The sequence below is a fragment of the Lysinibacillus sp. FSL K6-1151 genome, assembly GCF_038630755.1.
Classification (GTDB): Bacteria; Bacillota; Bacilli; order Bacillales_A; family Planococcaceae; genus Lysinibacillus; species Lysinibacillus fusiformis_D.
Genome location: NZ_CP152040.1, coordinates 696,714 through 1,158,086 on the forward strand (window position 1 = coordinate 696,714; position 461,373 = coordinate 1,158,086).

440 protein-coding genes, 4 pseudogenes, 1 riboswitch and 2 other annotated features (2 of these 447 running past the window's edge) are annotated in these 461,373 nt (G+C 37.7%); of the genes and pseudogenes, 364 read left to right on the forward strand and 80 right to left on the reverse strand.

Annotation, left to right across the window (positions count from 1 at the left end; genetic code table 11):
• The 16 genes from MHI04_RS03215 to prfB all read left to right on the forward strand — a co-directional run.
• Positions 1-481, forward strand: partial view of an acyl-protein synthetase gene (locus MHI04_RS03215; RefSeq protein ID WP_089934807.1) — the 3' end only. The gene continues 581 nt to the left of window position 1, outside the view; 481 of the gene's 1,062 nt are visible here — the last part of the coding sequence; its start codon lies off the left edge, out of view; its stop codon occupies positions 479-481.
• Positions 478-1,650: an acyl-CoA reductase gene (locus MHI04_RS03220; protein WP_089934811.1), complete on the forward strand. Its 1,173-nt coding sequence runs from the start codon at positions 478-480 to the stop codon at positions 1,648-1,650. The genes MHI04_RS03215 and MHI04_RS03220 overlap by 4 nt, the downstream gene beginning before the upstream one ends.
• Positions 1,651-1,665: 15 nt before the next feature.
• Positions 1,666-2,388 (forward strand): glycosyltransferase family protein, encoded by a 723-nt coding sequence (locus tag MHI04_RS03225; RefSeq protein WP_101966440.1) that lies wholly within the window; start codon positions 1,666-1,668, stop codon positions 2,386-2,388.
• Positions 2,388-3,347, forward strand: a complete 960-nt coding sequence (pseG, locus tag MHI04_RS03230; RefSeq protein WP_089934813.1) for a UDP-2,4-diacetamido-2,4,6-trideoxy-beta-L-altropyranose hydrolase — start codon at positions 2,388-2,390, stop codon at positions 3,345-3,347. The genes MHI04_RS03225 and pseG overlap by 1 nt, the downstream gene beginning before the upstream one ends.
• Entirely contained in the window at positions 3,344-4,390 is a 1,047-nt protein-coding gene (pseI, locus tag MHI04_RS03235) for a pseudaminic acid synthase (RefSeq protein ID WP_271912403.1), read from the forward strand. The genes pseG and pseI overlap by 4 nt, the downstream gene beginning before the upstream one ends.
• Complete coding sequence (pseC, locus tag MHI04_RS03240; protein ID WP_271912405.1) at positions 4,387-5,517, forward strand: UDP-4-amino-4,6-dideoxy-N-acetyl-beta-L-altrosamine transaminase; 1,131 nt, start codon at positions 4,387-4,389, stop codon at positions 5,515-5,517. Before pseI ends, pseC begins: the two co-directional genes overlap by 4 nt.
• Positions 5,518-5,711: 194 nt before the next feature.
• Entirely contained in the window at positions 5,712-6,932 is a 1,221-nt protein-coding gene (fliB, locus tag MHI04_RS03245; protein WP_271912407.1) for a flagellin lysine-N-methylase, read from the forward strand.
• 200 nt (positions 6,933-7,132) lie between these two features.
• Positions 7,133-7,522, forward strand: a complete 390-nt coding sequence (gene flaG, locus MHI04_RS03250; protein ID WP_089934818.1) for a flagellar protein FlaG — start codon at positions 7,133-7,135, stop codon at positions 7,520-7,522.
• Positions 7,523-7,543: 21 nt separating this feature from the next.
• The gene (gene fliD, locus MHI04_RS03255; protein WP_271912410.1) at positions 7,544-10,036 is read left to right on the forward strand and encodes a flagellar filament capping protein FliD; all 2,493 of its coding nucleotides are present in this window, start codon (positions 7,544-7,546) and stop codon (positions 10,034-10,036) included.
• 27 nt (positions 10,037-10,063) lie between these two features.
• Positions 10,064-10,423, forward strand: coding sequence for a flagellar protein FliT (locus MHI04_RS03260; RefSeq protein ID WP_271912412.1), 360 nt, complete (start codon positions 10,064-10,066; stop codon positions 10,421-10,423).
• Between the two features lie 208 nt (positions 10,424-10,631).
• Complete coding sequence (gene fliS, locus MHI04_RS03265) at positions 10,632-11,042, forward strand: flagellar export chaperone FliS (RefSeq protein WP_141904756.1); 411 nt, start codon at positions 10,632-10,634, stop codon at positions 11,040-11,042.
• A gap of 195 nt (positions 11,043-11,237) precedes the next feature.
• Positions 11,238-11,618, forward strand: a complete 381-nt coding sequence (locus MHI04_RS03270; protein WP_036121003.1) for a PilZ domain-containing protein — start codon at positions 11,238-11,240, stop codon at positions 11,616-11,618.
• 99 nt (positions 11,619-11,717) lie between these two features.
• Positions 11,718-12,269: a ribosome-associated translation inhibitor RaiA gene (gene raiA, locus MHI04_RS03275; RefSeq protein WP_036121000.1), complete on the forward strand. Its 552-nt coding sequence runs from the start codon at positions 11,718-11,720 to the stop codon at positions 12,267-12,269.
• A 142-nt stretch (positions 12,270-12,411) separates the two neighbouring features.
• Complete coding sequence (gene secA, locus MHI04_RS03280) at positions 12,412-14,922, forward strand: preprotein translocase subunit SecA (RefSeq protein WP_036120997.1); 2,511 nt, start codon at positions 12,412-12,414, stop codon at positions 14,920-14,922.
• 343 nt (positions 14,923-15,265) lie between these two features.
• Complete coding sequence (locus tag MHI04_RS03285; RefSeq protein WP_271912415.1) at positions 15,266-15,808, forward strand: competence protein ComK; 543 nt, start codon at positions 15,266-15,268, stop codon at positions 15,806-15,808.
• A gap of 124 nt (positions 15,809-15,932) precedes the next feature.
• Positions 15,933-17,034 (forward strand): peptide chain release factor 2 gene (gene prfB / locus MHI04_RS03290; protein WP_101966489.1). Its coding sequence is split into 2 segments (ribosomal slippage): positions 15,933-16,004 and positions 16,006-17,034, totalling 1,101 coding nucleotides; the frame shifts between segments, so codons are not numbered across the junction.
• A 41-nt stretch (positions 17,035-17,075) separates the two neighbouring features.
• On the opposite strand, the gene MHI04_RS03295 is transcribed toward prfB, so the two are convergent.
• Complete coding sequence (locus MHI04_RS03295) at positions 17,076-17,585, reverse strand: competence protein ComK (protein ID WP_036120991.1); 510 nt, start codon at positions 17,583-17,585, stop codon at positions 17,076-17,078.
• A 226-nt stretch (positions 17,586-17,811) separates the two neighbouring features.
• On the opposite strand from MHI04_RS03295, the gene MHI04_RS03300 reads away from it, so the two are divergent.
• From MHI04_RS03300 to MHI04_RS03365, 14 genes are all read left to right on the forward strand, one after another.
• On the forward strand, positions 17,812-18,060 hold the full coding sequence (locus MHI04_RS03300) for an IDEAL domain-containing protein (protein ID WP_036120988.1): 249 nt from the start codon (positions 17,812-17,814) through the stop codon (positions 18,058-18,060).
• 171 nt (positions 18,061-18,231) lie between these two features.
• Entirely contained in the window at positions 18,232-18,705 is a 474-nt protein-coding gene (gene tnpA / locus MHI04_RS03305; RefSeq protein WP_036129052.1) for an IS200/IS605 family transposase, read from the forward strand.
• Positions 18,706-19,251: 546 nt separating this feature from the next.
• Positions 19,252-21,231 carry an excinuclease ABC subunit UvrB gene (gene uvrB / locus MHI04_RS03310; RefSeq protein WP_271912416.1) on the forward strand — a complete coding sequence of 660 codons (1,980 nt, stop codon included), beginning with the start codon at positions 19,252-19,254 and terminating at the stop codon, positions 21,229-21,231.
• Positions 21,232-21,238: 7 nt separating this feature from the next.
• Positions 21,239-24,106, forward strand: a complete 2,868-nt coding sequence (gene uvrA, locus MHI04_RS03315) for an excinuclease ABC subunit UvrA (protein WP_271912417.1) — start codon at positions 21,239-21,241, stop codon at positions 24,104-24,106.
• A gap of 88 nt (positions 24,107-24,194) precedes the next feature.
• Positions 24,195-25,385, forward strand: a complete 1,191-nt coding sequence (locus tag MHI04_RS03320; protein ID WP_271912418.1) for a DUF4097 family beta strand repeat-containing protein — start codon at positions 24,195-24,197, stop codon at positions 25,383-25,385.
• 242 nt (positions 25,386-25,627) lie between these two features.
• A complete protein-coding gene (ftsE, locus tag MHI04_RS03325; RefSeq protein ID WP_036120973.1) occupies positions 25,628-26,314 on the forward strand; it encodes a cell division ATP-binding protein FtsE in 687 nt (228 codons plus the stop codon).
• Positions 26,304-27,188, forward strand: coding sequence for a permease-like cell division protein FtsX (gene ftsX / locus MHI04_RS03330; RefSeq protein WP_036120971.1), 885 nt, complete (start codon positions 26,304-26,306; stop codon positions 27,186-27,188). Before ftsE ends, ftsX begins: the two co-directional genes overlap by 11 nt.
• A 54-nt stretch (positions 27,189-27,242) precedes the next feature.
• Positions 27,243-28,550 carry a M23 family metallopeptidase gene (locus MHI04_RS03335; RefSeq protein WP_249646027.1) on the forward strand — a complete coding sequence of 436 codons (1,308 nt, stop codon included), beginning with the start codon at positions 27,243-27,245 and terminating at the stop codon, positions 28,548-28,550.
• Positions 28,551-28,810: 260 nt separating this feature from the next.
• The gene (locus tag MHI04_RS03340) at positions 28,811-29,443 is read left to right on the forward strand and encodes a hypothetical protein (RefSeq protein ID WP_089934824.1); all 633 of its coding nucleotides are present in this window, start codon (positions 28,811-28,813) and stop codon (positions 29,441-29,443) included.
• Positions 29,440-30,027: a redoxin domain-containing protein gene (locus MHI04_RS03345; RefSeq protein ID WP_036128486.1), complete on the forward strand. Its 588-nt coding sequence runs from the start codon at positions 29,440-29,442 to the stop codon at positions 30,025-30,027. Before MHI04_RS03340 ends, MHI04_RS03345 begins: the two co-directional genes overlap by 4 nt.
• A gap of 79 nt (positions 30,028-30,106) precedes the next feature.
• Positions 30,107-30,400, forward strand: coding sequence for a hypothetical protein (locus tag MHI04_RS03350; protein WP_342535339.1), 294 nt, complete (start codon positions 30,107-30,109; stop codon positions 30,398-30,400).
• Positions 30,401-30,434: 34 nt separating this feature from the next.
• Complete coding sequence (locus MHI04_RS03355) at positions 30,435-31,877, forward strand: S41 family peptidase (protein ID WP_089934825.1); 1,443 nt, start codon at positions 30,435-30,437, stop codon at positions 31,875-31,877.
• A 122-nt stretch (positions 31,878-31,999) separates the two neighbouring features.
• The gene (locus MHI04_RS03360) at positions 32,000-33,181 is read left to right on the forward strand and encodes a PDZ domain-containing protein (RefSeq protein ID WP_036120958.1); all 1,182 of its coding nucleotides are present in this window, start codon (positions 32,000-32,002) and stop codon (positions 33,179-33,181) included.
• On the forward strand, positions 33,181-33,402 hold the full coding sequence (locus MHI04_RS03365) for a DUF2198 family protein (protein WP_036120955.1): 222 nt from the start codon (positions 33,181-33,183) through the stop codon (positions 33,400-33,402). The genes MHI04_RS03360 and MHI04_RS03365 overlap by 1 nt, the downstream gene beginning before the upstream one ends.
• A gap of 33 nt (positions 33,403-33,435) precedes the next feature.
• On the opposite strand, the gene MHI04_RS03370 is transcribed toward MHI04_RS03365, so the two are convergent.
• Both MHI04_RS03370 and MHI04_RS03375 read right to left on the reverse strand, forming a co-directional pair.
• The gene (locus MHI04_RS03370) at positions 33,436-33,762 is read right to left on the reverse strand and encodes an AzlD domain-containing protein (RefSeq protein ID WP_036120943.1); all 327 of its coding nucleotides are present in this window, start codon (positions 33,760-33,762) and stop codon (positions 33,436-33,438) included.
• Positions 33,759-34,493 (reverse strand): AzlC family ABC transporter permease, encoded by a 735-nt coding sequence (locus MHI04_RS03375; protein WP_051891627.1) that lies wholly within the window; start codon positions 34,491-34,493, stop codon positions 33,759-33,761. The genes MHI04_RS03370 and MHI04_RS03375 overlap by 4 nt, the downstream gene beginning before the upstream one ends.
• A gap of 123 nt (positions 34,494-34,616) precedes the next feature.
• On the opposite strand from MHI04_RS03375, the gene MHI04_RS03380 reads away from it, so the two are divergent.
• The 8 genes from MHI04_RS03380 (at position 34,617) to MHI04_RS03415 (ending at position 47,776) form a co-directional block, all read left to right on the forward strand.
• Complete coding sequence (locus MHI04_RS03380; protein WP_036120940.1) at positions 34,617-35,168, forward strand: XRE family transcriptional regulator; 552 nt, start codon at positions 34,617-34,619, stop codon at positions 35,166-35,168.
• Between the two features lie 11 nt (positions 35,169-35,179).
• Entirely contained in the window at positions 35,180-35,818 is a 639-nt protein-coding gene (locus tag MHI04_RS03385; RefSeq protein WP_170829911.1) for a TVP38/TMEM64 family protein, read from the forward strand.
• Positions 35,819-36,064: 246 nt separating this feature from the next.
• Positions 36,065-39,574, forward strand: a complete 3,510-nt coding sequence (gene addB, locus MHI04_RS03390; protein WP_342504111.1) for a helicase-exonuclease AddAB subunit AddB — start codon at positions 36,065-36,067, stop codon at positions 39,572-39,574.
• Between the two features lies 1 nt (position 39,575).
• Positions 39,576-43,295, forward strand: a complete 3,720-nt coding sequence (addA, locus tag MHI04_RS03395; protein WP_101966432.1) for a helicase-exonuclease AddAB subunit AddA — start codon at positions 39,576-39,578, stop codon at positions 43,293-43,295.
• Between the two features lie 79 nt (positions 43,296-43,374).
• On the forward strand, positions 43,375-44,541 hold the full coding sequence (locus tag MHI04_RS03400; RefSeq protein ID WP_101966431.1) for a DUF418 domain-containing protein: 1,167 nt from the start codon (positions 43,375-43,377) through the stop codon (positions 44,539-44,541).
• A 124-nt stretch (positions 44,542-44,665) separates the two neighbouring features.
• On the forward strand, positions 44,666-45,568 hold the full coding sequence (locus MHI04_RS03405) for a fumarylacetoacetate hydrolase family protein (protein ID WP_036120924.1): 903 nt from the start codon (positions 44,666-44,668) through the stop codon (positions 45,566-45,568).
• A 180-nt stretch (positions 45,569-45,748) separates the two neighbouring features.
• Entirely contained in the window at positions 45,749-46,114 is a 366-nt protein-coding gene (locus MHI04_RS03410; protein WP_036120921.1) for a YisL family protein, read from the forward strand.
• A gap of 132 nt (positions 46,115-46,246) precedes the next feature.
• Positions 46,247-47,776, forward strand: a complete 1,530-nt coding sequence (locus tag MHI04_RS03415; RefSeq protein ID WP_230593788.1) for an alpha-amylase family glycosyl hydrolase — start codon at positions 46,247-46,249, stop codon at positions 47,774-47,776.
• Positions 47,777-47,820: 44 nt separating this feature from the next.
• Here MHI04_RS03415 and MHI04_RS03420 read toward each other — a convergent pair whose 3' ends face one another.
• Together MHI04_RS03420 and MHI04_RS03425 are read right to left on the reverse strand one after the other, a co-directional pair.
• Positions 47,821-48,678: a DegV family protein gene (locus MHI04_RS03420; RefSeq protein ID WP_058843814.1), complete on the reverse strand. Its 858-nt coding sequence runs from the start codon at positions 48,676-48,678 to the stop codon at positions 47,821-47,823.
• A 143-nt stretch (positions 48,679-48,821) separates the two neighbouring features.
• The gene (locus MHI04_RS03425) at positions 48,822-49,631 is read right to left on the reverse strand and encodes a Cof-type HAD-IIB family hydrolase (RefSeq protein WP_036120914.1); all 810 of its coding nucleotides are present in this window, start codon (positions 49,629-49,631) and stop codon (positions 48,822-48,824) included.
• Positions 49,632-49,752: 121 nt separating this feature from the next.
• Between MHI04_RS03425 and MHI04_RS03430 the strand changes: the two genes are divergently transcribed.
• Both MHI04_RS03430 and MHI04_RS03435 read left to right on the forward strand, forming a co-directional pair.
• Positions 49,753-50,517 carry a prolyl oligopeptidase family serine peptidase gene (locus tag MHI04_RS03430; RefSeq protein ID WP_342504108.1) on the forward strand — a complete coding sequence of 255 codons (765 nt, stop codon included), beginning with the start codon at positions 49,753-49,755 and terminating at the stop codon, positions 50,515-50,517.
• A gap of 53 nt (positions 50,518-50,570) precedes the next feature.
• Positions 50,571-50,879 (forward strand): metal-sulfur cluster assembly factor, encoded by a 309-nt coding sequence (locus MHI04_RS03435; RefSeq protein ID WP_036120908.1) that lies wholly within the window; start codon positions 50,571-50,573, stop codon positions 50,877-50,879.
• Between the two features lie 625 nt (positions 50,880-51,504).
• On the opposite strand, the gene MHI04_RS03440 is transcribed toward MHI04_RS03435, so the two are convergent.
• Positions 51,505-52,191: a Crp/Fnr family transcriptional regulator gene (locus MHI04_RS03440; protein ID WP_342535340.1), complete on the reverse strand. Its 687-nt coding sequence runs from the start codon at positions 52,189-52,191 to the stop codon at positions 51,505-51,507.
• A 269-nt stretch (positions 52,192-52,460) separates the two neighbouring features.
• On the opposite strand from MHI04_RS03440, the gene MHI04_RS03445 reads away from it, so the two are divergent.
• A complete protein-coding gene (locus MHI04_RS03445; protein ID WP_271912423.1) occupies positions 52,461-54,587 on the forward strand; it encodes an AAA family ATPase in 2,127 nt (708 codons plus the stop codon).
• Between the two features lie 49 nt (positions 54,588-54,636).
• Here the strand turns inward: MHI04_RS03445 and MHI04_RS03450 are convergent, their stop codons facing one another.
• The gene (locus MHI04_RS03450; RefSeq protein ID WP_004227469.1) at positions 54,637-54,831 is read right to left on the reverse strand and encodes a YjzD family protein; all 195 of its coding nucleotides are present in this window, start codon (positions 54,829-54,831) and stop codon (positions 54,637-54,639) included.
• Positions 54,832-55,408: 577 nt separating this feature from the next.
• Here MHI04_RS03450 and MHI04_RS03455 point away from each other — a divergent pair.
• From MHI04_RS03455 to MHI04_RS03465, 3 genes are all read left to right on the forward strand, one after another.
• Entirely contained in the window at positions 55,409-56,347 is a 939-nt protein-coding gene (locus MHI04_RS03455) for a beta-ketoacyl-ACP synthase III (protein WP_089934871.1), read from the forward strand.
• 30 nt (positions 56,348-56,377) lie between these two features.
• Positions 56,378-57,619 carry a beta-ketoacyl-ACP synthase II gene (gene fabF / locus MHI04_RS03460; RefSeq protein WP_036126666.1) on the forward strand — a complete coding sequence of 414 codons (1,242 nt, stop codon included), beginning with the start codon at positions 56,378-56,380 and terminating at the stop codon, positions 57,617-57,619.
• A 105-nt stretch (positions 57,620-57,724) separates the two neighbouring features.
• Entirely contained in the window at positions 57,725-57,946 is a 222-nt protein-coding gene (locus tag MHI04_RS03465) for a hypothetical protein (protein ID WP_036126664.1), read from the forward strand.
• 1 nt (position 57,947) lies between these two features.
• Here the strand turns inward: MHI04_RS03465 and trpS are convergent, their stop codons facing one another.
• Positions 57,948-58,937: a tryptophan--tRNA ligase gene (gene trpS, locus MHI04_RS03470; RefSeq protein ID WP_342535341.1), complete on the reverse strand. Its 990-nt coding sequence runs from the start codon at positions 58,935-58,937 to the stop codon at positions 57,948-57,950.
• Positions 58,938-59,053: 116 nt separating this feature from the next.
• Positions 59,054-59,276: a binding site (T-box leader), on the reverse strand.
• A gap of 490 nt (positions 59,277-59,766) precedes the next feature.
• Here trpS and spxA point away from each other — a divergent pair.
• The 4 genes from spxA (at position 59,767) to pepF (ending at position 64,513) form a co-directional block, all read left to right on the forward strand.
• Positions 59,767-60,162 (forward strand): transcriptional regulator SpxA, encoded by a 396-nt coding sequence (gene spxA, locus MHI04_RS03475; RefSeq protein ID WP_025116803.1) that lies wholly within the window; start codon positions 59,767-59,769, stop codon positions 60,160-60,162.
• Positions 60,163-60,596: 434 nt separating this feature from the next.
• Entirely contained in the window at positions 60,597-61,265 is a 669-nt protein-coding gene (gene mecA / locus MHI04_RS03480; RefSeq protein ID WP_036126663.1) for an adaptor protein MecA, read from the forward strand.
• A gap of 257 nt (positions 61,266-61,522) precedes the next feature.
• Entirely contained in the window at positions 61,523-62,644 is a 1,122-nt protein-coding gene (locus MHI04_RS03485; protein WP_342535342.1) for a competence protein CoiA family protein, read from the forward strand.
• Positions 62,645-62,695: 51 nt separating this feature from the next.
• Complete coding sequence (pepF, locus tag MHI04_RS03490; protein WP_342535343.1) at positions 62,696-64,513, forward strand: oligoendopeptidase F; 1,818 nt, start codon at positions 62,696-62,698, stop codon at positions 64,511-64,513.
• Between the two features lie 856 nt (positions 64,514-65,369).
• On the opposite strand, the gene MHI04_RS03495 is transcribed toward pepF, so the two are convergent.
• The 4 genes from MHI04_RS03495 to MHI04_RS03510 all read right to left on the reverse strand — a co-directional run bounded on the left by MHI04_RS03495 (position 65,370) and on the right by MHI04_RS03510 (position 68,400).
• Positions 65,370-66,182: a DsbA family protein gene (locus MHI04_RS03495; RefSeq protein ID WP_036126658.1), complete on the reverse strand. Its 813-nt coding sequence runs from the start codon at positions 66,180-66,182 to the stop codon at positions 65,370-65,372.
• Complete coding sequence (locus tag MHI04_RS03500; RefSeq protein WP_004227447.1) at positions 66,175-66,582, reverse strand: hemoglobin; 408 nt, start codon at positions 66,580-66,582, stop codon at positions 66,175-66,177. Before MHI04_RS03500 ends, MHI04_RS03495 begins: the two co-directional genes overlap by 8 nt.
• A gap of 419 nt (positions 66,583-67,001) precedes the next feature.
• The gene (locus tag MHI04_RS03505) at positions 67,002-67,784 is read right to left on the reverse strand and encodes a lytic transglycosylase domain-containing protein (protein WP_036126656.1); all 783 of its coding nucleotides are present in this window, start codon (positions 67,782-67,784) and stop codon (positions 67,002-67,004) included.
• A 28-nt stretch (positions 67,785-67,812) separates the two neighbouring features.
• Positions 67,813-68,400, reverse strand: coding sequence for a CYTH domain-containing protein (locus tag MHI04_RS03510; RefSeq protein ID WP_036126653.1), 588 nt, complete (start codon positions 68,398-68,400; stop codon positions 67,813-67,815).
• Between the two features lie 126 nt (positions 68,401-68,526).
• On the opposite strand from MHI04_RS03510, the gene MHI04_RS03515 reads away from it, so the two are divergent.
• The 6 genes from MHI04_RS03515 (at position 68,527) to MHI04_RS03540 (ending at position 73,456) form a co-directional block, all read left to right on the forward strand.
• Positions 68,527-68,910, forward strand: coding sequence for a hypothetical protein (locus tag MHI04_RS03515; RefSeq protein WP_036126652.1), 384 nt, complete (start codon positions 68,527-68,529; stop codon positions 68,908-68,910).
• A 56-nt stretch (positions 68,911-68,966) separates the two neighbouring features.
• Positions 68,967-69,638: a GTP pyrophosphokinase family protein gene (locus MHI04_RS03520; protein WP_036126650.1), complete on the forward strand. Its 672-nt coding sequence runs from the start codon at positions 68,967-68,969 to the stop codon at positions 69,636-69,638.
• Positions 69,635-70,429 carry an NAD kinase gene (locus MHI04_RS03525; RefSeq protein ID WP_036126648.1) on the forward strand — a complete coding sequence of 265 codons (795 nt, stop codon included), beginning with the start codon at positions 69,635-69,637 and terminating at the stop codon, positions 70,427-70,429. Before MHI04_RS03520 ends, MHI04_RS03525 begins: the two co-directional genes overlap by 4 nt.
• Position 70,430: 1 nt before the next feature.
• A complete protein-coding gene (locus tag MHI04_RS03530; protein ID WP_058844601.1) occupies positions 70,431-71,327 on the forward strand; it encodes an RluA family pseudouridine synthase in 897 nt (298 codons plus the stop codon).
• A 297-nt stretch (positions 71,328-71,624) separates the two neighbouring features.
• Positions 71,625-73,001: a magnesium transporter gene (mgtE, locus tag MHI04_RS03535; RefSeq protein WP_036126643.1), complete on the forward strand. Its 1,377-nt coding sequence runs from the start codon at positions 71,625-71,627 to the stop codon at positions 72,999-73,001.
• Positions 73,002-73,054: 53 nt separating this feature from the next.
• Positions 73,055-73,456, forward strand: coding sequence for a hypothetical protein (locus MHI04_RS03540; protein WP_230593938.1), 402 nt, complete (start codon positions 73,055-73,057; stop codon positions 73,454-73,456).
• A 65-nt stretch (positions 73,457-73,521) separates the two neighbouring features.
• Here the strand turns inward: MHI04_RS03540 and MHI04_RS03545 are convergent, their stop codons facing one another.
• Positions 73,522-74,046: a CotY/CotZ family spore coat protein gene (locus MHI04_RS03545; protein WP_008174263.1), complete on the reverse strand. Its 525-nt coding sequence runs from the start codon at positions 74,044-74,046 to the stop codon at positions 73,522-73,524.
• A 135-nt stretch (positions 74,047-74,181) separates the two neighbouring features.
• Here MHI04_RS03545 and MHI04_RS03550 point away from each other — a divergent pair, with 135 nt between their 5' ends.
• The 6 genes from MHI04_RS03550 (at position 74,182) to MHI04_RS03575 (ending at position 77,022) form a co-directional block, all read left to right on the forward strand.
• Positions 74,182-74,586, forward strand: coding sequence for a YhcN/YlaJ family sporulation lipoprotein (locus MHI04_RS03550; RefSeq protein WP_230593937.1), 405 nt, complete (start codon positions 74,182-74,184; stop codon positions 74,584-74,586).
• Positions 74,587-75,042: a stage V sporulation protein AC gene (spoVAC, locus tag MHI04_RS03555; protein ID WP_036126638.1), complete on the forward strand. Its 456-nt coding sequence runs from the start codon at positions 74,587-74,589 to the stop codon at positions 75,040-75,042. It abuts the gene before it with no gap.
• A complete protein-coding gene (locus MHI04_RS03560) occupies positions 75,036-76,031 on the forward strand; it encodes a stage V sporulation protein AD (RefSeq protein ID WP_036126636.1) in 996 nt (331 codons plus the stop codon). Before spoVAC ends, MHI04_RS03560 begins: the two co-directional genes overlap by 7 nt.
• A gap of 16 nt (positions 76,032-76,047) precedes the next feature.
• Positions 76,048-76,407, forward strand: a complete 360-nt coding sequence (gene spoVAE / locus MHI04_RS03565; RefSeq protein WP_170829916.1) for a stage V sporulation protein AE — start codon at positions 76,048-76,050, stop codon at positions 76,405-76,407.
• A gap of 65 nt (positions 76,408-76,472) precedes the next feature.
• Entirely contained in the window at positions 76,473-76,646 is a 174-nt protein-coding gene (locus MHI04_RS03570) for a YjcZ family sporulation protein (protein WP_080717135.1), read from the forward strand.
• Positions 76,647-76,773: 127 nt separating this feature from the next.
• On the forward strand, positions 76,774-77,022 hold the full coding sequence (locus MHI04_RS03575) for a stage VI sporulation protein F (RefSeq protein ID WP_036126630.1): 249 nt from the start codon (positions 76,774-76,776) through the stop codon (positions 77,020-77,022).
• A gap of 126 nt (positions 77,023-77,148) precedes the next feature.
• Here the strand turns inward: MHI04_RS03575 and MHI04_RS03580 are convergent, their stop codons facing one another.
• From MHI04_RS03580 to MHI04_RS03590, 3 genes are all read right to left on the reverse strand, one after another.
• A complete protein-coding gene (locus MHI04_RS03580) occupies positions 77,149-77,577 on the reverse strand; it encodes a GNAT family N-acetyltransferase (protein WP_342535344.1) in 429 nt (142 codons plus the stop codon).
• 3 nt (positions 77,578-77,580) lie between these two features.
• Positions 77,581-78,096 (reverse strand): YjcG family protein, encoded by a 516-nt coding sequence (locus MHI04_RS03585; protein WP_036126625.1) that lies wholly within the window; start codon positions 78,094-78,096, stop codon positions 77,581-77,583.
• Positions 78,097-78,179: 83 nt separating this feature from the next.
• On the reverse strand, positions 78,180-78,899 hold the full coding sequence (locus MHI04_RS03590; RefSeq protein ID WP_101966425.1) for an alpha/beta hydrolase-fold protein: 720 nt from the start codon (positions 78,897-78,899) through the stop codon (positions 78,180-78,182).
• A 113-nt stretch (positions 78,900-79,012) separates the two neighbouring features.
• On the opposite strand from MHI04_RS03590, the gene MHI04_RS03595 reads away from it, so the two are divergent.
• Positions 79,013-79,594: a phosphatidylglycerophosphatase A gene (locus tag MHI04_RS03595; protein WP_036126573.1), complete on the forward strand. Its 582-nt coding sequence runs from the start codon at positions 79,013-79,015 to the stop codon at positions 79,592-79,594.
• A gap of 585 nt (positions 79,595-80,179) precedes the next feature.
• On the opposite strand, the gene MHI04_RS03600 is transcribed toward MHI04_RS03595, so the two are convergent.
• From MHI04_RS03600 to MHI04_RS03610, 3 genes are read right to left on the reverse strand one after another with little or no spacing between them, the layout of a single operon-like run.
• Positions 80,180-81,991, reverse strand: a complete 1,812-nt coding sequence (locus tag MHI04_RS03600; RefSeq protein ID WP_036126570.1) for an ABC transporter substrate-binding protein — start codon at positions 81,989-81,991, stop codon at positions 80,180-80,182.
• 12 nt (positions 81,992-82,003) lie between these two features.
• Positions 82,004-83,500, reverse strand: coding sequence for an ABC transporter permease (locus MHI04_RS03605; protein ID WP_058843229.1), 1,497 nt, complete (start codon positions 83,498-83,500; stop codon positions 82,004-82,006).
• 13 nt (positions 83,501-83,513) lie between these two features.
• Positions 83,514-84,944, reverse strand: a complete 1,431-nt coding sequence (locus tag MHI04_RS03610) for an ABC transporter permease (RefSeq protein ID WP_342535345.1) — start codon at positions 84,942-84,944, stop codon at positions 83,514-83,516.
• Positions 84,945-85,065: 121 nt separating this feature from the next.
• Between MHI04_RS03610 and MHI04_RS03615 the strand changes: the two genes are divergently transcribed.
• From MHI04_RS03615 to MHI04_RS03690, 16 genes and pseudogenes are all read left to right on the forward strand, one after another.
• Complete coding sequence (locus MHI04_RS03615) at positions 85,066-86,805, forward strand: ABC transporter ATP-binding protein (RefSeq protein WP_342504101.1); 1,740 nt, start codon at positions 85,066-85,068, stop codon at positions 86,803-86,805.
• A 133-nt stretch (positions 86,806-86,938) separates the two neighbouring features.
• On the forward strand, positions 86,939-87,559 hold the full coding sequence (locus MHI04_RS03620; RefSeq protein ID WP_340809962.1) for a thermonuclease family protein: 621 nt from the start codon (positions 86,939-86,941) through the stop codon (positions 87,557-87,559).
• Positions 87,560-87,842: 283 nt separating this feature from the next.
• On the forward strand, positions 87,843-88,349 hold the full coding sequence (locus MHI04_RS03625; protein ID WP_180957783.1) for a helix-turn-helix domain-containing protein: 507 nt from the start codon (positions 87,843-87,845) through the stop codon (positions 88,347-88,349).
• Positions 88,334-89,188, forward strand: a complete 855-nt coding sequence (locus MHI04_RS03630; RefSeq protein ID WP_145991300.1) for an IS3 family transposase — start codon at positions 88,334-88,336, stop codon at positions 89,186-89,188. Before MHI04_RS03625 ends, MHI04_RS03630 begins: the two co-directional genes overlap by 16 nt.
• A gap of 519 nt (positions 89,189-89,707) precedes the next feature.
• Positions 89,708-89,956, forward strand: a pseudogene (locus MHI04_RS03635) (ATP-binding cassette domain-containing protein); the annotation flags it as partial.
• Positions 89,957-91,006: 1,050 nt separating this feature from the next.
• Positions 91,007-92,158: a Gfo/Idh/MocA family oxidoreductase gene (locus tag MHI04_RS03640; protein ID WP_271912430.1), complete on the forward strand. Its 1,152-nt coding sequence runs from the start codon at positions 91,007-91,009 to the stop codon at positions 92,156-92,158.
• Positions 92,159-92,176: 18 nt separating this feature from the next.
• Positions 92,177-93,169 carry an ABC transporter permease subunit gene (locus MHI04_RS03645; protein WP_342535346.1) on the forward strand — a complete coding sequence of 331 codons (993 nt, stop codon included), beginning with the start codon at positions 92,177-92,179 and terminating at the stop codon, positions 93,167-93,169.
• Between the two features lie 13 nt (positions 93,170-93,182).
• Positions 93,183-94,061 carry a carbohydrate ABC transporter permease gene (locus MHI04_RS03650; protein ID WP_036126512.1) on the forward strand — a complete coding sequence of 293 codons (879 nt, stop codon included), beginning with the start codon at positions 93,183-93,185 and terminating at the stop codon, positions 94,059-94,061.
• A 19-nt stretch (positions 94,062-94,080) separates the two neighbouring features.
• Positions 94,081-95,697: an extracellular solute-binding protein gene (locus MHI04_RS03655; protein WP_082673726.1), complete on the forward strand. Its 1,617-nt coding sequence runs from the start codon at positions 94,081-94,083 to the stop codon at positions 95,695-95,697.
• Positions 95,698-95,894: 197 nt separating this feature from the next.
• On the forward strand, positions 95,895-96,566 hold the full coding sequence (locus tag MHI04_RS03660) for a DUF624 domain-containing protein (RefSeq protein WP_058844173.1): 672 nt from the start codon (positions 95,895-95,897) through the stop codon (positions 96,564-96,566).
• Positions 96,563-97,741: an N-acetylglucosamine-6-phosphate deacetylase gene (gene nagA / locus MHI04_RS03665; RefSeq protein WP_342535347.1), complete on the forward strand. Its 1,179-nt coding sequence runs from the start codon at positions 96,563-96,565 to the stop codon at positions 97,739-97,741. Before MHI04_RS03660 ends, nagA begins: the two co-directional genes overlap by 4 nt.
• A gap of 69 nt (positions 97,742-97,810) precedes the next feature.
• Positions 97,811-98,542: a GntR family transcriptional regulator gene (locus MHI04_RS03670; RefSeq protein WP_058844171.1), complete on the forward strand. Its 732-nt coding sequence runs from the start codon at positions 97,811-97,813 to the stop codon at positions 98,540-98,542.
• 69 nt (positions 98,543-98,611) lie between these two features.
• On the forward strand, positions 98,612-99,454 hold the full coding sequence (locus MHI04_RS03675) for a class II fructose-bisphosphate aldolase (protein WP_342535348.1): 843 nt from the start codon (positions 98,612-98,614) through the stop codon (positions 99,452-99,454).
• Complete coding sequence (pfkB, locus tag MHI04_RS03680; protein ID WP_342535349.1) at positions 99,451-100,389, forward strand: 1-phosphofructokinase; 939 nt, start codon at positions 99,451-99,453, stop codon at positions 100,387-100,389. Before MHI04_RS03675 ends, pfkB begins: the two co-directional genes overlap by 4 nt.
• A 10-nt stretch (positions 100,390-100,399) precedes the next feature.
• Positions 100,400-101,416, forward strand: coding sequence for an SIS domain-containing protein (locus MHI04_RS03685; RefSeq protein WP_230593934.1), 1,017 nt, complete (start codon positions 100,400-100,402; stop codon positions 101,414-101,416).
• A 99-nt stretch (positions 101,417-101,515) separates the two neighbouring features.
• Positions 101,516-102,391, forward strand: coding sequence for an ROK family protein (locus MHI04_RS03690; protein WP_089931850.1), 876 nt, complete (start codon positions 101,516-101,518; stop codon positions 102,389-102,391).
• A gap of 487 nt (positions 102,392-102,878) precedes the next feature.
• Here the strand turns inward: MHI04_RS03690 and ugpC are convergent, their stop codons facing one another.
• The 3 genes from ugpC to MHI04_RS03705 form a co-directional block, all read right to left on the reverse strand.
• On the reverse strand, positions 102,879-103,976 hold the full coding sequence (gene ugpC, locus MHI04_RS03695) for a sn-glycerol-3-phosphate ABC transporter ATP-binding protein UgpC (protein ID WP_089931852.1): 1,098 nt from the start codon (positions 103,974-103,976) through the stop codon (positions 102,879-102,881).
• 82 nt (positions 103,977-104,058) lie between these two features.
• A complete protein-coding gene (locus MHI04_RS03700; RefSeq protein WP_036126495.1) occupies positions 104,059-104,964 on the reverse strand; it encodes a helix-turn-helix domain-containing protein in 906 nt (301 codons plus the stop codon).
• 420 nt (positions 104,965-105,384) lie between these two features.
• The gene (locus MHI04_RS03705; RefSeq protein ID WP_342535350.1) at positions 105,385-106,260 is read right to left on the reverse strand and encodes a glycine betaine ABC transporter substrate-binding protein; all 876 of its coding nucleotides are present in this window, start codon (positions 106,258-106,260) and stop codon (positions 105,385-105,387) included.
• A 226-nt stretch (positions 106,261-106,486) separates the two neighbouring features.
• Here MHI04_RS03705 and MHI04_RS03710 point away from each other — a divergent pair, with 226 nt between their 5' ends.
• The 15 genes from MHI04_RS03710 to ssuE all read left to right on the forward strand — a co-directional run bounded on the left by MHI04_RS03710 (position 106,487) and on the right by ssuE (position 122,950).
• Positions 106,487-107,059, forward strand: coding sequence for a manganese efflux pump (locus tag MHI04_RS03710; protein ID WP_036126492.1), 573 nt, complete (start codon positions 106,487-106,489; stop codon positions 107,057-107,059).
• A 463-nt stretch (positions 107,060-107,522) separates the two neighbouring features.
• On the forward strand, positions 107,523-108,134 hold the full coding sequence (gene isdC / locus MHI04_RS03715) for a heme uptake protein IsdC (protein ID WP_342535351.1): 612 nt from the start codon (positions 107,523-107,525) through the stop codon (positions 108,132-108,134).
• Complete coding sequence (locus MHI04_RS03720) at positions 108,135-109,559, forward strand: NEAT domain-containing protein (RefSeq protein ID WP_271912440.1); 1,425 nt, start codon at positions 108,135-108,137, stop codon at positions 109,557-109,559.
• Positions 109,560-109,641: 82 nt separating this feature from the next.
• Positions 109,642-110,934 (forward strand): NEAT domain-containing protein, encoded by a 1,293-nt coding sequence (locus MHI04_RS03725; RefSeq protein ID WP_342535352.1) that lies wholly within the window; start codon positions 109,642-109,644, stop codon positions 110,932-110,934.
• A 15-nt stretch (positions 110,935-110,949) separates the two neighbouring features.
• Positions 110,950-111,858 (forward strand): heme ABC transporter substrate-binding protein IsdE, encoded by a 909-nt coding sequence (isdE, locus tag MHI04_RS03730; protein WP_058844163.1) that lies wholly within the window; start codon positions 110,950-110,952, stop codon positions 111,856-111,858.
• Between the two features lie 95 nt (positions 111,859-111,953).
• Entirely contained in the window at positions 111,954-112,919 is a 966-nt protein-coding gene (locus MHI04_RS03735; RefSeq protein ID WP_101966418.1) for an iron ABC transporter permease, read from the forward strand.
• 6 nt (positions 112,920-112,925) lie between these two features.
• On the forward strand, positions 112,926-113,696 hold the full coding sequence (locus MHI04_RS03740; RefSeq protein WP_058844162.1) for an ABC transporter ATP-binding protein: 771 nt from the start codon (positions 112,926-112,928) through the stop codon (positions 113,694-113,696).
• A gap of 12 nt (positions 113,697-113,708) precedes the next feature.
• The gene (srtB, locus tag MHI04_RS03745) at positions 113,709-114,491 is read left to right on the forward strand and encodes a class B sortase (protein ID WP_036126477.1); all 783 of its coding nucleotides are present in this window, start codon (positions 113,709-113,711) and stop codon (positions 114,489-114,491) included.
• A 411-nt stretch (positions 114,492-114,902) separates the two neighbouring features.
• A complete protein-coding gene (locus MHI04_RS03750) occupies positions 114,903-115,430 on the forward strand; it encodes a YceI family protein (RefSeq protein ID WP_036126475.1) in 528 nt (175 codons plus the stop codon).
• A gap of 185 nt (positions 115,431-115,615) precedes the next feature.
• Complete coding sequence (locus MHI04_RS03755; RefSeq protein WP_036126473.1) at positions 115,616-116,557, forward strand: NAD-dependent epimerase/dehydratase family protein; 942 nt, start codon at positions 115,616-115,618, stop codon at positions 116,555-116,557.
• Between the two features lie 105 nt (positions 116,558-116,662).
• Positions 116,663-117,940, forward strand: coding sequence for an ATP-binding protein (locus MHI04_RS03760; protein WP_058844161.1), 1,278 nt, complete (start codon positions 116,663-116,665; stop codon positions 117,938-117,940).
• Positions 117,937-118,512, forward strand: coding sequence for an RloB family protein (locus MHI04_RS03765; protein ID WP_089931869.1), 576 nt, complete (start codon positions 117,937-117,939; stop codon positions 118,510-118,512). Before MHI04_RS03760 ends, MHI04_RS03765 begins: the two co-directional genes overlap by 4 nt.
• Before the next feature lie 127 nt (positions 118,513-118,639).
• A complete protein-coding gene (locus MHI04_RS03770) occupies positions 118,640-120,721 on the forward strand; it encodes a catalase (protein ID WP_170829776.1) in 2,082 nt (693 codons plus the stop codon).
• A 189-nt stretch (positions 120,722-120,910) separates the two neighbouring features.
• Complete coding sequence (gene lpdA, locus MHI04_RS03775; protein ID WP_342535353.1) at positions 120,911-122,251, forward strand: dihydrolipoyl dehydrogenase; 1,341 nt, start codon at positions 120,911-120,913, stop codon at positions 122,249-122,251.
• A 165-nt stretch (positions 122,252-122,416) separates the two neighbouring features.
• On the forward strand, positions 122,417-122,950 hold the full coding sequence (ssuE, locus tag MHI04_RS03780; protein ID WP_342535354.1) for an NADPH-dependent FMN reductase: 534 nt from the start codon (positions 122,417-122,419) through the stop codon (positions 122,948-122,950).
• A gap of 43 nt (positions 122,951-122,993) precedes the next feature.
• Here the strand turns inward: ssuE and MHI04_RS03785 are convergent, their stop codons facing one another.
• Positions 122,994-123,149, reverse strand: coding sequence for a hypothetical protein (locus tag MHI04_RS03785; protein ID WP_170829777.1), 156 nt, complete (start codon positions 123,147-123,149; stop codon positions 122,994-122,996).
• Between the two features lie 209 nt (positions 123,150-123,358).
• On the opposite strand from MHI04_RS03785, the gene MHI04_RS03790 reads away from it, so the two are divergent.
• The 7 genes from MHI04_RS03790 (at position 123,359) to MHI04_RS03820 (ending at position 135,115) form a co-directional block, all read left to right on the forward strand.
• A complete protein-coding gene (locus MHI04_RS03790) occupies positions 123,359-124,747 on the forward strand; it encodes an aldehyde dehydrogenase (protein WP_089931875.1) in 1,389 nt (462 codons plus the stop codon).
• Positions 124,748-125,050: 303 nt separating this feature from the next.
• On the forward strand, positions 125,051-126,517 hold the full coding sequence (locus MHI04_RS03795; RefSeq protein ID WP_036125930.1) for a UDP-N-acetylmuramoyl-L-alanyl-D-glutamate--2,6-diaminopimelate ligase: 1,467 nt from the start codon (positions 125,051-125,053) through the stop codon (positions 126,515-126,517).
• A gap of 134 nt (positions 126,518-126,651) precedes the next feature.
• Positions 126,652-128,229 (forward strand): peptide chain release factor 3, encoded by a 1,578-nt coding sequence (locus MHI04_RS03800; RefSeq protein WP_058845183.1) that lies wholly within the window; start codon positions 126,652-126,654, stop codon positions 128,227-128,229.
• A 181-nt stretch (positions 128,230-128,410) separates the two neighbouring features.
• A complete protein-coding gene (locus MHI04_RS03805) occupies positions 128,411-131,464 on the forward strand; it encodes an efflux RND transporter permease subunit (protein ID WP_058845182.1) in 3,054 nt (1,017 codons plus the stop codon).
• A 20-nt stretch (positions 131,465-131,484) separates the two neighbouring features.
• On the forward strand, positions 131,485-132,570 hold the full coding sequence (locus MHI04_RS03810) for an SDR family oxidoreductase (RefSeq protein ID WP_330493430.1): 1,086 nt from the start codon (positions 131,485-131,487) through the stop codon (positions 132,568-132,570).
• Between the two features lie 319 nt (positions 132,571-132,889).
• The gene (locus MHI04_RS03815; protein WP_036125867.1) at positions 132,890-133,651 is read left to right on the forward strand and encodes a TerC family protein; all 762 of its coding nucleotides are present in this window, start codon (positions 132,890-132,892) and stop codon (positions 133,649-133,651) included.
• 108 nt (positions 133,652-133,759) lie between these two features.
• Entirely contained in the window at positions 133,760-135,115 is a 1,356-nt protein-coding gene (locus MHI04_RS03820; RefSeq protein WP_036125865.1) for a potassium transporter TrkG, read from the forward strand.
• Positions 135,116-136,095: 980 nt separating this feature from the next.
• On the opposite strand, the gene MHI04_RS03825 is transcribed toward MHI04_RS03820, so the two are convergent.
• Positions 136,096-137,835: a radical SAM protein gene (locus MHI04_RS03825; protein ID WP_036125863.1), complete on the reverse strand. Its 1,740-nt coding sequence runs from the start codon at positions 137,833-137,835 to the stop codon at positions 136,096-136,098.
• 310 nt (positions 137,836-138,145) lie between these two features.
• On the opposite strand from MHI04_RS03825, the gene MHI04_RS03830 reads away from it, so the two are divergent.
• Together MHI04_RS03830 and MHI04_RS03835 are read left to right on the forward strand one after the other, a co-directional pair.
• Positions 138,146-139,513: an ATP-binding protein gene (locus MHI04_RS03830; RefSeq protein ID WP_244504793.1), complete on the forward strand. Its 1,368-nt coding sequence runs from the start codon at positions 138,146-138,148 to the stop codon at positions 139,511-139,513.
• A gap of 120 nt (positions 139,514-139,633) precedes the next feature.
• On the forward strand, positions 139,634-140,080 hold the full coding sequence (locus MHI04_RS03835; RefSeq protein ID WP_036125858.1) for a MarR family transcriptional regulator: 447 nt from the start codon (positions 139,634-139,636) through the stop codon (positions 140,078-140,080).
• Between the two features lie 85 nt (positions 140,081-140,165).
• Here MHI04_RS03835 and MHI04_RS03840 read toward each other — a convergent pair whose 3' ends face one another.
• The 3 genes from MHI04_RS03840 to MHI04_RS03850 form a co-directional block, all read right to left on the reverse strand.
• A complete protein-coding gene (locus MHI04_RS03840; protein ID WP_058845178.1) occupies positions 140,166-140,855 on the reverse strand; it encodes a hypothetical protein in 690 nt (229 codons plus the stop codon).
• A 61-nt stretch (positions 140,856-140,916) separates the two neighbouring features.
• Entirely contained in the window at positions 140,917-141,534 is a 618-nt protein-coding gene (locus MHI04_RS03845; protein WP_342535355.1) for a CPBP family intramembrane glutamic endopeptidase, read from the reverse strand.
• 79 nt (positions 141,535-141,613) lie between these two features.
• Entirely contained in the window at positions 141,614-141,802 is a 189-nt protein-coding gene (locus MHI04_RS03850; protein WP_004224583.1) for a DUF2187 family protein, read from the reverse strand.
• Positions 141,803-141,925: 123 nt separating this feature from the next.
• On the opposite strand from MHI04_RS03850, the gene MHI04_RS03855 reads away from it, so the two are divergent.
• The 3 genes from MHI04_RS03855 (at position 141,926) to MHI04_RS03865 (ending at position 143,552) form a co-directional block, all read left to right on the forward strand.
• Complete coding sequence (locus MHI04_RS03855; protein WP_036125841.1) at positions 141,926-142,114, forward strand: hypothetical protein; 189 nt, start codon at positions 141,926-141,928, stop codon at positions 142,112-142,114.
• Between the two features lie 94 nt (positions 142,115-142,208).
• The gene (locus MHI04_RS03860) at positions 142,209-142,385 is read left to right on the forward strand and encodes an aspartyl-phosphate phosphatase Spo0E family protein (RefSeq protein ID WP_080717115.1); all 177 of its coding nucleotides are present in this window, start codon (positions 142,209-142,211) and stop codon (positions 142,383-142,385) included.
• Between the two features lie 300 nt (positions 142,386-142,685).
• Positions 142,686-143,552: an NAD(P)-dependent oxidoreductase gene (locus MHI04_RS03865; RefSeq protein WP_036125838.1), complete on the forward strand. Its 867-nt coding sequence runs from the start codon at positions 142,686-142,688 to the stop codon at positions 143,550-143,552.
• Positions 143,553-143,612: 60 nt separating this feature from the next.
• On the opposite strand, the gene MHI04_RS03870 is transcribed toward MHI04_RS03865, so the two are convergent.
• A complete protein-coding gene (locus MHI04_RS03870; RefSeq protein WP_036125836.1) occupies positions 143,613-144,005 on the reverse strand; it encodes a DoxX family protein in 393 nt (130 codons plus the stop codon).
• Between the two features lie 155 nt (positions 144,006-144,160).
• Here MHI04_RS03870 and MHI04_RS03875 point away from each other — a divergent pair, with 155 nt between their 5' ends.
• The 6 genes from MHI04_RS03875 (at position 144,161) to MHI04_RS03900 (ending at position 153,317) form a co-directional block, all read left to right on the forward strand.
• A complete protein-coding gene (locus MHI04_RS03875) occupies positions 144,161-144,481 on the forward strand; it encodes a helix-turn-helix domain-containing protein (protein ID WP_036125834.1) in 321 nt (106 codons plus the stop codon).
• A 655-nt stretch (positions 144,482-145,136) separates the two neighbouring features.
• Positions 145,137-146,459 carry an MFS transporter gene (locus tag MHI04_RS03880; protein ID WP_058843413.1) on the forward strand — a complete coding sequence of 441 codons (1,323 nt, stop codon included), beginning with the start codon at positions 145,137-145,139 and terminating at the stop codon, positions 146,457-146,459.
• A gap of 65 nt (positions 146,460-146,524) precedes the next feature.
• Entirely contained in the window at positions 146,525-147,427 is a 903-nt protein-coding gene (locus tag MHI04_RS03885; protein WP_036125743.1) for a chemotaxis protein, read from the forward strand.
• Positions 147,428-147,580: 153 nt separating this feature from the next.
• Positions 147,581-149,128: a Ppx/GppA family phosphatase gene (locus tag MHI04_RS03890; protein ID WP_036125740.1), complete on the forward strand. Its 1,548-nt coding sequence runs from the start codon at positions 147,581-147,583 to the stop codon at positions 149,126-149,128.
• Entirely contained in the window at positions 149,125-151,281 is a 2,157-nt protein-coding gene (locus MHI04_RS03895) for an RNA degradosome polyphosphate kinase (protein ID WP_036125738.1), read from the forward strand. The genes MHI04_RS03890 and MHI04_RS03895 overlap by 4 nt, the downstream gene beginning before the upstream one ends.
• A gap of 29 nt (positions 151,282-151,310) precedes the next feature.
• Positions 151,311-153,317, forward strand: coding sequence for a bifunctional diguanylate cyclase/phosphodiesterase (locus MHI04_RS03900; RefSeq protein ID WP_342535356.1), 2,007 nt, complete (start codon positions 151,311-151,313; stop codon positions 153,315-153,317).
• 48 nt (positions 153,318-153,365) lie between these two features.
• Here the strand turns inward: MHI04_RS03900 and MHI04_RS03905 are convergent, their stop codons facing one another.
• Positions 153,366-153,977: a TetR/AcrR family transcriptional regulator gene (locus MHI04_RS03905; protein WP_058843415.1), complete on the reverse strand. Its 612-nt coding sequence runs from the start codon at positions 153,975-153,977 to the stop codon at positions 153,366-153,368.
• A 236-nt stretch (positions 153,978-154,213) separates the two neighbouring features.
• Between MHI04_RS03905 and MHI04_RS03910 the strand changes: the two genes are divergently transcribed.
• The 16 genes from MHI04_RS03910 to MHI04_RS03985 all read left to right on the forward strand — a co-directional run bounded on the left by MHI04_RS03910 (position 154,214) and on the right by MHI04_RS03985 (position 173,450).
• On the forward strand, positions 154,214-155,107 hold the full coding sequence (locus MHI04_RS03910) for an NAD(P)-dependent oxidoreductase (protein ID WP_058843416.1): 894 nt from the start codon (positions 154,214-154,216) through the stop codon (positions 155,105-155,107).
• Between the two features lie 16 nt (positions 155,108-155,123).
• Positions 155,124-156,644, forward strand: coding sequence for a CoA-acylating methylmalonate-semialdehyde dehydrogenase (locus MHI04_RS03915; protein WP_058843417.1), 1,521 nt, complete (start codon positions 155,124-155,126; stop codon positions 156,642-156,644).
• A 62-nt stretch (positions 156,645-156,706) separates the two neighbouring features.
• Positions 156,707-157,468 carry a 3-hydroxybutyrate dehydrogenase gene (locus MHI04_RS03920; RefSeq protein WP_340809983.1) on the forward strand — a complete coding sequence of 254 codons (762 nt, stop codon included), beginning with the start codon at positions 156,707-156,709 and terminating at the stop codon, positions 157,466-157,468.
• 16 nt (positions 157,469-157,484) lie between these two features.
• On the forward strand, positions 157,485-158,669 hold the full coding sequence (locus MHI04_RS03925; RefSeq protein ID WP_342535357.1) for an iron-containing alcohol dehydrogenase: 1,185 nt from the start codon (positions 157,485-157,487) through the stop codon (positions 158,667-158,669).
• Between the two features lie 154 nt (positions 158,670-158,823).
• Positions 158,824-159,591, forward strand: coding sequence for a 2,4-dienoyl-CoA reductase (gene fadH, locus MHI04_RS03930; RefSeq protein WP_058843419.1), 768 nt, complete (start codon positions 158,824-158,826; stop codon positions 159,589-159,591).
• A gap of 63 nt (positions 159,592-159,654) precedes the next feature.
• Positions 159,655-159,894, forward strand: a complete 240-nt coding sequence (locus MHI04_RS03935; protein ID WP_036125717.1) for a hypothetical protein — start codon at positions 159,655-159,657, stop codon at positions 159,892-159,894.
• Positions 159,895-160,091: 197 nt separating this feature from the next.
• Positions 160,092-160,532, forward strand: a complete 441-nt coding sequence (gene cbpB / locus MHI04_RS03940; RefSeq protein WP_036125716.1) for a cyclic-di-AMP-binding protein CbpB — start codon at positions 160,092-160,094, stop codon at positions 160,530-160,532.
• 68 nt (positions 160,533-160,600) lie between these two features.
• Positions 160,601-161,488, forward strand: a complete 888-nt coding sequence (locus MHI04_RS03945) for a LysR family transcriptional regulator (RefSeq protein WP_036125714.1) — start codon at positions 160,601-160,603, stop codon at positions 161,486-161,488.
• A 173-nt stretch (positions 161,489-161,661) separates the two neighbouring features.
• Positions 161,662-164,052, forward strand: coding sequence for a hypothetical protein (locus MHI04_RS03950; protein ID WP_036125712.1), 2,391 nt, complete (start codon positions 161,662-161,664; stop codon positions 164,050-164,052).
• Positions 164,052-164,987, forward strand: coding sequence for an ABC transporter ATP-binding protein (locus MHI04_RS03955; protein ID WP_036125709.1), 936 nt, complete (start codon positions 164,052-164,054; stop codon positions 164,985-164,987). Before MHI04_RS03950 ends, MHI04_RS03955 begins: the two co-directional genes overlap by 1 nt.
• A complete protein-coding gene (locus tag MHI04_RS03960; protein WP_036125707.1) occupies positions 164,984-165,829 on the forward strand; it encodes an ABC transporter permease in 846 nt (281 codons plus the stop codon). Before MHI04_RS03955 ends, MHI04_RS03960 begins: the two co-directional genes overlap by 4 nt.
• A gap of 12 nt (positions 165,830-165,841) precedes the next feature.
• Positions 165,842-167,233 (forward strand): hypothetical protein, encoded by a 1,392-nt coding sequence (locus MHI04_RS03965; protein WP_342535358.1) that lies wholly within the window; start codon positions 165,842-165,844, stop codon positions 167,231-167,233.
• A gap of 11 nt (positions 167,234-167,244) precedes the next feature.
• Positions 167,245-168,240, forward strand: coding sequence for a MoxR family ATPase (locus tag MHI04_RS03970; RefSeq protein WP_036125553.1), 996 nt, complete (start codon positions 167,245-167,247; stop codon positions 168,238-168,240).
• On the forward strand, positions 168,237-169,112 hold the full coding sequence (locus MHI04_RS03975) for a DUF58 domain-containing protein (RefSeq protein WP_342535359.1): 876 nt from the start codon (positions 168,237-168,239) through the stop codon (positions 169,110-169,112). Before MHI04_RS03970 ends, MHI04_RS03975 begins: the two co-directional genes overlap by 4 nt.
• Before the next feature lie 11 nt (positions 169,113-169,123).
• On the forward strand, positions 169,124-170,869 hold the full coding sequence (locus tag MHI04_RS03980; protein ID WP_340809988.1) for a BatA and WFA domain-containing protein: 1,746 nt from the start codon (positions 169,124-169,126) through the stop codon (positions 170,867-170,869).
• Positions 170,853-173,450 carry a VWA domain-containing protein gene (locus MHI04_RS03985; RefSeq protein WP_342535360.1) on the forward strand — a complete coding sequence of 866 codons (2,598 nt, stop codon included), beginning with the start codon at positions 170,853-170,855 and terminating at the stop codon, positions 173,448-173,450. The genes MHI04_RS03980 and MHI04_RS03985 overlap by 17 nt, the downstream gene beginning before the upstream one ends.
• Before the next feature lie 244 nt (positions 173,451-173,694).
• On the opposite strand, the gene thiW is transcribed toward MHI04_RS03985, so the two are convergent.
• From thiW to MHI04_RS04020, 7 genes are all read right to left on the reverse strand, one after another.
• The gene (thiW, locus tag MHI04_RS03990) at positions 173,695-174,195 is read right to left on the reverse strand and encodes an energy coupling factor transporter S component ThiW (protein WP_036125547.1); all 501 of its coding nucleotides are present in this window, start codon (positions 174,193-174,195) and stop codon (positions 173,695-173,697) included.
• A 91-nt stretch (positions 174,196-174,286) separates the two neighbouring features.
• A riboswitch (TPP riboswitch) is annotated at positions 174,287-174,394 on the reverse strand.
• A 66-nt stretch (positions 174,395-174,460) separates the two neighbouring features.
• On the reverse strand, positions 174,461-175,657 hold the full coding sequence (locus tag MHI04_RS03995) for a tetracycline resistance MFS efflux pump (RefSeq protein ID WP_036125545.1): 1,197 nt from the start codon (positions 175,655-175,657) through the stop codon (positions 174,461-174,463).
• 228 nt (positions 175,658-175,885) lie between these two features.
• Positions 175,886-176,959: an ABC transporter substrate-binding protein gene (locus MHI04_RS04000; RefSeq protein ID WP_101966414.1), complete on the reverse strand. Its 1,074-nt coding sequence runs from the start codon at positions 176,957-176,959 to the stop codon at positions 175,886-175,888.
• A complete protein-coding gene (locus MHI04_RS04005; protein ID WP_036125540.1) occupies positions 176,956-177,753 on the reverse strand; it encodes an ABC transporter permease in 798 nt (265 codons plus the stop codon). Before MHI04_RS04005 ends, MHI04_RS04000 begins: the two co-directional genes overlap by 4 nt.
• A complete protein-coding gene (locus MHI04_RS04010; protein WP_058843427.1) occupies positions 177,750-178,559 on the reverse strand; it encodes an ABC transporter permease in 810 nt (269 codons plus the stop codon). Before MHI04_RS04010 ends, MHI04_RS04005 begins: the two co-directional genes overlap by 4 nt.
• A complete protein-coding gene (locus MHI04_RS04015; RefSeq protein ID WP_036125536.1) occupies positions 178,549-179,655 on the reverse strand; it encodes an ABC transporter ATP-binding protein in 1,107 nt (368 codons plus the stop codon). The genes MHI04_RS04010 and MHI04_RS04015 overlap by 11 nt, the downstream gene beginning before the upstream one ends.
• 17 nt (positions 179,656-179,672) lie before the next feature.
• A complete protein-coding gene (locus tag MHI04_RS04020; RefSeq protein ID WP_036125534.1) occupies positions 179,673-180,215 on the reverse strand; it encodes an XRE family transcriptional regulator in 543 nt (180 codons plus the stop codon).
• A 406-nt stretch (positions 180,216-180,621) separates the two neighbouring features.
• Here MHI04_RS04020 and MHI04_RS04025 point away from each other — a divergent pair, with 406 nt between their 5' ends.
• The 7 genes from MHI04_RS04025 to MHI04_RS04055 all read left to right on the forward strand — a co-directional run bounded on the left by MHI04_RS04025 (position 180,622) and on the right by MHI04_RS04055 (position 185,355).
• Complete coding sequence (locus tag MHI04_RS04025; protein ID WP_004224676.1) at positions 180,622-181,164, forward strand: peroxiredoxin; 543 nt, start codon at positions 180,622-180,624, stop codon at positions 181,162-181,164.
• A gap of 148 nt (positions 181,165-181,312) precedes the next feature.
• Positions 181,313-181,768, forward strand: coding sequence for a TlpA disulfide reductase family protein (locus MHI04_RS04030; protein ID WP_036125531.1), 456 nt, complete (start codon positions 181,313-181,315; stop codon positions 181,766-181,768).
• Between the two features lie 141 nt (positions 181,769-181,909).
• Positions 181,910-182,572: a TrkA family potassium uptake protein gene (locus tag MHI04_RS04035; protein WP_004224679.1), complete on the forward strand. Its 663-nt coding sequence runs from the start codon at positions 181,910-181,912 to the stop codon at positions 182,570-182,572.
• A gap of 6 nt (positions 182,573-182,578) precedes the next feature.
• Positions 182,579-183,058, forward strand: a complete 480-nt coding sequence (locus MHI04_RS04040; protein WP_340809997.1) for a hypothetical protein — start codon at positions 182,579-182,581, stop codon at positions 183,056-183,058.
• Between the two features lie 131 nt (positions 183,059-183,189).
• Positions 183,190-183,693, forward strand: a complete 504-nt coding sequence (locus MHI04_RS04045) for a GNAT family N-acetyltransferase (RefSeq protein WP_340809998.1) — start codon at positions 183,190-183,192, stop codon at positions 183,691-183,693.
• 162 nt (positions 183,694-183,855) lie between these two features.
• On the forward strand, positions 183,856-184,350 hold the full coding sequence (locus tag MHI04_RS04050) for a GNAT family N-acetyltransferase (protein WP_058843512.1): 495 nt from the start codon (positions 183,856-183,858) through the stop codon (positions 184,348-184,350).
• Between the two features lie 24 nt (positions 184,351-184,374).
• Positions 184,375-185,355 carry a S66 peptidase family protein gene (locus MHI04_RS04055; protein ID WP_058843429.1) on the forward strand — a complete coding sequence of 327 codons (981 nt, stop codon included), beginning with the start codon at positions 184,375-184,377 and terminating at the stop codon, positions 185,353-185,355.
• Positions 185,356-185,584: 229 nt separating this feature from the next.
• Here the strand turns inward: MHI04_RS04055 and MHI04_RS04060 are convergent, their stop codons facing one another.
• From MHI04_RS04060 to MHI04_RS04075, 4 genes are all read right to left on the reverse strand, one after another.
• On the reverse strand, positions 185,585-185,707 hold the full coding sequence (locus MHI04_RS04060; RefSeq protein ID WP_312019010.1) for a GNAT family N-acetyltransferase: 123 nt from the start codon (positions 185,705-185,707) through the stop codon (positions 185,585-185,587).
• Entirely contained in the window at positions 185,707-185,931 is a 225-nt protein-coding gene (locus tag MHI04_RS04065) for a GNAT family N-acetyltransferase (protein ID WP_330493435.1), read from the reverse strand. The genes MHI04_RS04060 and MHI04_RS04065 overlap by 1 nt, the downstream gene beginning before the upstream one ends.
• A gap of 119 nt (positions 185,932-186,050) precedes the next feature.
• Positions 186,051-186,254, reverse strand: a complete 204-nt coding sequence (locus tag MHI04_RS04070) for a hypothetical protein (RefSeq protein WP_036125515.1) — start codon at positions 186,252-186,254, stop codon at positions 186,051-186,053.
• A 75-nt stretch (positions 186,255-186,329) separates the two neighbouring features.
• The gene (locus MHI04_RS04075; RefSeq protein ID WP_036125512.1) at positions 186,330-187,553 is read right to left on the reverse strand and encodes an MFS transporter; all 1,224 of its coding nucleotides are present in this window, start codon (positions 187,551-187,553) and stop codon (positions 186,330-186,332) included.
• Between the two features lie 592 nt (positions 187,554-188,145).
• Here MHI04_RS04075 and MHI04_RS04080 point away from each other — a divergent pair.
• Positions 188,146-189,714, forward strand: coding sequence for a family 10 glycosylhydrolase (locus MHI04_RS04080; protein WP_036125511.1), 1,569 nt, complete (start codon positions 188,146-188,148; stop codon positions 189,712-189,714).
• Between the two features lie 61 nt (positions 189,715-189,775).
• On the opposite strand, the gene MHI04_RS04085 is transcribed toward MHI04_RS04080, so the two are convergent.
• Positions 189,776-192,865, reverse strand: coding sequence for an efflux RND transporter permease subunit (locus MHI04_RS04085; protein ID WP_058843430.1), 3,090 nt, complete (start codon positions 192,863-192,865; stop codon positions 189,776-189,778).
• Between the two features lie 99 nt (positions 192,866-192,964).
• Between MHI04_RS04085 and MHI04_RS04090 the strand changes: the two genes are divergently transcribed.
• Positions 192,965-193,798, forward strand: coding sequence for a TetR/AcrR family transcriptional regulator (locus MHI04_RS04090; RefSeq protein WP_036125506.1), 834 nt, complete (start codon positions 192,965-192,967; stop codon positions 193,796-193,798).
• A gap of 48 nt (positions 193,799-193,846) precedes the next feature.
• Here MHI04_RS04090 and MHI04_RS04095 read toward each other — a convergent pair whose 3' ends face one another.
• The 4 genes from MHI04_RS04095 to MHI04_RS04110 form a co-directional block, all read right to left on the reverse strand.
• Positions 193,847-194,623 carry a protein kinase gene (locus MHI04_RS04095; RefSeq protein ID WP_342535361.1) on the reverse strand — a complete coding sequence of 259 codons (777 nt, stop codon included), beginning with the start codon at positions 194,621-194,623 and terminating at the stop codon, positions 193,847-193,849.
• Positions 194,623-194,802, reverse strand: coding sequence for a hypothetical protein (locus MHI04_RS04100; protein ID WP_141904855.1), 180 nt, complete (start codon positions 194,800-194,802; stop codon positions 194,623-194,625). The genes MHI04_RS04095 and MHI04_RS04100 overlap by 1 nt, the downstream gene beginning before the upstream one ends.
• A 118-nt stretch (positions 194,803-194,920) precedes the next feature.
• The gene (locus MHI04_RS04105) at positions 194,921-196,588 is read right to left on the reverse strand and encodes a ribonuclease J (RefSeq protein WP_036125500.1); all 1,668 of its coding nucleotides are present in this window, start codon (positions 196,586-196,588) and stop codon (positions 194,921-194,923) included.
• Positions 196,589-196,593: 5 nt separating this feature from the next.
• On the reverse strand, positions 196,594-196,803 hold the full coding sequence (locus tag MHI04_RS04110) for a DNA-directed RNA polymerase subunit epsilon (protein ID WP_012293082.1): 210 nt from the start codon (positions 196,801-196,803) through the stop codon (positions 196,594-196,596).
• A 446-nt stretch (positions 196,804-197,249) separates the two neighbouring features.
• Between MHI04_RS04110 and MHI04_RS04115 the strand changes: the two genes are divergently transcribed.
• Entirely contained in the window at positions 197,250-198,020 is a 771-nt protein-coding gene (locus tag MHI04_RS04115) for a Cof-type HAD-IIB family hydrolase (RefSeq protein ID WP_089932152.1), read from the forward strand.
• 42 nt (positions 198,021-198,062) lie between these two features.
• Here the strand turns inward: MHI04_RS04115 and MHI04_RS04120 are convergent, their stop codons facing one another.
• Positions 198,063-198,836, reverse strand: a complete 774-nt coding sequence (locus MHI04_RS04120) for a DeoR/GlpR family DNA-binding transcription regulator (RefSeq protein WP_342535362.1) — start codon at positions 198,834-198,836, stop codon at positions 198,063-198,065.
• Between the two features lie 145 nt (positions 198,837-198,981).
• On the opposite strand from MHI04_RS04120, the gene MHI04_RS04125 reads away from it, so the two are divergent.
• The 5 genes from MHI04_RS04125 to phnX are packed head-to-tail and all read left to right on the forward strand — an operon-like array spanning position 198,982 to position 204,239.
• Complete coding sequence (locus MHI04_RS04125) at positions 198,982-199,734, forward strand: ABC transporter ATP-binding protein (protein WP_058843433.1); 753 nt, start codon at positions 198,982-198,984, stop codon at positions 199,732-199,734.
• Entirely contained in the window at positions 199,727-201,358 is a 1,632-nt protein-coding gene (locus MHI04_RS04130; protein WP_342535363.1) for an ABC transporter permease subunit, read from the forward strand. The genes MHI04_RS04125 and MHI04_RS04130 overlap by 8 nt, the downstream gene beginning before the upstream one ends.
• Positions 201,355-202,341, forward strand: coding sequence for an extracellular solute-binding protein (locus tag MHI04_RS04135; RefSeq protein ID WP_342535364.1), 987 nt, complete (start codon positions 201,355-201,357; stop codon positions 202,339-202,341). Before MHI04_RS04130 ends, MHI04_RS04135 begins: the two co-directional genes overlap by 4 nt.
• A gap of 13 nt (positions 202,342-202,354) precedes the next feature.
• Positions 202,355-203,455 (forward strand): 2-aminoethylphosphonate--pyruvate transaminase, encoded by a 1,101-nt coding sequence (locus MHI04_RS04140; protein ID WP_271912469.1) that lies wholly within the window; start codon positions 202,355-202,357, stop codon positions 203,453-203,455.
• The gene (gene phnX / locus MHI04_RS04145) at positions 203,445-204,239 is read left to right on the forward strand and encodes a phosphonoacetaldehyde hydrolase (RefSeq protein ID WP_036125486.1); all 795 of its coding nucleotides are present in this window, start codon (positions 203,445-203,447) and stop codon (positions 204,237-204,239) included. The genes MHI04_RS04140 and phnX overlap by 11 nt, the downstream gene beginning before the upstream one ends.
• A gap of 45 nt (positions 204,240-204,284) precedes the next feature.
• Here phnX and def (MHI04_RS04150) read toward each other — a convergent pair whose 3' ends face one another.
• Positions 204,285-204,842: a peptide deformylase gene (gene def / locus MHI04_RS04150; protein WP_036125484.1), complete on the reverse strand. Its 558-nt coding sequence runs from the start codon at positions 204,840-204,842 to the stop codon at positions 204,285-204,287.
• 394 nt (positions 204,843-205,236) lie between these two features.
• Here def (MHI04_RS04150) and pdhA point away from each other — a divergent pair, with 394 nt between their 5' ends.
• The 15 genes from pdhA to MHI04_RS04225 all read left to right on the forward strand — a co-directional run bounded on the left by pdhA (position 205,237) and on the right by MHI04_RS04225 (position 219,916).
• On the forward strand, positions 205,237-206,352 hold the full coding sequence (gene pdhA, locus MHI04_RS04155) for a pyruvate dehydrogenase (acetyl-transferring) E1 component subunit alpha (RefSeq protein ID WP_058843438.1): 1,116 nt from the start codon (positions 205,237-205,239) through the stop codon (positions 206,350-206,352).
• A gap of 3 nt (positions 206,353-206,355) precedes the next feature.
• The gene (locus tag MHI04_RS04160; protein WP_036125477.1) at positions 206,356-207,333 is read left to right on the forward strand and encodes an alpha-ketoacid dehydrogenase subunit beta; all 978 of its coding nucleotides are present in this window, start codon (positions 206,356-206,358) and stop codon (positions 207,331-207,333) included.
• A 47-nt stretch (positions 207,334-207,380) separates the two neighbouring features.
• Entirely contained in the window at positions 207,381-208,718 is a 1,338-nt protein-coding gene (locus tag MHI04_RS04165; RefSeq protein WP_089931913.1) for a dihydrolipoamide acetyltransferase family protein, read from the forward strand.
• A gap of 4 nt (positions 208,719-208,722) precedes the next feature.
• Positions 208,723-210,138 (forward strand): dihydrolipoyl dehydrogenase, encoded by a 1,416-nt coding sequence (gene lpdA, locus MHI04_RS04170; RefSeq protein WP_036125472.1) that lies wholly within the window; start codon positions 208,723-208,725, stop codon positions 210,136-210,138.
• Positions 210,139-210,359: 221 nt separating this feature from the next.
• Positions 210,360-211,247 (forward strand): LysR family transcriptional regulator, encoded by an 888-nt coding sequence (locus MHI04_RS04175; RefSeq protein ID WP_051891703.1) that lies wholly within the window; start codon positions 210,360-210,362, stop codon positions 211,245-211,247.
• Between the two features lie 405 nt (positions 211,248-211,652).
• On the forward strand, positions 211,653-212,279 hold the full coding sequence (locus MHI04_RS04180) for a hypothetical protein (protein WP_089931916.1): 627 nt from the start codon (positions 211,653-211,655) through the stop codon (positions 212,277-212,279).
• A complete protein-coding gene (locus tag MHI04_RS04185) occupies positions 212,279-212,887 on the forward strand; it encodes a hypothetical protein (protein ID WP_058843442.1) in 609 nt (202 codons plus the stop codon). Before MHI04_RS04180 ends, MHI04_RS04185 begins: the two co-directional genes overlap by 1 nt.
• Before the next feature lie 198 nt (positions 212,888-213,085).
• Positions 213,086-213,718, forward strand: a complete 633-nt coding sequence (locus MHI04_RS04190) for a hypothetical protein (protein ID WP_036125465.1) — start codon at positions 213,086-213,088, stop codon at positions 213,716-213,718.
• Entirely contained in the window at positions 213,715-214,317 is a 603-nt protein-coding gene (locus MHI04_RS04195; protein WP_036125464.1) for a hypothetical protein, read from the forward strand. Before MHI04_RS04190 ends, MHI04_RS04195 begins: the two co-directional genes overlap by 4 nt.
• Positions 214,314-215,462 (forward strand): ABC transporter substrate-binding protein, encoded by a 1,149-nt coding sequence (locus tag MHI04_RS04200; protein WP_058843443.1) that lies wholly within the window; start codon positions 214,314-214,316, stop codon positions 215,460-215,462. The genes MHI04_RS04195 and MHI04_RS04200 overlap by 4 nt, the downstream gene beginning before the upstream one ends.
• A gap of 14 nt (positions 215,463-215,476) precedes the next feature.
• Entirely contained in the window at positions 215,477-216,478 is a 1,002-nt protein-coding gene (locus MHI04_RS04205) for an iron ABC transporter permease (RefSeq protein ID WP_036125460.1), read from the forward strand.
• Positions 216,475-217,287, forward strand: a complete 813-nt coding sequence (locus MHI04_RS04210) for an ABC transporter ATP-binding protein (RefSeq protein WP_330493438.1) — start codon at positions 216,475-216,477, stop codon at positions 217,285-217,287. The genes MHI04_RS04205 and MHI04_RS04210 overlap by 4 nt, the downstream gene beginning before the upstream one ends.
• A 535-nt stretch (positions 217,288-217,822) precedes the next feature.
• Positions 217,823-218,605: an SDR family oxidoreductase gene (locus tag MHI04_RS04215; RefSeq protein ID WP_342535365.1), complete on the forward strand. Its 783-nt coding sequence runs from the start codon at positions 217,823-217,825 to the stop codon at positions 218,603-218,605.
• A gap of 194 nt (positions 218,606-218,799) precedes the next feature.
• Positions 218,800-219,246, forward strand: a complete 447-nt coding sequence (locus MHI04_RS04220) for a CidA/LrgA family protein (protein WP_051891702.1) — start codon at positions 218,800-218,802, stop codon at positions 219,244-219,246.
• Entirely contained in the window at positions 219,239-219,916 is a 678-nt protein-coding gene (locus MHI04_RS04225) for an LrgB family protein (protein WP_036125423.1), read from the forward strand. The genes MHI04_RS04220 and MHI04_RS04225 overlap by 8 nt, the downstream gene beginning before the upstream one ends.
• A 59-nt stretch (positions 219,917-219,975) precedes the next feature.
• On the opposite strand, the gene MHI04_RS04230 is transcribed toward MHI04_RS04225, so the two are convergent.
• Both MHI04_RS04230 and MHI04_RS04235 read right to left on the reverse strand, forming a co-directional pair.
• Entirely contained in the window at positions 219,976-220,572 is a 597-nt protein-coding gene (locus tag MHI04_RS04230) for a class I SAM-dependent methyltransferase (RefSeq protein ID WP_141903378.1), read from the reverse strand.
• Between the two features lie 286 nt (positions 220,573-220,858).
• The gene (locus MHI04_RS04235) at positions 220,859-222,328 is read right to left on the reverse strand and encodes an aminotransferase class I/II-fold pyridoxal phosphate-dependent enzyme (RefSeq protein WP_058843449.1); all 1,470 of its coding nucleotides are present in this window, start codon (positions 222,326-222,328) and stop codon (positions 220,859-220,861) included.
• Between the two features lie 143 nt (positions 222,329-222,471).
• Between MHI04_RS04235 and MHI04_RS04240 the strand changes: the two genes are divergently transcribed.
• Both MHI04_RS04240 and MHI04_RS04245 read left to right on the forward strand, forming a co-directional pair.
• Positions 222,472-223,431 (forward strand): nitronate monooxygenase family protein, encoded by a 960-nt coding sequence (locus MHI04_RS04240; RefSeq protein WP_342535366.1) that lies wholly within the window; start codon positions 222,472-222,474, stop codon positions 223,429-223,431.
• A gap of 20 nt (positions 223,432-223,451) precedes the next feature.
• Positions 223,452-223,739, forward strand: a complete 288-nt coding sequence (locus MHI04_RS04245) for a UPF0223 family protein (RefSeq protein ID WP_036125382.1) — start codon at positions 223,452-223,454, stop codon at positions 223,737-223,739.
• Between the two features lie 111 nt (positions 223,740-223,850).
• On the opposite strand, the gene MHI04_RS04250 is transcribed toward MHI04_RS04245, so the two are convergent.
• Positions 223,851-224,477, reverse strand: a complete 627-nt coding sequence (locus MHI04_RS04250; RefSeq protein WP_036125380.1) for a DUF1054 domain-containing protein — start codon at positions 224,475-224,477, stop codon at positions 223,851-223,853.
• A gap of 126 nt (positions 224,478-224,603) precedes the next feature.
• Between MHI04_RS04250 and MHI04_RS04255 the strand changes: the two genes are divergently transcribed.
• A complete protein-coding gene (locus tag MHI04_RS04255; protein WP_036125378.1) occupies positions 224,604-224,801 on the forward strand; it encodes a hypothetical protein in 198 nt (65 codons plus the stop codon).
• A gap of 209 nt (positions 224,802-225,010) precedes the next feature.
• Entirely contained in the window at positions 225,011-225,805 is a 795-nt protein-coding gene (locus tag MHI04_RS04260; RefSeq protein WP_036125376.1) for an inositol monophosphatase family protein, read from the forward strand.
• 107 nt (positions 225,806-225,912) lie between these two features.
• On the opposite strand, the gene MHI04_RS04265 is transcribed toward MHI04_RS04260, so the two are convergent.
• A complete protein-coding gene (locus MHI04_RS04265; RefSeq protein WP_036125374.1) occupies positions 225,913-226,098 on the reverse strand; it encodes a DUF5325 family protein in 186 nt (61 codons plus the stop codon).
• 138 nt (positions 226,099-226,236) lie between these two features.
• Between MHI04_RS04265 and typA the strand changes: the two genes are divergently transcribed.
• The 6 genes from typA to MHI04_RS04295 all read left to right on the forward strand — a co-directional run bounded on the left by typA (position 226,237) and on the right by MHI04_RS04295 (position 232,033).
• Positions 226,237-228,081, forward strand: a complete 1,845-nt coding sequence (gene typA / locus MHI04_RS04270; protein WP_036125372.1) for a translational GTPase TypA — start codon at positions 226,237-226,239, stop codon at positions 228,079-228,081.
• A 30-nt stretch (positions 228,082-228,111) separates the two neighbouring features.
• Positions 228,112-228,510, forward strand: coding sequence for a YlaH-like family protein (locus MHI04_RS04275; RefSeq protein ID WP_036125369.1), 399 nt, complete (start codon positions 228,112-228,114; stop codon positions 228,508-228,510).
• Between the two features lie 198 nt (positions 228,511-228,708).
• The gene (tnpA, locus tag MHI04_RS04280; protein WP_036129052.1) at positions 228,709-229,182 is read left to right on the forward strand and encodes an IS200/IS605 family transposase; all 474 of its coding nucleotides are present in this window, start codon (positions 228,709-228,711) and stop codon (positions 229,180-229,182) included.
• Positions 229,183-229,484: 302 nt separating this feature from the next.
• Complete coding sequence (locus MHI04_RS04285) at positions 229,485-230,477, forward strand: ABC transporter substrate-binding protein (RefSeq protein WP_058843452.1); 993 nt, start codon at positions 229,485-229,487, stop codon at positions 230,475-230,477.
• A gap of 1 nt (position 230,478) precedes the next feature.
• The gene (locus tag MHI04_RS04290; protein WP_141903382.1) at positions 230,479-231,246 is read left to right on the forward strand and encodes an ABC transporter ATP-binding protein; all 768 of its coding nucleotides are present in this window, start codon (positions 230,479-230,481) and stop codon (positions 231,244-231,246) included.
• Positions 231,239-232,033 (forward strand): ABC transporter permease, encoded by a 795-nt coding sequence (locus MHI04_RS04295; RefSeq protein WP_036125362.1) that lies wholly within the window; start codon positions 231,239-231,241, stop codon positions 232,031-232,033. The genes MHI04_RS04290 and MHI04_RS04295 overlap by 8 nt, the downstream gene beginning before the upstream one ends.
• 75 nt (positions 232,034-232,108) lie before the next feature.
• Here the strand turns inward: MHI04_RS04295 and MHI04_RS04300 are convergent.
• From MHI04_RS04300 to MHI04_RS04310, 3 genes and pseudogenes are all read right to left on the reverse strand, one after another.
• Positions 232,109-232,312, reverse strand: a pseudogene (locus MHI04_RS04300) (IS5/IS1182 family transposase); the annotation flags it as partial.
• A gap of 459 nt (positions 232,313-232,771) precedes the next feature.
• Positions 232,772-232,975 (reverse strand): YlaI family protein, encoded by a 204-nt coding sequence (locus MHI04_RS04305; protein WP_036125360.1) that lies wholly within the window; start codon positions 232,973-232,975, stop codon positions 232,772-232,774.
• An 11-nt stretch (positions 232,976-232,986) separates the two neighbouring features.
• Positions 232,987-233,487 carry a hypothetical protein gene (locus tag MHI04_RS04310; protein WP_036125357.1) on the reverse strand — a complete coding sequence of 167 codons (501 nt, stop codon included), beginning with the start codon at positions 233,485-233,487 and terminating at the stop codon, positions 232,987-232,989.
• A 182-nt stretch (positions 233,488-233,669) separates the two neighbouring features.
• Here MHI04_RS04310 and MHI04_RS04315 point away from each other — a divergent pair, with 182 nt between their 5' ends.
• The 5 genes from MHI04_RS04315 (at position 233,670) to MHI04_RS04335 (ending at position 239,573) form a co-directional block, all read left to right on the forward strand.
• On the forward strand, positions 233,670-233,951 hold the full coding sequence (locus MHI04_RS04315; protein WP_036125355.1) for a YlaN family protein: 282 nt from the start codon (positions 233,670-233,672) through the stop codon (positions 233,949-233,951).
• Between the two features lie 60 nt (positions 233,952-234,011).
• Complete coding sequence (locus MHI04_RS04320) at positions 234,012-235,193, forward strand: FtsW/RodA/SpoVE family cell cycle protein (protein WP_342535367.1); 1,182 nt, start codon at positions 234,012-234,014, stop codon at positions 235,191-235,193.
• A 12-nt stretch (positions 235,194-235,205) separates the two neighbouring features.
• On the forward strand, positions 235,206-238,640 hold the full coding sequence (gene pyc, locus MHI04_RS04325; RefSeq protein ID WP_342535368.1) for a pyruvate carboxylase: 3,435 nt from the start codon (positions 235,206-235,208) through the stop codon (positions 238,638-238,640).
• Between the two features lie 131 nt (positions 238,641-238,771).
• Entirely contained in the window at positions 238,772-239,392 is a 621-nt protein-coding gene (locus tag MHI04_RS04330; protein ID WP_342535369.1) for a TetR/AcrR family transcriptional regulator, read from the forward strand.
• Complete coding sequence (locus MHI04_RS04335) at positions 239,385-239,573, forward strand: hypothetical protein (RefSeq protein ID WP_036125343.1); 189 nt, start codon at positions 239,385-239,387, stop codon at positions 239,571-239,573. The genes MHI04_RS04330 and MHI04_RS04335 overlap by 8 nt, the downstream gene beginning before the upstream one ends.
• A gap of 54 nt (positions 239,574-239,627) precedes the next feature.
• Here the strand turns inward: MHI04_RS04335 and MHI04_RS04340 are convergent, their stop codons facing one another.
• Positions 239,628-240,551 (reverse strand): heme A synthase, encoded by a 924-nt coding sequence (locus MHI04_RS04340; RefSeq protein WP_058843455.1) that lies wholly within the window; start codon positions 240,549-240,551, stop codon positions 239,628-239,630.
• Positions 240,552-240,887: 336 nt separating this feature from the next.
• Here MHI04_RS04340 and cyoE point away from each other — a divergent pair, with 336 nt between their 5' ends.
• From cyoE to MHI04_RS04375, 7 genes are all read left to right on the forward strand, one after another.
• Positions 240,888-241,805, forward strand: coding sequence for a heme o synthase (gene cyoE / locus MHI04_RS04345; protein WP_036125331.1), 918 nt, complete (start codon positions 240,888-240,890; stop codon positions 241,803-241,805).
• A gap of 99 nt (positions 241,806-241,904) precedes the next feature.
• Positions 241,905-242,993, forward strand: coding sequence for a cytochrome c oxidase subunit II (coxB, locus tag MHI04_RS04350; RefSeq protein WP_036125330.1), 1,089 nt, complete (start codon positions 241,905-241,907; stop codon positions 242,991-242,993).
• A 40-nt stretch (positions 242,994-243,033) separates the two neighbouring features.
• A complete protein-coding gene (gene ctaD, locus MHI04_RS04355) occupies positions 243,034-244,917 on the forward strand; it encodes a cytochrome c oxidase subunit I (RefSeq protein ID WP_036125328.1) in 1,884 nt (627 codons plus the stop codon).
• Entirely contained in the window at positions 244,917-245,543 is a 627-nt protein-coding gene (locus MHI04_RS04360; protein ID WP_036125326.1) for a cytochrome c oxidase subunit 3, read from the forward strand. Before ctaD ends, MHI04_RS04360 begins: the two co-directional genes overlap by 1 nt.
• Entirely contained in the window at positions 245,543-245,887 is a 345-nt protein-coding gene (locus MHI04_RS04365; RefSeq protein WP_036125323.1) for a cytochrome C oxidase subunit IV family protein, read from the forward strand. Before MHI04_RS04360 ends, MHI04_RS04365 begins: the two co-directional genes overlap by 1 nt.
• A 181-nt stretch (positions 245,888-246,068) precedes the next feature.
• The gene (gene ctaG / locus MHI04_RS04370) at positions 246,069-246,992 is read left to right on the forward strand and encodes a cytochrome c oxidase assembly factor CtaG (RefSeq protein ID WP_036125321.1); all 924 of its coding nucleotides are present in this window, start codon (positions 246,069-246,071) and stop codon (positions 246,990-246,992) included.
• 40 nt (positions 246,993-247,032) lie between these two features.
• On the forward strand, positions 247,033-247,494 hold the full coding sequence (locus tag MHI04_RS04375; protein WP_036125319.1) for a DUF420 domain-containing protein: 462 nt from the start codon (positions 247,033-247,035) through the stop codon (positions 247,492-247,494).
• A gap of 18 nt (positions 247,495-247,512) precedes the next feature.
• Here the strand turns inward: MHI04_RS04375 and ytvI are convergent, their stop codons facing one another.
• Positions 247,513-248,571, reverse strand: a complete 1,059-nt coding sequence (ytvI, locus tag MHI04_RS04380) for a sporulation integral membrane protein YtvI (RefSeq protein ID WP_080717108.1) — start codon at positions 248,569-248,571, stop codon at positions 247,513-247,515.
• Between the two features lie 147 nt (positions 248,572-248,718).
• A complete protein-coding gene (locus MHI04_RS04385; RefSeq protein WP_051891699.1) occupies positions 248,719-249,120 on the reverse strand; it encodes a YugN family protein in 402 nt (133 codons plus the stop codon).
• A gap of 147 nt (positions 249,121-249,267) precedes the next feature.
• Between MHI04_RS04385 and MHI04_RS04390 the strand changes: the two genes are divergently transcribed.
• Together MHI04_RS04390 and MHI04_RS04395 are read left to right on the forward strand one after the other, a co-directional pair.
• A complete protein-coding gene (locus tag MHI04_RS04390; protein WP_036125317.1) occupies positions 249,268-250,455 on the forward strand; it encodes a CAP-associated domain-containing protein in 1,188 nt (395 codons plus the stop codon).
• A gap of 150 nt (positions 250,456-250,605) precedes the next feature.
• Positions 250,606-252,078, forward strand: a complete 1,473-nt coding sequence (locus tag MHI04_RS04395) for a UDP-N-acetylmuramoyl-L-alanyl-D-glutamate--2,6-diaminopimelate ligase (RefSeq protein WP_036125315.1) — start codon at positions 250,606-250,608, stop codon at positions 252,076-252,078.
• Here MHI04_RS04395 and MHI04_RS04400 read toward each other — a convergent pair.
• Positions 252,059-252,556 carry a PaaI family thioesterase gene (locus MHI04_RS04400; protein ID WP_036125313.1) on the reverse strand — a complete coding sequence of 166 codons (498 nt, stop codon included), beginning with the start codon at positions 252,554-252,556 and terminating at the stop codon, positions 252,059-252,061. The two genes, MHI04_RS04395 and MHI04_RS04400, sit on opposite strands and share 20 nt — an antisense overlap.
• Before the next feature lie 90 nt (positions 252,557-252,646).
• On the opposite strand from MHI04_RS04400, the gene MHI04_RS04405 reads away from it, so the two are divergent.
• A complete protein-coding gene (locus tag MHI04_RS04405) occupies positions 252,647-253,093 on the forward strand; it encodes a YlbF family regulator (RefSeq protein ID WP_036125306.1) in 447 nt (148 codons plus the stop codon).
• 521 nt (positions 253,094-253,614) lie between these two features.
• Here MHI04_RS04405 and MHI04_RS04410 read toward each other — a convergent pair.
• Complete coding sequence (locus MHI04_RS04410; RefSeq protein WP_036125304.1) at positions 253,615-254,529, reverse strand: glycerophosphodiester phosphodiesterase; 915 nt, start codon at positions 254,527-254,529, stop codon at positions 253,615-253,617.
• Positions 254,530-254,856: 327 nt separating this feature from the next.
• Here MHI04_RS04410 and MHI04_RS04415 point away from each other — a divergent pair, with 327 nt between their 5' ends.
• Positions 254,857-255,129, forward strand: coding sequence for a YlbG family protein (locus tag MHI04_RS04415; protein ID WP_036125303.1), 273 nt, complete (start codon positions 254,857-254,859; stop codon positions 255,127-255,129).
• A gap of 2 nt (positions 255,130-255,131) precedes the next feature.
• On the opposite strand, the gene MHI04_RS04420 is transcribed toward MHI04_RS04415, so the two are convergent.
• Positions 255,132-255,521, reverse strand: coding sequence for a hypothetical protein (locus MHI04_RS04420; protein ID WP_036125301.1), 390 nt, complete (start codon positions 255,519-255,521; stop codon positions 255,132-255,134).
• A 56-nt stretch (positions 255,522-255,577) separates the two neighbouring features.
• Here MHI04_RS04420 and MHI04_RS04425 point away from each other — a divergent pair, with 56 nt between their 5' ends.
• The 3 genes from MHI04_RS04425 (at position 255,578) to coaD (ending at position 258,131) form a co-directional block, all read left to right on the forward strand.
• Positions 255,578-256,999: a hypothetical protein gene (locus tag MHI04_RS04425; protein ID WP_036125299.1), complete on the forward strand. Its 1,422-nt coding sequence runs from the start codon at positions 255,578-255,580 to the stop codon at positions 256,997-256,999.
• Between the two features lie 72 nt (positions 257,000-257,071).
• Positions 257,072-257,638 carry a 16S rRNA (guanine(966)-N(2))-methyltransferase RsmD gene (rsmD, locus tag MHI04_RS04430; protein ID WP_036125297.1) on the forward strand — a complete coding sequence of 189 codons (567 nt, stop codon included), beginning with the start codon at positions 257,072-257,074 and terminating at the stop codon, positions 257,636-257,638.
• A gap of 1 nt (position 257,639) precedes the next feature.
• Complete coding sequence (gene coaD / locus MHI04_RS04435) at positions 257,640-258,131, forward strand: pantetheine-phosphate adenylyltransferase (protein ID WP_036125293.1); 492 nt, start codon at positions 257,640-257,642, stop codon at positions 258,129-258,131.
• Positions 258,132-258,188: 57 nt separating this feature from the next.
• On the opposite strand, the gene MHI04_RS04440 is transcribed toward coaD, so the two are convergent.
• Positions 258,189-259,088 carry a hypothetical protein gene (locus MHI04_RS04440; protein ID WP_230593889.1) on the reverse strand — a complete coding sequence of 300 codons (900 nt, stop codon included), beginning with the start codon at positions 259,086-259,088 and terminating at the stop codon, positions 258,189-258,191.
• 118 nt (positions 259,089-259,206) lie between these two features.
• Between MHI04_RS04440 and MHI04_RS04445 the strand changes: the two genes are divergently transcribed.
• Positions 259,207-260,253, forward strand: coding sequence for a SepM family pheromone-processing serine protease (locus tag MHI04_RS04445; protein WP_036125288.1), 1,047 nt, complete (start codon positions 259,207-259,209; stop codon positions 260,251-260,253).
• 52 nt (positions 260,254-260,305) lie between these two features.
• Here the strand turns inward: MHI04_RS04445 and MHI04_RS04450 are convergent, their stop codons facing one another.
• A complete protein-coding gene (locus MHI04_RS04450; RefSeq protein WP_036125284.1) occupies positions 260,306-261,517 on the reverse strand; it encodes a nucleotidyltransferase in 1,212 nt (403 codons plus the stop codon).
• Positions 261,518-261,684: 167 nt separating this feature from the next.
• Between MHI04_RS04450 and MHI04_RS04455 the strand changes: the two genes are divergently transcribed.
• From MHI04_RS04455 to ileS, 31 genes are all read left to right on the forward strand, one after another.
• Entirely contained in the window at positions 261,685-262,218 is a 534-nt protein-coding gene (locus MHI04_RS04455) for a YceD family protein (protein WP_036125282.1), read from the forward strand.
• Positions 262,219-262,242: 24 nt separating this feature from the next.
• Complete coding sequence (rpmF, locus tag MHI04_RS04460) at positions 262,243-262,416, forward strand: 50S ribosomal protein L32 (protein WP_010858320.1); 174 nt, start codon at positions 262,243-262,245, stop codon at positions 262,414-262,416.
• A gap of 163 nt (positions 262,417-262,579) precedes the next feature.
• Positions 262,580-263,347: an enoyl-CoA hydratase/isomerase family protein gene (locus MHI04_RS04465; protein ID WP_058843463.1), complete on the forward strand. Its 768-nt coding sequence runs from the start codon at positions 262,580-262,582 to the stop codon at positions 263,345-263,347.
• 110 nt (positions 263,348-263,457) lie between these two features.
• A complete protein-coding gene (locus MHI04_RS04470) occupies positions 263,458-263,835 on the forward strand; it encodes a transcriptional regulator (RefSeq protein ID WP_036125273.1) in 378 nt (125 codons plus the stop codon).
• 212 nt (positions 263,836-264,047) lie between these two features.
• Positions 264,048-264,950 (forward strand): 2-dehydropantoate 2-reductase, encoded by a 903-nt coding sequence (locus tag MHI04_RS04475; RefSeq protein ID WP_340812630.1) that lies wholly within the window; start codon positions 264,048-264,050, stop codon positions 264,948-264,950.
• Entirely contained in the window at positions 264,947-265,342 is a 396-nt protein-coding gene (locus MHI04_RS04480; RefSeq protein WP_036125267.1) for a DUF3397 domain-containing protein, read from the forward strand. The genes MHI04_RS04475 and MHI04_RS04480 overlap by 4 nt, the downstream gene beginning before the upstream one ends.
• A gap of 271 nt (positions 265,343-265,613) precedes the next feature.
• Complete coding sequence (gene bshC, locus MHI04_RS04485; RefSeq protein WP_342535370.1) at positions 265,614-267,230, forward strand: bacillithiol biosynthesis cysteine-adding enzyme BshC; 1,617 nt, start codon at positions 265,614-265,616, stop codon at positions 267,228-267,230.
• A gap of 253 nt (positions 267,231-267,483) precedes the next feature.
• Positions 267,484-267,915 carry a division/cell wall cluster transcriptional repressor MraZ gene (mraZ, locus tag MHI04_RS04490; RefSeq protein ID WP_036125263.1) on the forward strand — a complete coding sequence of 144 codons (432 nt, stop codon included), beginning with the start codon at positions 267,484-267,486 and terminating at the stop codon, positions 267,913-267,915.
• A gap of 61 nt (positions 267,916-267,976) precedes the next feature.
• On the forward strand, positions 267,977-268,927 hold the full coding sequence (gene rsmH / locus MHI04_RS04495; RefSeq protein ID WP_036125261.1) for a 16S rRNA (cytosine(1402)-N(4))-methyltransferase RsmH: 951 nt from the start codon (positions 267,977-267,979) through the stop codon (positions 268,925-268,927).
• Positions 268,928-269,299 (forward strand): cell division protein, encoded by a 372-nt coding sequence (locus MHI04_RS04500; RefSeq protein WP_036125259.1) that lies wholly within the window; start codon positions 268,928-268,930, stop codon positions 269,297-269,299.
• Complete coding sequence (locus MHI04_RS04505; RefSeq protein WP_342535371.1) at positions 269,296-271,518, forward strand: penicillin-binding protein; 2,223 nt, start codon at positions 269,296-269,298, stop codon at positions 271,516-271,518. The genes MHI04_RS04500 and MHI04_RS04505 overlap by 4 nt, the downstream gene beginning before the upstream one ends.
• A 57-nt stretch (positions 271,519-271,575) precedes the next feature.
• The gene (locus tag MHI04_RS04510; protein ID WP_036125256.1) at positions 271,576-273,492 is read left to right on the forward strand and encodes a stage V sporulation protein D; all 1,917 of its coding nucleotides are present in this window, start codon (positions 271,576-271,578) and stop codon (positions 273,490-273,492) included.
• A 125-nt stretch (positions 273,493-273,617) separates the two neighbouring features.
• Positions 273,618-274,589: a phospho-N-acetylmuramoyl-pentapeptide-transferase gene (mraY, locus tag MHI04_RS04515; RefSeq protein ID WP_340812633.1), complete on the forward strand. Its 972-nt coding sequence runs from the start codon at positions 273,618-273,620 to the stop codon at positions 274,587-274,589.
• On the forward strand, positions 274,589-275,938 hold the full coding sequence (murD, locus tag MHI04_RS04520; RefSeq protein WP_036125250.1) for a UDP-N-acetylmuramoyl-L-alanine--D-glutamate ligase: 1,350 nt from the start codon (positions 274,589-274,591) through the stop codon (positions 275,936-275,938). The genes mraY and murD overlap by 1 nt, the downstream gene beginning before the upstream one ends.
• Positions 275,939-275,978: 40 nt before the next feature.
• Positions 275,979-277,058, forward strand: coding sequence for a putative lipid II flippase FtsW (ftsW, locus tag MHI04_RS04525; protein WP_089931941.1), 1,080 nt, complete (start codon positions 275,979-275,981; stop codon positions 277,056-277,058).
• A gap of 20 nt (positions 277,059-277,078) precedes the next feature.
• Positions 277,079-277,909, forward strand: coding sequence for a cell division protein FtsQ/DivIB (locus tag MHI04_RS04530; RefSeq protein WP_036125245.1), 831 nt, complete (start codon positions 277,079-277,081; stop codon positions 277,907-277,909).
• The gene (locus tag MHI04_RS04535) at positions 277,890-278,615 is read left to right on the forward strand and encodes a DUF881 domain-containing protein (RefSeq protein ID WP_036125243.1); all 726 of its coding nucleotides are present in this window, start codon (positions 277,890-277,892) and stop codon (positions 278,613-278,615) included. The genes MHI04_RS04530 and MHI04_RS04535 overlap by 20 nt, the downstream gene beginning before the upstream one ends.
• A gap of 121 nt (positions 278,616-278,736) precedes the next feature.
• Positions 278,737-279,456 (forward strand): DUF881 domain-containing protein, encoded by a 720-nt coding sequence (locus MHI04_RS04540; RefSeq protein ID WP_058843468.1) that lies wholly within the window; start codon positions 278,737-278,739, stop codon positions 279,454-279,456.
• 3 nt (positions 279,457-279,459) lie between these two features.
• The gene (locus MHI04_RS04545; RefSeq protein ID WP_036125237.1) at positions 279,460-279,831 is read left to right on the forward strand and encodes a small basic family protein; all 372 of its coding nucleotides are present in this window, start codon (positions 279,460-279,462) and stop codon (positions 279,829-279,831) included.
• Between the two features lie 95 nt (positions 279,832-279,926).
• Entirely contained in the window at positions 279,927-281,210 is a 1,284-nt protein-coding gene (ftsA, locus tag MHI04_RS04550) for a cell division protein FtsA (protein WP_036125235.1), read from the forward strand.
• A gap of 53 nt (positions 281,211-281,263) precedes the next feature.
• Complete coding sequence (gene ftsZ, locus MHI04_RS04555) at positions 281,264-282,421, forward strand: cell division protein FtsZ (RefSeq protein WP_058843469.1); 1,158 nt, start codon at positions 281,264-281,266, stop codon at positions 282,419-282,421.
• A 191-nt stretch (positions 282,422-282,612) separates the two neighbouring features.
• The gene (locus MHI04_RS04560; RefSeq protein ID WP_036125177.1) at positions 282,613-283,446 is read left to right on the forward strand and encodes a sigma-E processing peptidase SpoIIGA; all 834 of its coding nucleotides are present in this window, start codon (positions 282,613-282,615) and stop codon (positions 283,444-283,446) included.
• Between the two features lie 13 nt (positions 283,447-283,459).
• Entirely contained in the window at positions 283,460-284,167 is a 708-nt protein-coding gene (sigE, locus tag MHI04_RS04565; protein WP_009373518.1) for an RNA polymerase sporulation sigma factor SigE, read from the forward strand.
• A 114-nt stretch (positions 284,168-284,281) separates the two neighbouring features.
• Positions 284,282-285,055 carry an RNA polymerase sporulation sigma factor SigG gene (gene sigG / locus MHI04_RS04570; protein WP_004227313.1) on the forward strand — a complete coding sequence of 258 codons (774 nt, stop codon included), beginning with the start codon at positions 284,282-284,284 and terminating at the stop codon, positions 285,053-285,055.
• Between the two features lie 128 nt (positions 285,056-285,183).
• Positions 285,184-285,426 carry a YlmC/YmxH family sporulation protein gene (locus tag MHI04_RS04575; RefSeq protein ID WP_230593885.1) on the forward strand — a complete coding sequence of 81 codons (243 nt, stop codon included), beginning with the start codon at positions 285,184-285,186 and terminating at the stop codon, positions 285,424-285,426.
• A 117-nt stretch (positions 285,427-285,543) separates the two neighbouring features.
• A complete protein-coding gene (locus MHI04_RS04580) occupies positions 285,544-286,248 on the forward strand; it encodes a YggS family pyridoxal phosphate-dependent enzyme (protein WP_305791377.1) in 705 nt (234 codons plus the stop codon).
• On the forward strand, positions 286,232-286,729 hold the full coding sequence (locus MHI04_RS04585; RefSeq protein ID WP_036125175.1) for a cell division protein SepF: 498 nt from the start codon (positions 286,232-286,234) through the stop codon (positions 286,727-286,729). Before MHI04_RS04580 ends, MHI04_RS04585 begins: the two co-directional genes overlap by 17 nt.
• 20 nt (positions 286,730-286,749) lie before the next feature.
• Positions 286,750-287,031 (forward strand): YggT family protein, encoded by a 282-nt coding sequence (locus tag MHI04_RS04590; protein WP_058843470.1) that lies wholly within the window; start codon positions 286,750-286,752, stop codon positions 287,029-287,031.
• 273 nt (positions 287,032-287,304) lie between these two features.
• Positions 287,305-288,093 carry an RNA-binding protein gene (locus MHI04_RS04595; RefSeq protein WP_036125174.1) on the forward strand — a complete coding sequence of 263 codons (789 nt, stop codon included), beginning with the start codon at positions 287,305-287,307 and terminating at the stop codon, positions 288,091-288,093.
• A gap of 95 nt (positions 288,094-288,188) precedes the next feature.
• Complete coding sequence (locus MHI04_RS04600; protein WP_036125171.1) at positions 288,189-288,713, forward strand: DivIVA domain-containing protein; 525 nt, start codon at positions 288,189-288,191, stop codon at positions 288,711-288,713.
• Positions 288,714-288,809: 96 nt separating this feature from the next.
• Positions 288,810-289,033, forward strand: a binding site (T-box leader).
• Between the two features lie 111 nt (positions 289,034-289,144).
• On the forward strand, positions 289,145-291,913 hold the full coding sequence (gene ileS, locus MHI04_RS04605; RefSeq protein WP_036125168.1) for an isoleucine--tRNA ligase: 2,769 nt from the start codon (positions 289,145-289,147) through the stop codon (positions 291,911-291,913).
• Positions 291,914-292,017: 104 nt separating this feature from the next.
• Here the strand turns inward: ileS and MHI04_RS04610 are convergent, their stop codons facing one another.
• Positions 292,018-293,214: an AraC family transcriptional regulator gene (locus MHI04_RS04610; RefSeq protein WP_036125166.1), complete on the reverse strand. Its 1,197-nt coding sequence runs from the start codon at positions 293,212-293,214 to the stop codon at positions 292,018-292,020.
• Between the two features lie 203 nt (positions 293,215-293,417).
• On the opposite strand from MHI04_RS04610, the gene MHI04_RS04615 reads away from it, so the two are divergent.
• The 17 genes from MHI04_RS04615 to MHI04_RS04695 all read left to right on the forward strand — a co-directional run bounded on the left by MHI04_RS04615 (position 293,418) and on the right by MHI04_RS04695 (position 313,510).
• Entirely contained in the window at positions 293,418-293,753 is a 336-nt protein-coding gene (locus MHI04_RS04615) for a hypothetical protein (protein ID WP_036125161.1), read from the forward strand.
• Positions 293,754-293,777: 24 nt separating this feature from the next.
• On the forward strand, positions 293,778-295,346 hold the full coding sequence (locus tag MHI04_RS04620; protein WP_036125158.1) for a cation acetate symporter: 1,569 nt from the start codon (positions 293,778-293,780) through the stop codon (positions 295,344-295,346).
• A gap of 167 nt (positions 295,347-295,513) precedes the next feature.
• Entirely contained in the window at positions 295,514-295,993 is a 480-nt protein-coding gene (gene lspA / locus MHI04_RS04625) for a signal peptidase II (RefSeq protein WP_036125155.1), read from the forward strand.
• Positions 295,990-296,901, forward strand: coding sequence for an RluA family pseudouridine synthase (locus MHI04_RS04630; protein WP_036125153.1), 912 nt, complete (start codon positions 295,990-295,992; stop codon positions 296,899-296,901). The genes lspA and MHI04_RS04630 overlap by 4 nt, the downstream gene beginning before the upstream one ends.
• A gap of 240 nt (positions 296,902-297,141) precedes the next feature.
• Positions 297,142-297,687, forward strand: coding sequence for a bifunctional pyr operon transcriptional regulator/uracil phosphoribosyltransferase PyrR (gene pyrR / locus MHI04_RS04635; protein WP_089931954.1), 546 nt, complete (start codon positions 297,142-297,144; stop codon positions 297,685-297,687).
• A 17-nt stretch (positions 297,688-297,704) separates the two neighbouring features.
• The gene (locus tag MHI04_RS04640) at positions 297,705-299,015 is read left to right on the forward strand and encodes a solute carrier family 23 protein (protein WP_058843474.1); all 1,311 of its coding nucleotides are present in this window, start codon (positions 297,705-297,707) and stop codon (positions 299,013-299,015) included.
• Positions 299,016-299,209: 194 nt separating this feature from the next.
• Positions 299,210-300,088, forward strand: coding sequence for an aspartate carbamoyltransferase catalytic subunit (locus tag MHI04_RS04645; RefSeq protein ID WP_058843475.1), 879 nt, complete (start codon positions 299,210-299,212; stop codon positions 300,086-300,088).
• 1 nt (position 300,089) lies between these two features.
• Positions 300,090-301,367, forward strand: a complete 1,278-nt coding sequence (locus MHI04_RS04650; RefSeq protein ID WP_089931957.1) for a dihydroorotase — start codon at positions 300,090-300,092, stop codon at positions 301,365-301,367.
• The gene (gene carA, locus MHI04_RS04655; RefSeq protein WP_036125049.1) at positions 301,367-302,467 is read left to right on the forward strand and encodes a glutamine-hydrolyzing carbamoyl-phosphate synthase small subunit; all 1,101 of its coding nucleotides are present in this window, start codon (positions 301,367-301,369) and stop codon (positions 302,465-302,467) included. The genes MHI04_RS04650 and carA overlap by 1 nt, the downstream gene beginning before the upstream one ends.
• A complete protein-coding gene (gene carB / locus MHI04_RS04660) occupies positions 302,460-305,657 on the forward strand; it encodes a carbamoyl-phosphate synthase large subunit (protein ID WP_089931960.1) in 3,198 nt (1,065 codons plus the stop codon). The genes carA and carB overlap by 8 nt, the downstream gene beginning before the upstream one ends.
• Before the next feature lies 1 nt (position 305,658).
• Positions 305,659-306,432, forward strand: coding sequence for a dihydroorotate dehydrogenase electron transfer subunit (locus tag MHI04_RS04665; RefSeq protein ID WP_089931963.1), 774 nt, complete (start codon positions 305,659-305,661; stop codon positions 306,430-306,432).
• The gene (locus MHI04_RS04670; protein WP_036125043.1) at positions 306,429-307,340 is read left to right on the forward strand and encodes a dihydroorotate dehydrogenase; all 912 of its coding nucleotides are present in this window, start codon (positions 306,429-306,431) and stop codon (positions 307,338-307,340) included. The genes MHI04_RS04665 and MHI04_RS04670 overlap by 4 nt, the downstream gene beginning before the upstream one ends.
• Positions 307,340-308,044, forward strand: a complete 705-nt coding sequence (gene pyrF, locus MHI04_RS04675) for an orotidine-5'-phosphate decarboxylase (RefSeq protein ID WP_089931965.1) — start codon at positions 307,340-307,342, stop codon at positions 308,042-308,044. The genes MHI04_RS04670 and pyrF overlap by 1 nt, the downstream gene beginning before the upstream one ends.
• Before the next feature lie 3 nt (positions 308,045-308,047).
• A complete protein-coding gene (gene pyrE, locus MHI04_RS04680) occupies positions 308,048-308,677 on the forward strand; it encodes an orotate phosphoribosyltransferase (RefSeq protein ID WP_340812637.1) in 630 nt (209 codons plus the stop codon).
• 1,114 nt (positions 308,678-309,791) lie between these two features.
• Positions 309,792-311,006 carry a radical SAM protein gene (locus MHI04_RS04685; protein ID WP_342535372.1) on the forward strand — a complete coding sequence of 405 codons (1,215 nt, stop codon included), beginning with the start codon at positions 309,792-309,794 and terminating at the stop codon, positions 311,004-311,006.
• Positions 310,999-311,943 carry a S41 family peptidase gene (locus tag MHI04_RS04690; RefSeq protein ID WP_342535373.1) on the forward strand — a complete coding sequence of 315 codons (945 nt, stop codon included), beginning with the start codon at positions 310,999-311,001 and terminating at the stop codon, positions 311,941-311,943. Before MHI04_RS04685 ends, MHI04_RS04690 begins: the two co-directional genes overlap by 8 nt.
• Positions 311,927-313,510: an ABC transporter ATP-binding protein gene (locus tag MHI04_RS04695; protein ID WP_342535374.1), complete on the forward strand. Its 1,584-nt coding sequence runs from the start codon at positions 311,927-311,929 to the stop codon at positions 313,508-313,510. The genes MHI04_RS04690 and MHI04_RS04695 overlap by 17 nt, the downstream gene beginning before the upstream one ends.
• Positions 313,511-313,713: 203 nt before the next feature.
• Here MHI04_RS04695 and istB read toward each other — a convergent pair.
• From istB to MHI04_RS04720, 5 genes and pseudogenes are all read right to left on the reverse strand, one after another.
• Positions 313,714-314,244: pseudogene (gene istB, locus MHI04_RS04700) on the reverse strand (IS21-like element helper ATPase IstB); the annotation flags it as partial.
• Positions 314,245-314,421 carry a hypothetical protein gene (locus MHI04_RS04705; RefSeq protein ID WP_342535375.1) on the reverse strand — a complete coding sequence of 59 codons (177 nt, stop codon included), beginning with the start codon at positions 314,419-314,421 and terminating at the stop codon, positions 314,245-314,247.
• Between the two features lie 96 nt (positions 314,422-314,517).
• Positions 314,518-314,796: an IS30 family transposase gene (locus MHI04_RS04710; protein ID WP_342535758.1), complete on the reverse strand. Its 279-nt coding sequence runs from the start codon at positions 314,794-314,796 to the stop codon at positions 314,518-314,520.
• A complete protein-coding gene (locus MHI04_RS04715; RefSeq protein WP_342535376.1) occupies positions 314,762-315,025 on the reverse strand; it encodes a helix-turn-helix domain-containing protein in 264 nt (87 codons plus the stop codon). The genes MHI04_RS04710 and MHI04_RS04715 overlap by 35 nt, the downstream gene beginning before the upstream one ends.
• A gap of 130 nt (positions 315,026-315,155) precedes the next feature.
• Positions 315,156-315,944 carry an MBL fold metallo-hydrolase gene (locus tag MHI04_RS04720; RefSeq protein WP_036125068.1) on the reverse strand — a complete coding sequence of 263 codons (789 nt, stop codon included), beginning with the start codon at positions 315,942-315,944 and terminating at the stop codon, positions 315,156-315,158.
• A 736-nt stretch (positions 315,945-316,680) separates the two neighbouring features.
• Here MHI04_RS04720 and MHI04_RS04725 point away from each other — a divergent pair.
• Genes MHI04_RS04725 through MHI04_RS04745 form a run of 5 tightly spaced genes read left to right on the forward strand, consistent with a single transcriptional unit; the run spans position 316,681 to position 322,366 of the window.
• Positions 316,681-317,694 carry an ABC transporter ATP-binding protein gene (locus MHI04_RS04725; RefSeq protein ID WP_036125038.1) on the forward strand — a complete coding sequence of 338 codons (1,014 nt, stop codon included), beginning with the start codon at positions 316,681-316,683 and terminating at the stop codon, positions 317,692-317,694.
• A complete protein-coding gene (locus MHI04_RS04730) occupies positions 317,691-318,626 on the forward strand; it encodes an ATP-binding cassette domain-containing protein (RefSeq protein WP_089931969.1) in 936 nt (311 codons plus the stop codon). The genes MHI04_RS04725 and MHI04_RS04730 overlap by 4 nt, the downstream gene beginning before the upstream one ends.
• Before the next feature lies 1 nt (position 318,627).
• Positions 318,628-319,590 carry an oligopeptide ABC transporter permease gene (opp4B, locus tag MHI04_RS04735; protein WP_089931972.1) on the forward strand — a complete coding sequence of 321 codons (963 nt, stop codon included), beginning with the start codon at positions 318,628-318,630 and terminating at the stop codon, positions 319,588-319,590.
• A 35-nt stretch (positions 319,591-319,625) separates the two neighbouring features.
• A complete protein-coding gene (locus MHI04_RS04740) occupies positions 319,626-320,525 on the forward strand; it encodes an ABC transporter permease (RefSeq protein ID WP_342535377.1) in 900 nt (299 codons plus the stop codon).
• 17 nt (positions 320,526-320,542) lie between these two features.
• Positions 320,543-322,366 carry an oligopeptide ABC transporter substrate-binding protein gene (locus MHI04_RS04745; protein WP_036125028.1) on the forward strand — a complete coding sequence of 608 codons (1,824 nt, stop codon included), beginning with the start codon at positions 320,543-320,545 and terminating at the stop codon, positions 322,364-322,366.
• A 269-nt stretch (positions 322,367-322,635) separates the two neighbouring features.
• On the opposite strand, the gene MHI04_RS04750 is transcribed toward MHI04_RS04745, so the two are convergent.
• The 7 genes from MHI04_RS04750 to MHI04_RS04780 form a co-directional block, all read right to left on the reverse strand.
• A complete protein-coding gene (locus MHI04_RS04750; RefSeq protein ID WP_342535378.1) occupies positions 322,636-323,562 on the reverse strand; it encodes an ATP-binding cassette domain-containing protein in 927 nt (308 codons plus the stop codon).
• Positions 323,555-324,610 carry an ABC transporter ATP-binding protein gene (locus tag MHI04_RS04755; protein ID WP_342535379.1) on the reverse strand — a complete coding sequence of 352 codons (1,056 nt, stop codon included), beginning with the start codon at positions 324,608-324,610 and terminating at the stop codon, positions 323,555-323,557. Before MHI04_RS04755 ends, MHI04_RS04750 begins: the two co-directional genes overlap by 8 nt.
• A gap of 13 nt (positions 324,611-324,623) precedes the next feature.
• The gene (locus tag MHI04_RS04760; protein WP_141903428.1) at positions 324,624-325,544 is read right to left on the reverse strand and encodes an ABC transporter permease; all 921 of its coding nucleotides are present in this window, start codon (positions 325,542-325,544) and stop codon (positions 324,624-324,626) included.
• A complete protein-coding gene (locus tag MHI04_RS04765; RefSeq protein ID WP_141903429.1) occupies positions 325,544-326,473 on the reverse strand; it encodes an ABC transporter permease in 930 nt (309 codons plus the stop codon). The genes MHI04_RS04760 and MHI04_RS04765 overlap by 1 nt, the downstream gene beginning before the upstream one ends.
• 132 nt (positions 326,474-326,605) lie before the next feature.
• On the reverse strand, positions 326,606-328,267 hold the full coding sequence (locus tag MHI04_RS04770) for a peptide ABC transporter substrate-binding protein (RefSeq protein WP_342535380.1): 1,662 nt from the start codon (positions 328,265-328,267) through the stop codon (positions 326,606-326,608).
• Positions 328,268-329,176: 909 nt separating this feature from the next.
• Complete coding sequence (locus MHI04_RS04775) at positions 329,177-330,862, reverse strand: methyl-accepting chemotaxis protein (RefSeq protein ID WP_036125015.1); 1,686 nt, start codon at positions 330,860-330,862, stop codon at positions 329,177-329,179.
• A gap of 247 nt (positions 330,863-331,109) precedes the next feature.
• On the reverse strand, positions 331,110-332,804 hold the full coding sequence (locus MHI04_RS04780; protein WP_036125010.1) for an NFACT RNA binding domain-containing protein: 1,695 nt from the start codon (positions 332,802-332,804) through the stop codon (positions 331,110-331,112).
• A gap of 261 nt (positions 332,805-333,065) precedes the next feature.
• On the opposite strand from MHI04_RS04780, the gene MHI04_RS04785 reads away from it, so the two are divergent.
• From MHI04_RS04785 to spoVM, 15 genes are all read left to right on the forward strand, one after another.
• Entirely contained in the window at positions 333,066-333,941 is an 876-nt protein-coding gene (locus tag MHI04_RS04785; RefSeq protein WP_036125007.1) for a YicC/YloC family endoribonuclease, read from the forward strand.
• Positions 333,942-333,984: 43 nt separating this feature from the next.
• Positions 333,985-334,602 (forward strand): guanylate kinase, encoded by a 618-nt coding sequence (gene gmk / locus MHI04_RS04790; protein WP_036125005.1) that lies wholly within the window; start codon positions 333,985-333,987, stop codon positions 334,600-334,602.
• A gap of 4 nt (positions 334,603-334,606) precedes the next feature.
• Entirely contained in the window at positions 334,607-334,834 is a 228-nt protein-coding gene (gene rpoZ, locus MHI04_RS04795) for a DNA-directed RNA polymerase subunit omega (RefSeq protein WP_036125003.1), read from the forward strand.
• A gap of 125 nt (positions 334,835-334,959) precedes the next feature.
• Positions 334,960-335,964 (forward strand): bifunctional phosphopantothenoylcysteine decarboxylase/phosphopantothenate--cysteine ligase CoaBC, encoded by a 1,005-nt coding sequence (gene coaBC, locus MHI04_RS04800; RefSeq protein WP_342535381.1) that lies wholly within the window; start codon positions 334,960-334,962, stop codon positions 335,962-335,964.
• Positions 335,961-338,372, forward strand: a complete 2,412-nt coding sequence (gene priA, locus MHI04_RS04805) for a primosomal protein N' (RefSeq protein ID WP_036124935.1) — start codon at positions 335,961-335,963, stop codon at positions 338,370-338,372. Before coaBC ends, priA begins: the two co-directional genes overlap by 4 nt.
• Positions 338,373-338,458: 86 nt before the next feature.
• The gene (gene def, locus MHI04_RS04810; protein ID WP_036124934.1) at positions 338,459-338,953 is read left to right on the forward strand and encodes a peptide deformylase; all 495 of its coding nucleotides are present in this window, start codon (positions 338,459-338,461) and stop codon (positions 338,951-338,953) included.
• Position 338,954: 1 nt separating this feature from the next.
• On the forward strand, positions 338,955-339,896 hold the full coding sequence (fmt, locus tag MHI04_RS04815) for a methionyl-tRNA formyltransferase (protein ID WP_036124932.1): 942 nt from the start codon (positions 338,955-338,957) through the stop codon (positions 339,894-339,896).
• Positions 339,893-341,254, forward strand: a complete 1,362-nt coding sequence (gene rsmB, locus MHI04_RS04820) for a 16S rRNA (cytosine(967)-C(5))-methyltransferase RsmB (RefSeq protein WP_036124929.1) — start codon at positions 339,893-339,895, stop codon at positions 341,252-341,254. The genes fmt and rsmB overlap by 4 nt, the downstream gene beginning before the upstream one ends.
• Positions 341,254-342,396, forward strand: coding sequence for a 23S rRNA (adenine(2503)-C(2))-methyltransferase RlmN (gene rlmN / locus MHI04_RS04825; protein ID WP_036124927.1), 1,143 nt, complete (start codon positions 341,254-341,256; stop codon positions 342,394-342,396). The genes rsmB and rlmN overlap by 1 nt, the downstream gene beginning before the upstream one ends.
• A gap of 6 nt (positions 342,397-342,402) precedes the next feature.
• On the forward strand, positions 342,403-343,152 hold the full coding sequence (locus MHI04_RS04830; RefSeq protein ID WP_058843486.1) for a Stp1/IreP family PP2C-type Ser/Thr phosphatase: 750 nt from the start codon (positions 342,403-342,405) through the stop codon (positions 343,150-343,152).
• Positions 343,153-343,154: 2 nt separating this feature from the next.
• The gene (pknB, locus tag MHI04_RS04835; RefSeq protein ID WP_036124923.1) at positions 343,155-345,140 is read left to right on the forward strand and encodes a Stk1 family PASTA domain-containing Ser/Thr kinase; all 1,986 of its coding nucleotides are present in this window, start codon (positions 343,155-343,157) and stop codon (positions 345,138-345,140) included.
• 11 nt (positions 345,141-345,151) lie between these two features.
• On the forward strand, positions 345,152-346,036 hold the full coding sequence (gene rsgA, locus MHI04_RS04840; RefSeq protein WP_036124921.1) for a ribosome small subunit-dependent GTPase A: 885 nt from the start codon (positions 345,152-345,154) through the stop codon (positions 346,034-346,036).
• A 2-nt stretch (positions 346,037-346,038) separates the two neighbouring features.
• Positions 346,039-346,707, forward strand: a complete 669-nt coding sequence (gene rpe, locus MHI04_RS04845; RefSeq protein ID WP_089931982.1) for a ribulose-phosphate 3-epimerase — start codon at positions 346,039-346,041, stop codon at positions 346,705-346,707.
• Entirely contained in the window at positions 346,704-347,354 is a 651-nt protein-coding gene (locus MHI04_RS04850) for a thiamine diphosphokinase (RefSeq protein WP_089931984.1), read from the forward strand. The genes rpe and MHI04_RS04850 overlap by 4 nt, the downstream gene beginning before the upstream one ends.
• Positions 347,355-347,372: 18 nt before the next feature.
• Entirely contained in the window at positions 347,373-347,474 is a 102-nt protein-coding gene (gene spoVM, locus MHI04_RS04855) for a stage V sporulation protein SpoVM (protein WP_099805045.1), read from the forward strand.
• A 96-nt stretch (positions 347,475-347,570) separates the two neighbouring features.
• Here the strand turns inward: spoVM and rpmB are convergent, their stop codons facing one another.
• On the reverse strand, positions 347,571-347,759 hold the full coding sequence (rpmB, locus tag MHI04_RS04860) for a 50S ribosomal protein L28 (protein ID WP_004227417.1): 189 nt from the start codon (positions 347,757-347,759) through the stop codon (positions 347,571-347,573).
• A 185-nt stretch (positions 347,760-347,944) separates the two neighbouring features.
• Positions 347,945-348,688: an IclR family transcriptional regulator gene (locus MHI04_RS04865; RefSeq protein ID WP_058843516.1), complete on the reverse strand. Its 744-nt coding sequence runs from the start codon at positions 348,686-348,688 to the stop codon at positions 347,945-347,947.
• Between the two features lie 267 nt (positions 348,689-348,955).
• Between MHI04_RS04865 and MHI04_RS04870 the strand changes: the two genes are divergently transcribed.
• From MHI04_RS04870 to MHI04_RS05380, 103 genes are all read left to right on the forward strand, one after another.
• On the forward strand, positions 348,956-349,828 hold the full coding sequence (locus tag MHI04_RS04870; protein WP_089931986.1) for an arginine deiminase family protein: 873 nt from the start codon (positions 348,956-348,958) through the stop codon (positions 349,826-349,828).
• A 14-nt stretch (positions 349,829-349,842) separates the two neighbouring features.
• Positions 349,843-350,604, forward strand: a complete 762-nt coding sequence (locus tag MHI04_RS04875; protein WP_036124824.1) for an arginine deiminase family protein — start codon at positions 349,843-349,845, stop codon at positions 350,602-350,604.
• A 101-nt stretch (positions 350,605-350,705) separates the two neighbouring features.
• Complete coding sequence (locus MHI04_RS04880) at positions 350,706-352,127, forward strand: amino acid permease (protein WP_036124822.1); 1,422 nt, start codon at positions 350,706-350,708, stop codon at positions 352,125-352,127.
• A 38-nt stretch (positions 352,128-352,165) separates the two neighbouring features.
• Complete coding sequence (locus MHI04_RS04885) at positions 352,166-353,770, forward strand: M20/M25/M40 family metallo-hydrolase (RefSeq protein ID WP_036124820.1); 1,605 nt, start codon at positions 352,166-352,168, stop codon at positions 353,768-353,770.
• A 660-nt stretch (positions 353,771-354,430) separates the two neighbouring features.
• The gene (locus MHI04_RS04890) at positions 354,431-355,636 is read left to right on the forward strand and encodes a diguanylate cyclase (RefSeq protein ID WP_058843491.1); all 1,206 of its coding nucleotides are present in this window, start codon (positions 354,431-354,433) and stop codon (positions 355,634-355,636) included.
• A gap of 108 nt (positions 355,637-355,744) precedes the next feature.
• On the forward strand, positions 355,745-356,104 hold the full coding sequence (locus tag MHI04_RS04895) for an Asp23/Gls24 family envelope stress response protein (protein ID WP_004269431.1): 360 nt from the start codon (positions 355,745-355,747) through the stop codon (positions 356,102-356,104).
• An 18-nt stretch (positions 356,105-356,122) separates the two neighbouring features.
• Positions 356,123-357,772: a DAK2 domain-containing protein gene (locus tag MHI04_RS04900; RefSeq protein ID WP_271912502.1), complete on the forward strand. Its 1,650-nt coding sequence runs from the start codon at positions 356,123-356,125 to the stop codon at positions 357,770-357,772.
• 351 nt (positions 357,773-358,123) lie between these two features.
• Entirely contained in the window at positions 358,124-358,786 is a 663-nt protein-coding gene (sdaAB, locus tag MHI04_RS04905) for an L-serine ammonia-lyase, iron-sulfur-dependent subunit beta (protein WP_036124814.1), read from the forward strand.
• A 14-nt stretch (positions 358,787-358,800) separates the two neighbouring features.
• The gene (sdaAA, locus tag MHI04_RS04910) at positions 358,801-359,709 is read left to right on the forward strand and encodes an L-serine ammonia-lyase, iron-sulfur-dependent, subunit alpha (protein ID WP_058843493.1); all 909 of its coding nucleotides are present in this window, start codon (positions 358,801-358,803) and stop codon (positions 359,707-359,709) included.
• Positions 359,710-359,874: 165 nt separating this feature from the next.
• Positions 359,875-361,026, forward strand: coding sequence for an amidohydrolase (locus tag MHI04_RS04915; RefSeq protein WP_058843494.1), 1,152 nt, complete (start codon positions 359,875-359,877; stop codon positions 361,024-361,026).
• Between the two features lie 143 nt (positions 361,027-361,169).
• On the forward strand, positions 361,170-363,215 hold the full coding sequence (recG, locus tag MHI04_RS04920) for an ATP-dependent DNA helicase RecG (RefSeq protein ID WP_036124807.1): 2,046 nt from the start codon (positions 361,170-361,172) through the stop codon (positions 363,213-363,215).
• A gap of 131 nt (positions 363,216-363,346) precedes the next feature.
• Positions 363,347-363,919, forward strand: a complete 573-nt coding sequence (fapR, locus tag MHI04_RS04925; protein WP_036124838.1) for a transcription factor FapR — start codon at positions 363,347-363,349, stop codon at positions 363,917-363,919.
• A 2-nt stretch (positions 363,920-363,921) separates the two neighbouring features.
• Complete coding sequence (gene plsX / locus MHI04_RS04930; RefSeq protein WP_058843495.1) at positions 363,922-364,914, forward strand: phosphate acyltransferase PlsX; 993 nt, start codon at positions 363,922-363,924, stop codon at positions 364,912-364,914.
• 18 nt (positions 364,915-364,932) lie between these two features.
• A complete protein-coding gene (gene fabD, locus MHI04_RS04935; RefSeq protein ID WP_036124803.1) occupies positions 364,933-365,886 on the forward strand; it encodes an ACP S-malonyltransferase in 954 nt (317 codons plus the stop codon).
• Positions 365,879-366,625 carry a 3-oxoacyl-[acyl-carrier-protein] reductase gene (fabG, locus tag MHI04_RS04940; protein ID WP_342535382.1) on the forward strand — a complete coding sequence of 249 codons (747 nt, stop codon included), beginning with the start codon at positions 365,879-365,881 and terminating at the stop codon, positions 366,623-366,625. Before fabD ends, fabG begins: the two co-directional genes overlap by 8 nt.
• A gap of 58 nt (positions 366,626-366,683) precedes the next feature.
• The gene (gene acpP / locus MHI04_RS04945) at positions 366,684-366,920 is read left to right on the forward strand and encodes an acyl carrier protein (RefSeq protein ID WP_036124798.1); all 237 of its coding nucleotides are present in this window, start codon (positions 366,684-366,686) and stop codon (positions 366,918-366,920) included.
• Positions 366,921-367,361: 441 nt separating this feature from the next.
• Positions 367,362-368,126 carry a ribonuclease III gene (gene rnc, locus MHI04_RS04950; RefSeq protein WP_036124796.1) on the forward strand — a complete coding sequence of 255 codons (765 nt, stop codon included), beginning with the start codon at positions 367,362-367,364 and terminating at the stop codon, positions 368,124-368,126.
• 3 nt (positions 368,127-368,129) lie between these two features.
• Positions 368,130-371,711 (forward strand): chromosome segregation protein SMC, encoded by a 3,582-nt coding sequence (gene smc / locus MHI04_RS04955; RefSeq protein ID WP_058843498.1) that lies wholly within the window; start codon positions 368,130-368,132, stop codon positions 371,709-371,711.
• The gene (gene ftsY, locus MHI04_RS04960) at positions 371,708-373,000 is read left to right on the forward strand and encodes a signal recognition particle-docking protein FtsY (protein ID WP_342535383.1); all 1,293 of its coding nucleotides are present in this window, start codon (positions 371,708-371,710) and stop codon (positions 372,998-373,000) included. Before smc ends, ftsY begins: the two co-directional genes overlap by 4 nt.
• Positions 373,001-373,201: 201 nt before the next feature.
• A complete protein-coding gene (locus MHI04_RS04965) occupies positions 373,202-373,537 on the forward strand; it encodes a putative DNA-binding protein (RefSeq protein WP_036124788.1) in 336 nt (111 codons plus the stop codon).
• A 12-nt stretch (positions 373,538-373,549) separates the two neighbouring features.
• Positions 373,550-374,908 carry a signal recognition particle protein gene (ffh, locus tag MHI04_RS04970; RefSeq protein WP_036124787.1) on the forward strand — a complete coding sequence of 453 codons (1,359 nt, stop codon included), beginning with the start codon at positions 373,550-373,552 and terminating at the stop codon, positions 374,906-374,908.
• A gap of 94 nt (positions 374,909-375,002) precedes the next feature.
• Positions 375,003-375,275: a 30S ribosomal protein S16 gene (gene rpsP / locus MHI04_RS04975; protein ID WP_004269411.1), complete on the forward strand. Its 273-nt coding sequence runs from the start codon at positions 375,003-375,005 to the stop codon at positions 375,273-375,275.
• A 15-nt stretch (positions 375,276-375,290) separates the two neighbouring features.
• A complete protein-coding gene (locus MHI04_RS04980) occupies positions 375,291-375,524 on the forward strand; it encodes a KH domain-containing protein (RefSeq protein ID WP_004269410.1) in 234 nt (77 codons plus the stop codon).
• A gap of 386 nt (positions 375,525-375,910) precedes the next feature.
• Positions 375,911-376,426: a ribosome maturation factor RimM gene (rimM, locus tag MHI04_RS04985; protein ID WP_036124784.1), complete on the forward strand. Its 516-nt coding sequence runs from the start codon at positions 375,911-375,913 to the stop codon at positions 376,424-376,426.
• Complete coding sequence (gene trmD, locus MHI04_RS04990) at positions 376,426-377,163, forward strand: tRNA (guanosine(37)-N1)-methyltransferase TrmD (RefSeq protein ID WP_036124836.1); 738 nt, start codon at positions 376,426-376,428, stop codon at positions 377,161-377,163. Before rimM ends, trmD begins: the two co-directional genes overlap by 1 nt.
• 116 nt (positions 377,164-377,279) lie before the next feature.
• A complete protein-coding gene (gene rplS, locus MHI04_RS04995) occupies positions 377,280-377,624 on the forward strand; it encodes a 50S ribosomal protein L19 (protein WP_036124783.1) in 345 nt (114 codons plus the stop codon).
• A 105-nt stretch (positions 377,625-377,729) separates the two neighbouring features.
• Complete coding sequence (gene lepB / locus MHI04_RS05000; protein WP_036124779.1) at positions 377,730-378,293, forward strand: signal peptidase I; 564 nt, start codon at positions 377,730-377,732, stop codon at positions 378,291-378,293.
• A 57-nt stretch (positions 378,294-378,350) separates the two neighbouring features.
• The gene (ylqF, locus tag MHI04_RS05005; RefSeq protein ID WP_036124777.1) at positions 378,351-379,226 is read left to right on the forward strand and encodes a ribosome biogenesis GTPase YlqF; all 876 of its coding nucleotides are present in this window, start codon (positions 378,351-378,353) and stop codon (positions 379,224-379,226) included.
• Positions 379,227-379,391: 165 nt separating this feature from the next.
• Positions 379,392-380,153 carry a ribonuclease HII gene (locus tag MHI04_RS05010; RefSeq protein ID WP_036124775.1) on the forward strand — a complete coding sequence of 254 codons (762 nt, stop codon included), beginning with the start codon at positions 379,392-379,394 and terminating at the stop codon, positions 380,151-380,153.
• Between the two features lie 54 nt (positions 380,154-380,207).
• The gene (locus MHI04_RS05015) at positions 380,208-382,097 is read left to right on the forward strand and encodes a hypothetical protein (protein WP_036124772.1); all 1,890 of its coding nucleotides are present in this window, start codon (positions 380,208-380,210) and stop codon (positions 382,095-382,097) included.
• Positions 382,094-382,396 (forward strand): EscU/YscU/HrcU family type III secretion system export apparatus switch protein, encoded by a 303-nt coding sequence (locus MHI04_RS05020; RefSeq protein WP_089931994.1) that lies wholly within the window; start codon positions 382,094-382,096, stop codon positions 382,394-382,396. Before MHI04_RS05015 ends, MHI04_RS05020 begins: the two co-directional genes overlap by 4 nt.
• A 161-nt stretch (positions 382,397-382,557) precedes the next feature.
• The gene (gene sucC / locus MHI04_RS05025) at positions 382,558-383,718 is read left to right on the forward strand and encodes an ADP-forming succinate--CoA ligase subunit beta (protein WP_036124767.1); all 1,161 of its coding nucleotides are present in this window, start codon (positions 382,558-382,560) and stop codon (positions 383,716-383,718) included.
• Between the two features lie 19 nt (positions 383,719-383,737).
• Entirely contained in the window at positions 383,738-384,640 is a 903-nt protein-coding gene (gene sucD, locus MHI04_RS05030) for a succinate--CoA ligase subunit alpha (RefSeq protein WP_054610302.1), read from the forward strand.
• 193 nt (positions 384,641-384,833) lie between these two features.
• Positions 384,834-385,730: a DNA-processing protein DprA gene (dprA, locus tag MHI04_RS05035; RefSeq protein WP_342535384.1), complete on the forward strand. Its 897-nt coding sequence runs from the start codon at positions 384,834-384,836 to the stop codon at positions 385,728-385,730.
• Between the two features lie 92 nt (positions 385,731-385,822).
• Positions 385,823-387,901, forward strand: coding sequence for a type I DNA topoisomerase (topA, locus tag MHI04_RS05040; protein WP_036124760.1), 2,079 nt, complete (start codon positions 385,823-385,825; stop codon positions 387,899-387,901).
• A 19-nt stretch (positions 387,902-387,920) separates the two neighbouring features.
• Complete coding sequence (trmFO, locus tag MHI04_RS05045) at positions 387,921-389,234, forward strand: FADH(2)-oxidizing methylenetetrahydrofolate--tRNA-(uracil(54)-C(5))-methyltransferase TrmFO (RefSeq protein WP_036124758.1); 1,314 nt, start codon at positions 387,921-387,923, stop codon at positions 389,232-389,234.
• A 287-nt stretch (positions 389,235-389,521) separates the two neighbouring features.
• On the forward strand, positions 389,522-390,421 hold the full coding sequence (xerC, locus tag MHI04_RS05050; RefSeq protein WP_036124756.1) for a tyrosine recombinase XerC: 900 nt from the start codon (positions 389,522-389,524) through the stop codon (positions 390,419-390,421).
• A gap of 21 nt (positions 390,422-390,442) precedes the next feature.
• A complete protein-coding gene (gene hslV, locus MHI04_RS05055) occupies positions 390,443-390,988 on the forward strand; it encodes an ATP-dependent protease subunit HslV (protein ID WP_036124754.1) in 546 nt (181 codons plus the stop codon).
• Complete coding sequence (hslU, locus tag MHI04_RS05060; RefSeq protein WP_036124752.1) at positions 390,988-392,388, forward strand: ATP-dependent protease ATPase subunit HslU; 1,401 nt, start codon at positions 390,988-390,990, stop codon at positions 392,386-392,388. The genes hslV and hslU overlap by 1 nt, the downstream gene beginning before the upstream one ends.
• Positions 392,389-392,475: 87 nt before the next feature.
• On the forward strand, positions 392,476-393,255 hold the full coding sequence (gene codY, locus MHI04_RS05065; protein WP_004229266.1) for a GTP-sensing pleiotropic transcriptional regulator CodY: 780 nt from the start codon (positions 392,476-392,478) through the stop codon (positions 393,253-393,255).
• Between the two features lie 592 nt (positions 393,256-393,847).
• Positions 393,848-394,240: a flagellar basal body rod protein FlgB gene (gene flgB / locus MHI04_RS05070; RefSeq protein ID WP_036124750.1), complete on the forward strand. Its 393-nt coding sequence runs from the start codon at positions 393,848-393,850 to the stop codon at positions 394,238-394,240.
• Positions 394,241-394,243: 3 nt separating this feature from the next.
• Positions 394,244-394,705, forward strand: coding sequence for a flagellar basal body rod protein FlgC (gene flgC / locus MHI04_RS05075; protein WP_036124747.1), 462 nt, complete (start codon positions 394,244-394,246; stop codon positions 394,703-394,705).
• A 23-nt stretch (positions 394,706-394,728) separates the two neighbouring features.
• Positions 394,729-395,034 carry a flagellar hook-basal body complex protein FliE gene (fliE, locus tag MHI04_RS05080; protein WP_036124744.1) on the forward strand — a complete coding sequence of 102 codons (306 nt, stop codon included), beginning with the start codon at positions 394,729-394,731 and terminating at the stop codon, positions 395,032-395,034.
• Between the two features lie 120 nt (positions 395,035-395,154).
• Positions 395,155-396,747, forward strand: coding sequence for a flagellar basal-body MS-ring/collar protein FliF (gene fliF / locus MHI04_RS05085; RefSeq protein ID WP_036124742.1), 1,593 nt, complete (start codon positions 395,155-395,157; stop codon positions 396,745-396,747).
• Between the two features lie 15 nt (positions 396,748-396,762).
• Positions 396,763-397,776 carry a flagellar motor switch protein FliG gene (gene fliG / locus MHI04_RS05090; RefSeq protein WP_036124740.1) on the forward strand — a complete coding sequence of 338 codons (1,014 nt, stop codon included), beginning with the start codon at positions 396,763-396,765 and terminating at the stop codon, positions 397,774-397,776.
• A complete protein-coding gene (gene fliH, locus MHI04_RS05095; RefSeq protein ID WP_058843503.1) occupies positions 397,769-398,557 on the forward strand; it encodes a flagellar assembly protein FliH in 789 nt (262 codons plus the stop codon). Before fliG ends, fliH begins: the two co-directional genes overlap by 8 nt.
• 5 nt (positions 398,558-398,562) lie before the next feature.
• Positions 398,563-399,888, forward strand: a complete 1,326-nt coding sequence (gene fliI / locus MHI04_RS05100) for a flagellar protein export ATPase FliI (RefSeq protein WP_036124834.1) — start codon at positions 398,563-398,565, stop codon at positions 399,886-399,888.
• A complete protein-coding gene (fliJ, locus tag MHI04_RS05105) occupies positions 399,889-400,338 on the forward strand; it encodes a flagellar export protein FliJ (RefSeq protein WP_036124736.1) in 450 nt (149 codons plus the stop codon). It begins immediately after the preceding gene.
• 4 nt (positions 400,339-400,342) lie between these two features.
• Positions 400,343-400,951, forward strand: a complete 609-nt coding sequence (locus MHI04_RS05110) for a hypothetical protein (RefSeq protein ID WP_036124734.1) — start codon at positions 400,343-400,345, stop codon at positions 400,949-400,951.
• Between the two features lie 26 nt (positions 400,952-400,977).
• A complete protein-coding gene (locus tag MHI04_RS05115; protein WP_058843504.1) occupies positions 400,978-402,243 on the forward strand; it encodes a flagellar hook-length control protein FliK in 1,266 nt (421 codons plus the stop codon).
• A 2-nt stretch (positions 402,244-402,245) separates the two neighbouring features.
• Positions 402,246-402,935, forward strand: a complete 690-nt coding sequence (flgD, locus tag MHI04_RS05120) for a flagellar hook assembly protein FlgD (protein ID WP_036124730.1) — start codon at positions 402,246-402,248, stop codon at positions 402,933-402,935.
• 15 nt (positions 402,936-402,950) lie between these two features.
• Positions 402,951-403,319 (forward strand): TIGR02530 family flagellar biosynthesis protein, encoded by a 369-nt coding sequence (locus MHI04_RS05125; RefSeq protein WP_058843517.1) that lies wholly within the window; start codon positions 402,951-402,953, stop codon positions 403,317-403,319.
• 86 nt (positions 403,320-403,405) lie between these two features.
• The gene (gene flgG / locus MHI04_RS05130; RefSeq protein WP_036124729.1) at positions 403,406-404,374 is read left to right on the forward strand and encodes a flagellar basal body rod protein FlgG; all 969 of its coding nucleotides are present in this window, start codon (positions 403,406-403,408) and stop codon (positions 404,372-404,374) included.
• 101 nt (positions 404,375-404,475) lie between these two features.
• A complete protein-coding gene (locus MHI04_RS05135) occupies positions 404,476-404,697 on the forward strand; it encodes a flagellar FlbD family protein (RefSeq protein WP_036124831.1) in 222 nt (73 codons plus the stop codon).
• Positions 404,687-405,115 carry a flagellar basal body-associated protein FliL gene (gene fliL / locus MHI04_RS05140; protein ID WP_036124726.1) on the forward strand — a complete coding sequence of 143 codons (429 nt, stop codon included), beginning with the start codon at positions 404,687-404,689 and terminating at the stop codon, positions 405,113-405,115. Before MHI04_RS05135 ends, fliL begins: the two co-directional genes overlap by 11 nt.
• 31 nt (positions 405,116-405,146) lie before the next feature.
• Positions 405,147-406,142, forward strand: coding sequence for a flagellar motor switch protein FliM (gene fliM / locus MHI04_RS05145; protein ID WP_036124724.1), 996 nt, complete (start codon positions 405,147-405,149; stop codon positions 406,140-406,142).
• The gene (fliY, locus tag MHI04_RS05150; RefSeq protein WP_058843505.1) at positions 406,135-407,358 is read left to right on the forward strand and encodes a flagellar motor switch phosphatase FliY; all 1,224 of its coding nucleotides are present in this window, start codon (positions 406,135-406,137) and stop codon (positions 407,356-407,358) included. Before fliM ends, fliY begins: the two co-directional genes overlap by 8 nt.
• A gap of 21 nt (positions 407,359-407,379) precedes the next feature.
• Positions 407,380-407,742, forward strand: a complete 363-nt coding sequence (locus MHI04_RS05155; protein ID WP_004269288.1) for a response regulator — start codon at positions 407,380-407,382, stop codon at positions 407,740-407,742.
• Between the two features lie 10 nt (positions 407,743-407,752).
• Complete coding sequence (locus MHI04_RS05160; protein WP_230593865.1) at positions 407,753-408,427, forward strand: flagellar biosynthetic protein FliO; 675 nt, start codon at positions 407,753-407,755, stop codon at positions 408,425-408,427.
• Positions 408,424-409,089 carry a flagellar type III secretion system pore protein FliP gene (fliP, locus tag MHI04_RS05165; protein WP_036124231.1) on the forward strand — a complete coding sequence of 222 codons (666 nt, stop codon included), beginning with the start codon at positions 408,424-408,426 and terminating at the stop codon, positions 409,087-409,089. The genes MHI04_RS05160 and fliP overlap by 4 nt, the downstream gene beginning before the upstream one ends.
• Before the next feature lie 13 nt (positions 409,090-409,102).
• Positions 409,103-409,372: a flagellar biosynthesis protein FliQ gene (gene fliQ, locus MHI04_RS05170; protein ID WP_036124229.1), complete on the forward strand. Its 270-nt coding sequence runs from the start codon at positions 409,103-409,105 to the stop codon at positions 409,370-409,372.
• A gap of 4 nt (positions 409,373-409,376) precedes the next feature.
• Positions 409,377-410,150, forward strand: coding sequence for a flagellar biosynthetic protein FliR (fliR, locus tag MHI04_RS05175; protein WP_141903467.1), 774 nt, complete (start codon positions 409,377-409,379; stop codon positions 410,148-410,150).
• Position 410,151: 1 nt separating this feature from the next.
• A complete protein-coding gene (gene flhB / locus MHI04_RS05180; protein ID WP_036124225.1) occupies positions 410,152-411,240 on the forward strand; it encodes a flagellar biosynthesis protein FlhB in 1,089 nt (362 codons plus the stop codon).
• Between the two features lie 24 nt (positions 411,241-411,264).
• Positions 411,265-413,298: a flagellar biosynthesis protein FlhA gene (flhA, locus tag MHI04_RS05185; RefSeq protein WP_036124222.1), complete on the forward strand. Its 2,034-nt coding sequence runs from the start codon at positions 411,265-411,267 to the stop codon at positions 413,296-413,298.
• Positions 413,295-414,485 carry a flagellar biosynthesis protein FlhF gene (gene flhF, locus MHI04_RS05190; protein WP_058843506.1) on the forward strand — a complete coding sequence of 397 codons (1,191 nt, stop codon included), beginning with the start codon at positions 413,295-413,297 and terminating at the stop codon, positions 414,483-414,485. The genes flhA and flhF overlap by 4 nt, the downstream gene beginning before the upstream one ends.
• Positions 414,482-415,357, forward strand: a complete 876-nt coding sequence (locus tag MHI04_RS05195; RefSeq protein WP_058843507.1) for a MinD/ParA family protein — start codon at positions 414,482-414,484, stop codon at positions 415,355-415,357. The genes flhF and MHI04_RS05195 overlap by 4 nt, the downstream gene beginning before the upstream one ends.
• Positions 415,358-416,512 carry a chemotaxis response regulator protein-glutamate methylesterase gene (locus MHI04_RS05200; protein ID WP_082673691.1) on the forward strand — a complete coding sequence of 385 codons (1,155 nt, stop codon included), beginning with the start codon at positions 415,358-415,360 and terminating at the stop codon, positions 416,510-416,512.
• Positions 416,513-416,527: 15 nt separating this feature from the next.
• Positions 416,528-418,591: a chemotaxis protein CheA gene (locus MHI04_RS05205; RefSeq protein WP_271912517.1), complete on the forward strand. Its 2,064-nt coding sequence runs from the start codon at positions 416,528-416,530 to the stop codon at positions 418,589-418,591.
• Between the two features lie 27 nt (positions 418,592-418,618).
• Entirely contained in the window at positions 418,619-419,065 is a 447-nt protein-coding gene (locus MHI04_RS05210) for a chemotaxis protein CheW (protein ID WP_036124209.1), read from the forward strand.
• 9 nt (positions 419,066-419,074) lie between these two features.
• The gene (locus MHI04_RS05215) at positions 419,075-419,707 is read left to right on the forward strand and encodes a chemotaxis protein CheC (protein WP_036124206.1); all 633 of its coding nucleotides are present in this window, start codon (positions 419,075-419,077) and stop codon (positions 419,705-419,707) included.
• Positions 419,708-419,709: 2 nt separating this feature from the next.
• Positions 419,710-420,213, forward strand: a complete 504-nt coding sequence (locus MHI04_RS05220; RefSeq protein ID WP_036124234.1) for a chemotaxis protein CheD — start codon at positions 419,710-419,712, stop codon at positions 420,211-420,213.
• Complete coding sequence (locus tag MHI04_RS05225) at positions 420,213-420,584, forward strand: hypothetical protein (RefSeq protein ID WP_036124203.1); 372 nt, start codon at positions 420,213-420,215, stop codon at positions 420,582-420,584. The genes MHI04_RS05220 and MHI04_RS05225 overlap by 1 nt, the downstream gene beginning before the upstream one ends.
• A 674-nt stretch (positions 420,585-421,258) precedes the next feature.
• The gene (locus tag MHI04_RS05230; protein WP_036124200.1) at positions 421,259-422,029 is read left to right on the forward strand and encodes a FliA/WhiG family RNA polymerase sigma factor; all 771 of its coding nucleotides are present in this window, start codon (positions 421,259-421,261) and stop codon (positions 422,027-422,029) included.
• Between the two features lie 23 nt (positions 422,030-422,052).
• Positions 422,053-422,361: a hypothetical protein gene (locus MHI04_RS05235; protein WP_036124197.1), complete on the forward strand. Its 309-nt coding sequence runs from the start codon at positions 422,053-422,055 to the stop codon at positions 422,359-422,361.
• 9 nt (positions 422,362-422,370) lie between these two features.
• A complete protein-coding gene (locus MHI04_RS05240) occupies positions 422,371-422,955 on the forward strand; it encodes a hypothetical protein (protein ID WP_342535385.1) in 585 nt (194 codons plus the stop codon).
• 156 nt (positions 422,956-423,111) lie between these two features.
• Positions 423,112-423,831 (forward strand): 30S ribosomal protein S2, encoded by a 720-nt coding sequence (rpsB, locus tag MHI04_RS05245; protein ID WP_004269262.1) that lies wholly within the window; start codon positions 423,112-423,114, stop codon positions 423,829-423,831.
• A gap of 99 nt (positions 423,832-423,930) precedes the next feature.
• Positions 423,931-424,818 (forward strand): translation elongation factor Ts, encoded by an 888-nt coding sequence (gene tsf, locus MHI04_RS05250; protein ID WP_036124190.1) that lies wholly within the window; start codon positions 423,931-423,933, stop codon positions 424,816-424,818.
• A gap of 213 nt (positions 424,819-425,031) precedes the next feature.
• Positions 425,032-425,757, forward strand: coding sequence for a UMP kinase (gene pyrH / locus MHI04_RS05255; protein ID WP_036124188.1), 726 nt, complete (start codon positions 425,032-425,034; stop codon positions 425,755-425,757).
• A complete protein-coding gene (gene frr / locus MHI04_RS05260) occupies positions 425,757-426,314 on the forward strand; it encodes a ribosome recycling factor (protein WP_036124184.1) in 558 nt (185 codons plus the stop codon). Before pyrH ends, frr begins: the two co-directional genes overlap by 1 nt.
• 311 nt (positions 426,315-426,625) lie before the next feature.
• Positions 426,626-427,420: an isoprenyl transferase gene (locus MHI04_RS05265; RefSeq protein ID WP_036124181.1), complete on the forward strand. Its 795-nt coding sequence runs from the start codon at positions 426,626-426,628 to the stop codon at positions 427,418-427,420.
• On the forward strand, positions 427,417-428,217 hold the full coding sequence (locus tag MHI04_RS05270) for a phosphatidate cytidylyltransferase (RefSeq protein WP_036124178.1): 801 nt from the start codon (positions 427,417-427,419) through the stop codon (positions 428,215-428,217). Before MHI04_RS05265 ends, MHI04_RS05270 begins: the two co-directional genes overlap by 4 nt.
• Before the next feature lie 63 nt (positions 428,218-428,280).
• Positions 428,281-429,426 carry a 1-deoxy-D-xylulose-5-phosphate reductoisomerase gene (dxr, locus tag MHI04_RS05275; protein WP_058843508.1) on the forward strand — a complete coding sequence of 382 codons (1,146 nt, stop codon included), beginning with the start codon at positions 428,281-428,283 and terminating at the stop codon, positions 429,424-429,426.
• Between the two features lie 46 nt (positions 429,427-429,472).
• Entirely contained in the window at positions 429,473-430,735 is a 1,263-nt protein-coding gene (gene rseP, locus MHI04_RS05280; RefSeq protein ID WP_141903475.1) for an RIP metalloprotease RseP, read from the forward strand.
• 131 nt (positions 430,736-430,866) lie between these two features.
• A complete protein-coding gene (locus MHI04_RS05285; RefSeq protein ID WP_342504058.1) occupies positions 430,867-432,573 on the forward strand; it encodes a proline--tRNA ligase in 1,707 nt (568 codons plus the stop codon).
• A gap of 269 nt (positions 432,574-432,842) precedes the next feature.
• Positions 432,843-437,174: a PolC-type DNA polymerase III gene (locus MHI04_RS05290; RefSeq protein WP_089932000.1), complete on the forward strand. Its 4,332-nt coding sequence runs from the start codon at positions 432,843-432,845 to the stop codon at positions 437,172-437,174.
• 334 nt (positions 437,175-437,508) lie between these two features.
• A complete protein-coding gene (gene rimP / locus MHI04_RS05295; RefSeq protein ID WP_036121405.1) occupies positions 437,509-437,985 on the forward strand; it encodes a ribosome maturation factor RimP in 477 nt (158 codons plus the stop codon).
• Positions 437,986-438,009: 24 nt separating this feature from the next.
• Entirely contained in the window at positions 438,010-439,149 is a 1,140-nt protein-coding gene (gene nusA / locus MHI04_RS05300) for a transcription termination factor NusA (RefSeq protein ID WP_058843511.1), read from the forward strand.
• A gap of 136 nt (positions 439,150-439,285) precedes the next feature.
• Positions 439,286-439,564 (forward strand): YlxR family protein, encoded by a 279-nt coding sequence (locus MHI04_RS05305; protein ID WP_036121399.1) that lies wholly within the window; start codon positions 439,286-439,288, stop codon positions 439,562-439,564.
• Positions 439,561-439,869 (forward strand): YlxQ family RNA-binding protein, encoded by a 309-nt coding sequence (locus tag MHI04_RS05310; protein ID WP_036121397.1) that lies wholly within the window; start codon positions 439,561-439,563, stop codon positions 439,867-439,869. Before MHI04_RS05305 ends, MHI04_RS05310 begins: the two co-directional genes overlap by 4 nt.
• A 14-nt stretch (positions 439,870-439,883) precedes the next feature.
• Positions 439,884-442,175 carry a translation initiation factor IF-2 gene (gene infB / locus MHI04_RS05315; RefSeq protein ID WP_342535386.1) on the forward strand — a complete coding sequence of 764 codons (2,292 nt, stop codon included), beginning with the start codon at positions 439,884-439,886 and terminating at the stop codon, positions 442,173-442,175.
• Positions 442,175-442,453, forward strand: coding sequence for a DUF503 domain-containing protein (locus MHI04_RS05320; RefSeq protein ID WP_036121391.1), 279 nt, complete (start codon positions 442,175-442,177; stop codon positions 442,451-442,453). The genes infB and MHI04_RS05320 overlap by 1 nt, the downstream gene beginning before the upstream one ends.
• Before the next feature lie 78 nt (positions 442,454-442,531).
• Positions 442,532-442,873 (forward strand): 30S ribosome-binding factor RbfA, encoded by a 342-nt coding sequence (gene rbfA, locus MHI04_RS05325; RefSeq protein WP_036121387.1) that lies wholly within the window; start codon positions 442,532-442,534, stop codon positions 442,871-442,873.
• 111 nt (positions 442,874-442,984) lie between these two features.
• The gene (gene truB / locus MHI04_RS05330; RefSeq protein ID WP_036121383.1) at positions 442,985-443,896 is read left to right on the forward strand and encodes a tRNA pseudouridine(55) synthase TruB; all 912 of its coding nucleotides are present in this window, start codon (positions 442,985-442,987) and stop codon (positions 443,894-443,896) included.
• Between the two features lie 12 nt (positions 443,897-443,908).
• Entirely contained in the window at positions 443,909-444,856 is a 948-nt protein-coding gene (ribF, locus tag MHI04_RS05335) for a riboflavin biosynthesis protein RibF (RefSeq protein ID WP_036121380.1), read from the forward strand.
• Between the two features lie 173 nt (positions 444,857-445,029).
• On the forward strand, positions 445,030-445,299 hold the full coding sequence (gene rpsO / locus MHI04_RS05340; protein ID WP_036121378.1) for a 30S ribosomal protein S15: 270 nt from the start codon (positions 445,030-445,032) through the stop codon (positions 445,297-445,299).
• A gap of 458 nt (positions 445,300-445,757) precedes the next feature.
• A complete protein-coding gene (locus tag MHI04_RS05345; protein ID WP_036121376.1) occupies positions 445,758-446,273 on the forward strand; it encodes a DoxX family protein in 516 nt (171 codons plus the stop codon).
• Positions 446,274-446,657: 384 nt separating this feature from the next.
• The gene (pnp, locus tag MHI04_RS05350; RefSeq protein ID WP_036121371.1) at positions 446,658-448,772 is read left to right on the forward strand and encodes a polyribonucleotide nucleotidyltransferase; all 2,115 of its coding nucleotides are present in this window, start codon (positions 446,658-446,660) and stop codon (positions 448,770-448,772) included.
• A gap of 91 nt (positions 448,773-448,863) precedes the next feature.
• Complete coding sequence (locus tag MHI04_RS05355) at positions 448,864-450,087, forward strand: pitrilysin family protein (protein ID WP_141903482.1); 1,224 nt, start codon at positions 448,864-448,866, stop codon at positions 450,085-450,087.
• Between the two features lie 517 nt (positions 450,088-450,604).
• A complete protein-coding gene (locus MHI04_RS05360; protein ID WP_197412998.1) occupies positions 450,605-450,790 on the forward strand; it encodes a hypothetical protein in 186 nt (61 codons plus the stop codon).
• A gap of 73 nt (positions 450,791-450,863) precedes the next feature.
• Positions 450,864-451,859, forward strand: coding sequence for an ABC transporter substrate-binding protein (locus MHI04_RS05365; protein WP_058843934.1), 996 nt, complete (start codon positions 450,864-450,866; stop codon positions 451,857-451,859).
• Positions 451,860-451,876: 17 nt separating this feature from the next.
• Entirely contained in the window at positions 451,877-452,869 is a 993-nt protein-coding gene (locus tag MHI04_RS05370) for an iron ABC transporter permease (protein ID WP_036121351.1), read from the forward strand.
• Positions 452,869-453,651 (forward strand): ABC transporter ATP-binding protein, encoded by a 783-nt coding sequence (locus MHI04_RS05375; RefSeq protein WP_089932007.1) that lies wholly within the window; start codon positions 452,869-452,871, stop codon positions 453,649-453,651. The genes MHI04_RS05370 and MHI04_RS05375 overlap by 1 nt, the downstream gene beginning before the upstream one ends.
• A gap of 11 nt (positions 453,652-453,662) precedes the next feature.
• Positions 453,663-454,157 (forward strand): pyridoxamine 5'-phosphate oxidase family protein, encoded by a 495-nt coding sequence (locus tag MHI04_RS05380; RefSeq protein ID WP_036121345.1) that lies wholly within the window; start codon positions 453,663-453,665, stop codon positions 454,155-454,157.
• A 215-nt stretch (positions 454,158-454,372) separates the two neighbouring features.
• On the opposite strand, the gene MHI04_RS05385 is transcribed toward MHI04_RS05380, so the two are convergent.
• The 3 genes and pseudogenes from MHI04_RS05385 to MHI04_RS05395 form a co-directional block, all read right to left on the reverse strand.
• Entirely contained in the window at positions 454,373-454,624 is a 252-nt protein-coding gene (locus MHI04_RS05385; protein ID WP_271912522.1) for a hypothetical protein, read from the reverse strand.
• A 2-nt stretch (positions 454,625-454,626) separates the two neighbouring features.
• Positions 454,627-454,884, reverse strand: coding sequence for a hypothetical protein (locus MHI04_RS05390; RefSeq protein ID WP_271912523.1), 258 nt, complete (start codon positions 454,882-454,884; stop codon positions 454,627-454,629).
• 141 nt (positions 454,885-455,025) lie between these two features.
• Positions 455,026-455,389, reverse strand: a pseudogene (locus MHI04_RS05395) (GntR family transcriptional regulator).
• A 141-nt stretch (positions 455,390-455,530) separates the two neighbouring features.
• Here MHI04_RS05395 and MHI04_RS05400 point away from each other — a divergent pair.
• The 7 genes from MHI04_RS05400 to MHI04_RS05430 all read left to right on the forward strand — a co-directional run.
• Positions 455,531-455,794, forward strand: coding sequence for a sporulation protein, YlmC/YmxH family (locus MHI04_RS05400; protein ID WP_036121342.1), 264 nt, complete (start codon positions 455,531-455,533; stop codon positions 455,792-455,794).
• A 9-nt stretch (positions 455,795-455,803) separates the two neighbouring features.
• Entirely contained in the window at positions 455,804-456,583 is a 780-nt protein-coding gene (locus MHI04_RS05405) for an NAD(P)-dependent oxidoreductase (protein WP_036121339.1), read from the forward strand.
• Positions 456,577-457,167, forward strand: a complete 591-nt coding sequence (locus MHI04_RS05410; protein WP_089932009.1) for a dipicolinate synthase subunit B — start codon at positions 456,577-456,579, stop codon at positions 457,165-457,167. Before MHI04_RS05405 ends, MHI04_RS05410 begins: the two co-directional genes overlap by 7 nt.
• 82 nt (positions 457,168-457,249) lie before the next feature.
• Entirely contained in the window at positions 457,250-458,287 is a 1,038-nt protein-coding gene (locus MHI04_RS05415; RefSeq protein WP_058843933.1) for an aspartate-semialdehyde dehydrogenase, read from the forward strand.
• A 13-nt stretch (positions 458,288-458,300) separates the two neighbouring features.
• Positions 458,301-459,200: a 4-hydroxy-tetrahydrodipicolinate synthase gene (gene dapA, locus MHI04_RS05420; protein ID WP_036121331.1), complete on the forward strand. Its 900-nt coding sequence runs from the start codon at positions 458,301-458,303 to the stop codon at positions 459,198-459,200.
• 266 nt (positions 459,201-459,466) lie between these two features.
• Positions 459,467-461,134, forward strand: coding sequence for a ribonuclease J (locus MHI04_RS05425; protein ID WP_058843931.1), 1,668 nt, complete (start codon positions 459,467-459,469; stop codon positions 461,132-461,134).
• A gap of 154 nt (positions 461,135-461,288) precedes the next feature.
• A protein-coding gene (locus MHI04_RS05430; protein WP_036121326.1) for a DNA translocase FtsK crosses the window boundary here: on the forward strand, positions 461,289-461,373 show its beginning. Its footprint extends 2,204 nt past the window's final position; the window shows 85 of its 2,289 coding nt (coding positions 1-85); it begins with the start codon at positions 461,289-461,291; its stop codon lies beyond the right edge, outside the window.

Genomic DNA, 461,373 nt, shown 5'->3' on the forward strand with positions numbered 1-461,373 from the left:
AGAAATAAGAGATAAAGGTTTAAATATTAATTTTGGTGATAGTGTACTTATTCACGGAGGTGGATGGAAAAAGCTTAAGGATGAGGCGGTTGATGCTTTGACTTTTAATCATCTTCTTAGTAAGCAATTAGGCATTCAAGAAGTACATAACTATTATGGCATGGTTGAACAGGTCGGTTCAATTTTTGTAGAGTGTAATGAAGGACATTTACATGCACCGAGCTATGCTGATGTGATTATTCGTAATCCGATTACGTTTAATGTTTTACCTGTAGGACAACAAGGTTTAATTCAGGTAGTGAGTGAATTACCAAAAAGTTATCCGGGTCATTCTTTATTGACAGAAGATTTAGGAACAATTCATGGTATTGATGATTGTCCATGTGGATGGAAAGGAAAGTATTTTAGTGTAGTTGGACGTATCCCGAAGGCAGAATTACGCGGTTGTAGTGATACTTTTCAAGGAGGTGTGCGTTTGTGAAAATATTTTGGCCAAAGAATGGGAATTTTGATAATGTACTATGCAACTTGAATAATCAAAAATTGAATCAACCTTTTGCTGAAGAAGTAATTGCTTTTACACAAAGTTTATCGAAGCGTTTTGTACGGATGCGATACATGCCTGAAGTTGTAGCACTTGGTTACTGGCTTCGAAAATCAAATATTAAGCAAATGCAAGCAGAGTTTGAAAAGGCTACTAAGGGAAAAGTAGTTCGTGGGCGAGGTACAGCTTTTCATATCGCTCCTTCAAATGTTGATACTATTTTCGTTTATTCATGGATGCTGTCACTTCTTGCAGGGAATCGCAATATCATTCGTATTTCAAGTAAAACGGAAATAAATGAGTTATTACAAGTGATTTTAGAAGAGTTACCTAATTATAAATCGTTAGCGGAACAAATAATAATTTGTACATATGGTCATGATGAGAGTGCAACAGAAATGCTCAGTCTAACATGTCATACACGTGTTATTTGGGGAGGGGATGAAACGGTAAAAGCCATTCGTAAAATTCCCCTTGCACCACTAGCAAATGAATTAGCATTTCCAGACAGATTCTCATTAGCCATATTAAACTCCGAAAAAGTTATGTTATTAGATGATGAGGCACTAGATGCATTACTTGAGCAATTTTATAACGATGTGTTTTGGTTTGACCAAATGGCATGTTCATCACCAAGACTTATCGTTTGGATAGGTGAGAAAATAGAATCTTTTTGGACGGCATTTGAACGTAAAATCCAGAAAAAGCAACATGAGTTATTAGCAGCAACGCAAGTATTGAAATATTCGACAAGTTTACAATTAGCCGCGGAAAATTATGTAGAAAAAGTAGTACCTATAACGAACTTTTCACGTATAAAGCTAAATGATGTGCCAAGAGATGTACGTGAAAAGCATTGCGGTGGTGGCTTGTTTTATGAGTATGAAGTTGAAAACTTAATAGACTTAGAACAAATTATAATCGATAAAGATCAAACAATTGCATACTTTGGTTTTGAGAAACCTGAGTTAAAGGAATTAGTAGAATCAATTTCTACACGAGGGATAGATCGAATTGTCCCAATCGGGCAAGCGCTAAATTTTGATGGTGTTTGGGATGGACAAAGTTTCTTAACATCGTTTACGAGGGAAGTAATAATTTTATAAATGGAGAGTTTAACTATGAAAACAATTGTAATTATCCAAGCAAGAATGGGCTCCTCTCGTTTGCCAGGGAAAATTTTAAAACCGCTTGGAGATGTAGATGTTTTAAGGTACGATATCACGCGCTGTCGTGCTATCAAAGGTGTTAATGAAGTTATTGTTGCGACAAGTACTTTAAAACAGGATGATGCAATTGCAAATTGGTGTGAACAGCAACAAGTTGCATATTTCAGAGGTTCTGAGGGAGATGTATTAGATCGCTATGTTCAATGTGCAAAGCAATACAAACCTGATTATGTGATGCGTGTAACATCGGATTGTCCATTTGTTGACTATGAAATGGCAAGTGATATTGTAGAATTAATTCTAAAAGAACGTAAAGATATCGTGTTAATTGACGGGCAATTACCTCGAGGATTAGCGGTAGAACTTATTTCATATGAAGCACTTTTATATATTCATAAAGTAGGGCTAGAATCTCGACATCGTGAGCATGTTACTTATTACGCCTATGAATTTGCTGAAGAATTTGAATCAGTTACATATAAAGCGCCAGCAAATCGTATTGCGCCAGAACTACGCATTACGCTAGATACAATCGAAGACTATAAACTGATTTATGAGGTGGCAAAGCATTTCAACAACCCATTAATTTCAAGTAAAGATGTGATTCAATTTTTAAAAGATAATCCTGAAGTTGCAAAACTAAATGCTCATATCGAGCAAAAGCCGGTGATTTAATGAAAGTCATTATTCGTACAGATGCATCTATTGAAATCGGTAGTGGTCATGTTATGCGTTGTTTGACAGTTGCAAAAAATTTGCGTGTGAATGGATGTGAAGTAATCTTTTGGATGCAAGATTTACCTGGAAATCTAATTGATTACGTAATCAGTGAAGGTTTTGGAAATATTTTTGAAGCAGAGCAAGCAGACATATATATCATTGATCATTATGGGATTGATAAAGAGTGGGAGTGCAAAATACGTGTATTTACAAAAAAAATTGTGGTAATTGATGATTTAGCGAACCGTAAGCATGATTGCGAGTTGCTTCTGGACCCTAATGTATTGCCAAATTTTGAATCACGATATGACGATTTAGTGTCTGATGCATGTATAAAGCTATTAGGTCCAAAATATTTAATTATGCGTGATGAGTTTATTGATGCAAGACGGCTATTGCGCAAGAGGAATGAACAAATTGAAAATTTACTCATTTTTATGGGCGGTTCGGATCCAACGAATGAGACGATGAAAATTTTGGAGGCACTTGAAGAATTTCAGTTTAAACATATTGATGTAGTTGTTGGAAATGGTAATGTTTTTAAGGAACAAATTCGGGAGATTTGTGAAGAGCGTGGGTATGACTATCACTGTCAAATTAATTATATGGCAAAGTTAATGCAACAGGCTGATTTTGCTATTGGTGCGGGGGGAAGTACAACATGGGAACGTTGTTATGTTGGACTACCTTCATCGAGTACTATTGTAGCTAATAATCAGAAAGAAGGGACAGAATTTGTTGCAGAACTTGGCATAGTTATTAATCTGGGATGGCATAAAGACGTGACATCGGAAACTTATAAACAGTTATTAAAAAATTTACAGATTAAAGATTTAAGTGAAAAAGGGCTTATTCTAACTCAAAATGAGCAACCAAATGAGTGGGTTTATAAAATATTGGAGTTGATAAAATGATTAAAATAGGAAATAGAGAAATTGGTCGTCATACGAAGCCATTTATTATTGCAGAAATGTCAGGTAACCATAATCAATCATTGGAAAGAGCATTACATTTAGTAGAGCTAGCCGCAGAAGCAGGTGTTGACGCTCTGAAATTACAAACCTATACACCTGATACAATTACATTAGACGTTCATACAGGTGAGTTTTTCATCCAAGAAGATGGAAATCTCTGGAGAGGTAATTCTTTATATAATTTATATAAAGAGGCTTATACACCTTGGGAATGGCATAAGGAGATTTTTGCAAAAGCACAAGAACTTGGTCTCCTTGCTTTTAGTTCTCCATTTGATGAGACAGCAGTGGATTTCTTGGAAACATTGAATGTACCAGCATATAAAATTGCCTCATTTGAAAATGTAGATATCCCATTAATTAAAAAAGTTGCGCGAACAGGAAAACCAATGATTATTTCCACAGGTATGGCGACTGCTGCTGAACTAGATGAAGCAGTTCGTGCTGCTCGCGAAGAAGGTAATAATCAAATCATATTACTGAAATGCACTAGTACATATCCTGCTACACCTGCTAATTCAAATTTAGTAACTATACCACATTTGAAAGAAATGTTTAGTACAGAAGTAGGTTTATCAGATCATACAATGGGGGTTGGTGTATCGGTTACTGCAGTGGCACTTGGAGCAACGGTAATTGAAAAGCATTTTACAACATCTCGGGCTGAAGGAGGGGTTGATTCTGCATTTTCAATGGAACCACATGAATTAAAAATGTTAGTGGAAGAAACGGAGCGTGCATGGCAAAGTTTAGGGAATGTGAGTTATGGACCAACAAATGCGGAGAAGGAATCAGCAAAATTCCGACGTTCTTTATATATAGGCTCAGATTTAAAAGCTGGTGATATTTTAACAGAACAAAATGTTCGCAACGTTCGACCAGGCCTTGGTTTGCCAACGAAGTACTATGATTTAGTGATTGGTAAATCGATTAAGCGTGATGTAAAAAAAGGAACTCCATTAAGTTGGGATTTATTACTATGATTGATTCACCTCGATTTATCTCATATGGCAGTCAAAGTATAGATGAAGATGATATTCAAGCAGTTATTGAAACATTGCGTTCACCAAACTTAACTCAAGGACCGAAAATTGCACAGTTTGAGCAAGCTGTGGCAGCTTATGTTGGTTCAAAATATGCAGTAGCATTCTGCAATGGAACAGCAGCTTTACATGGTGCTTGTTATGCTGCTGGAATTGATGAAGGGGATGAGGTCATTACGTCTCCTATTACCTTTGCTGCAAGTGCAAACTGTGTACGCTATGTTGGCGGAACAGTTGTTTTTGCGGACATCGATGAACGTACTTATAATATTAACCCTGAACAAATACGTTCTAAAATTACATCAAAAACAAAGGCAATTATTCCAGTGGATTTTACAGGACAACCTGTTGATATAGATGTCATTATGGATATCGCAAGGAAGCATGAACTCGTCGTAATTGAAGATGGTGCTCATTCATTTGGTGCTAGTTATAAAGGGCGAAAGGTTGGAACACAGGCGGATATGACAATGTTTAGTTTTCACCCTGTAAAGCCTGTGACAACAGCAGAAGGTGGCATAGTTGTTACAAATAACGAAAATTATTATAAAAAACTAGTAAAGTTCAGAAGTCATGGAATTGAGCCAACAGCTTATGCTGAAGAACAAGGTGACTGGTATTATGAAATGACAGAATTAGGTTATAATTTTCGTATGACAGATTTACAGGCAGCCCTTGGTGTTTCACAAATGAAGAAACTTGATTATTTTATTAAGCGGAGACAAGAAATTGCTGCAAAGTACAATGAAGCATTAGGAAATGTGACTGGAATTACAATACCGAAGCAACTAGAGGATACTGAATCTGGCTGGCATTTGTACATGATTCAATTAGATGAAGCAAATCGGAAACAAGTATTTAATGCTATGCGAGCTGCAAATATTGGTGTCCATGTTCATTACATACCTGTTTATTGGCATCCGTATTATCAAAAGCTTGGTTATGAGCAAGGACTATGCCCAGTAGCAGAGGAATGGTATAAAAAAGCGTTAACATTGCCTATACATCCTCGTTTAACTGATGAAGATATTAACTATATAGTGAGTATATTAAAAGAATACATTTGATGAGGAAGTATTCTTTTAATATGAAGTTTATCATTTATATTAACTGTAGTTGAATAGAGTGAGAACAATTAATAGAAGATACCACTATCTATTTTTAAAACTATCAATAAATTATTCAAAAAAGAAAAGTAAGCATATGTTCAGATTAAAAAAATAATGTATATTAATATTAAATTATAAAAAGGGTGTAGGAAATGAGACCTATTTTAGTTCCTGAATATATAGAAGATTTTAGTTGTATAGGTAGTGCTTGTGAAGATACTTGTTGTGCTGGTTGGAATATAACAGTTGAAAAGAAAACATATCAAGCGTATCGTAAAGTGCGTCAGCCGGAGATGGCAGAAAAACTATTAAAATATGTAAAACGAAATCGTAAAGGTCATGATGACTCTAATTATGCAAAGTTCATTTTAGATGATAATAAAAACTGTCATATGATGTTAGAGGACGGGTTATGTAGTATTCATAAAGAATTAGGAGAAGAGTTTTTATGTAATACTTGTGCTGTTTATCCTCGATTCCTTACAAGTGTAGGGAATGTAACAGAAAAAAGTTTAACATTGTCTTGCCCAGAGGCAGCACGAATTGTTCTATTACGTAAAGATGGAATCGGTTTTATAGAGACAGAAGAACCAAAAAATACGCGTGGACTAATAAATAAGGACCTAAAATTAGAAAAACACCCTCATTTTTGGGATTTGCGTATTTTTACAATTCAGCTTCTTCAAAGTCGCCAACAACCTATTGAGATTCGTTTAATTATTTTAGGGCTATTCATACAAAAAATTGAACAATTAAAACCGAATGAATTGGAACAAGAATTACAAATGATAATGCAAGATTATCTAAATCGTTTAGATAACGATGAATATATTAAATCGTTAGAAGATATTAAGGGTAATTTAAATTTTCAATTGAATTTAGCACGTGCATTAATTCGCCTTCGTATTACAAGTGGTATTGCTTCAGAAAAATATATCACTATTCTTCATCAATTAATAGAAGGCTTAGCTTTGGAAGAGGATGAAGAAAAAGAATTACGTGATATGGAAGCAACAGTATTGAAATACAAAGAATCCTATACTAATATATATGAACCATTTATTAAAGAAAATGAATATATGTTTGAAAATTACATGGTGAACTATGTATTTAAAAATCTATTTCCCTATGATTGTAAGACATTCTTTGAAAGTTATATGATGCTTGTTGTCAATTTTACGTTAATTAAGTTGCATCTAATTGGTATGGCCGCTAAACAACAACAATTAACACAAGAAATGTTTATTGAATGTGTACAACAGCTTGCGAAGGTGATTGAACATACCCCATCTTATTTGCTAGATGTTCGTGAGGGTATGATGAATTTAGGTTATACAACAATGGGGCATATGTTTGTCATGATTAGTAAGTAGAGCTACCGTAATTTTTTATAAATGCTTTTTATAATAGTTAAAGATTCAAAGAAGCCCCTTATTCAGGTAAATATCATCTGAATAAGGGGTTTTTTTGAGAAAGGTATCATCTAAAGTAGTTTGCTGTAAAAAGGTGAAACATTTCTAAAAACTTCCGATACTAGATATAAGAATACGAAATGTTTGGGAGGTTACATATTATGCGTATTGCAGCTCAAGGACAATCTACAGATGTGGGAACTGCAACGTCATCAACATCTTCTAAGAAAGCTATTATAGAAGAAACTACGATGACTACTATTAAATCTCAGTTAATAACGCAATCACAAGGAGAAAAAATACCAGTTGCTGAGGGTCAAGAGGTATCTAAAGAAAAGTTGCAAAATGTAGTAGATACTGTGAATGAATTTTTGCAAATCAATCATAATGCTTCTAAATTTGTGTTACATGACGGTTTAGATCGTTATTTTGTACAAGTTGTTGATACCCAAACAGAAGAAGTCGTAAAAGAGATCCCTCCAAAAAAACTTTTAGACGCATATTATGAGATGCAAAAGTTATTAGGGATGATTGTGGACGAAAAAATATAAGAATATTTAGGAGGAAATATAATGGTAAATAGAATCGGCGGTTTAGCTTCAGGAATGGATATAGATTCAATAGTAAAAAAATTAATGAATGCGGAAAGAGCACCTTTAAACAAGTTATATCAAAAGAAACAAACGTACGAGTGGCAACGTGACGCATATCGAAGTGTTAATACAAAGCTAAAAACATTTGATACTTATATATCAGATAATCTAGTACTAAAAAGTCTTATTTCTAAAACGGCAGCTAGTTCTAATTCTAACTTAGTATCTGCAACTGCAACAGGAAGTGCTTCAGGAACACTGTCAATCGAGGGTGTTTCCCAATTAGCTACAGCAGCTCGTAAAGTTGGTGATCAAGTTAATGCTGTAGGAACTACGAAAATGTCCGATTTAGGAGCAACAGGAACTATAGAATTTAAAGCCATTCAAACCAACGGTCAATTAGCGAGTGAGGCAACAAAGATTGAAATTACTTCTGATATGACAGTTGATCAATTTATTAGTAAAGTGAATTCTAGTAATGCAGGAATTAGTGCTGTATTTGAAAATGGTCGATTCTCCTTTACTGCCAAAAACACTGGTGATGTTAAAGGTGATGATGAAATCAAAGTTGTAGGTGGTTTAGATATTTTCAACAAGTTAGGGTTTGCTGATCCTAATAAAGTTCAAAATACAGAAGGAAAAAATGCTATTTTCACTGTGAATGGTATAGCAACAGAAAGAACAACAAATACGTTTACGATTTCGGGTTATAATGTAACGTTAAAAGATACATTCAACGGCCTCCAAACGATTGCAGATAAATATAAAGCTGCTGTGGAAGAATTAAAAAATGCTACTACTAATTTAGCAAATAAACAAGCAAATCTTACTACAAAACAAAATGCTTATGGTGCTAGTGATATTAATAGCTATACAGCTAACCATGAAACTGCTTATAAAAATGCTTTTGGTAATACTTTATCTTTGTCACAACAAGTGCAATATAACAAACTTGGAAATAATGCGTGGAGAAATTTATCAACTGATGAAATAAATTACATTAAAAACCAATCATCTGCACAAGGTATTAAAGATAATCTAGATGGAAGCTCTTTAAGTGATGAAAGCAAAGCGAAATTAAAGGATTTATCTAATGATGTGTTAGATGTTTTATTTTCAAACAAAGATCAGCTTACAGATTTTAAAGCTCAAGCAGAGTACGAAAAGTATGGTGCAAAATTAAAAGATTTTGATCAAAATGCCATCGATGCATTAAAACGTTTCTCATATGACAGTAATGATTCAATTGATAAAATTCATAAAGATATAGATGATAATCCTGAATTTACAAAAGAAGTAAAAGATGCGTTAAAATCTTTAAGTAAAGATGATTTAACTAATTTAATAGCAACAGATTCAGCAACTTTAAAAACTTATCAAGAAAAAGCTCAAGCTGAGGATTTAAAACAAAAGTATAATCAATTTGGAGATGCGTTAATTAAAGGTTTGCAAGATGGATCTAAAAAGGTTGAGGATTTAACAGAAAAACAAAAAGAGGTTTGGAATAGCTTATCCCCAGAAGAAAAAGGTCAATTCTATGATTTGGCGGATCAGAATATTAAACGTTCAGAGTATTTAACTGCCGATGCTGAAGAGAAAGCAGCTCAAACTCGTTTAACAGAAGCAACTAATACCGAAAAGGCAGCAACAGCAGATGCAAATGCGGCAGGTATTTTAAAGGATGATGGTAGTGGTGGTAAAATCGTTGACGAAGATAAAGTAAATGCTGCTCAAAAAGCACAAGCAGTCACAATGACTTCCACAACAGATGTTGATGACATCATGGCTAAAATTAAGGAGTTTATCACTACTTATAACGGTTTTATCAAAGATTTAAATGATCAAACAAAAGAAACTAAATATCGTGATTATACGCCATTGACTAGTGAGCAAAGAGAAGACATGTCAGAAAATGAGATTAAGCTTTGGGAAGAAAAAGCGAAGAGTGGGTTATTAAGAGGTGATACTCTTATTCGTGAAGGGCTTTCGGGTATGCGTTCTTTAGTATATCAATCAAATCCTGGTATTGATTCAAAATATAATACCCTTTTCAGTATTGGGATTACAACATCAAAAAACTATAATGATGGCGGTACATTAGAAATTGATGAAACAAAATTACGAAAAGTATTAGAAGAAGATCCTGATGCAGTTGAAAAACTCTTTAAAAATAGTGAAGGTAAAAAAGATGATGTAGTAGATGGAAAAACAGTCGATACACGAGGTTATTTAGAAAAACTACGTGAATCGATGAAAACTTTTGAAATTACTATTGAAAAAAAAGCTGGACGTTCTACGATGACAGACGCTCAATATGCAATCGGAAATAACCTAATGGATACAGAAAGTCGAATTAGTACTTGGAAGAGAAAACTAGAGGATATAGAATCTCGCTATTGGAAGCAATTCACAGCAATGGAGCAAGCAATAAATAAAGCAAATCAACAATCCAGCATGTTCATGCAAGGCTGAGGCTTCTAATTAAGGTAGGAGAATAATATGCATCAAACAGATCAACTATTGCAAGTGTCAGCCAATTTATTTAAGCATTTAGGTGACATTCCAAATGGTGAAGAGCGTGACGAATACATCAACACAATCAATAGCATGTTGGACAAGCGTGAAACGATTATTAAAGGCTTGAAACAAGAAGGTTTTCATTTCAATGAACAAAATCGTATTCATCGTACACTGTTGGAACTAGATAATGGTATTAAAAAAAGATTAGCAGCTGTTATGGATGCAGTTAAGCAAGATATGGCAAACCTACAAAAAACGAAAAAAAGTGAACAGCAATATTTCAACCCTTACTCCAATGTTCGTGTGATGGACGGGATGTATTACGATAAAAAGAATTGACATTTTATCTTCATTTAGTGTGGTGGAAGCCGCAAGCTGAATGAAGATAAAGCTCCGGCGGACGTCAAGAATTTTAAAAGGATGAATTATGATCACACAATTCAAAATCCCGACACAATTACGCTTGGGCGTTATTGATCAAATAGCTTTTCTTCGTAAAATGGTTTAAACTAGTAAATAAGTAACCTTTCAAAGGAGTTGTCCTTTATTGGCAGCAAATTTAACAGCACAAAATGCGTATAAACAAAATAGTGTGACTACAGCTTCTCCTGGCGAATTGACGTTAATGCTTTATAATGGATGTTTAAAATTCTTGCATAAGGCGAAACAAGCTATTCAAGAGAAAAATGTCCAAGAAAAAAATACAAATCTTATAAAGGCACAGGCGATCATTGCCGAGCTAATGTCTACACTCAATATGGATATTGAGATTTCGAAACAAATGCTACCTCTTTACGAATATATGAATCATCGTTTAGTAGAGGCAAACATTCAAAATGATGTAGCGATTATTGAAGAAGTAGAAGGATTGGTGACGGAATTCCGCGATACGTGGAAGGAAGTTATTCGCATTACTCGACAACAGCAATTTGGTCAGGGAAACAGCGGACAAATTTAGACAAAATTAGAGACCATCATCAAAAGATGGTCTCTTTTCTATATGACAGGAATAATAACTAGAAATTAACACTAAATAGTCATAAATTAGGCTATTTGACGGTAAAATATGTTACTTATTCCCTCTAGCTGTAAGAAGGGCATCGTGTCATAATCAAAGCAATATAAATGTTTAACATAGTACTGGGGTGGGAATATGATCTTTAAGCGTCAAGAAGGTTTCCGATTTAAATTTGAGGAGCCTGTTCAAATAACTTTTGCTATTTATGAGAACGGAAGGGTCAATCATGGACAAACGGCTATGGCGGACTTGCTGGACATTAGTCCACGTGGGTTAAAGATGTTTACTGAAGTGGATTTAGGCGTGAATCCTCCACCATTGGATATCCATTTTGTGCTTGATACACAAGAGGTGCGGGCTTATGGTGAAGTTATTTGGAGCCGTCCGTTTGGTAGCGGCAAGCAATATGGCATTTATTTCAATGATCAGGCACGAGTAGAAGATTTGATTGTAGAAGAATTAAAGCTGCGACGTAAAAAGGAAGCGGCAGAAGCAAAAAAGCAAAGCAACCATTAATTTTATAAAATTTTTTTGTAAAAAAAAGAATTATTTTAGAGGAATTTCACACACTTGTGTAGAAATAGATAGTATAGCAGTTATAAAGGAGGAGTTTACATGTTAAACTTTAACATTCGTGGTGAAAATATTGAGGTAACTCCAGCTATTCGTGAGTATGTTGAGAATAAAATCGAAAAAGTCGAACGTTATTTTAACGAAGATGTTAACGCCAATGCTAACGTAAATTTAAAGGTTTATAATGACAAGCAAACAAAAGTGGAAGTCACAGTTCCGATGAAGAACTTAACTCTTCGTGCTGAAGAGCGTCATAATGACATGTATGCTGCGGTTGATCTAATCGTTGATAAATTAGAGCGTCAAATTCGTAAGCATAAAACAAAAGTAAACCGTAAATTCCGTGAGCGAGAAGGTGCAGGCCTTTATTTTGCTACTACACAAGCAGCCGCTGATGCTACTACAGAGGAAGAGGAATACTCAATTGTACGTACAAAGCAATTTGATTTAAAACCGATGGATCAAGAAGAGGCTGTTTTACAAATGAATATGTTAGGGCATGATTTCTATGTCTTTACAGATGCTGAATCTAATGGCACAAATATTGTGTATAAACGTAAAGACGGTAAATATGGCTTAATCGAAACAACTTAAAACTTCATGATGACAAAGGCTCTCGCGATGGCGAGAGTCTTTTTTGTATGACTTTCTTCTGCAAGTAGGGTGACTGTTTGCATGAAACTGTTACACAATGGTAAAATGGAAGTTGAATCTATATAGGAAGTGAAAAACATTCATGGCAAACCTATTAAATAAATTATTTGATTTCAATAAACGTGAGTTAAAAAAATTAGAAAAAATCGCTGACCAAGTAGAGGGATTTGCTTCTCAAATGGAACAGCTTTCAGATGAACAATTACAAGCAAAAACAGAAGAGTTTAAAAAGCGTTATGCTGATGGAGAGCATTTAGAGTCGATTCGTGCAGAGGCTTTTGCTGTTTGTCGCGAAGCATCTAAACGTGTTTTAGAGATGTATCCTTTCCGTGTTCAAATCATGGGGGCTGCTTCACTGGATGAAGGTAATATTTCAGAGATGAAAACAGGTGAAGGTAAAACATTAACAGCTACTATGGCGGTTTATTTAAACGCGATTACTGGTAAAGGTGTACATGTTGTAACAGTCAATGAATATTTGGCTAGTCGTGATGCTGCTGAGATGGGACAGCTGTATAATTTCTTAGGTCTTACAGTAGGTTTAAATTTAAATAGCCTGTCAAAAGAAGAGAAGCGTGCGGCATATGAAGCGGATATTACTTATAGTACAAACAATGAATTAGGATTTGACTATTTACGTGACAATATGGTGCTTTATAAAGAAGAGCGTGTTCAACGACCGCTTCATTATGCTGTAATCGATGAGGTGGACTCTATTTTAATTGATGAGGCTCGTACGCCATTAATTATTTCGGGTCAAGCTGGGAAATCAGCACAGTTGTACAAACAGTCTAATGCTTTTGTACGCATGTTAAGTGCAGATACAGATTACACATACGAAGAGTCGACAAAAGGTGTTACATTAACAGATGCAGGTGTAGAAAAGGCAGAAAAAGCATTTGGGATCGACAATTTGTTTGATTTAACACATGTACGCTTAAATCATGCCATTAACCAATCGTTAAAGGCACATGTGAGTATGCATAATGATGTTGACTATGTTGTCCAAGAGGGCGAAATTGTAATTGTTGACGGCTTTACGGGCCGTTTAATGAAGGGCCGTCGATATTCTGATGGACTTCACCAAGCAATTGAAGCCAAAGAGGGCGTTGACATTCAAAATGAATCAATGACAATGGCTACCATTACGTTCCAAAACTATTTCCGTATGTACCAAAAGCTTGCGGGTATGACAGGTACAGCGAAAACAGAGGAAGAAGAGTTCCGAAATATTTACAACATGAGCGTTATTGCGATTCCAACGAATAAACCAATAGCTCGTGATGACCGTCCAGATTTAATTTTTGCTTCGATGGAAGGAAAATATAAAGCGGTGGCGGCCGATATTGCTGAGCGTCATAAGGCAGGACAACCTGTGCTTGTTGGTACAGTTGCGATTGAAACATCTGAAATTATTTCGCAGTTACTTGATAAACATAAAATTCCTCATAATGTCTTGAATGCGAAAAACCATGAACGCGAGGCAGAAATTATTGCAAATGCCGGTACTAAGGGCGCAGTAACGATTGCGACAAACATGGCGGGTCGTGGTACAGATATTAAACCAGGTGAAGGTGTACTAGAAATTGGTGGTTTAGCGGTCATCGGGACAGAGCGACATGAATCACGTCGTATCGATAACCAGCTTCGTGGACGTTCTGGTCGTCAAGGGAATCCAGGGGTTACGCAGTTCTATCTATCCCTAGAAGATGATTTAATGCGTCGTTTTGGCTCTGATAATATGAAGTCGATGATGATGCGCTTAGGCATGGATGATTCTCAGCCATTGCAATCAAAAGTTGTGTCGAGAGCTGTAGAATCAGCGCAGAAACGTGTCGAAGGTAATAACTTTGATGCACGTAAACGTTTATTACAATATGACGATGTGCTACGTCAGCAACGTGAGATTATTTATAAAGAGCGTTATGATGTATTGGAAACAGAGAATATGCGTGTACTCGTAGAGTCTATGATTCAAGAGACAATCGATAATGTTGTTGGTCTGTATACTCAGGGTGAGCAGAAAGATTGGAACTTAAAAGCAATTGAAGATTTTGTAGCGGCTAATCTGTTAGAAGAGGGTCAGCTTAAAGTAGCAGATTTCCAAGGCAAGTCTGCTGAAGACATTAATCAGTTGGTTTCGGATGCTGTTCATGCTCGTTATGATGAAAAAGAGGCAGAACTGACACCAGAGCGTATGCGTGAGTTTGAAAAGGTAATTTTATTACGTTCTATTGATACGAAATGGATTGATCATATCGATGCGATGGACCAACTTCGTCAAGGTATCCATCTACGTGCATATGGACAAAATGATCCACTTCGAGAATATCAACAAGAAGGCTTTGCTATGTTTGAGGATATGGTTGCGTCTATTCGTGAGGATGTTGCGAAATATGCAATGAAGGCAGAAATTCGCAGTAATCTTGAGCGTGAAGAGGTGGCGAAGGGCCAAGCGGTTAATCCGAAGGAAGAAGGCGGCTCAGCTCCGAAAAAACAACCTGTGCGTAAGTCTGAAAATATTGGTCGTAATGATTTATGCCCATGTGGAAGCGGCAAGAAATTTAAAAACTGTCATGGTGCAGGTCAATAATATATTAGTGAAAAAAATCATTTTAACTACATGTTGAAATGGTTTTTTTCTTTTGACATTATACTGTTTTAGGAAGAAATTTAGGAATAAAAGTCAGAATTTATAGACAATTGAAAAATATGGGTATACAATAGCTGTAATATTAGGATTTTAGTTCAGGGAAGCTCCCGTTATTATCCTAAATAAGAAGGTGCTATGAAGACTTAGACCTAGAAAGGGAAGGGGTGCTATGCATGATAATAAAGCAATTTTACGAGTCACAAACATCTGGAATGTACGAATATTGGTATATCCCTTTTTATTTTAATTGAAAAAACATAAAGTGTATAAAGGAGGACTATAGGTGCATAAAAAAGATATTATGAATAGTGAAACGATGATGTATATGCCTGTGTATGATTCCTTTGGAAATTTATGTACGCGGGTGATTGAGAAAAATAATGAATATCTATCGAAATTAGCACCAACGAAGTTAATGGACTATAACCTTCGTTATTTTGGTTCGAGTTTAAGAGGGGCATTTGATGGCTCGAAAATGATTTTAGGAAAGCTTAATAAAAATCCAATTGTAGTGGATGAACGATGTAATATTTTATGGTTTCCAAGTAAGTCTCCTCTACAACCTGAATGTATCTGGTTCGCCGTTCATCATATTGATGAATATATCGCTGTGGATAAAAAGAGAGCAAAAATAACTTTTACGAATGGCAAAGAACTGGTAGTGGATGTCAGTGTTAATGCGTTAGAATATCGTATTCAGAGAGCCTATTTATTAAAATATAGGTTAGAAAAACGAACAAAGCATTTGCTTGTTCAGTATGACCGTGTAAAGGTTTTTCAGCGTCTCGCTCTTAATATGCTAGAGGACGAGACACAGGATCATTGATTACTCCGAGAAAACAACTGCTAGATAGTATGTTTTCCTTTGTAAAAACGTTATAATGAAAAGATACGGAGCTTTGTGAGTGCAATGTTAGCTCCATTACTAACGTTCGGAGGATTTAACAATGATTGAATTAGCAGATGTACGCAATGTGTTAGACACTACAGCCAAAAAACTGGCGGACTTCAGGGGGTCTCTTTGACTTAGAAAACAAAGAGGCACGCATTCAGGAGCTAGATGAAATGATGCTAGAGCCTGGCTTTTGGGATGATCAGCAAGGGGCACAGGTGACCATCAATGAAGGCAATGGCTTAAAAGCAATCGTCAATGAATATAAAGATTTAGTGGAAACCCATGAAAATTTAGATATGACACTGGAGCTTTTACAGGAAGAGCCAGATGAAGAGTTACAGGAAGAACTAGGCAAAGAGCTAGCAGAATTCCAGCAAAAAATGGGGGATTTTGAGCTGCAATTGCTGTTAAGTGGTCCATATGATCAAAATAATGCTATTTTAGAGCTACACCCTGGTGCCGGTGGAACGGAATCTCAGGACTGGGGTTCTATGCTGTTACGTATGTATACAAGATGGGCGGAGAAGCGTGGATTTAAAGTGGAGACTGTGGACTATCTTCCTGGTGATGAAGCAGGGATTAAATCGGTAACATTGTCGATTAAAGGTCACAATGCTTTCGGTTATTTACAGGCTGAAAAAGGCGTGCATCGTCTAGTGCGTATCTCACCATTCGATTCGTCAGGTCGTCGTCATACATCATTTGTTTCTTGTGATGTTATGCCAGAGTTCGACGAAAATATTGAAATCGACATTCGCACAGAGGATTTAAAAATTGATACGTATCGTGCTACAGGTGCGGGTGGTCAGCATATTAATACGACAGATTCAGCAGTTCGTATTACACATATTCCGACTGGTACTGTTGTACAGTGTCAAGCAGAGCGTTCACAGATTAAAAACCGTGAAAAAGCGATGACGATGCTAAAAGGGAAATTATATCAATTAGAGTTAGATAAGCAGCAAGCGCAACTAGATGAAATACGTGGTGAGCAAAAGGAAATCGGCTGGGGCTCACAAATTCGTTCGTATGTATTCCACCCATACTCTATGGTGAAGGATCACCGTACGAATGAAGAAACAGGTAATGTTGGTGCAGTGATGGACGGCGATTTAGATCCGTTTATTAATGCCTATTTACGCTCGAAAATTGGCTAATACACAAATCCCCCAAGAGGTGTTCTTGGGGGATTTTCTAGTTAAAAGGGAGGGTGATATGGCGCATCTTGGCTAAGCTGCTTGCGCTCGTTCATGTAATATTTATAGAGCATCGATGCATTCAAAAACTGTTTACTAATCGAGGCATATTGAATAGGTAGTTCAATTGTTTTACCATTTTTTAATGTGACAACACACCCCGTCTGACTTGGTGTAATATTGATAATCGCGTGAAGTCCAATCCATATATTATGAATGGAGTTCGGGGAATAAGTTGGTAGAAAAATACAGGGATAGCCGTAGTCAAAGGCCACGACGATTGGTAGCTTATGTTGATTGCCAAAGAAACGTTTAGCCGATAGTTTTGCAGCTTCATAGGTTGAACCTAATGAGATACAAGATTTTCGAAGCACATGCATCGGTTTACGCGTGACGATCAGCTCATTGTGCTTATCGATAACATGAGTGAAAACCTTGGAGTTGTGCTGAATAGGTTGAAGCAAGTAAGTGTTGAATGAAATTAAGTAGCTATTGACAAAATTGCTAGTCATATAGAGAGAGCCTCCTTTTTCTGTTGATAACGGTAGTGTAGAACAAAATGAGAGTTTCAAAAAATAGACAAAGTAGCTGAAAACCCTTCAGAAAAGAATGAAATGCTTAGAGAATTCACTGCAAATGTCACGAGATTAATAGCTAATCCAAGTTATTTTCAATTCGTAAGCATTGCAATTTAATTTCAATTTTCATATAATTTAGAAAAGGATCGAGGTGAGATCGTTGGATAAATATTATTCGTACACAGATTTTCTAAAAGCCGTGGGTCAGTCGAAAAAAGTTGATGAGGCAGAGAAATTATTAAACGAGATTTATTTAGATTTATTTTTAAATCGTATCCAGCGTATGCATCGTCAAGAGCAACTCATGGTTCTGATAGACAGAGTACTCGATGAAAAAGATGAAAACGCATTTTACCAATACGCAGCCGAACTACATTCCTTGCAGCAAACAGAGGATGAATCATACTAACGAACCCGCTCTCCATGTCTATTGGAGAGCGGGATTTTTTTGTGTGCTTTGAAAACCCCCTGCTATGCAGGGGGTTCCGGAAAGCTTTTAGCTATGGACAATAAAAAAACTCCAAACGTACAATAAAGTCAGGTCTAGTCAACCGACTTCGTACGAAAGGAGCCACCATAAATGGATAATAAAAGTTTAGCACATACAACGTGGAATTGTAAGTATCATATCGTCTTTGCGCCAAAGTATAGAAGGCAGATTATTTATGGTCAAATTAAAGCAGATGTTGGAAGAATATTGCGCCAATTATGTGAAAGAAAAGATGTAGAAATCATAGAGGCAACAGCCTGTCCTGACCACATTCATATGTTGGTAAGTATTCCACCGAAATTGAGTGTATCTGCGTTCATGGGTTATTTAAAAGGGAAGAGTAGTCTAATGATTTTCGACCGACATGCGAATTTAAAGTATAAATACGGTAATCGTCAATTCTGGTGTCGAGGATACTATGTGGACACAGTCGGCCGAAATAAGAAAAAGATACAAGAGTATATAAAAAATCAATTACAAGAAGATATCCTGCAAGATCAAATGACGATGAAAGAATTCATTGACCCATTCACAGGAGAAGAAATCAAGAGAAAGAAAAAATAAGTAAGCCGCTTTAGCGGTTTGTGTGAAAACGGAGTGCGGTTGGCAGACCATTCAGAATGTCTTTAGACATGGGCCAGTACCCCAGCGTTTCACGCGCAGAGCAAACCACCAGTTATACTGGTGGTTCTGATTTGATTGAAGGAGGGCTGCTCGTTCAAAAAGTGAGAGTCTTCGCTTATAAAAGAGGGAGAGTTGCTCAGAAAGTAAGAACTCCTGCTCAGGAGTAAATCCGCTCTCAAAGCAAGAGCCCTGGCTCATAAAAGAATGCAACCCACGCCAAAAATCTGTTACCCCACTCACAAAAGCAGAAGCCCTCTACTGAAAATATTATGACTTCTACTCAAGAATCGAAATCTATTGAATAGATTAAGCTTGAAAATGTGTTGAAGCGGCTATTATGAGAGTAATAAGTATTCTTCGCTTCACGGTTATTCATTTTAGGGATAAAAAAATTTTTTACAAACATTCGTTCGTTAAATGTTCGAAATTTTAATATTGCTATGCTAAAATATATGTACAAATTGGAAGGAAAGGACGGGGACATGTGTGCAAACATTTGATTTACAAGCGCCATATCAGCCTAACGGGGATCAGCCACAGGCAATTGCGGAATTAGTGGAGGGTGTGAAAGCGGGCAAGCGTCATCAAACATTACTTGGTGCTACGGGAACAGGTAAAACGTTTACCATTTCTAATGTCATCCAGCAAATTAAAAAACCAACACTCATTATGGCACATAATAAAACACTAGCTGGCCAGTTATATAGTGAGTTTAAAGAGTTCTTCCCGAATAACGCTGTTGAATATTTTGTCAGCTACTATGATTACTACCAACCAGAAGCCTATGTACCGCAGACAGATACCTATATAGAAAAAGATTCCAGCATTAACGATGAAATTGATAAGCTGCGTCACTCTGCTACTTCTGCATTATTTGAGCGTGATGATGTCATCATTATTGCATCTGTGTCCTGTATTTATGGTTTAGGTTCTCCTGAAGAGTATCGAGAAATGGTTGTATCGATTCGCACAGGTATGGAAATTGAACGTAATCAGCTACTGCGCAAACTTGTAGATGTTCAATACGAGCGTAATGATGTCAGTTTTACTCGGGGGACATTTCGGGTACGTGGAGATGTAGTGGAAATTTTCCCAGCCTCACGTGACGAGCATTGTATTCGGGTGGAGTTTTTCGGTGATGAAATCGATCGTATTCGAGAGGTGGATGCCTTAACTGGAGAAATTTTATCGGATCGAGAGCATGTTGCTATATTCCCGGCATCCCACTTCGTTACACGAGAAGAGAAAATGCGAAAAGCGATTGAAAACATTGAAAAAGAATTAGAGGAACGTCTTGCGTTGCTACGTGCAGAGGATAAATTACTAGAGGCACAGCGCCTAGAGCAACGGACACGTTATGATTTAGAAATGATGCGTGAAATGGGCTTTTGCTCAGGGATTGAAAACTATTCACGCCATTTAACATTGCGTGGAGCAGGTGCCACTCCATATACATTGCTAGATTACTTCCCAGATGACTTTTTGCTTGTAGTAGATGAAAGTCACGTAACACTTCCTCAGGTTCGTGGTATGTATAATGGTGACCAAGCTCGTAAAGGTGTACTCGTAGAACATGGTTTCCGTTTGCCATCAGCACTTGATAACCGTCCACTACGTTTTGAAGAATACGAAAACCGAGTGCATCAGGCCATTTATGTATCAGCCACACCAGGCCCTTATGAGCTGGAGCATACGCCGGAAATGGTTGAGCAAATTATTCGACCTACTGGATTATTGGATCCGTTAATTGAAGTGCGACCTATTGAAGGGCAAATCGATAATTTAATAGATGAAATTCAAGATCGAATTGCCCAAAATGAACGGGTTTTAGTGACAACATTAACGAAGAAAATGTCAGAAGATTTAACGGCCTACTTGAAAGAAATGGGCTTAAAGGTCGAGTACCTACATTCCGAAATTAAAACGCTAGAACGTATTGAGATTATTCGTGAGCTACGTAAAGGAACGTACGATGTACTCATCGGTATTAATCTCTTGCGTGAAGGACTTGATATTCCTGAGGTGTCACTTGTAGCGATTCTTGATGCTGATAAAGAAGGATTTTTACGTTCGGAACGTTCATTAATTCAAACGATTGGTCGTGCTGCACGTAATGCAAATGGTCATGTCATTATGTATGCGGACCATGTAACAGATTCGATGAAAAAGGCAATTGATGAAACACAACGTCGTCGTGCATTGCAAATGGCTTACAACGAGGAGCATGGCATAACGCCTCAAACCATTATCAAGAAAATCCCAGATGTAATTCGTGCGACACAAGTGGCAGAAGAAGAAGAATCCTATGTGAAAAAGGCTACGAAAGGCAAAAAGCTGACAAAGGCGGAAAGAGAACAGCTTTTGGCTTCCTTAGAGGTCGAAATGAAGGAAGCAGCAAAAGCGCTTGATTTTGAACGTGCGGCTGAGTTGCGAGATACAATATTTGAATTGAAGGTAGAAGGGTGAATGACTTGTGAAAAATACTGAAATTGTCGTGCAAGGTGCACGTGCTCATAATTTAAAAAATATCAATGTCACAATTCCACGTGACCAATTAGTCGTATTAACAGGTTTATCAGGCTCAGGAAAATCTTCTCTAGCATTTGACACAATTTATGCGGAGGGCCAACGTCGTTATGTTGAGTCCCTTTCTGCCTATGCCCGTCAATTTTTAGGACAAATGGATAAGCCAGATGTCGATGCAATAGAAGGATTATCGCCTGCTATTTCCATTGACCAAAAAACAACGAGTCGTAATCCACGTTCTACGGTTGGTACGGTAACGGAAATCTATGATTACTTACGATTACTTTATGCACGCATTGGTAAACCGATCTGTCCAAATCATGGCATAGAAATCACTTCCCAAACGATTGAGCAGATGGTAGACCGTTTATTATCATATCCAGAAAGAACAAAAATGCAGCTTCTTGCGCCGATGGTTTCTGGACGCAAGGGAACCCATGTTAAACTGCTAGAGGATTTAAAAAAGCAAGGGTTTGTTCGTGTGCGAATTGATGGGGAATTACGGGATTTAGATGATGCGATTGATCTTGATAAAAATAAAAAGCACTCGATTGAAGTAGTAGTGGACCGTGTTGTTATGAAGGAAGGTATTGCCTCACGGTTGAGTGACTCCTTAGAAACAGCTTTACGTTTGGCTGATGGTCGTGTACTTGTTGATGTGATGGAGTATGAAGAATTATTATTTAGTGAACATCATGCTTGCCCGATATGTGGTTTTTCTATAGGCGAGCTAGAGCCTCGTATGTTTTCATTTAATAGCCCGTTTGGTGCTTGCACAAGCTGCGATGGCTTAGGCTCAACACAGGAAGTGGATTTAGATTTAGTCGTTCCAGATTGGGATCGTTCCTTGTTAGAGCATGCTATTGCTCCATGGGAACCGACTAGTTCACAGTACTATCCACAATTATTAAAAGCGGTGTGTGATCACTACGATATCCCAATGGACGTGCCTGTGAAGGATTTACCAAAGGAAAAGATGGATAAGGTTTTATATGGCTCAGGAAAAGACAAAATTCACTTCCATTATGAAAATGAGTTTGGCAATGTGCGAGACCAAATGATTGAATTTGAAGGTGTTGTGCGCAATGTGGAACGCCGTTTTAAAGAAACAACATCCGATTATGTTCGTGAGCAAATGGAAAAATATATGGCACAGCAGCCATGTCCGTCCTGTAAAGGTTATCGTTTAAAGCCTGAGACGTTAGCTGTGAAAGTAGCAGATAAGCATATTGGTGAAGTCACACAATATTCGATTCAGGAAGCGGACACATTTTTCAAAGAGTTGGATTTAACTGAAAAGGATATGCAAATTGCTCGACTGGTTTTACGAGAAATTGAAGAACGATTGGGCTTCCTTGTCAATGTAGGTTTAGATTATTTGACATTGAGTCGTGCAGCAGGGACATTATCAGGCGGAGAGGCGCAACGTATTCGGCTCGCTACACAAATCGGCTCACGTTTAACAGGAGTTCTCTATATTTTAGATGAGCCTTCGATTGGTTTGCATCAACGTGATAATGATCGTTTAATTAACACGCTGCAAAATATGCGTGATATCGGCAATACGTTAATTGTGGTAGAGCATGATGAAGATACGATGTTGGCAGCCGATTATCTTATTGATGTGGGACCTGGAGCAGGTGTTCATGGCGGTCAAATTGTGGCAGCAGGCACACCACAGGAAGTTATGAAGAATGAAAACTCTCTAACAGGGCAATATTTAAGTGGTAAAAAATTCATTCCATTACCAGTGGAAAGACGTCAACCAAATGGTCGTAAGCTGTCCATTAAAGGCGCTAAGGAAAATAATTTACGTAACGTCAAAGTGGATGTGCCACTGGGTTTATTTGTAGCGGTGACAGGTGTGTCAGGCTCTGGGAAATCGACACTGATAAATGAAATTTTATATAAATCATTGGCACAGAAGCTGAATCGTTCAAAGGTTAAGCCTGGAGAACATAAAGAAGTGACGGGCCTAGAGGAGCTTGAAAAAGTAATCGATATTGACCAATCACCAATTGGTCGTACGCCTCGTTCAAACCCAGCAACGTATACAGGTGTCTTTGATGATATTCGTGATGTTTTTGCGGCAACAAATGAAGCAAAGGTACGAGGCTATAAAAAAGGTCGCTTTAGCTTTAATGTTAAAGGTGGACGCTGTGAAGCATGTCGAGGAGATGGCATTATTAAAATCGAAATGCACTTCCTTCCAGATGTTTATGTTCCATGTGAGGTATGTCATGGCAAACGTTATAATCGTGAAACACTTGAAGTGAAGTATAAAGATAAGAGTATTGCAGATATTCTTGATATGACGATTGAAAATGCAGTAGTGTTTTTCGAAAATATTCCTAAAATCCAGCGTAAACTACAAACAATTGTCGATGTGGGCTTGGGCTATATGAAATTGGGACAACCAGCTACCACTTTATCGGGTGGTGAGGCACAGCGCGTAAAGCTAGCCTCTGAGTTACACCGACGATCTACAGGGAAATCCTTCTATATTTTGGATGAGCCAACGACAGGTTTACATGCCGATGATATTGCTCGATTGCTAGTCGTGTTGCAGCGGCTTGTTGAAAATGGGGACTCTGTATTAGTCATTGAGCATAATTTAGACGTTATTAAAACCGCTGATTATATCATCGACTTAGGGCCAGAAGGTGGAGATAAAGGTGGCACTATCGTTGCAACAGGTACACCAGAAGAGGTAGTAAAAGTCGCTGGCTCTTACACAGGGAAATACTTAAAACCTATCCTGGAACGTGATCGTCTGCGAATGGATGCATTGCTAGTAGAAGCGTCTCAATCTTAACAGACCCAATTTATTCAATTTTGCAGTGAAACTTTTCATATGATGAATCGTATAAATAGTATAACGAACTGAGGGAGGCTATTTATTTATGCAAAATGAACGTCAACGAATTTTAGAACTTGTAGAAAAAGGAACGATTTCGGCACAAGAGGCGATTACATTACTAGAAGCATTAGAGCAACCTGGCAAGTCTACTCAAAATGTTATGGATGATGTGTCAAAAGAGGCGCAATCCTTTTCAACTGAAAAAGAAGAGTCACTATTTGAAGAAAAATCAAAAGATGGTGACAAGAAAAAAGATGATTTTATGAAATATTTCCAAGATGAAATGCAAGATTTTCGTAAGGATTTAACGCAAATCGGTTCTCTTTTTATGGATATGATGAATACCGCTGTTAAAAAGGTAAAGGAATTTGATGTAGCATCTCCATTTGGAGATAAAATTGAATTTACACATACAGAAGAAGTGGCAGCTGCTAACGTAGACAATGTTATTGTTGAATTGCCAAATGGTAATTTCTCATTGGAAGCAAGTGGAGGAGATACGATTCAGGTAGTTTGTAAGGTGAAAGCACCGCTGATGAATGAGAGCGAGGAAGAAACACGCAATCACTTTTTAGAGCAATTTGTTGTAAAAGAGGATGAGCGTTCACTTCGCATTTTAAGCCAATTAAAGCTTGTTCAAGTCAATGTAAAGGTGCAAGTACCTAAGGATAAACTTGAAAAATTATCTGTTCGTCTCATGAATGGTAGTGCGTCACTACAGGATATAGAATTTGAAGAATTAAAAGTTAAAACATTGAACGGAGCTATTAAAGGCACTAAGTTTAATTTTGGAAAAGCGGAAGTGGACTCTTCTAATGGTTCCATTGAATTAACGAATGTTCGTGGTAAGGATTTAGAGGCTGAAACATTGAATGGACGTGTTTATTTAGATGGAGCTTTGGATGAGGTAGAGGCGAAGTCTGTCAATGGACATGTAGTGGTAACAACTTGTTCCACAAATTCATCTAAAATAAAAGCTCAAACAGTTGCTGGAGCGGTGGAAATATATGTCCCACGTACCATTTCATTAAGTGGTAAAGTTGTGACGAATTTCGGGAAAGTAGATGTAGGCATTCAGGATGTTTCTAAAATGGAGTCACAGGACCAATTCCTATCCAAAGTAGTACGCTTTGATAAAGAAGTTGAAAGTGCAAATCGCTTATTTATCGAAGGCGAATCGAAAACTGGCGCCGTTTTAGTGCGCTACACAACAACGGACGAACAACAAATGTAACATGGGAAGCATTCAGGCGAAAGCTTGAATGCTTCTTGCTATTTCAAACAGTATTCGACTTGGTTTATCGTCGATTGCTGTTTTTATTTTTGTCATTTTTTTAATGATAATGGCAATGAAAGAACGAAATAGAAGGAACTGGCACGTATTGAAATGAAACTGTAATAAAAAAACAGAAATAGAGTGCTATAATAGTAAAAGAAATACCTCTTACATAGATGAGAGTTTTAGGTGGTTTAATCATGATAGAAATGAAAAATGTGACAAAGAAGTACCCAAACGGTGTAGTTGCGACAAATGGTATTTCCGTTAATATAAAGCAAGGCGAATTTGTGTATGTAGTTGGTCCAAGTGGAGCAGGTAAATCTACATTTATTAAATTGATGTATCGTGAAGAAAAGGCAACATCAGGGCAAATTATAGTCAATGGTATTGATTTAGCAACATTAAAAAATAAGAAGGTCCCTTTTTTGCGCCGTCAACTTGGCGTAGTTTTCCAGGACTTCAAATTACTACCTCGTTTGAATGTTTATGAGAATGTAGCATTTGCACTTGAAGTAATTGAGGAAAATCCAGATGAAATCCGACGTCGTGTGATGGAAGTATTAGAACTGGTGGGATTAAAGCATAAAGCAAGAATGTTCCCGAATGAGCTTTCAGGTGGGGAACAGCAACGAGTGTCGATTGCACGCTCAATCGTCAATGTTCCTAAAGTGGTGATTGCAGATGAACCAACAGGGAACCTCGATCCTGAAACATCGTGGGAAATCATGAATTTATTTGAGGAAATTAATGCTCGAGGGACAACCATTGTGATGGCGACCCATAACCGTGAAATTGTCAATACGATTCGTCGTCGTGTTATCGCAATTGAAGGCGGTTTAATTGTCCGTGATGAACACGGAGGTGAATACGGCTATGAAATTTAATACAGTAAAGCGCCACTTCCGAGAAAGTGTGAAATCACTTGGCCGAAATAGCTGGATGACCATTGCGTCTGTCAGTGCCGTAACAGTTACGCTTATACTAGTAGGCGTTTTTGCGCTTATTATGATGAATTTAAATAAAGTAGCGACTGATTTAGAAAACGATGTTGAGATTAAAGTTTTAATTGATGAGACAGCAGATGAAGCTGCAGAAAAAGCACTCGTCGAAAAAGTCAAAAAATTGCCTGGTGTGTCAGAGATGACCTATTCCACTAAGGAAGATGAGTTAACTAAGTTAGTAAAAGATTTTGGTGATGATTTTAAGCTATTTGAACAAAGCAACCCTTTACGTAATGTAATCTATGTAAAAGCTGCTGATCCCCAGCAAACAGCTAAAATTGCAAAAGCGATAGATAAATATGAGTATACGTATGACGTTATGTATGGCGAAGGAAAAGTTGAAAAACTATTTAACTTCTTAAATATTAGTCGTAATGTAGGCATCGTACTTATTTTAGGGTTATTATTCACGGCGATTTTCTTAATTTCGAATACAATTCGTATTACTATTATTGCTCGTAGAGATGAAATTGAAATTATGAAACTTGTAGGGGCTACGAATTCATTCGTACGTATCCCATTCCTATTGGAAGGTATGTGGCTCGGAATTTTAGGTTCGATTATTCCGATTGCGGTTGTCACAACCCTTTACCACAATGTATATAAAATTATTGCACCACGTTTACAAGGTGAGCTAATTCAATTACTTGATTTTTCTCCACTTGTGTATCAGGTGAGCGGTCTCCTGTTACTCATTGGCGTGCTTATCGGTGTTTGGGGAAGCTTTATGTCAGTGCGTAAGTTTTTAAAAATTTAGTCACAACGGATATTTGTGAAGAAGAAAAAGAATAGTCGAAGGGGAGTTCAATCGGTGAAAAGTAAGGCGAAAAAAACATTGAAAACACTTGCAGCAGCATCTGCTCTATTTCTTTTTATCCAAACTCCATCAGCATATGCAACAAGTTTATCGGATTTAAAAGAAGAAAAGAAACAAATCGAAACAAAGAAATATGATTTAAATTCATCCATTAGTAATAAGTCAAATGCCATCACGGCTAATCAAGAAAAGCAACAAAAAATCTTAGATCAAATTCAAGCATTGAACGCTGAAATCGACAAAACCAATAGTAATATTAAAAATGTTCAAGCAGATATTCATACAACAAATGAAGAAATAAAAAAATTAGAAGCTTCCATTAAAGAACTTCTGCATAAAATTGAAGAGCGAGATTTATTATTACAAGAACGTGCACGTGCGATTCAAGCTGGTGGCTCGGTAAGCTATTTAGATGTTTTGCTTGGATCTAATAGCTTTGTAGACTTCATTGATCGCTTCTCTGCAGTTAATGCACTATTAGAAGCGGATCGTCAAATTATTCAAGATCAAAAAGATGATAAACAACAGTTAGAAGAGCAAAAGCAAAGTGTAGAAGAAAAACGTCAAAAATTGGAAGGCAAGAAAGCTGAGCTTGAACAATTAAAGGCATCTTTAGATAGCCAAAAAGCTGAGAAAAATAAACTAGTTGACCAATTAGAAAAAGAGCAAGAAAAGCTCAAATCTGAAAAAGTATTACTTGAAAAAGAGTACTCAGAAGCATTAGAAGTAAGCCAAGAATTACAAGATCAAATCATTGCTGAGCAAAAACGTTTAGCTGAAATTGCTCGTCAACAAGAAGCAAAACGTAAAGCAGCTGCTGCGGCGGCAGCGGCTGCAGCAGCCAACAATGGTGGTGGTTCATCAGGTGGTACTGTGAACGCGCCTCAATCAAATGGTACTTGGATTAAACCAACGAACGGCCGCCTAACATCACCTTATGGCTGGCGTAATATTGGAGCTGGCCCTGAATTCCATTACGGTGTGGACCTTGCAAATGCAACAGGAACACCGATTTGGGCAGCGGCGGATGGTGTAGTTTCTTATGCAGCACCACTTAGTTCTTATGGTAATGTTGTCATTTTAACGCACTCAGTTGATGGACAAATTTATACAACAGTTTATGCCCATTTAAGTGCATTTAATGTTAGTGTAGGACAAGAAGTAACACAAGGTCAGCAAATTGCAGCAATGGGTAGTACAGGTCGCTCTACTGGCCCTCACTTACACTTTGAAGTGCATATTGGTCCTTGGCGAGGACAAGCTGTGGGCAGTGTAAACCCACTAAAATATATTCCATTGTAAAATAGAACAGCTATACATTAGAGAATTCTAGTGTATAGCTTTTTTTATTTCATCTATATCTTTAGAAGATAAGAACTCCCTCCTCTATGAGTAACGGCTATTATAAGATTCTATTTAATGTTATGATGAATATATACATAGTGGGGTATTTTTAACAGATGTTAATTTCTGAAGATTTTCTGAACACAGTGTGAAATATTCTTATTTTAAAAGGGTTCTATGCTATGCTGTATCTAACTTTCGGAGGAGGATTTGTTGGAGTGATTAATACAGAGTGGTACTCGATTCGAGCACTAACTTTACCAGCTACTGCAGTGGCTTTACTCATTACATTTTTTATAGTGTGGCTCATATTACGCGTGCAATTTTCAAAAAAATGGTCTGAAGTATATGCTGATGCGATTTTTACATTTCTCATTGTTTGGAAACTAAGCCTACTTGTGACTGATTTCAAAGCTGTTGTGAATAATCCAATGTCATTACTTTATTTCAATGGCGGTACAATAGGTGTTTATCTCGGCGTCATCGTAGTGTCCTTACAAATATGGAGAAAGCGGCACAATCTTCAGCTTGAAAAACAAGATATTATCCCTTGTAGCTGGGCTATTATTTTAACGCAATCTATTTACCAAATGATTGTCGTGCTACTCAATGACAACACTACATCGAGTGAAATCATTACATTAGTTGTGCTAAGTGTATTAACCATCATCATATTATGGAAACTAGCAGCGATGAAACAAGCTTTATTATTGTATACAGTTGGCTATTTGATCGTAGCTCTCTTCCAAACCCTTGGTATATGGCAAACAACTGTGGGTGTGAGTGTAGTACTACTTTGTTTGGGATTAGCCATTCAATATGAACGAATCAATGTGGGAGGTAAAGAATGAAAAAAAATATTGGGCTACTGATCGTTGTGCTATTAGTGATTGCGATGATTGGTACATATGTGAGACAACAAATTAACGAAGAACGTGCTATTGAAAAGTCTGCTCTTGGTAAGGATATGGAGGAGCTAGAAACGGGTTTAAAAAAAGGGGATATACCGCCTGATTTCACCTTAACAAGCTTAGACGGAGAAGATATCACATTAAGTGATTTGCGTGGAAAAAAGGTTGTACTAAATTTCTGGGCGACATGGTGCCCACCTTGTAAGGCGGAAATGCCGCATATGCAAAGTTTCTACGATGAGTATGCTAAAGAGAAAAACGTTGAAATTATAGCTGTCAATTTAACAAGTGCAGAACGGGATGTGACTGCCGATGCCAAAGTAGACACAGTGATGACATTTAGAGATAGCTTTGAGCTAACATTCCCCATTTTATTGGACCCAGACAATGACGCTGGCTTAGATTATCAAATCATCACCATTCCAACCACTTATTTTATTGATTCCAACGGCTATATCCAACGCGCCATCAGAGGACCAATGGATGTAGATATGTTAAATGATTATGTAGATGCACTAGATTAATTCATAAAAAATCTGTTCGTTTTCTATAGTAGAAACGAGCAGATTTTTTATTTTTATAAGAATTAAGGAAATACTCGCGGTGTCAGAGGAAATACTCGCGGAGTCAGAGGAAATACTCGCGGAGTCAGAGGAAATACTCGCGGAGTCAGAGGAAATACTCGCGGAGTCAGAGGGAATACTCGCGAAGGCAGAGGAAATACTCGCGGAGCCAGAGGAAATACTCGCGGAGACAGAGGGAATGCTCGCGGAGGCAGAGGGAATACTCGCGGAGCAAAGGAAAATACTCTCGAAGCAACAACCAACACCCATGAGAAAAGTGAAATATTCTCTCTTCATAAATTTGAAAGGTAATCTTGTATGTTTGAAAAAATAGAGTCATACAGTAAAAGAGACGGAGGAGGGAAGAATTGCGCAAATTAACGGCCGGTGTCGGAGTCCTGCTTAGTAGTTTGGTGGTAGGTAGTGGTATTTACTTTGATTGGTTTTCTAGTGACGATAAAAAGGAGCTTGTTACGGAGGTTGATACAATTGGTGAAGCCATGACACTTATTGAAGAAAAATCAGTCTACAGCACAAAAAAGGATGCATTGGTGGAGGGGGCTCTTCGCGGTATGGCTGATGCCATTAAGGATCCTTATAGTACGTATTACTCCCAGGAAGAGGCCGAGCAACATCGGCAAATGCTGGCTGAGGAAAGGGTAGGTATTGGGATTGAACTAGCAGAAAATAAAGGGAAGTTTATTGTTGTGTCTCCAGTTCGTTCTTCACCTGCTGAGAAAGCTGGTATGCGTTCACTCGATGAAATTGTACAAGTTGATGGAGTGCGTGTAGATGGGAAAACGATGAGTGAATTAATGCATTTAATTCAAGGTGAAAAAGGGTCGAAGGTAACTATTGTTGTCTACCGTCCGAGTGAGGATAAACATATTAAGATGACAATGGAGCGTGCTGCAATCTCTAATAAAACGGTATCGAGTGAGGTTATAAAAGTAGAAGATACAACCATCGGCTATGTGGCTATCTCATTGTTTGGGGAAAAAACGGCCAATGAATGGGTTGCTGAAACGAGTAAATTGCTTCGTAAAGATGTTGAAGGTATTGTGATTGATGTACGTGATAATCCAGGTGGTTATTTACATAGCGTCGCAGCGCTACTGAGCACGGTATTGGACAATGGCAAGGTATTTGCATATATGCAAAATGCGGAAGGTGCTATGGAACCATTGAAAACGCAAACGAAAGGCTTTGATGAAAAATATGTAGCAACGATGAACAAAATCCCAATCGTTGTCTTACAAAATCAAGGTAGTGCTTCAGCGAGTGAAGTATTGAGTGGTGCTTTAAAAGGCTGGGGACGTGCTTCACTGATTGGTGTCAAGAGTTTTGGGAAAGGGACTGTGCAGGAATCTTGGGAGCTATCAAATGGTGGAGAGCTGAAATTATCAACTAATAAATGGCTGACACCAAAACGCGAATGGATTCATGGGCAAGGCATTGAAGCAAGTTTAGTAATTGAGCAAAATGAATTATTTGCTTTTCAACTACATCCACTAACAGGTAAATTTAAAGTCGGTGATATGAGTGAGGAGATCGCCTATTCACAAACTGCCTTACAGAAACTAGGCTATCAAATAGATCGTTTAGATGGCTATATGGATGAAACGACTGCAGAGGCCGTCAACCTTTATCGCAAACAGAAAAAATTAAAATTAGCAGAAGATGAATTTTATATGGATACAACTTTCTTCAATAGCTTAAATGAGACATTAAAAAATTATAAAGCGGATCGTCAAAATGACCAGCAATTCCAGATGGCCACTAGCTTTTTACTGCACACTATTGAACAATAAACCTATCTGACAGAACAAAAATAACATAATACAAAGCTTTCGATGAGTTTGTACTACGCAAGAGTGTAGTCGTTTGATACAATAAATTCATAGTATTCAAGATAGAAATGGCGGGTGTTCGTATGGTTAGTGAGATTTTAATAGAAATTGTAACAGCGATTGGCCGCTTTTTACTCAACCCATTACTGTATATAGTCATAATATTTGCTATTTTTTTAGGATATCGTCGTGTAAAACAGGAGCGTAAATATTTTAATAGACGTATTATTTGGGGCTGGACAGAGTTAATCGGACAATGGAAAGATGGATGGCTTTATGCACTGCTCATTTCTCTTATCAGTATTGTCGCAGGGCTTACTGTACCAAAAGAATTTTTAATCATTTTAATAGTAATTTCTATAGTAGCGCTAGTCCTGTACCTTATTAATGCACTATCGCCCATTGTGACAATGGGTATTGCAACACTTGTGATATGGGCCATGTCCTATTACAATTGGACATTTACTTGGTGGATATTTTCCTTGGAGGGGAGCAATTTAGAGGATGGCGCAATTGTTACGATTACCATTTTGGCAGGCCTTTGTGTTATCGCAGAGGGGCTATTAATCCGTCGTGCTGCCATGAAGGTATCAACGCCTTCCATAGAGAAAACAAAGCGGGGTATGCAGGCTATTGTCTATCGCACAAAAAATGTATGGGTATTACCTATTTTCTTTGTTATGCCTGGTGATGCTATATCGGCTGTATTGCCATATTGGCCACTGTTTACGATAGGTGATAGTAGCTTTGCACTTGTTTTATTCCCTCTTATCATTGGCTTTGCTAAGCTATCAAGAAAGGAATTACCAGTCATAAAATTACCTAAAATAGGGCGATCTGTCTTATTGCTTGGAGAGCTTATTTTAATAGGTGGCTTAGCTGCTTATTTTGAGCCGATGATCGGTTTCATCGTACTTGGTGTTGGGGCAATTATACGTATCATCATCTCTATCTACTTTGCACAGCAGGATAAAACAGATCATTATGCCGTTGCACCAAGTACAAAGGGTGCCATTATCGCAGCTGTTCTTCCTGATTCGCCAGCAGAAAAAATGGGCTTGCTTGCAGGGGAATGTATTCGTAAAGTAAATGGAAAATCTATTTTTACAGAGAATGAGCTATACGAGGCATTGCAATTAAATGCAGCACACTGTCGTCTAGAAGTGTTGGACCGCAACAATGAAATTCGTTTAACACAGCATGTGATTTACAGCAATGATCATTACCGTATTGGTTTATTACTAGCTGAGCCGAGGGAAATATAATGGATGTTTTTGGAAAAATGATATTAGCGCTATTTATACCAGCGATCCTTGTCTTATTGTTTACAAGAATTACCTATAATCGCTATGTTGCGCTGTTATTAGCGATTGCACTTATCGCAGCTTCTGTTTATGCAGGCTATACATCTTCGCCTATTATTTATGTGATGGATGCATTTTCATTAACCGTAGGCTTTTGGTTAGCTAGTAAAATGAAGAAATAAAAAGGTCAGTCCTCTCAAAGGGGATTGACCTTTTTACATGAAAAATCGAACAGCTGCCATAATGATTACGCCTGCAATGACAGTAATCGATAAACTTTTTGTGATAAGTGCAATAATAAGAGTTGGCACAAATGTAACAAAGACGGGCCAATCAAGAGTCACTACTTTCCCACTTTCAGTATCGAATAAGTTTTCAATTACAAGAGCACTTAAGATACAAACAGGTATAAAGCTGAGCCACTTGAGTGCAACATCTGGGAGTGTTACACTACGTACAAAAATAAATGGAATGACACGCGGCAGCCATGTAACAAGTGCACAGCCAATAATAAGCCAGACCATATAAGAAGTTGTTGTCATTTATCTGTCACCACCCCAATTGTTGCGACAATGACTGTTGCTAGAAGCACAGCTACATGTGAAGGCACTAGATAAGAAAGGCCATACATAATAACTGTCATATAGCCGATTAACTTGATATAATGCATGATTTTGCTTTTGCCAACACTGCTCAATTGCAGTACTAACAATGCAACAAACATGGCAATTAAAGCAAAATCTAGGCCCCATTTTTCGGGATTTGCTACCCATTGTCCTAAAAAGGCACCTGCAACACAGGAGAGAATCCAAAAAATGTAGGCTGTGATGTTAAGCCCATCCATCCATTTGCCGTATAATTTGCCTGTTTGCATTTGCTTTGTTACTGCGACACCAAAGGTTTCATCCGTTAATAATGTACCGAAACCAACATTTCTAAGCATAGAGTAGCGCGTAAAATGAGGTGCTAATGTTAAACTCATTAATAAATGGCGTAGATTAACTACAAAAATGGTTACAATGATAGCAGAGGCAGGGCTGCTTGTTAAAAGAAGTGCACAAAAAATAAATTGTGCAGATCCTGCATAAATAAGTATCGTTAACAGGGCAATTTCAAGGACAGATAATCCAGAAGCGGAACCTACAACACCGAATGCAAGTCCTATACTAATATAACCGAGTAAAGTAGGTACGCAATCTTTGACGCCCTGTAGAAAGCTGTCGTTGGAAGGGCTTATGGAATCATCATGATGAAGCTCTGTTGTACTTGTCATAAATAGGCCATCCTTTCTTAATCATTTCCATGTATACTATTGATGGAATTGTTTGATAGTTCTTGATGTTTATTAAAGTATACATATGTCTGATAAAATAAACAATAGAAATTGGTGATTAAAATGGAACAAATGAGTCGAAATTTAGCATTTCAATTAAAGAAAATTAGACAGCAGCGTCATCTAAGTCTAGATGACGTAGCTAAAGCGACAGGTGTTAGTAAAGCACAACTTGCACAAATTGAAAAGGGTGAGGCTAATCCAACTGTTTCAACAATTTGGAAAATCGCAGCTGGTATGCGCATATCATTCTCTTCATTATTACAGCCACCAACCGCTCATTACATGCGTTATAGCAGTAAGGATGTGCCGCATGTGGATGAAGATGAGGGACGCTATCGTGTCTACTCCATTATTCCGTATAATCCTGAGCGAGGCTGGGAATTTTATAAGGTTGAAATGGAGCCAGGGGCAATTAGTAAGAGTGAAGCTCATACAGAAGGGGTAGAGGAAACTGTAATGGTCATCAAAGGACAAGCAGTTATTTCTGCTGGGGATATGCATGAATTACTGGATGAAGGGGATACACTAGTATTCTCAGGGCATCAGCCCCATGAATATCGCAATACTTCGGAAGGGCTAACAATTTTTCATTTAATTTTACAGTATAAATAGAGGTGTCGATGTTGAGTGAATGGTTTACTGTAGAAAATATTGAACAGGTTGCGGCACAATATCGAACATTTGGCCCAATCATTGGTTTACTGCTACCATTTTTAGAAGCGTTTTTACCTTTTCTGCCATTAGTCGTATTTGTTGTAGCGAATGCAAGTGCATTTGGCTTATGGTTAGGGTTTTTATTATCATGGTTAGGTTCTGTAGCGGGCTCCTATGCTGTCTTCTTGCTTGTTCGCCATTTTGGCAAGCATCCAAGATTACGATTTTTAACAGGCAGTAAAAAAGTTCAGAAACTTATTAAATGGGTGGATATGAATGGCATCAGCCCACTTTTTGTCCTCCTCTGTTTCCCTTTTACACCATCTGTTATTGTCAATATTGTAGCAGGGTTGTCCCATATTCATAAAAAGTTTTACTTAGTCGTTTTATTGGCTGGAAAGTTCGTGATGATTTTAGGCATGAGTGTGTTGGGCTATGACTTAAAATCGTTATTGACAAGCCCCGTCAGATTGGTCATTGCTGCTGTAGCCATCGTAATTTTATGGTGGGTCGGCAAGCTGATAGAGAAGCGCTTGAACGCTCGTGTGGAAAGAGATTTGAAGCAAGCGCGAAAATTGACGAAAAATCAGGATCATCATGCTCGCTAACCAATTGTTTGTAGCCTCTTTAATTTTTAAAGAGGCTGTTTTTTTGTGTCATTATCTTCTCACATGAAGGTTGATAGATAGTATTTACTAGTTTTTTTCGATAGAATTTAAGATAGACGATTAAAGTTGCTGTAACATAGGTACGTTAACTAACTAGCAAAGGAAATGCTCAAAAAGAGTTTAAAATAATCAAATCATCAAAAGATTCACCCAAAATGGGCAAGTCAATGAGGAGGGGGAAAGAATATGTCATTGCGTATTGTTTCAGGACGTTCAGGAACAGGAAAATCCGCATTTATTCATCAGGAGATCATTGAACAGCTTAAAACGGAGCCATTGGGACATCCGATTTTCATAATTGTCCCCGACCAGATGTCTTATTCTACAGAATATGAGTTGACGAATAAGCATGGTTTACAAGGCTTGATCCGTGCACAAGTGATGACGTTTAAGCGTTTAGCGTGGCTGGTTTTACAGGAAACTGGCGGGATTGCTCGCAAAGAAGTGAATGGCTATGGCTATCGAATGCTCATTCGTAAACTTTTAGAGGAACAAAAAAATGAGTTTTCCTTATTTCGACAAGCAGCAGGAAAACGTGGCTTTACGGAGGAGATTGAAACACTTTTAAAAGAATTTAGCCGCTATAGCGTCAATAGCTCAGTCTTAGCAGAGGTAACGGAATCATTAAAGGCAATTGATGCTCCAAATACCCTACAGGCTAAAGCAAATGATTTACATGTAGTGTTACAGGCCTTAGAGGAACGACTAGGCACGACATATGTCGACAGTGAGGGCTATTATCCAATTTTAACAGAGCAATTGAAGTATGCTGATACGATGAAGCAAGCAACCATTTATATTGATGGATTTACCGCCTTCACTGTACGGGAGTTAGAATTAGTACGTGAGTTGTTAAAAGTAACTAAACAAGTAACAATTGTTCTTCCGTTTGATCATTCAGATGAAGCGTTTGATGAACAGGCACTATTCCATGAGGCGGCTTTAACAAATCAACGGTTGCATGACATCGCCAATGAAGAGGGCATCGATGTTGATGCACCATTACATTTTTACAATACTAAAAGGTTCCATTCTGAAGATTTGCAGCATGTGGAGGCTAAATTTACTGATTTGGTGCCTAAAACGAAAAAATCTTCTGGAGATGTGATGGTACTTGAAGCGTCTAATCGTCGAGCCGAAGTACATGCGATTGCCCGGGAAATAACAAAACTGACAAGAGAAGACGGTTATCGTTATCAGGATATAGTTCTTTTATATAGACAAGCAGAGTTATATGATCCACTTATTACAAGTATTTTCCAACAATATGAAATTCCTATTTTTACAAATACAAAAAAGACGATGTTACATCATCCACTAATCGAGCTAAGTCGTTCTGCACTAGAGGTCATGACGTCTACTTGGAAGTACGAACCTGTTTTTCGTAGTGTGAAAACAGATTTATTTTTCCCATTACATGCTGAGCTAACCATCTGGCGTGAGCGAGCAGATCGATTAGAAAACTATTGCTTGGCACAAGGCATCTATGGAGAACGGTGGTTTGAGGAGGCACGTTGGTTTTATAAAAAGTATCGTGGATTAGAATTCCATTCGCGTGTTCAAACAGATGAGGAACGTGCTATGCAGGCGGAAATCGAGGCTATTCGAGATGAAATTCGTCTACCGTTAAAGAATTTACAAGATAAGCTTGATAGTGCGAAAACGGGTAGAGATATTGCGACTGCATTATTTGAGCTAGTGGAGTCATTACAGGTTTATGATAAGCTTCAAGCAATGAAAGATCGTGAGATAGAGCGAGGTGACGCATTAGCAGCGAGTGAACATGAGCAAGCTTGGAACGAATGGATTGGTGTTCTTGACCAATTCGTCTATATGTTTGGGGAGCAAGAAATGACTTTGGAGGAAGCAGCTAAAATTCTTGATGAAGGGTTTGATACGCTAGAATTTTCTCGCATTCCGCCGACCTTAGATGAGGTCATGGTCGCTACTGTTGATTTAGCCAGATTGTCTAATATCAAAGTTACTTTTGTAGTGGGTATGAATGATGGTGTTTATCCAACTCGAATGGAATATGAGGGTTTATTGTCAGATACAGAGCGAGAATGGTTTAGCCAAATTGGCTACGAGCTTGCACCAACCTCCACCAATCGTTTATTACAGGAAAATTACTTATTCTACCGTGCTATTACAACACCATCTGACAAGCTGTATATGACATATCCTACGGCAGATGAAGAGGGAAAGGCACTGCTATCCTCTCTTTATATCAAGAAAATGATTGGCAATGATAAAACAGCTGGTCTATTAAGTGAAGTTGTCATTGAGCGAGTGGTGATGGATCCCATTGAATTACTTAACGGAGATGTTTTACCCTATTTACGCCACCCTCGTACGGCTTTAGCGCATCTGATGGTGCAGTTACGTCAAGCTGAGCATAGCCGTGAACTAGCACCAGAATGGCTAGCATTACAAAAATTTTATAAACAAGATCCGTATTGGGCACTCATTTTTGAGCGTGTCCTCTATCCGATTACCCATAAAAATGAAGCTGAGCCACTTGAAACATATATTACACAGGAATTATATGGTCAGAAGTTAACATCAAGTGTGTCACGAATCGAGAAATACTTTAGATGTCCATTTTCTCATTTCACTACGTATGGTCTACGTTTAGAAGAACGTGCTGAATACCGACTTGAAACCTTTGCGATGGGTGATTTATTCCACGAGGCATTGAAGTGGATTACAGAAGAAACACATCGCCAGCAGTTATCATGGATTCGTTTAACAACACAGCAAATTAAACAATTAGCACGACAAGCAGTAGAGCAAATTGTGCCTGTCTTTTCACATCAAATTTTATTGTCGAGTGCTCGTTATCGCTATATTCAGCGTAAGCTTATTCGCATTGTTGAGCGCACAATGACTGCACTGACACAGCATGCTAATGTATCCCACTTCAAGCCTATTGCTATTGAGGCGTCGTTTGGTCCAGGGCAGCATGAACAGCTACCACCGCTTGAAATTGATTTGACTAGCGGCAAGAAAATGTTTATGCGAGGACGTATTGATAGAGTGGATAGTGCAACAATCGATGATCGTTCTTATTTGCGGGTTGTCGACTATAAATCATCAGCTCGAGATCTGGACTTAAATGAGGTTTATTATGGATTGTCCTTACAAGTCCTTACGTATTTAGATGTAGCAATGGAAAATAGCTCTTATTGGCTACCTGGTCAAACTGAACCAGCTGGAGTACTGTATGTCCATGTCCATAATCCAATGTTAAAGCTAGATAAGGATTTAACAGATAGTGAAATAGAGGAAGATCGATTAAAGCAATATAAAATGAAGGGCCTACTGTCAGAAAATGCTGAGGCGATTTTATCGATGGACGAGCAATTAGAAGAAAGTAGTGGGTACTCAAAAATTATTCCTGTATATATGAAAAAGGATGGGACACCGTCTGAATCACAATCACGCATTGTTCCTGTCAATGATATGAAAAAGTTACAACATTTCGTTCGACGTAAACATCAGGAAGCAGGGAATGGCATTTTATCTGGTGATACAGCCATTAGCCCCTATAAATTAAAAGCCAAAACAGCATGTGATTACTGTCAATTCGCCGCAGTTTGTCAATTTGATCCTTCAGATGGTAAACAAAGCTATCGTCAGTTGGCGCAAGCGAAGCCGAATGACATTGTTGATAAAATTCGGAAGGAGATGGAGTAGCATGGCACAAACAATTCCTATTAAGCCAGCAGATGTCACATGGACAGATGATCAATGGAAGGCGATTTATGCTAGTGGTCAAGACACACTTGTTTCAGCCGCGGCAGGATCTGGGAAAACAGCAGTACTGATTAATCGGATGATTGAAAAAGTCATTGCTACCGAGAATCCTATCAATGTAGATGAACTATTGGTAGTGACCTTTACGAATGCTTCAGCCGCTGAAATGCGACATCGTATGTCAGAGGCATTAGAAAAAGCAATCGCAGAAAATCCAACATCTAATCACTTAAGACGCCAGCTTAGCCTTGTCAATAAAGCGCAAATTTCCACGTTGCACTCGTTCTGTTTAGCCATTGTGAAGCAATATGCATACTTGCTTGATATAGATCCAGGCTTTCGTATCGCCAATGAAGCAGAAATCGCTTTATTAAGAGATGATGTATTAACGGATGTTCTAGAAGATGCCTATGATGCTGAGGATGAGGCTCAAGTACAGGCTATTTATCGCCTTGTTGATAGCTTTACTTCGGATCGTGATGATCAAGCAATCGAAACGCTGATTAGTAAACTATATGATACGTCACGTGTACATGCAGAGCCTCAAAAATGGCTATGGAGTCTTCCTCAAGTATACGAGTTAGCAGAGGATGTAACGATTGATGATCTAGAGCTTTCTCAATATGTTAAATTGACCGTTCGCCATAGTTTGGAAGAAGCCTTCGTGTTAATTTCAGAAATGCGGGCGATTACATTACAGCCAGACGGACCGGCTCCTTATGCTGAAACGGCAGAAGTTGATTTTGCCATGATTCAAGAAGGGATTCGAATTAGCCAAAACGGTACATGGCAGGAGCTATTTGAATTTTTTGCGATGGTCAAATGGTCTACGTTAAAACGAGTATCCAAAGATGCATTAGTAGATGTAGAGTTACAGGAGCTTGCGAAGAAAAAAAGAGAAGCAGCTAAAAAAATAATGAATAAAATCAAAGAAACGTATTTTGTTCGTACACCTGCACGCCTACTTGAAGAAATACGATTAATGGCGCCAATAATTGCCACATTAGTAGACCTGACCGCTACTTTTAGTGAACAGTTCCGCCTAGCTAAGCTAGAACGGGGAATCATTGATTTTTCAGATTTAGAGCATTATGCGCTACAAATTTTGACAGTAGAAATAGATGGTGAACTTCAGCCTTCGCCAGTTGCATTAGATATGAAAAAACGTTTTAAAGAAGTACTTGTGGATGAATATCAGGATACGAATATGCTACAGGAAACCATTTTGCAGCTTGTCAAAACAGGGGAAGAGAGGGATGGCAACCTGTTTATGGTTGGAGACGTAAAGCAAAGTATTTATCGCTTCCGATTAGCTGAACCGAAGCTCTTTATGCGAAAATATAGTGATTTTTTGGAGATGCCTGATGTAACGGGAATGAGAATTGATTTAAATGCTAATTTCCGTAGTCGCAAAGAAGTGTTGAATGCTACAAACTATGTATTTGCACAAATTATGGGAGAGCGTGTTGGTGAGATTCTTTATGATGACAATGCATCATTAAAGCCAGCAGCACCTTATGATGAAAAAGAAATACCTGTTGAGCTTGTAGTGATGCATCCGCCACAGGATGAGGAAGCAACAGAAGAGCTTGAGGAAATGGGCAATGAAGCTACTACAGAGCTAGAAGAATTGAAAAAATCACAATATGAGGCGCGCTTTATCATTGATCGTATACGACTGATGATGGAAGATGGGACAACTGTTTATGATACGAAAACGAAGTCTGAGCGACCATTAAAGTATAGTGATATTGTGATTTTAATGCGCTCCATGACATGGTCGACAGATTTAGTGGAGGAATTTAAGCTGGCAGGGATTCCACTCTACGCTGAGTCATCTAAAGGCTATTTTGATGCGCTCGAAGTGATGATTATGTTAAATGTCTTGAAGGTAGTCGATAATCCCTATCAGGATATTCCACTAGCTTCTGTACTGCGTGCACCGTTTGTTGGTTTAACGGAAAATGAGTTGGCAAAAATTCGTTTAGCCGATCAGAAGGTACCGTTCTATGATGCTTTACGTCAATTTATTCGTAGCGAAGGGCATGGCGTGCAATCAACTACATTTGAAAAGCTTCAACGCTTTATGCTGGCCTTCGAAAACTGGCGAGATTTAGCTCGTCGTGGATCATTATCCGATTTAATTTGGAGGATTTATTTAGATACGCATTATTATGAAATGGTTGGTGCAATGCCAAATGGTAAGCAGCGTCAGGCGAATTTACGCATCTTACATGACCGTGCATTAATGTATGAAAAAACGGCCTTTCGTGGACTATTCCGCTTTCTCCGCTTTATTGATCGAATGCGTACGCGTGGGGATGATTTAGGTACTGCAAAATCAATTGGCGAAAAGGACGATGTTGTGCGTCTTGTGACGATTCACTCCTCAAAGGGATTAGAGTATCCAGTAGTCTTTGTTGCAGGAATGGGACGCCCGTTTAACAAAATGGATTTTCATCAACCTTATTTATTCGACCAAGATTTTGGACTCGCTGTCAAGGCTATTGACCCAGAAAATCGCATCACATATACATCTTTACCGTTTTTAGCGTTAAAAGAAAAAAAAGAGCTGGAAATGCGTGCAGAAGAAATGCGTGTTTTATATGTTGCCATGACTCGTGCGAAGGAACGTCTAATTTTAGTGGGCTCTGTGAAGAATTGGGAGAAAACACGTGACAACTGGCAGGATGCACAAAGTTTACCGATAGATGCGCCGCTACAGGAATATTTGCGAGCAAGAGCTAATAGCTATTTGGATTGGGTAGGACCAGCAGTGGCAAGGCATGCAGACTTTACTACAGTTGCTACCACTTCTTATAAGCCGTTAGAAGATCATTCACGCTGGTCGGTACAAGCGATCAACACAAGCCATTATTCATATGAAATACATGCGATGGATGAAGAAGTACAACAATGGCTCACGATGCCAGAGGACGAGGCATTACTAGATGAAATTACGTCACGCTTTCAAGCGCAGTACGCCTACCAAAGGTCTACAAAAAAACGTTCTAAAACGTCTGTTAGTGAGATTAAGCGCTTAGAAAACTTACAGCGCCAGGCGGAACCTGAATTTTACTTTGCCACACCTGCCAAGCAAAAAGCTACTTCCATTGCACCTCGACCAGCCTTTTTACAGGAACAACAGCTAACAGGTGCTGAAATTGGAACAGCTGTGCATACAGTGATGCAGCATGTCCCACAGTATGGCTTTGTTGAAATCCAAGATGTGAAGGATTTTGTAGAGGATTTAGTGGCGAGACAATTGTTAACTGAGGCAGAGGGAAAAATGGTTCCACTAGCGAAGATTTTTCATTTTTTTGAGACAGAAATAGGGCAGCGGTTCAAAAAGGCAAAGCAAATACGCAGGGAAATGCCCTTTACCATTAGTAGAGTTGATGAAGATGGCGATGCTCAAATTGTACAAGGGATCATTGACTGCTTATTTGAAGATGAATATGGCGATTGGGTCTTGCTAGATTATAAAACTGACCGTATCCTGCCACATTTTGCACAGGAGCCTGCCCTGACAAAGGAAATACGAAATCGTTATGCTGTACAGCTTCGTGTTTATAGTGAGGCCATTGAATCAATTTTACACATCAATGTGAGCGATAAAGTATTATATTTATTCGATAATGAACAGGCCGTACAGGCATAAAGAACTTGTTATGGCAAAGCAGGGCAAGCCTTTTTTGCCTTGCTTGCACCATAGCATTTAGTCAAGAGGAGGCTATTTCGTGGAGTCAAAACCGACCATGTTGCAGGAACGAATGGCAACATTAGATATTTTACGAGGCATTAGTTTGGTAGGTATTTTACTTGTAAATATGTATACCTTTTATTTGCCAATGCCGCATATTGATTTGGCATCGTGGTTTACAACACCATCTGATATCGTTTGGCAAAAAAATATAGACATATATGTGCAGGGAAGCTTTTACCCATTATTTGCAATGCTATTTGGTTATGGGCTTGCCATGCAGTGGCAAAAAGCACAGAGCCGTGAACAAAATTTTTACACACTAGGTCTTCGCAGACTGTCTGTATTGTTTGTTTTTGGTTTTCTACATGCTGTGCTGATTTGGTGGGGCGATATATTAATGATGTACGCGTTCTGTGGCGTTTTTTTAGTGCTATTCCTACGCTTTAGTCCTATTTGGTTAGTAGCTAGTGCATTTATTATTAACGGTTTAATGCAAGTTTTTATGTTATTCGTTGTAGGAATTATTCTTTTTAATACCAAGGTAGATGATTATTTAGATATCGTATCTGTAGAGAAGGCTATTACGGCTTATGGTACAGGCAATTGGGTAGATGCCTTTATGCAACGCTTAACAGATTTATCGACGCAGGCAGGCATAGGGATGTGGTTTGCAGCACTGTTCACTATTTTACCGTATATGTTAATAGGTGCTGCAGCGTCAAAATGGCGTCTAGTAGAACGAGCTAAAGAATTGAAATGGCTCTGGCTGACATTAGCGATCACGGGGTTGGTCATTGGTATCGGTGTTAAAAGTTTACCAATTATGTTTACAAGAACATATTTACTAGATTATTTAAAGGTATACATAGGTGGTCCAATTTTAGCAGTAGGGTATATCGGGGTCATTGTGTTACTTTGCTTAGTGCCAATTGTACCGAAGTTACTTAGTCCTTTTGCTAAAATTGGTCGTATGTCCTTAACGATGTATATTCTTCAATCTATTATAGGTACTTGTTTATTCTACCAATTTGGCTTTGGCTGGTACGGTAAAGTCACTGTGGAAACAGGGGTATTAATTGCTATCGGCATTATTGTTGTGCAAATGATCCTAGCTGAAGTTTGGTTATCTAAGTGGAAACAAGGACCATTAGAGGCGATATGGCGTAAATTAACGTATAAGCAAAACGTGGAATCACGTTAATATATGCCTCTTCACATGCATAATTTATGAAGATAGTACAACTTATAAAATTATTGTCGCAAAAGTAAGGCAATTTCTATCATATTGTTGTATTATGTAGAAAAAAGAAGGAGCTCTTAAAATCATGAAAATTTTATCATTCAAATTAGGTGGACATGTAAGCTTTGGACCAAAAGTAAAAAAAGAAGAAGCGGTATGGGATGTACTCGCTATTCAAAATGAACTTCAAGTTCTCCCTTCTTTTTCAAGTTCAATTGTGGATGGCATTGCTTTAGGCTTTGATTTCGTTGAACAGATTCGTAAATTAGTAGAAGCAGCAGAAAAATCAGATCGTGCCGATAGTTTTAAACGTGAATTTACAGATATCGAGTGGCTTTCACCAATTCCGCGTACACCCAAAAATATTATGTGTATCGGTAAAAACTATGATGAACATGCCAAAGAAATGGGTGCAGAAGCAGCACCAACAGATTTAATGGTATTTACAAAATCACCAACTGCTATTGCAGCGGATGGACAAACAATTTCCATTCATGCTGACCTTTCTTCCAAAATGGACTATGAAGGTGAGCTAGCGATTGTTATTGGAAAACGTGGTAAAAATATTCCTAAAAATTTAGCATTTGATTATGTATTTGGTTATACAATTGCTAATGATATATCAGCTCGTGATTTACAAGACAAACATAAACAATTTTTCTTAGGTAAAAGCTTGGAAGGTACTTGCCCTCTTGGACCATACCTTGTGACAAAGGATGAAATTCCAAATCCACAAGACTTAACAGTGGTGACAAAGGTCAATGATGAAGTACGCCAAAACGGTTCTACGAAGGATATGATGTTCTCTGTTGAAACCTTAGTATCTATTCTATCTCAACATGTAACATTAGAGCCAGGAGATGTTATTTTAACAGGTACGCCTGCAGGAGTTGGAAAAGGGATGAACCCGCCACAGTTCTTAAAGGCTGGGGATACAGTAAAAGTATCTATTCAAGGCATTGGTACATTAGTCAACCATTTTGAATAATGACGATAACCATCCGCGTGAGTCTTTACTCCGCGGATTTTTTCTTTCTACACTCGATAGGCTGTGAGATGTCGAGCTATAATTGATGTAAATTATGTGAACACTGTTGTAATGTTTGAAACCCTTTCCATCGCATGGTAGGATAGAGTTTGATAGAAAAATGAATGAGGTGGGACAAACATGAGTTTTTTAACTAGCCAAACGCATTTGCATATTACTACGTGGGTTATTGCTATTGTTATCTTTTTAATCGCTGCACTAATGGGCAAGCAATCAAAGGGCTTACATATGGCTTTACGTCTATTCTACGTATTAATTATCATCACAGGTGGGGCATTATTCTTTAAATATCAGGCTGGAGACCCGATGATGTACGGACTGAAATTTTTATTCGGTATTTTAGTAATTGGTATGATGGAAATGGTATTAGTGCGTCAAAAGAAAAACAAACCAACAGGGATGTTTTGGGCATTATTCGCAGTATTCCTATTTATCACGCTGTTCTTAGGCTTTAAGCTACCATTAAACATTAATTTCCTAGCATAATAATTTCTTAAAGGTCGTGAAGTATTTGCTTCACGGCTTTTATTTTGCTAAAAGGGTGAATACGAGAGAACTGACACCTTTTTGCCCTAATTCATTTCGCATTTTCGTAAAATCTTTTGAAAAGATAGCGACGTGACAGTGTTATTTGGTAAAATGACGATGGATTGGTTTGAAAGAGAGGGAATAACAGTGAAATTTAAGAAGTGGATAAGTGCGACGGCTGCATCACTTTTATTAGCAACTTCATTCGTAAGTACTACACCAGTAGCGCATGCGGATGAAAAAGCGACAACATCGATAGCAGAAGAAAGCATCTTTGATTTACTCGTTGACCGTTTCTTTAATGGTTCGGGCACAAACGATTTTGATACAAATACGAAAGACCCTTCGAAATTTGCAGGAGGCGATTTTACAGGTCTGCAAGATAAGCTAAAATTTATTGGTGAGATGGGTTTTACAATTGTTTCTATTGGTCCTATTTTTTCTACAGAGAAATATGATGGATCACTACTTACAAGCTACACGACAATCGAACGTCATTTTGGAACAACAGAAGAATTCCAAAGTGTTGTAGAAGCCTATAAAGCTAAAAATATGTCCATCATGGTGGATTTCCCGCTCAATAATGTGAGTCCAAATCATGAATGGGCAAAGGACTCATCAAAAGCTGACTGGATTGCTTCTACGAATAATGGACAAGTACAATGGGATTTATCGAACAAAGCTGTGCAAGAGGCGCTCATTCAATCAGCCACTGAATTTGTTTCTACATATGATGTTGGTGGTATTCGTTTAACGAATATTGCAGAGGCTGATATAGCGTTTGTCAATGCGATGATTGCAGCATTAAAAGAGACAAAAGCATCTCTTTACGTGATTGCTAATGAAGAAAGTGATGCTGATTTTGATGCAACCTTCTCACCAGCAACAGCGGATATTTATCGTAATATTTTTAAAAACGTGGATATGGATTCGTCTAAATTAATGGAGCCTTTTACAGGAGAGAAGCCGACACAGATTATGGTGGATTCACTTGAAACCCATCGTTTTACATTCGATTCTGCGACTGAAAATATGTTTCCGCCTACACGCTTAAAAATGGCGATGGGTGCTTTATTTATGCTTCCTGGGATTCCCGTTGTGCAATATGGTACAGAAATCGCCATGAATGGGGAAGCAAAACCAGATACACATCAGTTGTATAACTTTAAAACTGATGAAGAATTGATTGATTATATTAAAAATGTTCAATCCTTACGTAATCAATCTGCAACTTTACGTAAAGGTGATTTTGAAGTAATTACAAATGACAATGGCCTACTTGTCTTCACACGTACCTCTGACGAAGAAAAGTGGGTAATTATGGTGAATAATACAGGCAAAACGCAACGTGTGGACTTAACACCAGCGCAACTTGGTGAAGGGAAAATGCTGAACGGAATTTTACATGAGGAAAAAGTTCGTATAAATGAAAAAGAGGTTTATCCTGTTATTTTAGACCGAGAAATGGTTGAGATTTATCAGGTTCGCAATGATGAAGGCTTAAACATGCCCTACATGGTTGCCCTTGGTTTAGTGTGGGTCATCTTTATCGGCTTTGTTGTTATCATCATTAAACGAGGAAAAGTTCGCCGTCAAGAACAAGACGTCCAACAACCATAGCACAACGAAAAAGCATGTTAGGAGCAATCCTAACATGCTTTTTATTAGCCTTGATAGCTTTTGTTCGTAAAGAAGATTGCAATAGTGCCTGGTCCTACATGTGAACCGATTGCAGAGCCAATCATAGTAATTTGAACAGCTTGAGGAGAAAAACGTTCCTGAATAGAAGCCTTTACTTCATTGGCAAAGGCCACATCATCACTATGACTAATACCAACAATTTTATCCGTAAAGCTTCCGCCACGCTCCTGCATTAAATCTAACATACGATTAAGTGCTTTTTTACGACCACGTGACTTTTCAATAGGTATCAGCTTGCCATCCTCTACATTTAAAATAGGTTTAATGCTCAGAAGACCACCTAAAAAGGCACTGGCCTTGGATACACGACCACCTTTGGCAAGGTAATCTAAATCTTCTACTGTAAATAAATGCTCCATCTGAGGTGCATATGCACTCATTTTAGAGGCCATATCCTCTAAGGATACCCCTATATTTCGAAGGCGAACTGCTTCCTCTACAACTAGACCATGTCCTAGTGAAGCGCATTTAGAGTCGATAATGACTAATTTTAATGAAGGATATTGCTCTAATACTTGATTGCGAATCATTTGAGCAGTACTATATGTGCCGGATAATTCCGATGAAAAGGCAATATAGATGCCTTCTTCTTCATTTTTAGCTAGTTCCTCAAAGTGCTTTAAAAACAGCTCAGGTGACACTTGTGATGTTTTTGGTTGAGCACCTTGGCGGATGGCATCGTAAATCTCTTTGGAATCAATCGTAATGACATCTTCATATTCTTTGTTGTTCAATTGCACTCGTAAAGGGAGTAACACGACATCATTTTCTTCATAGTAAGACTTCGGTAGATCGCATCCACTATCCGTAAAAATCTTCATTCTCTTGTCCCCCTAATTTCAACTTACTCATCAAGTATTTTTAACTTTATTCAGTCGGTACTCACTTAAGATAAATGGAAGGGGTACCACTGAATAAAGTTAAACTGGTAAAAATGGAATGTTAACTTGAACTTACTACTTAACTATGATAATTTCAAGCGTTCAATGAGGATTTTTGCGATTCCATCATCATTATTTGTTGCTGTAATTTCATTGGCAATGTTTTTAAGACTTGGAATACCGTTCCCCATCGCTACACCAAGTCCAGCATATTCGATCATTTCTAAATCATTGTCTTCATCACCAAACGCGATGATACGCTCACGTGGAATACCTAAATCTTTTGCCACATGCGCAATACCCACAGCTTTATTTAAGCCGCGACGTACAATTTCAATAATATGAAGTGGCGCGCCCCATCGACGATGCTCAATAACTTCTGCGTGCACCGCCTGTAAATGGTCACGTATAATGACCGAATTCGCTTCATTTGCTTGAATTAATAAACTTGTGGGATTTTCCAAGAGATGTGTGTATAAATCCCCAAGTGTGATTTTGGGATTACCCATATTAAAAATATTTAAGATACGATCATCTTCTGTGTGTACATAAATATCATCTTTTACCTCAGCGATAATATTTTCATACTCGTAACTATTGATGGATCCAACAACATCATGTACAACACTTAAATCAATCGGTGTGTGCATATGTTGCCAAGATACATTTTTGGGATGATGTACATATGCGCCATTAAAATTGACAATGGGTGTAGTGAGCCCAAGTTCATGATAATAAAGATCACTTGCACGGTATGGACGCCCCGTTGCAATCATCACTTGATGCCCTAATTCCTTAGCCTGCAATAATGTTTTTTTCGTTTTTGCTGAGATTTGTTGTTGGTCTGTTAATAAAGTACCATCTAAGTCTAGTACGATTAAATGCGGTTTCATAGCTCGTTGCCCCTTTCCTATAGTTTGAATAGTATCTCTTTGTCTTTCATTCGTCAAAATTTTGTCACAGTGAAAAAAGTTTGCTAACATAAAGATGAGACAATAGTTGGGAGTGACAAAAATGTTTGTAGAAAAAGAAGTGTGGGGAAATATTCCTTTATTACATATACATACAGACAAGATGAATGAAGAAACCCCAGTAGTGATTTTTTTGCATGGTTTTATGAGCGCGAAAGAACATAACTTACACTATGCATACCAATTGGTGCATAAGGGGGTGCGTGTCCTATTACCAGATGCAAAATTTCATGGTGACCGTAGCGAAGGCCTTACAGAAATACAAATGAACTTGAAATTTTGGGATATTGTTTTAAATTCTATTCATGAAGTGCAACAATTATATGATGAATTAAGGAATAAAAATTTATTGGCCAGTCATAATATTGGCATAGCAGGTACTTCAATGGGCGGCATCGTGACCTCCGGCTGTTTAAAACTTTATGATTGGATAAAAACAGCGTCAATATGTATGGGTGCACCAGGTTTTATTAAATTAGGTGAATATCAATTGCAACAATTTGCAAAAAGCGGTATCGATTGGCCGATGTCAGAGGAAGATGTCCAAAAAGTGAATGAGCTCTTAGCTAAATATGATGTTAGTTTAACGCCAGAAAAATTCGCAGATCGTCCAGTTTTCTTTTGGCATGGAGAATTAGATAAAACAGTACCTTTCCAAGAAACGTATAAATTTTATGAGACATTACGGGAATACTATCAAGCAAGCCCTGAATATTTAAAGTTTATGGTGAACAAAAAGGCAGGACATGCAGTCCCACGTGACGGTATGCTAGCAGCAACAGACTGGCTTGCACAGCATTTGGCATAACAGGATGCATCTGCTATGATAAGGTTAACACTATGATGGAAGGAGAAATACGAATGGATCAAGATATGAAAGATAGCATGTTTGGTGCTTTAGAAAATGTAATTGACCCTGAGCTTGGGATTGATATCGTCAACTTAGGTTTAGTATATGATGTAGATTTAGATGATGAAGGTGTAGCAACTGTTACGATGACATTAACATCGATGGGATGCCCACTTGGGCCAGTTATTGTGGATCAGGTGAATACGGCATTAGGGGAACTTCCGGAAGTGAAAAGTACAAATGTTAACATTGTATGGAATCCACCTTGGTCAAAAGACAAAATGTCACGCTATGCAAAAATGGCATTAGGCGTACGTTAAAATTGCAACATTAAAAATCCCTGCTTATTTTATAGGCAGGGATTTCATGTTGTTGAAAAAAGATGATGTTCATAGTAGAAAAAGAACCTTTAGCAAGGCGAGAGGTTGATTTCCGTTCCACCAGCGTCCTTTCCAGGGGGCGTCCGATGAGCCGCTTCACTCACTGCGTTCGCTCCAGAGTCTCAACTGTGACGCTAAATCCCCTAGGAGTGACGCTGGCTCCACTCCAATCAACCATTCTGCAAAAATGTCTTTTTCTTATCTTTCATACGAGCCGTATTTGTATGATTAGAGAAAGGATAGCCTCTTATTGTCAATGTGGAGAAGTGATGAGTGACAACACCCTCCATAAAGAGTAATGAATACCTTCACTTTATTTGAAGATCTTTGCTAAAAAGAAATATTTTTATGGGTTGGAGTGGAAGGCTACTTGACTCCCGTGGGATAGCGAGACAGGCGAGCCCCTGCACGGAGGAAGCGGCTCGGCGCTCGCCCACAGGAAAGCAAGTAGCCTGCAACGGAAATCCATTTTCACCCTTCACAAAAATGCTATGGATGGTTTTGTTTTTCAACACGATAAAATCCCTGCTATATTTTATAGGCAGGGATTTCGTTTGTAACGAAATTAATCGATACGGCATATTTGTAATGGACAATTTTCACAAGCAATTTCATTTTTTAAAAATTGTAAATCATGAATTGTAATAAAGCCTTTATCAAAGGTGATAATATCGTGTTTTTTTAAATCATTCAACATACGATTAATCATTTCACGACTTGTTGCACACAAATTCGCAATTTCCGTATTTGTTAGCTGGAAATCAATAAAAATTGAGCTATTTTCTAAAGGTTTACCATACGTATTGGAAAGCCGAATGAGCGTTGAAAATAAAGCACCTTTTTTACCATTTAACACTAAATCACGCAAACGACTTTGATGCTTTAAGTTTTCTGTTTGCAACCACTTTATATATTCCACCATAACCGTAGGCTGATCTTCTAGTAAATGCTCCAATGATTTACGACTTAACACATACATCGTAGAAGGCTCTAATACCTTTGCAGTCATGGAATTATAGACTAGGTTACAAAATAATGACCCCTCTCCAATTATACTGTCAGGACCACAAATACGAATAGTTAATTCCTTGCCAGTTTCGGTTTCTTGGCTTATCGAAATCACACCAGATTGGATGTAATAAATTTCTTTTGCCCGTTCACCCTCTAGAAAAATTTTATTTCCTTTATTCACTTTGATAAAAACACCATGCTTTTGAAATAGATCCTTCATTTTTTCAAACATATTATCCATTAAAACCATATCTCCAACACATCGCTTTCTTTTTGTAATAAACGGCAATTATTACAAAAGGATAGTGGATTTTTCGATACTAAAACATAGAAACATACCATTATTATAACGTAAATTTCCATAATCCGTGAAAAAATTTTAGTGCGATTTCTTTGCGAAGCAATGTCGATTGATGTAAAATAAAGTTAGTCAAAAAAGGTCAAACTTTTTAAAAGAACAAGAATGGGTATAACAATGATAAGAAACATGATGGTAAAGGAGTGCTAGCTATGCAATTTCAACAAACAGATAACAAAAAACCACTAGAGCAATTTGGACGAAATTTGATTGAAGAAGTTAAAAACGGCAAAATGGACCCAGTTATCGGGCGTGATGAGGAAATTCGAAATGTCATTCGTATTTTAACACGCAAAACGAAAAATAATCCTGTATTAATTGGTGAACCAGGAGTTGGTAAAACAGCGATTGTTGAGGGTTTAGCACAGCGTATTGTGAAAGGCGATGTGCCAGAGGGCTTGAAAGAATGTGTGTTATATGAGCTAGATATGAGTGCTTTAATCGCAGGGGCAAGCTATCGTGGCCAATTTGAAGAGCGCTTAAAAGGTGTGTTAAAAGAGGTGAAAGATTCAGAAGGACAAATCATTTTATTTATTGATGAAATTCATACCATCGTCGGCGCAGGCAAAACAGACGGTGCTATGGATGCAGGGAATATGCTCAAGCCAATGCTTGCACGCGGTGAACTACATTGTATTGGTGCTACAACACTAGATGAGTATCGTATGTACATTGAAAAAGATCCTGCTTTAGAGCGACGATTCCAGCAAGTTCTTGTACGTGAGCCTTCGATTGAGGATACGGTTTCCATTTTACGGGGCTTAAAAGAACGCTTTGAATTACATCATGCAGTACGAATTCATGACAGAGCAATTGTTGCGGCAGCAGAACTGTCCAACCGATATATTACAGAGCGATTTTTACCTGATAAGGCAATTGATTTAATTGATGAGGCTTGTGCGATGATTCGTACAGAAATTGATTCGATGCCACAGGAATTAGATGCAGTGACACGTCGCATTATGCAGCTTGAGATTGAAGAACAGGCATTACGTAAGGAAAAGGACGAGGCAAGTAAAAAACGTCTAGAGCAATTGCGTGAGGAATTAACAAAATTAAAAGAATCCTCAGAGGGCATGCGCCAACAATGGGAAGCAGAAAAAGAAATGTTACACGACATTCAGAAAAAACGGGAAACATTAGATAAATACCGTCGTGATTTAGATGAAGCAGAAAGTAAATATGATTTAAATAAAGCTGCGGAATTACGCCATGGCAAAATCCCAACATTAGAAAAGGAAATTCAGGAACTCGAAAAACAGTTAGAAAATGGGGCAGAATCCCGCATTTTACGTGAAGAAGTAACGGCAGATGAAATTGCTGCGATCGTTTCCCGCTGGACAGGAATTCCTGTAACAAAATTAGTAGAAGGAGAGCGTGAAAAACTTCTACGATTAAAGGATACATTACATGAAAGGGTAGTCGGTCAAGATACAGCAGTTCAATTAGTAACAGAAGCTGTATGGCGTGCACGTGCAGGTATTAAAGATCCGCATCGTCCGATTGGTAGCTTTTTATTCTTAGGTCCAACAGGTGTTGGTAAAACTGAGCTTGCTAAGGCACTTGCTGCGCAGTTATTTGATGCAGAAGATCACTTTATTCGAATTGATATGAGTGAATACATGGAGAAACATAGTGTGTCTCGTCTCGTTGGTGCTCCTCCAGGCTATGTAGGTTATGAGGAGGGCGGACAATTAACAGAAGCTGTACGCCGAAATCCATATTCCGTGGTCCTCCTAGATGAAATTGAAAAAGCGCATCCAGACGTGGCGAATATTTTATTACAAATTTTAGATGATGGCCGCATTACAGATAGTCAGGGACGTATGGTGAATTTTACAAATACAGTGGTCATTCTAACATCCAATATTGGCTCTAGTTATTTAATGGAGGCAAAAGAAGGCGATAATGCTGTTGAAGACTTAGTGATGACGGCCTTACGCCAACATTTTAAACCAGAGTTATTAAACCGTATGGATGACATTATCTTTTTCCATGCTTTATCTACAAAGCATTTTACTGCGATTGCTTGGAAGTACGTGGAGCAACTGATTAAACGTGTGGCAGAACAGGAAATTACTTTATCTGTCGAGCAAGAGGTTATTGATTGGGTAGTACAGCAAGGAGCGGATGCTCAGTTTGGAGCGAGACCATTAAAACGCTTTGTACAACGACATATCGAAACAGCAGTAGCTAGAGAACTGCTTCGTGGTGAGGTTTTACCAGGAGAAACTTTGCATGTGAAAATGCGTGATGGTCAATGTGTTGTGGAAAAATAACAGAAAAAACCTGTTCGGCAATATGCTGAACAGGTTTTTTCTAGATAAATTAATGATGGTCTGCAGCTTCTGGTGTAGGATCGTTTGGAATGATTGCTCCAATAATAAAGATTAGAATGGAGAATACAACGGAAACGATTGCCCCTGTTTTAAAATCGAATGGTACACCAAGTACAGAGCTGACTACGTAGTTTAACATAGAAACTAGTAGGAATGACCATATGAACGTTACGATATATTGCATTAATTTCACCTCAACCGAACTTTTTTCATTATAAGGTTTTACTCATATTCATTATCATATCATAACATAAATCGAAAAAAAAAGAACCTTTTATGTGAAACATGGCGAATTTGTCACAACAAATACAAGGATCTGGATTTTATATTCAACGGCCTATCGTAGCATTTGATTTGCAGAAGGTATGCTGATGTTTAATGATAGGAAGTTAGTGTGTGCTTTGTAATGAAGAGGAGTCAGGGAATTAGTCTCGATTAGGGTTTTTGTTCGTAACGAGTGCAGAAGTGCTCTAATTATAGTAGGAACTTGGCTCAGAGCTAGTAGATAGTGCTCCTAAGTAAGACACTCCGTTCATAAAAAGGTGGACAGTACTATGACGTAGAAGTTCACCCGCTCAAAAACGACGATAATGCCAAAACTCTCACCTAACCTAATAAAGAGTCAGCCCTCACCAAAAATAAAATCTCCGCCACGTCCAAAACACATTAATTTTAAATCACCTTGCGTCCTTCCTTTCGTATGCGTTATAATTATGACCAGTTACTAATAATTGATAGTAAGAAAGCTGAGGGGTTGCTATATGAACGCTGGTATTATAGGAATTGGCAAATATGTTCCTGAGAAGGTCGTTACAAATTTTGATTTGGAAAAAATAATGGATACTTCAGATGAATGGATTCGAACTCGAACAGGCATTGAAGAACGTCATTTTGCGGCAGAGGATCAGGAAACTTCAGATTTAGCAGTAGCAGCTGCTAAAGAAGCTATTGCAAAAGCGGGTATTACGCCAGAGGAAATTGGTTTAATACTTGTAGCAACTGTCACACAGGATCAAACTTTTCCAAGTGTAGCATGTATGGTTCAAGAACAAATCGGAGCAGTGAATGCGGCGGCGATGGATCAAGCAGCGGCATGTGCAGGATTTATATATAGCTTAGTGACAGCGAAGCACTTTGTAGAGGCAAATACTTATAAATATGTCTTAGTAGTAGGTGTAGAAAAACTGTCGAAAGTCATCGATTGGAAGGATCGTAATACAGCTGTTTTATTCGGTGATGGTGCTAGTGCAGCTATTGTTGGGCCAGTATCTGAAGGCAGAGGTATTGTATCATTTGAACTTGGTGCTGATGGTACAGGCGGTAAAAACCTTTATTTAACACAGCAAGACACAATTACAATGAATGGTCGTGAAGTGTTTAAGTTTGCTGTACGTCAAATGGGTGAATCGGCTGTTAATGTGTTAGAGAAAGCAGGATTAACAAAAGAAGACGTAGATTTTTTAGTGCCGCATCAGGCAAATATACGAATTATGGAATCTGCTCGTGAGCGATTAGAGCTACCACCTGAAAAAATGTCAAAAACGATTCATAAATATGGAAATACTTCAGCAGCATCTATTGGTATTTCCTTGGTAGATGAGCTCGAAGCAGGTAAGATTAAAGAGGATGACTTATTAGTCCTCGTTGGTTTTGGTGGCGGCTTAACATGGGGTGCCGTAGCCATGAGATGGGGAAAATAAGAAGGAAAAATGCTTGAGGGGAGTAAGACAATGAGTAAACGACGAGTAGTAATTACAGGAATTGGCGCAGTTACACCACTAGGAAATAGCATCGAAGAAACATGGGCTAACATCAAGGCTGGTAAATCTGGCATTGGTGAGCTGACACGATTGAATAAAGAACTTTTTGCAGCAAAAATCGCAGCAGAAGTGAAGGATTTCGATATTGAAAAATATATTGATCGTAAAGAAGCACGTAAAATGGATCGTTTTACGCACTACGCGTTAGCCGCTTCCATTATGGCAATGGAAGATGCACAATTAACAATTGATGAAGAGTTAGCTCCACGTGCAGGTGTATGGATTGGCTCTGGTATCGGCGGTATGGAAACTTATGAACAACAATTTTTAACATTCCAAGAGCGTGGCGCAAGACGTGTCAGCCCATTCTTCATTCCAATGATGATTCCTGATATGGCTTCAGGGCAAGTATCTATTCACGTTGGTGCAAAAGGTATTAACTCATGTTCTGTAACGGCGTGTGCTTCGGGAACAAACTCCATTGGCGATGCCTTTAAAGTAATTGAACGTGGGGATGCAGATGTGATGATTTCAGGTGGTGCTGAATCACCAATCGTTACAATGGCTGTGGCAGGCTTCTGTGCAAATACAGCTTTATCATTAAATCCAGACCCACAAGCCGCATGCCGTCCATTTGATAAAAACCGCGATGGTTTTATTATCGGAGAAGGCGCTGGTATCGTTATTCTAGAAGAGTATGAACATGCAAAAGCTCGTGGCGCTAAAATCTATGCTGAAGTTTTAGGTTATGGTGCAACAGGTGATGCGCATCACATTACGGCTCCAGCTCCAGAGGGTGAGGGGGCAGCACGTGCAATGACGCAAGCATTGACAGATGGTGGAGTTGATCCATCACAAGTTGATTATATTAATGCACATGGTACTAGCACACCTTACAATGATTTATTTGAAACACAAGCTGTTAAAACTGCTTTTGGTGATCATGCGTATAAACTTGCTATGAGCTCCACAAAGTCTATGACGGGTCACTTATTAGGAGCAGCTGGTGGTGTGGAAGCGATTTTCACAGCATTAGCCTTAAAAGAAGGCATTTTACCTCCAACAATTAATTTAGTAGATCCAGATCCAGAATGTGATTTAGATTATGTTCCAAACGAAGCGAGAGAAGCAAACATTCAATATGCGATGAGTAATTCTCTTGGTTTTGGTGGTCACAATGCCAGTCTTCTATTCAAAAAATATGAAGCATAATATATAAACTTAAAAAACGTCAGCCAAATTTAAACGGCTGACGTCTTTTTTTATAGTTTTGTGAATAAATGATAAGTAAGAAGAAATAGAAAGGATGCCTCTACTGTGTTTCGTCTCTTTTTATTTTTAGTAAGCTATGGCTTAATGATCCTCTCTGTAGGGAATCTCATATTGTATTTAAATTATCGAACATTAGGTTATTCCTGGAAGGTTGTTTTCAAATTTATTTTTCAAACAACAGAATTTTATATGGCGGTAGGAGCCTGCATTATCATTTGTGCTGTTGTGCTTGATTTAGGCTTTGATCGCTCCACAGACAAGCCATAAATTAGCGACGTGTGCGGCCGAGACCCATTGCATCTTCCATGCGTTTTAATGTAGCACTGGCAATCGCATTCGCCTTTTCAGCACCTTCATCTAAGATGACATCTAATTCAGAGGATTCTACTAAATGATAGAATTTTTCTTGAATTGGTGTTAGATGTTCGATAACAGCTGTTGCAACACCTTGCTTGAATCCACCATAACCAATTCCCTCATATTTTTTGACTAAATCTTCAATGGCTATACCAGAAATAGCCGATTCGATTGTCAATAAATTCGAGACACCTGGTTTATTTTCTACATCAAATGCAACAATACCATCAGAATCCGTAACCGCTGATTTAATTTTTTTCTCAATGTCCTTTGCCGTATCTAGCAAACGGATTGTCGCTTTCGTATTAGGATCAGATTTACTCATTTTCTTTGTTGGCTCTTGTAAGGATTTAATACGAGCGCCTGCTTTTGGTAATTGAATTTCTGGAATTGTTAAAACGTCACCAAAGCGTTTATTAAAACGTTCTGCAAGGTCACGAGTTAGCTCGATATGCTGCTTCTGATCATCGCCGACAGGGACAATGTTTGTGTTGTAAAGTAGAATGTCTGCAGCCATTAACGGTGGATATGTTAAAAGAGCAGCAGAAACGCTTTCTTTACCATGTGATTTATCTTTAAATTGTGTCATACGTTCTAGCTCCCCGATAGACGCAACACATTGTAACATCCATCCTGCCTGAGCATGCGCTGGCACCTCTGATTGAATGAATAACGTAGATTTTTTAGGGTTGATGCCAGTAGCAATATAGGTAGCTGCCAGCTTACGAATGCTTTCACGTAATTCTTTAGGATCTTGGGCAACCGTGATCGCATGCTGATCAACGATACAATAAATAGCATTTCCTTCGTCTTGTAGTGCAGGGAATTGCTTGAATGCTCCTAAATAGTTCCCTAAAGTAACGATTCCTGTAGGCTGTACGCCTGAAAAAATAGTTGTCATTAAAAGTTCCTCCTCGAATTCAAATTCCGTGACGGTTGTCAGTGGCGTTTTGCTCACTTTTCCACCTCACGATAAAGACAAAAAAACATCATGCGTCCTCATTAGATTTTTTCTAATGAAGGGACGAATGATGTTTTGAATCCGCGGTACCACCCAGCTTGCCTAAAAGGCCACTCAGCTTCGTAACGTGAAGGGACGAGCTCTGCTAATAGCTTCTAATAGCGTTCACAAAGCTAACTCGGAAGTCCATTCTATATGCCTCCACGATCTGTTTGCAGCAACCACAGACTCTCTAAACGTGAAATGAACATATGTACTACTCTTCGTCAGCGTTTTTCTCAATTTAAATTATTCAAATTGATTTGATTGCAAAGAATTATATTATAAAGATTCCATTGTGTAAAGTCAGACTTTTGACGGTGGTTTTTTTCGAGAAAAAATTATATGCTTTTTTTGTTGTGTAATTTTGTTATAAATATAAAATTTTTTATTAAAATTGTGTTTAGGTGTACACGTCAAATTGACAATTTTCTCGTTTAATCTTTTTAAATGAGAACAACTAAGATACATGCTTGGATGTTTAAAATGCACTGAAAGTGGGAATGTTAGTAGTAGCACATAAGATAGAAGGAAATACGCTTTATTAAAAGCTGTATAAAGAGACAGAATAATTTGTGACGGGTTCAGTCTTTTTTTATTGGAACTATATTCAAATACAGCTGAGTGCTGTATAATGGTACTGTGTATTTTACTTTACATTAATTCTAATTTAACACTTTGGTTCTGGTTTATAGATAATGATTACAAAATGAAAGGATGTGTCAGAATGATCGTAACCCTATTTACATCACCAAGTTGTACCTCTTGTCGTAAAGCGAAAGCTTGGTTAGAGGAGCACGAAATTCCATATACAGAACGTAATATATTTTCTGAGCCACTAAGTATTAGTGAAATTAAAAAAATTTTACGTATGACAGAAGACGGGACAGATGAAATCATTTCTACTCGTTCAAAAATATTTCAAAAATTAAATGTGGATGTTGAAAGTTTACCACTACAACGTTTATATGAATTAATTCAGGAGTATCCTGGTTTATTACGCCGACCAATTATTTTGGACGAAAAACGTCTACAAGTCGGCTATAATGAAGATGAAATTCGTCGCTTCCTACCTCGAAAAGTTCGAGCATATCAGCTTCAAGAAGCGCAACGAATGGTGAATTAAACCTACTCATTTTGAATAATATATATTGTAGATGTTACAAATGTGGAATGCATGTTGTGACATCTATTTTTTTATGTTTTACTTATGTAAAACCTTCTATATGAAGTATAATAATTGATAGGGAAAAGTCATATATTTCCGTAAAAGTATGTTAAACTTGATTTAAGTTAAATAGTTTACTACAATTTCAATAATTCAAATATCTTCTGTGAAACGGTGTATATCCTTTTCATTTTATGACAGAACAGCATACAATAGAGTTAGAGACAACTGTGAACAAAAAAAATCATGTTTGCGGTTCCTCGATGGTTTTACTGAGTGTGGTCAAAGGTTGAAAAACAAATGCAGTATGAAGGTTAAAAACAAAGAATAAAAGCATACTAATGAAACAAAACTGTTTTTCAGCATATGACAGTGAAGGGAGATGAGGTCTAGTGGACATCGAACGTGTAAATGAAAATACACTCAAGCTCTTTATTACGTATAATGATATAGAGGATCGCGGCTATAGTCGTGAAGAAATTTGGTACAATCGAGCAAAGGGTGAGCAACTTTTTTGGGATATGATTGATGAAGTAAACACGGAGGATTACTTTGATGTAGAGGGTCCGATTTGGATTCACATCAATGCATCTGAAGTAGGCTTAGAAATCATTGTCACACGTGCACATATTTTAAAAGACGGTGAAACATTAGATGGTCATTCGAGTTTTGATGAACACAAAGAAATGTTTGCACCATTCGATGAAGTTGGAGAGGATCTTCTTAGCCAGCTAACTCAACTTGGTGACATGGATGAGTCAGAGTTATTTATGGATACAGACATTTATGTTTATAAATTTAAAGATATTGATGAGTTAATCCCTGTCGCAAAACGAATGACAGACGAATTAGTGGATTCCTCATTATTCAAATATGAAGATTGGTACTATTTAGTTGTTGATTTCGGGAACGCAGATGAGGATTTAAATCGTCATGATCGAAATGCGGTCATCAAGGAATTTTTAACACCATCCAATTTAACCATTCACCGTCTAGAGGAGTACGGTGAAAAGATTATGGAATTTAATTGCTTTGAAACAGTTCGAAAATACTTTGCATAAGCATTAAAATACCTCATTTTTTAGACTGTAGTAAAACTCGTAAATTTATTGAGTTTTGCTACAGTCCTTTTTTTGCATTCATATTTAAGCTATCATCGGTTAATTGACCAGCGTTGTACAGGCCTCTCTGCTCATGCTGTGAAATCTGCTGAATGAAGATATATGAGACGGCATTTTTTAAATTTCAAGAAATAATTGCTTAATTTTTGTGAGGGCAAACCAACTCCATTATAGTTGACTAAAAAGGAGTTGATTAAATGCTGGTAGCTTATAACAACAAACAGCAGCTATTTCTCCCATATCAATATACGAGGAAAGCTTTACAACGATATAGGCGACAAATGAAATTTTTTTGTCCTCAATGTCTAGAACCAGTTCAATTGAAAGTAGGTCAACATAATATTCCCCATTTTTCACACTTCGCCAAAAAGCATTGTCCACAATTGTTCGCTGAAGGTGAATCTAAACTTCATCTCCAAGGTAAAATGCAATTATTTGAATGGCTCACAAAGCATGGATATCAAGTGGAGCTAGAGCCATTTTTAAAGCAGCTTGCTCAACGCCCGGATTTGCTCATTACAATAAATGATCGTCACTATGCAATTGAATTTCAATGTAGCACAATCTCCCATGAAAAATGGCAACAACGTACAGCTGGCTACGAAAAAAACGATATACAAGTAATTTGGCTTTTTCAAACGCCTCAAAGTAAAGATGCAATCAACGGCATCAGCAAAATTACCATTTCCCCATTGTTGCAAAAAGCGTTTATGACAACTACATCAGGTGTACCTTATTTAATGACGTATAACGCTAGGACGGCCCATTTTACTTATTGGACGAATCTTCTTCATGTACATGGGCATACTTTCATAGGTAAAGTTCAGACAATACCAGTCAATCAACAACACTTTCCTTTTTATATACCGAAGCAAATTACTCAAGAAGAATTTCAACAGTATTGGCAACTTTATAAACAAGCATGTAGGCAATTTGTATCTGCGCGTCTTTTATATAGTAAAAAGGGGGCGCAAGATTTATTTTTACGAAATTGCTATGAATTAAACTTTGCGTTAACTGCTATGCCTTCCTACATTGGAATTCCAGTGAAGGGTGGAGCAGCCATCTCCTTGTTTACTAGTGAATGGCAAACGATGCTGTTGCATTTTAGTAAACAATTAGGTCGACAGCCCTTTATGTTAACGAAGCAGGAGATTCACCATTTTTTAAGTAAGCATCAACTAGAAGTGACAACGCAGGCGGTAAGTGCTGTCCTGTATTATGGACAGCTCTTGAAGCATATGACTCAAGAAGAGCAGTCGCTAGATATTTGTGAGCATGTATATGTACATTTATTTGCAATTGCCACAATATATTGAGAAAATATGAGAGTAAAAGGAAAAAAGCACATATAAAGGGGGCTGGCATACATGGCTAGTAACAGTAATCAGATTTTGGTTAGAAATGAAGTACCCGCAGAATTAACATGGCGCTTAGAGGATATCTTTGCAACAGATAAAGCTTGGGAAGAGGAATTGAAGGAAGTTGCAGAGCTTGCTAAACAAGCACCGAGCTATGCAGGTACTTTAAATAATGGGGCAGAGGCATTATTAACAGCTTTACAATATCATGATCATCTATATGAGCGTGCGATGAAGCTCTACACATATGCCCATATGCGCTATGATCAAGATACAACAAATAGCTTTTATCAAGATATGAACAGTCGCATTCAAACATTGGCAACTAGTATCTCAGCTGGTCTTTCATATTTAACACCAGAGATTTTAGCATTAAGTGAAGAAACAATTGAAGACTACTTAGCAGAAAATCAAGACCTACAATTATATAAGCAATCTTTAAAAGAAATTACAATGGCACGTCCACATGTATTACCAGCTGAGCAGGAGGCATTGCTAGCGCAAATGTCTGAGGTAACGGGTACAGCTTCTAATACATTCAGTATGTTAAACAATGCGGACATGGTTTTCCCTTATGTGAAAAATGAAGAGGGAGAGGAAGTACAACTTACACATGGTAACTATATTAAGTTTTTAGAGAGCAAAGATCGCTCAGTGCGTGAAGGTGCATTTAAAGCTATGTACGAAGCATATGGCAAGTTTAAAAATACGTTCTCGGCAACGCTAACGGGTAATGTGAAGAAGCATAATGTGAGTGCTCGTATTCGTCATTATGATTCTGCACGCCATGCAGCCATGTCTAATAATTTCATTCCGGAAAATGTGTATGATCAATTAGTTGAAACAATTCATAAGTATTTACCAGCTATGCAGCGTTATATTTCGTTACGTAAGCAATTATTAGGTGTAGACGAATTGCATATGTGGGATTTATTTGCACCACTTGTTAAAGAAGTGGAAATGAAAGTCACTTATGATGAAGCGAAAGATATTTTAGTGAAAGCACTAGCTCCATTAGGCGAAGAATATCAAAGCATCGTCCAAAGTGGATTGGATAACCGTTGGGTTGATGTATTAGAGAATAAAGGGAAACGTAGTGGAGCCTACTCATCAGGCGCGTATGGTACGAATCCGTATATTTTAATGAATTGGCAAGACAATGTGAATAATCTATTTACATTAGCGCATGAATTTGGCCATAGTGTTCACAGCTATTATTCACGTAACAATCAGCCTTTCGTTTATGGAGATTATTCTATTTTTGTCGCAGAGGTTGCTTCAACATGTAATGAAGAGTTATTAAATGACTATTTACTAAAAACAATTGATGACCCTCAACAAAAAATTTACTTATTAAATCATTGGTTAGATGGTTTCAGAAGTACGGTATTCAGACAAACAATGTTTGCAGAGTTTGAACATCTTATTCATCAAATGGATAAGAACGGTGAGTCATTAACAGCTGATCGTTTAACTGAGGTTTATTATGAACTAAACAAAAAATACTTCGGCGATGATATGATTGTAGATGAGGAAATTGGCTTAGAATGGGCTCGTATTCCACACTTCTACTATAATTACTATGTTTATCAATATGCGACTGGTAAATCAGCCGCTACAGCATTGAGTAAACAAATTTTAGAGGAGGGGGCACCAGCTGTAGAACGTTATATTAATAACTTCTTAAAAGCTGGATGCTCTGATTTCCCAATAGAAGTATTAAAGGCAGCAGGTGTTGATATGAACGTTGCTAAGCCGATTGAAGATGCATGTAAAGTATTTGAAGAGCGTTTAAATGAATTAGAAAAATTATTGTTGAATAACTAATTAAAAGGGCGGTGGGAATATTCCTACTGCTCTTTTTTATATATTGTCCATGTTATTTCAAATGAAAGAATAATGATTTTTTTTGATTTCTAAATAGTTTAAAAGTGTGCATCTTGGAAAAATACTGTTTGTAATCGCTTTCTATTTGACAAATTTGTGAATCTAGTATTGGTTGCATTGCTAAATATATTATTCCATGATAGAGTAATTCTTGTGAAATAAATCACAAAACAAACATACACCCCTTTGTTTGAACGTGAACATTTCTCCCATCCCCTTTGTGAAAAAGAAGCGTCTCTATCGGTCGAGGATAGAGGCGCTTCTTTGTATTTTGCTTTATCTAACAAAATATCCATAGAATTTATGTGAAAGGTGAAAATGGATTACCGTTGCAGGCTACTTGCTTTTCTGTGGGCGAGCGCAAAGCCGCTTCCGCCTAGCTATCCCAAGGTAGTCAAGCCTTCCACTTCAACCGATAAAAATATTTCTCTTTAGCAATGGTTTTCAAATAAAGGGAAGGTGTTCACTACTCATTTTATGGAGGAGCGGTACGCATCATTTCTCCACATTGAAAATAAGAGCCTATCCTTCCTCTAATTATGCTCGTATGAAAGATAAGGAAAAGACACTTTTGCCACATGGTGATTGGAGTGGAGCCAGCGTCACTCCTAGGGGATTAGCATCACAACTGATACCTTGGGACGAACGCAGTGGGTGAAGTGACTCGGACGCTGGCGGAACGGAAATCTATCCCAGGCTTTGTGAAAAGGTGTATTACTGCTATTGACATGACCTTTTTTCAACAACATGAAAAGGACTCCATCATGAAAGATTGGAGTCCCTGTCGTTTATTGTATTATTTAAGACGCCATAACGTAGCGTGAGTTGTCTGGATTCGTTCGATTTTTTGTTGTAGCATGCGTTTCTTTAATTCACGCTCTGCTGCTTGCTCTGTAAATGAATAGATAAAAGCTATTTCATTTGTAGAAAGTGTATGGAATTTAGAAAATAAGTCCTCTATTGATGGTAATGGCTGACGGACAAGCTGTTCGTTCAGCATTTCTTGTAAAATATGTTCATAAACTTCATAGGAATAGCTACCGCTGACTTTTAGTCCTTCATCTTCAATACATTCATTGAAAAACACGATACTAGGGACTTCGTCAACTTCCATTTCACGTTTAATATATAAATCGCATTGGAAAGCTCGTGCTGCTTCCTTTGAGCCAAAGTCGACAGTGAATTCATTCATGTCTAGTTGAACATCCTCTGCAATTTTTAAAAGCGTTGCATAGGAGTTTACATCTTGGTGGTTTAGTAATACATATTCTTGTAGTTTCGACAAATAGCGTGCACCTGCACGTTTTCCCTGTAGTTCAGCTGCTTTAATAGCAATTGAAGGTAATACAGGGTGGTTAATATCAAGTTCGACTCCCGAGATACAACCTTTGACACGTTTACTTAAGCAATTTAAAGAAGTAAGCTCTGTGCTTAAAACAAAGCGCCACGTGAAATAGTGGTTGTATTCAAGCTGTAATTTACGAAGAGTTGCTTGCATACTGAAAGCTTCAGGGCAAAGTGGATCTACGAAAATATACAATTCAATAGGCTTGTTGGCAGTAGAAATCGTCGGCGTTGGCTCTTGCAGCAACATTTGAATATTATTCACGTAACAATTCCCCCTCATCGTCATTTGGCGTATTAACCATGTGATGAGCTGTTAATACTAAACGTTGATAATAAGTTTCACGGAACTTCCCTTCCAAACCTACCTCATCCATTGCTTCTGACATACACTCTAGCCAAGCTTGAGCACGGTCAGGTGTAATCGGAAAATTCATGTGACGTGCACGCATCATTGGATGTCCATGTTCCTCAGTAAAGAGATTTGGTCCACCTAAATACTGTGTTTGAAATTGAATTTGCTTACGGGCTGTCTCTGTTAAATCCTTTGGAAAGATTGGAATAAGATCAGGATGCTGAGCCACTCTTTTATAGAACGCGTGAATGAGTTCTGACAGTTTTTCAGCTCCCAGCTCCTCATAAGGAACAGTGTATTTTCGACTCATAGGTTATATGCTCCTTTAATTCTTCTTTATATCTTAAAGTATCATTTTATCGCATTCAGCAAGTGTTCAAACGACTGCTGAATCTAGAACACCGTCAAAAAGCGCTACGCCTGTGGCAATGAAAGTATTGCCACAGAGCCCTCCGGCAGTTGTCATAGGACGTGACTTTCTTAGGCTAACTTCTACTTTTCTGCTCGGAAAAATCTAGACACATCGTTAGCGGCAATTAAGCCGAAGCGTTATTGATATACTTGTCATCCTCAAAATGTGAATTTCTTGTGACTACCTTCATTCTATCAACGTCTTTTCGTTAACACAAACAAAGAGCTCTTTCGAATTGTTGTTCGCTAAAATAGCACAAATTTCACCACAATGGGTGAAATTTGTTGGAAAAAGTATGGATAAAAGGAAAGATGCGATTACACTGTGTAGTAATTCATCACTTTTTTGACATAATTCTGTGTTTCTTTGAAAGGAGGAATCCCTCCATATTTCGTAACGCGAGACGCGCCAGCATTGTAGGCTGCTAAAGCTAGTGTAGGGTCATTATTAAATTTATCTAGCATTTGACGCAAATATTTTGCCCCAGCCATAATGTTTTGCTCTGGATCAAAAGCGTTTGTCACGCCTAAATATTGTGCTGTTGTGGGCATTAATTGCATTAAGCCCTGCGCTCCTGCATGACTCACTACAGTTGGATTAAAATTAGATTCTTGCTTGATGACAGCCGCAATAAGCTTTTCGGGTACCTGATAAGTAGCGGCAGCTTTTTCGATAATAGCGGCATATTGATTGGCTCCTGTTAGTGAATTGGCGTACGCTGTAGAGCCTATAACATCATCTGAAACATAAGAATCAAGCTTTGTGCCAGTATAGTTGTTTGCTAAAGCTTGTTTGACAGATTCAGGGATAAACACAGCATTAGAGCCTTGATAAAGCAATGATTCGAGTGAGCTGCCTTCTGAATTATTGGCTAACATTGTCAGCTGATTGACGAAATCTGAATGATTTGCTGTTCCAGAAGCAAACAAACTAGACAATTTGGCATTGCTTGCTGTCGATGCTTCTCCTAATAATTCATTAATCATGTCAGAAAAAATAGAATTATTGTCTGTCAGATTGTTTGTTGATGCATTTTCGGTAGCTCCAAGTGTTTGCAATGCTTGAATTTCTAGTAAAGATTTTAGTGATTGAATATCCAAGGAGTCAGTCACCTTCCTTTTTATACTATTATGAATTTTGTGCTTGTAGAGCTTTCATAAAGCGGGCTATTTTTTTATCTGTAGCCTGTTTTTTAATTCCGTATTGCTGTAAAAATTCGTCGAAAATTGTATTTCCTTTTATTGCATCTTTTGCTTCATATTCTACCTCATAATCGTCGCACTGCAAATAGTAAGAATGGTCAAAAACAAGAAGCCCCTCTTTATAAGGAATTTCGACACGATCTGTAGTGAGTGAGCCAAATACTTGTAATTGTTCTAAAGGAATACTGTGGCTGGCTAATTTTTTTGCTACTTCTTGAGCAAAAAAGCCTTTACCATCAAGCATTTGCTGTGCCTGTACTGCAGTTAATTCATCTGTTGTTTCAAGATGAGCATGCTCGGTATTTTTCTCTTTGAGTGTACATTCGTAATAATCACCAATTTGTCTAATTCGCAGCCCGCTTTGCAGTTGACGAATGGCCTGTGTAGGCGTGTCAAAATAATGATTTACTTGTCGATGAATAGCATTTTGGCTAATGTGGAAGTCTTGTAACAATTGCTCGTATTGTTGTTTTGTTAATAGATTTTTAAACTCAATTTCAATTTCTTGTGTCATTTATATTCACCTATTTAATTTTTTATTTTTCATTCGTTGTTTCGCTTGATTTAGTATTTACACACTGCAACTATTTACCCTGTGTGATAAAATAAGAGGAAGAGTACAACGAAAAGGGGAACCGCAGTGCGTAAAATTTATACAATAGAAACATCGAATTTTGAACAAGATCAACTTCATTTTAGTTTAAACGACAATGAAGTAAATTTACAGTTAAAACCTGCTGGACAACTCATTGCAGATTCAGATGAGTTTGCATTTATTTATTTACTTGATGCAGGCGAAGACTATCATTACTTGCGTTTTCCACCGAGTAGTTGGGAGAATCTTGTACATATTTTACAAAAAAAGAAAGATCCAATACTACGAATAGGTGAAGAAGAGATTGAGCTAACAAATTTCTACGATGAATTGGAAATGCTCGTGTATAATATTGAAGGAAATTACAATTACGGGGCAGAATTTGTCCAAACCGTGGAACAACACTTTCAGGCAATTCTTGCTGAATAGAAAGACAAAACGAACAGACGGTGGTGTTCGATACCGAATGTCGGGAGGTTTTTACAATGGGACAATGGGAAATATTTTTAAGTCCTTATAAACAAGCAGTAGACGAGTTAAAAGTAAAATTAAAAGGCATGCGTTCGCAATTTGGTATTGTTAATGCCAATTCACCAATTGAATTTGTAACAGGACGTGTTAAGCCTTTAGCAAGTATATATGATAAAACATTAGAAAAAGGATTAGCTTTTGAGCCCTCTAAACAACTTGGTGATGAACTTGGTGATATTGCCGGCCTTCGGATTATGTGTCAATTTGTTGATGATATCGCAACGGTAACAGAGCTTATTCGTCAGCGTAAAGATATGCGTGTAGTGGAAGAACGCGATTATATTACACATAATAAGCCAAGTGGTTACCGCTCCTACCATATGATCGTGGAATATCCTGTTGAAACGATTCAAGGAAAAAAAGTAGTGTTAGCCGAAATCCAAATTCGAACACTAGCCATGAATTTCTGGGCATCTATTGAGCACTCTTTAAATTATAAATATAAGGGCATGTTCCCAGAGGAAATTAAAAATCGTTTACAAAGTGCAGCAGAGGCAGCATTTCGATTGGATGAGGAAATGTCATTGATTCGTAGTGAAATTCAAGAGGCACAGGCCTACTTTAGCGAATACAAAGAAGCATCGAATCCTAATTTACTAACAGAGAAGGAGCGTGACGCCCAATGAAATTTTCGATTCAATCACGTAGAGATGCACAATCTAACGAGCTAATGGAGCTAGCTAAAACTTATTTACAGGATTTTGGCTTAACTTATGATGAGGAAACACCAGAAATCGTTGTTTCTATTGGAGGAGACGGCACGCTTTTGCATGCCTTTCATCGATATTCTCATTTGTTAGACCAAGTAGCATTCGTTGGTATTCATACGGGGCATTTAGGGTTTTATGCGGATTGGAAGCCATCTGAATTAGAAAAATTAGTTTTATCCATTGCTAAAAAAGACTTTAATGTTGTGGAGTATCCACTTTTAGAAGTAAAAGTAGAGCATCACAATGCCGATTCGAATACGTACCTAGCGTTAAATGAAGCAACAATCAAATCGCCAGATGTAACACTTGTTATGGATGTCGAGCTGAACGGCAATCAATTTGAGCGTTTCCGTGGAGATGGTCTATGTGTATCAACGCCTTCTGGTAGTACGGCTTATAATAAAGCACTTGGTGGGGCAATTATCCATCCTACATTAGCGGCACTACAAGTCACTGAAATTGCATCCATTAATAATCGTGTTTTCAGAACAGTAGGATCACCATTAATATTACCAGCACACCATCATTGTGTGTTACGTCCGGTAAATGAACAGAACTTTAATATGACCGTCGATCACTTGCAAATTACACAAGGTGATGTCAAAGCTATTGCATTTAATGTAGCAAATGAAAAAGTACGTTTTGCCCGTTTCCGACCATTCCCATTTTGGGAGCGCGTGCATGAATCTTTCGTCGCTAATGAATAATATGGATACAAGGTTTACATTGCACTTTGTGGCTGATAAAGAGGGGCAATTATTACGAGAAGCCCTTCAGGAATGGCGTATATCCAAGAAAGCCTTAACCGCCATTAAGTTTGATGGTGGCTTGTTAACAGTCAATGGTGTCGAACGTAATGTGAGACATGTCCTTCAAGAGGGTGACTGTGTGGGAGTGACATTTCCTCCTGAGGAAAGAAGTGACGGTCTTGCTATTGAGCATGGTGATTTAACCATCGTATTTGAGGATGATGCAATCTTAGTGCTTGATAAACCAGCTCACCAGAGTACAATTCCCTCAAGAGAGCATCCAACCAAAAGCATTGCAAATTTAGTTTGTGGCTATTTTGAGCAACAAGGATTAGCTTCCACAGCCCACATAGTCACAAGGTTAGATCGAGATACATCAGGCTTACTCTGTATTGCCAAGCATGCACACATTCATCATTTAACAGGGCTTGCTCAGCGTAGTAGAAACATTTCAAGGCAATATGAGGCGATTGTGCATGGCCATGTCGAACAAAATTTTCAATCCATTGTGGCTCCTATAGGGCGTAAAGTGACGAGTATTATTGAAAGAGAAGTACGAGAAGATGGGCAATATGCACATACAGATGTAACCGTGCTAAAGCGGTTTTTACTTGATGCTGAACCAGTGACATATGTACGATTGCAATTGCATACAGGACGTACACATCAAATTCGCGTACACATGGCGTACCTTGGGCATCCACTTGTTGGGGATGACCTTTATGGTGGAAGCCGTCATTTGATTGATCGACAAGCACTACACTGTGTCTCCTTAAGTATGGAGCATCCACTGACTGGTAGGCCATTACACTTTACAAGTATGTTAAATGAAGACATGCAGAGATTATTGAAGTAGTCTTTGACTGATAGAAAGGAGATGTTCGCACAAACGGGCATCTCCTTATCATTTTTGATGTAATAACAGTGTATAGGAAGTATCTTTACACCGACTTTATAAAATTAATGTATAGTAAAATAGAAATCGTCATGATTTTACGCTTAAAATCGAATTTTATAAAAATCTGTACACCGACTCTGATGGATAACTTAAAAAAGGGTTTGCAGAAAAGGTATAATACACTCTATTATATAGAAGGTAGATTTACGGCATTGCCCGTAAAGATGATTGAAAGCTCGGAAGGAGGGGACAAGCATGATAGAGGAAAGAAATGAAAAGGATGATGTGCAATTTGATGAGGCACATCTACGAGGAATGCTCGAAGCACATAATATTGATGCATTCCGTGATGAGTTTTTAGAACTTCATCCATATGATCAGGCAACGTTTTACGAAAAGGTGGAACCTGATATAAGGAAGATCATCTATTCGTTCTTGTCTCCGACAGAAATGGCTGATATTTTTCAGGCAATCGATATCGAAGATGATGAATATAAAGCGTACCTAGCTGAAATGGATCCTTCATATGGGGCAGAAATGCTTTCGCATATGTATGCTGATGATGCGGCAGATGTCTTAAATGAGCTGGATTTGGCACAGCGTGAAAGCTATTTGGAAATGATGGATGAGGAAACGGCTGAAGAAATTAATGAGCTATTAAGCTACGATGAATATACAGCCGGTTCTATTATGACAACTGAATACGTTGCTATACCAGAAAATTCAACAGTGCGTTCAGCAATGGCCATTTTGCGTAAAGAAGCACCAGATGCAGAGACTGTTTATTATATTTTCGTGGTGGATGAAGAACACCGTTTGACAGGTGTTATATCACTACGAGATTTAATCATTGCTGACGAGGATACACGTATTCGATCCATTATGAATGAACGTGTTGTGATGGTACATGCAAATGATGACCAAGAGGAAGTCGCACAAATTATGAAGGACTATAATTTTTTAGCGACACCTGTTATTGATGATAAAGGGGAACTGCTCGGTATTATCACGGTCGATGATATTATTGATGTTATTGATGAAGAGGCTTCTGAGGATTACTCAAAATTAGCCGGTATTTCGGATATGGATAAGTTTGATGTAACACCTTTCCAAGCAGCTAAAAAACGTTTACCTTGGTTAGTGGTACTACTGTTTTTAGGTATGCTGACAGCCAATTTAATGGGGCAATTTGAAGATACTTTAGATAAGGTAGCCTTACTAGCTGTCTTTATTCCACTTATTTCAGGAACATCAGGGAATAGTGGAACACAAGCATTAGCCGTGGCGATCAGAGGTATTGCAACAGGAGACGTGGAAGAACATAGTAAATTCAAGTTACTACTACGTGAAGCAGGTACAGGCTTAATGTCAGGCGTTGTTTGTGGATTAATCGTTATTGGCATTGTTTATTTCTGGAAACATGAACTTGTTTTAGGAATGTTAGTAGGAGCAGCACTTTGTGGTTCTATTTTAGTCGCGACATTAGCGGGTTCCTTTATTCCGTTGTTAATGCATCGACTAAAAATAGACCCTGCTGTGGCATCAGGACCTTTTATTACAACTTTAAATGATATAACAAGTATTTTAATTTACTTAGGATTAGCGACAGTTTTTTTAAGTCAAATAGGCTAAGAACCAATTTACTTACTTTCGCATATTGTATGGAAAAAAGGGAAGTGAGTAAAGTGGATCGAGAGCCACGCTTGTTTATAAAATCACCATCATATTTTTTAAATATTTCTAAGGCGTTACATGAACTTGATTTGGATGAAAGTACATCCGTATATGTAAGGGACAACATTTTCGATGAGCAAACAGTTGATGGGAAAGAAGATATCGTAGAAGATGTACAAATAGATCCGTACTTACTAAAACAACTTCAATTTTTAGAAAAGCCATTTCGTCAGAGGGCCTATCAGCCATTATTAGTTTGCTTAAAAGATGGTAGAAAATTAACTGGAACTGCCTCAGAAGTACAGAGTGATTCTTTAATGCTAACGTCATTAGAATTAAAAACACAGGAAATCATTCATTTTGAAGAGATACAACAAATACTGTGGCGTGGAAGAAAATTGCCAACATTATAAAAAAAGTGTACAGCAGAGGATGCTGTACACTTTTTTTTATGTGTGTGTGTCAAAGGTGAAAGAAATTAATCACAAATCCCTAAGTCAACATCAGCGATACATTGTACAGCGCAGAAACAAGATAAATCTACAGTAATACAGCTATCTGTTGAGTTCCAGTCATCTACTTTACAGATTTTCTTCATGTTTACGCAACAGCCGTCACGACTTAATAAGTCTACTGTACTTTCACTAGAGTCAAATGTACATAATGGCTCTAAAACACGTAAAGTTGCACAGCACTCATCAAACATATCTTCTACACGGAAGAATACGGATGTACAAATACAAGGATCTGCTGTTGGAGAGTTAAAGAATGCTTTGAAAGGAGTACCATCTTTTGTAATTAACATGAATACACGTGTATCTGCTTGAGAGCGTGCAGGACTAACAATTCCGCCTAGTGGTTCTAAGAAACAGTTCGCTGTACATGGAGAACACTCATCTCGCACCGCTTGATTTTGAATATCTAAAATAGCGCGAACTACGTCACAAACGCAGCCTGCTGAATGGATTGGTCCAATAGGATTTGTTGGCTTACCACAACCCATATTGTCACCTCCTTTCCTTGTTACTACTTCTACAATATGTACTTTTGAAAAATGGACTCGGGCTTTCGTATATATCTTCGAATGAATAGTTTTTTTATGTGTGGAGAAACTGTAAAGAAAAGGAGGGGAAAACATTTGAGGCTACTAGGAATGACATTACCTCTCTTAGTCGTTTTATCGCTGTTAAATGGTTGTGCTGAAAAAGAAAAATTTATTGTCTATGGGTCGCCACAAAATGAAAGTGAAGTCGAAGCCCTTATAAAAGAAGAAGACTATGTTGAACGATCAACGGTTATCCAATATGACGATAGTATGCTTGTTGCAGTACAAATCAAACCATGGGAAAAGTGGAAAAAGACTAAGCTAGAGAAAAAATTGCAAAAGAAATTTGATGAGAAATATCCAAACAAAGATGTATTTGTCTCAGCTGATTATAAAATTTTTTATGAAGCCAATAAAATAAAAAAGGATCAGATTGAAGATAATAAATTGAGCGATAAAATTACAAAACTAAAAGAGCTTGCAAAGGAGCAGACATAAATGGAAAAAGAACAATACCAACAGTTAGAGCAATATGTTACACCAAAGCCCCCTTATTTAAAGAATATAGCTAAGGCATTCTTTGTTGGTGGACTGATTTGTGCAATTGGTCAAGCTGTGTCCCTTTTTTATATTATTTTCTTCAATTTTACGGAAGCAACAGCAGGAAATCCAACTGTTGCCACAATGGTATTCTTTGCCATGATTTTAACGGGCTTGGGCCTTTATAAAAAAATTGGTCAATTTGCTGGAGCAGGCTCAGCAGTTCCAGTAACAGGCTTTGGTAATGCCGTTATTTCTGCGGCTATCGAACATCGGTCAGAAGGGTTGGTACTGGGCGTCGGTGGCAATTTATTTAAATTGGCAGGGTCAGTTGTATTATTTGGAGTAGTATCTGCATTTTTCGTTGCTCTCATTAAATATATCCTTGTGACGATAGGAGTGGTTTCATGGTAATCGTTTTTCAATCGAAACCATCTCTTTTAGCTGGTGGAGTAGTAGCTGGCCCATTGGAGAATCGCAGTATTTTTAGTCAGTATTTTGACTCGGTCTATGATGATGAACGATGGCAGATGAAAACAAATGAACAGGGGCATCGCAAAATGATCGAAGAGGCCTGTGAATTTGCTATGAAAAAATTGGGCATACAAAACGGAGATATTGATTATTTAATGGGTGGGGATTTGGTTAATCAAATGACACCGACCAATTTTGCAGCTAGAGATTTAGAAATCCCCTTTATTGGATTATTTTCGGCTTGTGCAACATCTGTATCCTCTGCCATTATTGCATGCCTATTAACAGAGTTAGGTGTGGCTAATTTTTCATTAGCTGGTGCCTCAAGTCAGCATAATTCCATTGAACGTCAATTTCGTTATCCCATCAATTATGGTGCTCAAAAACCTCAAACTGCACAATGGACTGTGACAGCTGCAGGCTATGCCCTTATTGGAAAGCATCGTGAGGAGTATCCTTCTATAGAAGCAGCAACGATAGGCAAGTCAGTTGACTATGGCATGGATGATCCTTTCCATATGGGTGCAGCGATGGCACCAGCCGCCTTTCAAACGATTCAATCTCACCTACAGCAAAGAAACCAAAAAATTTATCATTATGATTTAATTTTAACGGGTGATTTAGGTCAGCTTGGATTAAAGCTGTTGAAAGGAATGCTTGTGGAAAATGGTGTGAAGAATGAAGAGCTAACGTTATTACGTGATGCAGGTGCCGAATTTTATGGACAGGATGAAGCATTCCAATCTGGTGCAAGTGGAGCAGGCTGTTCGGCGGCTGTTTTTTTTAGTTATGTTATTCAACAAATGCGCGCAGGGAGTTATAAACGAGTATTACTTGTGGCAACAGGGGCATTATTATCGCCGCTATCCTATCAACAAGGCGAGACGATTCCATGTACGGCACATGCGATAGAAATTACAATGAAATGAGGCAAAAACCATGGTTATGACATTTGTATTTGCATTTATTATTGGAGGCATTATTTGCGTCATAGGCCAATTATTAATGGATGTTGGCAATTTAACACCGGGACACACACTAAGTACGTTGGTTGTCCTCGGTGCCGTATTGGATGGTATGGGTTTATATGAGCCACTAATCAATTTTGCTGGAGCAGGAGCTACAGTACCCATTACATCCTTCGGGAATTCATTAACTCATGGGGCATTGGCGGAAGCAGAAAAGCATGGACTTGTTGGCGTATTAACAGGCATGTTCGAAGTAACAAGCTCAGGGATCAGTGCTGCTATCGTATTTGGCTTTATCGGTGCATTAATTTTTAAACCAAAAGGAAATATTGACTAGACGAATACCCCTCCCATTTTTACAACCGAAACATATTATAGGTTGTAGAAGGGAGGGGTGCTTTTATGGGATATCAAGGCTGGTCCTCACAACCTTATGGAAATAATGTTGGTGGGTGGAACAATAGCTATTGCGGAGGTTACTCTGGAGGCGGCAACAACTATGGCTATGGTTCTACGTTTGTTCTAATTGTTGTCCTATTCATTCTATTAATTATTGTTGGCGCTACTTACATCTAATTTGATGAACATAAAGGCTTTAGCTTCTATTTAGGACTATCTAAATAAGGTTAAGGCCTCCACCATTTGCGAAATGTTTCGTGCAAGACGCAAGGTCAATTTGAGTTTTAATGATAGGAGGGAAAACATGCATCGCTCGTTTTTTAATTCGATTGAGCAAAAAACAGGTGTATCGATGGATGAAATCTTCGCATTAGCCAATGCCATTCAACATGCGGATTTTACCAGTGAAAAACAAGTAAGAAAAATTGTAAGACGTGTAGCTAAAATTTCTAACAGATCGATTACGCAAGAGTTGGAAGATAAACTTGTACAATCTATTATTCAAGATGGCGCATCACTAGATTTAGATAAAATCACTAGAATGATGAAGTAGCGTATGGCATATCTACTTGGCAATGTAGCTTGTTACGATGGAGTAGATAAATGGTGGCAAGCGAATTCGTGTCTATTTAAAAAGGGTGTTACGACAATGCGCAATGCATATCGTAACACCCTTTGATTACATTTTTTTCTCCATAGCACGATGTGGAATACCTGCATCCATAAACTCAGGAGAGGTAACTGTAAATCCAAGCTTTTCGTAGAAGGGAATGGCATAGCTTTGTGCATGCAATTTTAATATTTCCTTGTTGATAGAAATGGCATGCTTCTCCATTTCCTTCATCATTAAAGCTCCTAATTTTTTACCACGCTGAGATTGTAAAATACAAACACGTTCAATTTTAGCTGTTGTGCCGTCAATACTACGTAAACGTGCTGCTCCTACTGGTTCAACGCTATCATACATAATGAAATGTGTTGCAGTGGCATCCTCAGCATCACATTCTAGATGAAGCGGAACACCCTGCTCTTCAACAAATACCTTTTGCCGAATAGCAAAGGCATCATCGTGTTCTTGCTTTGTTTCAACAATTTTCACCTGATACAAGAATCACTCAGCTCCAGACAAACGGAATGTTTCATATGTTGTCCATGAGCCATCTTCTAATTGATATAAAAGATGGATGCGATCAATTGTATCCTTTTCATCAACGCCAGTCATGCGTAATTGTCCAAAGATATCGTCATGCTCAGAAGCTGACATTTTTTGAGCGATTGTAATATGAGGAACAAATACATGTTTCATTTCCCCATGAGGGATGTTGTCTTGAAGTTCATGTTGGAATGCTACTAATTGTTCAGTTGGTTCAATGCGGAAGTAAATCGCATTTGTTGTAGGGAAAAACGAACTTATGCGAGATGCATGAATGTTTAAAGGTGCATATTTAGCAGCAAGTTCATCCAATTGCTTGACGATGGTTTGAATTTCTTCTTCAGATGCATCGAAGCTGTCCTTTAACGTCATATGCGGTGTAATCTTTGCATAATGAGGATCATAACGTTTGCGATAAGTGTTTGCTAAATCTTGCAATTTTTTTGATGGAAATGCCACAATACCGTACTTCATAGTCCATTACCTCCCGAAAATAAACAATTTTTCTATTTAAGTATAACAGAAATTTCAATTTTCGTAATTTGAATCACCCAATATTAATTGAAATTTTCAATTAAAGCACGTCGAAGGTCTGGTTTCCAATATTTCCATGTATGATTGCCTTCGAACTCGTCATAAAATGTAGTGAACCCTTTACTAATCATGAGCTCATGTAATTGACGGTTAGGTGTTAAAAAGTCTTTGATGGTTTTATCCATTGTCACTACCTGATCTTCGTCCTTACCTACTATATGGTAGATAGAAATCGCGCCAGGATCTTTAAATTTTTCAACAGCCTGTAAGACATCCTCATCAACATATGGTGATTGTAAAATGACTTTGCCAAAGATGCTTGGGTACTTTAGGGCAGCCATTAAGGAAGCAGTGGCAGCCATAGAGTCTCCAATGACGCCACGACTCATACCCATTTGGTAAGTGGCATATTCATTGTCTAAATAGGGTACTAGCTCATGAGCTAAAAAGCGTAGATAGGCTTCGTGTTGCTCACCGCTTGGAATATATTTATGACGTCGATCTTTAATATCTTTGTAAGGAACAAATGCTATAATTAAATTTTCGATTTCATAGTCATCAATCAGTTCATCAGCTAGCTTTGTAATGCCGCCGAGTTGGAAATAATCTTTACCGTCTGATGCGATTAAAATATTGTATTTATAAAGTGGAGAATAATTTGCAGGAACATAAATATAGAGCTGTAATTCTTCCTGTAATGCTTCACTATAAAATGTTAAATCCTGTACTGTTCCCTTATCCAATGATGACACTCCTTCTTGTGTTTGTAACAAAATTGTACCATATTACGAAAGTAAAGGTATAATAGGTTGGGCTAGCTTTATACTAGCAATAAAAATCGAAATGAGGGTTAATTATGCATAATAAAAGTATTCGTGTGCACTCTGACGAAGTAGCAAAGGCAGCTCAAGCCGCGTTAATTCGTAGAGGTGTAGCGATAGAGGATATCGCAAAAATTGTTTACGAAATGCAAAAAACCTATAATGAAGGTTTAACACTGGAGCATTGTGTTCATTCTGTTGAACGTGTTTTACGTAAGCGAGAAGTACAGCATGCTTTATTAGTAGGAATTGAATTAGATGAACTAGCAGAGAAAAAATTATTATCTTCACCACTGCAACAAATTATCGAATCGGATGAGGGGTTATTTGGTGTAGACGAAACAATCGCACTAGGATCTGTTTTTACATATGGCAGTATCGCCGTTACCACTTTTGGTCATTTAGACAAGCAAAAAATAGGGATTATTAAAAAACTCGATACAGAACCTGGACATCATGTCAACACATTCTTAGATGATTTAGTTGGCAGTATAGCAGCTTCAGCGGCTTCACGTATTGCACACCGCATGCGTGATCTAGAAGAGGAAGGCGAAACATTTGCTGATATCGAGCCTGAAGAGCTAGGACCAAAACCAAAATCACATAATGAAATATAAAATGAGTTTCTACTATTAAAAATGAGCCTTCTCAATTTTGAGAAGGCTTTCATGTTGTTGAAAAAAGATCATGTCAAAGGCAGAAAAAGCAAATTTGCAAGGTAAGAGGTTGATTTCCGTTCCGCCAGCGCCCTTTCCAAGGGGCGTCCGATGAGCCGCTTCACTCACTTACGCTCGCTCCACTCCAATCAACCATTCTGCAAAGTGTCTTTACTTTTTTTCATAGTAATATAGCGATTAAATAGCCCATTATTTTTAGAGGGAATAAGCTCTTATTTTCAATGTGGGGAAGTGATGTGTGACAACACCTCTCCATAAAGAGTAGTGAAGACCTTCGCCTTATTTGAAAACCTTTGCTAAAAAGGTAATACTTTTGTAGGTTGGAGTGGAGGCTACTTGACTCCCGTGGGATAACGAGACAGGCGAGCCTCTAAACGGAGCGATAGCGGAGGAAGCGGCTCGGGGCGCTCGCCCACAGGAAAGCAAGTAGCCTGCAACGGAAATCCATTTCTACCTTCCAATTGACTGTTTTGTTTTTCAACACTAAGTGAGCCTTCTCAAATTTTGAGAAGGCTCAAATTAGTATTACTTATTATCGTTATATGCTTTTACAAATTCTTTTACTTTCTCGCTATCTGCCTCCAGTTTTAAACCAGTATCGATTAATGGAGATACTGTGGATACAGCTGGTTTTTTATTGCCTTGGTAATAGCTAATGAATTCGTCTTGGTTAATGGAGTATAGGATTGCTTTACGTAAATCTGCTGAATCAGAAACTGCACGTCCAGACGTATTCATTTGTAAGTAAGACACAGCATTACTATCTGCCGTATTTAATGTTAATTTAGCGTCTGATTTCACAATATCCAACTTCGTTTCTGGAACTGTTTGAAGAACATGTATTTCACCATTACGTAATGCAGATAGTGCACTATCAACATCAGAGATAAATCGAACATTAATTTTGGCGATTTTTGGTTCATATTCGCTACCTGCACGGTAAGCAGGGTTTTTCACGAATTGTGCTTCATAATCATTTTTCTTCACTAAAATGTAAGGACCACTTGCATATAGCTGATTGTTAAATGTTGCTGAACCTTCCGTTATAGTAGCTTGATCACCATAGGCAATGTCTTTATCAGGATCATAGCTAGCCACGTCATACGTATTAATGCTTGTTACTTGTTTTTCAGAAACGATACCACCAGATTGGTGTGCTAAATAATTTAATACTTGTGGGAATGGAGTTGGCGTTGTAATTTTAACAACTTGGTATGCACCTGCTGCATTATGAACAGCACCTTTTTCCTTTGTTAATTGTGCTATTGAAGCAGGTAGGTTTTGTGATAATGCATCTAACACTGATTGCTCAGAGCCTGCTACTTTTTTGCTTTGTAATTCAGCTAAATCAGAAACGATTTCCACTGTTTCTATATTTTCATGAATGCTATAAGTACGATGATCTGGTACTGAATTAGCATCTTTTGCACGATTTAATGAGAAGACAACATCTTCAGCTGACACTAATTCACCTGTATCAACTGCTGCACCATCTTTCACAGCTGCAAAGTGGATATCATCACGTAAAATGAAGTAATATTCTTGATTACCTTCAGCCATTACATGGTTATAAGATAATGAACCATCTGAAACAACTTCATCTGTATCTGTTAAGTTAACAAGACGAACGTACATATTCGTGTTTAATGTATTGATGGAACCATCATTCCCTTTGATTGGGTCAAGTGAAGTAAGGGAGTTGATTGTTTGGTGTAAGATTAAAGGTTCTGTTGCATTTTTAGCCGCATCATTAAATTCAATTTTTTCCCAAACCTGTGCACGAGATTTTGGTAAAAGGACCGTTTTAGGATTTACTAATTCAGAGTAGATCCCTTGATATTTATTGGAAATATATAAAGGCGCAATATAAGCTTGATCGAATACTAGTAATTGCTCTAAATCTTTATATTTAGCTGCTGCTTCTTCACCAGTCAATGTGCTTGCTTCATCGATTAGTGCATCTAATTTTGAATCTGCAACAACACTGTAGTCACCGCCTGTTTTAAATAGACCACGTACAGCATAGTCAGGGTTCCCAGTTACTGTCGTCCAGCTTGAAAGAGCAAGATCATAGTTACCCGCTTCTTTTTGAGCAGAGAATGAACCGTAATCTGGTTGAATATTTAGTTTTACATCAAAACCATTTTTCACCAATTGGTCGCGTACAATATTCATATCTTCTTCAGCAGACGCCATTCCTAATACTTCAATGGCCACTTTGCCATTGCTCTTGTTATTATCTTTTGAATCTTTACTGCCTTCTACGTCAGTTTTTGTTTGTACACAGCCAGCTAAAGCTAGTACTGCAACGAATAAAAATACAAGTAATTTCTTCATAGTTACCTCCAATTAATTTGTTTTTGGATCTAAAGCATCTCGTAAACCATCTCCTAAGAAGTTAAAGGAGAGGACAAGAAGCATAATACAAAGACCTGGGAAAATCGCGACATATGAATGTGTCTCCAGGTACGTACTACCAACTTTTAAAATATTGCCCCATTCGGGAATATGTGGCTCAATACCAAGCCCTAAAAAACTTAAACTACTTGTTGAAATAACAGCTCCCCCAATCGTTAAGGTTGCTTTCACAATCATTGGTGCTAATGAATTGGGAACAATATGCTTGAAAATAATAGCAGCATCAGATGCACCTAAAGCTCTAGCTGATTCCACAAATTCAAAATTAGCAAGCTGCATAACATTAGCCCGCATTGTACGAGCATAGGTTGGAATTGCCCCAACACTCAGCGCAATAATGAGGTTCACTGTATTAGCACCAAAGGCAGCGATAATAGCAATAGCTAACAAAATGCCAGGGATAGCATATAAAACATCAAGGCTTCGCATGATGATATTATCAGTGGATTTTCCATAATAGCCTGACAAAGCGCCTAATGTTCCTCCCACAACTGCTGGAATAATCGTTGAGAAAAATCCGACGATTAACGATATTTGTGCACCAAATACAATGCGAGAAAATAAATCTCGTCCGTAATTATCTGTGCCTAGCGGATAGTCCAATGATGGTGTTTGCAGTAACGCACCATAGTTATTTTCTGTAGCAAAATCATAGTCAAAAGTCCAAGAGCTTGTGACGGACAATGAGAACATGAAAATAATGAAGAATAAGCCGAATACAGCCATCGTATTACGTAAAATCTTTTCCCATATTTTTTGCCACTTTTCTATAGAAGACGGATTTGCCTTTCGAGCCTTTTGAATCAGGCTATAGCCTAGTAATGTCGCAAATAGATTACCAGTGAAAGTTGCAAATAGTAATAAAACGCCGGGAATAATCATCCATTTAGGTGCCTCAGTAGCTGTCACATATTTCGTACATAAAATGGCCATCACGATATAAAATAGCGCTAGTACTAAGAAAACACCCATCGCCAGTAAAAAGGTATCCGTTACATATGGTTTAAATATATTCAATGCTGCAATACCAATGATGAATAATTGTGTAATAAAGGCATAGGCTGCAAAAGTATATTCTGCAGATTTTCTTTTCGACACAAGCATAAATGCAAAGGATGTTGAAAAAATATTGCCTGACAATATAGTGATTAACAATGGATAGCCCAGCACTCGAGTGTTTTTTTGAATGTCACCGTGTTTTGCTAAGTCCTTTTTAATTCGTAAATTGATGAAAGCAACATATGCCGTGGTAATAGCATAAATAACAAAAAAGAGTATAATAACTGGTCGCCAGCTATTGGTAGAAAAATTATAGCTATAGGCTAGAAACAAGAAAGAAAACAATAAGGAAAAGACAAAAGTGAAATGAGAATTGACATATTCCTGTGTAATCTTCAAGAGTAGTTTGACATGTAAGATGTTTTTCACAGGTGATCCTCCTTTAAGACTTCTTCATTTTCGAGCGAATGCGTGGATCAAAAAAGGCATACATGATATCAATCAATAAATTGACAATTGAAATAGTAATGGCAATATAAACAACGCCTCCAAGAATGGCCGGAATATCAGGGATAAATTGTTTATCGACGATATAGCTACCAATCCCACTAATGTTGAATACCTTTTCTGTTACAGATGCGCCTCCCAACATACCCCCAAAAAGAAGTCCAATCACCGTAATAATTGGAATCATGGCATTACGAATGGCATGTTTTGAAATGACTTTAAATTCATTTAAGCCTTTTGCTTTTGCTGTAATAATGTAATCCTCATGAATCACCTCAAGCATACTCGACCTTGTCATCCTAGCGATGGATGCTGTAATGGATGTTCCCAAGACGATAATGGGCATGATGAGCGATAACCAATTGTGAGGATTATAGGTCGCTGGAAACCATTGAAGCTTTAAAGCAAACGTTAAAATAAAAATTAAACCTTGCCAAAAGCTTGGGATGGATAAACCGATTAAAGCAATGAACATAAATGTATAATCCAAATATGAATTTGGACGAACAGCTGAAATAATACCGACTGGAATAGCAATGGCGATAGCCATTAACAATGACAATACGGCTATTTCAAGTGTGACAGGAAATTTTGTCGCAATGCTGTGGGTAATATCTTCTTTACCTGCAAAGGATGTTCCTAAATCAAATGTAAATAGGCCAGATAGTGCGTTCCAAAGCTGCGATAAATAAGGCTGATCTAAACCGTGAATACGATTAAAATTCGCAATCTGCTCGGGTGTTGCTTCAACTCCGAGTAGGTTTCTTGCTGGGTCAAATGGTGATAAATACAAAATAGTAAACACCAATGTAGCTACACCAACAATGACAATGAAGCTTTGTAAAAGACGTTCAATAATAAATTGTAGGAACGGATTCGCAAATAAGATAAGTACTACATAAAATAAAACAGCTGGTAGAAAGGTAAGAGCGACAAAGCGTTTGTTTGTTAGTAGCTGATTAAAAAACTGGTTATACGTTAGTTGTTGTATGCCCTCTTTTTGTAAATCTTGATCCACTTGCTGTTGTAGTTTATTTTGAGCTAATTGCTTGGCTGTTGTTTGAATTTGTGACTGTAATACAGTCTCTTTAAAAAAGGTAGCTTTTGCTATTTCTTGTTGTTCAAAGTCCTTTTGCCAGTGAGCAACCAAAGCCTTCTCTAGGTAGTACTGACTACGTAATGCAAAAGCCTGATCATAATTGTTTGAATGTTTTCTTTTCCGATAGATAAAGTATGTAAAGGGATGAACTAAAATACTTAAGAAAAAAAGAATCAAATGGTAAGGCTTTTGATGCATTAGTTTTTGATAAACCGTAGAAAAGAAAATAAATTCCTTAGGTTTTAAATGATTTTTTGAAGTAACCATGCATTTCCTCCAAACGTAAATAAAATATTCAGCATCATATTGTATAATTCCTATCAGTATTGTAAAGTATGGATTATACTTGTAAGTAAGTCAATCACAAATTTTAAAAAGGATGGGTCGAATGAATGAAAAGCTTTTAGAAATCAATAATCTTCGCGTGTCCTTTATCACAGGGGAGACAGAATTCGAAGCTGTTAAGGACGTTAGCTTCCATCTAAATAAAGGTGAAACACTCGGAATTGTAGGAGAGTCTGGAAGTGGAAAAAGTGTAACGGCTCGTTCCATTATGCGTTTATTACCATCGCCGCCTTCATTTCTGAAATCTGGCACTATTGTGTTTAAAGGCCAAGAACTCACGGAATTAAGTGAAAAACAAATGGAAGGGATTCGTGGACAAGATATTAGTATGATCTTTCAGGATCCGATGACATCAACAAACCCTACCATTCGAATAGGAGATCAAGTGGCTGAAAGTTTAATCAAGCATCAGGCCATGTCAAAAACAGAGGCCTACCAACAAACAATTGAATTATTAAAACTGGTTGGTATTCAAGATGCTGAAGAAAGATATCGACAATACCCTCACGAATTCTCAGGTGGTATGCGCCAACGTGTGATGATTGCCATGGCACTTGCTTGTAACCCGTCCCTGCTTATTGCGGATGAGCCAACAACAGCACTTGATGTAACGATTCAAGCGCAAATACTGAAATTGATGCGTGATATGCAGAAGAAAATGGGGACGTCTATTGTTTTAATTACACATGACTTAGGCGTAGTTGCAGGTATGTGTGATCGTATCATCGTCATGAAAGAAGGAGAAATTGTTGAACAGGGCACAACGGAAGAGATTTTTGCGAATGCTCAGCATCCGTATACCCAAAAATTATTGAATGCGCTACCAAAGTTGCATGAGAAAAAGCAGCCAAAAGAAATAGCCAATATTCAGTCAGGTATCGATCGTCATAAGCCATTGATTGAGGTGACACATCTGTCGAAGGAATTTTCACTAGGTCGTGGTCAAACGCTAAAAGCAGTCAATGATTTATCCTTCCATATATATCCTGGTGAAACATTGGGGTTGGTTGGTGAATCAGGCTCAGGAAAATCTACTACAGGTCGAACGATTCTTCAGCTTCATCAGCCTACAAATGGAGAGGTTTTATATCAAGGCATACCCGTAACAAGACTAACGAAAAAGCAGTTAAAGGCAATGCGTCGTCATATGCAAATAATTTTCCAAGATCCTTATTCATCGTTAAATCCTCGAAAAAAAATCTTAGATATTATTGGAGAAGCTCTTGATATTCATGGTCTAGTGAAGACACATGAAGAGAGACGACTACGAGTAGAGGAATTGCTTGAGCTTGTTGGTTTAAGGAAAGAACATGCTATGCGTTATCCTCATGAATTTTCAGGGGGGCAACGTCAGCGAATTGGGATTGCTAGAGCATTAGCAGTCGAGCCAAACTTTATTGTTTGTGATGAACCTTTATCAGCACTGGATGTTTCTATTCAAAAGCAGATTGTAGATTTATTAAAGGAATTACAGCAAAAACTTGGTTTAACATATTTATTTATTGCCCATGATCTGTCAATGGTGAAACATATTAGTGATCGTGTTGCGGTCATGTATGGTGGGAAAATTGTTGAATTGGCAGAAAGTGAAGAACTATATACTAATCCACAGCATCCTTATACCCGTGCATTATTACGCTCAATACCTATTCCAGATCCTGCAATAGAGAAGAAGAAATATAATGATGCCGAATATATCGAAGATAAAAAAGTACGCTATGAAGTAGAAAATAGTCAGCTAGTAGAGGTTTCTCCTAACCATTGGGTAGCTGTGACAATGTGATAGCTTGAATGTAGTAGCTTGATATTTTACAATAGAAACATCGTGCAACTTTTTGTTTTCCTAATGATGAGTTGCACAACTTATACCAAGCGTAGGTATAAGCAAAGATGATTAGTTGTGAGGGGCCTACTACATGAAAATGCAAGATATAAAAACATTAATAACAAGTGGTACGATTATTCTGGCTGTAGCATTGTACATGATATTTGGCAGATCACCTGCCGAAGATCAAGATACTAAAACGGTGACAGATCAGCAAGGTACTATTTCAATTGAACAAGTGGAAGAAAAAACAGGAAATAAACGCTTTGAGCTAGACTATATTAAAGCATATGATGGAGATACGATTCAGGCGACAATTAATGGTGAGAAACGAAAAATTCGTCTGTTAATGGTGGATACACCTGAAATGAATTACAACAAAGGCGATGCCCAGCCATATGCTGAACAAGCAAAAGATTACACGATTAATTTATTGGAAAAGGCTAAAAAAATTGAAGCAATCTATGATGTTGGACCAGAAACAGACAATTATGATCGCCTTCTAGCCTATGTTTTTGTAGATGATGTATTATTGCAGGAATCTTTATTAAAGGAAGGTCTTGCAGTTGTACGTTATATTCATAAGCCAAACAACACATTTGAAGATGCATTTAGAGCTATTCAACAAAAAACACAGGATGCAAAATTAAATATTTGGTCACATGATGACTACTTCCAAAATGATGGTTTCCACCCTGAAGTAGTTCAATAAACTAAAAATCCCTTTACTATACGCCTTTTAAAGGGCAATTTCAAAAAAGCTACTGTCTGTATTCTACAGGCAGTAGCTTATGTTGTTGAAAAAAGGTAATGTCAACGGCATAATAAGCAATTTTTTAAGGCGAGGGGTTGATTTCCGCTCCGCCAGCGTCCTTTCCAGGGGGCGTCCGATGAGCCGCTTCACTCACTGCGTTTCGCTCCAGGGTCTCATCTGTGACGCTATGAGCTGCACCCAAAATATTGGACTTAAAAATCTACTATAGGGGGTGCAGGTAGTGATTTCTGATGAACAAAAATTAGCCGCAGTTCTAGCTTACTTTGAAGAAAAAGAAAGTACGTATCAGATTGCCAATCGATTACAGAGGGATCGACAGTACATTCGATTATGGATTGAATTATATCGCTATCATGGCATCGAAGGAATTATTCGTCCTCAAGGGTTCACGAATTACGAAGATTCTTTTAAAATAAAAGTAATTCAACACCTGATAGAGACGGGCGATTCGCTCCTTCAGACTGCTGCGAAGTTTAATATTCCTTCCCGTGAAACCGTTCGGAGATGGAAAAAACAATGGATGTCAACGGCTGGTGAGGTGCTCTATCAAGTAGAAAAGGAGCGCCAATCAATGCCAAAAAAACAACCACCTTCGTCCGATTTAAATGGAAAAACAACGGATGAGTTAAAAGCCGAAATTGAGTATTTACGGATGGAAAATGCCTATTTAAAAAAGTTGAAAGCCTTAGTTCAAGAAAAGGATGCCTTCAAATCCAAGAAAAAGTAAGAGCTGTCTATGAGCTAAGGTTGGATTTTCCTCTTCAAGCTCTATTAAAAGTCGCGAAACTTAAGAAAAGTACGTATTATTATCATCTCCAAAAATGGGTAAAACCAGATAAATATCAGGCGATCAAAGAACGAATTCAGACGCTTTTTCATTACCATAAGGGGCGTTATGGCTATCGTCGTATTTGTTTAGCCCTCCGAAATGAAGGGTTTTTCATCAACCATAAAACGGTCCAACGATTGATGCAAGAATTGGGCTTAAAAGGGACGGTACGCCCTAAAAAATACCGTTCGTATAAAGGGACAGTCGGCTATGTCGCAGAGAATGTCATCCAACGTGATTTTGAAGCCACTGCACCCAATCAGAAATGGGTAACCGATGTAACGGAGTTTAAAATAAACGGTCAAAAAATCTATATATCCGCTGTATTAGATTTATTCAATCGAGAAATCGTTGGGTATGAGGTATCAAAATCACCTAATTTTGAGTTAGTTCAACAGTCTTTTAAGAAGGCGTTTACGTATACAAAGTTATCGAAAAAGAGTGGCTTAATCGTCCATTCTGATCAAGGATGGTTATATCAAATACCACGTTTTAAAGCGTTATTGGCAACACATGAAATCAAGCAAAGCATGTCACGGAAAGGAAATTGTTTAGATAATGCCGTGATAGAAAGCTTTTTTGGCATTATGAAATCAGAATTTCTATACGCAACAACGTTTAAGAACTACGAAGCATTCAAAAAAGCGTTAGTAGACTATATCCACTACTACAATCATGAACGGATAAAAATAAAACTCAACGGAAAAAGTCCAGTTGAGTTTCGAAGAGTTTCTTAAAAGTTCAAATTTTTGGGGTCAGTTCACTAAATCCCCTAGGAGTGACGCTGGCTCCACTCCAATCAACCATTCTGCAAAAGTGTCTTTTCCTGAACAAAATAGCCCATTATTTATATTATAAGAGAGGATAGCCTCTTACTTTCAATGTGGAGAAGTGATGTGTGACAACACCCCACCATAAAAGAGTAGTGAATACCTTCACTTTTTTGCTAAAAAGGGAACATTTTTATTTTATGGATTGGAGTGGAAGGCTACTTGACTCCCGTGGGAATAGCGAGATAGGCGAGCCCCTGCACGGAGGAAGCGGCTCGCCGCTCGCCCACAGGAAAGCAAGTAGCCTGCAACGGAAATCCTTTTTCACCTTTCACATAAATTCTATGGATGGTTTTGTTTTTCAACACTATGAGCTACTGTCTGTATTCTACAGGCAGTAGCTTTTTTAATCTAATTCTCTTAAAATCACCAAACCTAATTTTAGCATAATAAGATGTTGGGGTTTTCGTTAGTAGATGTATCCCAAAACAACTAGTTGGATTTGGTCGCTTTCCTTACTCAAAGGGAAGATTAACTAAAGAAGATGAGATGATTATTTCTAAATATATCGATTTCTTAGACTTAACTGATTTAGAGAATAGATATTTAGATGAACTTTCTGGTGGTCAAAGACAAAGGACATATGTAGCGATGGTTTTGTGTCAAGAAACTGAATATGTACTATTGGACGAGCCATTGAACAACCTTGATGTTGCTCGTTCTGTTCAAATCGTTTGCAGTAGCAACTGTCTGTTTTCCGTTCTAGCTTTTAAAATAATTTGTGTTAGTCTGCACACACTATACTACAATAAAGGGATACAGTTTCAGCAACAATTGTTGATGGTCTTCCAATAATATCGAGCAATAGAAACAATGATGAGCCTAGTAACCTTATTTATATTCATTGGAGCAACAATAGTTTATAAAAGTAATTGAGGGTAGATCGTTACTGATTGAACTTTGCTAATAAATATAGTATTTGTTAGCATGAAAAAAGAAGTTAAACAAATTATAAGATTATTGTTGACAAGTTAAATGAAAATGATTATCATTATCATATAAAGAATATTCCTTGACTACAATACAGTGTAGAAAGGATGAACTTTAGCTACTTTTCTCCAGAAGTTTGCTAGTTCATGATTACGCTCCTGAAACCCCCCTCATTTTTTGGGAACGTGAAAATCTCAGACGACTCACCTATTATAGGTGAGTCGTTTTTTTATGTTTTGAGCATAAAAAACAGTCTGTGATAGTAACTCAACAAGCTGTCTCTCATTATTTTTATATAAAAGATACTGCAAAATTAATACTTCAAGCACTAATAAAATATATGAACTAGGTGGTCTACTGAGCCCATATAGTTTTAATTTTCAGGTACTATTTGATATTAGTCAAAATTGGATTATTAAAAACCAAAATATAGAGAGCATCGTTTACATATAGATGATTCATTTCGAAATTTGTTTATTTTTAGAAAAATATTTTAAGAAAATAGAGTAGTAGATTGAGCTATTGAAGAAGTGATATATTTTCTGAATTTTCGGATAGTTCAACTCATATACGTTTTATTTAATTTATACTAGCGAACAAAACCTAGGGTATTGACATATTAAGTGTTAGAATTATATATTTATTCCAGTTGAATTTTTGGAATATTCATTACATTTTTTACTTTAACTTGTACCTACAACGTGTTGACGTGTAGTGGTGTTGTTATGAATAGTTTAATTTGATTTGTAAACGTTTACGAAATACAGGGGAGCAAGGATAAGAGGGGGAATTACAATGAAAAAAATACGAATTGGTGTAATTGGAGCCGGTTTAAGAGGGGGCTTAGCACAATACTGGCATAAACCTACTGGAGAATCAGAAATAGTAGCATTAGCTGATATCTCTCAAGAACGTTTAGAAAAATTTCAGGAAAAATTCGATACACCATTATTTTTAACAAAGGATTATAAGGAATTATTAACAAGAGATGATATCGACGCAATTGCGGTTTTATCACCAGATTATCTGCATGAAGAACATATTATTACTTGCTTAAGTGCAGGCAAGCATGTATATGCTGAAAAACCATTAGCCATTACTGTGGAAGGGTGCGATCGAATATTAGATGCATGGAAAAAGTCAGGAAAGCATCTAATGGTTGGCTTTAATATGCGTTATATGAGTATGTATCAAACGATGAAAGGCTTAATTGACTCAGGAGCTATTGGAGAATTAAAGGCTATATGGGTACGTCATTTTGTTGGATTCGGCGGTTACTTCTACTACCACGATTGGCATGGTAATTCAAAAAATACAACATCTCTGCTACTTCAAAAAGGCTCACATGATTTAGATGTCATTCATTGGATTTCTGGGAAATATGCAACGAAAGTCTCTGCATTTGGTAGCTTAGATTATTATGGTGGAAATCAGCCAAATACGTTAACGTGTCCGACATGTGACCAGAAAAAAACTTGTCCAGAATATGTTGAACATACATTTACGGAATGTGCATTCCGTGAAGAAATTGATGTAGAGGATAATAATATGGTCATTATGGAATTGGAAGGTGGCATAAAAGCTTCTTACTTACAATGTCACTTCACACCAGACTATTCACGAAATTATACATTCATAGGTACGAAAGGGCGTATCGAAAATGATGATATCAATAATAAAATTTATTTAAAAACACGAAAATCAAATTCTTGGGAAGAACTTAGTGATGTTGTTTACGAAATGAAGCCTGAGGAAGGAAGCCATGGTGGGGCTGATCCAAAAATTGCCCAAGATTTTGTAGAACTCATTCTCTACAATAAAGAACCTTTAACAACGCCATTTGCAGGACGAATGAGTGTTGCGGTGGGCTGCGCAGCAACAGAGTCTATTCGTAACGGAGGCAAGGTTATGGAGATCATACAGGAATCTACCATTCTGCAACATTGATAAATTGGGGGTGTAATTATGACGCTTTTAGATAAAACAACTGTTGAGGACAAAACATCTAAAACACAACGTTTTTTCAAAAAGCAATCAAAAGTAAAGAAAAATCACTTGGTAGAGTGGAAAAAATCTATCAAAAAAAATTGGGAGCTTTATTTATTACTAGCTCCTGTCATACTTTACTTTTTGGTTTTTCATTACTATCCACTATATGGGGTGCAAATTGCCTTTAAGGATTTCATTGCTACAAAGGGAATTATGGGAAGTCCGTGGGTAGGGTTTAAGCATTTCGAACGTTTTTTTGATAGTTATTATTTTTGGCGCTTAATAAAAAATACGATAGGGATTGGTGTATTCACTTTACTTATATCTTTCCCAATACCAATCATTATTGCATTGCTATTAAATGAAGTGAAAAGTCTTCGTTTAAAAAAATTTGTACAGACAGTTATTTATGCCCCACATTTTCTATCAACAGTAGTCGTTGTGGGTATGCTGTTACTATTCTTAAAGTCTGATGGGATGATTAATCAAATAATTTTGTTATTTGGGGGTACACCAATTGATTTTATTTCAGAACCAGCATGGTTTAAATCAATATACGTACTATCTGATGTTTGGCAAACGATGGGATGGAGCTCCATCATATATATTGCCGCTTTAGCAGCCGTAGATCCAGCACAGCATGAGGCGGCAATGATAGATGGGGCATCAAAATTCCAAAGAATTATTCATATTAATATTCCTGCGATTATGCCGACTATTGTCATTTTATTTATCTTAAATGTAGGATCTGTCATGGCAATTGGATTTGAGAAGGTATTTTTAATGCAAAATGATTTAAATATGTCGGCATCGGATGTTATATCAACTTTCGTTTATCGTAGCGGGATTTTAGAAGCGCAATATAGCTTTTCAGCAGCTGTTGGCTTATTCAACTCTATCATTAATTTTATCCTCCTTATTATGGTTAATAAAATAGCTAAAAAAGTGAGTGATACAAGTTTATGGTAAAGGAGAGATTGACATGAAAGAATCAAAGGGCGATCGTGCGTTTACACTCTTTAATTATATTTTTTTAACAATTGTAGCAGTTGTTGTTTTGTATCCACTTATTTTTGTTTTAAGTGCTTCCCTTAGTAATCCGGAGTACGTAATCTCGGGGGATATATGGCTATGGCCAAAGGAATTTACGGTGGAGGCCTACCAAAAGGTATTCCAAAATCCAGATATTATGAATGGATTTATCAACACTTTGAAATACACATTCTTTGGAACATTACTAAATATCGTGATGACAATTTGTGCAGCCTACCCTCTTTCTCGTAGACATTTAAAAGGAAAAGGCTTTATTATGGCATTTATGGTTTTCACCATGTTTTTCAGTGGAGGACTAATTCCTACATATTTATTAATTCGTGATTTGGGCATGATTAATACTTTTTGGGTCATGATTATTCCGAACGCGGTAGCTGTATGGAATATCATTATTATGCGGACATTTTTCCAGTCCATTCCATATGAGCTAGAGGAATCTGCCATGATTGATGGCGCAGGGAACTTCCGTATTTTGTGGAGTATTGTTCTACCACTATCATTACCAGTTATGGCAGTCATGGTTTTATTTTACGCTGTAGGACATTGGAACTCTTATTTCCAAGCATTGATTTACTTGCAAGACCAAGATAAGTTTCCACTACAACTTATTCTGAGGCAAATATTAATTCAAGGACAAGCTGACGATATGATTAAAGCGACGTCAGAAAGCTTTTTAGCTCAAAAACTTAGCGTTGAAGGGTTAAAGTACGCAGTTTTAATCGTTGCTAACCTACCAATGTTAATGCTTTATCCATTCTTACAAAGATATTTTGTAAAAGGTGTCATGATTGGTTCATTAAAAGGTTAAAGAATAGGGGCGATTTTAAATGAAAGTGAAAAAAAAGCGTGTTTACGGTTTAGTAACAAGCCTGATGTTAGCTGCAAGTTTGCTAGGAGCATGTTCAGATAATAAAGATAATGGTGGAGAAAAAAGCGGTAATCTAGATCATTTGAATGCAACGGATATGCCTATTACAAAAGAGAAAATTGAAGTAGACGGTTTTGCAGCAAAGTTTTTTGCATCACAAGATTGGAACAATCTAATGTTATGGGAAGAATACGAGAAAATGTCTAACATCCATATTAATTGGACAACTGTTCAGACTGAAGTATTAGCGGACAAAAAGAACTTACTTTTAGCTGCTGGAAATTATCCAGAAATATTTTTTGCATCAGCATTTTCAAAAACTGATTTAATCAAGTATGGACAACAAGGTGTATTCTTACCGTTGAATGATTATATTGATCAATATGCTCCAAATTTTAAAAAACTATTAGAAGAATATCCATCTGTAAAACAAGGTGTGACGATGGCAGATGGCAATATTTATGGCTTCCCAACAATTTACGATCCGAAGTTTTCATCACTTCGCGTCGGAGCTCCATGGATTAACCAGAAATGGCTTGATAATCTAGGTTTACAATCACCTGAAACAACAGAAGACTTGTATAACGTGCTGAAAGCATTTAAAGAGAATGATCCTAATGGCAATGGTTTACAAGATGAACAAGGCTGGGGAACTGGCTATGGTATTGAACAAATTATTTCTTATTTAAGAGGTTCATTTGGCTTGAACAAACAAGGAACGATGAATCTGAATTTAGACTTTAAAAAAGGAACTGAAGAATTCCGTTTCGTGCCAACGACAGACGAATATAAACAATTACTTGAGTTTTTAAATAAACTTTACAAAGAAGGTTTAATCAATAAAGATGTATTTACGACAGAGCCTCAGAAATTTGCGGCAGAAGCAGCTAAAGGGACGTTTGGTATGCTTAGTGAAGTAGACCCGAAAGAGTTATATAAAATAGATGGTTATACTGGTGCACAAGTTTTAGAAGGACCGAATGGGGATAGACAATTTACTGCGATGACTAATGGTCTTGGTAATTTAGGCATGTTTGTTTTAACAGATAAAGCGAAAAATCCTGAAGCGATGGTTCGTTGGATTGATCATTTATATGGTGATGAAGGAGCTAAAATGTTCTTTATGGGCTTTGAAGGTGTCACTTATGAAGAAAATGCGGATGGTACTATTCAATATGTAGAAAATATTACGAATAACCCAGATGGCAAAAACTTAGATCAAGCGATAAGTGATTATTTAACATGGCCAGGCGGCTATTACCCTGGGATTGTAACGAAAAAGTACTTCCAAGGTGCAGAGGCTAAGGAAAATTCTATTAACAATGCTAACCAAGTAATGCCATATGCATTGAAAGATGATGAAATTATTCCAGGATTGAATTACACAGTAGAAGAAAATGATCGAGTGTCAGCCGTTTTAACAGACATTCAAACGTATGTAAATGAAATGACGGCAAGTTTTATTACAGGTAAAGAAAGCTTCGATAAATGGAATGATTATAAGAAAACAATTGAGAAGATGGGCTTACAAGAATATTTGGAAGTAGCACAAGGGGCATATGACCGATCAAAATAATTAGATTTAGATTTCCTTCAAGCTTAATAAGAAGGAGAAGGTCACATAAGCTAAATAGTCACTTTTGATTCCAAGCTTATGTGACCCTCATTCTATAAACCTTCTTTCTAATGACGTGTCTAGTTAGAGAAACCAACTCTTCACACTTAAAATGAAGCATGCACGATATATAGTTGTATGTGAATCGTAGGGAGGTAATGTACTTGGAATTTGAAGGGTGGAAAAGTAAATTATACTGGATTGTAGAGTGGATCACATTGTTAGCAGTGCTACAGATATTATGGACAGGCTTAACTTTGCTTGGACTTGTTTTATTTGGACTATCCCCAGCAACTGTTGCAATGTTTACTACTTTACGTAAAAGATTACTAGGAGAAGATGACTTAAAAAGATTAGTAAAAATATATTGGAATACATATAAAGTCGAATTTATTCCATCTAATAAAATAGGTATTATCTTACTGGGTTTAGGCTACTTTTTAATCATTAATTTTCAGATTATTATAACATTTAATGGCATACTTGGTTTACTTTTGCTAACAATGTTCATCACAATTAGTATGCTATTCGGTATTATTCTAGTGAATATATTTCAACTATATGCCCATTATAATTTACCATCATTACGTTACTTTGCTGCTTCCATCATATTTAGTATTGCGTATCCATTACAGATGATTAGCAGCATTATAGGGCTTGCCATACTATATAAAATTTATAGTTGGATTCCTGGCTTATTACCATTCTTCGGTGTTAGCTTAACTGCATTATTTTTAACTTGGATGTCATCTCATATATTTAAGAAAGAAATTGAAGCAGAGGAACAAACGAATCTACCACAGTATTCTGGTGGAGGGATAACCTCATGAATAAAATATGGATTATTAATGCTAATATCGTTTTGGAAAATCAAATTTTAAATAACGGATTTCTAGAAATGTCGGGAGGGAAAATTACAGTAATTGATCAAATGGATAATTGTCCTTCACTAGCTTCGATAGAGAATGTAATAGACTGTCAGCTAAAAGGTTATATAATCCCTGGAATGATCGATATCCATGTACATGGTGCTTTAGGACATGATTTTATGGATGCTGATCAAATTTGTTATTCGAAAATGGCGAAGTATTTAGCTAGTGAAGGCATAACAGCTTTTTTAGCAACAACGATGACAGCTCCTATGTCAGAGATTGAAGCTACTATTGAGGAACTTTCTTCTTATTATAAAAACCAACCTACAGCAGTAGCTGAAATGTTAGGAATTCATTTAGAAGGTCCATTTATTAATGGGGCAAAAAAAGGAGCCCAACCAGAAGAGTATATCTTAAAGCCAAACGTTCAACAATTTAATGATTTATACGATAAGTCTCAACAATCCATTCGTCTTGTCACATTTGCACCTGAGGAAGATAGCAATTTCGAATTACTAAAAGAATTGACTAGTAAGGGAATTATTGCATCTATTGGTCATTCTGACGCTGACTATCATACGGCAATCCATGCATTAAAAGCTGGTATCACTCATGCAACACATCTATTTAATGGTATGAGTGGACTTCATCATCGTGATCCAGGTGTTGTTGGAGCAGTGCTTTTAGCTGAAGATGTGTATGTTGAGGTAATTCCAGATAATATTCATTTCCATAAAGATTTACTACCAATGGTTTACAAAATGACGGGCTTACATCGTTTATTAGTCATTACAGATGGTATACGTGCAAAGGGGATGCCAGATGGTATGTATAGTTTAGGTGGAAATGAAGTAGAAGTAATCAATAATCAATGTATTCAACGTAAAACAGGATCCTTAGCTGGAAGTGTGTTGAATATGAATACAGCAAGGAAAAACATAGAAGAGTGGCTTACACTTTCAATCGTTGAACAAATGCGTCTTGTTTCTTTGAATCAAGCAGTACATTTAGGGTTCGATAAGCGAAAAGGGTCTATTGCACTAGGAAAAGATGCAGATGTTGTTTGGTTGAATGAAGAAGGAGAAGTGGAGAAAACTTTTTGCTTAGGGAATCTTGCCTTTGAGAAGGGTTGATATATCAATAGGCATCTTTTTATATAGATGGTATATTGATTACAAAACCTAGAGAAGGAAGGAAAAAAGATGCATTTGTTAGATCAATCCAGTGTAATCCCATTGTATCACCAATTGAAACAAATATTATTTGCAAAAATACAATCAGGTGAATGGAAGCCAGGAGATAAAATTGACTCAGAAAACCAATTAATGGAAATGTTTCGAGTTAGTCGAAATACAGTAAAAAAGGCAATTGAGGAATTAGTAAAGGAAGAGAAATTATATCGTATACAAGGGAAAGGGACCTTCGTTTCGAAACCTAGACTTGAACAATCGCTTGGAGGATTTTATAGTTTTAGTCGCATGATTCAAGAAAAAGGTTTAAATCCAAGAGATGAAGTGCTAGAAATACAGAAGGTTTATCCCTCAACAAAGGTTAGGTCCAATTTAGCATTAGAGGAAAATGAGCAAGTAGTAGAAATGAAGCGTTTACGATTTGCAGATAATGAGCCTATTATTTTGGAATCATCATTTTTACCTTTAAGTATTATTAAGGATAGTGAAATATTAAAAGAAGTAACTACTTCCTCTTTATACAGCTTATTAGAACAACGGTTTAACATTATTGTTGTAAGGGCGCGAGAAGCTTTTGAACCAGTCCTTATTAATAAAGATGAAGCGCCTTTATTGAAAACAGATGCTGGAAAACCAGCTTTATTACTAGAACGAACTGCGTTTGATACTTCAGGAAAACCAGTTGAATTCTGTATTTCGATTGTAAGAGGGGATCGTTGCCGATTTTATACAGAATTAAACTAATTGAGTAATTCCCTCTATTTTTTTACGTTATAGATTATACCAACAACCCATTGAGGGAGGAATTCTATTATGCCATTAGTGACAACTAAAGTTATGTTAGAAGATGCTTATAAAAATAATTATGCAATCGGTGCTTTTGGAGCACATAATTTGGAAATTATAAAAGCAGTAATTGCTGGTGCAGAAAAAGTAGGTGCACCTGTCATTTTGCAGACAACTTCAAGCACTTATAAATATGTTGAGATGCCTTATATGATTGCACTTGCAAAAACAGCAGCTGAACAGGCAAAAGTACCGGTGGCATTACATCTGGATCATGGTGAATCTTATAAGATTGTTATGGAATGTTTACGGGCAGGCTATACCTCTGTGATGATTGATGGTTCCTCCTTACCTTTTGAGGAAAATATCTTATTAGTAAAAAAAGTAGTAGAAGCTGCAAATGCGTTAAATGTGCCTGTTGAAGCAGAGCTTGGGACAATTGGTGGTGTCGAAGATCGTTTAAGTGTCCATGAGGATAATGCATTCTTTACTGAACCCAAGCAGGCTGAACATTTTGTAAAGGTTACAGGAATCCAGTCATTTGCTCCAGCTTTTGGTACAGCGCATGGTAAGTATAAACAAAAGCCAAAATTACAATTTGATCTTTTACAAGAAATTCATTGTTCTACAAATGTGCCCTTAGTCATGCACGGAGCATCTGGAGTGCCAGAAGAGGATGTGCGTAAATCTTTGAATTATGGCATTGCAAAAGTGAATTTTTCTACTGAGCTGAAGGATTTATTTGCTGAGCAATTAAGAGCTTATTTTAAGGATAATCCAACTGAAAATGATCCAAGAAAGTATTTCCTTCCAGCACGTGAATCTTTAATTAAGTTAGTAGAGCAAAAGATTGGGATGTTACAAAAATGATTACTACATTAACCTTAAACGCAGCCATTGACCAAGTATATGAGGTAGGTTCTTTAATGGTTGGTCAAACCAATCGTGTATCGCAGAAGTCACAACAAGGTGGAGGGAAAGGTGTTAATGTAGCTCGTGTTATCGTGGCACTTGGTGGCGATGTAATTATTGGCGGTTTCGTTGGTGGATTAAATGGTAGTAGAATAACGGAACTTTTACGTGAAGAAAATTTACAAACAGAGTTCATACAAATACAGGAAGAAAACCGAATTTGTTTAACCGTTATTAATCAGCAAAAGAAGGAAATGACAGAGCTTTTAGAGACAGGACCAACCATTTATGAATATGAATGGAATAAAATGTTAAATTGGATTGAGGCACAAGCCGAATATGCTAGCTATTTTGTGTTGTCAGGAAGCCTACCTAAAGGTATCCCAAAAACGGCCTATGCGGAGATTATTCATAGATTAAAGCAAAAAGGGATTCGAGTTGCACTTGATACAAGTGGTGATGCGTTGAAACATGGTATTAAGGCAATACCCTCTATCATTAAACCTAATGAGGATGAAATGACTCAATTGATTGGTAAGCCAGTTCTAGCTCAGAAAGACTTAGTTCAAGCTGGTGTAAAATTACAAGAATTAGGGATTGAACATGTGTGTTTTTCATTGGGCGAGCAAGGGGCTTTATTCGTTAATTCGTTAGGGGTTTACAAAGTGAATGCACCACGGATAAATGTTGTCAATACAGTTGGCAGTGGTGATGCCTTTTTAGGTGGACTTATTTATAAGCTCTCACAGGGTGCAGACCCTACAGAGGCATATAAATGGGCTGTTGCATGTGGCTCAGCGAATGCAGAAAATAAAGAGATTGCAAAAGTACAAAAAGCGACTGTTGAAAGTCTCTTAGCCGAGATACAAATAACTAAAATTAAAGAGAAGTAGGGATTTGTTTATGTACACTTACAATGAGATTATGGCACAAGGACAAAAGTTAGAAAAAACAAAAGACATTGTTCAATCAATTGCATTCAATAAAAGTGCTGTAGATGTCGTTCTTTTCACGGGGTGTGGAACATCATTTTATTTAGCGATTGCTGCAGCACGTTATTATCAAGCTGTAACTGGAGAGTTTGCTATTGCTGTACCAGCATCTGAGTTGTTTTTACACACAGAAACGTATATTTTAAAAAATAAAAAGTATCTTATCATTGGCATTTCACGTTCGGGGACAACTTCGGAAATCATTATGTCTTTAGAACATTTGAATGATGCGGAAAATATACGTACTATGGCAGTGACATGTAATGGGGACACACCTATGGCTAAATTAACTGATGAATTGATTGCTTTAAATGATATATCAGAAAAAAGTGTGGTAATGACTCAATCATTTTCTAATATGCTATATGCTCTCCAATTATATGCAGCGAAAATTAGTGGACGAACGGATATGATGAAACAGTTAGAGAAAATTCCTAGACTTGTTCATTCGGCATTAGGCAATGGAAAGCAATTAACACAGGTGACAGAAGATGTCTCAAAAAAGCGTTTTATCTTTTTAGGGTCTGGTGCTTATAATGGGTTGGCTAAAGAAGCGACATTAAAGCTAAAGGAAATGACGCAAACGGAATGTGAAAGTTACTCCAATTTAGAATTCCGTCACGGCCCTATCTCTATTGTCGATAAGGAAACGGTTGTTATTTTATTTACACAAAATGAAACGAAGGAATATGATCACGCATTAGTGAAAGATATTCAAAAGCTGGGAGGTTTCGTTGTTGTCATCGGTATAGCTTCAGAAGAATTAGAAGCAGATTTAATTCTCAAGTTATCAGAAGAAGTAGATGATTTAAATCGACTTGTTGAAGCTATTCCTTATTTCCAACTATTGGCTTATCAAAATGCAATATTTAAAGGTTGTGATCCTGATAAGCCACGTAATTTAACGCAAGTCGTAAATCTTTCATAACATAAGCAGATGCAATGAAGAATAGACATATATATAACCTTTACTTTCTGAGAATTGCGAATTCGAGTAGATCATGTGGCGAAAACTGGTGGTGGAAAGATGCGTTATATTTTAGTAGCAGATGTTGGCGGAACAAAATTAGCAACGGCTTTATTCAATCAACAGCAACAGTTGTTAATCAAAAAAGAGGTACCAAGTGATGTTACAAATAGAGAAACTTTATTCCATTGTTTAATTAATAGTTTTGAAAAGCTATGTATAGAGCAAGAAGTCTCTATTAATGAGATCTCTAAGGTATGTATTGGTGTACCTGGTATTGTGGATGTTCAAAAAGGTCTAGCAGTTTATCAAAATAATATACCGTGGAGTAACTTTCCGATTTCTGAGCGTTTAATTGAATTTTTTCCATATGCACAAATATTGATGGATAACGATGTTAACATGGCAACCTGGGGAGAATACAATGCTAGAGGGTTCTGCAAAGAAGTGATGGTATATGTAACATTAAGCACCGGATTATCTTGTTGTACAGTTGTAAATGGCGAATTTATAAGAGGAACAGGATTAGCTGGTGAAATAGGTTTTAATATCGTTGGTAATGATGGAGAAACATTGGAAGAAAGTGTGTCAGGACCTGCTATAGAAAAGTTAGGAAGAGCGTTACTGGGGAATTCGGAAATTCGATTAAAAGATATGATGGAGCTCTATTACAAGGGAGACCTCATCATGGATAAGCTTTTGCAGCAATTAATCTACTGCATGGAAAAACAATTGCATCAAATGATTTTGATGCTTGACCCACATTGCATAGTGTTAGGTGGCGGCTTTTTTAATCACCATCCGAAAATCATAGAGCAGATTAAAGAGGTGATTCAGCAACGTTTGTTAAACACACCTTTTGAAGGGAAAGAGCAAATTATAGGCAGTAGTATTCGTAAAGGTGAGGCGGGACTGTACGGTGCAGCAATGAAATAAAAAGAGCAATCGTTTTTATACTTAATATTATAAATCTCTACTCCAAAATAGCGGTACCGTTAGGAAAATAGGGATTTACATCGATAAAAAAAATCCAACTTCCTTATAGATTCTATTGAGAAATTTTTGACATGAAATGTTTCATTTCTACAAGACGAAGGTAATAGTTGAAAACCTCATATAAAATAGTTGAGATAGCTTAGTGGCGAAATGACAGTGTATTTTTCCATCTAGCTATCTTTTTTGGTTATTTTGCTTTGTTTTATATAAAGTAATAGCAAAATAACATCCACCAAGTAAAATACGATTGTTGGATGCAGAAACACTGATGATCTTCTAAAATCTAATCAGATCAGTGAAGTTGGTTGAATCTAAAGTCAATCAATAATCGAGTATGGACTATGAGTGGGAGGTAAAAAAAGCGGGAAACAGACTCTTTGCCTGAATCCCTTTCTATGAGGATTAATATTTGCAGTACTTTTTGCTTCTAACGAATGCGTTTCTCTGTTTCTAAGTCAAAGAAATGTGCCCGAGACATATCAAATTGTAGGTGTGCAACTTGGCCTTGTGTAATTTTTGTATCAGAGTTAACACGTGCAATATAAGGCTGTCCATTTAACTGGGCATGTAACATCAGCTCAGCACCTGTTAATTCTGATACTTCAATATTTGCCTCGATGGACGAGAAGAAAGGCTCAGAAATGACAGAAGAATTTTCATAAATATGCTCAGGACGAATGCCAAGAATCAGCTCTTTTTGTAAGTAGCCTTGGTCTAATAATAATTTTGATTTTTCTGCTGGAATAGTTAATGAAATAGGACCGATCTGAATTCCTTCTTCATGGAAAACCCCTTTAAAAAAGTTCATGGATGGAGAGCCTATAAAACCGCCAACAAATTTATTTTCAGGTAAGCCATATACTTCTTCAGGTGTACCAATTTGTTGAACAATACCGTCCTTCATGACAACAAGACGCGTTGCCATTGTCATTGCTTCAGTTTGGTCATGTGTTACATAAATTGTCGTTGTTTTTAAGCGCTGATGAAGCTTGGTAATTTCTGCACGCATTTGTACGCGTAGTTTTGCATCTAAATTGGACAAAGGCTCGTCCATTAAGAAAATATGTGCATCTCGGACGATTGCTCGACCAAGGGCAACCCGTTGTCTCTGACCACCCGATAAAGCTTTAGGCTTGCGATCCAAATATTTTTCTAAATCAAGAATGGCGGCTGCATTGTGGACACGTTCTTTAATTTGTTGTTTTGAAAATTTTCGAAGCTTTAAGCCAAATGCCATGTTGTCGTATACCGTCATATGAGGGTATAGTGCATAGTTTTGAAAAACCATCGCAATATCACGTTCCTTTGAAGGCACATCGTTCATTCTCTTGTTATCAATAAAAAAATCGCCTTCCGAGATTTCCTCTAAGCCAGCTATCATACGTAAGGTGGTTGATTTCCCACAACCTGATGGACCAACAAGTACAACAAACTCTCTATCCTGAACAGTTAGATTAAAATCAGATACAGCCGTTACACCGCCATCGTATATTTTATAAATATTATTAAGTATGATTTTCTCCATATTTAATCCCCTTTGTTCTTTTTTACAGTTTAAATAAAGTGAGGAAGAAAACCAATGTCTAAAATGCATAATGTTCAGTTAACTATTTTTGTGCATTTTGTAAAAATGACCAAAGATAACTAGCAAAGTAAACAAGTATTGCACCATCTAAATTTTTTATGTTAATATTTGTTATTTCCTGGAATTTTGATAAACGATAGGTTAATGTATTACGATGCATGTGCAACTTCTTAGATGTCAACGAAATATTTAAACCACATTCATAAAAAGTTTTAACAGTTTCAAGTAATTCTCTATCAGACTTTAAAGGTATAATAATTTGCTCTTCTAAAAATTTTAGAATAGAAGTAGGCAATTGTTGTGTTAGTAAAATAGGGAATATCGTTTGAAATGAATAATAAGGTTCAGCAAATCTTAAATGTAAACATTCCTTGAACCATTGTGCTTCTCTTTGGAATTTATATGGAAATTTCTTATCTATTTCATAAAATTCTCCAAGATATAATTGGATTCTGACATAAAAATCTGCTTCAATTGTACGAATAAGTGCAATAAAATCTTCTTTCTCATTCATAGAAAGACTCTTAGGTTCAATGAGTAAAAATTGATTTGTAGTAACTTGAATTAATATCGTATCTTCCTGAAAAAAATTATAAAGAGCTTCTTTTAAAGCCTCTAAAGGAGGGTTTTCATTTATAAAAGTAATTTGAATAACTCGAGCTTTATTAAAGGATAAATTGGATGGTATATCACCATTTGAATAGATAAATTCATACCAAGTATCCGATGCCTGAAATAGTGAAGAGGTAGCTTCAGTATAAAAAACAGTAAGCCATTGGTAGTCTCGCTGTGAAACCTCATGCTTTGAGATGGAAAACCATTCTTTTGTTTGGTGATGGTAGAAAATATAAGAGTCATATGATAGCTGAGTTGGCTTTGTTCGATAATAACGATATGAAGGAAACAATGCTTTGAGATTTAAGTTCATTAAATATTCCTCTTCTTTCGATATATAGTAAAAAATATAAAAAGCGCTAAATGAAAGTCATACAATTTTGTAAAAGACATAGGTTGGAAAAAAACAACGTTTATATAAGCATTTCAAAAGGGTTATAAAACTCCAAATATGTACAATCAAAAAATATGTGATATAAATTTTTCTCCTATTACTAGTAATAATAAATGCTAGGAAAAAAGTTAATAAGTAAAGCTTTGATTCATGGAGCATCACCTCAAAGGATTTATTTTTCATTTATCTATGTAGATAGAGTGCTTTATGTGAAATTAGTGGCTTTACTTCATTTAATTGTAAAAGAAAAAAGACTGTAGGCAAACTCTCAAATTTTTTGAGTTTGTCTACAGTCTGAATCCAATGACTAATGATGAGTAATTGGATCTTTTGTAGTTGTTATGCTTTTACATCTTTTGTCCAATCCGCGACTTTGTCTTGGTTGTTTTCAATCCATTTTTTTGCTGCTTCTGTGGCACTCATACCTTCCATAATATCGAACATCACACTTTCTATATCTTCGGAAGTCCAATGGAAATGATCAAGGACACGATAGGCATCGGGATCATCTTCTTTCAAGCCATTACGAGCAAATGTGCCAATATATTCTTCTGTCCCATATAAACCTTTTGGGTCATCTAAATATTTTAAATCGTATGCATTAAATATCCAGTGCGGTGACCACCCTGTAATGATAATTTCTTCATTATTAGTAATGGCTTGACTAAGGGCGGCTGTCATTGCACCTGCAGAAGAAGTAAGTACATTCCAGCCTTCTAGATTGTTATATTTCTTATAGGCATTTTCTGTCGTAGCCATCATATTAGCCCCAGGTTCAATGCCTGTAATTGTTTTATTGGCTTCAGTGGTTAAGTCTTCGATTGAATCGACATCCATATAGCTTGGAACAACTAAGCCAATTTTAGCCCCAGTTAGATTTTCACCTAAATTCTCTATTTTATCTTTGTATTTCTCTACTTGCGGAGCATGTGTTTGCGGTAACCAAGCACATACCATACCGTCAACCTCTCCGTTTGCAAGTGCCTCCCACATAATGCCATTGTCGAGTGGCGTTAATGTTACCTCATATCCTAAATCCTCTAAAACTTGTCCTACTACGTGAGTAGAAGCTACTTCAGTATCCCATTCAACATAGGCTAGGTTGATTGTCTTTCGATCTTCTTTTTTAGATCCTGCATCTGCTGAACTACATGCAGTTAAAACGAGTAGACATAGTAAAGAAAAACCTATTTTCCATAATTTTAGATGTCTCATAAATTTCCCCTCTCTAGCAATTCTTATATTCTTGCGAAAATTAAAAAATCAATAAGTAACAACTTAATTTTAATGACAAGTTGTTACTTTTGTCAAATGGATGTTGTACAAATCATGAGGGGAATCATGGGATTAGCCGTGCAGTCTATATTGGGCTGCCCAAAAATCTTTCTATTGATCACATATGATAGGTGAAAATGGAAACGGTGATTTGAGGAGGCTTAGTATGCATTGGATTACCATTATTTTAATAGGAATTGCAGCGAATTTAGATAATTTGGGAATCGGCCTAGCTTATGGCGTCAAACAAGTTAAAATTCCGATTTTATCCAATGCTGTGATTGCTGTCATGTCAATGATTGTCACATACATCGCAGTAACAGCAGGCAGCACAGTTGTTGCGTATATTTCACCGCATACTGCCAATTTATTAGGCAGCTTGCTGTTGTGTATTATTGGGCTCTGGACTTTAATGTCCAATAATTTTTCTAAACAACAGATAGCTGGCAACCCTGAGTTATTTGATGAAGATAAAAACTTAGTGATTTCAACGCGAGAGGCAATGGCACTCGGCTTCGTTTTATCAGCGAACTGTTTAGCAGGGGGCATTGCTATTGGGGCAAATGGCATTTCGGCCCTTTGGACGGTCATATCGATTGGTGTGTTTTCGTTTATTACAGTGGGAGTGGGGAGTCAATGTGGCTCTTTACTATCAAAAACGTATATTGGTAAGCATTCAACTGCGATCTCAGGATGGCTGCTAATTATGATTGGCATTTTCGAGATTTTTGCTAAATAACATATGAAAACAATGGGTAACCCCCACACCATATGTAGATGGAGTATTTAATGTAGAAGTTGATTGGAACGAAGAGCAGCGACTCCAGCGGGAAAAGCGGGATGGACTGAACGGATGTTTTTTCTACGAAAGCGAAGCGACAGTAACGACGCAAGGGAAGCAGCTCGGCCCCGCCCGCGGAAAGCGTCCGCTCGTAGTGGAAATCAACGGCATTACTTTATTTCATCGAGTTTGTCTACAGCTTGAGAATATAACCATATTTTGGTTATATTCTTTTTATTAGGAGGAAAATTTGACATATTGAGGACGAATTTGGTTTAACGGTTGACATACACTGGTATCAACGATTATTCTTGGGAGTAGAATCGTAATTGAGAATAATTTTCGTTTAGGTGAAAGTGCTTTCATGAGGATATTTTTTCAATTATGATGTTTTACTATGACCAAGGGAGGCGTGCAATACATGAAGAAAATGCTCATGTTGATCATGCTTGTTAGTATTATTGTCGTTAACTTAGGGTTGACACAAGCATCTGCTCAACTGGCTGATGGCACACATTCGATAAAATATCAGGTCAATAAACCTGACAGTAACTCTGCATCCATTGCCAACGATTATTTTGTAAAACCAGCAAATGTAACAGTGAAAAATGGTACTGCTACAGTACAAATTACTTTAAAAAGCAGTGCGTGGATTACGAAATTTCAACCACCTGGTGGAGCAACTGTTGTGAGTGAAGATAAAGCAACAGATACTCGCACTGTACAATTCACAGTTAATGATTTATCAAAACCAGTAGTAACAGCTATGAAAATTGATATTGATGATATTAATTATCACCATGAATACAGTGTATCGCTTGTATTTGATGCCGTATCGACTGCTAGCCCAGCTGCTACAACGCAACAAGCAACACAAAATGAATCAAAGTCACCCCAAGCATCTACTACAGAAAGTCAAGTGCCGAACCCACAGACAGGTGACGCAACACCTTATCTATTAATTGTTGCTTTAGTGGGATCAGCATTTTTACTTTATAAAAAAAAATACCAAACAAAAACGGAGGGTCAATAAATGACTAAAAAACGTCAATCTCGCGCAACTAAAATAGTACTAGCTTCATTGCTAGCGGCATCTCTTTCAGTCCCATCTTTTGCATCGGCAGCAGAGGTAGTAACTACAAATACTGAAGTGAAGGCAGAAGCAACAAAAGCTGACAAAACGGCAGCAGTTATCAATTTCCAAATCTTCAAACCTGGTACAACAGAAGCACAACCTGCTATTAGCTCTCATCTAGTACCACAGGGTTCAATCGTTGAAAAAGATGGAAAATTTGAAGCGAATTTAACGATTACAGCTAAATCAGCACCAATGATTGCAGGTCTACAAACAAAGCAAGGTGATAAATTTGTAGATGCTACAGAAGTGAAAAATAGTGATGGCACAATTACATACAGTTTCCCTGTTGTTGTTGATGAAGTAAAATCAGCAAAAATCCATGTGGTTGTTCCTTCTGCAAATATGGACAAATGGTATGATTTTGATTTAAAAGCAGTGAAAGAAGTAAAAGAAGAAGTAAAAGTGGATGAAGTAGCTGTTACTGTTTACAAAAATGGTACAACAGAAGAATCTATGATGAAACAATATATTGCACCGAAAGTAGGCGTTTCTGCTAAAGACGGTAAAAATATTGTGACAATGACATTCCCTCAAGGCCAATATGTACATGGTTTTACTGTAGAGGGGAAAGAAGCAACACTAGTGAAACAAGATGATGCTACAAATGCACGCACATACTCATTTGAAGTAGCAGATTTAAAGAAACTTGTGAATGCTCAATTACACATCGTTGTTAATGAACCAGCACAAGGTGTGAAGTATGACTCGAATCATACAGTACAATTTAGTTTTGCTGTCGAAGGTGCAGTAAAGCCAGTTATAAATCCATTTAAAGATATTAGTAAAGATGCGAATAAAGAAGCCATCCTATCACTTTACAGCTTAGGAATTGTTAAAGGACAAGACAACTTTAATCCAAACAATAACATTACACGTTCTCAATTTGCCTTAATGGTGGCACGTGCATTGAACGTCTCTTCTACAAAAGATGCAGGATTTAAAGATACAGGTAAGCTTAGTGCAGAAGCTGTTCAAGCTATAAATGCATTAGCGGAAGCTGGGATTGTTAAAAAAGCAACAAACTTTAATCCAAATGACACATTAACTCGTCAACAAGCAGCTGTGATGATTTACCGCACAGTAACACATGTAGCAGGTAAAGAAATGAACTTTGGCGACCCAAGTCTTTCTTACTATGCTGATGGGGCAAAAGTGAAAGATGAAGAAGCGAAAAAGGCCTTTGCACTTCTATATGCAGGTAAAGTGATGACTGGTTCACCTACTGCAGATGGTAAAACAGTTATTGATGCAAATAGCCCATTAAAACGTTCACATATGGCAAAAATTTTAAATGGTTCATTGCAATACATCAACAAATAATGATCTTCACAGCAACTTCCTTTCTCATATTGATGGGGAAGGAAGTTCCTGTGCTTTTAAAGAAATGGGAGGCTATGATGCAATGATTCTAAAAAAAAATAACCTTTGCATAGTGGCTGTTTGTACAATTTTATTAATCTTTTTTTCTCCATTCATTTTTCTAGAAGCAGAAGCAGAGGAATCTGTTATTGCAGATGGTAGTTATCAAGTTGAACTAAGTTTTTCTCCAATCGAAGGCTTTGAAGGAAGTATTTTCAAACAAGTAGCAACACTCGCAGTTAAGGATGGGCAATATCAATTAACGATGAAACTTGAAGAACTCAATCCTATAAGAGATATACATATCGAGCAGCAAGGCAATGAGCTTTCTTTTACACTAGATAAAATAGAAAATTTAGTTCAGTTTGATGTTTTAGCCTTACAACAACCAATTGTCCTAAAGGGCAATATAGAGCTTGCAACAGAAGAACAATATGCTTCGTTTTCCCAAGAGCTTCGCCTCAAAGTGCAGACACTGTCACCAAATATTCCACAAGGTGAAGGTAGTGAAGAAGTGGCTGAGGGAATAAATTCAGAAGGAACAATGGGCCAGGAATGGTCATTGGATTATGAGTTAATGGTAGATGGTAAACAAGAGCCCTCTATTATGAATAGCTATGTGAATCCAGTGGCAAAGGTGATCGAAAAAGATGGTAGATACTACGCACAAATGACGATTTTACAATCAGCTTGGATCACAGGATTAACGGTAGATTATAAAGGACAGCAAGTTGAACCTAAACTACTTTCACTTTTAGATAATGTACGAATCGTGGAATTTGAGGTTGAAGATTTAACACAACCATTACGATTGTGGGTGAAGATCGATATTCCTGATATTTCTTATCATCATCAATATTTTGTTCAATTAGTATTTGATCCAGCACAGGTTGCAAAGATTTTAGATAAACCTTCAGAAGAAGTATCCTCCGAACCCAAAGACAGTGATAAAACAGCAGAAATAGTAGGAAAAGAGCAAGTGCAAAAGCAAGTGCAAACGCCGTTGGAACAAAACAATGTGAAGAAGGAAGCGAACTCGGCTACATCGACAGTACCCACTACCCAATCGATGCTTGTTGTACCACAGGAAGAAAAACTAGCATTTGATCGGACACTGGATGAATCAGTGGACGAAGCAGAGGAAGAGGCAGCAGAGGAAAACAAAAAAGAAGAGGTTGCCACTGATAAGGTAGTGAACCATTCTACGGCAAAGCAGCAGATCGAGCCGCTAAACATTGTAAAAATTATGTTGCTAATCGCTATTTGCCTTGTATCAGGTTGGTTACTCATTCGCCGTATTAAAAAAGCCAAAAAAGATCGTACTGAGCAGAAATAAGTAGGAGATGACATAATGAAAAAGGATTGGAAAATTGGGATACTGTTAATGACATTACTATCACTGCTTCTTGCTGCTTGTAGTGGCAGTGACAAACCAGCAACAAAGGATAAAACAGTTGCAGTAAGTGAACAAGTAGCTGAAGAGAGTGAGCAACGAATCATTGCTGGAACAGTTGTAGTGGCAGATATTCTAGATAAGTTGGAGCTTGACGCAATCGCAGTACCGGAAACGGAAAAGCAATTAGCCAAACGTTTTGAGGATTTGCCGACCATTGGTAATGCAATGGAGCCTGATATGGAAATTGTGAAATCATTGAATCCGACAGAAGTATTATCGGTATCGACTTTAGAGTACGATTTACAGGATAAGTTTAAACAGTTGAATATTCCTGTAGACTTTTTAAATTTACAAAGTGTTGATGCGATGTTAACGGAAATCACAACACTTGGTGAACGCTATGATCGTGTAGCACAAGCTGAGGAATTAGTGCAGGATTTACAGAAAAATATGGAAGCTGTTCAAGGTGTTGCTGCGAATAAAGAGGGGCCTCGTGTCTTAATTTTACTTGGTATTCCAGGAAGCTATTTAGTCGCAACTGAAAACTCTTATGCAGGGGATCTTGTTAAACGAGCAGGAGGAATCAATGTCATGGAAGGGCAAGATGCCGAATATTTATCTTCAAATACGGAGCATTTACATAGCAGTAATCCTGATATTATTTTACGCTTATCACATGGTATGCCTGATGAGGTTGTGAAAATGTTTGATGAGGAATTTAAAACAAATGATATTTGGAAACATTTCGATGCAGTGAAAAACGGTAAAGTGTATGATTTAGAGGAAGAATTATTCGGGACGACAGCCTCCTTACAGGTACCTCAAGCTTTAGGACAACTGATGGAAATCTTCTATCGTAAATAGTAACTAGAATTGTCGCTCGTATGATGTATTACTACTCGTCATAGAGCGTTTTTCTTATCCTGAGAGAATATAAACATAAAAAAAGGAAATCCAATATGACAAAAAGAATCGTCAGTTTTTTTATTGTAACTGTTTTATTACTAGTGACAATCGTTTATTCAGCTACAACAGGTAGTATAAAAATGGGCTTTTTCGAGTTTATAGGGGCATTATTTGAGGAAGGGAATAGCCAAATGGAGGCTATACGAGATTTAAGGTTTCCACGTATCATTGTGGCATTATTTGCAGGTGCAGCACTTTCAGTCTCTGGGGTGCTTTTACAATCCGTGATGCGTAATCCTTTGGCTGATGCTGGTGTCATTGGGATATCTTCTGGTGCAGCATTTGTACAGCTCTCTATCATTGCCTTTTTCCCCGCATTATTTTTTATGACACCTGTCTTAGCATTTATGGGTGGTGCATTGGCTTGTTCACTCGTATTTGCACTTTCGTGGAAATCCGGCTTGAGTCCACTTAAATTGATCTTAGTCGGGATTGCCATTAACGCCATGTTTACAGGATTAACAGAGGCACTTATTAGCTTAGGTGGTTCCTTGAATACGTCAGCTTCCAGTGTGATCGGTTCTAATTTAACGATGCGTACATGGAAAGATGTCTCTACGATTGTGACCTATGGGACAATCGGATTAATTGGCGCATTTGCATTATATAGTTGGTGTAATTTGCTTGTATTACAAGATAAAACAGTCAAAAGTTTAGGGTTTCAAGTAGCACGGGCACGCTTACTGATTGCCGCTGTCGCTGTTCTATTAGCGGCTGTTTCAGTTGTTGTGGCTGGAGTTATTTCGTTTGTGGGGCTATTAGTACCTCATATTGCACGCAGATTGGTTGGGCATGACCATCTTGTGCTTATTCCTTTTACAGCACTTGCTGGTGCCTTATTAATTTTAGTAGCAGACACGATTGGCCGGACAATTATTGCACCTATTGAAATTCCAGCCTCTACCATTATGGCAATCATAGGTGGTCCATTCTTAATATTCTTATTACGAAAAGAGTGACGAAACATGGATATACAAGACATCATTGTATCGCATGATAATACACGTAACCATTTAAATGGTGTTTCAACAACGATTGTCCAAGGGAAAATTACGACAATCATTGGCCCAAATGGCTGTGGGAAATCTACATTATTAAGTGTTATCTCTCGCCTTCATTCACCTAAATCAGGGACTGTCTCGTTAGAAAATAAAGATTTACTGCACTATAAGCCGAAAGAATTTGCTAAAAAACTGGCCATTGTGTATCAACAAAATGACATACCGAGAGATTTAACGATTGAAAAACTAGTTGGGTTTGGTCGTTTGCCACACCAAACAATGCTAAAAAAGAATCACGATGAGGACTCAAAAGCCATTGAATGGGCACTTGCCTGTACAAATTTACAGCATAAAGCTACAACAAGTTTAGAGGCGTTATCAGGTGGAGAGCGGCAGCGAGTGTGGATTGCTATGGCATTAGCACAACAGTCAGAAATATTATGTTTAGATGAGCCTACAACCTATTTGGATATATACTATCAAATAGAATTGCTAGAGCTGGTGAAAACATTAAACGAGCAGCATGGTTTAACGATTATCATGGTACTACATGATATTAATCAAGCCATTCGCTATAGCGACCATATTATTTTGATGAAGGAAGGTCAAATTTTTGCAGAGGGTGCGCCACGTGATGTGATTACGAAAGATATGATTAAAGAAGTGTATGGAGTGGATGCAATCTTTAATGAAGATAAACAGCTTGGCTACTATATGATGCCAATGGGAATATAAGAAGGTAATCCGATGAAGAAGAAAGTATCCAAGTTGCTAACACTGCTATATTTAGGCATATTTTTATTTTCTGTTTTTTCACTTGCAAAGTATCTATATACGTACTACGAAACGTCAAAATCATTAAAAGAAGTACAGGATATTTATCAGGCCACATTAGCAGCTAATGAAGAACAGCCAGCAGAACAAATCGAGGAGACAGAAACAACAAATGATGTATCAGCATTCACTATACGACCACAGTTCCTTGATTTATTGGCGATTAATCCTCAAATTATTGGGTGGATTTCAGTAGACGGAACAAAGCTGAATAATCCAATTTTACAAGCTGACAATAATGACTATTATTTAAATCATAACTTTAAAAATAAGGAGAGTCGTGCAGGCAGTGTTTTTATGGATTATCGAAATCAAATACTAGACATGAACAAAAATACGATTTTATATGGTCATGCCATGAAGAACGAGACGATGTTCGGTAGTTTAAAAAATTACTTAAAGCAAGACTATGCAGATGAGCATCCCATCCTATATCTTGATACCTTATATGAGGGCTATGATATTGAGGTTTTTGCTGCATATGAGACGACGATTGATTTCTATTATATTGAGACCGACTTTGCCAACAATGAAGCTTACCAAAACTTTATAGAGGAGATACAACAGCGATCTTCTATTCAGATGAATGTCGATCTAAGTCCAGACGATAAAATTTTGACGTTATCTACTTGTAAGGATGCGGTTTTAAGTGACGACCATCGCTTTGTCGTGCAAGGCAAGTTAGTCAAGCGTTGAGGGGAAGAAATGTAAAGGGTGAACCTTTAAGCTTGTTGGCAAGAATAGCTCCAACCTTGATTTTTCACAGCGAGTTGGAGCTTGCCTTCATCTCATTGTCACCTCTTCATATTTAAACCTTCATAAAAGCTTATATCAGTAGACAGAATGATCTCTACTGTCTGAAAGGATGTACCGATAATTTGGATATCCTTTTTTATTTTTAAAATTACTTGACGTAACTTTATTATTAATATATAGTAAGTTACATAAAGTAATTGATTGCTTTTCGTAATCATAATGTTTAACCAATCGAGTAACTACAAATGTTTATCCAATTCTGTTTTGGGTAACATAAATACTGTAGTTGCTTCATATTTTAAAATATATCTCGAAATCGAGATATAATCAACTTATTTGGAGGAATTTATAATGGCAAAATGGAACATTGATTTAGGACACTCAGCAGTAAACTTTCAAGTAAAACACATGATGGTATCAAAAGTTAAAGGCGTATTTGATAGCTATTCAGCTGATATTGAAGCGACAGACCTTGCAGACTTAACAACTGCTAACATTAACTTTACAATTGATCCAGCGAGTATTAATACACGTAGTGAAGATCGTGATAATCATTTAAAAGCAGAAGATTTCTTTGATGCTGAAAAATATCCAACAATTACATTTAAATCGACAAACATTGCTAAAAAAGCAGGAGATGAATATGCAGTAACTGGTGATTTAACAATTAAAGGCGTGACAAAGTCCGTAACGTTTGATACAGAATTCAATGGAAAAGGTACAAATCCATGGGGACAAGAAGTATATGGTTTTGAAGCTGAAACAACAATCAATCGTGAAGACTTTGGCCTAACTTGGAACGCAGCGTTAGAAACGGGTGGGGTTCTTGTTGGAAAAGATATTAAAGTAACTGTTGAATTAGAAATAAACCCAGCTTAAAAATAGATGATAGAGCATGCTTGAAGTAATTTTCAAGCATGCTTTTTATATAGAAAAATATAGACGTTTTTTAGTTAATCATTCTAGTAATGCTATTCTGTTAGAAATTACCATCAAATAAGTTTCTTGCATATTTTTAGTAATTACTGCATATAAATCATCATATTGTTTTTGGGGGCGATAGGATGAATGTATTAGTGACAGGTGGCTATGGTTTTATTGGCAGTGCCGTAGGTAGGCGTTTTTTCGAAGAAGGTGCAACAATTTATATTATTGATAATTTAAGTACGGGTCATTTACGAAATGTTGACTTTGAGCATAAATCCTATCTTTTAAATGTAGAGGATGAGGTTTGTGAGCATCTTTTTAAAGAAATACATTTTGATGTAGTCATCCATTGTGCGGCACAAACGAGCGTACAACAATCCATCCAAGAGCCAGTAAAGGATATTTTGACAAATATCGTTGGGCTAAGCCAAATGCTTTTTTTAGCTTCTAAGTATAATGTACAGCATTTTGTTTTTGCTTCGTCAGCATCGGTGTATGGAGATAGTCATTATCCGCCATTAGAAGAAACAGATGTCTGTGAACCGATATCTATGTATGGACTCAATAAGAGCATTGGGGAAACCTACTGTGAGAAATGGCATAAAGATTATCGTTTACCTATTCTCATCTACAGATTTGCTAATGTTTTTGGTCCAAGGCAACAAATGCAGGGCGAAGCAGCAGTGATCCCAAGTATGCTAAAAAGCAGTATGGCAGGCAAACCTTTTACGATTTATGGTGACGGTGAACAAACACGAGATTTCATTTATGTCGATGATATTGCAGATGCTATTTACGCTGGTGTATCTGCCCGTTTGCAAGGCACGTATAATGTATCCACAAATGAAGCTTGGTCTATTCACCAAGTCATCTTACTGCTGCAACATTTAAATCACCCACTTGAAATTCAATATGCCCCTGCACGTGAAGGAGATATCGAACATTCATTTTTAAATAACGACAAATTAGCCAAGGCCATTGGCTGGAGGCCAAAAACTTCTTTTGCAGAAGGAATCGAACGTACATTGCATGCATTACAAAATGAAAAACTAGCAGAAATTCAACAAAATAGTGGCTAAAGGGCATTTAAATTATGTAGGCATATTACATCGTGTAATATGTCTTTTTCTATGTCTATAGTATAATAATTCATTAAAGAAATGGTTGTGGACGGAGGCTTATTGATGCTTGTAGATTTTAGAGTGAAAAATTGTTTAAGTTATAAAGATGATACGTTATTTTCAATGGTAGCGGGCAGCCGTCTGCGAAAATGGAAGGATACTCATACCATTCAATTTGATTCACTTCGACTTGTGAAAAGTGCATTTATTTTTGGACCAAATGGTAGTGGGAAATCCAATCTTTTTACGGCTATTAAAGTATTACGTACTTTGCTTTTTAATTTTGAAAATTTAAATAATGTTAAGCAGTTACGTTTACCCTATCAACCGTTTAAGTTAGGAAGACAGCAGGGCACACCAACAGAGTTTATGATATCGCTTTTTTTAGATGGTGCTCTTTATGATTATGAAATACAGTACAATGCTTCTCAAGTTCTCTATGAGCGTCTTGTGAAGACGAACAAGTTGCAAAAAGAAGAGCTGTTTGTCAGACAATGGGATGGTACACAATATTCATATGAAACAGCTCAAACGAGTGCACAGGAGCTGACAAAATATACACGTAACAATACGGCCTTTTTGTCTGTCTTGCATGTTTTTAATGATTCAGATGCTTTAAAGATATTCGATTGGTTTTTACATAAAATTCTATTTCTTGATGAAGCAAATCGGTTATCAAGTCATCCTCTAATTCGTAAACTTGAAGAGAAGCCCTTTAAAAAAGAAGTGATCAAACTCCTTAAAATTGCAGACCTATCCATTCAAGATGTCACGGCCAGACGTGTGGAACGTCGAGAGAAAAATACAATTGGTTATGAGTATGAATCGTCTGAGGTGATTCAAGAAGTAGATATTGACCTACATTACTTATCATTTGATGAAGCTGGTGCACCGATAGGAACGGAAACGATTAATTGGACAATGGATTCGAAAGGCACAGTACGAATGCTACATTTAGCATGCGTGATGGTGGATGCTTATAATAAAGGAAAAACGATTTTTATAGACGAATTCGATACGGCATTCCATGTGTCGATTTGTGAGTTTTTAATGGCCATTATGAACAGCAAACGCAATCGAAATAATCAATTTATCGTGACAAGTCATGAAATAGAATTGCTAGATCAGCCATTGCGTTCAGATCAAATTTGGTTTGTTAATAAAAGCTTTAAAAATGAATCAGAGCTTTACTCTTTATTTGATTTTGCAGATTTACAAAAGAAGCGTGGAGATCTTTCTTATGCGAAACGCTATATAAAAGGTGAGTTTGGTGCAATGCCTGTTATCAATGAGTATTTATCTGAACAATATTTAGAAGAAGCGGAGGTATCTGAGCCTTGAGAGTACGTCAACAAGGGAACCGAACACTGCGTAAAACGATTTTAATTTATTGTGAAGGTGAGACAGAACGTATTTATTTTGAACAAATGCGTATATTAAAGCGCTCTAAAATGGTAAGTGTCAAAATAAAAAACGTTAAACGTTCAGCTATTAAGCTTGCTCAACATGCTTATCGAGATTCCAGCTATCAATATTTTGATGAGGTTTGGATTGTTTTTGATAAGGATGACTTAACCGAAAAGCAATTAGAGGAAGTCAATCAATTTTGCGAGGAAAAAAATATTCGCATTGCCTATACAAATGAAGCATTTGAATTGTGGCTACTCCTGCATTTTGAGGAAGTCGACAGTTCAGAAAAGTATCCTCGTGCTGTCTTGAATGACAAGATGGAACAGCATCTTGGCGTAAGTCGTTATTTCCGTCACAAGGCAGATGAATCCATTATTGCCCCCATCGCATTACGACATGAGGTAGCGATTAAAAATTGTACAGACATGATGGCTCTTCGAAAGACGGAGAGCCGCGACAACCCTTACTGTAACATACATGAAATGATACGATACATATTTTAAGCGTGAGTAGGTTTTCTATTTCCAAATAGAGACCTGCTTTTTTATTTTTACACAATACATTGTCGAAATGAAAGCATGTTTATTTTTCCAAAACATATAGTGTATATGGAGCGAAAGTAGTAAATAGATGAAAGGGGATTGTGTGGATAACTCAAAGTCGAATCAACGCAAAAATCTAGAGGAGAATGCCAAGGATCAGCAACTAGAGCCATTCCGTGTCGAGAATGAAGGCACGAGAATGACAACCAATCAGGGGCTAAGGGTGTCCAATGATGAGGATTCGCTTAAGGCAGGCGTTCGTGGGCCAACAATTATGGAGGATTTTCATCTTAGAGAAAAAATTACCCATTTTGATCATGAACGTATTCCAGAGCGCGTCGTACATGCCAGAGGTTTTGCAGCACATGGCGAGTTTGAATTGTATGAATCCATGGCAGAGTATACGAAGGCGAAATTTTTGCAGGATCCGAAAAAGAAAACACCTGTGTTTGTCAGGTTTTCAACAGTGGTAGGGAGCTTAGGATCGATGGACACAGCTCGTGATGTACGCGGATTTGCAACGAAATTTTATACGGATGAAGGAAATTATGATTTAGTCGGTAATAATATTCCTGTCTTTTTTATTCAGGATGCCATTAAGTTTCCCGATTTAATTCATGCCGTAAAGCCTGAGCCACACAATGATATGCCACAAGCAGCCTCTGCACACGATACCTTTTGGGATTTTGTAGCCAATAATCAGGAAATTGCGCATATGGTGATGTGGGTGATGTCTGACCGTGCCATTCCGCGAAGCTTTCGTATGATGGAAGGTTTCGGCGTGCATACATTCCGCTTCGTCAATGACAAGGGAAGATCGAGATTTGTCAAATTCCATTGGAAGCCTGTACTCGGTGTACATTCTCTCGTTTGGGATGAAGCCCAGATAATTGCTGGGAAGGACCCCGATTTTCAGCGACGGGATTTATGGGAAGCCATCGAAATTGGCGATTATCCAGAGTTTGAGTTAGCTGTCCAAATTCTTGAACCTGAAGATGAATTTAAATTTGATTTTGATATTTTAGATGCGACAAAGCTTTGGCCAGAGGAAATAGTGCCAGTGAAGAAGATCGGCAAAATGACCTTAAATCGTAATGTGGATAATGTCTTTGCTGAAACAGAGCAAGTTGCCTTCCACCCAGGTAGCGTTGTACCAGGCATAGACTTTACGAATGATCCCCTGTTACAGGGACGATTATTTTCATACTTAGACACACAGTTAATCCGTCTAGGTGGACCAAACTTTGCAGAAATCCCCATTAATCGACCGATTTGCCCAGTGCATAACAATCAGCGGAATGGCTTTAGTCGACAGACCATTAATTTAGGAAGAGTGAGTTATCATAAAAATTCGCTGGCTAATAATACACCCGCCACTTCTACTGCAAGGGAAGGGGGATATGTTCATTATGAGGAAAAGGTTGAGGGACGCATCACAAGAGCGCGCAGTAAATCCTTTGATGATCATTTTTCACAAGCACGACTCTTTTGGAACAGTATGTCCCCGCCTGAAAAACAACATATTATAGAGGCATTTAGCTTCGAGGTAGGAAAAGTGAAGAGTAAATCAGTTCGTCAGCAAGTTGTGGATATGTTTGTCCATGTAGATAAAGCAATGGCTACAACAGTGGCAGACAATGTTGGCGTTAATCGCCCTACAGGAGAACAGTCCAAGGTCACAGCCTCCTCACCAGCACTTAGTCAAGCCAATACCATTAAATTGCCTTATACACTTAAGGTCGGAGTCTTAATTGGCGATGGCTTTGATGCAAATGAGGTCGGTGAAGTATTGAAATATTTAACAAGGCAAGGTGTACGCTACAGCATTATCTCCGATCGACTAGGTGTTGTGACAGGGAATAATGGGGTTCAATTAACGGCTACTGACACATTTATCACAACCGATGCTGTATTATTCGACTCGTTATATGTTGTTGGGGTAAAGGCAAGCAATCAAGCGAAATTCAATACTTATATCGTCAATTATATCAATGAAGCATATCGTCACTTTAAGCCAATAGGATTTGCTGCTACTGGCACAACTTTCTTCAATATGTCCAATGCAAACGTAGGCCCTGGCATTGTGTTAGCAACAGGTAACAAGGATTTCGCTAAAAAGTTCGTAGCAGCCATTGCCCAGCAACGATTTTGGCAACGAAATATCTATTAAATAGATCGGTGAGTAGTGAATACTTTCAGAACGAAGAGAAATACTCGCGGAACGAGAAGTGAAATACTCACAAAAGGTAAGTAAATATTGTGCATGTCAAAAGGCCTTTCATTGAATGAGAGGCTTTTCCTCTGTCTGTCATTGCATTCAAATTTTGCGAATGATATGGTGGTACATGAGGTGAAAATTATGGAAAAATTTGATATTGCTATCATTGGAGCGGGGCCAGGTGGCTATGTGGCTGCCATACATGCAGCGAAACATGGCAAAAAGGTTGCTCTCATCGAACGGGATAAGCTAGGGGGAGCCTGTTATAATGTTGGCTGCATTCCTTCAAAAATTTTATTGGAGCATAGTAAGCTTGTACAGGAAATTAAACGAGGGACGAGCTGGGGAATTGAAGTGCCTCAAGTGGAAATTCATTTTCCTCGATTGATGCAGCGAAAAGATACAATTATTCAAGAGCTGTTAAACAATATTGAGCACTATATTGTCAGCAATCAGATTACTTTATATCGTGGTGAGGCCTCTGTCGCAAAGGATTTAACGATTACAATTGGGAATGAGACGATAATGGCTACAGATATTATTTTAGCGACAGGCAGTAAACCATTTGTCCCCCCATTTGAGGGTTTAGCAACTTCGACCTATTTTACAACGGATACATTTTTTGATATAGACGAGTTACCAGCTCAATTAACCATTATTGGGGGTGGGGTAATTGCAGTTGAAATGGCCTTTAGTTTAGCGCCACTTGGTACAAAGGTAACGTTACTGAATCATAGTGAGGACATATTACAAACGGAAGAGGCTGAAGCAAGACCGCTGATTCGAGAAAAAATGAAACAACTTAATATCGAGCTTGTGACAGATTTCAAGTTTGAAAAGTTTGAAGGCAATAGCATCCATACATCTAAAGGTGCTTATACATATGAAAATCTCTTATTTGCAACTGGTCGTCGTCTCAATACAGAAATCGCTCAGCAATTAGGCTTAACTTTAGATGGTCGATTAATTGCAGTGGATGAACATTTACAGACAAGTCAGCCACATGTTTATGCCATAGGTGACTTAGTAGATGGTTATCAGCTAGCGCATTCTGCCAGTGCTGAAGGCATTTACGTTGTCGATTATATTGTGGGCAAACAGCCAACACCAATTGACCAAAATTCAATTCCTCGTTGCGTTTATACACATCCGGAAATTGCTACATTTGGTTTATTAGAGGAGCAGGTCACAATACCTTACACTGTGACCAAAATGCCACTACAGACAAATCCTAAGGCATTAATGGAGGGGAATACAGAAGGCTTTGTGAAGTTAATTGCAGCAGAGGAAAGTGGTCAAATTTTAGGTGCATGTGTTGTAGCCGATGGTGCCACAGAAATGCTTAATGCTATATTGGCAACAAAAAACGCAGGTGGTACAGCCCAATCACTTGCGCAGATGATCTTCCCACATCCAACGGTGTCGGAGCATATTGGAGATGCCGCAAAGGCTGTTTTTGGGAAAGCAATTCACCAATCATAAAAAAGCTATTGACATTCAGAGAATTTATGTTAGATTAATTTTATAAGAATACTTGGTATTAGAGTTGACTAGGCAACTAGAGGCTTCTATTTTACAAAACGGTAATCCGCCTGATTGTAAAATAGAAGCCTTTTTTAATGACAATGATTAAAAGGAGTGGGAAAAATGACAAAAGCAGTTATTTTGAATGGGAGCAATTCGAAAAATTCTAGAGTTACCGCCATTCATGAAAAGGTGGAAAATCATTTTATTGCGCTAGGAATAGAGGTACATTCCAATTATGTACATGAACTACCAGCTACCGATTTACTCACTGCCAACTTTGCCAGTAAGGAAATCCAAGCAGAAAATGCGCATGTTGAGGAAGCTGATTTTATTGTCATACTAACCCCTATTTATAAAGCTTCCTATACAGGTATTTTGAAGACGTACTTGGATTTACTGCCTCAAAAAGCCTTGCTTGGGAAGATCGTACTTCCTATTGCTGTAGGAGGTTCAATCGGTCATTTATTGGCATTAGAATATGCATTAAAGCCAGTTTTAGCTGTGCTTGGAGCAACATCAATTACCCATTCTGTTTATATTGTGGATAAACAAATTATTCGCCTTGAGGAAGGTGGCTTTGCGATTGAAGAAGAGGCTAGCAGCAGATTGGAAGCGGTGTTAGAACAATTACAGAAAGTGTTAATCGTTAATTAACGTGGTAAAAGCGCATTATAGGGCATCCTATAATGCGCTTTCTTTAATTGATTTCAATATTTTCTTCATTCTCCATAGGTATTGTAGAGAGATATAAAAAAGCTTCATCTTGCAATAGCAATAATTTTTCTTCACAAATTCCGTGTGATAATGGTCCAGAAAATATGGACTCCCACCATGTCCCAGTTGTTGTTGTCATTCATCTACGCCCCCATTTCAGTTTTAATATGTAGTTGTATATTTCCCGAGATGAAAAAACTAAAACATTTCATTTTCACATAAAGCCATTTCACCCCCGATGCAGAAAGAGGATTTTTGCCCTTCGATGTTGTATCGTATAGACAATGATAGTTTGTTTCAAAATGAAAAAACTATGTATGGCATTTTAAAAAAAGGGGTGCTTTATTGATGAATTTTACGTCACAAGATGTGGAAAATATGATTACAGAGCAGCGTCAATTTTATTTTTCTCGTGCAACAAAAAGTGTAAAGTTTCGAAAAGAACATTTAAAAAAATTAAAAGCTTCCATTTTAAAATACGAAAAAGACATCTTGAATGCGCTGTATTTAGATCTTCGTAAAAGCGAATTTGAAGCATATGCAACTGAAATTGGCATTGTTTTAGATAGTATTTCATATATGGTAAAGCATGTAGAAGAATGGATGGAGCCAGAAGCAGTTAAAACACCGATACAATATCAAATGGGCAAAAGCTTCATTGTTCGTGAACCCTATGGTGTCACATTAATTATTGGACCGTTTAATTATCCATTTCAACTAGTTATGGAACCATTAATTGGTGCCATTGTTGGAGGGAACACAGCAATTGTCAAGCCGTCAGAAGCGTCTGTCCATACAGCAGCTATTGTGAAAAAAATAATTGAAGAAACGTTCCATTCCTCCTATGTACGTGTGGTAGAAGGTGAAAAAGAAGAAGTAACAGCTCTTATTCATGCGTCCTTTGATTACATTTTCTTTACAGGCAGTGTAGCTGTTGGAAAAGTGATAGCAAAGGCAGCAGCAGAACGTTTGACACCAATTGCTTTAGAGCTTGGTGGAAAAAGTCCAGCGATTGTCGATCAAACTGCAAACTTAGAAGTAGCAGCAAAGCGGATTGTATGGGGTAAATTTACAAATACTGGGCAAACATGTGTGGCCCCCGATTATTTACTTGTTCATAAAGATGTTTATGACCGTTTTATGAAAATCTTAAAAGAAACGATCCGATCGTTTTATGGCAAAAATCCTTTAAAAAGCCCTGATTACGGACGTATTGTGAATTTGAGACAATTCGATCGTTTACAACAAATTATCAAGGAAGAACGAGATGCCATTACATTTGGCGGCCGAATTGATCGTGATGATTTATATGTTGAGCCAACAATCATCGAGTATGTAAAATGGACAAGCCCATCTATGCAGGAAGAACTCTTTGGTCCTATTTTACCTGTTATGATGTATAATGAGTTACCACTGGCGATTCATCAAATTCGTCAATTACCAAAGCCTTTGGCGGCATATTTCTTCTCAGAACATGAAAAGGCCATACAATACTTTTTGGAGGAATTACCCTTCGGTGGTGGATGTATAAACGATACCATCACCCATGTTGGAAATTTACATTTACCATTTGGTGGTGTTGGACCATCTGGTGTGAAAGCGTACCATGGCAAAGCAAGCTTTGAAAACTTTACACATCCTAAATCCATTTTAAAGAAGTCCTCTAAGCTTGAGACAAATGTATTGTTCCCACCATATAAACAAAAAGTGAAAATTGTGCGGTCCATTATGAAATAGAAATTAGAAGGGAGATATCTTAGGATGTCTCCCTTGAAAAATAACCTCTTTGTCCTCAAAAAATCTTCCTAATTATGTCGAAAATCATCGATTTGTGATTATAAATGAAAATTTCGAAGAAAACATAATTATTTCTTTAAATGAAAGCGTTTTCGTTGAAAAAACACATCTGAGGCATTTTATTTATCATGAAATAAGTAGTAAAATAAGTTCAATAGAACGTGGGGGTATTCATCTTGTCGTTTTTTGTCGAGTAATCAAAAATGATGATATGAGTGTAGAGATTGATTGGAGGACTATGAAATGTATGCAGAGGAATTGTTAAGCGCATTACCTTTGAAAAAAATAATTGGCGTGTTGCCAGATCAAGTTAGTGATATTGTAATTGACTCAAGAAGTGTGCAACCGAATAGCATGTTTGTTTGTATCAAAGGTTACACAGTGGATGGGCATGATTATGCGCAAAAGGCAGTGGATGGTGGCGCAACAATCGTTGTAACAGAACGTCAATTACCGTTAGGAGAGACAATTGCACAAGTGATTGTCAGAGATACAGATCGTGCGGTAGGCTTATTAGCCGCAAAGTTTTTTGATTATCCTTCTAAGGATATAACGATGATTGGAGTAACTGGAACGAATGGTAAAACATCCGTAACAGGAATTATTCAAAATATCATGCATGGTATGGGCGAAAAATCCGCTTTATCCGGCACAATCGGTTTTAATTTAAATGGTATTTTATATGAATCTGCCAATACAACGAGTGATGCTTTATCGACACAACAAATGATTTTCCGAGCAAAAATGGAAGGTTGTCGTTTAATGACGATGGAAGTTTCATCACATGGCTTAGCACTTGGACGTTTAGCAGGTGTTGATTATGATATCGCTATTTTCACAAATCTAACACATGATCATCTTGATTTCCATGGTACGATGGAGGAATATGGCCATGCAAAAGGCTTATTATTTTCCCAACTTGGACAAGATTTAGAAAAGAGCAAATTTGTTGTCTTAAATGCTGATGATGCATGGTCAGAGCGCTATGCCGCAATGACACCATTTCCAGTGTGGACATATGGTTTAAAAAATGAAAAGGCCGATTTCCGTGCCATTAACTGTGAATATCACGACTATATGACTTTGTTTGATGTGGAAATGCCAGAAGGGATTTATCGTGTAAAAATGAATTTGCTTGGTGAATTTAATATTTACAATGTGTTGGCAGCTATGATTGCATTTTACGGTCGTGGGTATTCTATGGAGTCCATTATTGAGCAAATAGAGCAACTACCGCCAGTTAAAGGTCGTATGGAGAAAGTTTGTTCAGATTTACCTGTACAAATTTTTATTGATTATGCCCATACACCAGATGCAATTGAAAAAGCGATTGAAGCGGCACAGCCTTATAAAAAGGGTAAGCTGATTTTCTTAGTTGGAACAGGTGGCAATCGTGATAAATCGAAACGTCCTGCGATGGCTGAAAAAGCGTCTGCTGCAGAATATGTCATTTTGACGACAGATGATCCACGCTATGAGGACTATGATAGCATTACGGGCGATCTTGCCAAAGGGATGCTTCATGACCATTATGCTTGTATCGGGGATCGGGCAGAGGCAGTACGTCATGCCATTGAGGTTGCCGAACCAGGTGATATGATTATTTTTGCTGGTAAAGGTCATGAGGATTATCAAATTATTGAAGATACAAAATTTCCACATAGTGATGCAGAAATTGCAATAGAAGCTGGCCGATTAAAATTTGTTTAATGAAAGATTAAATGTTAGGAAACCCTTTTAGTTGAACTAAAGGGTTTTCTTTTTTGAGATTTCATGTAAAAAGGTTGTACGAAAGGCAAGTCTTCTTTTATTATTATTAAGTATGAAAAAAGGAGAATGACGAGATGAATTCAAATTTAGAAAAAGATATACTATCACGTCGTACTTTTGCCATTATCAGTCACCCTGATGCTGGGAAAACGACGATTACAGAAAAGCTTTTACTATTTGGTGGTGCCATTCGTGACGCAGGGACAGTAAAAGGGAAAAAAACAGGTAAGTATGCAACGTCTGACTGGATGGAAATTGAAAAGCAACGTGGGATTTCGGTTACTTCATCCGTAATGCAATTTGATTATAATGGTTCTCGTGTGAATATTTTGGATACCCCTGGTCACCAAGATTTCTCTGAGGACACATATCGTACATTAATGGCTGTGGATAGTGCTGTCATGGTAGTGGATGCTGCCAAAGGGATCGAGGCCCAAACATTAAAGCTATTTAAAGTTTGTAAAATGCGTGGTATCCCTATTTTTACATTTATCAACAAATTGGATCGTCAAGGGAAAGAGCCACTTGAGTTAATAGAAGAGCTTGAAGAAGTACTTGGCATAAACGCTTATCCTATGAACTGGCCAATCGGTATGGGGAAAGAGTTCCTTGGTATTTACGATCGTTATAATAAACGTATTGAGCAATTCCGCACAGATGAAGCTGAACGATTCTTACCAATTGACGACAATGGAGAGCTTGCTGTGGAGCATCCAATGAAAGTTACTTCTTATTATTCACAAGCAATGGATGATGTTTTACTGCTAGATGAAGCTGGAAATGCCTATTCTGAGGAAAAAATTCGTCGTGGAGAATTAACACCTGTATTTTTTGGTTCAGCATTAACAAACTTTGGTGTGCAAACGTTCCTTGAAACCTATTTACAATTTGCACCGACACCTCAGCCTAGAATTACCGAAGATGAGCAATTTATTGATCCTGTTGAACATGATGAGTTTTCAGGTTTCATTTTCAAAATTCAAGCCAATATGAATCCTGCCCACCGTGACCGCATTGCCTTTGTACGCATTGTTTCTGGTAAATTTGAGCGCGGAATGAATATGACATTAGCTCGTACAGGTAAGTCATTTAAAGTGACTCAATCTACACAATTCCTTGCAGATGATCGTGAGACCGTAGATGAAGCGGTTGCGGGAGATATTATTGGGTTATATGATACAGGAACTTACCAAATTGGGGACACTGTTGTAGGTGGCAAGAAAACATTCCAATTTGAAAAATTACCGCAGTTTACACCAGAGCTATTCGTACGTGTAACAGCGAAAAACGTAATGAAATCAAAGCAATTCCATAAAGGGATTTTACAATTGGTACAAGAGGGTGCTATTCAATATTATAAAACGCTGCATACAGAGGAAGTCATTCTTGGTGCAGTTGGTCAATTACAATTTGAAGTGTTTGAGCATCGTATGAAAAATGAATACAATGTGGAAGTAAGAATGGAGCCAATCGGTTCTAAAATTGCACGATGGATTGAAAACGAAGAGGATGTTAAAGAGTCCATGTCTTCTGGTCGATCTATGTTAGTGAAAGACCGCTTTGATAATCTTGTTTTCCTATTTGAAAATGAGTTTGCCATGCGCTGGTTTGCTGATAAAAACGAAAACATTAAACTTTATAGCCTTCTATAATTACCAAACACGAATCGACAATTTTGCGATTCGTGTTTTTTTGCAAGGAAAATTGACACTGTTTGTAGAATATAGACAGTATTAGGAAATATATTGCACGACGAACTAATTGAAGGGGGCTTAGCTCATTTATAAATCGGCTATCCTAGAAAGGAAGAGGTAGAAAAAGGAGTTTGTTTATATGAATATTAGTCATTTTTCCATTAAAAGACCCGTCTTTACAATTGTTACGATGCTTTTTGTCATCCTGTTAGGCGGTGTTTCCTTATTAAAAATACCGATTACGTTAATTCCAGAGTTAAATCCCCCCATAGGTGTTGTTGTCACTTCTTATCCTGGGGCAAGTCCAACAGAGGTGAATGAGAAGATAACGAAACCATTAGAGGCTACACTTGCCACCTTACCTGGCATAAAAAAACTACAGTCAACCTCACAAGAAGGCTCTAATTTAATTATGCTTGAGTTTAATTGGTCCACGAATATGGAAGATATCCAACTCGATATTTTACAGCGAATTGATATGACACCACTGCCAAATGATGCGGGCAAGCCTAGTTTTTTAAAGTTTGATCCGTCTCAATTTCCCATTATTCAACTATCATTACGTGCAGAAAATAATGATGTAGATGTACGTTTATTAGCAGAGGACTTAGAAAAAGAACTGCGACGGACAGAGGGTGTTGCAAGTGTAAATGTTTCTGGCAAGTTGATCGAGGAAGTTCAAATAATATTAGACGAAGCAAAGCTAGTGGAAAAAGGCTTAACACAAGCAGACATTATACAAATTATCCAAGCGAATAATGTATCTCTCCCTGGTGAACCTGTTTCAACAGATGATGGTAAGCTGTTAACAACACGTATTGTAAGTACATTATCGTCACCTGAAAGTATTGCAAGTTTGATCGTTTCAGTGAACCCGTTAACAGGTGAAGCGCTAACTGTGAGCGATCTTGCAACCGTAGAGAGGACAGAGCAACAATCTATTACGACAACTCGTGCAAATGAGCACCCAGCAGTCCTTATGTCCGTTTTACAGGAATCTGGCGCGAATACAGCAGAAGTTTCCAAAGCGTTTCAGCAAACATTAGATGAACTACTAAAGAAAGAGCAATATAAGGGAATCACGGCAGACATTCTTGTCGATCAAGGTAATTATGTAGATTTAGCTATTAATAACATTGGCTCTTCTTTAATTTTAGGTGGATTATTCGCGATGTTCATCCTATTTGTTTTTTTACGTAGTGTAAAGAGTCCAATCATTATTGGTATTGCTATTCCTTATTCGGTTATTGTGACATTTGTGTTGATGTTTTTTGCGGATTTTACCCTTAACATCATGACACTAGGTGCTCTTGCACTGGGCATTGGTATGCTAGTGGATAATGCCATTGTTGTTATTGAAAATATCGAAAGACATTTAGGGCTAGAAAAGGATCCTATCACAGCAGCGCAGGAAGGAACTAAGGAGGTTGCACTTGCTATTACAGCTTCCACGTTAACTACTATAGCCGTATTCATTCCTGTTATGTTTATCGAAGGATTGATTGGACAAATATTTACAGAATTCGCCCTAACGATTTCGTTCAGCCTAATCGCTTCTCTAGTAGTTGCGCTTACTGTCGTTCCAATGCTAGCAAGTCGTCTTTTAAAAATGAAAAATACCAATTTTTATGAGCAGCGCAGTAGCTCTAAATTTTACAACCATTATAAATCCTCTATTGTATGGGTATTACGGCATCGACTGCTAATTCTAATTTTCACGGTGATGTGCTTTGGTTTATCCTTATTTGGGCTGACAAGAATTGGTACAGAATTTTTACCACCTACCGATGAAGGATTCACATCTATAAGTGTCAATCTTGAAAAAGGTGTCGCTGTATCGGAAACAGAAAAGGTAGTGAAGCATATTGAGGAGCGCTTGAAGCAGGAAAAAGATGTGGATGTTTATGTTAGCTTAATTGGGGGTACGCAACAATCCCAAGCGCGTGGACAAACGAGCGCCAATCAAGCTGAAATGTATGTCAAACTAGTACCATTAGCAGAAAGGCAACGTTCCATTTTTGAATTTGTGGAAGAGCTGGAGCAAGATATAAAGGGAGAGCTTGGAGAGCAAGCTGATATTACATTTAATGTATCAACAGCAACGGGTTCGTCACCACATACATTAACGTTCCGATTAACAGACTCAGATGAACAAAGGCTACAGCACACTGTTAAAAAAGTGCAGCAAGAGCTACAAGCGATTCAAGAAGTAACAAAGGTTTCAACGGATCTAGACCAGACTGTGCCAGAGATTCAAATTGAGGTTGATCGAGAAAAAGCAAAAGACTACGGTTTTATCCCAGCACAAATTGCTCAAACCGTGAACCAAATGACAAAAGGACAATTAACGTCTCAACTACTTACTGAGGACGGCGCTGTATTACCCGTTTATACGGGTTTTGGACAGGTATTTAATACGAGTATAGATGCGCTAAAAGCCATGCAGCTTCGTTCTCCAGCAGGGTTGTTTGTGAAATTAGAGGACGTTGCTACTGTATCTATACAAGAGGGACCCGTGTCCATTCGTCGTTCTGATCAGGCAGCAGCAGTAGCCTTTTTTGTAGATTATGAAACAAAGGAATCATTGGGCGGCATTTCGGCAAAAGTAGATAAAGCATTGACCCAAGTTCATTTACCGCCTGCTACTCAAATTGTTTTTAGTGGGGATCGAGAGCTTTATGATAGTGCAATTGACGATATGCTATTAGCAGTTATGCTAGCAATCGTACTAGTTTATATTGTAATGGCTGCGCAATTTGAGTCATTTAAATATCCGTTTGTCATCATGTTTACAGTCCCATTAATGATCATCGGTGTGGCGATTGCTATGTTCGCAACACATACTTTAATCGGTGTGACGTCTGTCATCGGTATTTTAGTGCTTGTAGGGATTGTCGTGAACAATGGCATTGTGCTTGTCGATTATATTAACCAGCTAAAGGCGAAGGGCATGTCTGCTTATGAAGCTATTTTACTGGCTAGCCAAGATCGTCTTCGACCGATTTTAATGACAGCATTAACGACTATTTTAGGACTGTTTCCACTAGCGCTTGGTATTGGTGAAGGAACAGAGATGAACCAACCGATGGGGATTGCGGTTATTGGAGGCCTTGTCACCTCGACATTGCTAACATTGTACATTGTACCGATTATCTATAGTTTAGTGGATAAAGAAACAAGAAAGATGCGCTAGATTTCAAGGGGGAATAGGAGATGAACGTTCATTTTTTTACTGGATTTCCTGGTTTCATTTCAAGTCAACTCATTCGGACATTATTCCAAAAGAGACAGACACAACAAGTGATTGCGATTGTGTTGGCAGGTGAAACCATTAAGGCAGAGCAGGAAAAAAGCAAAATAATAGAAGCTTTCCCTGACTGTTCAATTCATATTGTAGAAGGCGATATTACGCTGCCAAATCTGGGTTTAGACGATCAAATAATCAGTGGAATTGTACCAAAAATAGAAGTGCTTTGGCATTTAGCCGCTATTTATGATTTAGCGGTACCACGTGATCTTGCATGGAAAGTGAATGTCCATGGTACAACAATGGTCAATGATTTTGTGCGCACCTTACCGAATTTAAAACGCTATATGTATTTTAGTACAGCCTATGTGGCAGGCACACGTGAAGGGATACTGCGTGAAAATGAACTCATTCGGCCTTCAGCATTTAAAAACTACTATGAGGAAACAAAATATGAGGCCGAGCTTCGAGTTGAAGATTTAAAATCAGAAATACCACTTACGATTATTAGACCTGGAATAGTGCGGGGGCATTCAATGACAGGTGAAACCATTAAATTTGATGGACCTTACTTCTTTTTAAATTTAGTAGAACGATTAAAGAGTTTACCCTTTATTCCATACATCGGCCGATCGACATCAACGATTAATGTCGTGCCCGTTGATTATATTTTAAATGCCTCAGTTTTTGTAGTGAATGAACAAGGTGCAGAAGGCAAGACACTTCATTTAACAGATCCTAATCCTCACCCTGTACAGGAAGTATACCGTACTATGGTGAAATTAATAACGAATGTCTATCCAAAGGGACGTTTCCCATTTATATTAGCAAAGCTATCGTTACAAGTTCCTTTTATTCGAAAAAAACTTGGAGTTGAACAAGAAACGCTAGATTACTTAACATGGAATGCCACATTTGACACAGCTGAAGCACAGCAAATTTTACAAAAAGGTGGTATTACATGCCCTGATTTTATACAGACTATGCCAAAAATGATTGCCTTTTATTTAGCACATAAGGAAGAGAAGAGCTATCAAATTCAGATTAAGTAAAAACAATATAGATATTTTTGTCAGTTGTAAATGATAGTGCTATAATGATGGAAAGAAGATACCTTCGACAATTTGTCAAAGGGGAGTAGCTAACAGGAATGATATGTCCTGGTTTCACATTCGTCAAGACATGGTTATGACCATCGGGTGTGATAGTGAATGGCTCTATACGTAATGACGTGTAGATTGATGTACCATAAAAGAAATAGGTACGAATTTACTTAGCGAGACCTTTGCCTGAATTAGGGCAGAGGCTTTTTTCTTTTGTACTTTAGATAAAATGGTCGTTTTAGGGATAGAGCTTAGAGGAGGCACTAGAATGGAAGCAATTATATTACAATACGGCTGGGTGTTAATTGTCCTTGTTGTATTAGAAGGATTACTTGCAGCTGATAATGCGGTAGTGATGGCTGTGATGGTCAAGCATTTACCACAAGAACAGCAAAAAAAGGCGTTATTTTATGGACTATTTGGAGCACTGATTTTCAGATTTTCCGCCTTATTTGTTATTACAGTATTGGTAAACTATTGGCAAATCCAAGCAGTCGGTGCGGCCTACCTATTGTTTATGTCTGCGAAAAATATATATGATTTGCGTAAACATAAAGATGATGAAGAGGAAACAGCTGAAAGGGCAGAGAAAAAGGGTTCTGGATTCTGGTTAACGGTTCTTAAGGTTGAAGCAGCAGATATTGCATTTGCTATTGATTCGATGTTGGCAGCCGTTGCGATCGCTGTAACTTTGCCTCACTTAGGAAATTTTGATATTGGTGGCATCAATGGAGGACAATTTATTGTCATGCTTCTTGGTGGATTTATCGGTGTCATTATGATGCGTTTTGCAGCACAATGGTTTGTTAAAGTATTGAACGATTATCCTTCACTTGAAACGGCAGCATTTCTTATCGTTGGTTGGGTCGGTGTGAAGCTCGTTGTCTTAACATTAGCTCATGAAAAAGTAGGGATATTACCTGTAGAGTTTCCCCATTCAACTGCCTGGGAATTAACATTCTGGATAGTCTTACTAGGCATTGCATTTGTGGGCTACCTAGTGGGAGTTCGTCATAAAAAAAATAATTAGTATCTAAATGGGAGGGATAGTTGTTACTATTTCTCTTTCTTTTTTTATGTATCTTTTCTATACTATTATCTATCTAGTTGGGCATCATATGTGGGAGGAGTTGTTAAAGTGCCTTGGAAAAAATCATCAAATAGACTTGTCACACCATTTCAGGTACTTGTTTCTTATTACTTTATAGCTATAGCGATTTCCTTCCTGTTATTACGACTTCCAGGCGTTCATCAAGAGGGCGTAAGAATTTCCTTTTTAGACAGCTTGTTTACAGCAGTAAGTGCAGTTAGTGTCACGGGCTTAACAACGATTACTATTTCGGAAACCTATACAACCTTTGGGCTTGTGATGATTCTTGTTATTTTACAGTTAGGGGCCATTGGTATTATGTCACTTGGTACCTTTGTGTGGCTGCTAGTAGGGAAAAAAATTGGGATGCGTGAGCGTCAATTAATTATGATTGACCATAACCAGTATAATTTGTCCGGTGTTGTGAAACTAATTCGTGAAATCATAAAGATTTTATTTGGCATTGAAGTTGCGGGTACGATTATTTTAACGCTACATTTCACCAATTATTTTGATACATTAGAAGAAGCCTTTTTGCATGGGATATTTGCTTCCATTTCTGCTACAACAAATGGTGGTTTCGATATAACTGGAATGAGCTTACTGCCATTTCATGATGATTACTTTGTACAAATGGTTACAATGGTACTGATCGTGTTAGGTGCTATCGGCTTCCCAGTATTAATCGAATTAAAAACGTTCTTGCTCAATCGACGTGAGAATTTTCGTTTTAGTTTATTTACTAAAATTACTACATCCACATACGCTATTTTATTTGTTGTAGGTGCACTTGTCATTTTACTTCTTGAATCTTTCCATTCCTTCAAGGAAATGTCCTGGCACGAGGCGCTATTTTCGGCGATGTTCCATTCAGTATCAACAAGATCGGCTGGATTGACAACATACGATGTTACGACATTTAGTGAAGCAACAGATATATTTATGAGTTTCCTTATGTTCATCGGTTCTTCGCCAAGCTCAGTTGGTGGAGGGATTCGCACAACTACTTTTGCCTTAGCTATTTTATTCTTAATTACTTTTGCTAGGGGAAGAGAAGATATTCAAGTATTTGGGCGAGAAATTCATTTAATAGATGTCTTTCGCTCATTCGTCGTTATTTTATTAGCATTTTTTATGGTGTTAATTGCTACACTTATCTTACTCATCACAGAGCCACAAGCATCACTGATTCAGATCATTTTTGAAATCACTTCAGCGTTCGGTACTTGTGGTATGTCGTTAGGAATCACCGAGGACTTATCTGTCATTGGTAAAATCATTATCATTATTTTAATGTTTATCGGTCGAGTAGGGTTAATTTCCTTCCTTTACACACTTGGTGGTGGGGGTAGAGGGAAAAAATCAAGCTTCCATTATCCAAAGGAACGCGTAATCATTGGGTAATTATAACGAAACGATGGTATATAAGGGCTTTGTAAGGGACAATCATTAGATTGCCCTTTTTTGCCCCCGAAAGTTCAATTTTCTAGATAATCACTGAATTTTTTGAGGGGACTTCTTTCATGTTCAGTGGTTACATGTAAATAGCTATTTGCAGTTATCTCTCTATTTTTGTGAGCAAGAATGGTACTAACATATCTACATCAGCTTCTTACTTCATAACTGAGAGTGTGTATGCATCTTGAAATACTCATGCTAACTAGGGAGCATAACACATTACTATTAATATGATTCTAAAAAAATAATTACCCTATTTTGACCAATCAATACTAATATCTAGTTTCTAAATATTGGTATATTATAATAGTTTAAAGTAAAAGATTATTTTATGAATAAAACGAATTTACTGGTAAATATTATAAGTATAGTAAATGACTTTCTTCTATTATATATAGATAAAAAGAAGTAATTTGTCGAAAGTTGTCATTACAGGTGTATATACATAAGGGAATACCCTTTGTTCGCGTCCCCTATCAAAAGTTAATTTTAAGGAATTAAAAAGTAATTGCCTTAATATAGGTAGTTCAAATACAATAAAAAACACATAAAAAGGCTACACGAATAAATGCGTAATAATGGGGAATGTTTTAGAAGAAAATGATACTTAATAAAGAACATTCCTGCGTATTTTTCATTAAAAAAGGTGAAAAATACGAAATTGTCATACAATTTTCAAAAAATTTAAAATTGTTTTTCCCGCATTTTTAAAATTTTTGTGGGTATTATTTACAAAATAGAACTAGCTTGTCTTTAAGGCATTTGCCCTAAACTTTTGGAGGGAGGCTATGAATACTTGACTAACTCATTTAGTTAGTCGAAGAAAGTACATATACAGTCATGTTATTTTTGTGAAAAGGATTTAAGAATTGTTTAAGAAAGAAAAAAACTAGTCCTGACTGTTAGCACAGGACTAGCTTTTATTATTAACTAGAGTGGATAGATGCAAAATATGGTTGCTGACCGTGACGGAAATAGGTTAACAGATAGCCATTTTTTTGTACAATTTTGCCATTTAGGAAATTGTGATAGTCAAGGCCATGAGGGATAATCAGTGTATGCTTAAACAACTCTTTCTCAGATAGCTTAAAGCTAGCAAATTCCTCGCCAGCGATAGTAGGATCTTCGCGTAATGCTTGATAAAGGGCTTTTTGTTGCTCTTCTGTTGGGCGTTCATTCCACCACAGCTTACGTGGTTGGAACTGCTGTGCCATTAGATAATCAAGCTGCATGAGACTCTGGATAATATTTAAATTCACGCCCTCCACAGTTTCTAAAAACATTAATAAACGGCGGAATAAATCTTCCAACTGATGGCCAATACGAGACCAACCTTTTGTTTCCCAATACGTCCCAAAGTTTTGGAAAAAATCAAATGGTGTGTCAAAGACCTCAGTAACTAAGTATTCAATCGTATGATCCATCCGATGGTCATTCCAATACTTCTCAAGAACATCCTCTGCATGTTTAATGCGTACGATATCATCAAAGGTTAGCACATTATTTGAAAAGATTTCGTAAGGAGAGACATCCACATAGGTATAACCAAACTTTTCCGCTTCTAATCGAAGGCCTGTACCACGTAAAAGCTTTAAAAATCCTAGCTGTAACTCTTCTGGTCTCATCGCAAAAACGTCATTAAACGTTTGACGGAAGCTTGCGTAATCTTCCTCTGGTAGACCAGCAATTAAATCTAAATGTTGATCTATTTTTCCGCCATCCTTCACCATTGTTACTGTTCGTTTTAGCTTTTCAAAGTTTTGACGACGTTTCACGAGTGTATTGGTTAAATCGTTTGTAGATTGTACGCCAATTTCGAAACGGAACAAACCTTTTGGTGCATTGTCATTTAAGAATTGAATCACCTCAGGGCGCATAATATCTGCAGTAATCTCAAATTGGAATACAACACCAGGTTTATGTTCATCAATTAAAAACTGGAACATTTCCATTGCATAGCTACGGCTAATATTGAAGGTACGATCCACGAATTTAATTGTCCGAGCTCCGTTATCCATTAAAAAACGAATATCTTCTTTTATTTTTTCACGGTTAAAGTATCGTACACCTACTTCAATAGAAGATAAACAAAATTGGCAACTAAATGGGCAGCCTCTACTTGTTTCGATATACTGAATGCGTTTACCTAAATGGGGAAGATCCTCCTCAAAGCGGAATGGACTTGGTAATTCACGCAAATCAATTTTAGGTGGCATAGCGTGAATTTTGACTTTTCCATCCTCTAAATAACAAATGCCTGGAACATCCTCTAACAAAATTTCACCGTGGAAATAGCGTAATAATTGTTTGAAAGAAGTTTCTCCTTCGCCCATGACAATAAAATCTACCTCGGGTATTTGACGTAACCAATGATGAGAATCGTAAGAAACCTCAGGACCTCCTAGCAAAATTTTAACATTTGGACAGACAGTCTTTAACATTTTTATAACGTGAATGGTTTCTTCTATATTCCAGATGTAGCAACTAAATCCAACAATATCAGGTTTTTTTTGGAATAAATCTGATACAATATTAAAAGCAGGATCCTTAATAGTGTACTCTGCTATAATTGGATTAAATTCTGGTAAAGCGGCGCCTTTAAGATAGCGCAATGCTAAATTTGTGTGAATATACTTTGCATTTAAAGTAGTTAAAATAGTATTCATGCAATAATCTTCCTTTCAACATCTTATTGTATCAGTCAAGTATCTGACATACAATATAATTCTTTTTACCTATTTATTTTGTGAACGGTTCGTGAAATAATTTAAAATACTTAAATTTACTAAATTTTGTAATAATAGAATCGTGCTGTCATAAAGTATAGTAAAGGCTCAAAATTCGATTTAGAGGTTTTTTACTCTTTTGAAAGGTTCGGTGAGAAAGTTGAAGCAAAATGATATTAATCAATGTTTTGGAAATCTTATGAAAAGTACTTCGTCACCAACACTTATACTCAATAAAGCAGGGAAAATTTTGAACGTTAATGAGGCTGCTATTAAACGTTTTAATCTTAATTTAACGTATATTGGCTATTTAGCTATGGACGAGCCATCTAATTTTAAATGGACTAAATTCGTCAAACAATTACAAAATGATTTACGTTCAGAAGAAATTTTTAATATTCGTACAACTGGAAACGACTATGAAATGCTGTCTTTTAAATGTTTTTATGATCCTAATACAGAAGAAATTGTTGCGCAAATTTCTACACTAAATGATGATGTTGCTCATAAATTATACATGAGTCAGGCGCATGAAAGATCACAATCTTTTAATGCATACGATTATTTACCTTATGCTGTTATTGTAAGTGATGCTAGCGGTATTATTCTTGGGCTTAATAAGTATGCGGAAATGTTTCTGAAAGTTGAAAATTCGCAGTTGCTCCATAAAGCACATCAACATATATTCGATTCATTTACATTGAAAAAGGGACAAATTACATCATACTTGTCTAAGCTGATGGGTGACAAGCATGCAAGTATTCATGTAGTCGATGAAACACAAGTAAGCAGAACTTGCTATTATGAAATTTCCAGTATTTTCGATGAATACAATAATATTATTGTCACGGTTATCAATGATGAAACAGAGAAAAAACAACTTCAGCATAAAGTCGAGCATCAGCAAGCATTAAATGTTGTGGGACAGATGGCTGCAAGTATTGCGCATGAAATTCGTAACCCATTAACTTCTTTAAAGGGATTTACTGAATTATTAAAGTTAAATGCTGATGATGAATCACGCATGTATCTCTCTGTTATTGACAGTGAGCTTCAACGGATGGAACAAATTTTATCCGAGCTTTTAGTGTTGTCTAAGCCAACGACGATGAAAGTTGAATTATTAGAACTGGATCATATTGTAAAGCAAGTCATTGAGTTTATGCTACCAGATGCACTCATGAAAAATATTATGATTCAGTACATTTCTCCTTCTAACCAAATTTATATCGGTGGCAACGAGAATCGCTTAAAGCAGGTGTTAATGAACCTAATTAAAAATGCAATGGAATCCATGAATAATGGTGGCACGATTACAGTTGAAATGGCGACAAATGACTGTGCGATTGTCGAGCTTATGATTAAAGATGAAGGGGTTGGCATGGACAGCACGACACTTCAAAACCTATTCCAGCCTTTTTACACGACAAAATCAACAGGGACAGGACTGGGCCTTGCTTTCGTGAAAAAGGTGATTGAAGAACATGATGGGGTAATAGGCGTTAATAGTGAACTACAGAAGGGGACATGCTTCCATCTGCAGTTCCCAATTTACACATTTAATCAACTTGATACATTGGAAGTATCCTCAAAAGATTCTGCTTATTTAGTAACGTAAATAGAGTAAAAATGGTGAGATAATTCACAATAAAACCTTCTAAATCATATAATGCTTTTGACAATGCTTTTCTAATATCGCTATAATGTCATATAAAGAGCGAAGTGAGAGGAAAAGAATATGAAGTCAGAAGATCTAAAACAATCTTTAAAATTATATATTGTACTATCGCGTGCATTGAAAGCGATCAATGAGACAACACATCAATTATTTCAGGATAATGGTTTAAACCCAACTGAATTTGCTGTTCTAGAGCTTCTTTACCATAAAGGGAGACAACCTTTACAGCAAATAGGCAATAAAATTTTGCTCGCTAGTGGGTCTATTACGTATGTCATTGATAAGCTTGAAAAGAGAGGCTATTTATTACGTGTTTCTTGTCCTTCAGATCGTCGTGTGACATATGCAGAAATCACTGGAGAAGGTGAAGCCTTTATGGCAGAGCTATTCCCAAAACACGAGCAGCATTTGCATGAATTAATGAGTGTGCTATCACCGCAAGAAAAGGAACAAGCAATTACGTTATTAAAGAAAATAGGCCTTTCTATTAAGGATTTATCTTATTAAAAAAGTTGTCTCATTGATTTGAGACAACTTTTTTATAATGGAAATAAAAGGACGATAGACAATGTCTATCGTCCTTATTGTCTTACTATTTTTTAGAGATAGTGGCTGCCATATTAAGCATAGCATCTGTTAAATCTTGTTTATCGTTATCGTGAATTGTTAATTTTGTAATGAGACCATCTTTTTCAAAAACAACCCCAATAACTTTCTCTGTGTCAAAGTCTACGACATAACCCTCGATATGTTGAACATTTTTAAATGCTGCTAATTCTTCAGTAGTTAAAGCTACTGTTTCGCCTACAGCATTCATATAATCTTGCATAGTTGTTTTCACTTCATCAAAGCTTGATTGTGATGCTTCAATTGTTTCAATACGCATAAACACTTCGTCATCATCATTAGATACTAACATATCTTTACCTGGTTCTTCCTGTGTCATTGTAAATCCTGGAAGCTGTTGTAGCTTGTAGGTTTGATTGACACTTTCAGACTGAGTGGCTGTTTCCGTTTTATTTTCGCCTTTTTGTACGTATTTCACATCTTGTTGTGGCTGTTTAGAAGTATCCTCTGTATTTGTATCATCTGATGCAGGAGTTTCCTCTTCTTCTTGTGATTCGCCTGCAGTTTCATCTCCAGATGGTTTTTGATCAACACCAGTATTGGATGGCTCATTTTGTTGAGCATCTGAATCCCCTGTTTTATCAGAGGTATTACAACCTACAACTAATACGGCTGTTAGTACTAATGCAAGAATTGAAAATAATTTTTTTTGCATAAAAAACCCTCCTTTTCTAAATTAAACGTTTGTAAAGATAAAATGTTTCCAAAATTAAATGTTATGATGTTAAAGGCAACACTAAAAATAATAATAGTACAAAAACGACATGAGCTACAATAACAAGTGGCATACTTTTTTTCCACTCATAGATGAAGCCCCAAATAATACTTGCCAAAAGTACAGCTATAACACCAAGTATAAAACCACTTAGAGCAATTGTTATCGCACACAGTATGGCAGTTACTATAACAGCCAACGATGGACGCATAAAGCGTTTTAACTGCTGTTGGATATAACCACGCCAAAATAGTTCTTCACCTATGGCAACGATGAATACGAGTAAAACATAGTGCCAAATATTTTGTGGTCCATAGTTTGTTAAAAACTTTTGAACGGATTGTACTAAATTATTATTAATATATGGAGCGAGCCAGTAACCAAAGCGAATGATACCATATGTGATGGTACCGTATCCAATACCAAAGAGTAAAAATTGCCATGTAGGTAATTTATCTTCAATGGAGCCAGCTAAGATGGCGATGGCAATACATACTAATAAAGTAAATGCATACATGTACCAAAATACTGCTTGGTTAGCAAAGGTAAAAGCAAGCATGCCATAAACGAATAATAAAGAAAGGAGAAATAGTAGTGTTTGTTTCGAATTTGTTAGCATATTCGACCTCCATACTTTAATTTTATCAAAAAAATAGCCCCTTATCATCTATAAAGACAAATAGGGACTATTCGGACTATTAAGCTTCATTAGTATATAAAATTTTATAACGTTTATGATTGACGACCGTTTTCTCTTCAATCTCAAGGGAATCAAAATTCTCCATATATGTTAAATTAACAATCACCGAATTTTCATTTACCTTTTCGACAATACCTTGTAGACCATTTTTAAACTCGATAATATTTCCAACTTCAGCTATTTTCACAGACAGTCAGCTCCTTCATCGACTAATAATATACAGTTTGCATGAAAATTTGGGAAACGTAAAGCTTTTTTTAAATAATTCATAATTTATTACACAAAAGATGAAAAGAGAGGTATAAAATAAATGGAAAAATACGAAAATATGCTTAAACAATTACAAAACGGGGAAATAGAAAGTATTGAAATTCAAAAGGAAGATTTTTATGAATTTCGCGAAATACTTGTAAAGCATCCTTTATTTAAACATTATAGGGGTGAGGCCAAACAAAATGGACGGATTATATATACTTATACTGAACTTCCGAGAAGTTAAAATTTGTCGAACATTGTCGTAAGTTAATGCTGTAAGAAATAAAATATAAATGTATAATAATGGTATGATTATTTGTGTGTGGAGGGTTGTATGAATGGTCAATCTACTCTTGAAACAAATGGAACAAACTCGTGAGATGATGATTCGCTCAGGTGTAGAAAACGGGTTACAAAATGCAAAAACCATTCAACTGAGTCGCAGATTAGATCAGTTAATGAACACTTATTATAGACAGATGGCATTTGAGGAAGAAAAAGACCAAGAAAACTAAAAAGATTGTTCCAGTATTCAGAGTAAAAACATTTTAACATATATGTTTAAAATGCATTTCAATGGGGAATAACTTACTATGAACACAGCAACATTCTCATTTCCCCCTTTAGAGCAGTGATCCCCCAATCACTTGCTCTCTTTTTTTTCGCTTATTCGGTATATATGTCATACATAAAAAATTTAGTACAAGTTATGGGAAGAGTTTGAATTATATGTTTCCTTCACCTAAACTGAAAAGATACAGAGTTTGGATTCTCACCGAGAGTGCAGACATTCTAAAATAAAGGAGCATGTACATATGACGAAGAAACGTATAGCATTTATTGGCACTGGTGTGATGGGTGCTAGCATCATTAAACATTTAATAAAAAATGGGCATGAAGTATCTGTGTTTACGCGGACAAAGGAAAAAGCAGAACCTCTTGTGGCATTGGGAGCGTCTTGGGCAAGTTCGCCAGCAGCAGCATTTAAAAATCGTGACATTGCCTTCACAATGGTTGGATATCCTTCAGATGTTGAGGAAGTATATTTTGGGCAAAATGGTCTTTTCCAAACAGCAGAGCAAGGTAACATTGTCGTTGATATGACGACTTCAGAGCCTTCCTTGGCAAAGAAAATTTATGAGCATGCCCTATCAATGGGTGTAGAGGCTTTAGATGCTCCTGTTTCAGGTGGTGATATAGGAGCACAAAATGGTACATTGTCCATTATGATTGGCGGCGATCAAGCTACCTATGATAAGGTATTGCCAATTATGAAGCATTTTGGGGGAAATATTGTTTATCAAGGTGAAGCGGGTGCTGGGCAACATGCAAAGATGTGCAATCAAATTGTCATTGCTTCAGGTATGATTGGAGTGTGCGAATCACTAGCATATGGTTTAAAGGCAGGATTAGATTTACCGACGGTATTACAATCGATCGCATCAGGGGCAGCTGGCTCATGGTCTTTAAGCAATTTAGCTCCACGCATGATACAAGAGGATTTTGCCCCAGGCTTTTATGTTAAGCATTTTGTCAAAGATATGAAAATTGCTTTAGATGAATCCAAAAAAATGGGCATCTCTTTACCAGGGCTTTCATTAGCATATGACATGTATGAGAAATTGATTGAAGAGGGCTATGGTGATAATGGTACACAAGTTCTTCTAAAGTATTATAAATAGTGGCGTGAATAGGAAACCTGAAGTCCCTTTATTTCTTGGGAGACTTCAGGTTTTTTAGTACTACTCTTTACCAAAAAGTTGAGAATCTAAAGAGAAGTTAGATGCTCCTGCTAAAGCAAAATAAAGGGCTATAGCGCCTAAAGCTAAATCTAATTCATAACCAGCCAATCCATCAGCTCCGATAAAGCCAATGCTTAGTTTTGCTGTAAAGATAGCAACGATCATTGTAATCGTTAGTAAAGCGCCAAAGATTCTAGTGGCTAAACCTAAAATAATGGCAATTCCGCCTACTAATTCAATAATCGCAACGATATACGCCATAAATCCTGGTATACCTAGACTATCAAAGAAGTCAGCTGTGTAGCTGATTCCACCTTGAAACTTTTGAAAACCATGTACGGCAAAAATAATGCCAAGAACGACACGTAAAATAGTTGAACCAATCATTTGCATAATAAAATAACTCCTTTTCTTTAACTTACATTTCGTAACCTAGTTTATTTTTAAAAATAACTTTTGTCAAGTAACTTAATGTATTTTTAGAATTGGTTTTTTAGAAAAAGTGCTATACTGTTAAATAGGAACTAACAACAATGGAGGCTAGTAGATTGGATCAAAAAAATATTTGTCCACGATTTGAAAAAGCACTCATGATATTAAATCATCGATGGAATACTTTGCTAATTTATCAGTTGCTCGATGGTCCACAACGTTATTCAACCATTAAAAATCAGTTGAATATTAGCAGTCGTGTTTTAACAGAACGATTAAAGGAGTTAGAGACAGAGCAAATCGTGTTACGTACAGTAATTCCTTCTACACCAGTTGTCATTGAGTATGAGCTTACGGAAAAGGGCTATGCTATTGCGCCAGTGCTAAAAGCAATTGAACAATGGTCTTCTGACTGGGTGACACTAAATGAAAAATGATAAAAAGGTATTCAAGTGAGGGGCTTGAATACCTTTTTATCGTGTTGAAAAACAAACAATCAATAGAATTTGTGAAAGGTGAAAATGGATTTCCGTTGCAGGCTACTTGCTTTCCTGTGGGCGAGCGCCGAGCCGCTTCCTCCGCTACCGCTCCGTTTAGGGGCTCGCCTGTCTCGCTATCCTACGGGAGTCAAGTAGCCTTCCACTCCAATCCATAAAAATGTTTCTTGTTAGCAAAGGTTTTCCAATAAAGTGAAGGGTATTCACTACTCTTTATGGTGGGGTGTTGTCACTCATCACTTCTCCACATTGTAAATAAGAGCTTATCCTCTCTCTAATAATATAAATAAAGGGCTATTTTGTTCAGGAAAAGACACTGGAGCGAACGCAGTGAGCGCAGCGGCTCATCGGACGCCCCCTGGAAAGGACGCTGGCGGAACGGAAATCACCTCCCCTCACCTTGTCAAAAGATCTTTTTTTTGGTTTACACGGAAAACGATGGAAAATGAGTGTTCATTTATCGATCATTTGGCAGTTATTTTTCAATGAAATTGCTGTTATATTGTAAATAATATTAATTTTCTTTAAAAAAAGATATTTTTTATTACAGAGAGAGGTTAATTGATTATTATAGAAAATAGAGGGGAGGTTTTATATGAAGAAAGGTACAGCAATCGATGTACAGCATCGAAGTCAGTTAGCCATTTATTTATCATTGCCAATACTTTCATGGGCATTTTATGATTTTGCGAATACAATTTTTTCTTCAAATATAAATACAATTTTTTTCCCGTTTTACATGGATGAAGTGCTGGGTACGAATGAAGTCATGCAACAAGTAGCAAGCACCTTTATATCCTACGCCAATGCGATTGCAAGCTTGTTGCTCGTTATCTTTTCACCGCTTTTTGGGGTTTGGATTGATAACACTGGCTACAAAAAGAGGTTTATCGTATGGTTTGCATCTATTTCCATTCTTTTTACATTTATGATGGGGATCTTTGCAAATGTACAATCGACAACCAACTACTCAGGTGTCCCTCTTAGTTTATTTTTAGTAGTTGCAAGCTTTGTCATTGCAAAATTTTTCTTTAATTCAAGTCTAGTATTCTACGACTCTATGATGGGTGATTTAGGAACAAAAGAAGAGATGCCATTAATCTCAGGGTATGGAGTTGCAATTGGTTATTTGGGCACACTTTTCGGATTACTTGTATATTTATATGTCGGTAACAGCGATTTTCACCGAGCGTTTATTCCAACAGCTATCTTGTATTTATTATTTTCATTGCCATTATTTTTAATTAATAAAGATACACCTATTCCAAAAGCGCAGCGCAAGTCCATAAAGTTTTTAGACGGCTATAAAGAAATCATTCAAACTTTTAAGGATATGAAGCAATATAAGGCCATTTTTACGTTCATGATTGCTTATTTCTTTTTAAATGATGCCATTGCTACGACGATCGCCATGATGGCTGTTTATGCTACGGCAATTGTTGGATTTAGTTCTGGTCAGTTTATCGTTCTTTATTTGGTCTCTACGGTATCAACAATCATTGGTTCTCTTGCATTTGGCTATATAACGAAATCCATAGGAGCTAAACGTGCCATTACGATAGTTGCGCTCATTATGATTATCGCTTTAGTGTTCGCTGTTTTTGCCTCAGCACAATGGATGTTCTGGCTAGCAGGTAGTCTATTTGGGATATCCCTTGGATCCATGTGGGTGACATCTAGGACCTATATTATTGAATTATCACCATATGAGAAACGCGGGCAGTTTTTCGGCTTATTTGCCTTTTCAGGTAAAGTATCATCGATTATCGGTCCAGCCGTATATGGAACAGTGACATTATGGATGAAGGATTATGGCACCCTTGCTAGTCGTGTCGCGTTATCAACATTAATAGTGATGACAGTAATCGGCCTATTGGTACATCTAAAAGTTAATGATAAAAATGGAAATAGCAAGTAGGAGAAATGTATTGCCTATGATACAATTGAATTATAAATAGATGTAGAGAAAGGAGCGGGATTGCATTGGAACATAAAGGAATATTATTAGAAAGTGGCACAAATGAGCTAGAAATCGTTGAATTTGAAGTAGCAAACAATAAATTCGGCATCAATGTCATTAAAGTGAAAGAAATTATTCAACCGATACCAGTAACATTTATCCCACACGCGCACCCGCATGTAGAAGGAATTATTCAATTACGAGGTGAAGTATTACCGGTTGTAGATATGCTGCGAGTATTAGGAATTCAAGGTGCGGAGCGTAATCCTCAACAAAAATATATTGTGGCTGAATTCAATAAGCAACGTGTTGTTTTCCATGTAGATAATGTGACACAAATTCATCGTATTTCATGGAATCAAATTGAAAAGCCATCTGATATGTATCAAGGTGGGACATCACAAGTAATTGGCGTAATTAAACAAAATGAACAAATGATTCTATTGCTAGATTTCGAAAGAATTATGGTGGATATCAATCCTGAATCAGGAATTAGTGTGGAATCTGTTAAAAAGCTTGGTAAACGTGAACGTTCTGGAAAGCGTATTTTAATTGCAGAAGATTCACCATTATTACGCAAATTATTATTCGATACAATGAGCGAAGCTGGTTATGACAATGTAGAATTCTTTGAAAATGGTCGCGATGCTTATGAATACTTAGAAGGAATTGCGAATAGTGGTAGCGATATCGCAGAACATATTCAATTAGTGGTAACTGATATTGAGATGCCACAAATGGATGGTCATCATTTGACACGAAAAATCAAAGAGCACCCTGATCTTCAAAAGCTTCCTGTCATCATTTTCTCAAGTCTCATTACAGACGATCTTCGCCATAAAGGGGATCAAGTAGGAGCAGAAGATCAAATTAGTAAGCCAGAAATTGCAGAGCTCATTTTACGTGTTGACCAACTTATTCTGTAATGGTAATGACTTACAAGATACTTCACAATTTTAATAATGGGTATCCTAAAAGTAAAAATAAATGAAAGAAAAGTCGGATGCCTTAAAAGGGTGCCGACTTTTTTGTATAGGTCCACATTTTATGAACAAAATAGGCTTGGAGGATGTGATGATTTGAATGAACTAAAAACAGCCATTATTGATATCGGCTCCAATACCATTCGATTAGTATTATATCAGTATGATAATGAAGAGGGGCTTCGTGAGCTAGGAAATATTAAAACGGTAGCACGTTTGCGTACATATATATTGCCTTCAGGAGAAATGTCTGAAGAAGGTATTCAAGTGTTATCAGAAACTTTATTCACATTCAAAGCGATGCTAGAGGATTTTGAAATAACTGATGTCAAAGCAGCTGCAACTGCTGCTATCCGACAAGCCACTAATCGAGATCAAATTATAGAGGAAATGAAAAAACGAACTGGTATCCAAATTGAGCTTTTATCAGAAGAAGAAGAAGCCTATTTTGGCTATGTTGCAGTTGCCTATTCCATGGGTACAAAATCGGCCGTAACAATTGATATTGGTGGTGGAAGTACCGAAATTACGCTCTTTGAAAATAAAGAAATTCAGCAATCACATAGTTTTCCATTTGGGACAGTTTCTTTAAAGCAACGATTTGTAAAAGGCGACATTATGAATAGTAGTGAAAAAGTGGAACTCATTGCCTTTATTAAAGAGCAATTTCAAACACTCCCTTGGATACAAAATGTCGCATTACCTATTATCGCAATTGGTGGTAGTGCGCGGAATATTGTACAAATTCATCAGCAAAAGCATGACTATCCAATTGCAAGTGTGCATGGCTACGAAATGTCTAAGGCAGATTTGGATGATTTAAGCTCATTTTTAGGTCAACTAAGCTTTCAGGAATTGAAACAATTAGATGGGCTTTCATCGGATCGCGCAGATATTATTGTACCTGCATTAGAGGTATTTAGAGTGTTAATGGAGGCGGTTGGTAGTGGGACATTCCAACTGACAAAGAGAGGTTTACGTGAGGGACTCATTTTTCAACGGATTTTGCAAACAGATGCACAGGCCTTTGATAAATACAATGTATTTGAAGGGAATGCAAGAAGATTAGCACGTCAGTATGGTCGAACTGAAATGGAAGTTGATTATTTAATGAATTTAGCAGACCAATTGTATCGTGAATGCTGTCATTTAGGTTATTTGCAATATCATCCAGAAGATTTGCATTTATTGTCGAAAGCGGCCAAGGTTTTTAATATTGGAGAGTATATTGAATTAAGCTCTTCCAGCCAACATACTTTTTATTTAATCGCAAATCAATCCATTGATGGTTTAAATCATTTAGAACGAGTAAAACTAGCACTTCTTGCATCCTATAAAAATAAAGATTATTTTGAACGATTTGCCGCTCCGTTTGCAACATGGATGGATCGTGAGGAATATCGCAAATTACGAGATTTTGGAGCGTTATTAAAATTTGTCTATGCGTTAAATGTGTCAAAGCGCAATGTTGTTCATGCCATTGAGATGCGCACAGAAGAGGATCATGTACAACTGGATATTTATGTGAAAAAGAATGCAGCTGCTGAAAAGTATCAAGCCAATCGCCATAGAAAACATTTAGAACGAGCATTAAAAATCCCAATGAGGATCAATTTTATTGAAGAAGGGTGGAACAATGGATGACAACTGAAGTAACGAAAAACGAGCTACATGAGGAAGACTTTTCAGAAAAACATAGTCGGTTATTAGAGGAGATTGCCAAGCCTCAGTACTATAATAATCGGGAATTGAGCTGGCTTGCCTTTAATGAACGAGTATTAGAGGAAGCGGAGGATATCAATAATCCTCTGCTAGAGCGTTTGAAATTTTTAGCTATATTTAGCTCAAATTTAGATGAATTTTTTATGGTGCGTGTTGCAGGGCTACAAGATCAAGTTCGAGCTGGCTTTCATAAACCTGAAAATAAATCTGGATTAACACCAAAGGAGCAGTTGGCGAAAATTGCAGAGCGTACACAAGCATTAGTTCGTCGACAGACAGAAGTTTATCGTCATTTAATCTATGATTTGCTTCCACAGCATAATGTACATATTGCAGATATGAAAGATTTAAACAGAGCACAAAAAGCATTTATCAATGAGATGTTTGCGGAAACAATCTTCCCAGTTTTAACCCCTGTAGCAGTAGACGCGTATCGTCCTTTCCCAACATTATTTGGTAAGACATTGAATTTACTCGTACTGTTAGAGCAGGATGAGACCGAAGTTGAAAGTCGGGAAAAAGTAGCCATCGTACAAGTCCCTTCTGTTCTAGACCGTTATATAAAAGTGCCATCCGAAGAAGGGAAAACAATTGTTGTTTTATTGGAGGACGTGATTGTAGCGCATATTGAAAAGCTATTTTATGGCTATAGTGTAAAATCAGCACAAGCTTTCCGTCTAACAAGAAATGCAGATTTAACGATCCATGAAGAGGGGGCTCGCGATCTGCTAGTTGAAATTGAAAAGGAACTAAAAAAACGAAAATGGGGCGTAGGGAGCCGTTTAGAAGTTCGAGTTGGAGAAATGAATGAGGAAGTACTTCAATATTTATTAGATGAATTTGAAATTGAAGAAACAGATGTGTTCCATATTGATGGGCCTTTGGATTTAACCTTTATGTTCTCTTTTGTTAAAGGTATTTCTGTTGGTCGCGAGCATCTAGAATATGAAAGCTTTATTCCACAGCCACCTTTAGATTTACAATCAGATGAAAATATTTTTGAAAAAGCTCTACAACAAGATATATTTTTCCATCATCCATATGAATCGTTTGCTCCAATTGTTGATTTTATTGCAGAGGCAGCGGTTAACCCAAATATATTAGCAATCAAGCAAACATTATATCGAGTAAGTGGCAATTCACCAATTATACAAGCATTAAAACTTGCGGCTGAAAATGGCAAACAAGTAACAGTGCTAGTTGAACTAAAGGCTCGTTTCGATGAAGAAAACAATGTACACTGGGCAAAACAATTAGAACAAGCAGGCTGTCTTGTGATTTATGGCATGAATAATTTAAAAACGCACTCTAAAATAACACTAGTTGTTAGTCGTCGTAACGGTAAAATTGAGCGTTTTGTCCATCTTGGGACAGGAAATTATAATGATGCTACTGCAAAAATTTATACGGATATGGGCATAATAACTACAGATAAAGAGTTTGGCATTGATGCGACAAACTTCTTTAACTACTTAAGCGGCTATACAGAAAAGCCTACCTTTAATCATTTAGTCGTGGCACCATTTGATATTCGAGATGAATTTATTCGTTTAATGGATGAAGAAATTGCTTGTCATAAAAAACATGGTAATGGTTTTATTAGGGCAAAAATGAACTCACTGACAGACAAAGACTTAATGATGAAGCTTTATGAAGCATCTATTGCAGGTGTAAAAGTGGAACTCATTATACGTGGTATTTGCTGTATTAGACCAGGTATTCCTGGTATAAGTGAAAACATTACAGTGACAAGTATTGTTGGCCGTTTCCTAGAACATTCTCGTATCTATTGGTTCCATCATAATGGAGAAAATAAAGTCTATTTATCGTCAGCAGATATGATGACACGCAATATGATTAAACGTGTAGAAATATTGTTCCCTGTATATGCAAGTGAAGCAAAAACTCGTATTATTGACATAATGAATGCACAATTAATGGATACTGCGAAAGCACGTATTCAAGACTCGAATGGTAAATACCATTACAAAGAGTTTGATCGTAGCGAAGATCCGTTAAATAGCCAGGAAGTTTTCTTAAAGGATGCATTAAAGCCTACGCTAGACGAAGAATAGAGCAAACACGCTACTTAGTGAGGGATAGAATGAAAAAATATAGAGAGAGTGTAGCGCCATTTGCAGATTATCAGCAGCTCATCCAACTGAATCCATTTGATGCAGTTGTCTGTTTGAAAAAAGTGGATACGGCCGTGTTTGAGGTTGTTGAATTTAATGATAAGCTATCTTTATTGCTTGAGTTACAAGATAGCTCAGCCAAGAACGCGGAGCATTTTTTTTCAGAGCCATGCTGGCTGCAATTGTCGGAACTGCTAAATCAAGATGTCAATCAACAACATGTCCTAACATTAGGTACTGATCTTCAAAAAAAAACATTTGTGATTCATGTACAGCACTTAGCTAATTCTATGGTCGCTATGATCCTTCGTGCAACACAAAGTGAAATAGCGCCATATTTACAATTTGTGGAGCAACATGTGAGCCCAGTGTTAACGACAGATATACAAGGTCGTATTATCCATCAGAACGTTGCTGCTACCTCTGTCTTATCTAGAGAGCAGCACAGCCTAATAGGACTAGATATTTTTTCATTATTAGAAAATAGATATAGCAATGAATTTAAATTATTATTTGCCAAAACCATTGAAGGTTCAGCTTTTGGCATGCCTAGGTGTTTATTAAAGGGCCAATTGCTAAGTAAAGAGCCTTTTTATTTAAGAACGCATCCAACTTATTATAATGGTGAGGTAATAGGGGTACATTTATTTGTCAAAGAAGCCAATTCATTTATGAATGATCATGAGGCATTTTATTACCTAGCACTGATGGACGAATTAACAGGTATTTGGAACCGAAAGGCTTTTAAAGAACACTGGCTGCACCATTTAAATGACAAAAAGCAAGAACACAAGCAAGCTGCTCTAATTTTGGTTGATATTGATCGCTTTAAAAAATTTAATGAATCTCTTGGCGAGAGCAAGGGTGACGAGCTTATGCGTATGTTTAGTCATAGGCTTCGTGAGCTTTGTTACTCAAAATGCTCCCTTTATCGCTATAACAGTGATGAGTTTATCTTTGTGCTAAAAGATGCAACCATCCAAAAAATTGAGCATACCGCGAATGCAATCTTGGATGTTCTAAAACAGCCGTTTATGATAGATGGACAGGAATATTTTATTAGCGTGTCGATTGGCATTTCGCTTAGTCCAGCAGATGGAAGGGATTTAGAGACACTTGTACGGAAAGCTGATAAGGCTTTATTTTCTGCTAAAGAGCATGGCCGATCACATTACCGTTACTATCGTGAAGATATGACAGCTGTCTTTCCAAATGAAGCATTAATGGAGGCACATTTACGTCGTGCCATTGAATTTAATGAGCTGAGTCTCCATCTACAGCCACAAATGGATTTAGCAAACAATAGCATCAATAGCTTTGAAGCATTACTGCGGTGGAATAATCGTAAATTTGGTTTTGTGTCACCTGCACAGTTTATTCCGATTGCTGAGGCTTCAGGCTTAATAATCGAAATAGGTGATTGGATTATTGATGAGGTTTGTCGTTACCAAAGAGAATGGCAATCGAAAGGCTATCGTCCTGTACGGATAGCCGTTAATATTTCACCTAAGCAGTTTAGAAAAGAAAATTTCGCTCGAAAAATTAAAGCGGCTTTGAAGAAATATAGTGTACCACCCGAATTATTAGAGGTGGAAATAACCGAAAGTTCTATGACAAACGTTCATGAAACTTACTCGATTTTGACCGAGTTGAAGCAACTAGGTGTGTATGTGTCAGTGGATGATTTTGGGACAGGCTATTCCTCATTGAGCTATCTCAAGCGCTATCCAATTGATATCATTAAAATCGATCAGTCATTTATTGCAGATATTGCAAAAGATGACAAAAACGAAGCCATTATTAAGGCAATTATTTCGATGTCTCATAATTTAGGATTAGAGGTCATTGCTGAAGGAATTGAAGAGGCTTCACAAGTTGATTTTCTTAAACGTCATCGCTGTCAAAAAGGACAGGGCTATTTATATAATAAACCATTACCAGTGGAAACAATTGTTCAACAATATTTTGTTAGCTAATCAACGAGTAGCACTTTCATCGCCAAAAATGGGTGAAGTGCTACTTTTTTATTTATGGCTTTTAAGACCATCCAAGACAATAGTTGTGAATTGGGCCATTTCGGAGGCCAAATCGAAATCCTCACTATGAATTAACCAATCATAAACATTGGCACGCATACAGCGCCGAATAATTGCTTGTATGTTAGGAGCAGATACATCTTGTCTGAATTCCCCCTGTCGAATTCCTTCCTCAATATATGTATTCATAATTTGAAAGATTTTACGTTGTGGATTGATTAAGTAGTGATCTTGTTCTACTTGGTTTGTCATGGCAGCCGTATACACTGTGCGCAATAAATCTTTTCCTACAACTTTCGTTAAATAGTTCATTTGTTGTTGATAGACAAATAAAATTTTTTCACTTGCTGACAATGAAGGATCAATATTTTTTTCTACAGTGCTATAAAATTGATCCAGCTCCATAAATTTTTCTAATATAACATCATATTTGGATGGGAAATGTGTATAAAAGGTCCCTTTCGAAACATTGCAGGCTTTTGTAATTTGTTCAACAGAGACATGTTCAAAACCATACTTGTTAAATAAATCTAACGAGGTTTTTAATAATTTTTCCCGTGTTTCTAATGCCTTTTTCTGTCTGCTCGTTAATGATTCCATCGTAGCTTATTACCTCCAAAGTAAAGTATTGTAAAATATTTTTTGTAAAAATATTCTGAAAATATCTTTTTTTTAATTGACGAGATGGAATTATTTTGATTATGATTTAATTGACCGCAGTCACTGACTATGGTCAACAAAAGTATCTCGTTATTAATGTTACGACAAAAAATAGGCGTTGGCTAGTGTATCATGCAGCTTGTCTGCTGTATTTTCAAAGATTGGGGGAAGTTTAAATGAAGGAGAAATTAGGTTTTATTGGCTTAGGCAATATGGGGTTACCGATGTCTATCAATTTATTAAAGGCAAATTATCAAGTGTATGGCTTTGATACAAATGCAAAGGCCATGGAGCAATTTAGAGCAGCGGGTGGCATTGGTGTGGAAACAGCAAAGGAAGTTGCACAGCAATGTGATGTGGTGATGACCAGCTTACCGACTCCTCAGGTAGTAGAAATGGTGTATCAATCAGAACAAGGAATCATTCATCATGCGAAAAAGGGATGCTTACTCATTGATTTTAGTACAGTTAATCCCGAATTGAACGATTCATTATATAAAGAAGCAAAAGCCTTAGGGTTACGATATTTAGGAGCACCTGTAAGTGGGGGAGTAATTGGAGCAGTAAATGCTACTCTAACAATTATGGTTGGTGGCGACAAGGAAGATTATGAAAGTGCTGCAAAAATATTCGGAATAGTCGGTAAAAATAGTTACCATCTAGGAATTTCGTCAAGTGTAGGTACACGTATTAAATTATTAAATAATTTAATGATTGGATTTTATACAGAGGCCGTCGCTGAAACAATCGTACTTGGTGAAAAGATGGGCATTCATGCTGATGTGCTGTATGAAGTGTTAAGTAATAGCTATGGTCAAAGCCGTATTTATGAACGCAATTATGTGGAATATATGAAAAACGATAATTATGAGCCAGGCTTTTCGACAAACCTACTATTAAAGGATTTAAAGCTAGCGAAGGAAATGGCAGACGAAGCAGGGGTATCGCTGCGAATCGGGGAAAAATTGGTGGATTTGTATAGTGAAATTGCTCAGCAAGGCTATGGTGAAAACGATATGTCTGCTGCTTATTTAAGTTTAAAAGAAACTGCTAAAATAGAACAATTTTAAGAGGAGGAAAAGAAAAATGACAACAGCACAAGAAATTCAAACATTAACACATTTTATTGGCGGGCATTTAGTGGAAGGAAAAAGCGGCCGTTATGGTTCAGTATTCAATCCTACAACAGGTGATGTCATTGCAAAAGTACCACTTGCCACAATAGCAGAAACACGGGAGGCAATTGAGCAGGCACAAGCGGCATTTCCTAAATGGCGTGACACATCTGTGGCAAAGCGAGCAGAAATTGTCTTAAAGTTTCGAAACCTTATTACAGAAAATATGGAGGAGCTACTGCAAATTATTTGTACAGAAAGCGGGAAGACGCTTGAAGATGCTAAAGGAGAAATCACCCGAGGACTTGAATCTGTTGACTTAGCTATCGGTGCCCCACACTTAATGAAAGGGGAATACTCTGTTAATGTTGGCGGGCAAATTAATGCCTATTCTGCAAAATATCCATTAGGAGTAGTGGCGGCCATCTCGCCATTTAACTTCCCAATTATGGTGCCTTTAGCACAAACAAGTATGGCTATTGCTGTAGGGAATGCTGTTGTGTTGAAAGCATCAGAACGTGTGCCAATGACTGCATTGTTTGTTAGTGAGCTGTGGAAAAAAGCTGGGTTGCCCGATGGTATTTGGACAGTGATAAATGGTGATAAGGATGCCGTTAATGAACTTTTGGAAAACCCAACTGTGCAAGCCATTTCATTTGTTGGCTCAACACCGGTGGCGAAGTATATTTATGAAACAGGCTCAAAGTATGGAAAACGTGTCACTGCCCTTGGTGGTGGTAAAAACAATATGGTTGTGATGCCAGATGCAGACCTTGAACAGGTAGCAAATGCCTTTATTGGTGCAGCATATGGTGCAGCCTCTCAGCGTTGTATGGCAATATCTACGATTATGCCTGTAGGGAAAGAGACAGCAGACCGTCTAGTGGCGATTCTTAAAAAGAAAATCACTAATCTGAAGGTAGGTCCATATACAGACCCTGATGCAGATTTTGGCCCTGTCATTTCTCAACAATCAAAAGAGGCGATTCTTGCTGCAATTGAGCGGGGAGAAACTGAGGGAGCATCGGTGATTTGTGATGGCCGTGAACTTGATATTGTCAAAGAATCTAAAGGCTTCTATGTAGGACCTACATTATTAGATCATGTAAAGCCAGGGATGGAAATTTATGAGCAAGAGGTATTTGGACCTGCTCGTAATGTTGTACGTGTAGATTCACTGGAGGAGGCTATTTCACTTATTAATAAACATGAGCTAGGCAATGGTGTCACAATCTTTACAAATGACGGGTTAGCAGCTCGTCAATTTACGACTGAAATAGATGTTGGCATGGTAGGTGTCAATGTACCAATTCCAATTCCAGTTGGCTACCATAATTTTGCTGGTTTTAAAGGCTCTCGTTTTGGTGAAGGGCATATGTTTGGTCCAGATCAGGCACGATTCTTTACAAAAACTAAGACAATTTCAGAGCGTTGGATGGCAGGTAATGCCTCTACAGCATCTACATTTGCATTCCCAAGTAATAACGACTAATACAAACAAAGAGCTGTAGATTCTTACAGCTCTTTTTCTTAAAAAAGGAGAGGGAATGGTGTATGCAAGGAAAAACAGTTTTCATTACAGGGGCTGCTCGTGGCATTGGTCTTGCCATCGCCCAAGCATTTGCTAGGGAAGGAGCAAATGTAGTAATTACGGATAAAAATGAACAGCTTTTAAAGGAAGCGGTTGCTCAAAACCCTTCTTTAACGATATATACATGTGATGTGACAGAAGAACAAGCTATACGAGAGGCTATTGCATTTACGATTGAAAAATTTTCAACAATAGACATTTTAATTAATAATGCAGGATTTCAACATGTCTCATTGATTGAAGACTTTAAAACGGAGATTTTTGAGGCTATGCAAAAGGTCATGGTCGTTGCACCATTTGTGGCGATGAAATATGCATTACCACATATGAAGAACAATCAATTTGGTCGCATTATCAATATGGCCTCCATCAATGGAGTTATCGGGTTTGCCGGTAAGGCTGGTTACAACGCAGCAAAGCACGGTGTTATTGGGTTAACAAAAGTGGCAGCCCTGGAGGTAGCAAATGATGGGATTACAGTTAATGCCATTTGTCCAGGTTATGTGGATACAGAATTAGTGCACAATCAATTTAGCGATTTAGCGAAGACTCGAGGTATTCAAGTAGAGGAAGTACTAGAACAGGTGCTTTATCCACTTGTACCGCAAAAACGGCTGTTGGATGTCTCTGAAATTACAGGGCTAGCTTTATATTTAGCAAGCGATGTAGCAAAGGGGTTAACTGGTCAGGCGATTCTTTTAGATGGTGGTTATACGGCTCAATAGCTTAGGAGGGTGAAATATGATTCAAACGAAAACAATCTTTACCGTTCATTCACCAGGAACCATTGTATATGGGCGTGATTCTTTTAAGGAAGTAGGGGACTATGCCAAAGCATTAGGCTCTAAGGCATTAATCGTTAGTGATCCAATCATGGATCGCTTAGGTTTTGTTAAGCAGTGTCATACCTTGTTAAAAATCCAAGGGATAGAGGCTGTTTCATACTTAGGAGTGACAACTGAGCCGGATGATACGTATGTAGCCGAGGGACTACAGCTGCTGCAGAAACACCACTGTGATGTCATTATATCTGTTGGTGGAGGAAGCTGTATTGATACGGCAAAAGCGATTGCGGTAGTAGCTACAAATGGTGGCTACATAGGAGATTATATGAAAATGGCCAAAGTTGCAGCGCATGCACCAATACCGCATATAGCCATACCAACCACAGCGGGGACAGGCTCTGAGGCCACAGATGCAACTGTTATTACGAATACAAAAACGGCTGTAAAAATGATGATTAAACAGCCAGCTTTTATGCCAACTGTTGCAATAGTCGATCCTGTTTTAACTATAACATCACCGCCTGCGATTACAGCAGCAACGGGAATTGATGCTTTAAGTCATGCCATTGAAAGCTATTTATCACGTTTAGCGCATCCATATTCGAATGTTCTTGCATTATCTTCCATGGAATTAATCGTCAATAATATACTTAAAGTTTATGAGCAAGGAGATGATGTGGATGCGAGGGAAGCGATGTCATTAGGCTCCATGCAGGCAGGGCTGTCATTTTCAAATGCTTCTGTTGCCTTAGTTCATGGAATGTCGCGTCCAATCGGTGCACTCTTCCATGTTCCACATGGCATCTCCAATGCGATGCTTTTACCAGCTGTATTGGACTATTCAAAAGAAGCTTGTATAGATCGTCTAGCGGATTTAGGACAGTTTTTTAATAAAACAAAAGAGTCGTATTCACAAGAGGAGCTAGCACAATTAGCCATTACGTCCATTAAGGTAATGTGTAGGCATATGAAGATTGGCAATTTAAAACATTGGGGAATAGAAGAACAAGCTTTTTACAATGCTATCCCTAAAATGGCTGAGGATGCTCTTGCAAGTGGCAGTCCTAGCAATAATCCGAAGATACCAACAAAAGAAGAATTAATGGAACTATATAAAATTGCCTATACGTATGAGTTTTAATGATTGTGAGAGTTATTCAAACTGCTGAATAGCTCTCTTTTTTTGAAAAAACAGAAAATATTCTAATAATCTATAGAATTAATATGACATATTCGAGAAAATATAGTAAAATTCTAATGAATCATCATTCATTTTTTACTAAGGGGGAAATGGAATGTTACAGGGGAAAACGATTATTATTACGGGTGGATCAAGTGGTATGGGGCTTTATATGGCAAAGCAATTCGTCACTGAAGGTGCTAATGTTGTCATAACAGGGCGTGACGAAGAACGATTAGCAGAGGCTAAAAAATTTATTGCTGAGGCGGGTCCCTCTATTGAGACGTTTCAAATGGATGTGCGTGTACCTGAGCATGCAGAGGCCATGCTCGCATTTGCTATTGATAAATTCGGTCAGGTGGATGGGCTAGTAAATAATGCGGCAGGTAATTTTATTGTACGAGCTGAGGATCTATCTCCGAATGGGTGGAAGGCTGTTGTGGATATTGTGTTAAATGGTACATTTTTCTGTTCTTCAGTAATTGGGAATTATTGGATTAAAAATAATATAAAAGGATCTATTTTAAATATGGTGGCTACTTATGCTTGGAATGCTGGAGCTGGTGTTGTTCACTCAGCTGCAGCAAAAGCTGGTGTATTATCACTGACGAGAACGTTGGCTGTCGAGTGGGGAAAACAGTATGGTATTCGTGTTAATGCGATTGCACCTGGCCCAATTGAACGAACAGGTGGGGCAGATAAGCTTTGGGAATCCGAAGCAGCAGCAGCTCGTACGCTAGATTCAGTTCCATTAGGTCGTATAGGAACACCAGAAGAAATTGCTGATTTAGCTACGTTTATGATGTCTAACAAGGCAAGCTATATGAATGGAGAATGTGTAACACTGGATGGTGGGCAATGGCTCAATCAATATCCATTCTAAAAATATTTGCATAACAGTGAGCTGGGTTGACGCATACTAAGGGTAAAGAAAGGAGTGATACCTATGGGTATGTGGTTAATTCCAGCTATTATTGCCATTGTGATCATTTCTGCAATTTCGTTTGTGTCTACGCTGAAAATTGCAAAAATGACCTCTGAACGGAAATCTGAAAATGATACACCGATTTCAGAAACAGTCGAAGAGTATGCCACGATGTTGAACCCCATTGTTTGGGTCTATGCGATTTTTTTGCTTTTTTTAGGGATTATGATTTTTTATTACTGGAGTAAGGCTGGTTATTAGATAGAAACCATCTTCATTCAGTTAAGTAGAAACTTGACTGAATGAAGATATACTTAGCTTTTGTAGGATAGACCAAAATAATTCATTGTTCATGAAAACTCTTCCCGACCTGGTCATGGTCATACATAGAAAAGTTATGATATGATGAAAGAGAAGGACTGTTCTCCACAGCGAGAACAGAAAAGGAGAAGAAGTTCATGATTTCAACTAACAGCAAAGACTTATTAGCAATGCCAATTAGTGAATTTATTATTTCCTCTGAAAAAGTTGCGCATGTACAAAGTGGAAATAGTGCAGAACATGCACTCCTTGTACTAACGCGTACAGGGTACTCGTCCATACCTGTATTAGATTTGAAATATCGACTTCAAGGTTTACTTAGCATGAAAATGATTACCGAATCGATTCTTGGTCTTGAGCATATTGAATACGAAAAGCTACCTGATATTAAAGTTGACTCTATAATGGACAAAGAAATTGCCGTATTGAAGTTGACGGATACGTTCCAGCGAGCTTTAGATTTAGTCATTAACCATGCCTTTTTATGTGTAGTAGACGAAGACGGTACATTTGCAGGGATCTTAACAAGACGTGTTATTTTGAAGCAATTGAAAAAATATATTTATCAAAAAGAGTAGTAGCTTAAGAGGGAACTCAGATGAAAATCATGAGGCCCTCTTTGCTTGTAGTGGAGGTTTAAAGATTGATGGCAACAGAGGCAGAAGTATTAAAAATTTTAGCTGAAGAACGCAATATGCGGAAAGCAGCAGAGCGTCTATTCTTATCCCAACCGGCCCTTTCTCAACGATTACAAACGATTGAAAAGGACTGGGGTGCACAGTTATTTATTCGCTCACAAAAGGGGCTAACTGCAACTCCCGCTGGAGAACAGGTGATTGCGTATGCGAAGGAAATGCTAGCTAAAAAAGAAGAGATTTTTGAAACCATTCAATCCTTAACAACAAAGGTCAACGGGACATTAAAAATTGCCTGTGCATCCATTGTTGGACAAAACTGGCTACCTAAAATTTTAAAGGATTTTGTGTCAAAATATCCTGAAGCTAAAATATCACTGATGACGGGCTGGAGCTCTGAAATTGTCAAGGCACTCTATGAGGGCGAGGCACATGTAGGCATTGTACGTGGCCAAGTTGACTGGAAGGGAGAAAAGATTCACCTTTTCAGAGATACTCTTTATTTAGTGGACAAAGAAGTTAAGACCATTGAAGATGTGTTGAAGACAGACCGTCCATTTATACAATATAAAAGTGATTCTAACTACTATCAAGAAATTCAACAATGGTGGCAACAGCATTTTGCATCAAATCCTAGAAAACAAATTTTAGTGGATCAAATTGAGATTTGTAAGCAAATGGCCTTAAATGGCATCGGCTATGCTATTTTACCTTCCATTACTTTAAATGACCACGATGCCATTCATAAAATCCCGCTGTCCAATGATGAAAAGGAATTTGGGCTTACGCGAGATACTTGGTTAATTGGCTATGAATCCTCCTTTGAATTGAGACAGGTAGAGGCTTTTGTTGAAGTAGTGCAGGATCATGCACGTTGTTTGTTTGATTATACAAAATAGCCAAAAAGGCAATTCCAAGTCATATCGGAATTGCCTTTTTGTATTCATTATTAAATCGCTTATTTCTTAAGAGTTTATGAATATTCATGAAGATATCATAAGAAATGGAACAAAATGCAATTTAAATCGTATAATTATGTAACCATCTATTTACATAAAAAGGAGTTGAGCTTTTGAAAAAGACAAAAATGACGGCACTGACCTTATTAGTCATGCTTGTAATTAGCTTTTTATTGCCTTCTACACAGGCAAGTGCTGCTGCTACATTAGAGGTCAAAGCAACAGCGGGTATTTCAGGTAAAGCTAAATATCAATCAGTGGTGCCACTACAAGTAACAGTAAAAAATAATGGTGCAGATTTTTCTGGAGATATGGCCATTAATTCTGCCAATTCTTATGAGGCTGCATCAGCAATCGTCGTTCCAATCGATATAGCAGCAGGAGAAGAAAAGACATTTACTTTCTATCAGGATGGGTTAGCTGACTATAGTTATTCGGACGCAGATTTATTTGCCTTTTATGAGGGAAGCATTGAGAAAGGAAAAAAGGTTGCCTATAAAGGAACTAAACGCCTACAATCTAATTTTTTAGATCCTTCAGCAACGTTTATTTATACATTAACAGATAAAAGTGATCGACTATCGGCCTTTTTACGTTTATCAACATTTGTTGTTCAAAGCAGTGTCGAAGTATTTAATATTAATCAATTAAAAGATTATACATTCCCAGAAGATTCACAGGGACTTGCTATGGCCAATGTCATTGTAGTGGATGAAGTGGCGATAGCCGATTTAACACAAAAACAACAAGAGTCCTTACTAAAATGGGTACAAGATGGCGGTACATTACTCTTAGGGGCTGCTGACCAAATTGATGCCACTGCAGGTATTTTGAAAGAGTATTTACCATTATCATTATCACAAGAGATGACTTCTATTTCTGCAGAGGCATTAACTAAATTATCGGGTGGAGGCATTTTTACACAGCCTATTTCGGTTTACTCGTCTACTAGTAGTGAAGGAAGTTTACCAGTACTAACAGAAAATAATACAGTGTTAGCAGCAAAGAAAAAAATTGGTAGTGGAGAAATTATTCAAACAGCTTTCTCTTTAGGTGATCAACCGCTTGCATCAATGGACGGCTATGCTGCCCTTATAGCTAAAATGATTGATATTCAGAACATTTCGCAGCAAGGGATGATGAGACAGGGGCAATCATCACTCGACCAAATTTCTTATGAGCTTCGTAACATTAATGAATTATTTCCATCCTTTGAAGTATCAGTAAGCTATATGCTAATTGTCATTATTCTTTATATTTTAATTATCGGGCCACTGCTTTACGTTGTTCTTAAAAAAATGGACAAGCGTGAGCATGCATGGTGGATCATTCCATCGATTTCAATTGTCCTTTCAATTGTTCTCTTTATTGTTGGAGCCAAGGATCGTATTGTTCAGCCACAAGTTCAACAATCTGCATTCTATAAAGTAAACGAAGATAGTAGTGTAAATGGTTATTATGTAGAGTCGATTCTAACAAATCGTAGTGGGGATTTTGTGGTCAATGCTGATCAAAATACGACTGCCATTGCTTTGAGAAATTACAATAATTTCACAGGGACGATGGGAGCTTTGCATGAATCTTCTTATATAAAAGAAAATGCTAACGGTTCGACGTTAACATTACGCGACTTAAGCTACTGGTCTGTGCAATCCTTTGGTGGAAAAACGTCAGCTCAAAATATGGGCAAGATGGATATTGATATAACATTGAAAAATGAAAAGCTAACAGGAACGGTTAAAAATAATTTCCCATTCACATTAAAAGATGTCACATTAATTTCTGGTGTGAAAGAAGTGAAGCTAGGGGATATTGAAGCGAATGGAACGTTACAGGTTAATAAGGAACTGAAAACAACGGTTCTTCAAAAACCATCGATATTCAATAATTATAATTATAGTTACCCATCGAAGAAGGATGAGGTAGACCCAATGCGTATTGAAAGAATGAAATCATTAGCATTACCGCTTGTAGAAAATGATAACCAGCCAATACTCACAGCTTGGACAGATCAAGCCCTTGTAGGAGTTGAACTAGAAACAAGTGCTAATATGTCACCGATTACTACGCTTGTTCAACCGTTTAAAGGAAAAGTGGAGCTATCAGGTCCATTTACAATGAAGCGTAATAACTTCACTTATACATTAGTACCACTTTCAGCAAGTGGACACTATGAAAAAATTGATGAATTGAACAATTGGTACCTATCTGATGGTTTATACGAAGTCACAATGGCAATGCCAGATCAATTTATGGATGCTGTTCAATCACTTAATGAGCTCACAGTTTCCAATAAGGATGTTGCACGTATGCAGATAGCGATCTGGAATAATGAAACTAACGTATATGAACCACTGGTAGATACAAAGCAAGTGTTTACGGATAAAATTTCAAAGTACTTTAATCAAGATGGAGAACTGCGAATGGAAATAAAATATGGTCCTGATCCATCTGGAGAACAAACGAAATTACCAGATATAGAGCTGAAAGGAGTGGCAAAATAATGATAGAAATTCGTGACTTAACGAAACGATATGGCTCCTTTACAGCATTAGATCATTTAAACTTGTCCTTAGAAGAAGGCGTTGTATTTGGATTTGTTGGTGCTAACGGGGCAGGGAAATCTACAACATTCTCTATTTTAGCCACACTATTGTCGCCAACTTCTGGTGATGCCTTGATCAATGGCAAAAGTGTTGTGAAGGAACCGAAGGAAGTGCGCAAGCAAATTGGCTATATGCCTGATTTCTTTGGTGTCTATGACCAGCTAAAAGTAGATGAATATTTAGATTTTTATGGTGCGAGCTACGGTATTCAGCTAGCAGAGCGTCAAGTGTTAATTCCACAACTATTAGAGCTAGTGAATTTAACAAACAAACGCTATGAATATGTGGATTTATTATCACGGGGGATGAAGCAACGCTTATGTTTAGCCCGTGCCCTTATCCACGATCCCAAGGTATTGATTTTGGATGAGCCTGCATCAGGTTTAGATCCACGAGCTCGTGTGGAAATGCGAGACATTTTACGGAATTTAAAATCCATGGGGAAAACCATTTTAATTTCCTCGCATATTTTGCCAGAGCTTGCTGAGATGTGTGATGAAATCGGCGTCATTGATAATGGCAAGCTAATTGCACATGGCAATGTAGCTGCGATTCAAGCACAACTACAGGGAGAAAAGCGTATTGTGATGAAAGTGACAGATCGACTCGATGCAGTACGTGCATTTTTAGAGGAAGATCCCCATATTTCTTCTATTGATGTCATCGACAATCGCTTAGAAATAGCCTTTAATTACCGTGGAACAGACGCAGAGCAAGTGTCATTATTAAAAAAGGCAATGCTTGCCGATTTACCGATTTATGCATTAAGTGAGGAAGAGAAAGATTTAGAGGATGTCTTTATGGCAATCACGAAGGGAGCGGACAATCAATGATGGAAAGATTCTATAATCCGGTACTCGTAAAAGAATTGAAGTTGCGCTTCCGTTCTTTTAAAAGCTTCTCAGGGTTAATGTTTTACTTAGCAGTACTGTGTATTTTCATTGCAGGATTTTTATTGCTTACGACTGAATTTACTGGCAGGGGCTTCTTTAGACCAGAAACAAGCTTTATGATGTTTGCTGTGCTAACCATTTTACAAATGGCATTAGTTCTTTTCATTACTCCAAGTTTAACTGCAGGTGCCATCAGTAGTGAACGTGAGAAGCAAACTTTAAATATTTTACTAACAACAACACAAAGTTCTACACAAATTGTTATTGGAAAATTATTATCCTCTGTAGCATTTCTAGTATTGATGCTGGTAGCAGGATTACCACTATATAGCTTAGTATTTCTATTCGGTGGTGTATCACCTTCACAGCTTATTTCTATATTTTTATTTTATTTAGTTACTGTAGTAGCAATAGGTAGTATTGGTGTGATGTTTTCAACAATTACAAAGAGAACCATTGTGGCCATGATTGCAACATATGGATCGATTATTTTTTTAGGTGGTATTACAGCATTCTTCTTCTTTTTAACAATGGCCTTTCATCAAATGGGTAATGCCATTGGTACAAGTACCTCCTTTATGACTTATTTTTGGGCGTCTATCAATCCAGGTGCCTTGATGTTGACGCTTATTTCACCAGAGATGGGTGATGCGTTAGCTGAGCTTTCTGGTATAGAACTACCTGTATGGATTATGTATTTAATTGCTTATGTATTGATTATTGTACTTTGTTTAACGATTGCAATTAAAAAATTACGTGCCAACATGAAAAGTAACCGATGAGGAGGAATTGGTATGGAGCGTCGTAAGCAGTTACGAAAATATATTCAGCGTGCAAAGTCGAGCTTAACTCTTGAAAGAAGTATTCCCATTGCACAGTACGGTTTGTTTTTGGCATTGCTTTCGAGTGCTTCTCTCGTTTTAATTTCCCGACTATTTGTTTGGCCATATTATCGTCAAATAGCATTAGGTGCATTCATTACTGTTATGGCTGCAACTACTGTTTACATATGGTGGAAACGTGTCAACGAAAGAGAGGCTTTGCATACTCTGGATCATTATTTTTCTCATAATGAGTTAGTGACAGCATTATCGTTTAAAGATGATCAGGACCCTCTTGTCCAATCTTTATTATCTAAAGCCATACAAAATGTTGAAAAAGCTTTTGCTGACTTTAAGGCTCGAAAGAAACATCTGTTTCGTCCAAAGGCATTTATCGGATTATTCGTCACAACAGTTGTACTAGCCATTCTTTATATGTTTCCAGCAGCGACGCAAATAGAAGCAATCGAGGTTGAAAAAGAGCAAGCTGTTATCGAAGATATGAAAAAGGAAGTTGCTGAACTAGAGAAAAAAGCACAAACAAAAGAAGTTAAGGAGCAATTGCAAGAGCTTCAAAATACTTTAAAAGAGGCTGAAACGGCAGAAGAGGCTTTACGGGAAGTTGTGAAAAAGCAAAAGGAACTAGCCCTAAAGGAACAGCAATTAAAGGATAAACAAACGGCTAGTCAAGATGGGGCAGAAGAAGAACAAAGCTTATCGAAGGAAGAGGTTGAGCAGCTAAAAGAGCTTGCTCAAATGCAGCAAGAGCTAACAGAAAATGCAAATGCTACTCAAACGGCTATGAGCAAGCTTGGTAAGCCAGCAAGTAATTCCTTACAAAATGCTATTGCTAGTGCCAATCAAAATGCAAGCAGTAACAAACAAAACAATCAACAGTCTTCTGGCAATGCCCAACCTAGCAATCAGCAAAGCCAAGCAAGTCAGTCTGGTCAAAATAATGCTCAAAGTGGTTCCAAACAACAAGGACAGGGGCAAGGGCAAGGACAGGGACAAGGGCAAGGACAGGGACAGGGACAAGGACAGGGACAAGGACAGGGGCAAGGACAGGGGCAAGGACAAGGGCAAGGAGCAGGAAGTGGCCAAGGCGGTCGAAATTTATTAACGACACCTAATCGAGTTGGCGGATCAAGTGAGACATCAGTAGATGGTGGAGCGTTAGGAGATGGTTCTCACGTATCTGAGCAACAGGGAAATGGGCCAATAACAAAGGGCTCCATTCGACCATATGAAGAAGTAATTGGCTCCTATAAAGACAGTTATTTAGAAAGCTCAGAGCGTTTACAATTACCAAAGGATTTACAAAATGTCGTGCAATCTTATTTCACGTCAATTGAGTCGCAGTAGGAGGAAAAGAAATGGCATTTACAGAGCAACAGTATGTAGAGATGAGCGCGAAATTACACCAAGTAAAAGAAGAAATTCATCGCTTCATTGTTGGACAGGAAGAAGCAATTGATTATACGTTGTATGCAGTTCTAGCAGATGGTCATGCCTTATTAGAAGGTTTACCAGGATTAGGGAAAACAATGTTAATCCGTACAATTTCTGAAGTACTAGATTTGTCGTTTTCGCGTATTCAATTTACACCCGATCTTATGCCTGCTGATATAACAGGGACAAGTATGATTGAACGGACGCCTGATGGCAAGCAACAATTTACATTTCAACCTGGGCCAATCTTTAGTCAAATGGTGTTAGCCGACGAAATTAACCGGGCAACACCGAAAACACAAAGTGCCTTGTTGGAAGCAATGGGAGAAAAAACGGTGACGATTTTGGGAGATACGAAAAAAATGGCGAAACCATTTTTCGTGTTAGCGACTCAAAATCCTATTGAAATGGAAGGAACCTATCCATTACCTGAAGCACAAATGGACCGTTTCCTTTGTAAAATTCTTGTACCGTATCCTGAAAAAAGTGAACTTATGGAAATTATGAAGCGAACGACAGGTGCGCAGGAAATTGGTTTACAGAAGATGATGAATACTGAGGGTCTTATGGAAGCTCAGCAAATGGTGAAAGAAGTAATGGTTGCCGATGAGATGCTGGAATTTGCCACAGATCTAGTGGTGGCTACGCATCCTGAAAGACCAGATGCTCTGGATGAAGTTAAACAATATGCTATGTATGGCAGTGGTCCACGTGGTTTGCAAAGCTTAATAAAACTAGCAAAGGCTAGAGCACTTATGAACGGACGTTTCCATGTTTCTGTAGCTGATATAAAATCTGTTGCAAAACCCGTTTTACGTCACCGAATGCTGTTGAATTATGAAGGGGAGGCTTCAGGGAAAACAGCTGATGATGTAATTGATGTTATTTTAGAAAAAGTTCAACAAGGTGTTAGCAAGTGACAGCAAAATACTTATTGCCCGAAGACTGGTTAGCAAAAATCAGTCGCTTTCAAGTAGCGACGGCCTCCAAACTACGCGGGCAGCATAAGGGCTCGCACCGTTCACAACGCTTCGGGGCTTCTCTCGATTTCTCAGATTTTAGAGAATACCATTTAGGTGATGATGTACGCCAAGTAGATTGGAACGTTTTTGCTCGAACAGATAAATACTTTATCAAGAGATTTTTAGACGAGCAAGAGATGCGTGTACACATTTTACTCGATACTACTAAATCAATGGGGGAGAGCGCTAAGTGGCTATTTGCTCGTCAAATTGTGGCCTCCCTCGGCTTAATGGTGCTCGGTCGTGATGATCGTTTGTCTTTTTCGTTTGTCCAAGATGAAGTGAAACCACCGTTTCGACGAAAGGGTGCCATGTATCGTCGAGCTTTTTTACAAGTAGTAACAGATATAGAGGAAGCGAATTATGCCAATCGATTTGCACAGGGTGCACTAAAAGCTATGCCTAAGGATAGTACCGTACTCTTCATTATTACAGATGGGTTAGAGCCAATTGAGGAATGGGAGCAGCTGTTAAAAAGACTACCACGCTATGCTGGGGATGTTCGCATTTTGCAAATTGTTACGCAAGAAGAGTTATCACCAAATTATTTGGGGGATGTCCGCCTTCTTGATCGTGAAACAGGCAATGATGTCAATGTGACGATGTCTACTAAAGTATTAGATACCTATCATGCAAGACGATTATTACATGAAGAAGAATTTGAAGCCATTTGCCGTCGCTTTGGCGTTCGAAAATTACAATTGAAAGTGGAAGATGGACTGCAACATGCGGTCTTTCAACAATTATTAAAAGCACATTGGATTAGGTGAGGTGAGCCGTATTGGGCTTTAGTCAAATTATATTTAGCTGGACGGCCATCATCCCGGTCATTGTCCTACTCTATTATTTCTTTCGTAAAAAATATACTGATCAAACTGTCTCTTCGACTCTATTTTGGTCTGAAATTATGCAGGAAACCCGTGTATCACCTTATTTAAAGCATTTACAAAAAAATGCCTTACTATATTTACAGCTGCTAGCATTACTGCTACTTGTATTGGCGCTGATGAATCCATATGTGAAAAAATCAACTATTGTGGGTGCGCAAACGATATTTATTGTTGATACATCAGCCACGATGCTAGCAGGAAAAGATTCATCAACCTTTGACACACATAAGCAAGAAATGTTGACATTGATGGAAGAGTTGAATGGGCGACCTGTTACATTGATTACAACAGGTGCCGCTCCAAAAGCCGTTTTGCAGCAAGAAACAAATATGAATGACATTGAAAAAGCGATTAAAGATTTACAAGTATCCTATGAAACGGCTGAAATGACGAAGGCACTGGATGTTGCACAGGCATTTGTGGGTGATACACCGACTTCTATCTATGTTTTTACAGATACGCTTGATAAAAAGCAATTACCAATGGATAAAGATTCAGTGAAATGGCTAGTTAGAGGTGCTGCGAAAGACTTAATAAATATCGCCATTACACGCTTTGCTGCAACGACAGATGGTCAGGTTACGATGGCACTTGTACAGCTCCATAATGATACAACTGCTGAACAAAAGGTGACATTAGCGATACAAAATGCAGAGGGTGAAGAGCTGGTAGCAGAACGTGTCGTTGTGCCTCCAAATGAAGCCATTACGAAAACCTTCAAAGATTTACCCTTAGCAAAATCGATGACAGCTATTATTGATGCAAACGATGATTATGCCGTAGACAATCAACAAACCGTCTTACTACAAACGACTACTTCAAAAATTGTTGTTGATCAGGGTATGCATCAGTTGATACAAAAAGGTTTTCAAAGTGTCAGTAGCGGCGTGAAAATCGTTCCGTCTTTACAAGTAGCTGACAATCAGGATGCAACTGTCATCACAAACCAAACAGCCTTATTGGAGAAGATGGAGAAACCGCTAGTATTATTTGGACGTGATGATGCCGAAAAAGTGGAAGCAAGTGGTACAGTAAGTGCTAAAAGTGATGCATTATTTGCTTTTAGCGAACTAAAGGATATTTATGTTAGTGCTATTTATCCTGGATTTTCGGATTATGAAACCATTGCTTCTGTAGGAGATGAGCCGTTTATCCAACGCTCTCCTAAAGGAGATATCGTTGTTTTAGCGGATATTGCTGATACAGATTGGCCATTGCATCCATCATTCCCGCTATTTTTATGGAGTACTGAGCAACAGTTAACAGAATCAGTCGGTTCACTTGGTATTTTCACACCGAATGAACAGCGTGCAGTAGCCTTAGCGCAAGGAGACTGGAGTGTTTATTCGCAAGAAGATGAGTTTCTTTCTTCTATTACACAGGGCATGTTAATTGCACCAAAACAACCAGGTATTTATATGGTACGTTCAAATAATGAAGAAAAACAATTTATTGTGCAATTGCAAGCCCAGGAACGTGTTATTGAACAAGGAACAAGCTATACATTAGGCGACATTTCAGACAATGGGAAGGAAGAGGTATCGATGGCCTCCTTCGTACCTTGGTTAATTGTAATAGTTTTAATTTTGCTTGTTGCAGAGTGGGAGGTGCAACGACGTCGTGGATTTACGAATTGATACGCCATTAGTATTGTTGCTATTACTTCCATTGTTCTTGTATTTTGGATGGACTTATTTTCGAGAACGGCAGCGACTAAAAAAGAGTCATATTGTTGTGCTTGCTATTCGCATAGTAGCGATATGCTGTTTAGTTTTGGCACTTGCAGGGCCGTATTTATTATTACCGATAAAAGAAGAACAGATCGTGTATTTACTAGACCGATCTGCGTCTATGAATGGTACAGAAGATGAGATGGTTCAGTTTATACAGGAGAGCCTACAATCTAAAAAAGAACCCCAACTTGCAGGGATCTATTCTTTTTCTTCCACTTTACAAACAGAAGCCATTTTGTCTAAAGAATTAAAGGATGTACCGAAGCTTACAGAAATCAAAGCAACAGATCAAACGAATATTGAACAAAGTCTACAGCTTGCAACAGGCATTGTTGATCCTAAAAAAGCGACTCGCCTTGTATTATTAACAGATGGTAATGAGACAAAAGGAGATGCTTTAGAATTTGTCTCCAGATTGAAAGGTGCCAATATTAGTGTGGACGTTGTACCTTTTAGTCTACCAGTTGTCCATGATGTGTCGCTCAAAAGCTTTGTCTCTCCTCAGGTTGCTTATGTAGGAGAGCAGCAACAATTAGTAACAGAAATTCATGCAACAGCAGCAGGGCAAGGGGAGCTGTTATTATATGAAAATGATGAACTAATTCATCGCGAGGCAGTTGAGCTGACGGAAGGTACAAATGTGTTTACCTATAAACACGCAGCAACAGCTGAAGGACTTGTAAAATACGAAGCAGTTATTCAAGTTGGGCAGGATGCTATTTTTGAAAACAATAAATTAACAAGTGTCACAATGGTACAAAGTGAACCCCATTTACTCATCGTCAATGGCTATGAAACAGCTTCACCTATCGCGGCAGCACTTGGTAGTCAATCCATTGCCTATGATGTTGTCGATCCTAAAAGCCTACCAAATGAACTGTCCAGCTATTTACAATATAATGCGATCATTTTTGACAATGTGCCTGGTCATTTAGTTGGTGAGGCGAAAATGAGTGTGATTGAGCAAGCAGTCAAAAACTTTGGGGTTGGTTTCACGATGGTTGGTGGAGAAAATAGTTTTGGTTTAGGAGGCTATTTTAAAACGCCAATTGAAACGTTATTGCCTGTGGAGATGGAAATTAAGGGCAAGGAGCAATTACCTTCATTAGGGCTAGTCATAGTGCTGGATCGTTCTGGCAGTATGCATGGCTCAAAGCTGGAGCTAGCTAAGGAAGCAGCGGCACGTTCTGTTGAAATGCTACGAGATGAGGATACATTAGGCTTTATCGCCTTCGATGATCGTCCTTGGGAAATCATAGAAACCGCACCTCTTAAAAGTAAAGAAGAGGCAGTGGATACCATTCTATCAGTAACACCAGGAGGCGGGACAGAAATCTATAGTTCATTAGCTAAAGCCTATGAAAATCTCGCCGATTTAAAGCTTCAACGTAAACATATTATTCTTTTAACCGATGGGCAATCACAGTCTGGGAATTATGAGGATTTAATTGCTGAGGGAAAAGAAAATGGTATCACTTTATCAACAGTAGCGATTGGACAAGATGCTGATGCTAACTTACTCGAAGCACTTAGTGATATGGGTAGTGGACGGTTCTATGATGTCATTGATGAACAAACCATTCCTTCTATTTTATCTCGTGAAACAGCTATGATTTCTCGTACCTATATTGAGGATAATCCGTTTTATCCAGCAATTTATAATGCCGCAGGATGGAATTCGCTATTTGCCAATGGCGTCCCTCAAATGAATGCTTATATTGGAACGACAGCTAAGCAAGGGACAACCGTAATTGCAGAAAGTGAGAAGGAAGATCCTGTGTTAGCACAATGGCAATATGGACTCGGTAAAACATTTGCTTTTACATCCGATTCAACGGGTAAATGGACAGGAGATTGGGCAAGATGGCAGGACTGGGGAACATTTTGGCAGACGCTTATTTCACAAATGTTGCCAAGCTATAATGATGTTGCCTATGATGTGAGATTAGAAGCTGATGGCTCCTTTATGATTACAGACCCTACAAATGAAGCCGCATTTTTAGACATTGTAGCGGTTAATGAAGCAGGGGAGGAGTTAGAAACTCAGTTAGAAACCATTTCAGCCTCCCAAATTCGAGCTGTTGTACAGGCCGAACCTGGATTGATTTTCTTCCGTATAGCGGATGAGCAGCAGGCCATTTATCAGGCAGGCCTAAGTGTTCCTTATAGTGCTGAGTATGAACTGCTCCCTGTTAATGAAAAACTGGTTGAAGAGTTAACAAATCAAACAGGGGGAGCCGTTTTAAAAGAACCACAAGATGTGTTCCGTGACTTTACAACCAAAGGAGCGGATCGACAAAACATTGCTACATGGCTTCTTTTAGCAAGTATGCTTCTATTCTTTATGGATATTACCATAAGACGTTTTGGTTGGAGTTTCCTAACAAAAACGAATAAAAAAGAGCAGCCAATTGAGGAGAAACCTGTACAAGCAGAAGACACGAACGTAGCCCAGCTATTAAAGGGTATGAAAAAACGATCATAATAGAGTGAAGGCAGTGCAAAATCATTCCATTTTGCACTGCTTTTTTAAATGCTTTGAGGTTTTAAAAAATGGTGGTTTCCGCTAGGAAAGGGGTGCAAAGGTGATTGACACAGTGCAGCCTTCGAAAAGTGCTTCTCGGGGGAGAGAGACGCTCATAAAGAAACGAACCCCGCTCAAAGACTAGAAAAGAAATCTTCTCGCACATCTTAAAGGATTTCCAAAATCAAAAAGCACTCAGCACCACTCAATAAAGCGAAGAATTAAAGCTCTTTACTAGTACCGATTTTCGCAAAGTGCTAGCTACCATAACACCTAAGATGGCCCCGATGGTACTTGATGTTAAAAAGGCTGGCATGAAGAATAATGCGGCTACGGATGTCTCCATAAGCAATTTTGCATAGGGTACGGCAATAAGTGAAGCTAAAATACCAGTGCCAAAAACTTCGCCGAATCCTGCTAGCCATGATTTTCTACTGTATTTGTAGGCAAGGGCCGCACACAATGCTCCAATGACGCTACCAGGAATCGCTAAAAGAGAGCCTGTACCAGTAAAGATACGAATGATGGCTGTCACAAAGGCAACTAGAACTGTTGGCACGGGTCCTAGTATAATAGCTCCTATTACGTTAACAGCATGCTGAACGGGGTAGGCGCGTGCGATGCCTGTTGGTATGGATACAAAGGTAGATCCTGCTACAGCAATCGCTACTAATAAAGCCATGATTGTCATTTTACGAATTGACATAAGGTTCACTCCTCTTGAATAAAATCATGAGGGAAATTAAAAGGCCGCTTCCTTTAAACAATAGGAAGCGGCCTTGCATAGACAATGATAGTAGCAAGTAGCGCCACTTCCCTCCGCTAGTATGAACTAGATCAGGTTCAAAGGGTCCGTACATCATCATATACGTCTCAGCCTTTTAAAGGCTCCCCTAGTGGTAAATATCATTCAATTTTATTAACCAACATTACTGTAACATAATGTTAAAAATAGTCAATGATTTTTCTGACTATTTCGTATCAGGATGCATTAGATGAGGTGCTTTTTTCAATGTCCAGATGAGTGCAAGGAAGAAGCAGGCTAATAATATGATAGATCCGAAAATATATGGACTGTTCATATTCCAGTCAAATAGTAAACCTGCTAAGGCTGGTCCAATCATATTGCCAAGGCTCATGTAAGCATTATTCAAGCCCGCAGCAAACCCTTGTTCTTTCTCTGCAAGCTTTGAAATTAGTGTATTTACAGCAGGACGAATTAGTGTTGTTGCTGTAGAGAAAATAGTTGCTACAACTAATATAAGAGCGAAGCCAGATACAAACAATATTAAGAAAATAGCAACAGATGCAATAAATAAATTGACTAACACAACTTTCATTTCACCAAAGCGATTAAAAAGTGGTGTAATCACAAACATTTGTACAACTACCCCAAAAGCACCACCGACAACTAAAATAATCGCAATATCTACGGGTGTGTAATTAAACTTTTCTGTCACAAATAATGACAAGGTTGTTTGGAAGTTGGCAATTCCGAACGAGAACACGAGCATGATAATGAGCATAACGAAATAAGGCATATGTATGGAACGAGCCATTTGCTTCGCCAGATTTTCTTGCTTTTGCTTGTCATGTGAAGTGTTTGGTTTAGTAGATGGTAATAAAAAGTAAGATAAAACAGATGCAAGTATGGCAGCAACTCCTGCCGTGAAAAATGGAAAATGTAAACTAACCTTTGCTAAGAAACCACCTATTCCTGGCCCTATCATAAAGCCCAGTGACATAGCAGCACCTAACATACTCATACCTTTTCCACGTTCCTCGTAGGTAGTAACGTCAGCTACAAATGCCATAATAGGAGGTGCAACAAATGCGGAACCTAGACCGCCTAAAAAGCGTGCTAAAAATAGCATCCAGACGTCTGTGGCTAGGCCAAAACCGATTTGTGCAAGACCTGTCACAATAAGACCGAAAATAATTAAATTTTTCCGACCATACTGATCCGAAAGATTCCCAGCAATTGGAGAAAATACGAATTGAGCTAAGGCGAACGTTGCAATTAGCATACCTAGAACTTGTCCTGCTGCACCAAAAATTTTTAAATACTCTGGCATGACAGGAATAATAATTCCAATACTCCCCATTGCGATAAACATATTAAACATTAAAATATATAAAGCCGCCTTATTGGACTTCTGCTGGGTCATCGAATGAACCCCCTTTTTATAATCAAATATACTAAAGTCTATCATAAGATATCCTATCATCATATCGGTTGAAAGTCTGAAATGAAACATACCTGCTAGTGCAGCAATACCAATCCACGATGTAGAAAAGAATAAACAGACAATAGGTGAGGTGCTGCCAGAAGCAGGAAGATAATAGAAAAAGGTCTATTGACAAAATAAAAATTCATCGATAGACCTTTATATGCTTTAACGAATACTCATTTTAAATTCTAAAAACAATTCATTATATTTCCCTAAATAGTCTGGTCCTAAATTTTTGTAAACTTCTAATGTATCGCGTTGTTCTTCAGAAGGATAGTAGCGTTCATCAGAAACAACTTCTTCATCCATTAAGTCCATAGCAGCTATATTAGGCGTAGAGTAGCCTACATAATCGGCATTTTGTGCACCCGATTCAGCACTTAGCATGAAATTGATAAAGGCATGGGCACCGTCGATATTTTTCGATGTTTTAGGGATGACCATATTATCGAACCATAAATTCGAGCCTTCCTCAGGTACAGCAAAGTCTAGCTCCTCATTTTCATACATCATATCTGCTGCTTGCCCAGACCAAGTAAGGGCTACAGTGGCCTCATTGTTGATCATTAATGGTGTAATTTCATCTCCAATGATGGCTTTTACATTTGGTGCAAGTGTGATTAATTTATCAGTAGCCTTACGTAGTTCCTGATTATCTAGTGAATTCAAGGAATATCCGAGACTGTTTAAGCCCATTCCAATGACTTCACGAGCACCATCCACTAAAAAGACTTTTCGTTTTAAGGATGGATCCCATAAATCGTCCCAAGAAGAGAAATCTAAATCTCCCACAAGGCTTGGATTGTAGACAATGCCTACTGTTCCCCAGAAATAAGGGACCGAATATTTATTGTCATCATCGAATGGTAAATCTAAAAAGTAAGGATCGATATTTTTAAAATTAGGGATTTTTGTTTTATCTAAAGGAATCAATAAATTTTCTTCCTTCATTTTTTCTATCATATATTCAGATGGAACGGCAATATCATATGCTGTTCCACCTTGTTGAATTTTGGTCATCATCGCTTCATTGGAATCAAATGTCTCGTAGATGACATGAATGCCTGTTTCTTTTTCAAATTGTTTCAACAAGTCAGGATCAATATATTCTCCCCAGTTAAAGATTGTTAACGTGTCTTTTCCACTTTTACCGCCGCCTACACTTAAGGCGTCAGCCGCATAGAATAAAAGGGCTGAAACAACAAGGATGGCGATGGTAGCTTGAATTAATGACTTCATCGTTGTCCCTCCATTCTTTTACTCGTACGACTTGTAATGAAATAATAACCAACAACGACTAACACCGTAACAAAGAATACCAAACCAGAAATAGCATTAACCGTTAAAGAAATACCTGCACGGGCCATGGAGTAGATTTCTACAGATAATGTGCTGAAGCCATTACCCGTTACGAAAAATGTCACGGCAAAATCATCTAAAGAATACGTAAGGGCAAGGAAGAAGCCCGCAAAAATCCCTGGTTGAATATAAGGAAGAATGACACGCATCATAATATCCTTTTTCGTAGCCCCTAGATCTAATGCTGCATCGATTAAGGATTTATTCATTTCTAGTAGTTTAGGTAAAACCATTAGAACAACAATCGGTACACTAAATGCGACATGGGCTAACAAGACAGACGCAAAGCCAAGCTTAATGCCAACCATTGTAAATAAAATTAAGAAGCTAGCACCAATAATAACGTCTGGGCTGACGATTAAGACATTGTTTAAGGATAGTAAAGTATTGCGCATTTTTGAATCCTTGACAGTCACAATACCGATTGCACCTAGTGTGCCAATAATAGTAGAAATCAAAGCAGAAAGTAATGCCACGATTACAGTATTAATTAATATAACAAGAAGACGTGAATCTTCAAAAACAGCTTTATAATGCTCTAAAGTAAAGGATTCAAAGTGATTCATGGAGCCGCCACTATTGAACGAGTAAAAGATTAAATAGAAGATGGGAGCATACAGAACGATAAAAACAATCGTTAAATAGACTTTAGCTGATGCAGATAGTTTGTTCATCGTACGCGACCTCCTTTATCTTTTTGTCCCGTAATGAGCATAATAATTACCATGAATAAAATTAAGAACACAGCAATAGTAGAACCCATCCCCCAATTTTGTGTTACAAGAAATTGCTGTTCAATCGCTGTACCAAGGGTGATGACGCGATTTCCGGCAATTAAGCGTGTAATCATAAACAGGGATAGCGCTGGAATAAAGACAACTTGAATTCCAGATTTAACGCCATCCATTGTTAATGGTAAAACGACACGGCGAAAAGTTGTAAAAGCAGAGGCACCTAAATCGCGTGCTGCATAAATAAGTGTTGGGTTTAATCGATCTAAGGAGTTGAAGATCGGTAAAATCATAAACGGAATAAAAATATAGACCGATACAAAGACAAAGCTAATATCCGTAAAGAGCATTTGCTTAGGATCGAAGCCAAATACTTCAATAAATGCATTAATTGGTCCATACAATCCAAAAATGCCGATAAAGGCATATGTTTTTAACAATAGATTAATCCAAGAAGGAATAATGATGAGCAGAAGCCAAAGCTGTTTATGCTTTGTCTTCGTTAAGAAATAAGCAGTTGGGTATGAAATTAATAAAGTAAAGAATGTAATTAAAAAGGCATACCAAAACGAGCTCAATGTCATCTTTAAGTAAACAGAAGTAAAGAACGCTTTATAGTTATCGAGCGTGAAATTGCCATGTAAATCAAGTAGGGAATAATAAACAACGAGGGCAATCGGCGCGATAACGAAAAAGGCAATCCATAACACATATGGAAATAACGCTGATTTCGATGTCTTAGTTTGCATCTTCATCGTCTCCATACGATTCTAATCGTTTATCGAACTCTTCCTCAGTTTCATTTAAGCGCATTACGTGAATAGCCTCAGGATCAAAGCCTAAGCCAATTTCTGTCCCTACTTCTGCTTTTTTCAATGAATGGACTAGCCATTCATTGCCATCCTTATCGTACGTCGATAATTCATAATGTACGCCTCGGAATAATTGTGTATCCACTTTCACCACAAGTTTCCCTTTATCGATAGTTGTCATTTCTAAATCTTCTGGTCGAATAACAATATCAATTTTTTCATTTGGTTTCATCCCTTGGTCGACACATTCAAAAATTTTGCCAGCAAATTCAACTTTGAAATCTTCAATCATCACACCTGGTACAATATTAGATTCACCAATAAAGTCAGCCACGAAGCGGTTAATCGGTTCATCATAAATATCCACTGGCGTACCTGATTGTTGAATTTGTCCTTCACTTAAAACAAAAATCTCATCACTCATAGCAAGTGCTTCTTCTTGATCATGTGTAACAAAGACAAAGGTTTTGCCAAGACGTTGCTGTAATTCACGCAATTCATACTGCATTTCAGTACGTAGCTTTAAGTCTAATGCGGAAAGTGGCTCATCCAGTAAAATGACTTCGGGGTCATTAACAATGGCACGCGCAATCGCCACACGCTGACGCTGCCCACCAGACATTTCAGAGATTTCGCGGTTGCTGTAGCCTGCCAAATTGACAAATTTTAATGCCTCAGCCACACGTTCCTTTATTTCATTTTCAGGCAGCTTTTTAATGCGTAGTCCAAATGCGACATTTTCGAAAACATTTAAATGAGGAAATAGCGCATAATCTTGAAAAACAGTATTGACCTGACGTTCATTTGCAGGTACTGCATTAATTTTTTTATCATGGAAAAATATATCTCCAGTCGTTGGTTCTGTGAAACCAGCAATAATTCGTAAAATGGTTGTTTTTCCACAACCAGATGGACCAAGAAGTGTATAAAATTTACCTTTTTCAAGCTCCAAGTTGATATTCTTTAAGACGACGGTACCGTCACTATAAGACTTTGAAACATTTTCAAAGCGGATAATGGAATTCGTTGTCATTGATGCGCCTCCTTAAGCTATAAATAAGAATCTGTTGCAACGAGTAAAATTTTAGTTTCATCTGCATGTGCATTAAAAATTTGATGATGATCTGTCGCGTCAAAATAAAGAGCATTGCCCTCACTTGCGATATACTGTTCATTCCCTAAAACAAGACGAATACGTCCTTTGACAACATAAATAAATGTTTCTGAGAGCGACGGCTCAAATTGCTTGAATTCGCCATCAGCAGCAAAGGTTAAGAAAATGGGTTCCATCTCTTTTTCGTTAGATGTAGGGATTAGCCATTGAATTTCATAATTTTTTTCTTCATCTGTATAGATAGATTGGTCTTCTTCTGTATAGACAACCTTTTGTTCAGGTGAGTCATCATCAAAAAAATCTTTAGGTGTTGAACCTAACACTTCCAAAATAGAAAATAATGTTTCAATAGAAGGTGAGTTTAAATCACGTTCTAATTGGGAGATATAACCTTTACTTAAATCTGTACGTTCTCCAAGTTCCTCTTGGGTAAGACCTTTTTTTAAACGAAGCGCTTTAATTTTTGCTCCTATTTGCATCTTTTCCCTCCTAGAAGAAGTTTAGCAATCATAAACTTTTGAAATACGAAGTTTACTTTAACGAAACTTTTAGTTTACTAAAACCATTACAATTATACATAATAATTTTTTTTTTGCAATCATTTTTCGTGAAAAAAATAGCTATAAAATGTTAAAAAAACAGGCATAAAGAAAATGGAGAAAAATTTTGTATAGGGTAGAATATTTTTGTTAAAAATAGTGAATAAATAGGCTGTAGCAGTCATTTCATTTGTGGATTTGACGATTTCTTGTCATGCCACTTCAAACGTACAAACGAGCGGAGTTTACTTGTTTGAAAAACTGCGATTACTCTGCTATCGTAGAAGATGAGTTCGCTTGTGCGAATGGAATATATAAACTACATATTTATTCGGAGGGATTTATTATGGCAGAACGCATGGTAGGTAAACAAGCACCTGACTTTACAATGGAAGCAGTACTTTCAGACAAATCATTTGGTAAAGTATCATTAGAAGATATTAAAGCACAAGACAAATGGACAGTTCTTTTCTTCTATCCAATGGATTTCACATTTGTATGTCCAACTGAAATCACTGCGATGAGTGATCGTTATGACGAGTTCGAAGACTTAGATGCAGAAGTAATCGGTGTTTCTACAGACACAATCCACACTCACTTAGCATGGATTAACACAGACCGCACTCAAAATGGTCTTGGTGAATTAAAATACCCATTAGCTGCAGATACAAACCACCAAGTTTCGAAAGAATATGGTGTTTTAATTGAAGAAGAAGGTATCGCATTACGTGGTCTATTCATCATCAACCCAGAAGGCGAATTAAAATACCAAACAGTATTCGATAACAACATCGGCCGTGATGTTGATGAAACGTTACGTGTACTTCAAGCACTTCAAACTGGTGGTCTTTGCCCAGCAAACTGGCGTCCAGGTCAAGCAACTCTATAATCTAAATAGAGTCGAGTCATTATGGAACAAATTAAGAGTCCCCACGACAAGTTTGTGGGGACTTTTAACTGAATTTTTGTTTTTGAGAAGGGTTTTCAATTGTTATCGAACTAGTTGAAAACAACCTATATATTAGAGGAGGATTTTTATGAAACTTCGTGAACAAATGCCTGAGCTAGTAGGTGCAACGACTTGGTTAAATGGGGAAGTAACAAAAGCTGAATTAGTAGGCGAGAAACCAACATTAATCCACTTTTGGTCAGTAAGCTGTCATTTATGTAAAGAAGCAATGCCGGACGTCAACAATTTCCGTGATCAATTTAAAGATGAATTAAATGTTGTAGCAGTACATATGCCGCGTTCTGAGGCAGACACTGATTTAGATACAATCAAAGCAGTAGCAGCAGAACATGATATTGTGCAACCAATCTTTGTAGATAGTGAAATGAAACTAACAGATGCTTTTGAAAACCAATATGTACCAGCATATTTTGTGTTTGATAAAGATGGTCAGCTGCGTCATATGCAAGCTGGAGGAAGTGGCATGAAAATGCTAGAAAAGCGTGTCAATCGCGTGCTAGATGAGATGCGTAACGCTGAATAATAAAAAGAAGTTTAGACGGGGATCAAGATCCTCGTCTTTTTTGTTATCCAACATTGACGAATAGACTCTTGTTTTAACAATACATATGATAAAGAATAAGCTACAATGATGGTATAGTAGTTTTCGGAGGGATTTTTTATGATGAAAAAAGAGTTTGCGGTCATAGGGCTTGGACGTTTTGGAGGAAGTATTGTTCGTGAATTAATGAGTCAGGGTGCACAGGTGATGGCAATTGACCATTCTTCAGAGCGTGTAGATGAATTTGCCTCCATTGCTACCCAGGCTGTCATTGCAGATTCAACTGATGAATCGGTACTGAATTCATTAGGTATCCGTAATTTTGAGCATGTTATTGTAGCAATTGGTGAAGATATTCAGGCGAGTATATTAACAACGATTATTTTAAAGGAAATTGGTGTTGAGCAAATTACAGTAAAGGCTCAAAATGACTATCATGAAAAAGTTTTACGTAAAATTGGTGCAGATTTTGTCGTCCATCCTGAGCGAGATATGGGGATTCGTATTGCTAATAATATGTTATCTAATACAGTGCTAGATTATTTAGAGCTTTCGGATGAACATTCAATTATGGAGTTAAAGGCAAATGACGCGATTGCAGGATACTCCATTATGGATTTAGATATTCGAGCAAAATATGGCATTAACATTGTAGGAATCAAGCGTGGAGCTGATATTATCGTGTCTCCACAAGCAAGTGATAAGATTTTACTAGGAGATATTATGCTTGTGATAGGTGCTGACGTTGATATAAATCGCTTTGTTAAAAAGGCATTGAATGGGTAATGGCAAATGACTAAACGAAGATGGAGACTTGTTATTTTTGCCGCTGTTTTACTAATTGGTGCTTTTATCATGCAATATCGAGAAAAAAATGAAGATGAGGCAATCTCCTTAATTTTAGATCATGCCACAGAAATCGATGCAATTGAATTATTGCAAGGGGACCAATCTTTATTGCAAGCTACAGGAGATGAAGCAAAAGACTTTATAGAGAAACATCCATTAAGTCATGTAAGAGATCTTTCTAAAAAGGAAAGAACAATTTTTGAAGAAGAGCCAGCTTATCATATTGTTTATAAAATGAAAGAAAAGCCTCTTTATGAGGTGGAAATTTTAAAGGTAGCCATTCATTCTGAGCTTGATGAAGAATTGCAACAAATGGTCTTCACCGTTGGCGATACACAATATTTGGTTTATTGGGCCAATGAGAAAAAAGCCCTCGAACAATCAAGCAATACACAACGGTTACTCGAACAATTCGGACAATAACGCAAGTAGTGATTCAGCAATAAGGGCTGGTCACTACTTTTTTTATAAAAGTGGAAAGTAATATTTGGAAAAAATGTTTGATTTCTGTCTGATGGTTGAATTACACTTTGCATAAAGAAGGAGGTAGAAAAATGCAGTTTATAACAAGTAACTGTGTGATAGAGCCATTACAACCAGAACATTACAAAGCTATACATATGCTTTACTCCAATGGACAAGTTAGAACCTATCTTGGAGGTGTGCCACAGGACAGCTATATAGAGGCATCCTTTAAAGGTATGCTAGCAGCACCATTTCCTAATACATATTTATATATATCATTAAAGACGACAGGTGAATTTATTGGACTTGTTTCTATCGATGAATACCATGATAAAGAGTTATATGAGCTTTCCTATCAATTTTTACCACAGTATTGGGGAAAGGGGCTAGCTTTTGAAGTCCTTACAGAGGTGATGGAGGAGGGCCTGAATTATTTAGATATATCATCGATTGTGGCAGAAACACAAACTGCTAATAAGGCATCTTGTCACTTACTCGAAAAGTTAGGTATGCACAAAGTACAGGTGTTAGAAAGGTTTGGTCATGAACAAGCCCTGTACGAAATAAGGAAAAATCATAAAGGGTCAAAATAAATTATTGCACGATCAGCAGGTGGATTTTCGCGGCAAATCCCTTCATTTATCGCTAACTATATTATGCATCAAATGAACGAATCAAAATATGTTTTACTCAGCATGCCATCATTAAGAACGAATAATGCAGATTACTATAATTTAAAGAGAGAGGAACTTTACATGCTAATACGAGAAGCAACACGCAAGGATAGTACACAGATTATAGCTGTTATGACAAATGCAGAGGCATCCAATCTTATGCTATTTGGCCCAGGTGAGCGAAAATTAGAGCCCGAGCAATTTGGAAGCTATATTGAAAAGCTATATCATAGCCACCATTCAGCTTTATTCGTGGCGGAAATGGAACAAAAGATTGTTGCTTATTTAATTTTACAGGGCAATGAACCATCTAGAATTGCTCACCGTGCTTATCTTGTAATAGGCATACATAGTGACTATCGAGGAAGGAAAATAGGGACGGCATTATTTAATCATGTAGAGGATTGGGCAAAAGTTAATGGTATCCATCGTTTAGAGTTAACCGTTATGGAAAATAATGAGGCTGGAATTGCTTTATATAAGAAAATGGGATTTGACATAGAGGGAATAAAGCGAAATTCCTTATATGTAGATGGTCAATATATCAATGAATATTATATGTCAAAGCTATTATAATTTGATAGGGAGAGGAATGTACGTATGACGACACAGATCAATATCGGCATTTATTCACCATCCTCACCAGCAACGGTGACGGCGTTGAAACGTTATGAACGTGCCAAATTGTTTCTAGAAGAGAAAAACTTTCAAATCGTAACAGGTTCTCTTACTGGCAAATCAGATTATTATCGCTCTGGTTCACCAAAGGAACGTGCGGAAGAATTAAATGAATTACTACGCAATCCAGATGTGGATATCATTATGTCTACAATCGGAGGGACAAATGCCAATAGTATGCTACCCTACATTGATTATGAGGCGTTTCGTCAACAGCCCAAAATAGTCGTAGGTTATTCGGATGCAACAGCCATTTTACTTGCTCTTTATGCAAAGACAGGTATAGCAACTTTTTATGGTCCAGCGTTTGTCCCTTCTTTTGGCGAGTTTGAACCATTAGTAAATGACACCTTCAAGTTTTTTGAGGATTATTTCTTTAAACCGCAAGCACTACCTTATGAAATGCCAATGCCCTCTTACTGGTCAGATGAACCAGTTAACTGGCTCGAGAAGACGGTTGATAAAAAGCTCAAGAAAAATGAATGGTTAACGATTCAGGAAGGGGTTGTAGAAGGTAGGTTAATTGGCGGCAATGTAAATGCAATGTATGGTTTTATTGGCACGCCTTATTTCCCTGAAATTTTGGAAGGTGACATTTTATTAGTGGAGGACTGCTTAAAAAATGCTGCTATTGTTGAAAAGAATTTTGCTATGCTGAAATTGCATGGTGTCTTTAATAAAGTAAGGGGCATTATTTTGGGCAAACATGAATGCTATGATGATTTAGGAACGGGCAGACAACCCTATGATATTCTACTTGAACAGTTGGATGGAATAGAGATACCTCTATTAGCAGAGGTGGATATTTGCCATACACATCCTATGCATCCAATAGCGATAGGGAAACGAGTAAAGCTAGATGCAACAGCTAAAAAGATATATTGTGTAGAAAAATGGTTGTAATGATAAAGTCTTGCATATGGAGCAAGGCTTTGTTTGCTAAAGATTTCTATAATCATCATCAGTGATGACGTACATTTTCACATTTTGGTATTTTCCTTTAACAAACATACTTTTGCGTAAAATTCCTTCAAATTGCATGCCTGATTTCTCCATAACCTTTTAAGAGGCTATATTTTCTTCAAAACATCGCGCTTGAATACGTACTAAATTTATTTCCTTAAAGCCAAAGTCAATCAGTTTTTTTTGTTGCTTCTGTAGTGAATCCTTTATTCCAATAATCCTCCGAAAGTACATAACCAATTTCTGCATATTGATGTGTGTTGCTAATCGTAACAAAATCGATTGTACCAATTAGTGTACTTCGATGCCCAAAAGTAGGAGATTACCTTGCTGATAGCCATTTAATATTCGTTTTAAAAAAGCTTTAGTATCCTCTAAACTTGTATGGGCCTGCCACGTCACATAGCGTGCCACATTTTCGCGAGAAGTGTAATCATACATCGCCTCTAAATCTAGTGGAGCAATAGGTCTTAAAAGTAGCCTTTCCGTTTTCAAAATAGGTATTGCATGTTTCATTTATTTCCCTCTTTAAATTACTATATGAAAAAGTCGACCCAATTTCTTAATACATTGGGTCGACTTTTTATCTTAATATCCTTAAGAGCTGTCTGGTGAAAAATCCTACTAGCTTCACTTTATGGATAACGTTTAGCAGTAGCTGAGGAATCCTTTGTGTTGGATTTATGTTGTTCGTCTTTCACTTTTTCATTCAGTTCTTCAACAGGTATTGGATCGACTGTTTTCATATCCTCGTGTTGATCGAAAATGCTTTTTTTATCTGTATCCAGTACATCAGGGTTGTTTGTATAACGAGTTTTCGCTTGTTTTTTTTCAGTCATTCATTATCACCTCTTACTATAAGCTTTCACTTTTTTACTAGAGTTTAAACATATTAGTTTTAGGTGATATGTGGACTAATCGTTTGTTGGCTTACCAGCAGCTAACAAGACTTTACTTCCAAGTAAGAAAAATCCTTGAATGAAAAGTAATATTCCTGTCCCTATTAGTAGCCATTCGATGGCAATTATATCAGCTATTGGACCAAAAATAAGCATACCTAAAGGCATCATAGAGGTAGAAATCATGCTAAGAATACCAAATACTCGCCCCATATAATCACTTTCTACTTTTTCTTGTAATAACACCGTTGCGGGTGTATTAAAGATTGGCATAGCTATTCCTGTAACAGCCATTATCACGAGATACAGCCAAAAAACAGGAATAATTCCAAGAGCCATTGTACAAAGACCAAATAATAAAGCAGATAATGTCATGGTATGCACTTTATTTTTAAAGCCACCCCATGTCGCGATGGCGATACCACCGATTAACATACCAATGGCAAAGGCCATTTCGATAGCAGTCAAACGCCATACATCATCGCCAAAGCTACGTGTAACTTGCAAAGGTGTTAAAAAGGCAGCAGGTGCAGCGAGCAACATGAAAAAGGCAAAGAACAAGAATAATTGTTTTAAGAAAGCATGCTCTTTAATGTAGATGAAGCCTTGTTTCATATCACTAAAATAGCTTGTTGTCTGTGGCTGATTCGCTTTGGCATGTGCAGGAATATGCAGAAATAATAAGAAGATGGTGATGGCAATAGCAGCTGTCGTCACATCAATAAAGAAAATGGATTCGATTGAAGCCATCGTTAATAATGCCCCACTTGCCATGGGTGCAAGAATCATGATAAAAGCTTGAATACTGCTGTTTATCCCATTAACCTTCATTAAATGCTCTTCAGGCACAAATTGAGGTAAAATAGCGCCTACAGCAGGTGTTTGAATACCTGCACCAACTGCACGTACCGCTGATATAACAAATAATAGCCAGAGCTCATCATAGCCAGTTAAAAATAAAATAGCTAAAATTAACGTGGATAAGGCAATCATGCCATCTGCCAAAATAATAAGCCATTTACGATTGTAGCGATCTGCCCAAACACCAGCAATTGGTGCTAAGAAGAAGGTCGGTACAAAACCGCAAATAATCGCAATGGTCATCATGATGCCTGATTGCGTTGTAAGTGTGATATACCATGTAATGGCATATTGCACTAGAGCAGAGCCAAAAAGTGAAATGGTTTGACTGCTTAAAAAAAGTATCGTATTGCGTTTCCAATGATCCAAATTCGTCATCCCTTTCTAACAGTAGTGCCTGTGTGGAAAGTTGAAAGACAACAAAAAAGAGGGGGTGTTGCAGTCCCCTCTCTTCCTGTATTCCTAAAACAGACTAGACTAATCCCATTTCCCTTGCACAGCAGGCAAAGTGTACACATATTTAGTTAATAATGTGAAATCGTAGTCTGATTGAAGCTGTCATTAGGAATACCCTCCGTTCTATATAAGTTGTGTTGATTGTAGCATAAAGTTTATCTGCGCGTAAAGAACGAATCAAACACCTTAACATTTTAGGACCAGAGCTAATAACAAGGGAAATGATAGTAAAATAACAAATTGCCGAGAAAAGCATTTCACCGCTCTCTTGGCTGTTTTTTTGTTTTGATTATACAGATTTTAGAATCAACTAAAGTATTTGATAAAATGAATGACAACAAAAAGTATCATTTAATAGTGCTATTAATTTATAGATTTTAAGCTGCTTCTTCTTAAATAGACGGAAATACTTATGACCGCATTATTTCATTCATCCAGTGAAGTATCTTTGGAGACGTGCATTTAGCGAGAACCTATCATATACTAAAATAGAAAAATAGCAAATGGAGGAAATATGAGAAAGAATAATAGTAAATGGAAACTTATCACTTTTGTCGCGATGATTTTTGTGTTATGCCTATCGACAATTCCTGAAAAGACAGCGATGGCAAGCACGACACAGCCGAAAAGGGAAATGCGGGCTGTCTGGATTTCAACGGTTCTTAATATTGATATGAAAGCGGGTATGACTAAGGAGCAGTATACAGCTTGGACACGCCAAACATTGGATCAATTAAAAGCCAGCAAATTGAATACAGTTATTTATCAAGTAAGGCCAACAAATGATGCAATGTATGCGTCTGAGCTAGCGCCATGGTCATCCTACATAACAGGGAAAAAGCAAGGTACAAATCCTGGTTACGATCCTCTTGCAATTATGGTAGAGGAAGCACATAAACGAGGGATGGAGCTGCATGCCTGGATGAATCCTTATCGTGTAACAATGTCTGGACAAAAACTAACAGACCTTGCTGCCGATAATGTGGCAAGAACCCATCCAAACTGGGTTGTCAAATATGGCAAACAATATTATTTAAATCCTGGTTTACCAGAAGTACAAGACTATTTAGTGGAAACAGTAAGAGAGCTAGTAGCCAATTACGATATTGATGCAGTCCATATGGATGATTATTTTTATCCATATAAAATTGCAAATGAAGTCTTTCCAGATCAAGCAGCTTTTAAAAAATATGGTGGTTCCTTTAAAAAGGTGGAAGATTGGCGACGAGATAATGTCAACCAACTTGTAGAAAATCTATACACAGCCATTAAAGATACAAAACCATATGTTCAATTTGGTATTTCTCCATTTGGCGTATGGCGCAATAAATCACTGGACAAAACAGGAAGCGATACGCGAGCTGGTGTCAATAATTACGATGATTTATATGCAGACGTCAGAACATGGATTCAAAATGGCACGATTGATTACATTACACCACAAATTTATTGGTCAAGAACATTAGCTGTTGCGAAATATGGGACATTGCTAGATTGGTGGAGCCATGAGGTACAAACATATGCAAAAACACACCCTGTTCATCTATACATTGGACTTGCTGATTACAAGGTTGGCAATGACAGTGATGCAGCATGGAAAAACAAAATGGAATTACCAAGTCAAATACTAGCGAATCGTTCGGAAAAGGTAGCAGCCAAAGGGCAAATGCACTTCTCCTTAAAAAGTATTCAAAACAATAAACTGGGCTATGCAACGATTGTTAATCAACAACTATATAATTATACAGCACTGACACCAGGTACAACTTGGGATGATGACACTAGGCCGAATAAGCCGACTTTTGTACAAGTGACAAAGGGAGCGACTGGTCGCAAAATTGACATTATAGACGAAAATGAAACACAACCACGTAAGTATGTCATTTATCGTTTTGCAGGGAACAAAGAGGGTTCTTATAATGATCCTCAAAATATAGTGGATGTTGTTTATAATATGGATGGCATCACTGAATTTGTGGACAAGACAGCTCTTGCTAAGCAAAGCTACACATACGGCATTACGGCTGTATCTGCTGCAGGTGTGGAAAGCAAGGAAGTTTTTGTGGTGAAAGATAATCAGTAAATAGCTTATGATAAAAAAACAGCTACTCATGCAATATAACTGCATGAGTAGCTGTTTTTTATTAATTTTCTTCAATATCTTTACGGTTTTTCTTTAACATTTTAGACAGCATTTCATAGACAATTGGTACAACAACTAATGTTAATAGTGTTGAAGATAGTAAACCACCAATTACAGTAATAGCTAAGTCTTTCGAAATTAAACCACTGCCACCAGAACCAAGTGCCATTGGAATCATTGCCCCGATTGTGGCAATGGCTGTCATTAGGATTGGACGTAAACGTGTTGCCCCTGCTTCGAGGATCGCTTCACGCATGGCAAGACCATCATGTTCCATATGAATGATACGGTCGACTAATACGATGGCATTGGTTACGACGATACCAATCAACATCAACAGACCCATCATTACAGATACAGAAATAGTTTGACCTGTAACGAATAAACCAATAAATGCTCCAATTACGGCGAATGGTAGGGAGAATAGAATAGCGAATGGAGCTAAACCTTCTCCAAATGTTACTACTAAGATGAAGTAAACAATGGCAATTGCTGCTAACATAGCAATACCAAGCTTAGTGAATGTTTCTTGCATATCGGCAGCAACACCCGCAACCCCAGTTGTAACACCTTTTGGTAAATCTAATTTATCAATTTTCTTATCAGCAGCAGATGTGGCTTTTGAAATATCGTCTCCGATAATCGTACCAGATACAGTTGCAAAGTATTCACCTTTTGAACGAGATAACGAGTTAAGTGTCGTACCTTCCTCGACATCAACTAATTCACCGATTGTCATGGTTGTGCCTAAAGCCGTTTTAATTTCAGTAGCTAAGACATCATCTAAGGAAGTAGCAGCTGCTTTAGCATCACGTTGAACGATCACATCAATATCTTTACCATCATTTTTAACGGTAGTTAATACTTCTTTTGTTGTATTCGAATTTAATGCCATCACGATTTGAGCTGTTGTTAAACCATATTGTAGGACATTTTTTTGTTCTACTTTTAGTACATGCTCTACGTATGGATCTTCGTTATCAGATTTAATATCTTCTAAGCCATCCACTTCTTTTAGGACACCTTCTACTTGTTTCACAGCATCTCGAAGTTTATCTAAGTCATCACTATATAATGTGTAGCTGACTTCGTTTGAAGACATAGACATAGAAGAGAAGTTTTGAGACTTCCATTCTCCTGATTGACCGATATTGAATACATAGTCTTCTACTTCTTCACGAGCTTTAGGGAAGTCTTCCATATCTGGATCAAAGATAAGGTACATTAAGGCACCACCAGCGCCTCCACCCATCATCATTGCTGATGGATCAACATTATTTGCATCCGTTATGGAAACTTGTAAAATATTAACGTCTTTACGCTTCATTAATTCTTTTTCTACTTTTTCAACATTCGCTGCCGTTTCATCAGCTAGCTCTCCAGTTGAAGGAGTATACGTTAAGTACATTACTTTTTCTTCTTGTGATCCCATGAAACTAAAGCCAATAAGTGGTGTTAATGCAAGAGAACCAGCAAGTAGGGCAATCGCAATGATAGAAGTAATAATTTTGTGATTTAATGTTTTTTCTAAAATACCTCTGTACCAAGTAGCAAGTTTCCCAACTTCTTTATGTTGGCTTTCTGTTTTCTCACCGTATAATTTTTTACGGAATAAGAAGTGAGATAATGCAGGTACGATGGTGATAGCTACTAATAATGATGCACCTAGTGCAAATGTCATTGTTAGGGCGAATGGCATGAATAATTCGCCTACCATACCACCTACGAAAATTAGTGGGGCAAATACCGCTACCGTTACTAATGTAGACGAAAGAATTGGTTTAAACATTTCAATCGTTGCTTCACGAATAAGGGCACGACCCGTAAGTTTTTCTTGTTTTAAGTGAATGCGTCGATAAATATTTTCAACAACTACGATCGAGTCATCGATCACACGCCCAATTGCGACGGTAATCGCTCCAAGTGTCATAATGTTGAGTGTGATATCCATCCAGTTTAATAGCAGTAATGCCATGAAGACAGAAACTGGGATAGAAATAATTGAAATAATAGTTGATTTGAAATCGCGTAGGAATAGTAAAATGATTAAGACTGCAATAGCGCCACCAAATACTGCTTTTTCGATCATTGTAAATACAGAATCTTCAATTGGGGCTCCTTGGTCAAGGGAAATATCTACATTTAAGCCGTCTAATCGTTTTTCTTCATCTTTAATAAGGTCTTTTACTGCATTAACAACTGTTACCGTATTCGCATCCTGACCTTTCACGATTTGAATGGCGATGGCATCTTGCCCATTTGTACGTGAAACAGATTGTACTTTACCTTCTACTTCAATTTTTGCAATATCACCTAGACGAACGAAAGGTGAAGGATTTGTAGCTGAAGGTGTAACTGGAATTAATAAATCTTTTAGCTCATCAACAGATTGTACTTTACCATCTACTGAAACAGCCTGTTCGCCAACAGTAAACTGATATAAACCAAGTGACAGTGACATATCACTTGCCTGAATCATTTGTTTAACTGTATCCTCCGTTAAACCAAGTGCAGCCATTTTTTCTTCATCATATTTAAATGATACTTGTTCAATGTGCTGACCTGTGATGGTCGCAGAGGCAACACCATCAATTTTTTCGATTTTCGGAAGTAACACGTCTTCTACTGTAGAAGTTAAGTCTACAATATCTTCCTTAGAGCTACTTACAGATAAAGCAACTACTGGCATCATGTTCATGCTAATCGCCATAATAGTAGGCTCTTGAGCACCTTCAGGTAGTTTAAGATTATCTAAAGCTGCTTCTAATTGACGTTTCTTCTCATCCATATCAATTCCGTAGTCGTATTCTACTTGAACTTGTGCTACGTTGGAAGAGGATGTTGAGTAAACAGCTTTCACATCTTCTAAGCTTTCTATGGATTTTTCAAATGGAATGGAAAGCTCATTCATTACTTGTTCAGGCGTTGCGCCAGGATATACTCCCATGACAATTAAATATGGGATTGAAATATCGGGTATTGATTCCATTTTCATTCTTGTACCGGAATAAATACCAGAGACAGTGATGATAATTGTTAGTAACCAAACTGCCAATTTGTTTTTTAATACGAAATTAACTAAACCTTTCACCTTCACACCTACCCTTTATTGACTATCTAAATTCAATTATTTATACTAATGACTAATCGGTCATTTGTCAACGAAATGCATTAGGAGAGATTTAAAAATATGTTAAAAAAGCAATTAATTATGGAGAAAGCGATAGAGCTATTTTCTGAACAGGGTTTTGAAGCTACGTCAGTTCAACAAATTACAGAACGCTGTGGAATTTCTAAAGGTGCATTTTATTTATCCTTCAAAACAAAAGATGAGCTCGTTATTTCAATGGTGGATTACTATTTACAGCAGTTCATTACAGATATTGACCAAGTAGTCAGAGGAACCTATAGTAAAGAAACCGTATTGGTTGAATTTTATAAAAGCATCTTTCAAGCATTCAAAGCACATTCTACATCTGCTCGTGTGTTCTTTAACGAAAAGGTCTTTCTAACAAAAAAAGAGCTATTTCATAAAATAACAGCGTATGAAGCAGAAATGTCGAAATCAATCATCTATATGCTTGAACAACTTTATCAGGATAAATTACAAGAAACGAAATATGATGTGATGTATTGTATAAAAGGATTTATGAAGAGTTATGCTGAGCTTTTTATTTTTTCAGATATGCCACTAGATTTAGAGCAATTGGCAAAATCTTTAGCAGAGAAGACAGATATTATTGCACACCATACAACCATTCCTTTTATTACAGCAGATCTTGTGCCATTTATTGCAAAACCTTGTGAACAAGATGTTTCAAAAGATGCTTTACTACAATTATTGGAGCAAAATATTGATCCTACTGAGGATCCTATTGTAAAAGAATCCCTTATGCTATTGAGACAAGAAATAGAAAATCCTACTTACAGTAAAGCCATCATTAAAGGGCTAATAGAAAATCTACGTCAAGACACAGCCTATCATTGGATTGCTTATGTAAGCGCAAAATACTTTAATATTTAAACTACTGGATAGAATTGTTCACGTTATGTAGGTGAACAATTCTATTTTTTAGTGGGTGAGTGAGGGGACAGATTGCCAAGCCTCTAACGCACTATTAAAAGGGACTTGAATCCATAATAGCCGTTCAAGAAAATCTTTGACTTCAATCGGTAATTTCAATTCTTGCTGCCAGGCTTGCTCTTTTCGTTTGCTTGGCTTGTAGTTTGAGTACAGTAAAAATAATAAAAAATGACCGACAAAATATAAATCGCTAATATGATTTTCTGCTCGTTTAGGATTTTCAATAGCAGAGAGGTCGATGTGCTTCTGATAAGTGGTAGCGAGACCAAAGTCAATAATATGCAATTGTTGATGGACTAGCAATATATTAGGAATACGTAAATCGCGATGAACAATACCATGATTGTGTAATTCAATAATTTGTTCTAAAAGTTGCTTTGTAATGGCAAGTGATTGAACAACTGTAAACTTGGCACCATCCTCAAAAATCAGTTGTTCAAAAGTTTGCCCATTGACATAGTCCATAATAAAAAATGGACTTTCTTGAATCGTTCCTGTTGAATGGATGGTAGGAACATAGGGCAGTGAAACTTGTTGGAGTATGTGTATTTCTTGTTTAAATTTTTGGATGGTTTTCTTGTGGTGACGGTGTTTGGGACGCAAGCATTTTAAGACAAATAGCTTTGATGAACAATCCTCAATCAAATATGCACGACCATATGCACCATAGCCAAGCAATTTTTTAAAAGAGAAGTTGGGATGTTTGCCAATGTAATGTGCTACAGCCTGATCGAAGCCTTTTTCGGATAGTCGCTTCCACCACATTAACTGCTAAAGAAACTCATTGAGCTGAAAAGACTACGTGAGCTTTTACGAGAGCCACGTTTATAATGCTTATGACCATAATAATTATGTCGTTTAGAATACTTGCGACGGCTACTCGATGAAGAATAACGACGTTTGGATTTACCATTGAACAAGGAATGAAGAATTTTATCTAGCATAAAAAACGCTCCTTTAGATGTTGTTATAACTATATACGTAAAAATAAAAAAGGAGGTTTCAATATTTCAAAAATAAAAAAGAAGCTATGTAAACTTTACATAGCTTCTTCACAAGAGGTTAAACCTCCATAATAATCGGTAGAATCATTGGTCGACGTTTTGTCTTTTCGAATAGATACGGCCCTAAAACATCAGTTATTTCATTTTTCAATTCTGTCCATTGAGGTGTTTTGCCTTGAATCGTTGCATTCAGATGACGATTTAGCATTTTCTGTGCCTCGTTAATCATCGTACCTGATTCACGCATATAGACAAAGCCACGTGAAATGATGTCAGGACCTGAAACGATTTTTTGGTTTTCCATATCTACACTAACTACTACAATGACCAGACCTTCTTCAGAAAGGATGCGACGATCACGTAATACGATATTGCCGATGTCGCCAATACCATTACCATCAATATAAACATCTCCAGAAGGGATACGACCGGCAACATGCGCTTCATTGGCACTTAATGCCAACACATCACCGTTTTCCATCACAAATGTATTGTCGAGTGGAACATCGCAATCTTCTGCTAGATGTGTATGCATTTTTAACATACGGAATTCACCATGGATAGGCATAAAGAATTTAGGCTTCATTAAACGAAGCATCAGTTTTTGTTCTTCTTGTGAGCCGTGACCAGATGTATGGATATTGTTTAATGCGCCATGAATGACTTCTGCACCTGCGCGGAACAATAAATTGATAATTTTATTAACACTCACAGTATTACCTGGTACTGGTGAAGAAGAAAAGATAACCGTATCGCCAGGTTGTATTTGAATCTGACGGTGCGTACCATTGGCAATGCGTGATAGGGCTGCCATTGGTTCACCTTGAGAGCCTGTACATAAAATCATCACTTCGTTTGCAGGAAGTCGGTTGATACTTTGAGCATCGATAAATGTATCCTTTGGAGCGGTAATATAGCCAAGCTCACGACCAATGGTAATAGCATTGTCCATGGAGCGACCAAAGACAGCAATTTTTCTTCCGTATTTTATGGCAGCATCTGTGGCTTGCTGTAATCGGTGAATATTTGACGCAAATGTAGCAAAAATAATACGACTATCCACTTTACGGAAAATCTCATCGATACTCTTTCCAACTGTACGCTCTGACATTGTGAAATTAGGCTTTTCAGCGTTGGTACTATCTGATAGTAAGCAAAGCACGCCATCACGTCCAATTTCAGCCATCTTCGTTAAGTTGGCTGGCTCACCCACTGGTGTAAAATCAAATTTAAAGTCACCTGTGTGAACGATATTACCAGGTGGTGTTTTCACAACAACACCATATGCATCAGGGATACTGTGTGTTGTTCTAAAGAAGCTCACAGATGTTTTTCTAAATTTAATAACATCCTCTTCTTTAATTTCGATTAGCTTTGTTGTACGTAGCAAGCCATGTTCTTCTAATTTATTACGTAATAAGCCAAGTGCAAGCTTACCACCATAGACAGGGACATTTACTTGACGTAAAAGGTAGGGAATACCACCGATATGGTCCTCGTGTCCATGTGTAATAAACAGTCCTTTAATTTTGTCGACATTACGTACTAAGTACGTATAATCAGGAATAACATAGTCAATGCCGAGTAAATCGTCTTCTGGAAATTTAATGCCAGCGTCAATTAAAATGATTTCATCTTGAAATTGAACGCCGTAAGTGTTTTTGCCGATTTCGCCCAGTCCGCCGAGCGCGAAAACAGCTGCTTGGTCATTTTTAACAAACTTCATGTTTGTTAAATTTCCTCCAAGACGAAGTTCGGGCTTGCTTGTTCGTACTCTAAATAGTTACCTTCAAGCAGTTGAACGAACTCGATGTTGTAGTTACGGTCTTTTAGCTTTTGACGTACTTCGCGTTCTGAAGCAGCTTCAAGGTATAGACTTTTAGTGTTTTCGCGAACTGGAATCTCATTTGCATTTTCTTGATAATAAACTTTGTAAATCATAGTTTGCTCTCCTTTAATTGCGTACAATTTTCTTGCACCTTTGACTACTACCACACACGTGCTACAAGAAAACAACGAATTTCCTTCATAAAGCCTTCATAAAGAAATGTACGTTTGTAATTCTTGTATCTCAAAGCTTCAGCTGTGCACTATGTTTTAAATTTATATAGGAAGTAGTGAGACAGTGGTTGCGTATAGCCAAATAAATGCATTTCCTTTATATTATCACGCAGTTCCTCTAAAATAAAGAAAAGCCCTTCAAATAATGAAGGGCAAATGTTAGGCAATTGATTTTTTTCCGAGTACGCCACGAAGTTGCTTCAACAATTTCCGTTTTAGTTTCTTCAGCATGGCACATCACTCCTTAGGATCATTATAATAAAAATTATTGTCTATGTAAAGTCATTTACCTTGAAAGGATGCTATTTATGGAAATGGTTAATAAAATGAACAAAATTTTGTTTTTTGATGTAGATGGTACGCTTTATAACAGTGAAAAAAAATTACCTGCATCTGCAAAAGAGGCACTTTTGGCAGCACGTCGAAATGGCTATGAACTGGCAATTGCAACAGGACGAGCTCCGTTTATGATTGAGTCACTACTAGAAGAATTAGAAATTGATACGTATGTTACTTTCAATGGACAATATGTTGTATACAAGGGTGAAGTTGTCTATACAAATGGCATTGAAAAGGAAGAACTAGCAAAAATCATTGCCTTTGGTGAGGCTCGTAATGAACCAGTAGTATTTTTAGATGATAAACGTATGATAGCCTCTATTAACGATCATCATATGGTAGCTGAGAGCTTAGATACACTGAAATATCCATATCCAGCATTAGACTCTTCTTATTATATGCAGAACAATGTATATCAAACACTTATTTTTATGGAAGAAAAAGATGAATCTTTATATTGTGAGACATTCCCAAATGTTCAATTCATACGATGGCATCGCTATTCTTGTGATATTTTACCAAAAGGTGGCTCAAAGGCTGCTGGTATCGAAAAGGTGCTAGAAAGAATGGGCATCACTTTACAAGATGCTTTTGCTTTTGGAGATGGTATAAACGATATTGAAATGCTGCAAGCTGTTGGGACAAGTGTTGCCATGGGGAATGGTCATGAGAGAGTGAAGGCGGTGGCACATCATATTGCCGACCATGTAGATGAGGATGGTCTTGCAAAAATCATGCGCAAGCTAGCAATTATATAAAAAAACAACTAGTTGGAAAAATTTCAACTAGTTGTTTTTTTATTATGACTGGTTTTCCTCAATGTTGACGACTTTTATTTGAATGCTTTTATCGGAAAAATGCTGAATCGTCTTTTTAGAAAGTGCATTGTCTGTGATAATGACATCTATGTCAGTCAAAGGACAAACTTGAATCGCTACATCCTTATTAAATTTGGAGGAATCTGTAGCAACGTAAACTGTTTGGGAGATAGAGATAATTTGTTTTCTAGTAATTGCCTCATCCAAACTAAAATCAGAAATACCTTTTTCAATGGAAACGCCACTAGCACATATAAACGCTTTATTGATATTCAAATGTTCAAAGCGGAATAAAAACTCATTCGATGTCACTGATTTTTCGGAATGACGAACTTTACCACCGATTAGTATAACCTCAATATTAGAGCCGATTAGATCAAATGCTATAGGTAGTGAGTTTGTTACTACTGTTAATTTTTCCTTGTTCAATAAAAAGGGGGTCATTTGATAGGTAGTGGTTCCACTATCGACAAAAATACACTCCCCATTTTCCACGAGTGAGGCACAAGCTTTGGCAATGGCGATTTTCTCTGCTAACTGCTCATGAAGTCTTTGATCGATTATTCCCTCAACAGGCTCAATATATTTAATACCCCCATAAAACTTTTCAATTTTCTTATCATGCATCAGCTGTTGGACATCGCGGCGAATTGTTTCCATCGAAACATTAAATTCTTTTGTGAGTGTTACTAACTTAACAACCTTATGTTGTCTTACATACTGCAAAATTTGATGTTGTCTTTCTATCATATACATGTTATCACCTCTACTAGATATTTACTCAAAATAATCATAACTTTGTCAACACTTAGTCAGAATTTACTCAACATTTACACAAAAATGCATTTTCCTTTACAAATGGTCACTATACTAAAGCTAAGAACTGAGAGAGGTGACCAATTTGTTAGAGCTAAAAAATATCGCAAAAAGCTATAAAAATAAGAAAGTTTTAGTAGATATCAATGTAACCATCGAATCAGGTGAAATCATTTCGTTACTAGGGCCAAGTGGTTGTGGTAAAACTACCTTGCTCAATATCATCTTAGGGCTTGTAGATCAAACGGCTGGACAGCTTGTCTACAATGGACAAGATATATCCAAGCAGTCGATGCAAGAAAGAGGGTTTAATATTGTGTTTCAGGATTTTGCGTTATTTCCTCATTTAAATGCATACGACAATATCGTTTATGGTTTGAAAAATAAGAACGTGCAAATGTCCAAAGAGGAGATACAAGAATATATCGATTTTTTAGAGCTAACACCTCATCTGCAGAAAAAGATTCACGAATTATCTGGTGGGCAAAAACAACGAGTTTCCATTGCGAGGACACTTGTGATGCAGCCTAAAATACTATTGTTAGATGAGCCACTAAGTGCATTAGATGGCGTCATTAAGGAATCCATCAAGGAGCGTATTAAATCCATTGCCCGTGAATTTAAATTGACAACCATTATCGTGACACATGATCCAGAAGAAGCCCTCACATTATCTGATAAAGTCATGATTATTAATGAGGGAACAGTTGCTCAATTTGGTACGCCTCATGAAATAGTAACAGCACCAAAAAATCAATTTATTGAGGACTTTATTTTAAGGCAGCTTCATATTAAGCGACATAACATCTATCAATTGTTTGGAGAAACATATGCTTAAAACGAATAAAATGATGAAATTGATTTTTCTACCGATTCTTATTTTTTTCCTATTCTTTTTAATTGTGCCATTACTTTATATGTTTTGGCAGTCTTTCAAAATAGGAAATGTGGTGACCATTCAAAATTATATAGATGCTTTACAAAATATCGAAATTCGAGAAGCCTTTATCAATAGCTTTAAAGTTTCTTTTGTAGCCTCAGTGATCACAACCATTTTAGCTTTTTTATTGGCCTATGCTGTTCATTTTACAACGATGCATCGCCATGCGAAAAAGCTTGTGCAAATAGGCATTACTTTGCCCATGCTTCTGCCAACCATCACCTATGGATTTGTATTGATTTATACATTTGGTAATCAAGGAATTGTAACAAAATTAGTGGGGCAACCCCTTTTTACAATTTACGGGTACAACGGTTTGGTGCTTGGTTACGTTTTATACACATTGCCAGTCGCTTTTATTTTAATGCAAAACTCCATGCAATATATCGACAAACGATTTTTACTGGTTTCCATGTTAATGCATGATCATTCACTTCGTCGCTTTTATCATACTGTATTCCGTCCAATGTTAGGTACGATTGGTGGTGCTTTTATTTTAACGTTTATTTTAAGCTTCACAGACTTTGGTATACCCGCATCTGTTGGTGGAAATTACACAGTGATTGCCACTGAACTCTATCAAGCGATGTTAGGCTCCATTGTCCATTTTGAGCGTGGCGCAGTGATATCAGTGTTAATGCTAGTACCTGCCGTACTTGGTGTTGCCCTATTAACAATTTTAGAGCGTTTCAATTTTCACTATAAACAAGGTGGGCGAAGTGACCTTGTAAAGCATCGTCTGCGTGACACGTTGTTTACTATTTATTCAATTGTCTGTGTGACGATCGTATTCATCATTTTTGCAACGATGTTTATTGTGCCTTTTACGAAAGGCTATCCATATAACTTCAGCTTTACATTAGAGCATGTTCAAAATGTACTAGCAGAGAAGGATTTAATAAAGGTATATGTCAATTCTCTTATCGTGGCAGTATTAACGGCTATATTAGGCGTGGTCATTACATTTCTGTCAGCGCTACTCAATGTTCGGACACCGTTAAAAGGAAGAAAAAGCTTAGATGTAGCCTCCATGATTACAAATACAGTACCAGGAATGGTGCTTGGATTGTCCTACTTGTTTTTCTTTAATGGAAGTTCATTAAAAGGTACATTTTTCATCATTGTTGCATGTAATATTGTTCATTTTTTTACGACACCTTATTTAATGGCGAAAAATTCATTACAAAAGATGGACCCTACATGGGAAGTGACAGCTGAGCTATTAAAGGATTCTTGGTTAAAAACCGTTAGACGAATTATTTTGCCGAATATTAGACCAACGATTTATCAAATGTTTAGTTACTTTTTTTTAAATGCTATGGTCACGGTTAGTGGTGTTATTTTCCTTGTCAGCACGAAGACAATGCTTGTCTCAACACGCATCAAAGAGCTTCAGCATTTCGCAAAGTACACCGATATTTTTGTACTATCGATATTTATTTTATGTACAAACCTCATTGTGAAATTAGGTTGTGATTATATAACAGCACATAAAGAAAAAGCGGAGGAGATATCAAAATGAACAAGTCAACAGGCATGATGTTAGGGACAATTAGTGCAGCGGCGGTTGTTTTAGCTGCGTGTGGAGGGGCAACAGCTGATTCCAAAGAGCAAGTCATTATTTATTCAAATGCTGATGATGAAGCAATTGAAGTAATGGAATCCACATTAGATGATAAGGGCTATCAAGGTAAGTATTTAATCCAATCATTCGGTACTTCTGAGTTAGGTGGCAAAATGATGGCAGAAGGGACAGATATTGAAGCAGATGTTGTCACGATGGCTTCCTATTTTATAGAAAGTGCTCAAACCTCTAAAGCCATGTTTGTAGATATTTCTTCGGACTTAAAGCCGCTTGATGGAGGAGTTACATATGCACTGCCAATTTTAGGCAATATTGGCTCCATCTTTATTAATACAGAAATATTGCAACAAAAAGGGCTAGCAATACCGAAATCGATTAAGGATTTGACAGACCCTGCTTACAAGGAATTAGTATCCTTCCCAAATATTATGGATTCCTCAACAGGCTGGCTTTTAGTACAAGCCATTATAAAGGAATATGGTGACGATGAAGGACAAAAGGTGTTAGCTGATTTAATTAAAAATGCTGGCCCACATATTGAAAGCTCAGGTTCTGGCCCTATCAAAAAGGTGAAAACTGGTGAGGTTGCTGCAGGCTTTGGTTTACGTATTCAAGCGATTGATGCTAAAAACGAAGGATTGCCAATTGAATATATTGACCCGACAGAAGGAAACTTCACTTTAACGGAATCTGTGGCTGTTGTGGATAAAGAAGGTGATGAGGCTTTAGCTAAAGAAATGGCAAAGGTGATCGCAACGGAGGCTCGCAGTGGTTTATTGGAGCAATATCCTGTAGCTCTATATGAAGGGGAACAGGTAAAGGATGAGTATGTTCCAGCTTATTTAAAAAAATGGGATACAACATTAACGGTTGATTTATTAGAAAAACATCAAGCCTTCTTTAAAGAAGCGCAGCGATAAGGAGTTATAGCAGATGAGTAACTATAAATTATTGACACCAGGACCATTGACAACAACTGAAGCGGTAAAACAGGAAATGTTAAAAGATCGTTGTACATGGGATGACGACTATAAAAATGTGACACAAGTGATTCGCAAGCAACTTTTAGCGTTAGCTCATGTCGAGGAGCCTGAATATACCACGGTGCTTATGCAAGGAAGTGGAAGCTTTGTCGTAGAGTCTGTACTAACAACTGCGATTGGTGATAACGATAAAGTACTAATTCTAACAAATGGTGCTTATGGTGAGCGAATTGTTGAAATGGCTAACGTTTTAAAGTTACAACATGTTGTTTATAGTGTCCCTTATGATGAACAGCCATCATCATTAGAAGTTCAAGCTTTTCTTGAAAAAGATGCAAGTATTACACATGTAGCCGTAGTGCATTGTGAGACAACTACTGGTATTTTAAATCCAATAAAAGAAATAGGAGAAGTTGTTCATTTATTCGATAAAACGTTTATCGTGGATGCGATGAGTAGCTTTGGTGGTGTACCGATGGATGTATCCAATTTGCATATTGATTTTTGCATTAGTAGTGCCAATAAATGTATTCAAGGTGTGCCAGGTTTTGGATTTGTTATCGCGAACACAAAAGCTTTAGAAAAATGTAAAGGACAAGCCCGTAGCGTAGCATTAGACTTGTATAGCCAATGGGAAGTGATGAAGCAAGATGGAAAGTGGCGTTTCACATCACCTACTCATGTAGTGGCAGCTTTTGCGAAGGCGCTTGAGGAGTTAATCGATGAAGGTGGAATCGATGCCCGCCATAAGCGCTATGCGCATAATAATCATATACTTCGCTCTCGTTTGTCAGTGCTTGGGTTTGAAGCGTACGTTTCAAAAGAGCTTCAATCACCTATTATTACAACATTTTTATTCCCACACAACGAGTTTACTTTTGAGCATTTTTATCAGGAAATGAAAAAAGAGGGTTTTGTCATCTATCCTGGTAAGTTGACTGATGTGGATACATTCCGTATTGGCAATATTGGTGATATTCATGAGGAAGATATGCTGACGTTATGTGAGGTCATAGAAAATTATATGGTGGTGAAAACGAATGAAAATTGAAACGGTTATTTTGGATTGGGCAGGGACAGCGGTAGATTTTGGTTGCTTTGCCCCTGTAAATGTTTTTTTAACGATTTTTGAAGATGCAGGTGTCACAGTTACACTGGAAGAGGCTCGTAAACCAATGGGTATGCTGAAAATTGACCATATCCGTACGATGCTAGAAATGCCAAGAATTGCTGATGAATGGCAACGTGTGCATGGACAAGCCTTTACAGAAGAAAATGTAAGTGCATTATACAAGCAGTTCGAAACAAAGTTAATGGAATCGTTGGCAACTTATACAGATCCTATCCAGCATGTGAAAGCGACCGTACAGCAATTGAGAGAAGCGGGAATTCGAATTGGCTCAACGACAGGCTATACTGATTCCATGATGGAAGTAGTGACAAGACATGCAGCTGACAAGGGTTATCAACCTGATTTTCTCGTAACACCTACACAGGTAGGGGATAAAGGACGACCATACCCATTCATGATTTTTAAAAATATGGAGGCATTAGGGTCAAAAGCAACAAAGCAAGTTGTGAAGGTTGGCGATACAACCTCAGATATAATGGAGGCCTTGAATGCAGGTGTTTGGGCTGTTGGTGTTATTATTGGAAGTTCAGAAATGGGACTTTCTGAAGCAGAGTTCCAAGCATTAACTGCTGAAGAACAACAGCAAGTGATAGCGAAAACGAAATGCATTTTTGAAGAAACTGGCGCTCATTATACGATTGAAACTATGGCAGAGCTACCTGCGTTAATTGAAACGATTAATGAACGTATAACTAGAATATAAACAAAACAAACCTCGGCAGATGTGGATAACTGCCGAGGTTTGTTTTTAGTCTCGCTCATATGGGATTGAATCTGGTATTTCGGCAAATGGATTTTTTTCATTAATTCGGTCATAAAACATAACACCATTCAGATGGTCTAATTCATGCTGAAATGCAATAGCCGGCAATCCTTTAAGGCGCATCTTTTTCTCTTCACCATCAATTGTTTTAAATTTTACTGTGATGCGTGCATGACGTGGCACATACCCAGGAATATTACGATCAACAGAAAGACATCCTTCTCCTGCTGATAGGTATGTGTTTTCGACAGAGTGGCTAACGATCTTTGGATTAATGGCCACAAAGCTTAATTGTTCGCCAGCCTCATCTTTTAAATGAAGGGCAAACATACGCTGTAAGCAATTTACCTGATTGGCAGCTAAGCCAATGCCACTACGCAAATTATATTTTTCGGCCATTTCAGGATCTTGGCTGTTGATTAAATATTGAAGCATATCCTCTGCAAGCTTTCTTGTTTCATCAGTTAAAGGGAATTTAACTTCCTCTGCTTTTGTGCGTAAAGTCGGATGACCTTCGCGGATAATATCATCCATTAAAATCATATAGTAATCTTCCTTTCAACTTTGTAGTGCCTTATTAATAAGTATACATCACGTCTTAAAACAATCACATGAAAAAAGACCTTATTTGAATATACTCAAAAAATTTTTCTAATGCTATTAGATTTTCGAGAATGGGGTATTCTACTAGGGGAATAGCTGTGAGAAAACGTATGAGCTGTACGGTGTAAATAAGGTGTTGTAATACAGAATTTGAATATTACTGATACAGTATAGGACAGCAATGTTTGATTGTTATTCTAGAAAAAATCTTTGTATAGAGCAGTAATAGATGATTGACCGACAGTATTTTATTCAGTATACTGAATTTCAAGAATAAGTTGTACTAGTTAAAAAGGTGATTTATTTTAATACAGCTGAAAGGGAGATGTGACAAATGAGCAAGAAAAACAATAATATTTTTGATGCTAAACAAACGCTAACTGAAATCGAAGATAAGTTTGAAATGTTTCAAATTTTGAATGAAGAAGGCGAAATTATAAATAAAGAGGCAGATCCACAATTATCAGATGAGGAACTAGTTGAACTAATGACACGTATGGTTTATACACGTATTTTAGATCAACGTTCAATCTCACTAAACCGTCAAGGTCGTTTAGGCTTCTACGCGCCGACTGCTGGTCAAGAAGCTTCGCAACTTGCTTCTCATTTTGCGTTAGAACAAGAAGATTGGATTTTACCAGGTTACCGTGATGTACCACAAATTGTATGGCATGGCCTACCTTTAGATAAAGCGTTTTTATTCTCTCGTGGACATTTTATGGGGAACCAAGTACCTGAGGGTGTAAATGTTCTAGCACCACAAATTATTATCGGTGCTCAATATATCCAAGCAGCAGGTGTTGCACTAGGTATACAAAAGCGTGGGAAAAAAGCTGTTGCAGTAACTTATACTGGTGACGGTGGTTCTTCTCAAGGCGATTTCTATGAAGGAATTAACTTTGCAGGTGCGTTTAAATCACCAGCAATCTTCATCGTACAAAATAACCAATATGCAATTTCAACACCTCGTGAATTGCAAACAGCTGCTAAAACAATTGCACAAAAAGGTGTGGCAGCTGGTTTACCAAGTATTTTAGTAGATGGAATGGATGCGCTTGCAGTTTATGTAGCAACGCGTGATGCACGTGAGCGCGCAGTTAATGGTGAAGGTCCAACATTAATTGAAACAATGTGTTACCGTTATGGTCCTCATACAATGGCTGGGGATGACCCAACACGTTACCGTACATCTGATACAGATAATGAATGGGCACAAAAAGATCCACTTGTTCGCTTCCGTAAATACCTAGAAGCAAAAGGTTTATGGGATGAAAAGAAAGAAGAAGCAGTAATCGAACGTGCAAAAGAAGAAATTAAAGAAGCAATTAAAAAAGCAGATGCTGCTCCAAAACAAAAAGTAACAGAATTAATGGAAAACATGTATAAAGGCGAAATGCCATCTAATTTAAAAGAACAGTATGAAATCTATAAAGAGAAGGAGTCGAAATAACCTATGGCACAAATGACGATGATTCAAGCAATTACAGATGCACTTCGCACAGAATTAAAGAATGATGAAAACGTTCTTGTATTCGGGGAAGATGTAGGTGTCAACGGTGGGGTATTCCGCGCGACAGAAGGCCTACAAAAAGAATTTGGGGTTGATCGCGTTTTTGATACACCATTAGCAGAATCAGGTATTGGTGGCTTAGCAATCGGTCTTTCTCTTCAAGGATTCCGTCCAGTTCCTGAAATTCAATTCTTCGGTTTCGTTTATGAAGTAATGGATTCAATCAGTGGTCAATTAGCACGTATGAGCTACCGTAGTGGCGGGGTATATAATGCACCAGTAACAATCCGTTCACCATTTGGTGGTGGTGTGCACACACCTGAAATGCACTCTGATAGCTTAGAAAGCTTAATGACAGCACAACCAGGATTAACAGTTGTTGTTCCATCAACACCATATGATGCAAAAGGTTTACTTATTTCATCTATCCGTAATGACAACCCAGTTATTTTCTTAGAGCATTTAAAACTATACCGTTCATTCCGTGAAGAAGTACCTGAAGAAGCATACGAAATTCCACTAGGAAAAGCAGATGTAAAACGTGAAGGTACTGATTTAACAATTGTGGCTTACGGTTTAATGGTTCATGAAAGCTTAAAGGCTGCTGAAGAACTAGAAAAAGAAGGACATTCTGTAGAGGTCATTGATCTACGTACAATTCAACCGATCGATGTGGAAACAATTATTGCATCAGTTGAAAAAACAGGTCGTGCAATCGTTGTCCAAGAAGCTCAAAAACAAGCAGGTATCGCTGCAAACGTAGTAGCAGAAATTACAGAGCGCGCAATTTTAAGCTTAGAAGCTCCTGTTCTTCGTGTGGCTGCACCAGATACTGTGTACCCATTCCCACAAGCTGAAGGTGTTTGGTTACCAAACTACAAAGATGTAATGGAAACAGCGAAAAAAGTTTTAACATTCTAATAAAGCTTCTAAACTTGAACAACAGTAACTAGAAAGGATGGGTACACATGGCATTTGAATTCAGATTACCGGATATTGGCGAGGGAATTCACGAAGGCGAAATCGTGAAATGGTTCGTTAAAGCTGGAGATACAGTAAAAGAAGACGATATTCTTTGTGAAGTCCAAAATGATAAAGCGGTAGTAGAAATTCCTTCACCAGTTGAAGGAACAGTTGAGGAAGTTTTAGTAGGAGAAGGAACAGTTGCTGTAGTTGGCGATGTCCTAATCCGTTTGGATGCACCTGGCTATGAGGACTTAAAGCTAAAAGGTGATCATCATGCTGAAGAAAAAACAGAAGCACAAGTTCAGGCAACTGCAGAGTCTGGTCAGGACGTAGAGAAAGCTCCTGCTAAAGAGGAAAAGGCACCAGAAAAAGCTCCTGAAAAAGCGGAGACAGTGATTGATGAAACAAAACGTGTGATTGCAATGCCTTCTGTACGTAAATTTGCACGTGATAAAGATGTTAACATCCGTGAAGTGAAGGGTACAGGTAAAAATGGTCGAATCTTAAAAGAAGATATTGAAAACTTCTTAAAAGGTGGTGGCTCTGTAGAGGCTGATACGGCAACTGTTGAATCAGTTGATGCAACAGTTCAGCAAGAGGCAGCAGCTCCAGCAGCACCTGTAGTTCTTGAAGGGGAATTCCCAGAGACTCGTGAGAAAATGTCTGGTATTCGAAAAGCGATTGCAAAAGCAATGGTACACTCGAAACAAACAGCTCCGCATGTTACACTTATGGATGAAGTCGATGTAACAGCTCTTGTAGCACATCGTAAAAAATTCAAAGATATCGCTGCTGAAAAAGGTGTCAAATTAACATATTTACCATATGTAGTAAAAGCACTTATTTCAACTTTACGCGAGTTCCCTGAATTTAACCGCTCATTAGATGATGCAACGCAAGAAATTATTCAAAAGCATTACTATAATATTGGTATTGCTGCTGATACTGAAAGAGGCCTATTAGTACCCGTTATTAAGCATGCAGATCGCAAATCTGTATTTGCAGTGTCTAATGAAATCAATGAGTTAGCGACGAAAGCCCGTGAAGGCAAGCTTGCGCCACATGAAATGAAAGGTGCTTCTATGTCCATTACGAATATTGGCTCTGCGGGAGGACAATGGTTCACGCCAGTAATTAATCATCCTGAAGTAGCTATACTAGGTATTGGTCGAATTTCAGAAAAACCTGTAATAAAAAATGGTGAAATTGTAGCCGCACCTGTGTTAGCATTATCATTGAGCTTTGATCATCGTATGATCGATGGAGCCACTGCACAAAATGCTTTAAATCACTTAAAGCGTTTGTTAAGTGAGCCAGAATTATTATTAATGGAGGCGTAACAAAATGGTAGTAGGAGATTTCCCAATCGAAACAGATACTCTTGTCATTGGTTCAGGTCCTGGAGGATATGTAGCAGCAATTCGTGCAGCTCAAACTGGCCAAAAAGTAACAATCGTTGAAAAAAATGTACTTGGTGGTGTGTGCTTAAACGTAGGTTGTATCCCATCAAAGGCATTAATTTCAGTAGGTCACCGTTTTGAGCAAGCTAAACATTCAGATGACATGGGAATCATCGCTTCTGATGTGAAATTAGACTTCTCAAAAGCACAAGCATTTAAAGACAGCGTTGTTAAAAAATTAACAGGCGGTGTTGAAGGCTTACTTAAAGGTAACAAAGTTGAAATTGTACAAGGTGAAGCTTATTTCGTTGACGCTAACTCAGTGCGTATCATCAATGGTGAATCTGCTCAAACTTACACATTTAACAATGTCATTATTGCAACAGGTTCTCGTCCAGTTGAAATTCCAACATTCAAATTCTCTGATCGCGTACTAAACTCTACTGGAGCACTTTCTTTACAAGAAGTTCCTGGTAAATTAGTTGTTATCGGTGGCGGATATATTGGTACAGAGCTAGGTTCAGCATACGCAAACCTAGGTTCACAAGTTACAATTATTGAAGGCGGAAAAGATATTTTAGCTGGCTTCGAAAAACAAATGACGCAAATCGTGAAAAAAGGCCTTAAAAAGAAAGGCGTTGAAATGGAAGTTAACGCATCTGCAAAAGGCGTTGAAGAAACTGAAAACGGCGTAGTAGTAACTTATGAAGTTGGTGGAGAAGAGAAGAAAGTTGAAGCTGACTATGTATTAGTAACTGTGGGTCGTCGTCCAAATACAGATGAAATGGGCCTTGCTGAAATCGGTGTTGAATTCGGTGAACGCGGTCTAATCAATGTTGACAAACAATGTCGTACAAATATTTCAAACATCTATGCAATTGGTGATATCGTTGCAGGTCCTCAGCTTGCACATAAAGCTTCTTACGAAGGTAAAGTTGCTGCTGAAGCGATTGCTGGTGAAAAATCAGTTGTTGATTATCTTGCTGTACCGGCTGTATGTTTCACAGATCCAGAAATGGCGACAGTTGGTTACAACGAAGAACAAGCGAAAGCAGAAGGCATTGAATACACTGCAGCGAAGTTCCCATTCGCAGCAAACGGCCGTGCGCTTGCATTAAACCAATCAGAAGGTTTCGTGAAGCTTGTTGCTCGTAAAGAAGATGGCTTATTAATCGGTGCTCAAATCGTAGGTGCTGGTGCATCTGATATGATCGCTGAGATGGGCTTAGCGATTGAAGGCGGCATGACTGCTGAAGATATCGCTTTAACAATTCATGCTCACCCAACATTAGGTGAAATTACAATGGAAACTGCTGAAGTATTACTTGGCAACCCAATCCACATTGTAGCGAAAAAATAATTTGAATAAAGGAGTGTAGAAAAAGCGGATGATCATTCGCTTATCTACACTCCTTTTTTATTTACAATTGTTTTCTTAAATGCAGCTTGTCGTTGAATAAAATAAATAAAAGGTAATAACTTGAAGATGTGGCCCTATGGATATTAAATTTTACTTTATGCATAAAAAATAGTATTATAATTGATAATAATTATCAATTAAAAATGAAGGAATGGGTTACGATGAATGAGCGCTACCGAACATTTATTTTATTAGCACAATACAAATCATTTACTGAAACAGCGAAGCAGATGTTTTGTTCCCAACCAACAGTTTCTCAGCATATTCAGCAATTGGAAAGTGAATTAGGCTGCCAGCTGATCTCACGGAAAAAACGACAAATCGAGTTAACTACACAAGGCGAAATGGTGTTGGCTTATGCGCAGAAGATGCAGGAAATGGACCAACAATTGCGAATAGCAGTAAAGCAGACACAACAGGAAAATATCAAATTATATATAAGTCACTATATTGCAGATAGCTTTTTTGACGAGCTATTTGATAAAAATAATAGCACATATAAACAATATCCATATGAAATTAATAGCTATTGCTATGAAGATTTAAAAAGTAGTTTAGTAGAAAACCATGCCAAATTTGCTGTGATGCCGATTTATGATGCTGATAAGATTGTTCACGAGTCATTTGATATCGATATTTTATTTGAGGAAGAATTAGTATTAGTGATGACAAATGATCATCCTTTAGCAAGTCGTCAAATCATTTATACAAGAGATTTGAAAAACTTATCGATGCTATTGTCCCAAAGTTCTTATTTGAATCAGCATATTAAACAAGCTTTACATCAGAAGGCAGTACCTGTTTATTATATACAGATGACTAATTTTGAAATTATTAAGAAGGCTGTGCAGCAGGGTATGGGCGTATCCTTTTTACCTTATAAATCAATAGAGGATAGTCTAGATAAATTAACGTTTAAATATGTGAAAGGTCTATCTATTAAACGAAAAAATGGTATTGTATTTAACCGTAACCAAATTTTAAATGAGCAAGAACAAGCATTTTGTGAACGTATAAAGAAGAAATTGAAGATAGAGTCTATCAGGTAAGCTAAACTTATAATGGTAAATAAATCCTTTATAGTGTTTCTTCTATTATATTTATTAAAATATTTTCTAATTTAATCCAAGCAATATACGAAGCTTTTATTTACTGATTCGTAATTGTTTGGGTTTTTTTATCTTAATTGAGCCTCTATGCCAGCAGTATGGTAGCACTTGGAGGAATTTATATAGCTTTTTTGCGATGACTTCCAAGAATCATTTTTGATAGAATATCATCCTTCATTTGTAGGTTTATAGCATTCTATAAGAAAATGTAATAGTACAATAGGAGATTTTTATAATTCGAGAAAAACGGATAAGTGGACAGCGAAAATTAAAATCTTACACCTTACATGATATTGATAATCGTTATCAATGGTGATATAGTTCGAAATGCAAGGAGGTATGAAGATGTCAAAAGACTATATTGTTGTTCATCCATGTAATATTTTTTCTCAAGGCAAAGCAGATGAAAATTTTGAAATTGTAGATATGTATGATTTACCGAATATTGAGCTGTCTTCTTATAAATGTATGATAATTTTAGGGTTTGTCGATCAAGAATTTTTGCAAGAAAAGAAGCAAATTATCGCAGATTTTTTGGCAAGTAAAAAGATTGTATGCTTCTTCGGTAACTTAGTCACAAATTGGTTGCCAGGACAGCAGGCATTTATTGCAAAGGAAATTCGAAATCATTGGGATTATGACATCTCAATTGCGAAACAACACAGAATTTTTGCAGGTGTAAAGGAAGAAGATATGACAATAAATAAAGGTGTGAAAGGATTTTTTGCTCGTGGACATCATCCAGCACCTACAGATGCGGAAATTTTATTAACCTTGCCAGACGGTGAGCCTGTGACATTTATTGACCGAAGCTCAACAAATGGGACTATTTTTATGCATGCAGGTAATAATCTTTTAACTATTGGAGGCATGACACCGTCATCATCAAAAACAACCAGTCGTATTCCTACACAGCTAATGCAATGGGTACAAGAAGAATACATGTATTTAGCGGAAAGGAGTGTCAAGTAGTGCGTAAAATAGCTGTTATGTATAGTGGTAGTTCACAACATTGGCGTACATATAAGACATCTGAATTCGCTCAGTATATTGATCAATTGATTCCAGTGCGTCAGTTAGAGGAAGAAAATTTAGATGCCTTTGATGTATTAATCATCCCTTCTCAATCTCATACAGGATTATTAGATAAAAATATTCAAAAGATCTATGATTTTGCGAATACAGGTAAAGTAGTGGTCACATTTGGCCCTCAGCACAGAGATTGGTTGCCAATGCATAATTGGGAATCTAGGCCAACTAATTTTTGGTGGTGGCTAGAGCCTAATGCTGATAGTGGCTTGCGTTTAATAGAGGCAACGCATGATTTATTTAAGAATTACCTTACATTGGAGGATGCAACTTGGCATCAACATGGTGTGTACTGGCCAAGTGAGGGCTGTGAAGTTTTAGTATCGACAGATGATGGTGGGGCCGTCTTATATATTGATCGAGTGAACACAAATGGGATTTGGGTCAATACAACATTGGATCCAGATTATCATTTTGGATCTTATTTTATGCCGGCAACAGAACGCTTCTTACGAGGATTTTTACCTTGGCTAAAGAAAGGGCAAATATAAGGAATGCTAAGTGCGCAAAATGATTACTAATAGCTCTATTTGAGACGCAAGTGTTAGTAGTATGTTGGTTCAAGGTTTTGACAGGAAAGCTTGCCGTACATAGTGTAGAAAAATAAGCTTGTGGTATTAAATTAATTATTTTGGAATTTGCTCGTCATTGGTACGGAAATTTTTTGATAAAAGAAAGTAGGAGAACTAGTGGAACCTATTGCTTATGTTGGCATTGATATTCAGTTTACTCGATTAACGGCTGAGGATCGTGAACGTGGCTTAGTATTTTTATATTTATATGATTTACCCTATGTTGATTTAACTGCCTATGCAGGAATAATTATCACAAATCATGTAGAAGAGCAATTTCTACTAGAACATAAAATGATTTTAGATGAATATTTGCTACAGGGTGGTGTTATCTTTTCACTGACAGAAATATCATTGCCATGGTTAGCAAATGTAGCTAATTGGAAACGCTCTCCTATTCCATTGAAAGATCGCGAAATCATGATTGAACAAGCTAATTGTTCTTTATTTAAAGGGATAGAGCCTTATGATATTAATTATCGAAAAGGTGTACGGGGCTTCTTTTCTCGTGGCTATTTTGAAGAATTACCAGCACATGCGGAAGTGTTAATTACAGATCAAAGTGGTGTACCGATACTTTATGTTGATCGACACTCAACAAATGGCACCATTTTTGCAGGGGCAGGTACCGATATTTACAAGGTATTTATGCATGAAGAAAATACATCGAAAAAGCTTAGTATGCAAATGCTAGATTGTATTCGTGAGGAAGCTAACCGCAATTATGCAAGTGGAGGTATGGGCAAATGATAGGGATTGTGACGAATGGCTTACCATTTCAAAATCGCTTTTTTGCAGAGCAAGAATTTCATTATTTATATGATGAAGTGCTACATATTCGCCACTTTCATCAATATGATTTAACAAAGTATGACACACTTATTTTATCTTGTCGCTTAGATATCCGTTCTTTAAAGCGGTATCAGTCACAATTACTGAAATTTGTTAATGCTGGCAAAAGACTGATTATTTTTGGTGAAATATTGGATTGCTGGTTTCCGACAATTGATTGGGAAGATTCTGAGGTCAATTTTAGTTGGTGGGTGAGAGATGGCGGTGATTTACCGATGAAAATGCAAAATAATGTGCATCCACTTTTTAAATACGTGACATTGCATGATATGAAATGGCATTATCACGGTTCTTTTTTACCACCACAAGGAGCGCAATCGTTATTAGATATTCCAAATGGACGATCGTTATTTTATGTAGATAATGTGAGTTTTAATGGAGAACTAGTTGTCACTACACTTGATCCGATGTTTCATATTGGACTAGGTTTTATTGATCAATCAAAGCCGTTTTTACATGGGATGGCAAAATGGTTAAGAGAGGAAGAAAAACATTGAAGAAGTATGGACTTGTCGCTGCTGTAGCACTAACAATGTTGCTGGCAGCTTGTAATAATAACAACGAAGAGACGCAAAATAATACTAAGCCTCAGGTGGAGCAACAATCATCAGAGTTACAAACGACAAAGGAAGAGAAGCTTGTAGTTGACCAATTAGGACGTGAAGTAACAGTACCAAATTCGATTGAGCGTGTTGTAATGGGAGGCATTCTTCCATACTTCTCTACTTGGTATGTAGCAACAAATTCTACAAAAGAAATTGCTGGTATGCATCCAAATTCGTATAATGCAGCAAAACATTCGATGCTAGCAAAAATGTCTCCAGATGTTTTAAAGGCTGATACTTCGTTTATTCAGAATGGTGAAGTCAATGTGGAAGAATTAATGAAAGTAAATCCACAATTATATATAGAGATTGCAACAGATGAGAAATCAATCCATAAAGTATCAGAGGCAGGTATTCCTGTGGTTGCGCTCAAGGCAATTGACGCAGCTGCGGCAGAGCCATTAGCTACCTTTAATAGCTGGTTAGAAATAACAAGTCAAATAACAGGCACAACAGAACGTGCTAATCGCTTCCTAGAGGAAGGCAAAAAAGTACAAGCTCAATTAGATGAAAAGTTAAAAACGATTGAAGAAAAAGATAAGCCTCGCGCGATGATGTTGTTTAGACATAATGAAAAGTCGATTACAATTGGAGGGAAAAACTTCTTTGGTAATCAATGGCTCAATGCGACGGGAGCAATTGATGTAGCTGAAAATGATATCCAAGGACAAAAAGAAGTCAATATGGAACAGGTCTATACTTGGAATCCAGATATTATTTTTATTACCAATTTTACAGAGACACAGCCAGCTGATTTACTTGAAAATAAGATAGCTGGGCAGGATTGGAGTCAGGTGAAGGCAGTTCAGGAGGGTAAAGTGTATAAGATTCCATTAGGCATTTATCGTTGGTTCCCACCTAGTGGAGACGCACCTTTAATGTTAAAGTGGCTTGCACAAAAAAATCACCCAGCGCTATTTGATTATAAAATAGAGGATGAGATTAAAGCATATTATAAAGATTTTTATGAATACGATGTGACAGATGAAGATATTCAAGCTATTTTAAATCCGTCTTCAGAAGCAGCTAAATATTAAGGGATGATTGGTAAATGCAAAACTGGAAAAAGATTATTTTATGGCTCCTCCCCTTGGTGATTGCCGTTATTTCTCTTGGTGTAGGACGCTTTGAGGTTGGTATCGAGCAGCTATTAAAGATTCTTGCTTCACAGATTTTCCCTATAGAGCCGACATGGACAGAGATGGAAGAAACGGTTATTATCAATATTCGCTTGCCACGTATTCTTCTCGCATTGTTAATTGGTGGAGGTTTAGCAATTGCAGGTGCTAGCTTCCAAGGAATGTTTGGTAATCCGCTAGTATCACCAGATATTTTAGGTGTTTCGGCGGGAGCTGGCTTTGGTGCTTCTCTTGGGATATTATTGTTTGGGCAAAATTTTGCCACACAGATAATGGCATTGCTTTTTGGATTAGGTGCTATCGGCTTTACGTTTTTAATTGCTGGCGCACGCAAAAATGCCCCTATTTTTATGTTTGTCTTAGCAGGTGTTATTACATCGGCACTGTTTAATGCGCTTATTTCGTTAACTAAATTTGTAGCTGACCCAGAGGAAAAGCTACCTGCGATTACCTATTGGTTGATGGGTAGCTTAGGAACGGTTACTTATAAAGATTTATATATAGGTGGACCACTGATTATTATCGGTATGTTAATACTTTATTTCCTAAGATGGCGATTAAATATTTTAACCCTCCCAGAGGATGAGGCAAAATCAATGGGAATTTCTGTAGTGCCTTTGAAATGGATGATTATATTTGGTGCGACTTTGATTACTGCGGTGTCTGTTGCGGTTGCAGGAATTGTTGGCTGGGTGGGTTTGATTATTCCACATGTTGCTCGTATGCTTGTTGGAAACAATAATCAGCATGTATTACCAATGTCGATTGCTATTGGAAGCGTCTATTTGTTAGTAATTGATAATTTAGCACGTTCTATAACAGCAACAGAAATACCTTTATCGATTTTAACAGCGATTATTGGTGCACCATTCTTTGCTTATTTACTGCGTAAATCTGGAGGTGGATGGGCGTGATAATTGAAGTGAAAAATGGCAATTTTTATTATGAAAAGCATCGTAAGAAATCCCAAAATCTTTATGTAAACAATATTAATTTTACACTGGAACCAGGACAAATTATGGCCATCCTTGGTCCTAATGGAGCTGGAAAGACAACGATGCTCAAATGTATTACCGGGTTACTAGAGTGGAAGCAGGGAGAAACCTATATAGATGACAAGCCATTGTCTACTGTCAAGCGTAAGGAGCTTTGGCAACGTATTGGCTATGTACCGCAAGCTCATAAAATGGTATTTGGTTTTACAATAGAAGAGCTTGTTGTGATGGGAAGAGCCCCTTTTATTAGTACATTGGCCCAACCATCAAAAAAAGATTTAGAAGCGGCGCATTTGGCATTAGATACAATTGGTATCGTCCATTTAGCAAAAAAATCATGCAATGAGGTAAGTGGCGGCGAGCTACAGCTGGCTTTAATAGCTCGCACACTGGTTGCCGATCCAGAAATACTTATTTTAGATGAACCAGAGTCACATTTGGATATTCAAAAACAAATTACTATTTTACAAACAATCAAGCAATTAGCGAGAGAACGTGGCATTTCTTGTATTATTAACACGCATTATCCTAATCATGCCTTTTATTTAGCTGATCGGGTCCTGATGACGGCAAAGGATAAGGGTGTTGTATATGGCGCTGTACGTGAAATAATGACGGAGGAAAGAATGCAGTCGTTTTTTGGTATCGAGCTAAAAAAAATACTGTATGAAGAAGAGAATTATGTGGTAGAAACAATGGTTCCACGTGCATTAGGTGCAGAAAAATAAGGAGTGCCGCTGGCTTGACTCCAATCAACCATTCTGCAAAAGTGTCTTTTCCTCTTTCATACTAGCCGTTGGGGACTAAATAACCCTTTATTTGTCTTATTAGAGAGAGGATAGACCCTTATTTTTAAGATGGAGAAGTGATGAGTGACAACACCCCTCCATAAAATGAGTAGTGGAAATCTTTGCTAAAAAGATAACCTTTTTATGGATTGGAAGGCTACTTGACTCCGATGGGATAGCGAGACAGGCGAGCCCACAGGAAAGCAAGTAGCCGGAAATCCATTTTCACCTTTCACAAACATTCTATGGATAGTTTTGTTTTTCCACACTATGTAGCATGTAGTTGTTTTTCCAACTACATGCTTTTTAGCTATTTTACTGTATTAGCTTGGTGCGTGAGTCGGCTACATTGATAATCAGGTAGTGGTATTGCCTTCAAATATTATTTCTATTATTTGCAAGCTCCTTTAATTATTCTGAATAATCGATAAATGGTATAATGATAGCATTGTAGAAAGTAAGGGAGGATTTCATAGTGGAGCTTAATTTAACTGGGAAAGTAGCAATTATTACAGGATCGAGTAAAGGAATTGGTTATTATACGGCCATGCAGCTTGTCAAAGAGGGGGCTCATGTTGTACTTTGCGCACGTGGAGAAAAACAGCTACAGGTGGCGGCTGGGTGCATTAAAAATGAAACGGATGTGGATGTTTTAATTATTCCAGCTGATGTTACAAAGGAAAAGGATTGTAAGTATTTAATTGAGCGTACAGTAGAACATTTTGGACGCATTGATATTCTCATTAATAATGCAGGTACGGCTTCAGCGAATCCCTTTGAGTCAGTGAGTAGTGAGCTGTGGCAAGCAGATTTAGATTTAAAAGTATTTGGGGCTATACATTGCTCCAAATATGCTGCACCATATATGCGTAAGGCTGGTGCAGGTGCAATCGTTAATGTGACAGCGGTGATGGCTAAGACACCTCCAGCAAGCTCGCTTCCTACTACAGTTAGCCGCGCTGCGGGACTTGCTTTGACAAAAGCGATGAGCAAGGATTTAGGGAAGGATAATATTCGCGTAAATTCTGTATGTATTGGGCTTATTCGCAGTGATCAGATCGAAAAGAATTGGAAAAAGGAAGAACCTAATTTATCGTGGGAAGAATATTCTCGTATGGTAGGGAAAACTATTCCACTTGGACGTGTAGGTGATACGCAAGAAGCCGCTAACGTCATCACATTTTTAGTTTCTGATGCAGCAAGTTATGTTACAGGGACTTCAGTGAATATTGATGGTGGCTCTGGTCACGCATTATAAATAGGATAATCTTTTTTAGGAAAATAATTTTAATGATGTCTCATTAAATTATGATGAGACAACCCCTATATTTCTCTTAATTAAAAGAAGAAAGCCATCCGCTTTCTTTTTTTATATTATTTTCCTAAAATTATAATAGACAGAAAATTCTTGCAGATGTAGAATGAACGATATAGGGGGTGAAAAGTGGCGAAATGTTGAACGAAAATTTTGCTGCGCTATTGTTGCGAGTTATTCGTATCATTGCTCAAATTGGCATACTGACGATTTTTTATTACATGGGGGTGGGAATAGTAACATATTTACACATACCTCTTCCAGGAAGTGTTATTGGATTACTATTATTAGCACTTTCACTCATTTTTAAAATCATTAAGGTGGAATATATTCAAGACGGTGCCAGTTTTTTAATTGGTATGTTAACATTGTTTTTCATACCAGCAACGGTAGGTGTTATTGATTATCCAGAACTCATGTCAGTCACTGGCCTGTTGATTATTTTAGCCGTTATTGCTAGTACATTAATCTCTATTTATGTCACGGGTTTACTGACACAAATCATTGAGAAAAAAGAATTGGCGAAAAAAGAAGGTACGGAAACCACTGTTGATGAAGGGAAGGGAGAGTTAACGGTTGATTGAAGCAATTGTTGTCCTAAGTACCGTCATTATGTTTGTATTGTTCACAAAGTTTTATCAGCGATTTCCACATCCCATCATGATCCCCTTGGTCACTACTACAGTGGTCAGTGTGATGATTTTACTTATATTCGATATTCCATATGCAACATATATGAGAGGTGGAGAATGGCTTCAGAAAATGCTTGGACCAGCAGTTGTCGCACTTGCCTATCCTCTCTATAATCAACGAGCTATTATTATAAAATATAAGTATTCTATTTTATCAGGACTTTTCATCGGTATGATTACAGGCTTAATGACAATTTTTGTATTACTAAAATGGATTGGTGTAAAGTCTAGCTGGATGCTGACGGCCTTACCTAAATCATTAACCACGCCTGTTGGGATGCAGGTAAGCGAAACGATTGGAGGTATTCCGCCTCTAACTGCTGTTTTTGTGATGATTGCAGGGTTTGTAGGGGCTATTATTGGACCATTCGTTATTAAATATGGCAAAATCAACTCTGCCGTTAGTAGAGGTGTGGCTGTAGGCAGTGCCTCACATGGTGTAGGTCTTGTAAAATTAAGAGAATATGGGGAACAGGAATTATCAGTTGGTTCATTATCGATGGGCTTAACGGCTGTTATTGGAGCATTTTTCTGTCCTTTATTTGTTTATTTATTTTTATAATCCAATTGTCGCTTTGTGCAAAAAAAGAGTTGTCTCAAAAACTATTTGAGACAACCTCTTTAGCTTTTTTCAATAATCAATTGAATCGTATGGGCTAGCCCAGTGTGTAGCATTCCTTCATGTCGAATTTGCTCACCTGTAAAAAAATGGATAATTTTATATGCTTGACACCATTGAAGGACATCTAAAGGGTTATATAAAAAATCGAGTTGCTGTGGACCACCTGAAGCATAAGGGAGCTGATAAATGGAATATAACTCCATCATAATTCGCCCTCCTGGTTTGACTGAATCGATAATCTTTTGTATGACCGTTTGTTGTTGCTTTGCTGGAAAATGTCCAAATACCATAATGGCCGCATCATATTTATTAACGGGAAGCTCATCCAGCAGTAAATCGGCTAGCTTAGTTTGAACTGTCACTTGATGCTTCAGTGCTAATTGTTCAGTTTTTTGAAGACCACTCTGTGCATAATCATAGGCAGTAACCGTATGTCCAGCTGTGGCTAAAAAAACAGCATTACGTCCTTCACCCTCTGCATAGGCAGCGATATTAGGGTAATCTTTCAAATAATATACATAATCTTTAATAAAGGCATTAGGTTGTTCGCCATAAACGTATTCTGCTCCTTGAAAACGTTGATCCCAAGTATTCATTTAGTTCACTCCCTTTTTTATATTGTAAATAATATAGATTGCTTATTCTAATTTTTAGCTTATTTAGTTGAAAGCTTGAAAAAGCAACTAGTCGTTATGAAAAGGCAAATAATCAATTCTCAAGTAATATTCAAGTACCATCTATATATGTAATTAATAATGATTGGGACAGGTAAAGAGAAATTTCTAAAGCTGCAATGATATCCAAGCATAGCAAAGCTCACTTGAGTGTTTTAGAGATAATGAAAAAGCTAGCTCTTCACAATGAAGAACTAGCTTTTAATTTTTAAAAAATAGGTTTTCGTTCTTTTATTACCCGAATTGTTTTCAATGTTGTATCCTCGGGTCCTTGTACTGGTAAACCTGCTTCAATATTCATTTGAATATAATGAATATTTTCTTGTGTAATTATTTCCCCGGGAATAAAAATCGGAATTCCAGGAGGATAGACCATAATAAATTCTGCACAAATACAGTTATCCGCTTCTGCAAGAGGAACGACTTCTGTATCGGCATAAAAGGCATCACGTGGTGACATGGCAAGAGCTGGGATTTCTGGTACATTCACTACAGCTTCTGTGATAGCCGCTTCAGAATCGAATGCTTTTGACATACGAGTAAGTGCATTTACTAAAAGATTAATTTCTTTTTTCGTATCTCCCAATGTCACTAAACATAAAATATTGTAAAGGTCAGACAGTTCCACTTCAATATTGGCATTATATCGTAACCATTCCTCAGCTCTATGACCAGAAATACCTAAATCTTTTACACTGATAAGCAGTTTTAATGGGTCCATATCATAGGTCGCCGATGAATGTAATTTTTCCTTACCTGCACACTTTAAATGCGCTATTTGATTGATGCGTTTACGCGCATCTTTTGCTAAACGCAATGCATCGTCGATTAAATCATATCCATGAATGGCTAGCTGGCGACGAGCTGTGTCAAGCGAAGCGAGTAATGGATATGAAGTCGATGTCGTTGTTAGCATGGAAAAGACAGCTTGTACACGTTTCGCTGAAACAAGACCTTCACGGACATTTAAAATGGAAGTTTGCGTCATGGAGCCACCGAGCTTGTGTACACTTGTTGCTGCCATATCTGCACCTGCCTCCATTGCTGAATACGGTAGGTCATCATGGAATTTTATGTGTACACCATGTGCTTCGTCTACGACTACTGGAATCTGACGATCATGAGCGATTTCGACAATGCGCTTTAAATCAGCTGTAAAGCCAAAATAAGTTGGATTAATAACAAGTACAGCTTTTGTGTCTGGATAAGCATTCAACGCTTTTTCGACAGCTTCAGGCGATATGCCATGAGAAATTCCATATTCACTGTCGACTTCTGGGTGAATAAAAATTGGAATTGCACCAGCGAATACAATCGCCGACATAATAGATTTATGAACATTCCGTGGCACTAGAATCTTATCACCTGGGCCGACGACGGTCAGAATCATCGTCATGATGGCGCCACTAGTACCTTGAACGGAAAAGAATGTATGATCAGCACCAAAGGCTTCAGCTGCAAGGCTTTGTGCTTCTTTAATAGCACCCTTTGGTGAATGTAAATCGTCTAGTGGAGCAATATTAATTAAATCAATTGATAAAACGTTGTCGCCGACGAATTCTCGGAAAGCAGGGTCCATCCCTTGCCCTTTCTTATGGCCTGGAATATGGAATTGAATTGGATGTCTGTTCCGATGTTTAAGTAATACGTCGAACAATGGAGTCTCTAGTTGTGACAACGCAGGTACCACCTCACTTTATAATATCTAAGAAAACAAATGAATTATAGCACCTAACGACACGAAAAAATAGACTTTTCATAAAAATAAAAGGTTTTTTTCAGGATAAAGAGAAATTAGTATCGAACGAAAGGGGAGGTACTATGAATTGGAATACACGTGTGACGGAGCTTTTGCAGGTTAAATACCCCATTATTCAAGGAGGGTTAGCCTATTTAGCATATGCTGATTTAGCGGCAGCTGTATCGAATGCTGGCGGTCTAGGGCAAATAACAGCCATGAGCTTACGAGATCCTGATTTATTACGAGCAGAGATCCAGAAAGTCCGAACATTAACAGATAAACCGTTTGGCGTAAACTTTGCGATTGGTCTGCATGGTATAGGCTTTGAGGAGATGGTGCGCGTTGCAGTTGAGGAAGAAGTACCAGTTATTACGATGACTGGAGGAAACCCAGCACCTATTTTTGAGTTGCTAAAAGGAACAGCTATCAAAAAATTGGTACTTGTAGCTGCTCGTAGACAAGCCCAAAAAGCTGAACAACTAGGAGCAGATGCTGTGATGGTTGTTGGTCAAGAGGGGGGAGGTCATCTTGGGCGAGATGACGTTGGCACAATGGTGCTAGTTCCTCAAGTGGTTGATAGTGTGAAAATTCCAATCATTGCTTCTGGAGGCATTGGTGATGGGCGTGGTTGGCTAGCTGCACACGCATTGGGAGCTGAAGGTATTGAAATGGGCACACGCTTTATTGCCACAAAAGAATGTGTCGATGCATCAGAGGCTTATAAAGAGGCTCTGCTTGCTAGTACGGAGGCTGATACGACGATTATTAAGCGTTCTATCGGCGCGCCAGCACGAGCTTTACGTAATGAATTTACGACAAAGATTTTAGAAATTGAGGAAAAAACACCAACATATGAGGCTTTAAAAGACTATATCAGTGGTTCAGCCAATAAGCGTTTTATTTACGATGGCAATCAAAATGAAGGCTTTGGCTGGGCTGGTCAAGTGACGGGAATGATTCACGATATCCCAACCGTAGCGGAACTTATTAATCGAATGGTTGCAGAAGCTGAAAGTATCCGGTTAAAATGGGGGCAATAACATAAAGGTGGTTTTGTCGAATGGAATATTCTTATCCGTTTTCAACTGATTGGTCCACAGAGGAAATTGTGGATGTCGTTCAATTCTTTGAAGGAATTGAGAAAGCTTATGAAAAGGGCATCAAGCGTGAAGTCATGCTGGCTAAATATCGTCGCTTTAAAGAGATTGTTCCATCTCAAGCAGAGGAAAAAACAATTTTTCGAGAATTCGAAGAGGCAAGTGGCTATATTAGCTATCCTGTCGTCAAACAAACCAAGGAAGCCGAAGATGGGATGCTTATAAAAATTGTCCCTAAAAACGGTCGATAAAAAATGGATGTGAGCACAACTCACATCCATTTTTTAATTTTTTGTGTTAAAAAACGACATTTTGCATAAACTACATCAATAAAAATCATCATTAAATGAATCTAAGTAAAACTATTTTCCAACAATGACGTTGTAAAGAGGAAGTAAGCGATTAAATGTTTCCTCTGTTAATTGTTGTAACTCGCTAGCTGTTAGCTTTGTCGCTTGCTCTTTTGGAATGTGACGACCAACCAAGAACTCACCTTTTTTGACATCTCGCAGTCGTATAAGTAATGCTTCAAGCTTGTCTTCTTTTGCCTCTTCGAGAGAAATGGCCTCAGGGGACATATGATCACCTGACACAATAAAATCAGTAGGAAGTTGCTCCAATAAAGATTTATGGGCAAGTAAACGCTCAGCCATAACATTTTTTTGTGGTGCTTCATAAATAATAGCTAAGACGATGAATAAATGTGTGTGCCATAGACCAATCTGAAAGTGAGGCAATGATTTATAACCTCTTTTATAGGGAGCGAAGGCAACCCAACTATCCTTTGGTGGGTTGACAGTTCTTCGAGCATGTTTGGCAACATGAGGGAAGAATTCTTCACCTAGTTGGCTAGAGAAATAAGCAGAAAAGTCTTCTCCTAGCTGATTGAATTTTGGACGTACAAGGGAAGTTAAAGCATCCATTCTTTGTTCTAAACCGTCTATTGTAAAAACATTAAAGTCTTTGTTTGTCCACTTTGTTTTTGGCAATTTTATTTTACTCCTTTCGTTTTATAAGGTTTATTTTACGCTGATTTTGGGAAAAAATCTTATAACAAGAACTTTATCGAAATAAAAAAGTTTTTGTAAAAAAAATTAAAAAAGGAAGTGTTTTTTATGAAACCTATCGTAAAAATTATACGTAAAGTTGACATTGAAAAGCAATATGAACACATTTTACAATTAGAATTAGATTATGAATTAGCATCACTCTTTGAGGCGATGAATGAAAAAAATGATATTGAAATTGAAAAAAGTAAAAAACGTCTGGCTGAAATACAGATGGAACTTGAAAGCTTGCACGCCTATGCGTAATCAAAATTTAATACCTATTTAAAAAATCACTTGCTGAATATTCCGACAGCAGGTGATTTTTATTGTGACAAAGGGTAAAATAGAAATTATATCAAATTGCAGTCCTCTGTTTTTTTATAGTCGAAACAAATGGTTAAGTGATGGAAAAGGTATGAGGAGCATAAAGAGAGCGAGAGAGCCTTTTCTTATATTCGAAGGGTGGGTTTTGAGTGCATTTACAACAAATTGATGAATTTGCAAAAAGTATCATTTTTGAAGCTGGAAGACGTATTCGAGAGGCTTTTTCGTATAATCTAGTTATTGAGACAAAATCAGGTGCAAATGATCTCGTTACCAATATTGACCGAGAGACCGAATTATTTTTTATCGAGCAAATTAAAGCTTTTGATCCAACCCATAAAATTTTAGGGGAAGAAGGAATGGGCGAAAAGGTCGAATCATTAGATGGTGTTGTCTGGATTATTGATCCGATTGATGGCACGATGAACTTCGTCAAACAACATCGTCATTTTATGATTTCTATCGGTATTTTTGTAAATGGTGTTGGAAAGTTAGGGTACATATTTGATGTTATGCGAGAGGATTTATTTAATGCCATTGAAGGTCAAGGGGCATGGTATAATGATTCACCATTGCGTAAACTACAGTCTGTCTCAATGGAGGAGTCGGTCATAGGCATTAATGCACATTGGGTGGCACCCAATCGACATATCCACCATGAAAAGGTGATAGAAATGGTTCGCAAAGTGCGTGGTACACGATCCTACGGGTCAGCGGCAATGGAAATTGCATTTGTTGTTAGTGGCAAACTAGATGCATATGTCTCCATGCGACTAGCACCATGGGATATTGCAGGCGGAACCATCATTGCTCAGGAGGTTGGGGCAGTTGCAACAAATTTACATGGAGAAGGCTTTGATTTCCTCCATCAAGATACTTTTATCATCGCCAATCCTTCCATCCATAAAGAATTATTAGAAAAATATATTGTGCCGTACGATTAAATAAAAAGGAGCCGTCTAGTAACTAGACAGCTCCTTTTCATGTTGATTGCTTATTTTTTCAGTGGGTTTTCAACCAGCTAAATTAACATCTGCCAAGGCATACTTGATTAAAGTAAGCCTTGTGTACGTAGTTTACGCTTCATTTTAAAGGCTGTCATGAAAATGACACAAGTTGCCACAATACCTGCTATTGCACCAAATACACTACTAGCCGCAACAGAATAGCCGATAGAGCACATTGCTAGTACAGCTGCTAATGCATAGATAGCCATTACGATTTTTGCACGATTCATAGCCTAGCCTCCTATATAAAAAATTTGTAAATCAAATATATTTTTTAGAATGATGGAAATTCTAATAAGGACATTTCTATCCTTCTTGTGCTATAATATCACAGTTAAACATTCGAAAAAAGAATATGGAGTGGAATAATGACAAACTTACGTCAAGATCTTCGCAATATCGCAATTATCGCCCACGTTGACCATGGTAAAACTACCTTAGTCGACCAATTACTAAAACAATCAGGTACATTCCGTTCAAACGAACGTGTTGAAGAACGTGCAATGGACTCTAATGATATTGAACGCGAACGTGGTATTACGATTTTAGCTAAAAATACAGCAGTAAACTATGAAGGAACTCGTATCAACATCCTTGATACGCCTGGACACGCTGACTTCGGTGGTGAGGTAGAACGTATTTTAAAAATGGTAGACGGCGTTTTACTAGTTGTCGATGCGTATGAAGGTTGTATGCCTCAAACACGTTTCGTACTGAAAAAAGCATTAGAACAACGCTTAACACCAATCGTTGTTGTTAATAAAGTAGACAAAGATTCAGCTCGTCCACTAGAAGTAGTGGATGAAGTGCTTGAATTATTTATCGAGTTAGGTGCAGATGACGATCAATTAGATTTCCCTGTTGTCTATGCTTCAGGTGTAAATGGTACAGCTTCTTTGGACGCTGATCCATCTAAACAAGAAGAAAATATGAAATGTCTATTCGAAAAAGTGATCGAGGCTATTCCAGCACCAGTGGATAACTCAGAAGATCCATTACAATTCCAAGTAGCTCTACTTGACTATAATGACTTCGTTGGACGTATCGGAATTGGTCGTGTATTCCGTGGAACAATTTCTGTAGGTCAACAAGTTGCACTGATGAAATTAGACGGCACAGTGAAAAACTTCCGTGTAACGAAAATCTTTGGTTTCTTCGGTTTAAAACGTGAAGAAGTAGAGACAGCAAAAGCTGGTGATTTAATCGCCGTTTCAGGTATGGAAGACATCAACGTTGGTGAAACAGTTTGTCCTGTTGAACACCAAGAAGCGCTTACACCATTACGTATTGATGAGCCGACTTTACAAATGACATTTTTAGTAAACAATTCGCCATTCGCAGGTCGTGAAGGGAAATGGGTTACTTCTCGTAAAGTAGAAGAGCGTTTACGTGCTCAATTACAAACGGACGTATCTTTACGTGTTGAAGATACTGATTCTCCAGATGCTTGGACAGTTTCAGGTCGTGGTGAGCTTCATCTATCAATTCTTATTGAAAATATGCGTCGTGAAGGTTTCGAATTACAAGTATCTAAACCGCAAGTAATCGTGCGTGAAATCGACGGCGTAAAATGTGAGCCATTCGAACGTGTTCAAATCGATGTACCAGAAGAAAATGTTGGTTCAATTATTGAATCAATTGGTGCACGTAAAGGTGAAATGCTTGATATGGTGAACAACGGCAGTGGTCAAGTTCGTTTAACGTTCTTAGTACCAGCTCGTGGTTTAATTGGTTATACTACTGAATTCATGTCGATGACAAAAGGTTTCGGTATCATCAACCATACGTTTGATTGCTACCAACCATTACTACCAGGTAAAATTGGTGGACGTCACCAAGGTGTACTAGTTTCAATGGAAACTGGTAAATCAACAACTTATGGGATGATGCAAATTGAAGACCGTGGTACACTGTTCTTGGAGCCAGGTACAGATATTTACGAAGGTATGATCGTTGGAGAAAATACTCGTGACGCTGATATCACTGTAAACATCACAAAAATGAAACAAAAAACAAACATCCGTTCAGCAAATAAAGACCAAACGAATGTTATTAAAAAACCACGTATTTTATCTTTAGAAGAAGCGCTTGAATACCTAGGTGATGACGAGTACTTAGAAATCACACCAGAATCTATTCGTCTGCGTAAAAAAATTCTTGATAAAAATGAACGTGAGAAAGCAGCGAAAAAATTACGTAACGCAGAACAATAATTTTCCGCTGACATGAAAGGAAGAGGAGTCTTGGATATTAAGTCCGCTTTATTGGGTGAACTAAATGTTATTCAAGTTGCTGCACAGACAAGTTCCGATGAAACAACAAGAGTTTATGGAAGAATGGCGGGTATAACTAGATTTTTATACGAAAATTTACCAAGCTATGAAATTGCAGGCTATGTTGTATTTCTTCTTGTATTTGCACTTTCTGCCATTGTCTATAAGTTAGGCTTTGCCAAGAAATTAAAACTATCTCAAAACATTATTATTTATGCGTTCCTATTTTTAGGTTGTATCATGCTAACGTTTTTCGCCCTATTCTTGCCAATGATTGAGGGTCTGATTGTGGCAGCCTTAATTTTAATCGTATATAAAACAAGATTATGGCGTGAAAAAAGAGAAGAGCAACAAGCTACCAATCAGTAACAAGTATGTATTTTATAATAAGAATTTTTATACAGTCTTAGCGATTATTACGCTAAGGCTGTTTTCTTGTGTGCTTTGAAAACCCCCTGCTATGCAGGGGGTTCCGGAAAGCTTTTAGCTATGGACAATAAAAAAACTCCAAACGTACAATAAAGTCAGGTCTAGTCAACCGACTTCGTACGAAAGGAGCCACCATAAATGGATAATAAAAGTTTAGCACATACAACGTGGAATTGTAAGTATCATATCGTCTTTGCGCCAAAGTATAGAAGGCAGATTATTTATGGTCAAATTAAAGCAGATGTTGGAAGAATATTGCGCCAATTATGTGAAAGAAAAGATGTAGAAATCATAGAGGCAACAGCCTGTCCTGACCACATTCATATGTTGGTAAGTATTCCACCGAAATTGAGTGTATCTGCGTTCATGGGTTATTTAAAAGGGAAGAGTAGTCTAATGATTTTCGACCGACATGCGAATTTAAAGTATAAATACGGTAATCGTCAATTCTGGTGTCGAGGATACTATGTGGACACAGTCGGCCGAAATAAGAAAAAGATACAAGAGTATATAAAAAATCAATTACAAGAAGATATCCTGCAAGATCAAATGACGATGAAAGAATTCATTGATCCATTCACAGGAGAAGAAATCAAGAGAAAGAAAAAATAAGTAAGCCGCTTTAGCGGTTTGTGTGAAAACGGAGTGCGGTTGGCAGACCATTCGAAATGTCTTTAGACATGGGCCAGTACCCCAGCGTTTCACGCGCAGAGCAAACCACCAGTTATACTGGTGGTTCTGATTTTGTAGCAATTCTCGAGCTTGTTCGAAAAGTGCCTTCTCAAAAATATTATTTGATGTACCTGACGCTAAATAATTGCTAAATCAAAATAAATTGGTAGGCACCGAAATCTTCTAATGTGAATAAGTTAATGTCGATAGGCTTATTTTCATCACATCAAGGAGGAAAGGGAATGCGTGGGCTTACAAAAGGTTTGCTATTAGGTGTCATTGCTTTGTTACTCCTTTCTTTGACAGCATGTAATAAAGCAGAGCTAGAAAAAGTCAAAGTAGGAGAAGTAACTCGTTCAATTTTCTATGCGCCACAATATGTAGCACTTGAGAAAGGATTCTTCGAGGAGGAGGGTCTTTCTGTTGAGCTACAAACGATTGCAGGTGGCGATAAAACTATGACGGCGTTACTGTCAGACGGGATTGATATTGCTTTAGTTGGATCAGAGACATCTATTTATGTCACTTTACAAGGTGCTAATGATCCCATTCAAAATTTTGCACAGTTAACACAAACTGACGGTACTTTTTTAGTAGCAAGAGATAAAATGAATAATTTTTCGTGGGATCAATTAAAGGGCTCAACATTTTTGGGGCAACGTAAAGGCGGTATGCCTCAAATGGCAGGAGAATTTGTGTTGAAAAAACATGGCATTGACCCTGTAGATGATTTAACACTTATTCAAAATATTGATTTTGCCAATATTGCTACTGCTTTTGCCTCAGGTACTGGTGACTATGTACAATTATTTGAACCAACTGCGAGCGTCTTTGAGAAAGAGGGGAAAGGCTATATCGTAGCTTCGTTTGGAACGGAGTCTGGCAATCTTCCTTACACGTCTTTTATGGCAAAAAGTAGTTATTTAAAGGATGAAGCGAAAACGGTTCAGGCTTTTACAAATGCATTGCAACGAGCACAGGATTTTGTACAAAATGAGAGTTCAGCAGAAGTAGCAAAAATGATTCAGCCATATTTTGAAAATGTCGATATAGCGATCATTGAAACCGTGATTGAGCGTTACAAAGCGCAAGGCTCTTATGCTACTGACCCAGTTCTCGATGAAGGAGAGTGGGATAACTTGCAAACAATTATGGAGGAAGCAGGTGAACTTCCTCAACGAGTGGAATATGACAAACTTGTGAATACAACCTTTGCCAAAAAGGCTGCTGAGTAATATGGAATTTTTACAGCTGGAGAACATTCACCATAGTTATTTTTCAAACACACAGGCAAAGGAAGTATTACGTGATATTAGTCTAGCGATTCGTGAAGGAGAATTTGTGTCCTTTATTGGACCGAGTGGCTGTGGGAAAACAACATTATTATCAATTATTGCAGGATTATTTCCTGCAACTGAAGGCAAGGTCTATATAGATGGTGAAGAGCTATCAGCACATAATCAATCTAGCATTGGCTATATGCTTCAGCAAGATTATTTATTTCCGTGGAAGACCATTGAGGAAAATGTAACAATCGGTTTAAAAATTATGGAACGAAGCAATAAAACACATAAAGTGACAGCCAATGCACTGTTACAGGAAATTGGCTTACCACATGTCGGGAATAATTATCCACGAGAATTATCAGGAGGTATGCGACAGCGTGTGGCTCTTGCTCGCACATTAGCCGTAAACCCAAAAATATTATTATTAGATGAACCATTTTCCGCTTTGGATTATCAGTCGAAATTAAAGCTTGAGGATTTAGTTGTGGAGACCTTAAAAACTTATAAAAAGACGGCTATTCTTGTAACACATGATATTGGCGAGGCTATCGCGATGAGTGAGCGTGTCTTTCTATTTTCAGCCAATCCCGGGGCATTGCACAGAGTGTTTGAAATACCTGAAGCTCTTCGTGAGCTATCACCCTTTGATGTAAGACAGCATCCAGCCTATACAGATGTTTTCCAAACCATTTGGAAGGAGCTGGAGAGTCTTGGATAACACATTATTTAAACAATATCAGCAATTACTAAAAAAAGAAAAACGCTTTGTACGGTTATATCAGCTTATCATTCTACTGCTATTCTTTGGTGGGTGGGAGCTTCTTTCAAGACTAGAGTGGATTGATCGTTTAATATTTAGCTCACCGACGCATGTTTGGCATACATTTATTGAAAAAGTAAGTGATGGTACATTAACATTACATGTTGGTGTGACATTAATGGAGACGGTGATTGGTTTTATTGCTGGTACTTTACTAGGAACATTAATCGCTATAGTATTGTGGTGGTCTCCGCTACTATCAAAGGTTCTCGACCCGTATTTAGTAATTTTAAATGCGATGCCGAAAGTTGCGCTTGGCCCTATTTTGATCGTTGCGCTCGGACCAGGCTATTTTTCCATTATCGCCATGGGTGCATTGATTTCCATCATTATTACAACCATTGTTGTGTATACAGCCTTCAAAGGTGTCGATCCAAATTATAGTAAGGTCTTACAAACATTTGGGGCAACTAGATGGCAAATCTTTCGGGAAGTAATTTTGCCAGCCTCATTTCCTACGATTATTTCAACTTTGAAAGTTAATGTTGGCTTATCATGGGTAGGGGTGATTGTAGGTGAATTTTTAGTAGCTTCAAAAGGGCTTGGTTATTTAATTATTTATGGCTTCCAAGTATTTAATTTTAACCTTGTGCTCATGTCGCTTCTGATCATTGCGTTTTTTGCGACCATTATGTATCAAGTAGTTGAATTGGTTGAAAAAATAATTATTAAAAATAACGGATAAAAGAGGTTCTCTATAGTTGAGGTACTTCTCAGACTGTTGACAAAAGGAATCGAGTGTGAACTTCTCGATTCCTTTTTTTCCATTCGCAAAGATATGCTTCAAGGTTCCTCTGCGCTTTGCATAGATTTGTTTAATATTATAAGGATGTTGTAAATATTCAACTTCCGCTACCACGATTCCCCAATAGGACGTTGAATGAGTTTCTGATGATTATTACTTTTTGTTCATTGTAATAACGCTTAGGCGAGGGCACTTAATACAAATCAAAGGATTTGGTTTATTTGGGTAATATTCCACATTGAATGTGGTTTCTTTCATAGTTTGGGCATGGAGCCAATGCCAAAGATAAATAGAATAAATGTAAGAAAACATACTTGGACGTCCATAAGCTGAAGGGAGTTTTTCTACTAAGTTAAACGACAATCGATAGCAGCCTCTAGTATTCATACTAAGTAAACTTTGGGTATTAATGGATCAATCGCTAATTGTTCACGTTTATTGGTTTGCTTCATGGATTATCACCACAAAGGTTTACTTTTCATCAATACATGTAGATGGAGTACTTTATGTAAAAGTTGATTGGAACGAATGGCAGTGACTCCGCCCACGAAAAGCGTCCGCCTGTAGTGGAAAGTAAAAGAAAAAAGACTGAAGGCAAACGCTCGATTTTTTTGAGTTTGTCTTCAGTCTGAGAGGTGTCTTTATAGTTGAGGCACTTCTTTTTAATCTGTCATTTAGTTAAAATTCTTTATCCATTTGAGGTGAAGTACGATAAAAACGGAAATTGCCCGTTTCTATTCGTGCAAACGTATTTTCTTTAATACGATCATGACAAATTGTACACATATACGTATGAATTGGACGATTACGTAACTTCTTGGCTAAAGGCAGATTATCATCTAAATTATCAATCGTATCGCAAATAACGCATTTTACGCGCATTGCATTCCCTCCTATTCAGCGCGAATGGCTGATATGTTTTTAATAGGATTGTCAATATTTGAACCATCTTTTAATAATACATGGATTGGGCCATCTTCTAAAAGAGGCTTGCCGTCTTGGCTATATTTTAATATTAGTGTTGAAGCTTCTTCAATTGTGAATGGAAATTCTTGTCCATCTTTGCATTCTAAAACGATTTTTGTCGCTTCAGGTTTAATTTCAGCATTCTTCAAGAAATGACTTAATTGGATACCAAAAGTACCTGTTTCCATTCCTTTACGGTCAAATTTACGCTCTGATTTTAATGTAGGTGGGAATGTGGCCCCCTCCATAATTTCACGAGACCAGTGAGCACCAACCTCACGCATATATTTGATGTCAGAATCTTCCTCAATGTTTTGTGTCGTAAAGTAAGTGTTTAAATCTAATTTACGATCGTCGAATATCCATACAGTGGGATCTAATGTTAGTTGGTATGAGACGGCACCTGTGATAGGAATTATTGTTTCCATAATAGAAATCCTCCTTAAATCTTGTATATCCATGACATAGTATAACGCTAATGCCTAGAGATAATAAAGAAATATAAACCGAATTCTCTATTTTCCAATGAAGACACTTGCATTTTTAACGACTAGAAGATAAACTTTATTAAGATAGAATCGAAGAAATATCAGATAATGGGGGCGTCCTCATGGATACGAAATCACAAACTTCTTTTCAAGAGAAGGCTTTGGAGCTATTAGTTGCTGATGCAGACAAGATTGCTCGCCTTATTCGAGTACAAATGGATCATTTAACAATGCCACAATGCCCTTTATATGAGGAAGTATTAGATACACAAATGTTCGGCCTATCACGTGAAATCGATTTTGCTGTGAAGCTTGGACTGATTGAACGTGATAAAGGCAAAGAAATTCTCGATTCACTCGAGAAGGAACTGTCTGTGTTGCACGATGCGTATACAGACAAATAAAAAGAAAAACTCAAACGCTTCTTTGCGCTTTGAGTTTTTTTACTAGAACGAGGTTTTCTAATGAGACAATACTTAAAACGATATGCACAAAATTTTGATTACCCCTTATTTTTTACGGTCCTATTATTAAGTTTATTTGGGTTAATAATGATTTACAGTTCAAGTATGATGGTAGCGATTGCGCAAAAAGAGCAAGCACCTGATTTTTTTTATCAAAAACAAGTTACCAATTTATTGGTGGCATTTATTGGTTTTATAGTGGCAGCCTTTTTCCCCTACAAGCATTATGCGAATAAGAACATTATGTTATTACTAACGATCATACTAGCGGTGTTATTCACATGGTTAAAATTGTTTGGTCACGGGGCAGATCAAGTAGGCTCTCAGAGTTGGATTGCTATTCCAGGATTAGGGAATTTTCAACCTTCGGAATATGCGAAACTATTTATTATTTTATATTTTGCAGCTGCTTTTTATAGAAAAGCGCAAAAACATACGTTTGAAAAGCTACAACCAACTGAAATTTTTTATCCCATTTTCCTATGGATTTTAGTGGTTGCTGGGGTAGCTTTCGAAACAGACTTAGGAGCAGTTATTATTCTGTGTGGAATAGCTGTATCTGTAGTAGCTTCAAGTGGCATTCCCTTTAAAACATTTTGGAAGTTCTTTGGTGTATTAGTAGCCTTCGGTGCAGCAATCCTTGGCATCCTTTTGCTATTCAAGGGGGAACTACTAACTGATAACCGTAAAGGACGGATTCTATCTTATTTAAATCCGTTTGAATATGAGAGTGGTAGTGGTCACCAAGTGGTGAATAGTTATTATGCCATTGGCGGAGGTGGCTTAGAAGGACGTGGTCTTGGTCAATCGATTCAAAAATTAGGGTACTTACCTGAACCACAAACAGATTTTATAATGGCGATTATAATGGAGGAATTGGGAATATGGGGAGTTTTAATTGTCTTAGGTGGTTTAGGATTTATTGTATATAAAGGTTTTTCCATTGCATTACGAACAAAAGATCCGTTGGCACGCATGATTGCAGCTGGTATTGCGAGTTGGATAGGCTGGCAATCGTTTATTAATCTTGGGGGGATAACCGGGTTAATCCCGTTAACCGGTGTAACGTTACCTTTTATAAGCTATGGCGGTACATCTATAATCATTCTATCTTTAGCGATGGGAATATTAATCAATGTTTCTATGTTTGAAAAGGTAGAGAGGAAAAAAACACAATCATAAAGGGGGATATCTATGGAATCAATCAACAAAATTCTCGTAGCTAATCGAGGAGAAATTGCAATTCGTATTTTCCGTGCCTGTACGGAGCTGAATATCCAAACCGTTGCCATCTATTCAAGGGAAGATAGTGGTGCCTTTCATCGCTTTAAAGCAGATGAAGCTTATTTAGTGGGAGCTAGCAAGAAACCAATTGATGCCTATTTAGATATTGAAGGTATTATTGCCATCGCAAAAGATGCAGATGTTGATGCGATTCATCCAGGGTATGGTTTTTTATCAGAAAACGTGGAATTTGCACGTCGCTGTGAAGAAGAGGGGATTGTCTTTATTGGACCAACTTCTCAGCATTTAGATATGTTTGGGGATAAGGTCAAAGCACGTTCGCAAGCTATTGCGGCTGAGATTCCTGTTATTCCTGGTACAGATGGTCCTGTAGCCGATCTAGCAGAGGTAGAGGCATTTGCTAATGATTATGGCTTTCCAGTTATGATTAAAGCGGCACTTGGCGGTGGTGGGCGTGGGATGCGTCTTGTGCATACACCAGAGGAGCTTGCTTCTTCTTATGAAAGGGCAAAATCAGAGGCAAAGGCTGCTTTTGGATCTGATGAGGTGTATGTTGAAAAGGCCATCATCAAACCAAAACATATTGAAGTACAAATTATTGGCGATCAGCAGGGCAATATTGTGCATTTATATGAACGTGATTGCTCGATTCAACGTCGTCATCAAAAAGTGGTTGAGATTGCGCCATCCCATTCGATTTCACAAGAGTTAAGAAATCGTATTTGTGATGCTGCTGTGAAATTAATGAAGAATGTCTCGTACATAAATGCAGGGACAGTGGAATTTTTAGTTGCAGGAGAAGATTTTTATTTCATCGAGGTGAACCCTCGCATTCAAGTAGAACATACGATTACAGAAATGATTACAGGTGTCGATATTGTCCATGCCCAAATTAAGGTGGCAGCAGGCTATGGTCTACACAGTGAAGAAATTCATATGCCGAAGCAAGAGGATATGCCAATGATTGGCTATGCTATTCAGGCTCGTGTGACAACGGAAGACCCTGCTAATGACTTTATGCCGGATACAGGAAAATTAATGGTTTACCGTTCAAGTGGCGGTTTCGGTGTGCGTTTAGATGCAGGGAATGGATTCCAAGGTGCTGTCGTTACACCATACTATGATTCTTTACTAGTGAAAATCTCAACATCAGGCATGAACTTTAAAGAAGCTGCTGCGAAAATGGATCGTAATTTAAAAGAATTCCGTATTCGTGGTGTCAAAACAAATATCCCGTTTTTAAATAATGTCGTCACACATGAAAAATTTTTATCAGGTGCTTTTGATACAAGCTTTATTGATACAACACCAGAGTTATTTGAATTCCCTGTTCGAAAGGACCGAGGAACTAAGCTGCTAAGCTATATTGGGAATGTTACATTAAACGGCTTCCCTGGAGTAGAGAAAAAATCTAAGCCCATTTTTGTGCGACCGAACATACCTAAAATCGATCCACTTATTGTGCCACCAGCAGGTACAAAGCAAATTTTAGACACACAAGGGGCAGATGGCTTAGTACAATGGATTTTAGCACAGGATGATGTACTGCTAACAGATACAACATTCCGTGATGCTCATCAATCCCTGCTCGCTACACGTGTTCGATCACAGGATATGTATCAAATTGCTGATGCAACAGCTCGTATGATGCATCAACTATTCTCGCTGGAAATGTGGGGTGGGGCAACATTTGATGTAGCCTATCGTTTCTTGAAAGAAGACCCGTGGGAGCGTTTAGCCAAACTACGTGAGCAAGTGCCAAATGTGTTATTCCAAATGTTATTGCGTGGAGCCAATGCTGTTGGTTATACGAACTATCCTGACAATTTAATCCGTGAATTTATCGCCGAATCGGCAGCATCAGGCATTGATGTCTTCCGCATTTTTGATAGCTTGAACTGGATTAAAGGCATGGAAGTAGCTATTGATGCAGCGCGTCAATCTGGAAAAATTGCGGAAGCGGCTGTTTGCTACACAGGAGATATTCTGGACGACAGTCGTGCCAAATATTCGGTGCAATATTATAAAGATATGGCGAAAGAGCTTGAAGCAGCAGGTGCCCATATTTTAGCGATTAAAGATATGGCTGGTTTATTGAAGCCAGAAGCAGCTTATCGTTTAATTTCCGAGTTAAAAGAGACGACAAGTCTGCCAATCCACTTGCATACACATGACACAAGTGGTAACGGGATTTATTTATATGCGAAAGCTATTGAAGCAGGAGTAGATATCATTGATACAGCTCTTGGCTCTATGGCTGGCTTAACATCTCAGCCAAGTGCAAACTCTTTGTACTATGCGATGAAGGGCGGTAAACGCGAGGTACGTGCGGATATAGATGCTTTAGAGAAATTATCGTATTACTGGGAAGATGTACGTAAATACTATAAAGATTTTGAAAGTGGTATGATCAGCCCACATTCTGAAATTTATGTGCATGAGATGCCTGGTGGACAATATAGTAACTTACAGCAGCAAGCAAAAGCAGTGGGTCTTGGCGATCGTTGGGAAGAAGTAAAACATATGTATTCCCGTGTAAATCTACTATTTGGTGATATTGTTAAAGTAACACCATCTTCCAAAGTGGTAGGCGACATGGCACTTTTCATGGTGCAAAATGATTTAGATGAAAACACAGTGCTAACTCGAGGGCAAACGATTGATTTCCCAGATTCTGTTATTGAATTCTTCCAAGGCTATCTTGGACAGCCACATGGCGGATTCCCAGAGGCACTACAGCAGGTTGTGCTCAAAGACCGCCAAGCAATTACAGTTCGTCCAGGAGAGTTATTAGAGCCTATTCAGTTTGAACAATTAGAGACTGTACTGGAGGATAAGTTAAATCGTCCTGTTACGAAAAAGGATGTATTAGCCTATGCACTCTATCCAAAAGTCTTTGAAGAGTATGCGAAAACGGAAGAATCCTTCGGCAATATTTCGGTTCTAGACACACCTACATTCCTATATGGCTTAAAGCTAGGGGAAATTATTGAAGTCGAAATCGAAAAAGGAAAAACGTTAATTATTAAACTTGTTTCCATTGGTGAACCTCAGCACAATGGGACGCGTGTTCTGTACTTCGAGTTAAACGGACAATCTCGTGAATTGGTTATTCAAGATATGACCGTAGAGGTAGATGGTAATCTAGCTTTAAAAGCAGATCCAAGCAATCCAAATCAAATTGGTGCTACAATGCCAGGTACTGTGTTAAAAGTCGTTGTTTCCAAAGGTAGTCCAGTTAAACGCGGTGACCACCTATTAATCACAGAAGCAATGAAAATGGAAACAACCGTTCAAGCACCGAAAGACGGCGTTGTGAAAGAGGTTTATGCAAGTGCAGGGGATGCCATTTCAACAGGGGATTTATTGATTGAAATTGAATAAATAATCATGAAAAAGGTTATGAGATGCTATTTGAGCATCTACATAACCTTTTTCATTGTATTTAAATATTAAATCCTTTAAAATTTGATTAAGTAATCAAAAAAATAATTAATTAATCAGAAGGAGGATCTATGGATAGCCATAAAAACACGTTTATTCAGGAAGCTAGAAAGCAACAAATTATTGCAGCCACTATAACGACGCTAGATGATATTGGTTATATCAAGGCAAGTTTAGCACAAATTGCTAAACGGGCTACTATCAGTACAGCATTAATTTCATACCATTTTGCAGATCGTCAAGATTTGATCGACCAAAGCCTGCAAGCGTTACTTGAACAATCCGCAACATTTATTTTGACAAAAACATATGCTGCCGATGATCCAGCTACACAATTGGCAAATTTCATAGAGGCAAGTATTGCTTATCAAGCGACACATCCGAAGGAGAATGCGGCATTATTAGAAATTATATTCAATGCTCGTACAGCTGAGGATGTTCCTTATTATAAAATTTCGGATGATGGTGAAGATCCTTTATTGAAGGCTTTATGTAAAATATTAGAGGATGGTACAGAACAGGGGACATTTACTGTTGACTCTGTCCAGGTGATGGCAAAAGTGATTCAAGGTGCTATTGGTGAATATATGCTAATAGGGGGACCGATTTCGGTTGAGGCAGAGGAATATAGTCAAGAAGTAATTAAGATTATGTGGACAGCAATGAAAGTAGAGGGACATAAAAATGCTTAAAGCACTATTTAATTGGATGTTTGTCATTGGTTTAATTCTATTAGGAGGTCGTCTTGTAACGGTTATTTGTCGATATTTCGATATTCCTTTTACAACATTTTTTAAAGACTATGCGCTAGTATCTATGATTATTTTAATTGTAGGAATTATAGGAACGGAGACCTTGAAGAAACAAAAATAAGAATCATAGAAAAAAGATTCGTCACATAATAGGTGGCGAATCTTTTTTGATAGCCTATTTCTTTTTTTCATTATAATTACTACGAGCAACTAACATGATCATGTAGCATAATAGACCGAATAAAAGGGAAATGAATAATGAATGCAGTAAAGCGACTGTTAAATTCAGTCTAGTGAGGACTACTAACATACCAGCAACCACTTGTAAAACTACTATAGTAAAGGCAATAACCCATCCATAGTAAATAACACGTTGATTTTTATATTCTTTCACAGCGTGCCAAGTTATGTATGCAATCCAAATGAAAATAATAAGAACAGCTAGTCGATGTCCCATTTGCACCCACTCGTACATGTTATTCGGTAGTGCGAAAGGTGTTTCATTATAGCAAAATGGCCAGTCAGGACAAATTAAGCTCGAATCTGTATGACGAACCAACGCCCCTGTATAAACAACTAAATAAGAATAAATTGTGACAGCAATTGTATGCCAACGTAACTTTTTACCAATAAATACGTTATCGGCATCAAATTTTCGATCGACCTCAAATACAATCATAGAAAGAAGAAGAACCGCAGCAAAGGAAATAAGAGAAATTCCAAAATGAAGTGCAAGGATGAAATCACCTTGTCCCCATAATACTTGAGCTGCTCCAATAAGAGCTTGCGCGATTAAGAAAAACATCGCTAAGAAACCTAATAGCTTTACTTCACGAATATGTCCGAGTTTACGCCATGTCCAAATGGTTAACACAAGAATTGAAATAGATACGACTCCAGTTACAAGACGATGTGAAAATTCAATCAGGACTTCTGGTGTAATCTCCTTTGGAATAAGAGATCCATTACAATCAGGCCAGTTTCGACCACAGCCTAAGCCACTATCTGTTTTGGTAACGAGAGCTCCACCTAGTAATATAAGGAGCATCCCTACTGTAGCGGCAACAGCAAACCACTTTAAATACCTGTTGTGTTGCATAAAATGAGTCACCTACTTTATCTATCAACATTACAAGAGCGTAATGTTTCTGCTACTAGATAATATCGAAAATACGTATAAAAAACAACTTGTAAAGAGAAGGGAGTAATAGATGTCGAATCCATTTCACAAATTGTTCATAATTTCGTGCTTTAACCTTCACAATTCATTTTAGAAAATGTTTTACTATAGATATGTTGTTTTTATTTATATTTCTAGACAAAACTAATTTTTACAACTTCATCTAAATTTCACTTAATGTCTAGAAATCAATCGCAAATTTCGCTATAGTTATTGTTAGCGGAATATGCTTACAAAAATGAAAGGAGAGGTATTATGTCAAACGGTCGTACACTGGCGGCTACTAGAAATACTGGCCCAGAAACAACATCTGTTGTAAAAGATTTCTTAGCACTAATAAAAATTGGCATCGTTAACTCGAATCTTGTCACAACGTTTACAGGGATGTGGCTGGCTTTTCAGTTTACTAGTAGACATTTCTTGCAAGAGCTTGATGTTATATTCTACACCATGCTGGGTGCGGCATTAATCATTGGTGGCTCAGGTGCAATGAATAACTTCATTGATCAGGATATTGATCCTATCATGAAAAGAACAAAAGCAAGACCGACAGTGACTGGCAGATTCAAGCCGAATTTTGTATTGACCATTGCCCTCTCATTTTTAATTGTAGGTGAAATTTTGTTATTTGCGGCATCGTTTGCAGCCGGCATGTGGGGACTAGCAGGAATATTTGCTTATGTCGTTCTGTATTCAATGTGGTCAAAGAGGAAGCATGTTAGTAACACGGTTGTAGGAAGTATTTCAGGGGCTATACCTCCAGTTATTGGATTTGCAGCGGTTGAACCTGCTTTAGGTCTAGGAGCACTTGCCTTATTTCTTATTATGTTTGCATGGCAGCCACCACATTTCTATGCGCTTGCTATGAAACGTACGGAGGAATATCGTGCAGCTAAAATACCAATGCTACCTGTAGTAAAGGGATTTAAACGTACAAAGTACTCAATGTTATTCTGGATTCTTTTATTATTACCGTTACCTTTCCTTTTACCAGAGCTTGGAATTGGCTTTTTAACTCTTGCCACTGCATTGAATTTGGGTTGGTTAATACTAGCTCTGAAAGGCTTTACAACAAAAGATGATATGAAGTGGGCAAATAAAATGTTTATTTATTCGTTGAATCATATGACCATACTATTTGTAGCCATCATAATATTTGCGCTGTTTAGCTAAAGTTAGGAATTCTTTCTTTTTTTTAAGAATTCATATAGACAGAACTAATGTCCTAGGAACACATGAAAATACAACAAAGAAAGAGGGGTTTAATTAAGCATGATGAAAGGGCTTAAAAAATGGCGTCTTTTTTCACTTCTAGCAGTGATGATGGTTTTCCTTTCAGGTTGTGGTGAAGATTATCTTTCTACACTAAAACCATCTGGAGAAGTAGGTAAACAACAATTAAATTTATTACTGTTAACTACTATAATTATGACGCTAGTAGTAGTAATCGTATCCGTTATTTATTTACTTGCATTCCTAAAATACCGTCGTTCACGCGTTGGTGAAAATGTTATCCCTAAGCAAGTAGAGGGTAGTCACACATTAGAAGTGATTTGGACAGTTATACCGATTATTTTATTATTAATTATCGCTGTACCAGTTGTTACAACTACTTATAAATTTGCAGATGTTGCTGCAATGGATGAGGTAGATGAAGAAGGGAATAAAACTGCCCTAACGATCAATGTAACAGCAAAATTATACTGGTGGGAATTCGAATACCCTAACCAAGGTATCGTAACGGCTCAAGAGCTAGTAGTACCAACAGGTGAAAAGGTTTACTTTAATTTAAAAGCTGCCGATGTTAAGCACTCATTCTGGATTCCTGCTGTAGGCGGTAAAATGGATACAAACGTAGAAAACTTAAACAAATTCTACTTAGTATTTGATAAAGAATCTAAAGATCTTAAAGATGGCGTATTTTATGGAAAATGTGCTGAATTATGTGGACCTTCACATGCATTAATGGACTTTAAAGTAAAAGCATTAAGCCCAGATGCATTTGACGCATGGGTTGATGCAATGAAAGCAACAGAAGGACAAATTGCTGACAAAGCTTCAACAGATCTTGGTGAAGCAACTTTTGCTAACAGCTGCTTAGGCTGTCACGCTATCTCAGGTTCAGGAGCAGGCGGTACACCAGGTCCAAACTTAACTACGTTTGGTGACCGTAACCGTGTTGCTGGTTTCTTAGAACACAATGAAGAAAACTTAAAAGCTTGGATTAAAAACCCAGAAGAATTTAAACCAGGTAACTTAATGATGAACGCTGAAGGCACTGCGCCTATTTACGGTGATTTATCTGATGAAGAAATTGAAGCTCTTGCAACTTATATCATGAGCTTATCAGTTGAAAAATAAATTTCGTTCTATGTAACAAATTTTGAGGGAGGTAAAAGTTGTGAGCTCATACACACAGAAAAAGGGCTTTGGAGCAACTGTCTGGGATTACATTACTACTGTTGACCATAAAAAGTTAGCAGTCATGTATTTATTAGCCGGCACATTGTTCTTCGCTATCGCTGGTTTTGAAGCGTTATTAATGCGTATTCAGTTAATGAAACCAAATAACGATTTCGTGTCAGCTGGTTTTTTCAATGAATTATTAACAATGCACGGAACAACAATGTTATTCCTAGCTGCTACTCCATTACTATTCGCATTTATGAACATGCTTGTACCATTACAAATTGGTGCGCGTGACGTTGCATTCCCGTTCCTTAACTCTTTAGGGTTCTGGTTATTCTTCCTAGGTGCTGTATTCCTTCACCTGTCATTCTTTATGGGTGGCGCTCCTGATGCGGGCTGGACTTCTTATGCATCATTATCTTTATATTCTCCAGGACATGGTATTGACTTCTATGTTCTTGGTTTACAAATTTCAGGGGCAGGTACATTAATTTCAGGTCTTAACTTCATCGTTACGATCATTACAATGCGTGCTCCTGGTATGACATTCATGCGTATGCCATTATTCACATGGACAGCTCTTGTATCAAGTGCATTAATTTTATTCGCATTCCCTCCATTAACAATTGGTTTATTAATGATGTTATTCGACCGTATGTTCGGTGGTAACTTCTTTGACCATACAATGGGTGGTAACACAGTAATTTGGGAGCACTTATTCTGGATTTTCGGACACCCAGAGGTTTATATCTTAGTATTACCGGCGTTCGGTTTATTCTCTGAGATTATTCCAGCGTTCTCTCGTAAACGTTTATTCGGATACTCTTCAATGGTATTCGCAACAATTTTAATTGGTTTCCTAGGGTTCATGGTTTGGGCTCACCATATGTTTACAGTTGGTCTTGGGCCAACAGCAAACGCAATCTTCGCTGTTGCAACAATGGCAATCGCGGTTCCAACAGGTATGAAAGTATTCAACTGGATCTTAACTATTTGGGGCGGATCTATTAAAGTTACAACACCAATGCTTTATGCACTTGGTTTCATCCCGTCATTCGTTGCGGGTGGTGTTACAGGGGTAATGCAAGCATCTGCACCTCTTGACTATCAATTACACGATTCTTACTTTATCGTTGCTCACTTCCACTACGTAATCGTTGGTGGTATCGTTACAGCATTATTTGGTTCAGCGCACTTCTACTGGCCAATTTTCTTCAACCGTATGTTAAACGAAACGCTTGGTAAAATTACTTTCTGGGTATTCTTTATTGGATTCCATTTAACATTCTTCGTTCAACACTTCTTAGGTTTAATGGGTATGCCACGTCGTGTATTCACTTACATGGAAGGTCAAGGTTGGGATCAGTTCAACTATATCTCTACAATCGGTGCATTAATGATGGGTGTAGGGGTTATCTTAATGGTAATCAACTGCTTAATGTCTATTAAAGGCAAGCCAGCAGGTCGCGACCCATGGGGCGATGGACGTACTTTAGAATGGTCAATTCCACAACCAATTCCATTCTACAACTTCCGTCAAACGCCACTTGTACGTGGTTTAGATCCATGGTGGATTGAAAAACAAGAAGGTAATAAAGAAGTGACGTTTGCTGAGCCAATCGGTGATATTCATATGCCAAATAACTCAGCGATTCCATTCGTTATTTCATTAGGTATGTTTATTGCAGCATTCGGTGCACTTTACAATCCAGATGCAGATAAACCATGGTCTATCTATGTATTAATCATTGGTTTAGCTATTACATTTGGGGCGATGATTGTTCGTTCAGTTAAAGACGATCATGGTTTCCACTTACACAAAGAAGAAATTCTTGAAATTGAAGAACATCTTTACGGCAAAGGAGGAAATAAATAATGGATTTCAATACTAAATTTACTCCTCATACTTGGCCAGATCATCCTGAACAAGCTACGATGGAAGGTAAAAATAAAGTCGTTGGTTTCTGGATTTTCCTTGCCTGTGAAGTTGTACTTTTCGCAAGTTTATTCGCTACTTATTTAGCACTTAAGAACAAAGGGCCAGCTGGCATGGAGTTCACAACTCAAGGTTTATTTGAATTACCATTAGCATTTGCTATGACGATGTTATTATTAACATCATCACTAACTTCTGTTTATGCAATTTACCATATGCGTAACTTTAACTTTAAAGGGATGCAAACTTGGTTAGCCATTACTTTAGCTTTAGGTCTTGGATTCTTAGCACTTGAAATCTATGAATTCCAACACTATGTGCACCTTGGTTTTACATTTAACCAATCTGCATTCGCAACTGCGTTCTATTCTTTAGTTGGTACACACGGTTTCCACGTAACTTTAGGACTTGTATGGATTGCAACTTTAATGATCCGTAATGCGAAACGTGGTTTAAACTTGTACAATGCACCTAAATTTTTCGTAGCTGCTTTATATTGGCACTTTATTGACGTTGTTTGGGTATTTATCTTTACAGTAGTTTACTTGATGGGAGTGATCGGATAATGTCTTCACACGATACACCTATAGTTGCTAAGTCACAGGCACAGTATGAGTATGATCGTCATCATAATGCCGTTCATATGCGTAAACAAGTAATCAACTTTGCGATCATGATTTTCTTTACGTTTATCGCATTCGCAGTAGTTGCAGCTGATTTTTCTAAATACTTAATCATGCCATTCGTATTATTATTGGCTGGTGTTCAAGTTGTACTTCAGCTTTATTCTTTCATGCACTTAGAGGACAAAAAAACACACTTTGGTGGTGTTATTGGCTTCTTCATGTGGATGGGGATGTTAATCGCATTTACATTCTTCTTAGCATTTTTAACAATCATTTGGTGGTAATCACCAAAAGAGCACGTTCGTTAATTGTACGAACGTGCTTTTTCTTATGTTTTAAAGTTGTGAAGGTTTCAAAAAGAGACAAACACTGTTAAACTTAACATTTGTTCACCTTTCGTTCATTGCAGTATAGCTGTAAGCGTTTTATAATAGGAGTACTGAAGTTTAAAGGAGTGCGTTCTATATGCCACTTAGTATATTTGGTTTCCAAGCATTGTGGAGTCCCTATTTAATAGGAGTTCTTGTTTTTATAACGATTATCTATTTTTTAGTCACAGTAAAGTGGCGTAATGATTTTAAAGTAAGTGAACCTTTGAAAAAGGGAGAAGCCATTTATTTCGTGTTAGCCATGATTACTATTTATATCATTAAAGGTTCTCCAGTTGATTTAATGGCTCACATTATGTTTACCATGCATATGGTTCAAATGGCGATCTTATTATTGCTTGTTCCGATTTTCTTAATTAAAGGAATCCCTTGGTGGGTTTGGAAAGTTGCGATTGAAGCACCGGTTGTTAGAACGTTGTTTAAAGTACTGACATTACCAGTTGTTGCAGTCTTTGTGTTTATTGGTCTATTTTCCTTCTATCATTTGCCTTCAGTATTAGATTACATTAAATTAAATGAAACATTACATGGTACCTATACATTTGTATTATTTCTTTCAGCTATTTTTATGTACTGGCCTTTAATTCAAAATATGCCTAATAGTGCTAAAATGAAGCCTTTGCATAAATTAGCCTATATTATTGCAAATGCTGTGTTAATTACACCTGCTTGTGGATTAATCATTTTTGCTCCTAATGCAATGTATGAGACATATACAAATGGTGATGCCTGGTTAAAAGCAATGGAGCTGTGTGTACCAGCCTCTACATTATCAGGCTTATCATTATCAGGACCAGAGCTGTTTACAGACATGAAACCTGTTGCAGACCAGCAATTAGGTGGCGTATTAATGAAAATCTTACAAGAGCTTATTTTTGGTGTATTAATTGGGACAATCTTTACGAGATGGTATCGTTCTGAACAAAAAGATCCAGATAAAATTACGGCTGATGCATTAGCTGCACACCAAAAAAAATGGGAAAGTCAACAGCAACATTAATTGTAATATAGAAATTTACTTTGTATAAGGGGTTTTGACAATGGAATTGCAAATTTTGCCTACTATTAGTACATCGTTTATCGTCATTAGTGCTGTACTAGTAGCGATAGGATGGGGCTTAATTATAAAAAGAAATGTAGAGGGGCATAAGAAAGTAATGCTTGCTGCAGGTGTTGCGGCACTTATATTCTTTATTATCTATGCATCCCGTACAATCTTTATTGGAAATACGGCTTTTGGCGGTGGAGAACATTTAAAACCATATTATACGTTCTTTTTGATTTTCCATATTATTTTGGCGACATCTGGAGCCGTGTTTGGTATCGTTAGCATTATTTCGGGTTTGAAAACAAATATTAAGTTACACAGACGTATTGGACCAATCACAAGTATTATTTGGTTCTTTGTTGCCATCACTGGTGTACTTGTTTATTTATTGCTATATATTTTATTTGAACCAGGTGAAACAACATCCGTTATTAAAGCCATTTTAGGGTTTTAAAAAAAATCTCCCTCTTTATTATTGTAAAGGTGGGAGATTTTTTGTAGTTGGTTGAAATATAGAAAGTATCACTACAACAAGTAAAGGGCCTATTAATATCCCAAGAAAACCAAATATTTTAAAGCCGATAAACATGGCAATGAAGGTATTTAAGGAGGAAAGGCCAATTTTATCACCAATAATTTTTGGTTCAATCATTCTGCGGACTAGAAATTGCCCCACATTTAGTAACGTTAGAACGACAGCATATATATAGTCGCCTGCAAATACTTGATAAATGGCCCATGGGACTAAAAGGATAAATGAATCGAGAAAAGGGATAAAATCTAATACAACGAGTGATAAAGCTAACAGTATGGGAAATGGCGTTTTTAAATAATAAAATGCTGCGAAGGATATCGCAAAGATACTAGCACCAACAAGCAATTGTGCTTTTAAAAAGCCGAATAAGGCTAGTTTAACGCGCTGCCCAATAAAAATGATTTTTTGATGATAGTGAAAAGGAAAGGGCATTAATAATTTCCGATTAATGGCTGGCAAATCTAAGAGCAACATATACAAGACAATCCAATAAACAAAAACATCAAATAAAAGGGAGGGGATATATGTTAGTAAAGTAGACAATACATTCACATTTGTTAAGGATATGGCGAATTTTTCTATAGAGGCTAAAGCATTTTCAATCATGAATTGAATTTGTAAAACGAGTTCTACAGGTAAATGATAGGTGTAGTTACTGAGCTTGGATTGCATTTGAATCCATAAGGCCGATAGTTGATTAAGGTACTCAGGAATATCGATGATAAAAGAAGAAAATTGTTTCCAGCTTATATAGAGTATAAGTGTACATAATAATAAAGAGATACTGAGAAAAAATAAAAAAAAGATGAAAACAACTATTTTACGTTTTTTTCGAAACCGTTTGCACATTCGAACAATAATCGGTTCTAAAAGTAACGCGGTTAAGTAGGCAAGGAGGATTGGTAACGATATAGAAATGAACCAGAGAAGCAGAAGCCCAATCGCTATGACGATTATGGGATGCCGAAAAAAAGGACGATTAAAAAAAGATAACATTTTTCTCACCTACATCCATGTAATAGATATAGGTAGTATGAGGAGAAAAAATTTTTTTACTCAAAATAAAAAAAGACTGGACCACCAGTCTTTTCATAAAATGAAGCTACTTACGCTATACTTGCTGTCACTTTAGTTTAATAAAGATTAGCGTGCGTTAACAGGTTCGAAGTTATTTTTATTTGTTGGCTCAATTGAGAATTGATCTAATTCTAATTTAACCTTTTTTAAGATTTCTTCACATTTTGTTACAAGATGTGCTGGGTAAACTTCATCATCCCCATATTCAACACCATGTGGGTAATAGTATTTACCTAGGGCTGGTTTCATTAACGTAAGGATGGCATCGTGTGCACCTACATCACCAGAAATGGCATATGCGAATACGCGTAGGTAATAGCGACCTTCACGAGTATCGAAACGTTTATCGAATGTCATACGTTCGTAATCCCAACCGCCATCACATTCTAAACCATGCTTTTTCATAATGCTGACAATTAGTTCTTGATCAGCTGTTAAATTTTCAAGGTTAGTATTTTCAAAATACATGTATAGTCCTCCTTTAGGTTCTCGTACAAAGTATACGCTCATTTTTATAATAGAGCATATTCGACATTGTTGCAATGACAACATTGTGTCAACCCAATTACAATTGATATAATAACTTACAATAATGGTGATGAAAAGGAGTCCTGTATGAAAGCTTTATTCCGCATTTTAATGGTTTGTGGCGCAATTGCATTAATTGGCTTTATGTTTTTCAATACCCCGCAGGAAAATGAGCCGTTAGAAGGACCAAATACCAATTCTAATATAATCCCTCAAACACAACTAAAGCAACAGTCTGCTGTAGGAGCAATGACACGACCTCAAACAGGCATATCAACTTTGGTAGGAAAAGGCATTCAAACCGTTTTAGAGCAATATGGGGAACCAACGAGAAAAGAACCGTCTTCATTTGGCTATCAATGGTGGGTCTACAATAAAGATGTTGCTACGTTTTTTATGATTGGTGTTGAAAATAATATTGTAACGCAAGTTTACATAGCTGGACAAGAAATCGATGCATTTCCTTTTAAAGTTGGACAAAAACGCGATGAAATATACCGTATGACGATTATTGATTATGAGGTAGCGGCCACTGTGGGAGAAAATATTTTCATTTTCTCGATGAGTGAAGAAGATATGCAAACAAGGTTGCTTGTCAAATTTGATGGCCTTTATGCACAGCTTTATATAGATAGGGAGACAAGTGAGCTACAGGGAATACGTTATACAGACAGTGAAACACTTGTCCTTCATCAACCATATGAAATGAGTTATCAAGGTGAACTAGTGAGACGTACGCCACCGTCTTCATTTTTGCAGCAAGAAATCGATGTAGCTAGCGCCAAACAGCTTGATGATCTCTTAAATGTTACGAGGGTACATCATGAATTACCACCTTTAGCAATGGATGAATCATTAGAAGAAGCTGCAAAAATGCATAGTGAAGATATGAAGGTGCAAAATTTCTTATCACATGAGTCTCCAACTAATGGAGATTTAAAAAAGAGATTACAGGCACATGACATCGACTATAGTGCAGCGAATGAAAATCTTGCCACTGCTTATTTTGATGCGATAGAAGCTATGCATGGTTGGACAAATTCGCCTGAACATAGGAAGGTGTTATTGGATGATCGATATACACGCGTTGGTTCCGGTGCTTTCGTAGATTATTATACGCAAATCTATATAGAGCCTACTGCACAGACGATGGATAGTGAAGAGCAAGATAGAAAAAAACAAGATATTGAAGAACAGGATAACGAAGAACAGAGAAATAAAGAACCAGATAGTGAGGACCCTGTAGAGAATACAGAGCAATCCTCCTCATCCTAACAACAGAATATCAGTTTGAAGACAAGCTCGAATAGCCGAGCTTGTCTTTATTTTTTTATAAGGTAGTACTTTCACTGTGGGCTTCTACATTTTTCGTCACACCGTTACAAACGCCGTCATATGATAGAGAACGGAAAGGGGGAATGAGGCTTGCAACTAGCTGAGTTATTAAAAGATTGGCCATGTAGTGTGACAGGAGGATCCATTCGAACAGAAATTACAGGCGTAGAAGATTATGCACAGGCCGTACAACCCGGCGACATTTTTATTGTACGAAAGGGCAAAAAAACATCAGGAAGTCGTTTTGTTAAAGAAGCGTTGGCACGGGGGGCTGCTGCCATTGTTTCGGAAGAAAGTATTTCTTTGCCGATTATGGATAAAGAAATTCCTTTTGTGTGGGTTCCGAATACAGCATTATTTTTATCGTATGCGAGTGCGAAGCTTGCTGCTTTTCCAGCAGAGGCTTTAACGGTTATTGCCATTACCGGTACAAATGGAAAGACCACGGTGAGCCATTTTGTTAGTCAGCTTCTAAATGCCTTACATAAAAAAGCAGCAGTTATTGGAACGGTTGGCTTTTTCATCAATGGCGAGAAACAACAAACGGCTTACGAGCAACTAACAACATTGCAGGCCAAAGAATTGCATCCGATATTAAAGCAATGTGTACGAAAAGGGGTTACACATGTTGTGCTAGAAGCTTCTTCAATGGGCTTACAGCAGCATAGACTCGACCATTGCGATATTGACTGTGGTGTATTTTTAAATCTATCAGAAGACCATTTAGAAGATCATGGTGGTTTAGAAGCATATAAACGTGCAAAAAAAAGATTAGCCGATTTATCCAAAAAGTTAGTATTAAATGGAGATGATAACTTTTGTCGTTCTGTAGGGATTTATGATAAGAAAAAATCCTGTTCATTTGGCTTTGATAATCACAACGATCTACATATTCAAATTGTCAGTGAAACAGTTGGAAAAACCGTACTTTGCTTACAAACAACAGCGAGTGAGCATATTGTGGAAATTCCTTTTGTCGGAAAATATCATGTACAAAATACTATTGCTGCCTTAATGGCTATATGGCGCCTAGGTGTCCCGATGGAAGATCTAGTTGGTCATATGTGGTCCTTAAAACTACCAGAAGGACGACTTGAGAAGATTGATAATCCTTTGGGTATAGAGGTTTATGTAGATTATGCGCATACAGCAGAAGCCTTGCAAGCCGTTTTACAAACCTTTAATCGTTCCAAAACAATTTACCTTGTTTTTAGTTGTGGTGGAAATCGTGATAAGGCGAAGCGCTTCGCCATGGGAGCGGTAGCAAGTAAATACGCGGACGTTATTTATTTAACAACAGATAATCCACGAGATGAAGATCCAATCGTGATAAATGAAAGCATTATTGCAGGCTTTACAGAGCAACAATATTATGAAATTTACTTAGATCGGAAGCTTGCTATCCATCAAGCGTTAGCAAAGGCGAAAAAGGGCGATATTGTCCTTGTGGCCGGAAAAGGGCATGAACAAACACAGCAAATTAAAAATCAAAAATTGCCTTTTTCCGATCAACAATGCATCAAAGATTATTTTGCCAGTCTCATTACAGACGACGCTGAATAACAAAGAAAGATCCTGTAGCAATAGCCAGCTTGCGACCTGTCTCATCTTCGATATCACATGCCATGACGAGTGTTTGACGTCCTTTATGAACAAAACGACCGCGCGCAATCAATTCTTTATTCGTTGTTGTGGCAATATACGATAGATTCATATTCGTTGTAACCACATTATATCCCTCTGGTACAGAGCGTGAAGCAAGTCCGCCCATAGCTGCATCGGCAATTGTTGCAATAATGCCACCATGAGGCACCTTAATTGTATTATGAATAACTGGTGTAATAGGGATACGAACCTCACTAATTTCAGGCTCAAACTTACCTACCATATGTAGGGCAGCATTAAGATAACGACGGTGAATGCCTTGCTGCTTCTCTCTTAGCCCATTTAAAAGATGTAATAAAACTTCTTCATCTTCCTCAGTACTTTCTTGTAAAATTTCAGCTAGTAATTGTTCTATCTGTCCTTTAGATGTTGTCATTAATTGGAAAACCTCTTTCATTAAAAGTATCAATAATGTAAAATTACCATAAAATCTGTTATGATGGGAAAGAGATTGGGGGAATTAAAAATGATGATGACCTCTGACTGGGTACTCATTTTGGATGAGACCGAAGCGCTTTGTGAGATGATTCTTTCCTCAGAACCTGCGATTGCGCTACAGCAAGCGTATGATGCAGTCTATAGTGATGCACAAATTGTAGAAGCTATTTACGCATTTAATCGCATGAAAGAGCAGTACGAAGATGTACAACGTTTCGGAAAATATCATCCAGACTACCATACAATCATGAAGTCAATTCGCCAACAGAAAAGGGCACTTGACTTGAATGAAAAAGTTTCAGCTTTAAAAATTGCTGAAAACGATTTTCAGGATTTACTCGATGAGATTAGCCTATTAATAGGTAAAACAGTCTCTGAAGCTGTAAAAGTTCCTGTTAGTAACCCATTCTTTGCATCTGGTTCATCTTGCGGAGGAGGATGTGGCTCGGGCGGCTCATGCTCTTGCTCAGCATAAAATACGATGTGTATGTTACACATCTCTTCTAGACTGTAGACAACTCCAAGTATTCACAGGAGGTTGTTTACAGTCTTTTTTCAATTGATAGGAGGAAACATACTTGAATGGCTGTCATCCCTGGTGACAGGATAGGAAAAAAGTTGTTTAGGCTGCTAAAAAGGTTCTAAATCAAGTAACTTTATTGGATGGCCTTACAAATATCCTTTTATATTATAGTCTAGTTGGATCCGTGGTATGCAAGGTCAAAAGGATTGGATACTCGATTTGAGGATTATTAAGATTTAGAGGCTTTCCTCAGATTTAAGACAGGGAGTTGGCCCATTTTTAAGGAGCTATCGTGGGAACCATGACGAGTTAGTAACGGTTTCTGGGGAAGAAAACGAATACAGTAATTCTTCAATATATTATTGCTCATGAAATCCATCAGATTAGACAAGCCCATATCTGCTCATTATATAGGTAGAACATTCAAATGAAGGGAAGGCACGTAACTAGTGTCCTTCCCCTTTATGTTCGTATCATGATAACGACTCTTGTTCCTGTAATAATTCAGCAGCTATATCAGGGCGATCTGTAATGATCCCCTTGGCGCCATTATGGATTAATTTTTTCATCGTGTCGATATCATTGATTGTCCAATAGTGGACAGGTATGTTGAGATGATTCAAAAATTGAATAAATTTAGGTGAATCTAATGCGATAACGCCTGATTTAGGTGGGATTTGGAAAACATCAACTTTCGGATGATATAAGTGCCCAAATTGACTTGAGAAGGAGGCAAATGCTTTTCTCACATCTGATTCACCGGCACCAAGTGCTACTTGATTTTGGGCATATAAATTAAAACGATCGATTTGCTCACCATAGAAGCTTGTCACAACGACACGCTGTTCAGCGCCTAGCTCTTCGATTAAGCGCCAAAGTTTAGAAGGCATCAAACTTCCCTCATAAGTATCTGGAGCATCTTTAATATCAATATTGATGAGCATATTTGGATAAGTTTCAAGTAGCTCTCGTAATGTCACTACATTAATTTTTTCCTCTCGATATGGAAAAGCGCCATCCAAATCTTCAAATTGATAGCCGTGATTTAAGGCATTGATTTCTGCTAAGGTCATATCGGCAATGAGACCATAGCCATCCGTTGTACGATCAACTGTATCATCATGGAAAACAATGATTTCCTCGTCTTTTGTTAAACGGATATCAATTTCAAAGCCATCGACTCCTAACTGTGCTGCTTTTTCAAATGCGATCATTGTATGCTCAGGTGCTAAAAGAGCCCCGCCACGATGCGCCAGAATGATGGGGCGATCAAATTGCAATGCTTGTTTGCCTTCACGTTGCTGTGGTTTAGAAATAGCTTTACTACCTGCCCAAGCCGCTGCACTTGCCGCAGCAATAGCAAGGGCAATTTTTGTTTTCTTACCCATATTCGTCCTCCTTAACAATTATCTTCATATAAAAAGTAATGGTGAATTCATTGTCAGTATTGATAATTAAAGTACCTACTAAAACTAATAGCTAGTAGAAGTGAATGATGCTTTTTTCATGCTGATATATGCAAAAGCAAAAAAATACGGAGCTATTACGCGGAGGCGTAAATGTTCCATGAAAACAACTAATTCATATCTCTACGATGTTTCTCGCAGTATGCTTTTCCATTATAACGGAAAATTGAGCTTTCTGTCAGCTAAACTCTGTTGCTATCATTTTCCGGTCTATGGTATTCTTTTATGTAAGAAATGAGGGAATCCAATATGAACGAACGACAAGGGCTAATCGTTTACGTCCATCAATTAAAACATGCTAAATCTCTTCGGAAATATGGTCATGTTCTTTATATTTCAAGAAGGCAAAAATACGTAGTGCTTTACTGTAATCGTGAGGACATTGATATGATGACAACAAAACTACAACGCCTTCCATTTGTGAAAGACGTTGTGGAGTCTTATCGTCCATTTGTGAAAACTGAATATGAAAATGCAAAACCAGATAAAGCAAAGGAATATGACTACAAAGTAGGTCTATAATCTTACGTCAATGCAGGTATATAGTTATTTAGTCTTAATATACCGATTAAGTATTGATAAAATAGTTTTGATTCCGAAAATATAGATGAGTGCTTTATTTCTACAACAACTGCTTTCCGATCGAGTTGTTCTATTTGTGCTTCAAACATTTTTTGTCGCATTGTAGGTTGTTCTTCATTATATGGGATGCCTTCTCGGCAAATATAGATAGGCATGAACTTACTTTCACCAACTGGTTTGAGAGCTACAGCTAATGAGATCACCTTTTTATCTTCTTTTGTAGATGTTAGTATAAAGGCTTGATGAAAGCGTTCCTGATTTGTTTTGATAATTTCGAGTAACTCGTAAACATCACCATAGCCTTCTCCTAATTCTATAAATTGTTGTGGCATAATAATTGCACATCCTTTCCAATACTCATAGTATCATGCTGCGGGAGGTCAAGCACATGAAATTTGCATTAAGCTTTTTTTCTATTTTAGCACTAATTATTACAGGAACGATATTTTTCCAGTATCATGCTTATTCATCTGATTTAGAAACAGGCATAGGGGATTTTCATTACTCTCAAGAAATAGAGATTGTCTATCGTGAAAATAGCTTAGATATTCGCCAGCATTTTAAAAATTTACCAAATCAAAAGGTGAAAATTAAATGGCCAGAAAAAGCGACAAATCCTAGTTGTTTTATCGAGAGCGAAAATAGCTGTGATCGTTTATCAGATGAGGTCTCTTATTTTGCCAAAGGGGAAACGAAATCACAATCTGTGTCATACATAATTCCAATTGAGGGCGGCTTAAAAAATAAGATGCTCCTTCAAAATGTTTTTGCTACACTAATAAATGGTGAAGCATCGTATTCAATTGTTCATATTTCTACAGATAGTAAAGTGAATGGACAGTGGATTACAGGTTTACCTTTAGTAGGGCAACAACAACTGTCTCTTGTGAATTACACAATGTTTAAAGGAAACGGTACCGTTCAAGATCTTTATTGGCAAGCAGGTAAACTTAAAGTACAAGAGCAAACACCGATTTTATCTATCTATGCACAGCAGTCAATTCCTAATGATTTCCTAAAATCATTAGAAAGCTTGCAGTTTTTGAATGATGAGCATATTGCTATTATTCAAGAAAAAAGTCCGGTAACAGCTCATGATGAAAGATTGTTATTTTTACCAACACTTACTGCACAAGCCGTTGAGCAGGAAGTGATTTTATCACAAATCAAATCACAATTTAAATTTGTAGATTCTCCAGAATGGTTGCCTGAAGTTGTGGCATCCTATTTAGTAAACGATTCAATTGGTGGAGACAAAACAAAGAAAATGGTTAAGACATTAAATGACTATATGACAGATAGTCAACAGCAAGCTTGGCAGGAAAAGCTGAAAAACCTTGGGGAAGAACCGCTTTCGCCTGATACATTGGACAAGTATTTATCACAAGCGTTAGATGCGAAAACATCTTATTTTACATTAAACGCAGCTCAGAAAGATGGAACATATCCGCTCTTATTTGAGGATGCTCGTGATGTGTATGTGGATGATGTATTAAAAGAAGACGTTCATGTTATTCTATATGAGGGTCAAGTGTTGTATACGGCAGATACGTTATTGCCTTATCTTGGCTATTCGGCTGAGGAAGGGAAGAATGGCTATTACGTAAATAGCGAGCATCGCACATTCCGATTCCCGAAAGAGCCTGGTTTCTATGTATTTAATCAGCGGAGATATGCAACAATTTCAGAGCCAATTATTAAAATTGCTGATCATTATTATGTGGAAGAAGCTTGGTTGCAACGTTTATTCCTAGTTGAACTACAAAAGAAGGACGAGCGAATTCAAGTATTAACACAAGAACAACAATAACTTTTGCAGCGGAGGGTCATCCTTTCGCTGCAAAAATACTTTATATGGATGAAAGTACGGTGATATGCTGTTATGAGAGTTGTAGCAGGAGAGCGCAAAGGAATGCCGCTAAAAGCAATAGCTGGAAATACGACAAGACCTACAACGGACAAAGTGAAGGAATCGATTTTTAATATTATAGGTCCGTTTTTTGATGGAGGAATCGCGCTTGACCTGTTTGCAGGAAGCGGTGGCTTGGGCATTGAATCACTAAGTCGTGGGGCAAAGCAAGCAATCTTTATTGAAAAAGATGCAAAAGCATTCCAAGTGCTACAAGAAAATATAAAAAAATGTCGTTATGAAGAAGATACAGAGCTTTTTCGTATTGATGCAAAGCGTGCTGTGAAAGCGCTGTTAAAACGTGATCTTACGTTTAAATATGTCTTTTTAGATCCACCTTACCATCAACAGGAATACTATGATTTAGTTCAGATTCTTGTGGACAATGATAAAGTTCAACGAGATGGTATTATATTATGTGAACATGCGAAAGAGGTACAATTGCCTCGAAATTTTGGTGAATTTGTGTTAACAAGACAAGAATCATATGGCGGAACAATTATTTCTGTTTATCGCTGTACAGAGGAAGAGGGAGAATAAGTTGTCTGAGAAAATTGCTGTAGTTCCAGGAAGTTTTGACCCTGTCACATTCGGCCATCTTGATATTATCAAACGTGCGGCAGATGTGTTTGACATCGTATATGTAGCAGTATTAAACAATTCAGCAAAGAATCCGTTGTTTTCTGTAGAGGAACGCATGGCCTTAATGGCTGAAGTAACAAAAGCATTACCGAATGTCCGTATAGAAAGCTCTTCAGGTCTTTTAATAGACTATGCTAAAGAAAAAAAGGCGAAGGCCATTGTACGTGGCTTACGAGCTGTTTCAGACTTTGAATATGAAATGCAAATTACCTCTATGAACCGTTTTCTAGATGAAACAATTGAAACATTTTTCATTATGACGAAAAACCAATATTCATTCCTAAGTTCCAGTATAGTAAAAGAGGTTGCGAAATACGGTAGCGATGTTAGTGAGCTAGTTCCTACTTGTGTCGTAAAGGCTTTACAAGATAAATATGATTTTGCGCAATAATTATGCAGAGGATGTCAAAGCAAAGTGACATCCTCTTTTTGGTACATAGAGCGATCATTATTTCAGAAAAAATAGAGCATAAATAGTCGGAACAATGATTATGCTAAGGAGGCGGAATTTGATATAGGGTCTGACAGAAAGTTTTGCTGATTTTGCGATAACGAAGATTTGTAAGTGAATACTAATACTTTGCATCGTTAATAAAATGACAACTAGTAAGGTGATATGTGGAAGATCTGGGAAGGCTGTAACGGTCATTTTAAGACCATTCGTCACCTCAAGAATAGCTGCAAGAGAAAGTTCAATCGTATAGGGAAGTTTAGGGATTAGTTGATCTAGCCCCTGTTGGACAATGGTCTGAATGGTTGTGAAAAAGATGATGGTTGTACCAACTAACAGAATTGTTGGAGCTGTTTCTTTAATACTTTCTGAAAATGGTGCACTATACAGTGGTGTGTTGTGTACGGAAATAGTGGGTGGGTCAGTTTTGCGAAATAAGTAGTAGCCAATTACTAAGCAACAAATATTAAACGTATGTAGTAAACATAAAAACAACCATCCAAACGTATTACTGTGTAGTAAATCAAGACTTACAAAACCTAAAACGAACAGTGGACTTGGTGCATGACAAACAGCTAGTAGAAAATTTGCCTCTTTGGGGTGTAATTGACCACTATTTTTTAAATAAACAATGGTTGTTGCCCCTGTTGGATAGCCTCCAAGTGCGCTAATAATGTAGGCTTGTACGTATAATGAGGCCCTTTTCGTTTTAGTACGCATAGGGGCAGTTAAACGCAGAAGCCATTGTGTTAATACTAGATACGGCAATAAATACGGAAAAAGTGCTTCCATGAAAAGGTTAACGCCTAAATCAGTACCACTATGAGCGGTTTGTGGGAATAACAAGAGTAAGAGAATTAGAATTACGCAGAGCACTATTTGAATTGTAGCAAACATGTTATCAACTCGTTTCAACTTTTTGTCATTCACATAGGCAAATGCTAAAATCAATATATGTGAGAAAGGCAAAAACATGAACGTATGGTTTTGCAAGCGTCCTAGGAGGTGTTTTCAAGTGAAGAAAAAAATTGGTATTTATGCAGTGTTAATAGTCGTGATTTGTTTTATGATGTTATACCGACTAGACGCGTATATTATGAAACCTGGAAGTGCATATGATGTCAGTAAATTCGTGACGGTAGATAGCAAAGAGGCTGATAGTGTGGGGTCTTTAAGCTTAATGACTGTCGCGATGCAGCAAGCCACCCCATTTTCGTATTTGTGGGCTAAAGTTCAAAAATATCAAAAGCTAATGGATATTGAACAAGTACGCAATCCTTTAGAGGATGATGAGGAATATAATATTCGACAGTTAAAATTAATGTCTGATTCCCAATTTAATGCGAAATATGTAGCTTTCCAAAGAGCAGGATTAGAGACTAAAGTTCATTTTAACGGTGTATTTATATTAAATGTGTTAGATGGAGGAGCGTCTGATGGCATTTTAAAAGCTGGGGATGAAATTATCGAGGTTGACGGTCAAAAAATAACTAGCCAGCAAATGCTTGTTGACCTTTTAAAACCTAAACAGCTTGGAGATAAAGTAACAATACAATTTATACGTAATGAAGAGCAAAAACAGGAGACAATTACCTTACAGGAGATTCCGAATACACAGGAACATAGAGCAGGGTTAGGTATTTCTTATACGGAAAGTAAATCGATTGAAACAATGCCAAAAGTGACGATGAAAACAGAGGATATTGGAGGGCCCTCTGCTGGCTTGATGTTTACACTTGAAATATTGGACCAGCTTCTTGATGAAGATTTAACAAAGGGTTATGCTATTGCTGGTACGGGTGAAATGTTAGTAGATGGATCGGTTGGTAGAATTGGCGGGATTGATTATAAGGTCATTGCCGCTGATCGGGACGACATGGAAATCTTCTTCGCGCCCGATGATGAAATTTCTCAAGAAATGAAAGCGAAATACCCAGAGCTAGAATCTAACTATTCGACGGCTGTTAAAACGGCCAAAGAGATCAAAACTAAAATGAAAATCGTTCCAGTGAAAACGGTTGACGATGCCATTAGCTATTTAAAGCAACTACAGCCGAAATAGATAGAGCGAAAAAGGGATGCTAGAATTTTACTAGCATCCCTTTTGATAGCCATTAACAACGGATAGGGGGTGTTTGATAATCTTTGGGAAGAGTCCAATCCTTTGTGCCTTGTTCGATACTTAAATTGTATAGCTCTGCTGCATGTATATCTATTGCTAACATTGCATCATTGGTAGCTGCCACTCGGCTAATTAAAGGTAATTGGATATCCTTTTTTTGCTTACCTAAATAAGCTTGCCCCACCGAGCTCATACCTAATAGCCGAATATAAGAGGGTGCTTCGAAACTTTGAAGCTGCTCTTTTGTAAACCCCGTGTATATATGTGTTATCATGCGTTGAAGGCGGGTCCATGTATAACGTTTAGATTTAATTTTTTCCATAAAGCTATTGAAGGAGGAGCTAGTTTTGGCTGCTTTCACAATAGCATTTTCAATTCCCTCTGTTACTTCTGCATAACGAGTCAGTTCTGAAGGCGTGTGTCTGATGATGGTAAACTGTAATAACGGCCAAAATGCTTCCCAGCTTGCAAATTGACTATACTGTTTATGCCAGTCTGTTAAATAACTATAAGTAGTCTCAGGAACAACATTTTGCACACTCTGTAAAGAATTTGTAGACGCAAGTGCTTTACGTATACCAGTGGCACTTGCAATCGATGTGTCTTCCTTTAATGCATCATGGTATCCTGCAGCTACGCGAGAAATAGTTAGTGGTTTGATGTGACTGTTAAGTGATTTCGCTGCTTCAAGATAATGAAAGCCTAGTATATTATTTGGCTGTGCGAGATCAATGTATGGAGCAGGGAACTTCTGAGAAAGCTGTTCATAGGCATAATGTAGGCTTTTCGGATAGCTTGCACCTGTTTTAAGGCTGTTTTTAATAAGCATGTCATATTCTGCACGGTTGTGGTCTATCAACTCATATGTGTTTAAAAAGGGTTGAATCGAGCCTTCTTCACTTCCGAAGGCAAATGAGTCACAGCCAACGGCGCTTAATAAGGAAATGGCACCTTTTGCGAAATCTGTGGCTGGTGCTGTACTATAGACGTAGGGCAGCTCAATAACAATATCTACACCACCAGCAAGCGCCATTTTAGTACGTGTCCATTTATCTACCATGGCTGGCTCTCCACGTTGTAAAAATGTGCCGCTCATAACAGCGATAACAAGTTCCGCCTGTGCTACTTTTTTAGCCTGTTTTAAATGATAAGCATGTCCGTTGTGAAAAGGATTATATTCAACGACAATTCCAACTGCTTGCATGCTTTTCCCCCTTATAATTTGTGTCATTATTTGAAACTGTTAGGAGCAAATACACTTCTCATAGTATTTAATTATAAGTGGGTTTTTAAGTGGTGACAAGAAATTATCTTGACATCTATTTTTACACATTATATAATCAACATTGTTGTCTCGAGGTGATTAAACGAATGAAATGGTCAATTCATCAATTATCTAAATACCGCCAAAACGGGATGCCAATCGATGCCTTTGTCCAGCTGGACGAAGTGATGGAGCGAAACCAGGATATTCGAGCAATTTCGCCCGTTCATGTAAAAGGGCTATGTACTTTTGGTGCATCGCAAATGACATGTCAGTTAACTGTGACAGCAACGTTAACACTGCCATGTGCTCGCACGTGGGAGGATGTTGAGTTTCCAATTGAAGTCGAAACAGTTGAAATTTTTAGCTGGATTGATGAAGATAAACGAGGAGACGATGACGGAGACATTCACTATATAGAAGGTGAAGTCATCGACATGAAACCAATTCTCGAGGAATTAGTATTGCTTGAGGTACCAATGCAAGTGTTCAAGGAAGATTCTGAAGGACAAGTGCAGGGCGGTAAAAACTGGTCTTATGCAACAGATGAAGACGTAAAGCTACACAAAAAAGCTGACGAACAAAAAGTGGATCCAAGACTAGCTTCTTTAGCTAAGTATTTTGATCAAACAGACGAATAGACGATCTGTAAGGAGGTGCCATCAATGGCTGTACCATTTAGAAGAACTTCTAAAACTGCAAAAAGAAAGCGTCGTACGCATTTCAAATTATCTGTACCTGGTATGGTAGCTTGCCCTAACTGTGGTGAGGCAAAATTATCACACCGTGTTTGCAAAGCTTGCGGACAATACAAAGGTAAAGAAGTAGTAAGCAAATAATACAGTGTTTGCTCACTTAAAAGGCTAGTAGAGAGACCATGGCTCTTTACTAGCCTTTTTGTTAGCTTGAAAAGACGGAATATTTCGTTGATTATGAAGTTCTTTACAATAGTAAAATAATTGTGTGATACAATTTATTCACAGGAATAAAGGGGGTAACAGTATGTCTTACACAATTGATAATCATGATGGCATTATGACATTTACCATTAACCGTGAAGAGAAGCGGAATGCTGTCAATGATGAGGTTATGAATGGTCTTCAAGAAGTCATTACATATATTCGTCAGCATGAAGATGTGCGTTTTTTGGTAGTGACAGGTGCAGGCGATAAATCATTTTGCTCAGGAGGGGATTTATCTGAGTTTCATTCACTGGAAACAGAGGATGAGGCATTTGGTATGTTAAGTAAGATGGGGAAAATATTATACGATCTTGCTACGTTACCTGTGCCCACTATAGCGCTTATAAATGGTACTGCTGTTGGCGGCGGCTGTGAAATTGCAACAGCTTGTGATTTCCGTTTAGTGGCAAGTCACGCGAAATGTGGCTTTATTCAAGGTACATTAGCCATTACAAGTGGATGGGGTGGCGGTACATATTTATTTGAACGAGGTTTACGCCATGATCGCGCGATGAAGATGCTAGTAGATGCAAAGCCGTATCCTGCACAACTACTATATGAAATTGGATGGGCGATGCGTGTATTTGAAGGCTCAAAAGAAGAGGCTTTAAATGATTTTATTGAACATATGCGAAAAATTCATCCTGCTGTTCATAAAGCCTATAAGGAAATTGAACTTCGGAAGTGGCGTGAACGCAATATGTATGAGCGTGTGATGGAGGAAGTTCGTACTTGCGCGAAGCTGTGGGAAAGTGAAGCGCATCACCAAGCAGTTAATAATTTCTTGACCAAGAAGAATAATAAGTAATGTATAAAGGCAGTGATGAGAGGGAAACATCATCACTGTCTTTTTTCATGCAATGATTCTATTTTGCCCACTTGTGCATATAGTAGTAAAAAATGCGAGGGTGATAGATTATGGAATTGAAAAAAAGAAAAGATCAATGGACAAAGGAAGACGATGAAAGACTAGCAGAAATTGTGTTGCATAATGTGCAAAATGGCAAAACACAGCTAGAAGCCTTTGAAATGGCGGCTGTAGAATTGGGTCGTACAAAGCAAGCTTGTGGCTTCCGCTGGAATAAAACATTGCGTGGTCAATATAGTCAGTCACTATTAGCTGTTCGAAATCAGCCCCAACAATCTATGCGAAGTCACTTGAAATTGGCATTGACAAGTTTTGACGAATTAACGGAGGCTTATCAAACGCTTGAGATGAAGCATCGTGAATTGCAAAATGAGCATGATAAGTTAGTGAAATGGCTACAACAGGGCTACTCATTGATGAAAGATTAAAGTTCTAAGTATGATGACTACATTATTTTTCTTTCCTGGCGATAAAACCCTTTCAGTGTATCGTCAACAATCGGTCTATCCTGTATAATAAAAGAACCTGCATAGAAGGTGCCTTAGAAGTAAACTGAGGCACCTTATTCTTATAGTTTTATTTTGGTTTAGCAATTGTTTTTTTGTGCCGAAAACATTCAAACGAAGGAGGGGTGGAGAAGATGGACGTAGCGGTAATTGGTGCAGGAGCGGTAGGTCAACTAACAGCGAGCTTTTTAGCGGAATCGGGTATGTCAGTAACGTTGGTTGCAAGGAGGCAGGAACAGGTCAATGAACTAAATACAAAGCAGTTAACACGTATCAATGTTGATGGTACCAAAACTGTGCAAAATGTTGTTTCTACTACAGATTTGGCCACTCTACCACCACAAGATTTACTTGTGATTGCTGTTAAATATGGTCATTTGCAAAAGCTCTACAAACAATTTGCTGCATTATCGAGTGATATGCCATTGCTTTTTATGCAAAACGGCTTAGCGCATTTCGAGGAGGCACTCACCTTACCACAAAAAAATATTGCCTTTTGTTCAATTTCTTTTGGTGCTCAAATGATGGGGCAAGCAACAGTTCAACATAGAGGGGTGGGACACTGTAAACTTGCGGTAGAAAGAGGGGATCAACGGATCTTTCAAAAGCTATTACAATTACAAAATTCTTTGTTTCCTGTTGAGCTGGTTCGTAATGCTGAGCAAATGCTTTTTGAAAAAGCAGTGCTAAATAGCTTAATTAATCCATTATCAGCTGTATTGAAAGTGAAGAACGGTGAGTTGGTAACGAATCAACAGGCGTTTTTACTTATGGAAACTATTTATAAAGAGCTTACAGAAGCTTTTGAAGCTATTGAACAGACTATACCTTTTACTGATGTGGTAGACTTATGTAGGAAAACGGCCAAGAATACATCATCTATGCTTACAGATCGTCTACAGGGTCGAAAGAGTGAAATTGAAACAATTGTTGGTGTCATTCTAAACAAAGCTTTGGCTAACGGTCATAATTTACCTACTTTGCGTACTTTATATCACCAAGTACTTGCAATAGAGGAGAGCGGTGAACGAAGTTGAAAGACTTTTTACATATACTGATTAGTATCATCATTTTTTGTCCAATTGTTCTTTTTGTCATTGTTTATCTTGTTGGCAGAAAGGTTAAAATTCGCGGCACACATGCTTTTGGAGCAGCATCTGATGTGACGACATTGTGCTTGTTTTTTTCTGTTCCATTAGCTATTGGGGTGCTGTGGCGCGTGAATGTAGGAGCACTTTTAGTCATGCTTGCGATAATGATGGCTATGATTTTTACATATATTGATTGGAGAACTAAAAAGGAAATAGAAGTAAAGCCGTTACTAAAGAAAATTTGGCGTTTTTTATTTTTAATACTTAGTACAGCCTATGTAGTGATCTGGATAGTGGGGGTTATTCAATCCATTGTAGAATATTTACAGGTTGTCTAAGCATTTTCTTTTCATGTTGAAGCTATAAGCGTTAAAATAATAGCATCAAAATTAGTTATAAAAAAATCATTCTTTATGAATGGGAATATTGATTAAATTCATAGATCTTAGTGCTATAAGCATAGTTTAGTCATCTTGTGCTGTTGCTAGCTTATGTAATGATGAAAGATGGGCTAAAAACATTTAAGACATCATGTGCATAGTATGAATGGAATTAATTTCTCATTATGGAGTAAGAAAATGATTTAGTGAGTAGAGGAGTTTATGTTAAATGAAACTGGAGTCTATCCAAGTACCTATAAAAAATCATGTGCTAGCAGATTACTGGTCGCCAAATACCGCCATTCATCAATTTTTTGAGTATGAGTATAATGATCAAGCTTTTGAGGAAAGAGCGAAGCATTTAGCACAACATGCTCGAGACCAAAAAGAATTAACAGCCATCATTCGTCAATTTATGGAGCCGCTTGGGCTTTCTAACAAGGCGAATGAACATTTAGAACAACTAGAGCAAGGAGCTATGGTGGTAGTCGGTGGACAACAAGCAGGTATCTTAACTGGCCCTCTTTACTCCGTTCATAAAGCTATTTCAGTGATAGCATTAGCGAAAGAGCAAAGTGCTAAGCTTCAACAGCCTGTCATTCCTGTTTTTTGGATAGCTGGAGAGGATCACGACTTAGAAGAGATTAATCACACTTATACAGTACATGGAGAATTACTAAAAAAGCGTGCGTATAGTGAGCGCTCTAGACGTAAAACGATGGCTTCTGCAACAGTTCTAAATAAAGAGTTGATGACGCAATTGATTAATACAATTGTTCGGGATATTGGTGAGACAGAGTATACGGAAGCGTTGATGAAGCAACTAGTAGACGCGCTGAACGAAAGTGAAACATTTACAGACTTCTTTGCCTGTTTGATGAATCAACTATTCAAAGAGGAAGGTCTGCTGTTAATTGATGCAGCCAACTTCCAATTCCGTCAATTTGAAAGCAAATATTTTGCGCAAATTATCCACTACAATGAAGAAATTGCTAGAATAGTAACGGAACAGGAAGAGGAACTGGAGCGTGCTGGCTATGGTAAGCCTATTTTGGCGACATATGAAGCGGCCAATTTATTTTATGTAGAGGATGGAGAACGTCATCTTTTAGAAAGAAAAAATGAGCTATTTGTTAATTTAGCGGCAAATCTCAAATTTACACAGGATGAGCTGTTGGCAATTGCTGACAAGCATCCTGAACGTTTAAGTAATAATGTAGTGACTCGTCCGTTAATGCAGGAGATGACACTGCCTGTGTTGGCATTTGTTGGTGGCCCAGGTGAATTGGCTTATTGGGCAACACTGAAAAATGCATTTTCAGCATTAGATTTACAAATGCCGATTTTTGCGCCTCGTCTTCATATCACAATTGTTACACGTCACGCAGAGCAATTATTACGTGAGCATCAACTAACTGTGACGGATGTATGGGAAGGCAAAGCATTGCAGTTAAAAGAACGTTTTATTGCAGACGTGCAGGACAGTGAAGCAAAACGACAAATACAAGCTATGCAGCAGATAGTAACAGAAAAATATGAGGAGCTAGCTTCCTATTTAGAAAAACAGCATTTGTATTTAGAAAAGATCCTTGTAAAAAACCAAGAAAATCATGAGAAGCAATTTGATTATCTACAGCAAAAAATTGAACAAACTGTACTAAGCAAGCATGAAGCGACGATTCGTAAATTTATGACGCTGCAACATGAATTGTATCCAAATGATGGTTTCCAAGAGAGAACCTATAATCCATACCAATATATCAATGAGTTTGGACCTATGCTAATTACCGAAATGCTGAAACAAAATTACAGCATTGGTAAGCACCACTATTTACTCTATTTATAAATAATGAAATAAGTTCTTTTTACCTAATTATTTGTTTACCTCCATATGGATTTGGTGAATAATGTCGAGAAAAATAGTATATAAAGAGCTATCCTACTAAGGGTAGCTCTTTTCTTATGTCCTTTAGCATATATCAAAAAAAATCCTAAAGGCCAAATTGCATATTAAGTGATAAAATGTCAAGTTTTTTTTAAAAAAAGTGGAGGAAAGTGGGGGGATGTGGTACATTATTTAATAAAGTGGGGTGAGTAGTATGTTCATGGGAGAATATCAACACTCCGTTGATGCAAAAGGGCGAATAATCGTACCGGCAAAATTTCGTGAAGCTTTAGGCGAAACGTTTGTTGTCACAAGAGGTCTCGATAACTGTCTATTTGGCTATCCTATGAATGAATGGCGAAAACTCGAAGAAAAATTAAAAGGTTTACCAATGACCAAAAAAGATACCCGAGCATTTGCAAGGTTTTTCTTTTCTGGAGCAACAGAGGTAGAAATAGACAAGCAGGGGCGTATCAATATCCCAACTACTCTCATGCAACATGCACATCTTGTAAAAGAGTGTGTGGTGTTAGGGGTTTCAAATCGAATTGAGATTTGGGCAAAAGATGCTTGGGAAGCTTACTTTAGTGAGTCTGAACAATCTTTTAATGAAATTGCAGAAAATATGATTGGCTTTGATTTTTAACTTTTATAGGTATTACAACGCGATAGTTGTATGAGGTTAAGGCCTGAAAGGAGCGTGTGGTATGTTCGATCATACAACCGTGTTATTAAAAGAAACTGTTGATGGGTTGAACATCGATCCTGATGGTGTATATGTGGACTGTACGCTAGGTGGTGCAGGTCACAGTGAATATTTAGTACAACAATTATCAGATAAAGGTCGTTTGATTTGCTTTGACCAAGATACGACGGCCATTGAAAATGCGAAAATTCGATTAGCGCCCTATATTGAGCGTGTTACATTTATTCATTCGAATTTCCGTTATTTAAAAGAGGAACTAGTAGCTCATGGTTTCGAGCAGGTTGATGGCATTTTGTATGACTTAGGTGTATCTTCTCCACAATTAGATACACCTGAACGAGGCTTTAGCTATCACCATGATGCACCACTTGATATGCGTATGGATCAAACAGCAACGCTGACAGCATTTGATGTTGTCAATCATTGGGCATATGAAGATCTCGTTCGGATATTTTTCCGTTATGGGGAAGAAAAGTTTTCAAAGCAAGTGGCTCGTAAAATCGAAGAAGCTCGTAAAGTAGCTCCAATTGAAACAACTGGTCACCTTGTAGAATTAATTAAAGAGGGTATTCCAGCAGCGGCACGCCGAAAAGGTGGACATCCAGCAAAGCGCATTTTCCAAGCAATACGAATTGCTGTCAATGATGAGCTAGGCGCAGCAGAGGATTCATTAGTCGATGCGATTGATATGATTAACGTAGGGGGGCGCATTAGTGTCATTACGTTCCATTCATTGGAGGACCGCCTATGTAAGACAATCTTTAAGGAAGCGTCATCATTACCGGAATTACCACCAAACTTACCTGTAATTCCTGATGACATGAAGCCAACTTTAAAGCTGATTACACGAAAGCCAATTATTCCTTCTGATGAAGAATTGGCAGTCAATAATCGTGCACGTTCAGCGAAGCTTAGAGTGGTGGAGAAAATTAACGACAAAGGGCGTGAGTAAATGGCAGCAGTTCGTGTAAGGCAACAGCACCAACATCAACAAGTGCAACAACCGATAACACCACCTAGTCCACAACCCACTATCATACGTCGTAAAAAACCGAACCAGAAGTTTGAAAAGACAATGCTACTTGCTTTAGTTGGCATTATTATAGTTTTAGGAGTAATAGTGTTAAATAAACAAGCAGCTATTCAAACAACAAGTATAGACATTCAAAACATTGAATCAGAAGCAGAAGAGATTGCGAAACAGAATGTTGACTTGACGGTTCGTGTGAGTGAACTTTCTACATACGAAAACATATGGAAAAAAGCGAAAGAACTCGGTTTAACTCAAAATGAGAAAAATGTAAAGGTAGTGCCGGGAGAATGAAAAAAAAGAGATTTCGATTCCAATGGGGAGCCTTTCTATTATTAATTTTTTATGGAGGGCTCTTTTTTCTATTATTTACAAGAATGGTGACGATTCAGGCGACAGGGGAAGTAGAAGGACAAGAGCTTGCAGCGAGAGCCGCAGCGAAGTATGGTAAAGAAAGTGTACTTACAGCAAATCGTGGGAAGATTTATGATCAAAATGGGCAAGTAATTGCGGAAGATACATTAAGTTACCGCATAATTGCCATTGTAAGCGAAAAGGCTACGACAGATCCTAAGAAACCAAGACATGTAGTAGATTCTGAAAAAACGGCCGAGGTTTTGGCTAAGTATATTCCAGCAATGAAGGACAATGAAGAAGAGATTGTTAAAAAACTGAACAATCGATATAGAAGTGATGGCGAGCCTTTATACCAAGTTGAGTTTGGCAGCGCTGGACGAGGCATTAGTCACGAAGTCATGAGTAAAATAAAGGATGAAAAATTACCAGGAATCCTATTTGTCAGTGACTTAAAACGTTATTATCCAAATGGTGTATTTGCCTCCCATTTAATAGGCTATGCACTGAAAAAGGATAATGAAGATGGAACAGTTACAACAAAGGGAGAAATGGGCCTAGAGTATACGTACGATAAAGAGCTAACAGGCGTCAATGGCAAGATTAAATATGAGACGGATGCATTCCATTACTTACTCCCAAATAGCGAGAAAATGGTGAAACCTGCCAAAAACGGGAATGACATTTATTTAACGCTCGATAAAACAATCCAAAGCTTTTTAGAGGAAGCAATGACAAAGGTTGAACAGGAATATAATCCTGAATCTATGACAGCGGTCGTAGCAGATCCGAAAACAGGGAAAATTTTAGCGATGTCTCAGCGTCCTACGTTCAACCCTGAAACACGTGAAAGTCAAAATATGAAGTGGTTGAATGAGGTGATTGAGGAGACAATCGAGCCTGGATCAACGATGAAAACATTCACGCTTGCTTCAGCTATTGATACAGGAAAATGGACACCGAATGAATGGTTTATGTCAGGATCATATACAGTATTTGACCGTACGATTCGAGATCACAATAGATATGGTTGGGGACCGATTACTTATTTAGAAGGGTTCCAACGATCTGCCAATACGGGTATGGCCCATTTATTAACGAAGATTGGTGATGATGTCTTTATTGAATATCTGGACCGCTTTGGTTTTGGTCATAAAACAGGTATTGATTTACCGAATGAAGCGGCAGGTACTATTTTATCGAAGTATCCTATTCAACGAGTGACAACAACTTACGGCCAAGGTTCTACAGTAACGCCTATTCAGTTAATCCAAGCGATGACAGCAATTGCGAATGATGGAAAAATGATGCAGCCATATGTTATTGATCGTATTGTCGACTCATCAACTGGAAAAGTTATTCAAAAGCATGAGCCCGTGGAAAAAGGACAACCAATTAAAGCTGATACAGCGAAACAAGTACGAGAAATCCTTGCTTCAACGTTAACCTCAGAAAAAGGTACGGCGAAGGATTTTATACTGGAGGATTATGAGGTTGCTGGGAAAACGGGGACTGCCCAAATTCCAAAAGCTAGTGGTGGATATCTTTCAAACCAATACCTCTATTCATTCTTAGGCTTGGCTCCTGTAGACGATCCACAGTTAATTGTCTATGTCTCAGTGAAAAAACCTAAGTTGAGCAACGAGCTTGGATCTGTACCAGTGTCAAAAGTATTTAACCCAGTTATGTTAAATAGCTTAAAGCATCTTAACATCAATCCAGATGATGTACAGCATGTCAATAAAGTTAGTATACAAGATTATACAGGTCAAAGTGCTGAAGCGGTGGAGGTAGAATTAGCGAATGATGGTTTACAGCCAATCATTGTTGGCGCTGGTGGTAAAATTATTGAACAATATCCAACGAACACTCAAAAACTTGTAAAAGGTAGTTTTATATTTTTAAAGACAGATGGCGAAATAACATTGCCAGACTTTACGAATTGGTCATTACGCAATTTACTTGTTTTTAAATCTATGACAGGGCTAGAGATGGAAATTTTCGGTGAAGGCTTTGTAGCGAGTCAAAGTGTATCCGCAGGAACTATCATCACTGATAGTTCACCGATTGTTGTCAAGCTCAAAACACCTGCAGAAAGCTTTGTGCAAGATGTTGAAGCCCCCGCTGAGGGTGAAGTTGAAGAAATAGAGGATGAATAATACTGAATAGAAGTCCACTTTATTTCATACGTTGTAAAAAACAAGGTGTGATGTCGAATGAAGTGGATTTCTATCCATTCTAAAAAGCGTTTACGTATTTTATATGTGTTGTTTATGTGTGTGGCTGTGGCAATTATTGTAAGACTGCTCTTTTTGCAAGTATTAGATCAAAAAGAACTGACAACGAAGGCAGAGGAGAATTGGGACCGAGAAATTCCATTTGCAAATGAACGTGGGCATATTACAGATCGAGATGGTGAAAGCATCGTAACCAATAAGCTAGCTCCAACCTTGTATTTCATGCCTTCACAAAGTAAGGATATTGAAGGGGCTGCAGAAAAAATTGCGCAAGTTCTGGAAGTAGACAAAGAGAAGCTACTAGAGAAAATGCAGAAAAAAGCCTATTTAGTGAAGTTAGCGCCGGAAGGGAAAAATATACCCTATGAAAAAGCGGTGGAATTACAAGGTATGCAAATTGAAGGATTATACAGTGGTGTGGACTATTCTAGGGATTATCCTTACGGCACACTCTTATCTCGATTTTTAGGCTTTACTGGCTATGATGCTCAAGGCTTAGCTGGGATTGAATATGAATATGATAAATTATTGCAGGCTAATTCTTCTGCGATTCGCCTCTTTACAGATGCAAAAGGTAATAATTTACCAAATGTTTCGAGTGCATGGAAAGCGGGAGAGGATGGTGCAACGATTGAGTTAACCATCGATGTCGATGTCCAGCAGGTTGTTGAGCGTGAATTGTCACAAGCTATGAAGCGCTATGAAGCTGACCAAGCATTGGCTATTGCTATGAATCCAAATAATGGTGAAATTTTGGCATTAGCCTCCTATCCGACTTTCCATCCAGCTGAATATCAATTAGTAGAGCCTGCGATTTATAATCGAAATTTACCTGTATGGATGACATACGAGCCTGGTTCAACTTTTAAAATTATTACCTTGAGTGCAGCCTTGGAAGAAAATTTAGTGGATTTAGAACATGATACTTTTTATGACCCAGGCTATACAATGGTTGCTGGTGCAAGGCTTCGCTGTTGGAAGCGTGAGGGGCATGGGCATGAAACATTTTTAGAGGTAGTTGAAAACTCCTGTAACCCAGGTTTTATAGAATTAGGACAGCGGTTAGGTAATGAGCGGTTGTTGCAATATATTAAAGATTTTGGTTTTGGTCAAAAGACAGGATCTAATATTGCTGGTGAAGCTTCAGGGATTTTATTTTCTAAGGAAGCCTTTGGACCTGTTGAGCAGGCCACCACTTCATTTGGGCAAGGGGTAGCCGTGACACCTATTCAACAAGTGCAGGCAGTAGCTGCTGCAATCAATGGAGGCAAGCTCTATACGCCATATGTTGTGAAAAAGGTATTTAATCCGAATACAGGGGAAGTTATACAAGAGACGGAGCCAGTTGTTAAAAATCAGGTGATTCGTGAGGAGACATCTGCCAAAGTACGAGGCGCATTAGAATCGGTAGTGGCGAATGGTTCAGGTCGACAAGCCTTTCGTGATGGCTTACGAATTGGCGGTAAAACAGGAACCGCACAAAAGGTTGAAAATGGTCGTTATAAAAGTGGAGAATATATCGTATCATTTATAGGCTTTGCGCCTGCAGACAATCCGCAAATTGTCGTCTATGTAGCTGTTGACAATCCGAAAAAGACAACACAGTTTGGCGGTGTTGTAGCAGCACCGATTGTTGGGCAAATTATTGAGGATGTTGCACCTTTTGTAGGTATTGAAAAATCGAAGGAACAGCTTGAAAAGGATTATCGTTATGGTGATCCAATTACTGTAAAGGTACCGAATTTTATTGGTCAAACAAAAGATGATATTGCCAAGCAATTTTATCCATTCCGCATAGAATGGCATGGGGAAGGGACCAAAATTGGTAACCAATTACCTGAAGTGGATAGTGTTATCAAACAAGATGGTACCATTCATTTATATTTGGAGAACTAAAATAACTTTACCTTTAAAAAATGGGAAAGAACCACTATTATTATGAAGGGTAGTAATAAATAAATGAAAGTTTATGCTTTTTTCTTAAAGAAGAAAGTGAAACAAGATTTAAAGGAGATTTTTCAATGAAACTCGCAACAACACTTACCATTTTAGCTCTTGCTTTTATAGTAACAGTTATCCTGGCACCAATTAGTATTCCACTTCTTCGTCGTCTAAAGTTTGGGCAAAGTATTCGTGAAGAAGGACCAAAATCACATATGAAAAAAGCTGGTACACCAACAATGGGAGGAATCATTTTTTTAATATCTATCGTCCTTACAACTGTTGGTGTAGGTAGCTTTTTAGATTTATTAACGACACAAACCGTAGTACTTTTATTAGTATTAGCAGGGTTTGGTTTAATAGGTTTATTGGATGATGGTTTAAAAGTTGTATTTAAAAGAAATTTAGGTTTAACTTCTCTTCAGAAGTTGATTGGTCAAATTGTTATTGCTATTCTTGCTTATTTCCTGCTGTATGTAGCATCATTTGATACAACGCTCGCTATTCCGTTTACTGAGTGGACAATAGATCTTGGGGTATTCTATGTAGCCTTTTTAATTTTCTGGCTAGTAGGCTTCTCCAATGCCGTAAATTTGACGGATGGTTTAGACGGGCTAGTGGCAGGCACTGCTTCAATTGCCTTTGCAGCATTTGGCGTTATTGCGCTCTTCCAAAATCAAGCGGATATTGCACTATTTACATTTGCTGTAACAGGTGCTTTATTAGGATTTTTATTATTTAATGCCAATCCTGCCAAGGTATTTATGGGAGATACGGGTTCGTTAGCATTAGGTGGGGCATTAGCGATGGTATCTGTGCTAGTAAAGGAAGAATTCTTGCTTTTGCTAGTTGGTTTAGTGTTTGTTATCGAAACATTATCCGTTATTTTACAGGTAGGTAGCTTTAAGCTTCGCAAAAAGCGTATTTTTAAAATGAGTCCTATCCACCATCACTTTGAATTATCAGGTTGGTCAGAATGGAAAGTCGTGCTTGTCTTCTGGTCAACTGCTCTAGCAGTAGCATTGATTGCAGTCTTATCGGAGGCGTTCTAATGAAAAACTATACAGATTTACAACATAAAAAAGTACTTGTGTTAGGTCTAGCAAAGAGTGGTGTAGCCGCTGCTGAAATTTTACATGAGCTTGGCGCCTTTGTAACCGTCAATGATTCCAAACCATTTGATGAAAGTCCAGATGCACAAGGTTTATTACAAAAGGGGATTACAGTGATTTGTGGTCGTCATCCTGAAGATTTACTAGATGAAGGCTTTGAATTAGTAGTCAAAAATCCTGGGATACCATATAGCAATCGAATTGTGGCTGATGCCCTTCGTCGTGAAATACCTGTCTGGACAGAGATTGAGCTTGCTTATTTAATTAGCGATGCGCCATTTATTGGTATAACAGGATCAAATGGCAAAACCACAACGACAACTTTAATTTTTGATATGTTAAATAGTGGGAGTAAAAATCCTCTAATTGCGGGGAATATTGGGACAGTAGCCTGTGGTGTCGCAAAAGAAGCTAATAAAGATGACATCATTGTAACTGAGTTGTCTTCATTCCAATTGATGGGAATAAAAACGTTTAAGCCAAAAATCGCTATTTTAACAAATCTTTATGATGCACATCTTGATTATCATGGGACATTTGACAATTATGCTGGAGCAAAGTTTGGTGTGACACGTAATCAAGATGATAGTGATTATTTTATTTATAATGCGGATCAACCGATTGTTGTTGGATATGCAGCACAATCGAATGCTCAAAAAGTCCCATTCAGTTCAAAGGGACGTACTACAAGCGGCATTAGTGCAGATGAGACAACGATTTATTGGCAAGGTGAGCCATATATGGAGCGTGCTCATATCGCCCTGCCTGGCAAGCATAATTTAGAAAACATCCTAGCAGCCGTTGCAGCTTGTATTTTAGTTGGCTGTGACAAGGCGAAGATGGAAGAGGTGTTAGCGACTTTTGGTGGCGTTCGTCACCGTACACAATTCGTTCGCGAATGGAATGGTCGAAAGATTTACAATGATTCTAAGGCAACCAACTGCTTAGCAACAAAGAGTGCTTTAGATGCTTTCCAAGCACCTATTATTTTACTCGCAGGTGGCTTAGATCGTGGACATTCTTTTGAAGAACTTCGCCCTTGTATGCAGCATGTAAAAGGTGTTGTTGCATTTGGAGAAACAGGCTTACGCTTTGTAGAATTTGCAAAGTCGTGTGGTGTCCAACAGACAGTCATTGCCCAAAATGTAGAAGACGCTGTACACTATGCAGCACCGATGTCGGCAGAGGGAGATATTATCTTACTATCTCCAGCATGTGCAAGCTGGGATCAATATGACAGCTTTGAAATACGCGGAGATGTTTTTATTGATGCTGTAATGAAGCTGTAATGAGCCTGTAACTATTTTAGAATATACTTGACTTGGAAGGATGGCATTACTGAGAGGTAAAGAAAGTTACTTATTGCTCGTCACAACTTTGATGCTATCAATAATCGGCATTGTTTTCGTCTATTCTGCAGGTACCTACTGGAGTGCCGTTCATTATAGTGGAAAAATGCCGTTTTATATGAAGCAAAGCATATACTTTGTGGTAGCCATTGTCGTATTTTTAATCACGATTCGATTAAATATTTTGAGAGAGCAGTCCTTTTGGAAAATGGCCTATATATTTTCGTTAATTTTACTTGTTCTCGTACTAATTCCAGGTATTGGGCTTGTGAGAAATGGCTCGCAAAGCTGGATTGGTTTAGGTCCATTAACAATTCAGCCAGCAGAGCTAACGAAAATTACAGTCATTGTGTACTTGAGTCATATATTAGCACAACATAAAACAGGAAAACCGATTGTTAATTGGCGCCATGGGGCGATTCTTCTACTACCCGTTGCCCTTATTATGTTGCAGCCTGATTTCGGCTCAGTATTTATTCTTGTTGTCTCTGTGTTTTTATTATTTTTTGTCGCTGGCTATCCTCTAAAACTGTACGCCATGATTATGCTAGTTGGTGTTGCTGGATTGGTAGGGCTCATTGCGACAGCACCGTATCGTCTAAAGCGTATAGAAGCATTTCTTGATCCATGGGCAGATCCCTTAGTAAGTGGGTTCCAAGCAGTGCAATCCTTAATGGCAATTGGTCCAGCAGGGATATTCGGTCATGGTTTTGGTCAAAGTCGCCAAAAATTCCTTTATTTACCTGAACCGCAAAATGATTTTATTTACGCGATTATTTTAGAAGAAGTCGGATTAATTGGTGGCCTTGTCATTTTAGCGCTCTTTGTACTGACAATTTATGCAGGCTATAAATTTGCTGTACAGGCTAAAAATCGAACATCCTATTATGCGATTATCGGGCTTGTTACGATGTTGATGGTGCAAGCATTTCTAAATATAGCTGTCGTAATAGGTTTAGTGCCAGTAACGGGTGTTACATTGCCCTTTATTAGCTACGGAGGTACATCTTTAGTAACAATGTGGTTAATAATAGGTATTATTTATCAATTAGCGAAATAAATATAAAGGAGGAGTACTTTTTGGAGAAAGTAATCGATATAGAAGATCGCATACCTACGCTTAAAAAGCGACGAAAAAAGCGTACTAACCGGAAATTTATAGTGCTAATATTACTTTTCTTTATTGTGTTAGCAGTACTCCTTTATTTTCAATCTCCATATAGCAATATCAAGAAAATCACAGTTCATGGTGCTAAGCTAGCGAATGACGAATATTATTTGGAGACAAGTACCCTTGTTCCAGGTAAATCAATGTGGGGTTTCAAAGTGGAAGATGTTGAGCAGATTTTATTAAAGGATAAATGGGTAAAAGAAGCACATGTTAAACGTAACTGGCTACAAGGCGTTACAATTGAAATAAAAGAATGGAAAAAGGTTGCGTACTTAGCTGGAGACGGCACCTACTATCCTTTGCTAGAAAACGGCAAACGCTTTGAACAAACTGGTAATGATACACCAATTGATGCACCTGTTTTTATCGGGATAACCGGTGAAAAAACCATTAATAAGCTTGTTGAGCAGCTAGCGCAATTAAAGCCGGAAGTTTTGGCTTTAATTTCTCAAGTTAACACGAATAGTAATGATGCGAATCCAAATGCGGTCAAGCTTTATATGAATGATGGCTATGAAGTACGTGCTGTGATTCAGACGCTGGCGGAAAAGTTAGATTACTACCCCTCGATCGTTGCGCAAATTGCCAACTTAGAAAAAGGTGTGATCGATTTAGAGGTCGGTTCATACTATCGTCCTTTTAATGAGGAGTACAACAAGATAAGTATTGACTTGGAAGCAAGTGCAGATGGGGAAATGGTTAACCAGGAAGTGACGGAAGATGAACAACAAGAAGAATAGCAAAGGGAGTTTTTTTTCTAGAAAACAATTTGAATTACTAATTGTTTGTGTAACAACAGGATTTATCATAGGCTATTCATACAACCAAGCAAAAGACAATCGGGAAGCAGGCACTATTAATTCAGAGCTTTTTGAGCAAGAGGACTCTTATCGTGAGGAGTTAATCACTCAACAAGAACGCAATAAAGAGCTTACAGAAGAGCTAAATAATTTACAAGAACAGATTCGAAAGTATGAAAAATCATTTGCTTCAAATGAAAAGGATTATAAGAAGCTTGTTGAACAAGCAGAGGATTTACGTTTATTACTTGGTGAACTAAAAAGTGAGGGAAAAGGCATACGTGTAACTCTTCAAGATGGAGACTATGATCCGAAATCTTTGAATCCAAATGATTATATCGTTCATGAAAGCCATGTTTTTAAATTGTTGAACGAACTGAAAATTTCAGGTGCTCAAGCCATTGCTATCAATGGACAACGTGTTATGGCTAATTCCTATATTCGCTGTAATGGACCAGTGATAACAATTGATGGGACACAGCACCCAGCGCCATTTGTGATAGAAGCAGTAGGTGATTCAGAAACTTTAATGGCTTCTTTAAATTTAAATGGTGGTGTGGTGGATCAGCTATTAAATGACAATATTATCGTGTCATTGGAAGAAAATCAAAAGCTGACAATGCCAAAAGTAAAAGTAGAGAGTTAAGGACAAGCTTTATTGATCCTACTTAAAGTCTAACTTAGCCTCCAGATAAATAGACGATTGTAGTATTTACAATTCAAATATGAATTCTGCGGGGCATGCGATACGTCTAGGAGGGGCTATTTTGAAAAGAAATATGTACACCCGAATAACGATCGTGCTATTTATTATCGGTTTGATGATAGCGGTACAATACAATACCATACAAAAACCAGCTGAGCGAGATACACGAGATATTTGGGCAATAAGAGAGGAATTAGCACAAGAAAAACAAAGACATTCCGCATTACTGGCAGAAATTCGCTCACTTCATGAAGTAGTGGATCGCTATGAGCAATCTGAGAAAGTAAATCAGCAAGCAGCTTTAAATGAAACATTAAATCGTTTAAAGCTACAGGCAGGATTAACAGAAGTTATGGGTGCAGGCGTCATACTACATGTTGAACCTGCACCAGAATTAATTGAAATGGGGTATGAAATTAAAGAAATTTCACCCGATTTATTAACTCAGTTATTAAATACACTTTTTAAAAATGATGCTACGAGTGTTTCCATCGATGGCAACCGTGTTGTACAAACAACAGCCATTCGGGATATAAATGGTAAGACAACAGTGAATAGTATACCATTGTCTTCCCCTACTTTCGAGATTCATGTTGGGACAAGCAATTATAAAGCAGCACAAAAATTGTATAATTCACTACAAGCCTCAACATTTGTAGACTCATTTTATTTAGATAATTTTAATTTAGTGATTGAAGAGCCAACTGAGCAGTTACAAATTCCAGCATTTGATCAGCCATTGACAAATGATTATTTAGCAGAGGTAAAAAAAGGAGATTAATATATGTGGCTACCATTTTTAGGTTTGCTATTTGGACTTGCCCTTGGCTTGTTAACAAATATACAAATCCCCTCTATGTATGAAAATTATCTGTCAATAGCTGTTTTAGCAGCTTTAGATACATTATTTGGTGGTATTCGCGCGCAATTACAGCAAGTTTACGACGATAAAGTATTTGTATCAGGATTCTTTTTTAATATAGTTCTAGCAGCGGGTTTAGCCTTTATAGGCGTGAACTTAGGGATTGATTTGTATTTAGCAGCCATTTTCGCTTTTGGAGTACGTTTGTTCCAAAATATAGCAATAATTAGGCGTATATTACTAACCCGCTTAGATGAAAAACGTCACAAGAGAAAAAGAACTTCCATAGAATGAGAGAAAAATTGACCAAAATACTCGATTTGCTTAGACATTATGCCAAATTTACAATAGAATGAAAATAAGAGCATTTTTCAAGGAGGTGCAGCGAATTGAATCAGCAAGATTTATACATTTCACTTGATATTGGGTCCTCCTCTATCAAGGTATTAATAGGTGAAATGAGTGACGGGCAATTACATGTAATTGGCGTCGGAAATGTAAAATCGAATGGCGTTCGAAAAGGTGCAATTGTTGATATTGATGCAACAGTACAATCTATTCGAAAAGCAGTAGAACAAGCCGAACGAATGACAGGTTATCAAATTCATGAAGTCGTTTTAGGCGTTCCAGCTAACCAGACGATGTTACAGCTAGTTAAAGGTGTTGTCGCTGTGAATAGTGAAAATAGAGAAATTACAGATGATGATTTAGACAGAGTGGTAGAATCTGCACAAGTCATGTCGATACCTCCTGAACGTGAATTAGTTAACATCATTCCAAGACAGTTTATTGTAGACAACCTTGATGAAATTAAAGATCCTCGTGGTATGATTGGCATCCGCCTTGAGATGGATGCAACAATGATAACGACTTCCAAAACGCTTCTACACAACGTTCTTCGCTGTGTAGAACGAGCTGGTTTAAGTATACGAGAAATATATTTGCAGCCATTAGCATCAGGCTACTTTGCATTAACTGAAGATGAAAAAAACCAAGGGACTGCCTTTATAGACTTAGGAGGCGGATCTACAACAATCACGGTATTTGAAGAGGGTTTGTTAACGCATACGGGTGTCATACCAGTTGGTGGTGATCATATAACGAAAGATATTTCAATCGTTTTAAAAACACCAACAGAACAAGCAGAGCAGATCAAACACCAATTTGGACATGCCTTTTATGACGATGCATCTGATGATGAAGTCTTTGAAGTGCCTGTTGTAGGTACAGATTCAACTGATCAGTACAGTCAGCGTTATATTTCAGAAATTATTGGCGCTAGATTAGAAGAATTATTGGAGTTAGTGATTGATGAGTTGGCGCGTTTAGGTGTTCGAGATTTACCAGGTGGCGTTGTTTTAACCGGTGGCGTTGCAAAGCTTGAAGGAATAGCCCAATTGGCACGTCAAATTCTACAAACGCGTGTAAGAATCTATACACCCGATTATATTGGCGTTAGAGAGCCTTCATTTGCGACGGCAGTTGGACTTATTCGTTACGCCTATTTAGAAGATGATTTTTACGGTAAGAGTACGAATACGCAACCTGTTGAATATGCAGCTGTAGGGGCTCAACCAGCTATAAATAAAAAGCAAGAGTATTCTACACCTTCAGAACCAAAAGAAAGCGTAATCGGGAAAGCAAAAAAATTATTTGATAAGTTTTTTGATTAACTAGAATGCGTAATGAATGATACAGAGTCGAGTTACCGTGGGAGGAAAAAGAGATGTTAGAATTTGATACAAGTGTTGATGAACTTGCAGTAATAAAGGTCATAGGTGTTGGTGGCGGCGGTAACAACGCGGTCAATCGAATGATAGAACATGGTGTACAAGGCGTTGACTTTATCGCAGTGAACACAGATGCACAGGCATTAAACTTATCCAAAGCGGAAATAAAGCTACAAATTGGTGCTAAATTAACGCGTGGACTAGGTGCAGGTGCAAATCCTGAAGTAGGAAAAAAAGCTGCTGAAGAGAGCAGAGAACAGCTAGAAGAAGTTCTTCGTGGGGCAGATATGGTATTTGTGACAGCCGGTATGGGTGGCGGAACAGGTACTGGTGCAGCCCCAGTTATTGCACAAATTGCACGTGAATTGGGAGCCCTTACAGTAGGGGTTGTCACACGCCCATTTACGTTTGAAGGACGTAAGCGCCAAACACAAGCAATCGGTGGAATTGGTGGCATGAAGGAATCAGTAGATACACTGATTGTGATTCCGAACGATAAGCTTTTACAAATTGTTGATAAATCAACACCAATGTTAGAAGCCTTCAGAGAAGCTGATAATGTTTTACGTCAGGGTGTACAAGGTATTTCGGACTTAATTGCAACACCTGGTCTTATTAACTTAGACTTTGCTGACGTGAAAACAATTATGTCTAACAAAGGTTCAGCATTAATGGGCATTGGTATCGCAACAGGCGAAAATAGAGCTTCTGAAGCTGCGAAGAAAGCAATTTCAAGTCCATTGCTTGAATCGTCAATTGATGGTGCTAAAGGTGTCCTTATGAACATTACAGGTGGTTCAAATCTAAGTTTATTTGAAGTACAAGAAGCGGCAGATATCGTAGCTTCTGCGTCAGATGAAGAAGTAAATATGATTTTCGGTTCTGTTATTAATGAAAATCTTAAAGATGAAATCATTGTTACAGTTATTGCGACTGGCTTCACTGAAGAAGCACTACAGCAACAACGTAATACAGCAAAACCGTCACTCAACATAAACAGACAATCTGCTCCACAACAACAGGCGCCGATTCGTGAACAACGACAAGAAACGCATGTTCAACAAGAGCAGCCACGTCAAAATCAGCAACATTATGCACAGGATGACATGCTTGAAGTACCTGCATTTTTACGTAACCGCAAAAATCGCGGATAAAACAAGCATAAATCTTCTAGAAAGCTCGTATTCTACTTAGGTAGGGTACGAGCTTTTTATATTGCATAACATGTTGTTCAAATGTGTAAGGAAACCATGTATTTTGTCAAAACATTTTCAGGAAATGATGCGATTGTTTGACAATATTTGTGGGAATAACGTGCTAACTTTGTAAGTAGGAGGCGGCTGTTATGTATGGAGAATGGCTGGTGCTCATTAATACGCTTTTTAATCTAGCAATACTCACGTTTACGGCAAGAGTAACAGGGGTCTTGGTGAAGAATTCAAGATTATTAATGAGTTCAATTTGTAGTAGTTTTGTAGCTGTCATTGGCGGTCAAATGCTGTGGACGACGATTCTTAGTTTTATATTGCTAATTGGTATAGCATTTCACTTCAAGATTCGAAGTTTTCAGAAGCAAGGTCCTATTGTATTAACAGCAACAATCGTTATTGGCGGTTTATTAACAGCTCTACAACCTTTTTTGAAAAATCTTTCTGTTACCCATTTTATTATGATTTGCTTTTTACTTGCAGTTTTAAATCTTATTGCATTCTACAAGCAATGGGGTTTTGTAAAGCTAGAACGCTTAAGTGGTCAATTTGTTTTTGATACAACTTTAAAAATTTTTGGGGCAACCATACCACTTTCTGCTTTTGTGGATACAGGTAATCAAGCTATTGAGCCATTATCAGGAAAGCCGGTTCATTTTGTTTCCTATACAGCTTTACGGCCACATTTACCTTCAGCGTTCCGTCAATCATTAATAGAATGGCAAGAAACAGATCCGTACAATGTATCCATGTTTTCAGAAGATTATCAGCGTTATATACGATTTATTCATGTTAATACGGTACAGCAGCAAACCGTAGTGCTTGGTTTTCGTTTTGATGAGTGGCATATAAAGGGGGAGCCCTCACAAGTGAAAACGAATGAATATATCGTTTTAACCAAGAAAGCTAAAAATTTTCCACATAGCACAGCAGCAATTTTACATTTTTCAGCGCTTTCAAATAACTCATAGAGGGGGAGAACTATTGCTTCTTAGGCTACTTGCTAGCTTGAAAAAATTATGGAGTAAGTTTCGGAGTCGTGAAACGTACTATATAGGGGGAAATGATTCATTGCCAGTGCCATTAAGTCGAGAAGAAGAAGTTACAGTCATTGCATCCTTTATGAACGGTGATTTACGTGCTAGAGACACACTAATTGAACGTAATTTACGTCTTGTTGTATATATTGCAAGACGTTTTGATAACACAGGCACGCCAATAGAAGATTTAATCAGCATAGGCTCGATTGGTTTAATTAAGGCGATTGAAACGTTCAATACTGATAAAAATATTAAGCTTGCAACATATGCATCACGTTGCATTGAAAACGAAATTTTAATGCATTTACGAAAAACAAGTCGTATGAAGGGTGAAGTTTCACTAGATGAACCACTAAATTCTGATGCAGATGGAAATGAATTATTACTGTCAGATATTTTAGGAACAGAAGAGCATATTATTCTTGATAATGTTGAGAAGAAAATTGAACGTCAGCATATGTTCCATGCGATTAATTTATTAGGTGCGCGAGAGCGGTATATTATGGAATGTCGTTTTGGTCTCAATGGAAAAGTTGAAATGACTCAAAAAGAAGTGGCAGATCATTTAGGCATATCGCAATCATATATTTCCCGATTAGAAAAGAAAATTATTCAAGATTTACGTGAAAATTTAAATCAACCAATTTCGTAGAAAGGGAAATTTAACCTGCCTAAAATTGGTCGCAGCTTTTGTGCATATTCTTGTTTCTCTCGGACAAACTGATGTCACGGTTTAGTCAGAGAATAACATCCGGAGGAATCGAATATGCGAACAAAAGTAGATCTTTGCGGCTTAGATACATCGACTTTGCCAATTTTAAAGCACGAGGAAATGAAGGAACTCTTCATCCGTTTACAAGCTGGAGAAACTGAGATTAGAGAAGAGCTTGTCATGTGCAATTTAAGGTTAGTGCTTAGTATTGTCGGTAGATTTGCCTATCGGGGTGAACAGGCAGATGATTTATTTCAAGTGGGCTGTATTGGGCTCATGAAAGCCATTGATCATTTTGATTTAAAGCATAATGTACGATTTTCGACATATGCTGTACCAATGATTATTGGTGAAATTCGTCGCCATCTGCGTGATCATCATGCATTGCGTGTATCGCGCTCTCTAAGAGATATAGCTTATAAGGCAATGCAGGCAAAAGAGCAATGGATAACCGATAATTTGCGTGAACCAACGATTGAAGAAATTGCTGAGATGATTGACATGAAAAAAGAAGATGTTTTATTCGCTTTAGATGCCATTCAAGATCCAGTTTCATTACAGGAGCCCATTTATTCAGACGGTGGAGACGCTGTTTATATGATGGACCAATTACGTGATGATGATGTATCAGAGGATCAATGGGTTGCCTACGTGTCGGTAAAGGAAAGCTTGCAAAAGCTAGATGAACGTCAGCAAATGATCGTTGCAAAACGTTTCTATTATGGCGAAACGCAAACGGAAATCGCGAAGGAATTGGGGATTTCCCAAGCACAAATTTCACGTCTTGAAAAAAATGCTATTGAAACAATGCAAAAAGATTACAAATAAAAAAATGCGCATCGGATTATTCGGTGCGCATTTTATCTTCATTCAATGAACAAGTGATACATAAATATAAAGTAACAGCTAAGTTTGATGATAGAAATGAATGTACAAAAATAAAGAATAGAGGAGGTATGTCATTGCGTTTTTCATTATTACAGCAAAAAGAAGTGATTGAAGCAGGAAATGGGCGATTTATAGGTTTTGTAATAGATGCTGAAGTCTCAAAAGAAACGGGCTATGTGACAGCATTTTTGATTGCAGAGCCTCGTAAATATCTTGGTTTTTTTAAAGGGGAAGAGTCTGTAAGAAAAGTGTATATGAAGGATGTGCTTGTCGTTGGCAAGGATGTTATTTTAGTTAAAGCACTTTCCTAAGACTATGTTAATAAAATTGTGGTGAATGTAAACTGACATAGGTCAGGCTATTCATTGATAAATCAAGCATTGCTTGTTACAATAAAAGAAACTATTGTTGTAAAGTTGGGAAAAACAGTGACAAAAATCTTAACAAATTTAAACAAACTACATGATTTAATAACAGCAGCAGAAAAAAAAGGCAATCGTCAGGGTGATAAAGTCCAAATAATTGCCGTAACGAAAGAAGTTTCTGTTGAAAGAACACAAGAAGCAATTGATGCAGGACTCTCTCATTTAGGAGAAAATAGACCTGAAGGCCTGCAACGTAAAATTGCAGAGATTCACGCTGAAGTACATTGGCATTATATCGGGTCACTTCAAACACGTAAAGTAAAACAAGTCATTAACAGCATTGATTATTTACACTCCTTAGATCGTTTGAGTCTAGCAGAAGAAATTGAAAAAAGAGCAGATCGGCCAGTTAAATGTTTTGTACAAGTAAATGTTTCGGGTGAAGAATCAAAACATGGCTTAAGTATCGAAGAAGTTTTGCCTTTTGTAGAAGCGTTAAAGAGTTTTACAAAGATTCAAGTTGTAGGTTTAATGACCATGGCACCAAATACAGAAGACGAAGCAATCATTCGCTCTGTTTTCAAGCAATTAAAACAATGTCAACAGCAAATAGCCGAGCAAGGATTCGCACATGCACCTTGTACCGAGTTATCAATGGGCATGTCTAATGACTTTGAAATTGCGGTAGAGGAAGGGGCTACTTTTGTTCGAGTCGGAACGGCTCTTGTTGGAAATGAAAGAGGGGAACAGGATGAGCATGAAAAATAAAATTAAAAACTTCTTTTACCTTGAAGAAGAACTAGAAGAAGAAATCACGCAAGCTCCTATTCAGCAGCAACAGCCCATACAACAACAGCAACCGATTCATTCCGTAAAGCCAAAAAAAACGATTAAAGAGCGTAGGGCGCCTATTCAAGAAATTATGCCGCAAAGTTCAGCAACGCCTAACAACATTGTAAGCTTGCAGGCAGCTATGAGCTCTAAGGGAGCAAAAGTTGTTTTAATTGAGCCTAGAGTTTATGCAGAAGCACAAGATATCGCGGAGCATTTAAAAAATAAGCGTGCTGCAATTGTCAATTTACAACGTATTGAACGAGAGCAAGGTAAACGCATTATTGATTTTTTAAGTGGTACAGTCTATGCACTTGCCGGGGATATCCAACGTATCGGTAAAGATATCTTCCTTTGTACGCCAGATAATGTAGAAGTGACTGGTGAAATTACAAACTTTATTTTAGACGATAATTAATAGCGAGGATTGTAGTTTATATGACTTTTTTTATAATACTTGGTTATGTATCATTAGCATTTAGAATCTATTCATTTATGCTAATTGGCTATATTTTAATGTCTTGGGTGCCTGCCGCTCAAAATTCAGCCATTGGACGTATGCTTGAAAAAGTGTGTGAGCCGTATTTAGGGATTTTCAGAAAGTTCATTCCACCACTTGGAATGATTGATATTTCACCAATTGTGGCTATCTTCATGTTGAATTTTATTGAACGAGGGCTTGTTATAGTCATCCAGAAAATATTTCTTATGTTCGTTTAGCAGTAAATCCTCACTCTTAGGTGGGGATTTTTTATTTAGCAATGTTTTTGTACGGAAAGAGCAACGGTGGTTCAAAAAAATAGAGGGTGATAAAGGTTTGTTTAACGGGTGTTCAAATATCCTTGTATAATGAGACTGCCCCAGTGGAAAAAAGAACTTTTCAAGTAAATGTAAAAAAATTATACTCAATGATGCAAAGACGTCATAACTTGGAAATACTATGTTCATCCAGCCCACCAAGCATATAGAACTAGTGAAAGAGGAGACAACGAGATGGAACACTTAATTCAGCATTTTCGAAAAGATGAACAACCGTTTATTGAACAAGTAATAAGTTGGCAGCGTGAGGTAGAGGATCGCTATGCACCTAAGCTAACAGATTTTCTTGATCCCAGACAGCGTTTTATCGTGACATCTATTATCGGACAGGACGACACATTGAAAACGGCATGTGCAGGGTTATTTGACGGGGCAGAGAGACAGCGTATGCTTATTTATCCTGCTTACTATGAAGTTATGGAGGAAGACTTTCAGCTGACAGCATTTACGATTCACTATCCTATGAAATTTGTCCAGCTCCGGCATCCAGATGTGTTAGGGGCCTTGTTATCATTAGGCTTGAATCGTGGTAAATTTGGTGATATACGTGTCAATGAGCAGCAGGTGCAATTTGTAGTAGCACAAGAGGTAGCAGATTATGTTCGTTTGCATTTAACGGGTATTGGTAAAGTCAAGGTACATGTTGAATCTTTAAAGCAAGACGAGCCACTTCTCTTCAATGAGGATGAGTGGTTTGAGGAATCTCATACTGTTTCATCCATGCGTTTAGATGTGATTATCGCTACCATTTTAAATGTGTCACGTCAAAAGGCACAAGCTTTGATTACTGGGAATAAAGTACGTGTCAATTGGACAGAGCGAGATACAGTTGCCTTTGAATTACAAGAAGGGGATATTTTATCGATACGAGGGAGCGGTCGTGTGAAAATTATTATGACAGAAGGCCGTACAAAAAAGGATAAAATCCGTCTGCAAATCGGTCGATTGGCCCAAAAAAGCTGAAAGTGAAGTAAATTTCATTAATTTTTACTGCTAAGTTGTCGGAACAATTGTATAATAGAAATTACGAATGTACATGTAAAGGAGAGAAGGATTGTATGCCATTATCACCTATTGATATACATAATAAGGAGTTTACAAAAGCTTTCAGAGGTTATGCTGAAGATGAAGTAAATGAATTTTTAGACCAAATCATTAAAGACTACGAAATTTTGTTACGTGAAAAAAAAGAGGTTGATAAGCAATTAGAGATGGCCTTAGAACAGGCGAGGCATTTTAGCTCCTTAGAAGAAACTTTGCAGAAGTCCATTGTTGTTGCACAAGAAGCGGCTGATGAAGTGCGAAGAAATTCACAAAAAGAGGCTAAACTCATTGTAAAAGAGGCTGAGAAAAATGCTGATCGAATTGTCAATGATGCTTTAACAAAAGCTCGTAAGGTGACGATTGAAATTGATGAGCTTAAAAAACAATCTAAAGTATTCCGTAATCGTTTCAAGATGCTTGTTGAGGCACAGCTTGATTTGCTTAATGCTGATGACTGGGATCATTTGCTTCAATATGATATTGATTTAACAGAAATTCAAGCATCTGTTGAGGAAGCACAAGAATCTGAAGAGATGTAACTTTTCTTTTTAATGGTTGCACTCGACAAATGAAACTTGACGCCATTGTTTGAATTTCATATACTTTGTAATAGTAATTATTTTGAAAAGATATGCATACAGGCAGAGACGAAGACAGTATTTGTTAGGCGTAGTTAAGCGATTTGGGGACAGTGAGAGCCCAAACATGCAACTAACATTGAACATCACTTCTGAGCTAAATAGCTGAAAAAAGTAGGTTATTTCGTGATGCACGACGTTAACGTGCTTGAAAGAGGTAGTGCAATATTTTTGTGCTACAAGTAGGGTGGTACCGCGAGTAGAAGCTTCTCGTCCCTTAGTGGGATTGAGGGCTTTTTTTATTTGTTCACGAATTGTTTGAGTTGCGTTTGCCAATAACTGTCCTAGAAGTAATTGTCTATATGCTTGGGTAAAATAAAGGAGGAATTTTAATGGTTGAATACAAAGATACGTTATTAATGCCAAAAACAGATTTCCCAATGCGTGGGAATCTACCAGCGAATGAGCCAAAAACGCAAGAAAAATGGAATGACATGGATATTAACAAATTACAGATGGAACGTACTGCCGATCGTCCAGAATATGTTCTACATGATGGTCCTCCCTATGCAAATGGTGATATCCACATCGGCCATGCCTTAAATAAAGTATTGAAGGATATGATTACACGTCATCGTTCAATGACTGGCTACCATGTGAATTATATTCCAGGCTGGGATACGCACGGTCTACCAATTGAACAAGCACTGACAAACAAAGGTGTAAAGCGTAAAGAAATGTCAGTAGCAGCATTCCGCCAACTTTGTGAAGAGTATGCATATGAGCAAATTGATAATCAACGTGCCCAATTCCGTCGTCTAGGCATTCGTGGTGATTGGGAAAACCCTTATATTACATTAAAGCCTGAATTTGAAGCACGTCAAATTGAAGTGTTCGGTAAAATGGCTGAAAAGGGTTACATTTATAAAGGCTTAAAACCAGTTTATTGGTCACCATCTTCTGAGTCTGCTTTAGCAGAAGCTGAAATTGAATATAAGGACATCAAATCACCATCAATCTATGTTAGCTTTGCTATTAAAGATGCGAAAGGCATTGTACCAGCAGATGCTAAATTTATTATTTGGACAACAACACCTTGGACATTACCAGCAAACTTAGGCATTTCTTTAAATCCTGAATTTATGTATGTTGTAGTTGCTGTAGCTAATAAAAAATTCATCATTGCCAAAGAATTATTAACATCAGTAGCGAATGCCCTTGGATGGGAAGACTATGAGGTTGTTCAAGAAGTAAAAGGGGAAGCACTTGATCGTCTTGTAGCGCAGCATCCATTTTATGATCGTGAATCTCTTATTATGGTAGGAGAACACGTAACTGCTGAAGCGGGTACAGGTTGTGTTCATACAGCTCCTGGACACGGGGAAGACGATTATCATATTGGTAAACAATATGGTTTAGGCATTCTTAGCCCTCTTGATAATAGCGGCTGTTATACAGATGAAGCACCTGGTTTTGAAGGCGTGTTTTATAATGATGCCAACAAACTTGTAACAGAAAAACTAAAAGAAGTAGATGCATTAGAAAAACTTGACTTCTTTACGCACTCTTATCCACATGACTGGCGTACGAAAAAACCTGTTATTTATCGTGCGACACCACAATGGTTTGCCTCTGTTGAAGCATTCCGTGGTGAGTTGTTAGAAGCTGTAAAAGCTACAGCATTTACACCAGCTTGGGGAGAAACTCGTCTTTATAATATGATTCGTGATCGTGGAGATTGGGTTATTTCACGTCAACGTGCTTGGGGTGTGCCGATTCCAATTTTCTACGCAGAAAACGGAGAGCCAATTATTACACCTGAAACAATTAGCCATATCTCAGCATTATTCCGTGAGCATGGATCCAATATTTGGTTCCAAAAAACAGCAAAAGAATTATTACCAGAGGGCTTTACACATCCAGGTAGCCCGAACGGCGAATTCACAAAAGAAAATGATATTATGGACGTCTGGTTCGATTCAGGTTCATCCCACCAAGGTGTACTTGTAGAGCGCGGCATGAAATATCCAGCTGATTTATACTTAGAAGGCTCTGACCAGCATCGTGGTTGGTTTAACTCATCTCTTATTACATCTGTTGCTATTAATGGCTATGCACCATATAAAGGACTATTAACACATGGTTTTGTTCTTGATGGTGAAGGACGTAAAATGAGTAAATCATTAGGAAATGTGATCATTCCACAAAAAGTAATGGATCAGTATGGAGCAGATATTCTTCGTCTATGGGTTGCTTCTGTTGACTATACAGCGGATGTACGAATTTCGATGGATATGTTAAAGCAAGTATCAGAGGTGTACCGTAAAATTCGTAATACATTTCGTTTCTTACATGGCAATATCGCTGATTTCGATCCAAAGAAAGATCGTGTTGCCTATGCAGAGCTTCGTGAGATGGATCAATATGTCTATATGCGTTTACAGGATGTCTTACAAACTGTTCGTGCAGCATATGATCGTTATGATTTCGCTGCTGTTTATCACATCGTCAATAATTTTGTCGCAGTCGAGTTATCTTCATTCTATTTAGATATTGCAAAAGATGTTGTCTATATCGAAGGTCACGACAATAAAGATCGTCGAGCGATGCAAACAGTTATTTACGATACATTAATGACATTGGTTAAAATCATGACACCAATCATCCCTCATACAACAGATGAAATGTGGTCTTATCTACATGCCCAAGGTATTGTAGAGGAAGTTTCTGTTCAATTAACGGACTTCCCAGAGGTAGATGTTCAAGAGAATTTTGAAAGCCTACGTACAAAATGGGAAAATATTATTGATGTACGTGACGATATCTTAAAAGCATTAGAGGAAGCTCGTAATGCTAAAACAATAGGTAAATCACTAGAAGCAAAAGTAACAGTATATGCCAAAGAGGATGTTGTAGCCTTATTGAATGATGTGAACATTGACTTTGCACAGCTTTCAATCGTTTCTGCTTTTGAAGTAGCTACTATTGATGAGGCGCCTGCTGAAGCTTTAGCACTTGAACATGTATCCATTGTAGTTGAGAAGGCAACAGGGGAGAAATGTGAGCGTTGCTGGTCAATTTCTGAAACAATTGGTGCAAATGAGGCACATCCTACAGTTTGTGCGCGCTGTGCAGAAGTTGTAGAAAAATATTACGTTTAACAGAAATGAATAATAAGAATCTGCATTTCTATTGTAGATCATACGCAAGTCTCCTTGATGGGGGCTTGCTTTTTTTCATGGAGGTTTTGCAGATTCTTGTTAGATTATTTAAATAAAATTTCTGTCGTATTGCGATAGTCCGTTGGAGAGATTCCTACATATTTTTTAAAGGTTAAACTATAGTAATTAGGTGTATTAAAGCCACAGGTGGAGGAGATCTTTTCTACGGTATAGTCGTACTTCCGTAGAAAGGGTAAGCTCTTGATGAGGCGTGTAAAGGCAACATAGTCAACGAAATTACGACCAGTCTCTTTTTTAAATAGCCTGCTAAAATGTGTGGGACTAAAGCTTATATATTTTGCAACATCACGAACGGTCAATTGCTCATCATAATGTTCTTCAATATAATGAATGGCCTTTTGAAGCTGCACATGCTTTGTTAAATCTTCATAATATCTGATATGAATATTATCTATAGGTGGTTTTCTACGTGCTTTTCGTGCTTGACTATAGGACTCCTTTACGTGCATTGCGTCCTGAAACACTCCTCCAACCCCCATGAAAAGATGGATACAATAGTCCTTTTTAAGTGTCTCGATGACCTCCAATAGACATGATTCGCCTACTGTCCAATGTTTAAAAGAGTTATACTCAGTCGGAATTCTCATGAGAAGTAATAAGTAGCGTTCGAAATGTAAAAAAGATAAGGGTGCTTTATTGGCAAAATGCTGACGAAAAACATTTGTAATGTTACTGCTTGCGTCATGAGGAATAGCATCACTATCGATATAGCCCTGAATTAAGAACACAATATTAGGAATACAATTTGTTGATAAAAATGATGCAGATTGAATGATTTCTTGTTCATTATCAATTTCGCCACGTATAAGACGTTTCAAAAATGCTTCTCTGAACGGAGAGGTATGATGCTGGGACACTTGTTGTGATAGCTCAAGCATTGTGAGTGTACTTGCTTTCTTGTCCTGATAGGATGTGTACAGTTTTTTTACGATTCGTAAAAATTTTGATTTCTGTAATGGTTTTATGAGAAGTGCAGGTAAAACTAATTCAATTGCTATACCAGTCGAGTAGGTGAGGTGTTCTGTAACAATTGGGACAATTATACTATTAGGATAATTTCTTTTTAATCGATTAATCTTCACCCAATCAAATAACCGATTGACCTCATAGACAATAATGACCTCATCTTCTCGCTTAGGCACTTTACACTCCTCCAAAGCATTTGGTAAAACCTCTTTTAACCATTCACTCATTTGCTGTTTATCAAATGAGCTTTCCATATACCATACCACCTTTAAAATGCTACCAGCCTCCTACGAATGAAAAGATAAAAATATTTTAACTTAAAATAGCAATTATTTGTACTAATACAGCAAAATTTTATATCTATATTGTGGTTGAAATAGAATAAAATAATTGTAGTGTATAATAATTTGAAATTTCAGATAATTATTCACTGATATGACAAAGGGGGAGTTAGCTTATGGCGGAAGTAGGCAGTCATGATTATGACTACGTGGAGGCAGGAACAATTGATGTGAAAGATCTACCGCCTCTAGATGCAACAACAAATAAAATTATGAAGGATGAATTTACAACAGGTTTAGGCTTAACGGTATTTTACTTTATTTTGATTTTTAGTATTCCTGTTATGAATTGGTTTGCTCCAGCATTTGCATTCAAGAAAATATGGGGCGGTATGACAGTCACATGGTTTGTGACAACGATTGTCATGATGGCTATGGCTTTTATTATTGCGTATGTGCATACGGCCATGTATGAGAAGCGTTTAAAAAAATACGATATAGCAAATAAGTAGGTGAAACAAAGGGGGAAGTGTTGAATGATGGAAGCTCTTTTAGAACCAAAGATGTTAATGACCGTTGCGTTAATGGGAACGATTGTCTACATTACGTATTTAACCAAGAGAAATGCAACAGCTTCGGATTTCTTTGTAGGTGGCCGAAGCTTTGGATGGTTTACAAATGGTTCTGCCATTGGCGGAGATTATTTAAGTGCAGCAACATTTCTTGGAATAGCTGGTTTAACATTTCAACTAGGTTATGATGGTGCTTATTATGCTTTTTGTTTCTCTATTGGATTAACATTATTAGCTATTTTCGTAGCGGGCCCTTTAAGAAGATTTGGTGCATTTACGGTTGCTGATTTTTTAGGTTATCGTTTTCATAGTAGCAGGGCTCGACTCGTAGCGGTTGCAGTCGTTTTAGCCATCTCAGGCTTTTATGCGGCTCCTCAATTACTAGGTGCTGCTCAAATATTAAGTATGTTTTTTGGTACTTCCTATGAATTTGGCATTATCTTTACATGTGTTGTCATGGTTTTTTATGTAGGGATAGGTGGAATGAAAGGTACGACAATCAACCAAGCTTTGGAGCTGTGGATTCGCCTTGGCGCATTTATTGTGATGTTAATTGCTGCAGTTTATGGTGGTTTGCATTACGATAAAATTTTAGCTGCCATCCATTCATTCAGTGGCCCTATTACAGGAACTTCTCCGTATGCCTTAGATGGTAATGATGTGAATTTTGATGGTGCCGCTTGGACAGGCACAGGCTTTTATTTCCCAACATTTTGGCAAACTATTAGTATGACCATTGGTTTAGCCTTAGGGACAATTGGGCTTCCCCATATATTATTACGCTTTTATACAAACCCAAGTGCTAAAGCAGCGCGTAAATCTGCGCTCATGGCTATTGGCATTGCTAGTACGTTTTTCTTATTAGCTGTTTATTTAGGTGTTGTAGGCCGATCTATTTTCATTTCGGGAACAGCTAGTGAGGAGGTAATGCGTGATTTAGTATTAGGTGGGAATAACATGGTCATTCCGACGACAGCCCTTGCGCTAGGTGGTAAATGGTTACTTGGTTTAGTAATTGCAGGTGCATTTGCAGCTATTTTCTCTAATCTTTCAGGGCTATTTATTACAAGCTCTGGCGCATTAGCCCATGATTTATATGCCAATATTATGAAAAAGGATATAACACAAAAACAACGTGTTGTAGCTGGTAAAGTGGCCATTGTATTATTAGGGATTTTATATGGAGCACTTGGTTTACTTGTCAAGGATGCATCCATCGGTCATTTAGTGGCGCTCGCCTTTACGGTTGCAGCAAGTACATTCACGCCAATCTTTATTCTCGGTATTTGGTGGAGGGGCATGACAGAGAAGGGTGCCATTGCAGGATTGCTCATTGGTCTTGGCGTGTCAATGTGGATGATCTTTTTACCAGGAACATTACCAAGTTTCTTGCAGTTTAAAATACCAGGTATTGTGACAGTACCGGTTGGCTTCTTATCTGTTATTATCGTGTCACTACTAGATCGTAAAGTTCCGGCTGATGTCAATGATTTCATGAAGCGAGTGCATTCGAAAGAATCTGAAACCGTTTAACTCAACAAGTCAGAGCTATTTCTATTGCTTAAAAAGTAAATAGAAATAGCTTTTTTATATTCTTGAAGGAGATTGGGCATCCGCCATCTTTTGATGTGATATTAGTTATTGTGATGGGTGCTGTTATGGTAGAATAGGTAAGATGTTGAGTGAACGGAGGAATGACTGTGTATAAATATTATGGATTGGCTGCTTTTGTCGTTTTATTAGATCAATGGACAAAATGGCTAATTGTGAAAAATATGGAGTATGCTGAACGCATTGCTGTGTGGGACCCATGGTTTGGCATTTTATCTCATCGTAATAGAGGTGCAGCATGGGGGATGCTAGAAGGGCAAATGTGGTTATTTAGTATCGTGACAGTTGCTGTCATTTGTGCCATTCTCTACTTTTATCATAAAGAGGCAAAAGGAAAGCCCGTTTTTCAAGTGGGTTTAATGCTATTACTTGGTGGCGCATTAGGAAACTTTATCGATCGTCTTTTTAGAGGAGAAGTGGTCGATTTTGTTGATGTTTTAATTCCAATTATTAATTATGACTTCCCTATTTTTAATGTGGCAGATGCTGCATTAACTATAGCTGTCGTTGTACTAATGATTGGTTTGATTATGGAAGATAAAAAAGAAAAGAAACAGGTGAAACAATGACGCAAGTAACATATACAATCGAAGAACAGCAGCAAGGAGAGCGCATTGATAAAGCACTTTCAAGCTTACAATCAGAGTGGTCACGTACACAAATTGGGAACTGGGTTAATGATGGGATTATCAAAGTGAATGGCGATGCTGTAAAAGCAAAATATAAAGTAAAAGCTGGTGATGTCATCTTGATTGATGTACCAGAAGTAGAAATTCTAGATGTAATAGCCGAAAAATTAGATTTGGATATTGTTTATGAGGATGCAGATGTCCTTGTTGTCAATAAACCAAAGGGGATGGTCGTTCATCCAGCACCAGGCCATATGTCCGGTACACTGGTAAATGGTTTAATGTATCAATGTAAGGATTTATCCGGTATTAATGGTGTGATGCGACCTGGTATTGTCCATCGTATTGATAAAGATACGTCAGGTCTATTAATGGTGGCTAAAAATGATACAGCCCATGAATCGTTAGTGAATCAGTTAGTGAATAAAACGGTGACACGTAAATATATTGCCCTTGTACACGGTCATATCGCACATGATAAGGGGACAATTGATGCACCGATTGGTCGCGATCAAAAGGATCGTCAAAAACAGGCAGTCGTTGATAACGGTAAACATGCGGTGACACACTTCCAAGTTGTGGAGCGTTTTGGTGATTATACACTAGTAGAATGTCGTTTAGAAACGGGACGTACACACCAAATTCGTGTGCATATGAATTATATCGGCTTCCCACTAGTGGGAGATCCAAAATATGGTCCGAAAAAGACAATAGACTTTGGTGGACAAGTTTTGCATGCTGCAACTTTAGGATTTGATCATCCTTCTTCTGGTGAATATTTGGAGTTTGAAACACCACTTCCAGTTGATTATGAGCAATTATTAAATGATTTACGAAATAGGCATTGACGAATAAGAAAAGAAAGTCTATACTAACCACAGTGAATGAACAACATAACTAAATATTCACCTTTAATAGCAGTCCAGAGAGGCTGAGAAGGGACATGTGATAGTGTTGCAAAAATTTGTGCTGCAAATTTTTCGACATGCTTTTTTCGACACGTATACAACCCCTCTCAGGCTATTCGCCTCGAGAGGTTTTTTTATGGACACATGGCTGACACTAGAGTAGAGAGAGGAGGAACGGATATGGCACAAAATGAATTATTAGATGGCCCATCAATGACAAGGGCACTCACACGTATTGCCCATGAAATTATTGAACGCAACAAAGGAATCGATGAATGTATTTTAGTTGGCATTAAAACAAGAGGTGCCTTTCTAGCCAAACGTTTGGCACAACGAATTGAAAAAATTGAAGGTAAACCTATTCGTACAGGGGAAATTGATATTACGCTATACAGAGATGATTTAACAACCAAACATGAAAACGAACAAGCACATGTAGAACAAGTTGATATTGAGTATGTAGTGAAAAATCAAAAGATCATTTTAGTAGACGATGTACTTTATACAGGACGAACAGTACGTGCAGCACTGGATGCTGTAATGGATTTGGGGAGACCTGCTCAAATTCAACTAGCCGTGCTAGTGGATAGAGGGCATCGAGAGTTGCCAATTAGAGCAGACTATGTAGGGAAGAATGTTCCGACTTCTGGCTCTGAGCGCATCATTGTCAACTTACAAGAAGTAGATGGAGAAGATTGCGTCATTATTTATAAAGAAGACGAATAATAAAGTGAGGAAACAATATGTCAAATGCAGTTTTAGATATTAAGGATAAACCAACTCCACTTCAGCTTGTGACATTAAGTTTCCAGCATATGTTTGCGATGTTTGGATCAACAATTTTAGTGCCACAGTTAGTAGGACTTAGTCCAGCGATTGCTCTTTTAACAAGCGGGATTGCTACATTATTCTTCCTATTAATTACGAAATTTCAAGTACCAGCCTATCTAGGGTCATCCTTCGCCTTTATAGCACCAATCATACTTGCGGCAGGCGGTTTAAATGATGATGGCTCGAGTGTCCACCCAGGCAATGCCATGATCGGTGCGATGGCTGTCGGGATTACGTATGGAATTGTATCCTTAATCATTTGGAAAAGTGGTTATAAGTGGATTATGAAAATTTTGCCGCCAATCGTGGTAGGTCCAGTTATTATGGTAATTGGACTTGGACTATCTGGTACAGCTGTGAATATGGCCATGAACGTCAATGGAGAGTATAGCTTTTTACACTTCTCAGCTGCTTTAGTTACGGTCTTTACAGCGATTATCTTTACGATTTTCTTTAAAGGAATTTTAAGCACTATGCCAATTTTGATGGGCTTAATCGTAGGGTATATTTACTCCATGATCGTAGACATCGTAGATTATACACCAATTGCCCAAGCAAAATTCTTCGCAATGCCTGATTTCTTAATACCAGGTGTGCATTATGAGTTTGAAATAACAACAAAAATTCTACTTATCATGGTACCAATCGTGATTGTAACAATTTCGGAACATATTGGTCACCAGCTAGTATTAGGAAAAGTAGTAGATCGAGATTATATTAAAGAGCCAGGGTTGCACCGTTCCCTATTAGGAGACGGACTTGGAACATTTGTGAGTGCTATAATCGGGGGGCCTCCGAAAACAACTTACGGTGAAAATATTGGTGTACTAGCTATTACTCGAGTGTACAGTATTTACGTTATTGCAGGTGCAGCAGTGGTTGCCATCTTACTATCATTCTTCGGGAAAGCAATGGCAGTGATTGCAACGATTCCAACCGCAGTACTTGGGGGAGTGTCCATCTTACTCTTCGGAATTATCGCAGCAAGTGGCCTACGTATGCTAGTAGATAATCATATTGATTTTGGTAATAGCCGTAACCTAGTTATTGCTTCAGTCATATTAGTCATTGGTATTGGCGGTGCCAAGTTTGTTATCTCTGAATCATTAAGTGTTGAAGGGATGGCACTAGCCGCGATTATCGGTGTGCTATTGAATGCGATTCTACCAGGTAAGAAAGAAGCAGATATACCCGTACAATACAATCAAAATAAAGATTCATAGTAGTACCTTTTAATGAATTGTCCAGAGAGGCAAAAAAAGGGAAGTTGTGGACAGGCTGAAGTAGGATGTATGTCTTGCTGTAGTTTGTCACGCCTCCTTATGCCTCGTTGATGACATCAACGGGGCTTTTACGTTATATACAGAGAACGTCATACATAGACGTTCACGATTCACAACCTAATGGAGGTCACATGATGAAGAACTTATTATCGATGGAACATTTAACAACAGAAGAGATTAACCAAATCCTAGATCTTGCGCAAGCATTTGAAAATGGTGAAACATCATCGTTATCTCGCCCATACAAAGTGGCCAATCTTTTCTTTGAACCAAGTACTCGTACAAAAACAAGCTTTGAAATGGCAGAATACAAAATTGGCTGTCATGTTATCCCTTTCGATGCAGGGTTTTCGAGTGTTACGAAAGGGGAAACGATGTACGATACTGTCAAAACGTTAGAAATGATTGGTTTAGATGCTGTCATCATTCGAGCTTCAGAAGATGAGTATTACAATGAGCTGCTGGATGGTATTAATGTAGCGATTATTAATGCAGGGGACGGTGCTGGGCAACATCCTTCACAATCCTTATTGGATCTTTATACCATCAAAAAAGAGTTTGGCTGTTTCGAAGGGTTGAATGTCACAATTGCAGGAGATATCTCTCATAGTCGAGTAGCCAAATCAAATGCAACAGCATTACAAAATTTAGGGGCAAATGTTCATTTCCTTTGCCCAGAAGAATGGTCTGGCGGTTTTGAAGCGCATCATTCATGGGATAATCTGATCGAAATAAGTGATGTCATTATGTTACTACGTGTGCAACATGAACGTCATAAAGTAAATAAAAGCTTCTCAAAGGAAGGTTACCATCAAGAGTTTGGTTTAACAATTGAACGAGAAAAGCAAATGAAAGAATCCGCCATTATTATGCATCCAGCACCCGTAAATCGTGATGTTGAAATTGCTTCTGAGTTAGTAGAGTGTGATCGCTCTCGAATTTTTGAACAGGTGCGGAACGGTGTTTACACACGGATGGCTATTATGGAAACCATTTTAAAGGGGAGAGAATAACATGACAAAGGTACTTCAAAATGTACAAATGCTAGATGAACAAGGTGAATTGAAGACAGTCAATATTGCAATGGCAGACGGAAAGATTACGGCTATTGGTCAGGATGTGACTGTAGCAGGTGCAGAACTGATTGAAGGACATGGTTTAATCGTGGCACCAGGTTTTATCGATGTTCATACACATTTACGAGAGCCAGGATTTGAGCATAAAGAAACCATTGCTACAGGCTCCGCCTCAGCAGCAAAGGGTGGCTTTACGACAATTTGTGCGATGCCTAATACAAAGCCAGTACCTGATTCGGTTGACAACATGCAGCTCATCAATGGGCTCATTAAGGACAGTGCTGTTATTCGAGTACTCCCATATGGTTCCCTAACAAAGGATATATCGGGCGAGGTTCGAACAAATATTGAAGAATTAAAAGCACATGGAGCCGTAGCGTTCTCAGATGATGGTGTAGGCATTCAGCTAGCCTCAACGATGTATGAGCAAATGAAAGATGCGGCCCAGCACGATATGGTTGTTGTAGCACATTGTGAGGACAACTCATTAATCTATGATGGTGTGATGCATGAAGGAAAGCGTAATAAAGAGCTTGGGCTTCCAGGGATACCTTCCATTTGTGAATCAGTACAAATTGCACGAGATGTACTACTAGCAGAAGCGGCAGGGGCACGCTACCATGTTTGTCACGTTTCTACGAAGGAATCGGTGCGTGCAGTAAGAGATGCGAAGGCAGCAGGTATTCGTGTCACAGCAGAAGTTTGTCCACATCATTTATTACTAGAAGAGATGGATATACCATCTGACGATGCAAATTGGAAAATGAATCCACCATTACGCGCAGCTGATGATAAGGATTCTCTACATGCAGCACTACTTGATGGCACAATCGACTGCATCGCAACAGATCATGCACCACATACAGTAGAAGAAAAATGCTGCGGTATGGTTGGCGCACCATTTGGTATCGTCGGTTTCGAAACAGCTTTTCCATTGCTTTATACACAATTTGTTGAAACAGGAAAATGGACTTTAAAGCAATTAATTGATTGGATGACAGTGAGAGCAGCTGAGATTTTTGATCTGCCATATGGCACATTAGCAGTAGGCGCTTCAGCGGATATGATTTTAATTGATATTCAAAAAGAACAAACAATTGATGCAGATGGCTTTGTATCAAAAGGTCGTAATACACCATTCAACGGCTGGGTGGCAAAGGGTTGGCCAGTACTAACGATTTTTGAAGGCAATATCGTATATCAGGAGGCAGAGTAATGAAAAAACGTTTACTAGTTTTAGAAGATGGCACAGTATTTACAGGTACAGCATTTGGTAGCGAGCGCGCTTCACAAGGTGAGGTTGTATTTACAACAGGGATGACAGGTTATCAGGAAACGATTTCAGATCCTTCATTCTATGGACAAATTGTTACATTGACATATCCTTTAGTTGGTAATTACGGCATTAACCGTGATGACTTTGAATCGATTACGCCAGCCATTCGTGGATTCGTTGTGCGTGAATTGGCTAAAAAACCTTCAAACTTCCGCTGTGATTTAACTTTAGATGACTATTTGACAGCAAAGGATATCCCAGGAATTGAAGGCATTGATACGCGAAAATTAACACGTATCATACGCAGTAAAGGATCGGTTAAAGCGATTTTGACGGCTGCTGATGAAGAAGTAAATGTGGATGAAATTGTAGCACAATTACAAGCGACACCAGCCATTACACACCATGTCCGTGAAGTATCTCCAAAAGCTGCTTATCCATCTCCTGGTCGTGGTAAACGAGTTGTCTTAATTGATTATGGTATGAAGCACGGAATCCTACGCGAATTAAACAAACGTGATTGTGATGTGTTGGTAGTACCTTATAATACACCAGCTGAGGAAATTTTAGCTTGGCATCCAGATGGTATCATGCTATCCAATGGACCAGGGAATCCTGAAGATGTTCAGGAAGGTATTGAAACAGTACGTAACTTAATAGGAAAAGTGCCAATGTTCGGTATTTGTTTAGGACACCAAATCTTTTCATTAGCTAGTGGAGCAAAAGCCTTCAAACTACCGTTTGGACACCGCGGTGGTAACCACCCAGTCAAAGACTTACGCACAGGACGTACAGATTTAACATCTCAGAACCATGGCTATGCTATCGACATCGATTCATTAAAAGAAACGGATTTAGAATTAACACATATCGCATTAAATGATGGAACATGTGAAGGTGTGCGTCATAAGAAATATCCGATTTTCACAGTGCAATATCACCCAGAAGCATCACCAGGACCAGAGGATTCAAACCACTTATTTGATGAATTCATCGAAATGATGGAAGTAGAAGCAGGGAAGGGGAAACAACATGCCTAAACGTACAGATATTGAAACTATTTTAGTAATTGGCTCAGGCCCAATCGTTATCGGACAAGCAGCAGAATTTGACTATGCAGGTACACAAGCTTGTCTTTCATTAAAAGAAGAAGGCTACCGTGTTATTTTAATCAACTCAAACCCTGCCACAATCATGACAGATACAGAAATTGCGGACAAAGTATATATCGAGCCAATTTCTCTTGATTTTGTCTCTCGTATTTTACGTAAAGAGCGTCCAGATGCGATTTTACCAACACTTGGCGGTCAAACAGGTTTAAATATGGCGATTGAGTTAGACAAATCAGGTATTTTAGACGAGCTTGGTATTGAAATTCTTGGTACAAAACTAGATGCTATCCATAAAGCAGAAGATCGTGATTTATTCCGTAATTTAATGTATGAGCTAGGTGCTCCAGTTCCTGAGTCTGATATTATTCATAACTTAGATGAAGCCAAAAGATTTGTTGCGAAAATTGGATACCCTGTCATTGTTCGACCAGCCTTTACACTTGGCGGTACAGGGGGCGGTATTTGCTACAACGATCAAGATTTAGAAGAGATTGTGACATCGGGTTTAAAATATTCACCCGTAACACAATGTTTATTAGAAAAATCAATTGCTGGCTATAAAGAGATTGAATATGAAGTAATGCGTGATGCGGCTAACAATGCCATTGTTGTATGTAACATGGAAAACGTTGACCCAGTAGGAATCCATACAGGTGACTCAATCGTTGTAGCACCAACGCAAACACTATCAGATCGTGAAAACCAAATGCTACGTAATATTTCGCTAGATATTATTCGTGCACTTAAAATAGAGGGTGGCTGCAACGTCCAGCTAGCACTTGATCCATATAGCTTTAATTACTATGTGATTGAAGTAAACCCACGCGTATCGCGTTCATCTGCACTAGCATCTAAAGCAACAGGTTATCCAATTGCTAAGCTAGCAGCTAAAATTGCAGTTGGTTTAACATTAGATGAAATTAAAAACCCTGTAACAGGATCAACATATGCTTGTTTTGAACCTGCACTTGATTATATCGTAGCTAAAATTCCTCGCTGGCCATTCGATAAATTCGAATCAGCTAAACGTAATCTTGGTACGCAAATGAAAGCGACTGGTGAAGTAATGGCATTAGGTCGCACATTTGAGGAAGCTATGTTAAAAGCGGTTCGTTCTCTTGAGACCGGTCAAGTACATTTAGAGTTAAAGCATGCTGAGGAAAATTCAGATTCTTGGATTGAAAAACGTATCCGCAAAGCTGGAGATGAGCGCCTATTCTTTATCGGTGAAGCTTTACGTCGAGGTGTAACAATTGAACAAATTCATGAATGGTCAGCGATTGATCTATTCTTCTTAAATAAGTTTAAAAATATCGTGGATATGGAACAAACACTTGCTGACCATAAAAATGATAAAGATGTCCTACGTACAGCAAAACGTTTAGGCTTTGCAGATAAGAAGGTTGCTGAGCTTTGGGAAACAACACCAGAAGCCATTTATGCTTATCGTAAAGAACATGGCATTATTCCAGTCTATAAAATGGTTGATACATGTGCAGCGGAATTCGAATCGGAAACACCATATTTCTATGGCACATATGAAGAAGAAAATGAATCTATTAAGTCAGAAAAACCTTCTGTTGTGGTACTTGGATCAGGCCCAATCCGCATCGGCCAAGGGGTAGAATTCGATTATGCAACAGTACACTCAGTATGGGCGATTCAAGAGGCTGGCTATGAGGCAATTATTATCAACTCCAACCCAGAAACAGTATCAACAGACTTCTCTGTTTCTGATAAGCTCTACTTCGAGCCATTAACAATTGAGGATGTTATGCATATTATCGATTTAGAACAACCAATTGGTGTTGTTGTTCAATTCGGTGGTCAAACAGCCATTAACCTGGCCGATAAATTAGCAGCAAATGGTGTAAAAATCTTAGGTACATCTTTAGAAGATACTGACCGTGCAGAAAACCGCGATAAGTTCGAGCAGGCTTTACGTGAATTAAACATTCCGCAGCCGCTAGGGGAAACAGCCGTTTCTACAGAGGAGGCTCTTGCCATTAGTGAGCGTCTAGGCTTCCCAGTACTTGTTCGTCCATCGTATGTACTTGGTGGACGTGCAATGGAAATTGTCTACAATCAAGATGAATTACAGCACTATATGGAAAATGCAGTGGAGGCATCTCCAGATCATCCTGTTTTAGTAGACCGTTACTTAACAGGACAGGAAATCGAAGTAGATGCTATCTGTGACGGCGAAAATGTTCTAATTCCAGGAATTATGGAACATATTGAGCGTGCAGGGGTTCACTCTGGAGACTCAATCTCTGTCTATCCACCACAAAAATTAACACAGGCACAAAAGGATACATTAGTTGATTATACAACTCGTCTCGCGAAGGGCCTAGGCATCATTGGCTTAATGAATATCCAATACGTAATTTCACAGGGCGAAGTATTTGTGATTGAGGTAAACCCACGTTCATCACGTACAGTACCATTCTTAAGTAAAATTACAAATATTCCAATGGCTAACATTGCAACGAAAGCAATCCTTGGAAAATCTATTGTAGAGCAGGGCTACCCAACAGGTTTAGCGCCTGAACAAAAGGGTGTATTTGTAAAAGTACCAGTGTTCTCATTCGCAAAATTACGTCGTGTAGACATTACATTAGGACCTGAAATGAAATCCACTGGTGAGGTAATGGGGAAAGATGCAACATTAGAAAAAGCCCTTTATAAAGGTTTAGTTGCAGCAGGTATGGAAATTCGTACAGAAGGTACAGTATTGTTTACTGTATCTGATAAAGATAAGGAAGAAGCGATTGCATTAGCAAAACGTTTCTCTACGGTAGGGTATCGCATTGTAGCTACTGAAGGTACAGCAAAAGCATTTGAAGAAGCAGGAGTACGTACAGATATTGTTGGCAAGATTGGTGCGAAAGGACAAACATTGATTGACCTTATCCAAAATGGTGAAGCTCAGCTTGTTGTCAATACATTAACTAAAGGGAAGCAGCCAGCTCGTGATGGCTTCCGAATCCGTCGTGAGTCTGTAGAAAATGGCGTACCTTGTCTAACATCTTTAGATACAGCAGAAGCAATGGTTCGTGTTATCGAATCCATGACATTTACAGCAGAACAAATGCCAAAAGCGGAGGTAGTACACTAATATGATACGTCAAGAGAAAATGACGGTCGTCTCTCAAAAGCAAATTGCGACAAACATTTTCGAACTGACACTTCATGGTGAACTGGTTCAGGAGATGACTCCTGGCCAGTTTGTCCATGTAAAGGTGTCAGATTCATTGGAGCCGCTTTTACGTCGACCAATTAGTATTGCAAATATTGATAAAGAAAACAATGAGTTTACTATGATTTATCGTGCTGAAGGACGTGGTACGAAAGTGCTGGCGACGAATCGAGAAGGTCAACAAGTCAACGTGCTTGGTCCAATAGGTAATGGTTTCCCAGTAGATGCGGTACAAGAGGGAGGCACTGCACTATTAGTTGGCGGTGGAATTGGTGTACCACCTTTACATGAATTATCCAAACAATTGAATGCTCGTGGTGTGAAAACCATCCATGTCCTAGGCTTCCAAACAGAGGATGTCTGCTTTTATGAGGATGAATTTAGTGCACTTGGTGAAACACATTATGTGACTGTGGATGGCTCGAAAGGTACAAAAGGCTTTGTAACAACTGTATTAGAGTCAAGTGCCCCAAAGTTTGATGTATTTTATTCCTGTGGGCCATTACCGATGTTAAAAGCATTAGAGGGCTTTTATCCTGAAAAAGTGGGTTATTTATCATTTGAAGAACGTATGGGCTGTGGTATTGGAGCTTGCTTTGCATGTGTATGTAAAACAACTGATGAAGTTGAAAAAGACTATGTTAAAGTATGCTCTGATGGTCCAGTTTTCCTGAAAGGAACGGTGGCACTATGAGTCGTTTAACCATTCAAATACCAGGCTTAGCGTTAAAAAATCCAATTATGCCAGCTTCGGGTTGCTTTGGCTTTGGCCGTGAATATGCACAGCTTTATGATTTGTCAAAACTAGGTGCTATCATGATTAAGGCAACAACGGTCGAAACACGTGCCGGTAACCCAACGCCACGTGTTGCTGAAACAGCGGCGGGGATGTTAAATGCAATTGGTTTACAAAATCCAGGCATTGAAAAAGTGATGAATGAAGAATTGACATTTTTAGAGAGCTATGATGTGCCAATTATCGCTAATGTTGCTGGTACTGAAACGGCAGATTATGTGGAAGTAGCGCGTCGTATTTCAGCAGCATCAAATGTCAAAGCATTGGAACTGAATATTTCTTGCCCTAACGTGAAGTGTGGTGGCATCCAGTTTGGGACAGACCCAGCAACAGCACGTCAGCTTGTTGAGGCTGTCAAGGCTGTGTCTGAAGTGCCAGTCTATGTGAAGCTATCACCAAACGTGACAAATATTGTGGATATTGCTTTAGCTGTTGAAGCAGGTGGAGCAGATGGTATTACGATGATAAATACATTGGTAGGTATGCGTTTAGATGAGCGTACAGGAAAGCCTGTCATTGCTAATGGAACAGGTGGACTATCAGGTCCTGCTGTTAAACCTGTAGCAATCCGAATGGTTTATGAGGTGTACAAAGCTGTCAATATTCCGATAATTGGTATGGGTGGTGTAACAGAAGCACAGGATGTCATTGATTTTATGTCTGCAGGTGCTTCAGCTGTAGCAGTAGGAACAGCAAACTTTGTTGACCACTTTGTCTGTCCAAACATCATTGAAGAATTACCAGCAAAGCTTGATGCATTAGGTGTAGAACATATAACAGAGATTATCGGAAGGAGCCATCGCTGATGAATACGAAACCAATATTAGCACTAGATTTTCCAGGAGAAAAAGAAGTGTTTGATTTTCTAAAACAGTTCAATGAGCCTCTTTTCGTGAAAATTGGTATGGAATTATATATGCAAGAAGGGCCTGACATTGTTCGAAAAGTAAAGGATTTAGGTCATGATATTTTCCTTGATTTAAAATTACATGATATCCCGAATACAGTAGGCTCGGCGATGAAGGGTCTAGCAAAACTAGGGGTAGATTTAGTCAATGTGCATGCTGCTGGGGGACGTCCTATGATGGAGGCAGCACTAGAAGGACTTGAAGCGGGTACACCTGCTGGCAAAGAACGTCCAGCATTAATAGCCGTTACACAATTAACATCAACAACAGAAGAACAAATGCAAGCAGAACAACAAATTGCTCTATCTTTACAAGAGTCTGTCTTACATTATTCAAGTCTTACAAAACAAGCAGGTTTACAAGGTGTAGTTTGCTCTGTACATGAGGCGAAGGCAATTGCAGAAGTGTGTGGAGATGATTTTCTACGTGTAACACCTGGAATTCGTCTAGCAGGCGGTGCTGCACACGATCAAAAGCGTATTGCCACACCAGATGGCGCAAAGCGTGACGGTTCATCACTCATCGTTGTTGGGCGTGCCGTAACTGGTGCACAGGATCCAGTAGCTGCATATAAAATCGTAAGTGAATTATGGGAGGCATAAATGATGACATTACAAAATGAAATTGCACACGCTATGTTAAAAGTGGGTGCTGTAGAATTAAATCCAACTGAATTATTTACATGGGCGTCTGGTATTAAATCTCCTATTTACTGTGATACTCGTTTAACAATCTCAGACCCAGTTATTCGTAAACAATTAGCAAATGGCTTAGCAGCTGTTATCAAAGAGAATTTTGGTGCAACAGAAATCGTAGCAGGAACAGCTACAGCGGGTATCCCACACGCAGCATGGGTAAGTGATATTTTAGAATTACCGATGGTTTATGTACGATCAAAAGCAAAAGAGCATGGTCGTGGTAATCAAATCGAAGGAAAATACGCAGCAGGTCAAAAAGTAGTTGTTGTGGAGGATATCGTTTCCACAGGCGGTTCTTCGATTACAGCAGTAGAAGCATTGCGTGCAGCTGGCTGTGAAGTATTAGGCGTAGTTTGTGTCTACACCTATAATCTTCCACGCGCTGAGCAAGCATTTGATGAGGCTGGCATTCAGTATGTATCGTTAACAAACTTCGATTATTTAATTGAAGCAGCAAACGAATCAGGTGCTATTAAAGAAGAAGATATTCCATTTTTAAAAGAGTGGCATAGTAAATTAAAGGCTGGAGAGCTTTGATTCTAAGAATGGTGGTATGATATTTTTTCATACCACCTTTTCCTATTAATGCAAATTCTTAAGGAGTTACGAACCCTCACTTCTAAGCAACTATTTCTCAGGGCATATGTTTTTAGCAAATGTTTTGGTAGGCAAAAGCTAGTGGCAGATACAGAAGTCTAAGTTTTTTTCGATTTTTAAATATCTAATTTCGCAAATAGGGAATTTATTCGAACTTATAGATATTCATTCCCGACATTGAGTTCATCCGTATAACCAATTGACTCATCTACAATACCAAACTTATTGTTATTACGCTAAGTTGTAAAAAACCTCTATGTTAATTATCACCAAATGCTATCATGTCAGATTTAGAATGCCTTACTAAGGCCTCTTAAATATTGTGAATTACAAAATGCTTCCTCTACTTTAATTCAAAATCTTTAACTTACTCTTCGGTATTATTTGTACAGAAATTAACCAAAATCGCTCTAAGAAGTGTCCTTAGAGCAATGACATTCTTCAATATATTTAGAAAAATTTAGACCATTATTGGTGTTTGAAAATTCCTAATGGAATTCAGAAAAGTGTGTTAATAATGTGTTAATGGTATTAAAGAACATTTTTTGAACATTATATATATTAAGTAAATTATTTAATTTGAAATGTTATAATCCTAACAATAGCAACATTTAATATTATGAAAATACGGAATGTTGTGAATAAATTGTGTGAGGAGGTGAAGTAATATGGCTAATGTAAAAGAATTGCCAGAAGAAGTTATGCAAGATTTAGAAGCATGTACTTGTGGATGTGGCATTTTAACAGGTAAGGGAGGTGGATAATTAACATAAAGCAAAGTATTTAAACAATTTGAAAGAATAGGCAAAGGAAGCTATGTAAGAAATATTCAATGTAGTAGCAAGGTATAGCATAAAGAACACTTAAATAGTTAAGTAAAATAATACAAAGATAATAATTACTACTATTTATTAAATAGTAGTAATTATTATTTAAAAGGATTTTATCGCATAACTTATGGATATAAATATACTATGAATCAATATATATCTTTAAAATTTTTATTTTTAGTTAATCGAATAATATAATAATTATTTATAGAAGGAGATTCTATATGAAATTGTCAAATGATTTATTAATTGTAAATAAAAATCAAGATTATTTAATTTATAATTCAGAGTTTAATAGAGCTTTAATAATTAATAAACAAACTTATGAAACATTATTTAATAATCAAAATGAACAAATAGATAGTAATAAATTATCCTTTTTAAGTGAGAAAGAAATAAATATTTTAATTAAGAATGGAGTTCTAATAAAAAGTCAACAAGAATATGAAGAAAATAAATATATAGAAATTCTTAATAAGAGAGATAAGGAAGTAGGTATTAATGTTGTATATTTTCATCTTACTCAAAGGTGTAATTTAAAGTGCACATATTGTTATAACAAAAATAACCTAAATAAGAAGGATTTACTAACAACAAACGAAGTAAAAGAAATTTTGTTTAATCTTGCAGAGACAGGGGTAAAAGTAATTAATTTTACGGGTGGAGAAACTCTATTAAGAAGAGATATCGAAGAAGTATGTAAGTATGCTAAATCTTTAAATTTGCATACTGAAATATTATCTAACGGTATGTTACTTAATAAAAGAATGGGGTTATTAAATTATGTGGACAAATTTATTATTAGTCTTGACACATTAAATGAAAAAAATAATCTAAGAGAGGGATTAAATACTCCACTTCTTTTAAGGAACTTAAAGAATATACCACCAGAATATAGACATAAATTTTCAATACGCTCAGTATCTTCGCAAAACAATGAGAATGATTGGAAAGAAGTGAAGACGTACGTAAAAAATGTATTAGGAATGGAGCACATTTTAGTACCTTTTATTCCAAATAAGTTTGAAGAAATGGCATATATACCCGATTTAAATTGTTTCCCATTAGATAATGAAGATTGTACTTTGAATAGTAGTCTTTGTGGTGCATCGTATAAAATAATCGCTATTGATTCTGATGGTTCTATTTATCCTTGTCAAACTTTAATAAATACTAAATTTAGAATTACTAATATAAAAGAAACAGAGTGGCTTCAAAAATTAAAAAATTCTACAATAACTAGTCAATTCCAAAATAGGACTGTATTAAATATTAAAGGATGTGAATCTTGTAGTATTAAATACTTATGTGGCGGTGGATGCAGTGCTATTTCAGATAACTTATTTGGAGATATAAATGTTAGTAACGAAGTACTATGTGGCTTACAAAGAAGAATAGCGATGAATAAACTTGAAAATTTATTAATAAAGTATGCATGATACAATTAAAAGCATTTTTGATAAATATTATTTAAATAAATATTGCTATTCTAAAAATAATGACCCTATTCAAAATGTATTTATCCAAAATGATAAATATTTAAGAATATCAGAAAATAAAAAATGTTTCTGGAATTTTTTAGATTTGTTGAAAATTGATTTTAGAGTAGATGAGGCAAAAGTATATATAATTAAAAATAATTCAGAGTATAGGGGATTTTTAGAGGGTTCTAGAATTCTTTCAATCAATAATAATACTAATGTATTATATGAACTTATCTCTCAAAAAGATTTTTATGATATTGTTATAGAAAATAAAAATATGAGTAGAAAAACTATAAGAATAAAAAATCCTATAATTAGAGAAAATCAAATAAATAATAAAATTAAATTATATGAAAATGATCTATTTGTAAAATTTAATGATTTAAATAATATAAGTTATATAAATAATTTTTTAAACCAAATAGATATAATAGATTTATTTATCTTGGATTTAAGAGATAATCAAGGTGGCTCTTTTACAAATGCTATAAGATTTTTAGAGTATTTTATTCAAAAGGGTCATATTATTACTTATTTGGAAGATAAAAATAATGAATATAAAGTAACTTCTAAACAAAATAAAAAAATAAATTTTGAGAATTTGGTTATTTTTTTTAATAACTTTACAATTAGTTCCGCTGAGGTCATTATTAAATCTTTAATTACTGAATTTCCTAATTCTATTTTAATTGGGGAGAAAAGCGGTGGAAAAGATATTGTAACAAATATATTTTCTTGCGAAGAATATTTTATTAAAATTCCACAATATAAATATAAATTTAATAATTATTTAGATAAAAGTCCAATAATAAAACCTAATTTCGATTTTAGAAATATAAAAATCAAAAAAAGGCTAAAGGAGCTAGGTTTGATAAGTGAAAAATTTGATTAAAGATAATATAGGATTTGTTACAGTTACTTTCTTGTTAACAATCTTCACAGCGTTATTGACAGTGTCTGTACCTTTACTATTATCAAATGTTTTCAAAGAAAATTATCAACTGAATTATCAAAAGTTACTTTGGATAATTGTATTTATGATAATAACCTATAGTATTCAAATATTCATGGTGATTATAAGAGAAAATTTTGCTAAGAATTTCAATTCTAGTTATGCAAAAACTCTTTACGGAGAATTGCATAAAATGAAATACGATTCTATTTTATCTAAAGAATCTACTTATTTAATTGAAAGAATAGGACAATCTATAGATGCTTTTTATATGTTTATTTCTAATAGTCTAGTAGGAATAATTAGTAATATTATTATTATTATTGTAGCTCTTTTTCTCGTATTTAAAATAAATTTGATGTTAGGTATTCTATTATTACTTTTAATACCTTTAAATTATTTAGGTTTTAAAGCAATAAATAAAGAATTGCATAAAAAGAGCATGATAATGCAAAAGGAAACAGCGCAAGGATATAAAGAGCTTGTATCCATTTTTAAAAATATTGATATGGTAAAACAAAGTGATATAAATCGTATTAATAATTTGATTGAACCGTCTTTAGAAAGGATTTATCTTACAAGAGCCAATGTTAATAAGTTCGGACAAAGCAGTAGTCTTATTATTAAACTAATTAATAATTTTGTGCAAAATTTGTTGTTTTTTATCCTAGCTTATTTAATTTATACAAATAAAACAACTGTTAATGATTTAATTATCGTAAGTATTATACTACCTATTTTTTTTACTGCATTGCAAGGGTTTACAAATGTGAACTTAGAATTTAGAGATATTCAAGTTTCTAAAGAATTTATAACAAAGGAACTTTTAGAAGAAAATGAAGGAAACGGTAATGAAGAATTAAATCAAATAAATTCTATATCTTTTCATTCTGTTAAGACAAACATAGGAAAAAAGCCATTTATATATAATATTAAAGATGAATATAGAGAAGGAGATATTATATTTGTCAAAGGAGTTTCTGGTGCTGGAAAAAGTTCTTTAATGAAATTATTAATGAAATTTAGAGAATCTGAAGGGATTTTTATAAATGGTTTACCTATTAATAAAATAGAGAATTATAGTTTGAGATGTAAAATTTTTTACCTTTCCCAGGATACAGCGATCCTACCTTTGACAATGAAAGAAAATATACTCTTTGGTAAGAAATTTTCTAATATTGATTGGGATAAAATACAAAATTCGAAATTACTAAAATCTATCTTTAAAAATGGCAATACATTAGATATGAAAATCTATGAGTATGGAACAAATTTGTCGGGAGGTGAAAAACAAAGGATAATGCTTTCTAGAATATTAGTAGAAGATTTTGATGTTATTATCTTAGATGAAGTAACAAGTAATATTGATAAAGAAAGCCAAGAAGTAATTTATAAAACATTATTAAATGATTATAAAGATAAAATAGTTTTTATCATATCGCATGATTTGTCTAATGAAAAGTATTGTAACAAAACAATTAACATTCAATATGGATTAAGTGATTAGGTTAGAAGTTTTAAGTATGCTTCCTATTTGAGTGAATAGATAGTCTATGAATAACTTCACCTTTTCTCATGGTATAATCTAATAGTGGCCCGAAAAGTTTTATAAATTGTATTTGAGAATATAATTTTATAAAGAGGAAGAATATCTACAAATGTCAACTAATTCATGTACATAAACGCTCACTTAAATGTGCATAAAATCACTCACCTTCTGGAGGCTAAATGATTTTTCAAACGATATGAATTTCCAACGATTGTTACAACCGTTGCGTGATGTAAAATACGATCTAAAATTGCATTGGCCAACTTAGGTTCCTGGAACACTTCGTCCCAGAATTTAAAGTTAACGTTTGTAGTGAAAATGGTACTGCGTTTTTCATAACGCATGTCGATCAGCTGGAAGAATAATTTGGGAACCTCTGGATCAATCGGTAAATAACCAATTTCATCGATAATGAGTAACTTATATTTTGTATAATGCTTTAGACGGCTCTCTAGACGGTTTTCTAGGCGAGCCCTTTTTAAATTCTGACTTAAATCATGACACTTTATAAAATAAGTGCTTGTACGCTTTTTTGCAGCGGCTATACCAATTGCTGAGGCTAAGTGTGTTTTTCCAACGCCACTCGGTCCTAAAAATACAATATTTTCGCTCCGATCAATAAAACGCAAGGTAATAAAATCTTGGATTTGTTGCGGGTTAATCGATGGTTGAAACTCAAATTCAAAATCCTTTTAGTAAGCCATTCCCATTTTCATTACTGCCACGTTGCATGAAGAATAGGCATCTGCAAAGTATACTTGGATAGCTAAGTCTTTTTCTAGCATGTTATAGCAGCTAAATTCTTTTCCATGATCCGTAGTCGCTGTTTGAATCGCATCCTTTGGTAAAGAAGCGTGTAGAATTTTCACGGCTGCTTCCATTGATTTTGCTGAACGGTCTGGAATTAAAATTCCCGTATACCAGCGTGTTTTCCGTTCTATGAATGTTGCTACACACCCCTTTGCTTAGCCACGTCCAGAGACAATTGTATCAAGCTCCCAATGACCAAATGTTTCGCGCTTACGGACTTCTTTCGGTCGCTTAGCAATTGGGGTGCCCATGTTGAAACGACCTCTTGTTTCACGAGGTTTTTGGCGTTTTCCTTTTTGACGAAGTACCGTCAATGGCACCTCTAATATACCGTTGTAAATCCAACGATAGATACTTTTGAAACTTAGCTTTCCTTTGTATAAGCGGCCGACAATCTGTTCAGGCGACCAGGTTTCCCAGCTTTTCTTGAACAGCTTCTTTTAATACAGGCGTACATTTTATCTTTGCCCCACAGTTCGCTTTATTCGCTTGATAACGTGTATGAGCTTGTTCAGCTGTATAATTTTCGTGCCTTCTAAATTCTCGAGAAATCGTTGAAGGATCACGATTTAACTTTCGTGCAATCTCTCGAATTGAATGGCCTTCTTCACGTAAGATTTCTATTTTCGCTCGCTCATTTATGGTAACATGTGTATAGCTCATAACGATTTCCTCCGTTCAAATGTGTGTGTGGTAACTACATTTTACACGAGGTCGTTATGGGCTTCTTTTATTTCCACTTAGGTGTTGCACTTAATATTACAATTCGTCATTTAAATTAGGATGAGGGTATTTAAAATTGAATACTAAAACCATTAAAACGATGAATACCTGTCCCAAAACGTACTAGATTATTCTCACGAAGTGTCATAATTGCCCGTTTCACCTCCAATAAAATAGAAGGATCAAGACCTAATGTGTGATGTGAACCAAAAATTTTCGTAAGCGAAGGTAAGTTAGCTATTTTTTCTAAAGATTGAACTAAATCCTCGGGGGAAGTAGTTGGAAAAAATGCATAAATAGGTGCTTGATCATAGAGTAAGTCCCCTGTAAACAAATAACCATATTTATGATCCAAAATAGCAATATGGCCAGGCGAATGCCCGGGTGTGTGGAGAATTGATAATTTTCGGTTCCCCATATCTATAACATCCCCATCTTCTAAAAATCCAGAAGGCTGTCCCTGAAAAGGCTTGTAATTCGATGGATTAAACGTTTTAGGTGTAGGTAATGTAATATTACGTCCAATATCCTTTCTAATCTGTTCGATAGATAATTTAGGGATACCATTGATTAACCAATCAACTTCATCCTTATGAACATAAATATCATCAAATGCTCCATGGCTACCAATATGATCCCAGTGGACATGTGTTGTCATCACAGAAATGGGCAAAGAGGTTAATTGTTTACTAATCCTTTGAATATTATCAATGCCAAGACCTGTATCAATGAGAACAGCCCGTTTTTCTCCAAGCAATAAAAAGGAATGTACTTTTTCCCAATGACCATATTCACTTATAGCATATGTTTCATTATTGATTTCTTCTACTGTAAACCATTCATCATTAATTTTTGCCATCACAGACAACCCTTCCTTATGTTAATAATTTAATAAAACTTTGTCATTGGAAATTTTAACATAAAAACATGTAATTTCCTTTAAAAATATTCTAAATAGTATTTCTATATCGAAAATTGGAGAAAAAATCGGCAATCAGAAATAATTAAGAAGTATGGTAGATAGCTATAAACTAATAGCTATAAATTATTTTTTTAAAGTAATTTGAAATATTAGCACTTCAACGTCCAAAATTATTTATTGAAAACAAAAATGTGTGAAATATAACTTTTTCATAAAAAGTATTTTTTTTACTTTTTGCTTTAAAATACTGAATTAATTGAATTTTTAAGCATTTTATTTGCGCGAATAAATATAATGTGAAATATCATTAATTATATTTATATAATATTCATTTGTGAGAATTGTAACTTTGTAAAGAAAAAGTAAAATAATTCTTAACTTTAAATACTGAAATTACTATTTTTTTAAGGAAGAGGTATGGTGGAAATTTATATTTTGGTTTGTAATAATTTGAAAAAGGTACTTGCGTTTATACATGTTTTCTAGCTAAAATAATAGCACGGTTTAATTTTCAGATAATTCTATCAGCGGCTTACGCGTTTAAAGCGAAAAAATTATTAAAATTATACTAGCTATAATGAAAAAGAGAGGGGAAGAGAGAAAAATTAAATATGATTCTGATATAAAGTATCATTTGTATTTTCAGAATATTGAATAATAGAGGAGAGATTGTTTGAATACAGCAAAAGACTTATTAACAATTACAAATTTGTCTACAAGTTTTCGCATTAAAGATACATACCACGCTGCTGTAGATGATGTCTCACTTTCCCTTAAAAAAAATGAGGTATTAGCAATAGTTGGAGAATCTGGTTGTGGTAAAAGTACATTAGCGACTACTATTGTAGGCTTGCACAATGAAGTAAATACAAAGGTTTCTGGTGATATTTTTTATAATAATCAAAATTTAGCTCAATTGAATGACCAACAATTTAATAACTTACGTGGTAATGACATAGGATTTATCTTTCAGGACCCACTTTCAGCACTTAACCCTTTAATGAGAATTAACGAACAAATAGAAGAAGGGTTAATTTATCATACTAAGCTTTCAAAACAACAGCGAAGTGAAAGAGTATTAGAACTACTAAATCAAGTTGGGATTGCGAATCCAAAACGTGTCGCTAGACAATTTCCGCACCAGTTATCTGGTGGTATGCGTCAGCGTGTTATGATTGCAATTGCCTTATCATGTAAGCCTGCTATATTAATTGCTGATGAACCGACAACTGCTTTAGATGTGACAATTCAGGCCCAAATTTTGGACCTATTAAAAACATTACAGACTGAAACGGAGACAGGTATTATTCTCATTACGCATGATTTGGGTGTTGTAGCGGAGATGGCTGATCGAGTTGTAGTTATGTATGCAGGGGAAGTAGTGGAAGAGGCTCCCGTTCAGGAATTATTCAATAATCCAAGACATCCATACACTCGCTCGCTACTAAATTCAATTCCACAAACACATAGCGAAAATGAAAGACTCGAGGTCATTCAAGGGATGGTACCATCTCTAATAAATTTACCTCGAGAAGGTTGTCGTTTTTCAGGAAGAATTCCGTGGATTGATGCATCTTCACACGAAACAAAACCTCAATTACATGAAATTGCGCCAGGACATTTTGTGAGATGTACCTGCTGGAAACACTTTCATTTTGAAGGTGAAGAAGGGGGCGGGGCTATATGAGCTTTATGCAGATTAAGGATTTAAATGTTCACTATCCAATACGTGGTGGATTTTTTAATACTATTGTCGATCGAGTATATGCGGTGGACGGCGTGACGATGGAGTTTGAAAAAGGGAAAACCTATGGATTAGTAGGTGAATCAGGATCCGGTAAATCGACTACTGGAAAAGCGATCATTGGCTTAGAAAAAATCACCTCTGGTCAAATTTTTTATGAGGGCGAAAATGTCACAAATCAACGAAGACAGCGTGATTCAGCCTATAACAAAGATATTCAAATGATTTTCCAAGACTCTCATTCAAGTATGAATCCTAGGAAACGTGTTCTTGATATTCTTGCAGAACCCATTCGAAATTTCATGAAGCTTAGTGATCAAGAGGAACGCAAACGTATTAAAGAGCTACTAGCTATTGTTGGGATGTCAGAGGATGTCTTACTCAAATATCCACATGAATTTTCGGGAGGACAAAAGCAGCGTCTTGGCATTGCGCGAGCGGTTGCATGTAACCCTAAAATGATCATTGCGGATGAGCCTGTTTCTGCACTAGATCTATCTGTACAGGCACAGGTCTTAAATTTTATGAAAGATATCCAAAACGAATACGGTCTTACTTACTTATTCATTTCCCACGATTTAGGTGTTGTTAAACATATGTGTGATCATATTTCTATTATGTATAAAGGCCGCTTTGTGGAAACTGGTACAAGACATGATATTTATAAGAATCCACAGCATATTTACACGAATCGGCTTTTATCAGCCATTCCGAATATCGAACCAGAGACTAGGGATGAGCGCAAATTGATTCGACAAAAAGTAGAAGAGAATTATCAACAAGAGCAACATAAATATTATGATGAGCATGGAAAAGTCTATCCACTGAAATCCATTTCAAACACACATATGGTTGCAATGTCGGGAGGAATGTGAAATGTGGAAAACAATTGTTAGAAGAGTAATTTTAATGATTCCTCAAATGTTTGTATTAAGCTTAATCATTTTTATCCTAGCAAAACAAATGCCAGGTGATCCTTTTACGGGGTTAATTACTCCAGAGACGGATCCTGCAAGAATTGAGGAACTAAGAATTCAAGCGGGTTACTATGACCCTTGGTATGTACAATATTACCATTGGGTAATCAATGCCTTTCAGGGTGATTTTGGACAAAGCTATACATATAAACTTGCAGTGTCCACATTGATTGGCGAGCGTGCATTAAACACATTCTGGCTCGCTCTACTTAGTACCATTCTCGTTTATTTAATAGCTATTCCATTAGGAATGATAGCTGGACGTAAGCAGGATACTTTGTACGATAAGTCGATTACTCTGTATAGCTTTATAAGCTATGCAATACCGACCTTTGTATTGGGTTTAATCTTCTTATATATCTTTGGATACCGTTTAATGTGGTTCCCAACGAGCGGAACAGTCGATGTAGGTGTAGAGCCTGGAACACTCGAGTATTATTGGAATCGTTTGTATCATTTAATATTACCTGCAATGACTTATGCAATATTAGCTACTACGACGATTATTCAATACTTACGTTCAGAAATTATCGATGCTAAGACACAAGATTATGTTAAAACAGCACGTAGTAAAGGTGTACCGATGAAAAAAATCTATAGAAGACATATTTTCCGTAACTCCTTATTACCAATTGCAGCCTTCCTTGGCTTTACAATTACAGGTTTACTAGGCGGCTCGATATTCATAGAGACAATTTTTGGCTTCCCGGGCATGGGGCAATTATTCATCCATTCCGTAACAAGTCGTGATTATAGTGTTATTACAGCTCTTGTTATGCTTTATGGCTTCTTAGCGTTATTAGGTAGTCTATTGTCAGATATCATTATGAGCATTGTTGATCCACGTATCCGCATAGACTAACAGCTAAATTGAACGCATAAGGAGAGGTGAATAAAATGGAGCAAAAAAATGATGTAGTGAAAGTTGAAAGTACTCCACCAACAGGAATTCAAGTGGTTATACGTGAATTTAGAAAAGATAAGTTAGCATTATTTTCATTTATAGGAATAACATTACTTATAATTGCGATATTAATTATGTCCTTTTTTATGAACCAAGATGAAATATTACGAATTAAATTATTAGAGCGTTTTACAGAACCTGGTGTTAATGGATATATCCTTGGGGCTGATGAAGCTGGGCGTGATATGTATGGACAGCTTATTATCGGTGCGAAAAATTCTATTTTAATTGCAATTGCTATCACTCTTATTGCAAATGCTTTAGGGATCGCACTAGGTATAATAATGGGCTACTATGGTGGCTTTATTGATAATTTATTTATGCGTATCATTGATTTTCTTATGACATTACCGACATTAATGATTATCATTGTATTAGTTACAATTATTCCTAAATATGGTGTTTTAGAGTTAATTTTGATTTTAAGTGCCTTTCAATGGATAGGTACTGCACGTCTTGTTCGAAGTAAAGCTTTATCTGAAGGACGACGAGATTATGTAAGTGCCTCCAAAACAATGGGGACTAGTGATTTTGCCATTATGTTTAAAGGGATACTACCAAATTTAAGTTCGTTGCTAATAGTAGAGTTAACGTTGAACTTTGCAGGGAATGTGGGTATTGAAACAGGTCTATCATTTTTAGGCTTTGGTTTACCTCCTTCTACACCTAGCTTAGGGACATTAGTAAGCTATGCAACAAACCCGATAGTATTATCTACAAAATGGTGGATTTGGTTGCCCGCATCATTATTAATTTTAGTTTTGATGCTTGGTATAAATTATGTTGGTCAAGCGCTAAGACGTGCGGCTGACGCAAAACAACGATTAGGATAAAAGGGGAGGATTTACACATGAAGAAGAATTGGTTATTCCTATCCGTACTTTTTGCATTCATGCTAATTTTAGCAGCCTGCAATGGTGGTGGAGGCAGTGGGTCTGAAAAAGGCTCAGAAACAGATAATACAGAAAAGTCAGGTGAAACAGAAAAATCCGGTGAATCTGAGGCAACAAATGATTCGTTACTTCCAATGGAGGTAACAAATGAAGGAGAAGCAATTCAAGGTGGTACATTACGTGTAGGACTTGTAGCAAGCTCTCCATTCCAAGGGATTTTCAACTATGAACTTTATGAAGATGCCTATGACTCAGATATTTTAGCATTTATGACAAATTCAATATTTGACGTTGATGGTGACTTCCTTATTACTGATAAGGGCGCTGCAAAATTAGAAGTTGACACTGATGCTAAAACAGCAACAGTCACATTGCAAGGTGATTATAAATGGTCTGATGGTACACCAGTAACAGCAGAAGATTTAATATATCCTTACGAAATTATTGGACATCCTGATTATACAGGTGTACGTTACGATGATGACTTCAGAAATATTGTAGGGGCTGAAGAATATCATAATGGCAAGGCTGATACAATCTCAGGTATTACAAAAGTAGATGATAAATCAATTAAAATTCAATTTAAAAAAGTATCACCTGCAATTTATTATGGCGGGGATGGCTTATGGGGTTATGCAGAACCAAAGCATCAATTAGAGTCAATTCCAGTAAAAGATTTACTAGCTTCAGATGCAGTACGAAAAAATCCTGTGACTCTTGGCGCATTTAAACTTGATAAAGTTGTTAATGGTGAATCTGTACAACTTGTAGCTAACGAACATTACTTTAAAGGAAAGCCGAAAGTTGATAAAGTTGTAATCGAAGTTGTTCCACCAACTTCAATTGGTGAGGCGTTAAGAACAGGGAAATATGACCTAGCAACATCTTATCCAACTACTCAATTTGATAGTATTAAATCTTTAGAAAATATTTCTGTACTTGGTCGACCAGAATTGTCTTATTCTTATATCGGTTTTAAGTTAGGAAAATATGATACAACGGCAAAAGTAAACGTGTTTGATGAAAAATCAAAAATGAACAATGTAGAGTTACGCCAAGCAATTGCTTTCGCAACAGATGTTGAGGGAGTGGCTGAAAAATTCTATCAAGGCTTGCGTGTACGTGGGAACTCTTTAATTCCACCAGTATTCTCATTCTATGATGAAACATTAGAGGGTTACCATTACGATCCAGAAAAAGCGAAAGAGTTATTAGATAAAGCTGGTTTTAAAGATGTTGATGGTGATGGAATTCGTGAAGATAAAGATGGTAAAAAATTCTCTATTCGTTTAGCTTCTATGGCTGGGTCAGAAACGGATGAAGCAATTGTTGAATACTTCCGTCAAAATTGGAAAGAAGTTGGTTTAGATGTACAGTTAACAACTGGACGTCTTATCGAGTTCAATGCATTTTATGATAAAGTACAAGCAGATGATCCGGAGATCGATATGTTTATGGCAGCTTGGAATACAGGAACAAATCCATCTCCAGCGGGTTTATATAGTGTAGGTGCTGAATTCAACTTTAGCCGCTATGTATCACCTGAGTTAACAAAATTATTAGCAGCTATCGACTCAGAAGATGCTATGGATCAAGATAAACGCTCTAAAGCTTTCCGTGAATGGCAAGAATATATGAGTGATAAAGCAATGGTAGTTCCAACATTCTTCAGAACTGAAGTTATTCCAGTTAATAAACGCGTGAAAAATTACAATGTTGATTATGCAAATCTTACAGAGTTACAAGATATTGAATTAATAGCAGATGCTCCAATAAAATAATAGGTATCAAAGAAGCAGTCTTTCTTGATAGAAGAAAGACTGTTTTTTCAAAACCTATTTAAGGATGCTGTGAATGAAAGAAAATTAAAGAGGTTATAGAGTAGAAAAGTTAATAAAATTTATTGTAAACATTCAATAACAATTATGTAAGTCTGGTATAGATGCCTTTTATAGAGAATTACTTTATACGGGTTTAGACTACAGTTAAATGTGGGTATAAAATAAAAAAACTCCTATCATAGCTGTAAACTGCGATAGGAGTGTCAATTTTATCGATTAGCAACCCATGTTTTCACAAGATCGTTTGTACCATAAACATAATGTTGGTCGCCTACTTCATGATAGGCTGCACTTTGGTCAACCTCTGTATGCTTGTACTGAATACGTTGACGGCGCTTCTCTGACATTGGATCAGGAAGTGGGATAGCTGATAATAAAGACTTTGTATATGGATGAACAGGATGATTATAAATATCATCTGCTTTACCGATTTCCATGATTTTTCCACGGTACATTACAGCAATTCGATCACTGATGTATTTAACCATGGAAAGGTCATGGGCAATGAAAAGATATGTTAAGCCACGTTCTTTTTGTAACTCTTTTAATAAGTTAACAACTTGTGCTTGGATCGATACGTCAAGCGCAGAAATTGGCTCATCCGCAATGATGAATTTAGGGTCTAGGCTTAATGCACGAGCGATCCCAATACGTTGACGTTGACCACCAGAAAATTCATGTGCATAACGATTCGCGTGCTCTTTGTTTAAACCGACAGCTTCAAGTAACTCTTGGATTTTCGCACGACGTACCTTTTTATCCTTGTAAAGGCCATGGATATCAAAGGCTTCACCAATGATTTCACCAGCTGTCATACGAGGATTTAAAGAAGCATAAGGATCCTGGAAAATCATTTGCATTTGACGGTTAAATTTCTTTAACTCAGTTTTAGATTTTTTTCCTTGGACATTCTCACCATCGAAAACAATCTCGCCACCTGTAATATCATATAATCGAATGATTGAACGACCAGTTGTTGATTTACCACAACCTGATTCACCCACAAGACCAAGTGTTTCGCCTTCATAAACATCGAAGCTAATACCATCTACAGCTTTGATCGGATTACTTGGTGAACCAAAATACTGCTTTAAATTTTTGATTTCAAGAATTTTTTTCGCACCAGCTTTAGTCATTTTCTTGTGCCTCCTTTGCTAAATACCCTTCAATACGTTTAGCAACTGCTTCAGGAAGAGGAATCTTTGGTGCATCAGGATGCAATAACCACGTTTTTGCAAAATGCGTTTCACTCACTTGGAACATTGGTGGTTCTTGTTCATAATCAATGGCCATTGCGAACTCGTTACGTGCTGCAAATGCATCCCCTTTAGGTGGGTTCGTAAGATCTGGTGGTGAACCAGGAATCGTGCGCAATAACTCATCCGTATCATTATCTAGATCAGGCATAGAACCTAGTAGACCCCATGTGTATGGGTGTTTCGGATTATAGAAAATATCATTAACAGTACCATACTCCACGATTTGTCCAGCGTACATTACGGCTACACGATCTGCAATGTTTGCCACAACACCTAAATCGTGTGTAATGAAAATGATAGATGTTTTTGAGTTTTTCTGGATTTCTTTCATTAGCTCTAAAATCTGTGCTTGAATTGTTACGTCTAGGGCTGTTGTTGGCTCATCGGCAATCAATAGCTTCGGATCAGCCGCAAGGGCGATGGCAATAACAACACGTTGACGCATACCACCTGAAAATTCATGTGGATATTGGTTATAGCGTTTTTCAGGGAAGGGGATACCTACCTGTGTTAAAAGTTCAATTGCACGTTTTTTGGCATCAGCTTTAGAAACTTTTTTATGTTGCAAAATTACTTCAGTTATTTGACGTCCGACCTTCATAGTTGGATTCAAACTTGTCATTGGATCTTGGAAAATCATAGCAATTTCATTTCCGCGTATTTTTGACATTTCTTTATCTGTTAACGGAACTAAATCACGACCATTAAATAAAATTTGTCCTGACTCATAAATACCGGGTGGCTGTGGAATTAGTTTCATTAACGCATTACTCGTAACACTTTTACCAGAACCAGATTCTCCTACTATAGCGAGTGTTTCACCCTCTTTTAAATCAAAGTTAACACCGCGTACAGCACGGACAAGCCCTGCATAAGTTTTAAAGTTAATTTTTAAATCTTTTACTTCTAGAATTGTTTTACTCATTTCGGCCACCTCCTTATTTACGTAGTTTTGGATCTAGTGCATCACGTAAGCCGTCACCAACTGCGTTAAACGCAAAGATTGTTAGTGAGATAAATACCGCTGGGAAAATCAAGCGCCATGGAGCATTGGCAATGGCTTTATTTCCGTCAGAAGCCATCGTACCCCAAGAAGCTGTTGGAGCAGGAACTCCCAGACCAAGGTAACTTAGGAATGATTCAGTGAAAATAGCAGATGGAATTGTTAAAGTCATCGTAACTAAAATGGCACCAAGAGCATTCGGAACTAAGTGTTTAATGATTAAATGGCTTGTACTAGCACCTAATGTACGAGCTGCAAGAACATATTCTTGGTTTTTAATAGATAATACTTCACCACGTACAATACGTGCCATGTTAATCCAGCCTGTGATGGATAGGGCGATAATCATTGGGATTAAACCAGGTTGCATAACAACTAGCAGTACGATTACTACTAATAGGTAAGGAACTGCTGTTAAAACATCGGCAATACGCATCATAATATTATCAACGCGACCACCTGCTAAGCCTGAAATACTTCCCCAAATAACACCGATAATTAAGTCAATAACCGCTGCAGCAATTCCGATAAATAGGGAGATACGAGCTCCTTCCCAAATACGAACGAAAATATCACGACCAAGATCATCCGTTCCAAACCAAAATTGTGCAGATGGTGGTGCATTATAAACACCTAGTTGATCACTTGATTTATATTGTGAAAACATTGGTACGAAAGTAGCCATTAAGATAACAATGATTAAAATAATTATCCCAATAATGGCCAATTTATTATGAGAGAAACGGAGAAATACTTCTTTCCAAAAGGAGACTGATTTATCAGCTAATTTTTCCGTTGCTTCATGATTTCCACCAACAATTTTAAACTTATCTTTTTCAATTTGTTGCTGTGTCATTATTTTTTCGCTCCTTTCAGTTTAATACGCGGATCAATCACGCTATATAGAATATCAACGATTAATACCGCAAATAAAAGGATGATGGAATAGAAAACAGTCGTACCCATAATAACTGTATAGTCACGGTTTGTAATACTTTGAACAAAGTGTTTCCCAAGTCCAGGAATAGCAAAAATTTGCTCAACAATGAAACTACCTGTTACCACACCAGCTGTTAATGGACCAAGGTAAGTTACGACTGGTAGAAGGGCGTTTCGTAATGTATGACGGAATACGATTGTCCATTTACCAATCCCTTTTGCACGAGCCATTTTTACATAATCACTATTGTTTTGTTCAAGCATACTTGAACGTGTTAATTTTGCGATAAAGCCCATATGTGTGAAAGCGATTGCAAGGGCTGGTAATATACTATAGACAAAGCCCTTCCATCCACTGATGGGGAACCAGCCTAGCTTAAAGGCTAAGAAATACTGCATTAAACCCGCTAAGATAAATGAAGGTACTGAAATGCCTAGCACCGCAAAAGACGTTGCCAAATAATCCGGCCATTTATTATGATAAAGCGCGGAAACTACGCCAATTAAAACACCGAAACCAACTGCTAATAGCATAGCTTCAATCCCTAATGTCAAGGAAACAGGGAAACTTTCAGAAATCATATCATTTGTAGAACGCGCTTTATATTTCATTGACTCACCGAAATTGAAAGTGGCCGTATCGATTAAATAATCTTTATATTGTACATACCAAGGGTTATTTAATCCATACGTTTCGTTTAACTTCTCCTCGATCTGAGGTGGGAAATTACGTTCACTCGCGAAAGGACTACCAGGAGCGAGACGCATTAAGAAAAACGTAACCGTTACGATGACGAAAAGCGCGAGAAGTATATACATCAGCCTTTTCAAAATATATTTAATCACATAAAACTCCTCCTTCTATTTGTCAATTATCAGACAAATATATGCCTTCGTATTTTAAAAAGAGCTGACTCGCGCCGTAGTGGCTACGAGGCAGCTCTTCGCTGTAGAGCTAAATAAGCGAAATGTTGTTGATTATTTCTCTACTTTAACCTCTTTTAGAGAGATGTTACCAAGGATGTCTGCCTTCATGTTTTTCACATAATCTTGTACTACAGAAAGGTTCGTGTAGTAGTAGATTGGAATAACTGGGAAATCAGAAACAGCAATTTTTTCAGCTTGTTTTAAAAGCTCTAGACGTTTAGCTGGATCTGCTTCTGTATTAGACTGATCTAATAATTTTTTGTATTCTGCATTTTCCCAACCAGTATCGTTGTTACCGTTTGCAGCAGTGTCATACATTTCTAAGAATGTATAAGCATCATTATAGTCACCAACCCAGCCCATACGGCCAACTTGGTAATCTAGTTGATTAAGTTTTTCTAAGTAAACTTGCCATTCAGAGTTATCTAGACCTACAGTGATTCCAAGGTTTTTAGTCCAGCCCTCTTGAATGAATTGAGCGATAGAAGCGTGTGCTTCACTAGTGTTGTAAGAAACGTTAATTTTGATATCTGCTGGGTTTGTAATACCAAGTTCTTTCATACCAGCTTCAAGTGCAGCTTTAGCACCTTCGATATCGTTATCTTTGTAATAACCACGGTCTTCTTCAAAGCCATGAACTGCGATAGGAACCATACCTAATGCAGGTTTTTGCTCACCTTTAGTAACATTATCAATTAAAGATTGACGGTCAATTGCTAATGCTAACGCTTTACGGATGTTAGCGTTTCCAGTGATTTTATCTTTTGTATTCAGCTTGTACCAGTAAACAGAAGCTTGGTCTGCAATACGTAATGACCCATCTGCTTTGAATCCATCAATTGCATCAAGTGCAACACTTTGGAATGGTGCACCTACGTAGTCAAGTTCTCCAGCTTTGAAGCTTGTAGCTACAGTTGTTTCAGATTCAACCATACCGATATTTACAGTTTCTAAAGAAACTTTATCAGCATCCCAGTACTCTGGGTTTTTCTTTAATACGATTGTATCGTTGTGTCTCCATTCAGCTAGTGTGAATGGACCGTTTGTAACAAAGTTTTCACCAGCATCTACATACCATTCATCATTACCTTCAACTACTTTTTGGTTTAATGGTGCATATGTTTTAAATGCTGTTAATTCTAAGAAGTAAGGTGTTGGGTTTTCTAAAGTTACTACTAATGTTTTGTCATCTTCAGCTTTAACGCCTACGTCATCAGCAGAACCTTCGCCATTGTTGTATGCTGCAGCGCCTTTAATTGAGTAAAGGATTGAAGCATATTCAGAAAGATTGTCAGGGTTTAATGCCCATTTCCAAGCATATTCGAAGTCACCAGCAACTACTGGATCTCCGTTTGACCATTTAGCATCACGTAATTTAAATGTGTATGTTTTTAGGTCGTCGCTAACTTCCCAGCTTTCAGCCGCAGCTGCAACTGGTCGAGCGTCTGCATCAAGTGTTGTTAATCCTTCAAAAGTATTTGTAAGAATAACTCCAGAAGTTGTATCTGTTGCTAATGCAGGATGAAGTGATGGTGGCTCAGAAGCTACCGCTAGATTTAATTCGCCACCTGATGAAGTTGTTTCTGATGAACCAGAATCTTTTCCATCGTCTTTAGATTTTTCAGACGAATCTCCACCGAAGCCACATGCAGCAAGTACTAAAGAAAATACTGCAAGAACTGTTAATAATAAAAACTTTTTGTTTTTATTCATGTGAATCCCCCTTATACAATTTTTAAGCCTTTTGTGAAGCTCCTATTTAATATACCAAAAAAATCATTGTGCACAAAATAAAAAAGATTCAAATTTATATAGTATTATCTGACATTTAATAGAGTGATAAATTTTTCTGATTTATCACTCTAATGGAATAGAGTGTTTATATGATAATATTTTGATAATTATCTATTTTGAATATCAAAAATAAATCAAAAATAAAAAAATGATTTACTATACCGAAAATTCCTATTTTTTTGATAATATTATCGATATTTGAAAAATGAATCAAAAGTCATGGATGTAATACCTTGAGGGATTTGTATAGATTTGTAGAAAATCTGTGTAAAACTAAGTGAATTAGTTTCTTTTGGAGGTAATTTCTTGTAATTTATGATCGCGAAACATGATTATTTTTATCTATTAATGATATATAAGAAACTTGTTTTGTAATTTTCTAGGATTAACCAATTGTGGATAGGAACAAGAAAAAATAGAGCAAATCTATGAAAAAAGGTACCCATTCTAAGGGAATTTTGGGTTTAACGAGAAGTGAATGATGATAATTATATTTTTTTGAAATAATTTACTAGCTAACTGACTATACATGCATATATGCAATGCTAACCTATTTTATTCATCCATTAATTAATGCAAGTATTGCTTGATTTTTGACCATATTCTCCCAAAACAGCCAACTATGTCAATGATGTTTTTTTAAGGATGTCATTTGTCTTGCTGACAAGGATTGATTATGCAAATAATTACTAAAAATCTGATTTTTAATTGATTGAAACCGCCTTCATTAGCTTTTCAGAAAGATATGCTTCTGGATTCATGAGGATAATATGTATGGAAATTACAAAAACAGTGCTCTCATATATATGAAATGCACTGTTTTTTAAGTTAAAGTTTGAAATGATTGATTTGATTCTGTAAATCTAAGGACTTTTCACTTAGATCAGAGGCAACTTGATTTATTTGTTGCATCGTAATAGATTGCTCCTTACTTGCTGTAGCTACGATTTGAGTATTGTCTGAGCTAGTTGAAGCACCATGAGCAATTTCTGCAACAGAGGCGGCTACTTGTTCGGCACTGGCTGAAATTTCTTCAGAAGTAGCTGATATATCTTCTATTTGATCTGTCATCGTATTAATCGCTTTTACGATTGATTCAAATGCTTGCCCTGCATGTCCAATGGTTTTTACACCCTCTGTGACAGAGTGAAGCCCATCGAAAACTGCTTTTTCTACATTATGTGTATCTTCCTGAATTTCCTGTGTTAATGTAACAATTTGATTGGCTGATTGCTTGGACTCTTCAGCTAGCTTGCGAACCTCATCTGCAACAACGGCAAATCCTTTCCCATGCTCTCCAGCACGTGCCGCTTCAATCGCTGCATTAAGTGCCAATAAATTCGTTTGATCGGTAATGGCTGTAATGACAGCTGTGATTTGACTAATCTCTTCGGATTGTTTGCTCAACTTTTGAACAAGGGTATTGATTACTTGTGTTGATTCATGAATTACATTCATTTGTTGTTGAGCTTCTTCTACTGTGTTATTGCCATTTGTCGCTAATTCAGATGTTGTAACAGCATTATGATGTAGTTGTTGAGTTGCTTCCGCTATACGTTGAACACCTACTGCCGTTTCATCCATAGCATGTGCGCTTTCGTTGGCTGCAACTGTAGCGGCTACAGCTGCATTAGCTGTTTCATTTATACGCATTGTAATCTCGTCTGCAGAGGTAGTGATTTCTTCAGTAGAGGCAGAAAGTTCTTCTACGGAAGCTGTTAAATGCTCTGCATTATCTTGAATATGGGTTAATAAATTTTTTATATTTCCCTTCATTTCATTAAAAGCTGTCGATAGCTGACCAATTTCATCCTTTGAATAGTGAGTAAGATTTTCATGAAACAATTCACCGCTGGCAATATGGTTAGCTGCTTGAACTACCGATTTTAAAGGACGAGAAATAGTGCGTTGTATGTAGAATATTAGGAAAACACCTAGGGCAATACCAATAATAATAGCAATGACAGAAATAATTTGAGAGTTGGATACTGCCTGTTTCGATTCTTTTGTCACCGTGTCAAGCTGTTGTTTTTGATAGTTCCCAATTTTATCTGATATGTCCTGTATATTTCTATTGGCTTGCTGTACGTCACCATTGACCTTTTGCAAAGCTCCTTCAAGATTACCAGCTTCAAATAGTGCCAGTGCTTCGGTTGCCGACTTGTTAAAAGCATCATTATATGTAGCTAACTCGTTTGCATATGTTTCCATTTCAGCTGAATCCGCTTTTTCCGTTATTGCTTCTACATGCTTATCTAGCATACTTGCATATTTTGTAAAACTCTCTTTATTTGCTGGATTGTCTTCAATGATAATGGCACGAATGAAAAGTCCTTGCATGGCCATTTCAAATTGAATATCATCTGCTAACTCTACAAGAGCGACATGTCCTTCTAATGCATTTTCAATCTTTTTTTCAATGTTTGAAAATAGCAGGAACATAATCATTAATGAAATGATTAGCGTGAGAATAATTGTAAAGAAACCAAAGCTTAATTTTTTACCTACAGACATGTGGATACGCCCTTTCTGATGCTATTCAAGTTTTATATTTAAATATTGCTTTTCTGAAAGGGAGAAGTCAATAACTGATGGGAGAAACAGTTCAGATTATTCATATGTTTTTTTAATGTTATTATAATAAGGAAGATTGTCTGTAAAAAACAATGAAGATATGGCTGTTTTCATCGTTTTATAGTACGGATTACGTGTTTGTACTATAAAAAAGAAGAAACCGAGATGTTTTGTCTCGGTTTCTATCTTATGACTGTTTTTTTAACTGTAAAATGACAGCCTCATCAGGGTCAATATACAGTGTTTTCTGTTCAAAGTAAATGACAAAACCCGGTTTAGCCCCATTTGGTTTCTTGACCTGTCGAATTTCTGTGTAATCCACTGGCACAGAAGAAGATTCTCTAGCTTTAGAAAAATAAGCGGCTAATGTGGCAGCTTCTCGTAATGTTGTGTCGTCTGGTTCACTTGAATGGATGACAACGTGAGATCCTGGAATATCCTTTGTGTGCAACCAAATATCTGTGCGTTTTGCTATTTTAAACGTCAACATATCATTTTGCTTATTGTTTTTTCCAACAGAGATCGATACTCCTGTAGATGAAACATAGCGCTCTGGTTCTGGCTTTACTTGTTTTTTCTTTTTCTTGGCATGACGTAGTTTTAAGTAGCCTTGCTCTGCCAGTTCTTCGCGAATTTCCTCAATATCCCCTGGAGAAGCTTGCTGTACTTGTTGTGCCAGCATTTCAAAGTAGGCAATTTCTTCTGTCGTTTTTTCAAGCTGCTCTTGAACCATAACCAAGGCGTTTTTTGCCTTTGTATATTTTGTGTAATAGCTTTGCGCATTTTCAATCGGTGTTTTACGTTCACTTACTGGAATCGTAATCACTTCGCCTGTTTCACTATAGTAGTTTGTTACCGTTACCTCTTTGACACCTTTTTCAAAGGCATAAATATTTGCCATTAATAGCTCACCATAAAGCTGAAATTGATCAAGCTTGGAGGCACGCTCGTAGTCCTTCGTCAGCTTTTTCGTTTTTAAGGATAGTTTATCAATTTCATTTTGTAGCCAGCGCTCTAAATCACCTGCTTGTTGTTTCACACGGTCTCGTTCTGCACGTGCAAAAAATACGCGGTCGAGAAGCTCGTGAACATTAGGGTAGACAGTTACTTCTCCCTGCAAATGACTCAACTCAATAGGTGAGAAATACGTTTTGTTATTAGAAAGTACATACATTGGCTTCATACCACCGTTTGCAAAGGATGTCATAAATTCCTTGAAACAGGCTGGTGCATTAGATGCTGTTGTCATGCGGTACAATAATTCTTCAGCGTGAAGAGGCGAAAAACCGGCTAACTGTGTTACGATCTCTTTGGTCGTTTTTGCTTCAGCGAAAAACATTGTTAGCTCTTCATCTGTAACCGTTAATGGGTTCCATTTATTTTGTGTGGGTGGTGCAATATACGGTTGACCTGGTAACACAGTTCGGAAGCTATTTACGGATGGAGGTAAATGCTTTAAGCTATCAATAATTTTCCCCTGTTCTTGATCAATCAACAGTAGATTGCTATGTCTACCCATGATTTCAGCGTGTATTTCCCTTACAATAGGATCGCCAATTTCATTTTTACTGTGAATTTCTACTATTATAATACGATCAAAATCATGTTGTTTTATGGATGAAATAAAACCACCCTCTAAATGTTTACGCAAAAGCATACAAAACATGGGAGGCTCTGCTGGATTTTCAATCGTATGCTCCGTAAGATGGACACGTGCATAAGAAGAGTGGATGGAGAACAGTAGTTTTTGATTTTTTCCGTTTGCCCGCACATGTAACACAACTTCTTGTGCATTAGGTTGATGTATTTTTGTAATCCGACCAGTGACAAGCTGTTGTAGGTCGGCCGTTACTGAATAAGTAAATAAGCCATCAAATGCCATATGAATTCCTCTTTCCAACGATATCAAGCATCTTGGTACTTTCGTATTTTTTTCATGGTGTAGTTGCTTTCGCTATCTGTCAGCTCCGACAAATACACAATTTGTATGTTTATCATAGCATTTTTTAGGTGAATATTAAAATATAGCTTCAATTGTGGTAGAATTAGCTTTTATTCTAACCAATTTTTTTGGGAGAGTCGTCATAATCGACAGAGCTTATGTTATAATAATCCCAGTATGCAAAGAAAGGTGTGACGAACCTTGGTGCGTAGTATGACTGGTTTTGGCAGAGGTGTCACAACAACTAGAGACTTTCAATTAACCGTGGAAATGCGCTCGGTCAACCATCGTTTTTTAGAAATTAACGCAAAATTTCCGAAAGAATGGCTTGAAGCAGAAATTTTTGCAAAGAAACTAATTTCACAAGCTTTGTCACGCGGCAAAATTGATGTGATGGTATATGTGAAAGACTTAGAGAACGTAGAGCAATCTATTGAAATTAATTGGTCATTAATTGAAGCGTATCGTAAGGCAAAAGAGCAATTAGCAAGTAAAGTACCACTTGAAGAAAAATGGACGATGCAAGAGCTTTTATCGCTAGAACAGGCACTTGTACAGCAAAAGCCACAGCTTACACCAGAGGATTTGCTAAGTGCTGTTGAACAAGCGATTTCACAAGCAATTAAACAGCTCGTACAAATGCGGGAACGTGAAGGGCAAGAATTACAAGAAGTTGTTGTACAATATAAAGAACAGTTGATGGAACAAGTGAATCAGATTCGTTTGTGCTCTTCTCTTGCTGTTGAAAAATATCGTACACGATTAATAGAACGAATTGCTGAAGTCGCAGATGGCACATTGCTAGATGATCGTTTACTAGCAGAAGTAGCGATTTTTGCAGAACGCGTAGACATCTCCGAAGAATTAGACAGACTAGATAGTCACTTTAATCAGCTGGAGGAAACATTACTTGAAACCATTTCAGTTGGACGTAAATTAGATTTTTTAATGCAGGAAATACATCGCGAAATTAATACGATTGGTTCAAAAAATCAATCTACAGAAGCAGCGGTTGCTGTTGTTCAGGCGAAAACAATTTTAGAAAAGATGCGTGAACAAGTGCAAAACATCGAATAACTTGCACGTGTCTGTTATAAATTAAGGGAGATATAGAGAATAAATGATAAAAGAACGTGGATTATTAATTGTTCTGTCTGGCCCATCTGGTGTAGGTAAAGGGACAGTGCGAAAAGAATTATTTTCTCAGCCGAATACGAATTATGAGTATTCCATCTCGATGACAACACGAAATCCTCGCGAAGGGGAAGTAGATGGTGTAGACTATTTTTTCAAGACACGTGAAGCATTTGAAACGTTAATTGAACAAGGTGGCTTATTAGAGCACGCTGAATTTGTTGGTAACTATTATGGAACACCACTAGCCTATGTGAATGAAACACTGGATGCAGGTCGTGATGTATTTTTAGAAATCGAAGTGCAGGGTGCAGCACAAATTCGTAAAAAAGCACCAGATGCCTTATTTATTTTTTTGGCCCCTCCAAGTTTAACGGAATTAAAAGACCGTTTAGTTGGGCGTGGGACGGAAACAGAGGATATCATTGCGAAACGCATAGCTACTGCAAGTGAAGAGCTTGAAATGATGAGCTTGTATGATTATGTTGTGGAGAATGATGAAGTGACGAATGCCTGTGATCGTATAAATGCGATTATTAAAGCCGAGCATTGTCGTAGAGAACGTGTTGAAAAAAGATATTTGTCAATGTTGAGAGGAGAATAAAACAATGTTATACCCATCAGTGGACGCTTTAAAAAAAGAAATCGATTCAAAATATTCATTAGTGAGCCTTGCTTCTAAACGTGCTCGCCAAATGCAAGAAGAGCAAGATACAGAACGTTTACACAAGTATGTTTCTCATAAATACGTAGGAAGAGCACTTGAAGAAGTAGCGGCAGGTGTACTTACGAAGGTATCACAGGATGAGTCCGCTGTGTACGAAGACGAAATTTAACATACATGTAACGTAGTTGGGTTACATGCATGCTAGTTCGCAGTAGATTTTGATTATACAGAATGCCGAGAGCTCCCAGGGAATCCTTCTTTGGGAGCTTATCATTTGAAAGGACGACACCTAGCATGAATAAAAATATTTTACTATGTGTTTCAGGCGGAATTGCAGTATATAAGGCTGTTGCGCTCGTTAGCAAGCTATCACAAGCAGGGGCCAATGTAAAAGTTATGATGACAGCTTCTGCTAGACAGTTTGTGAATCCATTAAGTTTTCAAGTGATGTCCAAAAATGACGTTTATTTTGACACGTTTGATGAAAAAGATTCAAGTGTGATTGCCCATATCGATTTAGCAGATTGGGCTGATTTGATTTTAGTGGCTCCCGCTACGGCCAATATGATTGGCAAATTAGCCAATGGTATTGCTGATGATATGGTCACAACAACCTTGCTTGCTACTACAGCCCCTGTCTGGATTGTACCAGCTATGAATGTACACATGTATGACCATCCAGCGGTAAAACGAAATTTAGATCGGCTATCAGCTGATGGATACCAATTCATTGAGCCTTCAGAGGGGTTTTTAGCATGTGGCTATGTCGGGAAGGGACGTTTAGAGGAACCTGAAAAAATAACGGCCCTAGTAAAGGCTTTTTTTTCAGGACAATCCAAACCATTAAAAGGTAAAACCGTAATTGTGACAGCAGGTGCGTTGCAAGTACCATTAGATGAAAAGCATATGATTAGCCCACAGGCAAGTGGCATTATTGGACGAGCATTAGCGAATGAGGCAAGGATACGTGGGGCACATGTGATTGAAATTGAAAATAGCAATTTGTATGATGTTATTCAACAACTGGAAGCCTATAAAATCCAATATCCCCAAGCATTTTTTATACATGCAGCGAATGTACCAACCATCGACGAAACGCCGATTATTTCTGTAGAAGGAATGAATGCAATCACTTTCGGACAGCAAGTGCAAGGTAAACCAATGATCAATATACTTTCTGATAGCTGGATTGATTTTAGTGAAAATGCTCAGCTTAATGGACAATTTTTGGCTACGACAAATCCCCAGCTTTTTGCACAGACACTCTGGTCTCATATTACAAAGGATGAGGTGCAATGAGCTTTTTAATAGCAGAGGTCATTGTAGACGTCTCTACCTACCATGTAGACCGTCCCTTTGATTATCAAGTACCTCTCGAATGGGTAAACGTAATAGAATTAGGCTGTCGTGTGAAAGTGCCATTTGGTCCAAGAAATGTTTTAGGCTTTATCGTTGGCTTGAAAAAGGAAACAGATGTACCACTGAATAAATTAAAGGCTATCACTCAAATTTTAGACATGGAGCCGGTCCTGACAGAAGAAATGCTGCTAATGGCGAAATGGTTAAAGAACAACACGATTTGCTATGAAATAGATGCCTTGCAAGTGATGTTACCATCTGCACTTCGGGCTAAGTATGAAAAAATAATTAAATTACAACAGTCTCAAAGTCTACCAGAAGAAGTACAGTACATTTTTGGTAAACGCCAACAAGCCAACTTTAAAGAATTTGAGCGAGCAGGTTTACTTCCTTTATTAAAGCAGTTGGTTGCAGAGAGCATTGTTTCAATTGAGAATGTTGTGAAGCAGCAGGGCAATGTAAAAGAAATCCGAATGGTTCAAATTACAGAAGACCAGCAACTTGTAGAACAGGCTTTGGAACAGTCAAAAAGAGCCGTTAAACAACGTCTATTACTACAATGGATGTGTCAACATCTAGGAGAAATTTTATCACCCCAGCACATTTGTGAGGAAACAGGAGTCTCGATATCGGTATTAGAGGCAGTAATTGAAAAAGGAGCTGCCCAGTTTATTCAAGAGGAAGTTTTTCGTGATCCATTTACGAAGAAAGTTTCTCGTACACAGGCCTTACAATTAACAGAGGAGCAGAGGGGTGCTCTTCAAGCTATTACTACAGCTATAGAGCAGCAACAAGCGCAAACATTTTTGCTACATGGTGTAACAGGGAGCGGTAAGACAGAGGTTTATTTACAGGCTATTCAAAAGGTGCTAGATGAAGGGAAAGAAGCCATTATGTTGGTACCTGAAATCTCTTTAACACCTCAAATGACTGAGCGATTCCGCAGTCGCTTTGGTGAGATGGTTGCTGTTATGCATAGTGGATTATCTGTTGGAGAGAAGTATGATGAATGGCGTAAAATTCAACAAGGTAAAGTGAAAGTAGTAGTTGGTGCTCGTTCCGCTATTTTTGCACCCTTTACGAATATTGGTCTTATTATTTTGGATGAGGAACATGAATCAACGTATAAGCAAGAAGACTCGCCGCGTTATCATGCAAGAGATGTCGCCATATGGAGGAGCGAATTTTATAAATGTCCTATTATTTTGGGTAGTGCAACACCAGCTTTAGAGTCATTTGCCAGAGCTAAAAAGGGCGTATATACGCTACTCTCATTAACGCAACGTGCTTTACACCAAGCATTGCCGACTGTTTTTATTGCAGATATGCGTGAAGAGCTTCGTCAAGGAAATCGTTCGATGTTCTCAGACTCTCTTGCTGAGGCGATTCGTATAAGACTTGAGAAAAAAGAACAGATGGTGCTGTTTTTAAATCGTCGTGGTTATTCATCGTTTGTTCTATGTAGGGATTGTGGTACGGTTGTACAATGTCCAAATTGCGACATTTCCTTAACCTATCATCGGACAACGGAGAAATTAAAATGCCATTATTGCGGTTACGAGGAATCTGTTCCTAAAATATGTCCACAATGTCAAAGCGATCATATTCGTTACTTTGGTACAGGTACACAAAAAGTCGAGGAAGAACTTTTTAAACTATTTCCTGAGGCAAGAGTGTTACGTATGGATGTAGATACCACGAAGCATAAAGGGGCACATGAAGAAATCTTAGATACATTTGGAGCTGGACATGCAGATATTTTACTGGGGACGCAAATGATCGCAAAGGGTCTTGATTTTCCTAATATTACTCTTGTCGGTGTACTAAGTGCTGATACATCCTTGCATTTACCTGATTATCGTGCAGCAGAGCGCACATTTCAGCTACTAACACAGGTAAGTGGAAGGGCAGGACGACATGATAAGCCAGGGGAAGTAATTATTCAGACGTATACCCCTGAACATTATGCAATTGAGCTAGCCAAAACGCAGGAGTATGAACCATTTTATGAACGAGAGATGTTTTTACGTCGTCGCTCCAGCTATCCACCTTATTATTTTGTAGCCCTTATTCAATTATCTCATGAAGATGTCATGATGGCTGCTGAATATGCTGGACGAGTGGCAGATTGGCTACGAGGAAATTTATCGAATCAAGTAGCCATTATAGGACCAACAACGGCAAGTATTGCTCGTCTCCAAAATAGATATCGTTATCAATGTTTGATAAAATATAAAATTGAACCAAATCTAATTCCAGTGTTACAGCGACTGCTTGCCATGTATCGAGCAGAATGGATTAAACAAGGAATATTAATGACGGTAGATTTAGATCCGTCTACTATATAGTGAAATTAACAGCAAGATTTTTTTTCAATAGTAAAATGAACAATCAGCTATTGCACTAGCTTGAATACAGAAATGAGGAAATGAGAATGGCTATAAAAAAAGTAATCGAAAACCCAGCAAAAGTACTATCAACACCATGTGCAGAAGTGACAGAAATTAATGATGGAATCATTGCATTACTAGATGATTTATATGACACAATGGTGGAATATGATGGCGTTGGTATTGCAGCGCCACAAATAGATGTAGGCTTACGCGTAGCAATTGTAGAACTAGGTGAGGAACGCGATATTTTAGAAATGATTAATCCAACGGTTATTGAAACAGATGGAGCGGAAATAGATATTGAAGGTTGCTTGAGCTTTCCAGGGTTATATGGTGAAGTAGAACGTCCTAACTATGTTAAAATTGAAGCTTGTGATCGTGAAGGACGTGTATATGAATTAGAAGCAGGAGGCTTTGATGCCCGTGCCATCTTACATGAAATTGATCATTTAGACGGCGTGCTGTTTGATTCGAAAATCAAGCGTATTATTACAGCAGAAGAACTTGAAGAACTGTACGCAGAAGAGGAGGAATAAAATGACGTCTATAATTTTTATGGGGACACCTGACTTCTCAGCACCTATTTTGCGTATGCTACATGATGAAGGATACGATATTAAAGCAGTTGTGACACAGCCAGATCGTCCAGTTGGGCGAAAGCGTGTATTGACACCACCACCTGTGAAGGCTGCAGCTTTGGAACTTGGCTTACCAATTATTCAACCAGAAAAATTGCGCGGCTCTGAAGAGTTACAACAAATTCTTGCTCTACAGCCAGATTTAGTGATAACAGCAGCTTTTGGACAAATACTACCAAAGGAGCTATTAGATGCTCCTGCTTTTGGCTGCATTAATGTTCATGCCTCACTACTTCCAAAATACCGTGGAGGCGCTCCTATTCATCAAGCTATTATAGATGGCGAGAAAGAGACTGGGGTAACCATTATGTATATGGCAGAAAAGCTTGATGCTGGAGATATTATCTCTCAAAGAGCGATTCCTATTGAAGAAAACGACTATACAGGTGGCCTTTTTGAAAAGCTAAGCATAGTGGGTTGTGAGCTCCTAAAAGAGACACTTCCTTCTATTATAAATGGTACAAATAGCCGAACAGTCCAAGATGAAGCACTTGTTACCTTCGCCAGCAATATTTCGAGAGAGCAAGAACGCATCGATTGGACAAACGATGCTGCTACTTTATACAATCAAGTACGTGGTCTTCATCCGTGGCCGGTTGCTTATACAACTTTTGAGGATGGTAATTTTAAAGTATGGTGGGCAGCTATTGGTAAATGCAAGCATGAGACGAATCCAGGTACAGTTGTAGCGATTGAGAAAGATCATTTTGAAGTAGCAGCTGGCAACGGTACAACTTTAGCATTATATGACGTGCAGCCAGCTGGCAAGAAGCGTATGACCGCAGAGGAGTATTTACGTGGTACAGGTTCTAAATTACAGATTGGGGACCAATTTAAATGAGTAAAAAAAGTGTAGTGATTTGGGATGGAAATGTGCGAGATGCTGCATTATCTATTCTATTAGCAGTTGATAAAAACCAAGCATATAGCAACTTATTGCTAAACGAAACAATTAAACGACATAAAATTGAGGCGAAAGATCGTGCCTTATTAACTGAAATTACGTATGGAACTTTACAGCATAAAATGACGCTTGATTTTTATTTAGAGCCTTTTATTCGTGGGTCAGTCGATCATTGGGTACGTTGGTTATTAAGAATATCGTTGTATCAAATTCATTATTTAACTCGTATCCCACCACATGCTGCTGTAAATGAAGCAGTGGAAATTGCCAAGCGTAGAGGGCATCGTGGTATTGCTTCGACGGTGAATGGGATTTTAAGATCGGTGTTACGTAGCGGCGTTCCTTCTACAGAGGATATAGCAGATCCAATGGAGCGACTTGCTATTGAAACAAGCCATCCCGAGTGGTTAGTGCAACGATTTGTAGCAAACTACGGTTTAGAGCTAGCAACAGCAATGTTGCATGAAAACAATGTGCCAGCTATGCAAACAGTGCGTGTGAATACAACAAAAACAACGGTTAAACAGGCTATTGCTGAACTAGAGGAAGAAGGATTAACAGTACAGCAAAGTGATTTAATGCCTGAATGTTTACGTGTAACCAATGGTCAACCTGCACGTACAAAAGTATTTAAAGAAGGTCACATTACTATCCAAGATGAAAGTTCAATGATACCTGCTAAAGTGTTAAATCCATCTCCTGGCATGCGTGTCCTTGATATGTGTGCAGCCCCGGGTGGAAAAACAACACATTTAGCCGAAATAATGAAAAATGAAGGATCTATTTTAGCGACAGACCTTCATCCACATAAATTAGATTTAATCGACCATAATACAGAACGTCTAGGGCTTGATATTGTTGAAACAGCCCCAATTGATGGACGGAAAGCACCAGAATTTTTACAAGCAGCGTCTTTTGATGCTATTTTAGTTGATGCACCATGTAGTGGGCTAGGGGTTATGCGACGTAAGCCCGATATTAAATATACAAAGCGAGAAGAAGATTTAGAAAATCTACAAAAAATCCAATTAGCTTTACTTGAGGCAGCAACTAAAGTATTGAAAACAGATGGAAAGCTTGTGTACAGTACTTGTACAGTCGATCTACAAGAAAATGAAGGCACAGTTCATGCCTTTTTAACAGCACATCCAGAAATGGAAGCAATACAACTAGAGTCTTTACCAACAAAATTAGCGGAAAAGCAAGCTAATGGCATGCTTCAAGTCTTTCCACAAGACTTTGGCAGTGACGGTTTCTTCGTTGCCGCCTTTCGTAAAAAAGGAGAATCCAACTAATGGTGGATCAAGAGAAATTTAATGAACGTATTAACGATTTAGTTGATGAAGCGGAAGACAAGCCCGTCCGACGTGTCAAGAAAGAAAAACCAAATTTAAAAGAATCTATTTATTCTTTACAGCCATATCAGTTAGAAGAATGGTTAACAGAAAACGGTGAAAAACCTTTCCGTGCTACTCAAATTTTTGACTGGCTGTATAATAAACGTGTAAAGACATTTGAAGAAATGTCGAACCTTTCAAAGGGATTGCGTGATAAGTTAACAGCCAATTTTGCGTTAACAACACTATCAACCATTATTAAGCAAGAATCTAAAGATGGTACCATTAAATTTTTATTTCAATTGCAAGATGGCTATTCAATCGAAACCGTATTAATGCGCCATGAATATGGCAACTCTGTTTGTGTAACAACACAAGTAGGATGTCGAATCGGCTGTACATTTTGTGCTTCCACTTTAGGTGGTTTGAAGCGACATCTACTAGCAGGAGAAATCGTGGAGCAAGTTGTCAAAGTGCAGCAGACTTTAGATGAAGTGGGCGAGCGAGTATCGCATATTGTCATTATGGGTATTGGCGAACCTTTCGATAACTATGATGCGATGATGAACTTCTTAAAAGTAATCAACCATGAAAAAGGGTTAAATATCGGTGCACGTCATATTACTGTATCAACATCAGGGATTGTTCCAAAAATTTATCAGTTTGCAGATGAACAATTACAAATTAACTTCGCCGTGTCACTACACGCACCAAACCAAGAGGCACGTCAAAAGCTAATGCCAATTGCTCGTGCATACAAATTGGATGAATTAATGGAGGCTGTTCGTTACTATACTAAAAAAACAGGGCGACGAGTGAGTTTTGAGTATGGATTGATGTCTGGTGAAAATGATTCAGTGGAAATTGCAGAGGAGTTATCGGCATTAATTAAAGGAATTAAATGTCACGTTAACTTGATTCCTGTCAACTACGTACCAGAACGTGATTATGTTCGTACGTCTCGTAGTCAAATTTTTGCTTTTGAAAAAACCTTAAAGAAAAATGGGATTAACGTAACGATCCGCCGAGAGCAAGGCTCAGATATCGCAGCTGCGTGTGGTCAATTACGTGCTCAAGAGAGATCTGAAGAAACGAGGTGACCAGTGTTGGAATACACAGTCGAAAGTGATATTGGTTTAAAACGATCAATTAATGAAGACCGTGCTGCATTTTTTAAACGTCCTGACGGGCTTGCACTAGCACTTGTGGCGGACGGCATGGGTGGTCATAATGCTGGTGATGTAGCAAGTGATATGGCAATTAAACAGATGGAATCCTTTTTTTTACAGGCAGACGCACATCATTTTGTATCAACAACATCAAAAAAAGAATGGTTATTGCACACAGTTAAGCAATTGAATAAAACGATATATGACTATTCTTTATCACATGAAGACTGTAAAGGAATGGGCACGACGTTTATTGCGGTGTTAATAGAAGAGTATCATTGCTTCATTGCACATGTTGGGGATAGTCGTGTGTATTATTTCTTTGAAGATGGTGCACAACAAATAACAAGAGATCATTCATATGTAAATGTACTGGTAGAAAATGGCGAAATAAGTGAAGAAGAAGCTTTGACACACCCAAAGAAAAATTTCATTTTAAAAGCTGTTGGAACAGAGGAAACGCTAGAGCCAGACTTTTATGAAGTAGATTTAGCATCAGAATCGTATTTACTCATTTGTTCAGATGGCTTAAGCAATAAACTCACTGTCTATGAAATGGCTTCAATTATAACGTATCCAGATGCCATTGAAGAAAAAGGACGTAAGCTTGTAGAATTGGCAAATGCCAGCGGGGGAGAAGACAATATCTCCCTCGTGCTACTAACAAAAAAGGATGAGGAGGTGTAAGAATGCTTGTAGGTAAAAGAATTAGTGACCGTTATAAAATTTTGCAGCTCATTGGTGGCGGAGGTATGTCCAATGTTTATTTAGCGCACGATATGATATTAAACCGTGATGTAGCCATAAAAATATTACGCTATGATTTTTCCAATGAGGATGAATTACATCGACGTTTTCAACGTGAGGCACTGTCTGCTACAAGTCTTACACATCCAAATATTGTTAGTGTTTATGATGTAGGGGACGATGGCGATCTACATTATATCGTGATGGAATATGTTCAAGGAAAAACGTTAAAGCAGTACATACAAGAATTTGCACCAATTTCTCCTGCTAGAAGTGTGCATATTATGAAACAATTAACGTCTGCCATTGCAAATGCCCATGAAAATCATATTATCCACCGTGATATTAAGCCGCAAAATATTTTAATGGATGCGGAGGGTAATGTAAAAATAACTGATTTTGGTATTGCCATGACGTTAAGTGCTACATCGTTTACACAAACGAATTCAGTGTTAGGTACGGTGCATTATTTATCACCTGAGCAAGCCCGAGGCGGGACGGCTACTAATAAATCAGATATTTATGCACTTGGCATTGTGCTATATGAATTATTAACAGGTGAATTACCATTTTCTGGAGAATCAGCAGTTTCCATTGCACTCAAGCATTTACAAACAGAAACACCTTCTGTTCGTGCTTTTGATGCAACCATTCCTCAAAGTTTGGAAAATGTGGTGCTGAAGGCTACGGCTAAAGATGCTTCCCATCGTTATAATACAGTGGAAGAAATATATGATGATTTGGAAACAGTCTTATCACCAACACGAGTAAACGAACCAAAATTTGTCATACCTGTTGATAATGATACGACGAAAGCTATACCAATTATTAAAGAGCCTGTTCATAAAAAAGGCGAAGATTTAACCCAAACGAGAGTTATGGAACCGATTATGGAAGTGAAAACACCATCTCAAGCAAAGCCTAAAAAAACTGTTGAAAAACCAGCTCCTGTTAAGGGAAAGAAGAAAAATTGGCCAAAGTATGTTGCTGGATTATTGATTGCTGTGATTGTCATCTTCCTATTCTTTTTATTTGCAACAGATTCGTTTAGCCCGAAAAAAATTTCTGTACCTGATGTAACAAATTTAACTGTGGAAGAAGCTACAAAAAAATTAGAAGCAGAGGGGTTTGTTGTTGGTGAGGAGCATCAGGAGCGGAACCATGAGGAAATTGAGAAAGGTAAGATCATTGAAACAGATCCAGCAAAAAATGCATTGCGTGCAAAAGGCACAGAGATTGATTTAATCGTCAGCTTAGGTGTGGAAATGACGACTGTAGATAATTATGTTGGACAGAATTATAGTCAAGTGGAAGCTTTAATAAAAGGAAAGTATAAAGAAGTACTAAAAGAGGATGTCCCTTCTAATGAACCAGAAGGAAGAATCATTGAGCAAAGTATACCCCCAAATACTGAAGTTGTTGCGAAGGAAGAAACAATTACGTTTAAAGTAAGCCAAGGGGTTAGAATGATAAGGCTTGAAAACCTCAATAATTATACAAAAGCGGATATGGATGACTATGTGAGGAGAGTTGGCCTTAATTGGCGTATTTCACGTGAAGAATATCATGAGTCGATTCCTGCGGGCAGTGTGATATCACAATTGACAAAAGCGGGTACTATGGTGGAAGAAGGTTCCTTCATATCCGTTGTGATCAGTAAAGGACCAGCGAAAAAGCCTGATAAACCACTGGTCATACCTGTAGTCATTGAGTATAAACCTACAGAAGAGGGTATAGCTCAAAACATTCGCATTGAAATTCAAGATAAAAATCATACATTTTCTGAACCAGTAGAGTTTCCAATTTTAGATGATACACCTTACAATATACAGCTTGTTATTGAAGAAGGCAAAGATGCAAGTTATAGAATTATCCGTGACTCAGAAATAATCTTAGAAGACAAAGTTAAATATGAGGATGTCAATTAAGGAGGAATTGGATGGCGCAAGGCCAAATAAGAAAAGCATTAAGCGGTTATTATTATGTTTATGATGGTCATCAACTTATTCAATGTCGAGGACGTGGGGTCTTTCGCAATCGCGGAGAATCCCCGCTTGTTGGTGATATTGTAGAATATTCAACGGAAACAGAAGGATCGGATGGTACCATTCAAAAGATTTTGGAGCGTCAAAATGAATTAGTTCGTCCGCCAATTGCCAATATTGATCAAGGTATTTTAGTATTTTCCGTAAAAGAACCTAATTTCAATACCATTTTATTGGATCGCTTTTTAGTTGTTTTAGAATCATTCCATGTACATCCTATTATTTGTTTAACAAAAATGGATTTGCTGGAAAATGATAAACGTGAGGAATTACAGCAATATATCGTCGATTATCAAAACATGGGCTATACGGTTTTACAAACCTATAAAGATGAGGAAGAATTAGTTGAACGCCTACAGCCTATTTTAAAAGGAAAAACCACTGTATTAGCAGGTCAATCTGGTGTTGGAAAATCAACTTTGCTGAATACACTAATTCCTGAATTAAACTTAAAAACAGGCATCATTTCGCAAAGCTTAGGGCGAGGAAAACATACTACTCGTCATGTCGAGCTTATTGAGGTCTGTGATGGTTTATTGGCAGATACTCCTGGATTCAGTTCTTTTGATTTTGATGAAATTGATAAAGAGGAATTAGGCGCATGTTTTCCTGAAATGGTCAGAGTGGCGGATGATTGTAAATTTAGAGGCTGTTTACACTTGAAAGAACCAAAATGTGCAGTAAAGGCAGCAGTAGAAACGGGAGAAATTCGTGACTACCGCTACAAGCATTATGAACAATTTATGCAAGAAATTATGGATCGAAAGCCGAGGTATTAATGATGATACAAATAGCACCATCAATTTTAGCAGCAAATTTTGCAAAATTAGGGGAAGAAGTAAAAGAAGTAGAGCAAGCAGGTGCAACACTGATTCATATTGATGTCATGGATGGTCACTTTGTACCGAATATTTCATTTGGCTCAATCGTATTGGATGCTATCCGTCCATTAACGAATTTACCGTTAGATGTACATTTAATGATTGAAAATCCAGATCAGTATATTGAACAATTTGCAAAAGCTGGTGCAGATTATATTACAGTGCATGTTGAAGCATGTCGTCATTTACACCGAACAATACAATTAATTCGTTCGTATGGTGTAAAGGCTGGCGTAGTATTAAATCCACATACATCAATAGAGTCGATTCAACACATTTTAGAAGATATCGATATGGTATTGTTGATGACTGTTAATCCAGGCTTCGGTGGACAAAAATTTATTCATTCTGTTGTACCTAAAATTGAAGCATTATCGGCAATTATTAAAGAGCGGGGTCTAGAGATTGCCATTGAAATTGATGGTGGTATTACTGCTGAAACGATTGTTCCATGTGCACAGGCTGGAGCGACGATTTTTGTGGCAGGATCAGCTATTTATAGTAAAGAAGATCGAACAGCTGCACTCCAAGAGATTTTAGCGGCTGGTGAGGCAGCGATTAAGAGATGACGATAGTCGTTGTTTGTGCAGGTGGTCCAAAACAAGAGCTTTGCTCATTTTCATCGTTTCAACAACAGGATGTAGTATTTATTGGAGCAGATCGTGGTGCTTTATATTTACTGGAGCATGGGATTACCCCTCATGCCATTGTTGGTGATTTTGATTCCTTAACAGATGAGGAATATCAATTTGTGATGGCACAAACCAATGACCAACAACGTTTTCAGGAAGAGAAAAATGAAACAGACACGGATTTAGCTTTGCTTAAAGCCTATACTTATGCACCTCAAGAAATTGTCCTAACAGGTGTTACAGGTGGGCGCTTAGATCATTATGAGGCAGCGGTTCGTTCCATTTATCGACTCCAAAAAGAGCATCCTCAAATTGAGCTGAAGATTATTAATCATGCAAATATGTTGCAATTTTTATTACCTGGTACGCATACTATTTTTGCAGATGATCGATACCGATACTTGTCTTTTTTTGCTCATGAGGAACCGATTCAAAATGTGACATTACGGCAAGTAAAATATGAAACAACGAATGAGGAAATCTCTTTAGGAACATCACGATTTACAAGTAATGAAATAATAGGAACTTCAGGGTCTATATCTTTCTCGCATGGCATATGTTTAATGATAAGAAGCATAGATTAGCGTAAGGGGGAGAGAGTCCTGAAAGTATATACGTTCCAGCTGCCGAAATTCGTGAGTAGTATCACGCGTACGTGTATTAACCTATTTAAAAAAGATAAGAAAGTAAAAAAATCCGACTAATGTTAGTCGGATTTTTTACGTTAAGTATATTGAATACTGTAAAAAGAAAAAAATCGATTTGCGCCCAATGCGAAATCGATTTTTTAGAAGCGGCGATTAAACGCGCTCGATTTTACCTGATTTTAATGCACGAGCAGAAACCCATACACGTTTTGGTTTACCGTCAACTAAGATACGAACTTTTTGAAGGTTAGCACCCCAAGTACGTTTGTTAGCGTTCATAGCGTGGGAACGGTTGTTACCAGTACGAGCTTTACGTCCAGTGATTACACATTGTTTTGGCATGTTGTATTCCCTCCTTACTGTTGATGCTGAAAGATTATTATTTCAGTTCGGTATTTCACATACCATAATAATTTAACATACGATGGCGTTCAGTGCAATAGTTTTCACATATCCTTTCAAGAAAAAAACCTTTACAGGCAAAAATCAGTTAGTAAAAGAAGGGAAACTTAAGAAAAGAAGTATTACTACCCTTTTCCACGATAACCAAGTTTTGTCGATACACGTTTACCAGTATCAACTAAGCGCTCAATTAATGTATTAATATGATCTTGAGAGACATTAAAATTCACAAAGCCGATGCTCACTGCACCTATCACTTCACCAAAACCATCTTGTACAGATACCGCAATGGAGGAAGTACCAGCAGTTCGTTCTCCATGACTTATTGCATAGCCCTGCTGTCGGATGTTTTGAAGTTGTCCTTCTAATTCAGCAATTTCGTCTTTCGTTATTAGCTGTTCCAAAATTTCTTTTGACTGAGTGTCAGGCATAGAAGCAAGAATGGCTTTATTGGCTGCGCCAATATGCATAGGTATGCGAATGCCAAGTTGGTCATAAATACGAATCGGATTTGCAGCACTGTCTATTCTTTCTATAATAATTGTATCTAAACCAGCAGGCTTACTTAAATAGACACTTTCTTCAACTTCTCTTGCTAAGCGTTCTAATTCAGGCCTAATTTTACTAATATAATCCATCGTGTCATATACCTGTAAGCCAAGTTCCATCCATATTGTTCCGAGGCGATAATGCTTAGTCTGCTCATCCTGTTCAATCATACCTTGTTTAATCATGGCTTTTAAAATTCTATGTAAAGTACTTAGTGGTAAATCGCATTTTGTAGAAAGCTCTGAAATAGACAAGCTACGGTCATTTGCTTCAGATGCTAAAACCTTCGCAATCGTCATAGCTCGCTCTAATAATTGCATTTGCCCCACCTCCCTTCCTCCTATTTTATTTTTATTCTCCAATTACGTCTAGTTCCAATATTTTCGAGCGAATAGATGTCTATACAAAGATGTGTAAAATGAATCCTCGTACAATTGTTTTTCAATGGATAAATCAAATTTAGATTAAAGGAAAAATAAAAAGTTTTCTAAATATATTGACAGTATAGCATAAAACGAATATATTTTTCATATAAACTTTCCTCTTAACGGAAACGTTTTCCACTACACGGAAAAGGGGTGAAGGGAATGCATTATTGTTCATCAATGTATGCACCTTTGAAACACGTTATAGTAAAACATCCGAAAGATGCTTTCCGAAGCCAGGCACATCTTAGCGATGAATGGAAAACATTTAACTATTTATCTGAGCCTAACTATGAAGAAGCGCTAAGAGAATATGCTGAATTTATTAGGATTCTTGAAAAGTATGTTGATACGATTGATTATTTGCCTGCTAATGATGAAGTAGGGTTAGATTCGCTTTATGCACATGATCCAGTTAAATTCACACCAAATGGCGCCATTATACTGAAATCTGGCAAAAAATTGAGACAGCCAGAAGCAGCAGTATATAAGGCCTTTTTACAGGAGAAAGGTATTCCAATCATTGGGGAACTAACAGGAGAGGCGGTATCAGATGGTGGAGATCTTGTTTGGTTAGATGATCGAACACTCGTTGTAGGTAGAGGTTATCGTACAAATGATGAAGCTATCCATCAATTAAAGGAAATGACAGCGGATATGGTGGATGAGTTTATTGTTGTGCAGCTACCCCATGACTTAGGTGAAGCTGAGTGTTTACATTTAATGTCTTTCATAAGTATGGTAGATCGAGATTTAGCTGTTGTACATTCACGTTTAATGCCAGTATTTTTCCGACAACTGCTTATCGAGCGAGGTATCCAATTAATAGAAGTACCGAAGGATGAGTATGATGCACTGGGCTGTAATGTCTTGGCGCTTGCACCAAGAGTGTGCGTTATTCCTGAAGGGAACAAAGTAACAAAACAACAGCTACTTGATGCTAGTGCAACAGTGTTTGAATATAAAGGTGATGAAATTACTGTTAAAGGAACAGGTGGGCCAACATGCCTAACTTGTCCAGTAGTAAGAGGATAAAGGAGACGAAAATTATGTTTAAAAATGTTATTGTTAAAAATCCAGGAAATAGTTTTGTAAACGGTTTAACAACTAGTGATTTAGGTAAACCCATTTTAGAAAAATTGTTTGAACAGCATGAAAAGTATATAGATGCTTTGAAAAAATGTGGCGTTGAGGTTACACAATTACCAGCAAATGAAGCATTCCCAGATTCAACATTTGTAGAAGATACGGCAGTATTAACATCTGAATTTGCTATTATCTCAAACCCTGGAGCAGCTGCTCGTAATCGTGAAATCGAAGATATTGAACCAGCAGTGAAACCATTCTTTGAAAAAATTTACTATATTAAAGGCTCTGGAACGCTTGATGGTGGAGATGTATTACAAGCAGAGAAGAAATTTTACGTAGGGATCTCAGACCGTACAAATGAAGAAGGCGCACAGCAATTTAAAAAAATTGTTGAGCAAGAAGGCTATGAAGCGACTATTATTCCATTAAAAGAGTTCTTCCATTTAAAAACAGGGGTTGCCTATGTTGGGGATAATCGTATGGTGGTAGCTGGTGAGTTTGTCGATCACCCTGCATTTGAATCTTATGATAAAATCGTGATTCCTAAAGAAGATGAATATTCTGCTAACTGTATTCAAGTAAATGATTATATTATTATTCCAGCTGGCTACCCAGAAACAAATCGTAAATTACAAAATCTTGGCTATCAAACTATTGAACTTGAGATGTCTGAGTTTAGAAAACACGATGGTGGCTTAAGTTGTTTATCATTACGTTTTTAAGACATGCTAACATTGCCCAATCAATTTAAAAGGGAAAATTGATTGGGTACTTTTATTCTTTGATTATCTGAATATTTACACTATATGGGAAGTAGGGATGGATGTTGAATAAAGGGGATCAGCTTCACAACAATCAATTAAATCGATCGATGAAAAGCCGTCACTTATTAATGCTTTCACTTGGGGGTGTTATTGGAACGGGCTTATTTTTAAATGTTGGCTATACCATTAATCAAGCAGGACCAGGTGGTGCTCTAATTGGTTACTTGTTTGGTGGCCTAATTTTGTTTATGGTCATGAACTGTCTTGGGGAATTGGCTGTTTATATGCCAGTTACAGGCTCCTTCCAGACATACGCTACACGTTTCATTAGTCCTTCAGCTGGTTTTTCATTAGGCTGGATGTATTTTGTCGGGTCTGCCGCCACAGCTGGTGTTGAATTTACAGCTGCTGGGATTTTAATGCAACATTGGTTTCCGACTGTACCGATATGGATTTGGTGTGCTGTGTTTATGGTTCTTTTATTTGTCTTAAATGCTTTAACAACAAAGGGCTTCGCTGAAGCAGAGTTCTGGTTTGCTAGTATCAAAGTTGTTGCAGTCATAGCATTTATCATTATAGGTGGTGCGGCCATTTTCGGATTAATTCCATTAGCAGATCGTCCAACGCCACATCTGACAAATTTAGCACCTACTGGTTTATTCCCAGCAGGTATTTCTATTATTTTTGTCACAATGATGAATGTTATTTTCTCTTATCAGGGATCAGAGCTTGTTGGTATTGCAGCAGGTGAAACCGAGAACCCTGAAAAAAATATTCCAAGAGCGATTCGTACTATTCTTTTTAGAATTATAGTCTTTTATATTGCCTCCATTATTGTATTATCGGCGATATTCCCAGCATCAGAGCTTGGTCTTGTAGAAAGTCCATTTGTAACGTTGATGAATATAGCAGGTGTTCCATATGCAGCTAGTATCATGAATTTTGTTATATTAACGGCTATTTTATCAGTCGGCAATTCATGTCTGTATGCGTCAACACGTTTATTATTCTCTATGTCACAAGAGGGAATGGCACCTAAGTTATTTGGTCGATTGACTAAAAATAAAGTGCCGTTAAATGCGCTCATTTTTACAATGGCTTTCTCACTATTATCCTTATTAACAAGTGTAATGGAAGCTGATGCAGTATTTGTGTTACTCATGTCGGTGGCCGGAATCTCTGTCACAATCTCATGGATGGGGATTTGTGCTTCTCAACTAATGTTCCGCTATCGTTATGTAAAGTCTGGAGGAAATTTGGCTGATTTAAAATTTAAAACACCTCTATTTCCTTTAATACCTGTATTTTGTATTATCTTTTGTGTATTTATTTTAGTATTTTTAGCGTTTGATCCAACGCAAAGAATCGGTTTACTGTACGGGATTGGCTTCTTTATTGCCTGTATGATTTTTTATCAATTGAAATTAAAAAATGCAACAACGACAGATAGTAAAAGTGAAGAGTCACTAGAAATTCGTTAACCAAAAATTTAACGAATTGAGGCTAAAGGAGAGTTTGTATGAATAATTATATGTGGAATACACCTGAAAAACTGCGAGCATTGCTATGTGAAATTGTCAGTTGGGAAAGCAGGACATTGACAAAGGGTGAAAATGACTTTGCCTATAAATTAAAAGATAAATTGTTAACGCTTCCATATTTTGAAAAACATCCAGAGCTTATTGAATTACATGATGCAGGGCTTGGAAGAAATGCTGTTACGGCATTTTATAAGCACCCAACAGCAACAGAAACAGTGGTGTTAATCAGTCACTTCGATACAGTGCATACGGAGGAATATGGAGAACTAGAGCCACTAGCTTTTTATCCAGAGGAATTAACAAAAAAACTGATGGAGTCTAAATACAAAGAAGATTTACCAGAAGCGGCTAGAATTGATTTGGAGTCAGGTAATTATTTATTTGGTCGTGGCACAATGGATATGAAAATGGGACTTGCTTTACATATGCAGCTCATTGAAAAGGCAAGCTTTGAACAATGGCCAATTAATTTGATTTTAACTACTGTACCTGATGAGGAAGTAAACTCTGCTGGAATGCGAGCTGCTGTTGTGGAGCTTGTGAGACTTCGTGAACAACATGGGCTAACCTATAAATTATTTTTAAATAGTGAACCTTCCTTTTCGCAAGGGCCATCTGATACAAATGAATATATCTATTCAGGTACTATAGGGAAAATAATGCCAGCTGCTTTATTTTATGGCAAAGAGACGCATGTTGGCGAACCTTTAAAGGGCATGACCGCTAACTTTATTGCTTCTTATATGACACAGTACATGGAGTGGAATCCTCTTTTCCGTGAAACAGATTTGGGAGAAAGTACGCCACTGCCAGTTTCTTTACAATTAAAAGATTTAAAAATGGAGTATTCTACACAAACACCATATCGTGCGGCTGCACTGTACAATGTATTTTTATTAAAACGTACAGCTGCAGAAGTAATGGCTATCTTTGAACAAGTGGCATTACAAGCCATGGCTGCTTGTAATGAGCAATACCAAAAAGTTTGCACCCGAGAAAAAGTACAAGGGGTAGGGAATGTACAGGTTTTGCGATATGAGGCATTGTTGGAGCATGCTATCCATAAATTGGGTGAGGAGGAAGTGCGAACGATCAAACAGCAAGTTCTTCAGCATCACGCATGGGACGATCGTGAAAAATCTATACGTATTGTTGATCAGCTCATGATTCGTTGTCAGGAATTAGCACCAGCAACAGTTTTGCTATATGCACCACCTTATTATCCAGCAATTAATTCATCCAATCATCCACTTGTTATTCAATCGATTGAATTGATGAAGAAAACGGCTCAAACATTTGCTATTGAGGTGGAGCAGATTCATTATTTTAACGGGATTTGTGATTTAAGTTATGTTAACTACACAGATGATTCAAACGAGTGGTTAGCATTCGAACGTAACACACCTGTATGGGGAGATACGTATAGTATTCCGTTTAAAGAAATGTCTGCATTACAGGGGCCTGTATTAAATGTCGGTCCCTTTGGCAAAGATGCACACCAAAAAACAGAAAGACTGCATGTGGATAGTGCCTTTAAAGAAATGCCTGTTATGATCGACAAGCTTATTAAAAGTCTTTTTTAGTCAAATAAATTTTAAAATATTGAACTGAATATAATATAAACAAAGTTGATGCTATAAAAGTATCAACTTTTCATCTTGTTGAAAAAAGGTGATGTCAATAGCAGAAAAAGAACCTTTCGCAAGGCGAGGGGTTGATTTCCGTTCCGCCAGACTCCTTTCCAGGGGGCGTCCGACGAGCCGCTTCACTCACTGCGTTTCGCTCCAGGGTCTCACCTGCTAATTCCCCTAGGAGTGACGCTGGCTCCACTCCAATCTATACTAGCCGAAGCGATCAAAATAGCTCATTATTTGTATAATTAAAGAAAAGAGGCTCTTCAATGTGGAGAAGTGATGAGTGACAACACCTCTACATAAAATGAGTAGTGAACATCTACATTTTATTTGAAAACCTTTGCTAAAAAGAAACATTGGCGTGGAAGGCTACTTGACTCCCTTGGGATAGCGAGACAGGCAAGCAATAGCCTGTAACGGAAATCCATTTTCACCTTTCACAAAAATTCTATGGATGGTTTTGTTTTTCAACACTATGCAAAGTTGATGCTATAAAAGTATCAACTTTTTTATTTATCAAAAAAATTTCGACCTACTTGTATTTTTCATTCTTTAGACGATACATATAGAACATTATATAACTGAAAGCGGACAATAGGAGCGAGTATTATGAAAAATCAAGAAAAAATAGCTTTTTCTATTCGCAAAGAAATGGTTCAGTCGAATTTAAAAGGGATGAGAACAGTTGCTTGGTCACTTATGTATGTATCGGCTATTATTTCCCTTATTCATTATGGAGAGGTTTTCTTTGTCAAAGCAGAAAGAGCCATGGTCCCCGTCTATATTGCCATTCATATCGCCATGTTTTATATAGATATAGCCGTATTGTTATTTGTTAGGGAAAAACGAATTCACATTACCTCTGTTAATATACAGAAGTATGAACACCTAGTTGTTATTTATATTTACACGATTATGCTATTGATTACGGCAATTTCGGTAATGGATGTTTATTTCTTTCATCATGCAGCATTATATGAGGTGATTTTAATCATTATTTGTACGGTATTTGCATTACCTTTACGAAAAATTAGTTGGATTATTTTACTTTCTGCACCAGCAATTATTGCGAGTACATATTTGAGTGTTGGCATGTCCAGTGAGAATATTAAAGTCATATTACCGATGTCTCTTTTAATTCCGATTGGTATCATAATTCAATATCAGACCTACAAGGTTCGAAAACAAATAACTACACAGCATATTTTATTGGATGAAGAAATGATCAAAACGAAACAATTATCAGAGCTGCTAGCTGTTAAAAATAAAGCATTAGCAGAGCAAGCACTAAAAGATCCTTTAACGAATCTGCCAAATCGACGAGCATTTAATCAGCAATTGACTAAAATAGGACATCAGCTTCATCAACCACAAACATTAACGGTAATGATGATTGATATTGATTATTTTAAAAAGTTTAATGATTACTATGGACATATACAGGGTGACGCGGTCATTGTTAAAGTAGCCTCCTTATTGGCGGAAATTGCAGAGAAGTATCAGGCGTTTGTTGCTCGTTGGGGTGGAGAAGAATTTATTATGATTAGTCAGCATACTGAGAAGTTTGCTGAGCCTATATGTGAAGAAATTTTAAAGGAAGTGCGTGACTTAAAGATTCCACATAGGCAATCAGATATTGTTCAATACGTAACGGTTAGTATTGGAATGTGTCATGCTAACCTGACAATGTATGAGCATTTACAAACATGCTGTGATATTGCTGACCAAGCGTTATATTTAGCTAAGCAGAACGGACGAAATAACTATTTTCGTAAAATGGCAATTTTTGACGGAAAGGAAAATGCGTCTATTTGAAGTCAGAAAACGTTGCTATAAAGCCTTTCTATACTGCCTTAGGTTGCTTAAATTATAACGAAAGTGTTACAATATACTTTAGTCAAAAAGAGCCAAGGAGGCATTCCTATGTCAATTGAATTAAACAATGAATTCGGCCAAATTGATATTTCAACAGATGTACTTGCACAAATTGCTGGTGGTGCTGCTGTAGAATGCTACGGTATTGTTGGCATGGCATCTAAACATCAAATTCGTGATGGTCTAACTGATATTTTACGTAAAGAAAACTTCGCAAAAGGTGTTGTTATTCGACAACAGGACGACGATTTACATATAGATATGTACATTATTGTTAGTTACGGGACAAAAATTTCGGAAGTTGCTTACCAAGTGCAATCGAAAGTGAAATATACAGTAGATAAAACATTAGGTATGAGCGTAAAATCTGTCAATATCTTTGTACAGGGCGTTCGTGTAGCGAATTAAGAGGAGGAACTAAATCGAATGCAGTCTTTAGACGGTATAAAGTTTGCTGAAATGGTACAAATGGGTGCGCATCATCTATACCAAAATGCAAATTATGTAGATTCATTAAATGTATTCCCAGTACCGGACGGTGATACAGGGACTAATATGAACTTATCGATGACATCTGGCGCAAAGGAAACAGAACTTGCCGCTTCAGAACATATTGGTAAAACAGCACAGGCATTATCAAAAGGTCTTTTAATGGGTGCGCGCGGAAATTCAGGCGTTATTCTATCGCAATTATTCCGAGGCTTTGGGAAGTTTATTGAAAAAGAAGCAACCATTGATGCAAAAGGCTTTGCAGCGGCTTTCCAAGCGGGTGTTGATACAGCTTATAAAGCTGTTATGAAACCTGTAGAAGGAACTATTTTAACAGTAGCACGTGAGGCGGCAAAAAAAGGTGTAGAAGTGGCAGAAACTGAAACCGATATCATTGCCGTGATGGAAGCTTTTACAGCAGAAGCAAAGGCTTCATTAGATCGCACACCTGAATTGCTACCTGTTTTAAAAGAGGTCGGTGTTGTGGATAGTGGTGGTCAGGGCTTACTATTTGTGTATGAAGGGTTTCTAGCCTCTTTAAAAGGTGAGCCTCTTCCAGAGAAAAATGATGCGACCTTAGATGATTTAATCAATGCAGAGCATCATAGAGTACAGGATTTCATGAATACTGAAGATATTGAATTTGGCTATTGTACTGAAATAATGGTGCGTTTAGAAGAAGGGAAAGAACCTTTCGATGAGGAGCATTTCCGTAATGAATTAAATCCTTTTGGGGATTCTTTGCTTGTGATCTCCGATGAAGAAATTGCGAAAGTTCATATCCATTCTGAGCAACCAGGTTCTGTTTTATCAATCGGACAAAAATACGGTAGTCTTATTAAAATAAAAGTTGATAATATGCGTGAGCAGCATTCAGCGATTGTTGGTGAGGAGCATAAAGCACCAACGACTGCCAAAAAAGTAGAAAAACATCCGTATGCTATCGTAACGATTGCGATGGGTGAGGGTGTGGCAGAATTATTGCGCTCTATCGGTGCTTCATATGTCATTGAAGGTGGTCAAACAATGAACCCTTCAACTGAAGATATCGTTAAAGCCGTACAAGAAATCGGTGCAGAAAAAGTATTAATCTTACCGAATAATAAAAATATCGTTATGGCAGCAGAGCAAGCGGTTGAACTATTAGAGATTGACGCAGCGGTTGTTCCTACGAAGACGATTCCACAAGGGATGGCAGCGATTTTAGCGTTTAACCCTGAAGCAGCTGTTGATCTAAATAAAAAGACAATGTCCGATGCATTTGCTAATGTGAAGACAGGTCAAGTAACCTATGCAGTGCGTGATACATCTATTGATGGTGTGGAAATCCGTAAAGATGATTTTATGGCATTAGCAGAAGGTAAAATTGTCCTTTCTACACCAGCATTAAAGGATGCAGCAGAAAAGGTAATCACAGATTTAGTCGATGAAGATGCTGAGATAGTTACAGTGATCTATGGCGAAGATACAACTGAACAGGCTGCTTCAGCATTAGCAGCTTTCATTGAAGAGAACTATCCAGATGTAGAAGTTGAATTATTTGATGGTAAACAAGGGTTATATCCATATATTATTTCAGTAGAATAATTACATGCTACTTTGCTATTCCGTAAAGAAAGCAGTGCACAAAACGTGTACTGCTTTTGTTTATGCTACAAAGAAGAGGATGTATAATATTTAGTAAAAACGTGCTAAATATGAACAGCTAGATGTACGTGTCCAGAGGATAAAAAATTTGGAATTATTGGAATATCAACTGTTTTATTGATGTGTATATATGGTGTGGACAAAAAATAAACCTATATAGTTACTATAAATTATAGTAGTGGTAATTTTCTGAAAGTTGATAAATTAAATGCTTTACTTTTATAGTAGCTATCAAGCATGATATAAGTAAAAATAAATATTATTATATGAATAGAATAGAGGGGTGTTTGTATGAAGTTTACTTCAGTATTTGATATTATTGGACCAGTCATGATTGGGCCTTCCTCCTCTCATACGGCAGGTGCAGCTCGCATTGGGCGTGTTGCAAGGGATTTATTTGGTAGACAACCTAAATGGGCAAAAATTCATTTATATGGATCATTTGCTGAAACGTATAGAGGACATGGTACAGATGTTGCGATAGTGGGGGGCCTATTAGATTACGATACATTTGATGACCGTATTAAAATAGCATTTGAAGAGGCCGAAAAAGTGGGATTAGAATATGAATTTATTCCCGAAACGGCTAATACGGAGCATCCCAATACAGCTCGGCTTGTCATTGGAGACGATGAAGGGGAAATGTCTGTAGTTGGTATTTCGATTGGTGGCGGAAAAATTGAAATCAGTGAAGTCAATGGTTTTAAGCTACGTTTAACAGGTGGTATGCCAGCAATTCTTGTTGTGCATGATGATCGTGCTGGCTGTATTGCCAATGTAGCCAATTGTTTAGCAATGCATGAAGTCAATATTGGGCATATGGAAGTTTCACGTATAGAACGTGGTTTAACAGCTCTAATGGTGATTGAAATTGATCAAAACATTGAAGATAAGGTGCTACAGCAAATATCTTTAATTCCACATATTACAAAGGTCTCTAAAATTAATAACTAAGGGGGTGTCCCAAAATGGACGTTTTATTTCATAATGTTCGTGAGCTTGTAGAACGAGCAGAGCAAGAAGAAAAATTAATATCAGAAATCATGATCGAACAGGAAATATTGATTACTGGCAGAACGCGAGAAGAAATCATCCAACAAATGGATCGAAATCTAACCGTGATGGAAGAAGCCATTGAACGAGGATTACAAGGTGTGCAATCAGTAACAGGTTTAACTGGTGGGGACGCCGTATTGCTTCAAAATTATATTGCGCAAGGAAAATCACTATCAGGTGATTTATTATTAGATGCTGTAAGCAAAGCCGTTGCAACAAATGAAGTAAATGCAGCGATGGGAACAATATGTGCAACGCCGACAGCGGGTTCTGCAGGTGTTGTACCAGGAACGCTTTTTGCAGTGAAAAATAAATTAAATCCAACTCGTGAGCAAATGATCCGTTATTTATTTACGTCAGGAGCTTTTGGGTTTGTGGTTGCGAATAACGCTTCCATTTCAGGTGCTGCTGGTGGTTGTCAGGCAGAAGTTGGTTCTGCTGCAGGAATGGCTGCTGCTGCCATTGTTGAAATGGCTGGAGGTACGCCACAGCAATGTTCGGAAGCATTTGCCATTACCTTAAAAAATATGCTTGGTCTTGTCTGTGATCCAGTAGCAGGTCTTGTTGAAGTACCATGTGTCAAACGTAATGCCATGGGTGCATCTAACTCGCTAGTAGCGGCAGATATGGCACTTGCAGGTGTAACAAGTCGTATTCCCTGTGATGAAGTAATTGGCGCTATGTATCGCATTGGGCAATCCATGAGTCCGAATCTGAAAGAGACTGCACGAGGCGGTCTAGCGGCAACACCAACAGGAAAGGCTATTAGTAAAGCTATACTTGAAAATGGTGGCCTACAAAGTATTAAAGCTCTTCAATAAAACTGGTGAAACATGCTATCTAAAAAGGTAGCATGTTTTTATATTGGTTTAGTTGCGAATGATTTTAGTATAATAAAATAAGCACCCATTTTGTAAGGGGGGGCTTTATCAGACGCTCCATTCCTTTGTAGGAACGCTCAAGGTAAATTAAAAGGAGTTTTTTTAGTGGAAATAACTAATCTACCATTTTTAACAAAACAAGCTATAGAGGATCGTCGTTATCTTCATCAATATCCAGAGCTTTCTGGACAAGAATTTGAAACAAGTCAATTTATTCGTAAACGATTAGAGCAGCTTCAAATTGAAATATTAGAGTATGATCCTCCTAGCGTAGTGGCTATGATTCAAGGAACAAAAGATACGAAGACAATTGCCTTACGAGCAGATATAGATGCCTTACCAATTGTTGAAGAAGGTGATAAGCCCTATATCTCTCAAAAGCCAGGTGTGGCACATATGTGTGGTCATGATGGGCATACAGCGATTTTATTGGCAGTAGCACAATGGATAGCGATGAATAAGGAAAAAATCGAGCCAAATATTATGCTTATTTTCCAATCAGCTGAGGAAATCACACCAAGTGGAGCAGACTTTTTAATTCAAAATGGTGTTTTAGAAGGTGTCGATGCTATTTTCGGTATTCATTTATGGCAAGGTTTAGAAAAAGGGAAAATTGGCTTAACACATGGGCCAATGATGGCTTCGGTCGATGATTTTGAAATTGAAATTCAAGGTCATGGTGGACATGGTTCAATGCCACATGAAACGATTGATCCCATTTATATTGCGAGCCATTTAATGCAAGCCTTTCAGAGTATCATTAGCCGAACAATCAATCCTATTGAGGCTGGCGTTATTACAGTAGGAAATATTCAAGCAGGAACAACGTATAACATTATTCCAGAGACAGCAAAATTAATAGGAACTATTAGGGCATTAACTCCTGAAACAGTAGCTACCATTCAAACGAAGATGGTAAGTTTAACAGAAGGGATTTGCCATGCTTTTGGGGCGAAAGGGACAATCGATTTTATTATAGGGACGCCTCCCCTTATCAATGATCCTCAGCAATCACGCTTCGTAGAATCTATCGTTTGTGAAAATTTTGGGCAGGATGTATTCGAGCTTGTTGATCCAGTAATGGGGGGCGAGGATTTTTCATATTATCTAAAGCATAGGCCAGGTGCATTTATTTTTGTTGGGATGGGTGGCGAAAAAAGCCAATATCCACATCATCATCCAAAATTTGATTTAGATGAAGATGTCTTTCCTGATGCCATTAAGCTTTTTATTGACATGATTTTGCAATATAAATGACAGACGTTTATAACCCTATCATGCATTGATGGGGTTTTTGCTTATGTGTAGAGGCTGCGAATTAATATATGATACATTAGATAGAGGAAGCTAGGATGGTTACATAAAGAGTACCACTTGAATGAAGGGAGTTGTGGGATAGGATGACTGAATTATTTAGCCATGTCAATGAAGTGAAAGGCATCGGGAAAGAAACAGCAGCACATCTTGAATCACTAGGCATCAATACAGTAGCTGATTTATTATGGACGTTCCCACATCGACATGAAGATTTTCGTTTAAAAGATTTAGCGCAAACACCACATAACGAACGCGTTACAGTTGAGTGCAAGGTAGAACGTGAGCCTACGATATTATTTTTAGGTCGTAATAAATCAAGACTTCAAGTAACAGTTTTGGCAGGACGTCACTTAGTAAAAGTTGTATTTTTCAATCAAGGCTATTTAAAGCAAAAGCTTGTACCGGGTTCCATTATTACCGTGACGGGGAAATGGGATCGTGGTAGACAAGTAATCAATGGTACAACTGTCACATTTGGGCCAAAAACAGATCAAGTAGACTTTGAGCCAGTGTATAGTCTGAAAGGTTTGATTCCACAAAAAAGATTTCGTAAATATATGCGACAAGTGTTAGATGATTTTGGTGCAGAGCTACCAGAGGCGATTCCATATTATTTACAGGAGTCCTATAAGCTTGTTCCGATACGAGAGGGCTTGGAGGGTATCCATTTTCCGCTGGATGCTGGGCATGCTAAACAAGCAAGAAGACGCTTTGCTTATGAGGAGCTATTAAACTTCCAATTGCGTATACAGGCATTACGTAAAACGCGGAAAGAGAGTGAGCGTGGCACAATCATTCAGTTTGATGTGCATAAACTACGAGCATTTATTGCTTCATTGCCCTATGAATTAACAAATGCTCAAAAACGAGTGGTTAATGAAATTTGTAAAGATTTGAAGGAACCACATCGAATGAATCGTTTGCTGCAAGGCGACGTAGGTTCTGGGAAAACAGTAGTAGCGGCAATCGGTTTATATGCAGCTGTGACAGCGGGCTTTCAAGGAGCCTTAATGGCACCAACTGAAATTTTAGCGGAACAGCACTTGGAGAACTTAAAAGAATGGTTTCAACCCTTTGATGTTCGTGTTGCTTTGTTATCTGGGTCAACTAAAACAAAGGAGCGACGTGGGATTTTAGCAGATTTGGCAAATGGTGATCTTGACATTGTCATTGGCACACATGCGTTAATTCAGCCAGATGTTATATTTCAAAAGCTAGGTTTTGTCATCACAGATGAGCAGCATCGCTTTGGTGTGGAACAACGTCGAATTTTGCGTGATAAAGGGGAGAATCCAGATGTCCTCTTTATGACAGCTACTCCTATACCGCGTACACTTGCTATTACTGCATTTGGGGAAATGGATGTATCGATAATTGATGAAATGCCAGCGGGCCGTAAACAGATTGAAACGCATTGGATGAAAAAAGAGCAACTCGGCTCTGTGATGTCCAAGCTAGAATTGGAGCTAGCGGCTGGAAGACAAGCTTATGCTATTTGTCCACTTATTGAGGAATCTGATAAGCTTGATGTTCAAAATGCTGTAGAAATTTATGAGCAACTAGCCACTTATTTTAAAGATCGTTATCAGGTCGGTTTAATGCATGGACGTTTATCAGCCGATGAAAAAGATGCGGTGATGCGCGATTTTAGTGAAGGAACAATTCAGCTTTTAGTTTCTACAACAGTTGTGGAGGTAGGTGTTAATGTACCGAATGCTACCTTTATGATTGTCTATGATGCTGAGCGTTTTGGCCTAGCGCAATTGCACCAGCTCCGAGGGCGTGTCGGGCGTGGTGAGCACCAGTCATACTGTATTTTACTTGCTGATCCTAAGTCTGATGAAGGGAAAGAGCGTATGCAGTCGATGACGGAAACGAATGATGGTTTCCGTTTAGCTGAAAAAGATTTAGAATTAAGGGGACCAGGGGACTTTTTTGGTAGAAAGCAAAGTGGTTTGCCAGATTTTAAAGTAGCTGATTTAGTACATGATTATCGTATACTCGAGACCGCAAGAAAAGATGCAACAGAGATGCTTGAAACAAAAGCGTTTTGGCAGGATGATGACTATCAATACTTGCGTAAAATGCTAGAAGAGTCGGGTGTATTACAGGGAGAGCGCTTCGATTAGTATTGAGGGCTTATGAGCATAGGAGAATGTGAGTACTTGATTTCAAAACAAGTCTTGCATTCTTTTTTTATACTCTATATACTGATATTAGTACCAAGTGCTAATAACAACTCAAAAGGTGGCGAATGATGTTGAGACGAACGAAAAAAGAGCGACAGCGACTACTATCTGAAACGATAGCTGAAAATCCATTCGTCACAGATGAACAGCTAGCAACACAGTTTCAGGTAAGTGTCCAAACAATTCGTTTAGATCGTATGGAGTTATCTATACCAGAATTACGAGAGCGAATTAAAGATGTTGCTTCTAAAAACTATGAAAATGAAGTAAAATCTCTACCGATTGATGAAGTCATCGGAGAAATTGTAGATATTGAATTAGATAATCGAGCACTATCGATTTTTGATGTACAAGAAGAGCATGTTTTTCAGCGCAATGGCATCGCACGTGGACATCATTTGTTTGCACAAGCAAACTCATTAGCGGTCGCAGTAATTGATGACGAACTAGCATTAACCGTACATTCCAATATTACATTTGTGAAACCTGTGCGTGCTGGAAATCGTGTTATTACAAAAGCGATTGTTATCGGACGAGATGATCTTAATCATCGTACAAAAGTCGAGGTAACATCTACCGTAAATGGTGAAACCGTTTTTGTTGGTGAATTTGATATGTACCGCACGAAAGGTAAAGGTGAGTAACAATGAAATTAGCGCTTGATGGAATGGGTGGAGACAATGCACCAAAATCAGTTGTTGAAGGTGCACTCTTAGCATTAGAGCAAATCCCAAATTTAGAAATCCAATTATATGGTCAGCAAGATAAGCTTGAGCCATTTTTAAAACAACATGATCGATTAACAATCATACATTGTGAGGAAATAGTAGAAGGAACGGATGACCCTGCACGTGCTGTTCGTCGAAAAAAGGATTCTTCAATGGCTCGCATGATGGAATCGGTGGAAGAAGGTAGAGCAGATGCTTGCCTATCTGCTGGGAATACCGGAGCGTTAATGGCAGGGGGCTTATTTAAAGTTGGCCGAATTGAGGGGATAGCCCGTCCAGCTTTGGCTACAACATTACCGACATTGGATGGTAAAGGCTTCTTAATGCTTGATTTAGGAGCAAATGCAGATGCACGACCAGAGCACTTAGTGCAATATGCGATTATGGGTGATATTTATGCTAAAAAGGTTGGAGGCTTACAAAAACCACGAATTGGCCTATTAAATATCGGTACTGAGGAAAAAAAGGGTAATGAATTAACGAAAGCTGCCTTCGAATTATTGAAGGAAGCTGATTTGAATTTTATTGGTAATGTAGAAGCGCGTGATTTGCTTGAAGGAGTAGCGGATGTTGTTGTAACAGATGGCTTTACAGGCAATATGGTGTTGAAGTCTATTGAAGGGACGGCTGGCGCTTTATTTTCAATGTTAAAAGAGGCATTTATGTCATCAACGAAAACGAAAATTTCAGCAGCACTCATGAAAAATAATTTACGTGACTTAAAAAATAAAATGGACTACACAGAGTATGGTGGTGCAGGGTTGTTTGGCTTACAAGCACCTGTAATTAAAGCGCATGGCTCATCGAATGCAAAAGCAATTTTTAGTGCGATTCGACAAGCTAATACGATGGTAGAGCATGCTGTTATTTCGACGATTACTGATACAGTACGTCACTTAGAAATTGATTAAACAAAGGGGATTATTCAAATGACGAAAATAGCATTTATTTTTCCAGGACAAGGTTCGCAAGTAGTAGGGATGGGTCAAGAGTTTGTTGAAAATGCAGCAGACAGTAAAGCATTTTATGATCGTGCAGATCAAGCTCTTCAATTTGAATTATCTAAGTTAATGTTAGAAGGTCCAGCTGAGGAGTTAACACTGACATACCACGCTCAGCCAGCACTTCTTACTACGGGTGTAATGGTAGCTGAAAAGCTGCGTGCAGCAGGAATTCAGCCACACTATGCTGCGGGTCATTCGCTTGGAGAATATGGTGCATTGGTTTTAGCAGGCGTAATGTCATTTGATGATGCCGTGTCTATCGTGCATAAACGTGGTCTTTATATGAATGAAGCTGTACCAGCAGGACAAGGAGCAATGGCAGCGATTCTAGGGATGGAATTAGAGGCATTGAACGCAGTTACAGAGCTGGTTTCAGCAGCGGGTGATTCTGTGCAGGTAGCCAATGTGAATTGTCCAGGACAAATTGTTATCTCAGGCACTAAAGAAGGTGTAGATAAAGCGATTATTGCTGCAAAAGAAGCAGGGGCAAAGCGCGCAATACCTTTAGTTGTGAGCGGTCCATTTCATTCTGAATTGATGCGACCATCCTCAGAGAAACTGCAAGCAGCATTAGCAGAGATTACTTTATCTGCACCTGAAATCCCTGTTATCGGCAATGTAATGGCGAAGGAATTAAAGGATGTACCAGCGATTCAGCAGGAGCTAGTTGAACAGGTATATAGTGCAGTGCAATGGGAAGCATCTATGCGTGAAATGATTGCACAAGGTGTCGATGTCTTTATCGAATGTGGACCTGGCAAAGTATTAAGCGGTCTCTTGAAAAAAATTGATCGTTCAGTTGCTGCTTATTGTGTCCATGATGAAGCATCATTAGAAGCGGTTTTAGAAGCGTCGAAGGAGTGGTCAATCAATGCGTAAATTAGAAGGTAAAGTAGCTGTTGTAACAGGAGCTTCAAGAGGGATTGGACGTGCTATTGCTGTAAAGCTTGCTGAGGAAGGTGCTAAGGTTGTAGTGAACTATAGTGGCTCACAGGCAAAAGCGGAAGAAGTCGTTGAGATGATTCAAGCAAATGGTGGGGAAGCCATTGCGGTGCAAGCTAGCGTTTCACAGACGGAAGAAGTAACCGCATTAATGGAGGCCGCTGTGAAAACATTTGGTTCTCTTGATATTTTAGTGAATAATGCAGGTATTACTAGAGATAACCTGTTAATGCGTATGAAGGAAGACGAATGGGACGATGTATTAAATACGAATCTTAAAGGGGTTTTCCTTTGTACAAAGGCGGTAACACGTCAAATGATGAAGCAACGTGCAGGTCGTATTATTAATATTTCTTCCATCGTTGGTGTAGCGGGTAATGCTGGTCAAGCAAACTATGTTGCGGCTAAAGCAGGTGTTATTGGACTCACAAAAACGACGGCAAAAGAATTAGCTTCACGCAATATTTTAGTTAATGCTATTGCGCCAGGCTTTATTGAAACAGAAATGACAGAGCAACTACCAGAAGATATTAAAAAAGGTATGCTTACGCAGATTCCCCTTGCGAAACTTGGACAGCCAGAGGATATTGCCAAGGCAGTAGCTTTCCTTGCTTCCGATGATGCTAACTATATGACAGGGCAAACGCTTCATATAGATGGTGGTATGGTAATGTAATTTCGATTAGGCATATACGCAGATTTTTTGTATAATCATTTGAGGGGAGGTGAATCATTTGTCTACAGTATTAGAACGTGTAACAAAAGTAATCGTGGACCGTTTAGGTGTTGAAGAAAGCGAAGTAACACTTGAAGCTTCTTTCCGTGATGATTTAGGTGCTGACTCATTAGACGTAGTTGAACTTGTAATGGAACTTGAAGACGAGTTTGATATGGAAATTTCTGATGAAGATGCTGAAAAAATCTCAACAGTAGGTTCTGCAATTTCATACATCGAAAGTAAATTAAACTAATTTCGTTAAAACTTTATTTAGCGAAAATGGATCACCTTTATAGATGTGATGGTCATCATAATACACAATGGTATTTATGATAGCATGAATAAAGTAGAAATAGTTTGTCTGCTTTGACTTGATAGAAGAAGCAGCTTCAATGAACAAAGATGTATTCAAAGGGGACGAAATAGATCGATTTTCGATCTATTGACGCCCCTTTTTCATGTTAAAAATCGGGGGCATAATGTCTAAAATTTTTTTGAGCTGACGACTGGAGTTAACCAAAAATCGTCCCACAAGCATTCAACTTTCATTTTAGAGGAGATCATTTTCTATGAATAAGATAAATTTTCGAAAAAATTTCCAAAACATTGTGTTTAAGCCGAAATACTTTTGCATAAACGCCTTGAAAAAGGTACACTAAAACGGTAGAAACTATTAGGAAGGCAGATTTGTTCAATGGCTATGAAAAGAAAAGGAACTATGCAGAAATCTGGCGTACTTCCTGAAAAAGTACGCAACCAATTCGAGCTGTTACAGCATGAATTAAATATCACTTTTATTAATAAAAATTTATTGTATCAAGCATTCACGCATTCATCTTATGTGAATGAGCATCGCCGTAAGCTATTTACGGATAATGAGCGTCTTGAATTTTTAGGAGACGCAGTACTTGAACTATCTGTTTCTAAATATCTTTTTGAGAAATACCCAAATATGAGCGAGGGTGAGTTAACAAAGTTAAGAGCTTCTATCGTTTGTGAGCCATCACTAGTTATTTTTGCGAATGAATTAGGCTTTGGACGCTTCGTGTTACTTGGAAAAGGTGAGGAATTAACAGGTGGTCGGGAACGCCCAGCGCTACTTGCAGATGTGTTTGAATCATTTGTAGGTGCACTCTATCTAGATCAAGAATTACAAACGGTCGTGTCGTTTTTAGAGCGTATCGTGTTCCCAAAAGTAGAAGTAGGTGCTTTTTCGCATGTGATGGATTTTAAAAGTCAATTGCAAGAAATGGTACAACAAACCAATAATGGACTTCTTCATTACGAAATAATCGATGAAAAAGGCCCAGCACATAACCGTACCTTTGTATCAAGCGTATTATTGAACGGGCAAGAGCTTGGTATTGGTCGTGGAAAATCAAAAAAAGAAGCCGAGCAGCAAGCTGCACAATGTGCAATGCGAATGATGCGTGAAGAAGCTGCAAAAGAGGAGGCTTAATAGATGTTCCTAAAACGACTAGAAGTGATTGGCTTTAAATCCTTTGCGGAGCGCATTGGAATTGATTTTGTACCCGGTGTTACAGCGGTTGTTGGACCAAATGGCAGTGGAAAAAGTAATGTCACAGATGCGATTCGTTGGGTACTTGGGGAGCAATCGGCAAAGTCGTTACGTGGAGCAAAGATGGAAGATGTTATTTTTGCTGGCAGTGACTCTCGTAAGCCACTCAACTTTGCAGAGGTAACACTTATATTAGACAATACTGACGAGCAACTTGCTTTTTCTTATACAGAAGTCAGCGTAACAAGACGCGTATACCGTTCAGGTGATAGTGAATATTTATTAAATAACCAACAGTGTCGCCTGAAGGATATTACGGACTTGTTTATGGATTCAGGGCTTGGGAAAGAGGCATTTTCAATTATTTCTCAAGGCCGTGTTGATGAAATCTTAAATAGCCGCCCTGACGACCGTCGTTCGATTTTTGAAGAGGCAGCTGGCGTTTTAAAGTATAAAATAAGAAAGAAAAAAGCAGAGCATAAGCTTGTAGAGACAGATGAGAATTTGTATCGTGTATTAGATATACTCCATGAATTAGACAACCGATTAGAGCCGCTTGAAATGCAGGCTTCTAGTGCGAGAGACTATGTCCAAATGTCTACCGAGCTAAAAGATTTTGATATTGCCATTCTTGTGCATGATTTTAAAAATTGTGCACAATCTTTGCATGCACTAAAAGCTGAATTTACCGAGCTGTCTGCAACTGAGCAACAACAAGCTCAAAATATTGCAACAATCGATATACAAACAACCAATATTCGCAAGTTATTAAAAGAACTTGATGATTATTTGGATGTTTCACAGGCTGATCTTGTCAATGCCACAATGGAGGTAGAGCGTTGGGATGGTCGTAAGGCACTAATGGCTGAAAAACGACAAAATGCTTCCAATCAACTACTGCAGCTGAATGCGACATTACAAGAAGCAAAAGAAGAAGTAGACGTACTGCTTGTACAAGAACAGGAGAAAAAAGAAGCATTTTCAGAGAAACAGCAAGCACTCTCCATACTCAAGCAGAGCATTAAACAGTTAGAACAGTCATTAAATCGTTCTGTTACGGAAATTGAACAAGAAATTGAAGAACAAAAAAATCGATATATTGATTCATTGAATGAAGAAGCAACTATTAAGAATGAATTGAAAAATATCGATCAGCAATTAGCGCAACAAAAGGCTATGGCAGCAAGAATGTCCAATCAAACTGATGAAATTGGACAGGAGCTTACGCAAATTGTTGCTGAGAAAGAAAAGCTAGTCGCTGAACACACTTCCACAACAAATGATTTGCAAGCTAAGCTTGAACAATATGAGTCGCTGCAAGTTCAGTTAAAAAATACAAATTCTTCCTTTGCTGAGAAACAGGATATGCTGTATAAAGCTTATCAGCATCAGCAGCAATTAAAGGCGAGAAAAGATACATTAGCTGAATTGGAAGCCGATTTTTCAGGATTTTTCCAAGGAGTTAAAGAAGTTTTGCTTGCTCGTGATAAAGGTGAATTACAAGGAATTGAGGGGGCTGTCGCTGAATTACTACAAGTTGAGGGGAAATACTCTCAAGCGATAGAAACAGCTTTAGGTGCAGCCTCACAGCATATTGTCACAACGAATGAACGACATGCACAGCAAGCCATTCATTGGTTAAAGCAAAAACGAGCTGGACGAGCTACTTTTTTACCAAAAACCGTGATGAAGTCACGTAAAATTAATCCAGCTACGATCCAATTAGCGATAGAGCATCCAGCTTTTATTCAAATAGCAGATGCGCTTGTGACATTTAATGAAGATAATCGTACAATTGTTGAAAATCTTTTAGGGCATGTCATTGTGGCAGCAAATCTGGAAGGGGCCAGTCAAATCGCTCGATTATGTGGTTTCCGATACCGAGTGGTCACACTTGATGGAGATATTGTCAATGCAGGGGGTTCTTTAACGGGTGGTGCTATGAAACAGCAATCCTCACTCTTTACAAGAAAAGCCGAATTAGATGATTTAATCCTCAAGCTAGAGTCATTACAGGATTCCATTTATAGTGCTGAACAGGCTGTAGCAACCGAAAAAGACAAGCTTGCAACACTTCGAGATCAAGTAGAACAGTTAAAGCTTGAAGGAGAGCAATTACGAAAAGATGAGATGCAACAGGCTGGTCGTATCCGCGAGTTAGAGGTTGTTGAAAAAAGCTTATCAGCCCGAGTATCTTTTACTTCAACTGAAACTCAAGATGTAAAAACACGTGAGGAAGCATTGTTATCACAAAAGCAAGAGGCAATGGAGCGATTAAACGCACTCGCCGATGAGCTTGTCGAAATCAATGATACTGTCGAGCAATTAAGTAAGGTAAAGCTACAAGGTGAGACAGAGAAGGACGTATTACGAGAGCAACTAGCGGAAAAACGTTCACAATTAGCAGTAATGCAAGAACAAATGTCGCAAGTTCAAATTTCCACTGCTGAGCTAGCACTACAATTGAACAAAGCTCAACAAAAAGTTGAAAATATTTCTCAGGAAATATTATGGCTTCAATCCGATGAATCGACAAATCATTTAAGTGATGAAGAGGTTGAGGAGCAGGTAATCACATGGAAAGCGAGAAGAGATGCCTTACAAGAGACTATTTCTCGAAAGAAAGAGGAGAAGGTAGGGCAACAACAAGAACTCACAACATTAGAAGAACAACTGAAAGAAATGCAACGTATACATAAAGGATACCTTGAAGCAATACGTGCAAATGAGTTGAAACAAAGCCGTTTAGAATTTGAAATGGATAATTTCAAAGAACAACTCGAAGAAAACTATCAGTTAACATTTGAAGAGGCAGAGGAAGAAGCTCTTTCGATAGAAGACGAAGAGTTCGTACGACGCCGTGTGAAACTGTTGAAAAAATCCATTGAAGAGCTTGGTCCTGTTAATTTAGGGGCGATTGAGGAATATGAACGAGTACTTGAACGTCATACATTCTTAACTGAACAACGAGAGGATTTACTTGCTGCACAGGAAACATTGCATGAAGCCATTAAAGAAATGGATGAAGAAATGACATTGCGCTTTAGTGAAACGTTCTATGCAATACGAGAACAATTTAAACTTGTTTTCCGTGAATTGTTTGGCGGTGGGCAAGCGGATTTAGTGTTAATTGATCCGCAAAATTTACTAGAAACAGGCATTGAAATAGTGGCACAACCTCCAGGGAAAAAACTACAAAATTTAAGTTTGCTTTCTGGTGGTGAGCGAGCACTGACAGCAATTGCCTTATTATTCTCTATCCTAAATATACGACCTGTACCATTCTGTATTCTCGACGAAGTAGAGGCGGCTTTGGATGAGGCTAATGTTGTGCGCTATAGCCAGTATTTAAAAAGATTTAGCCGTGACACACAATTCATTGTTATTACACATCGTAAAGGGACGATGGAGGGAGCTGATGTCTTGTATGGTATAACAATGCAAGAATCGGGTGTATCAAAACTCGTATCAGTAAAATTAGAAGATGAACCCGTACTTGCGGAGCAAAGGAGCGAACAAGCATGAGTTTTTTTAAGCGTTTAAAAGATAAATTAATGGGAAATCCAGCCGAGGAAGAAAAACTAGAGGCGCTTGACAATGAGCAGGATGCTGATCTTCAAGAGCTAGATCTAGATGAAGCAAACGAAACGGCTGCTATTGAGACTGTTGATGTAGAAGTGGTTGAGCAAATAGAAGAATCTCCAGAGATGGAAATTGTGAAAGAAGCAGCAGTAGAACCTTCAACTGAAATAGAAAAAGAACAACCAGAAATACAGCCAGAAGTACAAGATCTGGAAGTACAAGAGCTAGCAGTTATTGAGGATACATCAGAAGAGGAGAAAAAGCCTTCTGCTTGGTCGATTACACAAAAATTCAAGGCTGGTCTTGAAAAAACACGTAATTCCTTTACTTCTAAAGTGAACGACCTTGTTGCGCGTTATCGTAAAGTGGATGAGGATTTCTTTGAAGAATTAGAGGATTTATTATTACAAGCTGATGTCGGCTTTGAAACAGTTATGGAGCTAATGGATAAACTGCGTTTCGAAGTACAACGTAAAAATATAAAAGATACGAACGGTATCCAAGCCGTGATTTCTGAGAAGCTTGTAGAAATTTATGAGCAAGGTGAAGAAGATTTAATTGATCTAAATATGCAGCCAGATGGTGAGCTGACAGTTATTCTATTTGTCGGAGTAAATGGCGTTGGAAAAACGACAACGATCGGCAAACTAGCGCATCGCTTAAAAACACAAGGGAAAACCGTTGTTTTAGCTGCTGGTGATACGTTCCGTGCTGGTGCGATAGATCAATTACAAGTATGGGGAGATCGTGTCGGTTGTGAAGTTATCAAACAATCTGAGGGCTCTGATCCAGCGGCAGTCATGTATGATGCGATTCGTGCAGCCAAAAATAGAAAAGCCGATGTATTAATTTGCGATACAGCTGGTCGCTTGCAAAACAAAGTGAACTTAATGAATGAACTTGAAAAGGTACATCGTGTCATTTCACGTGAAATTCCAAATGCGCCACATGAAGTATTATTAGCATTAGATGCCACAACAGGCCAAAATGCACTTGTGCAAGCACAAACATTTAAAGAAGCAACGAATGTAACAGGTATTGTCTTAACGAAGCTAGACGGTACAGCTAAGGGCGGGATTGTGCTTGCTATTCGCAATAAGCTGCACATCCCTGTGAAATTTGTTGGTCTTGGTGAGAAAATGGATGATCTACAGCCATTTGATGCTGAACGATATGTTTATGGTTTATTTGCCGATGGTTTGGATAAAGAATTAGAAAATAATGAAGATTAACAGCGAACATCGCTGAGTAATTTTATAAAACGCTCGACTGTGTATAGGTGAATTGACTTGTTTAAAAGAGTAATACTAGCTAAAGGCGTAAAATATGCCTGCAAGCAGACATTTAAGCTTTTAGACAAGGAGATTACCTTGACACGGACGGGCGCTTTTCGTTATGATACAAATGACTAATAGCGGGAGGAGAAACATTCGATGCTACTTGAAAAAACAACACGCATGAACTTTCTCTTCGACTTTTATCAAGCATTATTAACAGATAAGCAAAGAAGTTATATGGAACTATACTATTTGGATGATAACTCTCTAGGAGAAATCGCTGAATCGTATGGAGTTTCACGCCAAGCTGTTTACGATAATATTCGTCGAACAGAAGCGATGCTTGAGGAATATGAAGAAAAATTATGTTTACTTGAAAAATTTCAACAACGTACCCAAATGCTGTCACAGCTTACAATGGGGATTACAGAGAAAAGTATGACAGATGAACAGCAGTTAGCACTTATTGAACAGCTGAAAGAATGGGATTAGGAGGCGAAAGCAATGGCTTTTGAAGGATTAGCGGAACGACTCCAAGGAACGATCCAAAAGATTAAAGGCAAAGGGAAAGTATCAGAGCAAGACGTTAAAGAAATGATGCGAGAAGTCCGATTTGCTTTAATCGAAGCGGATGTTAACTTAAAAGTAGTCAAAGAGTTTGTGAAAAAGGTAAGTGAGCGTGCTGTCGGTGTTGAAGTTATGCAAAGCTTAACACCAGGGCAGCAAGTTATTAAAATCGTACAAGATGAATTAACGGAATTAATGGGTGGCGAACAAAGCCCTATTAAGTTTAATACAAAGCCGCCAACAGTCATTATGATGGTCGGTTTACAAGGTGCGGGTAAAACGACGACTACAGGAAAACTGGCAAATGTCTTACGGAAAAAATTTAATCGTAAGCCGTTACTAGTTGCCGCAGACGTTTATCGCCCAGCAGCCGTTCAACAGCTACAAACATTAGGTAAACAGTTATCATTACCTGTTTTTGCTTTAGGAACCGAGGTATCTCCAGTAGAAATTGCTCGTCAAGCAATCGAATTGGCAAAGGAAGAGCATCATGATGTGGTGATTATCGATACGGCTGGTCGTCTTCATATCGATGAAGATTTAATGCAGGAATTAAAAGATATTCGTGCATTAAAAGAGCCAGATGAGGTATTCCTTGTTGTCGATGCTATGACAGGTCAGGATGCTGTCAATGTGGCAGAAAGCTTTAATGAGGCCATTGGTATTACAGGCGTTGTTTTAACAAAACTTGATGGTGATACTCGTGGTGGTGCCGCATTATCCATTCGTTCTGTAACGCAGAAACCGATTAAGTTTGTCGGTATGGGTGAGAAAATGGATGCGCTAGAGCCTTTCCATCCAGAGCGTATGGCGTCTCGTATATTAGGTATGGGAGATGTTCTGTCGCTGATCGAAAAGGCGCAAGCAAATGTAGATGAAGCAAAAGCCAAAGAATTAGAAGAAAAATTCAAGTCCCAAACCTTTACATTTGATGATTTCGTTGAACAATTACAACAAGTCAAAAAAATGGGACCACTTGATGAAATTTTAAAAATGCTCCCAGGTGCAAACAAAATCAAAGGCTTGGATAATGTAAAAGTAGATGATAAACAAATGGGGCGTGTAGAGGCCATTATTTACTCGATGACCCCTGCTGAAAAGACCAACCCAGAAATCATAAATGGTAGCCGTAAAAAGCGTATTGCTAAAGGCTCTGGGACATCTATTCAAGAGGTGAATCGTCTCATTAAGCAATTCGATGAAATGAAAAAAATGATGAAGCAAATGACTGGAATGGCAAGTGGTAAAGGCAAGAAAAAAATGAAATTACCAGGCTTTGATTCATTGTTTAAATAATAATTTTTAGGTGTTAAGAAAAAACACTTTACAAACAACCTAAACATTGATAATATACTATCTTGTGTGAAACTTATTCGGAGGTGCTATTAAAATGGCAGTTAAAATTCGCTTAAAACGTATGGGAGCTAAAAAATCTCCTTTCTATCGTATCGTAGTTGCAGACGCTCGTTCACCACGTGACGGTCGTCAAATCGAAACAGTTGGTACTTACAACCCACTAACTCAACCAGCTACTGTAAACATTGATGAAGAGAAAGCTCTTAAATGGTTAGCTGACGGTGCAAAACCATCAGATACAGTGCGTAACCTGTTCTCAGAACAAGGTATCATGGAAAAATTCCATAACCAAAAATTCAGTAAATAATCGGGGGCGACGTCTTTGAAGCAGCTGATTGAAGCAATCGTTTTACCGTTAGTCGATTATCCAGAAGAAGTTCGTATTGAGACGGATGAAAATGCAAATCGAATTGTTTATAAACTTTTTGTTCATCCAGAGGATCGAGGGAAAGTCATAGGCAAGCAAGGGCGAGTAGCGAAAGCGATTCGTACAATTGTTTATTCAGCGGCAGGTAGTCACCATCAAAAGAAGACCTACGTCGATATATTGGATTAATAGAAAAGATTTTCACGCTCTTGCAACAAGTACAAATGAGTCCTGATAGGTGTGTTTACATGTCGCTTAGGAGTTCAAAGTGGCTTTTAGCATGAAACGTAAAATCTGGACAAAGAAGGAGGGAGCTTGTAGGTTCCTTCCTTTTTTTATCTTGTTTTAACAGCAGCATGTATCTAGTACTTCTGTTTAAGCAGAACAGAAAACTGTTATAACGATTACAGCTAAAGGGTATTGCTTATATTAATAATGACAAGACAAATCAGTCTTAGCTAAAACGACATTCTTCCAAGCACATCTGTAAGCGGTGATAAATGAGCGAACGGTAGCTATTTATTGGGTGAGCAGGATGCTTTATGGAGAGAAGTTTTTTACGAGGTGAAAGTTGAATGGAATGGTTTAATGTAGGTCGTATTGTCAATACACACGGTATTCGTGGTGAGATACGTGTATTATCGACAACAGACTTTGAAGAAGAGCGTTTTGCAGTAGGAAATAAACTTGCTGCCTTTAAAAAAGACGATAAGAAGCCAACCTGGGTAACGATTGGTTCGGTGCGTCGTCATAAAAACTTTATTCTTTTAACTTTTGAAGGCATGAACAATATCAACTTGGTTGAGCCGTTTAAAGAAGGCATGCTGAAAGTAACAAAAGATCAAATGACAGATGATCTACTTGCAGAAAATGAATTCTTTTTCCATGAAATAATAGGCTGCACAGTTATTTCTGAAGAGGGCGAAACAATTGGTGTTGTGGCAGATATCCTGCAAACAGGAGCAAACGATGTATGGGTAGTTAAAGGCTCGAAGAAAGAGCATTATATCCCTTATATCGAAGATATCGTAAAAGATATTGATGTTGTAGATAAAAAAATTATCATCCATGTAATGGAAGGCTTATTATGATGAACATTCATGTATTAAGCCTGTTCCCTGATATGTTCTCAGGCGTTTTTGGTGCATCTATTTTAAAGAAAGCGCAAGAAAAAGGTGCTGTAAAGCTAGAGGTCACGGATATTCGTACATTTTCAGGGAACAAACACAAGCAAGTCGATGACTATCCATATGGTGGTGGTGCGGGTATGGTTTTAAAGCCTGAACCTATGTTTAGTGCAGTGGAGGCCATCACTGCTGGCAAACAACCACGTATCATTTTAATGTGTCCTCAAGGTGAACGATTCACCCAGAAAAAAGCAGAAGAGCTAGCACAAGAAACGGAGTTAGTGTTCTTATGTGGTCATTATGAAGGCTATGATGAGCGTATACGTCAGCACCTCGTGACAGACGAGATTTCCATTGGCGATTTCGTGTTAACAGGTGGGGAATTAGGCGCTATGACTGTTATTGATAGCGTAGTTCGATTGTTGCCTGGTGTCTTAGGGCAAGAGAATTCGCATATCCAGGATTCTTTTTCAACGGGTCTACTTGAGCATCCACATTATACACGACCTGCGGAGTTTCGTGGGATGAAGGTACCTGATGTTTTAGTATCGGGGAATCACGCTAGAATCGAGCAATGGCGAGAGGAACAATCGCTGAAAAGAACTTTTGAGCGCCGTCCTGACTTATTGGAGCATTATCCATTAACAGACAAGCAAAAATTGTATCTAGAAAAACTAAAAAACAATCATCAAGATGCTTGATTGCCTGCTCTATTTATGATAACATCTAATCTGTACTTCTATGTGAAGTGCTGAATTACGGTGTTCCGCTGTGGCATAGATTGCGTGCAAGAGCATCTGTCTAAGGAGAGAAAACAATGTCAAACATTATTACAGAAATTACAAAAGCTCAGCTTCGCACTGATCTACCAACTTTCCGTCCTGGTGATACTGTTAAGGTACACGTGAAAGTAGTAGAGGGTACTCGTGAACGTATCCAACTTTTCGAAGGTGTAGTAATTAAACGTCGTGGTGGCGGTATTAGCGAAACTTTCACAGTTCGTAAAATTTCTTACGGTGTAGGTGTTGAGCGTACATTCCCTGTACACACACCAAAAATCGCTAACTTAGAAGTTGTACGTCGTGGTAAAGTACGTCGTGCTAAACTTTACTACCTACGTAACCTACGTGGTAAAGCTGCTCGTATTAAAGAAATTCGATAATTATGACTTAAAAGTGAGGGGCTTGTGTTCAAGCCCCTTTTCTTTTTGCTTGTCATCTTTATTCACTATCATCTAAAATAGTGTTAGACAAGGGGGCAATTCTCAATGGAAAAACAAGTGAAAGAAAAGAATGAATTATGGGAATGGACAAAAGCACTATTAATTGCATTTGCGATTGCTGCAGTGATTCGATATTTTTTATTTACACCCATTGCAGTTGATGGAGAGTCCATGATGCCAACCCTTGAAGATGGCGACCGGATGATTGTGAATAAGATTGGTTATAAAATAGGTGAACCAAAGCGTTTTGATATCGTTGTATTTCATGCACCTGAACAAAAAAATTACATAAAGCGTGTAATAGGACTGCCAGGAGATACGCTGGAATATAAGGACGATCAATTATATATTAATGGTGAACCAATAGATGAGCCCTATTTAGATGCATATAAAGCGCAAATTGCTGGGGGGACCCTAACAGAAGACTTTACCTTAAAAGATATTGATGTTTCCGTGGATACTATTCCAGAAGGATATGTTTTTGTCATGGGGGATAACCGTCGAAATAGTAAAGATAGTCGTCATATTGGCCTTGTTGAACAAAAGGAAATTATTGGTAATACAAGTTTGATTTTCTGGCCATTTAGTGACATAAAAATTGTAAAGTAATGCAAGAAAGGGAGAGCTTAATCACTCCCTTTTTCTTTTAGTTTAGGAGGTATAGCTATGACAATACAATGGTTTCCAGGGCATATGGCGAAAGCCCGACGTGAAGTAACGGAAAAATTAAAGCTTGTCGATATTATATTTGAATTAATAGATGCACGTTTACCGCTATCCTCACGTAATCCGATGATCGACGAAGTGATTAACCAAAAACCACGTCTTTTAATTTTAAATAAAGCGGATATGGCAGATGAGCAAGAAACACGTAAATGGGTAGAATATTTTGCACAACGTGGTCATAAAGCCGTAGCCATAAACTCACTTGAGGGTAAGGGCTTACAGCAAGTAACAAAAGCGGCGCAAGAAATTTTAAAAGAGAAATTTGATCGCATGAAGGCGCGAGGTATGAAACCTAGAGCTATTCGTGCCATGATTGTTGGAATACCTAACGTAGGGAAATCCACACTGATTAATCGCTTGGCGAAAAAAAATATCGCTAAAACCGGAAATACACCAGGTGTAACAAAAGCACAGCAATGGATTAAAGTTGGTAAAGAGCTAGAGCTACTGGATACACCAGGTATTTTATGGCCAAAATTTGAAGATCAAGAAGTAGGCTTTAAATTAGCTTTAACTGGTGCGATTAAGGATACCATCACAAATATGGAAGATTTAGCTGTCTATGGCTTGCGTTTCTTATCCGATCATTATCCAAAGCGTATGGAGGAACGTTATGGTTTCGAATTTATCCATGAGGAGTTAGTGGATACTTTTGATCATATTGGCAAGCTACGCCGTGTATTTGGACCTGGCGGAGAAATTGATTATGATCAAGTAGCACAGCTGATTGTTCGAGATATACGCGGCTTACAATTAGGCAAACTGACCTTTGATTTTGTTGATGAACAGCTAAAAAAAGAGGCTGAACAATTATAAGTATTGAAACTGTCACATGTTCTTTTGTGACAGTTTTTCTTTTAGGAATGAATTTTCTTACCGATAATGACTATAGAGAGGAAAATAGTTTTCAAATGAAAGAGACTACATAAAAAACTGAACATGATATAGTTTTATTGAGTAGAAGCAAGAAGGAGCACTTAAATGAAAACCATTAAAGAAATTAACACTGCATTGAAAGGTGCAGAAGAATGGCAAGATTGGATGATAGAAATAGCAACGGATGAAAGAACAGGTGTACAGAAGGCGTGGCATACTTGGCAAAAACGACAAGATAAAAAACGTCAATTACTGCAAGAACATCAAGCGAAAGTAGCATTTGATTTAAGCTATGGGAGTATCGATACATTGGTTGCGGGTGTAGATGAAGCAGGACGTGGACCATTAGCGGGACCTGTTGTGACAGCAGCTGTTATTTTACCTACAAATTGTGAGGCCCTTGTTGGTCTGAATGATTCAAAGCAATTATCAAAGGAGAAACGAAACGCCTTTGCAACGTTAATTAAAGAGCATGCCATTAGTTATTTTGTTCATTTCCAATCCGCTCAGCAAATCGATGCACTGAATATATACGAGGCAACCAAACAATCTATGAAAGTAAGTGTAGAATCATTGGCGACAAAGCCTGATGTAGTTTTAGTAGATGCTATGACATTACCCATTTCGATTCCTCAGGATTCAATTATCAAAGGGGATGCCAAGAGCTTAGCAATCGCAGCTGCCTCCATTCTAGCTAAAACAGCCCGAGACGATTATATGGAGCAACTAGACAAAGAATTTCCTATGTATGGCTTTGGGCAACATGCAGGCTATGGGACAAAGCAACATTTAAATGCATTGGAAGAATATGGACCAACAATTCACCATCGTAAATCATTTGAACCGATAAAATCAATGATTCAATAAAGCTACAGAATGGGACAATGACACGAGGGAGTAATTGATGAAAGGAGTATGTATATGTCAGCCACATCATTTAATCCGATTCAACTACAACAAAATGCCATGACTTCAGCAAATCAGCCACTTGCTTTAAAGCAGGGACAAGTATTTCACGGTACCATTAAGCAATTATATCCAGATCAAATGGCAGAAATACAAGTAGGTAATCAAAAATTTATAGCGAAACTTGAAGTACCGTTAAAGACGGGTGATGCCCATTTCTTTCAGGTAACAGGAACAAATCCACAAACCGAATTAAAAGTGGTTACAGGACCAATGGCACAAGCATCTTCTCCAAATCAACAAATCAATCAGCTACTAGAATCCATGAATTTGCCTAAAACAGCAGAGATGCAGCAATTGCTAGGACATTTTATGAAGGAACAGTTACCTATTTCAAAAGAGCAATTAATGCAGGCAGAAATGTGGCTAAAGGCATTACCAGAGGGCATTTCAAAAGCGGATGCACTACAGGTCATTCAAAAAATGATAGAGCTTAAAATGCCAATGACGAATGATGTTTTTCAAGCCTTACTAAGTGGACAAAAAACATCTGGTATGGCGATGACTATGGATAATTTTGCACAGCTTTTAGCAAGGGATACTACTTTATCTGAAGTGCTTAAGCAAAATTTGATGCAGCAGGTACAAGCGATTGCTAAACCTTTTGAAATAGAAACAGGCAGTCTGATTTTAGCTAGAGCGATACAGAGCTTAACAAATGATGCTGCTGCGATGAGTGAAAAAATGCAAGCCTTAACAATTTTAAAGGAAGCAGGCATATTGCCACAACAAGCGACATGGCAAAACTGGACGAATATCAATGACCCTAAAGCGGCACAACCAATGCAGCAGGCTGGCCAAGTAGTACAAACGATCCTTGCATCAAAGCCTGAAAATGTAAGTCAGCTAATTGAACAGTTGAAATCATGGACAGCCAACCAAAATTTCTTAACAAATGAACAAAAACTACAGCTCAATCAGTTAATGGATCGTTTTAATCAATTACCAGTATCGAAGCAAACATTAGAAATTTTTGCTAAACAAATGCAGGAGCAGTTAATAAAAGCGTTTGCTCAAAATACTGCTGATCGTTTATTTACACAGGATGCTAATGCATTGTCTAGCAAGGAACATTTGCTATCTCTTATAAGGCAAGAAGCGACGACTCCATTACAAAATGAAGCACTGATGCGTAACCTTGTTAAAACTAGTGTTGAATCACCGCAACCGATGATTCAACAAATAGTGACACAAGCTGATGCACTTGTACAAAATTCGGTGGATAGTAAGGCGATGCAGCATGCCCTTAAAACGGTGTTAAAAAATTTAGGGATTAGCTATGAGGCGACATTGGGGAACAAATCAGCAGATATACAAATGATTACCCATCAATTAAAGCCACAGCTCCACACATTATTGCAGGAAAGTAATATTACACCACAATTGAGAGAAGCGGCAGAAATGTTGATGACGCGTATGAATGGTATGCAGCTATCTTCAGGAGAAAATGGCCATCAACATCAGCTCATTATGCAAGTCCCGCTTGAATTTTTCGGCAAAAAGATGGATGCAACATTACAGTGGAATGGTCGCATGAAGGAAGATGGCAAAATTGATGCCAATTATGCACGCGTATTATTTTATTTACAGATGGCATCCATGCAAGAAACGGTAATTGATATGCAGGTTCAAAATAGAGTAGTTACAGTAACGATATTTAATGAAAATTCGGATATTCAGCCACTTGCGGAGCCATTAAAGGCTGCCTTGAAAATGGGATTGGCAGAAAAGGATTATCAACTATCAGGTGTTTTTATTAAACAATTTGACAAGGGGCAAACAGAAAAAGGAAGTACTGTAGTAGAACAGCGAGAGGAGCAGAGTGGGGTGGATATCCGCGTATGAGCGAAGAAAAATTTACTCGAAAAGAAGCAATTGCACTTACCTATAAACTTGGGCAAATGGATAGTCCGACTGTTGTAGCAAAGGGAAAAGGGAAAATTGCCGAGAATATTTTGGCACGTGCAAATGAGCATAATGTGCCGATTTATGAGGATCCTAACCTTGTGCAGTTGCTTGGTCAATTAGATTTAAACGAGTCTATTCCAGAAGAATTATATCAGGCGGTTTCGGAGGTTTTTGCTTTTATTTATCGTTTAGATCAACAACATGCGCAAAAATACAGAAAAAAAGAAGTATTCTGACTGTTTTGCAAGCTGTTTTAGTACACAAAATAGAAAAAAGCGTCATAATAAGAGAGAAAATTCGAACTAAAGACAAAGTGTAGACTTTATCAGAATGTTTCGTTAGAATAGTCTATGTTAGTAAAACAATTCTATGCAAATGTTTGATGGGAGGATGTATTATGAATATCCATGAATATCAAGGGAAAGAGATTCTGAGAAAATATGGTGTAGCAGTACCAAACGGAAAAGTTGCTTTTTCCCCTGATGAAGCAGTAAAAGTAGCGAAAGAACTTGGCTCAAACGTAACAGTTGTCAAGGCGCAAATTCATGCAGGTGGTCGCGGTAAAGCAGGCGGTGTAAAAATCGCTAAAAATCTTGACGAGGTGCGCACATACGCAAAAGAGTTATTAGGGAAAATTTTAGTGACTCATCAAACAGGTCCAGAAGGAAAAGAAGTAAAACGTTTGTATATTGAAGAGGGTTCTGATATCCAAAAAGAATACTATTTAAGTCTAGTATTAGACCGTGCCACATCTCGTGTTACGATGATGGGATCTGAAGAAGGCGGTATGGATATTGAAGAAGTTGCGGAAACAAATCCGGAAAAAATCTTCAAAGAAGTAGTAGATCCTGTAGTTGGATTAACAAGCTTCCAAGCACGTCGTATGGCGTTTAATATGAATATTCCAGCAAACCTTGTGGGGAAAGCTGTTAAATTAATGTTAGGCTTATATCAAGCATTTATCGACAAAGATGCATCAATTGTAGAAATTAATCCACTTGTAGTAACTGGACAAGGTGATGTAGTGGCATTAGATGCTAAATTCAATTTTGATGCCAATGCATTATATAGACATAAGGATATTGTCGAATTACGCGATTTCGACGAGGAAGATCCAAAAGAAATCGAAGCATCCAAATATGATTTAAGCTATATTTCATTAGAGGGTAACATTGGCTGTATGGTTAATGGTGCTGGTCTTGCTATGGCAACTATGGATACAATTAGCTATTATGGCGGTAGCCCTGCTAACTTCCTAGATGTAGGGGGCGGTGCAACAGCTGAAAAAGTAACAGAGGCTTTCAAAATTATCCTTTCTGATTCAAACGTAAAAGGCATTTTCGTAAACATTTTTGGCGGAATTATGAAGTGTAACATTATCGCTGAGGGTGTTGTAACGGCTGCTAAAGAAATCGGTTTAGCTGTGCCATTAGTTGTACGTTTAGAAGGTACAAATGTAGAACTTGGAAAAGAAATTTTAAATGCGTCTGGTTTAAACATCGTTGCAGCGGATTCAATGGCTGACGGTGCACAAAAAATTGTGGGACTAGTAGGCTAAGGAAGGCAGGGAGAGAACAATGGCTGTATTTATTAACAAAGATACGAAGGTAATTGTACAAGGGATCACGGGCGAAACAGCTCTTTTCCATACGAAGCAAATGCTTGAGTATGGCACAAAAATCGTAGCAGGTGTAACACCAGGTAAAGGTGGACTTGAGATCGAGGGAGTTCCTGTTTTCAATACAGTAGCAGAAGCTGTAGCTGCAACAGGTGCTACAACTTCAGTTATCTATGTACCTGCACCATTTGCGGCAGATGCAATTTTAGAAGCTGTTGATGCTGAATTAGAATTAACGATCTGTATCACAGAGCACATTCCTGTCCTTGATATGGTGAAAGTTAAACGTTATATGGAAGGTAAAAAGACTCGCTTAGTAGGTCCAAACTGTCCAGGTGTTATTACAGCTGATGAATGTAAAATTGGTATCATGCCAGGTTACATTCATACAAAAGGCCATGTAGGAGTAGTTTCTCGTTCTGGTACATTAACATATGAAGCAGTACACCAATTAACGCAAGCTGGTATTGGTCAAACAACAGCTGTAGGTATCGGTGGAGACCCTGTCAACGGTACAAACTTCATTGATGTTCTTGAAGCGTTTAATAATGATCCAGAAACTTACGCAGTAGTTATGATTGGTGAAATCGGCGGTACGGCTGAAGAAGAAGCAGCTGAATGGATTAAAGCAAATATGACAAAACCTGTTGTAGGCTTTATTGGTGGACAAACTGCCCCTCCAGGAAAACGTATGGGTCACGCTGGTGCGATCATTTCTGGTGGTAAAGGAACAGCAGCTGAGAAAATTAAAGCAATGAACGCTGCTGGTATCGAAGTTGCAGAAACACCTTCTGTCATTGGTGAAACATTGATTAAAGTAATTAAAGAAAAAGGGCTATACGAAAAGTGTAAAACCCATTAAAATGGAAGATGTAGCTATTGCGGCTACATCTTTTTCATTATTTACACGCTGCTATCATATTTCATGAAACAAATTCCTACTTACTTATGAAAAAAACGACAATTTTATGGCAGATGTATAAATAATGATGAAAAGTTGTGTTGCATTATCATGCGGTCATTTAATTTCTTCTATTATAAAGGAGGTTTATTGAATGATCCTAGCAGTAGATACACAGAGATTACTAGCTTTGCATTATATATACCCGTTACCTCTTCAGAAATTTCAACAATTATTGTCCCCGGTAAATATGTTAAGCTCTTTTGAAGACATTCATCATGATGAAATAGCGAAAATTCTACAAATATCGGCACAAAAAGCATATCAACTCTCTCAAAGTTTTCGACAAATTATGATAAAACCTTTTGGTGCTGCGTATGCACAGGCCAATATTGTCCCCATACCGTTTTATCATCCATATTTCCCGGCGCAATTATTTGAAATATCCAATCCACCTACTGTATTGTATGTGAAAGGTCAGTATTCTCTGTTAACAAATAACAAACAGATAGCTATTATAGGCTCTAGGAAGGCTACAGCGTATTCTAAGAGGGCGATGGACCTCATAGTACCGCCTCTTGTTCAAAGTGGTTATACGGTCGTTAGTGGGCTTGCTAGAGGTGCTGATACAATAGCACATAGGGCAACAATTGATATGGGTGGTCACACAATTGCTGTACTTGGACATGGTTTTAATTATCTCTACCCAGCAGAAAATCAGATTCTTGCTAAACAAATGGCAGAGCACCAGCTATTAATAACGGAATATCCCCCTCATATAAAGCCTGAAAAATGGCATTTCCCGATGCGTAACCGAATCATTAGTGGTTTATCCCAAGCTTTAGTTGTGACAGAGGCTGCCCTAAAAAGTGGTACGCTTATTACGACAGAGCTCGCATTAGAGCAGGGGAAAGATGTATTTGTGGTGCCTGGACCTATTGATGCGACACAATCTAAGGGGACCAATCAATTACTTATAGAAGGTGCAATTCCAGTCATGAATGGTCATCAAATCGTTGAAACACTGGAGCTCTTTTCTAACAAAAATTGAAAAAAAGTTGCATTATCTTAAAATCTGTTATACATTTTGCAACAGGTAACTTAAAAAAATTAGTAATAGACCTCGCTAAGGGGGAGACATAGATGGCGGATTATTTAGTGATTGTAGAATCACCAGCAAAAGCAAAAACGATTGAACGATATTTAGGAAAGAAATATAAAGTAAAAGCGTCGGTTGGACACGTACGAGATCTTCCACGTAGCCAAATGGGTGTTAGTGCTGAAAATAACTTTGAACCTAAGTATATTACGATACGCGGTAAAGGACCTGTTTTACAGGAATTAAAATCTGCGGCTAAAAAAGTGAAGAAAGTATATCTAGCGGCCGATCCAGACCGCGAGGGAGAAGCGATTGCTTGGCACCTTGCGACTGCGCTAAATATTGATATTCACTCGGATTGTCGTGTGGTATTTAACGAAATTACCAAAGATGCGATAATAGATTCCTTTAAAAACCCACGTCCAATCAATATGGATTTAGTAGATGCACAACAAACAAGACGTATTCTGGATCGACTTGTCGGCTATAACATTAGTCCGATACTGTGGAAAAAAGTGAAAAAAGGTTTATCTGCAGGTCGTGTGCAATCTGTAGCGCTACGTATGATCATTGATCGTGAAAATGAAATTAAAAACTTTAAACCAGAAGAGTATTGGACAATTGAAGGAACGTTTGAAAAAGGTAAAAAAACATTTGATGCGCTTTACTATGGAAATGGTAAAGAAAAAATTAAATTAACAAATGAGGCACAAGTAAAGGCAATATTAAAAGATGTAAAAGGAACAAACTTTGATGTTGTCAATGTTACGAAAAAAGAACGCAAGCGTAATGCTGCACCAGCCTTTACAACATCTTCCTTACAGCAGGAGGCAGCAAGAAAATTAAATTTCCGAGCTAAGAAAACGATGATGCTAGCTCAGCAATTATATGAAGGTATTGATATTGGGAAAAAAGAGGGAACAGTCGGGTTAATCACCTATATGCGTACCGATTCCACACGTATTTCAGATACGGCAAAAGCAGAAGCGGTTACTTATATTGAAGGGAAATATGGCAAAGAATTTATTGCAACAGATATAAAACAGACGAAGAAGGCTTCGAATGCACAGGATGCTCATGAGGCGATCCGTCCAACGAGTACAATGAGAACACCAGAAGAATTAAAAGCAGTTCTTAGTCGTGATCAGTTACGTTTATATCGTTTAATTTGGGAGCGCTTTATCGCGAGCCAAATGGCACCAGCAGTTCTTGATACAGTAGCTGTAGATCTTCAAAATGGTGATGTACTATTTCGTGCGAACGGCTCACAAGTTAAATTCGCAGGCTTTATGAAACTATATATCGAAGGTACCGACGATCAAACAGAGGAGACGACAAAGCTTTTACCTGAGATGGCAATTGGTGATCAAGTAAAATCGCTCGAAATTGAGCCTAAACAACATTTTACACAGCCACCACCACGTTATTCAGAGGCGCGACTTGTTAAAACTATGGAAGAACTAGGCATTGGGCGCCCATCCACATACGCACCGACCCTCGATACAATTCAGCGCCGTGGCTATGTTGTATTAGATGCTAAACGCTTTATGCCAACAGAGCTAGGTGAAATTGTACATCAACTCGTACTAGAATTTTTCCCAGATATCATAAACATCGAATTTACAGCACAAATGGAACAAGATTTAGATGATATTGAAGAAGGCAACCGTCAATGGAAAAGTGTTGTGGAAGAGTTTTATACAGATTTTGAAGTGCATGTAAAACATGCAGATGAAGCTATGGAAAAAGTTGTGATTAAAGATGAGCCTGCTGGAGAGGATTGCGAACTTTGTGGATCTCCTATGGTCTTTAAACTGGGTCGCTATGGTAAATTTATGGCTTGCTCAAACTTCCCAGATTGTAGAAATACAAAAGCTATTATGAAACCAATTGGTGTAAAATGTCCTTCCTGTGAAACAGGCGAAATTGTGGAGCGAAAAAGTAAAACAAAACGTCTATTCTATGGTTGCAATCAGTATCCAGAATGTGAATTTGTATCATGGGACAAGCCAATTAGTAGACCATGTCCAAAATGTAATGCATTATTAGTAGAGAAAAAGATAAAAAAAGGTGTGCAAATTCAATGTACGAAATGTGACTATGAAGAAGCACCAACTCAATGATAGGAAGATGGTAAGAAACATGACTGAACAAGTAGTAAATGTAATAGGAGCAGGTCTTGCTGGTAGTGAAGCTGCATGGCAAATTGCAAAGCGTGGGGTAAAAGTAAGACTTTATGAAATGCGTCCAGTAAAGCAAACTCCGGCACATCATACTGATAAATTTGCAGAGCTTGTTTGTTCTAACTCATTGCGTGCAAATGGTTTAACAAATGCTGTAGGCGTTATTAAAGAAGAGATGCGTACGCTAGATTCGGTTATCTTAAAGGCAGCAGATCAGTGTTCAGTACCAGCTGGAGGTGCATTGGCGGTAGACCGTCATGAATTTGCGGGCTATGTGACAGAGACTGTGAAAAACCATCCACTTGTGGAGGTCATTCATGAAGAAGTCACAGAGATTCCTGAAGGTATAACAGTTATTGCTACAGGTCCACTAACATCAAAAGCTTTAGCTGAAAAAATTCAAGGTTTAACTGGCTTGGATTATTTATACTTCTACGATGCAGCAGCACCTATTATCGAAAAAGATAGCATAGATATGGATAAAGTTTATTTGAAATCTCGTTACGATAAAGGAGAAGCGGCTTATTTAAACTGTCCTATGACAAAGGAAGAATTTGATCGTTTCCGTCAAGCCTTGATCGAAGCAGAAGTTGTGCCATTGAAGGAATTTGAAAAAGAAATTTACTTTGAGGGTTGTATGCCGATTGAAGTTATGGCAGCTCGCGGAGAGAAAACCATGTTATTTGGACCGATGAAACCAGTTGGTCTTGAAGATCCAAAAACAGGAAAACGTCCGTATGCGGTTGTGCAACTTCGTCAAGATGATGCTGCTGGTACCCTTTACAACATTGTAGGCTTCCAAACTCATTTAAAATGGGGTCCACAAAAGGAAGTGCTACAGCTAATTCCAGGGTTAGAGAATGTAGAAATTGTACGTTATGGCGTCATGCACCGAAATACATTCATTAATTCACCAAAAGTTTTAGAAAAAACATATCAGCTTCGTGAGCATAAGAATATTTTCTTTGCAGGTCAAATGACGGGTGTAGAAGGATATGTTGAATCAGCAGGAAGTGGATTAATTGCAGGAATTAATGCAGCTCGTTTAGCACTTGGACAAGAGCCTATTATTTTCCCATTCGAAACGGCATTAGGCAGTATGGCGCGTTATATAACAGAAGCACAGTCGAAAAACTTCCAGCCGATGAACGTTAACTTCGGTATATTCCCTGAATTACCACCTGGTCGTCGTTCAAAACCAGAACGTGCGGAAATGCATGCAACACGCGCAATAAGCTCAATTCACAATTTTGTGAATTCACAAACAATTTAATTGCAAAAAGCCTCTAAAAGTTGATATACTCTTAGAGGCTTTTTCTTTTTGTAGACAAAATGCTTAATTAGACGTATTTTATTATTTTGTATGAAGATTTTCTCAATTTATAACTAATTACACTTGCTATATTATGAAGATAGGTTTAGTGTCAGTATGTATGTTTATTAATGAAATGAAAAACGATACAAACTTGTAAGAGATGACAAAGAAATATTTATCCGTTATATTACAAGTGTCAGTCATTTGAGAAAATTATTAATAAATCATTGGTGGTGAATCTTTCCATGTTAGTTTCGTCCCAAGATGCACTCGAACAGTTCATGCTTTACATCCAAGTTGAAAAGAACTTCTCTGTTCATACAGTGCGAGAATATGAATCAGACCTGCTAGATTTTTTAACCTTTTTACAAAGAGAGGGCATCGATGATTTAGCGAGTGTTGAATATATACATGCACGTCTTTATGTAACAAAGTTGTACGATGAGAAAAGAGCAAGGGCCTCTATTTCTAGGAAAATTTCCTCGATACGCTCCTTTTTTCGCTTTCTAAATAGACAGTACGGATTAGATGACGGAGCATTTCGTTCTCTTTATCATCCAAAAAAAGAATCACGTTTACCCAATTTTTTCTACGAAGAAGAATTGAAGCAGCTATTTGATGCGAATACTGGTGATGATTTGAAATCATTGAGAAATATAGCTATATTAGAGCTGTTGTATGCGACAGGTATTCGTGTAAGTGAACTGACTTCAATCCAAGTAGGGGATGTAGATTTTCATTATTCGATTATACGGGTAATGGGAAAAGGTCGAAAAGAACGAATTATTCCATTTGGTCAATTTGCGAGTTTAGCAATGCAGGACTACATAGAGCAAGCTCGTCCACGATTGATGAAAAAAACTAGTCACCAGCAGTTGTTTGTCAATATGCGTGGTGGGGAACTTACTCCTCGAGGGGTACGTCATATTTTAAACGAAATGATTGACAAGGCCTCACTCCATACGAAAATTTACCCACACATGCTTCGCCATACTTTTGCCACACATTTATTGAATAATGGCGCAGATTTGCGGACAGTGCAGGAGTTATTAGGTCACTCACATTTATCTTCTACACAAGTTTACACACATGTAACAAAAGAGCATCTTCGTCAAACATATATGAATGCCCATCCAAGGGCATAATAGAGCTAAGGAGGAAGGCAGATGGGACAAATTCATGCGACAACGATATTTGCAGTTCATCATAACGGAGGCTGTGCCATGGCTGGTGATGGTCAAGTAACATTGGGAAATGCAGTTGTGATGAAGGGAACAGCAAAAAAGGTCAGACGTCTGTTTAATGGGCAGGTCCTTGCAGGTTTTGCAGGTTCCGTCGCTGATGCATTTACACTTTTTGAGATGTTTGAAGGCAAACTAAATGAGTATAATGGTAATTTACAGCGTGCAGCAGTGGAAGTAGCAAAGCAGTGGCGCGGTGATAAAATGCTTCGCCAGTTAGAAGCGATGTTATTAGTAATGGATAAAACGACATTGCTACTCGTTTCAGGTACAGGGGAAGTCATTGAACCGGATGATGGCATTTTGGCTATTGGTTCTGGTGGAAATTATGCATTATCTGCAGGTAGAGCATTGAAAAAATATGCAGGTGAAACAATGACTGCTCGTGAAATTGCTGAGGCGGCATTAGAAACAGCTGCTGAAATCTGTGTATTTACGAATCATAATATTATCGTGGAGGCGCTGAACTAATGACGCAAAAAAATTTAACGCCAAGACAAATTACTGAGCATTTAGATCGTTATATTGTTGGGCAGAATGAAGCTAAGCGCGCTGTAGCCATTGCGTTACGTAATCGCTATCGTCGTTCGTTGTTACATGAGGATATGAAGGATGAAGTTATTCCTAAAAATATATTAATGATTGGACCAACAGGTGTCGGAAAAACGGAAATTGCAAGAAGAATTGCTAAGCTTACAAATGCTCCTTTTGTGAAAGTTGAAGCGACAAAGTTTACTGAGGTAGGTTATGTAGGGCGTGATGTTGAGTCAATGGTACGTGACTTAGTAGAAGCCTCACATCGTCTAGTAAAGGAAGAAATGATGGAGTCTGTTAAGGAACAAGCAGAAGAATTAGCAAATGAAGCGATTGTGAAACTTTTGGTGCCTTCTTTACGTAAGAAACAGGCGATGCAAAATCCGTTTGAAATGCTATTTGGTGGTAAAGAGCAACCAACGACTGATGATTCTTCAACAGATGAGGTTGAAGTACGCTCTAAGCGTGCACAAATTGCGATTGATTTACGTAACGGTAAATTAGAAAATGAGTGGGTTACTGTGGAGGTAACAGAACAAAATCCATCTATTTTTGATGCGTTACAAGGAACGGGAATGGATATGTCTGCGAATAGTGGCATGCAGGATATGTTATCCAGTTTGATGCCGAAGAAACAGAAAAAACGTCGTGTACAAGTGAAGGACGCCCGTCGTATTTTAACAGTTGAAGAAGCGAATAAGCTGATAGATGCAGATGAAGTGGCACAAGAGGCTATTACTAGAGCTGAGCAAACAGGTATCATTTTTATTGATGAAATCGATAAAATTGCTAGTAAAGAAGGCAATTCTTCAGCAAATGTCTCACGTGAAGGTGTCCAACGAGATATTTTACCAATCGTTGAAGGTTCAACTGTTACAACGAAATACGGTGCGGTGAAAACGGATTATATGCTGTTTGTAGCTGCTGGTGCATTCCATATGTCGAAGCCGTCAGATTTAATTCCTGAATTGCAAGGACGCTTTCCAATTCGTGTAGAGCTTGAAAAATTAACAAAACAGGATTTTGTACGTATTTTACAAGAACCAGACCAATCACTTATTTTGCAATATAAGGCATTGTTAGAAACGGAAGGCGTGGAAATTCATTTCACAACAGATGCTATTGAACGAATTGCTGAAATTGCTACGGAGGTTAATCAGGAAACTGACAATATCGGAGCTCGTCGATTACACACGATATTAGAACGTTTACTTGAAGAACTATCGTTTGAAGCTTCTGAAATTGCACCAGCAAGTATCCCGATCAATGCTGCGTATGTAGATCAAAAACTTGCGGGTATAGTAAAAAACAAAGATTTGTCACAGTTTATATTGTAAGAAAAAGCTAATTAGTATCATTCAATAATAAAAACCTTTAGAATATTTAATAAATACTCTTCGGATTATTTATAGGAGGAACATATAATGAATTTATTAGAAAAAACACGTAAAATTAACTCGATGCTTCAAGCATCTGCTGGTAAACCAGTAAACTTTAAGGAAATGGCTGATACATTAGGCGATATTATTGATAGTAATGTCTATATTTTAAGTCGCAAAGGGAAATTATTAGGTATTTCAATTCACCAACAAATTGAAAATGAGCGTATGAAAAAAATGTTCGAAGAGAGACAGTTCCCAGAAGAATACACACATAGCTTGTTTACGATCTCTGAAACATCATCAAATTTAGATATTAACAACGAACATACTGCTTTCCCAGTTGAAAACAAAGATTTATTCCAAAACGCTTTAACAACAATTGTACCGATTGTTGGTGGTGGTGAACGTTTAGGTACATTAATCCTTGCTCGTTTATCTTCACAATTTGAAGATGATGATCTAATTTTAGCAGAGTATGGTGCGACAGTAGTTGGTATGGAAATTTTACGTGAAAAATCAGAAGAAATTGAAGAAGAAGCCCGTAGCAAAGCTGTCGTACAAATGGCTATTAATTCACTTTCATACAGTGAGTTAGAAGCAATTGAGCATATCTTCGAAGAACTTGATGGCAATGAAGGCTTACTAGTTGCTTCTAAGATTGCTGACCGTGTGGGTATTACGCGTTCAGTGATTGTCAACGCATTACGTAAACTTGAATCTGCTGGTGTCATTGAATCTCGCTCTTTAGGTATGAAAGGTACTTATATTAAAGTGCTAAACGATAAATTCTTAAATGCTTTAGCAGAAATTAAAATGAAATAAATACTTCTTTAAGAAGATTCTGAAAGCGTCTAGGGTAAAACTAGGCGCTTTTTTTTGTGTATTAGCCCGTGAGGGAGAAGATTTTTGTGCTTATTTTTTTGCCATAAGTACAAAAATGCTGATTATTGTAGGTTCTTATTTCTTTCTTCCTAATGCTGTTCAAAAAATCGTCACTACCTTTAGCATATAAAAATGTAATGTGTGTTACTTTAGAAGAATGGTGAAAAACTTGTTCAAATATGTGTCACATTCATAGGCAAAATATGCTTGTGTTGATTGAACTAGTAAAATGGGACCTTTATTTAGTCAATATTTATAAGGCGATAAAGCTCAGAAAAAGGCATATTTAATACAAAAACCGTAAACACTGTCGAAATGGTGTAAAATAACTAGATGTCTAATAACCTTTGATAAACCTTAGAGACATAAGGGATGCAGAAGTTTTGTCATGGTTATACATTAGAAAAAATAGGGCGGATAGACTATTAAAAAGTGACAAAAGACAATAGACACTAGGTATCATCTTAATTACAATTGTATTATTGGATAAATTAACAAGTACATAAATTGAAATAAAATGAGGTGAACAGTTTTGAATTTATTTGGTGGAACTATTAGTAGCCTGGAAAACGGACTTTCCTATGCAACTTTGAATCATAAAACAATCGCAAACAATATTGCGAATGTCGATACGCCTAATTATAAGGCGAAAAATGTTAGTTTTAAGGATATGTTGGTAGAACAGCAAAGTATGTCTATTTCCGCATATCGTACTGACAGCAGACATTATGATTTCACAATTCGACAATCTACGCCTGGCGTTAATAATGTTGAGAACTTGCGATATAGAAATAATGGCAATGCTGTAGATATGGATGCTGAGCAGGCAAAATTAGCAGAGAATCAAATTTATTACAATGCTTTAATTGACCGTGTTAATGGAAAATTAAACACATTGAATACCGTTATAAAGGGAGGTAAGTAATAGATGTCTATATTTCATGGGATGAATACCACTGCCTCTGCTTTAACAGCGCAACGATTACGAATGGATGTTATTTCTTCCAATATGGCAAATGTGGATACGACTCGTGCTCGTCAAGTGAATGGGGAATGGGAACCGTATCGACGTAAGTCTGTGACGTTCGCAGCACAAGAAGGACAATTCTCGAAATTTCTGAATGTAGCCCTTGGTAAAAATGCGAAAAGTGGTGTTGGCAATGGTGTGAAAGTTTCTCGAATTTCAGAAGATCAAGAAACACCTTTCAAACTTGTTTATGACCCAACTCATCCAGATGCAAATGCAGATGGTTATGTGAATATGCCAAATGTGGATCCATTGAAAGAGATGGTAGATTTAATGTCAGCAACACGTTCCTATGAGGCGAATATAACTGTATTTAACGCAAATAAATCCATGCTAACAAAGGCTTTAGAGATTGGTAAATAAATAAGTAGAAAGGAAGATACATAATGACTATTTCGTCCGTTTCGCTAATGACACCTACTCAGGTTGTAAATGAAACAAATAAACTCAATACAACACCTTATGAAGCGCAACAAAGCTTCGCGAACTCGTTAAAAGAAGCAATAGCCAAAGTAAATGATCAGCAAATAACTTCTGATAAATTTACTCAAAAGCTAATTAAAGGTGAAGATGTGGAGTTGCATGAAGTGATGATTGCTTCACAAAAGGCGAGCATTACATTAAACGCAACAATTGAAGTTCGCAATAAGGTGATTGAAGCTTACCAAGAAATAATGCGAATGAGTGTTTAATTTTATTGTCTAGATAAGGAAACTCTTTTCAAACTAGATTAATAACCACTACTATAGTGGACTCATTATGTTCGCAAATTATTGATGGCTAGGTTATTCACTATAACCGGAGGATTCATAATGAATGAACGATTGACGAAAATAAAAAACGACACCAGTCAATTTTGGACAAGTCGAAGTAAAAAGCAAAAAATAGTTATGATTGGCTCCGTGGTAGGCGTCATCGCACTTGCAGCCATCGTGACGTTTTTTGCTTCGAAAACTACATATGTTCCACTTTATAAAGATTTATCAACAAGAGAAATTGGACAAGTAAAGGAAGCACTAGATTCCCAAGGTGTGAACTATGAAATTGCTCCAGGTGGAACATCTATTTTAGTGCCAGAAGAGCAAGTTGACTCCTTGTTAGTACAATTAGCTTCAGAGGGCTATCCGCAAACAGGTACAATTGATTACTCATTTGCTAATAGTTCAGGATTTGGTATGACAGATAATGAATTTAACCTCTTAAAAAAAGCAGCAACTGAAACTGAAATTGCTAAGCTTTTTAAAAATTTAGAGGGTGTAAAAGATGCCAAAGTAATGATTACAGTTCCTGAAGAAGGGGTATTCGTAACGGATGTGCAAGGCGAGGCAACGGCATCTATTGTTTTAAATACAGACCCTGGCTATAAATTTACAGAGCAGCAAATTACTACTATGTACAATTTGGTGTCAAAAAGTATTCCCAATTTAAAAACTGAAAACATCGTAATCTCTAATCAATTCTCAGAGTACTTTGATTTGAATGCTGCTACTACTGATGGTACTTCCACAGCGACAGCCGAAGGTCAATTACAAATGAAGAAATTAGTAGAACGTGATCTACAGCGTCAAGTGCAAAATATGCTAGGAACGTTGATGGGACAAGATAAAGTGATGGTTTCTGTTACAACGGATATTGACTTCAAGAAAGAAAATCGTGAAGAAAACCTTGTGACACCTGTTGATGAAGAAAATATGGAAGGTATCGCAATTAGTGCTCAACGAATTACAGAGCAGTATTCTGGTACAGGCGCAGCAGCTGCAGGAACACCTGAAGCTGAAACAACTACAGATAACTTCACAACGTATAACGAAGGTGCAACAGGGAATGGTGACTATGAACGTACAGAGGAAACGATCAATAATGACGTGAATCGTATACGTAAAGATATCCAAGAAGCTCCTTATAAAGTTCAAGATATTGGAATTCAAGTCATTGTTGAACCACCAACAGCGACAGATGCAGCGTCATTACCAGATGGTGTTCGTGAAGATATCGAGAAAATTTTAAGTACAATAGTTCGTACAACAATTTCCAAAGATGTGGCAGCAGAACTTACACAAGAGCAAATTGACGAGAAAGTAGCTGTTTCAGTACAACCTTTATATGGTAAGGCGACAGAGGTCGCTGATGAAAAACCAGTTATCCCATGGTGGGTTTGGGTCATTGGCGGTATCTTATTAGCTGTTATTTTATTACTAGCATTCTTTATTATCCGTTCTCGTAAGCGTGCGCAGGAAGAAGAAGAGCTAAGTATCCTAGAAGAACAAGAAGAATTAATGATTGATGATATTAATGAAGAAATTGAAACGGAAGCTACAATGCGTCGTAAGCAGCTTGAAAAAATGGCTAAAGAAAAGCCAGACGATTTTGCAAAGTTACTGCGTAGTTGGATTGCGGAAGACTAACTAGGAGGTTCGGCTGTGTCCAAGAAAGATAAGGAATTAACCGGAAAACAAAAGGCCGCACTCTTGTTAATTTCATTAGGGCCTGAGGTTTCAGCTTCTGTCTATAAACACTTAACAGAGGAAGAAATTGAACGTTTAACATTAGAAATTTCAAGTGTTAAAAAAGTAGAATCAAATGTCAAAGAAGAGATTATTGAAGAATTTCACAATATCGCACTAGCGCAAGACTATATCACACAAGGTGGTATTGGCTACGCGAAAACAGTATTAGAAAAAGCGCTTGGTGTTGAACAAGCGCAAACGATTATTAATCGTCTAACATCTTCTCTACAAGTGCGTCCGTTTGATTTTGCTAGAAGAGCTGATCCAGCACAAATTTTTAACTTTATTCAAAATGAACATCCACAAACAATTGCCCTGATTCTCTCTTATTTAGAGGCGGGGCAAGCGGGTGTTATTTTATCTTCACTACCACAGGAAGTACAGGCGGATATTGCTAAACGTATAGCAGTAATGGAATCGACTTCTCCAGAAGTAATTAGTGAAATTGAATCTGTATTAGAGCGTAAATTATCGTCAACAGTTACACAGGATTACACTGAAACAGGTGGTATCGATGCTGTCGTAGAAGTGTTAAATGGCGTAGATCGACAAACAGAAAAAACAATTCTCGATGCACTCGAAATACAGGATCCAGAACTTGCAGAGGAAATCAAAAAACGTATGTTTGTGTTCGAAGATATCGTTACACTCGACAATCGTTCCATTCAACGTGTTATTCGTGACTGTGAAAACGAAGACTTACTGCTTTCAATGAAGGTATCAAGTGAAGAAGTAAAAGATATTATTTTCCGCAATATGTCACAGCGTATGGCTGATACATTTAAAGAAGAAATGGAAATTATGGGACCTGTACGATTACGTGACGTAGAGGAGGCGCAATCTCGAATTGTTGCTGTTATTCGTCGTCTAGAGGATGCTGGAGAGATTATTATTGCTCGCGGTGGAGGAGATGACGTCATTGTCTAGAATCATCCGTTCTATTTACACCCAGTCTGATAGCGATAGTATTAAAGAAATCCAAATCCGAGATATGTTTGAACCGATTGAAGTAGACCAACATGAAGTCTCATCTCAGCATCAATTAACATTGGATGAAATAATGGCAGAGCGAGATCGTTTACTTGCAGAAGCTAGAGCTACTTTGCAAGCAGAACGTGAGATGTTTGAACAAGAAAAGCAATTACACTTCCAAGAAATTGAACACTTAAAGTTAAACTGGGAAGAAGAGAGACCGAATCGAGTGCAAGAGGCGTATGATGAGGGGTTTGGGCAAGGCTATGAAGATGGTATGAACAAAGCCTCTGAAGCAATGGCCCAGTCACTTCAAACTGCGAATGAAGTTATGATTCAAGCGAAACAAAATGCACAAAAATATATTGAAGATCAAGAAGCGGTCATTTTAGAGTTAGGCTTAACTGCAGCAGAACGAATTATTGGCACCTCACTAGAGCAAGATAACGAACTGTTTGTGTCAATTGTGCGTCGAGGGTTGAAAGAAGCAAGGGAAATGAAAGAAATTAAAATTTATGTTTCCCCAACATACTACGCTTTAATTACCACTAATCGAGATGAATTAGCAGAAATGTTCCCGATGGATGTACCATTTATGATTTTTGTGAATGAAGATTTAGACAATGAAACAGATTGCTATATTGAAACAAATCATGGTCGCATTATGGTTAGTATTGATGAGCAATTGAATGAGCTTAGATTAAAGCTACATGAAATATTAGAGAGTAAGGAATGATCTTGATGAAAACGGCTCAATTAATCGAACATATTCCTCATATACCTACTTTTAAAAAGTTTGGTAGAGTAACTAGAGTTGTCGGCTTGATGATTGAGTCGCAAGGTCCAGATAGTTCCATAGGTGATGTCTGTAAAATTCATGTGGAAACTGTAAACAATGGTCACCAAATCATTTTAGCAGAGGTTGTTGGTTTTAAAGATGAGATAGTTGTCTTAATGCCATTCACCTCTTTACGTGAAATATCTATTGGCTGTCTTGTTGAAGGGACTGGTGCCCCTCTAGAAGTAAAAGTGGGCCCTGAGTTAATAGGAAAAGTATTGGATTCTATGGGGAATCCAATCGATGGCACCTTATTACCGAAAGGGTTAATGACCGTCCCTACTGAGCAAGATCCACCGAACCCACTGACTCGTCCACCAATTGACGAAAGACTCGAAGTAGGGGTGAAGGCGATTGATGGCATGCTAACAGTTGGTAATGGTCAACGTGTTGGTATTTTCGCTGGTTCTGGGGTCGGAAAAAGTACGTTACTAGGTATGATTGCTAGAAACACGCAAGCAGATTTAAATGTCATTGCGCTCATAGGAGAACGTGGTCGTGAGGTTCGTGAATTTATCGAACGTGATTTAGGCGCAGAAGGTTTAAGTCGCTCCATTGTTGTTGCAGCCACATCAGATCAACCAGCATTAATGCGGATTAAAGGCGCTTTTACAGCGACAGCGATTGCCGAATATTTTAGAAATCGAGGCTTAAATGTCATGCTGATGATGGACTCCGTTACACGTGTAGCCATGGCACAACGTGAAATTGGACTTGCCACGGGAGAACCACCGGCACAAAAAGGGTATACGCCTTCTGTATTTGCGATATTACCTAAATTATTAGAACGTACTGGTACTAATGAAAAGGGCTCAATCACAGCATTCTATACCGTTTTAGTTGATGGTGATGATATGAATGAACCAATAGCTGATACTGTGCGAGGGATATTAGATGGCCATATTGTATTGGATCGAAATCTAGCCAATAAAGGTCAATATCCAGCCATCAATGTTTTAAAAAGCGTAAGCCGTTTGATGAATCATGTTGCAGAGCCAGCGCATAAAAAAGCTGCTGAACGATTAAGGGAACTCTACTATACATATGACAAATCTGAGGATTTGATCAATATTGGAGCTTACAAAAGAGGAACTTCTAAAGAGATTGATGAGGCCATTCATTATGAACCGCTCATTACGCATTATCTTAAACAAGGCTATTTAGACAAAGTAACATTAGAAGAAAGTGTCAATGAGTTAATAACATTATCGAACGGTGGTGCGAAATAGATGGTCAGTTATGTGTATCGTTTTGAAAAAGTGTTAACAATTCGTGAGCAAGAAAAAAACGAAACCGAAATGGCTTATAAAGAATCTGTCCGTTCTTTTGAAGAAATAGCAACAAGATTATATGAATTACTTAAAAAGAAAGAAGACTTAATCGCATTTCAGCAGGAGCGTTTAACGATTGGCTCATCTATTGACGAAATTCATCATTATAGTCGTTTTATAGATAGTCTTGAGAAAACAATTGCAGATGTACAACAGAAAGTGATACAAGCTCGTGCGAAGATGAATTGGCACGAGGAAAAATTATTAGAAAAAAACTTGGAAGTACGTAAATTTGAAAAAATGAGAGAAAAAGATTTGAAGCTATTCCAGCAAGAGCAAGATCGTATAGAAAGCCTTTTTCTAGATGAAATTTCATTACAAACGTATAACAAGAGAGAAATCAGGTGATTTCATGGCAAAAAAAGACAATCGATTGACAGCGGAGTTAGTAGAAGTGCAGTCAAAGAAAAAAACAGGGGGCTTTCTAAAGTTTTTTACTTGGATTGTACTACCGATTATGTTTGTAGTAGCGGTTTTACTTGTTGTGGCAACGTTAATGAATACGAATGTCTTTGATTTAGGGAAAAAGGCAATAGGAAGTTTACCCTTTGTCCCATCAGAAGAGCAACAAGCTAAAGATGCTGCCATTAATAACGACTCTAAATTAGTTAATTTACAGGCAGAGATACAAGAAAAAGAAGCTGAAATTACACAGCTACAAAAAAAGCTTGATACAACAACAACTGAAAAAGAGAAGTTAGTGATAGAAAAAGAACAGTTGCAATTTGAAATTGAAAAATTGAATCGACAACAAGATGATGTAAAGCGTGACTTTAATGATATCTTATCAACGTTCGATAAGATGTCTCCGAAAGCTGCAGCACCAGTATTAATCAATATGAGTGATGCGGAGGCGCTACGAATTTTAACGAATTTAAAGCCTGATAAGTTAGCAGCCATATTAGAGAAAATGGATGCCAAAGATGCAGCAAAATATACGGAGTTAATGGCTAAACAATAAGATAAATGAAAGGAGGTGAAAGAACAATGGATGTAGCAATGATGCAAATGATCACTAAGTCTGTACCTAATAAAGCAGCAAAATCTTCAACCGTTAATAGTCCTGAAGGTAAGGTCAATGGAACTCCGAATAAAGAAAATGTATCGAATTTCGGGTCTGTTTTTAGTAAAATGATGTCGTCTTCAACGCAAACAAACCAATCTTCGCAGTCAACTGCAACAAAGGAGCTAGCCGATTTACAAGCGGTTTTAAATGCTGATTCAATGGAGGAATTACTAGATTTACTAGGAATCCCTCATGATGATGGGTTATTAATGCTTCAGCTTGGCGAAGACAATAAAGCAGTGGCAATGGATGAAATGCTTAATTTAGAAAATATACTAAATGCATTAGGTATTGATGAAGAGCAACTTCAAAAAATAGTCCAACAGCTGCTAGGAGAAGAGAAGGAAGCTAGTGATGTTTGGGAGCTACTATCACTAGTAGATGCCCAAGCGCCGATACTGCAGGCACAAATAGGACCTGCTTTACAAGGTGAAGGACAAGTAACACCAAAAGACGCTACACAACTGCTTCAAGTATTGAAGCTAGCACAATTAGTCGGACAGAAAACGGACTTAACAACTTCACAAGAAAACTTATTAACAACGGTTAAGAGTCTATTAACATCATTACAAACGCAAGTAGAAACTACACAACTAACAACAACCAAAACAACTGGAGCATTGCCATTACAAGGCTTTCAGCAAGTAGTTCAGCAAGTACAAGTGACGAAGCAGAGTGAGACAAGCACAAATGACATGGTTACACCGCAAACAGTTCAAACAAAACCGGATACATTCCATGTCACATTACCAACTGCCAAACCTGCGCAGTCTGAGGCTTTGTTAAAAGAAATGCAGGCTATTATGAATAGAGCACAAATTTCAAATGCACAAGGGATCACACGTTTAACGATTAAATTGTACCCAGAAAATCTTGGGACAGTTCGTATTGAACTTGTACAAAATGATGGCGTACTGACAGCTCGTTTACTAGCTTCTACAGCTCATGGACGTGAATTACTTGATAGTCAAGCACATCAGCTAAAACAAGCTTTTGTTCAACAAAACATTCAAGTAGATCGTCTTGATATAGCACAATCACTACAAGATGCAGATCGCCAGCAACGCGATCAAAGCTTCTTCAATAATTTCTTTAAGCAGCAACAGGATGAAGAGCAAGAACATAAAAATGAAGATGAAGATGAAGGACTATCCTTTGATGACTATTTAATCAATGAGGAGGTGTAATAATGGCAGATGCAACAAAAAATGTAAGCAATACATCCATAACGGATGATTTGTATTACTCGAATTATAAAAAACCAACGAAACAAACAGGTAATAGTGAGCTTGGCAAAGACGCCTTTCTACAACTTTTAATTACACAATTACAGCATCAGGACCCTACAAATCCTATGGATGACCGAGAATTCATTTCTCAAATGGCACAGTTTTCTTCTTTAGAACAAATGCAAAACATGACAAAGACAATGGAGTCATTATTGGCATCACAGCAACAAACACAGATGATGAATTATGCATCCTTTGTTGGTAAAGAAGTGAAATGGCATGAAATTACAGATAAAACAGATGAAAAAGGGGATCCTGTTGTAAATGAAGGAACAGGTGTAATTGAATCCTTGAAATTTGTAGATGGTAGTGTTGTATTCAAATTAACAGATGGAAAAGAAATAACGCCTGGTAATATTTCAGGAATACTAGGTGGCTCTGGAACAAATACAGATGGCGGTAATACTGTACCAGAATCTCCGCTTGTACAGGCAAGTAAACTGATTGGTAAAAATGTTACGTATAAAGATGGCGACCAAGAATTACAAGGTCGAATTGTCTCTGTTTCAAATAAAGATGGCGTTATCTATTACGTATTAGATAATGATAAAAAACTAACAGATAAAGATTTTACAGTAATTAGCGAATAAAGGTGGAGAAGAATGATGGATAAATTTTCAATTCATCGTGTACCCTTGCATCCATCTATTCGCACAATACAACCTAAGCCAATTCAATCGCAGCAATCCTTTAAAGCTCATTTACAGGAGGCTGCAAAGCAAGAACTAAAGGTGAGCAAACATGCGCATGAACGGATCATTGAACGTAAAATTGACATCTCTGAACAAGAATGGCAGGTAGTATCGGATAAGGTATTTGAAGCACACTCAAAAGGTGTCAAACAACCATTAGTCTTGATGGATCAAGCAGCTTTAATTGTCAGTGCTAAAAATGCTACTGTCATTACAGCAATGGATCGCACGGAGGCAAAACAACAGTTATTTACAAATATTGATGGCACGATTGTGCTGTAAAGGCTGGACCTTCTTATGTAAGGAAGCCTTGGTGATGCTGATTGATAGAGGCACACCTATAAAAAACGAAGGGAGAACGAAAACTTATGTTACGTTCTATGTATTCAGGTATTTCAGGTCTTAAAAACTTCCAAACGAAGCTAGATGTTATTGGTAATAACATCGCAAATGTTAATACTGTTGGCTTTAAAAAGGGGCGTGTTCTTTTTAAAGATTTAATGTCTCAAACACAAGCTGGTGCATCTGCAGCAACAGCTACACGAGGTGGTGTTAACCCACAACAAGTTGGTTTGGGTTCTCAATTAGCTGCTATTGATACAATACATGGTGGCGGCTCATTACAAGGTACTGGGCGTGGACTTGACTTAGGGATTGAAGGAGATGGCTTCTTCATGGTAGCTGACGCAAATGGAGCTCCAGACCCAGATAGTGGTTTTATTGGCGAAGAAGGTTTCAATAATACCCTATTTACTCGTAATGGTGTTTTCTATATGGATAGCAATGGCTATATAGTAAATGCTGATGGTAAATATCTAGTAGGAGTATCTGCTGGAGAAGAAATTGTTATGGAAACTGATGACGATGGTATCAATCCAGATGAAGCACCAGTCGCTTCTGGAGATGAAGGTGCTAACTTATTTGATGATGATGGTGTACTAGACCCAGACGATGGTGAGGTAGGGCCAATCCGTATCCCAACGACTGCTAAAGAAATTAGCATCGGAGCTAATGGTACGATTGAATATGTGGACCTAAACGGTGATCGTAAATGGGCAGGACAGCTAATTATGGCTAAATTCCCAAATGCGGGTGGTCTTTCTAAGGTTGGAGGAAACTATTACCAACAAACAGCAAACTCTGGTGCTGCCTATGCACAAGTAGCCACTGTTGCAGGGATGGGTAAAGTAGTACCTGGCACAGTAGAAATGTCCAATGTAGACTTATCAGAAGAATTTACAGAGATGATTGTGGCTCAACGAGGTTTCCAAGCGAATACTCGTATTATTACAACATCAGATGAAGTGTTACAAGAGCTAGTAAACTTAAAACGATAATGATTATATAGTTCTTTAATTCATAACAGGTGTTTGATAAAACATATTTTCATATGAGGGAGGGTCGGGCCGGCTCTCACGCTAGACCCGGCCCTATTTCAATGATCGAACTAACACGTCTTAATGGCAAAGCATTTACATTAAATGCTTTATACATAGAAACAGTCGAATCGTTTCCAGATACGACTATTACTTTAACAACTGGAACAAAAGTAATTGTTTTAGAGAGTGAAGATGAGGTGCGACAAAAGGTAACTGCCTTTTATAATAATATACAAATTTTATCCAACCCGCATCTACGAGGTGAAAAAGATGAAGAATAATAAAATGTTAACAATGATTATTATTTTGCTAGTAGCAGTCATACTGATTGGCGTTATTTTATTTGTATTGCTTACACAATTTAATAAGCCAACAGGAGCTGTTGAGCCATCCATTGATGAGATTGTAGAATCCTCTGTGGAGGTACCTGAAATCACGACGAATCTTGCAGATAACAGAGTTGTACGCTTGTCATTAAAAATTCAAACGACAAGTAAAGATGCTGCTACAGAATTAACAAAGCGTGTTTTCCAAGTGCAAAATATTGCCATTCAAGAGCTTTCTGAAATGGAGCAAAAGGATTTAGAGGGTAAGCAAGGGAAACAAATTTTCCAAAAATCATTAAAAACAAGGTTAAATGAATTGATGCAAGAGGGAGAAGTTCAGGAAGTATATTTTACCTCCTTCATCACTCAATAAAACAGAAACTGCTTGAAATGGAGGTGGGCAAATGGCAGGAGATGTGTTATCTCAATCCGAGATAGATGCGCTGCTTTCCGCTATATCAACTGGGGAAATGTCAGCTGACGATATAAAAAAGGAGGACGAGGGACGCAAGGTTAAAGTTTATGACTTTAAACGAGCACTTCGATTCTCAAAAGATCAAATCCGAAGTTTGACCCGAATACACGAAAACTTTGCACGACTATTGACAACCTTCTTTTCTGCACAGCTTAGAAGCTATGTACAGATTACGGTTGCATCGGTAGACCAAATACCATTTGAAGAGTTTGTACGTTCGATTCCGAATATGACACTCATTAATGTGTTTGAAGTGCCACCATTAGATGGTAATATATTGATGGAAATAAATCCGAACATTGCCTATTCCATGTTAGATCGTCTAATGGGCGGTAGTGGGGCAAGTCATAGTAATGTAGATAACTTAACAGAAATTGAAACAAAGATTATGACAAACCTTTTTGAACGCTCATTCGACAATTTACGCGAGGCATGGGAAAATGTTGCAGAAATTGATCCAATTTTAGTGGAGCTTGAAGTAAATCCACAATTTTTACAAATGATCTCACCAAATGAAACAGTGGTCGTAATTTCGTTAAATACGATTATTGGTGAGACAAGCGGTATGATTAACATCTGTATCCCGCATGTTGTGTTGGAGCCTATTGTTCCAAATCTATCTGTTCGCTACTGGATGCAGACAAATACAAAAGAGATGTCTCCAGAGCAAACAAAAATGCTGGAAACACGTGTGAAACAAGCACAATTACCACTTTCAGTTGAACTGGGTCTGTCGGACATTACCATTGAGGATTTCCTTACAATGCAAATTGGTGATGTTATACAATTAGATCAAAAAATCGAAGATCCATTAATACTGAAAGTTGGAACATTGCCAAAATTCACGGTTCAACCAGGTAAGCAAGGCAAAAAATTAGCAATCCAGATTATCGACCCTTTGAAAGGAGGAGACGAAGATGAGTGATGAAATGCTCTCCCAAGAAGAAATTGAAGCGTTATTAAGGGGCGAGACGTTGGAAGATAAAAACAGCGACACTGCAGCTTCTTCAAATGATGAGACTAATGATTTAAGAGTTGAGGATTACCTTGATTCGTTTGCACAAGATGCATTAGGTGAGGTAGGTAACATTTCTTTCGGAAGTTCTGCTACAGCACTTTCTGCGTTATTAGGTCAAAAAGTAGATATTACTACTCCAAGTATTTCCATGATAAACCGTAATAAATTAGAAGAGGAGTTTCCTCATCCTTATGTGGCTGTACAAGTGGAATATACGATTGGTTTAACAGGTATGAATTTACTTGTTATTAAACAATCGGATGCAGCCATTATTGCTGATTTAATGTTAGGTGGCGATGGTTTAAATCCGAAGCCAGACTTAGGTGAAATTCAACTAAGTGCTGTTCAAGAGGCTATGAACCAAATGATGGGTTCAGCGGCAACATCGATGTCGACTGTATTTAATAAAAAAGTGGATATTTCTCCACCGACTATTGATTTAATGAATATTTCACAGGATGAAGGCCGTGACAATATTCCAGAAGACGATTTATTAGTTAAAGTATCCTTTAGACTACGCATTGGTAATTTAATTGATTCAAATTTAATGCAATTATTACCGCTTAAATTTAGTCAAAACATTGTAAAATCTCTTTTAGGTGAAACAGAGTCTATTGAAGAACCAGTAGCTGCAACGATTGCCCCTGAGGCACCATCAATTGCAGCGCCACCAGTTCAACAACAAGCACCTGTAACACCACCACCTGCACAACCAGTATATCAACAGCAGACAGCACCAACGCAGCAACCTATTTATCAAGAGCAACCACAGTTTACGCAACCAGCAAGACCTGCACAACCTGTGAATGTGCAACAAGCACAGTTTGCTAGCTTTGATCCAAATGTAATCTCTCAATCTGAAGCTAGAAATTTAAATATGCTACTTGATATTCCATTGCAAGTTACTGTAGAGTTAGGACGTACGAAACGTTCTGTTAAAGAGATTTTAGAACTATCGAGTGGTTCAATTATTGAGCTAGACAAATTAGCGGGGGAGCCTGTTGATATTTTAGTCAATAGTCGTTTAATCGCTAAAGGTGAAGTCGTTGTTATTGATGAAAACTTTGGTGTCCGTATTACAGATGTTTTAAGTCAAGCAGAGCGTTTAAATAATTTAAGATAGTTTCAATTGGAGGAGTTAACCATGTCTAAAAGAATTTTAATTGTAGACGACGCTGCATTTATGCGCATGATGATCAAGGATATTTTATCAAAAAATGGATTTGAAGTTGTTGGAGAGGCAGCAGATGGCTTACAGGCTGTTGAAAAGTACAATGAATTAAAACCCGATTTAGTAACAATGGATATCACAATGCCTGAGATGGACGGTATTGCGGCTCTTAAAGCGATTAAGGGAACAGATCCAAGTGCAACTGTAATTATGTGTTCAGCCATGGGACAACAAGCAATGGTAATCGATGCAATTCAAGCTGGCGCGAAAGACTTTATCGTGAAGCCTTTCCAAGCAGATCGTGTAATTGAAGCGATTCAAAAAGCACTGGGATGATTGTATGAGAATGTTAAAATCATTTCGTTTCACGATGATTTTCGCATTTCTTGTATCCTTCCTGTTTTTGTACCCGACACCAACTTCTGTTTATGCGGATGCTGATACGAATAGTGTCACTGATTGCATTGAAAACCCAGAAGCTTGTAATGGAGATACTACCGATCCAGCTGCTAAACAAGAAATAAATGTATCAGCAGCTGGAGATATATCTGCATGGGAATACATAAAAATGGTTTTGGCGCTTATTTTTGTTGTAGCTTTATTTTATGGATTGATGAAGTTTTTAAATAAACGAAATTTAAACTTCCAACGTAATCAAATGGTACAAAATTTAGGCGGTTTATCGTTAGGTGCTCAAAAGTCAGTTCAGCTTTTACAAGTAGGTAAATCATTGTATTTAGTAGGGGTTGGAGAAGATGTGCAACTGTTACGTGAAATTACTGATCCTGAAGAAGTTGAAGCATTGCTAGCACTCTATAACGAAAGGCAAGAACTTGCAACAACATCACCGTATATTGCAGAAGTACTTTCTAAGTTTAAGAAAAAAGAGCAAGTGAGTATGCACAATGAACAAAAGCAAGATTCATTTGGCAAACTATTTGAAAAAAAGATATCTGAAATAAAACAGGAGCGTAGTGATGAGATAGAGAGATGGAAGCAAAAGGAGAAGGATGATAAATGAATGATTTAATCAATGTTTTTTCCAATAGCGATCCAACCAACGTCTCTACATCTGTTAAGCTCCTACTGTTACTAACGGTTTTATCTCTTGCACCGAGTATCTTAATATTAATGACATCTTTCGCTAGAATTGTCATTGTCTTATCCTTTGTGCGGACGGCATTAGCGACACAGCAAATGCCACCAAATCAAGTGATTGTTGGTCTAGCACTATTTTTAACGTTCTTTATTATGGCACCAACTTTTCAAGAGGTGAATAAAGAGGCATTACAGCCGTTATTTGCTGAAGAGATTGGTTTAGAAGAAGCATATGATCGTGCTAGTGCACCATTTAAAGAGTTTATGAGTAAGCATACAAGGCAAAAAGACCTTGAATTATTTTTATCTTATAATCAAGCAGAAAAACCAGCATCAGTGGAGGAAATCCCACTAACAATGCTCGTCCCAGCATTTGCTTTAAGTGAAATAAAAACAGCATTTCAAATTGGTTTTATGATTTTTATACCATTCCTTGTCATCGATATGATTGTTGCGAGTACTTTAATGTCGATGGGGATGATGATGTTACCACCAGTAATGATTTCCTTGCCATTTAAAATCTTATTATTTGTTCTGGTCGATGGCTGGTATCTAGTCATGAAATCGTTACTACAAAGTTTTTAGGGGATGATACAGTATGACAGGTGAATTGGTTATTTCCATAGCAGAACGTGCCATTATGATTATCCTTCTAACAAGCGGTCCGCTATTATTAGTTGCTTTAATCACTGGTTTAGCGGTAAGTATCTTTCAAGCAACAACTTCGATACAAGAGCAAACATTAGCATTTGTACCCAAAATTGTCGCTGTCCTAGTGGCCATCGTATTCTTTGGCCCATGGATGTTATCTCAAGTTACTAGCTATGCGAGAGACATATTCGAGAATTTAACACGTTATATAGGGTGAGTCCATGAATGAATTAATTCCACATTTAACGGTTTTCTTATTAGTACTTGTGCGTGTTTCAGCATTTTTTGTTACGGTCCCCTTTTTTTCATATAGGACCATTCCGCCACAAGTCAAAATTACTCTCGCACTGGTATTAGCTTGGATGATGTACTATACAATTGATGTTGAGCCATTGGTCTTCAATGATGAATACATATTATTAGTGATGAAAGAAGCACTTGTTGGACTATTGCTTGGTCTTATGGGCTACATCATCATGTCTGCAATACAAATTGCAGGAAGCTTTATTGATTTTCAAATGGGATTTGCCATTGCCAATATTATTGATCCACAAACAGGTGCGCAAAGCCCATTAATTGGTCAGTTCTTTAATATGCTAGCACTTCTTTTTTTATTAGCGATTGATGGCCATCATATGATTCTGAATGGAATTTACTATAGCTATCAATTTTTACCGATGGATCAATTTCCAAGCTTTGCTAGTGAAAGCTTACCGAAATTTATTATGACGACTTTCACAGCCGTTTTCGCGATAGCATTTCAGATGGCTGCTCCTGTTGTGGCGACCTTATTTTTAGTCGATTTAGCTTTAGGAATAACAGCAAAAACAGTACCGCAATTAAATATTTTTGTGGTCGGTTTTCCGATTAAAATCGGAGTTAGTTTTTTAGTAATGTTTACAATGATGGCTGTGATGATTCAAGTTATTCAAAAGCTCATTACGATTATGATCTACGGTATACGGGATTTAATGGCCATTTTAGGTGGTGGATGATATGAAGCTACTACTAAGTTTAGATATCCAGTTTTTTGCAGGTGAAAAAACAGAAAAGGCAACCCCTAAAAAACGTCAGGATGCTCGAAAAAAGGGGCAAGTTGTAAAGAGTCAAGATATTTCTAGTGCCATTGTCATGCTTATGGTATTTATCTTTTTATTTTTCTTTGCTGGCTCCTTGCGTGATGAATTATTAGCTTTTTTTAGACAAACATTTATTCATAACATACGCATCGAAAAATTAACGATTGATAGTGTGATGCGCTTATTTACAGAAACATTGATACAGATGGCTTTTATTATTGTGCCCATCATGGCGATTGCTTTTGTTGGAGCTCTTGCGGGTAATTTCCTGCAGTTTGGCTTTTTATTTACATTAGAACCAATGAAATTTGATTTAAAAAAGATGGATCCTATTAAAGGGTTAAAAAAAATATTTTCTGTTAAGGCCATTGTTGAACTGCTGAAGTCGGTCTTAAAGATTGGTTTTATAGGAAGTGTCACAACAATTATTATTTGGACAAACCTACCAGAAGTTTTGGCTTTATCTTTTAAAAGTCCATGGATGACGCTCATTACAGTAGGGAAGCTTGTCGGCATAATGGGTATAGCCGCATCTTTAGTTTTACTTTGTGTATCCGTTCTGGACTGGATGTATCAAAAACATGAGTATGAAAAAAATCTTAAAATGTCTAAGCAAGATATTAAAGATGAATATAAAAATAGTGAGGGTGACCCGCTGATTAAATCCAAAATCAAACAACGTCAACGCGAAATGGCGATGCGTCGTATGATGTCAGAGGTGCCGAATGCAGATGTTGTTATCACCAACCCTACTCACTATGCGATTGCCCTCAAATACGATGAGGACAATATGGATGCCCCACGTATCGTTGCGAAGGGGACAGACTTTGTCGCCCAAAAAATTAAGCTGATTGCCAAAGAGCATGATGTCATAATGGTTGAAAATAGACCTTTAGCACGTGCGATGTATGATCAGGTAGAAATTGGTGATCAAGTACCAGAGGAATTTTTTAAGGCAGTAGCAGAAATACTCGCTTATGTTTACCGTATTAAGCGAAAAATTTAAAGCTTTTAAGTAGGAGGGACACAAATGAAAGTTCGCGATATTGGGGTTTTAGGTGCGGTTATTTTAATCGTTGCGATGCTCATCATCCCTCTTCCTCCGTGGATGTTAAGTTTCTTAATTGTCATTAATATTACATTAGGATTAATTGTACTGCTAACAGCAATGAGTATGAAGGAAGCATTGGACTTTTCTATCTTCCCATCGGTCATTTTACTGTTAACCTTGTTCCGATTAGGACTAAGTGTTTCCACAACCCGTGCTATTTTAGCAAATGGCGATGCAGGGTCAGTCGTTGAAACCTTTGGTGATTTCGTAGTTGGCGGGAATGTTCTTGTTGGTTTAGTTGTCTTCTTAATTCTAGTGTTAATTCAGTTTATTGTAATTACAAAGGGCGCGGAGCGTGTAGCTGAAGTAGCAGCACGTTTCACACTCGATGCAATGCCTGGTAAACAAATGAGTATTGATGCTGACTTAAATGCAGGGGTCATTTCCGAAAAAGAAGCACGTGAACGACGTGAAAAGGTATCGGGAGAAGCAGACTTCTATGGAGCGATGGATGGTGCCACAAAATTCGTAAAAGGGGATGCCATTGCCTCAATGGTAATGGTTATTATCAACCTATTATTTGGGATCATTATCGGGGTAGTGCAAATGGGTCTTCCATTTGCAGAAGCAGCAACTCATTTTTCTAAACTAACAGTTGGAGATGGTATTGTATCCCAAATCCCGGCTTTACTTATTTCAACAGCTACAGGGATTGTTGTAACCCGTGCCTCTTCAAAAGGAAGTCTTGGCCAGGATATAACAGGACAATTATTTGCTCAGGCAAAGCTTCTTTATGTAGCTGGTGGAACGATTATCTTACTTGGATTATTTACACCAATTCCAGATTGGATAACGATTCCAATTGGTGCGTCACTCATTACAGGAGCATATATGATGGGGCGTAAGAAGCCAGAGGATGAAGAGGAATTACTTGAAATTGAGGAAGAAGTGGCAACAGATGGCATGAAGAGCCCTGAAAATGTTGTGAATTTATTAAATGTGGACCCGATCGAATTTGAATTTGGTTATGGATTAATACCTTTAGTAGATGCTACACAAGGTGGGGATTTATTAGATCGTGTTATTATGATTCGACGACAGCTAGCATTAGAATTAGGTATCGTCATCCCAGTTGTTCGTATTCGAGATAATATTCAGCTGCAACCAAATGAATATCGTATTAAAATAAAAGGGAATGAAATGGCACGAGGCGAGCTCTTATTAGATCATTATTTAGCGATGAGCCCTGGTGATGATGACTCTATTGAAGGAATTGATACTGTGGAGCCATCATTTGGACTACCAGCGAAATGGATTACGGAGCAAGTGAAAGAAGATGCCGAAATGTATGGTTACACAGTTGTTGATCCACCAAGTGTGGTGTCAACACACTTAACAGAAATCATTCGAGCAAATGCACATGAGTTACTAGGACGCCAAGAGACGAAGCAGTTAATCGATCACTTACGCGAAACACATCCTATTTTAGTCGAAGAATTAACACCGACTCCTTTGTCTACTGGAGAAATCCAAAAGGTACTTGGCAAGCTTCTTCGAGAAAATGTGTCTGTACGTAACTTACCTATAATTTTTGAGACATTAGCAGACTATGCAAAATTAACGAGTGATACAGATATTTTAACGGAGTATGTCCGTCAAGCATTAGCACGTCAAATTACTGCACAATATGTTGGAGATAGTTCAGCATTAAAGGTGATTACGGTGTCAGGTAAAGTAGAAAAAATGATTGCTGATAGTATTCAACAAACGGATCACGGAAATTATTTAGCAATGGACCCTCAAGATTCTCAAACCGTTTTAGAGACTATTGCAGCAGAAGTAGAGCGTGTTTCCTTTATGGAGCAATCCGCTATCATTTTATGCTCTCCAGCAGTTCGTATGTATTTACGACAATTGACGGAGCGTTATTTCCCTCAAATTCCAGTTCTCTCTTATAATGAGCTGGATGCTTCAGTTGAAATTCAAAGTGTTGGGGTGGTGAATGTTCAATGAAAATGAAAAAATATTATGCATCATCCATACCAGAGGCGATGAAGCAAGTGCGGGCAGAATTAGGTGAGGACGCAGTCATTTTAAATTCAAAAGTAGTCATCACAAAGAAATTTTTCGGTATGATTAAAAAGAAAAGTTTTGAAGTGGTCGCGGGAGTTGATGTTATGGAGCCAAGTTATGTGGCTCCAGCACCAGCTGTACTACCTGTAGAAACAAAAGAAAATGCAAGGTTACAAGAGATTACAAATGCTATTCAAGCAAAAGTCCATCAAGAGCCAACACCACATGTTGCAGCAGTGCATGAGGATACTAGCATCTCTGAAGAATTGAGGAAGGAAATTGCAGATTTAAAATCTTTAATGCAATCGATGCATAAAAAGACCACCCAAGCTCAATATCCCGATGAACTCTTCCCCTTCATTGAATACTTAAGACAGCAAGAGCTAAGTGAAGAGCTCATCACAACGATAGGTGATGAGCTTTTTATGCATTTCAAAGAAGCGTCAGAAATAAATTTTTCACAATGTAAATTAATAACGAAAAATTTACTACGTAAGCAGCTAGAGGCCCTTCCTGTCGGAGGATTGTCCTATGAAAGAAAGTATATAAATGTTTTAGGCCCAACAGGAGTTGGAAAGACTACAACGATTGCTAAAATGGCAGCGCGAGCTGTGTTAGAAAAAAAGAAAAAAGTCGGCTTTATTACGACCGATACGTATCGAATTGCTGCCATAGAACAGCTAAAAACATATGCAGGTCTTTTACAGGCTCCAGTTGAAATTGCTTATAATGCGACCGATTTCGAGCAAGCAATCCAAAGTTTATCCCATTTAGATTTGGTGTTTATTGATACAGCAGGTCGCAATTATAAAGAGGTCAAGTATGTGGATGATCTCCAACGTCTCATTAAGTTCGATGATCAAGCAGAGTCTTACTTAGTCCTTGCTATGACAACGAAAGAAAAGGATATGGAGAACATTGTAGACCAATTTAAGCAATTACCAATTGAAAAATTCATTTTCACAAAAATTGATGAAACAAATTCTATTGGCACAATGATCAATTTAATGATTAAATATAATAAAGGACTTGCTTACTATACGAATGGTCAAGAAGTACCAGAAGATATTGAGGAAGCTGATTTAGAAGCAGTACTTAATTTGTTTTTTCAAGGTGAAGAAAAATGAGAGACCAAGCTGAAACATTACGCTTGAAAATGATGAGGCAGCAGGGCGAACTAGGTAGAGCCATCGCAGTTGTCAGTGGCAAAGGTGGAGTAGGTAAAAGTAACTTCACCATGAATTTTGCTATAACCTTGGCCCAAAAGGGAAAAAGAGTTGCCATTGTAGATATGGATATTGGGATGGGGAATATTCATATTTTAATTGGGAAAAATGCTTCTTATAGTTTGAAAGACTATTTAGAAGGAAATAAATTACTAGATGAGGTAATATTTGAAGGACCTTATGATCTAAAGTATATTTCAGGTGGGTCTGGTATGACGAGCGTTCTAGATTGGTCACAAAGTATGTTTGAGCGATTGATTCATGCCTTTGAACAGCTTCAAAAAAACTATGATTATATTTTATTTGATATGGGGGCTGGTGCGACAAATTGGTCATTAGACTTACTGACATCCATTGATGAAATTATTGTCATTTCAACAGCGGAGCCTACTTCTATAACAGATGCGTACTCCATGATGAAATATATTCATGTACGTGATCCAGAGAAGGAGTTTTACATTCTTTGTAACCGTGCTTTTAGCAAAGAAGAAGGAATTGAAACGAATGAACGTTTAAAAATAACGATGAAACGTTTTTTAGACAAAGAAATAACCATTCTAGGTTCATTACCTGAAGATCCAGTTGTGCGTAAGGCTGTGCGTGAGCAAGTACCATTCTCGCTTGCTTATCCAGACGCACTAATATCAAAGACATTACAACTTATAGTCGTTCGTTTTATGGAACATCGTGCAGAGGAAATACACGCACATGAACAAACAGCTAAAAAATTTTTATCGAAACTCAGAAGTATTTTCTCGAAAGGGCGTGATTAATTGGACTTTTTACATAAAAGCAAGCTATTAGTTGTGGATGATTCTGCTTTTATGAGAAAGCTAATTAGTGACTTTTTTGTTGGCAACTCTAAGGTGGAAGTAGTTGGAACGGCACGAAATGGAAAAGATGCGATCAAAAAAATACAGTCGTTGAAGCCAACAGTTGTGACAATGGATATTGAGATGCCTGAAATGAATGGGCTAGATGCTTTAAAAGAAATTATGATTCAATGTCCAGTTCCTGTAATAATGCTCTCGAGTACCACTCAACGTGGGACAGAAAATGCAATAGCAGCAATTGAGAGTGGTGCAGTAGATTTTGTCGCAAAGCCAAGCGGAACCATTTCTCTTGATTTACATAAAATCCAAAATGAGCTTGTTCACAAAGTAGAGCAGGCGGCAATGGTGCCGATTTCCAAACTGAAAAAACCTTCTGGTAGTAAAAAACAACAAGAACCAGTGACAAGAGCGAGTACCGTAGTAAAGGAGCCACAACAGCATGGACGAACACCAACTCTTATGAATGTTGCTGCTAGCAATGTAGCTACATCAAAGCCACTGGTAGAATGGAGTAAAGTTGGAAAGAAAATGGTGTTAATTGGTACATCAACCGGAGGACCTCGTGCACTTCAGGAGGTCATTACTAAAATTCCTAAGTCCATACAAGCACCTATATTAATTGTTCAGCATATGCCAGCTGGATTTACTAAATCACTTGCTACTCGTCTGGATCAGCTAAGTGAAATTGCTGTAAAAGAAGCGGAACAGGGCGATATATTGCAAAATGGAGTAGCTTATATTGCACCGGGTGGTTATCATTTAAAGCTGAGAAAAGTAGGAACGACTTTTGGCATTGTTCTTGATAATCAGGAAGCACCGAGATCAGGCCATCGCCCTTCTGTAGATGTAATGTTTGAAGATGTTAGTCAATATAAGGATTTTGATAAAGTGGCAGTCATTATGACTGGTATGGGCCATGATGGTTCTAATGGACTGAAAGCATTGAAAAAAAGTGGTAATGTCATAGCTATTGCAGAATCAGCCGAAACTTGCATTGTATATGGTATGCCAAAAGCAGCAGTAGAAACGCAACTTGTTGATGAAGTTGCAGATGTAGATGATATTGCACAAACAATAATGAAATATTTGCCTTAAAAGGGGTGTCCTCTTATGGAAGTCAATCAATATTTAGAGATGTTTATCGAAGAAAGTAAAGAGCATTTACAAGCATGTAGTGAACATTTATTAGAATTAGAGAAGAATCCAGATGATTTGGCCATTGTTGGGGAAATATTCCGCTCTGCCCACACGTTAAAAGGTATGTCTGCCACAATGGGCTTTGAAGATTTAGCGGATTTGACACATAAAATGGAGAATGTTTTAGATGCTATTCGTAATGAGAAAATCCATGTCACACCTGAAATACTAGATGTTGTCTTTGAATCTGTTGATCATCTAGAAGAAATGGTGATGGATATTGCGAACGGTGGAGATGGTAAACGTGATGTTTCATCAACTGTTGCTCAACTGAAGCGCATTGAATTAGGTGAGGAAGCAGTACCAGAAGTGGTAGCAACAGTGGCACCGGCAGTCGTTGCAAGTGTTTTAGAATATGATAGCTTTGAACAAACAGTTATTACACAATCATCTGAACAAGGCTTCAATGCATTTGAAATTGCAGTTACATTACGTGAGGATTGCCTATTAAAGGCTGCGCGTGTATTTATGGTGTTTGAAATTTTAGAAAAAGATGGAGATGTCATTAAGTCCAGTCCATCTGTTGAAAAGCTTGAAGATGAACAGTTTGATCAACAATTCTATGTTGCTTTTGTGACAAAAGAAACAGCCGAAGATATGCAGAAAAAAATAATGAAGGTTTCAGAGGTTGATGAAGTCGTTGTGACAACAATTGACCTGAAGAAATTTAGTGAAAAACAATATGAAGCCCATCAGGAAGTAGCAGCAACAGCAGTGGTAGAAGTAGAACCAACACCAGCAGCTACGCCTGCGAAAGCTGAACCTGTTGCGGCACCAGCCAAAGCAGCAGCACCAGCTAAAGCTGATAAAGCTCATGCACCTGTAGGGAATAAAACGATTCGTGTAAATATTGAACGTCTTGATATTTTAATGAACTTGTTTGAAGAGCTTGTCATTGATCGTGGTCGACTACAATCGATCGCTACAGAAGTGAATCATGGTGAGTTAAATGAAACAGTAGAGCGCATGAGTCGTGTGATGGGTGATCTACAAACAATTATTTTAACGATGCGTATGGTACCAGTGGAAACAGTATTCAACCGATTCCCAAAAATGATTCGTCAGCTATCGCGTGACTTAAATAAAAAGATCAACCTAGAAATCATCGGTGCAGAAACCGAGTTAGATCGTACGGTTATAGATGAAATTGGGGATCCACTAGTTCACTTAATCCGTAATTCTGTGGATCATGGGATTGAGAATCCGACGGCTCGTCGTGCAAAAGGTAAGCCAGAAGAAGGAACAGTTGTCCTACGTGCGTATCATAGTGGAAACTATGTCTTTATTGAAATTGAAGATGACGGCGCGGGCATTAATCGTGAAAAAGTACTAGCGAAAGCTATTTCAAAAGGCATTGTGACACAAGAACAATCATATTCAATGTCTGATAAACAGATTAATGAGCTTATTTTAGCTTCAGGCTTCTCAACTGCCGATGTCATTTCTGATGTTTCTGGTCGTGGGGTAGGTTTAGATGTTGTGAAAACAACGATTGAATCACTTGGTGGTAATATTTCAATTGAATCTACACAGGATGTTGGATCTATCTTCTCGATTCAATTACCACTGACATTATCGATTATTTCAGTCATGCTGGTGGAGATTGAAAAAGAAATTTATGCAATTCCACTATCTTCTATTATTGAAACATCTATTATCCGTTCATCAGAGATTATGAATGCGCATAATCAAAAAGTAATCGACTTCCGTGGCAAGGTTGTTCCATTGGTATTCTTAGAGGAAATTTTTGAGGTTCCTCGTAAAGAGTCACAAGATGAAGAATTCCATTCAGTCGTAATTGTTCGCAAAGGTGAAAAACTTGCTGGTCTAGTAGTGGATTCTTTCATTGGACAACAAGAGATTGTCTTGAAGTCATTAGGAAATTACTTAACAAATATCTTTGCCATTTCAGGTGCAACGATTTTAGGTAATGGTAAAGTAGCCTTAATTGTAGATTGCAACGCACTAATTAAATAAGGTGAATGAATAAGAGAGGTGTAAAGTATGACAAACGCAGTGGAACAAGAAAGTATTAAAGTAATTGTCTTTCAGCTAGCAGATAAAGAATATGCAATTCCCGTGTCCCATGTACAAGGAATTGAAAAATTAATGCATATTACGCGTGTACCGAAAACCGTGAAATATGTGAAAGGTGTAATCAATCTACGAGGTGTTGTTACACCAATAGTCGATTTACGTGAACGCTTTGAACTACCTGTTTCTGAACATGAAGAAACAACACGCATTATCATTATTTCATTAGAAGATATGGAAGTAGGTTTTGTTGTAGATTCAGCGAACGATGTTATTGATATTCCAGCAAGTGCAATTGAACCGCAACCAGAGGTCGTTGGCTCACTTGAAGAAGAATTTATTTCAGGTGTTGCCAAAGTAGAGAAACGATTATTAATCTTGTTACATTTAGAAAAAGTATTAAATCCACTAAAGTAGGGATCGATAATGACATTTAATCAAAAGATTACATCGCTACATTTAGATGTATTAAAGGAAATTGGAAATATTGGTGCTGCGCATGCCGCGACAGCACTTTCCAATTTACTTGGGAAAAAAATTGATATGCGCGTTCCAAAGGTAGAAATGGTGTCCTTTAACGAAATGATGGAACTGGCTGGCGGATCTGAAAACGTTGTAGTTGGTATTTACCTTCGTATTGAAGGAGATGCTGAAGGAAGTATGTTCTTTATTTTACCTATCGAGCAAGCAAATCGCTTTATCCGTCGTCTTATTTTTGATGATACATTTGACTTTAAAAAGCAACCAGTTTCAGAGCTAGGCTTATCAGCTATGCAAGAAATGGGCAATATTTTATCGGGCTCCTATTTATCTGCCTTATCGGACTTTACCAATTTGAAAATTTACCCAACAGTACCTGGTCTAAGTGTAGATATGTTTGGCGCTATTATCAGTATTGGTTTAATCGAATTATCACATGTAAGTGATAATGTTATTGTGATAAATACATCCATTTTTGAAGAAGGTGTAGAAGACCACGAAACGGTGAGAGGTCATTTCTTCCTGCTTCCCGATCCCGACTCATTCGATGCAATTTTTAAAGCATTAGGAGTTTCATGATGATGTTAAGCAGCAGTAGTGGACAAGTAATTAAAGTGGGAATTGCACAAATGGATGTAGTAAAGTTACCTAACACCATTCGAACTTCTGGTCTTGGTTCTTGTGTGGGCGTTATTTTATATGATGAGTCAAAAAAAATTGCTGGTTTAATCCATGTGATGTTACCAGATTCAAGCTTAGGTAGAGCTGAGTCAATCAATGTGGCAAAATTTGCAGATTCAGGTATTGCAGCAATGATAGATTTATTAAAATTAGAAGGCGTTCAAAAATTTAAACTAAAGGCAAAAATTGCAGGGGGGGCGCAGATGTTTCAATTTACATCTGACAAAGATACGATGCGTATCGGTCCCCGCAATGTAGAAGCAGTTAAACATGAGTTAAAGAGACATGGAGTACCTTTAGTGGCCGAGGATACTGGTGGAAATAGTGGTAGAACGATTGAATTTAATCCTGCAACGTCGATATTACATATTCGAACAGTTAACCAAGGAGTGAGCGAAATCTAATGTTTGGTTCTATTTTTTACAATCTATGGGGAGCATTAATTGCTTTTTCAATTTATTTTTTCAGTACATTTCAAAAACCATCTACTCCCCTTCGCATCATCATCAGCGCTTTTGTTGTAGCAATTATCGTCTTTATCGCTATGTATATAGTACGTTTTTTAATTGCTTACATCATGTTTACGCCAGAGGCTAATGAAGAAGTGGATGAAGATGGTCTAACAGATCATGAACTTGATGCTACTGATGGCGCAAAGCAAGAAGCTCCAGCAGTTAATTCAACGGTTGAATTTCAAGATGAAAATTCCGAGGAAATTGCTCAAGTAGTACGAACGATGATGAATCGAGAAGAAGAGCAACAAGTGAATGCGTAAAAATGAGTCGCGAATAGCGGCTCTTTTTTTATTGGGCATTTGAAGGCTTTATTATACGAGAAACTCAAAAGCTCAGGCTAGCTTATTAGCGCACTTTATTACAGGAGGAAAACCACCGCTTAATGAAGCAGATAAGCAAAAATGGTCAAAAGGAGGGGAAGGGCGAACATGGTATTAGTAATGGGCTGAAGCAATCGCTCGTAGATCTCAATATTCAATGGAAAAATTATAGCACGTTTTTGAAACGACAATTGGTACATTGTGGATGCAATGTAGGTATTATAACCTTTTTGTTCAATGTCATAGTTATGATGCACCTTAGCATCGAATTAAATAGCGTCCTAAATTATAAGTTTAATTCTGTAGACAAATTTTAGAACTGTATCCAACTGTTCATCATAACAAGGGTACAGTTTTTCTATGAGATTAAAAAATTAAGGAATATATTAGAGAGTAAGAGAAACAAATGAAATTATAGTCGATTCTTGTTATAATATAGGAAAGATGGCAACTGCTTATCGAGTTTTTAACTATTCGAAGCTCACGTCTAGATTAGCTTTAATGTGGATTTTTTACAAAGATTAACCGAAAAATCCTGTTGAATGATTAATTTTATGAGCGCAAATAGTCAGTGGCAAACGGGCGCGTAAAGCGTTTTTAGAGAGGTGGATTTCATGACACAACCAATTCTGAACGATGAGCAAAAACTATGGAATCGCTGGATTCATGAGCGTGATCCAGATGCTGGTGATTTACTTATAAAAAAATATATTTCTTTAGTATCTTACCATGTCCAACGTATTGGTGCGGGTTTGCCAAAGAGCGTATCACGAGACGATTTAACGAGTTTAGGCATGGTAGGGCTTTTTGATGCATTAAATAAATTTGATATTAACAGAGATTTAAAATTCGATACATATGCTTCGTTTAGAGTAAGAGGCGCTATCATTGATGGTTTACGTAAGGAAGACTGGTTACCGCGTTCAGCGCGTGAAAAAGCCAAAAAATTAGATGCTCAAATTGAACAATTAGAGCAAAAATATATGCGTCATGTAACACCTGAGGAACTTGCGGAGCATATGGAAGTATCTGTTGAAGATGTGTATCAGACAGTGCAAGAGCATTTTTTTTCAAATGTTCTTTCCATTAATGAGCAACAGGATCAAGAGGAAGCGGACGGTAAGTCATTTGTCATCCGAGATGATACGACAAAAACACCTGAGCAAACTGTTATTAAATCGGAGTTATTAGGTGACTTAGCTGAGAATATTCAAAAGCTCAATGAAAAAGAACAGCTTGTACTTAGTTTATTTTACACAGAGGAATTAACTTTGACTGAAATTGGTGAAATGCTTGAACTGTCAACATCACGTATTTCACAGATTCATTCAAAAGCGCTATTAAAGCTACGAAAGCTATTATCAAGTGAAATGATTAATGCGTAAATATCCTTGAGGGAGAGATTCCAATGAGTTTAAAAGGTGTCGAATTACAAATTGCTATTCCAAAAACATTTGAAGCGGGGAAAATGGCAGATCAGGCACAGCAACAAGCATTAGCCCAACAGGCACACGCAAATGAAGCATTAAAAAAAGAAGTAGAGCGCAAGCAAAAAATTGTCAATACAACAGAAGGTATGGATGAAATTAGTGAGGATGAGGATGCAGGTGGCGAATATTTAACAGGTATTCATAAAAAGAAGAAAAAGAAGCAGGGTCAACAAGAAAAACAGGCACAACATCCGTTTAAAGGGAATTTCGTGGATTTTAGTGGATAGGAGTTTACAATGACAACCATACTAATAGCGTTACTATTCTTTTTACAGCTACTTTCATTTTACTTCCTTATTATTTTAAATACAAAGCTAGCAAAATTTAAGGATTTAGAAAAGAAGCAAGAACGTTTAATGAGGGAAATGGACGATACGATTACGGCTTATTTAGCAGAAATGAAAGATGAAAATGACCGTCTTATTAAAGAGTTACAAAATGTCAAACAGCCCGAAATAGCGGCGAGTAGCTTGCAGCAAATAGAACAAAGTGTGACACCAATGGAACAGTCGTCTTCGGATTTAACCCAAGGGACTAAAAGTGATAGTTCGCTAAGTTTAGATAAAGATTCTCGTATCTACGTACCTAAAAAAATTGTAGCAAATGCTTATTCACGTCAGCAACATACTGGTGCAAAAAAGGCACAAGCAGTGCCATCTCCAAAAGAGGAGATGGCAAGTCTACCTGAAAAAGAAAAAATGCTGACGGTGGAACAGCAAGCGCTAGAATTAGCAAAGCAGGGAAAATCGGCAGAGGAGATAGCGAAACAACTGCAAAAGGGGAAAACAGAAATCGAGCTTTTACTGAAATTTCATCACTAAATTGTTGCGAATCAATCAAAGCTATGATATAGTTGCAAATGGTGTTATTACTACACACGCATTTTGATGTAGTAAGTGGTGCTCTAAGCTTAGGGTAGCTTGTTGCAGATGATAAATGCGGAGGATAAAAACCAAACATACTAGGAGGAAATTCACATGTCAGTAATTTCTATGAAACAATTACTTGAAGCTGGTGTACATTTCGGTCACCAAACTCGTCGTTGGAACCCAAAAATGAAGAAATATATCTTCGTTGAACGTAACGGGATCTACATCATCGACTTACAAAAAACGGTTAAAAAATTAGAGGAAGCTTATGACTTCATGCGTCAAGTTGGTCAAGACGGTGGTAAAGTTCTTTTCGTTGGTACGAAAAAACAAGCACAAGAAGCGATCAAAGATGAAGCTGAACGTTCAGGCAACTACTACATCAACCAACGCTGGTTAGGTGGTACTCTTACAAACTTCGGTACAATTCAAAAACGTGTTGCACGTATGAAACAAATCGAAAAAATGGAAGAAGAAGGAACTTTCGAAGTTCTTCCTAAAAAAGAAGTAATCCAACTTAAAAAAGAACACGAACGTCTAATCAAATTCCTAGGCGGTATCCGTGATATGCACGATCTTCCAGACGTAATGTTCGTGGTTGACCCACGTAAAGAGCGCATTGCTGTTGCAGAAGCTCGTAAATTAAACATCCCTCTAGTAGGTATTGTTGATACTAACTGTGATCCAGATGAAATCGACTACGTAATCCCTGCTAACGATGATGCTATTCGTGCTGTTAAACTTTTAACTGCTAAAATGGCTGACGCTTTAATCGAGTCAAAACAAGGTGAAGAAGAAGCTCCAGCTGTAGAAGCTGCTGCTGAGTAATTCACGTTTACAAAAAGGTGATAAGTGGCTCAAAACCCTTATCACCTTTTTTAGAACCTATCATTAAATAGTTCAACCAATTTGAGGAGGAAACACTAAATGGCAAACATTACTGCACAATTAGTAAAAGAATTACGCGAAAAAACTGGCGCTGGTATGATGGATTGTAAAAAAGCGTTAGTAGAAACTGATGGTAACCTAGAAGCTGCAATCGACTTCCTACGTGAAAAAGGTCTTTCGTCAGCTGCTAAAAAAGCTGACCGTATCGCTGCAGAAGGTACAACTTACATTTTAGAACAAGGTAACGAAGCGATTATCGTGGAAGTAAACGCTGAAACTGACTTCGTTGCGAAAAACGACAAATTCCAAGTATTAGTTTCTTCTTTAGCAGAGCAATTACTTGCTGCTAAACCAGCTTCAGTTGAAGCCGCTTTAGAGCTTACAAATGCTGAAGGTGTAAAAATTGAAGATCAAATTTCAACAGCTGTTGCAACAATTGGTGAAAAAATTACACTTCGTCGTTTCGAAATTAAATCAAAATCTGATGCAGATGCATTCGGTGCTTACTTACACATGGGCGGCCGTATTGGTGTATTAGTGACTTTAGAAGGTTCTACTGATGCAGCAGCAGCTAAAGATGTTGCGATGCACATTGCAGCAATCAACCCAACATATGTTTCTCGCGATGAAGTTTCTGCTGAAGAAGTTGAACGTGAGCGTAAAGTATTAACAGAGCAAGCTCTTAACGAAGGTAAACCAGAAAACATCGTTGCGAAAATGGTTGAAGGCCGTCTTGGTAAATATTTCGAAGACGTTTGCTTGCTTGATCAAACATTTGTTAAAAACTCAGATCAAAAAGTACGTGATTTCGTAGCTTCAACTGGTGGTTCAGTAAACGGCTTTGTACGTTACGCTGTTGGTGAAGGTATCGAAAAACGTGAAGATAACTTTGCAGAAGAAGTAATGAGCCAAGTTAAAGGTAACTAATTTCGCTTGCATTTGATTCTAATCAAATAATATCTAGATTATCTAGACTAAAATGGGGAACACAACATAGCGTGTTCCCTATTTTTCCGAAATGAACGAAAAACGGATATAATTTTCTATTCTGCCTTATTCACAACTAGCAATTATTGTTAGATATACTATAATGGAAAAGGGAATAGAAAGGTTTTAAATAAAGTCTTACGGAGGTTTACAATGAGTGTACCGCAATATAAACGAGTAGTTATTAAACTAAGTGGTGAAGCGTTAGCTGGAGAAGCGGGCTTCGGTTTATCACCAAAAATAATCAAGTCTGTTGCAGAAGAAGTAAAAGAAGTAGTAGATCTTGATGTAGAAGTTGCTGTTGTTGTAGGTGGCGGTAATATATGGCGTGGTAAAATAGGTAGTGAAATGGGAATGGATCGTGCTGCAGCCGATTATATGGGCATGTTAGCAACCGTTATGAACTCACTAGCTTTACAAGATGCTCTTGAAAAATTAGGTATTGAAACACGCGTTCAATCTTCTATTGTGATGACTCAAGTAGCGGAGCCATACATTCGTCGTAAAGCAGTTAGACATCTAGAGAAAAAACGTGTCGTTATCTTTGCAGCAGGGACAGGTAATCCGTTCTTCTCTACTGATACTACTGCCGCATTACGCGCAGCAGAAATTGACGCAGATGCGATTTTAATGGCTAAAAATAATGTCGATGGCGTTTATTCGGCAGATCCAAAAGTGGATGAAACAGCCATTAAATATGATACACTCACATACTTAGAAGTTATCCAACAAGGCTTACAAGTAATGGATTCAACGGCTTCCACTTTATGTATGGATAACGATATCCCGCTAATTGTTTTCTCAATTACGGAGCCAGGTAACATTAAACGTGCTGTACAAGGCGAAAAAATCGGAACAGTTGTTAGGAGGAACGTATAATGGCTAAACAAGTCTTAGAACAAGCAAAAGAAAAAATGAACAAAACAATCACAGCTTTCTCACGTGAACTATCATCTATTCGTGCGGGTCGTGCGAACGCATCTTTATTGGATCGTATCATGGTAGACTACTATGGGGCACCAACACCAATTAACCAACTTGCAGGTGTTTCTGTACCAGAAGCTCGCTTACTAGTCATTACACCTTACGATAAAACAATTTTAGGTGATATTGAAAAAGCAATTATGAAATCAGATATCGGGATTACACCAACAAATGATGGTTCGATCATTCGTTTAATGATTCCAGCGCTAACAGAAGATCGTCGTAAGGATCTAGTAAAGCAAGTGAAAAAAGAAGCAGAAGACGCAAAAATTGCTGTACGTAACGTTCGTCGCGATGCAAACGATGATTTGAAAAAACTTGAAAAAGCTGGCGAAATCACAGAAGACGATCTACGTGGCTATGGTGACGATATTCAAAAATTAACAGATGAATTCATTGTGAAAGTAGATCAAGTAGCGAAAGATAAAGAAAAAGAAATTTTAGAGGTGTAAACAAGACGTTTTACATGTCTATGATGGAACTTTTTGATGAGATGAAGGCGTCCTATACATAACAGGACGTCTTTTCGCTTTATTGTTCATAATCAATTGCTTTGTCATATAAAGAGCATACATGAAATGCGAAAAGATCATTAATAACAACATCATCGATTTTCTAACAAACTTATTCTTTATTATGTGTATAGTTCTAAAATAAGCTAGTACATACATAGTCAATTTAGAGGGAAAAAAAAGACAAAAAGCGCTTTTGTTTGTTATGATAGGTTAGTATACGTCCGATTAGTTGTAGTGGGGGAGTTAGCATGTTTAAAAAGCTATTAGGAAAACAAATAAATATGGATACACTATCATTGGAGGAGCGTGTGGCCCTAACTAAAAGCGAGCCGATTCCTGCCCATGTAGCGATTATTATGGACGGAAATGGACGTTGGGCGAAAAAACGTGCTATGCCACGAGTTGCTGGTCATCATGAAGGAATGAAGACCGTACGTAAAGTAACTAGGTTTGCGTCGGATTTAGGAATTAAAGTTTTAACCGTATATGCATTTTCCACAGAAAATTGGAAGCGACCAAAACCAGAGGTTGATTTTCTTATGCGTCTACCTGTTGAATTTTTAGGTTCTTTCTTACCAGAAATGATGCAGCGTAATGTACGTGTCGAAATGATTGGCGATCCATCCTTATTACCTGCTCATACGCAAAAGGCGTTGTATGAGGCAATGGAAGAAACAAAGCATAATACAGGGCTTGTCTTAAATTTTGCGCTGAACTATGGGAGTCGTTCTGAAATGGTCAATGCCATGAAAACGATGCTGCAAAAAGTGCAGGACGGTCAATTAACGATGCAAGACATAACAGAAGAATGCTTAACGTCTCATTTAATGACGGCCCATTTGCCTGAACCAGATCTTCTAATTCGTACAAGTGGTGAAGTACGATTAAGTAACTTTATGTTATGGCAGCTCGCCTATACAGAATTTTGGTTTACAGATACATTGTGGCCAGATTTTAGTGAGGAAAGCTTACTGGAAGCGGTGGAAAATTATCAGAAGCGTAATCGCCGTTACGGTGGGTTGAAGGGAGAAGAAACAACTTGAAACAACGAATTATCACGGCAATAATTGCAGCAGCACTTTTTATTCCGTTCGTTATTTATGGCAAAGTACCATTTACCATACTTGTGCTTGCAATGGCTATTGTCGGTTTTTATGAAATCTTAAAAATGAAAGGGATTTCCATTTTTTCTGTGCCTGGTTTTCTAGGGTTAATAACATTAGTATTACTTGTTATACCGAAAGATTGGAGTGAAAAAGTTGTAGAGACAATAGGCTATTCATCCAATTTAATGGTTGTTTATGGTCTAATGATGTTACTGCTGATTTACGTGGTCCTTGTAAAAAATAAAATAACCTTTGACGAAGTGGGCTTTATTTTATTGGGTGCATTTTATGTGGGGTTAGGATTCCATTATTTAATTGAAACAAGAAATGTTGGATTAGAGTATGTTGTCTATTGTCTATTAGTTGTTTGGACAACAGATTCAGGTGCCTATTTTGTAGGAAGAAAATTAGGAAAGAATAAGTTATGGCCTGAAATCTCACCGAAGAAAACGATTGAAGGTTTTCTAGGCGGAATTGTCATTGCGGTTATTTTTGCAGTTGGTATGCAACTCATTTACCCATTTGCAAATGGTTATATATCACTTGTTTTTGTCACGATTTTTGCCTCTATTATTGGACAAATGGGAGATTTGGTAGAATCAGCTATCAAACGTCATTTTGATGTAAAAGATTCGGGCAATATTTTACCAGGGCATGGCGGAATTTTAGATCGCTTCGATAGTCTATTATTTGTCGTGCCTCTCCTTCATTTTTTACATTTGTTTGGTAATTAATCTGTATATTAAAAGACATCTTGCTAAATCATTTGCTTAGATAGAAAAAGGGGACAATTTGTTGTGAAAAAAATTAGTTTATTAGGTGCAACGGGTTCAATCGGTTGGCAAACCTACGATATTTTAAAAGAACAACGTGATGCGTTTCAATTAGTGGCTTTTTCTTCAGGGAAAAACATTGAGAAAACACGAGAAATGATTGAAACATTAAAACCCGAGCTAGTTTCTGTGCAGCTAGAAGAGGATGCACGAGACCTTGCGAAAGATTATCCTGAAATCCAATTTACATTTGGGGCGAAAGGTCTTGTAGAAGTTGCTACACATCCAGACTCAACTGTACTCGTCAATGCTGTGCTAGGCAGTGTTGGTCTGGAATCAACATTAGCAGCTATTCGCATGGGCAAAACGATTGCCATTGCTAACAAGGAAACACTTGTTACAGCTGGTCATTTAGTCATGGCAGAAGCCAAAAAACATAAGGCCACGATTTTACCTGTTGATAGCGAGCACTCAGCCATCTTCCAATCAATGAATGGCGAAAATCCCAAAAATATTGAGCGTTTAATTATTACAGCTTCAGGTGGTAGCTTCCGTGATAAAACACGTGACCAATTACAACATGTGACGGTCGCAGATGCATTGAATCACCCGAACTGGTCTATGGGCGCAAAAATTACGATAGACTCCGCAACAATGATGAATAAAGGATTAGAAGTCATTGAAGCACATGTTTTATTTGATATGCCATATGATAAAATAGATGTACTTTTGCATAGAGAAAGTATTATTCACTCTCTTGTTGAGTATCATGATACTAGTGTGATTGCTCAGCTAGGCACGCCAGATATGCGCGTACCGATTCAATATGCTTTAAGCTATCCTGATCGTATACCATTACATAATGGTCAGCGACTAAATTTAGCGCAAATTGGACAACTACATTTTCAAGATATGGACTTTGAGCGTTATCCGGCTTTGCGTTTAGCATATGAGGCTGGTCGTACAGGTGGTACCATTTTGACAGCGATGAATGCAGCAAATGAAGCGGCAGTTGCAGCCTTTTTACAAGGGAAAATTACATTCCTTGAAATTGATGAGACGATTGAACGAGTAATGCATGCACATCAAAACATTGCAGTACCAGATTTACAAACGATTTTACATGTGGACAGTGAGACAAGAAAAATAGTGTTAGACATGGTAAAATAACGAAAGTACTGTATCGTTAACTAATCGCTATTAAAGGTGGGATATTATGCAAACAGCCATTGCATTTATTTTAATATTTGGGATGCTCGTCTTCTTCCATGAACTTGGACATTTCTTATTTGCTAAACGTGCAGGTATTTTAGTGCGTGAATTTGCTATTGGAATGGGTCCCAAAATTTATGGGAAAACGCATGGAGAAACAATGTATACTATTCGATTATTGCCTATCGGTGGGTATGTTCGTATGGCCGGCGAGGATATGGATGGCACTGAACTACAGCCAGGCTATCGAATAGGGCTAATTGTCGATGAAGATAATGTTGTGAAAAAAATTATTTTCAATCAAAGTAATAAGCAGCTACCAGATTTATTATTTTTAGAAGTTGAGCGTGCTGATTTAGAGAAGAATTTATTTGTAGAAGGCTATGATGAAGAAGAACGTCTAGTTCGTTATGACGTAGCAAGAGATTGTGTTCTTGTGGAAAATGGTCGTGAATTGGTCATTGCACCACATGATCGTCAATTTAATGCAAAAACAGTTGGTCAACGTGCGATGACAATCTTTGCAGGTCCTTTGTTTAACTTTATTCTTGCGTTTGTGATTTACTTGGTAATTGGGTTAATCCACGGTGTCCCAACATACGAGCCGATTATCACTGAAGTAGTAGAAAATGATCCAGCTGCACAGGCAGGAATGCTTGCGGGAGATAGAGTAACAGCCATTGACGGACAAGCCGTTGAAAAATGGCAGGATTTAGCCGCTATTGTTCAAGATCATCCAAACGAAGAAATTACAGTGACTGTGGAACGTGATGGACAATCTATGAACTTAAATATGACTGTGAAAGAAATCCAGCAGGATGGCGAAAAATATGGTCAAATTGGTGTGCGCTATGACAGTCCGAGAGAATTTAATCCATTAAAAGCTGTAGTTTATGGAGCACAAGAAACCTATAATATGACCATGAAAATATTTGAGCTTCTTGGTATGTTGATTACTGGTAAGTTCACAATAGATGCGCTTTCTGGACCTGTTGGCATTTATAAAGCAACAGAGCAAGTAGCCCAGTATGGTATTATGAACTTAATGAATTGGGCCGCAATGTTAAGTATTAACTTAGGAATTATGAACCTACTTCCATTACCAGCACTTGATGGTGGTCGTTTATTATTCTTTGGTTTTGAAGCTTTACGTGGTAAACCAATTGATCGTCAAAAAGAGGGAATTGTCCATTTCGTAGGAATTGTCCTACTGATGATTTTAATGGTTGTCGTGACATGGAACGATATTCAACGATTCTTCTTTTAAACCAATGACAGTTAAATGAAATTTCATTTTCTAGCTTTGAGCGCAATTACTATGAAACATTGCGCTCAAAGCTAAATTTGTTTATGCTATTGAGAGTATAAACTTATCTATTAAAAAAGGTGGAACACTGAATGAAGCAAAGTAAAACATTTATCCCAACATTACGTGAAGTACCTGCGGATGCTGAGGTAAAATCACATAAGCAATTACTACGAGCAGGGTTTATTCGTCAAAATACAAGTGGGGTATACTCGTATTTACCGCTTGCAAAACGTGTCTTAACAAAAATTGAAACAATTATCCGTGAAGAAATGGAAGCCATCAACTCTATTGAGCTTCTAATGCCTTCTTTACAATCTGCTGAGCTTTGGCAAGAATCAGGTCGCTGGGAAAAATACGGACCAGAATTAATGCGCCTAAAAGACCGTCACAACCGTGATTTTGCATTAGGACCAACTCATGAAGAAGTGATTACAACTTTAGTACGTGATGAAATTAAATCCTATAAAAAATTGCCGTTAACATTGTATCAAATTCAAACTAAATTCCGTGATGAAAAGCGCCCTCGCTTCGGCTTACTACGAGGAAGAGAATTTATAATGAAGGATGCTTATTCTTTCCATGCATCACGTGAAAGTTTAGATGAAACATATGAAGATATGTATCGTGCGTATTCAAATATTTTTTCCCGCCTTGGCTTAAACTACCGCGCTGTCATTGCAGATGCAGGTTCGATTGGCGGTAAAGGTACACATGAATTTATGGTGCTATCTGAAATTGGGGAAGATACGATTGCCTACTCAGATACTTCTGACTATGCAGCAAATATCGAAATGGCTGAAGTCATTGCGGATTATCAACCATCAGATGACGCTTTAAAAGAAGTTGAAAAAGTGGCAACACCAGAGCAAAAAACAATTGAAGAAGTATCAGCGTTCTTAAATGTAGAGCCAGCCAGTGTGATCAAATCTTTAGTGTTTGATGTAGACGGGGAGCTTGTGGTTGTCCTTGCACGTGGGGATCATGAAATTAATGATATCAAGCTGAAAAATGCACTTGATGCAGGTTCTGTGGAGCTGGCTAGTGAAGCAGCAATCCGTGAATTATTAGGCTGTGGCGTTGGTTCAATTGGGCCAGTGAAATTACCAGTAGACGTAAAGGTAGTAGCGGACCAAGCTATCAAATCTATCCGTAATGGTATTGCAGGTGCAAATGTAGATGGATTCCATTTAGTGAATGTCAACCCAGAGCGTGATTTTGCTGTGAATGACTACTTAGATATTCGTTTTATTAAAGAGGGAGATCCTTCCCCAGACGGACAAGGGTTTATTAAATTCGCAGAAGGTATCGAAGTTGGTCATATTTTCAAATTAGGTACTACATACTCTGCTAAAATGAATGGTACTTTCTTAGATGAGCAAGGGAAGGCTCAACCGTTTATTATGGGCTGTTACGGTATTGGGGTATCTCGTATTCTAGCTGCCGTGGCTGAGCACTTCCAAGATGATAATGGATTTACTTGGCCAATACAATTAGCACCATATGATATTCATGTTGTGCCAGTTAACACGAAAGATGAGGCGCAAGTGACATTAGCAGATGAACTTTACGGTTTATTAAAATCATATCGTTATGATGTACTTTTAGATGATCGTGCCGAGCGTGCAGGTGTAAAATTTGCAGACGCTGATTTAATTGGTTTACCTGTGCGTGTAACGGTTGGTAAAAAAGCATCTGAAGGTATGGTAGAAGTGAAATTCCGTCAAACTGGTGAAACATTTGAATGGAAAAAAGAAGAGGTCATTGATCGCCTTAACGAATTTTTCCGTAAAAACTAATGGCTTGTTAAGAGATCGGTTATAATTGGAAGTTAATGCTTTTGATAGAGGCTTTCGTAAAATTTTGATAAGATAGAGATAAATAATTCGCGACACTTCTGCGGGACAGTGAGCCAAGCAAGAAACAACAGATGGTAAAACTCTGTTAAGCTTGAAGAGCGCCCGCAGTGAGGGAGCGAATTTTTTTCTTGAATTCTCTCGTGTCTTTGAGACGAATTAGAAGAGGAGGCTTAACAACCTACCTCTTTCTGAAAGTAGGTGTCGTTAGATTGGAACAGCAACAAGAGGCAAGAATGAGACTTCGAATGCTCTTGCAACAATTAGAATTAACAGATGATGTGTACATGTCATTTTTTGAGGAAGGTGAATTATCACGCCTAACAGTCCATAAAAAGGTTAGACTTTGGCATTTCACCATTAAATTACAAGATATACTGCCGTTTCCGTTATATCAGCTTTTCCGTACACATTTAACGGAGAAATTTTCAGCAATTGCACAAATTAATACTACCTTTGAAACGGTAGAGAAAAATGTGACAGAGGAACTGGTGCAAGCTTACTGGTTAAGTGTTGTGGAACAAATTGATGAGATGGCACCGACGCTTAAAAGCTGTCTCATCTCTCAAGTGCCAATGTGGAATGGCCAAAAAATTACTTTGTCCTGCATGCAGGAAATGGAATTTATGATGCTGAAAACAAAGTATGCTGACAAGCTTTCCGAAAGCTATGGTCAATTCGGCTTCCCCCATATGGTAATCGACTTTGTACTACAAGAAGAGACGGAAGAAATGATCGCGGCACAAGAGGCGTTTATGGAGCAGAAACGTATGGAAGAAGTGGCCCTAGCGCAGCAAGCGATGCAAGATTTCCAAAAACGTGAGCAAGAGAAAAAGGATAACCCGGCATTGGCGAATCTTGGTGACCGTCCATTCCAGCTTGGAATGCATATTAAAGATGATGAAATAGTGGAAATTAAACGGATTGTCGAGGAAGAACGCCGTGTCATTATTGAAGGGTTTGTTTTTGATACGGAGATTAAAGAGCTAAAAAGTGGACGCTCCTTATTACAAATTAAAATTACCGACTATACAGATTCCATCATCGTTAAAATGTTCTCTCGTGATAATGATGATGCAGAATTAATGCAGCATCTGAAAAAGGGCATGTGGGTTAAAGTGCGAGGCTCTGTTCAAACGGATACATTCATCCGTGATTTAATTGTCATGGCGAATGATATTAATGAAATCAAAAAAGAAACACGACAAGATTTAGCACCAGAGGGCGAAAAACGTGTTGAGTTACATTTGCACACACCGATGAGTCAAATGGACGCAGTTACACCTGTTGACCGGCTTGTTGCACAGGCCGCAAAATGGGGGCATCCAGCAATAGCTATTACGGATCATGCTGTTGTGCAATCCTTCCCTGAAGCATATGCAGCAGGAAAAAAACATGGGATCAAGGTCATTTATGGTCTAGAAGCAAATTTAGTAGATGATGGTGTACCGATTGCCTATGCTCCTGAACATCGTTTATTAGCAGACACAACGTATGTTGTCTTTGACGTAGAAACAACAGGGCTATCTACGGCTTACGATACGATTATTGAATTGGCCGCAGTAAAAATTAAAGACGGGCATGTCATAGATAAATACGAAAGCTTTGCCAATCCACATCATCCACTTTCGGCTACTACCATTGAACTAACAGGAATTACAGATGATATGGTTCGAAATGCACCTGAAGTGGAGCAAGTGATTAAAGAATTTCATGCCTTTATTGGTGACGCAATAGTTGTTGCTCATAACGCATCATTTGATATAGGTTTCTTATATACAGGCTATAAGAAATTTGGTCTTGAAGGAACAACCCATCCGGTCATTGATACATTAGAGCTTGCAAGATTGCTTTATCCTACTATGAAAAATCATCGTTTAAACACACTGTGTAAAAAATTCAATATTGAATTAACACAACATCACCGAGCGATTTACGATACAGAGGCGACAGGCTATCTACTATTACATTTATTAAAAGATGCAGATGAGCTAGCGATTAATTACCATGACGACTTCAATAAGCATATTGGTGGTGGCGATGCCTATAAAAAAGGTCGACCAATGCATTGTACGATTTTAGCCGTTGATAATGTGGGCTTAAAAAACTTATTTAAAATCGTCTCACATTCTCATACGAAAACATTCTATCGTGTTCCTCGAGTGACACGGGCTGTACTCGAGCAGTATCGCGAAGGTTTATTAGTAGGTTCAGGCTGCAGTAATGGTGAACTCTTCGAAACGATGATGAATAAGTCACCTGAGGAAGCAGAGCAAGTTGCTCGATTCTATGATTATATCGAGGTACAACCGAAAGCTGTGTATGCGCCACTAATTGAACGCAATGTTGTACGTGATGAATGGACGTTAGAGGATATTATTCGTAAGCTTGTTAAGCTTGGGAAGAAGATAGATAAACCTGTTGTTGCCACTGGAAATGTCCACTATTTAGATCCAACAGATGCCATGTTTAGGCAAATACTTATTGGTTCACAGGGTGGAGCTAATATTTTAAATCGATCCAAGCTACCTGAGGTTCATTTTAGAACAACGGATGAAATGCTCAAGGAATTTGATTTTTTAGGACCAGATCTTGCAAAAGAAGTGGTTGTAACGAATGCGCAAAAAATTGCAGAGAGTATTGGTGATGTAAAACCGATTAAGGATGACCTCTATACACCAAAAATTGAAGGCTCCGATGATGAGGTAACCAATTTAACGTACGAAATGGCCCATCGTATTTATGGTGAGGAGTTACCAGAAATCGTGAAAGCTCGAATTGAAAAAGAATTAAAATCGATTTTGGGACACGGCTTTGGTGTTATTTATTTAATTTCAGCCAAACTGGTGAAAAAGTCATTAGCTGATGGCTATTTAGTTGGTTCACGTGGTTCGGTTGGTTCTTCATTAGTCGCAACTTTCATGGAAATTACAGAGGTTAACCCATTACCTCCTCATTATATTTGTCCTAATTGTAAGCATTCTGAGTTTTTTGATGATGGTTCGGTCAGCTCAGGCTTTGACTTGCCAAATAAAGACTGTACGGAATGCGGCACACCTTATAAAAAAGATGGACAAGATATACCATTTGAAACCTTCCTTGGTTTTAAAGGTGACAAGGTACCCGATATCGATTTGAATTTTTCTGGTGAATACCAACCACAAGCTCATAACTATACGAAGGTGCTATTTGGAGAGGATTATGTTTATCGTGCTGGAACTATTGGTACAGTGGCAGAGAAAACAGCATATGGCTATGTAAAGGGCTATGCAAATGATCATAATTTACATTTCCGAGGTGCGGAAGTCGACCGTTTAGTGCAAGGCTGTACAGGAGTAAAACGTACATCTGGGCAACACCCTGGGGGAATTATCGTTGTACCTGATTACATGGATATTTATGACTTTTCTCCAGTGCAGTTCCCTGCAGATGCACAGGATGCAGAATGGCGGACAACCCATTTTGACTTCCACTCTATTCATGACAATATTTTAAAGCTTGATATACTTGGACACGATGATCCGACGGTTATCAGGATGTTGCAGGATTTATCTGGAATAGATCCAAAAACAATCCCAACCGATGATCCTGTCGTAATGAAAATTTTTAGTTCTCCAGAAACGTTAGGAGTCACAGAAAAGCAAATTGGCTGTAAGACAGGAACATTGGGTATCCCGGAATTTGGTACACGTTTCGTACGTCAAATGCTTGAAGATACAAAGCCTTCCACATTCTCAGAGCTTGTCCAAATTTCTGGACTTTCCCACGGAACCGACGTATGGCTAGGCAACGCACAGGAATTAATTCAAAACGGTACATGTGTGCTGAAAGAAGTAATTGGTTGTCGTGATGATATTATGGTGTATTTAATTTATCAAGGTCTAGAACCATCACTGGCCTTTAAAATCATGGAATCTGTACGTAAAGGGAAAGGCTTATCTGAGGAGTTTGAAGCTGAGATGCTCGCCAATAAAGTCCCAGGCTGGTATATCGAATCTTGTAAAAAGATAAAATATATGTTCCCGAAAGCCCATGCGGCAGCATATGTGCTAATGGCTGTACGTATTGCTTGGTTCAAGGTACATTTCCCAATCCTCTATTACGCAGCGTATTTCACAGTTCGTGCAGATGACTTTGATTTAATTGCGATGGTTCAAGGGTCGCAAATGATTCGAGCACGTATTGATGAAATCAATATGAAAGGTTTAGATGCATCCACTAAAGAGAAGAACTTATTAACGGTGATGGAGCTTGCATTGGAAATGTGTGAACGAGGCATGAGTTTCCAGAAAGTTGACTTATACCGTTCTCAAGCAAGTGAATTTGTCATTGATGGCAATTCATTAATTCCTCCGTTCGATGCGATTCCAGGACTTGGAACCAACGTTGCCAAAACGATTGTAGCCGCTCGGGAAGAGGGAGAGTTTTTATCCAAGGAAGATTTACAGCAACGTGGGCGTGTATCGAAAACACTTATCGAATACATGGACCAACTTGGTTGCTTAGAAGGCATGCCTGATGCCAATCAGTTATCACTTTTTTAGTAAGTGATTTGTGTCGTGGCGAAAGGTCACTGTAGAATTTCAAAATCCTGACACAATATGGTTAACTGTCATGAAGGAAATTTGCATTGTGCCGAGAACTGTGCTATCCTTATGGTAATAATTTGTTGATATTTTTCCAGCAAAAGAGTGGGGCATACCCGCTCTTTTCTGTTGTTATACCGTAGCAAAACAAATTTTGACTAACAGCAGGTAAGACCGTAAAATTTCACCAAAGCAACTGGTGGAATTTCTGTTTTATTATGATTCATTACTGCATTAACTTACAGTGATGAACAATTCATACGCTAGAATTTGATAAATACAGGAGGCAACAATGAGCAAAGTACCATCTTTAATTGAAGAGCTCGCTAAACCAATTGTGGATGAGTTAAATCTTGAGCTAGTGGATATTGAGTACGTCAAAGAAGGACGTAACTGGTTTTTACGTGTTTATGTCGATACGCCTGAGGGTGACATTGACATTGACCAATGTGCTCAAGTTAGTGAACGACTAAGCCTGTTATTGGATGAAAAAGATCCAATTACACAAAACTATTATTTAGAAGTTTCTTCACCTGGAGCAGAGCGCCCCTTAAAAAAAGATACGGATTTTGAAAAAGCAATTGGCAAATTTATTTATGTAAAAACCTATGAACCCATTAAGGACATGAAGGAATTCCAAGGCTACTTAACGTCATACGATGAACATACATTAGTGGTGGAAGTACGTATTAAAACACGTAAAATGACAGTAACAATTGAACAAGAAAAAATCGCATTGGCACGACTTGCCATTGATTTTTCAGCATAATGCATATTTAGGAGTGAAAACAAAATGAGTAGTGATTTGTTAGATGCGTTGAATGCGCTAGAAGAACAAAAAGGAATTTCAAGAGATGTGTTAATTGAAGCCATTGAAGCGGCATTAGTTACAGCTTACAAACGCAACTTTAATCAAGCACAAAATGTTCGAGTGGACTTAAATTTAGATAAGGGCTCTATTCGTGTATTTTCACGTAAAGATGTTGTGGAAGAGGTAGAAGATGATCGTTTGCAAATTTCTTTAGAAGATGCAAAAGTCATTAATCCAGCTTATCAGCTAGAAGATATCGTGGAACAGGAAGTAACACCACGCAACTTCGGACGTATTGCCGCACAAACAGCAAAACAAGTTGTCACACAACGTGTACGTGAAGCGGAGCGAGGATTAATCTATGAGCAATATGTAGACCGTGAAGATGATATCGTAACAGGTGTCGTGGAACGTTTGGATGCTCGAAATATCTATGTAGGTTTAGGGAAAGTAGAAGCTGCATTGCCAATTAATGAACAAATTCAAGGCGAATCTTATCATCCACATGATCGTATCAAAGTATATATTACAAAGGTTGAGCGTACGACACGTGGACCACAAGTGATTGTGTCTCGTACACATCCTGGTTTATTACGTCGATTATTTGAGATGGAAGTACCTGAAATTTATGAAGGTATTGTAGAAATTAAATCAATTGCTCGTGAAGCTGGAGATCGCTCTAAAATTTCTGTCCATGCACATAATGAAGAAGTAGATCCAGTAGGTTCATGTGTTGGAGCTAAAGGTGCTCGTGTACAAACGATTGTCAATGAACTAAATGGTGAAAAAATTGATATTGTAGAATGGTCTGAAGATCCAATTGTATTCGTAGCCAATGCATTAAGCCCATCGAAAGTATTAGATGTTCAAGTGAACGAGGAAGAAAAATCAACTACGGTTGTCGTACCAGACTATCAATTATCATTAGCAATTGGTAAACGTGGGCAAAATGCACGTCTAGCTGCAAAGCTTACTGGTTGGAAAATTGATATTAAGAGTGAAACAGATGCTCGTGAATTAGGTATTTATCCTTCTGCTACAAGCACTTTCATCCCTGCTGAAGATGAAGAAAGTGATTTTGATGACGTGGCAGTTGACTTATATCAAGACGACGAAGAATAAGTAAGAAAGCCCGTGTGACGAGTTAGCTGACAGTATTCAGTGGGCCCCCTACGCCGACTGAATACTGTCAGAGCGTCAAGTAGAGCATGACTTGTCCACCTCTTACGACAAGCTTCAGAGAGGAATGGTGATTCTTATGGCTGTAAACAAAAAGGTACCTCTTCGTAAATGTGTAGCAACTGGAGAAATGCTACCAAAGAAAGAGATGGTACGTGTTGTTCGTTCAAAAGAGGGCGAAGTAAGTGTAGATATCTCCGGAAAAAAGCCTGGGCGTGGTGCATATGTATCTAAATCAGAGAATGCAATCGACATCGCGCGCAAAAAAAATGTATTAGGGCACCAGCTTGATGTTAAAATTCCTGAAGAAATTTATGAGGAACTTATTTTGCTGATTCGTAGGGAGTCAATTTTATGATAAATCAAGCAATATTTAATTTGCTTGGGATCGCAGCAAGAGCACGTAAAGTGATTTCAGGAGAAGAGTTAGTAGTAAAGGAAGTTCGGAATGGCAATGCTAAGCTAGTATTGCTTGCAAACGATGCCTCTAAAAACTCTAGTAAGAAAATTCAAGATAAGTGCACGTACTACAACGTTGAGTATCATGTAATTGGAGATCGCTACGATCTAGGACATGCTACAGGTAAGGAGGCCCGAGTGGCTTTAGCTATTACCGATAAAGGTTTTGCACGTAAATTGTCTAGTCTACTCAACGAAAACTAATCGGGGGTGAGCAGATGACCAAAATCAGAGTTCATGAATATGCGAAGCAAGTGAATAAAACGAGTAAAGAGGTTATTGAAGCACTAAGTAAATTAAATGTGAGTGTAACAAACCATATGTCGATGTTGGAAAAAGATATTGTGGCAAAGTTAAACCAATCATTTAAAGCAACACCTGAGAAAAATGTAGCAGCAAAAAAACCCATTCAAAATATGGGGCAAAGACCTCAATCGAATGGACAGCAAAAACCACAGCATTCGGTGAAAATGCAAGAAGGACAAAGGCAGCAATCTGCTACTTCTAAGCCTAAAGCAAACAATCAGCAACACACACAGCAAAACTCAAATTCGTCTAACGAAAAATCTAAGAATACAAAAGGTAATCAAAATAGAAATATGACACAAAATAATAATAATAACAATAATAATAATAATCGTAGAGGTGGCGGTGGTTACAACCAACGTCCAAAACCAGGCATTCATGGAGGCAAACGTCGCCATCCAAAAACGCATCAACCGTCTATACCAGTAAAACAAAAGGAACTGCCAGAAAAAATTACTTTTGTTGAATCATTATCAGTAGCGGAATTAGCAAAAAAATTACACCGTGAGCCATCTGAAATCATTAAGAAATTATTTATGCTTGGTGTAATGGCAACAATTAACCAAGAATTAGATAAGGATGCAATTGAATTAATCTGCGCAGACTACGGTGTAGAAGTGGAAGAAGAAATTCGTGTAGATATTACGGATTTAGAAACACACTTCGAGCAAACGGAAGAAGTGAACGAAGCAGTATTATCAGAACGTCCACCAGTTGTAACAATCATGGGTCACGTTGACCACGGTAAAACAACATTATTGGATTCTATTCGTAATACGAAAGTGACAGCAGGAGAAGCCGGTGGTATCACACAACATATTGGGGCATACCAAGTAACGGAAGGCGACAAGAAAATTACTTTCCTTGATACACCAGGACACGCTGCTTTCACAACAATGCGAGCACGTGGAGCAAAAGTAACTGACTTAACCATTTTAGTAGTTGCTGCTGACGATGGTGTCATGCCGCAAACAGTAGAAGCGATTAATCACGCTAAAGCAGCCGAAGTACCAATTATTGTAGCTGTGAATAAAATGGATAAACCTTCAGCAAATCCTGATCGTGTCATGCAAGAATTAACAGAGCATGGCTTAGTTCCTGAAGCATGGGGCGGCGAAACAATTTTCGTACCGATTTCTGCATTAAAAGGTGAAGGCATTGATACATTGTTAGAAATGATTTTACTTGTAGCCGAGGTTGGTGAGCTTAAAGCGAACCCGGATCGTTTAGCGCTTGGTACAGTTATTGAAGCACAGCTTGATAAAGGACGTGGCTCTGTTGCTACGCTATTAGTACAAGATGGAACATTAAAAGTAGGAGATCCAATTGTTGTAGGTCATACGTATGGTCGTGTACGTGCGATGGTGAATGACAAAGGTCGTCGTGTAAAAGAAGCTGGCCCATCGACACCAGTAGAAATTACAGGTTTAAACGATGTACCTCAAGCTGGTGACCGCTTCGTAGTCTTTGAAGACGAGAAAACAGCACGCCAAGTTGGTGAAACTCGTGCTATGTCAGCAATTCAAGCACAGCGTTCAGAAAAACAACGTGTTACGTTGGATAACTTATTTGAACAAATGAGCCAAGGCGAAATGAAAGAGCTTAACTTAATTGTGAAAGCTGACGTTCAAGGTACTGTTGAAGCAATGGCTGCCTCATTAATGAAAATTGATGTAGAAGGCGTAAATGTGAAAATTATTCACACAGGTGCGGGTGCTATTACAGAATCTGATATTTCTCTTGCAGCAGCTTCCAATGCGATTGTTATTGGATTTAACGTACGTCCAGATGTTAACGCAAAACGTGCTGCAGAAGAAGAGGGTGTAGATATTCGCTTACACCGCATCATCTATAAAGTAATTGAAGAGATTGAACAAGCGATGAAAGGTATGCTTGATCCTGAGTTTGAAGAAAAAATTATTGGTCAAGCAGAAGTTCGTCAAACAATTAAAGTATCAAAAGTTGGTACAATTGCTGGTTCATATATAACAGAAGGAAAAGTAACGCGTGATTCAGGTGTACGTGTAATCCGCGATAATGTAGTTATATTTGAAGGTGAGCTAGATACGCTTAAACGCTTCAAAGATGAAGTGAAAGAAGTAGCAAGAGGATACGAATGTGGTATTACGATTACAAACTTCAACGATATTAGAGAAGGCGATATTATTGAAGCCTATATTATGGAAGAAGTTAAACGCGTCTAATGATCGTTTATGCAGAGGTTGAATTCATCATTCAAACTGCCCATTCGTTAAAGGAAAAACGCGCTGTCTTACAGCGTATGATTACCCGCACAAAGCAGAAATTTAATGTTTCTATTGCGGAAATTGACCATCAAAATGTATGGCAGCGTACGAAATTAGGACTTGTTGCTGTTTCTTCATCAAAAGATGCAGCTGAACGGGAAATAAATCATGCGCTCCATTATTTGCAGTCAAATCCATCATGGGAACAGCTTGATGTGTGGCGAGATTATTTATAAGCAATAGTAGATAGCTGTAAGCTTGATACAGCAATGAAATGCACAGCTATCTGTACATCGAAATAGAGGTGACAAATTATGTCTCTACGTTCAAACCGTGTTGCTGAGCAAATGAAAAAAGAGCTTGGCGATATTATTGGCCGTAAAATAAAAGATCCGCGTGTTGGTTTTGTGACTGTTACAGGTGTTGATGTAACGGGTGATTTACAGCAAGCGACAATTTATATTACATCTTTAGGCAATGAGCGTGAACGTGAAGAAACGCTTAAAGCTTTAGTAAAAGCTTCTGGCTTCATTCGATCAGAAATCGGATCACGCATTCGTTTACGACGTACACCAGAACTACTCTTTGAATTTGATTCATCGATTGAATATGGTAACCGTATTGATTCATTGTTAAGAGGTTTACACAAAGAATAAGCTAAAAAAGTCTGCCACATGCATGTTAATGCAGGCAGACTTTTATCTTTATGGAAAAGGATTATGTCAATACGTAATCGATGATAGAGAAGGTAACTGGGAGGCACTAATATGAACGGTATTTTACCACTTTGGAAAGAAAGAGGCATGACGAGCCATGATTGTGTCTTTAAATTACGGAAAATTTTGCGCACAAAAAAAGTTGGGCATACAGGGACACTAGACCCGGGAGTAGAGGGTGTGCTACCTATTTGTATTGGCCAAGCAACGCGTATTGCTGAATATTTAACCGATGCAGGAAAGGTCTATGAAGCTATCATTTCAATCGGCCGTACTACAACAACAGAGGATGCAGAAGGCGAAACGGTTGCGCAAGATCAGACCACAAAAAGCTTTTCTCGTGAGCAGCTGTTAGAGGTGTTAGCTACATTAACAGGTGTTATTGAACAAACGCCACCAATGTTTTCAGCCGTAAAAGTAAATGGAAAACGTCTCTACGAGTATGCCAGAAAAGGTGAAACGGTTGAAAGACCAACACGTCAAGTAACGATTTATGCTTTAGAGCTGCTTGATGAGATTGAACAATATGAGGGGCAAGAGATTACATTTCCGGTCCGTATTGCTTGCAGTAAAGGGACCTATATTCGTACATTAGCTGTGCAAATTGGTGAAGCTCTTGGCTATCCTGCACATATGAAGGAGCTCGTACGCACAGCCTCAGGCACTTTTACTCGTGATAACTGCTTTACATTAGCGCAAGTTGCTGAGCTAATGGATGCAGAGCAAGCAGCTACCTGTATTTTACCTGTCGAGTATGCATTAGCAGACTATCCATATATTGAGATTACTGCCGCCAATGAAAAGGAAATTTTCAATGGACAAGTGCTTCCAGCAGATGCATTATTAAAGAGTCATGATAAAATTGTGTTTGGAATCAATGGAAAGGCAGTGGCGGTTTATCAGGCTCACCCTACGAAGGATGGTTTGATGAAGCCACACAAGATGTTTCCGACGATAGAGTAGGAGGATTTTTCAATGGAGGTCATTCATTTAAAATACCCACATCAATTACAGCAACGAGAAAGCATGCAGCCATATTCGCTTGCTCTTGGCTTTTTCGATGGTGTACATAGAGGGCATCAGGCAGTTATCAAGACAGCGAAGGAAGAGGGAAATAAGCGGCAAATTCCGACTGCAGTGATGACATTTGATCCACATCCTTCATTAGTTCTTGGTGGACGTAATGAAAAAGTTTTTTATATTACACTCTTACAACAGAAATTACAGCTCTTTGAAGAACAGGGTGTGGATACGGTGTTTGTTGTCCATTTCACCTCTGATTTTGCTAAGCTTTCACCAGCAGCATTTATTGATACTTTTATTCGTGGATTAAATATTCAACATGTTACAGCTGGCTTTGATTATTCGTTTGGGGCATTCGGAAAAGGAACTATGGACGATATGCGTGCATTAAGTAATGGTGAGTATGGTGTAACCATTGTGGAGAAGAAAACAGACGATGTTGAGAAAATCAGCTCTACCCGTATCCGCAAGCTACTACAAGAGGGCGATATGGAAGAAGCTACAACACTATTAGGCAGACCATTTGAAATCAATGGGATTGTTGTACACGGTGATAAACGCGGACGTACTATTGGCTTCCCTACAGCAAATGTCCAAGCTTTAGAAGGCACTTTCATTCCAGCAAGTGGTGTTTATGCTGTTCGTTTACTCGTGCAAAATAACTGGTATGATGGTGTTTGTAATGTGGGCTACAAACCAACTTTCAAAGATCCAAATGATAAGCAATTATCGATTGAGGTCCATATTTTAAACTTTGATAAAAATATTTATGGTGAAGAAGTACATGTAGCTTGGTACAAACGGATTCGAAGCGAACGAAAATTCGATGGGATTGAGGCGTTGAAAGCGCAAATCGAAAAGGATAAACAAGAAGCTATCCGATACTTTAACGATTTGTAAGCGTCACAGCATGATGAGATGACAACATTCAAGCCGACGTTTTACTTGCTTGATCAAATGATTTATGGTAACATTCATAAGTGCATAAATGCTTAACCTTAGCTCGGTATATCGATGACTCCAACGTTTACTGTGCTAATGGGGATTCATTATATTTTAGGAGGTCCATTCAAATGGCTATTACAAAAGAACGTAAAAACGAAATTATCGCTGAGTACCGTACTCACGAAAGTGACACTGGTTCACCAGAAGTACAAGTTGCAGTATTAACAGAGGAAATCAACGCTCTAAATGCTCACTTACGTACACACAAAAAAGATTTCCACTCTGAGCGTGGTCTTCTTAAAATGGTAGGTCGTCGTCGTCACTTATTAAAATATCTTCGTGAAACAGACGTACAACGTTACCGTGAACTAATCAACCGTTTAGGCTTACGTCGCTAATTCAAAGCGCAAGTATAGCTGTATTAGACTGTAGACAAATTTTAGTTTGTCTACAGTCTTTTTTTATGGTTGAAACTTGCGACATATATGCAGCGTATTGTTCATAATGCAGGTTTATTCTCGTCTATTATTTTATGTTGTTCAACAATAAGCCATAACTTTATTACACAACGATGAACGAATCACCAAAACAATTTAGTATGGTTGAAAAGGATGGTATATTCTAATCACATTTCGCAACCAAATTCAAAAACTATGCGATAGTCTATCTTTGTTGCTGCTCAATGCATTGAACGAATTGAATAGTGGTTGTTTTTTCGTTTACGAATGAATAGTCATTTATAAAATGTTCACAATCTACGAAGGACAACAGGGTGCAAGTGTGGAGAATAGCTGATCTCTATAGATTTATTGAAGACCGTTGTGAAAAGTAAAAAATAGAGAGTAGGGATTGGTTAATGTTTAATACATTTTTAAGAGAGAATAACATTGTTGCTGCTATTCTAACAGCCGTGCGTATTTACTTGGGCTGGCATTGGCTGACAGCAGGTTGGAGTAAATTGACGAATGGATTTGATGCCTCAGGGTTTTTAACATTTGCATCAGAGAATCCTGTCATGAGTGGAGAAAAAGTGGTATATCCTACATATGTAAAATTTATAGAGTCATTTGCCTTACCAAATGCTGAAATATTTAATGTGGTCATTCCTTGGGGAGAATTCCTTGTCGGTCTTGGCTTAATACTAGGGTGCTTAACTACATATGCAGCATTTTTTGGAATGGTTATGAATTTTGCCTTCTTGCTAGCTGGTACGATTTCTAGTAATCCATTTGATATTCTACTGGCGATCTTTATCGTTGTGGCAGGCTATAATGCTGGGAAATTTGGACTTGATCGCTTCGTAATGCCTATCATAAGCAAAAAAATGAAGCTAGAAAAAAATACAATGCACTCCATGACGAAAACTACATAACTTACGATTTCATAAAATCAAATACCCTGTAGCAAATCGTTACAGGGTATGATTGATAGTACCTCTATTTTTGTTTTAGCTTTACTTGCTATGTGACTTTCTTTATACTGATAAGATGTTGTATGATGAGCGCAATGTTATCATAAATTGATATTTAAGCTTGTACCTTTTGGTAGGAATCCATTGAAAATCCGTATACCAATGTAAAAAATGCTTTTTCAATAAAATATAGAAATAAATCTTAAATAAATTGGCAATAACTGAATTTAAATGTATGATTATTTCATGAAATATTATTTAGCATAGAACAAGCATTTTTGGTACACTTACTATTAGTACATACAGACGAAGTAAGTGTTTTTATAATAGAGAGGGGTTCATTGAATGAACGAAAAGAAAGTCTATTCCTATGAATGGGCTGGCCGTCCACTTGTAATTGAAGTTGGACAGTTAGCAAAACAAGCAAACGGAGCCGCATTAGTACGCTATGGCGATACTTCTGTACTTGCCACAGCAACAATGTCAAAATCACCAAAACCACTTGATTTCTTCCCATTAACAGTTAACTATGAAGAACGTCTATATGCTGCAGGTAAAATTCCTGGCGGCTTTATTAAGCGTGAAGGGCGTCCATCTGAAAAGGCGATTTTAGCAAGCCGTTTAATCGACCGTCCAATTCGTCCGATGTTCCCAGATGGTTTCCGTAACGAGGTACAAGTCATTTCGATGGTTATGTCCAATGATCCTGACTGTACATCTGAAATGGCAGCGATGGTAGGTTCATCATTAGCGTTAGCTATTTCTGATATTCCATTTGATGGACCAATAGCTGGTGTACAAGTAGGTTATATTGACGGAGAATTCATCGTTAACCCGACAGTGGAGCAATCGAAACACTCAACAATTCATTTATCTGTAGCAGGCAACAAAGATGCCATCAACATGGTTGAAGCGGGCGCACTTGAAGTGCCAGAAGAAATCATGTTAGAAGCTATTATGTTCGGTCATGAAGAAATCAAAAAAATCATTGCTTTCCAAGAACAAATTGTGGCAGAGGTAGGTAAAGAAAAGTTACCAGTGACATTATTTGAGATTGACGAAGCGATTCAAGCCGATATAAAAGCAGCTTGTGAGACTGATATGCATGATGCGATTCAAACTGCGGAGAAGCATGCGCGTGATGAGGCCATTCAAGCTGTAAAAGATCGTGTTATCGCTTCCTATGAAGAGCAAGAAGCCGACGATGAAACAATGAAACAAGTGTATAACATTCTTGATAAAATGGTAAAAGAAGAAGTGCGTCGTCAAATCACGGAAGATAAGATTCGCCCAGATGGTCGTAAGCTCGACGAAATTCGACCACTTTCTTCTGAAACAGGCTTATTACAACGTACACACGGTTCTGGTCTATTTACACGTGGACAAACACAAGCCCTATCTATTTGTACACTAGGGGCGCTAGGTGATGTACAAATTATTGATGGCTTAGGTGTAGAAGAATCAAAACGCTTTATGCACCATTACAACTTCCCTCAATTCTCTGTAGGGGAAACAGGTCCAATCCGTGGTCCAGGCCGTCGTGAAATTGGTCATGGTGCGTTAGGTGAGCGTGCGCTTGAAGCTGTTATTCCAGATGAATCGGCTTTCCCATATACAATTCGTTGTGTATCTGAAGTACTTGAATCAAACGGATCCACTTCACAAGCTTCTATCTGTGCATCTACATTAGCCATGATGGATGCAGGTGTACCATTAAAAGCACCAGTTGCAGGTATTGCAATGGGTCTTATCAAAAAAGGCGAGCACTATTCCATTTTAACGGATATTCAAGGGATGGAAGACCATTTAGGTGATATGGACTTTAAAGTTGCTGGTACAGCTAAAGGTGTAACAGCACTACAAATGGATATTAAAATCGACGGTTTATCTCGCAATATTTTAGAAGAAGCACTGACACAAGCGAAAGTTGGTCGTATGCATATTCTAGAGTCAATGCTTGCAACACTTGCTGAACCTCGTGAAAAATTGTCTGAATTTGCACCGAAAATTGTCATCGTGAAAATTAATCCAGATAAAATTCGTGATGTGATTGGACCTGGTGGTAAACAAATTAACAAAATTATTGAAGAGACAGGCGTTAAGATTGATACAGAACAAGATGGTACAATCTACATTTCTTCTGCAAATGAGGAAATGAATGCACGTGCAAAACAAATTATTGAAGATATCGTACGGGAAGCAAAAGTAGGGGAATATTACTTATCGACTGTGAAACGTATTGAAAAATTCGGTGCATTTTGTGAGATCTTCCCAGGAAAAGATGGTTTGCTACACATTTCCGAAATTCAAGAGGAACGTACAAAGCAAGTGGAAGATGTCTTAAAACTTGGCGATCAATTACTTGTGAAGGTTATTGAAATTGACAAGCAAGGTCGTGTGAATTTATCTCGTAAAGTAGTAATACAAGAGGAAAAAGAACGCGCTGAACAAGAAAAATAATAATGATTCCAAAGGCTGCGTATGATTGCGCAGCCTTTTTAAATAGTAGCAAAAAGACTAGTAGAGAATTTTTATAATTGGGGGAGATTTTTTGGTTCAAGTACATACATGTCAAAATGGTGTTCGGCTAGTATCAGAGCATATAGATCATGTGAGGTCTGTTGCATTAGGTATTTTTGTGAATGCAGGTTCTCGCTATGAGCTACCAGAAGAAAATGGCATCACACATTTTATTGAACATATGTTATTTAAAGGAACAACAACTCGCTCAGCCCGTCAAATTGCTGAAGAATTTGATCGAATTGGCGGAGAGTTAAATGCGTTCACATCGAAAGAAAATACATGTTATTATGCAAAAGTTTTAGATCATCATGCAGAGCTTGCTGTCACAATACTAGCAGATATGTTTTTTCATTCTACGTTTGCGGAAGAAGAATTAGAAAAAGAGCGACAAGTGGTATTAGAAGAAATATTAATGAGTGAAGATGCGCCTGATGATGATGTTCATGAAAAACTGTGGAGTGTCATGTATCCGAATGATGCACTTGGTCGTCCGATACTAGGAACTGCTGAGACATTAAAGACTTTTACGGCTGACGCCATACGACATTATATGGACAAACATTATGGTCCAGAATCTGTTGTTATATCCATTGCGGGTAATATTTCAGCTCAGCTTATGCAAACAATTGAAGATTTATTTGGACACTACCAACCTTCTCCACAAGCGATTGCGCCTGTACTGACAAATCCTGCATTTTATCCAGGAGAAATGACGAAAATTCGTGATACCGAGCAAGCACATCTTGCGATTTCATATCCAGCAATTGGTGTGAAAGATCCAGATATGTATAGTTTTATTGCACTGAATAGCATTATTGGGGGCAATATGAGTTCTCGATTATTTCAAGAAGTACGAGAGGAACGTGGGTTAGCTTATTCTATTTTTTCCTACCAATCCTGTTATGCCGATGTTGGCGCGTTTACGATTTATGGTAGTACTAGTCGCCAGCAATTAGCTCAGCTTCAGCATACCATTGATGCTACTTTACTGGACATTGTCGCTGGTGGCATCACAGCAGAAGAGCTTGATAATGCAAAAGAGCAGCTGAAAGGTAGCTTTGTCCTTGGTTTAGAAGGCACGGGGGCCCGTATGAATCGCAATGGGACAAGTGAGCTGGTGCATCGTAAGCATCGTACTGTAGACGAGGTACTTGCATCTATAGATGCTGTATCCATGGAGTCAGTAGATCGACTAATTGCCAAAATTTTAAAAGCCGAACCAGCTATCTCGATTATTGGCCCAAGCGAATAAAAGAGCTTAAAATGATACTAATTATCCAAGTTATAACAATTTATTCATTATAGTAAAAAGGAGAACTTTGAATATTTCCAAGGTTCTCCTTTTAGTGTTGAAAAACAAAACAGTCAATTGAAAGGTAGAAATGGATTTCCGTTGCAGGCTACTTGCTTTCCTGTGGGCGAGCGCCCCGAGCCGCCTCCTCCGCTATCACTCCGTTTAGAGGCTCGCCTGTCTCGTTATCCCACGGGAGTCAAGTAGCCTCCACTCCAACCTACAAAAGTATTACCTTTTTAGCAAAGGTTTTCAAATAAGGCGAAGGTCTTCACTACTCTTTATGGAGAAGTGTTGTCACACATCACCTCTCCATATTGAAAATAAGAGCTTATTCCCTCTAAAAATAATGGGCTATTTAATCGCTATATTACTATGAAAAAAAGTAAAGACACTTTGCAGAATGGTTGATTGGAGTGGAGCCAGCGTCACTCCTAGGGGATTTAGCGTCACAGATGAGACCCTGGAGCACACGTAAGTGAGTGAAGCGGCTCATCGGACGCCCCCTGGAAAGGACGCTGGCGGAACGGAAATCACCCCTTCTCCTTGCAAAGTTGCTTTTTCTGCCTTTGACATGATCTTTTTTCAACAACATGAGGAGAACTTTGAATATTTTCAAAGTTCTCCTTTTTTAATGTTTATTTTCTTCTCAATTAAGCATTGAAATTCTCAATTAACTTTGATAGTATGAATGATATTGAAAATCATTCGCATTTAAATTGGAGGATATTTATCTTATGAAAAAATGGCTTGCTGTCAGTACCCTGACATTATCACTAGCGCTAGCTGGTTGTGCAGATCAGGAAGAAAAGAGTACTGACAAAGAAATAAAAGAAGAAGCAACAACACAACAAGAAACAGCAGATACAGCTGATGTGCAAGAGGATGCATTTCAAGATGGTGTCGATGAGGAAGCATTCCAAAAGGCATTAGCAAGCTTCCCAACAACAGCACCAGAAAAAATTGTCACGACATCGGTGCCTTTAACAGAAATGTTACATCTTTTGGACATCACACCAGTAGGAGTGCCAACATCGACAAACCCTATCCCAGCAGACTTTGATTCTATTACAAAAATCGGCTCGCCAATGTCGCCCGATTTAGAGGTTATTTCAAGCTTACAAACAGACTTAATCCTTGGGGCATCATCATTACAAAGCTCACTTGATCAAGCACTACAGGGAATGAATTTACCGACAGCTTATTTACCAACGGATTCATATGAAGACTTAAAATTAAGCTTTAAAGTGCTCGGTACGTACTTTGGTAAAGAAGAAAAAATGAATGAGGTTTTACAAAATCTCGTAGCAAAAGAAAAAGAATTGGAAGAGAAAGCACAAGGAAAAGAATTACCATCTGTGATGCTTGTCATCGGTACATCTGATTCCTTTATGGTAATGAACGACCAATCCTACTTAGGAAGCTTAGTAGAACGATTAGGTGCAGACAATATTGCGAAATCGGTACTAAAAGCAGAATCAACGTATTCGCCAATGAATTTAGAAGATATTGTTGTAGCTGATCCGGACATCGTTTTTGTTTTAGCATCAGGTGATCATGGAGCAAATGAAGATAAATTTAAACAAGAGATTAAAAAGAATAGTGCATGGCAACAATTATCAGCCTATAAAAATGACAAAATCTATATGCTTGATTATAGTACATTCGGTGTCACATCCATTACAAATGCTGAGAAAGCACTAACAACAATTGCAGATTATTTTTATAAATAAGTTCGTGAGGTAGAGGTATGATTCATACAGCAAGAAGTCGCATGATTATTATCACGACCTTTGTGGTAACGATTTTAGCAGCCATTGTAGCGATCGGGTTAGGCAGTGTTCATATTTCCGTACCTGATATTTTATCTACCCTGATCAATGGACGTGATCAAGAGGGTGTTTATACAACCATCATCTGGGATATTCGCCTACCGCGCGTGCTGCTCGCATTAATTATTGGTGCTAGTATCGCCATTTCGGGTGCCTTATTGCAGGCAGTTATGGGCAATCCATTAGCCGATCCTGGGTTAACAGGGGTAACGAGTGGGGCAGCGGCCTTTGTGTTACTTATTCTTTTAGCTAATCCAGAGCTAACGCATTTGATTCCGCTTGCAGCTTTTGTTGGTGGCTTAATTGCAGCAGCCATAGTATATGCTCTTGCATGGAGACGTACAGGCATTACACCCATCACCATTATTTTATCAGGGGTAGCCGTAAATGCATTGTGTGGTGGAGTCATTGGATTCTTATCCATTCTTTACAGTGATCGTTTACCATCAGCTGTGCAATGGATGAATGGTAGTCTTGCAGCAAAAGGAAATGCATCACTGCATATGATTTATGTGTATGCCATTATCGGCTGGATTCTATCCATTTTTGCCATTCGAAAAGCTAATATTATTCGTTTAGGCGATCAGGTCGCAACCAATTTAGGAGAAAGTGTGACCCGTATTCGTATTATGTTATCTATTTTAGCTGTTTTTCTAGCAGCAATTTCGGTTGCAGCAGTTGGCATGATTGGCTTTGTTGGATTAATCGTCCCGCATATGGCTAGGCTACTAGTTGGCTCCGATTATAAGTACATGTTGCCTATGAGTATGGCTATGGGAGCTATTGTCTTATTGATTGCCGATACGGGTGGACGGACATTATTTGCACCACTTGATATTCCAGCAGGTATTTTAATGGCTGTTCTCGGTGGACCTTACTTCTTATATTTAATGAGAAAGAGGGCGTTCTAATGTTAACAATTGATCAGCTATCCATCAGCTATGAACAAAAGGAAGTTGTCCATAATTTTTCATTTGAAGTGAAACAGGGCGAAATTTTATCCATTATTGGACCGAATGGCTCCGGTAAGTCAACGATTTTAAAGGCGATCGCACGGATGCAGCCGTATCATGCAGGAACCATCCTATTTGATGGTGTAAATATGCGTCAATTATCCTCAAAGGAAATCGCACGCAAAATGTGTATGCTGAGTCAACAAAATCAAGCACCGAGCGATATTTCCGTCAAAAATTTAGTCGCCTATGGTCGTTATCCACATAAAAAATGGTTTGAGCGTCTCAATGCAGAGGACGAGGCCATAATTGATTGGGCATTGGAAAAAACCTACCTCTCACATTATAAAGAAAAGCCTATTGCCGCTTTATCTGGTGGAGAGGCGCAACGTGCGTGGATTGCAATGGCATTGGCACAACGGCCCCAAGTGCTATTATTGGATGAGCCCACGACCTTCTTAGATATTGCCCATCAGCATGAAGTGCTAGAATTAGTGCGAGAGCTTAATCGTGATATGGGCATGACTGTTGTGATGGTGCTCCATGATTTAAACCAAGCCTCTAGCTATAGCGATCAAATCGTTGTTGTAAAGGACGGCTTACGAGCACAAATGGGTACACCGGATGAGGTCATGACGGAGCAAATGATCCAACAAATTTATCGTATGGAAGCAGAAATTCAATATGTCACATGGGATAATGCCCCACGGATTCAATTAAAAAATACGGTCAAAGTATAGGAGGAAACAGCATGCCAAAAGCAATTGATATTGAACAAGTAAAACAAAACTATGAAGCATTTATTCAAGGTAAAAAAAATTGTGTATTAAGCTTTGTAGATGGGGAAGGCAAGCCTTTTAGTAGTACAACGCCTTTTATACGTTTGAATGGGAAATTTTATGTGTATATTAGTCGTATTGCCGAACATTACCAGTTAATGGAGCAGTCAGAAGTAGTCGATTTAATTTGTGTAGCAGATGAAGCTGTGACAGCCAATCCATTTGCCACAGAGCGAGCACGCTGGCAATGTCAGCCTAAAAATTTAGGAAATGAAGGTCATGAGGAGATTTTTGCTGCCTTCGATCAACTATTTAATGCAAAAATGATGGAAATGTTACGTTCACTCGATTTCTCATTATTTGAATTAACACCTCTAGACGGACGCTATGTAGTTGGATTTGGCAAAGCCTTTACGATTGATATTGCCAATGACACATTAATCCATGTTGTAATTGATAAAAAATAGGTTGCCAATAGGCAGCCTATTTTTTGATGGTGATTAGCAAATTTCTCGCGTCGTATATAAATGAAGCCATTTAAGGTTTTTCAAGCCTGAAAGCCTCATTTCCTTCATGTTTAAGTGCTAAAGCCTCGATTCCAAACGCTCCCTGACGTCTTCTCACAATCGCATGCTCTGGCAAATCCCTTACTTCCTCACTATTCCCTTTGAAAATCCCATAATCATAAGAGGGCATCCTTACTTTCGCTCAATAAAATTTCACCTTTATGAATCAACTTAATATAGTCAGCATTTTTTTCTAAATCGCTTGTAATATAGGAAGAAAATAAAATGCTATGTGTTTCATCCTGCATCAATGCTAAAAATAAATCCAAAATTTCAGCCCGAATGATAGGATCGAATCCACTTGTTGGTTCATCTAAAATCAATAATTTTGGATGATGTGACAATGCTAATGCAATTGACAGCTTCATCCTCATACTCTTGATAGTTCCTTGATCTTCTTCCTCTTTGGGACATTAAATTGAGCTAATCGTTCAAAATAATAGCCTGAATCCCACGTTTGGAATATTTTTCTCATGATTTTGTCGAGCTGCGTCGCATTTAGCGTTTCTGGTACGTGTAAATCGTCAAATACGACTCCGCTGTCGTTTTTTATCGATAGTTCATGTTCGACATGATCTTTATTAAAAAGCAATATTTCGCCATATTCTTTTTTTAGTAAGTTCAGCATGCATTTAATGGTTGTGGATTTTCCAGCTCCATTTTCTCAGATAAAGCCTACACGGTTCCTTGAGGGACTGAAAAGCTTACATCTTTTAAAGAAAAGCCTTCAAAGACCTTATGTAAATCATGAATCTCAATGGCATTCCTCTTAATTGTCCACCTCTACTATTAAAGATAGGAGTTCCTGCAATTTTTCATTAGAAAGACCGGCTGCTTTCGCTATTTTTACGGCCTTTTGCAAATGCTCCTCAAGCTGTCGCAGAAGTTCCTTGCGTAGAAAATCTTGATTGCGCTCTGTAACAAAGCTCCCTTTGCCTGCAACTGTTTTGATGAAGCCGTCTCGCTCTATATCGGTGTATGCACGTTTGGTCGTCATGACACTGACCTTTAAATCCTTTGCTAGAGCACGGATAGATGATAGTGCATCACCTGCATGTAATTTATTCGCTAGAATGCCCTCTTTGAGCTGTATCGTGAGGTTTATCACTGGCATTACTTAAATGGATATGCACAAATCCTCACCCGTTATAACGGTGTATATACACTATGTACAGATGTCGATGGAAATGCAACACATTCCTACTTTTGGTAGGGGGCACGATTTGCAAAAACTCGCATATATTGAGGTAATGGCACAAGGAGGGAGATGAGGCATGCTACTATCTGAGATGGTGGATAAGGAGTTAATTCAAATTGAGGGTGGCGTACATTTTGGCATCTTGGCACATACAGAATGCCTATTAGATGTGCAAACAGGGAAAATACATGGCTTTGAAATTGTGAAAGATAAACTACCATTCCAAAAAAAGAAAATGAAAGTTAGTGAAATGATACCTTGGCACGAAATTATCTTAATTGGTGAAGATCGGATTTTATTTAATAAAACATCTTCAGTACAGTCAGAATATTTACAGTGAGGTGAGCTTTTGGAAAACGAAAAATGGCTTGTTATCGGTGAGGACTCACGATTAAAGGAATTAGCGACAATGCTAAGAAGTCCATCGAGAACAGTGTTTTATAAAAGAACGACCGTTTGGAACGAGGAGTTAAATAAACTGGTTTTAGAATACCAACCAAATAAAATTATCCTACCAATTCTTCCATTAAAAATAGAAGTTGAGCAGCTCTATGGAATATCACAAGTTAAATTTTATACAGGCCGATTAACGATGCATTGGAAGCAATTACTAGAGAAAAATGAATCCATTTGCTATTTGCAGCAAGAATCGTTTATATGGCAAAATGCTCGGTTAACAGCGGAGGGATTTATCGCCACGTTTTACGGACTCGAGCAAAAATGTATTTACGGACAAAATTTTACAATCGCAGGCTTTGGACGCATCGCCAAAATGCTCGCCTCTTTACTAGTTAAGATGGGGGCGAACGTCCACATTGTTGCACGTTCTGTTGTACAAGTGAGCGAGGCAAAAGCATATGGCTATAAAGCTACGAATTTAGATGATCGTCGATGGTCTATTACGGATGATATTTTCATCAATACAATTCCAGCAAAATGGATTACAGAATCATTTATAGAGCATGTTCCAGCAGTTTTATATGATTTGGCCTCAGAGCCAGGCTGTTTAGATATAGATGCGGAGCAATTACAAACGTATGTACTATTGCCATCATTGCCTGGGAAATACTTTGCACATGACGCTGCTACAATCTTGTGCAAGGCAATAGAGGAGGAAGAAGATTGTTAACGGGGAAACGAATTGGGCTAGGTATTACAGCCTCACATTGTACGTATGAAGATGTCATACCTAAAATTCAAAATTTCATTGATGTCGGAGCAACGGTTGTGCCAATTATTACTCACTCCGTTTTACATGCGGCTACTCGCTTTGGTACTGGAGAGGAGTGGATTGCCAAAATAGAAGCATTAACAGGAGAAAAGGTTATTTCTTCTATAAAAGAGGCGGAACCATTTGGTCCATCCAATCCATTAGATGCAATGGTGATTGCGCCAATGACGGGCAATAGCATAAGTAAGTTTGCGAATGCAGCAACAGATAGTCCCGTATTAATGGCAGCGAAGGCAACATTGCGTAATGGATCACCTGTTGTATTAGGTATTTCAACAAATGATGCACTTGGTTTAAATGGTATAAACATTATGAAGCTGTTGAATGCCAAAAATATTTATTTTATTCCTTTTGGTCAGGATGCCCCCCTCTCCAAACCGAATTCTTTAATTGCTGATTTTGATCAAATGGTGGATACTGTTCATGCAGCAATTACGCAGAAAAAGCAATTACAACCGCTGTTGATACAATATTTCAAATAAATCATAGATTACACACAATTTTCAGTATTTTTGTGATACAATAGCACACATTATGGAACATGTATTCAAGGAGAGATGACAGATGACAAAGCAGTTAACAGTTGCGGTTGTTGGGGCAACAGGAGCAGTAGGTTCGAAAATGATGGAGCAATTAATTAAACGTAAATTTCCGATTGGGCATATTAAATTTCTAGCCTCTGCTCGTTCAGCGGGAAAATCAATCGAATTTAATGGTCAAACATATACAATTGAAGAAGCGACACCTGAAGCTTTCGAAGGCGTCAATGTCGCTTTATTCTCAGCTGGTGGGTCAGTATCAGCTGTGCTTGCACCAGAGGCAGCTAAGCGTGGTGCAGTAGTTATTGATAATACGAGCCATTTCCGTATGGATCCAGAGGTACCGCTTGTCGTACCTGAAGTGAATCGAGGCGACTTAGCGAAGCATAAAGGGATTATTGCGAATCCGAACTGCTCTACAATTCAAATGGTGGCTGCACTTGAGCCAATTCGTAAAGCATTTGGTTTAACGAAAGTAATCGTTTCAACATATCAAGCCGTTTCAGGAGCGGGTATTTCTGCTATTCAAGAATTAAAGGCACAGAGCGCAAATTGGGAAGCAGGTAAAGATGTAGAAGCAACTATTTTGCCGTCTGGTAGTGATAAACGTCATTACCCAATAGCACGCAATGTCATTCCACAAATCGATAAATTCACAGATAATGGATTTACATACGAAGAAATGAAAATGATTAATGAGACGAAAAAAATCATGCATGCACCAGAGCTCAAAGTAGCTGCTACTTGCGTTCGTGTTCCAGTCGTTTCAGGTCACTCTGAATCTGTTTATATTGAGGTAGAGAAAGAAGCGTCAATCCAAGAGATTTTTGACGTATTACGCAATGCACCAGGTGTAGTATTACAAGATGATATTGCAACACAAACTTACCCAATGCCTATTTATGCAGAAGGGGAAGACGCTACTTTTGTAGGACGTATCCGTCAAGATTTAGACAACAATAAAGGATTCCATCTATGGATCGTTTCTGACAATTTATTAAAAGGCGCCGCATTAAACTCTATCCAAATTGCAGAAGCAATGCTTGAGGATAACTTACTATAAGAGGGGTGTAAGGATGAATTTAGGTCGAATTGGGACGGCTATGATTACGCCGTTCAAAGATGATGGCACGATTAATTATCCAGAACTAGAACGTATTATTAATCATTTGATAGACAACGGTACAGACTGTATCGTTGCCTGTGGTACGACTTCTGAAAACCCAACAATGTCTACTGAGGAAAAAATCGAAGTTGTGCGCTTTACAGTGGAGAAAGTAGCAGGACGCGTACCGGTTATTGCAGGTACAGGGGACAATGAAACAGCCTACTCGATAGCGATGACTCATAAAGCAGAAGAAAATGGAGCAGACGGTATTATGCTTGTAGCTCCATATTATAATAAGCCGAATCAACGTGGTATTTTCGCTCACTTTGAAACCATCGCTAAACAAACAAGTCTACCTGTTATGCTCTATAATGTCCCTGGGCGTACAGGTGTCAATGTTGCCTATGAAACTTCTGTTGCTTTAAGCAAGATTCCAAACATTGCTTGGATTAAAGAAGCGAGCGGTAACTTAGATCAGATGGGAGATGTTATAGAGAACATTGATCCAGATGATGACTTCTTAGTGTATAGTGGGGATGATGGTTTAACATTACCGTTAATGGCCATAGGCGGAGCAGGCGTTATTTCTGTAGCAGCCCATGTTGTAGGCAATGATATGCAATTAATGATTAAAGCGTTTGAAGAAGGAAATCATAAGCTAGCAGCCAAAATTCACCGAGCATTATTACCTTTAGTACGTGCGCTGTTCGCTCAACCGAACCCATCGCCTATTAAATATGCGATGACAAAGTTAGGCTTTGATACACTCAATGTACGTCTGCCAATGATGGAAATGACAGATAAAGAAAAAGAGAACTTTGACCGAATTTGGGATACGTACCAAGAAAAAGCGAAAAATTTTCGATAATGAGCAACGAGGCTGATAACTCTATCGGCCTCGTTTTTGTATGCTATAAACATCCATTCATCACTTTTCATCCTTAAAAATACTTGATTGACTCTATTCGTACAAGGTATCCAATATTTGTTTTTCCATCTACTAGCAATCAGCAAATCATAAGAAAATCTATTTCCTACGTGAAACATGTATTTTTAATTTGTGCAAAAGCTTTGCAAACCGTATAATAAATGTTAAGTGGTTGCTGTTCGGGATATTTTTTAGGAGGAAATAAATTGACAAAAAAGAAAAATGAATTGATTCGTATCATCCCTCTTGGGGGTGTAGGCGAAATTGGGAAAGCAATGTACGTAGTAGAAATTGATGAAGAGCTATTTGTAGTGGATAGCGGCTTAATGTTCCCAGAAGATGAGATGCTAGGTATAGATATCGTGATTCCTGACATTACGTACTTAGAAGAAAATAAAGAACGTGTGAAAGGTATTTTCTTAACACATGGTCATGAAGATGCGATCGGCTCTATTGCCTATGTTTTACAAAAAATAAAGGCACCTGTGTACGGATCGAAATTAACCATTGCATTAGCAAAGGAACATTTAAAAGAATTACCTGCACCACATCAGGTGAAATTTTTCGAAGTAACAAACCGTAGTCGTATGAATTTTAACTCAACGTATGTAACATTCTTCCACACAACACATAGTATTCCCGATTCGTTAGGGGTAGTGTTCCATACATCTGAAGGCGCGATTGTTCATACAGGAGAGTTTAAATTCGATCAGTCAGCGACAGGTAAATTTAAACCTGATTTAGCAAAAATGGCACAGTTAGGGGAAGACGGCGTCTTTATTCTATTATCTGAGTCTTGCGAAGCTGAACGACCAGGCTATACGACATCGGAAATTGTGATTGAAGAGCAATTATCAAAAACATTCCACTCAGCACCAGGTCGTATTTTAGTAGCTGTCTATGCATCGAATTTTATTCGTATTCAGCAAGTTTTTGCCCAAGCCCAAAAATCATTCCGTAAAGTTGTGATTGTTGGTAAGCCATTGGAAAAAGCTGTTGATTTAGGTGTACAGCTTGGTTATTTAACAGTTGAAGAAGAGACAATTATTCCAATTTCAGAAATGCAAAAATATCAAGATGATGAAATTATCATTATTACAACTGGCAATAGAGGAGAGCCTCTAGATGCATTAGAAAAAATTGTCCGTAAGCACCATCGTGACATTAAAATTAAACAAGGTGATACGGTGTTAATTACATTTACACCTTCTCCTGGCATGGAAGTACAAATGGCTAATACGATGAACTCTATGTCAAAAGCCGGCGCTGAAATTTTGACTTCTAGTAAAAATGTCCACGTATCAGGACATGGTAGTCAGGAAGATTTGAAGCTGATGCTGAATTTAATGCAGCCAAAGTATTTTATTCCTGTCCAAGGTGAATATCGTATGCTCATTGCTCACTCGAAGTTAGCGCAACAGCTCGGTATGCAAAAATCACAAATCTTTATCGCCGATAAAGGGGATATCGTAGAATACAAAAATAATAAAATGCGCATGAGTGGTCGTGTACAAGCTGGTAACGTATTAATTGACGGTATCGGTGTAGGCGATGTAGGAAATATTGTACTTCGTGATCGTAAATTATTATCGCAGGATGGTATTTTCATTGTAGTCGTGACATTAAATCGAGCACAAAAGAAAATTGCCTCTGGCCCAGAAATTTTATCACGAGGCTTTGTCTATGTACGAGAATCAGAGGAATTAATGATTGAGGCATCTGACATTGCAAAAAATGTGATTGAAAAATATGTTGGGAAAGATACATTTGAATGGACGAATATTAAACAAGAAATTCGAGATACACTCAATACGTATTTATTCCAAAAAACAAAACGTCGTCCAATGATTATTCCAATTATTATGGAATATTAATTGAACGAGCTCATCGTAAAGGCTTTGAGGAAAAAGTAGATGAAAAAGGATTTTCTCCCAATTGCGGTGGAAAATCCTTTTTTTGAAATATGCAAGTTCTACATGTTATGATTCGCTACATATATAAAATGGATTGCAGAAGAAGGTGAAATAGATGGCAGTTAGTAAAAGAAAAAAAGTGACTAAAAGTAAAGCGACAACTGAAAAAAAAGATATGCATCCGCTTATGTATGAAATTT

Coding starts and splice junctions, on each gene's coding strand:
- MHI04_RS05155 (WP_004269288.1), top strand. CDS start 407,380: ATGTCTAAAAGAATTTTAATTGTAGACGACGCTGCATTTATGCGCATG.
- MHI04_RS03545 (WP_008174263.1), bottom strand. CDS start 74,046: ATGGGTTGTGGTAAGCCAACAAATCCTATTGGACCAATCCATTCAGCA.
- fmt (WP_036124932.1), top strand. CDS start 338,955: ATGACGTCTATAATTTTTATGGGGACACCTGACTTCTCAGCACCTATT.
- cbpB (WP_036125716.1), top strand. CDS start 160,092: ATGATTTCAACTAACAGCAAAGACTTATTAGCAATGCCAATTAGTGAA.
- rpsP (WP_004269411.1), top strand. CDS start 375,003: ATGGCAGTTAAAATTCGCTTAAAACGTATGGGAGCTAAAAAATCTCCT.
- fabD (WP_036124803.1), top strand. CDS start 364,933: ATGACGAAAATAGCATTTATTTTTCCAGGACAAGGTTCGCAAGTAGTA.
- MHI04_RS04900 (WP_271912502.1), top strand. CDS start 356,123: ATGCAGTCTTTAGACGGTATAAAGTTTGCTGAAATGGTACAAATGGGT.
- MHI04_RS03910 (WP_058843416.1), top strand. CDS start 154,214: ATGAAGGAGAAATTAGGTTTTATTGGCTTAGGCAATATGGGGTTACCG.
- MHI04_RS04730 (WP_089931969.1), top strand. CDS start 317,691: ATGAGCTTTATGCAGATTAAGGATTTAAATGTTCACTATCCAATACGT.
- MHI04_RS04195 (WP_036125464.1), top strand. CDS start 213,715: ATGATAGGGATTGTGACGAATGGCTTACCATTTCAAAATCGCTTTTTT.
- MHI04_RS04740 (WP_342535377.1), top strand. CDS start 319,626: ATGGAGCAAAAAAATGATGTAGTGAAAGTTGAAAGTACTCCACCAACA.
- codY (WP_004229266.1), top strand. CDS start 392,476: ATGAATTTATTAGAAAAAACACGTAAAATTAACTCGATGCTTCAAGCA.
- fliR (WP_141903467.1), top strand. CDS start 409,377: ATGAATGAATTAATTCCACATTTAACGGTTTTCTTATTAGTACTTGTG.
- MHI04_RS04420 (WP_036125301.1), bottom strand. CDS start 255,521: ATGCCACAACAATTTATAGAATTAGGAGAAGGCTATGGTGATGTTTAC.
- MHI04_RS04240 (WP_342535366.1), top strand. CDS start 222,472: ATGAATTGGAATACACGTGTGACGGAGCTTTTGCAGGTTAAATACCCC.
- pseG (WP_089934813.1), top strand. CDS start 2,388: ATGAAAGTCATTATTCGTACAGATGCATCTATTGAAATCGGTAGTGGT.
- MHI04_RS04760 (WP_141903428.1), bottom strand. CDS start 325,544: ATGACACAGCAACAAATTGAAAAAGATAAGTTTAAAATTGTTGGTGGA.
- MHI04_RS04160 (WP_036125477.1), top strand. CDS start 206,356: ATGGCACAAATGACGATGATTCAAGCAATTACAGATGCACTTCGCACA.
- MHI04_RS03855 (WP_036125841.1), top strand. CDS start 141,926: ATGGAAAAATACGAAAATATGCTTAAACAATTACAAAACGGGGAAATA.
- ugpC (WP_089931852.1), bottom strand. CDS start 103,976: ATGGAGAAAATCATACTTAATAATATTTATAAAATATACGATGGCGGT.
- ftsX (WP_036120971.1), top strand. CDS start 26,304: ATGAAATTTAATACAGTAAAGCGCCACTTCCGAGAAAGTGTGAAATCA.
- pseI (WP_271912403.1), top strand. CDS start 3,344: ATGATTAAAATAGGAAATAGAGAAATTGGTCGTCATACGAAGCCATTT.
- ftsE (WP_036120973.1), top strand. CDS start 25,628: ATGATAGAAATGAAAAATGTGACAAAGAAGTACCCAAACGGTGTAGTT.
- MHI04_RS05370 (WP_036121351.1), top strand. CDS start 451,877: ATGATTCATACAGCAAGAAGTCGCATGATTATTATCACGACCTTTGTG.
- mraZ (WP_036125263.1), top strand. CDS start 267,484: ATGTTCATGGGAGAATATCAACACTCCGTTGATGCAAAAGGGCGAATA.
- MHI04_RS03435 (WP_036120908.1), top strand. CDS start 50,571: ATGGATCAAGATATGAAAGATAGCATGTTTGGTGCTTTAGAAAATGTA.
- nusA (WP_058843511.1), top strand. CDS start 438,010: ATGAGTAGTGATTTGTTAGATGCGTTGAATGCGCTAGAAGAACAAAAA.
- MHI04_RS03410 (WP_036120921.1), top strand. CDS start 45,749: ATGAGTTTTTTAACTAGCCAAACGCATTTGCATATTACTACGTGGGTT.
- MHI04_RS03860 (WP_080717115.1), top strand. CDS start 142,209: ATGGTCAATCTACTCTTGAAACAAATGGAACAAACTCGTGAGATGATG.
- MHI04_RS04640 (WP_058843474.1), top strand. CDS start 297,705: ATGTCAAATGCAGTTTTAGATATTAAGGATAAACCAACTCCACTTCAG.
- MHI04_RS05015 (WP_036124772.1), top strand. CDS start 380,208: ATGTCAGCCACATCATTTAATCCGATTCAACTACAACAAAATGCCATG.
- fabG (WP_342535382.1), top strand. CDS start 365,879: ATGCGTAAATTAGAAGGTAAAGTAGCTGTTGTAACAGGAGCTTCAAGA.
- MHI04_RS03770 (WP_170829776.1), top strand. CDS start 118,640: ATGAAAGGGGATTGTGTGGATAACTCAAAGTCGAATCAACGCAAAAAT.
- MHI04_RS03575 (WP_036126630.1), top strand. CDS start 76,774: ATGCATCGCTCGTTTTTTAATTCGATTGAGCAAAAAACAGGTGTATCG.
- MHI04_RS05310 (WP_036121397.1), top strand. CDS start 439,561: ATGATAAATCAAGCAATATTTAATTTGCTTGGGATCGCAGCAAGAGCA.
- MHI04_RS04585 (WP_036125175.1), top strand. CDS start 286,232: ATGAGCATGAAAAATAAAATTAAAAACTTCTTTTACCTTGAAGAAGAA.
- MHI04_RS03685 (WP_230593934.1), top strand. CDS start 100,400: ATGTACACTTACAATGAGATTATGGCACAAGGACAAAAGTTAGAAAAA.
- MHI04_RS04335 (WP_036125343.1), top strand. CDS start 239,385: ATGCTTAAAGCACTATTTAATTGGATGTTTGTCATTGGTTTAATTCTA.
- MHI04_RS03320 (WP_271912418.1), top strand. CDS start 24,195: ATGCAAAATGAACGTCAACGAATTTTAGAACTTGTAGAAAAAGGAACG.
- rpsB (WP_004269262.1), top strand. CDS start 423,112: ATGTCAGTAATTTCTATGAAACAATTACTTGAAGCTGGTGTACATTTC.
- MHI04_RS04045 (WP_340809998.1), top strand. CDS start 183,190: ATGCAGTTTATAACAAGTAACTGTGTGATAGAGCCATTACAACCAGAA.
- gmk (WP_036125005.1), top strand. CDS start 333,985: ATGATAAAAGAACGTGGATTATTAATTGTTCTGTCTGGCCCATCTGGT.
- flgC (WP_036124747.1), top strand. CDS start 394,244: ATGTCTATATTTCATGGGATGAATACCACTGCCTCTGCTTTAACAGCG.
- MHI04_RS05400 (WP_036121342.1), top strand. CDS start 455,531: ATGCTACTATCTGAGATGGTGGATAAGGAGTTAATTCAAATTGAGGGT.
- MHI04_RS04220 (WP_051891702.1), top strand. CDS start 218,800: ATGTTGAACGAAAATTTTGCTGCGCTATTGTTGCGAGTTATTCGTATC.
- MHI04_RS03815 (WP_036125867.1), top strand. CDS start 132,890: ATGGAAGCAATTATATTACAATACGGCTGGGTGTTAATTGTCCTTGTT.
- MHI04_RS03870 (WP_036125836.1), bottom strand. CDS start 144,005: ATGCAAATGATTGGTTCAACTATTTTACGTGTCGTTCTTGGCATTATT.
- MHI04_RS03835 (WP_036125858.1), top strand. CDS start 139,634: ATGAAGTCAGAAGATCTAAAACAATCTTTAAAATTATATATTGTACTA.
- MHI04_RS04500 (WP_036125259.1), top strand. CDS start 268,928: ATGGCAGCAGTTCGTGTAAGGCAACAGCACCAACATCAACAAGTGCAA.
- MHI04_RS05320 (WP_036121391.1), top strand. CDS start 442,175: ATGATCGTTTATGCAGAGGTTGAATTCATCATTCAAACTGCCCATTCG.
- pyrH (WP_036124188.1), top strand. CDS start 425,032: ATGAGTGTACCGCAATATAAACGAGTAGTTATTAAACTAAGTGGTGAA.
- MHI04_RS04895 (WP_004269431.1), top strand. CDS start 355,745: ATGTCAATTGAATTAAACAATGAATTCGGCCAAATTGATATTTCAACA.
- MHI04_RS04065 (WP_330493435.1), bottom strand. CDS start 185,931: ATGAAACATGCAATACCTATTTTGAAAACGGAAAGGCTACTTTTAAGA.
- MHI04_RS04030 (WP_036125531.1), top strand. CDS start 181,313: ATGAAACTTCGTGAACAAATGCCTGAGCTAGTAGGTGCAACGACTTGG.
- tnpA (WP_036129052.1), top strand. CDS start 228,709: ATGGATAATAAAAGTTTAGCACATACAACGTGGAATTGTAAGTATCAT.
- MHI04_RS04290 (WP_141903382.1), top strand. CDS start 230,479: ATGGAATTTTTACAGCTGGAGAACATTCACCATAGTTATTTTTCAAAC.
- MHI04_RS05220 (WP_036124234.1), top strand. CDS start 419,710: ATGTTAAGCAGCAGTAGTGGACAAGTAATTAAAGTGGGAATTGCACAA.
- MHI04_RS03270 (WP_036121003.1), top strand. CDS start 11,238: ATGATCTTTAAGCGTCAAGAAGGTTTCCGATTTAAATTTGAGGAGCCT.
- MHI04_RS04465 (WP_058843463.1), top strand. CDS start 262,580: ATGTCTTACACAATTGATAATCATGATGGCATTATGACATTTACCATT.
- spoVAE (WP_170829916.1), top strand. CDS start 76,048: ATGACATTTGTATTTGCATTTATTATTGGAGGCATTATTTGCGTCATA.
- MHI04_RS03595 (WP_036126573.1), top strand. CDS start 79,013: ATGCATAATAAAAGTATTCGTGTGCACTCTGACGAAGTAGCAAAGGCA.
- fliE (WP_036124744.1), top strand. CDS start 394,729: ATGACTATTTCGTCCGTTTCGCTAATGACACCTACTCAGGTTGTAAAT.
- MHI04_RS04775 (WP_036125015.1), bottom strand. CDS start 330,862: ATGTCTGTAGGTAAAAAATTAAGCTTTGGTTTCTTTACAATTATTCTC.
- MHI04_RS04010 (WP_058843427.1), bottom strand. CDS start 178,559: ATGCAAACTAAGACATCGAAATCAGCGTTATTTCCATATGTGTTATGG.
- lpdA (WP_036125472.1), top strand. CDS start 208,723: ATGGTAGTAGGAGATTTCCCAATCGAAACAGATACTCTTGTCATTGGT.
- addB (WP_342504111.1), top strand. CDS start 36,065: ATGTCATTGCGTATTGTTTCAGGACGTTCAGGAACAGGAAAATCCGCA.
- MHI04_RS04320 (WP_342535367.1), top strand. CDS start 234,012: ATGAGACAATACTTAAAACGATATGCACAAAATTTTGATTACCCCTTA.
- rpoZ (WP_036125003.1), top strand. CDS start 334,607: ATGTTATACCCATCAGTGGACGCTTTAAAAAAAGAAATCGATTCAAAA.
- MHI04_RS04610 (WP_036125166.1), bottom strand. CDS start 293,214: ATGGAAAGCTCATTTGATAAACAGCAAATGAGTGAATGGTTAAAAGAG.
- MHI04_RS04115 (WP_089932152.1), top strand. CDS start 197,250: ATGAACAAAATTTTGTTTTTTGATGTAGATGGTACGCTTTATAACAGT.
- srtB (WP_036126477.1), top strand. CDS start 113,709: ATGAAGAAGAAAGTATCCAAGTTGCTAACACTGCTATATTTAGGCATA.
- MHI04_RS03970 (WP_036125553.1), top strand. CDS start 167,245: ATGGCATTTACAGAGCAACAGTATGTAGAGATGAGCGCGAAATTACAC.
- rimP (WP_036121405.1), top strand. CDS start 437,509: ATGAGCAAAGTACCATCTTTAATTGAAGAGCTCGCTAAACCAATTGTG.
- ylqF (WP_036124777.1), top strand. CDS start 378,351: ATGACAATACAATGGTTTCCAGGGCATATGGCGAAAGCCCGACGTGAA.
- MHI04_RS04095 (WP_342535361.1), bottom strand. CDS start 194,623: ATGTGGTGGAAGCGACTATCCGAAAAAGGCTTCGATCAGGCTGTAGCA.
- MHI04_RS05210 (WP_036124209.1), top strand. CDS start 418,619: ATGACAAACGCAGTGGAACAAGAAAGTATTAAAGTAATTGTCTTTCAG.
- MHI04_RS03810 (WP_330493430.1), top strand. CDS start 131,485: ATGAACGTTCATTTTTTTACTGGATTTCCTGGTTTCATTTCAAGTCAA.
- MHI04_RS04885 (WP_036124820.1), top strand. CDS start 352,166: ATGAATAATTATATGTGGAATACACCTGAAAAACTGCGAGCATTGCTA.
- MHI04_RS04475 (WP_340812630.1), top strand. CDS start 264,048: ATGGACGTAGCGGTAATTGGTGCAGGAGCGGTAGGTCAACTAACAGCG.
- MHI04_RS04315 (WP_036125355.1), top strand. CDS start 233,670: ATGGATACGAAATCACAAACTTCTTTTCAAGAGAAGGCTTTGGAGCTA.
- MHI04_RS04455 (WP_036125282.1), top strand. CDS start 261,685: ATGAAATGGTCAATTCATCAATTATCTAAATACCGCCAAAACGGGATG.
- coxB (WP_036125330.1), top strand. CDS start 241,905: ATGATGAAAGGGCTTAAAAAATGGCGTCTTTTTTCACTTCTAGCAGTG.
- MHI04_RS03805 (WP_058845182.1), top strand. CDS start 128,411: ATGAATATTAGTCATTTTTCCATTAAAAGACCCGTCTTTACAATTGTT.
- MHI04_RS04870 (WP_089931986.1), top strand. CDS start 348,956: ATGCATTATTGTTCATCAATGTATGCACCTTTGAAACACGTTATAGTA.
- ffh (WP_036124787.1), top strand. CDS start 373,550: ATGGCTTTTGAAGGATTAGCGGAACGACTCCAAGGAACGATCCAAAAG.
- rimM (WP_036124784.1), top strand. CDS start 375,911: ATGGAATGGTTTAATGTAGGTCGTATTGTCAATACACACGGTATTCGT.
- MHI04_RS03440 (WP_342535340.1), bottom strand. CDS start 52,191: ATGGATAATATGTTTGAAAAAATGAAGGATCTATTTCAAAAGCATGGT.
- MHI04_RS03560 (WP_036126636.1), top strand. CDS start 75,036: ATGGTAATCGTTTTTCAATCGAAACCATCTCTTTTAGCTGGTGGAGTA.
- MHI04_RS04255 (WP_036125378.1), top strand. CDS start 224,604: ATGAAACCTATCGTAAAAATTATACGTAAAGTTGACATTGAAAAGCAA.
- ileS (WP_036125168.1), top strand. CDS start 289,145: ATGGTTGAATACAAAGATACGTTATTAATGCCAAAAACAGATTTCCCA.
- MHI04_RS05265 (WP_036124181.1), top strand. CDS start 426,626: ATGTTTAAAAAGCTATTAGGAAAACAAATAAATATGGATACACTATCA.
- MHI04_RS03455 (WP_089934871.1), top strand. CDS start 55,409: ATGAACGCTGGTATTATAGGAATTGGCAAATATGTTCCTGAGAAGGTC.
- MHI04_RS04890 (WP_058843491.1), top strand. CDS start 354,431: ATGAAAAATCAAGAAAAAATAGCTTTTTCTATTCGCAAAGAAATGGTT.
- MHI04_RS05010 (WP_036124775.1), top strand. CDS start 379,392: ATGAAAACCATTAAAGAAATTAACACTGCATTGAAAGGTGCAGAAGAA.
- priA (WP_036124935.1), top strand. CDS start 335,961: ATGAGCTTTTTAATAGCAGAGGTCATTGTAGACGTCTCTACCTACCAT.
- MHI04_RS04080 (WP_036125511.1), top strand. CDS start 188,146: ATGAGAAAGAATAATAGTAAATGGAAACTTATCACTTTTGTCGCGATG.
- MHI04_RS03485 (WP_342535342.1), top strand. CDS start 61,523: ATGCTGGTAGCTTATAACAACAAACAGCAGCTATTTCTCCCATATCAA.
- pdhA (WP_058843438.1), top strand. CDS start 205,237: ATGAGCAAGAAAAACAATAATATTTTTGATGCTAAACAAACGCTAACT.
- MHI04_RS03655 (WP_082673726.1), top strand. CDS start 94,081: ATGAAAGTGAAAAAAAAGCGTGTTTACGGTTTAGTAACAAGCCTGATG.
- MHI04_RS03740 (WP_058844162.1), top strand. CDS start 112,926: ATGGATATACAAGACATCATTGTATCGCATGATAATACACGTAACCAT.
- rseP (WP_141903475.1), top strand. CDS start 429,473: ATGCAAACAGCCATTGCATTTATTTTAATATTTGGGATGCTCGTCTTC.
- MHI04_RS03965 (WP_342535358.1), top strand. CDS start 165,842: ATGGAGCGTCGTAAGCAGTTACGAAAATATATTCAGCGTGCAAAGTCG.
- raiA (WP_036121000.1), top strand. CDS start 11,718: ATGTTAAACTTTAACATTCGTGGTGAAAATATTGAGGTAACTCCAGCT.
- MHI04_RS04745 (WP_036125028.1), top strand. CDS start 320,543: ATGAAGAAGAATTGGTTATTCCTATCCGTACTTTTTGCATTCATGCTA.
- rpsO (WP_036121378.1), top strand. CDS start 445,030: ATGGCTATTACAAAAGAACGTAAAAACGAAATTATCGCTGAGTACCGT.
- trmFO (WP_036124758.1), top strand. CDS start 387,921: ATGACTGAACAAGTAGTAAATGTAATAGGAGCAGGTCTTGCTGGTAGT.
- MHI04_RS03405 (WP_036120924.1), top strand. CDS start 44,666: ATGAAAATTTTATCATTCAAATTAGGTGGACATGTAAGCTTTGGACCA.
- tnpA (WP_036129052.1), top strand. CDS start 18,232: ATGGATAATAAAAGTTTAGCACATACAACGTGGAATTGTAAGTATCAT.
- MHI04_RS05235 (WP_036124197.1), top strand. CDS start 422,053: ATGAGTTTAAAAGGTGTCGAATTACAAATTGCTATTCCAAAAACATTT.
- MHI04_RS03760 (WP_058844161.1), top strand. CDS start 116,663: ATGCTTGTAGATTTTAGAGTGAAAAATTGTTTAAGTTATAAAGATGAT.
- rnc (WP_036124796.1), top strand. CDS start 367,362: ATGGCTATGAAAAGAAAAGGAACTATGCAGAAATCTGGCGTACTTCCT.
- MHI04_RS05305 (WP_036121399.1), top strand. CDS start 439,286: ATGGCTGTAAACAAAAAGGTACCTCTTCGTAAATGTGTAGCAACTGGA.
- MHI04_RS04865 (WP_058843516.1), bottom strand. CDS start 348,688: ATGCAATTATTAGAGCGAGCTATGACGATTGCGAAGGTTTTAGCATCT.
- phnX (WP_036125486.1), top strand. CDS start 203,445: ATGAAAATTGAAACGGTTATTTTGGATTGGGCAGGGACAGCGGTAGAT.
- MHI04_RS05115 (WP_058843504.1), top strand. CDS start 400,978: ATGGATGTAGCAATGATGCAAATGATCACTAAGTCTGTACCTAATAAA.
- MHI04_RS03365 (WP_036120955.1), top strand. CDS start 33,181: ATGGATGTTTTTGGAAAAATGATATTAGCGCTATTTATACCAGCGATC.
- MHI04_RS03650 (WP_036126512.1), top strand. CDS start 93,183: ATGAAAGAATCAAAGGGCGATCGTGCGTTTACACTCTTTAATTATATT.
- MHI04_RS03960 (WP_036125707.1), top strand. CDS start 164,984: ATGATGGAAAGATTCTATAATCCGGTACTCGTAAAAGAATTGAAGTTG.
- MHI04_RS04360 (WP_036125326.1), top strand. CDS start 244,917: ATGGATTTCAATACTAAATTTACTCCTCATACTTGGCCAGATCATCCT.
- def (WP_036124934.1), top strand. CDS start 338,459: ATGGCTATAAAAAAAGTAATCGAAAACCCAGCAAAAGTACTATCAACA.
- MHI04_RS04630 (WP_036125153.1), top strand. CDS start 295,990: ATGACGCAAGTAACATATACAATCGAAGAACAGCAGCAAGGAGAGCGC.
- MHI04_RS03725 (WP_342535352.1), top strand. CDS start 109,642: ATGATTCTAAAAAAAAATAACCTTTGCATAGTGGCTGTTTGTACAATT.
- MHI04_RS03790 (WP_089931875.1), top strand. CDS start 123,359: ATGAATTTTACGTCACAAGATGTGGAAAATATGATTACAGAGCAGCGT.
- MHI04_RS03615 (WP_342504101.1), top strand. CDS start 85,066: ATGAATGAAAAGCTTTTAGAAATCAATAATCTTCGCGTGTCCTTTATC.
- frr (WP_036124184.1), top strand. CDS start 425,757: ATGGCTAAACAAGTCTTAGAACAAGCAAAAGAAAAAATGAACAAAACA.
- mraY (WP_340812633.1), top strand. CDS start 273,618: ATGAAACTCGCAACAACACTTACCATTTTAGCTCTTGCTTTTATAGTA.
- MHI04_RS03425 (WP_036120914.1), bottom strand. CDS start 49,631: ATGAAACCGCATTTAATCGTACTAGACTTAGATGGTACTTTATTAACA.
- MHI04_RS04230 (WP_141903378.1), bottom strand. CDS start 220,572: ATGAATACTTGGGATCAACGTTTTCAAGGAGCAGAATACGTTTATGGC.
- secA (WP_036120997.1), top strand. CDS start 12,412: ATGGCAAACCTATTAAATAAATTATTTGATTTCAATAAACGTGAGTTA.
- MHI04_RS03690 (WP_089931850.1), top strand. CDS start 101,516: ATGCGTTATATTTTAGTAGCAGATGTTGGCGGAACAAAATTAGCAACG.
- sdaAB (WP_036124814.1), top strand. CDS start 358,124: ATGAAGTTTACTTCAGTATTTGATATTATTGGACCAGTCATGATTGGG.
- carB (WP_089931960.1), top strand. CDS start 302,460: ATGCCTAAACGTACAGATATTGAAACTATTTTAGTAATTGGCTCAGGC.
- MHI04_RS04000 (WP_101966414.1), bottom strand. CDS start 176,959: ATGAAGTCATTAATTCAAGCTACCATCGCCATCCTTGTTGTTTCAGCC.
- MHI04_RS03525 (WP_036126648.1), top strand. CDS start 69,635: ATGAAATTTTCGATTCAATCACGTAGAGATGCACAATCTAACGAGCTA.
- MHI04_RS04140 (WP_271912469.1), top strand. CDS start 202,355: ATGAGTAACTATAAATTATTGACACCAGGACCATTGACAACAACTGAA.
- MHI04_RS03935 (WP_036125717.1), top strand. CDS start 159,655: ATGGGTATGTGGTTAATTCCAGCTATTATTGCCATTGTGATCATTTCT.
- MHI04_RS03585 (WP_036126625.1), bottom strand. CDS start 78,096: ATGAAGTACGGTATTGTGGCATTTCCATCAAAAAAATTGCAAGATTTA.
- MHI04_RS04425 (WP_036125299.1), top strand. CDS start 255,578: ATGAAATTTGCATTAAGCTTTTTTTCTATTTTAGCACTAATTATTACA.
- MHI04_RS05390 (WP_271912523.1), bottom strand. CDS start 454,884: ATGCTGAACTTACTAAAAAAAGAATATGGCGAAATATTGCTTTTTAAT.
- ftsW (WP_089931941.1), top strand. CDS start 275,979: ATGGCATTACTGAGAGGTAAAGAAAGTTACTTATTGCTCGTCACAACT.
- MHI04_RS03500 (WP_004227447.1), bottom strand. CDS start 66,582: ATGAGTCGAAAATACACTGTTCCTTATGAGGAGCTGGGAGCTGAAAAA.
- flhF (WP_058843506.1), top strand. CDS start 413,295: ATGAAAATGAAAAAATATTATGCATCATCCATACCAGAGGCGATGAAG.
- fadH (WP_058843419.1), top strand. CDS start 158,824: ATGTTACAGGGGAAAACGATTATTATTACGGGTGGATCAAGTGGTATG.
- MHI04_RS04110 (WP_012293082.1), bottom strand. CDS start 196,803: ATGATTTACAAAGTTTATTATCAAGAAAATGCAAATGAGATTCCAGTT.
- flaG (WP_089934818.1), top strand. CDS start 7,133: ATGCGTATTGCAGCTCAAGGACAATCTACAGATGTGGGAACTGCAACG.
- MHI04_RS05195 (WP_058843507.1), top strand. CDS start 414,482: ATGAGAGACCAAGCTGAAACATTACGCTTGAAAATGATGAGGCAGCAG.
- MHI04_RS04175 (WP_051891703.1), top strand. CDS start 210,360: ATGAATGAGCGCTACCGAACATTTATTTTATTAGCACAATACAAATCA.
- sucC (WP_036124767.1), top strand. CDS start 382,558: ATGAATATCCATGAATATCAAGGGAAAGAGATTCTGAGAAAATATGGT.
- topA (WP_036124760.1), top strand. CDS start 385,823: ATGGCGGATTATTTAGTGATTGTAGAATCACCAGCAAAAGCAAAAACG.
- MHI04_RS04755 (WP_342535379.1), bottom strand. CDS start 324,610: ATGAGTAAAACAATTCTAGAAGTAAAAGATTTAAAAATTAACTTTAAA.
- MHI04_RS04050 (WP_058843512.1), top strand. CDS start 183,856: ATGCTAATACGAGAAGCAACACGCAAGGATAGTACACAGATTATAGCT.
- MHI04_RS03660 (WP_058844173.1), top strand. CDS start 95,895: ATGTACTTGGAATTTGAAGGGTGGAAAAGTAAATTATACTGGATTGTA.
- bshC (WP_342535370.1), top strand. CDS start 265,614: ATGAAACTGGAGTCTATCCAAGTACCTATAAAAAATCATGTGCTAGCA.
- MHI04_RS04015 (WP_036125536.1), bottom strand. CDS start 179,655: ATGACAACGAATTCCATTATCCGCTTTGAAAATGTTTCAAAGTCTTAT.
- cyoE (WP_036125331.1), top strand. CDS start 240,888: ATGTCAAACGGTCGTACACTGGCGGCTACTAGAAATACTGGCCCAGAA.
- MHI04_RS03795 (WP_036125930.1), top strand. CDS start 125,051: ATGTATGCAGAGGAATTGTTAAGCGCATTACCTTTGAAAAAAATAATT.
- trmD (WP_036124836.1), top strand. CDS start 376,426: ATGAACATTCATGTATTAAGCCTGTTCCCTGATATGTTCTCAGGCGTT.
- xerC (WP_036124756.1), top strand. CDS start 389,522: ATGTTAGTTTCGTCCCAAGATGCACTCGAACAGTTCATGCTTTACATC.
- MHI04_RS04070 (WP_036125515.1), bottom strand. CDS start 186,254: ATGACTGAAAAAAAACAAGCGAAAACTCGTTATACAAACAACCCTGAT.
- ytvI (WP_080717108.1), bottom strand. CDS start 248,571: ATGTTATCTTTTTTTAATCGTCCTTTTTTTCGGCATCCCATAATCGTC.
- pepF (WP_342535343.1), top strand. CDS start 62,696: ATGGCTAGTAACAGTAATCAGATTTTGGTTAGAAATGAAGTACCCGCA.
- MHI04_RS05225 (WP_036124203.1), top strand. CDS start 420,213: ATGTTTGGTTCTATTTTTTACAATCTATGGGGAGCATTAATTGCTTTT.
- MHI04_RS03450 (WP_004227469.1), bottom strand. CDS start 54,831: ATGCAATATATCGTAACGTTCATATGGTCATTCCTACTAGTTTCTATG.
- MHI04_RS04130 (WP_342535363.1), top strand. CDS start 199,727: ATGCTTAAAACGAATAAAATGATGAAATTGATTTTTCTACCGATTCTT.
- MHI04_RS04440 (WP_230593889.1), bottom strand. CDS start 259,088: ATGTTTGCTACAATTCAAATAGTGCTCTGCGTAATTCTAATTCTCTTA.
- nagA (WP_342535347.1), top strand. CDS start 96,563: ATGAATAAAATATGGATTATTAATGCTAATATCGTTTTGGAAAATCAA.
- MHI04_RS04090 (WP_036125506.1), top strand. CDS start 192,965: ATGTTAAAAAAGCAATTAATTATGGAGAAAGCGATAGAGCTATTTTCT.
- MHI04_RS04005 (WP_036125540.1), bottom strand. CDS start 177,753: ATGAACAAACTATCTGCATCAGCTAAAGTCTATTTAACGATTGTTTTT.
- MHI04_RS03420 (WP_058843814.1), bottom strand. CDS start 48,678: ATGAAGATTTTTACGGATAGTGGATGCGATCTACCGAAGTCTTACTAT.
- rpe (WP_089931982.1), top strand. CDS start 346,039: ATGATACAAATAGCACCATCAATTTTAGCAGCAAATTTTGCAAAATTA.
- MHI04_RS04590 (WP_058843470.1), top strand. CDS start 286,750: ATGACTTTTTTTATAATACTTGGTTATGTATCATTAGCATTTAGAATC.
- MHI04_RS04690 (WP_342535373.1), top strand. CDS start 310,999: ATGCATGATACAATTAAAAGCATTTTTGATAAATATTATTTAAATAAA.
- pyrF (WP_089931965.1), top strand. CDS start 307,340: ATGAATACGAAACCAATATTAGCACTAGATTTTCCAGGAGAAAAAGAA.
- lpdA (WP_342535353.1), top strand. CDS start 120,911: ATGGAAAAATTTGATATTGCTATCATTGGAGCGGGGCCAGGTGGCTAT.
- MHI04_RS03735 (WP_101966418.1), top strand. CDS start 111,954: ATGACAAAAAGAATCGTCAGTTTTTTTATTGTAACTGTTTTATTACTA.
- MHI04_RS05345 (WP_036121376.1), top strand. CDS start 445,758: ATGTTTAATACATTTTTAAGAGAGAATAACATTGTTGCTGCTATTCTA.
- pknB (WP_036124923.1), top strand. CDS start 343,155: ATGCTTGTAGGTAAAAGAATTAGTGACCGTTATAAAATTTTGCAGCTC.
- MHI04_RS04600 (WP_036125171.1), top strand. CDS start 288,189: ATGCCATTATCACCTATTGATATACATAATAAGGAGTTTACAAAAGCT.
- fliJ (WP_036124736.1), top strand. CDS start 399,889: ATGGTCAGTTATGTGTATCGTTTTGAAAAAGTGTTAACAATTCGTGAG.
- MHI04_RS04120 (WP_342535362.1), bottom strand. CDS start 198,836: ATGTATATGATAGAAAGACAACATCAAATTTTGCAGTATGTAAGACAA.
- flgD (WP_036124730.1), top strand. CDS start 402,246: ATGGCAGATGCAACAAAAAATGTAAGCAATACATCCATAACGGATGAT.
- MHI04_RS04450 (WP_036125284.1), bottom strand. CDS start 261,517: ATGCAAGCAGTTGGAATTGTCGTTGAATATAATCCTTTTCACAACGGA.
- MHI04_RS04340 (WP_058843455.1), bottom strand. CDS start 240,551: ATGCAACACAACAGGTATTTAAAGTGGTTTGCTGTTGCCGCTACAGTA.
- MHI04_RS03720 (WP_271912440.1), top strand. CDS start 108,135: ATGACTAAAAAACGTCAATCTCGCGCAACTAAAATAGTACTAGCTTCA.
- MHI04_RS05110 (WP_036124734.1), top strand. CDS start 400,343: ATGGCAAAAAAAGACAATCGATTGACAGCGGAGTTAGTAGAAGTGCAG.
- MHI04_RS04965 (WP_036124788.1), top strand. CDS start 373,202: ATGCTACTTGAAAAAACAACACGCATGAACTTTCTCTTCGACTTTTAT.
- MHI04_RS05285 (WP_342504058.1), top strand. CDS start 430,867: ATGAAGCAAAGTAAAACATTTATCCCAACATTACGTGAAGTACCTGCG.
- MHI04_RS05020 (WP_089931994.1), top strand. CDS start 382,094: ATGAGCGAAGAAAAATTTACTCGAAAAGAAGCAATTGCACTTACCTAT.
- MHI04_RS04055 (WP_058843429.1), top strand. CDS start 184,375: ATGACGACACAGATCAATATCGGCATTTATTCACCATCCTCACCAGCA.
- MHI04_RS04620 (WP_036125158.1), top strand. CDS start 293,778: ATGATGGAAGCTCTTTTAGAACCAAAGATGTTAATGACCGTTGCGTTA.
- MHI04_RS04165 (WP_089931913.1), top strand. CDS start 207,381: ATGGCATTTGAATTCAGATTACCGGATATTGGCGAGGGAATTCACGAA.
- MHI04_RS03570 (WP_080717135.1), top strand. CDS start 76,473: ATGGGATATCAAGGCTGGTCCTCACAACCTTATGGAAATAATGTTGGT.
- MHI04_RS04595 (WP_036125174.1), top strand. CDS start 287,305: ATGGAACACTTAATTCAGCATTTTCGAAAAGATGAACAACCGTTTATT.
- rsmB (WP_036124929.1), top strand. CDS start 339,893: ATGAGTAAAAAAAGTGTAGTGATTTGGGATGGAAATGTGCGAGATGCT.
- MHI04_RS04400 (WP_036125313.1), bottom strand. CDS start 252,556: ATGACAACATCTAAAGGACAGATAGAACAATTACTAGCTGAAATTTTA.
- fliL (WP_036124726.1), top strand. CDS start 404,687: ATGAAGAATAATAAAATGTTAACAATGATTATTATTTTGCTAGTAGCA.
- MHI04_RS03900 (WP_342535356.1), top strand. CDS start 151,311: ATGAAAAAATATAGAGAGAGTGTAGCGCCATTTGCAGATTATCAGCAG.
- plsX (WP_058843495.1), top strand. CDS start 363,922: ATGAAATTAGCGCTTGATGGAATGGGTGGAGACAATGCACCAAAATCA.
- ftsZ (WP_058843469.1), top strand. CDS start 281,264: ATGTTAGAATTTGATACAAGTGTTGATGAACTTGCAGTAATAAAGGTC.
- spoVAC (WP_036126638.1), top strand. CDS start 74,587: ATGGAAAAAGAACAATACCAACAGTTAGAGCAATATGTTACACCAAAG.
- MHI04_RS03905 (WP_058843415.1), bottom strand. CDS start 153,977: ATGGAATCATTAACGAGCAGACAGAAAAAGGCATTAGAAACACGGGAA.
- rsmH (WP_036125261.1), top strand. CDS start 267,977: ATGTTCGATCATACAACCGTGTTATTAAAAGAAACTGTTGATGGGTTG.
- MHI04_RS04365 (WP_036125323.1), top strand. CDS start 245,543: ATGTCTTCACACGATACACCTATAGTTGCTAAGTCACAGGCACAGTAT.
- opp4B (WP_089931972.1), top strand. CDS start 318,628: ATGTGGAAAACAATTGTTAGAAGAGTAATTTTAATGATTCCTCAAATG.
- sucD (WP_054610302.1), top strand. CDS start 383,738: ATGGCTGTATTTATTAACAAAGATACGAAGGTAATTGTACAAGGGATC.
- isdC (WP_342535351.1), top strand. CDS start 107,523: ATGAAGAAAATGCTCATGTTGATCATGCTTGTTAGTATTATTGTCGTT.
- MHI04_RS04075 (WP_036125512.1), bottom strand. CDS start 187,553: ATGACGAATTTGGATCATTGGAAACGCAATACGATACTTTTTTTAAGC.
- sigG (WP_004227313.1), top strand. CDS start 284,282: ATGCGAACAAAAGTAGATCTTTGCGGCTTAGATACATCGACTTTGCCA.
- ctaG (WP_036125321.1), top strand. CDS start 246,069: ATGCCACTTAGTATATTTGGTTTCCAAGCATTGTGGAGTCCCTATTTA.
- MHI04_RS04375 (WP_036125319.1), top strand. CDS start 247,033: ATGGAATTGCAAATTTTGCCTACTATTAGTACATCGTTTATCGTCATT.
- coaBC (WP_342535381.1), top strand. CDS start 334,960: ATGAATAAAAATATTTTACTATGTGTTTCAGGCGGAATTGCAGTATAT.
- MHI04_RS04330 (WP_342535369.1), top strand. CDS start 238,772: ATGGATAGCCATAAAAACACGTTTATTCAGGAAGCTAGAAAGCAACAA.
- MHI04_RS03620 (WP_340809962.1), top strand. CDS start 86,939: ATGAAAATGCAAGATATAAAAACATTAATAACAAGTGGTACGATTATT.
- MHI04_RS03710 (WP_036126492.1), top strand. CDS start 106,487: ATGCATTGGATTACCATTATTTTAATAGGAATTGCAGCGAATTTAGAT.
- rplS (WP_036124783.1), top strand. CDS start 377,280: ATGTCAAACATTATTACAGAAATTACAAAAGCTCAGCTTCGCACTGAT.
- hslU (WP_036124752.1), top strand. CDS start 390,988: ATGACGCAAAAAAATTTAACGCCAAGACAAATTACTGAGCATTTAGAT.
- MHI04_RS04105 (WP_036125500.1), bottom strand. CDS start 196,588: ATGAAGTTTGTTAAAAATGACCAAGCAGCTGTTTTCGCGCTCGGCGGA.
- fabF (WP_036126666.1), top strand. CDS start 56,378: ATGAGTAAACGACGAGTAGTAATTACAGGAATTGGCGCAGTTACACCA.
- rsmD (WP_036125297.1), top strand. CDS start 257,072: ATGAGAGTTGTAGCAGGAGAGCGCAAAGGAATGCCGCTAAAAGCAATA.
- MHI04_RS03225 (WP_101966440.1), top strand. CDS start 1,666: ATGAAAACAATTGTAATTATCCAAGCAAGAATGGGCTCCTCTCGTTTG.
- fliF (WP_036124742.1), top strand. CDS start 395,155: ATGAATGAACGATTGACGAAAATAAAAAACGACACCAGTCAATTTTGG.
- infB (WP_342535386.1), top strand. CDS start 439,884: ATGACCAAAATCAGAGTTCATGAATATGCGAAGCAAGTGAATAAAACG.
- MHI04_RS04305 (WP_036125360.1), bottom strand. CDS start 232,975: ATGCGCGTAAAATGCGTTATTTGCGATACGATTGATAATTTAGATGAT.
- MHI04_RS04560 (WP_036125177.1), top strand. CDS start 282,613: ATGTATGGAGAATGGCTGGTGCTCATTAATACGCTTTTTAATCTAGCA.
- MHI04_RS05365 (WP_058843934.1), top strand. CDS start 450,864: ATGAAAAAATGGCTTGCTGTCAGTACCCTGACATTATCACTAGCGCTA.
- MHI04_RS04750 (WP_342535378.1), bottom strand. CDS start 323,562: ATGACTAAAGCTGGTGCGAAAAAAATTCTTGAAATCAAAAATTTAAAG.
- rpmB (WP_004227417.1), bottom strand. CDS start 347,759: ATGCCAAAACAATGTGTAATCACTGGACGTAAAGCTCGTACTGGTAAC.
- MHI04_RS05385 (WP_271912522.1), bottom strand. CDS start 454,624: ATGAAGCTGTCAATTGCATTAGCATTGTCACATCATCCAAAATTATTG.
- fliB (WP_271912407.1), top strand. CDS start 5,712: ATGAGACCTATTTTAGTTCCTGAATATATAGAAGATTTTAGTTGTATA.
- MHI04_RS05415 (WP_058843933.1), top strand. CDS start 457,250: ATGACAAAGCAGTTAACAGTTGCGGTTGTTGGGGCAACAGGAGCAGTA.
- MHI04_RS05380 (WP_036121345.1), top strand. CDS start 453,663: ATGCCAAAAGCAATTGATATTGAACAAGTAAAACAAAACTATGAAGCA.
- rbfA (WP_036121387.1), top strand. CDS start 442,532: ATGTCTCTACGTTCAAACCGTGTTGCTGAGCAAATGAAAAAAGAGCTT.
- MHI04_RS04025 (WP_004224676.1), top strand. CDS start 180,622: ATGGCAGAACGCATGGTAGGTAAACAAGCACCTGACTTTACAATGGAA.
- ribF (WP_036121380.1), top strand. CDS start 443,909: ATGGAGGTCATTCATTTAAAATACCCACATCAATTACAGCAACGAGAA.
- tsf (WP_036124190.1), top strand. CDS start 423,931: ATGGCAAACATTACTGCACAATTAGTAAAAGAATTACGCGAAAAAACT.
- fliQ (WP_036124229.1), top strand. CDS start 409,103: ATGACAGGTGAATTGGTTATTTCCATAGCAGAACGTGCCATTATGATT.
- MHI04_RS03705 (WP_342535350.1), bottom strand. CDS start 106,260: ATGAGACATCTAAAATTATGGAAAATAGGTTTTTCTTTACTATGTCTA.
- rpmF (WP_010858320.1), top strand. CDS start 262,243: ATGGCTGTACCATTTAGAAGAACTTCTAAAACTGCAAAAAGAAAGCGT.
- rsgA (WP_036124921.1), top strand. CDS start 345,152: ATGGCGCAAGGCCAAATAAGAAAAGCATTAAGCGGTTATTATTATGTT.
- MHI04_RS05240 (WP_342535385.1), top strand. CDS start 422,371: ATGACAACCATACTAATAGCGTTACTATTCTTTTTACAGCTACTTTCA.
- truB (WP_036121383.1), top strand. CDS start 442,985: ATGAACGGTATTTTACCACTTTGGAAAGAAAGAGGCATGACGAGCCAT.
- MHI04_RS03530 (WP_058844601.1), top strand. CDS start 70,431: ATGGATACAAGGTTTACATTGCACTTTGTGGCTGATAAAGAGGGGCAA.
- MHI04_RS03700 (WP_036126495.1), bottom strand. CDS start 104,964: ATGAACTTAAATCTCAAAGCATTGTTTCCTTCATATCGTTATTATCGA.
- MHI04_RS03920 (WP_340809983.1), top strand. CDS start 156,707: ATGCAAGGAAAAACAGTTTTCATTACAGGGGCTGCTCGTGGCATTGGT.
- MHI04_RS04670 (WP_036125043.1), top strand. CDS start 306,429: ATGAGTCGTTTAACCATTCAAATACCAGGCTTAGCGTTAAAAAATCCA.
- MHI04_RS04780 (WP_036125010.1), bottom strand. CDS start 332,804: ATGGCATTTGATGGCTTATTTACTTATTCAGTAACGGCCGACCTACAA.
- MHI04_RS04020 (WP_036125534.1), bottom strand. CDS start 180,215: ATGCAAATAGGAGCAAAAATTAAAGCGCTTCGTTTAAAAAAAGGTCTT.
- MHI04_RS04665 (WP_089931963.1), top strand. CDS start 305,659: ATGATACGTCAAGAGAAAATGACGGTCGTCTCTCAAAAGCAAATTGCG.
- pseC (WP_271912405.1), top strand. CDS start 4,387: ATGATTGATTCACCTCGATTTATCTCATATGGCAGTCAAAGTATAGAT.
- rlmN (WP_036124927.1), top strand. CDS start 341,254: ATGGTGGATCAAGAGAAATTTAATGAACGTATTAACGATTTAGTTGAT.
- MHI04_RS03915 (WP_058843417.1), top strand. CDS start 155,124: ATGACAACAGCACAAGAAATTCAAACATTAACACATTTTATTGGCGGG.
- MHI04_RS03600 (WP_036126570.1), bottom strand. CDS start 81,991: ATGAAGAAATTACTTGTATTTTTATTCGTTGCAGTACTAGCTTTAGCT.
- MHI04_RS04685 (WP_342535372.1), top strand. CDS start 309,792: ATGAAATTGTCAAATGATTTATTAATTGTAAATAAAAATCAAGATTAT.
- mgtE (WP_036126643.1), top strand. CDS start 71,625: ATGATAGAGGAAAGAAATGAAAAGGATGATGTGCAATTTGATGAGGCA.
- MHI04_RS05160 (WP_230593865.1), top strand. CDS start 407,753: ATGTTAAAATCATTTCGTTTCACGATGATTTTCGCATTTCTTGTATCC.
- MHI04_RS03260 (WP_271912412.1), top strand. CDS start 10,064: ATGCATCAAACAGATCAACTATTGCAAGTGTCAGCCAATTTATTTAAG.
- MHI04_RS03755 (WP_036126473.1), top strand. CDS start 115,616: ATGAATGTATTAGTGACAGGTGGCTATGGTTTTATTGGCAGTGCCGTA.
- MHI04_RS04510 (WP_036125256.1), top strand. CDS start 271,576: ATGAAGTGGATTTCTATCCATTCTAAAAAGCGTTTACGTATTTTATAT.
- fliD (WP_271912410.1), top strand. CDS start 7,544: ATGGTAAATAGAATCGGCGGTTTAGCTTCAGGAATGGATATAGATTCA.
- MHI04_RS04615 (WP_036125161.1), top strand. CDS start 293,418: ATGGCGGAAGTAGGCAGTCATGATTATGACTACGTGGAGGCAGGAACA.
- MHI04_RS03640 (WP_271912430.1), top strand. CDS start 91,007: ATGAAAAAAATACGAATTGGTGTAATTGGAGCCGGTTTAAGAGGGGGC.
- isdE (WP_058844163.1), top strand. CDS start 110,950: ATGAAAAAGGATTGGAAAATTGGGATACTGTTAATGACATTACTATCA.
- MHI04_RS03895 (WP_036125738.1), top strand. CDS start 149,125: ATGACAACTGAAGTAACGAAAAACGAGCTACATGAGGAAGACTTTTCA.
- MHI04_RS04880 (WP_036124822.1), top strand. CDS start 350,706: ATGTTGAATAAAGGGGATCAGCTTCACAACAATCAATTAAATCGATCG.
- MHI04_RS04035 (WP_004224679.1), top strand. CDS start 181,910: ATGAAAAAAGAGTTTGCGGTCATAGGGCTTGGACGTTTTGGAGGAAGT.
- MHI04_RS03865 (WP_036125838.1), top strand. CDS start 142,686: ATGACGAAGAAACGTATAGCATTTATTGGCACTGGTGTGATGGGTGCT.
- trpS (WP_342535341.1), bottom strand. CDS start 58,937: ATGACAACTATTTTTTCAGGCGTACAGCCTACAGGAATCGTTACTTTA.
- MHI04_RS04720 (WP_036125068.1), bottom strand. CDS start 315,944: ATGGCAAAAATTAATGATGAATGGTTTACAGTAGAAGAAATCAATAAT.
- MHI04_RS03750 (WP_036126475.1), top strand. CDS start 114,903: ATGGCAAAATGGAACATTGATTTAGGACACTCAGCAGTAAACTTTCAA.
- MHI04_RS03880 (WP_058843413.1), top strand. CDS start 145,137: ATGAAGAAAGGTACAGCAATCGATGTACAGCATCGAAGTCAGTTAGCC.
- thiW (WP_036125547.1), bottom strand. CDS start 174,195: ATGTCAATTCGTAAAATGACAATCATGGCTTTATTAGTAGCGATTGCT.
- MHI04_RS04545 (WP_036125237.1), top strand. CDS start 279,460: ATGTGGCTACCATTTTTAGGTTTGCTATTTGGACTTGCCCTTGGCTTG.
- MHI04_RS03375 (WP_051891627.1), bottom strand. CDS start 34,493: ATGACAAGTACAACAGAGCTTCATCATGATGATTCCATAAGCCCTTCC.
- MHI04_RS04265 (WP_036125374.1), bottom strand. CDS start 226,098: ATGAATCGTGCAAAAATCGTAATGGCTATCTATGCATTAGCAGCTGTA.
- MHI04_RS04310 (WP_036125357.1), bottom strand. CDS start 233,487: ATGGAAACAATAATTCCTATCACAGGTGCCGTCTCATACCAACTAACA.
- MHI04_RS03610 (WP_342535345.1), bottom strand. CDS start 84,944: ATGGTTACTTCAAAAAATCATTTAAAACCTAAGGAATTTATTTTCTTT.
- MHI04_RS04650 (WP_089931957.1), top strand. CDS start 300,090: ATGACAAAGGTACTTCAAAATGTACAAATGCTAGATGAACAAGGTGAA.
- MHI04_RS04040 (WP_340809997.1), top strand. CDS start 182,579: ATGACTAAACGAAGATGGAGACTTGTTATTTTTGCCGCTGTTTTACTA.
- MHI04_RS04505 (WP_342535371.1), top strand. CDS start 269,296: ATGAAAAAAAAGAGATTTCGATTCCAATGGGGAGCCTTTCTATTATTA.
- MHI04_RS04385 (WP_051891699.1), bottom strand. CDS start 249,120: ATGTATTTTGAAAATACTAACCTTGAAAATTTAACAGCTGATCAAGAA.
- def (WP_036125484.1), bottom strand. CDS start 204,842: ATGATTTTAATGGATGATATTATCCGCGAAGGTCATCCGACTTTACGC.
- pnp (WP_036121371.1), top strand. CDS start 446,658: ATGAACGAAAAGAAAGTCTATTCCTATGAATGGGCTGGCCGTCCACTT.
- recG (WP_036124807.1), top strand. CDS start 361,170: ATGACTGAATTATTTAGCCATGTCAATGAAGTGAAAGGCATCGGGAAA.
- MHI04_RS03445 (WP_271912423.1), top strand. CDS start 52,461: ATGCAATTTCAACAAACAGATAACAAAAAACCACTAGAGCAATTTGGA.
- MHI04_RS04645 (WP_058843475.1), top strand. CDS start 299,210: ATGAAGAACTTATTATCGATGGAACATTTAACAACAGAAGAGATTAAC.
- MHI04_RS03670 (WP_058844171.1), top strand. CDS start 97,811: ATGCATTTGTTAGATCAATCCAGTGTAATCCCATTGTATCACCAATTG.
- lepB (WP_036124779.1), top strand. CDS start 377,730: ATGGAAAAACAAGTGAAAGAAAAGAATGAATTATGGGAATGGACAAAA.
- MHI04_RS04100 (WP_141904855.1), bottom strand. CDS start 194,802: ATGCTAGATAAAATTCTTCATTCCTTGTTCAATGGTAAATCCAAACGT.
- MHI04_RS03345 (WP_036128486.1), top strand. CDS start 29,440: ATGAAAAAAAATATTGGGCTACTGATCGTTGTGCTATTAGTGATTGCG.
- MHI04_RS04715 (WP_342535376.1), bottom strand. CDS start 315,025: ATGAGCTATACACATGTTACCATAAATGAGCGAGCGAAAATAGAAATC.
- flhA (WP_036124222.1), top strand. CDS start 411,265: ATGAAAGTTCGCGATATTGGGGTTTTAGGTGCGGTTATTTTAATCGTT.
- pyrE (WP_340812637.1), top strand. CDS start 308,048: ATGACATTACAAAATGAAATTGCACACGCTATGTTAAAAGTGGGTGCT.
- MHI04_RS05125 (WP_058843517.1), top strand. CDS start 402,951: ATGGATAAATTTTCAATTCATCGTGTACCCTTGCATCCATCTATTCGC.
- pyrR (WP_089931954.1), top strand. CDS start 297,142: ATGGCACAAAATGAATTATTAGATGGCCCATCAATGACAAGGGCACTC.
- MHI04_RS03520 (WP_036126650.1), top strand. CDS start 68,967: ATGGGACAATGGGAAATATTTTTAAGTCCTTATAAACAAGCAGTAGAC.
- flhB (WP_036124225.1), top strand. CDS start 410,152: ATGAAGCTACTACTAAGTTTAGATATCCAGTTTTTTGCAGGTGAAAAA.
- typA (WP_036125372.1), top strand. CDS start 226,237: ATGACAAACTTACGTCAAGATCTTCGCAATATCGCAATTATCGCCCAC.
- MHI04_RS03785 (WP_170829777.1), bottom strand. CDS start 123,149: ATGACAACAACAACTGGGACATGGTGGGAGTCCATATTTTCTGGACCA.
- MHI04_RS04410 (WP_036125304.1), bottom strand. CDS start 254,529: ATGGGTAAGAAAACAAAAATTGCCCTTGCTATTGCTGCGGCAAGTGCA.
- addA (WP_101966432.1), top strand. CDS start 39,576: ATGGCACAAACAATTCCTATTAAGCCAGCAGATGTCACATGGACAGAT.
- fliP (WP_036124231.1), top strand. CDS start 408,424: ATGAATGATTTAATCAATGTTTTTTCCAATAGCGATCCAACCAACGTC.
- carA (WP_036125049.1), top strand. CDS start 301,367: ATGAAAAAACGTTTACTAGTTTTAGAAGATGGCACAGTATTTACAGGT.
- fliM (WP_036124724.1), top strand. CDS start 405,147: ATGGCAGGAGATGTGTTATCTCAATCCGAGATAGATGCGCTGCTTTCC.
- fliY (WP_058843505.1), top strand. CDS start 406,135: ATGAGTGATGAAATGCTCTCCCAAGAAGAAATTGAAGCGTTATTAAGG.
- flgG (WP_036124729.1), top strand. CDS start 403,406: ATGTTACGTTCTATGTATTCAGGTATTTCAGGTCTTAAAAACTTCCAA.
- murD (WP_036125250.1), top strand. CDS start 274,589: ATGAAAAACTATACAGATTTACAACATAAAAAAGTACTTGTGTTAGGT.
- ftsY (WP_342535383.1), top strand. CDS start 371,708: ATGAGTTTTTTTAAGCGTTTAAAAGATAAATTAATGGGAAATCCAGCC.
- dapA (WP_036121331.1), top strand. CDS start 458,301: ATGAATTTAGGTCGAATTGGGACGGCTATGATTACGCCGTTCAAAGAT.
- MHI04_RS04535 (WP_036125243.1), top strand. CDS start 277,890: ATGAACAACAAGAAGAATAGCAAAGGGAGTTTTTTTTCTAGAAAACAA.
- MHI04_RS03675 (WP_342535348.1), top strand. CDS start 98,612: ATGCCATTAGTGACAACTAAAGTTATGTTAGAAGATGCTTATAAAAAT.
- MHI04_RS05230 (WP_036124200.1), top strand. CDS start 421,259: ATGACACAACCAATTCTGAACGATGAGCAAAAACTATGGAATCGCTGG.
- MHI04_RS03430 (WP_342504108.1), top strand. CDS start 49,753: ATGTTTGTAGAAAAAGAAGTGTGGGGAAATATTCCTTTATTACATATA.
- MHI04_RS04850 (WP_089931984.1), top strand. CDS start 346,704: ATGACGATAGTCGTTGTTTGTGCAGGTGGTCCAAAACAAGAGCTTTGC.
- MHI04_RS05205 (WP_271912517.1), top strand. CDS start 416,528: ATGGAAGTCAATCAATATTTAGAGATGTTTATCGAAGAAAGTAAAGAG.
- MHI04_RS04180 (WP_089931916.1), top strand. CDS start 211,653: ATGTCAAAAGACTATATTGTTGTTCATCCATGTAATATTTTTTCTCAA.
- ssuE (WP_342535354.1), top strand. CDS start 122,417: ATGACAAAAGCAGTTATTTTGAATGGGAGCAATTCGAAAAATTCTAGA.
- MHI04_RS03380 (WP_036120940.1), top strand. CDS start 34,617: ATGGAACAAATGAGTCGAAATTTAGCATTTCAATTAAAGAAAATTAGA.
- MHI04_RS04205 (WP_036125460.1), top strand. CDS start 215,477: ATGCAAAACTGGAAAAAGATTATTTTATGGCTCCTCCCCTTGGTGATT.
- pyc (WP_342535368.1), top strand. CDS start 235,206: ATGGAATCAATCAACAAAATTCTCGTAGCTAATCGAGGAGAAATTGCA.
- MHI04_RS04285 (WP_058843452.1), top strand. CDS start 229,485: ATGCGTGGGCTTACAAAAGGTTTGCTATTAGGTGTCATTGCTTTGTTA.
- MHI04_RS03360 (WP_036120958.1), top strand. CDS start 32,000: ATGGTTAGTGAGATTTTAATAGAAATTGTAACAGCGATTGGCCGCTTT.
- sdaAA (WP_058843493.1), top strand. CDS start 358,801: ATGGACGTTTTATTTCATAATGTTCGTGAGCTTGTAGAACGAGCAGAG.
- MHI04_RS03800 (WP_058845183.1), top strand. CDS start 126,652: ATGAATTCAAATTTAGAAAAAGATATACTATCACGTCGTACTTTTGCC.
- MHI04_RS05215 (WP_036124206.1), top strand. CDS start 419,075: ATGACATTTAATCAAAAGATTACATCGCTACATTTAGATGTATTAAAG.
- MHI04_RS04415 (WP_036125303.1), top strand. CDS start 254,857: ATGAACGAACGACAAGGGCTAATCGTTTACGTCCATCAATTAAAACAT.
- MHI04_RS04390 (WP_036125317.1), top strand. CDS start 249,268: ATGAAAGCTTTATTCCGCATTTTAATGGTTTGTGGCGCAATTGCATTA.
- dprA (WP_342535384.1), top strand. CDS start 384,834: ATGATCCTAGCAGTAGATACACAGAGATTACTAGCTTTGCATTATATA.
- smc (WP_058843498.1), top strand. CDS start 368,130: ATGTTCCTAAAACGACTAGAAGTGATTGGCTTTAAATCCTTTGCGGAG.
- MHI04_RS03295 (WP_036120991.1), bottom strand. CDS start 17,585: ATGACTAGCAATTTTGTCAATAGCTACTTAATTTCATTCAACACTTAC.
- MHI04_RS04245 (WP_036125382.1), top strand. CDS start 223,452: ATGGAATATTCTTATCCGTTTTCAACTGATTGGTCCACAGAGGAAATT.
- MHI04_RS05375 (WP_089932007.1), top strand. CDS start 452,869: ATGTTAACAATTGATCAGCTATCCATCAGCTATGAACAAAAGGAAGTT.
- MHI04_RS04575 (WP_230593885.1), top strand. CDS start 285,184: ATGTCATTGCGTTTTTCATTATTACAGCAAAAAGAAGTGATTGAAGCA.
- MHI04_RS04770 (WP_342535380.1), bottom strand. CDS start 328,267: ATGAATAAAAACAAAAAGTTTTTATTATTAACAGTTCTTGCAGTATTT.
- MHI04_RS05135 (WP_036124831.1), top strand. CDS start 404,476: ATGATCGAACTAACACGTCTTAATGGCAAAGCATTTACATTAAATGCT.
- MHI04_RS03840 (WP_058845178.1), bottom strand. CDS start 140,855: ATGCAAAAAAAATTATTTTCAATTCTTGCATTAGTACTAACAGCCGTA.
- fliI (WP_036124834.1), top strand. CDS start 398,563: ATGAAAACGGCTCAATTAATCGAACATATTCCTCATATACCTACTTTT.
- MHI04_RS04135 (WP_342535364.1), top strand. CDS start 201,355: ATGAACAAGTCAACAGGCATGATGTTAGGGACAATTAGTGCAGCGGCG.
- MHI04_RS03845 (WP_342535355.1), bottom strand. CDS start 141,534: ATGCTAACAAATTCGAAACAAACACTACTATTTCTCCTTTCTTTATTA.
- MHI04_RS04875 (WP_036124824.1), top strand. CDS start 349,843: ATGTTTAAAAATGTTATTGTTAAAAATCCAGGAAATAGTTTTGTAAAC.
- MHI04_RS03955 (WP_036125709.1), top strand. CDS start 164,052: ATGATAGAAATTCGTGACTTAACGAAACGATATGGCTCCTTTACAGCA.
- MHI04_RS03510 (WP_036126653.1), bottom strand. CDS start 68,400: ATGACACAAGAAATTGAAATTGAGTTTAAAAATCTATTAACAAAACAA.
- MHI04_RS03645 (WP_342535346.1), top strand. CDS start 92,177: ATGACGCTTTTAGATAAAACAACTGTTGAGGACAAAACATCTAAAACA.
- MHI04_RS03995 (WP_036125545.1), bottom strand. CDS start 175,657: ATGACCCAGCAGAAGTCCAATAAGGCGGCTTTATATATTTTAATGTTT.
- MHI04_RS04405 (WP_036125306.1), top strand. CDS start 252,647: ATGATGATGACCTCTGACTGGGTACTCATTTTGGATGAGACCGAAGCG.
- MHI04_RS03825 (WP_036125863.1), bottom strand. CDS start 137,835: ATGAATACTATTTTAACTACTTTAAATGCAAAGTATATTCACACAAAT.
- hslV (WP_036124754.1), top strand. CDS start 390,443: ATGGGACAAATTCATGCGACAACGATATTTGCAGTTCATCATAACGGA.
- MHI04_RS03925 (WP_342535357.1), top strand. CDS start 157,485: ATGATTCAAACGAAAACAATCTTTACCGTTCATTCACCAGGAACCATT.
- MHI04_RS03370 (WP_036120943.1), bottom strand. CDS start 33,762: ATGACAACAACTTCTTATATGGTCTGGCTTATTATTGGCTGTGCACTT.
- MHI04_RS04470 (WP_036125273.1), top strand. CDS start 263,458: ATGGAATTGAAAAAAAGAAAAGATCAATGGACAAAGGAAGACGATGAA.
- MHI04_RS03945 (WP_036125714.1), top strand. CDS start 160,601: ATGGCAACAGAGGCAGAAGTATTAAAAATTTTAGCTGAAGAACGCAAT.
- pfkB (WP_342535349.1), top strand. CDS start 99,451: ATGATTACTACATTAACCTTAAACGCAGCCATTGACCAAGTATATGAG.